The 457,165-nt window shown below is 65.0% G+C and carries 397 protein-coding genes, 2 tRNA genes, 1 other RNA gene, 9 pseudogenes and 1 riboswitch (2 of these 410 only partly in view); of the genes and pseudogenes, 210 read left to right on the top strand and 199 right to left on the bottom strand.

The annotated features are described in order from the left end of the window. The 4 genes from ABDW49_RS18435 to ABDW49_RS18420 form a co-directional block, all read right to left on the bottom strand. Positions 1-2,056, bottom strand: the 5' portion of a protein-coding gene (locus ABDW49_RS18435; RefSeq protein ID WP_343613751.1) for a TonB-dependent receptor. It extends 485 nt beyond the left edge of the window; 2,056 of the gene's 2,541 nt are visible here — the first part of the coding sequence; its start codon is at positions 2,054-2,056; its stop codon lies beyond the left edge, outside the window. A 119-nt stretch (positions 2,057-2,175) separates the two neighbouring features. After that, positions 2,176-2,853 carry a response regulator transcription factor gene (locus ABDW49_RS18430; protein ID WP_343613749.1) on the bottom strand — a complete coding sequence of 226 codons (678 nt, stop codon included), beginning with the start codon at positions 2,851-2,853 and terminating at the stop codon, positions 2,176-2,178. After that, positions 2,850-4,064 (bottom strand): HAMP domain-containing sensor histidine kinase, encoded by a 1,215-nt coding sequence (locus ABDW49_RS18425; protein WP_343613747.1) that lies wholly within the window; start codon positions 4,062-4,064, stop codon positions 2,850-2,852. Before ABDW49_RS18425 ends, ABDW49_RS18430 begins: the two co-directional genes overlap by 4 nt. Before the next feature lie 50 nt (positions 4,065-4,114). After that, positions 4,115-6,175, bottom strand: coding sequence for a TonB-dependent receptor (locus ABDW49_RS18420; RefSeq protein WP_343613745.1), 2,061 nt, complete (start codon positions 6,173-6,175; stop codon positions 4,115-4,117). A 394-nt stretch (positions 6,176-6,569) separates the two neighbouring features. Between ABDW49_RS18420 and adh the strand changes: the two genes are divergently transcribed. From adh to ABDW49_RS18400, 4 genes are all read left to right on the top strand, one after another. Beyond that, complete coding sequence (gene adh / locus ABDW49_RS18415) at positions 6,570-8,090, top strand: aldehyde dehydrogenase (protein ID WP_343613744.1); 1,521 nt, start codon at positions 6,570-6,572, stop codon at positions 8,088-8,090. 113 nt (positions 8,091-8,203) lie between these two features. Continuing rightward, complete coding sequence (locus ABDW49_RS18410; protein WP_343613743.1) at positions 8,204-8,593, top strand: DUF779 domain-containing protein; 390 nt, start codon at positions 8,204-8,206, stop codon at positions 8,591-8,593. A gap of 104 nt (positions 8,594-8,697) precedes the next feature. Then, positions 8,698-9,846: an FIST N-terminal domain-containing protein gene (locus tag ABDW49_RS18405; RefSeq protein ID WP_343613741.1), complete on the top strand. Its 1,149-nt coding sequence runs from the start codon at positions 8,698-8,700 to the stop codon at positions 9,844-9,846. Beyond that, a complete protein-coding gene (locus ABDW49_RS18400; protein WP_343613740.1) occupies positions 9,843-12,083 on the top strand; it encodes a NahK/ErcS family hybrid sensor histidine kinase/response regulator in 2,241 nt (746 codons plus the stop codon). The genes ABDW49_RS18405 and ABDW49_RS18400 overlap by 4 nt, the downstream gene beginning before the upstream one ends. A 50-nt stretch (positions 12,084-12,133) precedes the next feature. Here the strand turns inward: ABDW49_RS18400 and ABDW49_RS18395 are convergent, their stop codons facing one another. The 4 genes and pseudogenes from ABDW49_RS18395 to pedF all read right to left on the bottom strand — a co-directional run bounded on the left by ABDW49_RS18395 (position 12,134) and on the right by pedF (position 16,196). Continuing rightward, positions 12,134-12,808: a response regulator transcription factor gene (locus ABDW49_RS18395; RefSeq protein WP_245653818.1), complete on the bottom strand. Its 675-nt coding sequence runs from the start codon at positions 12,806-12,808 to the stop codon at positions 12,134-12,136. 200 nt (positions 12,809-13,008) lie between these two features. After that, positions 13,009-14,789: pseudogene (locus tag ABDW49_RS18390) on the bottom strand (methanol/ethanol family PQQ-dependent dehydrogenase). Between the two features lie 116 nt (positions 14,790-14,905). Beyond that, entirely contained in the window at positions 14,906-15,763 is an 858-nt protein-coding gene (locus tag ABDW49_RS18385) for a transporter substrate-binding domain-containing protein (protein ID WP_343613735.1), read from the bottom strand. Between the two features lie 4 nt (positions 15,764-15,767). Further along, positions 15,768-16,196: a cytochrome c-550 PedF gene (gene pedF / locus ABDW49_RS18380; protein ID WP_343613733.1), complete on the bottom strand. Its 429-nt coding sequence runs from the start codon at positions 16,194-16,196 to the stop codon at positions 15,768-15,770. 117 nt (positions 16,197-16,313) lie between these two features. Here pedF and ABDW49_RS18375 point away from each other — a divergent pair, with 117 nt between their 5' ends. The 4 genes and pseudogenes from ABDW49_RS18375 (at position 16,314) to ABDW49_RS18360 (ending at position 21,499) form a co-directional block, all read left to right on the top strand. Then, positions 16,314-17,279 carry a PQQ-dependent catabolism-associated beta-propeller protein gene (locus ABDW49_RS18375; protein WP_343613732.1) on the top strand — a complete coding sequence of 322 codons (966 nt, stop codon included), beginning with the start codon at positions 16,314-16,316 and terminating at the stop codon, positions 17,277-17,279. 232 nt (positions 17,280-17,511) lie between these two features. Next, complete coding sequence (locus ABDW49_RS18370; RefSeq protein WP_343613731.1) at positions 17,512-18,918, top strand: porin; 1,407 nt, start codon at positions 17,512-17,514, stop codon at positions 18,916-18,918. An 88-nt stretch (positions 18,919-19,006) separates the two neighbouring features. Continuing rightward, a pseudogene (acs, locus tag ABDW49_RS18365) lies at positions 19,007-20,972 on the top strand (acetate--CoA ligase). Beyond that, positions 20,969-21,499 carry a cytochrome b gene (locus tag ABDW49_RS18360; RefSeq protein WP_343613730.1) on the top strand — a complete coding sequence of 177 codons (531 nt, stop codon included), beginning with the start codon at positions 20,969-20,971 and terminating at the stop codon, positions 21,497-21,499. The pseudogene acs and the gene ABDW49_RS18360 overlap by 4 nt, the downstream one beginning before the upstream one ends. A gap of 235 nt (positions 21,500-21,734) precedes the next feature. Here ABDW49_RS18360 and ABDW49_RS18355 read toward each other — a convergent pair whose 3' ends face one another. Both ABDW49_RS18355 and ABDW49_RS18350 read right to left on the bottom strand, forming a co-directional pair. Then, positions 21,735-22,688, bottom strand: a complete 954-nt coding sequence (locus ABDW49_RS18355) for a quinoprotein relay system zinc metallohydrolase 1 (protein WP_343613729.1) — start codon at positions 22,686-22,688, stop codon at positions 21,735-21,737. Beyond that, on the bottom strand, positions 22,685-23,413 hold the full coding sequence (locus ABDW49_RS18350) for a quinoprotein dehydrogenase-associated SoxYZ-like carrier (RefSeq protein WP_343613727.1): 729 nt from the start codon (positions 23,411-23,413) through the stop codon (positions 22,685-22,687). Before ABDW49_RS18350 ends, ABDW49_RS18355 begins: the two co-directional genes overlap by 4 nt. 75 nt (positions 23,414-23,488) lie before the next feature. Here ABDW49_RS18350 and ABDW49_RS18345 point away from each other — a divergent pair, with 75 nt between their 5' ends. Then, positions 23,489-24,034, top strand: a complete 546-nt coding sequence (locus ABDW49_RS18345; protein ID WP_343613725.1) for a rhodanese-like domain-containing protein — start codon at positions 23,489-23,491, stop codon at positions 24,032-24,034. A gap of 179 nt (positions 24,035-24,213) precedes the next feature. Beyond that, on the top strand, positions 24,214-24,663 hold the full coding sequence (locus ABDW49_RS18340; protein WP_343613723.1) for a pseudoazurin: 450 nt from the start codon (positions 24,214-24,216) through the stop codon (positions 24,661-24,663). Positions 24,664-24,739: 76 nt separating this feature from the next. On the opposite strand, the gene ABDW49_RS18335 is transcribed toward ABDW49_RS18340, so the two are convergent. Continuing rightward, positions 24,740-26,149 (bottom strand): short-chain fatty acyl-CoA regulator family protein, encoded by a 1,410-nt coding sequence (locus ABDW49_RS18335; RefSeq protein WP_343613721.1) that lies wholly within the window; start codon positions 26,147-26,149, stop codon positions 24,740-24,742. A 128-nt stretch (positions 26,150-26,277) separates the two neighbouring features. Between ABDW49_RS18335 and ABDW49_RS18330 the strand changes: the two genes are divergently transcribed. From ABDW49_RS18330 to ABDW49_RS18320, 3 genes are all read left to right on the top strand, one after another. Then, positions 26,278-27,867 (top strand): isocitrate lyase, encoded by a 1,590-nt coding sequence (locus ABDW49_RS18330; RefSeq protein ID WP_343613719.1) that lies wholly within the window; start codon positions 26,278-26,280, stop codon positions 27,865-27,867. A 34-nt stretch (positions 27,868-27,901) separates the two neighbouring features. Further along, on the top strand, positions 27,902-28,087 hold the full coding sequence (locus tag ABDW49_RS18325; protein WP_343613717.1) for a hypothetical protein: 186 nt from the start codon (positions 27,902-27,904) through the stop codon (positions 28,085-28,087). 122 nt (positions 28,088-28,209) lie between these two features. Next, on the top strand, positions 28,210-30,321 hold the full coding sequence (locus ABDW49_RS18320; RefSeq protein WP_343614381.1) for a malate synthase G: 2,112 nt from the start codon (positions 28,210-28,212) through the stop codon (positions 30,319-30,321). Between the two features lie 58 nt (positions 30,322-30,379). Here ABDW49_RS18320 and ABDW49_RS18315 read toward each other — a convergent pair whose 3' ends face one another. Next, positions 30,380-31,648, bottom strand: coding sequence for an ectonucleotide pyrophosphatase/phosphodiesterase (locus ABDW49_RS18315; RefSeq protein WP_343613716.1), 1,269 nt, complete (start codon positions 31,646-31,648; stop codon positions 30,380-30,382). 80 nt (positions 31,649-31,728) lie between these two features. Between ABDW49_RS18315 and ABDW49_RS18310 the strand changes: the two genes are divergently transcribed. Continuing rightward, on the top strand, positions 31,729-32,745 hold the full coding sequence (locus tag ABDW49_RS18310; RefSeq protein WP_343613715.1) for a hypothetical protein: 1,017 nt from the start codon (positions 31,729-31,731) through the stop codon (positions 32,743-32,745). Positions 32,746-32,798: 53 nt separating this feature from the next. Next, entirely contained in the window at positions 32,799-33,605 is an 807-nt protein-coding gene (locus tag ABDW49_RS18305) for a DUF72 domain-containing protein (RefSeq protein ID WP_343613714.1), read from the top strand. Positions 33,606-33,647: 42 nt separating this feature from the next. Here the strand turns inward: ABDW49_RS18305 and ABDW49_RS18300 are convergent, their stop codons facing one another. Both ABDW49_RS18300 and ABDW49_RS18295 read right to left on the bottom strand, forming a co-directional pair. After that, positions 33,648-35,918, bottom strand: coding sequence for a TonB-dependent receptor (locus tag ABDW49_RS18300; RefSeq protein WP_343613712.1), 2,271 nt, complete (start codon positions 35,916-35,918; stop codon positions 33,648-33,650). 141 nt (positions 35,919-36,059) lie between these two features. Continuing rightward, positions 36,060-37,571, bottom strand: a complete 1,512-nt coding sequence (locus ABDW49_RS18295) for a YifB family Mg chelatase-like AAA ATPase (RefSeq protein ID WP_343613711.1) — start codon at positions 37,569-37,571, stop codon at positions 36,060-36,062. Between the two features lie 439 nt (positions 37,572-38,010). Between ABDW49_RS18295 and rpmH the strand changes: the two genes are divergently transcribed. The 8 genes from rpmH (at position 38,011) to ABDW49_RS18255 (ending at position 45,702) form a co-directional block, all read left to right on the top strand. Beyond that, positions 38,011-38,145, top strand: coding sequence for a 50S ribosomal protein L34 (gene rpmH / locus ABDW49_RS18290; protein ID WP_011444236.1), 135 nt, complete (start codon positions 38,011-38,013; stop codon positions 38,143-38,145). Between the two features lie 108 nt (positions 38,146-38,253). Then, positions 38,254-38,661, top strand: coding sequence for a ribonuclease P protein component (rnpA, locus tag ABDW49_RS18285; protein ID WP_343614378.1), 408 nt, complete (start codon positions 38,254-38,256; stop codon positions 38,659-38,661). A gap of 4 nt (positions 38,662-38,665) precedes the next feature. Further along, on the top strand, positions 38,666-38,878 hold the full coding sequence (gene yidD, locus ABDW49_RS18280) for a membrane protein insertion efficiency factor YidD (RefSeq protein ID WP_084456030.1): 213 nt from the start codon (positions 38,666-38,668) through the stop codon (positions 38,876-38,878). 46 nt (positions 38,879-38,924) lie between these two features. Next, complete coding sequence (gene yidC / locus ABDW49_RS18275; protein WP_343613702.1) at positions 38,925-40,697, top strand: membrane protein insertase YidC; 1,773 nt, start codon at positions 38,925-38,927, stop codon at positions 40,695-40,697. Next, positions 40,694-41,371, top strand: a complete 678-nt coding sequence (yihA, locus tag ABDW49_RS18270) for a ribosome biogenesis GTP-binding protein YihA/YsxC (RefSeq protein ID WP_343613700.1) — start codon at positions 40,694-40,696, stop codon at positions 41,369-41,371. The genes yidC and yihA overlap by 4 nt, the downstream gene beginning before the upstream one ends. 338 nt (positions 41,372-41,709) lie before the next feature. Beyond that, a complete protein-coding gene (locus ABDW49_RS18265) occupies positions 41,710-42,645 on the top strand; it encodes a S1/P1 nuclease (protein ID WP_343613699.1) in 936 nt (311 codons plus the stop codon). Positions 42,646-42,780: 135 nt separating this feature from the next. After that, positions 42,781-43,944, top strand: a complete 1,164-nt coding sequence (gene dapE / locus ABDW49_RS18260; protein WP_343613697.1) for a succinyl-diaminopimelate desuccinylase — start codon at positions 42,781-42,783, stop codon at positions 43,942-43,944. Between the two features lie 447 nt (positions 43,945-44,391). Beyond that, a complete protein-coding gene (locus ABDW49_RS18255) occupies positions 44,392-45,702 on the top strand; it encodes a dicarboxylate/amino acid:cation symporter (protein WP_343613695.1) in 1,311 nt (436 codons plus the stop codon). 248 nt (positions 45,703-45,950) lie between these two features. On the opposite strand, the gene nth is transcribed toward ABDW49_RS18255, so the two are convergent. Further along, complete coding sequence (nth, locus tag ABDW49_RS18250) at positions 45,951-46,595, bottom strand: endonuclease III (RefSeq protein ID WP_343613693.1); 645 nt, start codon at positions 46,593-46,595, stop codon at positions 45,951-45,953. A gap of 279 nt (positions 46,596-46,874) precedes the next feature. After that, a complete protein-coding gene (dapB, locus tag ABDW49_RS18245) occupies positions 46,875-47,612 on the bottom strand; it encodes a 4-hydroxy-tetrahydrodipicolinate reductase (protein WP_343613692.1) in 738 nt (245 codons plus the stop codon). Positions 47,613-47,699: 87 nt separating this feature from the next. On the opposite strand from dapB, the gene ABDW49_RS18240 reads away from it, so the two are divergent. After that, positions 47,700-48,401 carry an NAD-dependent deacylase gene (locus tag ABDW49_RS18240; RefSeq protein ID WP_343614376.1) on the top strand — a complete coding sequence of 234 codons (702 nt, stop codon included), beginning with the start codon at positions 47,700-47,702 and terminating at the stop codon, positions 48,399-48,401. A 188-nt stretch (positions 48,402-48,589) separates the two neighbouring features. On the opposite strand, the gene ABDW49_RS18235 is transcribed toward ABDW49_RS18240, so the two are convergent. Continuing rightward, the gene (locus ABDW49_RS18235; protein ID WP_343613691.1) at positions 48,590-49,381 is read right to left on the bottom strand and encodes a HesA/MoeB/ThiF family protein; all 792 of its coding nucleotides are present in this window, start codon (positions 49,379-49,381) and stop codon (positions 48,590-48,592) included. A 66-nt stretch (positions 49,382-49,447) separates the two neighbouring features. Here ABDW49_RS18235 and pyrC point away from each other — a divergent pair, with 66 nt between their 5' ends. The 4 genes from pyrC (at position 49,448) to ABDW49_RS18215 (ending at position 57,342) form a co-directional block, all read left to right on the top strand. Further along, on the top strand, positions 49,448-50,491 hold the full coding sequence (gene pyrC / locus ABDW49_RS18230; protein WP_343613690.1) for a dihydroorotase: 1,044 nt from the start codon (positions 49,448-49,450) through the stop codon (positions 50,489-50,491). A 178-nt stretch (positions 50,492-50,669) separates the two neighbouring features. Further along, positions 50,670-52,904, top strand: a complete 2,235-nt coding sequence (locus ABDW49_RS18225; RefSeq protein WP_343614374.1) for a BamA/TamA family outer membrane protein — start codon at positions 50,670-50,672, stop codon at positions 52,902-52,904. Continuing rightward, positions 52,904-57,133 (top strand): translocation/assembly module TamB domain-containing protein, encoded by a 4,230-nt coding sequence (locus ABDW49_RS18220; RefSeq protein ID WP_343613689.1) that lies wholly within the window; start codon positions 52,904-52,906, stop codon positions 57,131-57,133. Before ABDW49_RS18225 ends, ABDW49_RS18220 begins: the two co-directional genes overlap by 1 nt. Beyond that, complete coding sequence (locus ABDW49_RS18215) at positions 57,133-57,342, top strand: hypothetical protein (RefSeq protein ID WP_343613688.1); 210 nt, start codon at positions 57,133-57,135, stop codon at positions 57,340-57,342. The genes ABDW49_RS18220 and ABDW49_RS18215 overlap by 1 nt, the downstream gene beginning before the upstream one ends. Positions 57,343-57,345: 3 nt before the next feature. Here the strand turns inward: ABDW49_RS18215 and ABDW49_RS18210 are convergent, their stop codons facing one another. Both ABDW49_RS18210 and ABDW49_RS18205 read right to left on the bottom strand, forming a co-directional pair. Further along, positions 57,346-57,603 (bottom strand): hypothetical protein, encoded by a 258-nt coding sequence (locus tag ABDW49_RS18210; RefSeq protein WP_343613686.1) that lies wholly within the window; start codon positions 57,601-57,603, stop codon positions 57,346-57,348. Next, entirely contained in the window at positions 57,603-58,445 is an 843-nt protein-coding gene (locus tag ABDW49_RS18205) for a DNA/RNA non-specific endonuclease (RefSeq protein WP_343613684.1), read from the bottom strand. The genes ABDW49_RS18210 and ABDW49_RS18205 overlap by 1 nt, the downstream gene beginning before the upstream one ends. Before the next feature lie 180 nt (positions 58,446-58,625). Between ABDW49_RS18205 and ABDW49_RS18200 the strand changes: the two genes are divergently transcribed. Beyond that, the gene (locus tag ABDW49_RS18200) at positions 58,626-60,350 is read left to right on the top strand and encodes a c-type cytochrome (RefSeq protein ID WP_343613682.1); all 1,725 of its coding nucleotides are present in this window, start codon (positions 58,626-58,628) and stop codon (positions 60,348-60,350) included. A gap of 4 nt (positions 60,351-60,354) precedes the next feature. On the opposite strand, the gene ABDW49_RS18195 is transcribed toward ABDW49_RS18200, so the two are convergent. Both ABDW49_RS18195 and panC read right to left on the bottom strand, forming a co-directional pair. Continuing rightward, a complete protein-coding gene (locus tag ABDW49_RS18195; protein ID WP_343613681.1) occupies positions 60,355-61,653 on the bottom strand; it encodes an Hsp70 family protein in 1,299 nt (432 codons plus the stop codon). Between the two features lie 104 nt (positions 61,654-61,757). Beyond that, positions 61,758-62,612: a pantoate--beta-alanine ligase gene (gene panC, locus ABDW49_RS18190; RefSeq protein WP_343614372.1), complete on the bottom strand. Its 855-nt coding sequence runs from the start codon at positions 62,610-62,612 to the stop codon at positions 61,758-61,760. Positions 62,613-62,752: 140 nt separating this feature from the next. Between panC and ABDW49_RS18185 the strand changes: the two are divergent. The 4 genes and pseudogenes from ABDW49_RS18185 to ABDW49_RS18170 all read left to right on the top strand — a co-directional run. Next, positions 62,753-63,520, top strand: a pseudogene (locus ABDW49_RS18185) (division plane positioning ATPase MipZ); the annotation flags it as partial. A 276-nt stretch (positions 63,521-63,796) separates the two neighbouring features. Continuing rightward, on the top strand, positions 63,797-64,129 hold the full coding sequence (locus ABDW49_RS18180; RefSeq protein ID WP_343613679.1) for a molecular chaperone DnaJ: 333 nt from the start codon (positions 63,797-63,799) through the stop codon (positions 64,127-64,129). Continuing rightward, complete coding sequence (locus ABDW49_RS18175) at positions 64,126-65,607, top strand: phosphomannomutase/phosphoglucomutase (protein ID WP_343613677.1); 1,482 nt, start codon at positions 64,126-64,128, stop codon at positions 65,605-65,607. Before ABDW49_RS18180 ends, ABDW49_RS18175 begins: the two co-directional genes overlap by 4 nt. Next, positions 65,604-68,039 (top strand): ligase-associated DNA damage response DEXH box helicase, encoded by a 2,436-nt coding sequence (locus tag ABDW49_RS18170; RefSeq protein WP_343613675.1) that lies wholly within the window; start codon positions 65,604-65,606, stop codon positions 68,037-68,039. The genes ABDW49_RS18175 and ABDW49_RS18170 overlap by 4 nt, the downstream gene beginning before the upstream one ends. 97 nt (positions 68,040-68,136) lie before the next feature. Here ABDW49_RS18170 and ABDW49_RS18165 read toward each other — a convergent pair whose 3' ends face one another. The 4 genes from ABDW49_RS18165 to ABDW49_RS18150 all read right to left on the bottom strand — a co-directional run bounded on the left by ABDW49_RS18165 (position 68,137) and on the right by ABDW49_RS18150 (position 70,815). After that, positions 68,137-68,595 carry a biopolymer transporter ExbD gene (locus ABDW49_RS18165; RefSeq protein ID WP_343613673.1) on the bottom strand — a complete coding sequence of 153 codons (459 nt, stop codon included), beginning with the start codon at positions 68,593-68,595 and terminating at the stop codon, positions 68,137-68,139. A gap of 60 nt (positions 68,596-68,655) precedes the next feature. Further along, complete coding sequence (locus tag ABDW49_RS18160) at positions 68,656-69,189, bottom strand: biopolymer transporter ExbD (RefSeq protein WP_343613671.1); 534 nt, start codon at positions 69,187-69,189, stop codon at positions 68,656-68,658. 136 nt (positions 69,190-69,325) lie between these two features. Then, the gene (locus ABDW49_RS18155) at positions 69,326-70,090 is read right to left on the bottom strand and encodes a MotA/TolQ/ExbB proton channel family protein (RefSeq protein WP_343613669.1); all 765 of its coding nucleotides are present in this window, start codon (positions 70,088-70,090) and stop codon (positions 69,326-69,328) included. Between the two features lie 83 nt (positions 70,091-70,173). Further along, on the bottom strand, positions 70,174-70,815 hold the full coding sequence (locus tag ABDW49_RS18150; RefSeq protein WP_343613667.1) for an energy transducer TonB: 642 nt from the start codon (positions 70,813-70,815) through the stop codon (positions 70,174-70,176). A 400-nt stretch (positions 70,816-71,215) separates the two neighbouring features. On the opposite strand from ABDW49_RS18150, the gene ABDW49_RS18145 reads away from it, so the two are divergent. The 7 genes from ABDW49_RS18145 (at position 71,216) to ABDW49_RS18115 (ending at position 78,051) form a co-directional block, all read left to right on the top strand. Beyond that, a complete protein-coding gene (locus tag ABDW49_RS18145; RefSeq protein ID WP_343613666.1) occupies positions 71,216-72,064 on the top strand; it encodes a hypothetical protein in 849 nt (282 codons plus the stop codon). 339 nt (positions 72,065-72,403) lie between these two features. Beyond that, positions 72,404-73,762, top strand: coding sequence for a homoserine dehydrogenase (locus tag ABDW49_RS18140; protein WP_343613665.1), 1,359 nt, complete (start codon positions 72,404-72,406; stop codon positions 73,760-73,762). Between the two features lie 220 nt (positions 73,763-73,982). Further along, entirely contained in the window at positions 73,983-74,963 is a 981-nt protein-coding gene (gene glpX, locus ABDW49_RS18135) for a class II fructose-bisphosphatase (RefSeq protein ID WP_343613663.1), read from the top strand. Positions 74,964-75,162: 199 nt separating this feature from the next. Beyond that, on the top strand, positions 75,163-76,098 hold the full coding sequence (locus tag ABDW49_RS18130; RefSeq protein WP_343613661.1) for a ribose-phosphate pyrophosphokinase: 936 nt from the start codon (positions 75,163-75,165) through the stop codon (positions 76,096-76,098). An 11-nt stretch (positions 76,099-76,109) separates the two neighbouring features. After that, a complete protein-coding gene (locus tag ABDW49_RS18125; RefSeq protein ID WP_343613660.1) occupies positions 76,110-76,775 on the top strand; it encodes a cyclase family protein in 666 nt (221 codons plus the stop codon). A gap of 25 nt (positions 76,776-76,800) precedes the next feature. Beyond that, the gene (locus ABDW49_RS18120) at positions 76,801-77,601 is read left to right on the top strand and encodes an inositol monophosphatase family protein (RefSeq protein ID WP_343613659.1); all 801 of its coding nucleotides are present in this window, start codon (positions 76,801-76,803) and stop codon (positions 77,599-77,601) included. Between the two features lie 30 nt (positions 77,602-77,631). Next, positions 77,632-78,051 carry a gamma-glutamylcyclotransferase family protein gene (locus ABDW49_RS18115; protein WP_343613657.1) on the top strand — a complete coding sequence of 140 codons (420 nt, stop codon included), beginning with the start codon at positions 77,632-77,634 and terminating at the stop codon, positions 78,049-78,051. Positions 78,052-78,188: 137 nt separating this feature from the next. On the opposite strand, the gene bfr is transcribed toward ABDW49_RS18115, so the two are convergent. Together bfr and ABDW49_RS18105 are read right to left on the bottom strand one after the other, a co-directional pair. Beyond that, complete coding sequence (bfr, locus tag ABDW49_RS18110) at positions 78,189-78,671, bottom strand: bacterioferritin (protein ID WP_343613654.1); 483 nt, start codon at positions 78,669-78,671, stop codon at positions 78,189-78,191. A 149-nt stretch (positions 78,672-78,820) separates the two neighbouring features. After that, complete coding sequence (locus tag ABDW49_RS18105; protein ID WP_343613652.1) at positions 78,821-78,997, bottom strand: ferredoxin; 177 nt, start codon at positions 78,995-78,997, stop codon at positions 78,821-78,823. 402 nt (positions 78,998-79,399) lie between these two features. Between ABDW49_RS18105 and rpmI the strand changes: the two genes are divergently transcribed. From rpmI to ABDW49_RS18060, 9 genes are all read left to right on the top strand, one after another. Then, complete coding sequence (gene rpmI, locus ABDW49_RS18100) at positions 79,400-79,603, top strand: 50S ribosomal protein L35 (protein WP_068094383.1); 204 nt, start codon at positions 79,400-79,402, stop codon at positions 79,601-79,603. A 13-nt stretch (positions 79,604-79,616) separates the two neighbouring features. After that, positions 79,617-79,979: a 50S ribosomal protein L20 gene (gene rplT, locus ABDW49_RS18095; protein WP_343613650.1), complete on the top strand. Its 363-nt coding sequence runs from the start codon at positions 79,617-79,619 to the stop codon at positions 79,977-79,979. A 276-nt stretch (positions 79,980-80,255) separates the two neighbouring features. After that, positions 80,256-81,038 (top strand): helix-turn-helix domain-containing protein, encoded by a 783-nt coding sequence (locus tag ABDW49_RS18090; protein WP_343613648.1) that lies wholly within the window; start codon positions 80,256-80,258, stop codon positions 81,036-81,038. Positions 81,039-81,143: 105 nt separating this feature from the next. Further along, positions 81,144-82,250, top strand: a complete 1,107-nt coding sequence (gene pheS / locus ABDW49_RS18085) for a phenylalanine--tRNA ligase subunit alpha (RefSeq protein ID WP_343613646.1) — start codon at positions 81,144-81,146, stop codon at positions 82,248-82,250. 15 nt (positions 82,251-82,265) lie between these two features. Beyond that, a complete protein-coding gene (gene pheT, locus ABDW49_RS18080) occupies positions 82,266-84,653 on the top strand; it encodes a phenylalanine--tRNA ligase subunit beta (protein ID WP_343613645.1) in 2,388 nt (795 codons plus the stop codon). Between the two features lie 85 nt (positions 84,654-84,738). Next, positions 84,739-85,620, top strand: a complete 882-nt coding sequence (locus ABDW49_RS18075; protein ID WP_343613644.1) for an aldose 1-epimerase family protein — start codon at positions 84,739-84,741, stop codon at positions 85,618-85,620. 95 nt (positions 85,621-85,715) lie between these two features. After that, positions 85,716-87,251 carry a peptide chain release factor 3 gene (locus tag ABDW49_RS18070; protein ID WP_343613642.1) on the top strand — a complete coding sequence of 512 codons (1,536 nt, stop codon included), beginning with the start codon at positions 85,716-85,718 and terminating at the stop codon, positions 87,249-87,251. A 284-nt stretch (positions 87,252-87,535) separates the two neighbouring features. Further along, positions 87,536-87,874 (top strand): P-II family nitrogen regulator, encoded by a 339-nt coding sequence (locus ABDW49_RS18065; protein ID WP_110870478.1) that lies wholly within the window; start codon positions 87,536-87,538, stop codon positions 87,872-87,874. A gap of 41 nt (positions 87,875-87,915) precedes the next feature. After that, positions 87,916-89,316 (top strand): ammonium transporter, encoded by a 1,401-nt coding sequence (locus tag ABDW49_RS18060; RefSeq protein ID WP_343614370.1) that lies wholly within the window; start codon positions 87,916-87,918, stop codon positions 89,314-89,316. Positions 89,317-89,544: 228 nt separating this feature from the next. On the opposite strand, the gene ABDW49_RS18055 is transcribed toward ABDW49_RS18060, so the two are convergent. Next, a complete protein-coding gene (locus tag ABDW49_RS18055; protein WP_343613640.1) occupies positions 89,545-89,976 on the bottom strand; it encodes a TIGR01244 family sulfur transferase in 432 nt (143 codons plus the stop codon). A gap of 306 nt (positions 89,977-90,282) precedes the next feature. Between ABDW49_RS18055 and ABDW49_RS18050 the strand changes: the two genes are divergently transcribed. From ABDW49_RS18050 to queC, 5 genes are all read left to right on the top strand, one after another. Continuing rightward, on the top strand, positions 90,283-91,062 hold the full coding sequence (locus tag ABDW49_RS18050) for a cold-shock protein (protein ID WP_343614368.1): 780 nt from the start codon (positions 90,283-90,285) through the stop codon (positions 91,060-91,062). A gap of 238 nt (positions 91,063-91,300) precedes the next feature. Beyond that, positions 91,301-92,488, top strand: a complete 1,188-nt coding sequence (locus ABDW49_RS18045) for an aspartate aminotransferase family protein (RefSeq protein ID WP_343613639.1) — start codon at positions 91,301-91,303, stop codon at positions 92,486-92,488. Further along, positions 92,488-93,420 (top strand): ornithine carbamoyltransferase, encoded by a 933-nt coding sequence (gene argF / locus ABDW49_RS18040; protein ID WP_343613637.1) that lies wholly within the window; start codon positions 92,488-92,490, stop codon positions 93,418-93,420. Before ABDW49_RS18045 ends, argF begins: the two co-directional genes overlap by 1 nt. 26 nt (positions 93,421-93,446) lie before the next feature. Next, on the top strand, positions 93,447-94,319 hold the full coding sequence (locus ABDW49_RS18035; RefSeq protein WP_343614366.1) for an Hsp33 family molecular chaperone HslO: 873 nt from the start codon (positions 93,447-93,449) through the stop codon (positions 94,317-94,319). 127 nt (positions 94,320-94,446) lie between these two features. Then, positions 94,447-95,151 (top strand): 7-cyano-7-deazaguanine synthase QueC, encoded by a 705-nt coding sequence (queC, locus tag ABDW49_RS18030; protein ID WP_343613636.1) that lies wholly within the window; start codon positions 94,447-94,449, stop codon positions 95,149-95,151. Positions 95,152-95,346: 195 nt separating this feature from the next. Here queC and ABDW49_RS18025 read toward each other — a convergent pair whose 3' ends face one another. The 19 genes from ABDW49_RS18025 to ABDW49_RS17935 all read right to left on the bottom strand — a co-directional run bounded on the left by ABDW49_RS18025 (position 95,347) and on the right by ABDW49_RS17935 (position 110,592). Then, positions 95,347-96,474, bottom strand: coding sequence for an OmpA family protein (locus ABDW49_RS18025; RefSeq protein ID WP_343613635.1), 1,128 nt, complete (start codon positions 96,472-96,474; stop codon positions 95,347-95,349). Between the two features lie 172 nt (positions 96,475-96,646). Beyond that, positions 96,647-97,123 carry a DUF2793 domain-containing protein gene (locus tag ABDW49_RS18020; RefSeq protein ID WP_343613633.1) on the bottom strand — a complete coding sequence of 159 codons (477 nt, stop codon included), beginning with the start codon at positions 97,121-97,123 and terminating at the stop codon, positions 96,647-96,649. A 48-nt stretch (positions 97,124-97,171) separates the two neighbouring features. Beyond that, complete coding sequence (locus ABDW49_RS18015; RefSeq protein WP_343613631.1) at positions 97,172-99,349, bottom strand: phage tail protein; 2,178 nt, start codon at positions 99,347-99,349, stop codon at positions 97,172-97,174. Positions 99,350-99,365: 16 nt separating this feature from the next. After that, on the bottom strand, positions 99,366-99,785 hold the full coding sequence (locus ABDW49_RS18010) for a hypothetical protein (protein WP_343613629.1): 420 nt from the start codon (positions 99,783-99,785) through the stop codon (positions 99,366-99,368). Then, positions 99,769-100,587 carry a DUF2163 domain-containing protein gene (locus ABDW49_RS18005; RefSeq protein ID WP_343613627.1) on the bottom strand — a complete coding sequence of 273 codons (819 nt, stop codon included), beginning with the start codon at positions 100,585-100,587 and terminating at the stop codon, positions 99,769-99,771. Before ABDW49_RS18005 ends, ABDW49_RS18010 begins: the two co-directional genes overlap by 17 nt. Next, entirely contained in the window at positions 100,584-102,932 is a 2,349-nt protein-coding gene (locus ABDW49_RS18000) for a DUF2460 domain-containing protein (RefSeq protein WP_343613625.1), read from the bottom strand. The genes ABDW49_RS18005 and ABDW49_RS18000 overlap by 4 nt, the downstream gene beginning before the upstream one ends. Before the next feature lie 11 nt (positions 102,933-102,943). Then, complete coding sequence (locus ABDW49_RS17995) at positions 102,944-103,528, bottom strand: tail tape measure protein (RefSeq protein ID WP_343613624.1); 585 nt, start codon at positions 103,526-103,528, stop codon at positions 102,944-102,946. Continuing rightward, entirely contained in the window at positions 103,471-103,728 is a 258-nt protein-coding gene (locus tag ABDW49_RS17990; RefSeq protein ID WP_343613622.1) for a phage tail assembly chaperone, read from the bottom strand. The genes ABDW49_RS17995 and ABDW49_RS17990 overlap by 58 nt, the downstream gene beginning before the upstream one ends. Continuing rightward, entirely contained in the window at positions 103,725-104,042 is a 318-nt protein-coding gene (locus ABDW49_RS17985; RefSeq protein ID WP_343613621.1) for a gene transfer agent family protein, read from the bottom strand. Before ABDW49_RS17985 ends, ABDW49_RS17990 begins: the two co-directional genes overlap by 4 nt. After that, positions 104,039-104,446, bottom strand: a complete 408-nt coding sequence (locus tag ABDW49_RS17980; protein WP_343613619.1) for a phage tail protein — start codon at positions 104,444-104,446, stop codon at positions 104,039-104,041. Before ABDW49_RS17980 ends, ABDW49_RS17985 begins: the two co-directional genes overlap by 4 nt. After that, complete coding sequence (locus ABDW49_RS17975) at positions 104,443-104,841, bottom strand: DUF3168 domain-containing protein (protein ID WP_343613617.1); 399 nt, start codon at positions 104,839-104,841, stop codon at positions 104,443-104,445. The genes ABDW49_RS17980 and ABDW49_RS17975 overlap by 4 nt, the downstream gene beginning before the upstream one ends. 3 nt (positions 104,842-104,844) lie before the next feature. After that, a complete protein-coding gene (locus ABDW49_RS17970; protein ID WP_343613616.1) occupies positions 104,845-105,003 on the bottom strand; it encodes a hypothetical protein in 159 nt (52 codons plus the stop codon). Then, positions 105,000-105,578 (bottom strand): hypothetical protein, encoded by a 579-nt coding sequence (locus ABDW49_RS17965; protein ID WP_343613614.1) that lies wholly within the window; start codon positions 105,576-105,578, stop codon positions 105,000-105,002. Before ABDW49_RS17965 ends, ABDW49_RS17970 begins: the two co-directional genes overlap by 4 nt. Positions 105,579-105,686: 108 nt before the next feature. Then, positions 105,687-106,814, bottom strand: coding sequence for a phage major capsid protein (locus tag ABDW49_RS17960; protein WP_343613613.1), 1,128 nt, complete (start codon positions 106,812-106,814; stop codon positions 105,687-105,689). Positions 106,815-106,849: 35 nt separating this feature from the next. Next, positions 106,850-107,254, bottom strand: coding sequence for an HK97 family phage prohead protease (locus tag ABDW49_RS17955; protein ID WP_343613611.1), 405 nt, complete (start codon positions 107,252-107,254; stop codon positions 106,850-106,852). After that, a complete protein-coding gene (locus ABDW49_RS17950) occupies positions 107,251-107,571 on the bottom strand; it encodes a DUF6127 family protein (protein WP_343613609.1) in 321 nt (106 codons plus the stop codon). The genes ABDW49_RS17955 and ABDW49_RS17950 overlap by 4 nt, the downstream gene beginning before the upstream one ends. Next, positions 107,568-108,767: a phage portal protein gene (locus ABDW49_RS17945; protein WP_343613607.1), complete on the bottom strand. Its 1,200-nt coding sequence runs from the start codon at positions 108,765-108,767 to the stop codon at positions 107,568-107,570. The genes ABDW49_RS17950 and ABDW49_RS17945 overlap by 4 nt, the downstream gene beginning before the upstream one ends. Positions 108,768-108,791: 24 nt before the next feature. Continuing rightward, positions 108,792-110,018 carry a terminase family protein gene (locus ABDW49_RS17940; RefSeq protein ID WP_343614365.1) on the bottom strand — a complete coding sequence of 409 codons (1,227 nt, stop codon included), beginning with the start codon at positions 110,016-110,018 and terminating at the stop codon, positions 108,792-108,794. A gap of 100 nt (positions 110,019-110,118) precedes the next feature. Beyond that, entirely contained in the window at positions 110,119-110,592 is a 474-nt protein-coding gene (locus tag ABDW49_RS17935) for a hypothetical protein (protein ID WP_343613605.1), read from the bottom strand. 209 nt (positions 110,593-110,801) lie between these two features. Here ABDW49_RS17935 and ABDW49_RS17930 point away from each other — a divergent pair, with 209 nt between their 5' ends. Further along, on the top strand, positions 110,802-111,452 hold the full coding sequence (locus ABDW49_RS17930; protein WP_343613603.1) for a YqaA family protein: 651 nt from the start codon (positions 110,802-110,804) through the stop codon (positions 111,450-111,452). A 75-nt stretch (positions 111,453-111,527) separates the two neighbouring features. Here the strand turns inward: ABDW49_RS17930 and ABDW49_RS17925 are convergent, their stop codons facing one another. From ABDW49_RS17925 to ABDW49_RS17915, 3 genes are all read right to left on the bottom strand, one after another. Then, positions 111,528-112,727 carry an aminotransferase class I/II-fold pyridoxal phosphate-dependent enzyme gene (locus ABDW49_RS17925; protein ID WP_343613602.1) on the bottom strand — a complete coding sequence of 400 codons (1,200 nt, stop codon included), beginning with the start codon at positions 112,725-112,727 and terminating at the stop codon, positions 111,528-111,530. 5 nt (positions 112,728-112,732) lie between these two features. Then, on the bottom strand, positions 112,733-112,972 hold the full coding sequence (locus ABDW49_RS17920; protein WP_068092948.1) for an acyl carrier protein: 240 nt from the start codon (positions 112,970-112,972) through the stop codon (positions 112,733-112,735). Between the two features lie 97 nt (positions 112,973-113,069). Further along, the gene (locus tag ABDW49_RS17915) at positions 113,070-113,435 is read right to left on the bottom strand and encodes a response regulator (protein ID WP_343613601.1); all 366 of its coding nucleotides are present in this window, start codon (positions 113,433-113,435) and stop codon (positions 113,070-113,072) included. 58 nt (positions 113,436-113,493) lie between these two features. Between ABDW49_RS17915 and ABDW49_RS17910 the strand changes: the two genes are divergently transcribed. The 4 genes from ABDW49_RS17910 to ABDW49_RS17895 all read left to right on the top strand — a co-directional run bounded on the left by ABDW49_RS17910 (position 113,494) and on the right by ABDW49_RS17895 (position 116,165). Further along, positions 113,494-113,817 (top strand): DUF3572 domain-containing protein, encoded by a 324-nt coding sequence (locus ABDW49_RS17910; RefSeq protein ID WP_343614363.1) that lies wholly within the window; start codon positions 113,494-113,496, stop codon positions 113,815-113,817. A 3-nt stretch (positions 113,818-113,820) separates the two neighbouring features. Further along, positions 113,821-114,450: an HAD family hydrolase gene (locus tag ABDW49_RS17905; RefSeq protein ID WP_343613599.1), complete on the top strand. Its 630-nt coding sequence runs from the start codon at positions 113,821-113,823 to the stop codon at positions 114,448-114,450. Then, positions 114,443-114,907 carry a RidA family protein gene (locus ABDW49_RS17900; RefSeq protein ID WP_343613598.1) on the top strand — a complete coding sequence of 155 codons (465 nt, stop codon included), beginning with the start codon at positions 114,443-114,445 and terminating at the stop codon, positions 114,905-114,907. Before ABDW49_RS17905 ends, ABDW49_RS17900 begins: the two co-directional genes overlap by 8 nt. A gap of 91 nt (positions 114,908-114,998) precedes the next feature. Continuing rightward, complete coding sequence (locus ABDW49_RS17895; protein ID WP_343613597.1) at positions 114,999-116,165, top strand: GNAT family N-acetyltransferase; 1,167 nt, start codon at positions 114,999-115,001, stop codon at positions 116,163-116,165. A gap of 68 nt (positions 116,166-116,233) precedes the next feature. Here the strand turns inward: ABDW49_RS17895 and ABDW49_RS17890 are convergent, their stop codons facing one another. Then, on the bottom strand, positions 116,234-116,581 hold the full coding sequence (locus tag ABDW49_RS17890; RefSeq protein ID WP_343613595.1) for a hypothetical protein: 348 nt from the start codon (positions 116,579-116,581) through the stop codon (positions 116,234-116,236). Positions 116,582-116,803: 222 nt separating this feature from the next. Here ABDW49_RS17890 and dksA point away from each other — a divergent pair, with 222 nt between their 5' ends. The 6 genes from dksA (at position 116,804) to ABDW49_RS17860 (ending at position 122,425) form a co-directional block, all read left to right on the top strand. Then, the gene (dksA, locus tag ABDW49_RS17885; protein WP_343613593.1) at positions 116,804-117,262 is read left to right on the top strand and encodes an RNA polymerase-binding protein DksA; all 459 of its coding nucleotides are present in this window, start codon (positions 116,804-116,806) and stop codon (positions 117,260-117,262) included. 313 nt (positions 117,263-117,575) lie between these two features. Beyond that, positions 117,576-117,968, top strand: a complete 393-nt coding sequence (locus ABDW49_RS17880) for a PilZ domain-containing protein (protein WP_343613591.1) — start codon at positions 117,576-117,578, stop codon at positions 117,966-117,968. A gap of 155 nt (positions 117,969-118,123) precedes the next feature. After that, the gene (locus ABDW49_RS17875) at positions 118,124-119,638 is read left to right on the top strand and encodes an ABC transporter substrate-binding protein (protein WP_343613589.1); all 1,515 of its coding nucleotides are present in this window, start codon (positions 118,124-118,126) and stop codon (positions 119,636-119,638) included. 180 nt (positions 119,639-119,818) lie between these two features. After that, positions 119,819-120,514 (top strand): response regulator transcription factor, encoded by a 696-nt coding sequence (locus ABDW49_RS17870; protein ID WP_068092971.1) that lies wholly within the window; start codon positions 119,819-119,821, stop codon positions 120,512-120,514. 119 nt (positions 120,515-120,633) lie between these two features. Continuing rightward, complete coding sequence (locus ABDW49_RS17865; protein ID WP_343613587.1) at positions 120,634-121,347, top strand: tRNA (guanine(46)-N(7))-methyltransferase TrmB; 714 nt, start codon at positions 120,634-120,636, stop codon at positions 121,345-121,347. Between the two features lie 97 nt (positions 121,348-121,444). Continuing rightward, entirely contained in the window at positions 121,445-122,425 is a 981-nt protein-coding gene (locus ABDW49_RS17860; protein WP_343613585.1) for a hypothetical protein, read from the top strand. Here ABDW49_RS17860 and ABDW49_RS17855 read toward each other — a convergent pair. Together ABDW49_RS17855 and ABDW49_RS17850 are read right to left on the bottom strand one after the other, a co-directional pair. Further along, entirely contained in the window at positions 122,397-123,425 is a 1,029-nt protein-coding gene (locus tag ABDW49_RS17855; RefSeq protein WP_343613583.1) for an LD-carboxypeptidase, read from the bottom strand. The two genes, ABDW49_RS17860 and ABDW49_RS17855, sit on opposite strands and share 29 nt — an antisense overlap. 26 nt (positions 123,426-123,451) lie before the next feature. Beyond that, complete coding sequence (locus tag ABDW49_RS17850; RefSeq protein ID WP_343613581.1) at positions 123,452-123,919, bottom strand: Lrp/AsnC family transcriptional regulator; 468 nt, start codon at positions 123,917-123,919, stop codon at positions 123,452-123,454. A 102-nt stretch (positions 123,920-124,021) separates the two neighbouring features. Here ABDW49_RS17850 and putA point away from each other — a divergent pair. Next, positions 124,022-127,703: pseudogene (gene putA, locus ABDW49_RS17845) on the top strand (trifunctional transcriptional regulator/proline dehydrogenase/L-glutamate gamma-semialdehyde dehydrogenase). Positions 127,704-127,751: 48 nt separating this feature from the next. Here putA and ABDW49_RS17840 read toward each other — a convergent pair. Next, entirely contained in the window at positions 127,752-130,013 is a 2,262-nt protein-coding gene (locus ABDW49_RS17840; protein ID WP_343613579.1) for an NADP-dependent malic enzyme, read from the bottom strand. 113 nt (positions 130,014-130,126) lie between these two features. Here ABDW49_RS17840 and mutS point away from each other — a divergent pair, with 113 nt between their 5' ends. After that, the gene (gene mutS, locus ABDW49_RS17835; protein WP_343613578.1) at positions 130,127-132,730 is read left to right on the top strand and encodes a DNA mismatch repair protein MutS; all 2,604 of its coding nucleotides are present in this window, start codon (positions 130,127-130,129) and stop codon (positions 132,728-132,730) included. Between the two features lie 268 nt (positions 132,731-132,998). Here the strand turns inward: mutS and ABDW49_RS17830 are convergent, their stop codons facing one another. Next, a complete protein-coding gene (locus ABDW49_RS17830) occupies positions 132,999-133,607 on the bottom strand; it encodes an HNH endonuclease (RefSeq protein WP_343613576.1) in 609 nt (202 codons plus the stop codon). A 148-nt stretch (positions 133,608-133,755) separates the two neighbouring features. On the opposite strand from ABDW49_RS17830, the gene gluQRS reads away from it, so the two are divergent. The 4 genes from gluQRS to ABDW49_RS17810 are packed head-to-tail and all read left to right on the top strand — an operon-like array spanning position 133,756 to position 136,352. Further along, positions 133,756-134,610: a tRNA glutamyl-Q(34) synthetase GluQRS gene (gene gluQRS / locus ABDW49_RS17825; RefSeq protein ID WP_343613575.1), complete on the top strand. Its 855-nt coding sequence runs from the start codon at positions 133,756-133,758 to the stop codon at positions 134,608-134,610. Positions 134,611-134,627: 17 nt separating this feature from the next. After that, the gene (locus ABDW49_RS17820) at positions 134,628-134,864 is read left to right on the top strand and encodes a hypothetical protein (protein ID WP_343613573.1); all 237 of its coding nucleotides are present in this window, start codon (positions 134,628-134,630) and stop codon (positions 134,862-134,864) included. Positions 134,865-134,873: 9 nt separating this feature from the next. After that, the gene (locus ABDW49_RS17815) at positions 134,874-135,479 is read left to right on the top strand and encodes a cob(I)yrinic acid a,c-diamide adenosyltransferase (RefSeq protein WP_343613571.1); all 606 of its coding nucleotides are present in this window, start codon (positions 134,874-134,876) and stop codon (positions 135,477-135,479) included. Between the two features lie 3 nt (positions 135,480-135,482). Next, positions 135,483-136,352, top strand: a complete 870-nt coding sequence (locus ABDW49_RS17810; protein WP_343613569.1) for a 3-hydroxyacyl-CoA dehydrogenase NAD-binding domain-containing protein — start codon at positions 135,483-135,485, stop codon at positions 136,350-136,352. Positions 136,353-136,356: 4 nt separating this feature from the next. On the opposite strand, the gene ABDW49_RS17805 is transcribed toward ABDW49_RS17810, so the two are convergent. From ABDW49_RS17805 to lptB, 4 genes are all read right to left on the bottom strand, one after another. Next, positions 136,357-136,602 (bottom strand): hypothetical protein, encoded by a 246-nt coding sequence (locus ABDW49_RS17805; RefSeq protein ID WP_343613567.1) that lies wholly within the window; start codon positions 136,600-136,602, stop codon positions 136,357-136,359. A gap of 261 nt (positions 136,603-136,863) precedes the next feature. Continuing rightward, positions 136,864-137,541, bottom strand: coding sequence for a TonB family protein (locus ABDW49_RS17800; protein WP_343613565.1), 678 nt, complete (start codon positions 137,539-137,541; stop codon positions 136,864-136,866). Positions 137,542-137,682: 141 nt separating this feature from the next. Continuing rightward, positions 137,683-139,233: an RNA polymerase factor sigma-54 gene (gene rpoN / locus ABDW49_RS17795; RefSeq protein ID WP_343613563.1), complete on the bottom strand. Its 1,551-nt coding sequence runs from the start codon at positions 139,231-139,233 to the stop codon at positions 137,683-137,685. A gap of 46 nt (positions 139,234-139,279) precedes the next feature. Then, positions 139,280-140,056, bottom strand: coding sequence for an LPS export ABC transporter ATP-binding protein (gene lptB, locus ABDW49_RS17790; protein WP_343613561.1), 777 nt, complete (start codon positions 140,054-140,056; stop codon positions 139,280-139,282). A 283-nt stretch (positions 140,057-140,339) separates the two neighbouring features. On the opposite strand from lptB, the gene ABDW49_RS17785 reads away from it, so the two are divergent. Together ABDW49_RS17785 and ABDW49_RS17780 are read left to right on the top strand one after the other, a co-directional pair. After that, positions 140,340-141,686, top strand: a complete 1,347-nt coding sequence (locus ABDW49_RS17785) for a TldD/PmbA family protein (protein ID WP_343613559.1) — start codon at positions 140,340-140,342, stop codon at positions 141,684-141,686. 116 nt (positions 141,687-141,802) lie between these two features. Then, entirely contained in the window at positions 141,803-143,059 is a 1,257-nt protein-coding gene (locus tag ABDW49_RS17780) for a glycosyltransferase family 87 protein (RefSeq protein WP_343613558.1), read from the top strand. A gap of 3 nt (positions 143,060-143,062) precedes the next feature. Here ABDW49_RS17780 and ppa read toward each other — a convergent pair whose 3' ends face one another. The 3 genes from ppa to ABDW49_RS17765 form a co-directional block, all read right to left on the bottom strand. Then, a complete protein-coding gene (gene ppa, locus ABDW49_RS17775; protein WP_343613556.1) occupies positions 143,063-143,593 on the bottom strand; it encodes an inorganic diphosphatase in 531 nt (176 codons plus the stop codon). Positions 143,594-143,746: 153 nt separating this feature from the next. Beyond that, a complete protein-coding gene (locus tag ABDW49_RS17770; protein WP_343613555.1) occupies positions 143,747-144,370 on the bottom strand; it encodes a DUF1345 domain-containing protein in 624 nt (207 codons plus the stop codon). Between the two features lie 64 nt (positions 144,371-144,434). Then, entirely contained in the window at positions 144,435-146,402 is a 1,968-nt protein-coding gene (locus ABDW49_RS17765) for a PDZ domain-containing protein (protein WP_343613554.1), read from the bottom strand. Between the two features lie 159 nt (positions 146,403-146,561). On the opposite strand from ABDW49_RS17765, the gene hisS reads away from it, so the two are divergent. From hisS to ABDW49_RS17730, 7 genes are all read left to right on the top strand, one after another. After that, positions 146,562-147,812: a histidine--tRNA ligase gene (gene hisS, locus ABDW49_RS17760; protein ID WP_343613552.1), complete on the top strand. Its 1,251-nt coding sequence runs from the start codon at positions 146,562-146,564 to the stop codon at positions 147,810-147,812. Between the two features lies 1 nt (position 147,813). Next, entirely contained in the window at positions 147,814-148,881 is a 1,068-nt protein-coding gene (gene prfA, locus ABDW49_RS17755; RefSeq protein WP_343613550.1) for a peptide chain release factor 1, read from the top strand. Next, positions 148,874-149,722 carry a peptide chain release factor N(5)-glutamine methyltransferase gene (gene prmC, locus ABDW49_RS17750; RefSeq protein WP_343613548.1) on the top strand — a complete coding sequence of 283 codons (849 nt, stop codon included), beginning with the start codon at positions 148,874-148,876 and terminating at the stop codon, positions 149,720-149,722. Before prfA ends, prmC begins: the two co-directional genes overlap by 8 nt. Before the next feature lie 306 nt (positions 149,723-150,028). Further along, a complete protein-coding gene (locus ABDW49_RS17745) occupies positions 150,029-151,039 on the top strand; it encodes a DUF4167 domain-containing protein (protein ID WP_343613547.1) in 1,011 nt (336 codons plus the stop codon). A 179-nt stretch (positions 151,040-151,218) separates the two neighbouring features. Next, positions 151,219-152,820, top strand: a complete 1,602-nt coding sequence (gene lnt, locus ABDW49_RS17740) for an apolipoprotein N-acyltransferase (protein ID WP_343613545.1) — start codon at positions 151,219-151,221, stop codon at positions 152,818-152,820. Between the two features lie 39 nt (positions 152,821-152,859). Continuing rightward, positions 152,860-154,095 carry a methionine adenosyltransferase gene (gene metK / locus ABDW49_RS17735; protein WP_343613542.1) on the top strand — a complete coding sequence of 412 codons (1,236 nt, stop codon included), beginning with the start codon at positions 152,860-152,862 and terminating at the stop codon, positions 154,093-154,095. A gap of 172 nt (positions 154,096-154,267) precedes the next feature. After that, positions 154,268-155,053 carry a universal stress protein gene (locus ABDW49_RS17730; RefSeq protein ID WP_343613540.1) on the top strand — a complete coding sequence of 262 codons (786 nt, stop codon included), beginning with the start codon at positions 154,268-154,270 and terminating at the stop codon, positions 155,051-155,053. Positions 155,054-155,954: 901 nt separating this feature from the next. Here the strand turns inward: ABDW49_RS17730 and ABDW49_RS17725 are convergent. Then, entirely contained in the window at positions 155,955-157,055 is a 1,101-nt protein-coding gene (locus ABDW49_RS17725; RefSeq protein WP_343613538.1) for a mechanosensitive ion channel domain-containing protein, read from the bottom strand. A 46-nt stretch (positions 157,056-157,101) separates the two neighbouring features. Further along, entirely contained in the window at positions 157,102-159,984 is a 2,883-nt protein-coding gene (polA, locus tag ABDW49_RS17720; RefSeq protein ID WP_343614361.1) for a DNA polymerase I, read from the bottom strand. A 294-nt stretch (positions 159,985-160,278) separates the two neighbouring features. On the opposite strand from polA, the gene ABDW49_RS17715 reads away from it, so the two are divergent. After that, complete coding sequence (locus ABDW49_RS17715; protein ID WP_157099171.1) at positions 160,279-160,455, top strand: hypothetical protein; 177 nt, start codon at positions 160,279-160,281, stop codon at positions 160,453-160,455. A gap of 95 nt (positions 160,456-160,550) precedes the next feature. Further along, a complete protein-coding gene (locus ABDW49_RS17710) occupies positions 160,551-161,078 on the top strand; it encodes a L,D-transpeptidase family protein (protein WP_343613536.1) in 528 nt (175 codons plus the stop codon). Positions 161,079-161,107: 29 nt separating this feature from the next. Here ABDW49_RS17710 and ABDW49_RS17705 read toward each other — a convergent pair whose 3' ends face one another. The 4 genes from ABDW49_RS17705 to ABDW49_RS17690 all read right to left on the bottom strand — a co-directional run bounded on the left by ABDW49_RS17705 (position 161,108) and on the right by ABDW49_RS17690 (position 166,114). Continuing rightward, the gene (locus ABDW49_RS17705) at positions 161,108-162,169 is read right to left on the bottom strand and encodes a serine hydrolase (protein WP_343613535.1); all 1,062 of its coding nucleotides are present in this window, start codon (positions 162,167-162,169) and stop codon (positions 161,108-161,110) included. 446 nt (positions 162,170-162,615) lie between these two features. After that, positions 162,616-164,253: a chaperonin GroEL gene (gene groL / locus ABDW49_RS17700; protein WP_343613533.1), complete on the bottom strand. Its 1,638-nt coding sequence runs from the start codon at positions 164,251-164,253 to the stop codon at positions 162,616-162,618. Positions 164,254-164,305: 52 nt separating this feature from the next. After that, a complete protein-coding gene (groES, locus tag ABDW49_RS17695) occupies positions 164,306-164,593 on the bottom strand; it encodes a co-chaperone GroES (protein WP_343613531.1) in 288 nt (95 codons plus the stop codon). Between the two features lie 147 nt (positions 164,594-164,740). Further along, positions 164,741-166,114 carry an MATE family efflux transporter gene (locus tag ABDW49_RS17690; protein ID WP_343613530.1) on the bottom strand — a complete coding sequence of 458 codons (1,374 nt, stop codon included), beginning with the start codon at positions 166,112-166,114 and terminating at the stop codon, positions 164,741-164,743. Between the two features lie 292 nt (positions 166,115-166,406). Here ABDW49_RS17690 and ABDW49_RS17685 point away from each other — a divergent pair, with 292 nt between their 5' ends. The 4 genes from ABDW49_RS17685 (at position 166,407) to ABDW49_RS17670 (ending at position 169,884) form a co-directional block, all read left to right on the top strand. Further along, complete coding sequence (locus ABDW49_RS17685) at positions 166,407-167,036, top strand: DNA repair protein RecO C-terminal domain-containing protein (protein WP_343613528.1); 630 nt, start codon at positions 166,407-166,409, stop codon at positions 167,034-167,036. 16 nt (positions 167,037-167,052) lie between these two features. After that, positions 167,053-168,111, top strand: a complete 1,059-nt coding sequence (gene leuB / locus ABDW49_RS17680; protein WP_343613526.1) for a 3-isopropylmalate dehydrogenase — start codon at positions 167,053-167,055, stop codon at positions 168,109-168,111. A gap of 108 nt (positions 168,112-168,219) precedes the next feature. Continuing rightward, positions 168,220-169,416 carry a glycosyltransferase family 2 protein gene (locus tag ABDW49_RS17675; protein WP_343613524.1) on the top strand — a complete coding sequence of 399 codons (1,197 nt, stop codon included), beginning with the start codon at positions 168,220-168,222 and terminating at the stop codon, positions 169,414-169,416. Positions 169,417-169,560: 144 nt separating this feature from the next. Further along, complete coding sequence (locus tag ABDW49_RS17670; RefSeq protein WP_343613522.1) at positions 169,561-169,884, top strand: hypothetical protein; 324 nt, start codon at positions 169,561-169,563, stop codon at positions 169,882-169,884. A gap of 84 nt (positions 169,885-169,968) precedes the next feature. Here the strand turns inward: ABDW49_RS17670 and ABDW49_RS17665 are convergent, their stop codons facing one another. Next, positions 169,969-171,285, bottom strand: coding sequence for a hypothetical protein (locus tag ABDW49_RS17665; protein ID WP_343613520.1), 1,317 nt, complete (start codon positions 171,283-171,285; stop codon positions 169,969-169,971). A gap of 142 nt (positions 171,286-171,427) precedes the next feature. Here ABDW49_RS17665 and ABDW49_RS17660 point away from each other — a divergent pair, with 142 nt between their 5' ends. Then, positions 171,428-172,636, top strand: coding sequence for an aminotransferase class V-fold PLP-dependent enzyme (locus ABDW49_RS17660; RefSeq protein ID WP_343613519.1), 1,209 nt, complete (start codon positions 171,428-171,430; stop codon positions 172,634-172,636). Positions 172,637-172,897: 261 nt separating this feature from the next. Here the strand turns inward: ABDW49_RS17660 and ABDW49_RS17655 are convergent, their stop codons facing one another. Continuing rightward, a complete protein-coding gene (locus ABDW49_RS17655) occupies positions 172,898-173,335 on the bottom strand; it encodes a DUF6628 family protein (protein ID WP_343613518.1) in 438 nt (145 codons plus the stop codon). 193 nt (positions 173,336-173,528) lie between these two features. On the opposite strand from ABDW49_RS17655, the gene apaG reads away from it, so the two are divergent. Together apaG and ABDW49_RS17645 are read left to right on the top strand one after the other, a co-directional pair. Next, a complete protein-coding gene (gene apaG / locus ABDW49_RS17650; RefSeq protein ID WP_343613516.1) occupies positions 173,529-173,930 on the top strand; it encodes a Co2+/Mg2+ efflux protein ApaG in 402 nt (133 codons plus the stop codon). A 47-nt stretch (positions 173,931-173,977) separates the two neighbouring features. Beyond that, positions 173,978-174,766: a LysR family transcriptional regulator gene (locus ABDW49_RS17645; protein WP_343613514.1), complete on the top strand. Its 789-nt coding sequence runs from the start codon at positions 173,978-173,980 to the stop codon at positions 174,764-174,766. Positions 174,767-174,781: 15 nt separating this feature from the next. On the opposite strand, the gene ABDW49_RS17640 is transcribed toward ABDW49_RS17645, so the two are convergent. From ABDW49_RS17640 to ABDW49_RS17615, 6 genes are all read right to left on the bottom strand, one after another. Beyond that, positions 174,782-175,630 carry a hypothetical protein gene (locus ABDW49_RS17640; protein WP_343613512.1) on the bottom strand — a complete coding sequence of 283 codons (849 nt, stop codon included), beginning with the start codon at positions 175,628-175,630 and terminating at the stop codon, positions 174,782-174,784. A 480-nt stretch (positions 175,631-176,110) separates the two neighbouring features. After that, complete coding sequence (locus ABDW49_RS17635) at positions 176,111-177,526, bottom strand: efflux transporter outer membrane subunit (protein WP_343613510.1); 1,416 nt, start codon at positions 177,524-177,526, stop codon at positions 176,111-176,113. A 13-nt stretch (positions 177,527-177,539) separates the two neighbouring features. Further along, on the bottom strand, positions 177,540-180,773 hold the full coding sequence (locus ABDW49_RS17630) for an efflux RND transporter permease subunit (RefSeq protein ID WP_343613508.1): 3,234 nt from the start codon (positions 180,771-180,773) through the stop codon (positions 177,540-177,542). Then, positions 180,773-183,970, bottom strand: coding sequence for an efflux RND transporter permease subunit (locus tag ABDW49_RS17625; protein ID WP_343613506.1), 3,198 nt, complete (start codon positions 183,968-183,970; stop codon positions 180,773-180,775). The genes ABDW49_RS17630 and ABDW49_RS17625 overlap by 1 nt, the downstream gene beginning before the upstream one ends. A 100-nt stretch (positions 183,971-184,070) precedes the next feature. Then, a complete protein-coding gene (locus ABDW49_RS17620; RefSeq protein WP_343613504.1) occupies positions 184,071-185,444 on the bottom strand; it encodes an efflux RND transporter periplasmic adaptor subunit in 1,374 nt (457 codons plus the stop codon). Positions 185,445-185,645: 201 nt separating this feature from the next. Beyond that, positions 185,646-186,428, bottom strand: coding sequence for a 3-hydroxybutyrate dehydrogenase (locus ABDW49_RS17615; protein ID WP_343613502.1), 783 nt, complete (start codon positions 186,426-186,428; stop codon positions 185,646-185,648). A gap of 908 nt (positions 186,429-187,336) precedes the next feature. On the opposite strand from ABDW49_RS17615, the gene ABDW49_RS17610 reads away from it, so the two are divergent. Continuing rightward, complete coding sequence (locus ABDW49_RS17610) at positions 187,337-189,757, top strand: TonB-dependent receptor (protein WP_343613501.1); 2,421 nt, start codon at positions 187,337-187,339, stop codon at positions 189,755-189,757. A gap of 353 nt (positions 189,758-190,110) precedes the next feature. Here ABDW49_RS17610 and ABDW49_RS17605 read toward each other — a convergent pair whose 3' ends face one another. Both ABDW49_RS17605 and ABDW49_RS17600 read right to left on the bottom strand, forming a co-directional pair. After that, a complete protein-coding gene (locus tag ABDW49_RS17605) occupies positions 190,111-193,455 on the bottom strand; it encodes a glycosyltransferase (protein WP_343613499.1) in 3,345 nt (1,114 codons plus the stop codon). Positions 193,456-193,516: 61 nt separating this feature from the next. Beyond that, positions 193,517-193,768 (bottom strand): hypothetical protein, encoded by a 252-nt coding sequence (locus ABDW49_RS17600; protein WP_343613497.1) that lies wholly within the window; start codon positions 193,766-193,768, stop codon positions 193,517-193,519. A gap of 220 nt (positions 193,769-193,988) precedes the next feature. Between ABDW49_RS17600 and ABDW49_RS17595 the strand changes: the two genes are divergently transcribed. From ABDW49_RS17595 to ABDW49_RS17580, 4 genes and pseudogenes are all read left to right on the top strand, one after another. After that, on the top strand, positions 193,989-194,861 hold the full coding sequence (locus ABDW49_RS17595) for a sulfite exporter TauE/SafE family protein (RefSeq protein ID WP_343613495.1): 873 nt from the start codon (positions 193,989-193,991) through the stop codon (positions 194,859-194,861). Between the two features lie 426 nt (positions 194,862-195,287). Beyond that, entirely contained in the window at positions 195,288-195,875 is a 588-nt protein-coding gene (locus ABDW49_RS17590; RefSeq protein ID WP_343613493.1) for a phosphoadenosine phosphosulfate reductase family protein, read from the top strand. Between the two features lie 47 nt (positions 195,876-195,922). Next, a pseudogene (gene cysN, locus ABDW49_RS17585) lies at positions 195,923-197,884 on the top strand (sulfate adenylyltransferase subunit CysN). Then, a complete protein-coding gene (locus ABDW49_RS17580) occupies positions 197,884-198,642 on the top strand; it encodes a 3'(2'),5'-bisphosphate nucleotidase CysQ (protein WP_343613491.1) in 759 nt (252 codons plus the stop codon). The pseudogene cysN and the gene ABDW49_RS17580 overlap by 1 nt, the downstream one beginning before the upstream one ends. A gap of 253 nt (positions 198,643-198,895) precedes the next feature. On the opposite strand, the gene ABDW49_RS17575 is transcribed toward ABDW49_RS17580, so the two are convergent. The 3 genes from ABDW49_RS17575 to ABDW49_RS17565 all read right to left on the bottom strand — a co-directional run bounded on the left by ABDW49_RS17575 (position 198,896) and on the right by ABDW49_RS17565 (position 201,247). Continuing rightward, positions 198,896-199,849 carry a CoA ester lyase gene (locus ABDW49_RS17575; RefSeq protein ID WP_343613489.1) on the bottom strand — a complete coding sequence of 318 codons (954 nt, stop codon included), beginning with the start codon at positions 199,847-199,849 and terminating at the stop codon, positions 198,896-198,898. 120 nt (positions 199,850-199,969) lie between these two features. Beyond that, complete coding sequence (locus ABDW49_RS17570; RefSeq protein ID WP_343613487.1) at positions 199,970-200,428, bottom strand: chemotaxis protein CheW; 459 nt, start codon at positions 200,426-200,428, stop codon at positions 199,970-199,972. A 321-nt stretch (positions 200,429-200,749) separates the two neighbouring features. Continuing rightward, a complete protein-coding gene (locus ABDW49_RS17565) occupies positions 200,750-201,247 on the bottom strand; it encodes a flavin reductase family protein (RefSeq protein ID WP_343613486.1) in 498 nt (165 codons plus the stop codon). A 179-nt stretch (positions 201,248-201,426) separates the two neighbouring features. On the opposite strand from ABDW49_RS17565, the gene ABDW49_RS17560 reads away from it, so the two are divergent. The 4 genes from ABDW49_RS17560 to ABDW49_RS17545 all read left to right on the top strand — a co-directional run bounded on the left by ABDW49_RS17560 (position 201,427) and on the right by ABDW49_RS17545 (position 205,520). Then, the gene (locus ABDW49_RS17560) at positions 201,427-202,569 is read left to right on the top strand and encodes an acyl-CoA dehydrogenase family protein (protein ID WP_343613484.1); all 1,143 of its coding nucleotides are present in this window, start codon (positions 201,427-201,429) and stop codon (positions 202,567-202,569) included. Next, positions 202,566-203,624, top strand: coding sequence for an enoyl-CoA hydratase/isomerase family protein (locus ABDW49_RS17555; protein WP_343613482.1), 1,059 nt, complete (start codon positions 202,566-202,568; stop codon positions 203,622-203,624). Before ABDW49_RS17560 ends, ABDW49_RS17555 begins: the two co-directional genes overlap by 4 nt. Next, entirely contained in the window at positions 203,617-204,399 is a 783-nt protein-coding gene (locus ABDW49_RS17550) for an enoyl-CoA hydratase-related protein (protein ID WP_343613481.1), read from the top strand. Before ABDW49_RS17555 ends, ABDW49_RS17550 begins: the two co-directional genes overlap by 8 nt. Before the next feature lie 272 nt (positions 204,400-204,671). Next, a complete protein-coding gene (locus ABDW49_RS17545; protein ID WP_343613479.1) occupies positions 204,672-205,520 on the top strand; it encodes a TorF family putative porin in 849 nt (282 codons plus the stop codon). A gap of 326 nt (positions 205,521-205,846) precedes the next feature. Here the strand turns inward: ABDW49_RS17545 and ABDW49_RS17540 are convergent, their stop codons facing one another. Genes ABDW49_RS17540 through ABDW49_RS17530 form a run of 3 tightly spaced genes read right to left on the bottom strand, consistent with a single transcriptional unit; the run spans position 205,847 to position 208,277 of the window. After that, the gene (locus ABDW49_RS17540; RefSeq protein ID WP_343613478.1) at positions 205,847-206,920 is read right to left on the bottom strand and encodes a substrate-binding domain-containing protein; all 1,074 of its coding nucleotides are present in this window, start codon (positions 206,918-206,920) and stop codon (positions 205,847-205,849) included. 44 nt (positions 206,921-206,964) lie between these two features. Continuing rightward, positions 206,965-207,714, bottom strand: a complete 750-nt coding sequence (locus ABDW49_RS17535) for an SDR family oxidoreductase (RefSeq protein WP_343613477.1) — start codon at positions 207,712-207,714, stop codon at positions 206,965-206,967. Continuing rightward, positions 207,711-208,277, bottom strand: coding sequence for an NUDIX hydrolase (locus ABDW49_RS17530; protein WP_343613475.1), 567 nt, complete (start codon positions 208,275-208,277; stop codon positions 207,711-207,713). Before ABDW49_RS17530 ends, ABDW49_RS17535 begins: the two co-directional genes overlap by 4 nt. A 194-nt stretch (positions 208,278-208,471) precedes the next feature. Here ABDW49_RS17530 and mscL point away from each other — a divergent pair, with 194 nt between their 5' ends. The 3 genes from mscL to ABDW49_RS17515 all read left to right on the top strand — a co-directional run bounded on the left by mscL (position 208,472) and on the right by ABDW49_RS17515 (position 209,931). Continuing rightward, positions 208,472-208,903 carry a large conductance mechanosensitive channel protein MscL gene (gene mscL / locus ABDW49_RS17525; RefSeq protein WP_068094168.1) on the top strand — a complete coding sequence of 144 codons (432 nt, stop codon included), beginning with the start codon at positions 208,472-208,474 and terminating at the stop codon, positions 208,901-208,903. A gap of 45 nt (positions 208,904-208,948) precedes the next feature. Next, positions 208,949-209,349, top strand: a transfer-messenger RNA (tmRNA) gene (ssrA, locus tag ABDW49_RS17520). 75 nt (positions 209,350-209,424) lie between these two features. Next, complete coding sequence (locus ABDW49_RS17515; protein WP_343613473.1) at positions 209,425-209,931, top strand: DUF3455 domain-containing protein; 507 nt, start codon at positions 209,425-209,427, stop codon at positions 209,929-209,931. On the opposite strand, the gene ABDW49_RS17510 is transcribed toward ABDW49_RS17515, so the two are convergent. The 6 genes from ABDW49_RS17510 to lptD form a co-directional block, all read right to left on the bottom strand. Then, complete coding sequence (locus ABDW49_RS17510; RefSeq protein ID WP_343614358.1) at positions 209,913-210,188, bottom strand: hypothetical protein; 276 nt, start codon at positions 210,186-210,188, stop codon at positions 209,913-209,915. The two genes, ABDW49_RS17515 and ABDW49_RS17510, sit on opposite strands and share 19 nt — an antisense overlap. A 126-nt stretch (positions 210,189-210,314) precedes the next feature. Beyond that, complete coding sequence (locus ABDW49_RS17505) at positions 210,315-210,470, bottom strand: hypothetical protein (protein ID WP_343613472.1); 156 nt, start codon at positions 210,468-210,470, stop codon at positions 210,315-210,317. A 66-nt stretch (positions 210,471-210,536) separates the two neighbouring features. Further along, a complete protein-coding gene (gene rsmA, locus ABDW49_RS17500) occupies positions 210,537-211,373 on the bottom strand; it encodes a 16S rRNA (adenine(1518)-N(6)/adenine(1519)-N(6))-dimethyltransferase RsmA (RefSeq protein ID WP_343613471.1) in 837 nt (278 codons plus the stop codon). Further along, positions 211,370-212,404 (bottom strand): 4-hydroxythreonine-4-phosphate dehydrogenase PdxA, encoded by a 1,035-nt coding sequence (pdxA, locus tag ABDW49_RS17495; protein ID WP_343613470.1) that lies wholly within the window; start codon positions 212,402-212,404, stop codon positions 211,370-211,372. Before pdxA ends, rsmA begins: the two co-directional genes overlap by 4 nt. After that, positions 212,404-213,804 carry a peptidylprolyl isomerase gene (locus ABDW49_RS17490; RefSeq protein ID WP_343614356.1) on the bottom strand — a complete coding sequence of 467 codons (1,401 nt, stop codon included), beginning with the start codon at positions 213,802-213,804 and terminating at the stop codon, positions 212,404-212,406. Before ABDW49_RS17490 ends, pdxA begins: the two co-directional genes overlap by 1 nt. 244 nt (positions 213,805-214,048) lie before the next feature. Then, a complete protein-coding gene (gene lptD / locus ABDW49_RS17485; RefSeq protein ID WP_343613468.1) occupies positions 214,049-216,313 on the bottom strand; it encodes an LPS assembly protein LptD in 2,265 nt (754 codons plus the stop codon). A 253-nt stretch (positions 216,314-216,566) separates the two neighbouring features. Between lptD and ABDW49_RS17480 the strand changes: the two genes are divergently transcribed. The 4 genes from ABDW49_RS17480 (at position 216,567) to ABDW49_RS17465 (ending at position 221,413) form a co-directional block, all read left to right on the top strand. Further along, positions 216,567-218,027: a leucyl aminopeptidase gene (locus ABDW49_RS17480; protein ID WP_343613466.1), complete on the top strand. Its 1,461-nt coding sequence runs from the start codon at positions 216,567-216,569 to the stop codon at positions 218,025-218,027. Further along, positions 218,024-218,470 (top strand): DNA polymerase III subunit chi, encoded by a 447-nt coding sequence (locus ABDW49_RS17475; protein ID WP_343613465.1) that lies wholly within the window; start codon positions 218,024-218,026, stop codon positions 218,468-218,470. Before ABDW49_RS17480 ends, ABDW49_RS17475 begins: the two co-directional genes overlap by 4 nt. A gap of 236 nt (positions 218,471-218,706) precedes the next feature. Beyond that, positions 218,707-219,129 (top strand): nucleoside-diphosphate kinase, encoded by a 423-nt coding sequence (ndk, locus tag ABDW49_RS17470; protein ID WP_343613464.1) that lies wholly within the window; start codon positions 218,707-218,709, stop codon positions 219,127-219,129. Positions 219,130-219,385: 256 nt separating this feature from the next. After that, positions 219,386-221,413 carry a S9 family peptidase gene (locus tag ABDW49_RS17465; RefSeq protein WP_343613462.1) on the top strand — a complete coding sequence of 676 codons (2,028 nt, stop codon included), beginning with the start codon at positions 219,386-219,388 and terminating at the stop codon, positions 221,411-221,413. Between the two features lie 51 nt (positions 221,414-221,464). Here ABDW49_RS17465 and ABDW49_RS17460 read toward each other — a convergent pair whose 3' ends face one another. Continuing rightward, a complete protein-coding gene (locus ABDW49_RS17460) occupies positions 221,465-221,992 on the bottom strand; it encodes a hypothetical protein (RefSeq protein ID WP_343613460.1) in 528 nt (175 codons plus the stop codon). Between the two features lie 161 nt (positions 221,993-222,153). On the opposite strand from ABDW49_RS17460, the gene ABDW49_RS17455 reads away from it, so the two are divergent. Beyond that, entirely contained in the window at positions 222,154-223,815 is a 1,662-nt protein-coding gene (locus tag ABDW49_RS17455) for an NAD+ synthase (protein WP_343613458.1), read from the top strand. Between the two features lie 278 nt (positions 223,816-224,093). Then, positions 224,094-225,422 carry a glutamate--tRNA ligase gene (gene gltX, locus ABDW49_RS17450; RefSeq protein ID WP_343613456.1) on the top strand — a complete coding sequence of 443 codons (1,329 nt, stop codon included), beginning with the start codon at positions 224,094-224,096 and terminating at the stop codon, positions 225,420-225,422. Between the two features lie 228 nt (positions 225,423-225,650). Here the strand turns inward: gltX and ABDW49_RS17445 are convergent, their stop codons facing one another. Continuing rightward, the gene (locus tag ABDW49_RS17445) at positions 225,651-228,395 is read right to left on the bottom strand and encodes a [protein-PII] uridylyltransferase (RefSeq protein WP_343613454.1); all 2,745 of its coding nucleotides are present in this window, start codon (positions 228,393-228,395) and stop codon (positions 225,651-225,653) included. Between the two features lie 332 nt (positions 228,396-228,727). Between ABDW49_RS17445 and lgt the strand changes: the two genes are divergently transcribed. Together lgt and ABDW49_RS17435 are read left to right on the top strand one after the other, a co-directional pair. Next, a complete protein-coding gene (lgt, locus tag ABDW49_RS17440) occupies positions 228,728-229,636 on the top strand; it encodes a prolipoprotein diacylglyceryl transferase (RefSeq protein WP_343613453.1) in 909 nt (302 codons plus the stop codon). Positions 229,637-229,649: 13 nt separating this feature from the next. Then, positions 229,650-230,699 (top strand): SAM-dependent methyltransferase, encoded by a 1,050-nt coding sequence (locus tag ABDW49_RS17435; RefSeq protein WP_343613451.1) that lies wholly within the window; start codon positions 229,650-229,652, stop codon positions 230,697-230,699. 18 nt (positions 230,700-230,717) lie between these two features. On the opposite strand, the gene ABDW49_RS17430 is transcribed toward ABDW49_RS17435, so the two are convergent. The 3 genes from ABDW49_RS17430 to gyrB all read right to left on the bottom strand — a co-directional run bounded on the left by ABDW49_RS17430 (position 230,718) and on the right by gyrB (position 235,904). Then, positions 230,718-232,628 (bottom strand): bifunctional metallophosphatase/5'-nucleotidase, encoded by a 1,911-nt coding sequence (locus tag ABDW49_RS17430; RefSeq protein WP_343613449.1) that lies wholly within the window; start codon positions 232,626-232,628, stop codon positions 230,718-230,720. Positions 232,629-232,679: 51 nt separating this feature from the next. Continuing rightward, on the bottom strand, positions 232,680-232,931 hold the full coding sequence (locus ABDW49_RS17425) for a hypothetical protein (RefSeq protein ID WP_084455705.1): 252 nt from the start codon (positions 232,929-232,931) through the stop codon (positions 232,680-232,682). Positions 232,932-233,357: 426 nt separating this feature from the next. Continuing rightward, complete coding sequence (gyrB, locus tag ABDW49_RS17420) at positions 233,358-235,904, bottom strand: DNA topoisomerase (ATP-hydrolyzing) subunit B (RefSeq protein WP_343614352.1); 2,547 nt, start codon at positions 235,902-235,904, stop codon at positions 233,358-233,360. Between the two features lie 125 nt (positions 235,905-236,029). On the opposite strand from gyrB, the gene ABDW49_RS17415 reads away from it, so the two are divergent. From ABDW49_RS17415 to ABDW49_RS17405, 3 genes are all read left to right on the top strand, one after another. Beyond that, positions 236,030-237,502, top strand: coding sequence for a M20/M25/M40 family metallo-hydrolase (locus ABDW49_RS17415; protein ID WP_343613447.1), 1,473 nt, complete (start codon positions 236,030-236,032; stop codon positions 237,500-237,502). Between the two features lie 473 nt (positions 237,503-237,975). After that, positions 237,976-239,559 carry a glutamine-hydrolyzing GMP synthase gene (gene guaA / locus ABDW49_RS17410; RefSeq protein WP_343613445.1) on the top strand — a complete coding sequence of 528 codons (1,584 nt, stop codon included), beginning with the start codon at positions 237,976-237,978 and terminating at the stop codon, positions 239,557-239,559. Between the two features lie 367 nt (positions 239,560-239,926). After that, the gene (locus tag ABDW49_RS17405) at positions 239,927-240,514 is read left to right on the top strand and encodes a hypothetical protein (protein ID WP_343613444.1); all 588 of its coding nucleotides are present in this window, start codon (positions 239,927-239,929) and stop codon (positions 240,512-240,514) included. Between the two features lie 281 nt (positions 240,515-240,795). On the opposite strand, the gene ABDW49_RS17400 is transcribed toward ABDW49_RS17405, so the two are convergent. Then, a complete protein-coding gene (locus tag ABDW49_RS17400) occupies positions 240,796-242,295 on the bottom strand; it encodes a diguanylate cyclase (protein ID WP_343613442.1) in 1,500 nt (499 codons plus the stop codon). A 264-nt stretch (positions 242,296-242,559) separates the two neighbouring features. Between ABDW49_RS17400 and ABDW49_RS17395 the strand changes: the two genes are divergently transcribed. The 3 genes from ABDW49_RS17395 (at position 242,560) to ABDW49_RS17385 (ending at position 245,933) form a co-directional block, all read left to right on the top strand. Continuing rightward, positions 242,560-243,855, top strand: coding sequence for a glycoside hydrolase family 130 protein (locus tag ABDW49_RS17395; RefSeq protein WP_343613440.1), 1,296 nt, complete (start codon positions 242,560-242,562; stop codon positions 243,853-243,855). 75 nt (positions 243,856-243,930) lie between these two features. Beyond that, on the top strand, positions 243,931-244,938 hold the full coding sequence (locus ABDW49_RS17390; RefSeq protein ID WP_343613439.1) for an MBL fold metallo-hydrolase: 1,008 nt from the start codon (positions 243,931-243,933) through the stop codon (positions 244,936-244,938). Between the two features lie 179 nt (positions 244,939-245,117). Further along, on the top strand, positions 245,118-245,933 hold the full coding sequence (locus ABDW49_RS17385) for a hypothetical protein (protein WP_343613437.1): 816 nt from the start codon (positions 245,118-245,120) through the stop codon (positions 245,931-245,933). 7 nt (positions 245,934-245,940) lie between these two features. On the opposite strand, the gene ABDW49_RS17380 is transcribed toward ABDW49_RS17385, so the two are convergent. Then, the gene (locus tag ABDW49_RS17380; protein WP_343613435.1) at positions 245,941-246,396 is read right to left on the bottom strand and encodes a hypothetical protein; all 456 of its coding nucleotides are present in this window, start codon (positions 246,394-246,396) and stop codon (positions 245,941-245,943) included. A 374-nt stretch (positions 246,397-246,770) separates the two neighbouring features. Here ABDW49_RS17380 and ABDW49_RS17375 point away from each other — a divergent pair, with 374 nt between their 5' ends. Then, positions 246,771-247,775 carry a LacI family DNA-binding transcriptional regulator gene (locus tag ABDW49_RS17375; RefSeq protein ID WP_343613433.1) on the top strand — a complete coding sequence of 335 codons (1,005 nt, stop codon included), beginning with the start codon at positions 246,771-246,773 and terminating at the stop codon, positions 247,773-247,775. Between the two features lie 252 nt (positions 247,776-248,027). Here the strand turns inward: ABDW49_RS17375 and ABDW49_RS17370 are convergent, their stop codons facing one another. Together ABDW49_RS17370 and ABDW49_RS17365 are read right to left on the bottom strand one after the other, a co-directional pair. Further along, on the bottom strand, positions 248,028-248,930 hold the full coding sequence (locus ABDW49_RS17370) for an ROK family protein (RefSeq protein ID WP_343613432.1): 903 nt from the start codon (positions 248,928-248,930) through the stop codon (positions 248,028-248,030). Between the two features lie 78 nt (positions 248,931-249,008). Then, entirely contained in the window at positions 249,009-251,039 is a 2,031-nt protein-coding gene (locus ABDW49_RS17365; protein WP_343613430.1) for a GMC family oxidoreductase N-terminal domain-containing protein, read from the bottom strand. A gap of 322 nt (positions 251,040-251,361) precedes the next feature. Here ABDW49_RS17365 and ABDW49_RS17360 point away from each other — a divergent pair, with 322 nt between their 5' ends. Beyond that, the gene (locus ABDW49_RS17360; RefSeq protein WP_343613429.1) at positions 251,362-251,862 is read left to right on the top strand and encodes a hypothetical protein; all 501 of its coding nucleotides are present in this window, start codon (positions 251,362-251,364) and stop codon (positions 251,860-251,862) included. A 101-nt stretch (positions 251,863-251,963) separates the two neighbouring features. Here ABDW49_RS17360 and ABDW49_RS17355 read toward each other — a convergent pair whose 3' ends face one another. The 9 genes from ABDW49_RS17355 to ABDW49_RS17315 all read right to left on the bottom strand — a co-directional run bounded on the left by ABDW49_RS17355 (position 251,964) and on the right by ABDW49_RS17315 (position 259,554). Continuing rightward, positions 251,964-252,239: a hypothetical protein gene (locus ABDW49_RS17355; protein WP_206238292.1), complete on the bottom strand. Its 276-nt coding sequence runs from the start codon at positions 252,237-252,239 to the stop codon at positions 251,964-251,966. Next, positions 252,236-252,676: a chemotaxis protein CheW gene (locus ABDW49_RS17350; RefSeq protein ID WP_343613426.1), complete on the bottom strand. Its 441-nt coding sequence runs from the start codon at positions 252,674-252,676 to the stop codon at positions 252,236-252,238. The genes ABDW49_RS17355 and ABDW49_RS17350 overlap by 4 nt, the downstream gene beginning before the upstream one ends. Positions 252,677-252,737: 61 nt before the next feature. Next, a complete protein-coding gene (locus ABDW49_RS17345; protein ID WP_206238296.1) occupies positions 252,738-253,103 on the bottom strand; it encodes a response regulator in 366 nt (121 codons plus the stop codon). 33 nt (positions 253,104-253,136) lie between these two features. Continuing rightward, on the bottom strand, positions 253,137-253,682 hold the full coding sequence (locus tag ABDW49_RS17340; RefSeq protein ID WP_343613424.1) for a chemotaxis protein CheD: 546 nt from the start codon (positions 253,680-253,682) through the stop codon (positions 253,137-253,139). A gap of 16 nt (positions 253,683-253,698) precedes the next feature. Continuing rightward, entirely contained in the window at positions 253,699-254,709 is a 1,011-nt protein-coding gene (locus ABDW49_RS17335; protein WP_343613422.1) for a chemotaxis response regulator protein-glutamate methylesterase, read from the bottom strand. Then, a complete protein-coding gene (locus ABDW49_RS17330; protein ID WP_343613421.1) occupies positions 254,706-255,614 on the bottom strand; it encodes a protein-glutamate O-methyltransferase CheR in 909 nt (302 codons plus the stop codon). The genes ABDW49_RS17335 and ABDW49_RS17330 overlap by 4 nt, the downstream gene beginning before the upstream one ends. Further along, positions 255,611-257,806, bottom strand: coding sequence for a chemotaxis protein CheA (locus ABDW49_RS17325; protein ID WP_343613419.1), 2,196 nt, complete (start codon positions 257,804-257,806; stop codon positions 255,611-255,613). The genes ABDW49_RS17330 and ABDW49_RS17325 overlap by 4 nt, the downstream gene beginning before the upstream one ends. Next, positions 257,803-258,063 (bottom strand): STAS domain-containing protein, encoded by a 261-nt coding sequence (locus ABDW49_RS17320; RefSeq protein WP_343613417.1) that lies wholly within the window; start codon positions 258,061-258,063, stop codon positions 257,803-257,805. The genes ABDW49_RS17325 and ABDW49_RS17320 overlap by 4 nt, the downstream gene beginning before the upstream one ends. Before the next feature lie 15 nt (positions 258,064-258,078). Continuing rightward, positions 258,079-259,554, bottom strand: coding sequence for a methyl-accepting chemotaxis protein (locus ABDW49_RS17315; protein ID WP_343613416.1), 1,476 nt, complete (start codon positions 259,552-259,554; stop codon positions 258,079-258,081). 343 nt (positions 259,555-259,897) lie between these two features. Between ABDW49_RS17315 and ABDW49_RS17310 the strand changes: the two genes are divergently transcribed. Then, entirely contained in the window at positions 259,898-260,941 is a 1,044-nt protein-coding gene (locus ABDW49_RS17310) for a chemotaxis protein CheB (protein ID WP_343613415.1), read from the top strand. 578 nt (positions 260,942-261,519) lie between these two features. Here the strand turns inward: ABDW49_RS17310 and ABDW49_RS17305 are convergent. From ABDW49_RS17305 to ABDW49_RS17215, 19 genes are all read right to left on the bottom strand, one after another. Further along, the gene (locus ABDW49_RS17305) at positions 261,520-262,122 is read right to left on the bottom strand and encodes a LuxR C-terminal-related transcriptional regulator (RefSeq protein ID WP_343613413.1); all 603 of its coding nucleotides are present in this window, start codon (positions 262,120-262,122) and stop codon (positions 261,520-261,522) included. A gap of 409 nt (positions 262,123-262,531) precedes the next feature. Next, complete coding sequence (locus tag ABDW49_RS17300) at positions 262,532-262,906, bottom strand: flagellar protein FliS (RefSeq protein ID WP_343613412.1); 375 nt, start codon at positions 262,904-262,906, stop codon at positions 262,532-262,534. A 13-nt stretch (positions 262,907-262,919) separates the two neighbouring features. Further along, entirely contained in the window at positions 262,920-264,449 is a 1,530-nt protein-coding gene (gene fliD / locus ABDW49_RS17295) for a flagellar filament capping protein FliD (protein ID WP_343613411.1), read from the bottom strand. Between the two features lie 209 nt (positions 264,450-264,658). Then, positions 264,659-265,807: an EscU/YscU/HrcU family type III secretion system export apparatus switch protein gene (locus ABDW49_RS17290; protein ID WP_343613410.1), complete on the bottom strand. Its 1,149-nt coding sequence runs from the start codon at positions 265,805-265,807 to the stop codon at positions 264,659-264,661. Between the two features lie 3 nt (positions 265,808-265,810). Beyond that, the gene (fliR, locus tag ABDW49_RS17285; protein WP_343613408.1) at positions 265,811-266,605 is read right to left on the bottom strand and encodes a flagellar biosynthetic protein FliR; all 795 of its coding nucleotides are present in this window, start codon (positions 266,603-266,605) and stop codon (positions 265,811-265,813) included. 6 nt (positions 266,606-266,611) lie between these two features. Continuing rightward, positions 266,612-266,905 (bottom strand): flagellar biosynthetic protein FliQ, encoded by a 294-nt coding sequence (locus ABDW49_RS17280; RefSeq protein ID WP_343613406.1) that lies wholly within the window; start codon positions 266,903-266,905, stop codon positions 266,612-266,614. 10 nt (positions 266,906-266,915) lie between these two features. After that, the gene (gene fliP / locus ABDW49_RS17275; protein ID WP_343613404.1) at positions 266,916-267,734 is read right to left on the bottom strand and encodes a flagellar type III secretion system pore protein FliP; all 819 of its coding nucleotides are present in this window, start codon (positions 267,732-267,734) and stop codon (positions 266,916-266,918) included. A gap of 1 nt (position 267,735) precedes the next feature. Beyond that, entirely contained in the window at positions 267,736-268,110 is a 375-nt protein-coding gene (locus ABDW49_RS17270; RefSeq protein WP_343613402.1) for a flagellar biosynthetic protein FliO, read from the bottom strand. Continuing rightward, a complete protein-coding gene (gene fliN / locus ABDW49_RS17265) occupies positions 268,110-268,382 on the bottom strand; it encodes a flagellar motor switch protein FliN (protein ID WP_343613400.1) in 273 nt (90 codons plus the stop codon). The genes ABDW49_RS17270 and fliN overlap by 1 nt, the downstream gene beginning before the upstream one ends. 30 nt (positions 268,383-268,412) lie before the next feature. After that, the gene (locus tag ABDW49_RS17260) at positions 268,413-269,345 is read right to left on the bottom strand and encodes a FliM/FliN family flagellar motor switch protein (protein ID WP_343613398.1); all 933 of its coding nucleotides are present in this window, start codon (positions 269,343-269,345) and stop codon (positions 268,413-268,415) included. A 72-nt stretch (positions 269,346-269,417) separates the two neighbouring features. Beyond that, positions 269,418-270,014, bottom strand: coding sequence for a flagellar basal body-associated FliL family protein (locus ABDW49_RS17255; protein ID WP_343613396.1), 597 nt, complete (start codon positions 270,012-270,014; stop codon positions 269,418-269,420). A gap of 60 nt (positions 270,015-270,074) precedes the next feature. Continuing rightward, entirely contained in the window at positions 270,075-271,886 is a 1,812-nt protein-coding gene (locus tag ABDW49_RS17250; RefSeq protein ID WP_343613394.1) for a hypothetical protein, read from the bottom strand. 33 nt (positions 271,887-271,919) lie between these two features. Continuing rightward, positions 271,920-272,369 carry a hypothetical protein gene (locus tag ABDW49_RS17245; RefSeq protein ID WP_343613392.1) on the bottom strand — a complete coding sequence of 150 codons (450 nt, stop codon included), beginning with the start codon at positions 272,367-272,369 and terminating at the stop codon, positions 271,920-271,922. Between the two features lie 4 nt (positions 272,370-272,373). Then, the gene (locus ABDW49_RS17240) at positions 272,374-273,699 is read right to left on the bottom strand and encodes a FliI/YscN family ATPase (RefSeq protein ID WP_343613390.1); all 1,326 of its coding nucleotides are present in this window, start codon (positions 273,697-273,699) and stop codon (positions 272,374-272,376) included. A 67-nt stretch (positions 273,700-273,766) separates the two neighbouring features. Further along, entirely contained in the window at positions 273,767-274,582 is an 816-nt protein-coding gene (locus tag ABDW49_RS17235) for a FliH/SctL family protein (RefSeq protein ID WP_343613388.1), read from the bottom strand. Beyond that, complete coding sequence (locus tag ABDW49_RS17230; protein ID WP_343613386.1) at positions 274,575-275,612, bottom strand: FliG C-terminal domain-containing protein; 1,038 nt, start codon at positions 275,610-275,612, stop codon at positions 274,575-274,577. Before ABDW49_RS17230 ends, ABDW49_RS17235 begins: the two co-directional genes overlap by 8 nt. Then, on the bottom strand, positions 275,612-277,423 hold the full coding sequence (gene fliF, locus ABDW49_RS17225) for a flagellar basal-body MS-ring/collar protein FliF (RefSeq protein ID WP_343613384.1): 1,812 nt from the start codon (positions 277,421-277,423) through the stop codon (positions 275,612-275,614). Before fliF ends, ABDW49_RS17230 begins: the two co-directional genes overlap by 1 nt. Before the next feature lie 3 nt (positions 277,424-277,426). Further along, positions 277,427-277,819, bottom strand: coding sequence for a flagellar hook-basal body complex protein FliE (fliE, locus tag ABDW49_RS17220; protein WP_343613382.1), 393 nt, complete (start codon positions 277,817-277,819; stop codon positions 277,427-277,429). Continuing rightward, entirely contained in the window at positions 277,816-279,162 is a 1,347-nt protein-coding gene (locus ABDW49_RS17215; protein WP_343613380.1) for a sigma 54-interacting transcriptional regulator, read from the bottom strand. Before ABDW49_RS17215 ends, fliE begins: the two co-directional genes overlap by 4 nt. Positions 279,163-279,733: 571 nt before the next feature. Here ABDW49_RS17215 and ABDW49_RS17210 point away from each other — a divergent pair. Then, positions 279,734-280,603 carry a flagellin gene (locus ABDW49_RS17210; RefSeq protein WP_343613378.1) on the top strand — a complete coding sequence of 290 codons (870 nt, stop codon included), beginning with the start codon at positions 279,734-279,736 and terminating at the stop codon, positions 280,601-280,603. Positions 280,604-280,840: 237 nt separating this feature from the next. On the opposite strand, the gene ABDW49_RS17205 is transcribed toward ABDW49_RS17210, so the two are convergent. The 14 genes from ABDW49_RS17205 to flgB all read right to left on the bottom strand — a co-directional run bounded on the left by ABDW49_RS17205 (position 280,841) and on the right by flgB (position 293,392). Beyond that, positions 280,841-283,261, bottom strand: coding sequence for an HAD family hydrolase (locus ABDW49_RS17205; protein ID WP_343613376.1), 2,421 nt, complete (start codon positions 283,259-283,261; stop codon positions 280,841-280,843). Between the two features lie 111 nt (positions 283,262-283,372). Then, positions 283,373-284,245, bottom strand: a complete 873-nt coding sequence (locus tag ABDW49_RS17200) for a flagellar motor protein MotB (protein ID WP_343613374.1) — start codon at positions 284,243-284,245, stop codon at positions 283,373-283,375. A 74-nt stretch (positions 284,246-284,319) separates the two neighbouring features. Further along, positions 284,320-285,183 (bottom strand): flagellar motor stator protein MotA, encoded by an 864-nt coding sequence (gene motA / locus ABDW49_RS17195; protein ID WP_343613372.1) that lies wholly within the window; start codon positions 285,181-285,183, stop codon positions 284,320-284,322. 78 nt (positions 285,184-285,261) lie between these two features. Continuing rightward, the gene (locus ABDW49_RS17190) at positions 285,262-286,188 is read right to left on the bottom strand and encodes a flagellar biosynthesis protein FlgL (RefSeq protein WP_343613370.1); all 927 of its coding nucleotides are present in this window, start codon (positions 286,186-286,188) and stop codon (positions 285,262-285,264) included. Positions 286,189-286,204: 16 nt separating this feature from the next. Beyond that, positions 286,205-287,539, bottom strand: coding sequence for a flagellar hook-associated protein FlgK (flgK, locus tag ABDW49_RS17185; protein WP_343613368.1), 1,335 nt, complete (start codon positions 287,537-287,539; stop codon positions 286,205-286,207). A gap of 4 nt (positions 287,540-287,543) precedes the next feature. Continuing rightward, entirely contained in the window at positions 287,544-287,948 is a 405-nt protein-coding gene (locus tag ABDW49_RS17180) for a rod-binding protein (RefSeq protein WP_343613366.1), read from the bottom strand. Then, positions 287,945-289,024, bottom strand: coding sequence for a flagellar basal body P-ring protein FlgI (locus ABDW49_RS17175; protein ID WP_343614350.1), 1,080 nt, complete (start codon positions 289,022-289,024; stop codon positions 287,945-287,947). Before ABDW49_RS17175 ends, ABDW49_RS17180 begins: the two co-directional genes overlap by 4 nt. Positions 289,025-289,113: 89 nt before the next feature. Beyond that, positions 289,114-289,779 (bottom strand): flagellar basal body L-ring protein FlgH, encoded by a 666-nt coding sequence (locus tag ABDW49_RS17170; protein WP_343613364.1) that lies wholly within the window; start codon positions 289,777-289,779, stop codon positions 289,114-289,116. A 20-nt stretch (positions 289,780-289,799) separates the two neighbouring features. Further along, positions 289,800-290,588 (bottom strand): flagellar basal-body rod protein FlgG, encoded by a 789-nt coding sequence (gene flgG, locus ABDW49_RS17165; protein WP_343613362.1) that lies wholly within the window; start codon positions 290,586-290,588, stop codon positions 289,800-289,802. Positions 290,589-290,627: 39 nt separating this feature from the next. Next, positions 290,628-291,377, bottom strand: a complete 750-nt coding sequence (gene flgF / locus ABDW49_RS17160) for a flagellar basal body rod protein FlgF (protein ID WP_343613359.1) — start codon at positions 291,375-291,377, stop codon at positions 290,628-290,630. A gap of 6 nt (positions 291,378-291,383) precedes the next feature. Then, positions 291,384-292,196: a flagellar hook basal-body protein gene (locus ABDW49_RS17155; protein WP_343613357.1), complete on the bottom strand. Its 813-nt coding sequence runs from the start codon at positions 292,194-292,196 to the stop codon at positions 291,384-291,386. Between the two features lie 62 nt (positions 292,197-292,258). Next, positions 292,259-292,615, bottom strand: coding sequence for a flagellar hook capping FlgD N-terminal domain-containing protein (locus ABDW49_RS17150; protein ID WP_343613355.1), 357 nt, complete (start codon positions 292,613-292,615; stop codon positions 292,259-292,261). Further along, positions 292,615-293,025 carry a flagellar basal body rod protein FlgC gene (gene flgC / locus ABDW49_RS17145; RefSeq protein WP_343613353.1) on the bottom strand — a complete coding sequence of 137 codons (411 nt, stop codon included), beginning with the start codon at positions 293,023-293,025 and terminating at the stop codon, positions 292,615-292,617. Before flgC ends, ABDW49_RS17150 begins: the two co-directional genes overlap by 1 nt. Before the next feature lie 4 nt (positions 293,026-293,029). Continuing rightward, entirely contained in the window at positions 293,030-293,392 is a 363-nt protein-coding gene (gene flgB / locus ABDW49_RS17140) for a flagellar basal body rod protein FlgB (protein WP_343613352.1), read from the bottom strand. 280 nt (positions 293,393-293,672) lie between these two features. Here flgB and ABDW49_RS17135 point away from each other — a divergent pair, with 280 nt between their 5' ends. From ABDW49_RS17135 to ABDW49_RS17095, 9 genes are all read left to right on the top strand, one after another. Beyond that, positions 293,673-294,437, top strand: coding sequence for a MotA/TolQ/ExbB proton channel family protein (locus ABDW49_RS17135; RefSeq protein WP_343613350.1), 765 nt, complete (start codon positions 293,673-293,675; stop codon positions 294,435-294,437). Further along, positions 294,434-294,898 (top strand): hypothetical protein, encoded by a 465-nt coding sequence (locus ABDW49_RS17130; RefSeq protein ID WP_343613349.1) that lies wholly within the window; start codon positions 294,434-294,436, stop codon positions 294,896-294,898. The genes ABDW49_RS17135 and ABDW49_RS17130 overlap by 4 nt, the downstream gene beginning before the upstream one ends. 351 nt (positions 294,899-295,249) lie before the next feature. Then, positions 295,250-295,774 (top strand): flagella basal body P-ring formation protein FlgA, encoded by a 525-nt coding sequence (locus tag ABDW49_RS17125; RefSeq protein ID WP_343613347.1) that lies wholly within the window; start codon positions 295,250-295,252, stop codon positions 295,772-295,774. 179 nt (positions 295,775-295,953) lie between these two features. Further along, positions 295,954-296,325, top strand: coding sequence for a flagellar biosynthesis anti-sigma factor FlgM (locus ABDW49_RS17120; protein ID WP_343613345.1), 372 nt, complete (start codon positions 295,954-295,956; stop codon positions 296,323-296,325). After that, the gene (locus ABDW49_RS17115) at positions 296,322-296,723 is read left to right on the top strand and encodes a flagellar protein FlgN (RefSeq protein WP_343613343.1); all 402 of its coding nucleotides are present in this window, start codon (positions 296,322-296,324) and stop codon (positions 296,721-296,723) included. The genes ABDW49_RS17120 and ABDW49_RS17115 overlap by 4 nt, the downstream gene beginning before the upstream one ends. Before the next feature lie 325 nt (positions 296,724-297,048). After that, positions 297,049-298,020, top strand: coding sequence for a transglycosylase SLT domain-containing protein (locus ABDW49_RS17110; protein ID WP_343613341.1), 972 nt, complete (start codon positions 297,049-297,051; stop codon positions 298,018-298,020). Positions 298,021-298,030: 10 nt separating this feature from the next. Further along, positions 298,031-300,172, top strand: a complete 2,142-nt coding sequence (locus tag ABDW49_RS17105; RefSeq protein ID WP_343613339.1) for a flagellar biosynthesis protein FlhA — start codon at positions 298,031-298,033, stop codon at positions 300,170-300,172. A 116-nt stretch (positions 300,173-300,288) separates the two neighbouring features. Continuing rightward, entirely contained in the window at positions 300,289-300,942 is a 654-nt protein-coding gene (locus ABDW49_RS17100; RefSeq protein WP_343614348.1) for a sigma-70 family RNA polymerase sigma factor, read from the top strand. A gap of 68 nt (positions 300,943-301,010) precedes the next feature. Continuing rightward, positions 301,011-301,709, top strand: coding sequence for a Crp/Fnr family transcriptional regulator (locus ABDW49_RS17095; protein ID WP_343613337.1), 699 nt, complete (start codon positions 301,011-301,013; stop codon positions 301,707-301,709). A 281-nt stretch (positions 301,710-301,990) separates the two neighbouring features. Here ABDW49_RS17095 and ABDW49_RS17090 read toward each other — a convergent pair whose 3' ends face one another. Then, complete coding sequence (locus ABDW49_RS17090) at positions 301,991-302,686, bottom strand: OmpW family outer membrane protein (RefSeq protein ID WP_343613335.1); 696 nt, start codon at positions 302,684-302,686, stop codon at positions 301,991-301,993. Positions 302,687-302,927: 241 nt separating this feature from the next. Between ABDW49_RS17090 and ccoN the strand changes: the two genes are divergently transcribed. The 10 genes from ccoN (at position 302,928) to ABDW49_RS17040 (ending at position 312,696) form a co-directional block, all read left to right on the top strand. Then, a complete protein-coding gene (gene ccoN / locus ABDW49_RS17085) occupies positions 302,928-304,601 on the top strand; it encodes a cytochrome-c oxidase, cbb3-type subunit I (RefSeq protein ID WP_343613333.1) in 1,674 nt (557 codons plus the stop codon). 11 nt (positions 304,602-304,612) lie between these two features. Next, positions 304,613-305,377 (top strand): cytochrome-c oxidase, cbb3-type subunit II, encoded by a 765-nt coding sequence (ccoO, locus tag ABDW49_RS17080; RefSeq protein WP_343613331.1) that lies wholly within the window; start codon positions 304,613-304,615, stop codon positions 305,375-305,377. Then, the gene (locus ABDW49_RS17075; protein WP_343613329.1) at positions 305,374-305,547 is read left to right on the top strand and encodes a cbb3-type cytochrome c oxidase subunit 3; all 174 of its coding nucleotides are present in this window, start codon (positions 305,374-305,376) and stop codon (positions 305,545-305,547) included. The genes ccoO and ABDW49_RS17075 overlap by 4 nt, the downstream gene beginning before the upstream one ends. Next, a complete protein-coding gene (ccoP, locus tag ABDW49_RS17070; protein ID WP_343613327.1) occupies positions 305,537-306,436 on the top strand; it encodes a cytochrome-c oxidase, cbb3-type subunit III in 900 nt (299 codons plus the stop codon). Before ABDW49_RS17075 ends, ccoP begins: the two co-directional genes overlap by 11 nt. A gap of 95 nt (positions 306,437-306,531) precedes the next feature. After that, positions 306,532-307,920 (top strand): cytochrome c oxidase accessory protein CcoG, encoded by a 1,389-nt coding sequence (ccoG, locus tag ABDW49_RS17065; protein WP_343614347.1) that lies wholly within the window; start codon positions 306,532-306,534, stop codon positions 307,918-307,920. Then, positions 307,917-308,384: a FixH family protein gene (locus ABDW49_RS17060; RefSeq protein WP_343613325.1), complete on the top strand. Its 468-nt coding sequence runs from the start codon at positions 307,917-307,919 to the stop codon at positions 308,382-308,384. Before ccoG ends, ABDW49_RS17060 begins: the two co-directional genes overlap by 4 nt. Further along, positions 308,384-310,531 carry a heavy metal translocating P-type ATPase gene (locus ABDW49_RS17055; protein WP_343613323.1) on the top strand — a complete coding sequence of 716 codons (2,148 nt, stop codon included), beginning with the start codon at positions 308,384-308,386 and terminating at the stop codon, positions 310,529-310,531. Before ABDW49_RS17060 ends, ABDW49_RS17055 begins: the two co-directional genes overlap by 1 nt. Beyond that, complete coding sequence (gene ccoS, locus ABDW49_RS17050; protein WP_343613322.1) at positions 310,528-310,677, top strand: cbb3-type cytochrome oxidase assembly protein CcoS; 150 nt, start codon at positions 310,528-310,530, stop codon at positions 310,675-310,677. Before ABDW49_RS17055 ends, ccoS begins: the two co-directional genes overlap by 4 nt. 301 nt (positions 310,678-310,978) lie before the next feature. Then, positions 310,979-312,313 carry a radical SAM protein gene (locus tag ABDW49_RS17045; RefSeq protein WP_343613320.1) on the top strand — a complete coding sequence of 445 codons (1,335 nt, stop codon included), beginning with the start codon at positions 310,979-310,981 and terminating at the stop codon, positions 312,311-312,313. Positions 312,314-312,348: 35 nt separating this feature from the next. Continuing rightward, positions 312,349-312,696: a hypothetical protein gene (locus tag ABDW49_RS17040; protein WP_343613318.1), complete on the top strand. Its 348-nt coding sequence runs from the start codon at positions 312,349-312,351 to the stop codon at positions 312,694-312,696. A gap of 473 nt (positions 312,697-313,169) precedes the next feature. On the opposite strand, the gene ABDW49_RS17035 is transcribed toward ABDW49_RS17040, so the two are convergent. Beyond that, positions 313,170-315,230 (bottom strand): protein-disulfide reductase DsbD domain-containing protein, encoded by a 2,061-nt coding sequence (locus ABDW49_RS17035; protein WP_343613316.1) that lies wholly within the window; start codon positions 315,228-315,230, stop codon positions 313,170-313,172. Positions 315,231-315,420: 190 nt separating this feature from the next. Between ABDW49_RS17035 and ABDW49_RS17030 the strand changes: the two genes are divergently transcribed. Together ABDW49_RS17030 and ABDW49_RS17025 are read left to right on the top strand one after the other, a co-directional pair. Further along, a complete protein-coding gene (locus ABDW49_RS17030; RefSeq protein WP_343613315.1) occupies positions 315,421-317,145 on the top strand; it encodes an alkaline phosphatase family protein in 1,725 nt (574 codons plus the stop codon). Positions 317,146-317,199: 54 nt separating this feature from the next. After that, entirely contained in the window at positions 317,200-318,459 is a 1,260-nt protein-coding gene (locus tag ABDW49_RS17025) for a UbiH/UbiF/VisC/COQ6 family ubiquinone biosynthesis hydroxylase (RefSeq protein WP_343613313.1), read from the top strand. A gap of 223 nt (positions 318,460-318,682) precedes the next feature. Here ABDW49_RS17025 and ABDW49_RS17020 read toward each other — a convergent pair whose 3' ends face one another. From ABDW49_RS17020 to hemC, 3 genes are read right to left on the bottom strand one after another with little or no spacing between them, the layout of a single operon-like run. Then, entirely contained in the window at positions 318,683-319,645 is a 963-nt protein-coding gene (locus ABDW49_RS17020; protein ID WP_343613311.1) for a hypothetical protein, read from the bottom strand. 5 nt (positions 319,646-319,650) lie between these two features. Continuing rightward, positions 319,651-320,370, bottom strand: a complete 720-nt coding sequence (locus tag ABDW49_RS17015) for a uroporphyrinogen-III synthase (RefSeq protein ID WP_343613309.1) — start codon at positions 320,368-320,370, stop codon at positions 319,651-319,653. A 2-nt stretch (positions 320,371-320,372) separates the two neighbouring features. Next, positions 320,373-321,299, bottom strand: a complete 927-nt coding sequence (gene hemC / locus ABDW49_RS17010; protein ID WP_343613307.1) for a hydroxymethylbilane synthase — start codon at positions 321,297-321,299, stop codon at positions 320,373-320,375. A gap of 152 nt (positions 321,300-321,451) precedes the next feature. Between hemC and tsaD the strand changes: the two genes are divergently transcribed. The 5 genes from tsaD (at position 321,452) to ABDW49_RS16985 (ending at position 326,694) form a co-directional block, all read left to right on the top strand. Beyond that, positions 321,452-322,498 (top strand): tRNA (adenosine(37)-N6)-threonylcarbamoyltransferase complex transferase subunit TsaD, encoded by a 1,047-nt coding sequence (gene tsaD / locus ABDW49_RS17005; protein ID WP_343613305.1) that lies wholly within the window; start codon positions 321,452-321,454, stop codon positions 322,496-322,498. After that, the gene (locus ABDW49_RS17000) at positions 322,495-323,526 is read left to right on the top strand and encodes an NAD(P)H-dependent glycerol-3-phosphate dehydrogenase (protein ID WP_343613303.1); all 1,032 of its coding nucleotides are present in this window, start codon (positions 322,495-322,497) and stop codon (positions 323,524-323,526) included. The genes tsaD and ABDW49_RS17000 overlap by 4 nt, the downstream gene beginning before the upstream one ends. 118 nt (positions 323,527-323,644) lie before the next feature. Continuing rightward, the gene (locus tag ABDW49_RS16995; RefSeq protein WP_343614345.1) at positions 323,645-325,156 is read left to right on the top strand and encodes an oligosaccharide flippase family protein; all 1,512 of its coding nucleotides are present in this window, start codon (positions 323,645-323,647) and stop codon (positions 325,154-325,156) included. Next, a complete protein-coding gene (locus ABDW49_RS16990) occupies positions 325,156-326,037 on the top strand; it encodes an OmpA family protein (protein WP_343613301.1) in 882 nt (293 codons plus the stop codon). The genes ABDW49_RS16995 and ABDW49_RS16990 overlap by 1 nt, the downstream gene beginning before the upstream one ends. A gap of 27 nt (positions 326,038-326,064) precedes the next feature. Then, positions 326,065-326,694, top strand: a complete 630-nt coding sequence (locus ABDW49_RS16985) for a hypothetical protein (RefSeq protein WP_343613299.1) — start codon at positions 326,065-326,067, stop codon at positions 326,692-326,694. 258 nt (positions 326,695-326,952) lie between these two features. On the opposite strand, the pseudogene uvrB reads toward ABDW49_RS16985, so the two are convergent. After that, a pseudogene (uvrB, locus tag ABDW49_RS16980) lies at positions 326,953-329,153 on the bottom strand (excinuclease ABC subunit UvrB). 209 nt (positions 329,154-329,362) lie between these two features. Between uvrB and ABDW49_RS16975 the strand changes: the two are divergent. The 4 genes from ABDW49_RS16975 to ABDW49_RS16960 all read left to right on the top strand — a co-directional run bounded on the left by ABDW49_RS16975 (position 329,363) and on the right by ABDW49_RS16960 (position 333,494). Continuing rightward, positions 329,363-330,796 (top strand): circularly permuted type 2 ATP-grasp protein, encoded by a 1,434-nt coding sequence (locus ABDW49_RS16975; RefSeq protein ID WP_343613297.1) that lies wholly within the window; start codon positions 329,363-329,365, stop codon positions 330,794-330,796. Between the two features lie 16 nt (positions 330,797-330,812). After that, positions 330,813-331,757, top strand: coding sequence for an alpha-E domain-containing protein (locus ABDW49_RS16970; protein ID WP_343613295.1), 945 nt, complete (start codon positions 330,813-330,815; stop codon positions 331,755-331,757). Positions 331,758-331,772: 15 nt separating this feature from the next. Further along, positions 331,773-332,588, top strand: a complete 816-nt coding sequence (locus tag ABDW49_RS16965; protein WP_343613293.1) for a transglutaminase family protein — start codon at positions 331,773-331,775, stop codon at positions 332,586-332,588. A gap of 162 nt (positions 332,589-332,750) precedes the next feature. Further along, on the top strand, positions 332,751-333,494 hold the full coding sequence (locus ABDW49_RS16960) for a peptidase (RefSeq protein ID WP_343613291.1): 744 nt from the start codon (positions 332,751-332,753) through the stop codon (positions 333,492-333,494). Between the two features lie 276 nt (positions 333,495-333,770). Here ABDW49_RS16960 and ABDW49_RS16955 read toward each other — a convergent pair whose 3' ends face one another. Next, positions 333,771-334,475 (bottom strand): extensin family protein, encoded by a 705-nt coding sequence (locus ABDW49_RS16955; protein WP_343613290.1) that lies wholly within the window; start codon positions 334,473-334,475, stop codon positions 333,771-333,773. Between the two features lie 189 nt (positions 334,476-334,664). Between ABDW49_RS16955 and ABDW49_RS16950 the strand changes: the two genes are divergently transcribed. The 3 genes from ABDW49_RS16950 (at position 334,665) to ABDW49_RS16940 (ending at position 338,924) form a co-directional block, all read left to right on the top strand. After that, positions 334,665-335,801 carry a phosphoserine transaminase gene (locus tag ABDW49_RS16950; protein WP_343613288.1) on the top strand — a complete coding sequence of 379 codons (1,137 nt, stop codon included), beginning with the start codon at positions 334,665-334,667 and terminating at the stop codon, positions 335,799-335,801. Positions 335,802-335,879: 78 nt separating this feature from the next. Further along, positions 335,880-337,463 (top strand): phosphoglycerate dehydrogenase, encoded by a 1,584-nt coding sequence (gene serA, locus ABDW49_RS16945; RefSeq protein WP_343613287.1) that lies wholly within the window; start codon positions 335,880-335,882, stop codon positions 337,461-337,463. Between the two features lie 339 nt (positions 337,464-337,802). After that, entirely contained in the window at positions 337,803-338,924 is a 1,122-nt protein-coding gene (locus tag ABDW49_RS16940) for an ATP phosphoribosyltransferase regulatory subunit (RefSeq protein ID WP_343613284.1), read from the top strand. A 228-nt stretch (positions 338,925-339,152) separates the two neighbouring features. Here the strand turns inward: ABDW49_RS16940 and ABDW49_RS16935 are convergent, their stop codons facing one another. Continuing rightward, entirely contained in the window at positions 339,153-340,082 is a 930-nt protein-coding gene (locus ABDW49_RS16935; RefSeq protein ID WP_343613283.1) for an alpha/beta hydrolase, read from the bottom strand. Between the two features lie 238 nt (positions 340,083-340,320). On the opposite strand from ABDW49_RS16935, the pseudogene ABDW49_RS16930 reads away from it, so the two are divergent. The 4 genes and pseudogenes from ABDW49_RS16930 to ABDW49_RS16915 all read left to right on the top strand — a co-directional run bounded on the left by ABDW49_RS16930 (position 340,321) and on the right by ABDW49_RS16915 (position 346,345). Next, positions 340,321-341,608, top strand: a pseudogene (locus ABDW49_RS16930) (adenylosuccinate synthase). Between the two features lie 237 nt (positions 341,609-341,845). Next, a complete protein-coding gene (locus ABDW49_RS16925; RefSeq protein WP_343613282.1) occupies positions 341,846-342,877 on the top strand; it encodes a winged helix DNA-binding protein in 1,032 nt (343 codons plus the stop codon). A gap of 349 nt (positions 342,878-343,226) precedes the next feature. Further along, complete coding sequence (locus tag ABDW49_RS16920; protein WP_343613281.1) at positions 343,227-344,669, top strand: DUF4139 domain-containing protein; 1,443 nt, start codon at positions 343,227-343,229, stop codon at positions 344,667-344,669. 17 nt (positions 344,670-344,686) lie between these two features. Next, on the top strand, positions 344,687-346,345 hold the full coding sequence (locus ABDW49_RS16915) for a hypothetical protein (protein ID WP_343613279.1): 1,659 nt from the start codon (positions 344,687-344,689) through the stop codon (positions 346,343-346,345). Positions 346,346-346,525: 180 nt separating this feature from the next. Here the strand turns inward: ABDW49_RS16915 and ABDW49_RS16910 are convergent, their stop codons facing one another. After that, positions 346,526-347,581, bottom strand: coding sequence for an NAD(P)-dependent alcohol dehydrogenase (locus ABDW49_RS16910; protein ID WP_343613278.1), 1,056 nt, complete (start codon positions 347,579-347,581; stop codon positions 346,526-346,528). 163 nt (positions 347,582-347,744) lie between these two features. On the opposite strand from ABDW49_RS16910, the gene ABDW49_RS16905 reads away from it, so the two are divergent. From ABDW49_RS16905 to ABDW49_RS16855, 11 genes are all read left to right on the top strand, one after another. Further along, positions 347,745-348,683: a LysR family transcriptional regulator gene (locus ABDW49_RS16905; protein ID WP_343613277.1), complete on the top strand. Its 939-nt coding sequence runs from the start codon at positions 347,745-347,747 to the stop codon at positions 348,681-348,683. Between the two features lie 43 nt (positions 348,684-348,726). Beyond that, positions 348,727-348,802 (top strand) — tRNA-Val (locus tag ABDW49_RS16900). Positions 348,803-348,968: 166 nt separating this feature from the next. Next, on the top strand, positions 348,969-350,192 hold the full coding sequence (locus ABDW49_RS16895; protein ID WP_343613276.1) for an integrase arm-type DNA-binding domain-containing protein: 1,224 nt from the start codon (positions 348,969-348,971) through the stop codon (positions 350,190-350,192). 651 nt (positions 350,193-350,843) lie between these two features. Beyond that, complete coding sequence (locus ABDW49_RS16890; RefSeq protein ID WP_343613274.1) at positions 350,844-351,497, top strand: hypothetical protein; 654 nt, start codon at positions 350,844-350,846, stop codon at positions 351,495-351,497. After that, positions 351,494-352,111, top strand: coding sequence for a hypothetical protein (locus tag ABDW49_RS16885; RefSeq protein WP_343613273.1), 618 nt, complete (start codon positions 351,494-351,496; stop codon positions 352,109-352,111). The genes ABDW49_RS16890 and ABDW49_RS16885 overlap by 4 nt, the downstream gene beginning before the upstream one ends. A 2-nt stretch (positions 352,112-352,113) precedes the next feature. Continuing rightward, positions 352,114-355,473, top strand: a complete 3,360-nt coding sequence (locus tag ABDW49_RS16880) for an ATP-dependent helicase (RefSeq protein ID WP_343613271.1) — start codon at positions 352,114-352,116, stop codon at positions 355,471-355,473. A gap of 83 nt (positions 355,474-355,556) precedes the next feature. After that, the gene (locus ABDW49_RS16875; protein ID WP_343613269.1) at positions 355,557-356,045 is read left to right on the top strand and encodes a hypothetical protein; all 489 of its coding nucleotides are present in this window, start codon (positions 355,557-355,559) and stop codon (positions 356,043-356,045) included. Continuing rightward, positions 356,046-356,531: a hypothetical protein gene (locus ABDW49_RS16870; RefSeq protein WP_343613267.1), complete on the top strand. Its 486-nt coding sequence runs from the start codon at positions 356,046-356,048 to the stop codon at positions 356,529-356,531. It begins immediately after the preceding gene. After that, on the top strand, positions 356,485-357,006 hold the full coding sequence (locus ABDW49_RS16865) for a Mov34/MPN/PAD-1 family protein (protein WP_343613266.1): 522 nt from the start codon (positions 356,485-356,487) through the stop codon (positions 357,004-357,006). Before ABDW49_RS16870 ends, ABDW49_RS16865 begins: the two co-directional genes overlap by 47 nt. A gap of 1 nt (position 357,007) precedes the next feature. Beyond that, positions 357,008-358,276, top strand: a complete 1,269-nt coding sequence (locus tag ABDW49_RS16860; protein ID WP_343613265.1) for a hypothetical protein — start codon at positions 357,008-357,010, stop codon at positions 358,274-358,276. Between the two features lie 609 nt (positions 358,277-358,885). Next, on the top strand, positions 358,886-361,483 hold the full coding sequence (locus tag ABDW49_RS16855) for a hypothetical protein (RefSeq protein WP_343613263.1): 2,598 nt from the start codon (positions 358,886-358,888) through the stop codon (positions 361,481-361,483). A gap of 120 nt (positions 361,484-361,603) precedes the next feature. On the opposite strand, the gene ABDW49_RS16850 is transcribed toward ABDW49_RS16855, so the two are convergent. Further along, positions 361,604-362,458 (bottom strand): hypothetical protein, encoded by an 855-nt coding sequence (locus ABDW49_RS16850; RefSeq protein WP_343613262.1) that lies wholly within the window; start codon positions 362,456-362,458, stop codon positions 361,604-361,606. An 847-nt stretch (positions 362,459-363,305) separates the two neighbouring features. On the opposite strand from ABDW49_RS16850, the gene ltrA reads away from it, so the two are divergent. Beyond that, complete coding sequence (gene ltrA / locus ABDW49_RS16845; RefSeq protein ID WP_343613260.1) at positions 363,306-364,637, top strand: group II intron reverse transcriptase/maturase; 1,332 nt, start codon at positions 363,306-363,308, stop codon at positions 364,635-364,637. A 121-nt stretch (positions 364,638-364,758) separates the two neighbouring features. Here the strand turns inward: ltrA and ABDW49_RS16840 are convergent, their stop codons facing one another. From ABDW49_RS16840 to ABDW49_RS16810, 7 genes are all read right to left on the bottom strand, one after another. After that, positions 364,759-365,088, bottom strand: coding sequence for a hypothetical protein (locus ABDW49_RS16840; RefSeq protein ID WP_343613259.1), 330 nt, complete (start codon positions 365,086-365,088; stop codon positions 364,759-364,761). Beyond that, on the bottom strand, positions 365,060-365,434 hold the full coding sequence (locus ABDW49_RS16835) for an antitoxin Xre/MbcA/ParS toxin-binding domain-containing protein (protein ID WP_343613257.1): 375 nt from the start codon (positions 365,432-365,434) through the stop codon (positions 365,060-365,062). The genes ABDW49_RS16840 and ABDW49_RS16835 overlap by 29 nt, the downstream gene beginning before the upstream one ends. Positions 365,435-365,571: 137 nt before the next feature. Beyond that, on the bottom strand, positions 365,572-366,198 hold the full coding sequence (locus ABDW49_RS16830) for an Eco29kI family restriction endonuclease (protein WP_343613255.1): 627 nt from the start codon (positions 366,196-366,198) through the stop codon (positions 365,572-365,574). Beyond that, positions 366,198-367,385 (bottom strand): DNA cytosine methyltransferase, encoded by a 1,188-nt coding sequence (locus ABDW49_RS16825; protein WP_343613253.1) that lies wholly within the window; start codon positions 367,383-367,385, stop codon positions 366,198-366,200. The genes ABDW49_RS16830 and ABDW49_RS16825 overlap by 1 nt, the downstream gene beginning before the upstream one ends. Then, entirely contained in the window at positions 367,382-367,804 is a 423-nt protein-coding gene (gene vsr, locus ABDW49_RS16820; protein WP_343613251.1) for a DNA mismatch endonuclease Vsr, read from the bottom strand. The genes ABDW49_RS16825 and vsr overlap by 4 nt, the downstream gene beginning before the upstream one ends. A 208-nt stretch (positions 367,805-368,012) precedes the next feature. After that, positions 368,013-368,216: an AlpA family phage regulatory protein gene (locus tag ABDW49_RS16815; protein ID WP_343613249.1), complete on the bottom strand. Its 204-nt coding sequence runs from the start codon at positions 368,214-368,216 to the stop codon at positions 368,013-368,015. A 266-nt stretch (positions 368,217-368,482) separates the two neighbouring features. Then, a complete protein-coding gene (locus tag ABDW49_RS16810; protein WP_343613248.1) occupies positions 368,483-368,686 on the bottom strand; it encodes an AlpA family phage regulatory protein in 204 nt (67 codons plus the stop codon). Positions 368,687-369,344: 658 nt separating this feature from the next. Here ABDW49_RS16810 and ABDW49_RS16805 point away from each other — a divergent pair. Both ABDW49_RS16805 and ABDW49_RS16800 read left to right on the top strand, forming a co-directional pair. Further along, on the top strand, positions 369,345-370,280 hold the full coding sequence (locus tag ABDW49_RS16805) for a zincin-like metallopeptidase domain-containing protein (RefSeq protein ID WP_343613247.1): 936 nt from the start codon (positions 369,345-369,347) through the stop codon (positions 370,278-370,280). After that, positions 370,277-370,972 carry a sigma-70 region 4 domain-containing protein gene (locus ABDW49_RS16800; RefSeq protein WP_343613245.1) on the top strand — a complete coding sequence of 232 codons (696 nt, stop codon included), beginning with the start codon at positions 370,277-370,279 and terminating at the stop codon, positions 370,970-370,972. The genes ABDW49_RS16805 and ABDW49_RS16800 overlap by 4 nt, the downstream gene beginning before the upstream one ends. Positions 370,973-371,035: 63 nt before the next feature. Here ABDW49_RS16800 and ABDW49_RS16795 read toward each other — a convergent pair whose 3' ends face one another. After that, positions 371,036-371,338: a DUF6429 family protein gene (locus tag ABDW49_RS16795; protein WP_343613243.1), complete on the bottom strand. Its 303-nt coding sequence runs from the start codon at positions 371,336-371,338 to the stop codon at positions 371,036-371,038. A gap of 385 nt (positions 371,339-371,723) precedes the next feature. Between ABDW49_RS16795 and ABDW49_RS16790 the strand changes: the two genes are divergently transcribed. After that, the gene (locus ABDW49_RS16790) at positions 371,724-372,317 is read left to right on the top strand and encodes a hypothetical protein (RefSeq protein WP_343613241.1); all 594 of its coding nucleotides are present in this window, start codon (positions 371,724-371,726) and stop codon (positions 372,315-372,317) included. Positions 372,318-372,612: 295 nt separating this feature from the next. On the opposite strand, the gene ABDW49_RS16785 is transcribed toward ABDW49_RS16790, so the two are convergent. Together ABDW49_RS16785 and ABDW49_RS16780 are read right to left on the bottom strand one after the other, a co-directional pair. Then, positions 372,613-372,831, bottom strand: coding sequence for a conjugal transfer protein TraD (locus ABDW49_RS16785; RefSeq protein ID WP_343613240.1), 219 nt, complete (start codon positions 372,829-372,831; stop codon positions 372,613-372,615). A 16-nt stretch (positions 372,832-372,847) separates the two neighbouring features. Beyond that, a complete protein-coding gene (locus tag ABDW49_RS16780) occupies positions 372,848-373,192 on the bottom strand; it encodes a conjugal transfer protein TraD (RefSeq protein WP_343613238.1) in 345 nt (114 codons plus the stop codon). Positions 373,193-373,364: 172 nt separating this feature from the next. Here ABDW49_RS16780 and traA point away from each other — a divergent pair, with 172 nt between their 5' ends. From traA to ABDW49_RS16765, 3 genes and pseudogenes are all read left to right on the top strand, one after another. Beyond that, complete coding sequence (gene traA / locus ABDW49_RS16775) at positions 373,365-376,496, top strand: Ti-type conjugative transfer relaxase TraA (RefSeq protein ID WP_343613236.1); 3,132 nt, start codon at positions 373,365-373,367, stop codon at positions 376,494-376,496. A gap of 77 nt (positions 376,497-376,573) precedes the next feature. Continuing rightward, positions 376,574-377,272 (top strand): DUF6118 family protein, encoded by a 699-nt coding sequence (locus ABDW49_RS16770; RefSeq protein ID WP_343613234.1) that lies wholly within the window; start codon positions 376,574-376,576, stop codon positions 377,270-377,272. Between the two features lie 334 nt (positions 377,273-377,606). Next, positions 377,607-377,871: pseudogene (locus ABDW49_RS16765) on the top strand (IS3 family transposase); the annotation flags it as partial. A 139-nt stretch (positions 377,872-378,010) separates the two neighbouring features. Here ABDW49_RS16765 and ABDW49_RS16760 read toward each other — a convergent pair. After that, positions 378,011-378,181: a YegP family protein gene (locus ABDW49_RS16760; protein ID WP_343613232.1), complete on the bottom strand. Its 171-nt coding sequence runs from the start codon at positions 378,179-378,181 to the stop codon at positions 378,011-378,013. Between the two features lie 508 nt (positions 378,182-378,689). On the opposite strand from ABDW49_RS16760, the gene ABDW49_RS16755 reads away from it, so the two are divergent. The 9 genes from ABDW49_RS16755 (at position 378,690) to ABDW49_RS16715 (ending at position 389,351) form a co-directional block, all read left to right on the top strand. Beyond that, positions 378,690-379,367 carry a restriction endonuclease subunit S gene (locus tag ABDW49_RS16755; protein ID WP_343613231.1) on the top strand — a complete coding sequence of 226 codons (678 nt, stop codon included), beginning with the start codon at positions 378,690-378,692 and terminating at the stop codon, positions 379,365-379,367. A 7-nt stretch (positions 379,368-379,374) separates the two neighbouring features. Continuing rightward, positions 379,375-380,901, top strand: a complete 1,527-nt coding sequence (locus ABDW49_RS16750) for a class I SAM-dependent DNA methyltransferase (RefSeq protein WP_343613230.1) — start codon at positions 379,375-379,377, stop codon at positions 380,899-380,901. Then, positions 380,891-382,144, top strand: coding sequence for a restriction endonuclease subunit S (locus tag ABDW49_RS16745; RefSeq protein WP_343613228.1), 1,254 nt, complete (start codon positions 380,891-380,893; stop codon positions 382,142-382,144). The genes ABDW49_RS16750 and ABDW49_RS16745 overlap by 11 nt, the downstream gene beginning before the upstream one ends. After that, positions 382,141-385,110 (top strand): type I restriction endonuclease subunit R, encoded by a 2,970-nt coding sequence (locus ABDW49_RS16740; protein ID WP_343613227.1) that lies wholly within the window; start codon positions 382,141-382,143, stop codon positions 385,108-385,110. Before ABDW49_RS16745 ends, ABDW49_RS16740 begins: the two co-directional genes overlap by 4 nt. Continuing rightward, positions 385,107-385,847: a SprT family zinc-dependent metalloprotease gene (locus ABDW49_RS16735; RefSeq protein ID WP_343613226.1), complete on the top strand. Its 741-nt coding sequence runs from the start codon at positions 385,107-385,109 to the stop codon at positions 385,845-385,847. Before ABDW49_RS16740 ends, ABDW49_RS16735 begins: the two co-directional genes overlap by 4 nt. A 7-nt stretch (positions 385,848-385,854) precedes the next feature. Beyond that, positions 385,855-386,784 carry a DUF5655 domain-containing protein gene (locus ABDW49_RS16730; RefSeq protein ID WP_343613224.1) on the top strand — a complete coding sequence of 310 codons (930 nt, stop codon included), beginning with the start codon at positions 385,855-385,857 and terminating at the stop codon, positions 386,782-386,784. A 346-nt stretch (positions 386,785-387,130) separates the two neighbouring features. Then, positions 387,131-387,418 (top strand): hypothetical protein, encoded by a 288-nt coding sequence (locus ABDW49_RS16725; protein ID WP_343613223.1) that lies wholly within the window; start codon positions 387,131-387,133, stop codon positions 387,416-387,418. 854 nt (positions 387,419-388,272) lie between these two features. Then, positions 388,273-388,746 (top strand): hypothetical protein, encoded by a 474-nt coding sequence (locus tag ABDW49_RS16720; protein ID WP_343613222.1) that lies wholly within the window; start codon positions 388,273-388,275, stop codon positions 388,744-388,746. Further along, positions 388,743-389,351 carry a hypothetical protein gene (locus tag ABDW49_RS16715; RefSeq protein ID WP_343613220.1) on the top strand — a complete coding sequence of 203 codons (609 nt, stop codon included), beginning with the start codon at positions 388,743-388,745 and terminating at the stop codon, positions 389,349-389,351. The genes ABDW49_RS16720 and ABDW49_RS16715 overlap by 4 nt, the downstream gene beginning before the upstream one ends. A 4-nt stretch (positions 389,352-389,355) precedes the next feature. On the opposite strand, the gene ABDW49_RS16710 is transcribed toward ABDW49_RS16715, so the two are convergent. After that, positions 389,356-390,606 (bottom strand): hypothetical protein, encoded by a 1,251-nt coding sequence (locus tag ABDW49_RS16710; RefSeq protein ID WP_343613218.1) that lies wholly within the window; start codon positions 390,604-390,606, stop codon positions 389,356-389,358. A 68-nt stretch (positions 390,607-390,674) separates the two neighbouring features. Here ABDW49_RS16710 and ABDW49_RS16705 point away from each other — a divergent pair, with 68 nt between their 5' ends. After that, complete coding sequence (locus tag ABDW49_RS16705; protein WP_343613216.1) at positions 390,675-391,652, top strand: hypothetical protein; 978 nt, start codon at positions 390,675-390,677, stop codon at positions 391,650-391,652. Between the two features lie 816 nt (positions 391,653-392,468). Here the strand turns inward: ABDW49_RS16705 and ABDW49_RS16700 are convergent. From ABDW49_RS16700 to ABDW49_RS16670, 7 genes are all read right to left on the bottom strand, one after another. Next, the gene (locus ABDW49_RS16700) at positions 392,469-392,960 is read right to left on the bottom strand and encodes a hypothetical protein (protein WP_343613213.1); all 492 of its coding nucleotides are present in this window, start codon (positions 392,958-392,960) and stop codon (positions 392,469-392,471) included. Positions 392,961-393,097: 137 nt separating this feature from the next. After that, a complete protein-coding gene (locus tag ABDW49_RS16695) occupies positions 393,098-393,301 on the bottom strand; it encodes a Flp family type IVb pilin (RefSeq protein WP_343613211.1) in 204 nt (67 codons plus the stop codon). Between the two features lie 147 nt (positions 393,302-393,448). Continuing rightward, entirely contained in the window at positions 393,449-393,772 is a 324-nt protein-coding gene (locus tag ABDW49_RS16690; RefSeq protein WP_343613209.1) for a hypothetical protein, read from the bottom strand. A gap of 121 nt (positions 393,773-393,893) precedes the next feature. After that, complete coding sequence (locus ABDW49_RS16685) at positions 393,894-395,618, bottom strand: pilus assembly protein TadG-related protein (protein WP_343613207.1); 1,725 nt, start codon at positions 395,616-395,618, stop codon at positions 393,894-393,896. 32 nt (positions 395,619-395,650) lie between these two features. After that, a complete protein-coding gene (locus tag ABDW49_RS16680) occupies positions 395,651-396,232 on the bottom strand; it encodes a TadE/TadG family type IV pilus assembly protein (RefSeq protein ID WP_343613205.1) in 582 nt (193 codons plus the stop codon). Beyond that, the gene (locus ABDW49_RS16675) at positions 396,226-396,921 is read right to left on the bottom strand and encodes a TadE/TadG family type IV pilus assembly protein (RefSeq protein ID WP_343613203.1); all 696 of its coding nucleotides are present in this window, start codon (positions 396,919-396,921) and stop codon (positions 396,226-396,228) included. The genes ABDW49_RS16680 and ABDW49_RS16675 overlap by 7 nt, the downstream gene beginning before the upstream one ends. Before the next feature lie 232 nt (positions 396,922-397,153). Then, entirely contained in the window at positions 397,154-398,176 is a 1,023-nt protein-coding gene (locus tag ABDW49_RS16670; RefSeq protein ID WP_343613201.1) for a sodium:calcium antiporter, read from the bottom strand. A 16-nt stretch (positions 398,177-398,192) separates the two neighbouring features. After that, positions 398,193-398,360: riboswitch (yybP-ykoY riboswitch) on the bottom strand. 106 nt (positions 398,361-398,466) lie between these two features. Between ABDW49_RS16670 and ABDW49_RS16665 the strand changes: the two genes are divergently transcribed. Then, positions 398,467-400,182, top strand: coding sequence for a thiamine pyrophosphate-dependent enzyme (locus ABDW49_RS16665; RefSeq protein WP_343613199.1), 1,716 nt, complete (start codon positions 398,467-398,469; stop codon positions 400,180-400,182). Positions 400,183-400,193: 11 nt separating this feature from the next. Here the strand turns inward: ABDW49_RS16665 and ABDW49_RS16660 are convergent, their stop codons facing one another. The 3 genes from ABDW49_RS16660 to ABDW49_RS16650 all read right to left on the bottom strand — a co-directional run bounded on the left by ABDW49_RS16660 (position 400,194) and on the right by ABDW49_RS16650 (position 402,441). After that, positions 400,194-400,625 (bottom strand): hypothetical protein, encoded by a 432-nt coding sequence (locus tag ABDW49_RS16660; protein ID WP_343613197.1) that lies wholly within the window; start codon positions 400,623-400,625, stop codon positions 400,194-400,196. A gap of 129 nt (positions 400,626-400,754) precedes the next feature. Then, the gene (gene tldD, locus ABDW49_RS16655) at positions 400,755-402,182 is read right to left on the bottom strand and encodes a metalloprotease TldD (protein ID WP_343614343.1); all 1,428 of its coding nucleotides are present in this window, start codon (positions 402,180-402,182) and stop codon (positions 400,755-400,757) included. A gap of 61 nt (positions 402,183-402,243) precedes the next feature. After that, complete coding sequence (locus ABDW49_RS16650; RefSeq protein WP_206238456.1) at positions 402,244-402,441, bottom strand: zinc-finger domain-containing protein; 198 nt, start codon at positions 402,439-402,441, stop codon at positions 402,244-402,246. Positions 402,442-402,661: 220 nt separating this feature from the next. Here ABDW49_RS16650 and ABDW49_RS16645 point away from each other — a divergent pair, with 220 nt between their 5' ends. Then, entirely contained in the window at positions 402,662-403,927 is a 1,266-nt protein-coding gene (locus ABDW49_RS16645; RefSeq protein WP_343613196.1) for a glycosyltransferase, read from the top strand. Between the two features lie 288 nt (positions 403,928-404,215). Next, complete coding sequence (locus tag ABDW49_RS16640) at positions 404,216-405,166, top strand: ABC transporter ATP-binding protein (protein WP_343613195.1); 951 nt, start codon at positions 404,216-404,218, stop codon at positions 405,164-405,166. 19 nt (positions 405,167-405,185) lie between these two features. Here the strand turns inward: ABDW49_RS16640 and ABDW49_RS16635 are convergent, their stop codons facing one another. Next, a complete protein-coding gene (locus ABDW49_RS16635) occupies positions 405,186-405,362 on the bottom strand; it encodes a hypothetical protein (protein ID WP_343613193.1) in 177 nt (58 codons plus the stop codon). 310 nt (positions 405,363-405,672) lie between these two features. Here ABDW49_RS16635 and nadB point away from each other — a divergent pair, with 310 nt between their 5' ends. Next, a complete protein-coding gene (nadB, locus tag ABDW49_RS16630) occupies positions 405,673-407,247 on the top strand; it encodes an L-aspartate oxidase (RefSeq protein WP_343613191.1) in 1,575 nt (524 codons plus the stop codon). A gap of 304 nt (positions 407,248-407,551) precedes the next feature. Here nadB and ABDW49_RS16625 read toward each other — a convergent pair whose 3' ends face one another. Next, on the bottom strand, positions 407,552-407,785 hold the full coding sequence (locus ABDW49_RS16625) for a GlsB/YeaQ/YmgE family stress response membrane protein (RefSeq protein WP_343613190.1): 234 nt from the start codon (positions 407,783-407,785) through the stop codon (positions 407,552-407,554). A 729-nt stretch (positions 407,786-408,514) separates the two neighbouring features. On the opposite strand from ABDW49_RS16625, the gene ABDW49_RS16620 reads away from it, so the two are divergent. From ABDW49_RS16620 to ABDW49_RS16585, 8 genes are all read left to right on the top strand, one after another. After that, positions 408,515-410,470, top strand: coding sequence for a ribonucleoside-diphosphate reductase subunit alpha (locus tag ABDW49_RS16620; RefSeq protein WP_343614341.1), 1,956 nt, complete (start codon positions 408,515-408,517; stop codon positions 410,468-410,470). Between the two features lie 176 nt (positions 410,471-410,646). Continuing rightward, on the top strand, positions 410,647-411,714 hold the full coding sequence (locus ABDW49_RS16615; protein ID WP_343613188.1) for a ribonucleotide-diphosphate reductase subunit beta: 1,068 nt from the start codon (positions 410,647-410,649) through the stop codon (positions 411,712-411,714). A gap of 154 nt (positions 411,715-411,868) precedes the next feature. Continuing rightward, positions 411,869-411,944, top strand: a tRNA-Thr gene (locus tag ABDW49_RS16610). A 104-nt stretch (positions 411,945-412,048) separates the two neighbouring features. Next, positions 412,049-412,459: a DUF1801 domain-containing protein gene (locus ABDW49_RS16605; RefSeq protein ID WP_343613186.1), complete on the top strand. Its 411-nt coding sequence runs from the start codon at positions 412,049-412,051 to the stop codon at positions 412,457-412,459. Positions 412,460-412,572: 113 nt separating this feature from the next. Next, positions 412,573-412,731: a hypothetical protein gene (locus tag ABDW49_RS16600; RefSeq protein WP_343613185.1), complete on the top strand. Its 159-nt coding sequence runs from the start codon at positions 412,573-412,575 to the stop codon at positions 412,729-412,731. 458 nt (positions 412,732-413,189) lie between these two features. Next, positions 413,190-413,465, top strand: coding sequence for an HU family DNA-binding protein (locus tag ABDW49_RS16595; protein ID WP_343613183.1), 276 nt, complete (start codon positions 413,190-413,192; stop codon positions 413,463-413,465). A 163-nt stretch (positions 413,466-413,628) separates the two neighbouring features. Continuing rightward, complete coding sequence (locus ABDW49_RS16590) at positions 413,629-414,909, top strand: putative DNA modification/repair radical SAM protein (RefSeq protein ID WP_343613181.1); 1,281 nt, start codon at positions 413,629-413,631, stop codon at positions 414,907-414,909. After that, positions 414,909-416,342 carry a UdgX family uracil-DNA binding protein gene (locus ABDW49_RS16585; protein ID WP_343613180.1) on the top strand — a complete coding sequence of 478 codons (1,434 nt, stop codon included), beginning with the start codon at positions 414,909-414,911 and terminating at the stop codon, positions 416,340-416,342. The genes ABDW49_RS16590 and ABDW49_RS16585 overlap by 1 nt, the downstream gene beginning before the upstream one ends. Here the strand turns inward: ABDW49_RS16585 and ABDW49_RS16580 are convergent. The 11 genes and pseudogenes from ABDW49_RS16580 to ABDW49_RS16530 all read right to left on the bottom strand — a co-directional run bounded on the left by ABDW49_RS16580 (position 416,314) and on the right by ABDW49_RS16530 (position 428,581). Further along, a complete protein-coding gene (locus ABDW49_RS16580; RefSeq protein WP_343613179.1) occupies positions 416,314-417,204 on the bottom strand; it encodes an AraC family transcriptional regulator in 891 nt (296 codons plus the stop codon). The genes ABDW49_RS16585 and ABDW49_RS16580 overlap by 29 nt on opposite strands. Before the next feature lie 86 nt (positions 417,205-417,290). After that, positions 417,291-418,526 carry an MFS transporter gene (locus tag ABDW49_RS16575; protein WP_343613177.1) on the bottom strand — a complete coding sequence of 412 codons (1,236 nt, stop codon included), beginning with the start codon at positions 418,524-418,526 and terminating at the stop codon, positions 417,291-417,293. After that, entirely contained in the window at positions 418,523-418,960 is a 438-nt protein-coding gene (locus ABDW49_RS16570; protein WP_343613175.1) for a MarR family transcriptional regulator, read from the bottom strand. The genes ABDW49_RS16575 and ABDW49_RS16570 overlap by 4 nt, the downstream gene beginning before the upstream one ends. Positions 418,961-419,024: 64 nt before the next feature. After that, entirely contained in the window at positions 419,025-419,936 is a 912-nt protein-coding gene (locus ABDW49_RS16565; protein ID WP_343613173.1) for an ABC transporter substrate-binding protein, read from the bottom strand. Next, on the bottom strand, positions 419,937-420,716 hold the full coding sequence (locus ABDW49_RS16560) for an amino acid ABC transporter ATP-binding protein (protein WP_343614340.1): 780 nt from the start codon (positions 420,714-420,716) through the stop codon (positions 419,937-419,939). 84 nt (positions 420,717-420,800) lie between these two features. Continuing rightward, a pseudogene (locus tag ABDW49_RS16555) lies at positions 420,801-421,703 on the bottom strand (amino acid ABC transporter permease); the annotation flags it as partial. Continuing rightward, positions 421,700-422,257, bottom strand: a complete 558-nt coding sequence (locus tag ABDW49_RS16550) for a GNAT family N-acetyltransferase (RefSeq protein WP_343613171.1) — start codon at positions 422,255-422,257, stop codon at positions 421,700-421,702. The gene ABDW49_RS16550 and the pseudogene ABDW49_RS16555, both read right to left, overlap by 4 nt. A gap of 26 nt (positions 422,258-422,283) precedes the next feature. Continuing rightward, positions 422,284-423,471 carry a M20 aminoacylase family protein gene (locus ABDW49_RS16545; protein WP_343613170.1) on the bottom strand — a complete coding sequence of 396 codons (1,188 nt, stop codon included), beginning with the start codon at positions 423,469-423,471 and terminating at the stop codon, positions 422,284-422,286. Continuing rightward, the gene (locus ABDW49_RS16540) at positions 423,468-424,811 is read right to left on the bottom strand and encodes an LLM class flavin-dependent oxidoreductase (protein ID WP_343613169.1); all 1,344 of its coding nucleotides are present in this window, start codon (positions 424,809-424,811) and stop codon (positions 423,468-423,470) included. The genes ABDW49_RS16545 and ABDW49_RS16540 overlap by 4 nt, the downstream gene beginning before the upstream one ends. Further along, positions 424,808-425,872, bottom strand: a complete 1,065-nt coding sequence (locus ABDW49_RS16535; RefSeq protein ID WP_343614338.1) for an MsnO8 family LLM class oxidoreductase — start codon at positions 425,870-425,872, stop codon at positions 424,808-424,810. Before ABDW49_RS16535 ends, ABDW49_RS16540 begins: the two co-directional genes overlap by 4 nt. Before the next feature lie 198 nt (positions 425,873-426,070). Next, the gene (locus ABDW49_RS16530) at positions 426,071-428,581 is read right to left on the bottom strand and encodes a TonB-dependent receptor (RefSeq protein ID WP_343613167.1); all 2,511 of its coding nucleotides are present in this window, start codon (positions 428,579-428,581) and stop codon (positions 426,071-426,073) included. A gap of 632 nt (positions 428,582-429,213) precedes the next feature. Between ABDW49_RS16530 and ABDW49_RS16525 the strand changes: the two genes are divergently transcribed. The 3 genes from ABDW49_RS16525 to ABDW49_RS16515 all read left to right on the top strand — a co-directional run bounded on the left by ABDW49_RS16525 (position 429,214) and on the right by ABDW49_RS16515 (position 431,572). Further along, complete coding sequence (locus ABDW49_RS16525; RefSeq protein WP_343613165.1) at positions 429,214-429,735, top strand: hypothetical protein; 522 nt, start codon at positions 429,214-429,216, stop codon at positions 429,733-429,735. Then, entirely contained in the window at positions 429,722-430,120 is a 399-nt protein-coding gene (locus ABDW49_RS16520) for a Spy/CpxP family protein refolding chaperone (protein ID WP_343613163.1), read from the top strand. Before ABDW49_RS16525 ends, ABDW49_RS16520 begins: the two co-directional genes overlap by 14 nt. A 111-nt stretch (positions 430,121-430,231) precedes the next feature. Beyond that, positions 430,232-431,572 (top strand): methyl-accepting chemotaxis protein, encoded by a 1,341-nt coding sequence (locus ABDW49_RS16515; RefSeq protein ID WP_343613161.1) that lies wholly within the window; start codon positions 430,232-430,234, stop codon positions 431,570-431,572. Between the two features lie 42 nt (positions 431,573-431,614). Here the strand turns inward: ABDW49_RS16515 and ABDW49_RS16510 are convergent, their stop codons facing one another. From ABDW49_RS16510 to ABDW49_RS16490, 5 genes are all read right to left on the bottom strand, one after another. Next, positions 431,615-431,803, bottom strand: a complete 189-nt coding sequence (locus tag ABDW49_RS16510; protein ID WP_343613159.1) for a hypothetical protein — start codon at positions 431,801-431,803, stop codon at positions 431,615-431,617. A gap of 146 nt (positions 431,804-431,949) precedes the next feature. Further along, complete coding sequence (locus ABDW49_RS16505; protein ID WP_343613157.1) at positions 431,950-433,863, bottom strand: CocE/NonD family hydrolase; 1,914 nt, start codon at positions 433,861-433,863, stop codon at positions 431,950-431,952. Between the two features lie 139 nt (positions 433,864-434,002). After that, positions 434,003-434,368, bottom strand: coding sequence for a response regulator (locus ABDW49_RS16500; RefSeq protein ID WP_343613155.1), 366 nt, complete (start codon positions 434,366-434,368; stop codon positions 434,003-434,005). A gap of 31 nt (positions 434,369-434,399) precedes the next feature. Beyond that, complete coding sequence (locus ABDW49_RS16495) at positions 434,400-435,830, bottom strand: ATPase domain-containing protein (RefSeq protein WP_343613154.1); 1,431 nt, start codon at positions 435,828-435,830, stop codon at positions 434,400-434,402. A gap of 155 nt (positions 435,831-435,985) precedes the next feature. Continuing rightward, complete coding sequence (locus tag ABDW49_RS16490) at positions 435,986-436,549, bottom strand: TlpA family protein disulfide reductase (RefSeq protein ID WP_343613152.1); 564 nt, start codon at positions 436,547-436,549, stop codon at positions 435,986-435,988. 67 nt (positions 436,550-436,616) lie between these two features. On the opposite strand from ABDW49_RS16490, the gene argH reads away from it, so the two are divergent. From argH to ABDW49_RS16465, 5 genes are all read left to right on the top strand, one after another. After that, a complete protein-coding gene (gene argH / locus ABDW49_RS16485) occupies positions 436,617-437,987 on the top strand; it encodes an argininosuccinate lyase (RefSeq protein ID WP_343614336.1) in 1,371 nt (456 codons plus the stop codon). A 28-nt stretch (positions 437,988-438,015) separates the two neighbouring features. Beyond that, positions 438,016-438,282 (top strand): hypothetical protein, encoded by a 267-nt coding sequence (locus ABDW49_RS16480; protein ID WP_343613150.1) that lies wholly within the window; start codon positions 438,016-438,018, stop codon positions 438,280-438,282. Positions 438,283-438,342: 60 nt separating this feature from the next. Further along, entirely contained in the window at positions 438,343-439,602 is a 1,260-nt protein-coding gene (gene lysA, locus ABDW49_RS16475) for a diaminopimelate decarboxylase (protein WP_343613149.1), read from the top strand. A gap of 310 nt (positions 439,603-439,912) precedes the next feature. Further along, a complete protein-coding gene (proB, locus tag ABDW49_RS16470) occupies positions 439,913-441,064 on the top strand; it encodes a glutamate 5-kinase (protein ID WP_343613148.1) in 1,152 nt (383 codons plus the stop codon). Further along, positions 441,061-441,978, top strand: coding sequence for an NAD(P)-dependent oxidoreductase (locus ABDW49_RS16465; protein ID WP_343613146.1), 918 nt, complete (start codon positions 441,061-441,063; stop codon positions 441,976-441,978). Before proB ends, ABDW49_RS16465 begins: the two co-directional genes overlap by 4 nt. 253 nt (positions 441,979-442,231) lie before the next feature. Here the strand turns inward: ABDW49_RS16465 and ABDW49_RS16460 are convergent, their stop codons facing one another. From ABDW49_RS16460 to ABDW49_RS16425, 8 genes are all read right to left on the bottom strand, one after another. Further along, the gene (locus tag ABDW49_RS16460) at positions 442,232-443,017 is read right to left on the bottom strand and encodes a phosphoadenylyl-sulfate reductase (RefSeq protein WP_343613145.1); all 786 of its coding nucleotides are present in this window, start codon (positions 443,015-443,017) and stop codon (positions 442,232-442,234) included. Between the two features lie 4 nt (positions 443,018-443,021). Next, positions 443,022-443,453, bottom strand: a complete 432-nt coding sequence (locus ABDW49_RS16455) for a DUF934 domain-containing protein (protein ID WP_343613143.1) — start codon at positions 443,451-443,453, stop codon at positions 443,022-443,024. Continuing rightward, positions 443,446-445,080 carry a nitrite/sulfite reductase gene (locus tag ABDW49_RS16450; protein WP_343613142.1) on the bottom strand — a complete coding sequence of 545 codons (1,635 nt, stop codon included), beginning with the start codon at positions 445,078-445,080 and terminating at the stop codon, positions 443,446-443,448. The genes ABDW49_RS16455 and ABDW49_RS16450 overlap by 8 nt, the downstream gene beginning before the upstream one ends. Next, a complete protein-coding gene (locus ABDW49_RS16445; RefSeq protein WP_343613141.1) occupies positions 445,080-445,370 on the bottom strand; it encodes a DUF2849 domain-containing protein in 291 nt (96 codons plus the stop codon). The genes ABDW49_RS16450 and ABDW49_RS16445 overlap by 1 nt, the downstream gene beginning before the upstream one ends. Beyond that, complete coding sequence (gene cobA / locus ABDW49_RS16440; RefSeq protein WP_343613139.1) at positions 445,367-446,158, bottom strand: uroporphyrinogen-III C-methyltransferase; 792 nt, start codon at positions 446,156-446,158, stop codon at positions 445,367-445,369. Before cobA ends, ABDW49_RS16445 begins: the two co-directional genes overlap by 4 nt. A gap of 91 nt (positions 446,159-446,249) precedes the next feature. Then, positions 446,250-447,473, bottom strand: a complete 1,224-nt coding sequence (metC, locus tag ABDW49_RS16435) for a cystathionine beta-lyase (protein WP_343613138.1) — start codon at positions 447,471-447,473, stop codon at positions 446,250-446,252. A gap of 10 nt (positions 447,474-447,483) precedes the next feature. Then, positions 447,484-448,341, bottom strand: coding sequence for a 3-mercaptopyruvate sulfurtransferase (gene sseA, locus ABDW49_RS16430; protein WP_343613136.1), 858 nt, complete (start codon positions 448,339-448,341; stop codon positions 447,484-447,486). Positions 448,342-448,474: 133 nt separating this feature from the next. Beyond that, positions 448,475-450,091 carry a hypothetical protein gene (locus ABDW49_RS16425; RefSeq protein ID WP_343613135.1) on the bottom strand — a complete coding sequence of 539 codons (1,617 nt, stop codon included), beginning with the start codon at positions 450,089-450,091 and terminating at the stop codon, positions 448,475-448,477. Positions 450,092-450,271: 180 nt separating this feature from the next. Between ABDW49_RS16425 and queF the strand changes: the two genes are divergently transcribed. The 6 genes from queF to ABDW49_RS16395 form a co-directional block, all read left to right on the top strand. Beyond that, on the top strand, positions 450,272-450,778 hold the full coding sequence (gene queF / locus ABDW49_RS16420) for a preQ(1) synthase (protein ID WP_343613134.1): 507 nt from the start codon (positions 450,272-450,274) through the stop codon (positions 450,776-450,778). A gap of 203 nt (positions 450,779-450,981) precedes the next feature. After that, entirely contained in the window at positions 450,982-453,210 is a 2,229-nt protein-coding gene (locus tag ABDW49_RS16415) for an RNA degradosome polyphosphate kinase (protein WP_343613133.1), read from the top strand. 8 nt (positions 453,211-453,218) lie between these two features. Then, positions 453,219-454,799, top strand: a complete 1,581-nt coding sequence (locus ABDW49_RS16410; protein WP_343613131.1) for a Ppx/GppA family phosphatase — start codon at positions 453,219-453,221, stop codon at positions 454,797-454,799. Between the two features lie 178 nt (positions 454,800-454,977). Beyond that, positions 454,978-455,838 (top strand): UDP-2,3-diacylglucosamine diphosphatase, encoded by an 861-nt coding sequence (locus ABDW49_RS16405; protein ID WP_343614334.1) that lies wholly within the window; start codon positions 454,978-454,980, stop codon positions 455,836-455,838. Between the two features lie 37 nt (positions 455,839-455,875). Next, on the top strand, positions 455,876-456,994 hold the full coding sequence (locus ABDW49_RS16400) for a glycosyltransferase family 1 protein (RefSeq protein WP_343614332.1): 1,119 nt from the start codon (positions 455,876-455,878) through the stop codon (positions 456,992-456,994). 100 nt (positions 456,995-457,094) lie between these two features. Continuing rightward, positions 457,095-457,165, top strand: partial view of a hypothetical protein gene (locus tag ABDW49_RS16395; protein WP_343613130.1) — the 5' end (the start) only. Its footprint extends 1,813 nt past the window's final position; only the first 71 of its 1,884 coding nucleotides appear in the window; its start codon is at positions 457,095-457,097; its stop codon lies off the right edge, out of view.

Raw genomic sequence — 457,165 nt, 5'->3', positions numbered from 1 at the left:
CTTCCACACCCTGCCGCCGCGTCTTGCCGACATTGGCGAAATAGCCCAGCCCGGAACTGTCGAAGTTGAACTGGATGTCATTGTCCAGCCGCGTGCGGTAAAAGGCGGCGTTCCAGCCGATATGCCGCCCGATCGCGCCGCGTCCGCCGACCTCTATGGTGTGGGCGATGACGGGCTTCAACTCGGGGTCGCCGTTGAAACCGGTGGGAAGGGCGCAGGGGCGGGCCGGATCGGCGCAGGCCAGCTCGATGGCGGTGGGGGCGCGCATCGCCTCACTGTAATTGGCGAAAAACCCGATTTCCTTCAACGGGTTCCACACCAGGCCGACAGAAGGGTTCACGCGGCGATAGGTGTGTGCACCGGTGACGGGCGACACCTCGGGCCCGGCCACGCCGCCACTCGGCACCTTGGCGGTGGTCAGCGATGAACCGGCGCCCGGCGTGCTCGATGTGGTCCAGTAGGAAGCGCCGATATAGGCCGGATTGTAGTATTTCAGCCCATCCGTGCCGGTCCAGCTAAAGCCGCCATCCTCGTTGAGAAACTGGCTGTTGGTGCCGCCCAGCGACACATGCGTCGAGGTGAAGCTGACCGAGGCGGTGAGGCCCAGCTTCTCGGTCAGCGACAGCATATCGCGGGCAAAGATGTTGTAGCTGCTGTTGTGCGAAGCGATTGCCACGCTGCCCACCAGCGGATTGCCCTGAAAGCCCGACGTGCTGCCATATTTGAAATTCCACGGCATCGTCACCGTCTGATAGTTCACCAGATAGGCCAGAAAGGTGTTCTGGTTGTAGCGGATGCTGGAGGTTTCCCAGCTTCCCCCCAGATTGAAATCATTCTTCAGCCCGAAGAGCGGCGCGTCGACATCCACCAGCGCATTGCCGCCAAAGGTCCGCTGATTGACGTCGGACAGCACCATGGAGGTGTTGATGTTGTCCTCGAAATTGCGGATCGGCAGGCTGCCGGTGTAGGGCCGGAAATTGGCGTATTTGGCGGTGCCCTGCGCGTAAGGGTTGACCTTGTAGAGATCGAGCGCCGTGCCGTTCACCGCATCGGCCGTGCAGTTGCGCGATTCACCGGGGCCGCAGCCATCGTCATTGCTGGCGTTGCTGTTGCTGGAATGCGCTTTCGAGCGGCGGTAATAGACGTTGCCGCTGATCGTCACATTCAACGCCAGCCGCGCATCGGCCTTGACGTTCACAATGACCTGATTGTTCGAGACATTGTCGGGCCAGGTATAGGCCATCTGCGGCGTGCCCAGCATCGAGAGCGGCAGCGCCTGCGTGCCGTTGAGCGATGTGTCCGCCCACACCGCGCTCAACTCGGCATGAGCCGATGTGCCATGCCAGCGCAGCTTGCCATAGGCCTGCTTGACCAGCGTGTTGGTGTACCAGCGATAGCCGTCCTGCTCATCGTAATTGCCCGCGACGAACCAGTCGAAGGCCTTGTTGGCCAGCGTGCCGCCAGCCTCGGCCTGCACCGCCTTGCGGTTGAAGGAGCCGGCCTGCATCGTCACGCCCAATCCGCCATTGTCGGCGCCATTCTTGGTGTCCAGCACCAGCGCGCCGCCCAAAGTGTTGAGCCCGAACAGCGGGTTGGAGCCGGGGAGCACTTCCACCTGCCGGATGGCGTTCATCGGGATCAGATCCCAGTTGACGATCGAGCCGAAGGCCTCGTTCATCCGCACCCCGTCGAGATAGACCGACAGGCCGGTGGGCGAGCCAAGCAAGGATGTCGCCTGAAAACCGCGATAGGAAACGTCGCTCTGATAGGGGCTGCCGGTGCCGTTGCTCAGCGAGATCGAGCCGAGATTGGCGTTGAGCAGATCGGCCAGATTGGCATGGTTCTGCCGCGTGAGCGGATCGCCGGAAAGCACCTGCGCATTGGCGGGCACCTGCGAGAGCGTGGTGGTGTCGCTGGCCAGCGGCGCGGTCACCACGATGGAGGAGGCGCCGATCTCGGCATCCGCCGCAGCCTTGCCCGCCGCCAGAGCGGGCATGGCGGCCAGCGCGCTTCCGGCCAGGCAGCTTGCGCCCAGCCACACCATCTTGTTCATCATGATCCTGTCCCACCCTTATTCTTGTTCCAAACAGGTTCATCGTCCTGCCTGCCATTCTCTGTCGGAATGAGTCATATCGGGTCGCGAGGCGGGAATCCTGATGGTCTCGTCAGGATGACCTAAGGTATAAGGTCGCAGACCAGTTGAACGCCATGTCCCTTCACTGCGCGCACGGTGAACTCGGGCGCAAGCTGGCTCAGACGGCGGCGCAAAATGCTGATCGTCACATCCAGAGTGTTGTCTGAAATGGAAGATTCCTTGCCCCACACCGTGTCGATCAACCTCTGGCGGGGGATCAGCGCGCCGCGCTGGATTGCCAGTTGCAACAACACGGCATGGGCCTTGGGTTCCATGGTCAGCGCCGTGTCATGGCGTATGATCTGCCCCTTGGCACGGTCAACACTCAGCGATCCGAAATGGATGAGGGCAGGGGGCAGCTCTTCGGCGCGACGTGCCAGAACGGTGATTCTCGCCACCAGCTCGGCAAAGGCGAAGGGCTTGGGCAGATAATCATCGGTCCCGGCTTCGAAGCCCTCCAGCCGATCGTCCAGCGTGCCGCGCGCGGTCAGCATCAGCACCGGCATGCGATGGCCCGCCGCGCGCAGGGCCCGGCACAGATCGAGCCCATCCCCATCGGGCAGACCCAGATCGAGGATCACCACGCTGACCGCGCCGCCTGCCGCCTGATCGAGAAGGTCCGCGCCGCGCCTCAGCCAGTGGATGGGAAAGCCCCGTGCCGTCAGCCCCTGATGGATCGCGCTGCCGATGGCCACATCGTCCTCGACGAGCAGGATCATGGCACCTCCTCCCGCGCCAGCGGCAGTTGAATCACAATCCGGCAGCCGCCGCCGTCACGGTTCTCGGCATGGATGCCGCCGCCATGCTGCTCCACCACCCAGCGCGCCAGCGCCAGACCCAGCCCGGTGCCGCCACGCGTCTTGCCTGCCTCGGCCTGATAATAGGCGTCGAAGATGCGCGGCAACTCGCGCGGCAGCACGCCGGGGCCGTGGTCGGCAAGGGTGATGGCGGCGATCTGCCCATCGCTGTCCAGCGCCAGATCGAGATCACCGCCGGGGTCGGAGAATTTCAGCCCATTGTCGATCACCGCCAGCACAGCCTGAGTCAGCCAGCGCCGGTCGGCCAGCGCGATCAACGGCGCGGGCGCTTGGGCCTGCCGGATGGTGACGCCGATCGAGGCGGCATAGGGCTGGGCCTGAAGCGCGGCCGTGGCCAGCACCTCGGCCAGATCGCAGGGTTCGGGCGCCATCACGGGCCGCCCCTCGGCGGCGCTGGAGAGGGCCAGCAACTCCTCAATGCGGTGGTTCAGGAAGGTGGTCTGCGCCACGATGTCGCGCAGGGGGCTGGAGGCATCCGCGCCGCTGTCCAGCGCCACCTCGGCCATCACGCGGATGGCGGTGACGGGGGTGCGCAGCTCATGGCTGGCCTTGGCGAAGAACAGGCGGCGCGAGCTGTCGATGGCGCGCAGATCGGCAGTGCGGGCGGCGACCTCTTGAGCCAGATCGCGGTTGGCGCGCTGCAACTGGATCAGCCCGACCGCCGCCGCGCCCAGCGCCGTCAGCGCCAGCAGCACGCCGAGCAGGATGGTGTCACGGCGGATGCTTGTGAGATCCGCGCGGGCGGCGGCCACCTCATGCTGTTCGCCGCTGTCGATGGCCCTGACCATGGCGACCAGTCGCGCGCGGTCCTCGGGGCGCCCGGCCAGCAGGGCCAGCGCATCGGCGCGGGCCAGTTCATCGCTCTGGGCCTGTTGCTGGCGGGGGCTCAGGAACTGTCGCTCCTGTTGGATCAAGGCACGATAGGCTGCCAGATTGTCGCGCAGCGCCGGGGCGCTCAGCCCTTCCGCATCGCGGGCCAGATCCGCCACCAGCGCGGCCTGCTGCTGGGCGATCAGCGCATGCTCGAACTGGCGCGAGGCGGCCATCAGGCTCAGCGAAAACCCCAGCAGCAGGCCGAGGATTGATCCGCCCATCGCCAGCAGCAACAGCATCAGGCGCAGGCGTCCGGCGCTTTGGCTCCCCCTGTCTGGCGCGGTCGGGCTCACAAGTCCTTGTGCACTCCCAGCCAGACGGTGCGCGGCACGCCGACATCGATGCTGCCCGCCTGATTGCGGGTCATCACCGTCACATCGGTCAGGTTTTCCACGCGGACGATGGCGGCGAAACCATGGCTCAGCGGAGCGCGGGCGAAGAGGCCGATGGTGGTCGCCGGGCGCAGCACCGAATTGGCGGCATTGGCATCATCCTCGAACTGCGCGCCGACATAGCGCACCGTGGCCGAAAGCTGCCAGCCCTTGGCCGGGGCCCAGCCCAAAGTGGTGCTGGTGGCGATCTTGGGCGTCTGGGCCGGGCGCAGGCCATTCAAGCCGATCGCCGCGCCGCTGGCCTCCACCACGGAATCGGTCAGCGCCAGCGAGGCGTCGAGCGTGATCGCGCCCCAGCGTCCCTTGGCGTCCACCTCCACGCCGCGCGCGCGGATGGCATCGACATTCTGGCGCTGCTTCAAGTTCACACCGGTGGTGACATTGGCGATGGCATGCTCCAGCCGGTTGACGAAGCCGGTGGCCGACAGGGTGACCCCTGCGAAAGGCCCCAGATCGACGCCGCCTTCCACGCCCTTCAGCCGCTCATTGCCCAGCAGCGGATTGGCGTTGGTGGTGACGGGGAAGACCGTGAAGGTGCGATAGAGTTCGTTGATCGTCGGCTGGCGCAGCCCGCTGTAGGCCGATCCGCGCAGGGTCACGCCATTAGCCACGCGCAGCAGGGCGCCGCCCCGGCCCGACAAAGCCCAGCCGTCGCGCGGGTCATAGCTGTTGTCAGCGGTGATGGCCCCGGTCGGCCCTGCGGTGCGGACATAGCCGCGCTCGATGCTCCAGTGGTCGCCGCGAATGCCGCCAGTCAGGGTGAGGATGCCGATGCGCCAGTCGTCTTCGAGGAACAGGCCCTTGTCGTCATTGGTGCCCCCGGCCCAGCGATAGGCGCTGACCGCCCCGGTGGTGGAATTGTAGCTGACCTCGGACAGGTCGCCGCTGGTGCGGCGCCAGTCGGTGCCCAGCCGCAACTGGTGGTTGGGGCCAACCGGGGGATGCACCTCCAGCTTGCCGCCAAGGCCGGTCGAGGGGGTCGAGCGCTGGTCCAGCGTGGGTTTGAAGGTGGTGGAGGAGATCACCACATTGGAAAAGCCGCGATCCTGCAGATAGGCCAGAGCATCGACCTGCCACGGCCCTCGTGCCACCAGACGGATGCTGGCATCCTCGCCGAAGCTGCGGCTGTCGGCCCCGGCAAAGCGGAGGGTGCGCTGGTCGCGGAAGGCCAGCACGCGGCCCTGCAGCTCGATATCGGGGGCGACGGGGGCGACGCCTCGGGCGGAGACGCTCCAGCCGTCATAGGCGGCCTTGGCGCTGGCGGGCACGCGCTGATCGAGCGGCGTGGTCCAGAAGCCTTGTCCGCGATCCCAGCGACCCGAGATCACCGCGAAGCCTTGTCCCAGCTTGGGCGCCACGCTGCCCGAGAGCGAGGTCTCGCCGCGCGTGTCTGCCGAGACATCCCCCGAAAAGGCGCCGGTGGTGTCGCGCCCGGCGCTTTCCAGCGCGATGGTGCCCGCCACCGCGCCCGAGCCGAAAGCGCCCGATCCGCCCCCGCGCGTGACGCGGATGTTGGCCAGCCGCTCGGGCGCGATGGCCGAAAGCGCCACCGAGCCGAACATCGGATCGGCCATCGGCACCCCGTCGAGCAGCACCAGCGTGCGCGCCGCCGCATTGCCGCCCAGCGCGCGCAGGGTCACGCCCTGCGCCGAGGGGTTGGTCGATCGGCTGTCCGAGCGGCGGAATTGCTGAAAGCCCGCCACGCCGGAGAGCACATCCTCGATCCGGCCCGAGGCGCTGGAGAGCAGCGTCTCGCGTGAGATCAGGATGCTGTCATAGGCGCTGGCGGCCTTGCTGTCGGCCAGCGGGCGGCCGGTGACGATCAGCACCTGCGTGCCATCCGCATTGGCGGAGGGGGAGGCGGCAGGATCGGCGGCGGCATCGGCATGGGCTTCGGTGGCCATGACCCCTGTCGCGGCGAGGACGAGCATGGGGGAGAGCATGGCGGTGAGGCTCATGTCATATCTGATCGGCACCGGCTGTATTCCCCTGTCTTGGCTTATGGCAGTGTCTTGTCGTGTCGGGCGACAAAAGCGGAAGCGGAGCCGGGATACAAGTGGGCCATCGCCCGGCATGCTCCGCGGCGATCTCCTGTCCTCCCCCTTCCTGCCTTTGCGGCTCTGTCGGGGGGCAGCGTAACAGCCGGTGCGGGCGGGTTATCTTATACTTTGGGTCAAGAGGGGGTGGTCACCCATATCCGTAGCCGCGCGCTGCCATGGCGGCCTGACCCGATCATCTTGCAGCCCGCCGCAACGGTGCCCCATCCGACCGAAGGTGCAATTGTCCGGGGCGGTGGGCGGCGCGATCTTTTGCCCCAAGGGACGGCACAGACACTGACCCAGGAGGATGACGATGCTGCAGGATGCCTTGGCGAAATTCGCCGGCCAGAAACTGATCCGCGACAAGTATGAGAATTACATCAACGGCACTTGGGCCCCGCCCGCGCGCGGTGAGTATTTCGACAACATCTCACCCGTGACCGGGCAGGTGGTGTGTCAGGTGGCGCGCGGCACCGCCGAGGATATCGAGGCCGCGCTGGATGCCGCCCATGCCGCCAAGGATGGCTGGGGCAAGATGTCCTCCACCGAGCGGTCGAACATTCTGCTCAAGATGGCCGACCGGATGGAGGCCAATCTCGATCTTATCGCGCTCGCCGAAACCATCGACAATGGCAAGCCGATCCGCGAGACGACCCATGCCGACATTCCCCTCGCCATCGACCATTTCCGCTATTTCGCGGGCTGTGCGCGGGCGCAGGAGGGCTCGATCAGCGAGATCGACCATGACACGGTGGCCTATCACTTCCATGAGCCGCTGGGCGTGGTCGGCCAGATCATTCCGTGGAACTTCCCGATCCTGATGGCGGTGTGGAAGCTGGCGCCTGCTCTGGCGGCGGGCAATTGCATCGTGCTCAAGCCCGCCGAGCAGACCCCCATGTCGGTGCTGGTGCTGCTGGAGGTGATCGGCGATCTGCTGCCGCCCGGCGTGCTGAACGTGGTGAACGGTTTCGGCGTCGAGGCGGGCAAGCCGCTGGCCTCGAACAAGCGGATCAGCAAGATCGCCTTCACCGGCGAGACGACCACCGGTCGCCTGATCATGCAATATGCCTCCGAAAACCTGATCCCCGTCACGCTGGAACTGGGCGGCAAGAGCCCCAACATCTTCTTCGAAGATGTGATGGACGCCGATGACGATTACTTCGACAAATGCCTCGAAGGTTTCGCCATGTTCGCGCTGAATCAGGGCGAGGTCTGCACCTGTCCCAGCCGCGCGCTGATCCAGGAATCCATCTACGAAAAGTTCATCGAGCGCGCCATCGCCCGCGTGAAGGCGATCAAGCAGGGCAGCCCGCTCGATCCCTCGACGATGATCGGGGCGCAGGCTTCGAACGATCAGTTGGAGAAGATCCTCTCCTACATCGACATTGGCCGTGCCGAAGGCGCCGAGGTGCTGACCGGTGGGACGCGCGCCGTGCATGATGGCGAACTGGCCGAGGGCTATTACGTCACCCCCACGGTGCTGAAGGGCCACAACAAGATGCGCATCTTTCAGGAGGAGATCTTCGGCCCCGTGCTGGCCGTCACTACCTTCAAGGATGAGGCCGAAGCCCTCGCCATCGCCAATGACACGCTTTACGGCCTTGGCGCGGGCGTATGGACTCGCGACGGCAGCCGCGCCTATCGCATGGGCCGGGGCATTCAGGCCGGGCGCGTGTGGACCAACTGCTATCACGCCTATCCGGCTCACGCGGCCTTCGGCGGCTACAAGCAGTCGGGCATCGGGCGCGAGAACCACAAGATGATGCTCGACCATTACCAGCAGACCAAGAACCTGCTGGTCAGCTACAGCCCCAAGGCTTTGGGCTTCTTTTAATTCGAGTAACGGCACGCGCGGGGTGGTCTCTCCTCCCGCGCGTGAACTGTGGCGGGCGGCCCCATCCATCACTCCATCCCGCCCGCCACCTTTTCTGTGAGGAAAGGCTGGCCGTGGAGACACCACCACGCATTCTTTCGACCGAGGCCGCCGATGCGCTGATCGCCCGGCTGGAGGCGCGCCATGGGCCGTTGATGTTTCACCAGTCGGGCGGTTGCTGCGACGGTTCGGCGCCGATGTGCTTTCCCAAGGGCGAGTTCCGGGTCGGCGCTCAGGACGTGCTGCTGGGGGAGATCGCGGGCGGCGTTCAGGTGTGGATCGGCGCCGCGCAATTCGAATACTGGCGACACACGCAGGTGACGATCGATGTGGTGCCGGGGCGCGGCTCGGGCATGTCGCTGGAGGCACCCGAAGGCCTGCGCTTTATCGTGCGTTCGCGCATCTTCACCGATGAGGAGGTCGCACGGCTGGACGCTGCCGGAGAGCCGGCGCGCGGAGGCTGATTTTGGCTGTTTCGGCACAGTTTCGGGCGCTGGTTTTGGATGACAAACACCCCCTTTCCGGTCCATGAAAGAACCATAAGAAAAATATGGGAGAGACCGGGCAGATGGTGCAGAATCTGGTGAAATCGGGGGTGGTTTTTGCAACCTCGCATGCGGATGACCCGTTCGAGGCGATGGAGGAGATCGCCGCGCAATTGGGCAAGGAACCGCTGGCCGGGGCGATCCTGTTCTGCCCGCATCATTTCGACGCGGCAAAGCTGGCCTGGGCAATCAATCTGCAGACCGAAGGCGTGCGCGTGATCGGCTGCACCAGCTCGGGCGAGTTGACCGAGCGCGGCTATGACCATGACAGTCTGAGCGCCATCGGCTTTCCCGCCGGTGCCTTTCGCCTGACCTCGCACTGCTTTCTCGACATCGACCATTTCGACCCCGTCGCGGCGCGCGCGCAGGTCCGCCAGCTGGCCGCGCAGGCCGAGCGCGAAAGCCGGGCGCTGGGCGAAAGCGTCAACCATGTCGCGCTGTTTCTGGTCGATGGCCTGTCGCATTCGGAAGAATTGCTGACGATGACCATTCAGGACGCGCTGGGCGAGATCCCGCTGATCGGCGGCTCCTCGGGCGACGATCTCAGCTTCCGCCAAACCGCGATCTTCGAGAGCGGGGCCTTTCACCAGCGCGCGGCGGTGGTGGCGATCCTCTCCACCCCGCGTCCGCTGCATGTCTTCAAGGCGCAGCATTACCGCCCCGGCGAGCGCAAGATGGTGATCACCGGCGCGCTGCCCCATGACCGCATCGTCACCGAGATCAATGCCGAGCCTGCCGCTCAGGAATATCTGCGGCTCGCCGGCCATGCGGGGGAGGAGTTGGGCGTGGCCTTCTTCGCGGCCCATCCGCTGATGGTGCGCGCCGGGGGCGAATACCACGTCCGCTCGGTGCAGAGCGCCAATGCCGATGGCAGCCTGACCTTCTATTGCGCCATCGACGAGGGGCTGGTGCTGACCGTGGGCGAACCGGTCGACCGCATTGCCGGGATGGAAGCGCTGTTCTCCGACATTCGCGAGCAGATCGGCCCGGTCGACCGCATTATCGCCTTCGACTGCGTGCTCAACCGCATCGATGCCGAGCGGCGGCAGCTTTCGCGCGATGTGTCGCAGCTTTACAGCCAGAACGGGGTGATCGGCTTCAACACCTATGGCGAGCAATATCACGCGCTGCACATCAACCAGAGCTTCAGCGGGCTGGCCATCGGCCAATGAGTGAGGCGCAGCGCCTTGATGTTTCGGAAAACGAGGCTTTGCGCGAGGAGTTGCGCAAGCTGCGCCGCATCAATGCCGCGCTGATGGACCGCGTCGAACGGTCGAGCGACATGTCGGCCAATGCCTTCTCGATGTTCGAGACCGCCATCTCGCTGGAGGCCATGGTGCGCGAACGCACCAGCCAGTTGGAGGATGCGCTAGGACAACTCGCCAAGGCCAACAGCGATCTGGCCGCCGCGCATGAATCGGCCGATGCCGCGCAGATCCGCCTGCGCGACGCCATCGAATCGATCAACGAGGGCTTTGTGCTCTTCGACGCCGACGACCGGCTGGTGCTGTTCAACGAGGCCTATCTGGGCTTCTGGCCCGAACTCTCGCCACATATGCGCGAGGGGATGGAGTTCTCCGAAATCGCGCAACTGGCGGCCAAGCACGAGCGGCCCTTGGGCGCGGTGGTGGCGCCCGACCGCTGGGTGTCGGAACGGCTGGTCAGGCACGGCGTGGCCGATGGCGGCCATGTGCAGGCCTTGTCCGATGGCCGCTGGGTGCAGATCAACGAGCTGCGCACCAGCGAGGGCGGCATCGTCGGCATCTACACCGACATCACCGAGGTCAAGGCCGAGGATGCCCGCGCCCGCGCCCTCGAACTGGCCGAACGCAATCTGATCCTGCAATCGACGCTCGATACGCTCTCCGAGGGCGTCTGCATGTTCGACAGCACGGGGCGGCTCTCGGCGTGGAACGGAGCGCTGAGCCATCTGCTGGGGCTGGGCGAGGACCCGGCCCGCGCGCTGGCCTGCCATGGCGATCTGCTCGACTGGTGCCGCCAGGGGCTGGGCATGGAAGACCATGGCTGCCTCGACTGGCAGGATGCGGGCCATATCAGTCCGGTCAGCCAGCTGTGCCCGGCGGGTGAGCGGCGCTTCGAAATTCGCTCGACCCGCACCGGGCAGGGCGGGCTGGTGTTCAGCTTCACCGATGTCACCGATATGCTCACGGCGCAGGCCGCGCTGCGCGAAACCGCCGAGACGCTGGAACGCCGCGTTTCGGAACGCACCGCCGAACTGCTGAGCGTGAACGCGCGACTGGGGCAGGAGGTGGCCGAGCGCCGCACCATCGAGGCGGCGCTGACCCAAGCCAAGATCGCCGCGGAAAAGGCCAATCTGTCCAAGACCAGCTTTTTGGCGGCGGCCAGCCACGATCTGCTGCAGCCCTTGAATGCCGCCTGCCTGTTCGTCGCGGCTTTGGGCGACAAAAGGCTGGCGCTGCCCACCCGCGCGCTGGTCTCACAGACCGCCACGGCGCTGGAATCGGTGGAGGACCTGCTGGAGGCCCTGCTGGAAATCTCGCGGCTGGATGCGGGCGCGATTCAGCCCGAAATCAGCCATTTCCGCATCGACCAATTGCTGCAGACGCTGAACGTCGAGTTTACCCCTTCGGCGCGCGCCGCCGGGCTGCAACTGCGGATGGAGACCGACCCGCTGTGGGTGGAATCCGATCTGCGTTTGCTGCGCCGCATTCTGCAGAATTTCATCTCCAACGCGATCCGCTACACCGCCTCGGGCAGCGTGCGCGTCACCTGCGCGGTGGAGGGCGATGCGGTGCGCGTGGCGGTGATCGACACCGGGCGCGGCATCGACAGCAGCCAGCAGGAGATGATTTTCGAGGAGTTCCGCCGGCTCGACACGCGCAGTCAGGGCAAGGGGCTGGGGCTCGCCATCGTGCGCCGCGCCGCCGATATGCTGGGCCACAAGATCTGGCTGCACTCCGCGCCGGGCGAGGGATCGACCTTCGCCATCACCCTGCCGCTGGGCCGCCCTGTCGCGGCCAGCGAGGGCGATGGCGTGACCACCCCGCGCGACCGCTCGATGCAGGGGCGCCGCGTGCTGGTGGTGGACAATGAGCGGCAGATCCAGTCGGGCATGCGCACGCTGCTGGGCGGCTGGGGCTGCGATGTGGTGGTGGCGGGCGACTACGGCGAGGCGGTGCGGCTCTTCGCCGATGGCGAGCGGCCCGACATCATTCTGGCCGATTATCACCTCAACGATGGCGAGACCGGCGACCGGGCGATTGCGCAATTGCAGGCGTATTTCGGGGCGCCGATCCCGGCGGTGATGATCTCCGCCGACCGGGGCGAGGGGCTGAAGGTGCAACTGGCCGCCAGCGGTACGCCGCTGCTCAACAAGCCGGTGAAGCCTGCCCAATTGCGTGCTTTGCTGCGCACAATGCTACCATAAAAAAGGCGCCCCGGTCAGGGCGCCCCTCTTGCGGCCCTCACTGGCTCCTATCAATCCCCGTCGAACTGCACCCGATTGGCTAGGATCACCGCCTGCGTGCGGCTGAACACATTCAGCTTCAACAGAATAGCCGAGACATGCGCCTTCACCGTGGTCATCGAAACCGACAGATCATGCGCGATCTGCTTGTTCAGCCGCCCATGCACCAGATGGTTGAGCACGATCTTCTGCTGCGGCGTCAGGCTTTCGATGCGCTCGCGGATCTGCTCGTTCTGTTCATTGGCGGGGTCGGTTTCCGCCACGGCATCGGGCATATAGATCTCGCCCGCCACCACGCGGTGCAGCGCGTCGAGAATGGCGCTGCGCTTCATCGATTTGGGGATGAAGCCTGCCGCGCCCGCCGCCAGCGCCTCGCGCACCACGGTCCGGTCGAAGGCGCCCGAAACCATCACCACCGGCAGCATCGGGAAGCGCTGACGCAGCAATTTCAACCCATCGAGCCGTTTGACATCGGGAATATGCAGATCGAGCAGGATCAGGTCGAAATTGTCCTGCTGCTCCAGCGTGGCCAGCGCCTCTTCCATGCTGGCCGCCTCGAAGATGTCGCAGCCGTCGAAGGTGACGGCGATCACGCTGCGCAAACCGTCGCGCACCAGCGGGTGATCGTCGACGATCAGCACTCGCTCCATCTGAGGCCCGCTGCTCTCCACTCTGCCGCTGTCCATGATCCCTGTTTTACCCCCGACACCATGATCCGTCACAATCGCGGGCGTGGCAAGCATCGCCGTGGGTGTTGGTGGCGGAAAGCTGCGCGCGCCGTCCCATGCCGATCCCTGTTGCCCCCGCCCCATCACGATCATCGCTGCCTCCCCTTGCATGCAGGAAGCGGTTGATCCCTTCACGGACCAACCGCTCCGGATTTGCCCTAAGCCTTGGGCATCTTGAACACCCAGAGCGAACCGCCCTGGTTGATATCCTTGAACGACTTGGCGACCTCGCCGCCCCACAGCGGCACGGCGCCGCCCCAGCCGGACATCACGGCGACATATTGCTCACCATCCTGCTCCCACGTCACGGGCGAGCCGACCACGCCCGAACCGGTCTGGAACTTCCACAATTCCTTGCCGGTCTTGGCGTCGAAGGCCTTGAGGAAGCCTTCAGGCGTGCCGGTGAAGACCAGATTGCCCGCCGTGGTCAGCACGCCGCCCCACAGCGGAGCCTTGTTCTTGTACTCCCACACGATCTTGCCGGTCTTGGGGTCCATGGCGCGCAGCGCGCCGATATGGTCCTCGGCGATGGGCTTGATGGTGAAGCCCGCGCCCAGATAGGCCGCGCCCTTCTTGTAGCTGATCGGCTCGTTCCAGATGTCCATGCCCCAGTCGTTGGAGGGGACATAGAACAGGCCCGTGCCCTGGTTGTAGGCCATCGGCATCCAGTTCTTGCCGCCCAGAAAGCTGGGTGAGGAGAAGACCGAGGGGCCCTTGGCCGCCGCTGCCGGATCGCCGGGGCGGCCGGCGGGGATGACGATGGGCTTGCCGTCCTTGGTGTAGCCTTCGGCCCAGGTCGTCTTCATCACGAAGCGGCTGGCGCTGATGAACTTGCCGTTGGTGCGGTCGAGCACGAAGAAATAGCCGTTGCGGTCGGCCTTGGCGCCCAGCTTCATCGGCTTGCCGTTGATGGTGGCGTCGAAGGGGATGAACTCGTTCACCCCGTCGAAGTCCCAGCCGTCATGCGGTGTGGTCTGGTAGTGCCACTTGATGACGCCTGTGTCGGGATCGATCGCCAGCGTCGAGGCGGTGTAGAGGTTGTCGCCCTTGCGCAGATGGCTGTTCCACGGCGCGGGGTTGCCGGTGCCGAAGTACAGCAGGTTGGTGTCGGGATCATAGGTGCCGCCCAGCCAGGTGGCGCCGCCGCCGGTCTTCCACTGGTCGCCCTCCCAGGTTGCGTTCAGCTTGCCGGTGATGCCATTGTCCTTGCCGCGCAAGGTGCCCATGTTGCCTTCGACCACCGGGCGGTGCCAGATCAGCTCGCCGGTGTTGACGTCACGCGCTTCCACCGCGCCCACGATGCCAAATTCGCCACCCGAATTGCCGGTGATGACCATGCCATGGACGATCAGCGGCGCGGCGGTGGCGCTGTAGCCGGCCTGATAATCGGCGATCTGCTTGTTCCACACCACCTTGCCGGTGTGGCGGTTGAGCGCCACCAGACGCGCGTCCAGCGTGGCGAAGATGATCTTGTCGCCATAGATGGCGGCGCCGCGGTTGACCACGTCGCAGCAGGGCATGATGCCGTCGGGCAGGCGGGCTTCATACTTCCACTTCTGGTCGCCGGTGCGCGCGTCGAAGGCGAAGATGCGCGAATAGGAGCCCGTCACATAGATCGTGCCGTCATAGACCAGCGGCTGCGATTCCTGACCGCGCTGCTTCTCGCCACCCAGCGAGGCGGCGAAGGCGGGTACCAGAGCGCGACATTGTCGGCGTTGATCTGCGTGAGCGGGCTGAAACGCTGGGCGCGCGGGCCCATGCCATAGGTCAGCACGTCGCCGGTGGAGTTGGCGTCGTCCATCAACTGGGCGTCGGTGGGGCCGGCTGCGGCCGGGGCGGGGTTCTGGGCCAGCAGGGGCGCGGCGGCGCCTCCCATCGTCAGCGCGAGCGTGATGGCGGCCATGCCTGCCATCGAACGCCTGAAACGTCCTTTCGTCATCCTCATCCTCCCTTATTTCGGACTTGCCGCGCCGCTTGTCCCGGTGCGTCGATCAGAAGACTATGACGTGGGCCGGTGCGAACAATTGGACCTTGGGTCGCGGCGGCACGGGCGAATCAGGCGGCCAGAGCGGGAGTCCAGGTGACGCCGTAGCGGGCGAAGATCGCCTTCAGCTCCCCGGATTTGACCATGCCATCCAGCAGCCCCTCGATGGTATCGCCCAGATTGCGGCTGTTCTCCTTCACCGCCATGCCGATGTCCCAGCCGGGCGAGGCAAAGCCGGGCAAAGGCATGCTGCGCAGCGCGATGTTTGCCGGTTTGGCGGCAGCCAGCGCGCTTTCCACCTGCGCCTTGCTGGCCAGCACGCCATCGGCCTTGCCCTGGGCCAGAGCGGCGGCGGCATCGAAGCCCATCGGGAAATGCACGACATCGCGCGCCAGCACCCCGCCGCCCGTGCCCGAGAGATAGGAATCGGGGATGGAGTCGATCTCCACCGCCAGCTTGCGGCCCTTGTATTGGGTGGGGGCGGCGTTGCAGTCGATCTCGCCCTTCATGCAGGCAAACTGGAAGCTCTCGCGGTAATAGGGGGCGACGATGGCCACCTGATCGACGCGGGCCGCAAAACCACGGTCGAAGGGCACATGCAGCATCACATCGGCGGGCTGAAAGCCCAGCAGACCCCCTTTCCACACGCCATTGCGCAGATCGGCCTCCATATCGTCGCCCGGCATCAGCTCGGCCAGATCGACATGGACGCCCAGCGCCTTGGCCAGAGCCGCGCCCAGATCGGCATCGATGCCGACCACCTTGCCGTCCTGCCGCCAGGACCACGGGCGGTTGTCCTTATAGACCGCCACCCGCAGCACGCCCAGAGCCTTGACCTTGGCCAGCGGCGCGGCCTGTGCCGCGGCCGGGCCCATGCCCAGCGCGGCGAAGGCCAGCGCCTGCATCACGAAGCTGCGCCGATCCTGCACCGGATCAGTCCTGATGCTTGGTTTCGAGCCAGGCGCGGATCGCCCAGCCGGCCTTCTGCCCCAGCACCTCGCCCATCGGCGGCATATAGACCTTGCCGTCATGGCTGGAGCCATGCTGGTAACGCTGGATGAACCATTCATCACCGCTGTCGCCCAGCTCCAGATAGCGCAGATCCGGCGCGATGCCGCCGCTTTCGGCCTCAAGGCCATGGCAGCGGGCGCAGTTCTGGCCATAGGCCGATTCGCCGATCTTGGCGGCGGTGGCATTGCCGCGATAGGGATTGTGCTGCAGCCAGGCCTCGCCGATGTCGGGCAGGGCGGAGGTGTCCACGGCCTGAGGGGTGACATTGCCATGCGCCATCAGCGATGAACCCACCGATGTGACGACGATAGCGGCGGCGGCCAGCGTGGCCATGCGACCAAGAATCTTCATCCTCTAACCTCGTTGATAGCGTGTTTTGTTGCGCACAAGTCTACGTTGCTGCGCGAGCCCGCCCATAGACCTTTGGTACAATCCCAAGCCTGCGCGCGGGCGCCTAGAAAGGCGGTCATGAGACGGATGATCACCCTGATGGCGGCGGCTTCGGCCTGCGTTTCCAGCGCCTGCCTGGCCGAGACGATCTATGTGTCGAACGAGCGCGGGGACAGCGTCAGCGTGATCGACAGCGCGACGCTCAAGCCTCTCGAGACATGGAAGATCGGCGCGCGGCCGCGCGGCATTGTCCTGTCGCGGGATGGCAGGTTTCTGTTCGTCTGCGTGGGCAATGACCATGCCGTGCAGATGATCGACCGGGCGACCGGCAAGGTGGTGGCCGACCTGCCCTCGGGCGAGGACCCCGAACAGCTCTTCCCCTCGCGCGATGGCAAGCTGCTCTTTGTGGCCAATGAGGACAATGCGGCGGTGACCGCGATCGATGTCGCCACCCGCAGTGTCGCTTTTCAGGTCCCGGTCGGCAAGGAGCCCGAGGGCGTGGCCCAGAGCCCGGATGGCCAGTCGCTGGTCGTCACCTCCGAGGACGACAATGTGGTGAGCTGGATCGACCTGCCCAGCCGCAAGGTCATTGCCACCACCGAGACCGAACTGCGCCCGCGCCATGTTGAATTCACCGCGGACGGCAAGCAGCTATGGATCGCGGCGGAGACCGGCGGCGTGGTGCAGATCGCCGACAGTGCCAGCCACGCGATCCTCGAGACGCTGCATTTCGCCCCGCCCGGCGTGAAGGACTATCAGGTGCTGCCCTGCGGCATCCGCTTCACCCCCGATGGCAGGACGGCGGTGGTGGCGCTGGGGCGGGCGAACATGGTCGCGCTGGTCGATGTGAGCAGCCGCAAGGTGCGCGCCTATGTGCCGGTGGGCAAGCGCGTGTGGCATCTGGCGATCAGCGCCGATGGCACCCGCGCCTACACCGCCAATGGCGTGTCGGACGATGTGACGGTGGTGGACCTTGGTACAGCCAAGCCGGTGGGCACGATTGCCGCTGGCGCAGGGCCATGGGGGGTGGCGATCGCGCCTTGAGAGCCCGTTTGGAAATCCGGCGTGGCCGGATTTTGCGGCACCAGCCTTCTCCCCCGCCCGGCCCCCCACAGGATACGGCCGATGGGGCGCCGGGCGGGGGAGGGCTGGCACCAAACAGCCTCCGAGCCTTTTCTGACCAAAAGGACGAGAACCTAAGTTCAATACCGGGCGAAAGCCTGCCGCGTCACTCTCCCCACAGGCCGGAAAACCGGTCGGGACATGGGAGGATGATATGAAAAAGCAGGTGATCCTGAGCGGCTGCGCTATGGCCTTGGCCTTGATGGCCGGGGCAACTCCGGCCATGGCAGGCTCCAACGCCGAGCTGCTCAAGCGACTGCATGAGAAAGGCATCCTGAGCGACGACGAATATCAGTCCCTGCTGGCGGGCGACAAGGCTGATACCGCCGCCGCCGCTCCGGTGGTTGCCGCCGCGCCAACCGCTCCCGCCGCCGCGCTGGATGACAAGCGCCTGATCCATATGACCGACAGCGGCGTGGGCATGGAGGTGGGCGGGGTGACCTTCAAGGTCTCCGGCCAGATCAATGGTTTCTACACCCATGACAAGGGTCAGACCCCCGGCGCCAACACGGCGGTCGTCGGCGGCGTGGTCGCGGCGGGCGGCAACACCAGCTCGATCCGCAACGGCCTGCTGCCCGGCTATCTGAAGTTCGACATCACCACCCATCAGGCGGGCTGGGACATTGGCGCGCATTTCGGCATGTATCCCGGCATCAACAGCGCCACCTATGCCATCGGCGGCGGCGCCAACAGCGGCGGCCAGAACACCGCGCTGCAGACCGCCGGCATCGACTTCCGCCAGACCTATATGACCGTGGGCCGCGCCGGCATCGGCGAGTTCAAGCTGGGCCGCGACATCGGCCTGTTCGGTTCGGAAGGCATCCTCAACGACATGACGCTGCTGGCGGTGGGCAGCACCGGGGGCAATGTGGCGCCGGCCAACACATCTTTGGGGCGCATCGGCGTGGGCTATATCTACACCGATTTCCAGCCGCAGATCACCTATACCTCGCCCAGAATTTCCGGCTTTACCGTCAGCGCGGGCGTGTTCGAGCCGCTGCAGTCGCTGACCGGGCCGGGCGAGACCAGCGCCTCGCCGGGGTTCCAGGGCAAGATCACCTATGATGCCAAGTTCAGCGACGTGACCCTGCGTGCATGGCTCTCGGGCATCACCCAGCGGCATAACCGGCTCGATGGCGTGAATTACACCGGGCAGGGCTTCGATACGGGCGCCAAGATCGGTTACGGCCCGCTGACGGTGACCGGCTATTACTACAAGGCGGCGGGCCTTGGCACCACGGCGCTCAACCTGTTCGACACCGATGCGACCGGCCATCGCCGTGACAGCGAGGGTTTCTATCTTCAGGGCATGGGGACCTTCGGGAAATTCTCGGCGGGCGTGAGCTATGGCGAGAGCAGCCTGTCCTACGCCAACAGCAGCGATGCGCTGGCCAATCCCACGCTGCTTAAAAAGAACAGCAGTTGGGTCGGGCAGGGTCGCTACAGCCTGACGAGCTGGGTGACGCTGATCACCGAATATGTCCACACCACTGCGCAGGCGCATAATGGCAACAAGGCGCAGGGCGACACGGTGGCGGCGGGCGCGATCCTGTTCTTCTAAAGACCAATACACCCGGAGTGAGCGGCGTTCTATTCCGTGATGGAACGCCGCTTTCTCTGCGCCGAACCCATAAAACAGAGAGTATGCCATGAACGACGAGCTGTACCCGGTCCCCGACACCTGGGCGCAAGAAGCGCTGTTCGATGCCGCCGCCCGCGCCGCCGCCCATGAGCGTTCTCTGGGCGATAGCGAGGCCTATTGGCTGGAGCAGGCCAGACGGCTCGACTGGATCAAGGCGCCGACCAAGGCCAGCCGCAGCAGCTTTGCCGAGGCGGATTTCGGCATCAAGTGGTTCGCCGACGGCACCCTCAACGTGTCGCACAACTGCCTCGACCGTCACCTCGCCGAACGCGGCGACCAGGTGGCGATCATCTGGGAAGGCGACGATCCCGCCGACCACCAGGAAATCACCTACCGCCAGCTCCACGAGCAGGTCTGCAAGTTCGCCAACGCCCTGCGCGGGCAGGACGTGCACCGCGGCGACGTAGTGACCATCTACATGCCGATGATCCCCGAGGCCGTGGTCGCCATGCTGGCCTGCGCCCGCATCGGCGCGATCCACTCGGTGGTCTTCGGCGGCTTCTCGCCCGAGGCCCTGGCCGGGCGCATCATCGATTGCAAGTCCAAGGTGGTGATCACCGCCGACGAAGGCGTGCGCGGCGGCAAGCGCACTCCGCTGAAGGCCAATGTCGACGACGCCCTGACCAACCCGGAAACCTCCAGCGTGCAGAAGATCATCGCTGTGCAAGCGCCACCGGCGGGGCGATCGCTAGTGGAACCAGCACCGCGACGTCTGGTACGATGAAGCCTGCTGCCAAGGTCGAGGCCGCACTGCCCCCACCGAAGCGATGGACGCCGAGGACCCGCTGTTCATCCTCTACACCTCCGGCTCCACCGGCAAGCCGAAGGGCGTGCTGCACACCACCGGCGGCTACCTGCTGTACGCGTCGCTGACCCACGAGCGGGTCTTCGACTACCGTCCGGGCGAAGTCTACTGGTGCACCGCCGACATCGGCTGGGTCACCGGCCACACCTACATCGTCTATGGCCCGCTGGCCAACGGCGCCACCACCCTGCTGTTCGAGGGCGTGCCGAACTACCCCGACGTGACCCGCGTGGCGAAAATCATCGACAAGCACAAGGTCAACATCCTCTACACCGCGCCGACCGCGATCCGCGCGATGATGGCCGAAGGCAAGGCGGCGATGGCCGGTGCCGACGGTTCCAGCCTGCGCCTGCTCGGCTCGGTGGGCGAGCCGATCAACCCGGAAGCCTGGCAGTGGTACTACGAGACCGTCGGCCAGGAGCGCTGCCCGATCGTCGACACCTGGTGGCAGACCGAGACCGGCGGCTGCCTGATGACCCCGCTGCCCGGCGCCACCGCGCTGAAGCCGGGCTCCGCGGCCAAGCCGTTCTTCGGCGTGGTGCCGGCGCTGGTGGACAACCTGGGCAACCTGATCGAGGGCGCCGCCGAGGGCAACCTGGTGATCCTCGACTCCTGGCCGGGCCAGGCGCGGACCCTGTTCGGCGACCACGACCGCTTCGTCGACACCTACTTCAAGACCTTCAAGGGCATGTACTTCACCGGCGACGGCGCCCGCCGCGACGAGGACGGCTACTACTGGATCACCGGGCGGGTCGACGACGTGCTCAACGTCTCCGGCCACCGCATGGGCACCGCCGAGGTGGAGAGCGCGATGGTCGCCCACCCGAAGGTCGCCGAGGCGGCGGTGGTCGGCATGCCGCACGACATCAAGGGGCAGGGCATCTATGTCTACGTCACCCTCAACTCCGGGGTCGAGCCGAGCGAGGCGCTGCGCCAGGAGCTGAAGCAATGGGTTCGCCGCGAGATCGGTCCGATCGCCACGCCGGATGTGATCCAGTGGGCGCCGGGACTGCCGAAGACCCGCTCCGGCAAGATCATGCGGCGCATCCTGCGCAAGATCGCCGCGGCCGAGGTCTCGCCTCAGGCGCTGGGTGACACCAGCACGCTGGCCGACCCCTCGGTGGTGGAGGATCTGGTCCGCACCCGTCTGGCGGCGGTGACGGCATGAACGGGGCGGCGCAGTGCTACAATCGTGGAGCCCGCTTGCTGCACTGGGCGATTGCGCTGCTGATCATCGCCAACATCCTGATCGGCATCGCCCATGCCTGGGTGAACAAGGACTGGCCCGTGATCCCGCTGCACAAGAGCATCGGCCTCACCGTGCTGGCGCTGACTGTGCTGCGCATCCTGTGGCGTGCCGGGCACCGCCCGCCGCCCTTGCCCGCGCAGATGCCCGGCTGGGAAAAGGGCGCGGCGCATGGGCTGCACGCGCTGTTTTACGTGTTGATGCTGGTGCTGCCCCTGACCGGCTGGGTGATGAGTTCGGCGGGCCAGTATCCGCTGCGCTGGTTCAACCTCTTCGCCGTGCCGAAATTCGCGGTGGCGAAAGGCGATGCTCTGGTGGAGTTTTCGCGCGGCTCGCATGGGGTGATGGGGCTGGTGTTCGGCGCGCTGATCATGCTCCATGTGGCGGCGGCCTTGCGGCATCAATTCGTTTTGAAGGATGGAGTTTTGGAAAGGATGACAGGGGTTTAAGGAAGGAAGATGCGAGGGGGTTACCCCCTCGCGCTCCCATAACGTCTTCCGACGACAGCGTAGTGGCGCCCGATCTTCGCGCTCCAACTCTCCACCTGCGCCACCTAAAGCGCCGCAGGCATCGAAATTCCTGCCTGCGGCGCGGCGAGCTTACTTTAACGCCGAACCCGATGCGCAACGTAGACATTAATGGGAGCGCGAGGGTGTAACACCCTCGCATTTCTCTCTTCTTCTTCTACCCATCCCGCCGATCGATCCGAGGCAGTAGCCGCCCCTCCAACCCCGGACAGAAATGCGAAACGCTGCGCTGCAGCTCGTACCGCCCGGCGGCCATCGCCATCAAGGGAGCGGGGATCGCCAGCTCTCCGGCTTCCACCATATCCAGCCCGCCGCGCACGGCATCGCTCAGTGCCGAATCCAGCCACGTAATCCAGTCCCGCGTCTGGGCGATAGCTTCGTGGCCCGAGGGATCGAAGGACCCATGCCCCGGCACGGCGCCCTTGTGCGGCAGCGCTTCCAGCACCGACAGGCTCTCGCGCCAGCGGGCGAGATCGGCGCTGGGCGTGGCGGGCGCGCGGCGGTGGAACAGCAGGTCTCCGCCGATCAGCGTGCCGGTCTGCTCATCCAGAATCGCCAGATCGGCGGCGCTATGGCCCGCCAAGGCCATCAGGCGCAGGGTGCGCCCTCCGAAGGCCTCATGATCGGTGCGGATCGGCAGGCCGGGCAGCGTCAGATCGGTGCCGCGCATCCAGTCGTCGAGGATGCGGTACATGGCGTCGGAAAAGCCTTGGCCGTTGTGCTCGATGTCCTCGATGGTGCCGGGCAGGGCGGCGACGATCTCGCGCGGGAAGGCGCCCAGACCCATGGCGTGATCGGGGTGGAGGTGCGTGATGTAGACGCGGATCACCTTGCGCCCGGTCAGTTGCTCGGCGACGGCCTTGAGCGCCTCGCCATAGCGCAGCGAGGGGCCGCTATCGACCAGCACCGTGCCTGCCGGGGTGGCGATGATGGTGATGTTGGCGATGGCGCCGCCATTGCCGCGCTGGATGGGCTCGTCGCTTCCGGCGATCATCCAGATGCCATCGGCGATGGCGACGGGGCTGATGGGATAGGCCAGAGCTGCTCCCATGGCGGCGGCGGGGATCGTGGCGGCCAACCCGCCCAGCACGGTACGTCGCGAGACGATCATGGCGCGGGCACCATAACGGACGCAATGTAGTCGCGGCCATTGGTGTCGCGGGCGGCGATCTCCAGCTTTGCGCCTGTGGCGGCCATGGGCATCAGGGTGAAGGCGGGGTCTTCCGACATCGAGGCCCAGATCTCCATTCTACCCAGCACCTTCCCCGCGTGGGAGATGCTCAGCGTTTCGATGTTGTAGGTCGGAATGTTGGCGACAAAGCCGGTGTCCATCGGGTGGCGGATGGTAAAGCGCAGGCGGGCCGCGCCGTTCTCGCCGGGCCATGCGCCGCCGTGGATTTCGCCCAGATGCTGCGCCCAGTCGCCGCGCACCCGGCTGGCGGGCGGGGCCGAGCAGCCGCCGCCCGCCGCATCGACCCAGGCGCCGCTCACCAGCCATGCGCCGTCCGCCAGTTGCACTGCGCCGCGCACAGGGGTGCGCTGGTCCAGCTTGATGCGGATGGCGAGGTAGGGCGCGGCGGAAAGCGGGCGGTAATCGGCGGCCAGCGGAATGGGGTTGAGATCGGCGAAGATCACCATGCGTTGCACATCACCCAGTCCGCGCGCATCGAGCGCCACGGGAAAGCGGTGCTGGTCCTCGGCGATCTGCGGCATGGAGAGTTTCAGCGCAGGCTCGAAGCGGACGGGATTGCCCTCGAAGAGCATGCGCGCATGGGCCTCCCACATGGGCGAGGCCAGCGGATCGGCTGGCGGTTGGGCCGGTGCTTGTCGCGTCATGTCCTTCTCCCAAAGTCCGTGGTTACAGGGGGCGCAGGCTTGCTACCATTGCACCTTGGGTCTGGAGGGCTGGCGATGCGGCGCAGGACGATCTTGGCGGGGGCGGGGTTGCTGGTGCCGGGCGTGGCGTGGGCGGTAGAGCCTTCAGACCCGCTGTTCGGCGCCGATGGCTATCGCATCAGCCATTATCGCGGGCCGGTGCCTGCCCCGCCCGAGGGTGTGGCGCGGATCTCGCCCGCGGCGATGGCCCGGATGGCGAGGCAGGCCCTGCTGATCGATGTGCTCCCGGCCGAGGGCGGGCATCGCGATGAGAGAGGCACATGGCATCTGGCCCGGCCGCGCCCCAGCATTCCGGGCGCTCACTGGTTTCCCGAGGCAGGGCGCGGCGTGCCGGAGCCGGCCATCGCCCGCTGGTTCGCGCGGGGTGTGGCGCGGCTGACCCGGGGCGACCGGCAGCGGATGATCGTCACCTTCTGCCTTGCCGATTGCTGGATGAGCTGGAATGCCGCGCGGCGGCTGCATGCGTTGGGCTACACCAATGTCCATTGGCTGGCCGAGGGCACCGATGGCTGGCGCGAGCTGGGGCTGCCTCTGGTCGATGCCGTGCCCGAGCCCGGCTGACGATTGGCTGCAAGGCCGGTGCATCGGCCCTTCAGGGCGATCATGCGACAGGCAGGGCGGGGGCATCCGTCCGGTCTCGTTCCAAAGACCAATTGTGAGCGGGCGCCCTTGCGGCGAAACCGGGGTTACGCTCCGCGCTCGACGCCGGAGGATAACGATAAAATTTCAGGAGAAATCTGATGTCCATGCGCCTTGCGCTTGCTTCCGTTACCTTGGGTCTCTCGCTGGCGGCCCTGCCGCTGACGGCTTCGGCCAAGGAGATCGTCGTGCATATGAAGAACACCGGCGCGGAAGGGGCGATGGTCTTCGAACCCTCTTTCGTGAAGGCCGCGCCCGGTGACGTGGTGCATTTCGAGCCCACCGATGCCGCGCATAATGCCGAAACCATCCCCAGCCTGCTGCCTGCCGGGGCCACGGCCTTCAAGGGGGTGATGGGCAAGGATGTCTCGGTGACGGTGAGCAAGCCGGGGCTCTATGGCGTGAAGTGCATGCCGCATTACACCATGGGCATGGTGGCGCTGATTCAGGTCGGCAAGGTGACCCCGGCCGAACTGGCCGCCGCCAAGGCCGTGAACCTGCCCCCCATGGCCAAGAAGCGCATGACACCGCTGCTCGACAAGGTGAAGTAAGCGACCGCTTCCGGACGGGAGACAAGGCCCCGCTCTGGCGCTCCTGTTGGGAGGACGCCGGGGCGGGGCTTTCTGCTTACACCGGGCGGAAGGGATAGGCGCTGGTCGAGCGGTGGTAGGAGCTGGGCTCGATGCTGCGGGTGATCGGCGGGATCGCGCGATCCGGGCAGTTGGAACGCTCGCACAGGCGGCAGCCGGGGCCGACGCTCGTAGCTTGCGCCGCGTCGAAGCCATCCGCCGCCGCCAGACGTGGGGCATGGCGTGCCTCGCATCCCAGCGTCAGGAGCAAGGGCCCGCCCTTGCGGCCATGGTCGGGGCCATCAAGCATGCGGGTCAGGGTGAAGAAGCGGCTCTGGTCGGGCATCTCGACCCATTGCGCGGCGCGCTGACCGGCGCGCGCTTCCTGAATCGCCCAGCGCGGACAGGCTTCCCCGGCCTGTGCCAGCGCGCCGCCCTCGCTGCCGGGAAAGCGCTTCGAGACATTGCCCGCCCGGTCGAGCCGCAGCAGAAAGAAGGGTACGCCCCGCGCGCCGGTCTGGTCGAGCGTGGTCAGCCGCTGGGCGGTCTGCTCCAGCGAGGTGCCGAACAGGCCCTGCAGCGTGTCGAGGTCATAGCGGTTGGCTTCGGCGGCGGCATGGAAGCGCTCATAGGGCATCAGCAGCGCGGCGGCGGCGTAATGGCCCAGCGCGATCTTGAGGATGCCGCGCGTTTCCCCATCGGGCGGCGCGGCGCGGGCGATGATTTCGTCGAAGGCCTCGGGCGCGGTGAGCATCGCGAGTTGATAGGCGATGGCGAAGGTGCGGCTGGGGCCGCTCATCCTTTCGGCCAGCATCAGCCGGCGGCGGTGGAAATCGTAATGCCGCAGCGCATCACCCAACACGGCGACGGGCATGATCCGCACCTCGATCCCCTGCGCCTCCAGTGCGGTGCGAATCGCCATGGCGCGCTTGGCGGGATCGGGGTCATTGTCGGGGCACAAGGCCTCCATCGCGCTTTCGATGGCGGGGAAGTGGTTGCGCCGCGCGGTGAGGAAGCGGCCCAGCCAGTCGACTGGGGCGGCGATTGCCCGGCTGGCGGCAAGCTGGTCGACCAGATTGGGGCCGCGCCGCAGATCGGTCAGCGCGGCATGGAAGCGCACCAGGGCCTCGGCCACGGCGGGGTAGTTTTCCGAAAGCTCCAGCACCTCATCCTTGGCGATGCCGATATCGCGCACCAGCGGATCGCTCAGCGTTTCCAGCAGGGTAACGCGATCCTCGGCATTGGCCGCGCCCGACACGAAGTCGCGAATGTCGATGTCATAGGTTTCGGCCAGGCGCAGCAGCATCTGGGCGGTGAGGGGGCGCTGGTTGCGCTCCAGATGGTTGAGGTAGGAGGGCGAAACCCCCAGTTCCTCAGCCATGCGTGTCTGGTTGATGCCCAATTCGCGGCGCAGCACCCGCAGGCGCGGGCCGAGGTAGAGCTTGCGATCGGGTGGGGTGCTGGCCATGCTGTGAATTTGTCACAATGTGACCATCGTGACAAGTCTTGTTGTGACACGTGGCCACCAATCGGCCTGTCGCGGGTTTCCCGCAACTGCGAAAGGGGTTTCACCAGAACACAGCTCAAGAGGATTCCATGACCTACCGCCAATCGATCACCGACGCCCGCCAGAGCATCGCCGGACAGGCTGCATGGAGCGGAGTCGAGTCGGAAACCGTGGCGCGCATGCGTCTGCAGAACCGTTTCAACAACGGGCTGGATATCGCTCGCTACACCGCGAAGATCATGCGGCAGGACATGGCCGCCTATGATGCCGATCCGGCGAACTACACCCAGTCGCTGGGCTGCTGGCACGGTTTCATCGGTCAGCAGAAGCTGATCAGCATCAAGAAGCATTTCGGCACGACCAAGGGCAAGTATCTGTACCTGTCGGGCTGGATGGTCGCCGCGCTGCGTTCCGATTTCGGCCCGCTGCCCGACCAGTCGATGCATGAGAAGACCAGCGTCCCCGCGCTGATCGAGGAGCTCTACACCTTCCTGCGCCAGGCCGATGCGCGCGAGCTGGGCATGCTGTTCCGCGATCTGGACAAGGCGCGCGGTGAAGGCAACGCCGCGAGAGAAGCCGAAATCCAGGTCCAGATCGACAACCACCAGACTCACGTCGTGCCGATCATCGCCGACATCGACGCCGGTTTCGGCAATGCCGAGGCGACCTATCTGCTGGCCAAGAAGATGATCGAGGCGGGGGCCTGCGCGCTCCAGATCGAGAATCAGGTCTCGGACGAAAAGCAGTGCGGCCATCAGGACGGCAAGGTGACGGTGCCGCATGAGGACTTCATCGCGAAGATCCGTGCCTGCCGTTACGCCTTCCTCGAACTGGGGGTGGACGATGGCATCATCGTGGCGCGCACCGACTCGCTGGGCGCGGGGTTGACCAAGCAGATCGCCTACAGCCGCGAGGCGGGCGATCTGGGCGATCTCTACAACGGTTTCCTCGATTGCGAGGAGGTCACCGACCTGAAGGCCCTGCGCGGCGACGTGCTGATCGAGCGTGACGGCAAGCTGGTGCGTCCCAAGCGCCTGCCCTCGAACCTCTATCAGTTCCGTACGGGGACGGGGGCGGATCGCTGCGTGCTCGATTGCATCACCTCGCTGCAGAACGGCGCAGACCTGCTGTGGATCGAGACCGAGAAGCCGCATATCGAGCAGATCGCCTCGATGGTGGACCGCATCCGCGAGGTGATCCCCAATGCCAAGCTGGTCTACAACAATTCGCCCAGCTTCAACTGGACGCTCAACTTCCGCCAGCAGGTGTTCGATGCCTGGCAGGAGGCGGGCAAGGATGTCTCGGCCTATGACCGCGCCGCGCTGATGAGTGTCGTCTATGACAGCACCGATCTGGCGCATGAGGCTGACGACCGCATCCGCACCTTCCAGAAGGACGCGGCGAAGCGCGCGGGCATCTTCCATCACCTGATCACCCTGCCGACCTATCACACCGCCGCCCTGTCCACCGACAATCTGGCGCGCGAATATTTCGGCGAGGCCGGGATGCTGGGCTACGTCGCCGGCGTGCAGCGCAAGGAAATCCGCGAGGGCATCGCCTGTGTGCGTCACCAGAATATGTCGGGCTCCGACATTGGCGACGATCACAAGGAAGCCTTTGCGGGCGAGGCCGCGCTGAAGGCCGGCGGCGTCCACAACACGATGAACCAGTTCGCCTGACGTTCAGGCGGAAACCCAGGAAAGGAGAAGTATCATGACCGTTCAGACCATTGAGCAGACCGCAGAACGCACCGAACCCACCCCGGCGCGCCCGATCTTCTCGACCGCCGACTTCAAACTGCTGCGCACCGCCGTGCTGGCTTACATCCATCAGGTGGAGGATACGCCGGAATCGCAGGCCTACAGCCATCTGTACCACCGTCTGGGCCGGCTGCGCTAAGGCGCTGTCAAGCTGGGCATATCGCCCGGTGACCTGAAAGACGCGGCATAACAAAAGGCTGGAGCGGTCGGTCCGATGATTTAGGATCGGCCGCTCCCGTCGCAAAGATGTGAGAGATGACCATGACAGGATATTCCAACCGCGCCGGCCTGTCGGTTGCCGAGCCGCTGGCCCGCTTCATCGAGGAGCAGGTGCTCCCCGGCACGGGGATCGAGCCGCAGCCTTTCTGGTACGGCGTGGCGGGCATTTTCGGCCGCTTCGCCCCGGAAAACGAGGCGCTGCTGATCAAGCGCGACAAGCTGCAGCAGCAGATCGACGCCTGGCACGAACAGCACCACGGCCAGACCATCGATGGCGAGACCTATCAGGCTTTCCTGCGCGAGATCGGCTATCTGGTGCCCGAGCCCGCGCCCTTCTCGGTCGATCCGCGGCATGTGGATGAGGAAGTCGCGCTGCGTTCGGGCCCGCAATTGGTGGTGCCCGCGCTCAATGCCCGCTTTGCGCTCAACGCCGCCAATGCGCGCTGGGGCAGCCTTTACGATGCGCTTTACGGCACCGATGCCATCCCCGGCACGCCGACCGGAGCTTCAGGAAAGGGGGGCTTCGATGCCGAGCGCGGCGCCGAGGTTATCGCCTATGCCAAGGCCTTCCTCGACAAGGTCGTGCCGCTGGCGCATGGCTCATGGGCGCAGTGGAAGGGCGGCGTGCTGCCGCTGGCCAATCCGGGGCAATGGGTGGCGCAGGATGCCAAGCGCATTCTGCTCTCCAACCACGGGCTGCATATCGAGATCGTGATCGATTCCACCCATCCCATCGGGCGCGACGACCCGGCGCATATCGCCGATGTCATTCTGGAATCGGCGCTGACCACCATCGTCGATCTGGAGGATTCCATCGCGGCGGTCGATGCTTCGGACAAGGTTGCGGCCTATGCCAACTGGCTGGGCCTGATGAAGGGCGATCTGGAGGAAAGCTTCGAGAAGGGCGGCCAGACCGTCACCCGCAGCCTGAATGCCGACCGCACCTATGCCGCGCCCGATGGCACCGACATCGTGCTGCCGGGCCGCAGCCTGATGTTTGTGCGCAATGTCGGCCATCTGATGAAGACCCCCGCCGTGAAGCTGGCCGATGGCCGCGACGCGCCCGAGGGCATTCTGGACGGCATCGTCACCAGCCTGATCGCCATGCACGATCTGCGCGGCAATGGCCGGTTCCGCAACAGCCGCGAGGGTTCGATCTACATCGTCAAACCCAAGATGCACGGGCCCGAGGAGGTCGATTTCTCCGACCGCCTGTTCGATGCCATCGAGGACACGCTGGGTCTGGCCCGCCACACGATCAAGATCGGCGTGATGGATGAGGAGCGCCGCACCTCGGCCAATCTGGCGGCCTGCATCCATGCGGTGCGCCACCGGGTGGTCTTCATCAACACCGGCTTCCTTGACCGCACGGGCGACGAGATCCACACCTCGATGCGTGCGGGCCCGATGCTGCGCAAGGCCGAGATGAAGGCGGCGGAATGGATCGCGGCTTACGAGGACCGTAATGTCCAGATCGGCCTTGCCTGTGGCCTCTCGGGCAAGGCGCAGATCGGCAAGGGCATGTGGGCCGCGCCCGACCGCATGGCCGATATGCTGGAGCAGAAGATCGCGCACCCCAGGGCGGGGGCCAGCACGGCATGGGTGCCGTCACCCACGGCGGCGACGCTGCATGCCACGCATTATCATCTGGTCCATGTCCCCGTGCGCCAGGCCGCGCGCAAGGCCGAGCCTGTGGTGCCGCTGGGCAAGCTGCTGAAGGTGCCGCTGGCCTCGGGCCACAACTGGTCGCCCGAGGAAATCCGCGAGGAGCTGGACAACAATGCTCAGGGCATTCTGGGCTATGTGGTGCGCTGGGTCGATCAGGGCATTGGCTGCTCCAAGGTGCCCGATATCCACGATGTCGGTCTGATGGAGGACCGCGCGACGCTGCGCATCTCCTCGCAGCATCTGGCCAACTGGATGCTGCATGGCGTGGCCAGCGCGGCGGAGGTCGAGCAGGCGCTGCATCGCATGGCAGCCAAGGTCGACGGGCAGAATGCGGGCGATCCGGCCTATCATCCGATGCAGGGGCATGAAGCGACGAGCAAGGCCTTTCTGGCCGCGCGCGCTCTGGTGTTCGAGGGTGTCAAGCAACCCAACGGCTACACCGAGCCCCTGCTTCACGCCTGGCGTGCCGAAGCGAAAGTCGGTTAGCGCCAGCGTGAAGGGTTATGGGCGGGGCATGTCTGGCATGCCCCGCCCATGATCATTTTTAGCGCTTCAGCACGGCGCGGAAGGGCTGATCGTCGCCATCGGCATCCTTCGCGGGGGGCAGCTTCAGCAGATCCCGCAGCAGCGGCGCCACATCCACATTGTCGAAAGCAGGCAGCTTGCCCGCCGCGCGAAACGCCGGACCGTTGGCGATGAACAGCGCGGCCATCTCGGGCGCGGCATTGTCATAGCCGTGGTTGCCACCCTTCACCTTGTGCGGCGGTTTGTCGAAGACCAGCCAGCCCACATCGGCCAGACAGAGCCAGGGCTCGACGCGCGGGTTGGTGCCATAGCGGAAGCGCGCCGGGATCTTCGCCTTGGGCCAGCATTGCAGATGGTCGTGCGGCTTGGCCAGCGCCGCTTCCAGCGCCGCCTCATGGCCGGGCACCGGGGCGATGGCGGCAAAGGTGCCGTCCTCCACCAGCGTGAAGTCGGCGGGATCGGCGATATCCTTCAGCCAGACCACCCGCTCGGGCGCGGTGGCGGCCATGCCGTGATCGGCCACGATCACCAGATTGGCCTTCTGCCCCAGCGCCGCCAGCCCGGCGACCAGCTCGCCGATGCTGCGGTCGACCTCCTGCATGGCGGTGCGCGTTTCGGGCGCATCGGGCCCGAAATCATGCCCCGCCGAATCGACCTGATCGAAATAGAGCGTGACAAGGCGCGGGCGGATCGCGGCGGGGCGGCGCATCCAGTCCAGCACGGTGTTGATCCGCTGGGGGCCGGTGACCGCCTTGTTGTATTCCAGCCAGTCCTCGGGGCGCGTGCCGCCGGTGACCTTCTTGTCCTCCCTGGTGCCGCCCCAGGCGACATTCGATCCCGGCCAGAAGACGGTGGCGCTGCGCAGCCCGGCCAGTTCGGCATCGCGCCAGATCGGCGCGGCCTGATTCCACCAGAAGGGATCGTCGCTTTTCATGTCGAAGGTTTCGTCGGGCCGGGCCGGATCCTTCATCTTGTTGCCGACGATGCCGTTGTGATCGGGCACAAGGCCCGTCACCAGAGTCCAGTGATTGGGAAAGGTGACGGAGGGAAAGGAAGGCCGCATCGCCGCATGCACGCCGCCCGCCGCCAGACGCGAGAGCACCGGCGTCTCGCCGCGATCGAGATAGTCGGCGCGGAAGCCGTCGATCGAGATCAGGATGGTGACCGGCGCGCGTGCCTTGTCGGGCGTGGCGGCAGGGGCGCTGACCGGGCGCGACATGGCGCTGGTGGCGGCAAGGGGGAGGGCGAGGCAGGCCGCCACGGCGGCAAGAGGGGGAAGAAAACGCATGCCAGCTCCTCTAGGGCGGTTGCATGACATTTCAACGCGCTGGCGATAAGACGAAAGTGCCGCAGCCTGGGGAAGAGAGTGTGACAGACAGCGATCCCGCCCCTGATCCCGCCCCGCATGCACGGCCCTCGATGGGTGAGAGACTGCTTTTCGCGATCCCTTCGGCGCTGATCTATGGGGTGATCCTCTATCTGATGCTGTGGCAGGGCACCGATACGATGCTGCCCTTTATCGCCGGGCTGATCTTCATGCCGATGGCCATCGCGGGCACCGCCAGCGTTCTGGCCGATCCGCGCGGCGAGGGGCGGCTGTGGCGCCATATCAAGATCGGCTGGATCTGCATCGGCCTGTTCACCCTCCTCTCCTTCGCGGTGTTGCACGAGGGCGGCATCTGCGCGGTGATGGCGGCGCCCTTCTTCTGCGGTGCATCGGCGCTGGGGTCATGGCTGTCGTTCCTGTGCCTGCGCAAGCTGCGCTCACGCTCGGCGGTGTCCTGCGTGATCGCGCTGCCGCTGCTGGGGCTGCCCGGCATGCCCGATGCGCCCGCGCCCCCGCTCGAGGGACAGGTGCGGAGCGTGGTGGAGATCGCCGCGCCGCCCAGCGCCGTCTGGGCCAACACCGTGGCAATCGCCGATATCCGGCCCGAGGAGCGGATCTGGACCTTCAGCCATAATGTGGTCGGCGTGCCGCGCCCCATCGACGCCAGGCTGGCGGGGCAGGGCGTGGGCGCGGTGCGCCATCTGCGCTGGACGCGCGGCGTGACCTTCGAGGAGGTGGTGACCGGCTGGCAGCAGGACCGTGCGCTGGCCTGGACCTTCCGCTTCGGCCCCGGCGCGATCCCCCAGGCGGTGGAGGGGCATGTGAAGGTGGACAGCCCCTATCTCAAGCTGACCGGCGGGGACTATCGCCTCTCGCCCCTGCCCGGCGGGCGCACCCGGCTGGTGCTGACGACGCATTACCGCATCGCCACGCCGATCAACGCCTATTGCGACCTGTGGGGGCATATCTTCCTGGAGGATTTCCACGGCGCGGTGCTGCATGTCATCAAGGCGCGATCCGAGGCGGCGGCTTTGACCGCAGGAAATGGGGTGTCGTGATGGCATTCCGCGCGGCATAAGGGCGGCAAAGGCAGTCAGAAAGGCAGCGACCCATGGGCGAGAAGAAAAGCGGGCGGATTCGCATCGGCATCGGCGGCTGGACCTATGAACCGTGGCGCGGCACCTTCTACCCGCAGGGGCTGGCCCAGAAGCGCGAGCTTGAATTTGCCAGCCGTCAGCTCAGCTCGATCGAGGTCAACGGCACCTATTACGGATCGCAAAAGCCCGAGAGCTTCGCCAAATGGCACGATGAAACGCCCGATGATTTCGTCTTTTCGCTGAAGGCACCGCGCTTCGCCACCAACCGCAAGGTGCTGGCCGAGGCAGGCGCCAGCATCGAGCGCTTCTTCACCAGCGGGCTGATGGAGCTGAAGGACAAGCTGGGCCCGATCAACTGGCAGTTCATGGGCACGAAAAAATTCGATCCCGATGATTTCGCGGCCTTTCTGAAATTGCTGCCCGCCTCGCATGAAGGGCGGGCGCTGCGTCATGCGGTGGAATTGCGGCATGACAGTTTCTGCCACCCCGATTGCATCGCCCTGCTGCGCGAGCATGGTGTGGCCCCCATCGTGGCGGGCGATGCCGACTGGCCCCAGATCGCCGATCTGACCGCGCCTTTCGTCTATGCGCGGATTATGGGCACGGTGGAGGAGGAGCCGCTGGGCTACAGCGCGCAGGCGCTCGACCAATGGGCGCAGCGTGCCCGTGACTGGGCGGCGGGGCATGCGCCGGACGGGCTGACGCTGGCCGAGCCCCATCGAGCCGCAGCGACGCCGCGCGATGTCTATCTCTATGTCATCAGCGGGCACAAGGTCCGCAACCCGCAGGCCGCCATGGCGCTGATCGATCGGGTCAAATGAGGTGTTCCGGCCATGGGCAGATCCCATGGCCGGAACAACAATTCAGAACCCCAGCTTGATCGTGCCGAAGAAGGCGCGCGGCGCGCCCACCATCAGCGTCTGGCTGTCACCGCTGTTGGTGAAGCCGTTGGTGCCGATGGTCGAGACGTAATGCGCGTTCATCAGATTGGTGATGTTGAGCTGCAGCTCCACCGGCTTGGCGGTGTAGGCATTCTTCCAGCGATAGCCCACCGTGGCATCGACCAGCGCGCGCGCGCCGACCATGGCATCGTTGAGATAGGTGTAATAGCGCTTCGACATATAGTCGACGCTCACCTTGCCGAAGAAGACCGTGTCGTCATAGTTCAGCTCGGCGCGGGCCATGTTGCGCGGGGCATCGACCACGGTCTTGCCCCTGGTTGCCACCACCGTGCCATCGGCCTGCACCACATTGTTGCGATAGGTGCTGTCGTTGTAGGAATAGGAGACCGTGGCGCCAAAGCCATGGCCCAGATTGGCGTTGAGCAGCGCCTCGATCCCCGCCGAGCGGACGCCGCCCACATTCTGCAGGATGGTCGGGCTGCCCACGATGCCCGCGCCCGAGGTGACGCCCAGCAGGCGGTTGTGAAAGTTCACCCAATAGGCGCCCAGCGTGCCGTGGAACATGCCGTCGCCATAGCGATAGCCGACCTCATAGGTGTCCGAGCTTTGCGGCTTGAGGCTCGACTGGATGGCGGCGAAACCGGCCTGGGTGGTCGAGAAGGGGCCGGTGGTCCCCGCCGCGACAAAGGCCTGGGTCGACTGGCTGAAGCTGCCGAAAGCCTCGCCATGCGCGCCGATCTTGTAGGCGGCGCCGACGCTGGGCTGGAACCAGTCGGTGCTGGTGATGCGGCCGCCCGCCAGCGTGCCGGGCACCACGGCATTGGCGCGCTCGATCACCTGGAAGCCCTTCCAGCCGCCGTTCAGCGTCAGGTCGCCCAGCTTGAAGGTGTCCTGCACGTAATACTGCATCGTATCCGTGCCGTAATTGTACTGCCACTGCGTGAAGAAGGGGTTGCTCGGCATGTCGAGCAGGCCATAGCCGGGCACGGTGTCGCTGGCCGTGTTGTAATAGCGGCGGGCCTGGCGGAAGGTGTTGTTTTCATACCAGCCGCCCACGACCAGCGTGTTGTTGCCCGTCTGCGCCTTCACATCGCCGAACACCCCCGCGCGGCGGATGCCATATTCGGTGGTGCGGATCGAGATCGCCGAACCGTTGGCGCTGGGCACATAGGGCGTGTACCAGAGGCCCGCGCCGTCGTTCTGGTGGTAGTAACCCTTGGCCTCGGCGGTGATCTGGCTGCTCAGCTTCGACTTGATGCCGACATAGCCCAGATAGTCCTTACGCAGGCCACCGGCGTTGTAATAGGCATCGTCCACCGTCTGGAAGGGGGCGGGCAGGGCCGTGCCGTTCTGATAGGCGCGCGCCACCGCGACGGCCTGGGCGTAATTGCCCGAATTGTTGTCCCAATTGTAACCCAGGCGCTGGATCATCCCCAGCGACATGTCCTGATAGTCGTTTTCCTTGCGGTCCGAATAGCTGAAATAGCCGGTGACGTCGGTGCCGCTGTTGACGGGCACCACCAGCTTGGCATTGACCATCTGCTGCTTCTGGACGCCCACGCCCTTCCACTTGTCGCCATCGGAATAGGTGTAGGACACATAGCCGCGCGGGCCATTGGCCACGCCCATGTTGACCCGGATAAAGCCGCGACGGCTCTCGAAGCTGCCCAGCGTGCCCGAGGCATCGACCGCGAAATGGTCGACCGGATCGGCGGAGTTGTAGTCGATGGTGCCGCCCAGATTGTTGGTCGACTGGCTGTCCAGAGCGCCCGCGCCCTGCACCACCTGCACCGTGCCGATGTTCTCGGTGGCGATGGCGCGGCTGATGTGCAGGCCGTTGTCATTGCCATAGCTGGCATCGCCCAGCGGCACGCCATCCAGATTGAAGCCCAGCGCGTTCTGGTTGAAGCCACGGATCGAGATACGCTCGGCCCATTCATAGGCGCCGAAGGGGTCGGCCGACTGGAAGTTGACGCTGGGCAGGTTCTCGATCGCCTTGAACGGGCTGGAGCCGGGAGCCAGCAGCGCCAGATCATGCGCGGTGACGGTCTGCGTCTGGCGGGTGTCGCCCTTGCCGACCACGACGATGGCCCGGCCCGTGTCAGCTTCGGCGTCCGCATCGGCATCGGCGGCGGGAGCGGCGGCAGGCGTGGCATCGGGCGCCACAGCGGCCAGGGCGCAGGCGGGCGTCAGAGCAGCACAGGTGGCGAGCAGAAAGGCGGACAGACGCATGGGAAGCTCCAGTGAACTGCGATGTGCAGGCTCTGGCGGGCTTATGTTTCAAAGGTTTGGCTGCATGGCGTCAGTTTTGTGACGTGGATTTTTGTGGCTATTGCGCCACAGTATCAGTTTCGGTGACCTGTATCGTCAGGATCAGCCCAGCGGCCCCTGCCGCCGATAGGACAGCGCCTCGGCCACATGGGCGCGGCTGACGGTGGCAGCCTGCGCCAGATCGGCAATGGTGCGCGCCACCCGCAGTACCCGCGTATAACCCCGCGCCGAGAGTTTGAGCCTTTCCGCCGCCTGCATCAGCAGAGCCTGACCGTCCTTGTCAGGCGTGGCATGGGTTTCCAGCAGATCCCCCGTCAGATCGGCATTGGTGCGCAAGCCGCTCTGGCCCGAGAGGCGCCCGCGTTGCACCTCACGCGCTGCCGCGACCCGTTTGGCGACCACGATGCTGCTTTCCTGCACCGGCGCGCGGGCCAGATCAACGGCGGGCACGGCATCCACCTGCACATGCAGATCGATGCGATCGAGCAAGGGGCCGGAGACGCGGCTCTGGTAATCGGCGCCGCAGCGGGGCGCGCGGCTGCAGCCCAGCGACGCATCGTCGAGATGGCCACAGCGGCACGGGTTCATCGCCGCGATCATCTGCACCCGCGCCGGATAGGTGACATGGGCATTGGCGCGCGCCACGCTGACCTCGCCGCTTTCCAGCGGCTGGCGCAGCGAATCGAGCACATTGCGCTGAAACTCGGGCAGTTCGTCCAGAAACAGCACGCCCAGATGCGCCATGGAGACTTCGCCGGGCCGGGCGCGCAGGCCGCCGCCGGTCATCGCCGCCATGCTGGCCGAATGATGCGGGGCGCGGAAAGGGCGTGTGCGTAAAATCCGCCCGCCCTCCAGCGTGCCCGCCATCGAGGCGACCATCGAGACCTCCAGCGCCTCGGCGGCGTCGAGCGGCGGCAGGATGCCCGGCATGCAACTGGCCAGCAGGCTCTTGCCGGCGCCGGGCGGGCCGACCATCAGCAGATTATGTGATCCGGCTGCTGCAATCTCCAGCGCGCGGCGGGCTGATTCCTGACCCTTCACCTGTTTCAGGTCCGGGCCGGGCGGCGGCTGCACGCTGTCGGCCAGCGGCGCCACTGGCAGCACCGATGTGCCCTTCAGATGCCCCATCAGCCCCACCAGATCGGGCGCGGCCAGCACCGCGATGCCGCTCGCCCAGCGCGCCTCAGATCCTTGCGAGGCCGGGCAGATCAGGCTTTTTTCAGTCTCGCTGGCGTGCAGCGCGGCCAGCAGCACGCCCGGCGAGGCGACGATCCGTCCATCCAGCGCCAGTTCGCCCACGACGATATAGTCCTGCAACTGCTCGGCATCGGTGACGCCCATCGCGGCCAGCAGCGCCAGCGCGATCGGCAGGTCGTAATGGCTGCCCTCCTTGGGCAGATCGGCGGGGGACATGTTCACGGTGATCCGCTTGGGCGGCATCGCCAGACCCATCGCGGCGAGCGCGGCCTGAACGCGCTGGCGGCTTTCGTTCACGGCCTTGTCGGCGAGGCCCACAAGGTGGAAGCCGGGCAGGCCTGCCGTGATCTGGCATTGAACCTCCACCGTCCGCGCTTCCAGTCCGAGATAGGCGACCGTGGAAACCAATGCGACCAAGGGGATACGCCTTTGGATTGAAGATGAGGTGGAGTGATCTTGAAAGACGGAAAAGAAACTGTCGAGAGGAAGTTAGGGGTAAAAAGAAAATGCGAGGGGGTTACCCCCTCGCGCTCCCATGACGTCTTCCGACGCGAGGGCAGTGGCGCCGAAACGGTGTGGACTATCTCTCCGCTTGCGCTACGCAAAGCGCCGCAGGCGGCAATGCTTTCAAGGCCGTACTGGCAATTTTAAAGCCTGCGGCGCTATGAACCCGTGCCTGACGGGTAGCTTGTGCGCGACGTAGACATTAAAGGGAGCGCGAGGGCGATGGCCCTCGCATCTTATCTTTCTTAACCCCCTTCCGAATCCCTTGACTCAAACCGGCCAAATCCATAATGGCCGCGCTTCACGCGTAGCCCTGCGCTGCGCCAGACGAGATTTTGCAAGGGTTACTACGATGAAGCGCACTTTTCAGCCCAGCCGGCTTGTCCGCGCCCGCCGCCATGGTTTCCGCGCCCGTACTGCCACTGTTGGCGGTCGCAAGGTGCTCGCTGCCCGCCGTGCGCGTGGCCGCAAGAAGCTGTCGGCCTGATCTGACGCCTTTTGAGGCTCGGACGGCATGACCGCGCCTGGGGGTGAGGAGCCTCGGGGCGCGGTTTCTTGCGTTACCGTGCGGGGTTTACCGCCACGGTTGCGGGTGCTGACAAAGCGCTCGGATTTCCTGGCGGCCAACAGCGGCTTGCGCGTGGCGCGGGGCGGTGTGGTGCTGCAGGTCCGGCCCAATGGTGGCGAGGATCTGCGCTTCGGCATCACCGTCACCAAGAAGATCGGCAATGCCGTGGTGCGCAACCGGATGAAGCGCCGTCTGCGCGCTCTGGTGCGCGAGCTGCTGCCTGCTCACGGTCTGGCGGGTCACGATCATGTGCTGATCGGCCGCGAGAGCGGGGTCGAGCGCGATTTCGCCACGATGCGCGCCGAATTGCTGGTCGCTCTGGAACGGGCGCGGGCAGGGAAGGGCGATCCGCCGCGTGGGCCTCGTAAGGGTGGCCCGAAAGGCAAGCCTGTGGTCAGGACGCGGGGCAAGGGCCCGGCGCCTGTCGGCGTTTGAACCCATGCTGGCGCGGCTCTTTATCCTGATCGCGCGGGGCTGGCAGCTTGGCCCCTCACGCGTGTTGCCGCCATCGTGCCGCTATGCGCCCAGCTGCAGCGAATATGCCATCATCGCCCTGCGGCGTTATGGCGCGATTAAGGGTGGATGGCTGGCGGTTAAGCGTCTATTGCGCTGCCACCCTTGGGGTGGGCATGGCTATGATCCTGTGCCCTAGGCCCCGTTTCTCAACACGGATCGGATAGAGGCTCGAAGGCGCCATCGTGAGTAAACAGCCCCCGCAAAATCAGCGCAATTTGTTGCTGGCGATGTTGCTGGTGGGTATCCTGCTGTTCGGCTGGGATACCGCCCTTCGCTACTTCTACCCCAACGCCAACAAGCCCAAGCCCGAAGCCTCGGCCAGCCCGACGCCCACTGCCGCCAAGCCGACCCGCGAGGGCGGTCTGGGCGATGCGATGGAGCAGCAGGTCGAAGCCGTCGACCTGAAGGCCCAGCTTGCCCGTCCGCGCGTGGCGATTGCCGCGCCGGGTCTGGTCGGCTCGATCAATCTGGCGGGCGGCGTGGTCGATGACCTCTCGCTGCCGCGCCACAAGGCCACCATCGAGAAGAACAGCGAGCCGGTGCGTCTGTACTCGCCCGCCGGTACGCCTGCCCAGCATTTTGCGCAGGTCGGCTGGGTGAACGCGCCCGCCGGTATCGCGATTCCCGATGGCAACACCGTGTGGACCGCGCCCGCTGGCGCCAGGCTGACGCCGACCACGCCGGTCACGCTGAGCTGGTCGAACACCACCGGCCAGACCTTCAACCTGACCTATGCCATCGACACCGACTATATGATCACGGTGACGCAGAAGGTCAGCAACACCGGCACGGCGCCGCTCAAGATCCAGTCCTTCGCGCTGATCAACCGCACCAGCCGCACCGCCAGCCAGCGTAGCTGGAACCTGCATTCGGGGCCCTTCGATTCGCTCGACAGCAGCGTGAAGTTCCAGCCCAAGTATGAGGACGTGACCAAGGCCGGCCAGATGAATCTGGAAGGCACCGCCGACTGGCTGGGCTTCACCGACATCTACTGGATGAGCGTGCTGGCCCCCACCAACGGCCAGGGCGCCACCAGTGACTTCCGTTCGCTGGGCAATGACCTGTTCCGCGCCGACCTCGTCTATCCCGCGCAGACCGTTGCGCCGGGCACGGCGTCGAGCACCACCACGCGCCTGATCGCCGGTGCCAAGGAAAACACCGTCCTCGACAAGTATGAGGCCGAGGGCGTCACCAAGTTCAGCTATTCGATCGACTGGGGCTGGTTCTGGTTCTTCGAAAAGCCGATCTTCCTGCTGCTGCGCACGCTGTTCCACCTGACCGGCAACTTCGGCGTGGCGATCATGCTGCTGACGCTGATCGTGCGCCTCATCATGTTCCCGGTGGCCCAGCGCGGCTTTTCCTCCATGGCCTCGATGCGCGCCATCCAGCCCAAGGTGAAGGCCCTGCAGGAGCGCTATAAGGACGACCGCCAGAAGCTTCAGGAAGAAACCATGAAGCTCTACAAGGAGGAAAAGGTGAACCCGCTCGCGGGCTGCCTGCCGATGTTCCTCCAGATCCCGGTCTTCTTCGCGCTCTACAAGGTGCTGATGGTGTCGATTGACATGCGTCACCAGCCCTTCGTGCTGTGGATCAAGGATCTTTCGGTTCCCGATCCGCTGCATATCTTCAACCTCTTCGGCCTGATCCCCTGGGATCCGCCCTCGTTCCTGGGTCTGGGCCTGCTGGGTCTGATCTATGGCATCTCGATGTGGTTCCAGTTCAAGCTGCAGCCCGCCGCGCCCGATCCCGCGCAGCAGCAGATGATGTCGATCATGCCCTGGATGATGATGTTCGTGATGGCGCCCTTCGCCTCGGGCCTGCTGATCTACTGGATCACCTCGAACATCCTGACCGTGGCGCAGCAGAAGTATCTCTACTCGCGCCACCCCGGCATGAAGGCCATGGTGCAGCAGGAACGCGCCACCGTTGCCCGCGCCATCAAGGACAGCAAATGAGCGAGCAGCCGCAAGAACAGGCGCCCGGCGTCGATGAGGAACTGGTCGAACGCGCGCGGCGGCTGTTCTCGGGGCGGGTGGATTTCCTCCTTTCCGCCCCGGCGCTGAAGTTCCTGCCCGATCCGGTGGTGCCCGAGGTGGCCTTTGCCGGGCGTTCGAATGTCGGCAAGTCCAGCCTGCTGAACGCCATCACCGGGCGCAAGTCGCTGGCGCGCACCTCGGTGACACCGGGCCGCACGCAGGAGCTGAACTTCTTCGAGGTGGGCGGTGTGCTGGGCGAGCTGCCCGACTTCCGTCTGGTCGATATGCCCGGCTACGGTTTCGCCAAGGCCCCGCCCAAGGTGGTGGAGCAATGGCGCAAGCTGGTGCGCGAATTCCTGCGCGGGCGTGTGGTGCTCAAGCGCTGCTTGGTGCTGATCGACAGCCGTCACGGGGTGAAGGATGTCGATCGCGAGATGATGGAGATGCTCGACGGTTCAGCCGTGGGCTATCGTCTGGTGCTGACCAAGGCCGACAAGATCAAGGCCAGCGAGTTGGACGATGTCTACGCCAAGACCGTCGCCGAGGCGCGCAAGCATTCGGCGGCGTTTCCTCTGGTTTCGGTGACGTCTTCGGAGACGGGGTTGGGCATTGCGGAGCTGCGGGCTGCGGTTCTGGGGGATGCTGAGCTTTAAGAAGGTCTGAAGGGGAAGATGCGAGGGCCATCGCCCTCGCGCTCCCGTTAATGTCTGCGTTGCGCTTCGGGTTCGGCGATGCGCCTAGATTGCGGCGCCGCAGGCTTTAAACGATAGGAAGGCGCCGGGGGCTTTCATGCCTGCGGCGCCTTTTCGTTGCGCAGGTGGAGAGTTCCCGCACAACGACCGGGTGCCACTGCCCTATCGTCGGGAGACGGAATGGGAGCGCGAGGGTGTAACACCCTCGCATTTATCTTCTTTCTAATCCCCTCTTTTTCCCGTCACAACCCGGCGCTAGAACCGCGGCCTTCACTTCACGCAAACGAGGGCCGCCCCATATGATCTCCACCACCTTGCGCCGTAAACTGGCGATCGCGGGCACTGCTCTGGCGGGCATGTTCACGCTTACCGCCCAGCCGGCTCTGGCCTGGGGAGAGCTGGGCCATCGCACGGTGGGCAACATCGCCTATGCCAATGTGAAGCCCGAGGTCGCCGCGCAGATCGACGAGCTGCTCAAGAATGAGGCCCAGTTGGGCATGCCCGCCTGCCCGGTGAAGAACATCGCCGATGCGGCGGTCTATCCCGATTGCCTGCGGGCGGCGTCGTGGCGCTGGGCCTATACGTTTCCGTGGCATTATCAGGACATCGACATCGACAAGCCTTTCGATGTGAAGGAGGCCTGCTCCAGCGGCAATTGCGTCACGGCGCAGATCACGCGCACGCGCCGCGTGCTGGCGGATCGCAGCCTGCCTGCGGCCCAGCGGCTGGAGGCGCTGATCTTCCTGGTGCATTTCGTGGGCGATGTGCATCAGCCGCTCCATGCCGCCGAGCATGAGCATGACATGGGCGGCAATCAGGTGCTGGTGACCAACATTCAGGCGCCTTCCTATGTCGCCAATGGCGTGTTGGTGGACAACAAGGGCAAGCCCGCCAATCTGCACAGCATCTGGGACACGGTGGTGGTGGAGCGCGCGCAGAAGGAAGGGCGCCTGCCCGCCGTGCGCGCCTACAGCCCTGCCGAGAAGGCGCGGGTCGCCACGGGTGATGTGAACGACTGGGCGCAGGAGAGCTGGGCGCTGGCGCATGATCTGGTCTATCCGCAGGTCTTCGGCCATGTGGTCGCCGCCACCGAGACCACGCCCAAGGAGGTCACGCTGGACGACAAGAGCCTCGACAAGGATGCCGCCGTTGCGGGTGAGCGTATCTTCCAGGCGGGCTTGCGTCTGGCCAAGGTGCTGGATGAGGCGCTGGCCCCGGCTGCTCCGCAGGGCTGATCGCGAAGGTCCAAACCGTTGATCTCTGGCGCCGCGCCCCTTCCGGGGACGCGGCGCTTTTGATTCGCCTGTTGCCGCATCGCTTTTGCGAAAAACCGGTTCCCACTTTTTCGCGCGATGCTTTAAGGATGGATCATGACTGATACCCTCCAGACATCCACCCCCAAGGTCTCCCCCGATGTGGTCGCCCTTGCCGAGGCGCTGATCGCCTGCCCCAGTGTTACCCCCGCCGCGGGCATGGTCTTCGACTGTCTGGAAGAGGCCCTGCGCCCGCTCGGCTTCGACGTGCAGCGCTTCATCACCGGCGAGGCGCCCGACGGCCCTGTCGAGAACCTTTTCGCCATCCGCAAGGGCCCCGAGGGCAGCCGCCACTTCTCCTATGCGGGCCATGTCGATGTCGTCCCGCCCGGCGAGGGTTGGACCAGCGGCCCCTTCGCGCCCCAGCGCCGGGGCGAGCTACTTTACGGACGCGGCGCGGTCGATATGAAAGGCTCGATCGCGGCTTTCGTGGCGGCGATGCACCATGTCCCGGCCGAGGCGGGCACCGTCAGCCTGATCATCACCGGCGATGAGGAAGGCCCCGCCACCTATGGCACGCTGGCCCTGATCGACCATATGAACGCCGCCGGAGAGCGCCCCGACCTGTGCCTCGTGGGCGAGCCGACCTCGGTCCATCGCCTGGGCGATATGCTCAAGGTGGGGCGCCGGGGCAGCGTCAACGTCTGGATCGAGGTGGCGGGCGTGCAGGGCCATGTCGCCTATCCCCATCTGGCCGACAATCCGCTGACCAAGCTGGTCGCGCTGCTGGCCGAACTGAAGGGCCATGTGCTGGACGAGGGCACCGACTGGTTTCAGGCATCGAACCTCGAAATCACCGATGTCTCCTGCGGCAATCCCGCCACCAATGTGATCCCGCCCAAGGCCTCGGCCCGCGTGTCGATCCGCTTCAACGATCTGCACACCGGCCAGTCGCTGGCCGATTGGGTGACGGAAGTCGCCGCCCGCCACGGCGGCACCACGCGCCCGGTGATCTCCGGCGAAGCCTTCCTGACGCCACCGGGGGAGTTCTCGGCGCTGGTGGTCGAAGCGATCAAGGCCGAAACGGGCGTGGAGCCGGAGATTTCGACCAGTGGGGGCACATCGGATGCGCGGTTCCTGAAATCGCTCTGCCCGGTGATCGAGTTCGGTCTCTGCAACGCCACGATGCACAAGCGGGATGAAGCCGTCGCCATCGCCGACCTTGAGGCGCTGGAGCGGATTTTTGCGCGGATTACGGTTGCGGCCTTGAAGAAGGATTGAAGGATAAGATGCGAGGGCCATCGCCCTCGCGCTCCCTTTAATGTCTGCGTGGGCGCTAAGGGTTCGGCCTTGCGCCCAGCTTGCCGCGCCGCAGGGCTCCAATGATAGAGAGGGCGCTGGGTCTTCCTGCCTGCGGCGCCTTTCTGCTGCGCAGGTGGAGAGTTCCCGCACGACGACCGGGCGCCACCGCCCTATCGCCGGAAGACGTTCTGGGAGCGCGAGGGCCCGGAGCATTCCTCTTGAGGAATGCGACCAGCAAAGACTCCCCCCTCGCATTTTCTCTTTTTATATCTTCTATCCTCGCAAAGGCGGCGGGCCTCTGCCACACCTCACCCCCACGGGGCATACGTCCTTTGCCGCCATTGCCGCTTTCCACTGGCCTTGGTAGCAGGACACATTGATACATTCATAGACGCCCGAAAACGAAAAGGGCGCATGCGGGGAACCATGGCAAAACGGCTGACCTATTTCATTCTGATTGCCCTGGTGGCCGGTATTGTGGTGGGCTACGGTCTGCATCAGGCGTTCGACGCCAAGGACCCGGCTCTGGCGACGATCGCCGATCTGCTCAAGCTGCTGCCTGACGTGTTCCTGCGGCTGATCAAGATGATCATCGCGCCGCTGATCATGGCGACCATCGTTACCGGCATCGCGGGCATGGGCGATTCGACCGCGCTGGGCCGCATCGGCGGCAAGGCGCTGATCTGGTTCGTCAGCTCCAGCCTGGTGTCGCTGCTGCTTGGTATGGTGCTGGTCAATCTGTTCCAGCCCGGCGCCGGTCTGGCGCTGAGCCCGGCCACGGGCCTTGGCGATCTGGCCACCAGCCAGCTCACCTTCCGCCACTTCATCATCGAAATTTTCCCGACCAGCGCGCTCGACGCCATGGCGCAGAACAATGTGCTGCAGCTTCTGGTGTTCTCGGTCTTTGCGGGCGTGGGGCTTTCGGCGATTGGCGAGAAGGGCCGCATCATCGTCGATTTCGCCGATGCGGTGGTGACGCTGATGCTGCAGATCACCGGCTATGTGATGTCGGTCTCGCCGCTGGCGGTGTTCGGCGCGATGGCGGCGATCGTCGGCGTGAAGGGGCTGGGCATCCTTGCCACCTATGGCGTGCTGGTCACCGAGTTCTACGGTGGCTTGGTCCTGCTCTGCCTGCTGACGCTGGGCGCGGGCGCGCTGTTCCTGGGCAAGCGCGCCTTCACCCTGTTCCGCTACATCCGCGAGCCCGTCCTGATCTCCTTCTCGACGGCCTCCTCGGAAGCCAGCCTGCCCAAGATGTTCGAGCAGCTCGACCGCTTCGGCGTGCCGCGCCGCGTTTCGGGCTTCGTGCTGCCGCTGGGCTATGCCTTCAACCTCACCGGTTCGATGATGTATGCCAGCTTCGCCTCGATCTTTATCGCGCAGGCTTACGGCATCCACCTGCCGATCAGCACGCAGTTGCTGATGCTGCTGACGCTGATGGTCTCGTCCAAGGGCATCGCCGGCGTGCCGCGCGCCTCGCTGGTGGTGATCGCCGCGACGCTCAACCAGTTCCACCTGCCGGTCGAGGGCATTGCCTTGCTGCTGGCGGTGGACACCTTCCTCGACATGGGCCGCAGCGCGACGTCGGTGCTGGGGAATGCGGTGGCGACCGCCATCGTGACCAAGACCGAAGGCATGCTGCAGCCTTTGCTGGACCCTGAGGCGGAGCATGCTCCCACGCCGCACGATACGGCGGAGCATGGGCTGCATGGGTTGAATATCGATCCCAATCAGTAAGGCAGGGTGAAAGCAGGGGGTGTTACACCCCCTGCACCCCCGTTACGTCTCCCGACGATAGGGCAGGGTAGGGGGTGATGGAGCGCTTAGGCTCTCCACCTGCACAACGAAAAGGCGCCGCAGGCAGGAATGCCCTCGGCGCCTTTTTCTCGTTTAAAGCCTGCGGCGCGGCAGCCTTGGCTCTTTGGTCGAACCCGTGGCGCGACGTAGACATTAAAGGGAGCGCGAGGGTTATGACCCTCGCATCTTCACTTCTTCTTCTGCAAAACCTTATCCTTGAAGGCGCACAAATCCACCTCAGGACACCGCCAGCACTCCGGCGTCCGCGCCTTGCAGATATAGCGCCCATGCAGGATCAGCCAGTGATGCGCCCCCACGCGGAACGGGCCGGGCACATGCTTTTCCAACTGCTTCTCGACGGCTTCGGGCGTCTTGCCCTTCGCCAGCCCCGTGCGGTTCCCCACACGGAAGATATGCGTGTCGACCGCGAAGGTCTCCATGCCGAAGGCGCAGTTCAGCACGACATTGGCCGTCTTGCGCCCCACGCCGGGCAGCTCGACCAGAGCATCGCGGTCGACGGGGACCTCGCCGCCGTGCTTGTCGACCAGGATCTGGGCCATGGCCATCACATTGGCGGCCTTGGTGTTGAACAGGCCGATGGTCTTGATGTGATCCTTCAGCCCGTCGAGCCCCAGATCGAGCATGTCCTGAGGGGTCTTCACGATCTCGAACAGGGCGCGGGTGGCCTTGTTGACGCCCACATCCGTCGCCTGAGCCGACAGGGTGACGGCCACCAGAAGCTGATAGGTGTTGCCGAATTCAAGCTCGGTCTGCGGGTCGGGGTTGACCTCGGCCAGGCGGCGGAAGAATTCGAAGATGTCGGCTTTTTTCATGGTCTGGCGTGGGTTTCCAGAAGGGAAAAGAGAAATGCGAGGGTGTTACACCCTCGCGCTCCCTTTAATGTCTACGTGGTATGCTGACTATGCCGAAGTGCTCGGCACGATAGTGTCGCAGGCATAAACATCGACAGCGTGGTTCAAGGCTGACCTGCCTGCGGCGCTCTGCGTTGCGCAGGTGGAGAGCCTAGGCGCTACGATGGGAAGCCGCCGCCCGTGCGTCGGAAGACGTCATGGGAGCGCGAGGGGGTAACCCCCTCGCATCTACCTTCCTTCTTAAAGCCCCAGAACTTCCTTCATCCCATACCGCCCCGGCTTCTGCCCGATCAGCCACAGCGCGCCTTTCAAAGCCCCTCGCGCGAAAATCCCGCGATTCTCGGCCAGATGGGAGAAGGAGAGCCGTTCATTGTCGGCCAGGAAATGCACCGTGTGGTCGCCCGCCACGCTGCCCCCGCGCAGGGAAGCGAAACCGATGGTGCCCGCCTCGCGCTTGCCGGTGATGCCATCGCGCCCGCGCACGGCGTGGTCTTCCAGACGGATCTGGCGCCCGCGCGCGGCGGCGTCGCCCAGCAGCAGCGCGGTGCCGGAGGGGGCATCGACCTTCATGCGGTGGTGGGTCTCGACGATCTCGATATCCCAGTCCTCGCCCAGGCGGCGGGCGGCTTCCTCGACCAGCCAGGCCAGCATGTTGACGCCCAGCGAGGTGTTGCCGGTCTGCAGCACGGCGATCTTCTCGGAGGCCTGATCGATCAGCCAGTGGTGGCGTTCTTCAAGGCCGGTGGTGCCGATCAGGATGGGCTTGCCCGCGGCAACGGCGGCATCGAGGCTGGCCTCCAGCGCGGCGGGGGAGGAGAAATCGATCAGCACGTCGGCGGCGGCGGCCAGCGCCTCCACATCGCCATCGCGATCCACGGCGCCTGCGACGGTGTGGGCATCGGCGTGGCTGATCTGGATCGCTTCAGCGATGGCTTTGCCCATGCGGCCTTCGCTGCCGATGATGCCGATGTTTGCCATGGGATGCTCCTCTTCGAAAATGCGGAATGCGTCATGGCCCGCGTGGGCGTGGTTGGCAAGGCGGCGTGGCTGAGGCACACCGGGGCCATGAGCAGCATCCGCAACATCGTCATCCTCACCGGCGCGGGCATCAGCGCCGAGAGCGGCATCCGCACCTTCCGCGCCAGCGACGGCCTGTGGGAGGATCACCGCATCGAGGATGTCGCCACGCCGGAGGGTTTTGCCGCCAATCCCGATCTGGTGCAGCGCTTCTATGATGCGCGGCGGGCGGGGGCTCTGGCGGCGCAGCCCAATGCGGCGCATCTGGCTTTGGCGCGGTTGGAGCGGGAGTGGGACGGTGGCTTTCTGCTCGTCACCCAGAATGTCGACGATCTGCATGAGCGGGCGGGCAGCGAGGCGCTGATCCATATGCATGGCGCGCTCAACAGCGCATGGTGCGGGGCCTGCGATGCGCGGCATCCCTGGGTGGAGACCTTGATCGAGCGGCCTGCCTGCCCGTCCTGCGGCAAGGCTTCCTTGCGCCCGGATATCGTGTGGTTCGGCGAGATGCCCTATCGCATGGAGGATATCTATGAGGCTCTGCGCGATTGCGATTTGTTCGTGTCGATCGGCACCTCGGGCGCGGTCTATCCGGCGGCGGGGTTTGTGAGGGCGGCGCGCGAGGTGGGCGCGCAGTGTCTGGAGCTTAATCTGGAGCGTTCGGCGGGCTCGGCATGGTTTCATGAGACGCGGCTGGGCAGCGCGGGGGAGGTGGTGCCCCAGTGGGTGGAAGAGGTTTTAAAAGAATAATGCGAGGGTCATAACCCTCGCGCTCCCGTTCATGTCTACGTTGCGCACAGGGTTCGACTTTGCGCTCAGCTTGTCGCGCCTTTGGTTGCGCTGGTGGAGAGATGGGGCGCAAGATTTCGGTGCCGCTGCCGTCTCGCCGGAAGACGTCATGGGAGCGCGAGGGGGTAACCCCCTCGCATCTTCTTTTCCTACGCTGAACACCCCTTGCACACCGGGTCCTTCACCAGATTGATCGGTCGCAGCGAGGGCGCCAGCCCGTCCAACAGCATCAACTTGCCCCATTGCGGATCGCCCAGACCGGCGCCGTCGAACCCGGCGCCCACGCCTGCCTGCGCCAGCACCACCCGGATGGCATGCATCGCCGCAAAGGTGCCGACCATGCCCACGAAAGCCCCCAGCACGCCATCCGCCGCGCAGGTGTCGCAGTCCTGAGCATCAAAGGCATCGCCAACATAGCAGCGATAGCAGGGCTGGCCCGGCAGATGCCCGGCGAAATTGGCGATCTGCCCCTGAAAGCGCCCCACTGCCGCGCTGGTCAGCGGCACGCCCAGAGCCACGCAGGCATCCGACACCGCAAGGCGGGTAGCGAAATTGTCGCAGCCGTCCAGCACCAGCGTGGGCTGGCCGATCAGGGCGGCGGCGTTGGCCTCGGCGATGCGCTGTTCATGCACCGTTACCGACAGCGCCGGGTCAAAGCGTTTCACCCACTCAGCCGCCGCCTGCGCCTTGGATTGGCCCAGATCGGCGGTTGAGAAGATCGTCTGGCGCTGGAGGTTGCTGTCTTCCACCACATCGTCGTCGATCAGGGTGAACCGGCCGATGCCCGCCGCCGCCAGATATTGCAGCGCGGGCGATCCGATCCCGCCGCAGCCCACCAGCACCACATGGGCCTGAGCCAGCGCCAATTGTCCGGCGCCGCCCACCTCGGGCAGGATGATATGGCGGGCAAAGCGGGAGAGGCGTTCGGGAGGCAGAATCATGACAGGCGATGTAGGCAAACCCTCGCCCTATTGCGAGGGCCTATGCGCAGCGTTAAAGGCACCTTCATGACCCAGACCCTCACGATCCGCCGCCCCGACGACTGGCATCTTCACCTGCGCGATGGCGATATGCTGAAGACCGTGGCGCATTACACCGCCCGCCAGTTCGCCCGCGCCATCGTGATGCCCAACCTGACCCCGCCGGTCAGCACGGTGGAGGCGGCCAATGCCTATCGCCAGCGCATTCTGGATGCTTTGCCGCAGGGCACGGATTTCACCCCGCTGATGGTCTGCTACCTCACCGACAGCATCGATCCGGCGGAGATCGAGCGCGGCTACACCAGCGGCGCCTTTGCCGCCTGCAAGCTGTATCCGGCCCATGCCACCACCAATTCCGCGCATGGCGTCACAGACATCCGCAAGATGACCGGCGTGCTGGAAACCATGCAGCGCATCGGCATGCCCCTGCTGATCCATGGCGAGGTCACCGATCGCCACGTCGATATCTTCGACCGCGAGGCGGTGTTTATCGAGACCATCCTCACCCCGCTGGTGGCCGATTACCCCGATCTCAAGATCGTGCTGGAGCATATCACCACCAGCGAGGCGGTCGATTTCGTCAACGCCGCCGGGCCGAACATCGCGGCCACGATCACGCCGCAGCATATCATCATCAACCGCAACGCCATCTTCGACGGCGGCATTCGCCCGCATGCCTATTGCCTGCCCGTCGCCAAGCGCGAGCAGCACCGGCTGGCGGTTCGCGCGGCGGCGGTCTCGGGCTCGCCCAAGTTCTTTCTGGGCACCGACAGCGCGCCCCATGCCATCGGTCGCAAGGAAACCGCCTGCGGTTGCGCGGGCATTTTCAACGCGCCTTATGCGCTGGAAAGCTATGCGCAGGTCTTCGAGGACGAGGGCGTGCTGGACCGTCTGGAAGGCTTCGCCTCGCTGCATGGGCCCCGCTTCTACGGCCTGCCGCTCAATGAGGGCATGGTGACTCTGGAGCGTGTCGACACCCCGGTGCCTGACAGTCTGGGCGAGGGCGCTCTGGCGCTGGTGCCTTTCCATGCCGGAGAGACGCTGCGTTGGCGGCTCGCCGAAAAGGCCTGATTTTCCGTCGCATTTTACAAGAAATGACAAGGAACATTCCCCTGAGCCAAGCGTAACACCTTGCGTTGGCCTTCGATTGCGGCGATCGGAAGGCCTTTGACGCAGTTGGGGGGTAAGCGTTTTGTTTCAGGGGTTTCGAAGGGGTGGCCGAAAGACGCCCGTCGAACAATCCGCCTTGGTGACAGCCAGCCTGCTGGTGCTGGCGACCTGCCTTGCCACCCCTGTTCTGGCCCAGACGCCTCCCGCGCAGAACGCGACGCCTCCCGCGCAGAACGCGCCAGCCGCGCAAGATGCCGGGCAGGCGGGGGCGGCCCAGTCCAACCCCATTCCCACCACGCCGATCCTGCCCGACAAGGATTTCGACGCCGCCCTGCCGCCGATCAGCGACAATCCCGATGCCCCCATGGGCACGGTGCAGGATTGGGCCAAACAGCAGCAAACGCCCGCGGCCAAGGCTCCGGCCACGCCGCCAACGGCCACCACCGCTCAGGATGGCACGCTGGCGCCGCTGCCGGCGCCCGATCCCGATCTGGCGAGGCCCCTCACGCCGCTCGACAGCTTCAACACCGAACCTTACGTCACCGCCGCCGATGTGAAGGACAAGCCCGAGACCGACCTGCACTATGATTGGAAGGTCACCGGGGTCGACAAGATTGCCGACCGCAACCCGGTCTCGCCCATCGACGGCAATGCGATCCGCAGCCAGTTCTCCGCCGTCTCCGCGCTGAAGGAGGGCAAGGGCAATGCCGCCAATGCCGCGATGATCTCGGCCCGCATGCAGCAGGACCAGAAGACGCTGGCCGATGTGCTGTCCTCTCAGGGCTTTTTCGACGCCAGCGTGCATGGCAGCATCGAAACGCCACAAACCGCGAAGGATGAGCAGGGCAAGCAGGCTGCTCAGGAGCCGGGCAAGATCACCGTGGTGCTCGATGTGGCGCCGGGGCCGCGCTATGCTCTGGGCGCGATCAAGTTCGATGCGCCGCCGGTCACGCCCTCGGACCTCATCACCAAATCCTTCGTGCCCAAAAGCGGCGAGCCCATCGTCGCCGATCGCATCCTCTCGGCTGAGGCCGGGATTGGCGTCACCCTGCCGGAGAATGGCTATCCCTTCGTGAAGGTGGGCCAGCGCGACGTTCTGCTCGATGCCGCCGCCCGCACCGGCGATTATACGCTGCCCGTCACGCCGGGGCCGCGCAGCAAATTCGGCGATATCGTGATGGAGGGCAAGAAGCGCGTCTTCAAGCCCAGGCATGTCGCCACCATCGCCCGTTTCAAGAAGGGTGAACTCTACGACAGCCGCAAGGTCGACGATCTGCGCAAGGCGCTGGTGGCCACCAACCTCTATTCGGTGGTGACGGTCGAGCCGCAGCAGACCGGCACAGCCTCGGGCGAGGACACCGAATATGCCAATCTGCTGGTCAAGGAGCAGGCCGGGCCGCCGCGCTCGCTGGCCGCGCAGTTGGGCTATGCCACGGGCGAGGGGATCAAGGCCACCGGAAGCTGGACCCATGCCAACATGTTCCCGCCTGAGGGCGCGCTGATCGGCACCGCCACGCTGGGCACCAATGAGCAGGGCCTGTCCGGCACCTTCCGCCGCGCCAATGCCGGTCAGCGAGACCGCACCTTCGAGCTGGGGATCGGTGCCGATCACTCCAACGTCAACGCCTATGAGGCCTATACCGGCAAGCTCTATGGCCGCATGTCCTATGCCAGCACGCCGCTGTGGCAGAAGCGCTGGACCTATTCCTATGGCTTCGAGGTGGTGGGCACCAACGAAAAGGACTATGATTTCACGGTCTCCGATTACCGCCGCCGCACCTTCTATGTGCTGGCCCTGCCGGGGCAGGTGACCTACGACCGCTCGAACTCGCTGCTCGATCCCACCAAGGGTTACAAGCTGTCGGTGACGATCTCGCCGGAAACCTCGCTGGGCACGGGCGGGCAGGTCTATGCCCGCGACTCCTTCGAGGCGACGGGCTATTGGCCGCTCGGCAAGAATCTGGTGCTGGCCGGGCGCGCCAAGATCGCCAGCATCCAGGGCGTATCGCGCGAATCACTGGCGCCCTCGCGGCGGCTCTATTCGGGCGGCGGGGGATCGGTGCGGGGCTTCGGCTATCAGGAACTGGGGCCCAAGGACCCCAACGGCAATCCCATCGGCGGCCTCAGCCAGATCGAGACGGGCACGGAAATCCGTTACCGTTTCGGCAATTACGGTCTGGTGGCCTTTGTCGATGGCGGTCAGGTCTACACCAGCACCTTGCCCTCCTTCACCAACTTCCGGCTGGGCGCGGGCATCGGCGCGCGGCTTTACACCAATTTCGGGCCGCTGCGCTTCGACATCGCCACGCCGATCCATCGTGAGGTCGGGGAATCGCGCATTGCGGTCTATGTCTCGATCGGGCAGGCGTTCTGATGGCCGAGGAAACGCATATCGACGCCCCCGAGGCCACCCCTGTTCACCGCCCGTCCTGGGGCAAGCGCATTGCCATTGGCCTGCTGGGTCTGGTGGTCGTGTTGGCGTTGCTGGTGGGCGGCGTGCTGCTGTGGCTGGGCACCGAGAGCGGGCGCGGCTTTGTGGCCAAGCAGGTGTCGGCGCTGAAATTCGAAAACGGGATGACCATCCATGTCGGGCGGATCGACGGTTCGATCTTCAACCGCATGCAACTGGTCGATCTGACCATCGGCGATCCCAAGGGCGTGTTCCTGAGCGCGCCGAACGTGTCGGTCGATTATCGGCCCTTCGAGTATCTCCACAAGCATCTGGCCATTCACGATCTGACGATCCCGCAGGCCTTCCTCACCCGCACCCCGGCCTTCAAGCCGACGCCCCCCAGCAATGCGCCCCTGTTGCCCGATCTGAACATCGATATGGACCGCGTGATGCTGGGCCGTCTGGAGATCGACAAGGCGGTCAGCGGCCAGCGCCATATCGTGGGCTTCAAGGGCGCGGTGCATATCGCCGACCGCCGTTTGCAGCTTACCGCGGACGCCAATGCCATCGCCGCGCCGGGCGTGGCCGGGGGCGACAGCATCCATGCCGTGATCGATGCCATGCCTCAGAACAACCGGCTGGCGATGGACCTGCGCGTGCAGGCCCCGGTGCATGGCGTGGTGGATTCGCTCAGCGGCATGGGCAAGCCGGTCAGCTTGACGCTGGCGGGCAAGGGCGACTGGAACGCCTGGGACGGCCATCTGGCCCAGACCATCGGCAGTGACACGCTGGCCGATGTCTCGATCAAGGCGCGCAAGGGCACCTTCGATGTGCATGGGCCGCTGCGCCCCGCCATCCTGCTGAGCGGCCCTGCCGCAGCGCTGTTCCAGCCGCAGACGCAGTTGGATGTGACCGCCGCCTTCGACCAGCGGAAGATGGATCTGCACGCCAAAGTGGGCAACACCAATTTCGGTGCTCAGGCCGATGGCGCGATGGATATGGGCAACAACACCCTCTCCGACATGAAGCTGGGCTTCCAGCTGATGCAGCCCAAGGTGATCGCCAAGAATCTGGCCGGGGACCGGATCGCCGCCCATGCCGTGGTCAATGGCGCCTTTGTGGCGCCCAGCCTGAGCTATGGTCTGGAAGCTGGCTGGATCGGCTTTGGCGCCACGCGGATCGATGGCCTGTCGGTCTCGGGCAGCGCCAAGATGGACAAGGACCAGTGGCGCATTCCGGTCAATGGCCATGCCGCCGCGATCACGGGCGTCAGCGCCAGCGTGGCGCCGCTGCTGACCAATGTGCGTTTCAGCGGTGACTTTGCCTATGCCAAGGGCCGGTTGCTCTCGGACAACATCCATCTGCAATCGAGCAGGATCGACGCCAAGGCCGTCATCATCGCCGATATGAACAAGGCGCTCTACACCGGCACGCTCAATGGCCGCGTGAACGACTACAAGGTCGAGAGCGTGGGCATCTTCAACCTGCAGTCGGACATTGGCCTGAAGACCGGCGCCAATGGCTATTTCAAGCTGGGCGGCCATGTCGCGGCGCGCTCGACGCGGCTGCTCAACGATGGCTTGCAGAATTTCCTGGGCGGCAATGCGCTGATCCAGGCCGATGTCGGCTATGACAGCAATGGCGTGGCCACCATTGATAAGCTGAACGTCGCCGCGCCTGAATTCCGTATGGTCGGCGGCCACGGACGCTACGATGACAAGGGCCGCATCACCTTTGCCGCCAACGCCTCCTCGGACACATATGGCCCCATCGGTGTCACCGCCAGCGGCACCGTGGCCAGCCCCGTGCTCCATCTCGTGGCTGCAAAGCCGGGGGTGGGCATGGGGCTGGCCGATCTGGTCGCCGATGTGCGGGGGCAGAACGGCACCTATCTGGTCACCGCCAAGGCCAACAGCGATTACGGCGCCATCGCCGCCAATGTCGCCGTCGCCACGGGCAAGCAACTGGCCATCGACCTGCGCCCCGGCACCGCCTTCTCCGGCATCGGCTTTACCGGCCATATCGTGCAGCAGCCTGCCGGGCCCTTCGCGGGCACGGTGCAGGCCAATGGCTCGGGCGTGGCGGGGCATATCGATCTGTCGGCGCAGGGTGGCAAGCAGCGCGCCGTGGTGGCGCTGGCAGCCGCCAACACCAGCCTGCCGGGCAAGGCCGGGCTGACGGTGGAGCGCGCCCTCGTCAACGCCGATGTGCTGATGACCGACCAGCCGCAGATCAAGGGCGATGTGCAGCTCTCGGGCACGCGGATGGGCGACCTTTACATCGCCATCGCGCGGGCCAATGTGGATTATCACGCCGGGGCCGGTCAGGCGAAGATGCTGGTGGAGGGGCGCAGCAAATATCCCTTCCATCTGGCCGCCAATGCCGCTCTGGCGCCGCAACTGTGGCGGGTGGCCTTGCAGGGCAAGGTCAATGGTGTGGACATCGCCAGCCGCGCGCCGCTGCAGATCGTGCCGGACAAGGGCACCTACACGCTGCGCCCCGCCACGTTGCAGGTCAGCAATGGCACGCTCCAGCTTGAGGGCCATTATGGCAACGGCATGGCGCTGCACAGCCGGTTGAACGGTGTCGATCTGGCGCTGGTCAATGCCTTCTCGCCGGGGCTGGGCGTGGGGGGCAAGGCCTCGGGCAGTCTGGATTACACGCAGGCCTCCGCCACCGCCTTCCCGCAGGCTGATGTGCGCATGCAGATCACCGGCTTCACCCGCACCACGCTGGCGACCGTCTCGGAGTCGGTGGACATCACCATGGGCGGCCAGCTTGCGGACACTGGCGGCCATGCCCAGGCGCTGCTGCGCCGGGGTGGGACCTCGATCGGCCAGTTCCAGCTCAACCTTGCGCCGCTGCCCGCCGAAGCCGGAAGCTGGTCGACGCGCCTGATGGCGGCGCCCTTGTCGGGCGGCATCCGTTATAATGGGCCCGCCGATGTGCTGGCCTCGCTGGCGGCGCTGTCGGATCAGAGCCTGAAGGGGCCCATCGGCATCGCCGCCGATTTCCACGGCACGGTGAAGGCGCCGCAATTGACCGGCCTCGTGCGCGCCAACAATCTGACCTATGAGAACTCCTCCTATGGCACCAGGCTGACCAACATCGCGCTGAGCGGCCGCTTCGCCAACGATCGCCTGCAGGTCGAAAGCCTGACCGCGAAAGCGGCCAAGGGCACGATCAGCGCCAGCGGCTTCGTCTCCCTGAGCGCGGCGGAGGGCTATCCCATCCAGCTCGGCATCGACATGAAGGATGCCCAGCTCGCCAGCGGTCAGGATCTGGCGGCGCGGGCCAGCGGCAGCCTCCAGATCGTCAACGGGCCCAACCAGCCCGCGACGATCAGCGGCACCATCGACCTGCCCGAAACGCATTACCGCATCGTGCGCGAGGGCTCGGCCAATGTGCCGACCCTGACCGGTGTGCGCCGCAAGCCCGTCAATGGCCCGACGCGCATCACCGGTGCGCCCGAGCCGATCAGCAGCGTGCCCGCCAACTGGAAGCTGGATATCCGCGTGCGCGCCGACAACCAGATCTATGTCACCGGCATGGGGCTCGATTCCGAATGGGAGGCCGATATGCATGTCGGCGGCACCACCGGCGCGCCGCTCATCAACGGCACGATCAAGGTGGTGCGCGGCACGCTGTCCTTCGCGGGCCATTCCTTCGATCTCGACAGCGACAGCATCATCACCTTCAGCGGCGGCGACATGACCGATCCGACGCTGAAGATCACCGCCACCAGCACGATCTCGGATGTCGACATGACGATCAACGTCACCGGCACCGCGACCAATCCGACGATCGCCTTCACCTCCACCCCCAGCCTGCCTCAGGACGAGCTGATGGCCCGCGTGCTGTTCGGCGGACCGGTGGGCAGCCTCTCGGCGCTGCAGGCGGTGCAGTTGGCCTCCTCGCTCAACACGTTGCGCGGCGGCAAGGGCGGGCTCAACCCGCTGGGCACGCTGCAGTCGGCCACCGGCATCAGCCGTTTGCGCGTGCTGGGCGCCGATGCCAACACGGGCCGCGAGACCGCCGTGGCGGCGGGCAAATACATCACCAACAACATCTACATCGAGGTGATCACCGACACGCGCGGCTATACCGCCACCCAGCTGGAAGTGGCGCTGACCAAGGCGCTGTCGGTCATCAGCCAGGCCGGGGCCTTCGGCGGCACGGGCGTCACGGCCCGTTACAGGAAGCGTTACTGATGGGCGGAAGGATCGTGTTGGGCGCCATGCTGCTGCTGTTGGCAGGCTGTCAGCGTGAGAAGAGCTTCGACGAGCGCTATCAGCAGCGCTCGGATGAGGCGAAGCAGGCCGCCAGCAAGATGGAACACGATCTGACCACAAGGCTGCAGGCCGCGCAGGTGGCGGGCAATGGCACCACGGTTCAGCAGGAAGCGCGCAGCGACCAATAGGGGTCAGGCAAAGGGGTTCTTCACCGAGGGCAGCGGCTTGTCCGGCCCCGGATCGGGCGCATCGCCGCGCGCGATGGCTGAGGCCAGATCGGCCCTGGCCTGCGTGAGCAACGCGATCAGATGGTCGAGCCGTTCCTGCGAGGGCTGGTCGGCCAGCAGAGTCAGTTTTCCGTAAAGCGCCAACTGACTCTCGTCGCTCTCCAGAGTCAGGTCGCCCAGCGTGATGGCCTGCGCCTCACCAAAGGCCTTGAAGCTCTCCATCAGTCGATCTCCAATTGGTTCTGGCTGGGGGCATCCAGCCGGGGGAAGGGGGTGATGCCGGTGCGCTGCGTGAAGTCGGCCAGCGAGACGCGGTCGATCCGCCCGCCATCCTTGTTGGGCGCCACGAACACCAGCGCGCCGCGCCCCGGCACCAGCACCGCCTTCCAGAAGCTGCTGGGCACCATCACGCGGCCATCGGGGGTGGTGTTGATCGTCTCGCCCAGAAACAGCACGCCGGTCACCACCCAGATCTCGCCGTTGCTCTGCACATAATCGCGCAGATGGCTTTCCAGATCCGACCATGGGCCCCGGTTGAGCTGCGAATTTTGCGGCGCGATGTTGGCAAGGGAAAAGCTCTGCCGCTGCTCCTCATGCCCCGGCATATCGCCCGAGGGCGAGAGATGCCCCCGGTCCAGCCCGGAGCGGCGATAATCGGCCAGCTCGCCGCGCATGTCAGCGTCGAGCGAGGGCTCGGGGTAGAAGGCGCTGGCGCGCTCGGTGGCGCGGGCTTGGGCGATGCGGCCCGGCGTCAGATGCTCGGCGGACCACATGGGCGTGCGGCTGATGGGCGAACTGGCCGAGGCATAGCCCTGATAGCACACGCTGACCAACCCCTGCGCCAGCTTGCCGGGCAGATCGGGCCGCGCGCCCTGATAGAGATTATCGCCGCAAGCCGCGTCGGAGGCCGCCACCGGGCCATGGTCCGGCGCTGGCCCTTCGATGCCGGGGGCAGGCGAGGGGATGCTCTGCGGCGGCTGGGCGGGGTTCGTGGTGAACCAGACCGCCAGCGCGATCAGGATCAGCAAAAGCAGCAGGGGCAACCAGCCGGGGCGGCGAAGCATGGAACGTCCTGTGTTGCGCGCCGTTGTCGTCAACGGAGCTTTGGAAAGCCGCAGCCATAACCGTTTGAAAAGTGGCTGACCATGATGCGGGCATGGCTTGTGCCCGGCGTTGAACAGGGTCACAACAGGGGCGTTTTGGGCAGGCCGGCCTGAAGGCCTGTTTTGGGGAAAGGTTTGCCGATGTCGAAACTGCTGCGTTGCGCGCTGCTGGCCGCGCCTCTTTGTCTGGGCGCGGCTTTCGCGCTGACGGGGGCCTCGGCCCAGCCTTCGGCAAAACCATCCGGTCAGGCCTGCCCCGGCGACAATGGCGGGCTGAGCCTGCCGCCCGGTTTCTGCGCCACGATCTTTGCCGACAATCTGGGCCATACCCGCCATCTCACCGTGGCGGGCGACGGTACGGTCTATGTCAACACGTGGTCGGGCGCCTATTTCCGCAATGCGCCACCCGCGCCCGCGGGCGGTTTTCTGCTGGGCCTGAGGGACACAAAGGGCAAGGGCGTGGCCGATACGGTGGTGCGCTTCGGCACGCCTGAGGCGCAGGGGGCCAAGGGCGGCACCGGCATCGCCCTGTGGCATGGCTACCTCTTTGCCGAGGAGCATGACACGATCATCCGCTATCCCTTGAAGCAGGGCGCCATCGCACCCTCCGGCCCGGCGGTCGTGATCGTGAAGGGCATGCCGCTGACAGGCGACCACCCGATGCACCCGTTCGTGGTGGACGGCAACGGGCAGATTCTGGTCAACTCGGGCTCGGCCAGCAACACCTGCGAGAGCCCCAACCGCCAGCCGGGCGCGAAAGGCGCCAACCCTTGCGTCGAGGCCGAGACGCGCGCCGGCATCTGGGCCTATCGCGGCGACAGGGAGGGGCAGGTCTTCTCACCCGCCGAGCGCTGGGCCACGGGCATCCGCAACACCGGCGGTCTGGCCTTCGATGCCACGGGCCGCCTCTATGGCGTGCAGCATGGGCGTGATCAGCTCTCGCAGAACTGGCCGAAGCTCTACACCACCGAGCAGGGCGTCGAGCGCCCCGCCGAAATCCTCTTCTCGCCCTTCAAGGGGGCCGACTTCGGCTGGCCGACCTGCTATTTCGACGGCTTCCAGAACCGCCATGTGCTGGCCCCGGAATATGGCGGCGATGGTGGCAAGACCCAGGGGCTCTGCGCGAGCAAGACCCCGCCGCTGGTCGCCTTCCCCGCGCATTGGGCGCCCAATGATGTGACGATCTACACCGGCCATGCCTTCCCGGCGGCCTACAGCGGCGGGGCCTTTGTGGCCTTCCATGGTTCATGGAACCGGGCGCCCGCGCCTCAGGGTGGCTATCAGGTGGTGTTCCAGCCGCTGAAGGACGGCAAGCCGAGCGGGCAATGGATTCGCTTCGCCGATGGTTTCGCCGGGCCCTACAAGGAGCCGGGCCGCGCGCTGCATCGCCCGGCGGGGCTGGCGGTGGGGCCCGATGGCGCGCTCTATGTGGCTGACGATGTGCGCGGGCGGATCTGGCGGATTACGTACCATGGTGCCGCTGCGGCGGGGCTGACCGCCGCGCCCGAGGCCAGGGTGGGCAAGCCGTCAGAGGCTGCCGCCGCGCCCACCGCCCTGCCGCCGGGGATCAGTGCCCAGCAGGTGGCGCTGGGCCGGGCGATCTATCTGGGTCAGGCCAAGGGCGGCACCTGCCTTGGCTGTCATGGCTCGGACGGGAAGGGCAGTTCGGCGGGCGCCTCGCTGGTGGGGCCGGACTATCTGTGGAGCGACGGTTCGGTCGATGGCCTCGCCAAGACCATCACCGAGGGCGTGAGCAAGCCCAGGAAGACCAGCGATGCCATGCCCGCTCTGGGCGGCGCGGCGCTGACGCCCGGTGATGTGAAGGCGGTGGCGGCCTATGTCTGGACTCTGGGCCACGGGAAATGACCGCCTAGTCCTCGTCGCGCGCGGTCCAGTCATGGAGATCGGGATCCTGCCCGATCAGGGCGAGGCCGTGCGCGATGGAGGTCAGTTCCTCGCCGCTTTCGATGCGGCCCTCGCCAAAGCGCGCGGTGAACAGCGCGCGCACGGCGGGGATCAGCGATGAGCCGCCGGTGAGGAAGACATGGTCGATCTGGTCAGCGTTCAGCCCGGCCCGTTCCAGCGCCGTGTCCACCGTCTCGCCGATGCGTTGCAGGTCGGGGGCGATCCAGTTTTCGAAGTCCGCACGGCGCACCGGGGCCTCGATGGAGAGATCGGCGCTTTCGAAGCGGAACACCGCTTCCTCCTGCGCGGAGAGCGTGCGCTTCAGCCCGCCGACCGCCTCATACAGCGGATAGCCCAGCTCCTTATCGACCACCGCGATCATGCGGGCGATGGCGGCAGGGTCGGTGGCGCTGCGCTGCAGGCGGGCCAGTTCCTCAAGCTTGCGGCGGGTGCGCATCAGCGCCAGGCGCGACCAGTCCCCGAAATCGGCGAAATGGCCCTCGGGAATGTCGAGCACCTTGTCGAAGGAGCGATAGGTGCCGCCCTTGCCCAGCAGCGGCAGCACGAGCCGGTCCATGATGCGATAGTCGAAACGGTCGCCCGCGATGCCGATGCCCGCGCTGCCCAGCGGGGTGCAGCGCTTGGCGGCGCCGGGGGCCTCGACGCGCACGATCGAAAAGTCGCTGGTGCCGCCGCCGAAATCGGCCACCAGCAGGGTGGCGGCCTTGCTCAGGCGCGAGGCGAAGCTGTAGGCGGCGCCCAGCGGCTCGTAGACGTAATGCACCTCGCGCCCCAGCATGCCGAACATCGCGTCGTAACGCTTGCGGGCCAGCGCCTCATCGGGCCGGTTGCCGACATAGCGCACCGGGCGGCCGACGATCACCTTTTCGGGCAGGCTTTTGAGCGCCGAACCGCCGCGCGCCAGCAGATGGCGCAGGAAGATTTGGCCCAGTTCCTCGAAGGGCAGGCGCTTTTCGAAGAGGTTGGCATGCTCGAAACTGGGGCTGGCCACCACCGATTTGAAGCTCTGCAGAAAGCGGCTACCCTGCGGAAAATCGAGAAATTCGGCAATCGCCCAGGGGCCTGCCTCATGCGCCAGCGAACGCTCATCCTGCCAGAAGCACAGCGCCGAGCGGAACACCGATTGCGTGCCCTCGGGCGCGGCCAGCGGCACCAGCTGCGCGTGGCTCGCATCCTGTGCCAGAGCGACCACCGAATTGGTGGTGCCGAAATCGATCCCCATCGCAAGGGGAGATGCAGCCATGGGAAAAGCGTCCTGTACGCGCAAAGGGAGAGGGCGCGGGTTCCTATGGCAGGCGGGGTCGGGCGGCGCAACCACCCCTGCGACCCGCGCCTGCTTCGTTTGGCTCAGCCCTTGGTGGAAACCGGCATATTGTCGATCAGCCGCGCCTTGCCGATCCGCGCTGCAACCAGCAGCCGGGCCGGGCGCTGGCCCAGTTGCGTCAGCGGCGTCAGGCTCTCGGCCTCACGCAGTTCGGCGTAATCGACCGAGATGAAGCCGCCTTCCAGCAATTCGGCCTGAAGTGTGGCCAGCGTTTCGGCCACATCGGCCTGCTTCTCGATGGCGGCAATGGCCTTGCGCATCGCGGTCGGCAGGCTGACGGCCTGCGCCCGCTCCTCCGCCGAAAGATAGGCGTTGCGCGAGGAGAGAGCCAGGCCATCCTTCTCGCGCACCGTCGGCACGCCGATGATGTTGTCCACCGAAGGATGCACCAGATCCAGATCGCGGGCCATGCGGCGGATCACCGCGAGCTGCTGCCAGTCCTTCTCGCCGAACAGCGCGACATCGGGCTGCACCTGATTGAACAGCTTGTTGACCACCGTGGCCACGCCGTCGAAATGGCCGGGGCGGGTGCCGCCGCACAGCCCTTCCGACACGCCCGAGACCGAAATGTTGGTGGCATAACCCTCGGGATAGACCTCTTCCGGGGCGGGCGCCCACAGGATCGCCACGCCTTCATCGGCCAGCAGGGTGGCATCGGCCTCCAACTGGCGGGGATAGGCGTCCAGATCCTCACCCGCGCCGAACTGGCGAGGGTTAACGAAGATCGAGACAACCACCTGAGCGCCCAGCGCTTTCGCCTCGCGCACCAGCGTCAGATGGCCCTGATGGAGCGCCCCCATCGTGGGAACCAGCGCGATCCGGCCGTGGGTGCGCATGCCCGCCACTGCCGTGCGCAGCGCCGCTTTATGGTGAATGATCCGCACTCTATCCTGTCCTTGCCTGATGCGTCCCGTGCCTTGCCCACAGCTTTGTGGGGGAATCTTGGCCTTTTCCCTAGCGCCTTGGCGCCGCAACGGGCAATATGGCGTGGATCATCCGCCACAACAACAGGTCAGCTATGGCTTCCCCTCATCGCATCGTTTTTGCCAATGAAAAGGGTGGCACCGGCAAGTCCACCACGGCTGTGCATGTGTCGGTGGCGCTGGCCTATCTGGGGGTGCGCGTCGGCTGTATCGATCTCGATCCGCGCCAGCGCACGCTTCACCGCTATCTGGAAAACCGCGCCGAGACGATGCGCCGCAAGGGTTTCACCCTGCCCACCGCCAAGTTCGAGGTGTTCAAGGGCACCACGGTGGAAGAGCTGGACGCGCTGGCCGAGCAGGTGGCGCAGGATGTCGATTATCTGATCTTCGACACGCCGGGGCGTGACGATGAATTCGCCCGCCATATCGCCACCACGGCGGATACGCTGATCACCCCGCTGAACGACAGCTTCGTCGATTTCGACCTAATCGGTCAGGTGGACCCGGAGACCTTCAAGGTCCGCCGCCTGTCCTTCTATGCCGAGCTGATCTGGGAAACCCGCAAGAAGCGCGCTCAGGCCACGATCGCGCAGAACAAGCGCGAGATGGACTGGGTGGTGGTGCGCAACCGTACCGGCCATATCGAGGCCCGCAACATGCGCCGCATCAACGAGGCCTTGCAGGAGCTGTCGAAGCGTGTGGGCTTCCGCATCGCCTCGGGCCTGTCGGAGCGCGTGATCTATCGCGAGCTGTTCCCCGCCGGGCTGACCTTGCTGGACAAGGACTATCTGGGCGATCTGGGCACCAGCCATCTGGTCGCGCGGCAGGAGCTGCGCGGGCTGATCGCGGGTCTGGCTCTGCCTGCGCCGCCCAAGCGGCAGGCGGAGCCGGTTGCCGCGCCCGCACCGGTGCAGCATGCGGCACCGGTACAGCATGCGCCTCAGGAACAGCAATCTCCGGGTCATGCCCCCTATAATTCCGCCCCCCAACAGCCGTCCTCTGATCCGCAGGGACCGGTGACGGGTGGAGCGGCGCGCTGGTCCTACACGGCCTGACCTAGAGCATCGTGCGAAAAAGTGGGAACCGGTTTTTCGCAAAAACGATGCGGCAACTGAGGGCAAGCAGGCGGAGCCGGACGGATGATGAAGCTGATTTCACTGGCTTTTGTGCTGGTGCTTCTGTGTAAATTCGTGCTGGGCCGCTATCCTTGGGAAATCTGGCGCATCGTGCCGATCGACCGGGGCGGGCGCGACAGCACCGAGAAGCGTGAACAGCGCGCGCTGAACAAGGCCCGCAATCTGCTGGGCATCCATGCCTATGCCACCCGCAGCGAGATCATCGAGGCCCACAAGCGCCTGCTGACCAAGGTCCACCCCGACCGCGGCGGCAGTGAGGCGCTGGTGCATGAAGCCAATGCGGCGCGCGACACGCTGCTGGAAGCGCTGGTGCTGCGTGACAGGCGCTTTGGGTGAGCGAGGCCGTGAAGGCAGGGGCTGAGGCACGTTTGGGTAAGGGCCTCGATCCGTCGATCCTGCGTGACTATGACATTCGCGGTGTGGTGGATGTGACGCTGCATGAGGCTGATGCCCGCGCCGTGGGTGCCGGTTTCGCCGCCGTGATGCGCGAGAAGACGGCCCCAAGGACCCCGCGCATTGTGGTGGGCCGCGATGGCCGCCTGTCCTCCCCCCGGCTGGAGGAAGCGCTGGTCGAAGGGTTGAGGGCCGGCGGCGCCGATGTGGTGTGCATTGGCCTGTCGACCACACCGATGCTCTATTACGCCGAGGCTGCGCTGCGGCTCGGTGAACTGGCTTCAGCCCAGCCAGTGGATGGCGGCATTCAGGTAACTGGCAGCCACAATCCCAAAGATCACAATGGCTTCAAGCTGGTATGCGCGGGCCTCCCCTTCTTCGGCGCCGATCTCCAGCGGCTCAATGCAAGGATCATCGGCGGGGTTCCTCAGGCGCCGGTCATCCCGCAGGGCCTTGTGGAGCAGCGCGAGGTCCTCAAGGCTTACATCGACCGGCTGCTCGTCGATCTCGACAGTGTGGATGCCGAGGCCTTGCGATCCCTGCGCATCGGCTGGGATGCCGGCAATGGCGCCGCCGGTCCGGTGATCGAGGCGCTGACCGCCCGCCTGCCGGGTGAGCATCACCTGCTCTTCACCGATGTCGACGGCGATTTTCCGCATCATCATCCTGACCCCACTGTTGAAACCAATCTGGCCGATCTGCGCGCTCTTGTCGTGGCGAAACGGCTCGATTTTGGTGTGGCTTTCGATGGCGATGCCGATCGGATCGGGCTGATCGACGGGCAGGGGCGGGTGGTCTGGGGCGATCAGATCCTGGCTATTCTCGCCCAGGATCTGCTGGGGCGCCTGCCGGGCGCGGAAATTCTGGCTGATGTCAAATCCTCGCAAGCTTTGTTCGACCATGTCACGGCCTGCGGCGGGAGGCCCAGCATGTGGAAGACCGGGCACAGCCATATCAAATCCAGAATGAAGGAAAGCGGCGCGCCGCTGGCCGGAGAGATGACCGGCCACATCTTTTTCGCCGAGAACTGGTACGGTTTTGACGATGGCGTGCTGGCCGCGCTGCGCCTGATGGCGGCCACGGCGGGGCTGGGCCGCTCGATCGCCGATCTGGCCTCGGCCCTGCCGCAGAAAGCCGCGACGCCCGAATTGCGGATCGCCGTGGCGCCGGGCGAGCGCCCGCTCGATCTCGTGGCGGCGGTGCGTCGGGCGGTGGAGGAGGTTGCGGAGGCCGAGGGGCTGGAGATGAACCCCATCGACGGTCTGCGCGTTACCTCGGCGGATGGCTGGTGGCTGCTGCGCGCCTCGAACACGGAGGCCAAGCTGTCGGCACGGGCGGAAGGGCATGATGCGATGGCGCTGGACCGGGTGATGGCGGATCTGAAGGCGAGGCTGGCCGCTGTCGGCGTGACGCTGGGGTGAGCCTGCCCCCTCCCGGCTTGCGGCCCGCTCTGCCCGAAGCGCTGGCGGCATGGTTTGCCGGGCGCGGCTGGCAGGTGCGGCGCCATCAGCTGGAGATGCTGGCGGCGGCGGGCGGCGGTTCCCATGCCCTGCTGATGGCCGACACCGGATCGGGCAAGACGCTGGCCGGTTTCCTCCCCACGCTGGCCGATGCCGTCGAGGGGCGGATCGGCGAGGGTCTGCACACCATCTATGTGTCGCCGCTCAAGGCCCTGGCGCAGGATGTGCGGCGCGGGCTGATGAGGCCGGTCGAGGATCTGGGGCTGGACCTGCGGATCGAAACGCGCAGCGGCGACACCTCCTCCGAACGCAAGGCCCGCCAGCGCAGCAATCCGCCCCATGTGCTGTTGACCACGCCGGAATCGCTCGCGCTGCTGATCAGCTATCCTGAAAGCGCAGAGCTGTTCTCCACCTTGAAGCAGCTTGTGGTCGACGAGATCCATGCCTTCGCGCAAGGCAAGCGCGGCGACTTGCTGGCGCTGACCTTGGCACGCATCCAGTCTCTGGCGCCTCAGATGCGCCGCCTGGGCCTCTCCGCCACGCTGGCCGATCCGGAGGCCTATCGCGGCTGGCTGGCCCCCAACGGCAGGCGCGAGGATGTAACGCTGGTGCTGGGCGACCCCGGCGCTCCGGCTCAGGTCGAGGTGATGCTCCCCGAAGGTGCCCGCATCCCGTGGAGCGGCCATGCCGCCGCCTGGGCAGTGCCGCAGATCATGGCGGCGATCCGCGCGCATCGCACCACGCTGGTCTTCACCAACACGCGCTTTCTGGCGGAATATATCTTTCAGCTCCTCTGGGATGTGAATGAGGAGAACCTGCCCATCGGCATCCACCATGGCTCGCTGGGGAAGGAAGCCCGCGCCAAGGTCGAGGAGGCCATGGCGCAGGGGCGGTTGAGGGCGCTGGTCTGCACGGCCAGCCTCGATCTGGGGGTGGATTGGGGCGATGTCGATCTGGTGATCCAGATGGGGGCGCCCAAGGGGTCCTCGCGGCTGCTGCAGCGGGTGGGCCGCGCCAACCACCGGTTGGACGAACCGAGCCGCGCCCTGCTGGTGCCGGGCAACCGTTTCGAATTTCTCGAAGCCATGGCGGCCCGCGATGCCGTTGCGGCGGGCGAGCGCGATGGCGAGCCCTTTCGCGCCGGGGCGCTGGATGTGCTGGCCCAGCATGTGATGAATGTTGCCTGCGCCGGGCCTTTCGAGGCCTCGGCCTTGCATGCCGAGATTCGTCAGGCCGAACCCTATGGCTGGGTGGGTGAGACCGAGTGGGACCGCGTGCTGCATTTCATCGGCCATGGCGGTTATGCGCTGACGGCCTATGACCGCTTCCGCCGCATCGTGCCCGAGGGTAGGCCCGGCTGGTATCGTCTGTCGCACCCCGACATGGCCGGGCGGCATCGCTTGAACGCCGGGATCATCGTCGATGCCGAGATGATCGAGGTGCGCTTCCGCAACGGCAAGGCGTTGGGCCGGGTGGAGGAGGAGTTCGCCGCCCAGCTTGGCCCCGGCAGCACCTTTCGCTTCGCCGGGCTCGATCTGGAGGTGGAGGGGCTGGCCGATGGCGCGCTGGTGGTGCGGGCCTCACGCAAGGCCGGGGCGATCCCCAGCTATATGGGCGCGCGCATCCCGATCAGCAGCCATCTGGCCGGGCGGGTGCAGGAGTTGCTGCATGACCCCGCGCGCTGGCGCGAGTTCCCCGAGGATGTCCGCCAATGGCTGGAGGTGCAGCAGCGCAAGTCACGCCTGCCCGATCCCGGCAGCCTGCTGGTGGAAAGCTTTCCCCATCAGGGCCGCTTCTACAGCGTGTTCTACACCTTCGACGGCTGGCCCGCGAACCAGTCGATCGGCATGCTGCTGACACGGCGCATGGCGACGCAAGGCCTGTCGCCGCTGGGTTTTGTGGCCAATGATTATGCGCTGGCGGTCTGGGGGCTGAAGCCGGTCACCGATCCCGCCGCGCTGCTCTCGCCGGAAATCCTGACCGATGAGTTCGTCGCCTGGGTGCAGGATTCCTATCTGCTGCGCCGCGCCTTTCGCGAGGTGGCGGTGATCGCCGGACTGATCGAGCGCCAGATTCCCGGCACCCGCAAGACCGGGCGGCAGGTCAGCTTCTCGACCGACCTCATCTATGACGTTTTGCGCCGTTATGAGCCCGACCATCTGCTGCTCGATGCCGCCTGGGCCGATGCCCGCGCGCGGATGACCGATGTGGCCCGCGTGGCCGATACGCTGGTGCGCGCTCAACAGGGGCTGGTGCATGAGGTGCTGGAGCAGGTCTCGCCGCTGGCGGTGCCGGTGCTCTGCATGATCGGGCGCGAGAGCCTGCCTGCTGGCGCCGCCGATGATGCGCTGCTGCTGGAGGCCGAGGAACTGGCCGCAGTCGCGATGGGGTAGGGGCGATGGGGTAGGGGCCTGACGGGCCTTCCTCTTCACCCAAAGAAAAAGGGGCGGATTTCTCCGCCCCTCAATCCGTTTATCAAGTGCCTGAGGCTTACTGAGCCTTGGGGGCACCCGGTGCCTTGCCGAACGTCGCAAAATGCTCGTTACCGACAAAACCGAACTTGGTCACACCCGAAGCCTTGATCAGGTTCAGCGTGTGAGCCGCCAGGTCGTAACCGGCCTGGGCGTCGGGCTGGTACTGCAGCTCGGGCTCAGGGTTCATCTGAGTCGAGGTCTGCAGGTTGGCCGCCAGAACGCTTTCGTCGATCTGGGTGCCGTTCCACACGATGTGGTCATCGGCGGTCAGCACGACCTTGTTCTTCACAGGGTCAACCGGGGGCTTCACCGCGTTGGGCGGCGGAGGTCCGGGCAGATCGATGTTCACCGCATGGGTGGCCACCGGGATGGTAATGATGAACATGATGAGCAGCACGAGCATGACGTCGATCAACGGCGTCGTGTTCATTTCGCTCATCGGTTCGCCTTCGGCGCTTCCGGCTGACATAGCCATGAGCATTACTCCTTAATCAGGCGGCCCAGTCAGATCGTCGTCTGTGGGCCGACCGAATGGTTAGCCGTTCGGATCGACCGGGGTCGAGATGAAGCCGACGGTGGGATAGCCCGAGATCTGCACGTTGTAGATCGCACCAGCGACGCAGCGCCAGGGCGCATTGACGTCGGCACGGATGTGAACCTGCGGAACCTTGTCGGGCTCGGCCTTCAGAGCTTCGGGACCGCCTTCGCGCTTGATGATGGCATCGAGACGCTTGAAGGCCTGATCACGCAGCTCGGTGTCGTCGACCGGCATGATGTTGTTGAAATAGATGCGGCACTCGCCACCGCGAGAAGAACCTTCGTAGCCCGGATCACCCGCGCTGCGACCAGCGCTGTCGGTGGTGGCCACCGAGAGAAGCAGGTTCTCGACCTTGTCCTTCGATTCCGAAGAAACCATGATCGGGATGTGAAGATTCTTGATCGTCTGGATCGCGACCGGAACCGCGATCAGGAAGATGATCAGCAGCACCAGCATGACGTCCACCAACGGCGTGGTGTTGATTTCGGACATCGGCTTGTCTTCGCCGCCGCCGCCTACTGACATTGCCATGGGATTTTATCCTGTTCTTGCATGATCCCCCGGAGGGGAAGGGGGAGGAGCGGGAGGCCGCATGCTGCCTAAGCCGCCCCGCCCGCCTGAACCGTGATCGGATCAGGGAGATCCGATCACGTTACGTCATACAGCCTTAGGCCTTCGCGACGGGCTTGGCAGCGGCCGGAGCCGGAGCAGCCTTGGGGGCAACAGCAGCGGCAGCAGCCGGCTTGATGGTGCCCTTCGAGTTGATGTAGGCCAGAATGTCGTTCGAGAAGTTCGACAGCAGCTCGGCGATGCGCTTGTTGCGGCTCATCAGGAAGTTGTAGGCGAGCACGGCGGGAACGGCCACGAGCAGACCGATGGCGGTCATGATCAGAGCTTCACCGACGGGACCGGCAACCTTGTCGATCGAGGCCGAACCGGCGATGCCGATGGCGATCAGGGCGCGGTAGATGCCGACCACGGTACCGAACAGACCCACGAAAGGCGAGGTCGAACCCACGGTGGCGAGGAAGGGCAGGCCGCGAGCCAGATAGGCGTTGATGCCGCCCTCGGTGCGGGCCAGCGAGCCGTGCAGCCAGTCATGGGCTTCCAGGGCGTCGACCAGCTTCGAGTGCTGCTCTTCAGCGGTCAGACCGGCTTCGACCAGATCGCGCACGGCGCTGTTCTTCTCGAGCTTGGCAACGCCGTCCTTCAGGGTGGGGGCCTTCCAGAAAGCACCCAGACCGTTGAGCTGACGGAAAATCTTGGCCTGATCGTTCCACTTGGTGAACAGGATGAAGAACGAACCGAAGGAGAAGATCGCCAGAATGGTAACGATGGTCCACGACAGGGCGCCGCCCTGCTGCATGGCTTCCATGAAGCCGAACTTGTTCTGGGGGGCGGTTTCGCCAGCGGCCAGGATCTGAGTAAGCATGCGAAAGTCCTCTCAAGCGAGAAATTGATTAATGTAGACCGACAGGCGTGCCTGATGGTGCCCGTCGTTTTGGGAAGAAGAAATCAGTCCTTGGGGACGACCCACTTCACGCGGCTGGCATAGCTGCCGGCCATGGCGTGGCCATCGGGATCTGCTGCCGGCTTGAAACGCGCGCGGCGCGTCACATACTGGCAGGTCGCCTTGTCGAGCTGGTCATTGCCGCTCGAACTGGTGACCTCGCAACCCGAGACCTTGCCGCTCGCGTCGATGGTGACGCGGAAGCCGGTCACACCCTGAGCGCCCTCGCGCAGCGGACCCGAGGGATAGTCCTCAGGCGTCACCCACTGACTGGGATCGCCCTTGGGCTGAGCCTGCGTGGCAGGACCCTTGGGGGCCGGCGGCGGCGGCGGAGCCGGAGGCGCGGCAATGAGCACCGGCGGCGGCGGCGGAGCCGGCGGCGGCGGTGTCAGAACCGTCTGGATCGGAGGCGGCGTCACGTTCACGTTCACAGGCGGCGGCGGCGCCACGATGGGCGGCGGCGGCGTATCCTGCTTGGGAGGCGGCGGCGGCGGCTCCGGTTTTTTCTCTTCCTTGACGTCCACAGTGGTCACTTTCTTCACCACGGCCTTGATACCTTCGTAGGCAAGACCGGAGATCAGAGCATAGCCGATTGCGACGTGAATCAAGGCAACGATGACAAGCGCGGTAATACGATTACCGCTCATCTGTTGATCAGCGTAGGCCATTCAGACGCATCACTCCATCACAACCCCGGGAATATCCCGGCGCAGCCATGTGCACGCGCAGGGCTGAATGTCCCTGTGCGCATCCATGGCAAAAAACTGTTTTTCCACCCTGCCGGAAGTTTCCGGAAATGCAATATTCCGCCTTGCTGCAAGGCAACACCTTGCGACTTGGCGGACATGGCATATATGGGCCTTGTTATCGGCTGGCCCCTGATTACCGGTGCTTTAACCGGCCCGGTCGGCTCGTGCAACGCCTTAATCGGCTAGGGCGTGGCCTTAAGAGAAAATTCATATAGGATCGGCTCTTGCTGGCCGACCACCCTGTGGTCTAGTCAGGGCCGAAGGTGCTAATTTCCTGATAATACTGGAGTTGCCTTGCATGGGAATGTCGCGGTGGACTGGTCTGGCCGCTCTGGCGGGCGTTTTGGCGCTGATTCAGCCGCATGGGGCAAATGCCCTAGCCGCGCCGCCGCCTGCCGCTCCCGCGCTGCATTACGCCGACCTTGTCGATCTGGCTGATTCGGCCCCGCTGGTGATCCGCGCTGAGATTCGCAACGCCGATCTGCTGCCCGCCGCCCGCGCGCCCGATGTGCGTCCCGGCTGGGGACGGCTCTATGTCGAGGCGGTCGCTTCGGGCGCGTTGCGCGGCATGGTGCCGCAGGGCATGCTAATCCGCTATCTGGCCGATGTGCCACTGGGCCCCAAGGGCAAGGTGCCGCCTTACAAGAAGCTGTCGGTGCTGCTCTTCGCCCGAGGCAAGGCCGGGTCGGATGAGGTGCAGCTTGTCGCGCCCGACGCCCAACTGATCTGGAATCAGGATCTCGATGTGCGGGTCCGCTCGCTGCTCAGCGAACTGGGTGCCAGCGACGCCCCGCCGCGCATCAATGGCGTGACCCAGGCGCTGTTCGAGCCCGGCAATCTGGTGGGCGAGGGCGAGACGCAACTGTTCCTCTCCACCGCCAACGGTCAGCCCGCGACGATCACGGTGCTTCACAAGCCCGGCCAGCCGACGAACTGGAGCGTTTCCTTCTCCGAGGTGGTCGATGCGCGCGGTCGCCCGCCCGTGCCCGATACGTTGCCCTGGTATCGTCTGGCCTGCGGACTGCCCCGCTCGCTGCCGAATGGGGTGAATGTCTCGGACAACAATGACGACCGGGTGCAGGCTGCCGTCGATTACGAGAATATCCTTCACGATCTGGGGCCGTGTGAGCGGGCTCGGGGGCATTAAGGAGTTGAAGGGATAAGTGCGAGGGCCATCGCCCTCGCGCTCCCTTTAATGTCTGCGTTGTGCTTCGGGTTCGGCCTTGCGCAAAGTTTGCTGCGCCGCAGGCTTTCAAACGATAGAGGGCGCCGGGGTTTTTTGCCTGCGGCGCCTTTTCGTTGCGCTGTTGGAGAGTTATGCGCCACGACCGGGAGCCACTGCCCAATCGTCGGAAGACGTCATGGGAGCGCGAGGGGGTAACCCCCTCGCAACTTTGCTTCCTTCTTGCACCCTCCCAAGAAACTATAACATTGCGAACCCAGCCCCGGACGATTAGGGCCCACCCCTGAAACCAAAGGGGATACCATGTCCGACCTGACCAATGCTGCCGTTGCTTCCACTCGCCGTCCGCCGCTGCGCATTGCGCTGGCCGGGCTGGGCACGGTGGGCGCGGGCGTCATTCGTCTGGTGGAGGCCAACGCCGACCTGATTGCGCGGCGGGCGGGCAGACCGGTGCAGATTACCGCCATCAGCGCGCGCGACCGCAGCAAGGATCGCGGCGTCGATCTTTCGCGCTTCGCGTGGGAAGACGACATGACGGCCATGGCCGCCCGTGAGGATGTCGATGTGGTGGTCGAGCTGGTGGGCGGCTCGGACGGCCCGGCGCTGACTCTGGCGCGCAATGCCATCAAGCATGGCAAGGCGCTGGTCACCGCGAACAAGGCGATGATCGCGCATCATGGCATGGAGCTGGCGGGCACCGCCGAGGCCAAGGGCGTGGCGCTGCGTTTCGAGGCGGCGGTGGCGGGCGGCATCCCGGTCATCAAGGGCTTGCGTGAGGGTGCGGCGGCCAACAAGGTCGAGCGGATCTATGGCATCCTCAACGGCACCTGCAATTATATCCTCTCGACCATGGAGGACACGGGCCGCAGCTTCGCCGATGTGCTGAGCGAGGCCCAGAAAAAGGGCTATGCCGAGGCCGATCCCACCTTCGACATCGAGGGGACCGATGCGGCGCACAAGCTCTCGATCCTCTCGGCGATCGCCTTTGGGTCGCAGATCGATTTCGCCTCGGTCGACACCAGCGGGATCAGCCGCATCTCGGCGGCGGATATCGCCGAGGCCGAGGCACTGGGCTACATCATCCGCCTGATCGGCATGGCCGAGAGCGATGTGGGGCCGAACGGCAAGGCACGGTTGTTCCAGCGCGTGCAACCGCATCTGGTGCCGCGCGACAATCTGCTGGCCCATGTCGATGGCGCCACCAATGCGGTGGTGGTCGAGGGCAATTTCTCGGGCCGTCTGCTGTTCCAGGGCGCGGGCGCGGGCGATGGCCCCACCGCCAGCGCCGTGGTGGCCGACATCATCGACATCGCGCGCGGCATGGACACCGGCTTTGAGGCGGACATGAGCTTCTCGATCTCGGTCGCCGAGCTGGAGGCGATGGCGCCGGCCCCGGCGGACCATCGTTCGGGCCGCAGCTACATCCGCTTTATCGTCGCGGATCGTCCCGGCGTGCTGGCCGAGATCACCGCCGCGATGCGCGATGCAGGTGTCTCCATCGAAAGCCTGATCCAGAAAGGCCATGCGGCGGACGATGGCGTGCTGGTGGCGATGGTCACGCATGAAGGGCCGGAGGCGGCGGTGACCAAGGCGCTGGCGCTGCTCGATGGTTCGACCAGCCTGACCCAGCCGCCGCTGGTGCTGCATATCCTCAACGACTGATCGCGCGAAAGCGCCGGGAAAACGGGGCGGGTGAGGGGATGCCTTCAACCGCCCTTTTTCGTGCGTCATCCTCCCGTGCGGCATTGGCTCGACAAATGGGGTCTCGATGGCTAAGTGAGCCGCCGCATAGGTATTCATAGCAGTTCCGGGCGCGGTTTTGGTCCGATCTGTCAAGAAAATGGCCCTACAAGGGCATCAATCGCAAAGGATTCCGAAAGATATGACCTCAACTCCGGCCAGCAAGGTTCTCGACCGCGTTCTCGTGCTCGAAATGGTGCGGGTGACCGAGGCCGCGGCGATCTCCGCCGCCAAGCTGATCGGCCGGGGTGACGAGAAGGCCGCCGATGCCGCCGCCGTGGAGGCGATGCGCGCCGCGCTCAACGAGCTCTATATGGACGGCACGGTGGTGATCGGCGAGGGCGAGCGTGACGAGGCCCCGATGCTCTTCATCGGCGAGAAGGTCGGCGCGGCGCAGGGTGTGGGGCCCAAGATCGACATCGCGCTCGACCCGCTGGAGGGCACGACCATCACCGCCAAGGCCGGTCCCAACGCTCTGGCCGTGCTGGCCTGCGCGGAAGAGGGCAATCTGCTCAACGCGCCGGACGTCTATATGGACAAGCTGGCGGTCGGCCCCAACTATCCCAAGGGCATCATCAGCCTCGACAGGACGCCCACCGAAAATGTGCAGGCGGTGGCCGCAGCCAAGGGCGTGAAGCCCGACGAGATCATCGTCTGCGTGCTTGACCGTCCGCGCCATGCCGCGCTGATCGAGGAGCTGCGTGGCATCGGTTGCGGCATTCAGCTCATCCCCGATGGCGATGTGGCGGGCGTGATCGCCACCACCGATGAGGACACCGGCATCGACATCTATATGGGCAGCGGCGGCGCGCCCGAGGGCGTGCTGGCGGCGGCGGCCCTGCGCTGCGTGGGCGGTCAGTTCAATGGGCGCCTGCTGTTCCGCAATGAGGATGAGAAGGCCCGCGCCCGCAAATGGGGCATCGAGGACCTGAACAAGATCTATCAGCTTGAGGAACTGGCCAAGGGCGACTGCATCTTTGCCGCCACCGGCGTCACCGACGGTTCGCTGCTTTCGGGTGTGAAGCATCGTCGCGGCGGGACCATGACCACCGAAAGCGTGGTGATGCGCGCCAGCAGCGGCACGGTGCGCTGGGTGAAGGGCGAGCATCGCAAGCACGATTAAGGTGTGAGGGCAGGGCGCGAAGCTCCGGGCGTGTCCTGTCTGCCACCCCTTGGCGCGAAGTGGCTCAAAAGGGCGCTTTGGCTCAAGGCGGATGTTGCATTCGTATGACCTTCGGTTAAGGGGGCGCGCAAAGCATCCCCTGCGGCGGTTTCCCCGGCTGGAATCGCCACGACGTTCTGGACACAAAGGGCTCCGCGCGATGAAGATCATGACCGGCAACAGCAACCTGCCTCTGGCCCGTGCCATTGCCGCCTATCTGGAAATCCCGCTGACCAACGCCAGCGTGCGCCGTTTCGCCGACGAGGAAGTCTTCGTCGAGATCAACGAGAATGTGCGCGGCGAGGATGTCTTCGTCGTCCAGTCGACCAGCTATCCGACGAACGACAATCTGATGGAGCTGCTGATCTGCATCGATGCGCTGCGCCGCGCCTCGGCCAAGCGGATCACCGCGGTGATGCCCTATTTCGGCTATGCCCGTCAGGACCGCAAGCCCGGACCGCGCACCCCGATCTCGGCCAAGCTGGTGGCGAATCTGATCACCACGGCGGGCGCCGACCGCGTGCTGGCGGTCGATCTGCACGCCGGGCAGATCCAGGGCTTCTTCGACATCCCGACCGACAATCTCTATGCCGCCCCCACCATGGCCGCCGACATTCAGGCCCGCTATGGCGATGGTGAGCTGATGGTCGTCTCGCCCGACGTGGGCGGCGTGGTGCGCGCCCGCGCGCTGGCCAAGCGCCTCAACAACGCTCCGTTGGCGATCGTCGACAAGCGTCGCGACAAGCCCGGCCAGAGCGAGGTGATGAACATCATCGGCGATGTGAAGGGCCGCACCTGCATCATGATCGATGACATCATCGATTCGGGCGGCACGCTGTGCAACGCGGCTCAGGCGCTGATGGATGCGGGCGCGGCCAGCGTCACCGCCTACATCAGCCATGGCGTGCTGACCGGCGCCGCCGTCAGCCGCGTGACCAATTCCGCGCTCAAGGAGCTGGTGATCACCGACTCCATTCTGGCCACCGAAGCCACCCGCGATTCCGACCGCATCCGTATCCTGACCATCGCCCCGTTGATCGGCGAGGCGATGCGCCGTATCGCTGACGAAAGCTCGGTATCCAGCCTTTTTGACTAAGGAAAACAATCATGAATGGTTCGACGCAGCGTCTGGTTGAGTTGAACCATGTGATTGAAGAGGGCATGGTCACCTATAAGGGCGTGCCCGGCCCGGTGATCTGCGACTTTCTGGCGCGCGAGGCCTCGCTGGGGCTGTATGAGGGCGACACCACCTTCCAGATCGGGCGGATCGATATGGTGGCCAACACCGGCACCTATCTCGACACGCCCTTCCATCGCTGGGCCGATGGCGCCGATCTGTGCGGCGTGGGGCTGGAGCAGGTGACCAACCTGCCCGGTCTGGTGGTGCGCCATGAAGGCCCCGCCATCGGGCCGGAGGCTTTTGCCGGGCTGGATGTGAAGGGCAAGGCTGTGCTGGTCCACACCGGATGGGACAGGCACTGGCGCAGCGAGACTTACCTTGCGGGCCATCCCTTCCTCACCGCCGAGGGCGCCACCTTCCTGCGCGATTCCGGTGTGGCGCTGGTGGGGATCGATTCCCACAACATCGATGACACCGCAGGGAAGGCACGGCCCGTCCACAGCATCCTGCTGCGCGCCGGAATTCCCATCGTCGAGCATCTGACCGGGCTTGACGCTCTGCCCGATGAAGGCTTTGTCTTCAACGCGCCGCCGCCCCGCGTGAAGGGCATGGGGACTTTCCCCGTGCGTGCTCATGCGGTGATCCCCGGCTGACTTTTTGCGAGCAGGATGCCTTCTGATGCCCCCCATTCTTCGACTCGATGACGATATTGCCCTTGCCCAGCGCCTGGCCGAGGCGGCTGGCGAGGCGATCCGCCCCCATTTCCGCAGCGGCGTCGCCACCGAGCGCAAGGCCGATGCCAGCCCGGTAACGCTTGCAGACCGCGCCGCCGAGGAGGCCATGCGCCGCATTCTCAAGGCTGAACGCCCGCAGGACACGGTGATCGGCGAGGAGTTCGGTACGGATGAGGGCACCTCGGGCCGTAGCTGGGTGCTGGACCCCATCGATGGCACGGCAGGCTTTCTGGCCGGGCGCGCGATCTTCGGCACGCTGATCGCATTGGTGGTCGAGGGTTGGCCGGTGATGGGCGTGATCGACCAGCCTATCGCGGGGGAGCGCTGGATCGGCGCCTCGGGCAAGCCGACGCTGTTCAATGGCCAGCCGGTGAAGACGCGTTCCTGCCGCACCTTGGCCGATGCGACCATCGCCACCACCGGGCCGCATTATTTCAGCCAGCATGATGGCGACCATTTCATGCAGCTGGCCAGCAAGACCGATTATCGCCGCATGGTGATGGGCGGCGACTGCTACAATTACGCCATGCTGGCGAGCGGTCATCTGGATATCGTCTGTGAGGCGAACCTCAACCTGCATGACTGGGCTGCTCTGGTTCCGGTGGTGGAAGGCGCGGGTGGCCTGATGTGCGACTGGAATGGCGATCCGCTGCATGTCGGATCGAGCGGCCATGTGCTGGCGCTGGGCGATCCGGCGCGGCAGGACGATGTGGTCGAGGCGCTGATGGGCGGCCATCACCATTGATGGCCCCTTGAAGCAGGGAGTGCGGGGTTGATGATCCCGCCTGCCTTCTTTTTCTATGGCACTTTGATGGCGGGGATCGACCATCCGCTGGCGCGCGTATGGCATACGGCGCTGGCGGAAGGGGAGAAGGGCTGGGCGCAGGGGCGCCTCTGGGCGGTTCCTGACCCTGAGGGCTGGTATCCCGCATTGCTGCCGGGTGAGGGCAGGGTGACGGGGATGTTGCATCGCCCGCTGGCAATCTTCGATGTGGCGATGCTGGCGGCGATGGATCGCTATGAGGGTGAGGCTTATCGGCGCTTGCCGATCACGGTCACGCTGGCTTCGGGAGCGGTGCGGGCGCAAGCCTATGTCTGGCAGGGCGCGTTGCCTGCGGGCGCCGTGGCGCTGGAAGATGGGGATTTTGCCGCTTTCCTCGCGCGGAGCGGCGAGACCTCTTATCGCGGCGGCTAGGTCAGGCGCCCGGTTGGGGGCCACTGCCATTGCGTCGGGAGACGTTATGGGAGCGCGAGGGGGTAACCCCCTCGCATCTATCCTTTTAAACCCTACCGGTGCCCGAGGTCTGGCACCCCGACACCGGCATCAGGGCTTCAGCTTTCCTGAGCGGGTTCGCTGTTGAGCTGGATGTAGTTCTGGATGCCCATGTTGGCGATCATGTCGAGCTGGGTTTCCAGCGTGTCGACATGCTCTTCCTCGCTTTCGAGGATCTTCTGGAACAGGTCGCGGCTGATGAAGTCGCGCACGCTTTCCGAATATTCGATGGCTTCCTTCAGCAGGGGAATCGCGTCCATCTCAAGCGCCAGGTCGGCCTTGATGATTTCCTCGGTGTTCTCGCCCACGCGCAGGCGGCCCAGGTGCTGGAAGTTGGGCAGGCCGTCGAGGAACAGGATGCGGTCGGCGAGCTTGTCGGCGTGCTTCATCTCGTCGATCGATTCGTGGCGCTCGAACTGGGCCAGCTTATGGATGCCCCAGTGATCGAACAGGCGATAATGCAGCCAATACTGATTGATCGCGGTCAGCTCGTTGTAGAGCGCCTTGTTCAGATATTCGATGACCTTTTCGTCACCCTTCATGGTGTGTCTCCAACAGGAATGCGGTGCGGTGGGTTGACCGGGCTATGAACCTGTTGACCGATAAGGGCAAGCTGCGGGCACGACAAAACAGGGCGGAGCGATCCACCCTGCTGGAATCTCAGAGCGTTATGAGGGGGAAGGTCCGCCCCTCAGACCGCGACGGACGCCCTTTCATTGGCCACAATCACATCGGCATCGTGAAGGCACTGGCAGCAGCGAGGGGTATGGCCCATCGCTTCATACAGCGTTTCGGCGTCGCCGCCCTGGCAACGCGCGGCGCAGCGCAGGTCTTTTTCACGAATGGCATTGCAGATGCAGATATACATGGCATGGCCCGCAGATCAGGTGTTGGGCCCTCTCTAATGCGAAGCGTTCGCATTGGCAATGGTTTTTGCATGTCATTCGCAGAAACTGCGGTGAGCTGAGTAGGGTTTTGAGTCTGTTTGAAAATCCGGCGGAAGGGCCGGATTTTAGCGGTGCCAGCCCTCTCCCCCGGCCCGGCCACCCATAGGATACCACCGTTAGGGTAGCCGGGCCGGGGGAGAGGGCTGGCACCGCGCTGAAAATGCAGGCAACCGACTCCTTCGCTTGCCAAGTCGACGCTTTGTCCGTAAGGGCCCGCGCTTCAACCGGCTCGGATGAGTCTCTTCACGGAGATTCGTCGGCCCGCCTGGCCATCAAGGGCTGCCACGGCGAGCTGACCGAGCTGCGAACGCAAGGAGTCGAAAATGCCCAAGCTCAAGACCAAGAGCGGCGTGAAAAAGCGCTTCAAGCTCACCGCCACCGGCAAGGTGAAGCACGGCGTCGCTGGCAAGCGTCACCGCCTCATGAGCCATAACGCCAAGTACATCCGCCAGAACCGCGGCACCGAAGTGATCTCCGACGCCGATGCGAAGGTGATCAAGAAGTGGGCGCCCTACGGGCTGAACTGAGGAGTACTGAAGTATGGCACGTGTCAAGAGGGGTGTTACCACCCGCGCCAAGCATAAGAACATTCTGGAGCAGGCCAAGGGTTACCGCGGCCGCCGCAAGAATACGATCCGCGTCGCTCGTCAGGCCGTCGAAAAGGCCGGTCAGTACGCTTACCGCGATCGCAAGATCAAGAAGCGCACCTTCCGCGCCCTGTGGATCACGCGTATCAACGCGGCTGTCCGCGCTGAAGGCCTGACCTATTCGCAGTTCATCCATGGCGTGAAGCTGGCTGGCATCGAGCTGGACCGCAAGGCCATGGCCGACCTGGCGATGAACGAAGGTGGCGTGTTCACCGCCGTCATCGCTCAGGCGAAGGCTGCTCTTCCCGCCGCGTAAGTTGCAGGGCAGAGGGGGCTGCTTTGGCAGCTTCCGCTGGCAAAAAAGATCAAAGGCGTCGATCCCTCCGGATCGGCGCCTTTTCTTATTGTTGAATTTGTTGCAATTTGTTGAAAATCCTGACACGGCAGGCGTCATAAGAAAAACCAAGGAGTTTTTCGGATGTCGCGCGCCTGCCAAGTACAAGTTCGTTTCTTTCGGCCCCCCGCTGAACTGAGTCGGTATTTTACGACATTTTACCTAGCCGAGATCGACGTGCCCGAAGGTGGGCGCGCGGTGGATTACCTACATCCGGAATGGGCCAATCTGCGTTTCCATTCGGGTGAGCGACTGTCGGCGGAAAATCATGTTGGTCAGGCGATCGACAAGGTCGATTTCGCGGCCACCGGTCCCAGTGGCCGGGCGCTTCGCTTCGAGGTCGGCACGTGCCGTATCTGGGGCATCGGGCTGATGCCGCTGGGCTGGGCCAAGTTCGTCGCCGCTCCGGCCGATGCGCTGGCCGATGCGGTGGTCGATGGGCAGGAGCATGAGGCCTTCGCGGCCTTCCGCCCGCTGGCCGACACGCTCTTCGGGGCGGAGCCTGATGTGGAGGGCGAGCTGGCTCGCATCTCCGCCCATTTCCTGAGCCGCGCGGGCGAGTCTCTGGCCGATGAGGAGCGGATCATGGCGGTGCACACCGCGCTGGTCGATCCCGACGTTTCCACCGTCTCGCAACTGGCCGAGCGGGTCGGTGCCAGCGACCGCACGGTGGAGCGGGCCTGCGCGCGGGCCTTCGGCTTCTCGCCCAAGTTGCTGCTGCGGCGCCAGCGGTTTATCCGCAGTCTCTCGCAGTACATGCTCGACCCTTCGCTCAAGTGGATCGGCGCGCTTGACGGGCATTACCACGACCAGGCGCAATTCGTGCGCGAGTTCCGCGAGTTCATGGGCATGACCCCGCGCCAATATGGCAAGCTGGAGCATCCGATCCTCGACGCTATCGTCAACGAGCGCGCCCGGCTGGCGGGCGCGGCGATGCAGGCGCTCGATACGCCCGATGGCCAGCGCGGCAGCGGACGCTGAAGCGGAAAGGCCCGACCCTAATGGATTGCGCTGTCTGGCCGGGCGGCTTAAGGAGCCCGGCTGAAACAGGGGGCTTTCCGCTCCCGCACAATACCGGACAGGCTGATGATCGATTTGGATGCTCTTGGAACGCAAGCGCTGGGCAAGATTGCCGCAGCGACTGATCTCGACGCTCTCGAGGCGCTGCGGGTCGAGTTTCTGGGCAAGCAAGGCTCGATCTCGGGCCTGATGAAGACGCTGGGCGCGATGAGCCCGGAAGAACGCCAGACGCAGGGCGTGGCGATTCAGGCTTTGCGCAGCAGCGTTACCGATGCGCTGGCCGAAGGCAAGGCCAAGCTGGAGGCCGCCGCGCTGGAGCGCAAGCTGGCCGCCGAGACCATCGACCTTAGTCTGCCCGCGCCCGAGGCGCCATTGGGCAGCGTCCACCCCGTCAGCCAGGTGATGGACGAGCTGGCCGAGATCTTCGCCGATCTGGGCTTCGCCGTCGCCAGCGGGCCGGAGATCGAGGACGACTGGCACAATTTCACCGCGCTCAACATGCCCGAGAGCCATCCGGCGCGCGCGATGCATGACACCTTCTATCTGCCCGACCTGACGGCAGAGGGCCGCGAGATGGTGCTGCGCACCCATACCAGCCCAGTGCAGATCCGCGCCATGCTGGCGGCGGGCGGCAACCAGCCGCTGCGCATCATCGCGCCGGGCCGCGTCTATCGCAGCGATTCCGATGCCACCCACACGCCGATGTTCCATCAGATCGAAGGTCTGGTGATCGGCAAGGACATCCATCTGGGTCACCTGAAGTGGACTCTGGAAACGCTGCTCAAGGCCTTCTTCGAGCGCGAGGACATCTTGCTGCGTCTGCGCCCCAGCTACTTCCCCTTCACCGAGCCCTCGGTCGAGGTCGATACGGGCTATTCATGGCAGGATGGCCGCCGCGTGGTTGGCGGCAGCGGCGATGCAGAGGGCCATTCGTGGATGGAACTGCTGGGCAGCGGCATGGTCAATGCCCATGTGCTGCGCGCGGGCGGCTATGATCCGGCGGAATGGCAGGGCTTTGCCTTTGGCGTGGGCGTCGATCGCCTCGCCATGCTGAAATATGGGATGAACGATTTGCGGGCCTTCTTCGATGGCGATGCGCGCTGGCTGAGCCATTACGGCTTCTCCGCGCTGGACGTGCCGACCCTGTCGGGCGGCGTCGGTGTGAACGCATAAGAAGGGCTGGACCACATGAAATTCTCTCTCTCGTGGCTCAAGGCCCATCTCGACACCGATGCCAGCGTCCAGCAGATTTCCGATGGGTTGAACGCCGTCGGTCTGGAAGTTGAGGGTATCGAGGACCCGGCGCAGAAGCTGAAGGGCTTCCGCGTGGCGAAGATCCTCACCGCCGCGCAGCATCCCAATGCCGACAAGCTGCAGGTGCTGACTGTCGACACCGGCGAGGGCGACCCCCTGCAGGTCGTCTGCGGCGCGCCCAATGCGCGGGCCGGTCTGGTTGGCGTGCTGGGCCTGCCCGGCGCTGTCGTGCCCGCCAATGGCATGGTGCTGAAGGTGGCCGCCGTGCGCGGCACCGAATCGAACGGCATGATGTGTTCCATGCGCGAGCTGGAGCTGGGCGAGGGCCATGACGGCATCATCGAACTGCCCGAAGACGCGCCCGTGGGCACCGCTTTCGCCGAGTACCACGGCGCCGATCCGGTGTTCGACATCGCCATCACCCCCAACCGCCCGGATTGCATGGGCGTCTATGGCATTGCGCGCGATCTGGCGGCGGTTGGTCTGGGCACGCTCAAGCCCATCGCCGCGCCCGGCATCGCTGGCAGCTATCCCTGCCCGGTGGCAATCGCCACGCAGGACGCAGAAGCCTGCCCGGCCTTTTATGGTCGCGTCATCAAGGGCGTGAAGAACGGCCCCAGCCCGGACTGGCTGCAGGAGCGCCTCAAGAGCGCTGGCCAGCGCCCGATCTCGGCGCTGGTGGACATCACCAATCTGGTGATGCTGACCTATGGCCGCCCGGCGCATGCCTATGATCTGGCGAAGCTCTCCGGCCCGGTGGTGGCGCGTCGCGCTGTCGAGGGTGAGGTCTGTCTGGCGCTCAACGGCAAGGAATACACGCTCGACGCCGGGATGACGGTGATCGCCGATGATGCTGGCGTGCATGACATCGCCGGCATCATGGGCGGCGAGCATTCGGGCTGCTCGGACGACACCACCGACGTCCTGCTGGAAATCGCCTATTTCAACCCCGAGCGCATCGCCGCCACGGGCCGCAAGCTGAACCTCACCTCGGATGCGCGCAGCCGTTTCGAGCGTGGCGTCGATCCCGCCTTCCTCGACACCGGCCTCGATCTGCTGACGGGTCTGGTGCTGGAGATCTGCGGTGGTGAGGCTTCGCAGGTGGTGCGCGCGGGCGAGGCGCCTGCCACGCCCAAGGTTGTGGCCTATGATCCGAAGCTGGCCGAAACGCTGGGCGGCGTGAGCATCCCCGGCGACGAGCAGAAGCGCATTCTGGCCGCTCTGGGCTTCGTGGCTGCCGATGACTGGTCGGTCACCGTGCCCGGCTGGCGCCCCGATGTGGATGGCGCGCCCGACATCGTCGAGGAAGTCGTCCGTATCCATGGCATCGACAAGGTGGAGAGCGTGCCTCTCCCCCGTGCCGATGGCGTCGCCCGCCCCACCGCCACCCCGGCCCAGAAGCTGGAGCGCCGCGTGCGCCGCGCCGCCGCCGCGCGCGGTCTGAACGAGGCCGTCACCTGGTCCTTCCTGCCCGTGCCCGAGGCCGAGCATTTCGCTTCTGGCGATCTCTGGGTGCTGTCCAACCCGATCAGCGAGGATCTCAAGGCCATGCGCCCCTCGCTGCTGCCGGGGCTGCTGTCTGCCGCTCGCCGCAATCTGGCGCGCGGTGCTTCGGGCCTGCGCCTGTTCGAGATCGGGCGGCGTTATCTGCGCGGGGCCGATGGCCGCAGCGATGAAAAGCTGACGCTCGCCGTGGTGCTGGTGGGCGAAAAGACCCCGCGCGGCTGGGCCACCGGCAAACCCCAGCCTTTCGACGCTTTCGACGCCAAGGCCGAAGCCGTGGCGCTGCTGGCGCAGGCCGGTGCCCCGGTGGACAGCCTGCAACTGATGGGCGAGGCCGGTCCTCAATTCCATCCCGGCCAGTCGGCCACCTTGCGCCTTGGGCCCAAGAATGTGCTGGCGCGTTTCGGCGTGCTGCATCCCGCCACGCTGAAGGCCTTCGACATCGATGCGCCGGTGGCGGTGGCCGAGATCTATCTCGACGCCATCCCCGCCAAGAAGGGCGCCGCCGGTTTTGCCCGCGTCAACTACGCACCGCCCGCGCTTCAGGCGGTGAAGCGCGACTTCGCCTTCCTCGTGCCGGTGGGCCGCGCGGCGGGCGATGTGCTGCGCGCGGTGCGCGGGGCCGACAAGGCGACCATCGTGGCCGCTCGCGTCTTCGATGACTTCCGTGGTCAGGGCGTGCCCGAGGGACAGAAGAGTCTGGCCATCGAAATCACCCTCCAGCCCGGCGAGAAGAGCTTCACCGATGCCGATCTGAAGGCCATCGCCGACAAGGTGGTGGCCGCCGCCGCCAAGCAGGACGCTGTGTTGCGCGCCTAACAGCCTGTCGTGATTAAGTTTTGCGTTTACGACCTTGCCCTTTGCGGTGCCAGCCTCCAGTCTGGTGCCGCAAAGGGGACGGTTTATGGATGACCTGATTTCGATCACCTCGGGCGCTCTGACGGCCCGGATCAATCCGTTCGGCGCGGAACTGTGGTCGCTGCAAGACGCCTCCGGCGCCCAGTATATGACCGATGCCGATCCCGCCTTCTGGACGGGCCATGCCCCGCTGCTGTTCCCCATTGTGGGCGGTCTGGTGGACGACACCTATCGGCTGGGCGATCAGACCTATCATCTGCCGCGCCATGGCTTCGCCCGCCGCAATGCCTTCGATGTGCTGGTGGTGGAGGAGGATGTCGCTGTCTTCGGCCTGAGCGACAGTGCGGAGACCCGCAAGGTCTATCCCTTCGCCTTCAAGCTGGCGATGGCGTTTCGGTTGAGCGGGCAGACGCTGCATATGGCCGCCACCATCACCAATGCGGACGATCATCCGATGCCCTTCAGCTTCGGCTATCACCCGGCCTTCGCCTGGCCGCTGCCGGGCGGGGCGGCCAAGGATGCCCATCGAATCGTCTTTGCAAAGGATGAGCCCGAGGATATCCGCCGCGTCGACAAGGCGCTCGGCCAGCTGTTGCCTGAAAAACAGGCAAGCCCGGTGAAGGGCCGCGAACTGGCGCTTTCCCCTGACCTGTTCGAGCAGGATGCGGTGATCTGGGATCACCCGCACAGCCATGCGCTGTCCTATGGCGCCGAGGGTGGCGCGTGGCTGGACGTCAGCTTTCCCGATACGCAGGCGCTGGGGCTGTGGCAGGCGCCGGGCGCGCATTTCCTCTGCATCGAGCCGTGGCAGGGCCATGCCGATCCTTTGGGCTTTGCGGGCGATTTCACGCAGAAGCCCGGCGTCGTCACCATCGAGCCCGGCCAGTCGCGCACTTATCGTCTGGATGTGACGGTCCGCCCGGCATGAGCAAAGGCGGCTGTCTCTCGCCGGGATAGTCGCCCCTCGTTCTCTGGCCCATTCACCGTGGACGCGCCGCCCGGCAACCGCTAGAGGCGCGCTCCATGAGTTCCAGCCGCCGCACCTTCGCCATCATCTCCCACCCTGACGCGGGCAAGACCACGCTGACCGAAAAGCTGCTGCTTAACGGCGGCGCGATCCATCTGGCGGGGCAGGTGAAGGCGCGTGGGGCTGCGCGGCGCGCCCGCTCGGACTGGATGAAGATCGAGCAGCAGCGCGGCATTTCGGTTACCTCCAGCGTGATGACCTTCGCGCGGGATTTCGACGGGCTGGGGCATATCACCTTCAACCTGCTCGACACGCCGGGCCACGAGGATTTCTCGGAAGACACCTATCGCACGCTGACGGCGGTGGATTCGGCGATCATGGTGATCGACGCCGCCAAAGGCATCGAGCCGCAGACCCGCAAGCTGTTCGAGGTCTGTCGCATGCGCAATGTGCCGATCATCACCTTCGTCAACAAGGTGGACCGCGAGGGGCGCAGCGTCTTCGAGATCCTCGACGAGGTGGCCGATGCGCTGGCGCTGGACGTTTCGCCGCAATCGTGGCCGGTGGGCATGGGCGGCACTTTCGAGGGCATTCTGGATCTGGCCAGCGGCCGCATCAGCCGCCCCGAGGGCGATTCGCGCGAATTTCTCGGCACTGTCGATCATGAGCCGGTGCCGGAGGAATTTGCCGAGGAGATCGAACTGGGGCAGGCGGGCTATCCGGAGTTCGATCTGGAAGCCTATCGCCATGGCGATCTGACGCCGGTGTTCTTCGGCTCGGCGCTCAAGAATTTCGGCGTGGCCGAGCTGATCGAGGCGATTGCCCGCATCGCGCCGCCGCCGCGCCCCCAGCCCAGCGAGGCGGGCACCATCGACCCCACCAATGGCGAGGTGACCGGCTTCATCTTCAAGGTGCAGGCCAATATGGACCCGATGCACCGCGACCGTATCGCTTTCATGCGTCTGGTCTCGGGCACCTTCAAGCGCGGCATGAAGCTGACGCCCTCGGCTTTGGGCAAGCCGATCGCCATCCATTCGCCGATCCTCTTCTTCGCGCAGGACCGCGAGATCGCCGATTCGGCAGAGCCCGGCGATATCATCGGCATTCCCAACCACGGCACGTTGCGGGTGGGCGATACTTTGTCCGAAGCGAACAAGGTGCGCTTCACCGGCCTGCCCAATTTCGCGCCGGAAATCCTGCGTCGCGTGGCGCTGAAGGACCCCACCAAGACCAAGCAGCTTCGCAAGGCGCTGGATGACCTCTCCGAAGAGGGCGTGATTCAGGTGTTCTATCCCGAGATCGGCGCGCAGTGGATCGTGGGTGTGGTCGGCCAGCTCCAGCTCGACGTGCTGATCTCACGCCTTGAGGCTGAGTATAAGGTGGAAGCCGTGCTGGAAGGCGCGCCTTTCGACACGGCCCGCTGGGTGAAGGGCACGGACACCGCGCTGCGCGACTTCGCCGAGTTCAACAAAAGCAATCTGGCCAAGGATCGTGATGGCGGCATGGTCTTCTTGGCGCGCTCGGCCTGGGATGTGTCCTATCAGCAGGAACGCAACCCCGAACTGACCTTCAGCGCCACCAAGGAGCGCTGAGCCTTAAAACCGGGCGTAAAATCCGGGCAGGGGCCGTTTTAACCAGTCCTGCCCGGCTCCGGCCCCGCCCAACCTAAGTCATTTGCCTCAGGCATGGGCAAAGTTTTGGCCCTGCTTTGCCTAAAATTTAGGCAGATGCGCAAGATTCGAGCGCCAAACCATCCCTGCGCGACAGGAATGGAATCGATGACACTCCCGTGAATCCTGACGAATCGTAAACTGGCACACCTCGTGCTTATCCCTGTTCATCCGGCATGGCGCCGGTTGGCTATTAGGGGATAGGCATGAAGTTCATCATCGCCATCATCAAGCCGTTCAAGCTCGACGAGGTGCGTGAAGCCCTCGGCGCCCTCGGTGTGGCGGGTATGACCGTGTCCGAGGTGAAGGGGTTTGGCCGGCAGAAGGGGCAGACCGAAATCTACCGCGGGGCGGAATATTCCACGAATATGCTGCCCAAGGTGAAGATCGAGATCGCCGCCAGCGACGAACTCGCGCCGCGCGTTGTCGAGACCATCCAGCAGAGCGCCAGCACCGAAGCCATCGGTGACGGCAAGATCTTCGTGCTGGATCTGGCCTCGGCCACCCGCATCCGCACCGGCGAGACCGGGGACACCGCGCTGTGAGCGGCGCTTCACTTTGGAAGGATAACACGATGATCCGCAAGATGATGTGCGGCGTCGCGGCGGTGGGCGGTTCCCTCGGCTATGCCGGGGCCGCCTTCGCGCAAGCCGCTTTGATCAAGGCCCCCACCGTGGCCCAGCAGGCCAATATGGTGAACAAGGGTGACACCACCTGGATGCTGGTGTCCTCCGTGCTCGTGCTGATGATGAGCATTCCCGGCCTGGCCCTGTTCTACGGCGGCCTGGTGCGCAGCAAGAACATGCTCAGCGTGCTGATGCAGGTCTTCATGATCGTGTCGGTCACGGGCCTGCTGTGGGCCACCTATGGCTATTCGCTGGTGTTCACCGGCGGCTCGCCCTTTATCGGCGGCTTCTCCAAGGCGCTGATGCAGGGCGTGACCAGCGGCACCTATGCCGCCACCTTCTCGAACAACGTCTACATTCCCGAACTGGCCTATTTCGTCTTCCAGATGACGTTCGCCATGATCACCCCGGCGCTGTTCATCGGTTCTTTCGCTGAACGCATCAAGTTCACGCCGCTGATCATCTTCACCGTGCTGTGGTCGACCTTCGCCTATTACCCCATCGCGCATATGGTGTGGTACTGGGCCGGCCCAGACTTCCTGTACGCCAGCCCCAATGACGCCGGCTTCCTGTACCTGAAGGGCGCGCTGGACTTCGCCGGTGGCACCGTGGTGCATATCAACGCCGGTATCGCTGGCCTGGTCGGCTGCCTCGTGCTGGGCAAGCGCGTGGGCTTCGGCAAGGAAAACACCCCGCCGCACTCGCTGACCATGACCATGATCGGCGCCTCGCTGCTGTGGGTGGGCTGGTTCGGCTTCAACGCCGGTTCGAACCTTGAATCGAACGGTGTCGCCGCTGTGGCCTTCGTGAACACCATGCTTGCCACCTGCGCCGCTGCGGTCGCCTGGGCGGTCGTCGAGCAGATCGTGCATGGCAAGCCCTCGATGCTGGGCGCTGCCTCGGGTGCTGTGGCCGGTCTGGTCGCCATCACCCCGGCTTCGGGCTTCGGCGCGCCGATGACCTCGATCGTGCTGGGTCTCGTCGTCTCGCCGATCTGCTTCTTCTTCGTCACCACCGTGAAGAACAAGTTCAAGTATGACGATACGCTCGACGTGTTCGGCGTGCACTGCATCGGCGGCATCATCGGCGCCATCGGCACCGGCATCGTGGCCAACCCCGCGCTGGGCGGTCAGGGCTGGGTCGATTACACGGGCTTCGTGGCCAAGGCTGGCGCCTGGGACACGATGGGCCAGGTCATCACTCAGGCTGAAGCCGTCGGCATCACGCTGGTGTGGTCGGGTCTGGTGACCGCCGTGCTGCTCTTCGTGATCGACAAGACCATCGGCCTGCGTCCCACCGAGGAAGCCGAGCGCGAAGGTCTGGACATCACCGAGCACGGTGAACGCGCCTACAACAGCTAAGTTTAAAGTTCGGCGGGGCAGGGATTTCGATCCTCCTTCCCGGTCCCGCCACCCGATGTTCCTCCTGCGGACAAAAACTCAAAGGGCCGGAGCCAGCCGCTCCGGCCCTCTTTTCTTGCGCAGTGCCGCACCAGCCCGCTTCCCCCGCCGGATTTTCAAAAGACTCCGCACAGCAAAAAGCCCGGCCGTTGTGGACCGGGCTTTGCTTTGTGCCGGAAAGGGCTGTGTTCAGCTCGCCTTGGCGCTCAGCATATCGACCAGCGGGCGCACCGGGGTGATGTCGTAACCGGCGGCATTGGCGATGGGGGTCAGTTCCTCGGCGGTGGCGCCCTGGCTGGCGCGGGCCAGTGCCCAGAGCAGCGTCGAGCGCGTGCCCGAACGGCAATAGGCCAGAATCGGGCCCTGAGCGCCGGCCAGCGTCTCGGCCATGGCGTTGACCTGACCTTCGCTGAAGCCGCCATGGCCGACCGGAATCGCCACATAGGTCAGGCCCGCGTCCTTGGCGGCCTGTTCGATCACCGCGCCGGGCGTCTGGTCGTCGCTTTCGCCTTCGGGGCGGTTGTTGATGATATGCTTCACGCCCAGCTTCACCGCTTCGGCCAGATCGTCGAGATCGATCTGCGGGCTGACGAGAATCGTGTCGGTGAGCTGGCGAAACATCGGCATTGTCCTTATCTCGGGGCGGGCGTGATGGCCCGTAAACCCGCTCGGCATGCCAGCGCAGGTTCATGCTGGCAAGCGCAAGGCTGGCGACGACTCGCGGATGACCGCAGCCTGTAAACCGATTGTCACGAATCTGAACAAGGAATGCGGATTCTGTTCGCGCTGCCCGGATTTTTGGGGTATGTCGAAAAATGCAGAGGAAAGGACTGTGCTGTCGCATGGCGCCTGGCCCTGTTGCTCGGTGCGTTTCGTCCAGGCGCCGGGCACGATCGATCAGGGCGAAGCGAAGGTTCTTTCGGGTATATGAGTTTTGATAGAGGGCGTCGCGGCCGGGGCCGGGACAAGCGCGACGGATTTGGCGAGGAGGGTTTCGACCCCTTCATGGGCGGCGACCGTGGCGGCTTCGGCGGCCCGCGCGGCGGCTTTGGCGGCGGTGATCGCGGCGGCTTCGGCGGCGGTGATCGTGGTGGCTTTGGCGGCGGCGATCGCGGTGGCTTTGGCGGCCCGCGTGGCGGCGGCGGTGGTGGCGGCTTCGGCGGCCCGCGCGGCGGCGGCGGCGGTGGTTTCGGCGGCGGTGGCGGCGGTATGCCTGCCCAGGTCGTTGGCCAGGGCAAGGGCGTCGTCAAGTTCTTCAACGGCCAGAAGGGCTTCGGCTTCATTCAGCGCGAAGATGGCGGCGAAGATGTGTTCGTGCACATCAGCGCGGTTGAGCGCGCCGGTCTGGAAGGTCTGGCTGAAGGTCAGGGCCTGGAATTCACGCTCGTCGATCGCGGCGGCAAGATTTCGGCCAGCGACCTCGTCGTAGTCGGCGATGTCATCGCCGTTGCCAAGCGCGAGCCGGCTGCTCCCCAGCGTCAGCTGACGGGCGACAAGGCTTCGGGCACGGTCAAGTTCTTCAACGCGATGAAGGGCTTCGGCTTCATCACGCGTGACGATGGCCAGCCGGACGCTTTCGTGCACATCAGCGCCGTTGAGCGCTCGGGCATGCGCGAGCTGAACGAGGGCGATCGCCTGGAGTTCGACATCGAGGTGGACCGCCGAGGCAAGTACTCGGCTGTCAACCTGGTGCCGCGTCAGGGCTGACACCGTTCGCTTGAGGTCTCCGTAAAAGTCGGGCCCGGATGAAAGTCCGGGTTTGACGGAGATAAAGCGACACCATAAATACGCGCAAATGGCGGCTTCCCCAGGATTCGCATCCGGGGAAGCCGCCATTTGTCGTTTCCGTCATGATGCTGTCACCAGCATCGCATTTCCGCGAGAATCAGCACCCATCCTCCCAATGCCAAAGCTGGCAATGAAGGTCTGAGTAAAGGAACGTAGCATGTCGATTTCGCCTCTGATGCCTGTTTACCCCCGGACCGCCTTTCGGCCCGTGCGCGGTGAACACTGCCATCTGATCGGCGAGGACGGCCGCCGATATCTCGACTTTGCCAGCGGCATCGCGGTGAACCTGCTGGGCCACAGCCATGAAGGGCTGATCGGCGCGATCCAGCAGCAGGCCGCGACGCTGATGCATGTCTCCAACCTCTATGGCAGCCCGCATCAGGAAAGCCTGGCCAAGCGTCTGGTCGATCTGACCTTCGCCGACACGGTGTTCTTCACCAATTCGGGCGCCGAGGCGGTGGAATGCGCGATCAAGACTGCGCGTGCCTATCACCAGCATGTCGGCAACGACCACAAGTATGAGCTGATCACGTTCAGCGATGCCTTCCATGGCCGGACGCTGGGCACGATCAGCGCCTCCAATCAGGAGAAGATGCATAAGGGCTTCCTGCCCCTGCTGCCCGGCTTCAAATATGTCGAGTTCGGCAATCTGGAGGCGGCCAAGGCGGCCATCGGCCCCAACACTGCGGGTTTCCTGGTCGAGCCCATTCAGGGCGAGGGCGGCATCAAGGTGCCTTCGGACGACTTCCTGCCCGGCCTGCGCGCGCTCTGCGACGAGCAGGATCTGATGCTGGTGTTCGACGAGGTGCAGACCGGCGTCGCGCGCACCGGCACCTTCTACGCCTATGAGCAGCTTGGCGCCGTGCCGGACATCATGTCCACCGCCAAGGGCATCGGCGGCGGCTTCCCGCTGGGCGCGTGTCTGGCCAGCGAGAAGGCCGCGCGCGGCATGGTGGCGGGAACCCATGGCTCGACCTATGGCGGCAATCCGCTGGCCATGGCGGCGGCCGAGGCGGTGCTGGACGCCGTGGCCAATGACGAATTCCTGGCGCATGTGCGTGACATGGGCGCCAAGATGACCGCCCGTCTGGAGCAGTTCATCGGCAATTATCCCGAGATCTTCGAGGCGGTGCGCGGGCGCGGCCTGCTGATGGGTCTGAAGCTGAAGATCGAGCCGCGGCCTTTCGTGGCGCATCTGCGTGACAACCACCAGTTGCTCACGGTGTCGGCGGGCGACCAGACCATGCGCGTCTTCCCGCCGCTGGTGATCGACGAGAGCCATATCGACGAGTTTATGGAGAAGCTCTCGGCGGGCGCGGCCTCCTATCAGCCGGAGGCGGTGTGATGTCTGATCTGCGGCATTTCCTCAATCTGGCCGATGCCGGGCCCGAAGCGCTGCGCGCCATTCTGGCCGATGCGGGCACGCGCAAGCAGGCCCGCGCCAGCTGGCCTAAGGGGCGCGTCGATGCCGATGCGCCGCTGGCCGACCGCGTGCTGGCGATGATCTTCGAGAAGAACTCGACCCGTACTCGCGTCTCTTTCGATATGGCGATCCGCCAGTTGGGCGGCAGCTCGATCGTGATGGAAGCGGGCGGCATGCAGCTGGGGCGCGGCGAGACCATCGCCGACACCGCGCGCGTGTTGAGCCGCATGGTCGATGCGATCATGATCCGCACCAACGATCACGCCAAGATCGAGGAGCTGGCGCATTACGCCACCGTCCCCGTGATCAACGGGCTGACCGACCAGTCGCACCCCTGCCAGATCATGGCTGATCTGCTGACCTTGCAGGAGCAGGGTGTCGCGCTGCAGGGCATGGAATTGGCCTGGCTGGGCGATGGCAACAATGTGCTGCATTCGCTGATCGAGGCTGCCGGCCTGCTGGGCTTCAACATCCGCGCGGGCATCCCTTCGGGCTTCGAACCCGATGCGGGCTTCGTGGCGCGCGCGCGTGAGGCCGGTGTCAGCATCACCCTCACGCAGGATCCGCTGGAAGCCGCCAAGGGCGCTCAGGTGGTGGTCACCGACACCTGGGTGTCGATGGGCCAGCCCGGCGGCGAGGCGGTGATCGCTGCGATGGAGCCCTATCAGGTCAATGATGCGGTGATGGCGGCGGCTTCGCCCGAGGCATGGTTCCTGCACTGCCTGCCTGCGCATCGCGGTGAAGAGGTCACCGATGCGGTGATCGACGGGCCGCGCTCGCTGGTCTGGGATGAGGCGGAAAACCGCATTCACGCCCAGAAATCGGTGCTGCTCTGGGCGCTGGGTGCGCTGTGATCTTTGGCGATGAAACCGTGAAGGGCATGGACGAGGTTCTGCCCTTCACCATCCCCGCTCGCGATGTGCGTGGCCGGATGGTCCGCCTCGGAACGTCGCTGCATGAGATTCTGGCGGCGCATGACTATCCGCCGGTGCTGCGGCGCCTGCTGGGCGAGGCGCTGGTGCTCACCACGATGATGGGCACGCTGCTCAAGGATGAGGAGTGCCAGCTTACCTTTCAGGTGCAGGCCGAAGGCGGCGTGGTGGATCTGCTGATCTGCGATTACCGGTTGGGCGAATTGCGCGGCTATGTCCGCCATGATGCCGAGCGTCTCGCTGCGCTGGACGGGCGTGAGAGCCTGCAGGATCTGTTCGGTGAGAAGGGCTATCTGGCGATCACCTTCGATCTGGCGGCGACCGGAAAGCGCTATCAGGGCGTGGTGCCGCTGGAGAAGGCGTCGCTCGCTCAGGTGTGCGAGGCCTATTTCGCCCAGTCGGAGCAGGTGCCCACGTTGATCCGCATCGGCCTCGATGTGGAGGGTGAGCGCTGCGCGGCCGGTGGGCTGTTGATCCAGCATCTGCCCGATGGTGAGGAAGGGCGCGAGCGCCTGCATGTGCGGATGAACCACCCGCATTGGGAGCATGTTGCGGCGCTGGCCGGGTCGATGACCGCCAAGGAACTGGTCGATCCCACGCTGGGCCTCGACGATCTGATCTGGCGCCTGTTCCATGAGGAAGATGAGGTGCGGCTGCTCTCCGCCACCTCTCTGACGCGCGGCTGCCGTTGCAGCGCCGAGTATTACCGCACGGTGCTAGGCCGTTTCCCGGCCGAGGAGCTGGATGAGATGCGCGATGAGGCGGGTGACATTCTGGTCGATTGCGCCTTCTGTTCGAAGGTCTTTCCCATCGAACTGTGACCCTTTCGGCAGCACTGTTGCCGAAAATGCTCTGGCCCGTGCCGGGCGATTGTTCCATGACCATCACGGCGCCTTGCTGATGCCGGGCGCCGTGATGTGACGCCTTATGTGGTGACAAGGAACGATAATGACCAATTCCCCCCAAACGAGCGACAAGAAGGCCGTGGTGCTGCTGTCGGGCGGGCTGGACTCGATGGTGTCGGCGGGGCTGGCGCGCGAGGCCGGCTACAGTCTTTATGCGCTGACCATCGATTATAACCAGCGCCATCGCCGCGAGCTGGCGTCGGCCGCGCTGCTGGCCGAGCATCTGGGGGCGGTCAAGCATGTGGTTCTGCCGCTCGATCTGCGGCAGTTCGGCGGTTCGGCGCTGACCGATGCTATCGATGTGCCCAAGGAGGGGGTGGGTAACGATATCCCCGTCACCTATGTGCCCGCGCGCAATCTGGTCTTTCTCTCGCTGACCTTGGCCTGGGCCGAGGCAGTCGGTGCGAAGGACATCTTTATTGGCGTGAATGCGCTGGATTATTCGGGCTATCCCGATTGCCGCCCGGAGTTCATCGAGGGCTTCGAGAAGCTGGCCGATCTGGCGACCAAGGCCGGGGCGCAAGGCGCCGGTTTCCGCATTCAGGCCCCCTTGCAGCATATGAGCAAGGCGCAGATCGCTCAGGAAGCCGACCGTTTGGGTCTGGACGCTGGCATGAGCTGGTCCTGCTACGATCCGCAGCCTGATGGAAAGGCTTGCGGCTTGTGCGATTCCTGTCGCCTGCGTCTTGCCGGTTTCGAGCAGGCGGGTCTGGTCGATCCTCTGCCCTACGCCCATCGCCCAATCTGAAGCGCAACTGCCCATTCTTTTCCACGCTAGAGCGGTTGATCCGATTGTATCGGATCAACCGCTCTAAGTTTTTGTTTGGCCACGTTTTCGTAAGGCGCCGGGGGATTCCACCCGGCTTGAAAACGCTCCGGCGCTGGACACAAAAAAGGGGCCGGATTTCTCCGGCCCCTTTCTTTGTTTGCAGCCTTATCGAGCTTAGTTGCCCGAACCCGGACCGTAAGTGATTTCCACGCGACGGTTCTGCAGTTCGCGCACGCCGTCGGCGGTGGGAACGCGGGGGTTGGCTTCGCCGTAAGCGGTGCTCGAGATGGTGCCGTCAGCCACGCCATGCGAGGTGAGGTAAGCACGCACCGAGGCGTTACGACGGGCCGAAAGACCCAGGTTGTACTTGGGCGTACCCGAGCGGTCGGTGTAACCGGCCAGGGTGATCGCCGCCGTACCGCAGTTGCCATAGGCCTGGATCGCGCTGTCCAGAATGGTGGCAGCCTGAGGCGTGATGTCCGACTTATCCCAGTCGAAGAACACGATGTACGGCCCCTTGTTGCACACCGGAGCCGGCGGAGGCGGCGGCGGCGGCGGAGGGGGCGGCGGGGGAGGCGGCGGCGGCGGCGGCGGCGGGGGAGGCGGCGGCGGAGCAGCCGGCTCACCGAAGTTGTAGGTCAGGGTCGCCAGCAGCGAGTGCGAGTGGAAGCGCTCGATGAAGGGGTTGCCCTGCAGGCTGACGAACTTGTTCGCGCCCGAAGCGGCGAAGTAGCGATACTTCAGACCCAGGTCGACATGCTTGCTCAGCGGAGCGCGGATACCGGCCAGAGCCTGGTAGGCGAAGCCCGACGAGGAGTCGTTCACGCCGCCGTTGTTGAACGGAGCAGCGGTGTAGATCGCGTTCTTGACGCGCGCCACGCCGACGCCGCCGCCGATGAAGCCCTGCAGGCCGTCATCGGGACCAAAGTCCAGCAGGCCGTTGGCCATGAAGCTGAGCACGCCGGTGCCACCAGCAGCCTGGTTGTTGGCCGAGTCATACACCGTGCCAGCGGCAGTGGTGAACTTCTTGGCCTGTGCACGGCGGTAGCTGGCTTCGGTTTCCAGACGGAAGGGACCGAAGTCGTAACCGATGATGCCACCGAAATCGTAGCCGGTCTTGGTGTTGAAGTAACCGACAGTGGTGCCGCCGGCGGGCGTGCCGGGAGCGATGTTCACGACGCGATTGCTCTCGACAATGGTCGCACCGGCATCGCCTTCGACGTACCAAGACTTGTCACGCGCCAGAGCGGGCGTGGCAAGGGCGGTCGAGGCTAGCGCCAAACCCAGGGCTAGTCTGCGCATTATAAATTCCCCTTTCAAGATGTGGAGGCCACCGATTGGGGAAATGTCTATCCACTTCATTGGTTACACGCAAGCCGCGAAAAATCCTGCACTGTTGCAAAAATGCCGCTTTCCCGGCACCTTGCAGGAAGGTTGACTGGTGTAAAAATCCCGTTTCAGGGAGGGTTGGCTTTCAGTCCGAATTGGCTTGACTGGACGATGGCAATACCCCGGCAGTCTGCAACGCTGCAACCAGATTGGCAAGCGCTGCTCGCGCCTGAATATCGATTACGGTACCATCCTGGGACAGGGAAACGGCGGCGGGAACCTTCCAGGCGCCATCGTGGTGCGAAAACTGGCCTGTCGCGCGATTAAAGATACGTAAACCGTCGAAACTATCGAAAAACAGCCAGTTTCCAGCCTGCCGCGCGGCCAGTCTGCCGTCCTGACCGGCCCAGTCTCCGCTGGCGGAGGGAGCGATCAGCCAGTTGCTGCCTTCCACAGGGCTGGCAGGTGGCATGGCGGACACACCCTCGATCGTGCACTGCACACAGGCGTCCAGCCGGGCATGCGCCTCATTGACGAAAGCCTCTTTCTGAGCCTGCCCGGCATAGAGCAGCGGAAGCCCGAGACGCGGGCTGGTTGAGGAAAAATTCAGGGCATCGCTCATGGAAGATCCTTCCGCTGAAAGAAAAAATGCAAAGCTGCGGTGCAGCACTCACCCCAATGTCATCAGACTCAGCGCCTCGGAGAGCGCATAGGTCCCCTGCTGCCTGACCGAAAAAGCGGCCCCTGCATGGGCTGACGCAAGCGCAGCAAATGCCTCCGCGGCCAGGGTCAGGGAGGGGGTGGAGGTCTGCCATTGCAGCAGCGGATCATCCTGGCCGCCCAAAGCGACCAGATAGGTTTCCGTCTGTTCCTGGAGCGGCATGTCCACGCCGTCACTCCAGCTCCAGCCGCCGCGCGCGCGGCGAGTCCATGACAGGGTCAGGCTGCCGTCATCGGCGATTACCGCCTTGGGATGCACTGGCGACCATGGCCGACGGCTGTAACCCCGGCACAGGATGGGCACCTCGACCTGCACCGGATCGGCCAGACCCAGCGCGGCAATGCCCACCGCTCCTTGCAGGGCGCCGCCATCCAGTTGCACCGGCGTGCCATCGAGCAGGACGAAAGCTTCCCCCGCCGCATGGGTAACGATGGCGCTTTCGGTGCCGCCGCGCCCGCGCAGCAATCCGCTCAGCAGCCAGACGCCGCCACCCTGTGCAACGGCGTTGGCGAACTGGATGATCTCGCCGCCCAGCAAAGCCCGGTTCGCCCCCATCGCGAGCTGGTCCAGCGAGGCGGAGGTCAGCGCCATATCGCTGCCGGTCAGGTGAATGGTCACGCGCGACTGCCGATCGACCAGCAGCGGCGATGCGGCGGGCAAGGCGACCACCGCCAGCCCCGTTACGCTGCGCCGCCGTCCGGTGGCGGCCAGCCATGTCAGCGCGCCGGTGCCGAAATCGCCATACAGCGCGGCCCCCGGCCAGCCCGCGCCGCTGGATGAGGCGGCGGCCTGCACGATGACCGCATCGCTGCTGCCCTGTCCATCCCATGGCAGCTCATAGGCGACCAGGCTGGTGGGGGTGATGGCAAGGTCGCTGGCCAGATTGGCGCGCCCCGGATCGACAGGAGCGCCTGAGCTGGCGGAGGGTGCGACCCGCTCCAGATCGAGCTGGATCCCGGTGTCACGCCATTCCCAGCCGGTCACGCGCCACACGCCCGGCTGCCCGAAAGGCGCAACCAGCATGCCGGGCGCCACGGCGGGGTCCAGCTCGGCGCAGCGCCAGACCAGCGTTTCGCGGCGCCAGTCGGCATCGCGCGCGGCCTGCTGGATCAGCCTTGCGGCGTCGGCGGCTTCCATGGTGGCGGGCACCTCCAGCGTGCGCGGCTGGCCGGGCAGCGCCTGTCCGATCGAGCGCTGCATGCCGGGCTGATAGTCCAGCGCCGGATCATAATAGCGCAGCACGCGCGGCGGGTTTTCTGGCGCGGGATCGCGCTTGTACTGAAAGCCGGTCCGGGCGCCGAACTCGCCGCTCGCGCTGGTCAGCGCCGGTTCGGCAAGGGCGATGGGCGTGGCGGACTGGCGGTCGGCAGTGATGATCAGCCCGTCGCCCCCGGCATCGCAGCTCATCGGCATCACCGGCTGGAACTGCGAGAGCGTGTCGGCCAGCGACCCTTCGCAGGCATAGCCGACAATGCCGTCGAGCGGCACGGACAGCGTGACATCCTCGACGACGCCTTCCATCAAGGCGGCGAGCGACAGGGGCGTTTCCTCGCCGATCACCTCGAAGGTCAGGGCGGGGATGCGGTTGCCGAAATCGGCGAGCTGGAGATCCTCGAAGACGGCATAGGCCAGCCCACGAAAGGCAGGACAATGGGCGCTTCCTTCCGCTGCGGCGATCAGCGGGTCCACCGCCTGATCGCCATGCCCGTTATGCAGGCGCAAGGTGCCGCCAACCTTCAGCGCGCCATCCGCGCCGCGCAGCAGATCGCCATCGGCCCAGATCCGCCCGATCCGCAGCACCGGGCGGCTGGAGATCGCCACCGCAAAGCTGGAGCTGTAGGAATAGGTGGTGACGCTGGGCTGGCCCTTGCCGCCGCTGGTCTGGCCATGCTCGGCCAGATCGGTGGCCCAGATGATGGTGCCGCCCACCCGCATCGTGCCGAATTGCCGGGGCATCGCCGAGCCATAGCTGGAGGTGGTGACCGCCAGATCCTTCAGGCGCGGCCCGCTCACGCTGCCGCCGCCCAGCAGGGCCTTGTCGACCTGTTGCCCGGCCAGCGCGCCGAGCACGCCGCCGATCGGCCCGCCCAGCGCCGTGCCCAGCGCGGTGAAAAGCAAGGTTGCCATGATGTGTGTCAGCCTTTCATGTGGCGGGCAGGCGCCAGCGCTCGATGATGGGGTCTTGCGGCAAGGGCGAATGGACCACGCGGTGTAGACCGGCATGGGCATGGATCAGCCCGAGATCCTCTGCGACCACCCCCAGATGGAACTGGCAGGGACCGGGGTTGAGCAGCAGGATATCCCCTGCCAGCATCGGCCCCTGAACGCTGATCAGCCCCGCCGCCTCGGCCAGCCTCGGCAGCGAATCGAGGGTTCTCATCCGCAGGCTGTAATCGTGGGGTAGTGCCATGGGGCGCCCGGTGATGCCCAGTGCCGCGCCGATCAGGCCGAGGCAGTCCAGCCCGGTGCCGGCATCGCGCCCATGCAGGCGGAAGGGCACGCCGATCAGCCCTTGCGCGGCCCGAGCCAGTGTGATGCCGGGCGCGTCAGGAGGGCAGGCCATAGCGGATCACCATATCGTTGCCGGGCAGAAAGGGCTCGCCCCGGAAATTGACCGCATTGCCGAAACGGCTGGCGCAGGTGGCCAGCGTATGGTCGCAGCCCTCTTTCAACCGAGCCCGCATCCCCGCGCTCATCGCGCGGTCGAGCGGCTGGTCCAGCACCAGTGCGTCACCGGCCAGCGCCACGATGGTCATGGCGATCCCCGCATAGGGCCCCTCCAGCCAGCGCAACTCTCCGCCCAGCAACTGCGCCGGGGTGGCGGTGCTGTTGAAGGCGACGGCATTGTGGGTGCCGTCGAAAGCGGTGAGCACGCCCTCATGGGTGAAACGCGCCGCCGAAAGCCCGCAACCCTGACCGCAGAAATCGGCGCGGCAGCAAGGGCTGGTGCGCGGCACCGGATCGCGCGCCAGATCGCCTTTGCGCGAGGTGAGCTGCGCGGAAAAGCTGTCGCTGTCCTGCGTGACGCTGCCGATGGTCCCGGCATAGATCGCCTCATGCTCCAGGCTCTGCCAGTCGACCAGACCGACCGCGACGCGCGCGCCATCATAGCGCCCTGCCGCCAGATCATCCGCGCTGATGCTGTCATGCGCGATGGCGCCGTCGACCTCGGCGGAATCCGCGTCGAACCCGGCCGAGCGGCGGATCGCGGCGGGCATCATGCCGGGCGCGGCGCGGTGCAGCAGGCCGTCGAACCACAGATCGCCGTCATGGGTGGTGAAGCCCAGCGAGACGCCATCGCGCCGGTCGATGCGCCACCATGTTGCCACAGTTTCGAGCGGCTGGGCAAACCAGATCCGGCTCATACCGCCTCCCGGATTTCGATGACGGGGACGCTGGGGGCATCTCCGATGGAAAAACCGGCGCCATTGATATCGAGCGTGTCCTGCTCGAAGCGGACGGGCACGTCGAAGAGGAAACCCGCGCGCAAGTTTGCCCCTGCGGCGGGCGGCGTGGTGAAACTGACGATACCGCCATCGCCCACAGTCCAGCCATTGGTGACGCCCACGCCATTCACGCTGACCAGCACCGTGCCCGCGCGGGGGCGGGTGATGCGCCGGATCTGTGGGTCCGCAACGCCATCGCCGTAATGCTTGACCAGCGCGAAGCTGGCAGTGGTGCCATCGCCCACGCCGATCAACTGGTCGGTGGCGGTGGGGGTATCCACCATGCCGTTGGAGCTGAAATCGCTGGGGTCGGTCAGGCGGAAGCCGCGCGCGGCGCCTCTGCGGGCGCGGAAGAAGGCGATCAGCGTGCCCAGCTCTGTTTCCGAGCGGATGCCGGGCCCCAGATCGAAATGCAGGCGGGCATTGCTCCACAGACTGTTGCGCCGTTCGAAGCCCGAGGCGGTGGTGGCCACGCTGGTCGAGAACTCCTGCGTGATCTTGGCGTCCAGCCCCAGCGCCAGCGGATAGGGCACATCGTCGAAAGCGTTCATGTCACTGTCCTGCGCGGGAGGGAGCCGGGTGTAGCCATCGCGGCAAATCTGGGGCAGCGCCCAGACGAAGACCTCATGGGGCTGGCGGGCGAGCGCCTCATCCACGCCGCCATCGATCAGCCGCCAGAGGTCGCCCTGGCCGGGGTTGAGCACGAAGCCGGCAAGATAATCCTGCGCCTCGGGCGGATAGGTCAGCCGTTGGTCGATCGTGGCATAGGCGGCCTGCCTCAGGGCGGAGGCGCCTGCGGTCAGCCAGTCGTAATCCTCGACCTGAAGCCGGTCGAAAGCAGGCGAGGCCCAGCCGGTGGGCAGATTGGCGCGGCGCGCTTCGGGCATGGCAGGGTCGAGCACGGTGGGCAGGAAGGTGAGCAGCAGCACCTCGCAAGGCGCGCTGCCCGCCTGCGCTTTCGCGGCCATGGTGATGGCGGCGGTGGAGCAGGCCAGCAGCGCGCCCGCGGAATCGAGCAGGGCGGTCTGTTCGGCATTCAAGGGGGCGCGCAGATCGGGGATTGCCACGGGGTTGCCGCCGAAAGCCGCTTTGGCGGCATCGTCATAGAGGCAGATGCGGCCATCGCCTGTCACCCACCACCACGGCTCGCCGATCTGGAGGCGCAGGGGCACATTCGCGGCCTGCATCAGGGCGACATAGGCGCGCCCAACCGATTGCAGCCAACCCATGGCCTCGCCTTGGGCCGGTGACAGCAGGTTGGAGGGTGGGTCCCAGCCGGTCAGCCCGGCGGTGCCGTCGGCGGCGCGCTGTGCCCATGCAGGCGGGCAATGCTGCGCCAGCACTTCATAGGAGATGGAGGCGATGGGGGAGAGGCCCGCCTCTGCGCAAGCGGCAAAGAAAGCCGCATGCCAGGCCCGCGCCGGGGCGCAGAGCGGATCGCCGCCCTCTGTGATTTGAGACGTATCCACCAGACAGTCCGCCCCGACATAATGCAGGCGGAAATGATGGCTCATCCCCACATAATGCAGCACGCTGCCGCGATAGCCCAGTTGCCGCAGGCTGCGGATCAGCCGCGAGGGGGTCTGGTTGCACTGATCGTCATAGGCGGTGGCGACAGCCAGCCCATGCGGCGGCACAAAGACATTGCCGATGGGCAGCATGGCGCGGTCGCCATCGCAGCTTATGTCGCTCAGCTCGGCCCAGCCGTCCAAAGCCTGCGCGAAGGGCGTGGTGGAGCCCTGCACATAGCCCGGCGCCACCAGCGAGATAAACATGCGGTCGATATCGGCGGGGTAGAGCGGGTCGGCCACATCCGCTGTCCATCCGCCGAACATCTGGCTGAAGGGCAGGGTGATCCGGGCATCCTCATTGGTGCCGGTGGCAAAGTTCCACAGTCGCACGAACCAGCTATGCGGCTGGCCGCCGGCATCGCGACCCTCGATGGTCAGCGTGGGGCCGTTGACCGCATCGAGCGGCAGGATACCGCCCGAACGCCAACGGAAAGACAGCGTGGTGCGGGCGTAATCGCGATCCGTGGCATAGGCGAGCAGGGGGTGATCCAGACTATCCTCGCTGGCCCAGATCAGCCCGGCCAGATCGCCTTCGCGCAGAAAGGTGGCATCGATGCGCAGGGCATCGGGAGCGGGGGTGATGGCGCTGGCCATCATCGGGCGGGGAAAGTCGATGGTCCAGAAGCGCGGGTCGAAGCGCTGGATCCAGTCGCTGTCCTGCCCCTGTCGTTTGGCGGCGAGCCAGAAGGCCATATGTGTTCCCCTCAGTTCTGCACCAGCACCCGGCGCAAGGCGCTGGCGATCTGGCGCGAGGATCGGGCGAGGGCCTGGGGCGCATCGGCGCCGGTGGTGCCGCTCATATTGATGGCGACATTCATGGTGCGATTGCCGCTGTTGCCAGCATTGTTGGCGATGGAACCTGCGGCGGTGGGCACAAAGACCTCCGGCCCGCGCTCACCCACCAGATAGGCCTGCCCCGGCGAAACCGGGCCTCCGGTGGCCCGCCCCGGCAGTCCGCTGACGGCGGAAAGCAGGCTGGTGATGCCCGAGGAACCGCCGCTGCTGGTGCCCAGCACGCCCGTCGCCTGAGCGGCGATGGCGGCCAGAGCGCCGATCCCGGCCTCGCGCAGATCGGAAAAGCCGCTGGTGCCTTTCTTCAATGCATTGGACAGGCTGGTGTCGAGCGTGCTGCCCGCCTGCGTGAAGCCGCCGACCAGCGACGTATCCACGCTGGAGCGCATCGCCGCCAGATCCTGCGCGAAGCCCTGCGTGACGGCGCGCACCTCGACCATCAGGCTTTGCGTGGGGGAGTCGGTGCTGGTGGAGGCGGTGTAACGCGATGTGGCCATGAGTCTTGCTCCATCAGGCGGTCGAAGTCCGCGCGGGAAAGCGGGGCTAGGGCGGCGCGGGCCGGATCGGCATCCGGCGCCAGCACGGCGGCGAGTTCGGCGGGGGTGGCGGCCCAGAAGGTGTCCGGGCGCCACCCCAGCAGGCGCGCCGTCAGCCCGGCGAGGCGGCTGGCGGCAGGGCCAAAGGCTTTTTCGCTCACCCGGCGCCCTGCACGATCTGGCGGAGCAGCACGCGCAAGGGCAGGGTGGCCTTGGCAAGCCCCGCTTCCAGCACGGCATCACCGACCATCTCGCGGGTTAGCTCCTCGCGATGGGCGAGGCAGTGCCAGAACAGCGCGGCGATCTCGGCGAGGCGCAACTGACCCTCCGCCGCGCGTCCCACCAGCGCCAGCAAAGGCCCCAGTTCCTCCTCGGCGGCGACCAGCGCGGCGAAGCTGGGGCGCACCAGGCGAGGGCTGTTGGCGATGGTGATGCTGGCCTCGCCGCGCCACGGATTTGCGGGGGCGTCGCTCATCCGGCTACCACCGCGCCGGAGCTTTCGAGCTGTAGCGTATAGGCCCGCTCGCCATTGTAATCGCCGGAGTAATCCAGCTTCTGCACCAGAAACTGGCCGGTCAGGCTCTGCCCGTCCTCGAAGCTGAGGCGGTAGGAGTCCAGCGTGCCCGAGAGCGCATTGGCGCGGATCTGCCCCTCCGCCGCCGAGCCCATAAAGACCCCCGCCGCGCTGACCGAAATCGACCGCGCCCCGCCGCCCGAAAGCAGCTCGCGCCAGCCCCCGCTGTCCTTGCTTGTGACGGCCACGGCCTGCCCCGCCACGGACATTTGCGTCGTGCGCAGCCCGGCCACGGTCTGGTAGATGGGCGTGGCCGCGCCATCGGAAATCTTGAGGAGAAAGGCGGCGCCGGATTGAACAGTCATAGGGCTTCTCCATTGATGGTGCGGAAGCTGAATTCGATCAGCACGGTGCGGGTGGCGGCATCGGTCTGCTGGGTGCGGGCGCGCAGAAAGCGGATCGTCGCGATGCGAAAGCCGCTCTGCTGCGCGGGCAGGGCACGGATGCGGGCATCGATGGCGCCGACCAGAGCAGCGGCGGCATCGGGCGTGTCGCCCCGGCAGTGGAGTTCCAGCGCGATGCGGATCTCGTAGCCGGTCTCGGTCTTGGTGCTCCAGTCGGCGCTGGCGCTGGTGGCGATGGCCAGCGACGGCAGGCTGGTGCGGGCGGGCGCCTCCTCGGTGATGGCGTTGAGCTGGACCGACAGATCGGGATCGGCCGCCAGCCAGGCGATCAAGGCGGCGCGCAGGGGCAGGTCCATGGTCTATCCTTTCGCCGTGCCGAAGCCGGGCCAGAGGGTGGAGGCATCGCGCCAATTCACAGCGTCATCGGCCGGCTGCCGATCCTGCGCGATCTGCCCGGCCAGCGCGGCCAGTTGCGCGGTCAGTTCATCCCACGAGGGGCTGGGCGTGGCCGAGATCATGCCAGCCGCATCCGGCGATAGGGCCGCCACAGCGCTGTTACCGAGGTTGGCGGCAGGGCATCGGCTGCGGCGCTATCCCGCATACGATATTGATGCGCGGCAAGGCGGATGATGCCGTGATGCAAGGGTTGGGGCAGATGGTCCCAGTCCGCTGCCAGTCCGGCCTCGAAACTGACCACGGCGCTGGAGCAACCGGCAGGCGCCTCGATCCGCAACTGGCAGGCGCCCGAGGCGTCGATGCGGATTTCGAAATCCTCGGCGCCGATCTGCGTACCATCGGCCTGCACCCCCACCACCGAGGTGACCGAACGCATCGGCGTGCTGGCCAGCCGATGCCAGCGCGGGTGGGCAAAGGGCCATGGCTCTCCGTGGCGCAGGCCATCGAGCGACAGGCTTTCTTCCACCGTGCAGAGCAGCGGCAGCACGCCGGTAAAATCGGCGCAGACCTCCAGCGCCATGGCCAGCAGGGCGGCAAGGCTGTCATCATCCTGCGTGGTGGAGATGCCCAGCCACTGCTTCAACTCGGTCAGCGCCGAAGGCGGCAGCACCGCAGGCGTGACGATCGTCCGCATCATGGGCGGCCTCCATAATGGATCAGGAAAAGGGCGCCCGTGCCAGCCGCGCGGCGGCGGCACGGGCGCAGGGTTAGGCCGGGCGGGAGAGGAACCCGGCCTGCGGAGATTTTACGAAGCCGCGATCTTCACCAGCTTGATCGCCTCGCTGTCGAGCACCTGCCCGCCGATGCGGCGCGTGGCGTAGAAGTTGACGAAGGGCTTGTTGCTGTAGGGATCGCGCAGCAGGCGGGTGCCGAAGCGCTCGGTGATGATGTAGCCGTTCTGGAAGTTGCCGAAGGCGATGGGGGTGGCCCCGGCTGCAACGTCGGGCATATCGGCGGCCTCGACCACGGGGTAGCCCAGCAGGCGGTCGGGCTGGCCGTCGATCAGGCTGCCCTGCCAGAGGAAGGCGCCATCGGCATCCTTCAGCTTGCGCACCGAGGACAGCGTCTTGGCGTTCATCACCCAGACCGCGCCCTGGCGATGCCCGGCCTTGAGCGTCATCACCACATCGATCAGCAGGCCATCGGCGGCATTGCCCAACGTGGCGGCGTCACCGCTCGCCAGATACTGCAGCGTGCCGAAAGCGCGGGTGGCGTCCGCCGTGCTGGCGATGGGCGTGGAGAGGAAACCGCTCGGCTGGTTGGTGCCGGTGCCCTTGACGAAGGCCGCGCCCTCGGCCCGACCGAATTCCGTGGCGATTTCCTGCGCCAGCCAGCTTTCCAGATCGAAGGCCGCATCATCCAGCATCTGCTGGCTGGCCGAGGGGTTGGCATAGAGGTCGCCCGAGGGCGGCACGATCTCGGCAAAGCTGGGGGTAGCGGTGGCATTGCGCGCGGCGCTTTCGCTGACCCAGCCCGAGAGGGTGCCGCCCAGCGAGATCAGCTTGCGATAATCCGAAGTGCTGGTCTGCACCACCTGAGCGATGGCGCGGATCGGGCTGATGGCGGTCAGCCTTTCGGCGATGCGGGCGTCAAGCTGGGTGGGCACGGCATAGCCGCCATCGGCGGGCGAACCGATGGTGAGCGACTTCAATTCCGCCTCCTGACCCCGGCGCAGATAGTTTTCGGTGAAGCTGCTGCTCTGCGGGGCGGCGCCACCCAGCGGCAGGCGGTTGTCGGCGCGGTGCTGGCGGTCCAGCCGCGATTTTACCTCGGCGATGTCGGAGCGCAGAGCGGTCAGCGCCTGATCGGCGGCCTCCTGCCGGGCGAGCAGATCGAAGGAAGCATCGAGCGGCGTGGTTTCGGGATTTTCCATGCAATCAAGGCCTTTCACACGGGGAGAAATGAGGATCAGGCGATCATGTGGACCCGCGCCCCATGCTGCATGGGGTGGGTCACCAGGCTGATCTCGAAGAGGTCGATGTCGTGCAGATCGCGCCCTGCCTCGTCGCGGGTGAAGCGCCGGGCGCGGTAGCCGAAGGAGAGGCCGTTCACCCGGCCTGCCTTCAGCGCGGCGGCGGCGCCTCCTGCCGGATTGTCGATGCTGGCGAGGATGCGCAGACCGCGCTCGTCCTCGCCCGCCTGCTCGATCCAGCCGATGCGCTGGGCGGGGTTGTGCTGCCAATAGAGCGGCAAAGGCGCGTCGCGGCTGGCCAGCGTGCGGGTGAAGGCGCCGGGGCGGATGGTGTCGCGCCCGGCGTCGCGCTTGTCGAAGAGGGCGGCGTAGCCGGCGAAGCGCAAGGACGCCTCGCTCATCGCCAAGGCGCCAGCGCGCCCGAGCGCACGGCGATGCCGATCAGCAGCAGCGCCAGAAGCCCCCGCACCGTCCAGTCGATGACCGCGCGCCAGGCGCTGGCCTTGGCATCGCGCCATGCCTGCAACAGGTCGCGCAGTTCGGACAGGTCCTCGCTGGCGCCCGCATCGCTCAGCCCCATGCGGTAGAGCATCCTTTCGGCGCCGAGTTCGCTGGCTTCCTCGACAATGGCGCGCAAGGTCACCAGATCGCCGCCCGAGGCCCGATCCTGCGCCATCAGCCGGGCGAGCATATCCTCGCGGTTGAGGGGGCGGCTCATGGCTGCACCTGTTCGGGCGCGGCGCAGGGCGGTGGCGCGGCCAGATCCTCCGGAAGGCCCAGCAGCACGCGCTTTTCGGCATCCGACAGGAAAGCGGCGCCATTCACCTGAGTCCACAGTGCCTGCCGGTCCTCGGCCAGCGCGGGTACGCGGTCCACATCGACGGCCAGGCGAGCCTCGGGGAACCAGCCCTGCAAGCCTTCGCCCAGCGCCGCGAACAAACGCGCCGCCAAGGGCAACAGAGTCAGCCGCCACAGCGCCTTGTTGGCTTCCTTATAGTTGTTGTAGGTCGAATCGCCGGGCAGGCCGAGCAGCATCGGCGGCACCCCGAAGGCCAGCGCAATATCGCGCGCCGCCGCCGCTTTCAGCGCGGCAAAATCCATATCCGCCGGGCTCATCGAGAGCGACTGCCACTTCAGCCCGCCCTCCAGCAGCAGCGGACGCCCGGCATTGCCGCCGCCGGCAAAGGCGCGGGCCAGCTCATCGCGCAGCCGGTCGAACTGGTCTGTCGAAAGCCCGCCACCGTTGGAGGCATCGTAAACCAGCGCCCCGGACGGCCGCGCGGCATTCTCCAGCAGCGAGCGGTTCCACGCGGCGGCGGCATTATGCGTCGCCACGGCCTGATCGGCGGCGGAAAGGCAGCCCGTGCCGTAATGATCGTCGGCGGGGTGATAGTCGCGGATATGGATGATGTTGGGCGAGGCGTCGGCATCCTCCATGGGGATGGTGAGCAACTGCTCGCCCAGACGATAGGTGATGCCGGTGGGCCAGCCATTGGCACCGGGGACAAGCGTCACGCGTTCCGGACGCAGGGCGAAGAGTTCGACCGGCCAGCCATTGGCGTCCTTGAGCACCTGCACATAGGCATTGCCGTGGAGGAGCATCTGGCTGGCCAGCGTCTCCAGCAGCGGCTGCCCCGCGCTGGTGGCGGTAACCAGCCTGGTGAGCGCCGGATCGGTCTGGCAGAGCGGCGCCCCGCCGATGCCATCGGCCACCAGCCGCACCGCGCGATGAGCGACCGGATTGTCGAGATAGGCACAGACCACCGCGCGGCGATAGTCATAGGGCAGGCGGTTGGCGCCGATCTCGCCCCAGTTCGGGTATGAGCCATATTGGGGCGAGCCATAGGGGCGGGCGAGCGGCACGCGGGGCCCTCCGCCCTTGAAGGCGGCGGCGAGGGATTGCAGCAGTTTCATGAGAGTCGCCTTTCGAAAAGGGCGTTAGAGGTCGCGCACGCGCGGGCCTGCATTCGGGTGAAGCATCAGTTCGGTCAGCGCCCAGACAGCGGCATCGGCCCGGTCGGGCGAGCGGCCCGGCCCCTGGTAGGCGCCTCCGGTGATGAGCCCGCATAGCTCATCCTCCAGCGCGGCGAATTGCCCGCAATGGCGCACCCGGCCTGCTTCGTAGAGCGCGGCAACGGGCTCGGCGCGGGCGCTCTTGCCGCATGTGGCATGCACCAGCCGCAGGGGCAGGGCGATGCTGGCGGCGCGCAGCACGCTTTCCACCATGGCGCCGCCCTGATTGGCTTCGGCCACCACGCGGTCGGCGTTCCACAGCGCGACGGTTTCCGCGACGGCGCGCGCCCAGCGTTCCGGGCTGGGGCGGGTGACGCTGGCATCGGCCAGCACGCGGGCGATGCCGTCCTGACCCAGCGCCACCACCACGATGCCGCAGGCGTCGCCCTCCGCCGAGGCGGGCGGGTCGACGCCGACCACCATCCGCGCGGGCGGGGCGGCGGGGAAGGCTTCGCGGCAGCTCTCGATCAGGGCGCGTGTCCACAGCGCGCCCGCGTGATCGAGCAGCATCTCGCCATCCAGCTCCTGCCGCGCCAGCAGCGCCGAGCCGAGGCTGGCGCGGGTCTCGCGGATAAAGCGTTCGGGCAGGTTGGCGCGGTTGTCCTTGGTGCGGCCCCGCGTGACGATGGCATCCTCATCCTTGAGCAGGCGGGTGAGCAGCGGCACCGCGCGCGGGGTGGTGGTGGCCATGGCCTGAGGCTTCTCGCCCAGACGCAGGCCCATCAGCATATTGTCCCAGGCCAGTTCCGCGCGAGAGGCCGAATTATCCCATTTGGCGATTTCATCGCACCAGGCATGGCTGTGCTGGGGGCCGCGCAGACTGTCGGGCTCGGCGGCGGAATAGAGCGTGGCCACCGCGCCATGGGGCCAGACCAGCCGCCGCAGCGAGGGTTCGAAACGCGGGCGGCGGCGCGGGGGCGAGCAGGCAAGGATGCCGCTCTCGCCCTCGACCATCACGCTGCGTGCCTCGCCCAGAGAGGCGGCGACCAGCGCGATGCGGGCCATGGGGTCGGATTGCGCCACCATGCGCACCCACTCCGATCCCATCCGCGTCTTGCCGAAGCCGCGCCCGGCCATCACCAGCCACAGGCGCCAGTCACCCTTGGGGGGCAACTGGTTGGCGCGGGCCCAGAGCGGCCAGTCATAGGCCATGGCGCCCAGCTCCTCGGGGCTGAGGCGGGAGAGTTGTGCCAGCCTTTCCTTGGCGGGCAGGCCCAGCAGCCAGTCGAGGCGCCGGTCGGTTTGGGGGAGGTCACTCTCCATCCGGTTCCCCCTTTTTCGCGGCCAGCACGCGCTCGCGCATGCGTTCCAGCTTGGTGTTGAGGCCCTCCAGCACGGCGGCGGCATCGTCATTGTCGCGGATAGCGCGCTGGCGGGCGGCGGCCTCGCGGTGAGCGGCCAGCAGGCGCAGGGCATTGGCATTGTCGAAGCTGCGCAGGGCGGTCTTGCGGGCGGGGGTGGGTTTCAATTCGCCGCTGCGCAGGCGGTGGAGCAGCTCCATCTCCAGATTGTCGTAACCCTCGCACAGTGCCGCCTGCCATTTGCGGGCGAAGGCAGCGTTGTTGCGGCGGGTATCATAGGCCAGCGTGGTGGTGATGCCCGCCTTGCGCGCGGCCTCGGCCACATTGCAGCTTTCGGCGAGCGCGGAGAGAAAGGCCCGGCTCCAGACGCCGAGCGAACGAGGCCGCGCGGCTTTGCTGCCGGCGGACGAAGAGCTTCGCGCCATCTTGGTTTCCATGAAACAGGGGTGGGGCGATCGGGAGGCCGAAGCGACTCGGTTGATCGCGATGTTCTTGATATGTACCCATCGAGCGTGACGATGTCAATCAAAAAGAACCATATGGGTTCATCGATCGTGCTTGCCCATTCCCGAGGCGAGCCTTAAGCAGCGGCTGTGCTGGCGATCCCGCCGTGCTTTTGGATCAAGGAATCCCAATGCTGCGCCGACTTTACGCCTGGACCATGGCCAAAGCCGCCGACCGCCGCGCCGAATGGTGGCTGGCGCTCTTCGCCTTTGTGGAGGCCAGCTTCTTCCCCGTGCCGCCCCATGCCGTGCTGGGGGTGATGTGCCTGTCGCAGCCCAAGAAGGCGGTGCGTTTCGCGATCATCACCACGCTGGCCTCGGTGGCGGGCGGCTTGCTGGGCTACACCATCGGCCATTTCCTGTTCGCCAGCATCGGTGAGCAACTGCTCTCGGCGCTGCATCTGACGAACAGCTTCCCCTATGCCGCTTGCAAGCTGCGCGGCGACACCGGCTTCCTCGCGATCATCCTGAAGGGCGCGACGCCGATCCCCTTCAAGCTGATCACCATCACCGCCGGTTTTGTCGGCATGCCGATCGGCAAGTTCTTGGCTGCAAGCCTGATCTCGCGCTCGATCAGCTTTTTGATCGTGGGCATTCTGTTCCGCCTGTTCGGCGCGCCGATCAAGGCGTGGATCGACAAGTATCTCGGCCTTGCCGTCGCCGGTTTCCTGCTGCTGGTGGTGGGCGGTTTTGTCGCTGCCGCCATGCTGAGCAGCCACAAGAGCACGGCGGCGGACCCTTGCTCCAACGCCACGATGAGCAGCATCACCCAATCGGCCTGAGCTGGCAGGCCCCAACGAAAAAGGCCCGGCGTTCCAGATGGAGCGCCGGGCCTTTTGCTGTTCAAGGCTGAAGCCTTAGAGAATACCGGCCTTCTGGCCCGCACGCTGGAACATGCCGATGATGGTCTGCACCTGATCGGCGCTGTGCAGCGCGCAGAGCGAACAGCGCAGCAGCGTCATGTTGGCAGGCGTTGCCGGGGGGCGGGCCAGATTTACATAGAGCCCCTCATGCAGCAGCGCTTCCCACATGCCAGCGCCACGCTCCAGATCGGGCATGATGACGCTGATGATGGCGCTCTGCGGCTCCTGCGTGCCAAGCTGGAAGCCGGCATCGCGCAGGCCCTTGTGCAGGGTGCGGCTGTTCTCCCAGAGATGCGCGCGCTTGTCGGCGGCATGCATCAGCTTGCGCACGCTGGTCGCCGCCGTGGCGACAACGCTGGGCGGGAGCGAGGCGGTGAAGACGTAAGGGCGGCACACCAGACGCATGATCTCGAACTTGGGATGGTTCGAAACGCAGAAGCCGCCCACCGTGCCGACCGACTTGGAGAAGGTGCCGATGATGAAATCGACATCGTCGAGGCAGCCCTGCTCCTCGGCCACACCGCGCCCGTTGGGGCCGATAAAGCCCATCGAGTGGGCCTCATCCACCAGCACCATCGCGCCATACTTCTTGGCGACGGCGATCATCTCCTTGAGCGGAGCAATATCGCCCAGCATCGAATAGACGCCTTCGAGGATCACCAGCTTGCCAGCACCCTCGGGGATGCGGCGCAGGCGCTTTTCCATCGCCTCGATGTCATTGTGCTTGAAGGGCACGACCTCGGCATCGCCCATCTTGCAGCCGTCCCAGATCGAGGCGTGGCTGTCGATGTCGAGCACGATGTAGTCGCCCTTGCCGGCGATGGTGCTGATGATGCCCAGATTGGCCTGATAGCCGGTGGAGAACACCATGGCATGGTCCATGCCATAGAATTCCTTCAGCGCATCCTCGACATCGCGGTGCGGCGAATAGGTGCCGTTCAGCACGCGGCTGCCGGTGGTGCCGCTGCCATAGAGGTCGAAAGCCTGCTTGCCCGCCGCGATGACATCCGCGTCGAAGGTCATGCCCATGTAATTGTAGGTGCCGAGCAGGATCGTCTCGCGCCCGTTGCACACCGCCACGGTCGGCGAGATCACCTTTTCCATCACCAGACCGAAGGGATCGGTCACGCCGGTGGAGAGCAGGTCGGTCCGCATCTGGATCAGCGGGTCGAATTTGGAGAACAGGTCGGTCATCGGAATCAACCCTGCAGCTTGACCACGGCATCGACAAGCTGGCCGTAGGTTTCGATCTCGGCCTGCTGGTTCATGGAGATGATGATGTCGAACTCATCCTCGATGGCGGCGACGAAATCCATCACCGTCAGGCTGTCGAATTCGAGGTCGCCCGCGAAGGTGGTGGCATCGGTGACGGCGATCTCCTTCTTGTTGAAGGGGGCGATCAGCGCGGCGATCTTCTCGGCGGTGGCGGCGCGGTCCATGGATTTGGCTCCGGTATGGGAAGGGAATTTCAGCATCGCCCTAGGGGGCAAGAATGCGGCACAATTGGGGCGTTGGGGGCAGGAAGTAGGATGAATCCTACTCCACCAGCGCCCTGACGGCGGCCATAAAGGGGCCGATGGAAACGGGTTTGGCGAGATAGCCTTCGGCGCCGGCATCGCGGATACGGTCTTCATCGCCCTTGCCGGCGTAAGCGGTGACCGCCAGCACGGGGATGGTGCGCAGCACAGGATCGCGCTTGGCCGCCTCGATCAGGTCCAGCCCGGAAACATTGGGCATCTGGATGTCCATGATGATCAGGTTGGGCACGAAATCGCGGGCGCGGTCCAGCGCCTCCAGCCCGTCGGCCACCGGCTCCACCCCATAGCCTTGCGAGCGCAGCACGTCGCAGAACAGCTTGCGGTTGAGATCGTTGTCCTCGACAACCAGAATGCGCTTTGCCATGGGTTCTCTCATTGCGGGCGATGGCCGCTCGCCCCCTCCCTAGGGGCTATGAAAGGCGCTGACAATTCTTCGCGATAGCTCTCCACAGCCCGCCGATCCGCAGGCGCTGGCACTTTCCGCTCTGGGCTGGGTGCTGGGTGACGAGGATCGCGCCGAAAGGCTGATCGCGCTCACCGGCATCACGCCCGACGAATTGCGCGACAGGCTGGGGGCCGGGGAGGCCTCGCGCCGCGAAGTGCTGACCGCAATGATGGATTTTCTGATGGCTTACGAACCCGATCTGCTCGCCTGTGCCGAGGCTTTGGGGGTGCCGCCCGAGGTGCTGGCCGACGCCCATGCCAAGCTCAACGATGCGGCCAATGCCGCCGATTGGGGAGCCTGAGCCATGGCCGCCCGCCCCCTGATCATCACCGATTGCGACGAAGTGATCCTGCATATGGTCGCGCCCTTCCGCACCTGGTTGGCGCAGGAGCATGATGTGGCCTTCGTCATGAACGGCAATGACTTCTCCAAATCGATGAGCCGCAAGGGCGAGATGCTGAGCCAGGCCGAGATGTGGGATCTGCTCGGCCGCTTTTTCGACACCGAGATGCCGCGCCAGAATCCGATCGCCGGCGCTGTGGAAGCGCTGACCGCGCTGGGCGAGCATGCCGATGTGGTCTGCCTCACCAACCTTGAGCATCACCGCAACGAGGCGCGCACGCTGCAACTGGCGCAGCACAATCTGCCTTTGCGGGTCTTTACCAACCAAGGCCCCAAGGGCCCGGCGATTCGCGCCATCCTTGAGGAATACGCTCCCAGCCGCGCGGTGTTCATCGACGACATCGCCCAGCATCACGACTCGGCGTTCCAGATCACCCCGCAGATCGGCCGCCTGCATCTCTGCGGCGAGCCCGAGATGGCCCCCCATATCACCTGCGCCTTTCAGGCAGGCCACGCCCATGCCCGCATCGACGATTGGGCGGGCGCGCTGCCCTGGCTGAAAGCGCAACTCCACGGAGAAGACCATGACTGACATCATCGAAGCGAAACTGGCCGAACTGGGCCTCACCCTGCCTGCCGCCGCCGCCCCTGTCGCCGCCTATGTGCCCGTGGTGCTCGCGGGTGGTCTGGCGCATGTCTCGGGCCAGTTGCCCTTTATCGACGGCGCGCTGGTCAAGGGCCGTCTGGGCGAGGACGTCAGCGTGGAAGACGGCACCGCCGCCGCCAAGGCTTGCGGTCTGATGATTCTGGCGCAGCTGAAGGCCGCGCTGGGCTCGCTCGACAAGGTGGAGCGGATCGTCAAGCTGGGCGCCTTCATCAACTCGACCGGCGACTTCACCGCCCAGCCGCAGATCGCCAATGGCGTGAGCGAACTGATGGTCGCGGTCTTCGGTGACAATGGCAAGCATGCCCGCAGCGCCGTGGGCGTGCCGGTGCTGCCGCTGGGCGCGGCGGTGGAAGTGGACGCCATCGTGGCCATCCGCGCGTAAATGCTGGAGGCGCGCTTTGCGCGCGAACGGCTTCTCAGGCGCGCTGCCCCGATGGGTGGCGCGCCTGTTTCGCTTGTGCGATAAGAGGGGCGTGACGAAGACGCCCCCCGATCAACTGTCCGCCCGCATCGCCACCGGAATCGCGGATCTGCCCGCGGATGAGTGGGACGCACTCAGCGACGGTGCCAACCCTTTCACCTCCCACGCCTTTCTCGCTGCCATGGAGGACTCCGGCAGCGTCGATCATCTGGGGGAGGGCGGCTCGACCGGCTGGCAGGCCGCGCCGATCCTGATCGAGGATGAGGAGGGCCGCCTGACCGGCGCTCTGCCCGCCTACATCAAATCCCACAGCCAGGGCGAATATGTCTTCGACCATGCCTGGGCCGATGCCTGGCAGCGGGCCGGGGGCGATTACTATCCCAAACTGCAGATCGCGGTGCCCTTCACCCCGGCCACCGGTCCGCGCATCCTGACGCGCGATTCCAGCCTGGCGCTGCCCCTGCTGCGCGCGGCGGAAACCCTGTGCAAACAGGCCGATCTCTCCAGCGTCCATGCCACCTTTATCGAGCCCGAGCAGGTGCCGATCTTCGAGGAGGCGGGCTGGCTGATCCGTCACGATCTGCAATTCCACTGGGAGAATCGCGGCTACAAGGATTTCGCCGATTTCCTCGGCGCACTTTCCTCGATGAAGCGGAAGAATCTGCGCAAGGAACGCATCGCCGCGCAAGAGGGCGTGGAGATCCGCCAACTGACCGGCGCGCAGATCCTGCCCGAACATTGGGACGCCTTCTGGCATTTCTATCAGGACACCGGCAGCCGCAAATGGGGCCACCCCTATCTGACGCGTGAGGCCTTCACCCTGCTGGGCGAGACTATGGCGGATAAAATCCTGCTGGTGCTGGCATTTATCGACGATCAGCCGGTGGCGGGTGCGCTCAACTTCATCGGCGGCGATTGCCTCTACGGCCGCTATTGGGGGGCCGTGATCGACAAGCCCTTCCTGCATTTCGAGCTGTGCTATTATCAGGCCATCGATGCGGCCATCGCGCTGGGCCTCTCCCGCGTCGAGGCGGGCGCTCAGGGCGGGCACAAGCTAGCGCGCGGCTATGAGCCGGTGCGGACCACCTCGGCGCATTACATTCCTCACCCCGGCTTTCGCGCGGCGGTGGAAGGGTTCCTGAGGGCCGAACGCGAAGGCGTCGCGGCGGATCAGATGGTTCTGGATGAAAGAACGCCCTATCGGCGTGAAGGGACCTGACAATCCGTAACGTGGCGGGCCGATTCCTCCGCCATGCTCGGAAATGTCCGGTTCTGCGCGGTGCGTGTTTACGCTGCGCGGCGGGCGTTGTCGGCCAGCCAGGCGCGGGCGCGGCGCTGCGCTTCGGCGATATCGCGGGCGCTCATTTCATCGGCGATATCGGCGCGGCACTGCTGGGCCGCTTCATGTCCGCGCGATGCGGAAAGGTTGAACCACTTGTGCGCCTCGACCAGATCGCAGCTCACCCCATGGCTGCCGGTCGAAAAGGCGATGCCCAGATCGAAGAGCGCGTTCACATCCCCCTGTGACGCTGCCGCGATGCAGGTGGCGATCACGATGTCGCCGTCCAGCGTGTGCGCCGGGACAGGCTGGCTCGATCCGATGTCAGTGCGTTGATTGGTCCAATAGGCACTCATAGTCATTAACCCCCGTTTTTAACATGTGACTGTGCGATCTCATGGGGGAACCCTCGCTTAACATGGATAACAAATGGTTAACGATGTGCTTTCGTCGGGCAATTCTGCGGTAAGATGGGGGTAAATACCCTAAAGCCATAGCATTGCCGCTTGTGCGTAACTGCGCGGAACTTTATAGGCCCGCCATCGGGATGAGCCTCGGTGTTGGTGCGGAGGATTTGAATGGCGACTGCGGTGGGCGACGATATCGACGTTCTCGTGAAGGCAAGGCGTTCGCTGGCCGGGGATTATGTCCCCAGCGAAGACGAAGCCTATATGAGCGAACTCCAACTGGATTACTTCCGGCGTTTGTTGCAGCAGTGGAAGAAGTTGATTCTCAACGCTTCTGCCGACACGCTTTCGCAGCTTCAGGAAGGGCCGCTGCGCGAACCCGACCTGAATGACCGCGCCTCTTCCGAAACCGACTGGGGCATCGAGCTGCGCACGCGCGACCGCCAGCGCAAGCTGATCGCCAAGATCGACTCGGCCCTGCGCCGTCTTGAGGAAGGCGAATATGGTTTCTGCGAAGTGACCGGTGAGCCGATTGGTCTGGGCCGTCTGATCGCCCGCCCGATCGCCACCATGACGGTCGAGGCACAGCAGGCGCATGAGCGTCGCGAAAAGATCTCGCGCGACGACTGACGGCTAAAAGCCTCGGGCGATTCGCAGAGTTGAAAAGGCGGTTTCCGAGTCTTTCGGAAGCCGCCTTTTTCGTCATGTGTTGATTGAAAATCCGGCGTGGGCGGATTTTGGCGGGTTTTGAACCCTGGCTGACGCCGATTCCGTGTGGATTGGCTTTGTCGAAGCTGTCCCATGCTGGCACGCTCCGCGATTCACCGGGAATGGAAGGATTTGTTAAGACTTTGTTGGGGCGGTAAGGCTATATTGCAACCGCACACCAGCCGTCCCCCCAAGCGCGACTGGCCAGACTTTCCATCAGCAAGCGTGATGAGTGATGAGCGATACCGACAAGACCGCAGAGCAGCGCCATATTTCCCGTGACAGCCTGTTCGTTCTGGCGGGACTGCGCCTGGCCGGTCATGATCGCGAACATAAGGTCAAGGTGCGCAACCTGTCGCCCGGCGGCCTGATGGCCGAGGGCACGCTGCGGGTGGCGCGCGGCATGAATGTTTCGGTCGAGGTGCGCAACATCGGCTGGGTCGAGGGCACGGTGGCCTGGGTGCAGGAGAACCGCTTCGGCATCGCCTTCATGCATGAGATCGATCCGCTGGGCGCGCGCGGTGCCGTCGCCAACAACGATCTGCCCGCCGATTTTCAGGCGCGCAAGCCGACCCCCGTGCTCAGCCAGATGCTGAAGCAGGACCCGAGCCGCCTTCGCAAGGTCTGAGAGTCCGTTTGAAAAATGCGCGCAAGCGCATTTTCGGGCGTGGGCGGGGGAGTGGGCTGGTCCCGCAAAATCCGGCCACGCCGGATTTTCAAACAGACTCTGAACGCGCGCACCTGCGGCGTTGCACCCCGCGCCCGCAGGGCTTAACGCAAGGCATGGCTTTTTCCCGCCACCTTTCCCACCTCTCGGCCCTGGCCCTTCTGGCGCTGGCCGCAAGCGGGCTGAACGGCTGCACCCGCAAGAGCGAATCGGCGACCCGCATCGCGGTGATCGGCGACACCGCCGCGCCATGGCACGACCCATGGACTCCCGCCGCGCGCGCGACGACGGCCGGCCGCCTGCTGGCCGACAGTCTGGGCGAGGGGCTGGTCGCCTTCGATGCCGAGGGCAAGGTGGTGCCGGGGCTGGCCGACCGCTGGATCGTGGCCGACGATGGCCAGAGCTACATCTTCCGCCTGCGCGGCGCGGCCTGGGCCGACGGCGGGCAGATGAACACCGAATCGGTGAGGCAGGGCCTGCGCGCCGCGATCGCCGCCCAGAAGGACAAACCGCTCTCCGCCGCGCTCTCCGCGATCGAGGATATTCGCGCCATGACCGGGCGCGTGATCGAGATCCGCCTCAGCCGCCCCATGCCGCAATTCCTGCCGCTGCTGGCGCTGCCCGAACTGGCGCTGCCGCCGCGCCAGCATCTGGCCGGGCCGATGGCGCTGAAAGCGGAAGGGGCCGATGCGCTGCTCACCGCCCTGCCGCCTGAAAAGCGCGGCCTGCCTTCGGTGGAGGATTGGGGGCGCACCGCGCGTCCGCTGTATCTTTCGGTGATGCCCGCTGCTCAGGCCATTGCGGCGTTCAATGCGGGCAAGCTCGATGTCGTGCTGGGCGGAAGCTTTACCGACCTGCCGCCGGTCGGCCACGGTCCTTTGAGCGGTGGTCCACTGGGCAAGGGCGGCTTGAAGCTCGATCCGGTGGTGGGCCTCTTCGGGCTGGTGGTGGAGAATGAGGACGGCCTGCTGGCCCATGCCGCCAACCGCGAGGCGCTCTCCATGGCGATCGACCGCGCGAGCCTGACCACGCAGATCGGCGTGCCCGGCTGGCAGGGCACCACCCGCCTGATCGCGCCGGGCAGCGAGGCCGACACCGGCATGGTCATCGAGCGCTGGGCGGATATGGATCTGGAAGGGCGCCGCACGCTGGCCTCACAACGCATCGCGCAATGGGCCAGGGTCAGCGGTCAGGGCGCGCATCTGCGAATCGCTCTGCCCAGCGGGGCGGGGGGCGATGCGCTGGCCGTGCTGCTCCAGAGCAGTTTTGCCGCCATCGGGGTCAGTGTGCAGCGGGTCGATCTGCGCGCGCCGGCCGATCTGCGCCTGATCGACGAGGTCAATGGCGAGCCCAGCCCGGACTGGTTCCTGCAGCGCTTTGGCTGCGCCCTGCACCCCCATGCCTGCAGCCCGGCGGCCGATGGCCTCACTCATCAGGCGCTGGAAGCGCCGGACCCTGCCAGTGCGAAACCGCTTTTTGCGCAGGCCGAACGTGCCTTGCTGAACGAAAATGTCTTCCTGCCGCTGGGCGCTCCTGTACGATGGTCGCTCGTCTCGGGCGAGTCGCAGGGCTTTGCCTTGAACCGCTGGGGGCTTCATTCCTTGCTGCCAATGGCGATTCGCGCGCGCTGAATCCGCCTCTCAACGCAGTTTGACCTAAGAAATTTACCGTAATTAGGGCCCGAAAGCCGCTCAATTCGGCGCATTTTACCGAAAATTAACCTTTCGCGTTCATTGCTCCTATGGTTAATTCAGGCGATCCTGTGATGTGTGCAGGCCGTGCCTGACCTGTCGGGCCAAGGGGGGTAACCCATGCGTGTTTTGTTGATCGAAGACGAGCCTACCACGGCCCGCGCGATTGAATTGATGCTGACGACTGAGGGCTTCAACGTCTATTCGACGGATCTGGGCGAGGAAGGCCTCGATCTGGGCAAGCTCTATGATTACGACATCATCCTGCTGGACCTCAACCTGCCCGACATGCACGGCTATGACGTGCTGAAGAAGCTGCGGGTCGCCAAGGTGCAGACCCCGGTGCTGATCCTCTCGGGCATTTCCGAGATGGACTCGAAGGTTCGCTCCTTCGGCTTCGGCGCCGACGATTACGTCACCAAGCCCTTCCATCGCGAAGAGCTGATCGCCCGCATCCACGCCGTGGTGCGTCGTTCGAAGGGTCATTCGCAGTCGGTCATCCGCACCGGCAAGCTCTGCGTCAACCTCGACGCCAAGACGGTGGAAGTCGACAGCGCCCGCGTTCACCTGACGGGCAAGGAATATGCCATGCTGGAGCTGCTGTCGCTCCGCAAGGGCACCACGCTCACCAAGGAAATGTTCCTCAACCATCTGTACGGTGGCATGGATGAGCCCGAACTGAAGATCATCGACGTCTTCATCTGCAAGCTGCGCAAGAAGCTGGCGCATGCCTGCGGCGGCGACAATTACATCGAGACCGTCTGGGGCCGCGGCTATGTGCTGCGCGATCCCGATGAGGCTGCCGAAGCGGCCTGAGGCACCCGGCCTCTCGACAGAACAATCAGCGGCCCGCCTGCCCGGCGGGCCGTTTGCGTTTCCGGGCAGATGACGCGCGAATCTTGACCCTTGGGCCTTCTCCTGCCATCCGCGCGCCCATGACTGCGAACAAACCCGGCGATCCCACCACGCTCAACCGCCTCTATGGCCGCGCCAAGGGCAAACCCCTGCGTCAGGGCCAGCAGGGGCTGGTCGACACGCTGCTGCCGCAGATCGCCGTGCCCGAAGAGGGCCCGGTGACGGCGGAGCGCCTGTTCGGCGAGGACCGCCCGCTCCATTTCGAGATCGGCTTTGGCGGCGGCGAGCATATAGCGGGCCGCGCCGACATGCTGCCCAACCACGGCTTTATCGGCTGCGAGCCCTTCCTCAACGGCGTGGCCCAGGCGTTGACTCATCTGTCAGGCGACAATGGCGCCCATCCGCCGATCCCCAATGCGCGCGTCCATCACGGCGACGCGCTGGAGGTGCTGCGCCGCGTGCCGGACGAGGCGCTGTCCTTCCTCTATCTGCTCCATCCCGATCCCTGGCCCAAGGCGCGCCACGCCAAGCGCCGCATGATGAACGACGGCCCGGTCGAGATGTTTGCCGCCAAGCTCAAGCCGGGCGGCGAGTTCCGCTTCGGCACCGATCACCCGATCTATCTGCGCCACGCGCTGATGGTGATGCGCCGCCACACCGACAAATTCGAATGGCTGGCGACCGAGCCCGCCCATTTTCAGAACCGCCCCGCCGGCTGGCCCGAAACGCGTTATGAAGCCAAGGCCCGTGCACAAGGCCATGAGGTCTGGTACTTCCGCTTCCGGCGCAAGTAAGTAGAGTCTGTTCTTAAACGAGGCTTTGAAATAAACTGGCGCCATTACGAAGACAAATCCGATTGTCTTCCGGTGCAAGAAGAGGCAGCATTGCGTCATGATCGCACTGCTGCCTTTTGTGCTCGCTGTCGCTCCGGTATCTGTTCCTGCTGCTGACCTGACGGGAAGCTGGGATCTGGATGCCGGAGGAACCACGATCTTCCGGCTGGAGATCGCCAAGGCTCCCGATGGGATGGCCGTGACGTGGGTCAGACCTTACGACTTGCTTGCCGATGGCAGCAGCTTTTCCGATCTGACCGGGCCGGTGGTCAGGCGCAAAGCGCGCGATATCCGCAAGGTCGATGGCGATCTCGACGTCACCTTCGATGATCCGCGGCCGGGAGCGAGACCGGATGTGCTGCACCTGTACCGGGTCGATGCCAACCATATCGATGTGTCCTACAAAGTGCTCGGCCTGGGTTGGGAGCCCTTTCACTTCACGCGCAGCAAGCCGCATCCGGCAGCGCTTGGTCCATGGGACAGCAAGCGGACCTATGCGCTGGCGTTTACCTACCCCACCAATCCCGAAATGACCGCGATCTTCAAGGCCGATCAGGCTGTCCGTCAAGGGGATGCCTCCAGGATTGACTGGTCTGTGGTCGAGCCAGCCGATGAAAAACGCCGCAAGCGCACGCAGGAACTGCTCGATTCCGGCCAGTTGCACAGCGCCGAGGATTATAATGGCGCGGCTTTCGTCTTCCAGCATGGCAGCAAGCCGGAGGATTTTCTGAAGGCCCATCTGCTGGCGATGGTTGCCGTGGCCAGGGGCATGCCCTCGGCGATCTGGATCGCCGGGGCCACACTGGACCGCTATCTTCAGAGCATCCGTCAGCCGCAGGTGCTGGGCACGCAATATCTGCGGGTGGACGGTCCTTCCGCAACGCAGGAGCCTTATAACCGCACCGTGATCTCCGACGCCGTGCGCCAGGCGCTGAAAGTGCCGCCTGTGGCCGAGCAGGAGGAGCGCGTGCAGCTTTATAAGGATGAGGCTGCCAAAGCCGCGTCCGCTCCTAGCCCACCACCGGCTGCAAAACCCTGATCGTCCCGACCTCGGCGTCCATTTCCACCTGGGCACCCACCGGCAGGCTCAACTGATTGGCGATATGGCCGATGTTGGCGCCGGAAAAGGCGGGCACACCCAGTGGCGTCAGATACTGCCCCAGAATATCGGGCACGGTGAAGCCCGCGTAATTGGGCACATTGGCGTTGCAGCGCATGCATTGCCCGAAGATCACGCCGGACAGCTTGCCCAGCAGGCCGGAGAGCGCCAACTGGCTCATCATCCGGTCGATGCGGTACTCGGGCTCGCCCACATCCTCGATGAAGAGGATCGCGCCCTCGAAGTCAGGCAGCCATGGCGTGCCCACCAGCGATGTCAGCACCGAGAGATTGCCGCCCAGCAGCCGCCCCTGCGCCTTGCCGGGGCGCAGCGTGGTGATCCGCCAGCGATCCGCCGCGCGATCGGCTTCCGCCACCTCGCCCAGCACGGGCGTTTCGCCGGTGAAGGCCAGCCGCCACAGGCTGTTCCAGCTCGCGGCCTCCCAGCGGTTGCTGACATTGGGCGCATGGATCGAGGGAAAGCCCGCCTTGGCCGCGATCGCCAGATGCAGCGCCGTCACATCGCTGGAGCCGATCAGCAGCTTGGGATGCGCCCGGATCAGATCCCAGTCGAGCAGTGGCAGCAGCCGCGCGCTGCCCCAGCCGCCGCGAATCGAGAAGATGGCGCGCACGCTGTCATCGGCGAACATGGCATGGATGTCGTCGGCGCGATCCTTGTCGGTGCCCGAGAAATAGCCCCAGATGTCCGACACATGCCGCCCCAGCTTGGGCACCAGCCCCATGCCGCGCACCGTGGCCTGCGCGGTTTCAAGATGCATCGGCTCGTCATCGGAGCTGGCGGGCGCGATCAGCCCCACCGTATCGCCGGGATGCAGCCGCAGCGGCAAGCCGGATACCCCGTGCGGCAGGGCAGTTTGCGGCCAGGCCAGCGCGGCCATTGCGCCACCCATGCCGCCAAGGATCGATCGTCTGTCCATCATGGGGCGCAGCCTAGCATGCCCGGCACTCAACGCGAGGACTCGCGCACCGTTTCCATCGCCACAAAGGTCGAGGTGCTGGCCACATGCGGCAGGCTGGAAATCTTCTCGCCCAGCACCGAGCGATAGCGGCGAATATCCGCCGTGCGCACCTTCAGCAGATAGTCAAAGCTGCTTGCGATCATATGGCATTCCTCCACCTCGGGAATGCGCCGCACCGCCGCGTTGAACTCGTTCAGCGCCGCCTCGCGCGTGTCGGACAGCTTGACCTCGGCAAAGGCCACATGGTCGAGCCCGATGCGCGCCGGATCGACGATGGCGCGAAAGCCCACGATCACCCCGCTGGCCACCAGCCGCCGCACCCGCTGCTGGCAGGGCGTCTTGGAAAGCCCGACCTTCTCCGCCAGATCGGTGAAGGTGATCCGCCCGTCCTGCCGCAGGATCGTCAGGATCTTGCGGTCGAACTCATCCAGATCGACTGTTTCGGGCTGCGGCATGGTCGATACGTCCTTCTGCGGGCCCTCAAATAAGTCCTTTCGTGGCGATCTGGCCAGCATTAAAGTCGGATCGCCGCAAGCCCTTGTCATAAGGCTGATGCCATGACCCAGACTCCTTTGGCCGACCTTGGGCCCTTCGCCGCCTTCGCCCCGCCCGTTCGCCAGCCCACGCCGCTGCGCCGCGCGATCACCGAAGCCTATCGCCGCAGCGAGCCCGAGTGCCTCGCCCCGCTGCTGGAACAGGCCACGCTGACGCCGGACGTGCAGGACCAATCCGCCGCCACCGCGCGCCAACTGGTCACCACGCTGCGGGCGAAACCGAAGGGCGGCGGGGTCGAGGGGCTGATGCACGAGTTTTCGCTCTCCAGCCAGGAAGGCGTGGCGCTGATGTGCCTGGCCGAGGCGCTGCTGCGCATTCCCGACAAACCGCCACCCGCGACGCGCTGATCCGCGACAAGATCAGCAACGGCAACTGGCACGCGCACCTGGGCGGCGACGCCCGTCGCTGTTCGTCAACGCCGCGACCTGGGGCCTGCTGTTCACCGGCAAGCTGGTCGAAAGCGTCGACGATCGCGGTTTTGCCGCCGCCCTCACGCGCCTGATCGGCAAGAGCGGCGAGCCGCTGATCCGCAAAGGCGTGGACATGGCGATGCGCCTGATGGGCGAGCAGTTCGTGACCGGCGAAACCATCGCCGAAGCGCTGGACCGCCCGCGCGCGCTGGAAGAAAAAGGCTTCCGCTACTCCTACGACATGCTGGGCGAAGCGGCCCTGACCGAAGAAGACGCCAAGCGCTACCTGGCCGCTCCTACCAGCAGGCGATCCACGCCATCGGCAAGGCCTCCAACGGCCGCGGCATCTATGAAGGCCCGGGCATCTCGATCAAGCTGTCCGCGCTGCACCCGCGCTACAGCCGCGCGCAGTACGACCGCGTGATGGAAGAGCTCTACCCGCGCCTGCAGTCGCTGACCCTGCTGGCGCGCCAGTACGACATCGGCATCAACATCGACGCCGAGGAGGCCGACCGCCTGGAGATCTCGCTCGATCTGCTGGAGAAGCCTGGTGCTTCGAGCCGGAGCTGGCCGGCTGGAACGGCATCGGCTTCGTGATCCAGGCCTACCAGAAGCGCTGCCCGTTCGTGATCGACTAGATCGTCGACCTGGCGCGCCGCAGCCGCCAGCCGCCTGATGATCCGCCTGGTGAAGGGCGCCTACTGGGACAGCGAGATCAAGCGCGCCCAGGTGGACGGCCTGGAAGGCTATCCCGGTCTACACCCGCAAGGTCTACACCGACGTTTCCTACCTGGCCTGCGCCCGCAAGCTGCTGGGCGCCGAACCTGATGCGGTCTACCCGCAGTTCGCCACCCACAACGCCCACACCCTGAGCGGCGATCTACCATCTGGCCGGGCAACGACTACTACCCGGGCCAGTACGAGTTCCAGTGCCTGCACGGCATGGGCGAGCCGCTGTACGAGCAGGTGGTGGGGGCCGACGGCAAGCTGAACCGCCCGTGCCGCATCTACGCGCCGGTCGGCACGCACGAAACGCTGCTGGCCTACCTGGTGCGCCGCCTGCTGGAAAACGGCGCCAACACCTCCTTCGTCAACCGCATCGCCGATGCCACGCTGCCGCTCGACGAGCTGGTGGCCGATCCGGTGAGCGCAGGTGCTGGCGATGCCGCAGCCGGGGCAGGGGCATGACGGCATCCCGCTGCATCCGCCCGCGCTAGCTGTCCGGCGCAGAAACGCACTAACTCCAGCGGTCTCGATCTGTCCAACGAGACCACGCTGGAAAGCCTGAACGAAGCTCTGCGCGCCCGACACAGCGCAAGCCATCGCCTGGCAGGCGGGCGCCGAGGGCACGGCAAGGCCGGTGACGAACCCGGCCGAGCCGGGCGATGTGGTCGGCTACGTGCGTGAAGCCACCGAAGGCGAAGTCAGGCGCGCGCTCGCCGTTGCGCGCGCTGCGACGTCCGACTGGGCGCAGGTACCAGTCGAGCGCCGCGCCGCCATGCTGGAACGCGCCGCCGATGCGATGCAGGCGCGTTTGCCGAGCCTGCTGGGCATGCTGGTGCGCGAAGCGGGCAAGACGCTCCACAACGCCATCGCCGAAGTGCGCGAGGCGGTCGACTTCCTGCGCTACTACGCCGGCCAGGTGCCCGACGATTTCGCCAACGACAGCCACCGTCCGCTGGGCCCGGTGGTCTGCATCAGCCCGTGGAACTTCCCGCTGGCGATCTTCACCGGCCAGATGGCCGCCGCGCTGGCGGCCGGCAACACGCGTGCTGGCCAAGCCGGCCGAGCAAACCCCGCTGATCGCCGCGCAGGCGGTGCGCATCCTGCTGGAAGCCGGCATTCCGCAAGGCGTGCTGCAGCTGCTGCCGGGGGCAGGGCGAAACCGCCTCGGCGCGGCGCTGGTCGGGGCCGAGCATACGGCGGGCGTGATGTTCACCGGCTCCACCGACGTCGCGCGGCTGATCCAGAAGCAGCTGGCCCAGCGCCTGTCGCCGGATGGCACGCCGTCCGATCCCGCTGATCGCCGAAACCGGCGGCCAGAACGCGATGATCGTCGACTCCTCGGCGCTGACCGAACAGGTGGTCGCCGACGTGGTGGCCTCCGCCTTCGACAGCGCCGGCCAGCGCTGCTCGGCGCTGCGCGTGCTGTGCCTGCAGGAAGACGTGGCCGACCGCACGCTGCAGATGCTGCGCGGCGCGATGGCCGAATGCCGCATGGGCAACCCGGAGCGCCTGTCGACCGACGTCGGCCCGGTGATCGACAACGACGAAGCCAAAGCCGGCATCGAACGCCACATCGACGCGATGCAGGCCAAAGGCCACCGGGTGGAACGGCTCGATTTGCCGGAAGACACGGCGCGCATGGCACCTTCGTGCCGCCCACGCTGATCGAACTCGACAGGCATCGACGAGCTGAAGCGAGAGGTCTTCGGCCCGGTGCTGCACGTGGTGCGCTACCGCCGCGCACAGGCCTGGACGCGCTGGTCGATGCGATCAACGCCACCGGTTACGGCCTGACCTTCGGGCATGCATACGCGGATCGATGAAACCATCGCCCATGTGAGCGGGCGCGCCAAGGTCGGCAACCTCTACGTCAACCGCAACATGATTGGCGCGGTGGTGGGCGTGCAGCCGTTCGGCGGGCGAAGGCCTGTCGGGCACCGGTCCCAAGGCCGGCGGGCCGCTCTACCTGGGGCGGCTGGTGAAGCAGAATGCCGAAGCGCTGACGCAGAACCAGTCCAACCCCGCCTTGCAGGCCTTCGCAAGCTGGCTGGAAGCCCATGGCGAGCAGGCCGCGGCGGCGCATGCGCTGGCCTGCGGCATCGCCTCTCCGCTGGGCCGCGAGGAAGAGCTGCCGGGCCCGGTGGGCGAGCGCAACCTCTACAGCCTGCATCCGCGCGGGCGCATCCTGCTGCGGGCCGAGAGCGTTCAGGGCCTCTATCGCCAGATCGCGGCGGTGCTGGCCGGTGGCTGTGATGGTGTGGTGCAGGGGATCGCCATCCCCTCGGACCTGCCCGCCCCGGTGGCGGCGCGTCTCTCGGTGCACGCTGGCGGCGATCTGGCCGGTCTGCTGGTGGAAGGCGATGCCTCAGCCGTGTTGCAGGCCCAGCAGGACATGGCCGCAAGGCCCGGCGCCATCGTGCCCGTGCATGTCGCTCTGCAAGGCGGGAATGGCCCCGCCTATGACCTCGACCGGTTGGTGGAGGAGGTGTCGATCTCGATCAACACCACGGCGGCAGGTGGCAATGCCAGCCTGATGGCGCTGGCGTAAAGCAAAGGGCCATGCGGGGGCGCGAAACCCCCGCATGGCCCCATGGCCTTAACCGGCGACTTCCGAAGCAGCCAGCAGCGCCAGCGTCAGCACGTCGGGCGCGATGGCGGTCATCGGCACGATCTGCACCGGCTTTTCCATGCCCAGCAGCACCGGACCGATGGTGGCATTGCCGCCCAGTTCCTTGAGCAGCTTGGCCGCGATGTTGGCCGATTGCAGACCGGGGAAGATCAGCACATTGGCGGGCGCGGTCAGGCGGCTGAAGGGATAGCGCTTCATCACCGAAGGATTCAGAGCGGCATCGGGCGCCATCTCGCCCTCATATTCGAAGCTCTGCTTTTCCTGGTCGAGGATGCCGATGGCGCCGCGAATCGGCTCCAGCCACTTGCCGGTCGGATTGCCGAAGGTGGAATAGGAGACGAAGGCGACGCGCGGCTCATGCCCCAGACGGCGGGCGAAACCGGCGGTTTCCTTGGCGATGACGGCCAGCTCTTCCGAGGAGGGGCGCTCATGGCAGGTGGTGTCGGCCAGGAAGACGGTCTTGTCCTTGGTCACCAGCACATGGATGCCGAAGGGCAGGCGGCCCGGCGCGGCGTCCAGCACATGGCGCACATCGCGCATGGTCTGGGCATAGGGGCGGGTGATGCCGGTCACCATGGCATCGCCCACGCCCAGCTTCAGCAGCGCGGCGGCAAAGGCGTTGCGGTCATGGTTGACCATGCGCTTGACGTCACGCTCCAGATAGCCACGGCGCTGCAGACGCTCGTAAAGCAGCGTGCCCATCGCATCGACATGCGGCGAATCGGCGGCATTGTGGATTTCGAAAGCGTCGGGATGGTCCACGCCCAGCTCTTTCAGCTTGTCCTTCACGATGTCGCTGCGGCCCACCAGCACGGGGGTGCCATAGCCGAAATCGCGGAACTGGATCGCGGCGCGCAGGATCACCTCGTCCTCGGCCTCGGCGAAGATCACCCGCTTGGGATTCTGCTTCACCTGCGCATAGACTTGCGTCAGCACCGAGGTCGTGGGGTTGAGGCGCGACTTCAACTGCAGGCGATAGGCGTCGAAATCCTCGATCGGCTTCTGGGCCACGCCGGTGTCCATCGCGGCCTTGGCGACGGCGGCGGGCACCACCTCCATCAGGCGCGGGTCGAAGGGGGCGGGGATGATGTAGTCGCGGCCGAAGCTGTGGTTGGTGCCATAGGCGACGGCCACTTCCTCGGGCACCTGCATGCGCGCCAGCTCGGCGATGGCATGGGCGGCGGCGATCTTCATCTCCTCATTGATCGCGGTGGCCCGCACATCGAGCGCGCCGCGGAAGATGAAGGGGAAGCCCAGCACGTTGTTGACCTGGTTCGGATAGTCCGAACGGCCCGTGGCGACGATGGCGTCGGGGCGGGCTTCCTTGGCCTCGGGCGGGGTGATCTCGGGATCGGGGTTGGCCATGGCGAAGATGATCGGCTCGGCGGCCATGGTCATCAGATAGGACTTGGGCAGCGCGCCCTTGGCCGACAGGCCCAGGAACACGTCCGCGCCCACCAGCGCCTCTTCCAGCGTGCGATGCGGGGTTTCCACGGCATGCGCGCTCTTCCACTGGTCCAGCTTGTCGCGGCCGCGATAGATGACGCCGCTGCGGTCGCAGACGATCACATTGTCATGCGGTACGCCCAGCGACTTGATGAGCGCGGTGCAGGCCAGTGCCGAGGCGCCAGCCCCGTTCACCACCACCTTGATGTCCGACAGCTTGCGGTTGGTGAGCAGGCAGGCGTTGATGATGCCGGCGGCGGCGATGATCGCGGTGCCATGCTGGTCGTCATGGAACACCGGGATGTTCATGCGCTCACGAAGAGTCTGCTCGATCACGAAACATTCGGGCGCCTTGATGTCCTCGAGGTTGATGCCGCCGAAAGTGGGCTCCATCATGGCGATGGCTTCGATCAGAGCGTCGGGGTCTTCGCTGTTCAGCTCGATATCGATCGAATCGACATCGGCGAAGCGCTTGAAAAGAACCGACTTGCCTTCCATCACCGGCTTGGAGGCCAGCGCGCCCAGATTGCCCAGGCCCAGAATGGCGGTGCCGTTGGAAATGACCGCCACCAGGTTGCCCTTGGCGGTGTAATCGTATGCGCAAGAGGCATCAGAAGCGATGGCCTCGACAGGCACAGCCACACCCGGCGAATAAGCGAGACTCAGGTCGCGCTGCGTCGCCATCGGCTTGGAGGCGATGATCTCGATTTTGCCCGCGCGGCCTGTGCTGTGGTAGAACAGCGCCTCGCGCTCGGTGAAACGGACATTGCTTTCGTCAGACACCAATTCTTCTCCTCTGTCGCACATGCCCTAACCAAGATGGCCGCCATCCGATAGGGGAAAGCTTGGATGGCTGCCATTCCACGATTGCGATTAACGCGCTAACCGTTGCGCCGATGACCGACGCACCCACCCCCATGATGGCTCAATATCTCACCCTGAAGGCACAGGCGGGCGATTCCCTGCTGTTTTACCGGATGGGCGATTTTTTCGAACTGTTCTTTGACGATGCCAAATTGGCATCGCAGATTCTCGATATCGCGCTGACCACGCGCGGTGCGCATGAGGGCGCGCCGATCCCCATGTGCGGCGTGCCGGTGCATGCGGCGGAAGGTTATCTGGCGCGGCTGATCAAGGGCGGCTGCCGGGTCGCCATCGCCGAGCAGGTGGAAACGCCCGAGCAGGCGAAAAAGCGCGGCGGGTCCAAGGCGCTGGTGATGCGCGACATCGTGCGCTTCGTGACGGCGGGCACGCTGACCGAGGAAGCCCTGCTGGAGCCGCGCCGCGCCAATGTGCTGGCCGCCGTCTGCGAGGTGCGCGGCGTGATCGGCATTGCCGCCTGCGACATCTCGACCGGCCGCATGGAGCTGGAGGAATGTACCCCCGAACGCATGGGCGCGGCGCTGGCCCGTCTGGGCGCGAGCGAGCTGGTGGCGCCCTCCGGCTGGGCGCTGGCCCCGTTTGAAACCATCCTGCGCGAACCGCATGAGTTCTCCAGCGATGGCGGTGAGCAGCGGTTGTGTGGTGTGCATGGTGTGGCGACTCTGGATGGCTTTGGCCAGTTTACCCGCGCGATGCTGTCGGCTGCCTGCGGGCTGATCGCCTATCTCGATCATGTCGGGCGGGGCAAGCTGCCGCTGCTGCTGCCTCCTGTCGCCCGCGTGGGTGAGGCGCATCTGGCCATGGATGAGGCGACCCGCGCCAGTCTGGAAATCCTTTCCTCCGCGCAGGGTGGGCGCAAGGGCAGTCTGGTCGAGGCGGTGGACCGCTGTGTGACCGGGGCAGGCGCCCGCCTGCTGGCCGAAGACCTCTCCGCGCCGCTGACCGATGCGGGGGTTATTGAAGCCCGCCTCGATCTGGTCGGCTGGCTGGTGGAGGATGCGCTGCTGCGCGAGGATCTGCGCCGCATCCTGCGCGCCCTGCCCGACGTGGGCCGCGCGTTGGGCCGCGTGGTGGCCGGGCGTGGTTCCCCGCGCGATCTGGGGCAGTTGCGCGATGGTCTTTCAGGCGCCGCACAGCTTGCCGAGCATCTGGGCGGCCAGACCTTCCGTCCGATGCTGGCCGAGGCCTTGTTGCCACAGTTGGTGGGCCATGGCGCGCTGGTCGACCTGCTCTCCCGCGCGCTGATCGCCACCCCGCCCACCGAGCGCGGGCAGGGCGGTTATATCGCTCAGGGCTATGACGCCGATCTCGACCAGTTGCGGAGCATCTCGCGCGATGGCCGCGCCGCCATCGCCGCGCTGGAGGCCAAATATCGCGATGAAACCGGCATCGCCGCGCTGAAGATCAAGCATAATGGTGTTCTGGGCTACTTTATCGAGGTCCCCGCCGGTCGCGCCGACGCGCTGATGGCGCCGGACTCGCCCTTCACCCACCGCCAGACCATGGCGGGCGCCATGCGCTTCAACGCCCTCGCGCTGCATGAGGAAGCCAGCCGTATCGCCGAGGCGGGCGGCCATGCGCTGGTGGCCGAGGAAGCCCATTTCGAGGAGCTGATCACCGCCGCAGTCTCGGCGCGCAATGCCATCGCGAACACTGCCATGGCGCTGGCGCGTCTGGATGTGGCGGGTTCGCAAGCCACCCGCGCAGCAGAGGACGGCTGGTGCCGCCCCATCATCACCAGCGACACCATGCTGGAGATCGAGGGCGGTCGCCACCCGGTGGTGGAGGCCGCGCTGAAAACCAAGGGCGAGCGCTTCGTCGCCAATGATTGCGCGCTTTCCCCGCGCGATCGCCTCTGGCTGGTGGGCGGCCCGAACATGGGCGGTAAATCGACCTTCCTGCGCCAGAACGCGCTGATCGTGCTGCTGGCGCAATCGGGGGGCTATGTCCCCGCGCAGCGTGCTCGTATCGGCTTGGTTGATCGCCTGTTCAGCCGCGTCGGCGCCTCGGACAATCTGGCGCGCGGGCGTTCGACCTTTATGGTCGAGATGGTGGAAACCGCCGCTATCCTGCAGCAGGCCACCCCCGCCAGCTTCGTGATCCTTGACGAAGTGGGGCGCGGCACCTCCACCTACGACGGCCTTGCGCTGGCATGGGCCGTGGCGGAAGCCGTGCATGGCGCCAACCGCTGCCGTTGCCTCTTCGCCACGCATTACCATGAGCTGGCCCGCTTGGCCGAAAGCTGCGAGGCCCTGACCCTTCACCACGTTCGCGCTCGCGAGTGGAAGGGTGATCTGGTGTTGCTGCATGAAGTGACCGGCGGCCCGGCGGAAAGCTCCTATGGTTTGGCTGTGGCGCGTCTGGCAGGCGTGCCCGCGCCGGTGGTCTCGCGCGCCAAGGCGGTGCTGGCCAAGCTGGAAAAAGCCCGCCAGCAAACGGGCGGGATCGCGGCGGGGCTGGGCGATCTGCCCCTGTTCTCCATGATGGCCGAGCCGGAGCCGGAAGCGGTCGATGCGTTGCGTGACAGGCTGGAAGGGCTGGACGTGGATGCGCTGTCGCCGCGAGAGGCTTTGGATATCCTCTATGAGTTGAAGAGGTTGGGGAAAGAAGAAAAGTAAGGTGCGAGGGGGTTACCCCCTCGCGCTCCCAGAACGTCTTCCGACGATAGGGCGGGGGTGCCGCATCGTGGTGCCCAGACTATCCACCTGCACAGTATAGGGCGCCGCAGGCAGGCATCATGCCGCGATAAGCTGCTCTATCGTTTTGAAAGCCTGCGGCGCGGCAATCTGGGCGCAAGGCCGAACCCGATGCGCAACGCAGACATTAATGGGAGCGCGAGGGTGTAACACCCTCGCATCTATCCTTCTTCCAGACTTCCTGAAAAACCTAAGCCTCCAGCTCCACATCCCAATAGAGCCAGTCCCGCCATGTCTCATGCAGATAGTTGGGCGGGAAGGCGCGACCGCGTTCCTGCAATTGCCAGCTTGTGGGTCGGATGGGGGGCACCAGCAGCGGCATATGGGCCTGCTTTGGGGTGCGGCCGCCCTTGCGCAGATTGCAGGGCGAGCAGGCGGCGACGATATTTTCCCAACTGGTGCGGCCGCCAAGGCGCCGTGGGTTCACGTGATCGAAGGTGAGGTTGTTGGGGCTGCCGCAATATTGGCAGGAGAACCGGTCGCGAAGGAAGACGTTGAACCGGGTAAAGGCAGGAAATTCAGAGGGTTTTACATATTGCCTCAGCGCGATCACGGAGGGCAGTTGCATCTGGAAACTGGGGGAGTGAATTTCGCGCTGGTAATGCGCGATGATGTCCACTCTTTCGAGGAAGACCGCTTTTATCGCCGTCTGCCATGGCCAGATACTGAGGGGATAGTAGGAAAGCGGGGTGAAATCAGCGTTCAAGACAAGTGCAGGGCAATCGTGCAAATGCCGGGAGGGATCATCCCCCGCGCTGCGGAACCGGGCCGCGCGCTCTATCAGCTCCGCCTTGAGCATGGCCTCTTGTGACAGTTGGTCGTGACGGTTTGACGACAGGTCATGAAGGGAATGAACACCTCCAGCGCGCTCAGGTCAAGCCCTTGCGAGGGCTGACAATCGACAGGCGGTGGTTGCCAAGCGCGGTAATCCACAGGAAGGAGGCAAGATGATCCGCACCCGCTTTGCTCCCAGCCCGAATGGCCCGCTGCATCTGGGCCATGCCTATGCGGCGCTGGTGGCGCATGATCTGGCCCGCGCGCGCGGCGGCGAATTTCTGCTGCGGATCGAGGATATCGACGGCACGCGCAGCCGCGCCGATCTGGCCGAGCAGGCGCTGGAGGATCTGCGCTGGCTCGGGCTGGTGTGGGACGGGCCGGTGGTGAGCCAGTCGGACCGTCTCGCCACCTATCAGGCGGCCGGTGAGAGGCTCAAGGCGATGGGCCTGCTCTATCCCTGCCAATGCACCCGCGCGCAGATCGCGGCGGCGGCCACGCGGCAAGGCCCCGACGGGTTGATCTATCCGGGCACCTGCCGGGGGCGTGATGTCGACACGCAGGGCGCGGCATGGCGGCTGGATATGACGCGCGCTGTCGCTCTGGCCGGGTCGCTGGTGTGGGAGGATGACATCGCCGGGCCTCAACAGGCACGCCCCGAGCTGTTCGGCGATGTGGTGCTGCTGCGCAAAGAGGCGCCAGCCTCCTATCACCTCGCCGCCACGCTGGACGATGCGGCGGATGGCATCACGCTGGTCACGCGCGGGGCCGATCTGTTCATGGCCAGCCATGTCCACCGGCTGTTGCAGGCTTTGCTGCGCCTGCCCGTGCCGTGCTGGCACCACCACGCCCTGCTGGTCGAGCCCGATGGCCGCAAGCTGGCCAAGCGGCGCGATGCCCCCTCTCTGGCAGACAGGCGCCTTGCAGGAGAGGATGGCCCGGCGCTGGCTCGGGCCCTGCGAGAGGGCCGCCTGCCCGCTGGCCTTTCGCTCTCCACGGGCGTAGCATCCTACGAACCCCGGCCATAAGGGGAGAGGAGAAGGTCATGCCGAAATGGTTTTTGGTGCCGATCATCGTCGTGCTGATGGGCTATGTCGTGTTTTCGCTGGTGCGCGGCGTGGTGGCCTTTCTGCAGGCTTCGCGCGATTCCTTGGATCGCGGCGAGTTCGGTGAAGGCCCGACCCCGTCTCAACTGCGGCAGAATGAAATGATGTTCGCCCGCGTGAAGTATCAGGGGCTGGCCGTGCTGGTGGTTGTGATCCTGCTGGCGGCCAGTCGATAGGAGCATGGTTTGGTCAAGCTGAACAAGATTTATACCCGCACCGGGGACGATGGCACGACCGGGCTGGTCGATGGCTCGCGCGTGGCCAAGCATGACGCCCGCATGGAGGCCATCGGCGCGGTGGATGAGGCCAACAGCGCCATCGGTCTGGCCATCTGCGCGGTCGTGTTTGATCATCACGCCGCGCTGCATCGCATCCAGAACGATCTCTTCGATCTGGGCGCGGATCTGGCGACGCCTGCAAGAAATGGGGAGGGCGAGGATTTTACGCCATCCCCCATGGTGCTGCGCATGGTGGCGGCCCAGACCGGCTGGCTGGAACGCGCAATGGATGCTCTGAATGACAACCTGCCCGCGCTCACCAGCTTTATCCTGCCCGGTGGGGATGAAGGTGCCGCAAGGGTTCACGTCGCCCGCGCTGCCGCTCGCCGCGCTGAAAGGGCGATGGTGGCGCTGAGTGCTGAAACGCCGATCAATCCGCAAGCTCTGGCCTATATCAATCGTTTGTCCGATTATCTCTTCGTTCTGGCGCGCGCGATCAATGCGCAAGCGCAGGGCGATGTGCTATGGGTGCCCGGTGCCAGCCGGGGCGATGCCGGCGTCAGTCAGGATTGAGCGATGCAGACAATAGCAGTGATCGGTGCCGGGCAGATGGGGCGCGGCATCGCGCAAAGCGCTGCGCAGGCGGGGTATAAGGTTTTACTGTCCGACACCGCGCTCGATCTGGCAGAGAAGGGCAAGGGCACCGTCGCCAAATCGCTTGACCGGCTGGTCGCCAAGGAGAAGATTTCCGTGGGCGATGCCGCGGCCATCGTCGACCGCATCATCCCCATCGGCGATCTGGCCCGCCTGTCGGAAGCCGCCTTCGTGATCGAGGCCGCCACCGAGCGCGAAGAGATCAAGCTGAAGATCTTCGAAAGCGCGGGCGCCCATTTGGCCGCCGATGCCATTCTGGCCACCAACACCTCCTCGATCTCGATCACGCGCATGGCCAAGGCCTCGCCCGATGCGGCGCGCTTTATCGGGCTCCATTTCTTCAACCCCGTGCCGGTGATGCAACTGGTCGAGGTGATCCCCGGCCTGGCCACCAGCGCCGAGACCACCGCGCGCGCCAAAACCTTGGGCGAGGCGATGGGCAAGCAGGTCGTCCTCTCCCAGGACGAGCCCGGCTTTGTGGTCAACCGCATCCTGATCCCCATGATCAATGAGGCGATCTTCCTGCTCGGCGCCGGAACCGCCAGCATCCCCGACATCGACAAGGGCCTGAAACTGGGCGCCAACCACCCGATGGGCCCGCTGGAGTTGGCGGATTTCATCGGCCTCGACACCGTGCTGGCGATCATGGACGTGTTCCTCAAGGGCACCGGCGACAGCAAATACCGCCCCGCGCCCCTGCTGGTGAAATATGTCGAGGCTGGCTGGCTGGGCCGCAAAACGGGCCGCGGCTTCTACGATTACAGCGGTGAGGTGCCCGTCCCCACGCGCTGAGCGATCAATGCCCGGCGCTGCTGGAACTGTCCGGCAGCGCCCATGGCGAGGCCTGCGTGCTGGTGGGCGCGGGCGTGTCCGCCGGCAGGATCTGCCTTGCTATGGAGGCCGCCTGCGCATCCTGCTGAGCGTTGTCCTCACCCTGTTTCGGGATGAAGAAATAGGCCGTGGCCAGAATGCTCGCCGCCCACAGCAGCGCCTTCCAGCGGCTGGCAAAGACCTGAGTCAGTTTGGGGCCAGGGATGAACATCGTGTTCGGGATGTAGGCGGGAAGGGTTAAGAAAAGGAAGACGCAGGGGCCATCGCCCCTGCACCCCGTTACGTCTCCCGACGAGAGGGCAGTGGCTCCGAAGCCGAGCGCCCAACCTCTCCACCCGCGCCACCCAGGGCGCCGCAGGCAGAGAATCGTCAACGCAGCGTCGTCACTCTATTGCCGAACCCTGTGCGCAACGTAGACATTCATGGGAGCGCGAGGGGGTAACCCCCTCGCACTTACCCTTTCTTGATCCCCTTAACGCGGCACCACCCACCGCACCGCACTGGCGAACCCTCCCGCAGTCGGCTGCCCGCTTTCATCCAGCGCCGGGCTGAACTTCGCGCGGCGGGTGATCAGCTTGCAGGTGGCATTGTCCAGCCCCGGCCAGCCGCTGGAGCTGGTGACGGTGCAACTGCTGACCCGCCCGTCCGCGCCGATGGTCAGGCTGAAGCGGGTGGTGCCCTCATGCCCGCTGTTGAGATCGAGCGAGGGGTAATCCTCCGCGCTGGCCCAGGTGCCCGGCTGGCCGAGCGGCTTTGCGGCCACCGGATCGAGGCGATGCACCGGAGGAGCGGGCGGCAGGGGTACGAGATTTGTGTCGCCGATGCCATTGCCGATGGTGGTCGGCAGGGTGCTGGGCAAAGGCGTGGGCAGGGGATCGAAGGTGGGGCGTGGTAGGGGGATGAGCGAGATTTTCGTATCGGGAACCGTCAGCGGCGTTTCGGGCGCCGGTTTGGGCGTGGGGATGGTTTGGGGCAGCGGCATCTGCACCTCGATGTTGCGGGCCTGTGGATTGGCCCGCGTGATCATGGTGACGATGACCCCGCCCAGTCCATTGACCAGCGCATAGATGCCGATCGCATGGATAAGCCCGACGCTGGCCAGAACGGCCATACGCTGGCGGGGGTTGGCGTGTGACGACACATAAGTCATTGCACCGCTCCTATCTGGCCCATCTGACGGGGCCTCTCATGATAAGTCATAACGTATCACGAAATGCGGTGCGTGAAAGTGAGTTTTTCCTATAAGCGGATAGCCATTTCGGCTTAGGTACTTGGGCGGATAGGCCGAACCCTAACGCTTTCCGGCCAAAGTCTTTTGCCGGCGCCGCTGGACGGAGGAGCCCAGCCCGATCGCCTCGCGATATTTGGCCACGGTGCGGCGGGCCAGATCGAAGCCGCGCTCTTTCAGCAGATCGACCAGCGTGTCGTCGGAGAGAATCTTCTTGGGGTCTTCGGCATCGATCAACTGCTTGATCGCGGCCTTCACCGCCTCGGCGGAGACCGCGCCCTCGCCATCGGAGGAGGCCACGCCCGAGGTGAAGAAATACTTCAGCTCGAACGTGCCGCGCGCGAAATTGAGATATTTGTTCGAGGTGACGCGGCTGACGGTCGATTCATGCAGCGACACCGCCTCTGCCACGGCGCGCAGGGTGAGGGGTTTCAGATGGCTGACGCCATGGCGGAAGAAGCCGTCCTGCTGCTTCACGATTTCGCTGGCGACTTTCAGGATGGTCTTCTGTCGCTGGTCGAGCGCCTTGATCAGCCAATTGGCATCGGCCAGCTTTTCCGACAGCCAGCCCTTGCCCGCCTTGTCGTCGCAGCCGCGCCGCATCTCGACGTAATAGCTGCGGTTGACCATCAGCCGGGGCAGGGTGGCCTGGTTGATGGCCACCATCCAGCCGCCATCGGTGCGCGCGGTGATGAGGATATCGGGCACCACCGGCTCGCCGCCGGTGCTGCCATAGCGCAGGCCGGGCTTGGGATCGTAATCGCGAAGTTCGCGCAGCATGTCGGCGAGGTCTTCGTCATCGACGCCGCACATGCGTTTCAGGCGCGGAAATTCGCCGCGCGCCACAAGGTCCAGATTGTCGATCAGCCGCGCCATGGCCGGATCGTAGCGGTCCGCCTCGCGGGCCTGCAGCGCGATGCATTCCGACAGGCTGCGCGCGCCGACACCGGTGGGATCGAGCGCTTGCACGAGGGCGAGGGCTGCCTCCACCTCTTCCACAGGCACGCGCAGATCCTCGGCCAGTTCGGGCAGGGGGATGGGCAGGTAACCGGCCTCATCGAGCTGGTCGATCAGGAAACGGGCGATAAAGCCGGTGCGCGTGGCCTCTTCGCCCGCCAGCCCCAGTTCGGCGCCGATCTGGGCGTGGAGATGCTCGGCCAGCGTTGCGCCGCTGCCGCCATGATCGTCGATGGAGGGGCCTTCGCCGCCCGAGGCGATGATCGCCTCCCCGTCATAAGGGCCATCATAGGGCCCTTCCGAGAGGGATTCGGACGCGGGGGAGGGCGTGTCAAAGCCCGAATCGCCGGTGTCGCGGTCGACATCCAGCGCGCCCGCATCGATGTCGAGCGGGCGATCCTCGCTGGCGCGGCCCTCGCCGATCAACTGATCGATGGGTGAGCTTTCCAGCGTGGTGCGGCGTTCTTCTTGCGCCTCGCCCGGCGTGTCGGCGGCGGGCGCACCGATTTCCAGCAGCGGGTTGGCGTCCAGCGCATCCCCGATAAAGGTCTCGATTTCCAGATTGGAGAGCGCCAGCAGCTTGATCGCCTGCTGCAATTGCGGCGTCATCACCAGCGACTGGGATTGCCGCAGATCCAGCCGCGGCCCCATCGCCATGCCCTAGCCCCCCCGAGCCGACATCAGAGAACGGCCCCCGCTGCCATCACAGTGAAAAGTTCTCGCCCAGATAGAGGCGGCGCACGTTTTCATCGGCCACCAACGCCTCGGGGCTGCCCGCGAAGAGCACCTGGCCGCCATAGATGATGGTGGCGCGGTCGCAGATGTCCAGCGTTTCGCGCACATTGTGGTCGGTGATCAGAACGCCGATGCCGCGCCCCTTCAGATCCTTCACCAGATGGCGGATGTCGCCGATCGAGAGCGGATCGATGCCCGCGAAAGGCTCGTCGAGCAGCATGATCGAGGGGCTGGCGGCCAGCGCGCGCGCGATCTCGCAGCGGCGGCGCTCACCGCCCGACAGGGCCATGGCCGGGCTGGAGCGCAGGCGCGTCAGGCCGAATTCGTCGAGCAGGCGCTCCAGCTCGCGGGCGCGAATCTCGGGATCGGGCTCGACCAGTTCGAGGACCGAGCCGATGTTCTGCTCCACCGTCAGGCCCCGGAAGATCGAGGTTTCCTGAGGCAGATAGCCCAGCCCCAGCACCGCGCGGCGATACATCGGCAGGCGGGTGATATCCACGCCATCGAGCAGGATGCGCCCCGAATCCGGCTTCACCAGACCCATGATCGAATAGAAGCAGGTGGTCTTGCCCGCGCCGTTCGGGCCCAGCAGGCCCAGCACCTCGCCCTTGGCGACCGAGAGCGAGATGTCGGTCAACACCGCGCGCTTGTCGTAGCTTTTGGCGATGGACACGACTTCCAACCCGCTGAAGCTGGGGTTGAGCGTACCGGAGGCGGGGGCCGAGGGGGCGATGGTTTCAGTCATCAGAACGGTGATTTAGGCGCGGGCCGCGCGCGGGGCAAGTCATCGCATGCATTCTGGCAGGTTTCGTGCATGGATTGCCGCAAGCGTGATGTTTTCGCCGTGCGTTTTTGATCGGCACGGCACCGGCCCGGCCATCCAACGCCATGATCATACGGGTGGCCGGGCGGGGGAGCGGGCCGGTGCCGCAACATCCTCCCGCGATTGCTCCATCCCCGATCCCTCGCTAGGAGGCTGCGCGACACGGGGCGCATCTTTCTGCCCGATCCTCAAGGACACGACCATCATGCTGAGCACCACCGACGCGCAGGAACGCGCCTCCGCCCTGATCGCGCGGGCGCGCCGCGCCGGGGCCGATGCCTGCGATGCGGTCTATGTCAGCGATGCCTCCGAAAGCGTGACGGTGCGCCTCGGCCAGCTTGAGGATGTCGAGCGCTCGGAAAACGAGCATATCGGCCTGCGGGTGTTCATCGGCCAGCGTTCGGCGACCATCGGTTCCTCGGACCTAAGCGATGCCGCGCTTGATGAGCTGGCCGACCGCGCCGTTTCCATGGCCCGCGCCGCGCCGGAAGATCCCTATGCCGGGCTGGCCCCGCAGGACCGGCTGCTGACCGGCGCTCTGCCCGATCTCGATCTGGTCGATCCGGCGGCGCTGAGCCCGCGCGACCTGCGCGCCTTGGCGCTGGAAATGGAGGAGGCCTTGCGCGCCTATCCCGGCGTCACCAACAGCGAGGGCGCCAGCGCCAGCGCGGGCGAGGCGGTGGTTGCGCTGGCCACCAGCCATGGCTTTGCCGGGGCCTATGCCGGCACCACCCGCTCGCTGAGCGCCGGGGCGCTGGCGGGCGAGGGCTCCACCATGCAGCGCGACCATGCCTGGCGCAGCGCGCGCCACAGCGCCGATCTGCCGTCCCCCGCCGAGATCGGGCGTCAGGCGGGCGAACGCGCGGTGGAGCGACTCAACCCGGCGCGGGTGAAAAGCGGCCCGCTGCCGATCATCTTCGATCCGCGTGTCGCCGGATCGCTGATCGGGCCCTTGCTGGGGGCCATGTCGGGGTCGTCGGTGGCGCGGCGCTCCAGCTTTCTGCTCGACCGGCTGGGGCAGCGGTTGTTCGACAGCGCGATCACCATCCATGACGATCCGCACTGGCGGCGCGGCCTGCGCACCCGTCCCTTCGATGGCGAGGGCCTGCCCACCGGTCCGCGCGACCTGATCGCCGATGGCGTGCTGACCGGCTGGCTGGTCGACAGCGCCACCGGGCGCCAGTTGGGCCTGCCGCCCACGGGCCATGCCGCGCGCGGGGTGAGCGGCGCGCCGGGCGTGGGCGCCAGCAATCTGTTCATGAGCGCGGGGGCGGTGAGCCCGGCGGCACTGATGACCGACATCACCGAGGGCATCTACATCACCGACATGATCGGCCATGGCGTAAATCCGGTGACGGGCGATTACAGCCGGGGCGCCACCGGCCGCCGTATCGTCCATGGCGAGCTGGGCGAGCCGGTGGCGGGTTTCACCATCGCGGGCAATCTGATCGACATGTATGCCGCGCTGACCCCCGCCGACGATCTGGAAGACTGGCGGGTCATCAATGTGCCGACCTTGCGGGTGGACGGCATGGTGGTGGCCGGGGACTGAAAAGCGTAAAGTCTTTATGGACTTTATAGTTCGAAGCGATTCTTCATTTCTTGTTCCGAATGGTTGCGTCACTATAGAACCCCTCGCGATTGAGTGTCTGCGTGGGGTTCGGGGCTATGTCGACAAGCGTTACTTCAGCGCGGCTTGCGCGCTGGCTGCCGGCTGTGTTGATGGTGGTGAGCGCGGCGCTGCTGCTTCATCATCTGGGCGAGGTGATCGCCGTGCTGCGCGAAGGGGCGGGCAGGGCGGCGCTGACCCTGGATTTTCGCACCTATCTGTGCGGCGCGGGCGACCTGACATCCCCCTATGACATCTGTCATGACGCCGAATATGTCAGCGGCTTCGTCTATCCGCCGCCTGCGCTGATCTATTTCCATCTGCTCTCGCATCTGCCGATCGATGCCGCTTTCGCGATCCATCTGCTGGTGTGTCTGGCCGGGCTGGGCGCGGCATGCCTGCTGCTGCCGCGCATGGTGGCGGTGCCGCACCGGGCGGGGGTGGCCGCGCTGCTGGCCGCTCTGGCGATCGCACCGATCGGGACCTCGCTGGCGGCGGGGCAGGTCAACATCCTGCTGATGACCTCGGCGGTGGCGGGCCTATGGTTTTCCGCGAGGAACCGGCCGGGGCTGGCGGGAATCAGCATTGCGCTTGGCTTCTGGCTGAAGATCTATCCCGGTCTTGTGCCCGTGCTGTTCCTGACGCGGGATAAATGGCGTTCTGCCGTGGCGACCATCGCGGCCGCGCTCGCCATCGCCTTGATCGGGCTGATCTGGGCCAGCCCTTCACTTTATGCGCAATATGTTTTTCAGGTTCTGCCTCATGCGCAGGGCTACACCATGCCCGGCGTCGCCCATTCGCTGGCGGGGATGGCGGCGCATGTTCAGGCCGGGGGCGGCAAGCCGGTGCAGCACTTCGTGCCGATCGCCGATGGCGTGCAACTGGCGTCGCGCCTGCTGCTGGCGCTGGGCCTGCTGCTGGCCTCTCTGCATGGCGTGGTGACGCAGGGCAAACGCCCGCTCGACAGCCTCAACCTGCTGCTTTGCGTGACGCTGGTGGCGGCGCCCAACGCCTGGGGCTATCACTACGCCATGATCTTTCCCGCGATCTTCGCCGCTCTGGCGCGGGAGCTGGCGGCGCCCAGGCTGTGGCGGCTGCCGCTGGTGCTGGGCTGCTGGGTGGCGCTGGTGATTCCGGCCTGGAGCGATTTGCCGCATCCGCTGGCGGGTATCGCGCTGCTCAATGTGGCGTTCCATGGGCGCTATGCGCTGGTGGCGCTGGTGCTGGCCGGGGCCATTCTGGCGGAGATGGTGGCGGCCCATGGAAAAAGGCGGCCCCTTGCGGAGCCGCCTCTTCACGTCAGCCTTCAGGCGTAAGCCTTACTTGGCCTGATAGCGCGCGATGGCTTCCATCACGATGCGGCGGGCATCGGCGGCGGTGCCCCAGGTGCCGACGCGAACCCACTTTTCCTTCTCCAGATCCTTGTAATGGGTGAAGAAGTGTTCGACCTGCTGCGAGATGATGTCGGGCAGATCTTCCTTTTCCTTGACGTTGGCATAGTAAGGAAAGGTCTTGTCGTCGGGGACGCAGAGCAGCTTTTCGTCGCCGCCGGCTTCGTCTTCCAGATTCAGCACGGCGATGGGACGCGCGCGGATCACCGAGCCGGGCACGAAGGGCGAGCGGGCCACCACCAGCGCATCGAGCGGATCGCCATCGGGCGAGAGCGTGTGCGGTACGAAGCCATAGTTGGCGGGGTAGCGCATCGGCGTGTGCAGGATGCGGTCGACGAAGAGCGCGCCCGATTCCTTGTCGAATTCATACTTCACCGGTTCGCCGCCGGTGGGCACTTCGATGATGACGTTAAGGTTGTCAGGCGGATTCTTGCCAACCGAAATCTTGGAAATGTCCATGGCACCCATCGTCTTTGCAAAGCGCATAAGGCCGCAGCCGCCGCGCAGGAAACTTACGTAAGGCCAGCCCTAGACGCGGGTTTGCTGCATTGCAACGGGGCCCTTGGGTCGCGAGGGCGATATTTGCGCCCAGCCGCTTGCGGCCACATTGATCTAGCCGCTTGCGGTCACATTGATCGTAAAAGCCAGCACGATCAGATTGTAGAAAAAGGCCGCGGCGCCATGCAGCGTGGCAAAGCGGCGGATGCGCGGCTCGGTGATGGCCACATCGCTGGTGGCGAAGGCCATGCCCATCGTCAGGGAAAAATAGGCGAAATCCCAGAAGTTGGGGCAATAGTCGTCCCCTCCCTCGCGGGAGTCCGCCGGGAATTTCAGCCCGCCCTCGGTGCCCTCGCCATAGAAGAGATGCGCGTAATGCAGCGCGCAGATCAGATTGGAAAAGACCCAGGCCACCACCAGTGACGCCAGCACCAGCAGCATCGACAGCATATGGCCCGCACCCGATTCGCGCCGCGCGTCGGGCAGTTCGATCGCCACGCCGGTCACCATCACCGCCATCAGCAGGCTGGTGATCACCAGCACGCCAAGGCGGCGCGCATCATTGTCGCGGGCATGGCGGCGCATTTCGCCGGGGGTGTGATCGCGGGTCAGCGGCCAGAGCGACAGGCTGAAGACCAGCACGCCGACATCGAAACCGCCCAGCAGGGCCTGACTCCAGCGCTGGGCCAGCGGCAGAAGCGCTGCCCCGGCCAGCAGGAAGCTGGCCAGGAACAGCATGAAGCGTGGGGGCAGGAGCCAGCTCCATCCCCACGCCCTTGGGGGCTGCTTGGCCCCCATGCGCTTACTTCGCGCCCGGACGACGCGGGGCCAGCAGCAGGTCGAGGCCCGCCTCGCCCTTGCCGGTCTTCTCCAGCCAGGGGTAGCGCAGGCCGTCGTGGTAATCGATGGCGATGGTCTGCACGCGCCCGGCGCGCTCCACCACCAGCGTGATGGGCTGGTTGGTGCCCTTGGCGGCGGTGACGGCGGCCTTCATGTCGTCGGAATCATAGCTGCGGCCATTGATGCCGATGATCTTGGCGCCGGTGACCAGCCCCGCGTTGAAGGCCGGGCTGCCCCAGACGGTGCTGGTGACCTTGCCTTCCTTGTCGATGCCCACGCCCAGCGAGTAGGACAGGCTGACGCTGCCCTTGGCCATGCCGATGCGGCCCTTGTCATAGGGGTTGGGCTCTTCCTTCCAGACCAGCTTGTAGCCGCCCTTCTCGATGCCGGTCAGCGGCACGGGCTGGCCCGGCGTCTGGAAGCGGGTCTTCAGGAAGCTGGCCCAGTCATGCGGGTAGACGGTGTTGAGCGCCTTGACCACATCCTCGAACTCATAGGGCACTTCGCCCCAGTCGCCGTTGTTGATGCCGAAGAACACCTTGGCGAAATCGTCGAGGCCCTTCTTGCCGCCGGTGCCTTCGCGGATGATCTGGTCGGCTTCGACCCAGACCAGCGCGCCCTCGGTGTAATAGTCCTCGTTGCGGTCCATCGTGGCGAAGGGCTTGGGGCGGCGGTTGGCGATGATCGGATCGTGGGTGGTGTCTTCCACGCTGCGCCATTCGCGGCCCGCCTCATAGGTGAAGCCGCCGGCATAGGAGGCGAACTGGCCCAGCACGCTTTCCTTGCTCTGCACGCCCGAGCGCGCGGCCAGGATCAGGCCCCAGAACTGGTTCTGGCCTTCGTACACCCACAGCAGATTGTCCTGCATGGGCTGGCGGTAGTCAGGGGTCCACAGCTTGGCCGAGCGGCGGAACTTGCCGTCCCAGCTATGGCTGATCTCATGCGGGATGACGTTGCGGGCCCAGTCGAGATCCTTCCAGTCGGTCAGCGCCTTGGGCTGCATCGAGTTCTCGGACGAACGGTGATGCTCCAGACCGATGCCGCCCAGCTTGTCCGACAGGGCCAGCAGAATGTCGTAATGGTCGAAGTGATGCGCGCCATAAGCCAGGAAGGCTTCATCGACGAGCGCCTTGTAGGCGCCGACATTCTCGGGCTTCACATCCAGATTCTCGGGGCGGTCGGCCACGACATCGAGCGCGACTTGCTTGCCCAGATCGAATCGCTTGAAGTTGGCGCCCGCGAACACCGGCGAATCGACCAGCGTGTCGTACTCGACCTCGTTCCAGGTCACGGTGTCGCCGGTCTGGGTCTTGCCGTCCAGCGCGCTGGCCACGCCCCAGCCGGTGGGGAACTTCACCGTGGGCTTGAACTTGATCTGGCGCACGTAATGGCCGGCCGGATACAGGCTCATGCGGTCCCACTGCAGGTTCAGCATCTCGGGCGTGACGGTCACGCGGCCTTCGTTCGACTGCAGCGGCGAGGTGTTGATGAACTTGGCGACGACCGCCTGCGTGCCCTCGGGCACATCGACGTGGAAGGCGAAGACCTCGACCGGGTCACGGTGCCAGGTCAGCAGCTTGCCATTGGCAAAGAACTGCACGCCGACGAGCTGGTCCATCGTGCCGCCCGGCGAGTGATGGCCCGGAATCCACTGCGGAAGCTGCAGAATCAGATCCTTGGTTCCGGCGGCAACGGGGATGGTCTCGGTCACGCGATAGGCGGCGCGCACCGTGTCGCTGGCATCGATGTCCAGCGTGATGGTGCCGGCATAGGGCGTGTCCACCGCGTCGGGCACGCTGTGAGGCAGTGGCACTGCCGTGGGGGCGGAGCGCGCCGGGCTCTGCGCGAGGGCGGGGAGGGCAACGGCCAGCGTGCTGGCTGTCAGGGTGAGGGTCAGCGCGAGACGCGCGGCGTTGCGGAGCTTGTTCATGGTGCGTTTATCTGGCGCGAACCGGAGCGGCTCGCAACAATCTTCTGCGGGGCAAATGGCGAATTGCGCAGTTTTGATATCTTCACTGACACTGATGTAGATGGATAGGCGCAAACAGGTGCTTCACGCCGCGCGCGCGTGGCGCTATCGGGCGTGGCCATGAGCAAGAGTGAAAAGCCCGCCCGTATCGAGACTCCGCAGGCCATCCGCGGCACGCAGGACATTTTCGGCGCCGATGCCGAGGCCTTCGCCCATGTGGTGGAGACCTTCGAGCGTATCCGCCGCCTGTACCGCTTCCGCCGGGTGGAGATGCCGGTCTTTGAAAAGACGACGGTGTTTTCGCGTTCGCTCGGCGAAACGACGGACGTGGTGTCGAAGGAAATGTACTCCTTCGAGGATCGCGGCGGGGAATCGCTGACCCTGCGCCCCGAGTTCACGGCGGGCCTGTCGCGCGCCTATATCACCAATGGCTGGCAGCAGTACGCGCCGGTGAAGCTGGCCACCCACGGTCCGCTGTTCCGTTACGAGCGCCCGCAAAAGGGCCGCTATCGCCAGTTCCACCAGCTTGACGCCGAGGTGATCGGCGCGGCGGAACCGACCGCCGACGTTGAACTGCTGGTGATGGCCGATCAGTTGCTCAAGGAGCTGGGCATTGCCGATGGCGTGACCTTGCAGCTCAACACGCTGGGCGATGGCGAGAGCCGCGAGGCCTGGCGCGCCGCGCTGATCGACTATTTCCGCGCCCACAAGGATGCGCTGAGCGAGGATTCGCAGGACCGTCTGGAGCGCAACCCGCTGCGCATCCTTGATTCCAAGGACCCGCGCGACAAGCCCTTCACCGCCGATGCGCCGAAGATCGACGATTACCTCTCGGCCGAAGCGCAGGATTTCTTCGCCAAGGTCACCGGCGGTCTGGATGCGGCGGGCGTGTCGTGGGTGCGTGCCCCGGCGCTGGTGCGCGGCCTCGATTACTATCGCCACACGGCGTTCGAGTTCGTGACCGACCGGCTGGGCGCTCAGGGCACCGTGCTGGGTGGCGGGCGTTATGATGGCCTGATGGAATCGCTGGGCGGCGCGCCGACCCCGGCTGTCGGCTGGGCGGCGGGGATCGAGCGCCTTGCCATGCTGGTCGCCGATGCGGGGCAGGTCTCCGAGGATCGCACCGAGGTCACGGTGGTGGTCGAGGACGATCGCGCGCTCACCGCGGGCATGGGCCATGTCGCGGCGCTGCGCCGTGGCGGTCTGGCGGCCGAGCTGATCGCCAGCGGCAGCCCCCGCAAGCGTTTCGACAAGGCCGTGAAATCGAACACCCGCGCCATTCTCGCGCTGGGCTGGGGCGATGAGGGGCTGACCACCCGCCTGCGCAATGTCGATGGCGATGTGGCGCGTATCGAGGCGCTGATCGCCTGACATGACCATCTCCGACGCCCGTCTTGCGCAAATCGGGGCGCGTTTTGCCCAGTTGGAGGCGCGGCTCGCCTCGGGCACGCTGGAGGGTGGCGAGTTCGTCGCCGCCAGCCGCGACTATGCCGAGTTGGAGCCGGTGGCCCGCGCCGCCGCCGCCGTCTCGGCCATGCGTGTCGAGCAGGCCGATCTTTCGGCGATGCAGGACGACCCCGAAATGCGCGCGCTGGCCGAGGAAGAGCTGACCCGCCTGCGCGAGGATCTGCCCGAGGCCGAACGCGCGCTTTCCATCGCCATGCTGCCGCGCGATGTGGCCGACAGCCGCCCGGCGATGCTGGAAATCCGCGCGGGCACGGGCGGTGATGAGGCCGCTCTGTTCGCCGCCGATCTCTACCGCATGTATGAGCGCTTTGCGGGTGAGATGGGCTGGCGGGTCGAGATGATCTCGGTCAACGCCAACGAATTGGGCGGCTTCAAGGAAGTGGTCGCCAACATCGCGGGGCAGGGCGTCTTCGCCAAGCTGAAGTTCGAGAGTGGCGTGCATCGCGTGCAGCGCGTGCCGGTCACCGAATCGGGCGGGCGCATCCACACCAGCGCCGCCACCGTCGCCGTCCTGCCCGAGCCCGATGAGGTCGATGTTCAGCTCGACGACAAGGACATCAAGATCGACATCTACCGCGCCAGCGGGGCGGGCGGCCAGCACGTCAACACCACCGATTCGGCGGTGCGCCTCACCCATCTGCCCACCGGCATCGTGGTGATCTGTCAGGACGAGCGCAGCCAGCATAAGAACAAGGCCAAGGCGATGCAGGTGCTGCGCACGCGCATCTACGACCAGCGCCGCGCCGAGGCTCAGGGTGCCGAGGCCGAGGCGCGCAAGGCGATGGTCGGCAGCGGCGACCGCTCCGAGCGCATCCGTACCTATAATTTTCCGCAGGGCCGCGTGACGGACCACCGCATCAACCTGACCCTGCACCGCCTGCCCGAGGTGCTGGAAGGGCCGGGCCTCACTGAACTGGTCGATGCGCTGATCGCCGAGGATCAGGCCAAGCGTCTGGCCGCCATCGGTGAGTGACACGGTCACGCAGGCGCTGCGCGAGGCTGCAAACCGTCTGGCCGCAACCAGCGACACGGCCCGCCTCGACGCCGAAGTGCTGATGGCCCATGCGCTGGGGGTGACGCGCTCGGCGATGCTGCTCAACCATGGGCGCAGTGCGGTGCCGGAAGGCTTCGCGGCGCTGATCGAACGGCGTCTGCGCCATGAGCCCGTCGCCTATATCACCGGATCGCAGGAATTTTTCGGGCTGGAGTTTGCCGTCTCCCCCGATGTGCTGATCCCGCGCGGCGACAGCGAGGTGCTGGTGGAGGCTGCTCTGGCGGCCCGCCCTGACGCCCAACGTGTCCTCGATCTGGGGCTGGGCTCGGGCGCGCTGCTGCTGGCGGTGCTGCATAACCTCCCCGAGGCGCAAGGCATCGGCATCGAACGTTCGCCCGGTGCGCTGGCAGTGGCCCGCACCAATGCCCAAAGGCTTAACCTTGCCCCGCGCGCCGATCTGCGTCCGGGCGACTGGACGCAGCCCGACTGGACCGCAGGGCTGGGCCGCTTCGATTTGATCCTCGCCAACCCGCCCTATGTCGAGGATGAGGCTCCGCTCGATCCTTCGGTGCGCGATCACGAACCGGCCTCTGCCCTTTTCGCCGGGGCCGAGGGGCTGGACGACTACCGCATCATCCTGCCCGCCTTACCCACCCTGCTGGCGCCGGGCGGCGTGGCGCTGATCGAGATCGGCCATACGCAGGCGCAGGCCGTCTCGGCGCTGGCGCAGGCTCAGGGCCTCACCGCAAGGCTGCATCGCGATCTGGGCGATCGCCCGCGCGTGCTGGAAATTTCTTCCTCCCCACCTTCGTCGCATTAAGATTCCGCTTGGCATTTGGGCTCATGATCCCTAAATGAAGCCAAGGCACGCCGAGGGATGAAGACTTCCCCTCTGGCAGGCCGAACTCCAGCATCCATGTCGGGGCCGGGCAATCCGCTCAAAGGTCTTGGCACATGCAGGCGGGCCAGATGCGGTTCGGGCTTGAACGAACCGATCGGGCGCAGGGCCTTGACAGGCTCACGTCAAACAACAGGCCCCGGGGGAAGGGCCGAAGGACAGGACGGATGGCTGATCCGGCGGTGCATTATGGCCGCGTGGCAGTCCGGTTTAAGGAAGACCGATCCCTTGAACAACAATCGTGGTAACAACAACAACAACCGTCGGCGCAGCCGCGGTAATGGTAACGGCAATGGTCGCCCGCAGGGCAATGGCGGTGGGCAGCAGCTCAACCGTATTGACAGCCGGGCGCGGGGCAATGCGCCCCAGCTGCTGGAAAAGTACCGCAAACTGGCCCATGACGCCCATCTCAATGGCGACCGGGTCACGGCCGAGTACTATCTGCAGTTCGCCGACCACTATTTCCGCGTGATCGCCGACACTCGCCTGCGCCAGGAAGAGGCTCGCGCCCGTCGCGAGGACCGCTGGCAGGACAATGGCGAGCCGTTCCGCGATGAGGGCGAGGACCCCGCCGATTTCTCGGTGGAGAGCGACTTCCCCACCTTCGATCAGCCGGTCTACACCCGCCGCGAGCGTGAAGAGCCGCGCGGTGAGCCGCGTTCGGACCAGCAACGCCCGGACCAGCCGCGTTCGGATCAACGGGGCGAGCATCGCCGCCGCGACGAGCAGCCCCAGCGCGAGCAACGCGAATACCGTGAGCGCGAGGGCCGTGATCGTGACGTGCGCCAGCGCGACAATCGCGAGCATGAGCCCCGCGAACAGGCCGCCGCGCCCGTTTCCGAGGAATCGACCGAAGCTCAGCCCGCCACCGAGCCGGTGGTCTATGAGCCTGCCGAAAACCCCTTCCTGCGCGAAACCCGCGCCAACCGCGGCGTGCGTCCGCGCCGCGAGGGTCGCGAAGAGCGTCGCCCCCGCAAGGCCGAGCCGCGCGCCGAGGGTGAGGCATCGGCCGAAGTCGTGACGCCGCCCTCCTTCGACGCCTCATCGCTGCCGCCCTCGATCTCGTCGGGCCGCAAGAGCGAGGCTGCTGTCGAGGCACCGGCTCCGGCCCCTGTCGCCGAGGCTGCGCCCGCCCCCGCTGCAGAGGCTGAACCGGCCCCCAAGCGCCCCCGCGCCCGTCGCAAGACGGCAGCGGAAAAGGCCGCAGAGGCCGCTCAGGCTGCCGAGCAGATCAGCTGATCGCTCACCCCGCTTCGCCGGGGGCAAGCCGATCCCGCAAGGGTTGCTGACAAAACTGGAGCGGTTGGTCCGATCATACCGGATCAGCCGCTCCAGTTTTTTGTGCGGCGGGCTTTGAGCATCGCTGCCTGCGAAAAACCGGTTCCCACTTTTTCGCGTGATGCTCTAAGCCTCACCGCATGGCTGAAATTTCCCCCTTCCAACGCAAGTTGAACGCCCTGCTCCATGGGAGCTGGCGCGCTGCCCTGATTATCGCGCTGGGCGTGATGGCCGCGCTTGGCTTCCGCCCGCTGGGGCTGTGGCCCGCGATGCTGCTGGGGGTGGGAGCGCTGGTCTGGCTGGTGGCGCGGGCGCCCTCCTGGCATCGCGCCGCGCTGATCGGCTGGCTGTGGGGTGTGGGGCATTTTTCCGCCGGCAACAGTTGGATCGCGACGGCCTTCACCTATCAGGCCAAGATGCCCGGCTGGCTGGGCGGGATCGCGGTGGTGCTGCTCTCGCTTTATCTGGCGCTGTTTCCGGCTCTGGCGGCGGTGGGGGCGTGGTTTGTGCGCCGTGCGCCGCTGGCGCTGGTGCCGGGCTTTGCGGGGGCGTGGATCGTCAGCGAATGGCTGCGTTCATGGCTGTTCACCGGCTTTGCGTGGAATCCGCTGGGCGTGGCGCTGCTGGGCGATGACACCCATGTCGGGTTGGCGGCGCTGCTGCCATGGCTGGGCACCTATGCGCTTTCGGGCCTCGCGGCGGGGCTGGGGGCGGCGATGGCGGTGGGCGTGATGCTCTGGCCCGCCAGGCGCCCCCAAGCCGCCGCGCTGGTCGCCGTGCCTGCCGTGCTGGTGGGCGGCGCGCTGCTCTGGCCCGCCCCGGCGCATCTGGCTGAGGGGCATGTCGCCTATACGCTGGTGCAGCCCAACATCACGCAGGAGGTCCTCAACGATCCTGCCAATTTCGAGGCGCAGTTCCAGCAGACGGCAGGCCTTTCATGGCCGCTGCATGCCGCTGACCGGCGCATTCTGCTCTGGCCGGAATCGGGCGTGCCGGACTTTATGCGCGATGGCTATCCGGCCTGGTTCTATGACAGCACCGCCTATGGCGACCCCGCGCTGGCCCGTCTGCGGCTGGGCCGGGTGGCGGGCGCCAACAGCGTGCTGCTGACCGGCTCGGTCGATCTCGACATCAAGGGCAAGGTCGCGGAGAGCGGCCAGAATGTCATCACCGCGCTCGATGGCCATGGGCGCATTGTGGGCAGCTATGCCAAGGCGCATCTGGTGCCTTACGGCGAATATCTGCCGATGCGCGGCCTGCTGGAGCCGCTGGGGCTGGCCCGGCTGGTGCCCGGCGAGATAGACTTTCGTGCAGGGCCCGGCCCGCGCACCGTCGACCTGGCCGACCTTGGCAAGGCGGGCATGCAGATCTGTTACGAGATCATTTTCTCCGGCCAAGTGGTCGATCGCGAGCATCGCCCGGACTATATTGTGAACCCCTCCAACGATGGCTGGTTCGGCGACTGGGGGCCGCCCCAACATCTCGCTCAGGCCCGGCTGCGGGCGATTGAGGAAGGTCTGCCGGTGCTGCGCTCCACCACCAACGGGGTGAGTGCGGTGGTCGATGCCGATGGTCTCATTCGCCATGCCGCGCCGCGCGGGGTGGGGGCACGTTTCGACGGTTTCGTGCCGCCCGCGCATGCCGCGACGCTGTTCGCGAGCATGGGCAACACACTTCCGCTTGTCTGGGCTGTGCTTCTTCTTGGCGGGAGCGCTCTTGTGTTGCGGCGAAAGGGAGCGTAGGAAGGGGACATAAAGCTTCCTTTATATCGTAGGACGGTTATGCGCAGCGATTACCTCTTCACCTCCGAAAGCGTCTCCGAAGGGCATCCCGACAAGGTTGCCGACCAGATCAGCGATGCCATCGTCGACCTGTTCCTCTCGAAAGACCCCGAGGCGCGCATCGCCTGCGAAACGCTGACCACCACCCAGCTTGTGGTGCTGGCGGGCGAAATCCGCTGCAAGGGCGTCTATGAGAATGGCGCCTGGGCCGCTGGCGCTCAGGAAGAGATCGAGAAGACCGTGCGCGAGACGGTCAAGCGCATCGGCTATCAGCAGGACGGTTTCCACTGGGAGACCTTCGAATTCATCAACCGCCTGCATGGCCAGTCGGCGCATATCGCCCAGGGCGTGGACGCGGGCGCCAACAAGGATGAGGGCGCGGGCGACCAGGGCATCATGTTCGGTTTCGCCTGTGACGAGACCCCCGATCTGATGCCCGCCACGCTGTACTACAGCCACAAGATTCTCGAGGCGCTGGCCGCCGACCGCCACTCGGGCGCCGCTCCCTTCCTGGAGCCTGACGCCAAGAGCCAGGTCACGCTGCGCTTCGTCGACGGCAAGCCCGTTGCCGCCACCGCCATCGTCGTCTCCACCCAGCACGCGCCGGGCTATGACGAGGGTGCGAAGGGCGCCGAGCTGCAGGCCTATGTCAAGAAGACCGTCACCGGCCTGCTGCCCGAGGGCTTTGTGACCGACGCCACCGTCTGGCACATCAACCCCACCGGCAGCTTCGAGATCGGCGGCCCCGATGGCGATGCGGGCGTCACCGGCCGCAAGATCATCGTGGACACCTACGGCGGCGCGGCTCCGCATGGCGGCGGCGCTTTCTCGGGCAAGGACCCGACGAAGGTTGACCGCTCGGCGGCCTATGTCGCGCGTTATCTGGCCAAGAATGTCGTTGCCGCCGGCCTTGCCAAGCGCGTGACGATCCAGCTCGCCTATGCCATCGGCGTGTCGCGCCCGCTCTCGCTCTATGTCGACAGCCATGGCACCGGCACGGTGGATGATGCGGCTCTGGAAGCCGCCATCGCCAAGGTGGCCGAGGCTTCGCTGGGCGGCCTAACGCCGCGCGGCATCCGCACCGGTCTGGGCCTCAACAAGCCGATCTATCAGCCGAGCGCGGCCTATGGCCACTTCGGTCGCCAGGCCGAGGGCGATTTCTTCCCCTGGGAGCGCACCGATCTGGCCGGCGCGCTGAAGGACGCTGTCGGCGTTTCGGCGGAAGCGGTGGCCTGATCCACCTTTCCTGACGTTTGAGAAGGGCGCGCCTGCAAGGGCGCGCCCTTTTCGTATCTGGAGCCCTCTTCGAATCTGGGGGCCTTTGACCTGAATCATGGCACCGCATCGGCTTTGAGGCATTTTACCAGCAGAGGGCGACATATCCTGATCGCCCCGCCGGAGAAGCAAGATGCGCTCGATCCTTGTCCTTGCCGACCGCAGCCCCGTCAGTGAAAAACGGCTTCAGGCGGCCCTCTCGCTGGCCCGCGCCAACAGCGGCCATCTCACCGTGCTGATCGACACGCCCGTGGCGCGTTATCTGATGACCGACGCCATGGGCAGCGGCTATCTGGCCGCCGACATCGTGCGCGAGGCGGTCGACAGCGACAACGCCTTTGCCGAGACGCTGAACAAGCGGTTGCTGCATGAGGATGTGCCCTATGACATCCTGCGCGCCGAGGATGAGCCCACCGATGCCATCGCCGAGGCGGCGCGGCTGAACGATGTGGTGGTGTTGTCGCGCGGGCAGCCTTTCGTGAGCGATGTGGTGCTGCGCGGGGCGACCCCGGTGCTGGTGCTGCCGCGTGATGGGACAGGTGTGCTGTTGCCGCCCTCGGTGGTATGTGTCGCCTGGGATGGCGGCGATGAGGCGGCCTCCGCGCTGCGGCTGGCGGTGCCATTGCTGGTGCAGGCCGAGCGGGTGCATGTGCTGACCGTGGCCGAAAAGAGCGGCGGCTTCCCGATTTGCGATGCGGTGAAATATCTGGCCCGCCACGGGGTGAAGGCCGAGATCGCCGAGATCGACCGTGGCGGCACGGTGGCGATCACGCTGGATGCGGCGCTGGCGGAGCTTCAGGCTGATCTGCTGGTGATGGGGGCCTATGGCCACAGCCGTTTGCGCGAGTTTCTGCTCGGCGGGGTGACGCGCTATTTCCTTGAAGACAGTGCAGGGCCGACCTTGTTGTTGGCAAATTGATCCTATGTGGAATGCCAATTATTGGAAATTTGCCATATTGGATATATTTTCCGGTCTGCGCGGGATTGTCGTTAACTGGAAAGTGATTCTGATTTTGAATGATCCTTATAGGTTTTAAGGTGAGTGATAAAAATCCAAACGCCGATTTTTTTAGCGTTACAGGGAAAATAAATCTCACAAAATGACATTAAAAATCAATATTATGGTCTAATTTCTAAAAAATTCAACCAATCTCAATGGTTCGTGAGAAATTTGCAATTGCGTGAATCAGTGCTGAGGGTCATAGAGAACGGGCCTTTCAGGCATCCTCTCCCAAAACTTCCATGGCCCGGCTGGTTTCAGCTGGGCCTTTTTTTGTCCGCATAACAGGCGGGATATCAAAAGGCTCGATGGCGGGAGGCGCCCCCGTGTCATTCCGACCCTGTCAGAGCCGGACGCCAACGACCGGTTGTTTCCGGTGAAGCCGCCGCCCTGTGAAAGCGGTCACGCTATCATCTTGTACATAGGGCTTATTGCAATGCAGCATGATGGGTGATGGTGAGGGAAATTGTATCGCTCACCCTGGCGGTGTGCTTCATTTCACCGCATAAATGCGCAGAATTCCGATCCCGATCTCAAAATCGCATCGATGGTTCCGTTTTTCGCACTTGCACAAAACAGGGGCAAGGGGCATATAGGAATTGCCTTTCAGGCATCCTCTCCCAAAACTTTCATGGCCTGGCTGTTTCAGCCGGGCCTTTTTTCTGGTTGCGTTACCATGCGCTGCCCGGTGAGGCGCGTCCCAAACCACCCTGCAAAGCACTGATGATGCTTGTGGAAAGCCAATATGGCTCGTTGCCCTGCACCAGCGTTGGGCAGACATCCGCGATCACGCCTTCCGACGCAGCCGTGCGAACCGGAATCACGTGGTCATGCAAAGCGAGTCGGGCTGATGCAGCCGCAGCCACTCCAGCATGCCCTCACGCATGGCCAGCCGCAGATTGCCCAACGCAACGGGATCGGCGGCGCTCACCACCAGCTTGATCTCGACAAAGCCGACCTTGGCTTCGGCAATCTGCAACTGCCCGGTGCGCCGGTCCCATTCGGGATGCTGGTCCAGCATCGCCAGATAGGCCGCGCGCATCGGCTCGACGGGAAAGCCGGGGCGGATCGGCAGAACCACCGATCCGGTGATGCCGCCCACCCGCGTCCAGTTCTGGAAGCTGGTGTCGAGAAACTTTGCCGTGGGGATGATCAGCCGCCGCTCGTCGCCGGTGCGCACCACGACATAGCTGAGGCGAATGTCCTCGACCCGGCCGTTTTCGCCATCCACCACCACATAGTCGCCGATGCGCATAGGCTGGGTCAGCGCGATCTGGATGCCCGCCACCAGCGATTTGAGCGCGGGCTGGGCCGCGGCACCCATGGCGATACCGATCAGGCCCGCCGAGGCGATCAGCGTGGCGCCGACATGGCGCACGGCGGGAAAGCCCAGCAGGATCATCGCGATGGTGACGAAAATGATCACAAAGCCCGCCGAGCGCGACAGCAGCGTGATCCGCGTGGTGCGGCTGCGCGCGGTCAGCTCGTCATCATGGGCGAGGATGCGCTCGCTCAGCAGCTCGGCGCCGGTCTTGACCCCGGCATAGATCACCCAGCCGGTCAGCGCGGGCACCACAAAGCCCGCCAGCGCCAGCCAGACATGGCTGACCATGCGATCGGCGTCAGCCGCGATCGACAGGCCCACCGCCACAAAGGACCAGCGCACCGACTGGTTGAAGCCGCTGGCGACCTCGGCCTCGGTATGGTGCTGGTTGCGCCGTCCGAGCCGCCGCAGCAGCGCGAAGATCACGCCATGCAGCGCCAGCGCCACCAGAATGGCGCTACCCGCCGCCACGGTGGCATGGGTGAGGCGCCCCGACCAGTGCATCAGCTCGTTGGAGCTGGGCAGTTGATCGGGGTCGAGCGCGCTGGAGGCCAGAGCGATCGGCTTCAGGGTCTGGAGCGCGATATGGGGCGTCATGATGGCGCCCCTGCCGTGCCTCGCCTGAAGCGCGGATGAAGCATCATCAGTGCGCGGCGCCCCAGCTTGCTCCCTTGCCGATTTCCACCCCCAGCGGCACGCCGATGGTGACCGAGGGCAGGGCGGCCTGCTCCATCACGCGGCGGATCACCGCGCTGGCCGCTTCGACATCCCCTTCGGGCACTTCGAAGACCAGTTCGTCATGGACCTGCAGCAGCATCTTCACGCCCGGCAGGCCCGCCTCGGCCAGCGCCGGTTCCATCTGGGCCATGGCGCGCTTGATGATGTCGGCGCAGGTGCCCTGAATCGGGGCGTTGATCGCGGCGCGCTCGCTGCCCTGGCGCTCGGCCTGATTCTTCGAACCGATGCGCGGGAACCAGCATTTGCGGCCGAACAGCGTTTCCGAATAGCCCTTCTCGCGCACGCTGGAGAGCGTGTCGTGAATGTAGCGCTGGATGCCGGGGAAGCGCTGGAAATAGGTGTCGATCATGGCCTGCGCCTCCTCGGGCGTGACGCCCAGACGTGGCGCGAGGCCCCAGCGGCTGATGCCATAGAGGATGGCGAAGTTGATCGTCTTGGCGCGCCCGCGCGTCTCGCGGTCGACGTGGCCGAACAGCTCTTGCGCGGTGGCGGCGTGAATGTCCGCTCCGGCCGCGAAGGCCGCCTTCAGCTCGGGCACATCGGCCATATGCGCGGCCAGACGCAGTTCGATCTGGCTATAATCCGCCGAGAGAATCACATGGCCCGGATCGGCGACGAAACAGTCGCGGATCTGCCGCCCGATCTCGGTGCGGATGGGGATGTTCTGCAGGTTGGGTTCGGTGGAGGAGAGGCGCCCGGTCTGCGCGCCCACCAGCGAATAGGAGGTGTGGACGCGGCCCGTCACCGGGCTGATCGCGGCCTGCAGCGCCTCGGTGTAGGTCGAGCGCAGCTTGGAAAGCTGGCGCCATTCCAGCACCTTGCGCGCGATGGGCACGCCTTCGACCTCCAGCTTTTCCAGAACGGAGAGGTCGGTGGAATATTGCCCGGTCTTGCCCTTCTTGCCGCCCTTCAGCCCCATCTTGTCGAAGAGGATCTCGCCCAGCTGCTTGGGGCTACCGATGGTGAAGGGCTGGCCGGCCAGTTCATGCACCTCGCCCTCAAGCGCGCCGATGGCCTCGGCAAATTGCGAGGAGAGGCCTGCCAGCTTCTCGCGGTCGACGCGGATGCCGCGCCGCTCCATACCCGCGACCACCGGGATCAGCGGACGGTCGACACGTTCATAGATGCGCGTGGCGCTTTCATGCGAGAGGCGGGGCTTGAGCACGCGATGCAGGCGCCAGGTCACCTCGGCGTCTTCGGCGGCATATTGCGTGGCGCGGGCCAGCGGCACTTCGGCAAAGCTGATCGCCTTCTTGCCGGTGCCGCAGACCTCCTTGAAGGAGATGCAGGTGTGATCGAGATGGCGGCGCGCCAGCTCGTCCATGCCATGGCCGCCGCCGATGCCGTCTTCGCTGCGCCCGGCGTCCATATCGAAGCTGATGACCATCGTGTCGTCGAGCGGTGCCACGGTGATGCCGAAGCGCGCCAGCACGTTGAGGTCATACTTGGCGTTCTGGCCCACTTTCAGCACCGCATCGCTTTCCAGCAGCGGCTTGAGGCGTGCCAGGGCGGTGTCACGGTCGATCTGCTCGGGCTTTTCGGCGAACATGTCGGTGCCGCCATGGCCCAGCGGGATGTAGCAAGCCTGACCGGCACCGATCGACAGGCTGACACCAACCAGATCGGCACCAATCGCATCCAGCGCGCTGGTTTCGGTGTCGAACGCCACCACGCGGGCGGCGAAGGCTTTCGCGATCCACGCGTCCAAAGCCTCCAATGTGGTGACGCAATCATAGCCCTCCACATTGATGGCGGGCAGGACGGCAGGCGCCTGAGGCCCGGCAGAGGGCGCAGGTGCCGCCGAAGCATTCGTCGCCTTGGCGGGATGGAGCTGCGTCGAACGTTCCGGGCTGCCACGTCCGCCATCGAGGCGTTTCAGCAAGCTGGAAAAGCCATGCTCGCCCAAAAATGCGGCCAAAGGCTCGGTCGGGATCTGGCCGAGCTTGAAATCCTCGAGCGGCATCGGCAGCGCCGCATCCTCTTTCAGCGCCACCAGCACGCGCGACAGGCGTGCCATATCGGCCTGCTCGATCAGGCTGTCGCGCAATTTGCTGGCCTTCATCGTCGGTGCGGCGGCCAGTGCTGATTCGAGATCACCATGCTCGACGATCAATTTCGTCGCCGTTTTGGGACCGATACCACGAATGCCGGGCACGTTATCCACCGAATCGCCCATCAGCGCCAACACGTCACCGACCCTGTCGGGCGTTACGCCGAATTTTTCCGCGACCTCGGGGAGGAAGATCCGCAGGTTCTTCATCGTGTCGAGCATGTCGATCCGCGCGCCGCTCTCATGGTCGCCCACAAGCTGCATCAGATCCTTGTCGGAGGACACGATCGTCACGTCCCAGCCCTGTGCCACGGCGGCACGCGCATAGGAGGCGATGAGATCGTCAGCCTCCAGCCCGGCCTCCTCGATGCAGGGCAGCGAGAAGGCGCGCGTCGCCTCGCGAATCAGGGGGAACTGGGGGATCAGATCCTCGGGCGGCGGCGGGCGGTTCGCCTTGTATTCGGGGTAGATGTCGTTGCGGAACGACTTGCTGCCCTTGTCCAGAATCACCGCCAAATGCGTGGGTCCATCGGCTTTGTGCAGGTCTTCGGCCAATTTCCACAGCATGGTGGTATAGCCATAAACCGCCCCCACCGGCGTGCCCACCGGATTGGTGAGCGGGGGCAGCCGATGATAGGCGCGGAAGATGTAGGCCGACCCGTCGACCAGATAGAGATGACAGCGGCGATGCCCGTCTGCAGCGCAGTTTTCCGGGGCGTTTGCGGCGGCACTGTCCATCAGGGGCAGGGGGGCGGATGCTGTTTCTGGAAGGTTCATATCGCGCCCGTCATACCCCCTGTTGAAGGGTACGGAAAGCCGCCTTCGGGGCGGGTGAATAACCTTGTCTGTGGTTAAATTATCATGCTGCAGCGCGACGAGTTGTCATCTCTTGACGCGACTAGCGCTTGCATCGCTCGCTCAAGGTGATTATCTGGCTGGCGAAGTCTACTCCTGCGGTAGGCTTTCCGCACGGCGCTCCACCCCCAGTGGAGGGTGTCGCGCGTGGTCCACTCGCTGTTCAAGGAATACATCATGCGCAAGATCATTCTCGCCGCTGCCGTCGCTGGCGCCGCTCTGACCCTGTCGGCTTGCGGCAAGACCGAAGCTCCCGCCACCTCGGCTGAATCGGTTGACACCGTCGTCGACACCGCCGTGTCGGCTGACTCGGCTGCTTCGGTGGACGCCACCTCGGCTGCCTCGAGCAACTAATCTTTTCCGCGCCTCTGCGCGAAAGATTAGAAGAGATTGGGCGCGTGGAGAAATCCGCGCGCCTTTTCTTTGTCTAGAGCCCGGGGAAGATCAGCATGGCACGCCGGATCGGCCTGATCGCCCTGTTGCCGCTGCTGCTGGTCACGAGCCTGAGTGCATGGTGCTTCCTGCGCTCGGTTCATCCGCCCCCCGTCATGCCCTCGGTCGATCAGATCGTGGTGGACAAGCGCGCCCACCGCATGCGGCTGTTGCGCCATGGCGTGGTCGTGAAGACCTATCAGGTCGCGCTTGGCCGGGGCGGCATGGGCAACAAATCACGCCAAGGTGACAATCGCGTGCCCGAGGGCGCCTATCGCATCGCCGGGCGTAACCCTCACAGCGCTTTCCATCTCTCGCTGCATATTGGTTACCCAACGCAAGAGCAGGCCCGCGCTGCCGCCGCCGTCGGGATCGATCCTGGCGGCGATGTGATGATTCATGGATTGCGCCGGGGGCTGGGCTGGCTGGGCCCATGGCAGAGCCGCATCGATTGGACGCGCGGCTGCATCGCCGTCACCGATGGTGAGATCGAAGAGATCTGGGCCATGGTGCCAGACGGCACCCCCATCCTGATCCGGCCCTGAAGGGCTGAACCCCGCTTTTGGCGAGCGCCTTAACGGGCGATGGTCGCCCCGCTGTCCCGCATCGCGGTCAGTTGCGGCTGATAGCCTTCGTAAACCGTGCGCGCGATCGAGGCGATGCGCGAATCACGGCCCGGCTTGCTGCCCTGACCCGTCACATAGATCGCGATGGCGATGTTGCGCCCGTCAGCGGTGCGGATGATGCCCACATCGCTGGAGGTGTTGTTCAGCGTGCCCGTCTTGTGGCCGACGATGGCGTCATTGGGCAGCAGCCCGCGAATGCGATGCGTGCCCGTGGCGCAGCGGCTCATGGCCGAGAGCAGCACAGCGCGGCTGCCCGCGCTCAGCCACTGGCCCTGATAGAGCCCGGCGAGCAGGGTCGCCATGGCCTGAGGCGTGGTGCTGTCGCGCAGGTCGATGGTGGTGGCCGGGTTGACCATCCCGTCATCGCGCACCAGCGTGGCGATATCGCGGTCGATCCGCATGCCGCTCACGCCCGCCTTGCGCAGCCAGTGATCGACCGCGCGGGGCCCGCCGATGGCCGCCAGCAGCGCATCGGTGGCGTGATTGTTCGAATGGATGATCGTCATGTCGATCAACTGCGTCGCCGAATAGATCGGCCCCTCACGCTGAGGCGCGGGGCCCGAACCGGGGCGCGAGGGCATCGGCATCATGATGGGGAAACGGTCGGTCAGGCGGAACTTGCCCTGATCCACGCCGTCGAGGAAGGTCGCGACGATGGCGACCTTGACCGTGCTGGCCATCGGGAAGGGCTGGTCGCCCATCACCGAAATGCCCTTGCCGTTGGACAGATCGACCGCGGCAACGCCGATGCGGCCATGGGTGGCATTGGCCACACCGGCCAGCCGCGCCTCGAAGCCATTGCCATAAGGCACGACCGCGCCGGGCGCCGGATTGGCGGGCAGAACGCCGCCGGGCAGCACCGTGCCGGGCGGCAAACCACCAGCCGGCGCGGGCTTGATCTGGAAAACCCGGTCGAAAGCTTTTTCAAGATCGTCGGCAGCGGCAGGCGGCGCAATAAGCGCTCCGGCGAGCAGTGCCGCACTCATCAGACGAAAACGAAGACTGTGCATGATTCTGCTTATGCCACCGATGACCCTGCAATACGGTTAACCCAAGTGACGGGGTTGATATAGAGTCACGCGATAAGGCGCGCGGGCTTTGCGGTGGAGGGGGGAACCAAAAGAAGTTAAGGGAAAATGCGAGGGTGTTACACCCTCGCGCTCCCGGAACGTCTACCGACGCCGAGGCAGTGGCACCCGATCGGAGTGCCCGGTCTATCCACCTGCGCAGGTTAATGCGCCGCAGGCAGCAATGTTTCATAGCACAGCATTTTTTGCCAAGTCTCATTGCCTGCGGCGCTGCGACGTTGCGCAAGGTCGAACCGAGGTGCCCATGCTGACAACACCCGGGAGCGCGAGGGGGTAACCCCCTCGCATTTCCCCTTTTCTTCAAACAAAACAAAACCCGAGGAGATTGCTCTCCTCGGGTCTCGCTTTTCAGACAGGCTGACCTGGACTTAGAAGTCCATGCCACCCATGCCGCCGCCCGGCATTGCGGGCATGGCGGGCTTGTCATCGGGCTTCTCGACGATACCGGCTTCGGTCGTGATCAGCAGGCCGGCCACCGAGGCGGCGTTCTGCAGCGCGGTGCGCACAACCTTGGTCGGGTCGATCACGCCGGCGGCCAGCAGGTCTTCGTAGACGTCGGTCGCGGCGTTGAAGCCCAGCGTCTCGTCGGCCTGGTCCAGCAGCTTGCCGGCAACCAGCACGCCGTCGACGCCAGCGTTCTCGGCGATCTGCTTGATCGGGGCCGAGATCGCCTTGCGGACGATGTCCACGCCGCGGGTCTGGTCTTCGTTGGCGCCCTTCAGGTTCTCGAGAACCTTGGTGGCGTACAGCAGAGCCGTACCGCCGCCGGGGACGATACCCTCTTCGACAGCAGCGCGGGTGGCGTGCAGGGCATCGTCAACGCGATCCTTGCGCTCCTTGACCTCGACCTCGGTCGAACCGCCGACCTTGATGACAGCGACGCCACCAGCCAGCTTGGCCAGACGCTCCTGCAGCTTCTCGCGGTCGTAGTCCGAAGTGGTGACTTCGATCTGCGCCTTGATCTGCTCGACGCGGCCCTTGATGTCCTCGGCAGCACCGTTGCCATCGACGATGGTGGTGTTGTCCTTGTCGATCGTGACCTTCTTGGCCTGGCCCAGCATGGTCAGGGTCACGGTCTCGAGCTTGATGCCCAGGTCTTCCGAGATCATCTCGCCAGCGGTCAGCGTGGCGATGTCGCCCAGCATGGCCTTGCGGCGGTCGCCGAAGCCGGGAGCCTTGACGGCGGCGATCTTCAGGCCGCCACGCAGCTTGTTGACGACCAGCGTGGCCAGAGCCTCACCCTCGATGTCCTCGGCGATGATCAGCAGGGGGCGACCCGACTGAACCACGGCTTCCAGGATCGGCAGCAGCGACTGCAGCGAGGAGAGCTTCTTCTCGTGGATCAGGATGTAGGGGTTTTCCAGCTCGACAGTCATCTTGTCGGGGTTGGTCACGAAGTAGGGCGACAGGTAGCCGCGGTCGAACTGCATGCCCTCGACGACGTCCAGCTCGAATTCGAGACCCTTGGCCTCTTCAACGGTGATGACGCCTTCCTTGCCGACCTTCTCCATGGCTTCGGCGATCTTCTCGCCGACTTCCTGGTCGCCATTGGCCGAGATGATGCCGACCTGGGCAACCTGAGCCGAACCCGAAACGGGCTTCGAGCGGGCAGCCAGATCCTTGACCACGGCGTTGGCGGCCAGATCGATGCCGCGCTTCAGGTCCATGGGGTTGATGCCGGCGGCGACCGACTTCAGGCCTTCGCGCACGATGGCCTGAGCCAGCACGGTGGCGGTGGTGGTGCCGTCACCGGCCTTGTCGTTCGACTTCGAAGCGACTTCGCGCAGCATCTGGGCGCCCAGGTTCTCGAACTTGTCCTTCAGTTCGATTTCCTTGGCGACGCTCACGCCGTCCTTGGTGATGCGGGGGGCGCCGAAGCTCTTTTCGATGACGACATTGCGGCCCTTGGGGCCCAGGGTCACCTTCACAGCGTCGGCAAGGGTGTCAACGCCCTTGAGGATACGTTCGCGCGCGTCGCGGCCGAACTTGACGTCCTTGGCAGCCATTATGAATTCCTTTGAAAATCAGAAATAAGGGGAAATTCCGGGGAGGCTGAAATCAGCCGATCACGCCCAGAATGTCGCTTTCCTTCATGATCAGCAGGTCTTCGCCCGCGACCTTGATCTCGGTGCCCGACCACTTGCCGAACAGCACGCGGTCGCCAGCCTTGACGTCCAGCGGGGTGATCGTGCCGTTTTCGGCGCGAGCGCCCGAACCGACCGAAACCACGATACCCTCGGCGGGCTTTTCCTTGGCGCTGTCGGGGATGATGATGCCGCCGGCGGTCTTCTCTTCGGCTTCAACGCGACGGACCAGCACACGGTCGTGCAGGGGACGGAAGGACATGAGATACCTCTCTCAAGTGAATGAACTCAGTTTGGCACTCCCGCATGGAGAGTGCCAATGCGCGGGATATGGGTCCCGGCTTGGAGGCCGTCAAGGGCGGGCACTGCAATTTTTAGGCGGCCCGAAACAAAGGCAGGGCCAAATGCTTCAGCGCTCGGCGGTCAACCGCAACGTCTCGCGGCGACTCCAGCGGATCAGCAGCAGCGTGGCCACCACCGCCAGCCCGATGGCAAGGCCGATCCACACACCCATGCCGCGCAAAGGCGTGAAAAAGCCCAATACCACCGCCGCACCGAAGCCCGGCAGCCAATAGCCCAGCAGCGCGATCGTCATCGGCCAGCGCGTGTCCTGCAAACCGCGCAAGGCGCCCTGAGCCACCGCCTGCGCGGCATCGACAAGCTGAAACGCCGCCGCCACCGACAGGTACCGCACCGCCAGCGCCACCATGGCGGCATTGGCTATGTCTTTGGTATCGACATAGGCTGACAGAATGGTGACAGGCATACCCAGCATCGCGCCCGAACTGATGCAGGCAATGCCCAGCCCGACCGCGATGGCGGCCCAGCCCGCGCGGCCCATCGCCGCCACATCGCGCGCGCCATAGTGATAGCCCACGCGGATCGTTGCGGCCTGACCCAGCCCCATCGGAAGCTGGAAGGTGAAAGCCGCCACCTGCAGCGCCACGGCATGGGCGGCCAGCTCCAGCTCACCGATGCGACCCATCAGGAAGGCTGCGCCGCCGAACAGACCGGCCTCGGCCAGCACGGTCGAGAAGATCGGCAGGCCCAGCTTGAGGATCTCCAGCAGGCGCGTGGTCTCGCTGCGCCACCAATGGCCCAGAATGCGATAGCGGCGCAGGCGGCGGTCGCTCAGGATCACCAGCGCATAGGCCAGCAGCGTGGCGCAGGCGGTGATCACACTGGCGATGCCCGAGCCGCTCAGCCCCAGCGCCGGAGCGCCCCAATGGCCAAAGACCAGCGCGTAATTGCCCGCCGCATTGACCCCGATGGCCAGCCCCGTGATCGCCGTGGCAAACACCGGGCGCCCCAGCGTGGAGACAAAGGTCCGCAGCACATTGGCCGCAATCAGAGGGATCATCGCCCATTGCAGGATATGCATGAAGGCCCCGGCCTGCGTCGCCAGATGCGGGCTTTGCCCCGTCAGGCGGAAGAAGGCGGTGCTGGCCGAGCAGATGCCCATGCCGATCAAGCCGCAAGCCACCGCCAGCCACAGCGCCATCCGCACCGAGCGGCGGATCTCGCGCACAGCATGGCGCTTGCGGCCCAGCTCGGCGGCCATGATCGGGGCGACGGCGCCCGTCAGGCCGGAAAAGCTCCATGCCAGCAGGCCGAACAGGCTGACGGCCAGGGATGAGGTGGCAAGCTGGCTCTGCCCCAGACGGGCGACGAAGATCACGTCGATGGCATACACCGCCATCTGCAAAACATTGGCCGCCGCCAAGGGCAGGGCCAGTTTCAGCGTTTCGCGCAGTTCGGTCCGGAAAGGAGAGGCGGTGGTCATTGGTGGGGGCGATAGGCGGGGAAAGGGGAAAAGGGTAGGAAGAAAAGAAATAATGCGAGGGCCATCGCCCTCGCGCTCCCGTTAATGTCTACGTTGCGCATCGGGTTCGGAGTTGCGCCCAGTTTGCCGCGCCGCAGGCAGGGAATCATATGCCTGCGGCGCCTCAGGTGGTGCAGGTGGAGAGCCGGGGCGTATCATCGCGGCGCCACTGGCCTTGCGTCGGAAGACGTCATGGGAGCGCGAGGGGGTAACCCCCTCGCTTCTTATCTTTTCCTCCCCTAAGCCTGAAACCATGCAAATCCGCACTCCCGCCATTCTCTGCTCCGCCCGCCCGCATGGCGAGATCGGCGTGATCGCAAGACTGATGACGCCGAGACACGGCCTGACCGCGGCTTATGTCTCGGGCGGTCGGGGCAGGGCGCTGCGCCCGGTGCTGATCCCCGGCAACGGGCTCGATTGCGAGCTGCGAGCCCGCATCGAAGGCCAGATGCCGGGCGCGAGGATCGAACTGACCCACAGCCGCGCCCCGTTTCTGGCCGAGCCTCTACCTGCCGCCGCCATCGGCTGGGTCTGCGTGCTGACCGCCAGCGCCTTGCCCGAACGACAGCCCTATCCGGCGCTCTATGACGCGCTGGATGCTTTGCTCGATGCCATTTGCTCAGCCCCATCGGCGCGGGGGTGGGCGCCGGGGCTGATCGCCTATGAGGCGCTGGTGCTGCGCGAGATGGGCTATGGGGCGCGGTTCGGCGCCGGCATCGACGGGCAGCGGCTGCTGGCGGGCGGCGCGGCATGGAGCGCGGTGATCGACGGTTTCGACCGGATCGGCGAGGCGCTGGCGCGCTATGTGCTTGCCGATCATCGCCACGATGTTATGGGGGCGCGCGAAAGACTGCGTGAGCGGTTGAGCAAGATTGATACGTGAAAAGGATGGTCCCGCTATGAAGATTGCGGTTTTCGCCGGTGACGGCATCGGTCCCGAGGTCACTCACGAGGCGCTGCGCGTGCTTGAGGCGCTGGCGCTGCCGGGCATCGAGCTTGAGTTCGGCGATGTGGGCGGTGTGGCCTATCGCAATCAGGGCCATCCGCTGCCCGAGACCACGCTGGAGATCGCGCGCCGCGCGGACGGCATTCTCTTCGGCGCGGTGGGCGATTTTTCCTGCGATCATCTGGAGCGCGCGCTGCGTCCCGAGCAGGCCATTCTGGGCCTGCGCAAGGAACTGACTTTGTTCGCCAATCTGCGTCCGGCCACGCTGTTCGCGGGCATGGAGGGCTTTTCGGCGCTCCGCCCCGAAGTGGCGCGCGAGATCGACCTGCTGATCGTGCGCGAGCTGAATGGCGACGTCTATTTCGGCGACAAGGGCACCCGCAAGCTTGAGGATGGCCGCCGTCAGGGCTGGGACATGATGTCCTATGCCGAGGATGAAGTGCGCCGCATCGCTCACACCGCCTTCCGCGCGGCACAGGGCCGCAAGAAGAAGCTGTGCAGCGTGGACAAGGCCAATGTGCTGGAAACCAGCCAGCTGTGGCGCGACGTGGTGATCGAGGTTTCGGCCGAATACCCCGATGTCGAGCTGACCCATATGTATGTCGACAATGCCGCGATGCAGTTGGTGAAGAGCCCCGGCCAGTTCGACGTGGTGGTCACCGGCAATCTGTTCGGCGATATCCTGTCGGATCAGGCCAGCATGTGCGTGGGTTCGATCGGCTTGCTGGCCTCGGCCTCGCTGGGCGAGCGCCAGACTCAGTATGGCACGCTGGGCATGTATGAGCCGATCCACGGCAGCGCGCCCGACATCGCCGGCCAGAACAAGGCCAATCCGATGGCGACGATCCTGTCGCTGGCCATGCTGCTGCGCCACTCGCTGGGTCTGGCTGACGCAGCCGACCGGGTCGAGGCTGCGGTGGCCAAAACGCTGGCCGATGGCATTCGCGGTGGCGATCTGGGCGGCACAGCTTCGACCTCGGAGATCGGTGACGCGGTTCTGGCCCGCCTTTAAAGACTGCGGGCCTCAACCAGACGGGGACAAATTGGCCGAGAGTGGGACGTTTCGATCAGGGCAGTTGACGTCCCACCCCTCGATCAGGCACAGGCCAATCCCTATATTATGACCGAAACCGATCCTTCCTCGCCTCAGGCCACCCTTGATGGCGTCCCTCACGGTGCGGGGCGTCTGCGCCTCGCCGTCGTTCTGCCCACGCTGAACGAGCGAAAGAACCTGCGCAAGCTGGTCGCGCGCCTCGATGAGGCGCTGGGCGATATCGGCTGGGAAGCGATCTTCGTCGATGACAACAGCCCCGACGGCACCGCCGACGAGGCGCGCGCCATCAATCAGGAAGATCCGCGCATCCGCGTGATCCAGCGCATCGGGCGGCGCGGTCTGGCCAGCGCCGCGATCGAGGGCATGTGCTCCACCGCAGCGCCGGTGGTGGCGGTGATGGATGCCGACCATCAGCACGATCCCAAGCTGCTGCCCCAGATGCTGGCCGCCATCGAAAGCGGCGACTATGACGTCGCCTATGCCAGCCGCTTTGCCGAGGGCGCCAGCACCGAGGAATGGGGCCGTCCGGACCGCGTGAAAGCCTCGGGCGTTGCCAATGCCATCGCCCGCAAGGTGACCGGCGTGGATCTGAGCGACCCGATGAGCGGCTATTTCATGCTGCGCGCTGAAACGCTGCGCGCCGACGCTGACAATCTTTCGGGCGTGGGCTTCAAGATCCTGCTCGACATCCTTGCCACTGTCGACACACCCTTGCGCGTCAAGGAATTTCCTCTCAACTTCGCGGCTCGCGCAGAGGGCGAAAGCAAACTGGATCGCACCGTCGTGTTCGAATTCCTTGTCGGCCTTTATGACAAGTGGCTGGGCCACATCATCCCCACCCGCTTCGCGCTGTTCGGCACGGTTGGCGCGCTGGGCGTGCCGGTGCAGTTTGCCATGCTGTGGTTCGTCCTGCGCGTGGTGTTGGGGGAAAGGTTTGTTTACGGGCATTGGTCGGGCGGCGAGATCCGCTTTACCATCGCCAACACCATTGCCGCGCTGACGGCGATGACGTTCAACTTCGTGCTGAACAACGAGCTGACCTATGCCGACAAGCGCTTGCGCGGCGTCTTGCCGCTGCTGCGTGGCTGGGCGAAGTTCGCCCTGGCCTGCTCCTTCGGCATTCTGACCAACATCGGCAGCGCCGAGGCGCTCAAGCGCATGCATATCAACGATGTGATCGCCGTGCTGGTGGGCATCGTGCTGGCGTCGGTGTGGAACTTCGCGCTCAGCTCGAAGTTCGTCTGGGGTAAGTACGGCAACTGATCTGTTGCCTCTTTGGGCCCCGTTCAAGCTGAACGTGGCCTAACAGCGCCCATCACCCTGCGTTCAAGCACATTCCGGCATACACGCCCTGACAGGTGAATGACTCGCCTGACAGAGGAGACTCCTGACCAGGGAGGTATGCCGATGCATCGCTCACGAAGCATCATGGCGCTTGCCGTCCTTGCAAGTTTGGCCGGTGGCGCCGCCACGGCCGGAATGAAAGGCCAGGACAGGCGCCCCGTTGCCCCGGTCGAGCGTGACTCGCAGGTGGCGCAGACGCGCCCCTGGGTGCTCTACCCGGACCGTGAGGACCGCGCCCGTTTCCGCGCCTATGAGGCCCGCATGATGCGTGCCGAGCGCGCGACGCGCGATGAGGATATGCGCCCGAATACCCCCCCGGCGCGCATGGCGGAAAGCATGCCGCGCGATGTGCCATCACGCGATCAAACCCGCGATCCGGACCGCTGAGGTGGTTCGACGGGCGGGTTTGTGGGGGCCTGTGCCGGTCCTGCGTTGAGGGGAGGCTCTCGCGGGGCCGGTGCAGCGCTGCTTTCAGCGCCAGCTATCCAGCCACATCCAGTGCTGGAAGCTCATTGCATCCTTCAGCGGCTGCGCGGTCAGGATCGGCCAGAACCACAGGCAGGTGCCCACCGCCAGCACCAGCGCCCCGATCGCGGCCAGGCGCCCGTCACGCCCCGACCGCCACAGCCCGTCCAGCATCAGCGCCAGCGCCGCCACCAGAAAGGTGCCCGGCAGCAGATAGTGGTAATAGAACTGTACCGGCTTGTCGGCCACCAGCCATAGCCCCAGCGTCGCCCCATAGCCCGCCACCGCCAGCAAGGGCGCCGTCCGCCCCGCCGCATCGCGCCGGGCCATGCCCGCATAGGCGCACCACACCAGCGCGGGCAGCCCGGCCAGCATGGTGAAGGGATTGCCGATCAGCATAATGCCGCGCTGGGCGCCATCGACCTTTTCGTAAAGATACCAGATCGCCCGCTGGTCGATCACCCATTGCCACCACACCGACTGATAGGGGTGATGCTTGACGATGCCCGACTGCAGATGCGCCATCGCGATGTGCCAGTCGATCAGCCCGAAGACCGGCACCGCGCCCTTGTCCAGCAGCATCCCCGGCACCCAGGTCATGATGTAGGTCAGCAGCGGCAGCACAACCAGCCAGCCCACCAGCTCGCGCGTCGGCACGCCGGGGGTGGGGGCGACCATCGTGCCCCCGGTCCAGTTGCGCACGCTGGCCAGCAGCCGTGTGGCGATCAGCAGCCCGATGATCAGCGCGGCCAGCGGCAGCACGCTCCATTTCGCGCCCAGCGACAGGCCCAGCGCCATCCCCGCCACCCCCAGCCGCCAGCGCCGCGCGATGGGCGGCACGGCGCGGGGCAGAGCGGTGGCCGCCGCCAGCATCCACAACGAGAGCATCGCCATGCCCGCCATCACCATATCAAGCATGGCGATGCGGCTCTGGATCAGCCATGCGAAATCGCTGCCCAGCAGGATCATGCCCGCAATGGCGGCAAAGCGCTGGCCGCTGGCCCACCACATCATCCGCCCGAAAGCGAAGAGCCCCAAAACGCCCATACAGGCACTGGGCAGGCGCCAGGCAAAAGGCGTGTCGCCAAAGCGGGCGATCGACCAGGCCATCAGCGTCTTGGCGAAAAGCGGATGCTCGGGGTTGGCCAGAGTGCCTTCCAGCATGGCCCTTGCCGCGGCCACATAATGCACCTCGTCGAAATAGATCTTCGAAGGGGTGCCCAGATGCCAGAACACCAACACGGCAAACAGCCCGGCGAGGCCCACTTGCCACCACAAAGGGTCGCGCGTGATGACCGGGGCAGGGATCGGCAGTCGCGTCATATTCCCTAGGCATATGGTTGACGCCGCGTGCTGTCCATCCGGTCCATCGCCCTGACACACCGGCTGAACGTACCCTTATGATCTTTTACACTATTCCCGGCCGCCCTTGCAGAGGCAGGCGCGCGGGCTTAAAGCGCGGGCCATGAAGCACAAGACTGGACAGGACCGCTCGCAGACCTCCACCTGGCGTCAGGCCACCCGCGCCGTGCGTGGCGGCACCTGGCGCAGCGAGATGGGCGAAACCAGCGAGGCGCTCTTCGTCAACTCGGGCTATTGCTACGAGGATGCCGAGACCCCCGCCGCGCGCTTTGCCGGGCAGGAACCGGGCATGACCTATGCCCGCACCCAGAACCCCACGGTGATGATGCTGGAAGAGCGCATTGCCCTGATGGAGGGCAGCGAAACCTGCCGCGTGCAGGCCAGCGGCATGTCCGCCATGAGCAGCGTGCTGCTCTCGCGCCTGTCGGCGGGTGATCACCTCGTGATGGGCCGCGCCGCCTTTGGCCCCACCTTGTGGATCACCCAGAATCTGCTGCCCCGCTTCGGCATCGAGACCACGCTGGTCGATGGCCGCGACCTCGACGCGTGGAAGGACGCGATCCGTCCCAATACGCGGCTGTTCTTCTTCGAGACCCCCGCCAACCCGACGATGGATATCATCGATATCCGCGCCGTCAGCGATCTGGCGCATGAGCATGGTATCGAGGTGGCGGTGGACAATGCCTTTGCCTCCAGCGCGCTGCAGCGCCCGATGGATTTCGGCGCCGATGTGGTCGCCTATTCCGCGACCAAGCTGATGGACGGGCAGGGCCGCGTGCTGGCCGGTGCCGTTTGCGCCAGCCATGAGTGGATCAACAAATATCTGCTGCCCTATCAGCGCAACACCGGACCGATCCTGTCGCCCTTCAACGCCTGGGTGGTGCTGAAGGGGCTGGAAACGCTGGATCTTCGCGCTAATGCTCAGGCGCAATCGGCGCTGACCGTGGCCAAGGCGCTGGAGAAGCGCGTGCCCCGTCTGCTCCACCCCGGCCTGCCCAGCCATCCGCAGCACGATCTGGTCAAGCAGCAGATGAAGCTGGCTGGATCGGTGTTCTCCTTCGAGATCGACGGCGGACGCGAGCAGGCCATGGGTGTGCTGAACGCGCTGAAGCTGATCGATATCTCGAACAACATCGGTGACGCCAAGACTTTGATGACTCATCCCGCCTCGACCACCCACTCCAGCATCTCGCCCGAGATCCGCGCGGCGATGGGCGTGAGCGAGGGGCTGCTGCGGATCAGCGTCGGGCTGGAAGATGTGCAGGATCTGATCGAGGATCTGGATCAGGCTCTGGATTCGGTTGGGTTGTAAGAAGGAAAAGGTGAATGCGAGGGTGTTACACCCTCGCGCTCCCATGACTGTCTGCGTGGCGCATAGGGTTCGGCCAAAGAGCAAGGTCGCAGCGCCGCAGGCTTTAAACGATGGAAAAGGCGTCGTGGCTTAACTGCCTGCGGCGCCTTTTCGTTGCGCAGGTGGAGAGGCGATGCGCAACGATGCGGTGCCACTGCCCATGCGTCGGAAGACGGAATGGGAGCGCGAGGGGGTAACCCCCTCGCATCTTTCTTCCCGTTCTTAATCCAGCACCACCGGCCTTCCACACTCCGAAAGCGACACGGACAAAGCCTGCGCCGTCGTCACCAGCGCCCCCGGCACATCCTGCCCGGTCAGATGCGTCAGATGGCTCGCCGCCACATCCGGGCGCGCGGCGGCATGCGCGATGGCGGCCATCATCGATCCCTCCTGCAGTGTCATGCGCGGCAGACAGCAGGGGGCGATGCGGATATCGCCCGATGCGGCGGCGGATGTTTCCATCAGAAAGGCGCGCAACAGCACCAGAGGCTTGCGGAAGTGGATGCCGAAGGCCTGCACCATCAGCATCGCGGCCGAGGCATCGTAGAGCCCGTGGACGGCCATGCGCCGGGCGGCGATCAGCAGCATGCGGGTGGTCTGGTCGCTGGGGGCGGGGTGGGGCAGCATGTGGGTCATGCTGTTGGGTTCGTTGATGTCCATGGGTGCTTGGCTCCACTGGCGAAAGGCCTCATCAGGGATATCAAGCTAAAGCTATTAAGAATGAATCGCAATAACTCTTTTGCGTCGATCCATGCCGCCTGTGCCCCTTTTCGTCGCAAGCCACGGGACAATGGGGATAAGATTGGTGCCAAGCTGGTTGTTTGCGGCATCAGATCGGGCTAACAATGGTGCCATGAAAGAGCTTTTCCAGCATGCAGCGACCACCGATGGGGTCACCGTGCGAGTCGCGGTGAATTTCCTTCCGGAACAGTCGCGTATTGAGGCTGGGAAGTGGTTCTGGGTCTATCACATCCGCATCGAGAACGACTCGGAGTATACGCTGCAACTGCTGACCCGCCACTGGCGGATCACCGATGGGCGCGGCTCGGTCAGCTTTGTCGATGGTGAGGGCGTGGTGGGCGAAACCCCCGTGCTGTCGCCGGGGCAGAGCCATGATTACGTCTCGGGCTGTCCGTTGGCCACACCGAACGGCAGCATGGAGGGTTACTACATCTTCCGCCATCAGCATGATGAGGAAGAAATGCGCGTGGCGATCCCGCATTTCCCGCTCGCGGCGCCTGCTACTGCGGGGTAAAGCCACAGTTGCTTGACGCGCGGGGCCTGTCGGTTCAACCACAGGTCATGAAGCGTACTCACCTGCCCCTCAATGCCCTGCGCGTGTTCGATGCGGCCGCGCGCCATCTCTCCTTCACCCGCGCGGCGGACGAATTGGCGGTGACCCCGGCGGCGGTCGGCCAGCAGATTCGCGCGCTGGAGGATCTGCTGGGCGTGGTGCTGTTCCGTCGCACCGCCAAGGGGCTGGAGCTGACCGACGAGGCGCAGGCGGGTCTTGAGCCGCTGCGCGCGGGCTTCCTGCAGTTCGAGGATGCGGTGCAGGCGATGCAGGCGGGTCAGTCGGCGCATGTCTACACGATTGCCGCGCCGCGCGATTTCTTCGCCGCCTGGCTGGCGCCGCGTCTGGCCGCCTTCCGCGCCGCCAATCCCGAGGTGCGGGTGATGCTGGTCGATGGCGATTCGACCGATTTCACCGAAGCCAATCTCGATCTGGCGGTCCGTTTGGCCGAGGGGCCGGGCGATCTGGAAGGCGTGGTGCTGGGCGAGGCCAAGGTGGTGGCGGTCGGTTCGGGCGAATGGATCGCCTGGCCGGGTGACCCCAATCCCAGCGGTGAAGCTGGCGAGGAACCGCTGCTCCACGTCGGCGATGCCGGTCAGGCGATCGCGGCGGCGGCGGCGGGGATGGGGCGCGCGCGCGTGCCCCAGACTTTGGCGCAGGGCTGGCACGATCTGGGCCGTATCGCCGATCTGGGCGAGGCCGAAGTGTCGCGCCGGGCCTATTGGCTGGTGGCGCCTCTGCCGCAGTGGCGACAGAAGAAGGTCAAGGCGCTGGTCGCCCATCTGACCGGCGCCTGAGGTTTTGACGCGGGTTTAGCCCGGCACCTGATCCATCATGCGCTGATCCATCGTGTGGGCTGGTGCGGTCTGTGTCCGCATCATGTCGCCCAGTTGCATGCGCAGCCGGCGATTTTCCGCGCGCAATTGAGTCAGCTCGGTCGCCTCGCGCATGGTCGCGGGGGAGGGCGTGCGCGGCCGTGTCTTCTTGACCATAAAGCCCGAGGCCAGCAGTTGCCCGGCGCTGCGCAGCCACTGCCCCATCGCGCCCCACAGCCCCTCCGAGGGCTTCGCGGGTGCCAGATGGCGCGGCAGGGGCTTGCTGGGATCTCTGGTATCAGGGCGCGTGGTGACCGGTTTCGGCGCGGCCAGAGGTTCGGCATGCCGGGGCAGCGGCAGGGCGGGGGAGATCGTGTCACCGGCCTCGGTATGGAGATAGGGGGCGGCAGGCTCGGCTTGCGTGTCGGCGACTGCCGCTTCCGCGGGCTCAGCCGTGACGATCACCGAATAATCGATGGGTTGCGGCTGGCTGGCCCTGATGTCCTCCATATCGTCGTTGGCGACCTCCAGCAGCGGCGGGCCGTTCCATCCCATGCTGAAGCTGACAGACAGAGCCGTGCCCAAAGCCGATGTCGGGCGGATGACCGCGCTGAGGATTTTGGGAGGTTGGCCCGGTCGCGGCGGAGGGCTATCGACCCGCGCGGCAGGGGCAGGTCTGGCCTTGACCCGCGAGATCTTGGCCTGCCGCATCTCCGGCGCGAGAAACTGTCCGCGCAGTGACAAGGGCGGTACTTCGGGCGCGAGGGCTTTGCCCGCCAGCGGCGCACGGGCGCCGAATTGCGCAGGCGTGGGGGCGGCATGACCGTTGCCACTTTGGCCCAGCACGGGCGCCTTGGCGTCAGATGCGCCGCGCTTGCGTCCGGATCTTTGCTTGCGGGATGGATGGCGGTTTTTCGTACCCTGACTGCGGCTGGACATCGGGTTCATCTCCCCAAGATGGCACCTGTCTGCTGGAATCGCGTAAATGCTCTCGATGCTTCGCTGATCAAATGAGGCCCCGCGCAACAACCACGCAGCGGGCGGTCAAGCTTGCAACACTCGGGCCACCGGATGCGTTTCCGGGCCAATCCGGCGGCAACTGTCCCTTTTACCAAGGGTCTTGTGCGATCCCCGGACCGGCCCTCATGCCGGTCTGAGGATCACAGGGTCGATGCGTCTGTTATGGTAAATGGCACAGGAAACCCTGCCTTGCGAAGCGGCATCGATTCGGGATCGGAGAGAGTTGCGGAGGATTGAGACCCTCCAGCCGCTTGCGAAAGCGGGATCGCCACCATTTCGGTGAGAAATCCCGCCTTCCCAGGGCTTTTACCAGTGGCCGCCCACCGACTGGATCAGCGCGATGGCCGTGTTCTGGCGGTTCACCGTGTTCTGGATCTGGTTGACCCGCGCGCTGTAGGCGGTGGCCTGAGCGCTGGTCACCGTGGTGTAATCCACCGTCCCGGACAGATATTGGTTGCGGGTGATCGCCTCGGCCTTGCCGGCCGCTTCGGCAGCGGACTCATACTGGCCCTGCTGCTCGGCATAGGCGTTCTTGGCGGCCAGATTGTTCTCCACCCCCTGGAAGGCGGTCAGCACCGTCTGGCGATAGGTGGCGACGGTCGCGTCATAGGCGGCGCGCGCGCCCTTCACCTTGGCCGCGCGTGCGCCGAAATCGAGCAGCGTCAGCGCCGCCGAAGCCCCCGTCGACCACAGCGATGAGGCGGCGGTGAACAGGTTGGACAGTTCGGTGCCGCTGGTCTGGGCCTGACCCGTCAGCGTGATGGTCGGGAAGAAGGCGGCCTTCTGGATGCCGATGTTGGCATTGGCCGCGGCCACCGCGCGCTCGGCCGAGGCGATGGTGGGCAGGCGCTGCAGAATGTCACCGGGCAGGGCCGAGGGCACTTCGGGCACGGTCGGCGCCCAGGGCGCGCGGGCCAGCTTGAAGGAGGAGGGATTCTCGCCGATCAGCACGGCGATGGCGTTTTCATAGGTGGCGCGCTGGCGGTCCAGATCGCGGCGGTTGGCCTGCGCATTGTTCAGCGTGGTCTGCGCCGTATAGACATCGGCATTGCTGACCGTGCCCGAAGCGTATTTGTTTTTGGTAATCGTCAGCGCGCGTTCGTAGCCCTTGATCGTGTCATCGAGCAGCGCGATCTGCGCGTCGAGCCCGCGCAGGCTCATGTAATTGGTGGCCAGATCGCCTTGCGCCGACAGGGTGGCATTGGCCAGATTGGCCTCGCTGGCCTGCGCCTGAGCCTTGGACTGCTTCACCGTATTGCCGACCTGACCCCACAGATCGGGCGTCCATGTGCCGGAAACGGCGGCGCTGTAGCTGGAGGAAACACGCACGGCGGTGGTGGCCCCGCTGGTCACATTGCCGCCCGTGCCACCCGCGAAGGAGCCGCTGCGCGTGGTGCTGGCGCTGCTGCTGATGCTGGGGAACAGCGAGGCGCGGTTCTGCTGCACCAGCGCGCGGGCCTGCTCCCACGCGGCGCGGTAATAGACCACGTTCTGGTTGGTGATCGCCACCTTCTCCACCAGCCCGTCGAGCACGGGGTCGTGGAACAGCTTCCACCACTGGCCCTTGGCGACATCGTCGGCGGGGGTGGCGACCTGCCAGCCCGGCTCGGCCTTGAAGGTCTGGGCCTGCGGCGTGGTGGGCACATGATAGGTCGGCGCCATCGAGCAGCCGGTCACGCCCAGCAGGCTGATGGAGGCGAGGATGAGAGACGCATGCTTCATGGCATCAGGGCTTTCAGGCAGAACCGGGGACCGGGGTGGTATCATGCGGCGCGGAGTTTTCGCCGTGGCGCGACAGCAGCGTTTCATAGGGGCTGCGGCGGCGCCAGCGGTTGAGCGCGAGATAGACGACCGGCGTGGTGAACAGCGTCAGCAACTGGCTGGCCACCAGACCGCCGACGATGGCGATGCCCAGCGGGCGGCGCAGCTCCGCGCCGTCGCCAAAGCCGATGGCCAGCGGCACGGCGCCAAGGGCGGCGGCCATGGTCGTCATCATGATCGGGCGGAAGCGCAGCAGGCAGGCCTCGCGGATCGCGTCATAGGGGGCAAGGCCGCGCGAACGCTCGGCATCCAGCGCGAAGTCGATGATCAGGATCGCGTTCTTCTTCACGATGCCGATCAGCAGGATCACGCCGATCAGCGCGATCAGGTCGAACTGCTGCCCGGCCACGATCAGCGAGATCACCGCGCCCACCCCCGCCGAGGGCAGGGTGGAGAGCACCGTCAGCGGATGGATCGCGCTTTCATACAGAATGCCCAGCACGACATAGATCGTGAAGATCGCGGCCACGATCAGCAGCGGGGTCGAGGCGGTCGATTGCTGGAACACTTTGGCCGTGCCGCCGAAATCGCCATGCACCGTGGCGGGCAGATGCAGGCTGGCCTGCGTGTCCGAAATGGTCTGGGCGGCCTGACCCAGGCTGATGCCCGGCGGCAGGTTGAAGCTGATGGTGGCCGAAGGCTCGCCATCGGTATGGCTGACCGAGGCATTGGTGCTGGTCGAGCTGATGCTCGCCACGGCGGACAGGGGCAGCATGGTGCTGACCTTGGTGCTGATCGCCGAACCGACAGCGGCATTGGCCCCCAGCGAGGTGTTGGTGCTGATGATGTTGGTCGAGAGGCTCGCGCCGCCCGGCAGGTAGATGTATTTCAGCGCCTCGGGGTTGCCGTTGAAGTTGGGGCTGGCCTCCATCACCACGTGATACTGGTTCAGGCCCTGATAGATCGAGGCGACCTGCCGCTGGCCGAAGGCGTCGTAGAGCACATTGTCGATGGTGTTCATCGGCACGCCCAGACGCGCGGCGGCGGCACGGTCCACCGTGACATAGGCGCTGGCGCCGCCATCCTGCTGGTCGATGTCGACATCGGTCAGCGTGGTGCCCTGCTTTTTCAGCGCATTGACCAGCTTGGCCCCGGCATCGGCGAGCAGCGCCGGATTGTCGGCATGCAGCACATACTGGTAGGAGCCGGTGGTCTGCCGCCCGCCCACGCCCAGATCCTGCACCGGATTGAGGAACAGGCTGACGCCGCGCACGCGGGCCAGCTTGGGCCGCATGCGCTGGATCACCTCATCGGCGGGGGGGCGCTCGCCGCGCGGTTTCAGCGTGGCGAAGAGGAAACCACCGCCCGCGCGGCTGCCGCCGCTGAAGGCCACCACCGTATCGATGGCGGGGTCGGCGCGCACGATCTTCACGATCTGGGTCAGCTTGTCCTTCATGGCGGTGAAGCTGATCGACTGGTCGGCCCGGATGCCGCCGTTGAGCGCGCCGGTGTCCTGCTGCGGGAAGAAGCCCTTGGGCGCCACGCCGATCAGAAAGCCGTTGAGGATCACCGCGCCCAGCAGGCTGAGCAGCACCGGGCCGCGATGATGCAGCGCCCAGTCCAGCCCCTTGCCATAGCGGCCCTGCAGCCAGTCGAAGAAGCGGCGGGTGGCGCGGAAGACGGCATTGTCCTCCGGATTGCCGTCCTCGGGATGGTGGTGCACCAGCAGGCGCGAGGCCAGCATCGGCGTCACCGTCAGCGAGGCGATAAGGCTGATCCCCACCGCCGCCGTCATGGTGAGCGAAAACTCGCGGAACAGGCGGCCCACCAGTCCGGGCATGAAGATCAGCGGCACAAAGACCGCCACCAGGCTGACCGAGATCGACAGCACGGTGAAACCCACCTCGCGCGCGCCCTTGAGCGCGGCCTGGAAGGGCTTCATGCCATCCTCGACATGGCGGGCGATGTTCTCGACCACCACGATGGCATCGTCGACCACGAAGCCGGTGGCCACGGTCAGTGCCATCAGCGACAGATTGTCGAGCAGAAAGCCGGAGAGATACATCACCCCCAGCGTGCCCAGCAGCGAGACGATCACCGCGCTGGCGGGGATCAGCGTGGCGCGCCAGCTCTGCAGGAACAGGCTGACCACGATCACCACCAGCAGGGTGGAGACCAGCAGGGTGATTTCCACCTCATGCAGCGAGGCGCGGATGGTGATGGTGCGGTCCATCGCCATCGACAACTTGATGTCGGCGGGCAACTGGGCCTGCAGCGGTGCGATCTGCTCTTTCAGCGCATCGACCGTTTCCACGATGTTGGCGCCCGGCTGGCGGGTGATGATGATCGAGACCGACTTCTGCCCGTTGAACAGGCCCATGGTGCGGGTGTCTTCGGGCCCGTCCTGCACGCTGGCGACATCGGAGAGGCGGATCGGCGCGCCATTGTGCCAGCCCACGATCATCGGCGCGAAATCGACGGCCTTCACCGCGGCATGGCCTGCGTAGATCTGCCAGTTCTTGCCGCCATCCTTGATGTCGATCCCCTCGATTGCGCCGCGCGGGCGGTTGGCGCTGGAGGATTGCAGCGCGGTGCGCACATCCTCCAGGCTGACGCCCGACTGGGTGAGCAGGGTGGGGTCGATCTCGATGCGCACGGCGGGCAGGGCGCCGCCGCCCAGCTCGACATTGCCCACGCCCTGCACCTGCAGCAGCTTCTGCTGCACGATGTTCGACACCGCGTCATAGATTTCATGCGGGGCGCGGGTCTTGCTGGTCAGCGCCAGAATCATGATCGGCGCGTCGGCGGGGTTGGCCTTGCGATAGGTGGGGTTGGTTTTCAGCGTGCTGGGCAGATCGGCACGGCTGGCGTTGATCGCCGCCTGCACGTCACGCGCCGCGCCATCGATGTCACGCGCGAGGTCGAACTGCAGCACCACCTGCGCCGAGCCCAGCGAGGAGCGCGAGGTCATTTCCGTCACGCCCGCGATGGTGCCCAGATGGCGTTCGAGCGGGCTGGCCACGGTGCTGGCCATGGTGGCGGGGCTGGCGCCGGGCAGGCTGGCCTGCACCATCACGGTGGGAATATCGACCTGCGGCAGCGGCGCCACCGGCAGGTGGAAAAAGGCCGCGATGCCCGCCAGCGCCACCCCGATCGTCAGCAGCAGCGTGCCGACCGGGCGCCGGATGAAGGGGGTGGAGATCGACATCAGAGACCCGTCGAGCCGGGGTTGGCGGCGCCGAGCGTGTTGGCCTGGTGCTGCGCCCGCAGCGCGCGGCGCTCACGCCAATGCTCGAAGCCCAGGAAGATCACCGGGGTGGTGAAGAGCGTGAGCACCTGGCTCAGGATCAGACCGCCCGCGATGGCCATGCCCAGCGGCTGGCGCAGCTCATAGCCCATGCCCGTGCCGAAGATCAGCGGGATGGCGGCGAACAGCGCGGCAAAGGTTGTCATCATGATCGGGCGGAAGCGCAGATGCGCGGCCTTGCGGATCGCCTTGTCGGCGGACAGGCCTTCATCCTCCATGGCGGCGACGGCGAAGTCGATCATCATGATGGCGTTCTTCTTCACGATGCCGATCAGCAACACGATGCCGATGATGCCGATCACGCCCAGCCCATAGCCCGAGAGCAACAGCGCGATCAGCGCGCCGATGCCCGCCGAGGGCAGGGTGGAGAGGATCGTCACGGGATGGATGAAGCTTTCATACAGCACGCCCAGCACGATATAGACCACCACGATGGCGGCGGCGACCAGCACGCCCTCATTCGACAGCGCCTGTTGGAAGGCCGAGGCCGAGCCCGAGAAATCGGTGGTGACCGAAGCGGGTAGGCCGATCTTCTTTTCCACCCGCTCGATCTGCGCCACGGCATGGCCCAGCGAGACGCCCGGTGCCAGATCGAAGCCGATCGTCGCCTGCGGGAACTGGCTTTCGCGCGCCAGCACCAGCGGGGCTTCGCTCTCATGCACGCTGGCCACGGTGCCCAGCGGCACCTGCGTTCCGCTGCTGAGCGGAATGTAGAGCTGCTCCAGCCCCGAGGGGTCGGAGATCATCTGCGGCGTGCCCTGCAGGATCACGCGGTTCTGGCTCGACTGGGTGTAGATGGTCGAGATGATGCGCTGGCCGAAAGCATCGTAGAGCGCATTGTCGATGGTCAGCGCGGTCACGCCCAGACGGGCGGCGGCATCGCGGTTGATGTCCACCACCACCGAGCGGCCGCGCGCCAGCACCTGCGCGTTCACATCGCGCAGCGCCGGTTCGTTCTGCAGCGCGCCGGCCAGCTTGTTGCCCCATTCATTGACCGCATTCTGGTCCGCGCCCTTGAGCGCGAAACGATAGGGGGTGAGGCCGGTCTCGGTGTCGATGGTCAGATCCTGCACCGGCTGGAGATAGAGTTTCACGCCGGGCACCTGCGCGGCGCGCTCCTGCAGGTTTTCGATCACCTTGGCGAGGCGGGGGCGCTGCGACAGATCCTTGAGGTTGATCAGCATGCGGCCCTGGCTCAGCATCGGATTGATGCCGTCCACGCCCACCGAGGAGCTGAGGCTTTCCACCGCAGGGTCCTTCAGCAGCGCATCGGCCACCTCGTTCTGCAACCGGCTCATGCGGGCAAAGCCGGTGTCATTGGCCGCGATGATCGTGGCGGAAAGCTGCCCGGTGTCCTGCGTGGGGAACAGGTTCTTGGGGATCACCACGAAAAGCAGGGCGGTGACGGCCAGCGATCCGGCAAAGACCAGCAAGGTCTGCTTCGGGCGTTCCATCACCCAGTCGAGCGCGCTGGCATAGCGATGGGCCAGCCGGTCGAAAGCATGCATGCTCTTGTCGACGATGGCGAAGCGGCGCTCCTCATGCTCGGGCTTGAGCCAGCGCGCGGCCAGCATCGGCACCAGCGTCAGCGCCACCACGGCGGAGAGCACGATGGTGACCGCAAGACTGACCGCGAATTCGCGGAACAGGCGCCCCACCACATCGCCCATGAACAGCAGCGGGATCAGCACCGCCACCAGCGACACGGTCAGGCTGATGATGGTGAAGCCGATCTCGCTGGCGCCCTTTAGCGCGGCGTTGAAGGGCTTCATGCCATCCTCGATATGGCGGGCGATGTTCTCGATCACCACGATGGCGTCATCGACCACGAAGCCCGAGGCAATGGTCAGCGCCATCAGGGTCAGGTTGTTGATCGAATAACCCAGCGCCCACATGGCGGCAAAGGCGCCCACAAGGCTGAGCGGCACCGACAGCCCCGCGATCAGCGTGGCGCGCGCCGAGCCCAGGAACATGAAGATCACCAGCACCACCAGCACCACGGCCAGCACCAGCTCGAACTGCACATCCTCCACGCTGGCGCGGATGCCGCTGGTGCGGTCGGTCAGCAGCGTGACCTTCACGTCGGCGGGGAGCTGCTTTTCCAGACCGGGCAGGTCGGCCTTGATGCTGTCCACCGTCTGGATGACATTGGCGCCCGGCTGGCGCTGCACGTCGATGATGACGGCGGGGGTGCGGTTCATCCAGCTTGCGGTGCGCACGTTTTCGGTGCTGCTTTCCACCTTGGCGACATCGGAGAGCACCACCGGCGTGCCCGAAGTGGTCCAGGACACGATCAGCTTGGCGTATTCGTCGGCGCTGGCGAGCTGGTCGTTGGCGTCGATGGTCCAGCTCTTGGTGGGGCCGTCGAAGGTGCCCTTGGCCTGATTGGCGTTGGCGTTGCTGATCGCGGTGCGCAAAGTCTCAAGGCTGATGCCATGCGCGCCCAGCGCCGTCACATTGGCGGTGATGCGCACGGCGGGCCGCTGCCCGCCCGAAATGCTGACCAGACCCACGCCGCTTTCCTGCGCGATCTTGTTCGAGAACTGGCGCTCGACAATGCCCTCGACCTCGCCCAGCGGGCGGGTTTTTGAGGTGACGCCGATCGAGATCACCGGCGCGTCGGCGGGGTTGACCTTGGCATAGACCGGCGGGGCGGGCAGATCGCTGGGCAGCAGCGAATTGGCCGCATTGATTGCCGCCTGAACTTCCTGCTCGGCCACGTCGAGATTGAGGTTGAGGCCGAACTGCAGCGTGATCACGCTGGCCCCCGCCGAGGAGTTCGACGTCATGCGCGTCAGCCCCGGCATCTGGCCGAACTGGCGCTCCAGCGGGCTGGTGACGGTCAGCGCCATCACATCCGGGCTGGCGCCGGGATAGAGCGTGCGCACCTGAATCGTGGGATAATCGACCTGAGGCAGCGCCGAGAGCGGCAACTGCTTCCAGGCGATCAGACCGGCCAGCATCAGCGCCAGCATCAGCAGCGTGGTGGCCACCGGACGCAGGATGAAGGGGCGCGACGGACCGCCGCCCTCGATCACATCCTCTACAGGCGGGAGGTTGGGTCCATCAGGCGAGGTATGGTCAGATGCGGTCGACATGATGGCTCCGGTCAGAACGGGTCCAGAGGGCGCTGTGAGGCGTGAGGCAGCAGGGCAGGGCGATCAGGCCCGGCGCCGGGGAGGACACAGGCGGGACGCCTTACGCCCCACCCTGATTGCCGCCGCCACCCTGGCCATTGCGGTGGTGACCCTTGTGCGTGCCAGCCTGATCGCCGGCCTGCCCATTCTGGCCGGCCTGACCACCCTGGCCACCATGGTTCTTGCCGCCGCCGACGCGGACGCTCGATCCATCATCCAGCCCGTCGGCGCCTTCGCTCACCACCTGCTGGCCCTTGGTCAGGCCCTGCAGAATGGCGACATGCGTGCCATCCGAAGGCCCGGTCTTGACCACCACCAGCTTGACCTTGCTCGAAGGCCCGGCGGGCTCACCCGACTTGCCGTCGGCACTCTTGGTGTCAGCCGAGCTGTCCGGCGTCTTGCTCGAATCCTTGTCGTCGCCCGGCACCACCACGAAGACGAAATCGCCCGGCGCACCATGGCGCAGCGCGCTGACCGGCACCGTGGGCACCTGCTTCAGGGTCGTGACCAGCATCGCCACATTGACGAACTGGTTGGGGAACAGCTTGCCGCCATTGGCGCCGGGGTTGGCAAAGCGCGCCTTGGCCTTCACCGTGCCGCTGGTGGTGTCGATCTGATTGTCGAAGGTGGAGAAGGTGCCCTTCGCCAGCTCGGTCACACCATCCTGATCCAGCGCCGTGACGGGCAGGCCCGCGCCGCTGCCCGCCGCCTTGTTGATGTCGGCAAGCTGGGCCTGCGCCACGGTGAAGGTGATGTCGATGGGATCGGTGCGGGTGATGGTGGCGATGCCATTGGTGTCGGCGGCGGTGACATAGGTGCCGACGCTGACCGCCTTCAGACCGATGCGGCCCGTGAAGGGCGCCTTGACCGCGGTGTATTGCAGATTGAGCTGCGCCGTGCCGATCGCGGCCTTGTCCGCCGCGACGGCGGCCTGCGCCTGACCCACGGTGGCGCGCTGCGTATCGAGCGTCTGGCGCGCGACTGAGTCCTGCGCGGCCAGCGTCTCATAGCGCTTGAGGTCGAGCAGGGCGGCGCCCAAAGTCGCCTGATCCTTGGCCAGCGTCGCCTGCGCCGAGGCCAGCGCCAGGCGATAGGGGCGCGGATCGACCTGAGCGATCACCTGACCCTGCTTGACGATCTGCCCTTCGGTGAAGAGGATCGAGAAAATCGTGCCCGAAAGCTGGGCATGGATCACCGAGCTGTCGATCGGCGTCACCGTGCCGATGGCCTTGACCAGCACCGGCATGTCGGTCGCCTCGACCGGCGCGGTGGCGACGGCGGCTGCCGGGCGGCCATGGCGCGCATTCTTCTTGGCACCGGCCCCCGCGAAATAGCTGCCCGCCCAGGCGACAGCCCCCACACCGACAGCGACCAGCAGATAGGCCACCCAGCGGGGGCGGCGGCGCGGTGCGTAGTCGTCGTGCTCGATGGTCAAGGGTCTTCTCCTGGCGGGTCTTATGGTGCTTGATCGGCAGAACAGGGGGGAGCAAACATTCGGGCCGATTAGCAGCGTTGCGCTTTGGCGTGGCCTTGTATCAGGCTCAAGGCACAAATTGCCGTTATTTGTATCATTGCGTATTAGGCGGGTGGGGCAAATGCCCCACCCGCCCGCATGTTTTCAGCCTTTTTCCAAAGCTTACTCAGTGAACCAGCCATGGCTGACCACCAGCGACTGGCCGGTCAGCGCATTGGTCGGGAAACCGGCGAAGAACAGCGCCGTCTCGGCGACGTCTTCCACGGTGGTGAATTCGCCATCCACCGTCTCGCCCAGCATCACCTTCTTGACGACCTCGTCCTCGCTGATGCCCAGTTCCTTGGCCTGCTCGGGGATCTGCTTGTCCACCAGCGGGGTGCGCACGAAGCCGGGGCAGATCACATTGGCGCGCACGCCCTTGGTGCCGCCTTCCTTGGCGATGGTGCGGGCCAGACCCAGCAGGCCATGCTTGGCGGTGACGTAAGCCGACTTGAGCGGGCTGGCGACCTTGGAATGGACCGAGCCCATGAAGATGATCGCGCCCGACTTCTGCTTGTACATATGCGGCAGCACGGCCTGTGTGGTCAGGAAGGCGCCGTCCAGATGGATGGCCAGCATCTTCTTCCAGTCGCTGAAGGCATAGTTCTCGATGGGGTTGACGATCTGGATGCCCGCGTTCGACACCAGCACGTCCACCGTGCCCCAGGTCTCGACCACCTTGGCGACACCGGCGTTGACGGCCTCCTCATTGGTGACGTCCATGGCGATGCCGATCGCCTCGCCGGGGCCCTGAGCGGTCAGCTCGGCGGCGGCCTTGCTGGCGGCCTCGATGTTCAGGTCGGCGATGGCGACTTTCGCGCCATTGGTGACGTAAAGCTTGGCAATGGCGAGGCCGATGCCGCTGGCCGCGCCGGTAACGATGCAGATCTTGCCATGGATGCTCATCGAATGTTCTCCGCAGTTTGGGAGGTGGGGGGAGATCTTGATCCTAGGCTGGCTTTTCGGGCTTGGGAAGCGGGGTGATTTAAGAGGAATTTTAGGTTCACAAGAATTTAGGTTCGGAAGGATAGATGCGAGGACCATCGCCCTCGCGCTCCCTTTCATGTCCACCTCGCGCATCGGGTTCGGCCTTGCGCCCAGATTGCCGCGCCGCAGGCAAGAATGATGCCTGCGGCGCTTTACGTCGCGCAGGTGGAGAGCGACGCACAAGGATGCGGCGCCACCACCGTCTCGCCGGGAGACGTTCTGGGAGCGCGAGGGGGTAACCCCCTCGCATTGCCTTCCTGTAAAACCCCTCAAAAGCCCCAAACCAAATTTGATGCCGAAAGCATTCAGAACCCTTCAACCGGATCAAATACTATTAAATTACTATATAAAAATCCACCAATCCGGCATATGTGGCAAAAACATCACAAATTCAATTGGCAAGCTCGCGCCCGTCACTCTTAATAATCTTTTTATACGCCCCCACGGCCACCTCCGCAGTTCTCAATCCGAACCTTGCGAGAGGATTTAAATTTTTACTTTTAAATCAACGCAATAAAATATGGTGGCAGTTGTGTAGCCCATCCGGAACACCGGAATTTCAGGCTCCCCACCTGCTCCTGCGCCTCCTACCTCAACCATGGAACATAGCGCATACAAACTGTCGCAAACTCTTGTTCCATAACAACAATGCGTTGTTTTTATACATTTTTTATTGTCATCGAACTGACTTCAATAAGCCACAAACAAGCAATAAATCAGTCTCCGAACCGTCATCCGCTCTTCCTAACCGCCGCCTCACAGGGGGGACAGCGGTCGAATCGGCATGATCGCTTCCCATAGCCTTCTTGCCGATGGGGATTTCGATCATGCAGACATTGTTCAAGCTCACCTGCTCGGTGGCCGCGCTGGCCGCGATGCAGGGCGCCGTTCCGGCCTTCGCCGCCGATGCTCCGGCTGCCGAAACCGAAGTCGCCGAAGGCCAGGGCATCGCCGACATCGTGGTCACCGCCACCAAGCGTGAGACCAACCTCCAGAAGACCCCGATCTCGATCTCGGTGATCGGCACCGAAACCATCAAGGACCGCCACGTCCAGAGCCTCTACGATCTGGCCGACGGCGCGATCCCCTCGCTGCGCGTCGCCACCTTCGAGGCCCGCCAGACCGCTCTGACCATTGGCATCCGCGGCATCGTGCCGCTCGACGCCAACCAGCCCGCTCGTGAGCAGGGCGTGGGCGTCTATGTTGACGGCGTCTATCTGGGCCGCTCGCACGGCCTGAACGCCGGCCTGTTCGACATCGAGCGCGTTGAAGTTCTCAAGGGCCCGCAGGGCACGCTGTTCGGCCGCAACACCGAGGGCGGCGCCCTCTCGCTGGTCTCGCGCGCGCCTTCGGGCAAGTTCGAGGGCCGCATCGGTGGCGGCATCGGCAATTACGGCGCCTACACCGGCGAAGTTCACCTCGACCTGCCCGAGTATCACAACTTCTCGGTCAAGCTGGACGGCGTGGTGCAGTATCAGGGTGCCACCACCAAGAACCCGCTGCAGGGTCAGGTCGGCTGGAACTATTACGACCGTCGCGGCGGCCGCATCGCCGTGCGCTGGAAGCCCTTCGAGGGCCTGACCGACGATTTCAGCTATGACAATGGCTATGACGCCAACTCGGCCTTCTACAGCCAGTTGCTGAACTACAACCCCAACGGCTGCCGCGCCGGCACCGCCGTGGCCGCCTGCACCCTGCCCGGCACCAACTTCACCGGCGGCCTGTCGGGCACGGTCAAGGCTCTGCCCAACCAGGTCGTGATCAACGGCAAGACCCGCATGGACGTGGCCGACATCGGCGTGCCGCAGCAGCCCAGCATCGACCGCACCCATGGCTTCACCAACACGCTGAAGTATCACCTGTCCGACGCCATCGAGCTGCGCTCGATCACCGCCTGGCGCGGTGTGACTTCGACCCAGTGGGACAACTCGGGCGGTGCGCACCGCGTGCCGGTCTATGCCGCCAATGGCGCCTTCAGCCGCTATTCGCTGGCCAATCTGTGGCAGCACCAGTTCAGCCAGGAATTCCAGGCTGTCGGTTCGGTGAAGAACGTCGATTACGTCGCGGGTCTGTATTACTTCGTCGAGAACGTGGCTGACAATGCCGCCACGCCCAACTCGAACACCTGGACCACCGACGCCGCCGGCAACGTCACCGGCTACACGATCAACTCGGCGGTGTTCACCAACCCCTTCGCCTCGATCGACCGCGCCTCGACCGTCAACTCCAAGAGCTACGCCGCTTTCGGCCAGGCCACCTGGAACGCCACCGACGCGCTGCACATCACCGTGGGCGGCCGTTACACCCACGACAAGAAGTGGGGCATCCTGAACACCTTCCGCAACGCCAACCCGGCGCTGACCGCCACGGCCACCGGCTATCTCCCGCTCAACAAGAGCTGGGACCGCTTCAACCCGATGGCCACCATCGCCTATGACGTCGACCAGAACGTCCATGTCTATGCCAAGTATGCCTCGGGCTATCGCGCTGGCGGTGCCTCCTCGCGTTCGCAGCGTTATCTGGCCTTCAACCCGGAAACCGTGAACAGCTACGAAATCGGCCTGAAGTCGGACCTGCTGAACCACCACGTGCGCTTCAACATCGCGGGCTACATCATGGACCGCAAGGGCTCGCAGGTTGACTTCAACAGCATCTATTCGGACCCCGTCAGCGGCTCGAACGTCAACACGCTGGAAACCGTCAACGCGCCCGGCGTCACCAAGATCCGCGGCATTGAGGCCGACCTGACCGTCAAGCCGGTCGAGGGCCTGACGCTGAACGCCAGCTATGCCTACACCTACACCAAGATCCCGCCGGTGCTGAACCCCTTCACCAACATCGTGCAGGACGTGTACATCGTGTTCACGCCCCGCAACGCCGCCTCGGGTTCGGCTGACTACGAGATCCCCGCCGGCAACGCCAAACTGCGCTTCCACATCGACGGCAACTACTCGCAATCGACCCAGACCTTCGACCAGTTCGCCACCCGCAACGACGCTTCGTTCCTGGTCAACGGTCGCGTCGCCCTGGCCGATATCCCGCTGGGCACCGGCCAGAAGCTGACCGTCGCGGGCTGGGTGCGCAACATGTTCGACGAACAGCACGTCTTCCGTCGCGACCCGTCGAACAGCCTGCCCGCCGTGACGCCCGCCGCTGGCAACACCGGCAACATCAACAACGTGCTGGGCGACTACGGCAACTTCAACGCCCCGCGTACCTATGGCATCGAAGCGACCGTGCGCTTCTGATCGCCTGAGGTCATAGCCTGAAGAGACGGGCCGCCCTTTTCGCGAAGGGTGGCCCGTTTTTTGTTGAAGGTTTGCAAAAGGGAAGATGCGAGGGGGAAGTCTTTGTTGGTCGCATGTCTCAAGAGACATGCTCCGGGCCCTCGCGCTCCCATGACGTCTTCCGGCGAGAGGGTGGTGGCGCCGCATCCTCGTGCATCGCCTCTCCACCTGTGCGACGTAAAGCGTTGCAAGCAATGATAGCCATGCTTGGGAATGATGCCTGCGGCGCAGCGACCTTGCGCAAGGCCGAACCCGATGCGCCACGCAGACATGAATGGGAGCGCGAGGGTGTAACACCCTCGCACTTATCTCTTTCAGCCTTCTTCCTTCACCAGCTCAGGCGCACTCACACGCCCGGTGCGCTCCAGCTTGCCCCAGCCAGTGCCCACACCGCGCAGAGCCGCCGACACCGCCCGGATCACCACTGAATACATCAACTGGCGATAGACGAAGCGCTGGGACAGCAGCAGGAAGGGCCGGAAGGTCTTGTCGCGCACATCCATGCGATAGGCCGCCAGACCGCAGGCCAGATCGATCAGCGTGAAGCTGGCCCAATAGATCCCCATGCGGATCACATCGGTCTGGGTCTGGGCCCAGCCATGCTGGAGCGCGCGCAGGATCGTGCCGATGATCGAGATCACCAGCGCGAGGTCGATAAAGGGCGAGATGCAGGCGAACACGATCTGGAACAGCCAGGCCTGAGGCACGCCGATGAAGGCCAGACCGCCAGGCTTGCCCTTGCGCAAGATCTTGCGGTGCTTCCACAGGCACTGCAGCGTGCCGAAGGACCAGCGGAAGCGCTGCTTGGCCAGCGCCGCGAAGCTCTCGGGCGCTTCCGTCCATGCCACGGCCTGCTCGTCGTAGGCGATCTTCCATTTCTTGCGCTGGATGGCGATGGTCAGATCCTGATCCTCGGCCAGCGTGTCCTCGGGATAGCCGCCGACTTCCTCCAGCGCCTTGCGGCGCCAGGCGCCCACGGCGCCGGGCACGACCATGATGGCGTCAAACTGGGTGAGGGCGCGGCGCTCGATGTTCTGGGCGGTGGTGTATTCCACGGCCTGCCAGCGCGTGACGAGGTTGACGCGGTTGCCCACCTTGGCGTTGCCCGCCACCGCGCCGATGCGCGGATCGATGAACCAGCGCACCAGACGCAGCACGGTTTCCTTCTCGAACTGCGTGTCGGCATCCAGCGCGACGATGATCTCGCCGGTGGCGTCCTTGAGCGCGCGATTCAATGCCGCCGCCTTGCCGCCATTCTCCAGCGTCAGCAGCCTGACGCGCGGATTGTCGCCGAATTTTTCCGACACGATGGCGCTGGTGCGGTCCTTCGAGCCGTCATCGGCGACGATCACGTCGAGATAGGGATAGGTCGATTGCAGGATGCGCTGCACCGAGCTTTCGATCACCTTCTCCTCGTTGAAGCAGGGGATGATGACCGTGACCTTGGGGCGGAAGGTGGCCTCGGGCTCGGGCGCGGGGCGGCGGCCCGGCAGCAGCGCCAGAATCACCAGGCTGACCGAGCGGATGACGCCCAGCGCGATGGCGAAGAAGAAGGTCCAGTTCAGCACCTTGAGGATGACGTCCAACGCGGTGAAGGCGAAGACGTCGGCGCGCACGGCGGCCAGATCGTAACCGGCCAGCGGCGGCATCACCTGCTCATGCGTCAGCCCCGCCAGCGTGGAGATCGGCACGAAGGTATAGCCGCGCTGGCGCAGGCCGGTGATGATCGCGGGCAGGGCCATGATGGTCTGGGCGCGATCGCCGCCGCCATCGTGAAGCAGGATGACATTGGCGGTCTTGTCGGGCGTGGCGGCGGCGACCTGACGGAAGGTCTCGTCAAGAATGCGCTGCACGCCCGGCGTCTGCCAGTCCTCGGTGTCGATGTGGAGACCCACCACCGTATAGCCATGGTCCTGCGCGATCTTGGCGGGGACCAGTTCGTCGGCCGTGGTCGGCTCGGCGTCACCGAAATAGGGGGCGCGGAACAGGCGGATCGAGCGGCCGGTGTAGGCCTCGATCAGGCGGCGGGTGGCGTTCAGCTCCAGATTGATGCTGGTGCTGGTGGAATTGGCCATGTTGGGGTGGGTGTAGCTGTGATTGCCCAGCTCCATCCCGGCGGCCACCATGCGCTGCAGGATCTCGCGGTTGGCCACGCCATTCTCGCCAATGACAAAAAAGGTGCCAGGCACCTTATATTGTTCCAGAATGGCCAGGATTTGCGGGGTCCATTTGGGATCGGGCCCGTCGTCGAAGGTCAGCGCCAGCAGCTTGGGGTTCGCGCCGCCGGTGCGCTGCACCACATAGGGGGTGGGCAGCTTGCTGTAGCTGACATTGTTGGCCAGACCCGTTTTCGGATCATAGCTGACCTGCCGCTCGCCATTGGTCGGCGTGGCGGTGATGCGCAGGATTTCGCCCTGGCCTTCCACGTCGGCATTGCTGCTCTGGGTGATCTGGCTGAGGTTAGGCGTGCCGTTTCCCCCGCGCCACGTGCCCAGCGCCTGCCAGAAGCCGGGGTCCTCGGTGCCCAGGCGCCACAGCGCCACGCTGCCGATGCCCAGATGCGACAGGATGCGCATCTGGTTCCAGCTTGCCGCGGCGTCGAGCATCCACACATCGTGGCGGACATCGCCCTCCTGATAGGAGAAGCCGGTGTTGCCGCTGCCGCGATCGAAGCTGGGGTTGGCGCCCGAGTCATGCGCCGCCAGCCATGCTTCTTCGACCGAGAGGCTGTCGGCGGGCTTGTCCTTGGGCCAGTCATAGCCATAGGAGCCCAGCGCCACGATCACCTTGTCGGCGGGCATGCCCTGCAGCGCCTTGGTCATCTTCCGGGTGAACCAGTCGTTCGACGCGATGGGGCCGGACTTGCCCGACTGCCAATGCTCGTCATAGGCCATCAGCACGATCTTGTCGGAGACGGCGGCGAATTGCGACGGGCTCCAGCCTTCGCCCTCCATGGGCAGGGTGACCGAGACGATCTTGCCCTTCTTGTCGAGCGCGGCATTGGTTTCGCCGATCAGCTCGCGATAGGCGGGCATGTCGCGCGCATCGACCGATTCGAAGTCGAACATGATGCCCGCGTCACCGGTGCGGTCGAGGAAGGCGGTCAGCGCGTCGATCAGCGCCTTGCGCTTGGCGGGGGAGTGGAACAGCGCCTGCGTGGCCGCGCCCGAGAAATCGTCGCCCACCACATTCTGCAGCACATCGACGACCAGCGGGCGGCGCAGGCTGCCCAGCATGATGCGGCGGAAGGCCTGATCCTCATGCTCGACGACCTTGCCGGTCTTGTCGATGGCCAGCGTCGTGGGCGCCACCCAGTCGAGCTGGCCGATATGGCGCACCAGGCTGGGCGCCGAACTGTCGGACCAGGTGGTGTAGAAACCGACCGAGACCGGCTTTTGCGTCACCTTGCCCGGACGCGGCTTGGGCGCCCCGGCGAACAGGTTGGTGATGCCATGCGAGAGCTGGGCGACCTGCGCGCGGAAGCGCAAAGGCGTGCGCCGTTCAAACCCCAGCGGCAGCGGCGAGGGCGCGGGGATCGACACCACAGTCGAGGCAAAGCCCACCGCGGCCAGCACCAGCAGGAGCAGCGCGGCAAACAGGCCGCGCCGCGTCCAGCGCCGCCGGCGCCCCGAGGGATCGAAAAATACCGGCCTTGCCACCTGTGCCCACCCATCCTGAAAGCTTTGAGGCCTCCATGCGGGAGCCTCGCGAAGGGTCGCTTTAGAGCATCACGCGAAAAAGTGGGAACCGGTTTTTCGCAAAAGTGATGCGACCACCGGAAACGCGCATCACGCGAAAAAGTGGGAACCGGTTTTTCGCAAAAGTGATGCGACCGCTGGAAACGCGCATCACGCGAAAAAGTGGGAGCCGGTTTTTCGCAAAAGTGATGCGGCCGCCAAAAGCATCGGTATCGCTGGTGTGAAACGAATGTGCCCGGAAGGGCCCCACATGGCGCCAAGATATGACCCGCATACAGAAAATCTATGCAGGGGTGCCGGGTAGTCTATCTTGCCAATAGGGTTTGCGGCCCTTACCCCGCCCGCATCCGGCGCCTGTCGGCCCGCTCTGGCGGTGCCGGTTGCGGCGTGGCAGGATAGGCAGTCTGTCGCCGAATCCATGGCGTGGCCCCGCAGCATCTCGCGGCGGGCGCACCTGAACAAGCGCAGGTCTTGAAGTTGAGGAATGCGCGCGGATGAGCATCGGCACACTGCTGGGTCACCTTGATGAAATGCATGCGGTGGCCGGGCTGATGGTGGGTCTGCTGGTGGGCCTGACGGGCGTGGGCGGCGGGTCGCTGATGACCCCGCTGCTGGTGCTGATGTTCGGCGTGAACCCCCAGACGGCGGTGGGCACCGACCTGCTGTTCGCGGCGGGCACCAAGACGGTGGGCTCCACCGTGCATGGTTTCCGCGCGACGGTGAGCTGGAAGATCGTCGGCCTGCTGGCGGCGGGAAGCATCCCGGCTTCGGTGTTCTCGCTGATCGTGCTCAGCCATATGTCGCATCCGCCCGCCTCGGCGCAGAATGTGATGCTGCTGGTGGTGGCGGTGATGCTGGTCTTCACCTCGATCACCGTTCTGTTCCAGCAGAAGCTGATCGACTACGCCAGCTCTCGCGGAAACACCGGAGCGCCGGGCAGCAGCACGACGCTGTTCACCATTCTGCTCGGCGCGGTGCTGGGGGCGGCGGTGACCTTTTCCTCGGTGGGGGCGGGCGCCATCGGCGTGACGATCCTGATCCTGCTCTATCCCGGCCAGCCGGTCGCGCGCATCGTGGGCACCGATATCGCCCATGCCGTGCCGCTGACCCTGGTGTCGGGCGTGGGGCACTGGATCATCGGGGACGTCAACGGGCTGCTGCTGGTCAATCTGCTGGTGGGGTCGATCCCCGGCGTGATCGTCGGCAGTCTGGTCTCCAGCCGCGCGCCGGACAAGGTGCTGCGCCCGATTCTGGCGATCGTGCTGGCGATCTCGGCCTGGCAGCTCGTGACCAAGGTGCTGGCGCCCGAAAAGAAGGCCAAGGCCCCGGCGCAGGTCACGGCCCCTGTGCAGCCTGCCGCGCGTTAAGCCTTCGTATAAGCGGGGCTCATCTATGCTGGCCCCAAGAATCGCTTGTTTGCCTTTGAGCGGGTGAACTCCCAGATCGGGCGCCATCCGCGAGCCCCTGAGTCCTTGCGATCAACACAGTCAGAAACGAGCCCATGACGAAAACCCTGACCCATCTTGAGCGGCTGGAGGCGGAGAGCATCCACATCATCCGCGAGGTGGCCGCCGAGTCTGATCAACCCGGTGATGCTGTACTCGATCGGCAAGGATTCCAGCCGTCATGCTGCATCTGGCGCGCAAGGCCTTCTTTCCGGGCACGCTGCCGTTCCCGCTGCTGCACGTCGACACCCGGCTGGAAATTCCGCGAGATGTACGAGTTCCGCGATCGGATGGCCCGCGAGGAATCAGCGGCCTGGAGCTGCTGGTCCACGTCAAAACCCGGAAGGGGTGGCGAAGGGCATCAACCCGTTCGTCCACGGCAGCGCCAAGCACACCGACATGATGAAGACCGAGGGCCTGAAGCAGGCGCTGGACAAGTACGGTTTCGACGCTGCCTTCGGCGGCGCGCGCCGCGACGAGGAGAAGATCGCGCGCCAAGGAGCGGATCTACTCGTTCCGCGACCGCTTCGCACCGCTGGGATCCGAAGAACCAGCGCCCGGAGCTGTGGAACATCTACAACGGCCAGATCAAGGTCAAGAAGGCGCGAGTCGATCCGCGTCTTCCCGCTCTCCAACTGGACCGAGCTGGACATCTGGCAGTACATCTACCTGGAAGACATCCCGATCGTGCCGCTGTACTTCGCCGCACCGCGCCCGGTCGTGGAGCGCGACGGCATGCTGATGATGGTCGACGACGATCGCATCGATCTGCAGCCGGGCGAAGTGATCAGCCAGCGCATGGTGCGTTTCCGCACCCTGGGCTGCTACCCGCTGACCGGCGCGGTGGAATCGCAGCGCCAGCACGCTGCCGGAGATCATCCAGGAAATGCTGCTGACCACCACCAGCGAACGCCAGGGGCGGGTCATCGACCATGACCAGGCCGGTTCGATGGAAGAAAAGAAACGTCAGGGCTATTTCTGAGATGGCCACGCAAATCGAAAACCTCGCTGCCGATCCGATCTATGTCACCGACGCGCTGATCAGCGAGGACATCGACGCCTACCTGGCCCAGCACGAGCACAAGAGGAACTGCTGCGCTTCCTCACCTGCGGCAACGTCGATGACGGCAAGAGCACCCTGATCGGGCGCCTGCTGCACGACTCCAAGATGATCTACGAGGATCACCTGGAGGCCATCACCCGCGACTCGAAGAAAGTCGGCACCACGGGCGACGACGTCGACCTGGCGCTGCTGGTCGATGGCCTGCAGGCCGAGCGCGAGCAGGGCATCACCATCGACGTGGCCTACCGCTACTTCTGCACCGAAAAGCGCAAGTTTATCATCGCCGACACCCCCGGCCATGAGCAGTACACCCGCAACATGGCCACCGGCGCCTCCACCTGCGACCTGGCGATCCTGTTGATCGACGCGCGCAAGGGCGTGCTGGACCCAGACCCGCCGCCACAGTTTCCTCGCAACTCATCTGGGCATTCGCCATCTGGTGGTGGCGGTGAACAAGATGGATCTGGTCGGCTATGATCAGGCCCGCTTTGACGAGATCGTCGCCGATTACCGCGCCTTTGCGACAAGCATCGGGGTCAAGCATTTCACCGCTTTGCCTATCAGCGGCTATATGGGTGACAACATCACCAGCCTGTCAGACAACACGCCCTGGTACAAGGCCCCGGCCTATTTCGGGCGCACGCTGGTCGATCACCTCGAAACTGTCGAGGTCGACACCACGCGCGAGGCTGCCAAGCCCTTCCGCATGCCGGTGCAGTGGGTCAACCGCCCCAATCTGGACTTCCGTGGTTTCGCTGGCCTGATCGCCAGCGGCAGCGTGAAGCCGGGCGATGAAATCCGCGTCGTGCCTTCGGGCAAGACCAGCCGTGTGGCGCGCATCGTCACGCTGGATGGCGATCTGGATGAGGCCGTCGCGGGCCAGTCCGTGACGCTGACCTTCGAGGATGAGATCGACTGCTCGCGCGGTGATGTGATCGCCGCCAGCAACACGCCTCCCGAGGTGGCCGACCAGTTCGAGGCCTCTCTGGTGTGGATGGCCGATGATGCGCTGATTCCGGGCCGCGCCTATTGGCTCAAGCTGGGCACGCAGATGGTGTCCGCCACTGTCCATGCGCCGGAATACACCATCAACGTCAACACGATGGAGCATTGCGCCGCCAAGACGCTGGGGCTCAACGCCATCGGTGTGGCGCAGGTGGCCACCGACCGCCCGATCACCTTCGAGCCCTATAACGACAGCCATACGCTCGGCGGCTTTATCCTGATCGACAAGATCACCAACGCCACCGTCGGCGCGGGCATGCTGACCCACGCGCTGCGCCGCGCGCAGAACGTGCATTGGCAGGCGCTGGACATCAGCCGAGAGGCGCATGCTGGCCTCAAGAACCAGAAGCCCGCTGTGCTGTGGTTCACCGGCCTGTCGGGCTCGGGCAAGAGCACCATCGCCAATCTGGTCGAGAAGAAGCTGCATGCCCTTGGCAAGCACACCTTCCTGCTCGATGGCGACAATGTGCGCCACGGCCTCAACAAGGATCTGGGCTTCACCGAGGCCGACCGCATCGAGAACATCCGCCGTGTCGCCGAAGTGGCGCGCCTGATGACCGATGCCGGCCTGATCGTCATCACCGCCTTCATCAGCCCCTTCCGGGCCGAGCGCGAGCTGGCGCGCGGGCTGATCCCGGCTGGCGAGTTCCTCGAAGTCTTCGTCGACACCCCGCTGGAGGTGGCCGAAGCGCGCGATGTGAAGGGCCTCTACAAAAAGGCCCGCGCCGGGCAACTGGACAACTTCACCGGCATCGACAGCCCCTATGAAGCTCCGCAAAACCCCGAGTTGCATATCGACACGACGCGCCTATCTAGCGAAGAGGCTGCCGAATTGATTGTCGATCGCCTTCTCGGCGTCTGGATGCCTGTGATCTGATGGAAAACTCCTGCCTTATCGCCGATGATGCCGAACTGGCCGCGCAACTTGCCGCTGCCGCCGGTCGTATCCTGCTCGCCACGCGCGATTGCCGCCTCGTTCAGGGCAAGGCTCTGGGCAAGGCGGGCGATGCGGCGGCCAACGCCTTCCTGATGGAAGCGCTGGCCCAGCAGCGCCCCGATGACGGCATCCTCTCGGAGGAAAGCAAGGACACGCCGCTGCGCCTCAGCAAAGACCGCGTGTGGATCATCGACCCCGTCGACGGCACCCGCGAATATGGTCAGGAACGCGCCGACTGGGCGGTGCATATCGGCCTGTCGATCGGCGGCAAGCCCGTGCTGGGCGCCGTGGCCCTGCCGGGGCCGGGGCTGGTCTTCCGTTCCGACAAGCCGCAGCCGGTGCCCCCCGCGCCGTCGCCCCTGCGCATGCTGGTCAGCCGCTCGCGCCCGGCGCCCGAGGCTGTGGCGGTCGCGGAAGCTCTGGGCGCCGATCTGGTGGCGATGGGCTCGGCTGGGGCCAAGGCTATGGCCGTGGTGCGCGGCGAGGCGGACATCTACCTCCATTCCGGCGGTCAGTACGAGTGGGACAATTGCGCCCCCGCTGCCGTGGCGCTGGCGCATGGGCTGCATGTTTCGCGCATGGATGGCTCGGCGCTGGTGTACAACATGCCCAACCCGTGGCTGCCCGACCTGCTGATTTGCCGCAAGGAACATGCGGAGCGGGTTTTGCGGGAAGTTCAGGGACTGGTTAAGGTTTAGGGGAAGATGCGAGGGGGTTACCCCCTCGCGCTCCCAGAACGTCTTCCGGCGAGAGGGCGGTGGCGCCGAATCCTTGTGCCGGAACTCTCCACCTGCACAATCTGAGGCGCCGCAGGCTTTCAACCCGATAGCGCTGTGCGATCAAGACTTGCCTGCGGCGCTGCGACGTTGCTCTATGGTCGAACCCGAAGCGCCAAGGCTGACAACTCATGGGAGCGCGAGGGTGTAACACCCTCGCATTCTCACTTTCTTCTTACTCGCTGATTTTCCTGGCCAAAGCGATCAACCGCTTTGCCTCTTCCAGATGCAGCAGCTCCACCATCCGCCCATCCACGCGGATCGCGCCTTTGCCCGAAGCTTCAGGCGCGGCGAAAGCATCGAGGATGCGCTGGGCGGCCTCCAGCTCTTCCGCGCTGGGGGTGAAGACCGCATGGCAAGGCGCGATCTGGTCGGGATGGATCAGGCTCTTGCCATCGAAGCCAAGCATCAGCCCCTGCTCGCATTCGGCACGGAAACGATCCAGATCGCGGAAATCGTTGCAAACCGCATCGAGGATGCCCAGCCCATGCGCCCGCGCCGCCGCCACCGCGAAGGTCAACAGCGGCTGGAACACGGCGCGATCCCGGCCGGGGCGGGCGCGCATCTCGCGCGCGAGATCGTTGGTGCCCACCATCCACAGGCTGAGGCGCGTGGAGCCCGAGAGGGCGCCGATGGCATCCAGACGCAGCACCGAGGCGCAGCTTTCGATCATCGCCCAGAGCTGCAACTCGGCGGGGGCGTTGGAGAGCGCCTCGTTCCACGCCATCACATCGGCGGGGCTGCTGACCTTGGGGACCAGAATAGCGTCCGCGCCGCATCCGGCGACGGCGGCGAGGTCCTCGGCGCCCCATGGCGTGTCGAGCCCGTTGACGCGGATGACGACCTCGCGGTGGCCGAAACCACCGGAATAGACGGTGGCGACGGCGGCATCGCGGGCCTCGTCCTTCAGTTCGGGCGCGACGGCATCTTCCAGATCGAGCACGATGATATCGGCTGGCAGGCTGCGGGCCTTGGCCAGCGCGCGCGGGTTGGAGGCGGGCATGAACAGCGCGCTGCGCCGGGGCCGGTCGGCAAAGCGCGCGGCCAGCGGCGGGGCGGCGGCCGTATCAGCCTGCAGCGCGGTGAAGAGGGCGGCGTCGCTCTGGGGGATCTGCGGCGTCTGAGTCATGGGGGGCTGGTCTCCGGCGTCAGGTGCAGGCCGTTCTGGCCGTTCCCGACACCGGGTGCCTTGATCCACCGCAAGGGGTCAAGCCCTGTCAGCGATCCGCCCCGTCTGGCGGCGCCCGGTTCAGGCCGAATGGAGCCGGTGCATCACGCAATCCTCTGTCAGCGCGGCAATATTCAGCAGTTGCACCATGCCCTCGCGGAAGGGGGCCAGCCCTTCGATAAAGCGCAGCGCGCTGCCGGCTGCCGCGCTGTTGCCCAGTTCGGGCGGCGGTTGCAGGGCGTCCTCATCGATCAGCACCAGATCGCCGATCTGCTCGACCACCAGCGCGCAGGTGTGATCGTCGAACTGCACGATGATGATCGAGTGGCTTTCGCTGTCGGCGATGGGGTTCCAGCCCAGCCGCAGCGACAGGTCGATCACCGGCAGGATCGCGCCATGGTCGTTGGTGACGCCCACCACATCGGCGGGCAGGCCGGGGACGCGGGTGAGAGGCGACCAGTCGCGGATTTCGCGGATGGTGCCGATATCGAGGGCAAAGCTCTGCCCTTCGACTTCAAAGATGATGCATTCGCGACTCATGACCCGTTCTTTCTGACCTGTTCTGACACGCCGCCCGGATGGTCCGGGCGGATGCTGCCGGGGTTGTTGCTGTCCACACCCCGGTTGAGCCCCGAATTTCGGCTCATCGGCGTGGGCAGGCAAGGCCAGATGGGTTCAATTCCGTTGCACTGGCCACGGAACATTCAGCGATGCTCAGGAGCGCTGTCTGGACCATGTGCGGAAGGGCACATGGTCAGAGCGGCACCGGCCCTCTTCCCCGCCCGGCCACCCACAGGATACGACCGATGCGTGACCGGGCGGGGGAGAGGGCTGGTGCCGCAAATCCGGCGAAGCCGGATTTCAACTCAAGGCCGCGAAACCGCCATATTGCCCGCGATGGAACAGCATCGGATCGCCCTCGCGCTGGACCTTCATGTCCAGCACCTGGCCCAGCACGAAATGGTGGTCGCCCGCCTCATGCACCCAGGCGATGCGGCATTCGATCGACACCAGCGCATCGTCCAGAATGGGCAGATTGTTCGCGCTGACATGCCAGGCGACGCCCGCCATCTTCTCGCCCTTGCCGGCCAGTTGGCGGCACAGGGCGGTCTGGTCCGAGCCCAGAATGTTCACCGCGAAATGGCCCGCGCTGTGGATCAGCGGCCATGTGGTCGAGCGCTTGTCGGGCAGGAAACCCACCAGCGGCGGATCGAGGCTGACCGAGGTGAAGCTGCCCACCACCAGCGCCAGCGGCACGCCCGCCTCATCCAGCGCGGTGACGGCGGCAACGCCCGTGGGGTAATGGCCCAGAGTCTGGCGGAACAGGGCGGGGTCGATGGCGGCAACGGACACAGGCATGCTTTCTGAACGAACCGGGGTAAGACACGCAAGGCTGGTGCCAGAGGGAGCGTGATGCCGCAAGCGCGCGATGCTCATAGCATACCGCTGATCCCTTTACGGCCCCCGTCCGGGTGTGTTAATCGATCGGTTAAAGCGGGCTGCAAGACTCCGCTATTCCATGTCGAGAGGATTCCACGATGAGCGATCCCTTCCAGCTCAATGACGACCAGCTTGCCATTCAGGATATGGCGCGCGGCTTTACCGCCCAGGCCATCACCCCTCATGCCGCGCGCTGGGATGCCGAGCACCACTATCCGATCGAAGTGTGGAAAGAGGCGGGCGCCCTGGGGCTGGGCTCGATCTATGTCTCGCCCGAGGGCGGCGGTTCGGGGCTGGGCCGTCTGGAGGCGGCGCTGGTGATGGAGGCGATGGCCTATGGCTGCCCGGCGACCAGCGCCTTTGTCTCGATCCACAATATGGGCGCCTGGATGGTCGACAGCTTCGGGTCGGAGGATTTGAAGGCCCGCTGGCTGCCCTCGCTGGTGACGATGGAAGCGATCGCCTCCTATTGCCTGACCGAGCCGGGTTCGGGGTCGGATGCGGCGGCGCTGGTCAGCACGGCGCGGCGCGATGGGGATGATTACATCCTCAACGGCACCAAGCAGTTTATCTCCGGCGCGGGCTACAATGACCTCTATCTGGTGATGGCGCGCACCGGCGAGGCGGGGCCGCGCGGCATCTCCTGCTTTGCGGTGGAGAAGGACATGAAGGGCCTCTCCTTCGGCAAGCAGGAGGAGAAGCTGGGGTGGCATGCCAGCCCCACCGCTCCGGTGGTTCTTGAGGATGTGCGCGTGCCCGCCGCCAACCGGCTGGGCGACGAGGGGCAGGGCTTCCGCATCGCCATGGCGGGGCTGGATGGCGGGCGGCTCAACATCGGGGCCTGTTCTCTGGGCGGGGCGCAGCGCTGTCTGGATGAGGCCATCGGCTATGCGAAGGAGCGCAAGCAGTTCGGCCAGCCCATCGCCGCCTTCCAGAACACCCAGTTCCGCATCGCCGATATGGCCACCGATCTGGAGGCGGCGCGCGCGCTGCTCTATCTGGCCGCCGCCAAGGTGACCGCGGGCGCCCCCGACAAGACCCGCTTTGCCGCCATGGCCAAGCGGCTGGCCAGCGATTCGGGTTCGACCATCGTCGATGCCGCGCTGCAATTGTTTGGCGGATACGGTTATTTGCGCGACTATCCGATTGAACGGTTCTGGCGCGACTTGCGTGTGCACCGTATCCTTGAGGGCACAAACGAGGTGATGCGCATGATTATCGCACGCGATCTGCTGGCATGAGCGAAGCCGAACAGCCCCCCGTTCTGGTGGAACGCCGGGGCGCCGCCGGTGTCCTCTCCCTCAACCGACCACGCGCGCTGCATGCGCTGAACCCCGAGATGATCGCGCTGATGGCCCGCGCGCTGCTTGAGTGGCGCGACGACCCGCTGGTCAGCGTGGTCATCATCGACCATGCCGAGGGGCGCGGTTTCTGCGCGGGCGGCGATGTGACGGCGGCCCGGCGCTCGGCGCTGGAGGAGGGCGGGGCCGGAGCGCGCCGCTTCTTCTTCGACGAATATCGCCTCAACCATCTGCTCTACACCTATCCCAAGCCGGTGGTCTCCTTCATGGATGGCGTCACCATGGGCGGCGGCGTGGGCATCAGCCAGCCCGCGCGCTATCGCGTGGCCACCACCAACACCATGTTCGCCATGCCCGAGGCGGCGATCGGCCTGTTCCCCGATGTGGGCGGCGGCTGGTATCTCTCGCGCCTGTCGGGGCGGCTGGGGCCCTATCTGGCGCTGACCGGGGCGCGGATGAACGGTGCGGACTGCCTCTGGGCGGGCCTTGCCACGCATCATCTGCCGGTGGCGGCTCTGGCGCAGGCCAAGGCAAGGCTGATTGATGGCGAGGCGCCGGGCCGGGTGCTGGGGGCCTTTGCCGACCAGCCGGAGGAAGCGCCGATCACCGGGCAGCTTATTCCCATCCTGCGCCATTTCGCCAAGCCGACGCTGGAGGCCATCCTCGCCTCGCTGGCCGAGGATGACAGCGACTGGGCGGCCAAAACCTTGGCCACGCTCTCGGCGCGCTGCCCGCTTACCTGCAAGGTGGCGCTGCGCCAGATGGCGCAGGCCCTGCGTCTGGAGACCTTCGCCGCCAATATGGCGATGGAATACCGCCTTGCCGCGCGCATGGTGATGCTGCCCGATTTCGCCGAAGGGGTGCGCGCCGTGCTGATCGACAAGGACAATGCCCCGGTCTGGAACCCCGCCACCCCCCAAGGCGTGAGCGATGCGATGATCGATGCGATCTTCGCTCCTCTGCCCGCTGATGAAGAATGGAGCCCCTATGAGTGAGTCCACATTGATCGTCGAAACTCAGGGCGCGGTGACGATCATCACGCTCAACCGGCCCAAAGCGCTCAACGCGCTCAACAGCCAGGTGCTGGAGGAGCTGATCGCCGCCTTCGAAGCCTTCGAGGCCGATGAAAGCCAACGCTGCGCCGTGCTGACCGGCAGCGGCGAAAAGGCCTTTGCCGCCGGGGCCGACATCAAGGAAATGCTCGACAAGCCCGCCGCCGAGTTCTTCCTGCAGGACTTCTTCAGCCGCTGGACCAGCCATCTGGTCAAGGGCACCCGCAAGCCGTGGATCGCGGCGGTCAACGGCTTCGCGCTGGGCGGCGGCTGCGAGCTGGCGATGATGGCGGATTTCATCATCGCGGCTGACACCGCCAAATTCGGCCAGCCCGAGATCAAGCTGGGCGTCGCCCCCGGCATGGGCGGCAGCCAGCGCCTGACCCGCGCCATCGGCAAGGCCAAGGCGATGGACCTGTGCCTGACGGGCCGCATGATGGACGCCGCCGAGGCCGAAAGCAGCGGCCTTGTGGCGCGCGTCGTGCCGCTCGCCAGCCTAATGGAGGAGGCAGTGAAGGCCGCCCAGACCATCGCGGGCATGGCGCCGATGGCCGCGCTGATGAACAAGGAAATGGTCAATGCCGCTTTCGAGACCACGCTGGATCAGGGCCTGCTGCTCGAACGCCGCATGTTCCAGGTGCTGACCGCCAGCGAGGACCGGGTGGAAGGCATGACGGCTTTTGTCGAAAAGCGCCCGGCGGTCTGGAAGGGCAAGTAAGCGTCTCTTTGAAAATCCGGCGGAAGAGCCGGATTTTACAACACCGGCCCGCTCCCCCGGCCCAGCCACCCACAGCATACCACCGATGGATGGCCGGGCCGGGGGAGCGGGCCGCTAAACCCTTCCGGCAACACTTCGTTACACAGCGGAAAGGCATCGCAACACAAATCTCGTCATGACTATGCGTGACCGGTTCCAGTTGGCCCGAACGAGGCCTTCGGAGTCGGCACGCAGGCGGAACGGTCTTTGATTTTCAGGGAGCGTTTCACACCATGACGGGCAAAACCATTCTTCGCGGCCTGATCGCATTGGGCCTCTTTGCCTCCAGCACCTCGGCTGCTTTCGCCGAGGATGAAGCCCCGGCACAGGGCGGCAAGGGCGGACTCGATTTCACCATCTCGGGCAGCGCGGGCCTCGTCAGCGACTATCGCTTCCGTGGCGTCTCGCAGACCGACAAGCATATGGCCGTGCAGGCCGGCCTGACCGTGATGCACAAGAGCGGCCTTTACGCCAGCACCTGGGCCTCCAACCTTGCGGGCTGGGGCCAGTTCGGCGGCGCCAATATGGAGCTGGACCTCGTCGGCGGCTTCACCAAAACCTTCAAGAAGGTGACGGTGGACGCGGGCCTGACGTGGTACATGTACCCCGGCGGCTCCAACACCACCGATTTCGCCGAGCCCTATGTGAAGCTCTCCGCGCCGCTGGGCCCGGTCAGCGCGCTGGTCGGCGTGGCCTATGCTCCCAAGCAGAAGGCGCTCGGCAACTTCTCGAACACGCCCTACAGCAATGGCCAGAGCTGGGACAATCTCTACGTCTGGGGCGATGTGAACTATGCCATCCCCCACACCAAGCTGAAGCCGCGCGCCCATATCGGCCACTCCAACGGCAACCCCGGCCTTGGCCCCAACGGCACCAGCGTCACCCCGACGGGCGAATACTGGGACTGGAACATTGGGGCAGATTACGCAGTGGCAGGCCCGGTCAGCGTTGGTATCAGCTATATCGACACCAACATTTCCAAGGCCAAAGCCGCCTACCTGCAACCCAACTTCTCTTCTACCAAGGACGGTTCGTCGATCGCGGGGAGCACGGTCGTGCTCTCCCTGACGGCAGCCTTCTGAGGAGCCCAACTGACGGGGGTGTCCGGTTTCGCGCCGGGCGCCCCTGCTTTTTGGTTTCAAGGGAATTGAAGTCAGAAAGATGCGAGGGGGTTACCCCCTCGCGCTCCCATTCCGTCTTCCGACGCATGGGCAGTGGCTCCGTATCGTGGTGCCCAAGCTCTCCACCAGCGCGAGGCAAGGCGCCGCAGGCCGTCACTGTATCGGAGACAGGCTGTGCCGGGATTTTTAAAGCCTGCGGCGCGGCAAATATGGCGCGAGGCTGAACCCTTGGCGCCCACGCAGACAGTAAAGGGAGCGCGAGGGCGATGGCCCTCGCATTCTCTCTTTTAACCTTCCACCAGAACCTTCTTGGAACTGCCTCGACGCAGTAACCGCACCGGAACCCGCTGCTTCTCGCCAGCCTTTCCGGCAATCACGCCCAGCAGACGATCGACCAGAGCCGCGCCCGCCGCATGGAAATCCGGTTCAATGGTGGTCAGCGCAGGCGAGGCCAGCGCCCCGGCGCGAATACCATCGAAGCCCACCACGCCGACTTGATCCGGCACCGCAATGCCATGTTCGCGCAGCGTCGGCAGCACGCCCAAAGCCATCTCGTCGCAGCAGCAGAAGATCGCGTCGAAGGGCTCGCCCGCTTCGAGCAGCGCCAGCGCGGCGCGGCGGCCTTGCTCGTCGCGGCTGTAGCCTTCCTCGAAGGTGATCAGGCGCGGCGGCAGGCCTTCCTCGGCCATGCGCTCGGCATAGCCTTGCCAGCGCTCCTTGAACTGGCGCTGGGCCGAGGTTTCCGAGGCGATGCAGACGATGTTGCGATAGCCCGATTCGATCAGATGGCTGGTGGCGAGGCGCGCGCCGCCGCGATTGTCCGAGCGGATCCAGTCGAGGTCCTCGATGGGGCTGCCCCAGCACACGATGTCGGCGCCGCCCTTGGCGATCTCGTGGAAATAGTCCCAGGCGGCGGGGTTCTCGCTGGTGCCGATGACGATCATGCCGTCGGCCTTGCGCTGCTCCTGATAGAGGCCGCGCAGCTCGTCGGGCGCGCCCTGGAAGCTGACCAGCGTGTCGTGCCCGCGCGCGGAGGCGGCGGCGCAGACGCTGCCCAGCAGCGAGAAGTGGAAAGGGTTGAAGTCCTTCATGTCCTGCACGGGGCGGACGACGACGACCACGGCCAGCGTGCCGGTCTTGCCGGTGCGCAGGCGGGCGGCGTTTTCGTCGACATGGTATTTCAGCTTGGCGGCGGCGGCGGCGACGCGCGCGCGCGTCGCTTCGCTGACCACGGGGTCGCCCGCCAGCGCGCGGCTGACGGTGGACTGGCTGACGCCTGCCTCTGCCGCCACGTCAAAGCTGGTGACGCGGTAGCGGCGCGGCGCGGTTTGTCCGTGATCCTGGGTGGTATCCTCTGCCATGGGCCTGCTTTGTCAGCAGGAGGGGGGGCTTGTCCAGCGATGTTTCATCGCGCGCTTAAACCGCCGTCGAGCCGCAGTTCCGCGCCAGTCATAAAGCTGCTGGCCGGACTGGCTAGATAGAGCGCGCCTTCGGCGACCTCGCGCGCGGTGGCGATGCGGCCCATGGGGAGCTGCGCGCCCAGCTTTTGGCGCAGAATATCGCCCGGCATGGAGGGCGCAAAGCTGTCGACCATGGCGGTGTCGGCATAGGCGGGCAGCAGGGCGTTGCAGCGGATGTTCCAGCCGTTCTGGGTGCAATGCAGGGCCACGCTGCGGGTCAGCGCGCAGACGGCGGCCTTGCTGGCGCCATAGGCGGCGGTTTCGGCGCGGGCATTGTGCGCGGCGGCCGAGGCCATGTTGACGATGGTGGCGGGCTGGCTCTCGCGCAGCAGCGGCAGGGCGAGGCGGCAGCCGAGATAGGCGCCATCGGCATGGACAGCAAAGGCGCGGCGCCAGTCGGCGAGTGTGGTGTCCTCGAAGGGGCCGCCGACGGGGATGCCCGCATTGTTGACCAGTATCGACAGGCCGCCGAGCTTGTCCCGCGCGAAGGCGAGGGCGGTGCGCCAGCTTTCCTCGCGCGTGACATCGAGTGGGTGGGAGAGGGCGCCGATCTCGCCGGCCAGCGTGGCGGCGGCATCGCCATCCACATCGGTGACCAGCACGCGCGCTCCTTCGGCGGCGAAGAGCCGGGCGATCTCCGCACCCAGCCCCCGTGCGGCGCCGGTGATCAGCGCTGTTCTGCCCTCAAGCCTCATGCGGGCAGGCCGATCCCCGTGATCCACGGCGCCAGCAGCATCAACATCTTCACATCGATGGCATGGCCCTTGGCGCGCGCCTGAGCCACAAAATCGGGCAGTTCGGCCAAAGCCACGCGATGGACGGTGATGTTCTCGCCCTCCACGCCGCCGCCTGCGCTGATCTTTTCCAGACCATGGGCGCGCAGCAGGGTGAAGCTCTCCGTCACCATGCCGGGCGAGGACCAGAATTCGCCAATCACCTCCATGCGGGCGGCGCGATAGCCGGTTTCTTCCTCCAGCTCGCGGTTGGCCGCTTCGGTGGGGTCCTCATCGGGGTTGTCCAGAGCATCGCCGACCAGACCGGCGGGCAGTTCCAGGCAAGGGCGGCCCAGCGGCACGCGGAACTGCTCGACCAGCACCACCTCATCGCCGTCGATTGGCAGGATCACGGCGGCGCGGATGCCGCGCGCACGGCTGACATACTCCCACTTTCCGCGCGTCTTGGCGGTGATGAAGCGACCTTGCCACTGCGTCTCCTCTGCCATGCTCATCTCTTCGGGCAGAATGGTGTCGGCGCTCATGCGAATCTCCTGGGGGATGGATGCCGGAGGCATAGACGACTGCGGCCATACCTGACACCCTGCGTGATACCGCCTTGGTTAACAAGGATTTGCGTCGGGGCGCGGGGCTCACCCGGCAGCACGGCTTGAGGTGGCCGGGCGAGTGTGGCAGGCAAGCAGGCGGAAATCATGCTGTAAGGGGATAGGCTATGGCGATGTTTGGAGAGTTCAAGACCTTTATCGCGCGCGGCAATGTGCTGGATCTGGCGGTCGGTGTGATCATCGGCGCGGCTTTCGGCAAGATCGTCGCCTCCTTGACCGATGACGTGCTGATGCCGGTGATCGGCAAGATCACGGGCGGGATCGATTTCTCGTCCAAGTTCATCCTGCTCAGCGATATTCCCGCCAGCTACAAGGGCGGCGAGACCGACTATGCCGCGCTGAAGAAGGCGGGCGTGGCGATGCTGGGCTATGGTTCCTTCATCACCGCCATCATCAACTTCCTGATCATGGCCTTCGTGATCTTCCTGCTGGTGCGACAGGCCAACAAGCTGATGCCCAAGCCTGAGGCTGCCCCGCCCGCGCCCACCGGCCCCAGCGAGGTGGATGTGCTGCTGGAAATCCGCGATGCGCTGAAAAAGAACTGATCTTTCAGTTTTATCGACATCTGAAGGGGGCGGGCCGCTGGTCTGCCCCTTTTCTTTTGCGCAATCGCGCCTATATCGGGCCCTGCCGGGCTTGCCCGGATATGGCGATAAACTGCGGCGTGCAATAGGCGCAGCGGACCCGGGGGCGGTACCCGGCGGCTCCACCATCACCACCGGCTTTCAGGCCGGGCCCTGTTGTCGCAGGGGTGTTGACGGGGCCGAACTAGGATCGACGTGTGTTGAAAAGCGCTGTTTTCGCCCGGGCTGAGTAACCCGTTCAAGGCTCAAAACTCATAAGTGCCAACGACAACGAAGCACTTGCTCTGGTTGCGTAATTCTAGGACCTAACGGTCTGAAGTTACAACACTATAGCACGGTTGAACCCACCGGGTAACAGAAGGGAGTTCGGGGGCTGGGGGCGAGCCTATCAACAGAATCGCCCTACCTTCCTTTAAGATGCAATCATGCGACGGGCAGGCTATGCAGGCTGCCGATCGATCACGATTGCCCGAAGGAACCCCATGCCGGTCTTGTCCCTGCCTGCTCTGCTTGGCGCCTTGAGCCTGCCCTTTGCGCTTCAGGCCGCGCCGCCTGCCGCGCAGCCTTTCGATCTGGCGGAGCGTACCGTGGTGGCGACCTTCCAGGGCGAGGGCGTCCAGATCTACGACTGCAAGGCCGCGCCCGGCGGCGGCGCAAGCTGGACCTTTCGCGAGCCCATCGCCACGCTGATCGAGAATGGGAAAACCGTGGGCCGCCATTTCGCCGGGCCGCGCTGGGAGCTTGAGGACGGCAGTCTGCTGCAGGGGCGCATGGCGCGGGGCGAGCCCGGCGCGTCGTCCAATGATATCCCGCTGCTCAAGCTTGATGTGGTGAGCAATGCCGGGCCCAGGGTGGGTCAGGGCAGACTGGCCGGGGTGACCACGATCTATCGGCTGCACACGCGGGGTGGCATGCTCAAGGGCGGTTGCACCACGCCGGGTGAGCGGCTTTCAGTGCTTTATTCAGCAGATTACGTCTTCGCGCGCTGAAGCGGGGCGGGGGATGTGTCCATCGCCTGCTCTCCGGCCTTTTGGGCGGCCTCATACTTCAGGCAATCGAGAATCTTGCCCCCGGCCATAAAGACCGAGCCCATGCAGGCCAGAAACAGCAATTTGCCGCCAAAACCGGGATATTGCCCCAGATAGACCTGCCCGCGCTGCACCGCGCCCGTGGCCAGCGCATAGATGATCATGAACGCCTCGGGGCGAGTCTTGATCACGAACAGGCGGGCCAGCTTGGTGAGCATGGGGGGCAGCATCGAATCCTCGAAGAAGCCGTTTGTGTTGCTTCATCAGGACGATGGGCCGATCAGGCGCCGCCCGCAAGTCTTGCTTAAAATTACGTTAACCAATCTTTGTCCGGAATCGGGACTTTACTTGGCCTGCTTCTCCTTATGCGCTTTCAGCAGCCCATCGAGTTCCGCGATGCGCAGCCGTTCGGGGCTCGTTCTGGGCAGGCCGTTCAGGCGGCATTTGGCCCAGAGCATCTTGCGCTCGGATTCCAGGTTTTTGAGGTAGAGGTCGGCCATAAAATCTCCATTCCCACCTGTTATAGCGCAGGCGGGCGTTTTTCGCGAATTTTGGGGAAGGGCGGTTCAGGACAGGATGCGGGCGATGCCCACAAAATCCTCGATGCCCAGCGTTTCGGCGCGGCGGGCCGGATCGATGCCCAGCGTTTCCAGCGCCTCAAGCGCGCCGGGCACGCCCTTCAAACTCTGGCGCAGCATTTTGCGGCGCTGGCCGAAGGCGGCTTCGGTGACACGCTCCAGCACGCGGGGAGAGACGCCTGCGGGCGCCTCGCCGGGCACGATATGGACCATGGCGCTCATCACCTTGGGCGGCGGGGTGAAGGCGCTGCGATGGACCTTGACCGCGATCTTCGCCTTCGAGCGCCACTGCGAGAGCACCGCCAGCCGCCCATAGGCATCGCTGCCGGGCTGGGCGATGATGCGCTCGGCCACCTCAAGCTGGAACATCAGCGTCAGGCTGGTCCATTGCGGGGGCCATGTCGCGCCGCTCAACCAGCCGGTGAAGAGGTTGGTGCCGACATTGTAGGGCAGATTGGCGACGATGGCATAGGGCTCGGCGCCGAAGATGCTGGCCGGATCGACCTTGGTGGCATCGCCATGGATCACCGTCAGCCGGCCGGGGAAGGCCTGCGACAGCTCCTCCAGAACGGGCAGGGCGCGCTTGTCCATCTCGATGGCGGTGACTTTCGCACCGGCGCGCAGCAGGGCGCGGGTCAGACCGCCGGGGCCGGGGCCGACCTCCAGCACATTCGCATCCATCAAACTGCCGGGGATGGCGGCCAGACGGTCGAGCAACTGCTCATCGAAGAGGAAGTTCTGCCCCAGCGCCTTGGTGGCGAAGAGGCCATGCGCGTTGATCACCTCCCGCAGGGGGGGCAGGGGATGGGCTGGCGGATATTTCATGCGGGGATTGCAGCTTGCGCCCGGCGCGCGGCGCAGTCGCCCGCCATGCGGATGGCCGCGATGGTGGCGCCCGCATCGGCGATGTTGCGCCCGGCGATGGCAAAAGCCGTGCCGTGATCGGGCGAGGTGCGGATGATCGGCAGACCCAGCGTGACATTGACGCCCTGGTCGAAATCCAGCGCTTTCAAGGGGATCAGCGCCTGATCGTGATACATGCAGATCGCCACATCATAGGTGGCGCGGGCCCGCTCGGCGAAGAGCGCATCGGCAGGGTGCGGCCCGGTGGCGTCGATGCCGCGCGCGCGCAGGGCGGCGATGGCAGGCTCGATCAGGCGGCTTTCCTCATCGCCCATGCGGCCTTCCTCACCGGCATGCGGGTTGAGCGCGGCAATCGCGAGGCGGGGCGAGGGCAGGCCGAAATCGCGGGCCAGAGCGGCGGCGGTGATCGCGCTGCGGCGCTCGACCAGTTCGGGCGTGATCAGCCCCGGCACGCTGGCCAGCGAGGTGTGAACCGTCAGCGGCACCGTGCGCAAGGTCGGCCCGGCGAGCATCATCACCGCATCTTCGGCAGCAACACCTGAAGCCGCAGCGACAAATTCGGTCTGGCCGGGATGCACGAAGCCGACCTCGGCAAGGCGCGCCTTGTGGATCGGGGCGGTGACGATGGCGGAGGCCTCACCCTCCACCGTCAGCCGCGCGGCGAGCGACAGCGAGGCCAGCGCTAGGGCGGCGCCCTCGCGATTGGGCTCGCCGGGCGTATAGGCACCGTCAAGATCGCCCAGCACCGGCAAAGCGTGAGGAAAAACCTCCGCCGCCTGAGCGGGGGAAGCGATGCGCTCGATCGGCACCGAAAGCCCGCGCGAGGCCGCTGCCGCCGCAATCAGCTCCGCGCCGCCCATGGCGAAGAAGGGCGACAACCCAAGGCCATTGGGGCCATCCTCCACGCGCCGGGCCCATGCGGCGGCGATCAGCTCCGGGCCAACCCCCGCCGGATCGCCCAGCGTCAGAACCAGAGGCGCCGCGGACGTCATCAGTTGTATTCGATGATCGCGTCGCGACGCAGATCGCGCATGTAGATCTGGGCGCGCTTGTTGACGCGCTCGTCTTCCATCTGGCCCAGCACCTGGTCGAAGTTGGGGGCGCTGGCATCCTTGGGCTCTTCACGGCCGCAGAGCATCAGCATGCGCACGCCTTCCGCCACCGAGCCGAAGGGCTGGGTCGAATCGCCCGGCTGCATGCCCAGAATGGTCTGCTGCAGGGCGGCGGGCAGATCGCGCGCCTTGACCTGATCGTTGGCCACCACCTGCGCGCCGATCTTCTGCGCCGCGGCATCGACGCCGCCGCAGCCCTTGGCGCCCTTGATAGCGGTGGAGAATTCGGTGGCGCGCTTGTTGGCGTCGGCCTCGCTCATGCCCTTGGGGAATTCGATCGAGATCTGCTTGAGCGCCAGAATCGCGTCGCGCGGATCGCTGGTGAGCACCTTGCGCTTGTCGATCAGATACAGGATCGAGAAGCCGCCGCGCATCTCCACCGGGCCGGTGAGCTGACCGGGCTGCATGTCACGCGCGGCCGCCGCCAGTTCGGTGGGAAGCTGCGAGAGGCGCACCCAGCCCAGATCGCCGCCGACCACCTTGGTCGAGGCCTCGGAATATTGCCGCGCATAGGCCACGAAGCTGCCGCCCTGACGCAGCTGATCCATGATGCGGTTGGCATTGGCGGCGACCGAAGGCTTGCTCTCGGGCGTGGCCGACAGATAGATTTCACCGACGTGATATTCGTCGGTGCCCTTCTGCGCCTGCATCTTGGCGATCAGTTCCTTCACTTCTTCCTGGCTGACGTTGATGAAGGGCTGGACGTTCTTGCGCAGCACGCGCTGCCAGGCCAGCTCGCCCTTGATCTGACGCTTCAGCGAGGCGGAGGATGAGCCCACGCGGGTCAGATAGGCGTCGAGGGCCTTCACATCCTGATGGAAGTTTTCCTGAGCCACGCGCGCGAAGGTGTCATCCACCTCGGCATCGTCGATGGTGGCGTCGGCGGTCTTGGCTTCCTGGATCTGCAGCGTTTCGTCGATCAGGTTGCGCAGCACCTGCGCGCGCAACTGGGTGCGCTCCTCATCGGAAATCTTGCCGCCATTGGCCGCGAGCACCAGCGCCAGACGCTGGTCAACATCGGTGCCGGTGATGATGTCACCGTTCACGATGGCGGTGGCGCGGCGCAGATTGGGGGTGTTCTTGCCGAACAGCGTGACCGTATCAGGCAGGTTGAACGGGTCGTTGCCGGGGCCGCCGGCCTCGGCCGCTTCCTGACCGCCGGGCTGGCCCCCACCCGCACCCTGCGCCATCAGCGAGGTGGCGGGCAGCATCAGCGCAAGAGCGACAGAAAGGGCCACGCGGCCCCCACGGGGGAAGGAAACGCGGTTCTTGGACTTCATCATCACCGTCTGGTCGATCCTGCTTGACTGGCCCTGCGCCAAGGCGGCGCGCGGGCTCCCCCCACATGCCGGACTGCGGCTGAACCGGAGCTGAGGCCCCGGCTGCACGCCACGTGCCGACTGTGACACGCCTGCGCGATAGCCTGTTTGCACCGCCATGCCAATGGCATGAGAGTCGCTTTGGAAATCGGGCTTTCACCCGATTTGGCGGCCCCGGCCCCGGAAACCGGCGCGGCCCGCCTCCTTACCTGAAGCCGAGGTTTTTCAGGCTGAAATGCAGCTCGAAGCTGCTGCCCCTGGCGACGTCGCCGATCGTCACATAGTCGCGGCGCCAGGTCAGGTCGAATTCAAGGCAGTCCGAATTGTAGGACAGGCCCACGCGGGTGCGCAGCGGCTGGAACTTGTCCAGCGTGACGCCATTGACCACCGACTTGTCGTTGATGTCGAAAATGCCCGAGCCGAACACCGACCAGTAACGGGTGAAGGCGGCGCGGACCGAGGCGCGCGCCTCGGTGCTGTCCTGCAGATCCTCGATCCCGCTGTCGAAATGGCGGTTGAGCTTGACGTAACCCACCTCGAAATAGGTGCGGTTGCTGCCCACAGCCGCGTCGATTTCGTTGCGGCGGAAGCCCATCGTGTCCTTGTCGAGGCGATAACGGTGGGTGATCTTGAACAGGTCGCGATAGCGGATTTCGGTGCGGCCCACGATGTCGGACATGCGGCCCGACAGTCCTGTGCCGTCAGGCAGCAGGGTGGGCTTGCTGGTCATGCGATAGGACTGGCCGATGTTGGCGTTGATGCTCCAGCGCGGCACATCCAGCCGCCATTCCAGGCCATAGGTCACGCGGGTGCCGTCCTCGATCCGGTCATGGCCGGGGAAGCGGTTGAGCGAGAAGAGGTTGTCATCCTCCAGCTCGATGGCGCGCGAATCCTCGTTCGGGATCGACAGGTTGGGGGTGGAGGGCGCGGCCACCACCTGAACATGCGGGGTGATGACCTGCGTGCCGCCAAAGGCCTCGCCCACCAGCGGCCAGGTCATGTCCACCGCGCCCAGCACCACGCCGCGCGTCTGCCAGCCGGGCAGGCCCTGATAGATCGAGGTGGTGGTCAGCGCATTGTCGGTGGAATGATAAGCGTCGGCGCGGGCCAGACCCGTGAAGGTGAACTGCTGGCCCCACGGCGTGGTGCGGCGCAGGCTGTATTGCGCGCTGGTGAAGGCGCGCTGCGTGTCCTGGCCCGCGGTGCGGGTGATTGCCAGCGTGTTGGCCTCGATCTCGAACTGGCCGCCCAGCCAGGGGTCGGCGATGCGGCGGCGATAATCGAGCACCGGCAGGGCGATGGGCACGCTGCCCTGCTGCTCATCGGTGCGCAGGGTCTGGAAAGCCCAGCCCGAGAGCGAGAAATAGGAGTTCTTGTCGATATGCTCGACATTGATGGTCGAGCGCAGCAGATCGTCGTTGTTGATGTAATAGCGCTGCAGGAAGGTGCGGTCGCTGGCCAGACGGCCCGAGAAGGTCACGCTCCATTCCGGCGAGAGCTGGAACTTGCCGTTGGCATCGATATAGCCGCGCAGCTCGGTCGTCCCGCTGCCGGTGCCATTGGCGGCCAGCACCGCGCTGCGCGTGACATAGCCGGTCATCTGGAAGGCGCCCAGATCGGTCAACTGGCGATAGTTGACCTGAAGCATCGGGTTGACCTTGGAAAAGACATAGCCCTTGAGCGTCAGATCCTTGTCATCGGCCAGACGGATGTATTCGCCTTCCGAGATTTCGATGCCGTTCGATGCGGTCGTGCGCAGATCGGGAATGAGCGGCCCGGTGATGGCGCGCCCGTCCGTCGCGATGATCGCGGTGGGCAGCGGCACCAGCGGCACCCCGAAGACCACCAGACGCGCCGCCTTGAACTTCACCAGCTTGCGCTTCTGGTCATAGATCACGCGGCGGGCGTTGATGCGCCAGCTCGGCGTGGTGGCGCAGCCCTTGCCGTTGACCACATCGCAGCCGGTGTAGCTGACGCGGGTGAGCAGGACGGTGCCGTCCTGCTGCCGCTCGCCCTTGTCGGCGGCCAGGCGCCCGCCTTCGCGCAGCAGCAGCAGCATGTTGGTGGTGAAGCCCACCGACATGTCCTGATCCACCCTCATCTCGCCGGTAAACATCTCATTGCCGTCGGCATCGACGGCGCGGATGTTGCCGCTGGCGGTGATGTCGCCGGTGTCGCGGTTCCACACCACCGAATCGGCGCGCATGGTCCGCTCGCCACGCTTCAGGAAGACGTTGCCCTTGGCGGTGACCAGATTGTCATCGTCGGAATAATCGACCTCATCGGCCTCGAAATCGACATGACGATCGGCTTCGGGTTTTTCGGGCGAGGCTTCCGCATGTTCGTTCTGCGTGCCCATCTGCGGGGAGGGCGTGATGGCCGCGCCGGTGCTGATCGGCTGGCCCAAAGACCCGGTGGGCAGCGCGTAAGCCACGGCGGGATTCGCCGCAAGGCCAAGCGCCACAGCCATGGTGCTGGGCGAAAAACCCGGAAAACCGCGGCTTTGCCGGCCGGACACGGAAGAAGGGCAGGGACGCCGGAGGGGAAGCATGGCTTGCCTATCGCACCGGTGCGTCCTAACTGCAATGCGCGTTGATCGTGGCGCGCTCTGCAAAGCGGGGTGCGCTGCCCGCGATGACGGCGCCGCGCCGGGGGGAACATCCCCGGCGCCGTGCCGCCGTCCGCTTGCGGCTTGCCGCCGAACAGATTGCCATGGAGTTGTCATGCAGATCCAGTTTTCCACATCCGACCAGTCCTCCGCCACCACGCGCGCGCGTTTGATCGAGGGGGCGGGCTGGCCCGCCGATCTCGATCCGCTGCTGGCCGCCGGGGCCAGGGCGAACCGTTTTGCCGGCAAGGCGGGCGATCTGTTCGAAGGGTTTGTTGCGCGTGGCGATGTGACCCTGCGCGCCGTGCTGCTCGGCGTTAGCGACAAGGGCGCCGCCGACCGTCTGTCGGGCCTTGAGAAGGCCGGCGCGGCGCTGACCGCCGAATATCTCACCAGCGGCGAGAGCGCGGTGGCGATCGATCTGGCCGGTGCCGATCTCTCGGGCGCCGAAGTGGCTGCGCTGCTGCTGGGCGTGCGCCTGCGCGCCTGGCGCTGGGACAAGTATCGCACCACCCAGAAGGACGACAAGAAGGCCAGCCTGACCAGGGTCGAGGTCATCGGCGCTCCCGAAGGTGCCGAGGCGGCATGGGACGAGACCTTCGCCGTGGCACAGGGCGTGGAGTTCACCCGCGAGCTGGTCACCGAACCGGCCAATGTGATCTATCCCGAAAGCTTCGTGGCGCGCGCTCAGGCCCGCTATGAGGGCACCGGGCTGAAGGTCCGCGTGCTGGAGGAGACTGAACTCAAGTCGCTGGGTATGGGCGCGCTGCTGGGCGTGGCTCAGGGCTCGGTCCGCCCGCCGCGCGTGCTGGTGATCGAGTGGAACGGCGGCAAGGCTGGCGAGGCTCCCGTGGCGTTTGTCGGCAAGGGCGTCACCTTCGACACTGGCGGCATCAGCCTGAAGGCCCCCGCCGGCATGGAAGACATGAAGTGGGACATGGGCGGCGCGGGCGCCGTGGCGGGCACCATGCTGGCGCTTGCCCTGCGCAAGGCCAAGGCCAATGTCGTGGGCGTCTGCGGTCTGGTCGAGAACATGCCCGACGGCAATGCCCAGCGCCCCGGCGATGTGGTCACCTCCATGAGCGGCCAGACCATCGAGGTGATCAACACCGATGCCGAGGGCCGTCTGGTGCTGTGCGACGCGCTGACCTTCGTGCAGCGCGAGTTCAAGCCGAAGCTGGTGGTCGATCTGGCCACGCTGACCGGGGCGATCATCGCCAGCCTCGCCCATGAGTACGCCGGTATCTTCTCGAACGACGACACGCTGACCGCGCAACTGACCGCCGCCGGCGCCGCCACCGGCGACAAGCTGTGGCGCATGCCGATGGGCCCGGTCTATGACCGCATGATCGACAGCCCCATCGCCGACATGAAGAACATCGGCGGCAAGTTCGGCGGCTCGATCACGGCGGCGCAGTTCCTGCTGCGCTATATCGAGAAGGGCACCCCCTGGGCGCATCTCGACATTGCGGGCATGGTCTGGGCCGACAAGGCGGGCCACACCTGGGACAAGGGCGCGACCGGTTATGGCGTGCGCCTGCTCGACCGTTTCGTGCGCGACACCGCCGAAGGGTGAGCCTGCGCGTCGATTTCTATCTGGTGGGGCAGGGGGACGCTTTGGTCGCCCTGCCGCCGCTCGCCGCCGCCGCGATGAAGGCCGGCCAGCGCATGCTGGTGGTCGCGGGCGACGGCGGGCAGCGCCAGCGCATTTCCCAGGCGCTGTGGGGCTGGCGCCCGACCAGCTTCCTTGCCCATGGCGAGGCGGGCGGCGAGCATGATGCCAGCCAGCCCATCCTGATCGCCCCCGATCTGACCGATCCCGCCAATGGCGCGCGCATCGCCCTGCTGGCCGATGGCCAGTGGCGCGAGATGGGCGAAGGCTTCGACCGCGCCCTGCTGCTCTTCGGAGAGGCGACGCGCGGCGCGGCCCGCGCCGTCTGGACCATGCTGGGCCAGCGCGAGGGTGTGGAGCGCCACTTCCACGAATATGTCGAGGGGCGCTGGGTGGCGCGCGGTTAGTGTCTGTTTGAAAATCCGGCGAAAGAGCCGGATTTTACGGCACCAGCCCTCTCCCCCGCCCGGCCACCCACAGGATACGGCCGATGGGTGGCCGGGCGGGGGAGAGGGCTGGCGCTGCTGTATCGGTGTCGCACAGCATCACCGCACCGCTTGCGAAATGGCCGCATCCCGGCTAGGGGGCCGCGCAACAGGGCTCTCGAGCCCGCTCTACAGCCCAACCTCGCAAGGAATTTCCCATGGCGGTGACCCGCACCTTCTCGATCATCAAGCCCGACGCCACCCGCCGCAACCTGACCGGCGCCGTCACCAAGATGCTGGAAGAAGCCGGCCTGCGCGTCGTCGCGTCCAAGCGCCTGCAGCTCACCAAGGAAAAGGCCGAGGGCTTCTACGCCGTCCACGCCGAGCGTCCCTTCTTCAACGACCTGGTGTCGTTCATGATCTCGGGCCCCGTCGTCGTGCAGGTGCTGGAAGGCGAAGATGCCGTGAAGCGCAACCGCGACATCATGGGCGCCACCAACCCCGCCAACGCTGACGCCGGCACCATCCGCAAGGAACTGGCCGAATCGATCGAAGCCAACTCGGTCCACGGTTCGGACAGCGAAGAGAACGCCGCGGTCGAGATCGCCTACTTCTTCTCGCCCGAAGAAATCGTCGGCTGATCCATCGTTCGGATTGCTGATGTAACGAAGCCGCCGGGGGGAAACCTCCGGCGGTTTTGTTTTGGGAAGGGCCGCCACCTTGCCCTGTGGTCTTCGTTCAATCGTTTTCTGGCCGACATGCTTTCGCGGGACGGTGCCAGCAAAGGTAATCGCCGCCTTTCCACCGCAATGAGCAAGTTGAAATAAGGGCTTCTCTTGCCGCCTTGTTGGGCGGTCGATATGGCTCGACCCTGTCTGAACAGGGGTGTGGGGATCGATGTCGTTTAAAATCGGGGGATGTTCGTTGCTGGCGTTGGCGGTGTCGGCGCAGGTTCTTGTGGTGTCGTCCGTATCGGCGCAATCGGACAGTTCTGCCAAGGCTCCGCTGTCCGCGCAGGAAGCGGCAGCCCGCTTTGGCGCGCGCGATGCGGTGGGCGAGGTCAGCATTGCGCCCGACGGCAAGCAACTGGCTGTTGTCGTGCCCAACGGTTCGGGCGAGGACATCCATGTCCACCAGCTTGACGGCAGCGGCAAGGTCACCGCCATTCGTGGCGCCAGCGGAGGCGATAACCGCTTGCGCTATTGCCAGTGGTCGACCGATCAGCGGCTGGCCTGCATGCTGACCTATCTGGTTAAGGATGCCAATGGCCTGATGACCTACACGCGGGTGATCGGGGTCAATGCCGATGGCAGCGCCTCACGCATGATCACGCCGCAGGAAAGCATGCGCGCCAGGGGCATGAGCAACGATGGTGGCCAGATCATCGATCTGACCGCGCCGGGCGGCGGCAATGGCGTGCTGATGACCCGCCGTTTCATGCCCGAGGAGGAAACCGGCACGATCATCCATGCCACGCGGGGCGGTCTGGGTGTGATCGCGGTCGACACCGTGAGCGGCAAGTCACGCACGGTCGAGCCGCCCAAGGAAACGGCCTCGGATTTCCTGTCCGACGGGCGCGGCATGGTGCGGGTGATGAGCGTGCAGCCGCGTGAGGAATCGGGCTATGACGGCAACCGTATAAGCTGGTTCTTCCGCAAGAAGGACGGACATGCATGGCTGCCATTGAGCACGGTCACCTACAGCGCGGGGGGCAGTCATGGTTTTGAGCCGCTGGCGGTCGATCCCGATCTTGACGTGGTCTATGGCCGTGACGTGAAGGATGGCTACACCGCCCTCTATCGCCGCGCGCTGACCGAAGGGGCGCCCAACGAATTGTTGCTCAGCCATCCGGGCGTTGATGTCGACAATCTGGTGCGCGTGGGGCGCCAGCAGCGCGTGGTGGGCGTGAGCTATGCCACCGAAAAGCGGGTGGTCGATTATGCCGACCCGGAACTGGCCAAATTGAGCAAGGCCATGGCAAAGGTCTTTCCCGCAGGGTCGGCGGTGAACATCATCGATGCCACGCAGAATGAGCAGAAACTGGTGATGCTGGTGACCAGCGACGTCAATCCGGGCATGCTTTACCTGTATGACAAGGCGACGCATCAAATGGCGGAGCTGTTGCCGCTGCGTCCGCAACTGGCGGGCGTGGCGCTGTCGCAGATGAAGCCGGTCCGCTTCCCTGCCCGCGACGGCACGATGATTCCGGGCTATCTTACGCTGCCGCCCGGCAGCGACGGCAAAAACCTTCCCGCCATTGTTATGCCTCATGGCGGGCCGGAATCGCGTGACGAGTGGGGCTTCGACTGGCTGTCGCAATTCTTCGCCAACCGGGGTTATGCGGTGTTGCAGCCCGAATTTCGCGGGTCGACAGGTTACGGGGCGGCCTGGTTCCAGAAGAATGGCTTCCAGTCATGGCCCACCGCCATCGGGGATGTGAACGATGCCGGGCGCTGGCTGGTGACGCAGGGCATTGCAAAGCCTGACAAGCTGGCGATCGTCGGCTGGTCATATGGTGGCTATGCGGCGTTGCAATCGGCGGTGCTGGACCCGGATCTCTACAAGGCCATCGTGGCTGTGGCCCCGGTGACCGATCTGGAGATGCTGCGCATGGAGCGCATCAATTTCACCGATTATGAGATGGAAAACACCCGCATCGGTCAGGGGCCGCATGTCAAGGCGGGCAGCCCGGCGCAAAATGCCGGCAAGTTCAAGGCGCCGGTGCTGATGTTCCATGGCGATATCGATCACAATGTGGGCATCGCGGAATCGCGTTTCATGCGCGACAAATTGAACGGCGCCGGCAAGTCGGTGGAACTGGTCGAATTTCCTGGCCTCGATCATCAACTGGCCAGTTCGGCGGCCCGGACCAAGATGCTGGCACAGGCGGACGCTTTCCTGCGCCAGTCGCTGCATCTGCCTTGAACCTTGCGGTCAACACGAAAGGATGAGGGCGCGGGCGTTATACCCCCGCCTTCATCCTTCCTGCTTGTTGTCATCCTCTTTCCGGGGATGACGCAGCAGATGATGCAGCAGGTCCCAGGACACCGTCGCCGACGACCCCAGCAGCATCAGCAGGCCCGAGGCCAGCGTGTGGAAGCTGTCGCGATGCCCGCTGGCCATCCGCCATGTCGCCAGCACCAACAGGCTGAAACCCGCGATGGAGATGGCATGGCGGCGCAGGGTGATGAACAGCGGCATCTCGCCCGAGCCATGGCGCACGGTCTGCACCAGCCGCCAAAGCGCCCAGAGCGACTTGAAGCCGACCACCGCCAGGCAGGCCCCACCGATGGCGGCGGTGTTGTCATCCGGGAACAGCGCGATGCAGGATATCACCAGCACGGCCAGATAGTTCTGGAAGGCCTGCTCGGCCAGAGCGCGGGTCGGGGAATGGGGGCGGGAGAAATCCTCGCGGGCGGTGACGGAGACGGCCACGAACAGCAGCCCCAGCAAGGCCGCCGCCGCCGTCGCGATCACCGAATAGAAGGGCACCCATGCTTGCATGGCGCGCAGGCTAACCCATTGTCGTCGCCAGCCAAAGGGCCACTCGACGTAGCCGGGGCACCGCGCCTTGTCTCCGGGAGGCGAAATGAGGGTGTGAGAGGGATCTTCTGCCCAGCTCCGTCTTGCCCCTGTCCGCATCCCTGCCTACACAAGGCACCATCATGCCCGACACACTCAAGATCACGCTCGCCCAGTTGAATCAGTCCGTTGGCGATCTGGCCGGCAATGCCGCCGCCATGCTGGCCGCGCGTGAGCGCGCCGGTGCCAAGGGGGCCGACCTGATCGTTTTCCCCGAGCTGCAGCTGATCGGCTACCCGCCCGAAGACCTGATCCTGAAGCCCGCCCTGATCGAGCGCGCCGCCGCCGAACTGGAAAAGCTGGCCGCCGCCACCGCCACCAAGGGCCCGGCCATGCTGGTGGGCAGCGTCTTCGTGCAGGATGGCGCGCTGCACAATGGCGTGGCCCTGCTCGATCAGGGCAAGGTGCAGGCCATCCGCTTCAAGCATGAGCTGCCCAATTACGGCACCTTCGACGAGATGCGCCTGTTCCAGCCCGGCCCTCTGCCCGAGCCGATCATCTTCCGCGGCATCATGCTGGGCGTGCCGATCTGCGAGGACATCTGGCACCCCAATGTCTGCAAGCATCTGGCCGATTTCGGCGCGGAGATCTTCATCTGCGTCAACGGCAGCCCCTATGAGATCGACAAGGATTCGCTGCGTATCGACGGCGTCGCCAAGCGCCGCGCCGTGGCGGCGGGTGTGCCGCTGGCCTATCTGAACCGCGTCGGCGGGCAGGACGAGCTGGTGTTCGACGGCGCCAGCTTCGTCGTCAATGGCGACGGTAGTCTGGCCGTGCAGATGACCGACTGGGAGGAGCAGGAAGTTCTCACCAGTTGGACCAAGACCGCCAAGGGCTGGCGCTGCGACCATGGCGAGATCGCCCAGCATGTCGGTCAGGAGGAGAGCATCTACTCCGCCATGGTGCTGGCCTTGCGCGATTACGTCACGCGCAACCGCTTCCCCGGCGTGGTGTTGGGCCTGTCGGGCGGCATCGATTCGGCCCTGTGCGCCGCCATTGCGGTGGATGCGCTGGGCGCCGACAAGGTGTGGTGCGTGATGCTGCCCAGCCGCTACACCAGCACCGAAAGCCTGGTGGACGCCACGCAATGCGCCCGCCTGCTCAACGTGCGTTACGACACCATCCCCATCGTCCCCGCCGTGAAGGCCTTCGACGAGATGCTGGGCCCGGCCTTCGCGGGCAAGGCCCCCGATCTGGCGGAAGAAAACGTGCAAAGCCGTATCCGCGGCGTGACGTTGATGGCCCTGTCGAACAAGTTTGGCCCGATGGTCGTGACAACCGGCAACAAGAGCGAGATGAGCGTGGGTTACGCGACGCTCTATGGCGATATGAACGGCGGCTATAATCCGCTGAAGGACGCCTACAAGCTGACCGTCTTCGCCATCTCGAAATGGCGCAACGAGAACAAGCCGCGCATCGGTCTGGGCCCGAGCGGCCCGGTGATGCCGGAGAACATCATCAGCAAACCGCCAAGCGCCGAGCTGCGCCCGGACCAGAAGGATTCGGACTCGCTGCCGCCCTACGATGTGCTGGACCCGATCCTGATCGGGCTGGTCGAGCACGAAAAGAGCGTCGACCAACTGGTGAAGGAAGGCTTCGAGCGCGAAACAGTGTCGCGGATCGAGCGTTTGCTCCATCTGGCCGAGTACAAGCGCCGTCAGGCGCCTCCGGGCGTGAAGCTGGGGACGCGGAATTTCGGGCGGGATCGGCGTTATCCGATTACGCAGGCGTTTCGGACGGCATAAGGTTTAGAAAAGGGAAATGCGAGGGGGTTACCCCCTCGCGCTCCCAGGAATGTCTACGTTGTGCACAAACTATCGGTTTCGCACGGGTTCATGGCGCCGCAGGCAGGAACGATGGCTGGCGCTGTGGTGGCAGGTTTGCGCTGATCCAATGATTGCCTGCGGCGCTGCAAGCTGGGCGTAAGGCCGAGCCCTGTGCACAACGCCGACAATAAAGGGAGCGCGAGGGCGATGGCCCTCGCATCTTCTCTTTCCTTCTTCCCGTCCCTATAGCCCCCAACATGACCACCGTAACCCGCTTCGCCCCGTCGCCCACTGGCCTGCTGCATATCGGCAACATCCGCACGGCTTTGCACAACTGGATGCTGGCGCAAAAGTCGGGCGGGCGGTTCCTGCTGCGCATCGACGACACCGACGCCGCCCGCAGCAAGGAAGAGTATGTCGACGCCATCCGCGATACGCTGGCATGGCTGGGCCTGAACCACGATGGTGAGGAGCGCCAGTCGGCCCGCTCGGCGCTGTATGAGCGCGAGTTCCAGAAGCTGGTCGAGGGTGGCCGCGTCTACCGCGCCTATGAAAGCGCGCAGGAGCTGGAGCTGAAGCGCAAGGTGCTGCTGGGCCGGGGCCTGCCGCCTGTTTATGACCGCGCCGCGCTGCACCTCACCGAGGCCGATCACGCCGCCAAGGCCGCAGCGGGCGAGACCCCGCACTGGCGCTTCCTGCTCGACCGCGACGCGCCCATCGAATGGGTGGACGGCATTCGCGGGCCCCAGCGCTTCGATCCGGCGCAGATGTCCGATCCGGTGGTGCGTCGCGCGGATGGCTCGTGGCTCTATATGCTGCCCTCGGTGATCGACGATGTGGATATGGGCGTGACGCAGATCCTGCGTGGCGAGGATCACGTCACCAACTCCGCCGTGCAGGTGCAGATGTTCGAGGCCATGGGCGCCCCCGTGCCCGCTCTGGCCCATGAAGCGCTGCTGACGGGCGCCGAGGGCAAGCTGTCCAAGCGCCTCGGCTCGCTGGGCATCGGCGAATTGCGCGAGCAGGGCATCGAGCCCGAGGCCGTGATCGCTCTGCTGGCCCGTCTGGGCACCAGCGATCCGGTCGATCCGGCGCTGTCGCTGGCGGAGTTGATCGCCGCTTTCGACCTGTCGCGCTTTGGCCGCGCCCCCGCGCGCTTCGATGAGGCCGAACTGGCGCGCCTGAACGCCTCGATCCTCCACCGCCTGCCGTTTGAGCGTGTGTCGGCCGGCCTGCCTGCCGGGATCGATGAGGCGGGCTGGGATGCCATCCGCCCGAACCTCTCGACCATAGCCGAGGCCGCCGACTGGTGGGCCATTGTGACAGGCCCCATCACCTCGCCCGCCTTCGATGATGAAACCCGCGCTTTTCTGGCCTCTGCCGCAGAGGTGGCCGCCGGGCTGGATTGGGCCGAGGCGCCTTGGGCTGCTTTGACGGGCGCTCTGAAGGAGGCCACCGGGCGCAAGGGCAAGACTCTGTTTCTGCCGCTGCGTCAGGCCATTACGGGCATGGAGCATGGGCCGGATATGAGGGCTCTGCTGCCGTTGATCGGGAAAGATCAGGTGGTGGAGCGTTTGAAGGTTTAAAAGAGAAATGCGAGGGCCATCGCCCTCGCGCTCCCTTTACTGTCTGCGTTGCGCTTCGGGTTCGGCCAAAGCACTAAGTTTGCCGCGCCGCAGGCCATCAAACCGGCACCATAGCGCCAGCCATCGTTCCTGCCTGCGGCGCCATGAATCCGTGCCGAACCGATAGGACTGGTCACAAGGTAGACATTTCTGGGAGCGCGAGGGGGTAACCCCCTCGCATCTTCCCTTTTATGCTACTTCCGGCACATCCTCGCTTGCTGCTTCCAGCAACCGCTTCTCGACCGACTTCAACCGGCTGGCGGTATCGATCTTCCCGGCGAACAGATCGGTCACATAGAACGTATCGATGGCCCGCTCGCCATAGGTGGCGATATGGGCGGAATGCACGATCAGCCGCGCCTCGAACAAAGCGCGCGCCAGCCGGTTCAGCAGCGCGGGCCGGTCGCGGGCGGAGATTTCCACCACGGTGAAGCGGTTCGACGCATCATTGTCGAACTCCACGCGCGGGCGGACCTCGAAGGCCTCCGCGCGGGGCCGGGCGAGGGGGCGGGCAGCCAGTTGCGGCACCAGCGGCACGCGGTTGGCCAGAGCGTCGCCAATCGTGGTCTTCAACCGCGCGAATTGCCCTTCCTCGGAGAAGGGGCGGCCCAGCGGGTCCTGCACCAGGAAGTTGTCGACGGCGGTGCCGTTCTTGGCGGTGTGGATGCGGGCGTCGATGATGTTGCCGCCCGCCAGGTGGATGCCGCCGGCGATGCGGTAGAACAGGCCGGGGTGGTCGGCGGCGATCACCATCACCAGCGTGGCGCCGCGCGCGGCATCATAGGTGGTGGTGATGGAGAGCTGTTCGCCCGCCGACTGATCGAGCTGCGCGAGGTTGAGCGCGATCACGTCCTCGCCCTCGGCGATCCAGTAGGCGTCGGCCATCAGCTTGCCGACGCGCTCGACCATGGCGCCATTGTCGCCCATGCGGGCGGCGACGGCCTGTTTCTTGGCCTCGATGCGCTCGGCGCGGTGGCTCTGGACATGGCCGAGGCGCAGGCGTTCCTCCGCCGCATTGTAGAGTTCGGCCAGCAACTGGCGCTTCCAGCTGTTCCACACGCCGGGGCCGACGGCGCGGATGTCGACGATGGTCAGCAGGGCGAGCTGGCGCAGGCGTTCCAGCGATTGCACCACCGAGACGAAATCGGTGATGGTCTTCCAGTCGGCCAGATCGCGCTTGAAGGCGGTGGCGCTCATGATCAGATGCTGGCGCACCAGCCAACTGACCAGCGCGGTTTCATCCTCGCTCAGGCCGAAGCGGGGGCAGAGGCGCTTGGCGATCTCGGCGCCCAGGATGGAATGGTCGCCGCCGCGGCCCTTGGCGATGTCATGCATCAGCACGGCGCAGAAGGTGGCACGGCGCGAATGCACCTTGCCGATCAGCGTCGTGGCGAGGGGATGATCTTGTTTCAGCTCGCCCTTTTCGATGCGGGCGAGCAGGCCGATGGCGCGGATGGTGTGCTCGTCCACCGTATAGTGGTGGTACATGTCGAACTGCATCTGGGCGTTGACGCGCCCGAATTCGGGCACGAAGCGGCCGAAGACGCCCGCCTCGTTCATCCAGCGCAGCACGGTTTCGGGGTCGCGCGGGCTGGTCAGCACGCCGAGGAACAGTTCGTTGGCCCTGGGGTCCTTGCGCACCGCGGCGTCGATCATCCGGCAGTCGCGGGTGAGCAGGCGCATGGTCTCGGGGTGGATTTCCAGACCCTGCTCGTCGGCGATGGCGAAGATTTCCAGCATGCGGACAGGGTCGGCCGCAAACCAGGTGTCGTCGGGCGCGGCAATCCGGCTGGAGGCGACCTTGAAGCCCTTGATCGTCTTGGTCCGCCCGCGAAAGGTGGCCAACAGGCCCTTGCGCTGCTTCTTGGCGCTCTGCTCCTCAAGCTGGGCGAGGAAGACGCCGGTCAGGCTGCCGACCTGTTTGGCCTGCAGGAAGAAGTACTGCATGAAGCGCTCGACCGCGCTTTTGCCGGGGCGGTCGGCGAAATTCATGCGCTCGGCCACGGCGCGCTGCAGGTCGAAGGTCAGGCGGTCTTCAGCGCGGTTGGTGAGCTGGTGCAGGTGGCAGCGCACGGCCCAGAAGAAGTTCTCGGCGCGGCGGAAATCGCGGTATTCCTTGGGCGTCAGCAGGCCGACATCGACCAGTTCCGCCACAGAGCGCACCTTGTGGATGTATTTGCCGATCCAGTAGAGCGTGTGCAGGTCGCGCAGGCCGCCCTTGCCCTCTTTCACATTGGGCTCAACCACATAGCGCGAATCGCCCAGTCTTTTGTGGCGCTCGTTGCGTTCGATCAGCTTTTCGGTGACGAACTGGCGTTCGGTGCCCGCGACGACCTCGGCGAAGAAGCGGCGGCGCGCCTCATCGAACAATTCCTGATCGCCCCAGACATAGCGGCCTTCCAGCAGGGCGGTGCAGATGGTGATGTCCGATTTGGCCATGCGGACCATATCGTCGAGGCTGCGGCTGGAATGGCCGACCTTCAGCCCCAGATCCCACAGGAAATAGAGCATCGCCTCGATCACCTGCTCGCACCAGTGGGTCTGCTTGGAGGGGGTGAGGAAGGCGATGTCGACATCGGAATGCGGCGCCATCTCGCCGCGCCCATAGCCGCCCACGGCCATGATCGTCAGCCGCTCGCCGCTGGAGCGGTGCCCGGAGGGGTAGACATCGTTGATGACGTGATCGTGGATGACGCGCAGCAGTTGGTCGACCAGAAAGGCCTGAGCCGCCGCCGCATCATGACCGGCTGCCGGGCGTTCTTCCAGGCGGCGGGCGATTTCCTCACGGCCATGGGCCAGCGCGGCGCGCAGCGCTTCGACCACCTTCATCCGCTGGCCGGTGGGCGGCTTGGCGGCCACCTCGGCGGCGATGGTGGCGGTTAGCGCCCGTCGGTCGATCACGGCACGCTGGTTGGGGATGCGCAGGTCGTTCATGACGCGGCTCTTATCCTGTTGCGAGGGGCCAGCATAGCGCCATCGCGTGAAGAAGCGGTGAGTGAGGTTTGGGCAACGTGCCTGCGCACATTGCCCGAGCGGCACCAGCCCTCTCCCCCGCCCGGCCACCCATCGGTCGTATCCTGTGGGTGGCCGGGCGGGGGAGAGGGCTGGTGCCGTAACATTCGGCTTTCGCCGAATGTTCAAACGACTCCGGCGCGGAACCACCTATCATCGCGCCTTTCTCTATGCCAAAAGGCGCGGCGTGGCGGGTTGGTCCGCCAATCATACTCCAGGCGCTTGCCCCAGCAGAGGCGGATTTTCCGATTTCCATGACGCTCGATCTTGTTCTCGACGCCGCAACAGCCGCCGGCAGCGCCGTCCATCAGCCCTTGCAATGGGTCGACCTGCATCTGAAGCGCGGCATCGAACTGGGGCCGCTGACCACCCATTTCGGCTTTACGCTGCGCTATTACTCGCTGGCCTATCTGGCGGGCATCCTCTTCGGCTATTGGCATCTGACGCGCGAGATCAAGACGGCGGGCGCCCCGCTGGGCCAGCGCCATGCCGATGATCTGTTCTTCTGGTGTACCATCGGCATCATTCTGGGCGGGCGCAGCGGCTATGCGCTGTTCTATGACCATGCGATGCTGACCAGCCCCACGCTGTTCGTGCGTCTGTGGGACGGCGGCATGAGCTTCCATGGCGGGCTTGCCGGGGTGATCGTGGCGATTGCCTGGGTGTGCCGGGCCAATGGCCTGAGCTTCCTGCGGGTGGGGGATTACATCGCCCCATGCGCCCCGATCGGCCTGTTCTTCGGGCGCTGTGCCAACTTCATCAATGGCGAGCTGTGGGGCCGTGTCACCACGCCGGATGTGGCCTGGGCGATGGTCTTCCCCGATGGCGGCCCGCTGCCGCGCCACCCCAGCCAGCTTTACGAGGCGGCGCTGGAAGGTCTGGTGTTGGCTTTGATCCTGATCCCGCTGTTCTGGAAGAGCGGCGCGCGCTGGCGCCCCGGCCTGTTGAGCGGCATCTTTGTGGGCGGCTATGGCGTGGCGCGCTTCTGCGTCGAATATTTCCGCGAGCCGGACCGCCAGCTTGAGGATTTCGCCCATGCCACCGGCATGTCGATGGGGCAGTGGCTCTGTGTGCCGATGATCGTGCTGGGTCTGGTGCTGGTGGTGCGCGCGCTGCGTCGCCCGGCCGTGGGTTCGGCGGTGGGCGCGCCCGCGGTCGCCTGATGAAGCACGTCTGATGCCTGCCGACATGACGCTGGAGCAAAGCCTGACACGGCTGATCGCCTTGCAGGGGCCGGTCAGCCTGACGCTGTGGATGGGGCAGGCCAATGCCCATTATTACGGCAGCCGCGATCCGCTGGGCGCGGATGGCGATTTCACCACCGCGCCCGAAATCAGCCAGATGTTCGGCGAGATGATCGGCGTGTGGCTGGCCGATGTGTGGTCGCGCGCCGGGAGCACGGTGGATGCGGCCTATGTCGAGCTGGGGCCGGGGCGGGGCACTCTGGCCCGCGATGCCTTGCGGGTGCTGCGGCGTTTCGGCTGGGCGGGCAGCGTCCATTTCGTCGAGACCTCGCCCACCATGCGCGAGGCTCAGGCCCGCGCCGAGCCGGGCGCGCAGTGGCATGACGATCTGGGCAGCCTGCCCGAGGACAGGCCGCTGCTGATCGTCGCCAATGAGTTTCTCGATGCGCTGCCGGTGCGTCAGATCGTGAAGACGCCGCAAGGCTGGCGCGAGCGGATGGTGGGCCTGCAGGATGACCGCTTTGTGCCGATGGCGGGCACCATGCCGCTGGATCTGGCCGTGCCCGAGGCTTTCCGCGAGGCCGAGGCGCAGACCATCGTCGAGGTCTCCCCCGCCGCCAGCGCGGTGATGGGGGAGGTCTCGCGGCTGCTGGCGGCGCAGGGCGGGGCGGGGCTGGTGGTCGATTATGGCTACACCGCGCCGCAGACCGGTTCGACGCTTCAGGCTTTGAAGGGCCACGCCGCCGCTAATCCCTTCGCCACGCCGGGCGAGGCGGATCTGACCACGCTGGTCGATTTTTCCGCCGCCATCGAAGCGGCGCAGGCGGCTGGCGCTCGGGTGGCCGGGCCGGTGGGGCAGGGGGCGTTTCTTGGCGCTCTGGGCATCGCGCAAAGGGCCGGAGCACTGGCCAAGGCCTCGCCCCCGCGAGCGGGAGAGGTCGCCGGTGCGCTCGAACGGCTGGTGGCTCCCGAGCAGATGGGCACCTTGTTCAAGGTGCTGGGGCTGGCCGGGAAGGATTGGCCGCTGGGCGCCGGTTTCTAAGCCGGCGCCTGTCTTCCCTCAATAATGCATCCCCGGCGGCGGGGTGCGGCTGGTGCCCGGGGCCAGCGCCGGGCTCAGATCGGGCCGCAGATCCTTGTCGCGATTGTCCTCGGGCAGGGCGCGTGGCGGATTTTGCGCCAGCCATGCTTCCAGCGCGGCCAGATCGAGCGGGCCGGTGGTGCGGTTGGTGCCCTTGGTGAAGGTGAAGAAGGTGTCGCCGCCATTGGCGAGGAAATCGGCCACCGTCACGCGGTATCTGGCGCTCATATCCAGCGGTTTGCCCTCGAAACTCATGCTGACGATCCGGCTGCCGATGGGCTGCGAGCGGTCATAGCTGTAGGCAAAACCTTCCGAGGGAGAGAGCGCCTGCTCGGCCCCGGTGGCATCGAAGCCTTCCTCCAGCATCGCCTTGATCTGGGCGCCGCTCATGGTCAGGGTCATCAGCGTGTTGCCAAAGGGCTGGACGGCATAGATCTGGCCGAAGGTCAGGCTCTGGTCCGGCGCCGGGATCAGCGAGGCGCGCACGCCAAAGGGGTTCATGAAGGAGATCTGGGCGCCCGCATCCTTCGTGGCGGCCAGTTGCGCATCGGCGATCAGATTGGCCAGCGGCCCGCCATGGTTGCCGTCGTTCTTCACCGCCGCCTGAGCGATAAAGCCCGCCTTGCGCGACGAATATTGCGCGGCGGCATCGACGTAGCGCTGCACATAGGCGGCAATATCGGCGCGCGGGGCGAAGCGCGGGAAGGCGTCACTGCCGCTCACCAGACCCTTCGATCCCTGATAGGGCGCCGACTGCACCACCACATTATGCGCCCTGGCCGAGATCAAGCGGTGCCGCGCGGGATCGACCAGCAGGCGGATGTCGGTGACTTCCTCGCCCCACAGGCCCGCGCTGGTCAGCAGAAAGTGATGCGGCGTTCCATCGCGGTTGGGTTTCTTGCCGACATAATCGCAGACATAGGCCCAATGCGTATGGCCCGAGATCACCAGATCGATGGAGGGATCGAGCCGGTCGAGAATCTCGCCGATGTCGCCATAGAGCCCCTCGCAGCCATTGGGATCGGCCGGATCGTTGCGCACCCGCCCGCCCTGATGCAGCAGCAGCGCGACCACATCCACGCCTTGCGCCCGCAGTTTGGGCGCCAGCGCATTGGCGGTCTCGGCCTCATCGGCCCAGTGCAGGCCTTTGACGCCTGCGGGCGGGGAAATGTCGCCGGTACCGCGCAGGGTCATGCCGATAAAGCCGATGCCGACCCGCCGCTTGCCCTGGCCGAAGAATTTGGTGCCGGTGGGGGGCAGCAGCGGCGTGCCGTCCTGCGTGATGGTGTTGGCCGCCAGAAAGGGGAAGGCCGGGGTCTTGTAGGGCTCGAGCGCGCAGGGCTTGCGGGTGGTGTACTGCTCGCAGCCGCCATGGGCCATGCGCAGCAGCTCCTTGCGGCCCCGGTCGAACTCGTGATTGCCCACCGCGTTGAAGTCGAGCCCGAGCCGGTTCATCACGCCCACCGTGGGCTCGTCGAGGAACAGCGAGGAGGTGATCGGGCTGCCCGAGATCAGATCGCCCGCCGACACGGTGACATGATTGGGATATTTGCCCCGCACGCTGTCCACTGCGCTGGCGAACCACGCCGCGCCGCCCGCCGGAAGCTGGAACTGGCCTTCGGGCCCGGTCTTGCCGCTGCCATTGGGCACCAGCACCGCCTGATGCGGATTGACCAGAGCGCCGTGGAAATCGTTGAAGGCCGCAATGCCGATTTCGACCGGGGCCAGTTTGCGCTTGGGCGCGGGGCGTGCATGCGCGCCCAGAACCGCAGCCGCGCCGGCATGGGCGGCACTGGGGTGTGCGCCTGCCGCAGGGGCGGTCCGGGCGGAAGCGGGAGACACTGCCGCAAGGGCAACCGAGAGGGCGAGGTTGACAGAAAGACGAATCATCGCGCCACTCTGAAGCCTGCCCGCGTTTCCGCAATATGGCAGACGAGGGGTTTAGCCCTCCTCGGCCAGCCTTTGTGCCAGAGCGGCGATCTCGCCGGGCTCCAGAATCCATGTACGGGTCTTGCGGCCCTCGCGATGCACCGGAACGGTCAGCAGAATGCGCGCCTGCTCCCGCGCATGCGGCTTGTAGAGCGAGAAATGCAGCGCGCACTCGCGGATCACGCCGATGATCGGGGTACGCCCTTCCAGATCGATCATCGTGGCGGGCTGATCCCAGGGAATGTTCGCCACGGTGGCCTTCATATGCGGTTCTGCCGCGCCGCCGACATAGGCCTCCACCGAGGTGTAATCGGGGTGCTGGGGCTTGCTGTCTTCGCTCATCTCGGTCTCTTTCCTTGTCTCGGGACCATATAGGATGGGCGGTGTAAATTGCACCCCAAAGGGGTGGAAGGGAAGGGGAAGATGCGAGGGGGTTACCCCCTCGCGCTCCCAGGACGTCTTCCGACGATTAGGCAGTGGTGCCGCATCGTTGCGCCCAGGCTCTCCACCTGCGCAAACTAAGGCGCCGCAGGCAATTGAGTCATAGGAACGATAGGCTGCGCTGGCGAAAACTGCATGCGGCGCGGCGACGTTGCTCCATGGCCGAACCCGAAGCGCAACGCTGACACAAAACGGGAGCGCGAGGGTGTAACACCCTCGCATTCTCTTCCTTAAACCCCTTACCCGAACTCAAACGTCCAGATTCGCCACATTCAGCGCGTTTTCCTGAATGAAGTCGCGGCGCGGTTCCACCACATCGCCCATCAGGCGGGTGAAGATTTCGTCGGTGACGTCGGCGTCCTCGACCTTCACCTGCAGCAGGGCGCGGTTGTTCGGGTCCAGCGTGGTTTCCCAGAGCTGCTCGGCGTTCATCTCGCCAAGGCCCTTGTAGCGCTGGATCGACAGGCCCTTGCGGCCCACCGCCAGCACCGCCTCGAGAAGCTGGCTGGGGCGGCTGATCGTATCCTCACCCGCGACCGGGCGCGAGGCGGCGGCGGGGGTGTCCTCCCCATCGGCGTCGGTGGCTTCGGGCTCCGGCTCGGCCACGGCGGTAGAGCGCACCAGACGGGCGGGGCTGGCATAGGCCTCGGCCTGTTCGGCGGCCAGCTTGGCCAGCTTGCGGGCCTCGGCGCTGATCAGGAAGGCGGCGTCGATCTTGTGGTAGTCGGTGACGCCGCGCCACAGGCGGTTGACCTCGACATGGCCGTCCTCGGTCAGCGTGGCGGACCAGCGGGCTTCGGGGTCGCTCATGTTGAGCCAGCCCGAGGCCTTGCCCAAGGCTTCTGTGCGTTCCTCGACGGTCAGGCCGTGCTCCAGCGCGCCCGAAAGAGCCAGCGCCTCGATCACCGAGGGGTTGAGGCGGCGGGGCACGAAGGCCATCAGGTTGCGCAGGCGGATGGCGTGCTCGACCAGACTTTCCAGATCGGGGCCGCTGCGCGCGCCGCCGGCGGCTTCCAGAACGCGACCGGCAAGGCCAGCCTCGACCAGATAGCGGTCGAGCGCGGCATTGTCCTTGAGGTAGACCTCGCTGCGGCCCTTGGCGACCTTGTAAAGCGGCGGCTGGGCGATGAAGAGGTGCCCGGCGCGGATGATGTCGGGCATCTGGCGGTGGAAGAAGGTCAGCAGCAGGGTGCGGATATGCGCGCCGTCGACGTCAGCGTCGGTCATGATGACGATCTTGTGGTAGCGCAGCTTTTCGAGGTTGAACTCGTCGCGGATGCCGGTGCCCATCGCCTGGATCAGCGTGCCGACTTCCTTGGAGCTGATGATCCGGTCGAAACGCGCGCGCTCGACGTTCAGGATCTTGCCCTTCAGCGGCAGGATCGCCTGATAATGGCGATCGCGGCCCTGCTTGGCCGAGCCACCTGCCGAGTCACCCTCGACCAGGAAGAGTTCGCATTTGCTGGGATCGCGCTCCTGGCAATCGGCCAGCTTGCCGGGGAGGGAGGCGATGTCCATCACGCCCTTGCGGCGCGTGAGTTCACGGGCGCGCTTGGCGGCTTCGCGGGCGGCGGCGGCATCGATCACCTTCTGGATCACGGTCTTGGCGTGGGCGGGGTTTTCCTCCAGCCATTCGCTCATCTTGTCGGCCATCAGGCTTTCCAAGGGCTGGCGGACTTCCGAGGAGACCAGCTTGTCCTTGGTTTGCGAGGAGAACTTGGGATCGGGCAGCTTGACCGAGACGATGGCGGTCAGGCCCTCACGCATATCCTCGCCCGAGAGCGAGACCTTTTCCTTCTTCAGCAGGCCCGAACGCTCGGCGTAACCGTTCAGGGTACGCGTCAGCGCGGCGCGGAAGGCAGCCAGATGCGTGCCGCCATCGCGCTGGGGGATGTTGTTGGTGAAGCAGAGGACGTTTTCGTAATAGCTGTCGTTCCACTCCAGCGCGACATCGATGCCGATGCCGTCGCGCTCGGAATGGATGGCGATGGGGTCGGGGATCAGCGCCTGCTTGTTGCGGTCGAGGAAGCGCACGAAGGCGCCGATGCCGCCCTCGTAATAGAGGTCATGCTCCTTGACCTCCTCGCCGCGCAGGTCGCGCAGCAGGATGCGCACGCCGCTGTTCAGGAACGCCAGCTCGCGATAGCGATGCTCCAGCTTGTCGAAATCATAGGTCAGCACGTTCTTGAAGGTTTCGTCGCTGGCCAGGAAGGTGACGCGGGTGCCTTTCTTGGGCTGGCCCTTGCGGGCGCCGCGCTCGGCAATCGGGGCGTCGCCGGTGACCTTCAGAGGGCTGACGGCATCGCCATTGGCGAATTTCATCCAGTGTTCCTGGCCGTCGCGCCAGATGGTCAGCTCCAGCCATTCCGACAGGGCGTTCACCACCGAGACGCCCACGCCATGCAGACCGCCCGAGACCTTATAGGCATTGTCGTCGCTGGTGTTCTCGAATTTGCCGCCCGCGTGGAGCTGGGTCATGATGACCTCTGCCGCCGAAACGCCTTCCTCGGCATGGATGCCGGTGGGGATGCCGCGGCCATTGTCCTCGACCGACACCGAGCCATCGGCGTTCAGCTCGATCAGCACCAGATCGCAGTGGCCGGCCAGCGCTTCGTCGATGGCATTGTCGGAGACTTCGAACACCATGTGATGCAGGCCCGAACCGTCATCGGTATCACCGATGTACATGCCGGGGCGCTTTCTCACCGCGTCCAGTCCCTTGAGGACCTTGATGGAATCCGCGCCGTAAGCGTTGGCATTCGGGACGGGCGGGGTGTTCTCGGTATCGCTGCTCATCATCGCCTGATAGGCGTTGTGACGGGCGGGGGAAAGGCGTTTTGCCACTATCGCGCGCGCGGGTGATCGGCCATCCACAACAAATTGGCGCAAAATGGCGAAGCGCCGGTCACAGGGGGACTGATATGAAGCGGTTGCGGCAGGTTTTGACAGGCGCGGTGGCTTTGGGGGCGGTGCTGTCAGGGACGGCGCAGGCGGCGCCTGCGGGCAATGGTTTGTCCGCTCAGGCGGTGGAGATCGGCAAGGGCACGCGTCCGGATCAGGTCGCGTTCCGCGCGCTCTACAAGGAGCTGGTCGAAACCGACAGCTCGATCACCACCGGAAGCTGCACCCTGCTGGCCGACAAGGTGGAAGCCCATCTGCGCGCCGCCGGTTTCGGGGACGCCCAGATCACCCGCTTCGCCGTCCCCGATCATCCCAAGGAAGGCGGGCTGGTCGCGGTGCTGCCGGGCAGTTCCAAAACCTTGAAGCCGATCCTGCTGCTGGGCCATCTCGATGTGGTGGTCGCCAAGCGCGAGGACTGGATCCGCGATCCCTACACGCTGATCGAGGAAGGTGGCTATTTCTATGGCCGGGGCACCTCGGACATGAAGGCGATGGATGCCACCTGGATCGATCTGCTCTCGCGCTGGAAGAAGGCCGGTTACACGCCCAAGCGCACGGTAAAGCTGGCGCTGACCTGCGGCGAGGAAACGAGCTGGGCCTTCAATGGCGCCAACTGGCTGGCCAACAACAAGCGCGATCTGATCGACGCCGAATTTGCCCTTAACGAAGGCGGCGGCGGGCGCACCGATGGCCATGGCAATGTCATCCAGCAATCGCTGCATGTCGGCGAGAAATTCGCCATCAACTACCAGATCGCCGCGACCAATCCGGGTGGGCATTCCTCGATTCCTATCCGCGACAATGCGATTTACGAGATCGCCGATGCGGTGCTCAAGGTGCGGGATTACGAATTTCCGCTGATGCTGAGCGACACCACCAAGGCCTATTTCGGCAAGCTGGGCGCCAGCCGGACCGACGCCATGGGTGCGGCGATGCGCACCATCGCCAGCGCGCCGATCGGCAGTGCCGAGTCTCAGGCGGCGGAGAAAGTGCTCAACACCGACCGCTCGTTCCATTCGATGCTGCGCACCACCTGCGTCGCCACGCTGGTCGAGGGCGGCCATGCCAACAATGCGCTGCCGCAGAAGGCCACCGCCAACATCAACTGCCGCGTCTTTCCGGGTGTCAGCGTCGAATCGGTGCAGGAGAAGCTGAAGGAGGTGATGGGCGATCCGCGCCTGACCATCACCATGGAGAAGATGCGCGGGCCCGTCGCCAAGGCGCCGCCGCTTACTCCGCAGATCCTGGGGCCGGTGGAGCGGCTGAGCGCGCTCTACTTCCCCGGCGTGCCGCTGGTGCCCACCATGTCGACCGGCGCGACCGACGGCATCTTTCTGGAAGCGGTGGGGATTCCCTCCTACGGCCCGCCGGGCGGATTTGGCGACCCCGATGGCAATGGGGTGCATGGGCTCAATGAGCGGCGCTCTGTCGCCTCGGTCTATATCGGGCGCGATTTCCTGAGCGATCTGGTCAAGGATTACGCGAATCGCTGAAGCATCGTGCGAAAAAGTGGGAACCGTTTTTCGCGAAAACGATGCGACAACAAAAACCGGCGAGTGAGGTCTACATAAGCGAAGAGCCGCCCTGCCTTGCGGCGGGCGGCTCTTGGGTCAGGCGGCTGAGTGGCCGCCGCATCGCGGCTGGTTAGGCGAGCGTGGCGGCGAACATCAGACCGCTGGTGCCGAGCGCGAGGGCAAGGGCGACCAGGTTACGTGCGATCATGGCGTTTCTCCTTTGATAACAGGAGGTCGCTCTTGAATTGTGCAAGTGCGAAGTCTCCGTTGGACGTGCCTATACACCGTTTCGTCGGCGGATCACGTGCGAACGCAACAATATTTCTTGCGTTTTTTGCAACTCAATGGGGTAAATGGCGCAATTTGGGTGCGGTGCAGCAAAAATCGCCCCGCCGCGCCCGACACGCCCCCGCGATCTGGACATATTGTCCCCTCGCGACTAACGGGTGGCCATGAGCGAGCACCCCATCTCCACCGCCTCCGCCCCGGACCACTCCGACTCGATTCTCATCGTCGATTTCGGCAGCCAGGTGACCCAGCTTATCGCCCGCCGCGTGCGCGAAGCCGGTGTCTATTCCGAGATCGCCCCCTTCACCGCCGCACAGGCCGCTTTTGAGCGGATGGCCCCCAAGGGCATCATCCTGTCGGGCAGCCCGGCCTCGGTGCTGGAAGGTGGCCCGGCCATTCCGGACGCCATTCTGGAGAGCGGCCTGCCGATTCTGGGCATCTGCTATGGCCAGCAGTCGCTGATGCATCAGATGGGCGGCGAAGTGGTGCTGGGCGACGCCGGCGAGTTCGGCCGCGCCTTTATCGAGATCAACGACAGTTGCGCGCTGTTCAACGGCCTCTGGAATGTCGGCGAGAGCCATCAGGTCTGGATGAGCCATGGCGACAAGGTGACCAAGCTGGCCCCCGGCTTCCGCCCGGTGGCCGCTTCGCCCGGCGCACCCTTCGCCGTCATCGCCAATGACGAGAAGCGCATCTACGCCATGCAGTTCCACCCCGAGGTGGTGCATACGCCCGACGGCGCCAAGCTGCTGAAGAACTTCGTGCGCCATGTCTGCGGCCTCTCGGGCGACTGGACCATGGCCGAATTCCGCAAGACCAAGATCGCCGAGATCCGCGAGCAGGTCGGCTCCTCGCGCGTGATCTGCGGGCTTTCGGGTGGCGTCGATTCGGCGGTGGCCGCGCTGCTGATCCACGAAGCGGTGGGCGATCAGCTCACCTGCGTCTTCGTCGATGGCGGCATCCTGCGTCAGGGCGAGGCCGAGCAGGTCGTCAGCCTGTTCCGCGGCCACTTCAACATTCCGCTGGTCCATGTCGATGCCGCGACGCTGTTCATGAGCGGTCTGGCCGGCGTCACCGACCCCGAGGCCAAGCGCAAGTTCATCGGCAAGACCTTCATCGACGTCTTCGAGGCCGAGGCCAAGAAGATCGGCGGCGCCGACTTTCTCGCTCAGGGCACGCTGTACCCCGATGTGATCGAGAGCGTCAGCTTCACCGGCGGACCGAGCGTGACGATCAAGAGCCACCACAATGTCGGCGGCCTGCCCGAGCGCATGAACATGAAGCTGGTCGAGCCGCTGCGCGAACTCTTCAAGGATGAAGTGCGCGTGCTGGGCCGCGAGCTGGGCCTGCCCGAGATCTTCGTGGGCCGCCATCCGTTCCCCGGACCGGGTCTGGCGATCCGCATCCCCGGCGAGGTGACCCGCGAGCGCTGCGACATCCTGCGCAAGGCCGATGCGGTGTACCTTGAGGAAATCCGCAACGCTGGCCTCTATGACGCGATCTGGCAGGCCTTCGCCGTGCTGCTGCCCGTCAAGACGGTCGGCGTGATGGGCGATGGCCGCACCTATGACAATGTCTGCGCCCTGCGCGCCGTGACCAGCACCGATGGCATGACGGCGGACATCTATCCCTTCGACGCCGCTTTCCTCAGCCGCGTGGCGACCCGCATCATCAATGAGGTGAAGGGCATCAACCGCGTGGTCTACGACTACACCAGCAAGCCGCCCGGCACGATCGAGTGGGAATAATCCCCCTTCCGGCACAAGAAGGCCCGGCGCGCTGATCTGAACGATCGAGCCCGCCGGGCCTTCTGCTTTTCGGGCCTTCTTGCCGCATCACGGCGATGCCGGCGGCCTGCCGGCATGCGTGCGCCATCTGCGGTGGAGCGCCGCTTATCAAAGTGTTTCCACGGGAGCCAACAGCGCTTCCATCCGTTGGGCATGTGGGATTGTCGAGAGCCTGATTTTTATTCTCTATAAATTTAGTAGGAATAAAAGATTTTCTATCGCGCCTGTCTGCGGACCGGGGCGTATGAAAGCGGTCTGGCACCCGTGCCGGACAAGGCGGTTTTCGATGATCCGAAGGTAGGCCGACCGGGCCGACGGAGACGCTGCGATGGATTTTGTCACGATCGATTTCGAAGCCAGTTGCCTGCCGCGCCATGGAGCCTCCTTTCCCATCGAACTTGGCGTTTCGGGTGCACAGGGCACGCGATCGTGGCTGATCCGCCCCCACGAGGCCTGGCGCGACTGGGACTGGACGCAGGAAGCCTTCGACCTCCACGGCATCACCCGCGCGCAGCTTGATGCGGAAGGTCTCGCCCCCGCCGATGTGCTGGCGCAGGCAGTGGAGGCCATCGGCACGGCGCGCGTGATCGCCGACAGCCGCATCGACGCGCAATGGTGGGCCACGCTCAGCGCGGCGGCGCCCGGCGTGATCGCGGCCCCGACAGTGCTGGTCGAGCATGTGGATGGGATCTTCGATGACATCGGCGCCACGCATCAGCAGATCATGGAGGCCCAGCACCATGCCGACCTGCTGTGCCCGCAGCGCCATCGTGCGGGTGCCGATGCGCTTTGGTTGCGCCTGTTGCTCGATCGTCTGATGGAGGTGCGGGTGGCTGAGCAGGCGCCGCTCTGGGTGGAGGCCGATGGGGTGGTCGTCGCGCCTGCTGTGGTGAGGGGTGGTGGTCTGTTCGTTTGAAGGGGCGATTTCAGGAAGAGAAAAGGTGAATGCGAGGGTGTTACACCCTCGCGCTCCCATGACGTCTTCCGACGAGAGGGCAGTGGGGGCCGAAAAGGGGCGCACAGGCTCTCCACCTGCGCGACCCACAGCGCCGCAGGCAGTTGATCATGGATGAGCTACGCTGGCAAATTTCTGCCTGCGGCGCGGCAAGCTGGGCGCAAGGCCGAAGCTGAGGCGCAAGGTAGACATTAATGGGAGCGCGAGGGGGTAACCCCCTCGCATTGTCCCTTTTTCCAAACTCAAGCCGAAAGCCGGATCGCCTTGGGCATGATCAGCCGGCCCAGCCCGTCGATCTTGGCGGTGCCGCGCTGCACCCGCTTGGCTTCGTACAAAGCGGCATCGGCGCGGTGCAGCAGGTCGCTGCGGCTCTCGTCGCCCGCGTCCAGCCAGCAGGCGCCGATCGTGGCCGAGACATGGACGCTCTCCACCGCATTGCTGACCGTATGGCGCAGATCCTGAAGCAGCCGCTGCATCAGCGTGGGCAGGTCGGCCAGCAGCTTGCTGTCGCTGACCATCAGCACGAATTCGTCGCCGCCCAGCCGCGCGGCAAAGCTGTCTTGCAGATAAGGCGCCTGCAGGCGAGAGGCCATCAGCCGCAGCAGATCGTCGCCTGCCGGATGGCCGAAGCGGTCGTTCACCGTCTTGAAATTGTCGAGGTCGATCAGCAGCAGTGCCATGGGATCGTCACGCCCTGTCGTCTGCGCCAGCCTTTCATCGAGGTGGTGGTTGAAATGGCCCCGGCTGGCCAGACCCGTCAGCGCATCGGTGTTGGCGGTGCGGCGCAGGGCCTGCTCCATCTGATAGCGCTCGGTGATGTCCTGGAAGACGCCGGTCAGGGCGACGGGCTTGCCATCGTCCAGCTCCAGCTCGGCCATGCTTCGCACGCGACGCAACTGGCCATGAGCGTTGATGAAATCGCTTTCGAAATCGAAGGGCGCGCCGGTGTTGATGGTGCGGCGCATGGCCGTCTCGATGATCGCGCGCGAGGCCATCGGGAAAAATTCCATCGCCTCGGCCAGCGGGGTGCCGTCGCCGACGGGAACGCCATGGATGGCATAGGTCTGTTCCGACCATTCGGCGCGATTGTCGTCCAGCGTCAGCCGCCATGAGCCGACATTGGCCATGCGCTCGGCCTGGCGCAGCTTGCGGTTGGTCTGGTCCAGCTTGCGCAAGGCCTCACCGCGTTCCTCCGCCAGCCGCAGCGCGTCGGCGGTGGCGGAGCGTGTGTCCATCAGCGCCTCGACCAACTGGCCCAGCTCGCCCAGCAGTTCGAGGTCCTTGGGGCCGAAATGGCGCGGCTGGTCGTCGATGACGCAGAGCGTGCCCATCGGCATCGGCGCGCCGTCCTCCTGCCCGGTGCGCAGGGGCACGCCCGCGTAAAAGCGCACGCCCGGCGCCCCGGTGACCAGCGGATTGCCGGCAAAACGCTCATCCGCCGTGGCATCGGGCACGACCAGCGCATCGTTGGCCGCCACGGCATGGGCGCAAAAGGCCACTTCGCGCGGGGTTTGCGCCGCCTCCAGGCCGACCTTGGCCTTGAACCACTGGCGGTCCTTGTCGACCAGCGAGACCAGCGCGATCTTGCAGCCCAGCAGGTGGCTGGCCATTTTGACGATCGTGTCGAACTCCCGCTCGGGCGGGGTGTCGAGCAGGCCCAGCCGTTCCAGAATCGCCAGGCGTTCCGCCTCGGCGGGGGGCAGGGCAGCCGGAATGTAACCATGGGTTTTGCGGTCGACCATGGTCGATTGCATAGCCGCCATCGCCTTAACAGTGTGCTGTCACGCGGCTACGCTGATCCGCATTTTAACGCAAAAGGCCTGCCCTTTGGGGCAATGGCCCATGGCCGCCCTGTTTCCATAAGATTTTCTCGCCGCAGGGGCTCTGCGCCATGGAACCCTGCCCCCCTCTGAAGCGTCTTGCACAGGTGGGGCGAAAGCAAGGAGTGCTCAGGCCATGAGCTGCAGCGGCGCGAATCGACACCCATCAACCCATGGCACACGCCCATGAATGGTCCGTTGCCGCTGATCAGCCTGCAGCAACTGGAGCTGCATCCCGATCCCACCCGCACGGTGATCCGCCCCTTCTGGCCCGCCGGATCGGATGAGGCGGGCAAGGTGAGGCTCCAGCGCACGGTCGAGCGGATCATGGCGTTTGATGATGATGAGCTGGTGCGCCAGCTCGACCGCACCTGGCGCTCGCTGGAGCAGCGACACAACGGTACCCGCGCCGCGCTGCTGCGCCGGGCCGAGGAACTGGACGAGATGGTCGGCGGCATTGCCGACCTGCCTGAATCGCGGCGCTTGCTGCTGGGGGCCTATTTCAGCGCGGAATATGCCTTTGAGGCAGCCGCTTTGTTCAACCCCAGCATCGTGCGCCACCCGGACCACCCCGAGGATGAGGATGGCGAGACGCGCTTCATCCTCTCATTGCGCGGCATCGGGGAGGGGCATCTCTCCTCGGTCACCTTCCGCACCGGCACCTGGCATGCCGACGGCTCGGTAACGGTCGATGCGCCGGGGCCGACCGGCGTGCCCCCCGTGCTGGGCGAGGTGCTCGGCTGGAAGGATGCCCAGACCATTCAGATCGACTGCACGCACGCCTGCGATCCGTCCGAAGCGGTGCTGTTTCCGGTGCTGGCCAGCCAGAGCCGGGGGATCGAGGATCTGCGGCTCACCCGCTTCGAGCGCAGCGACCGGCCGGGCACCACCTTCATCGGCACCTATACGGCGGTGAGCGCGGATGGGGCTTGTCAGGAATTGCTGCAGACCGACGATTTCCGCTCCTTCAAGATGCATCCGGTCGGCGGCGATCTGGCCCATTCCAAGGGCATGGCCCTGTTTCCGCGCAAGATGGGTAACCGCTATCTGGCGATCGGGCGCCAGGACAATGAGAATTTGTGGCTGGCCTCCTCCGAGGATCTGTTCGCCTGGGATGGCGGCACGAAGCTGGCGACGCCCGCCTATCCCTGGGAAAGCATTCAGCTTGGAAACTGCGGCTCTCCGCTGGAGATCGAGGAAGGCTGGCTGCTGCTCACCCATGGCGTGGGGGTGATGCGCAACTATTGCATGGGCGCGATGCTGCTGGACCGCGACGATCCCTCCAAACTGATCGGGCGGCTGGCCGAGCCGCTGATCGAGCCGGGCGACAGTGAGCGCGACGGCTATGTGCCCAATGTGGTTTACAGTTGCGGGGCGTTGGTGCGGGGGCGCAGCCTGCTGCTGCCCTATGCGGTGGCCGATGATTACACGCGCTTTGCCACCGTTTCGCTCGACCGGCTGGTGGCGGAGCTGAAGCGATAATCAGGCGCTCCCCTTGGCAGAACCCAAGGGCATTCCCATAGAGACAGTCCCCCCTTTTGCCTTTCAGGTATCCCTTTGACCCGCAACCGCTATTACTCCGGCCCCGTCACCGACCACTTCGATGGCGAGTGTTTCACCAGCCCGATCCCCACGCCCGACAAGAGCTTGCGCGAGGTGCTGCGCTGGAGCTGGACCGCCCAGCGCGAACGCTGGCCCGACAGCGTGGCGATCACCCCGGCGGTGCCCAATCCGCGCGAGCAGGAGACCCGCATCACCGTGGTCGGCCATGCCACGCTGCTGATCCAGAGCGGCGGAGTAAACATGCTGACCGATCCGCTGTTCTCGGAGCGGGCCAGCCCTTTCAGCTTTGCCGGGCCGCGCCGCGTCAGCCCGCCGGGGGTGCGTTTCGAGGATCTGCCCAAGATCGACATCGTGCTGCTCAGCCATAACCATTACGACCATCTCGATGTGGCGACGCTGAAAAAGCTGGTGGCGCGCGACGATCCGCGCATCATCACCCCGCTGGGCAATGACACGATTGTGCGCAAGGCTTGTCCCCGCGCCCGCACCGAGGCGGGCGACTGGTGGAGCGAGCATTGGTTGGGCAAGGATATGGCCACCGCCATCGTGCCCGCCCAGCATTGGTCGGCGCGGGGTTTGCGTGACCGGCGCCATGCGCTGTGGTGCGGCTTTATGCTGCGGCTGCGTGACGGGCTGGTCTATTTCGCGGGTGACACGGCTTATGGCGACGGCGGCATCTTCCGCGATTTGCGCGCGCGCTTTGGCGAGCCCGATCTGGCGCTGCTGCCGATCGGCGCCTATCGCCCGCGCTGGTTTATGGGGCCGCAGCACACCGATCCCGATGAGACGGTGCAGATCATGCAGGATCTGGGCGCGCGCCGGGCTCTGGGTATCCATTGGGGTGTCTTCCCGCTGAGCGACGAGGGCCGAGACACGCCGCGCGAGGATCTGGCCCGTGCCCTGAATGCACGCGCCATCCCGCAAGAGCGCTTCCCGGCAGCGGAGCCAGGCTCGGCGTGGGATTTGTTGCTTGCGGGTGACGGTGGAACTCGTTCCGCATGAGTTGCGGCACGTTTCGACGTATGTTGCGGGAAACATTCCTGATTTGAACGCTTATTCATCAGGTGTTCAGGGCGCACAGAGCGATATTTCATATAAAGATTTTATATGGATGATGCCATGTCCCCCTGCCATCACCGCATCCTCTGCCCGGTCCTTCTCCGCTCTGCGGGGGCAGCGGCATGATCTACATCAGCTTCGGCATGCTGAAATCGGCCAGCACGCTGACCTATCAGATCATCGAGGAAATCCTGCGCCAGGCAGGGCGCGCGCCGCTTATGCTGGGGGCGCCATTGCGCCCGGCACTGTCCGTCACCAATTATTTCGACCATATCGACGCTGCGCTCATCACGCGGATCGGGCAGGTGGCCGAGGGGCGCGATGTGGTGCTCAAGACGCATCAACTGCCCGGCGCCGATGTGCTGGCGATGATCGCGCGGGGCGATCTGCTGGCCAGCGCCACCTTGCGCGACCCGCGCGAGATCGCCTTGTCGATGATGGACCATGGCGATCGCTCGCGCCGCTGGCACATCCCTGAATTTTCGGAATGCGCGCAGGTGGAGGATTGCCTGCCCTCGATCGACCATCAGGTCGCGACGCTTCAGGCCCTGTGCGATGTGCCCGGCGTGGAGCCCATCGCCTATGCCGCAATCTGCTTCGATATGGAGGCGGCCATTGCCCGGCTGGCGCGCCAGATCGGCGTGACGGTGGACCCAGAGGCGGTGGCGGAGGTCTTTGCCGACAAAAGGATGATCGGCCAGTTCAACAAGGGCTTGCCCGATCGTTTCGACGAAATGGCGCCGGAAGAATCTTCGGCTTTCCTGGCGCGCTATGCCGATTTTTACACGCGTTTTCTGCCCGCGCCCCGGCCCTCGACGGGCGTTTCGCCGCAGTGCTCAAGCCCGGCGCGCGGGCAGTTGCATCAGGTCGCGATCGACCTGCGCCGCCTGTGGCATACCCGCCGACCGGCAGCAGCCCTGAGGCTGCACGCCGGATAGGCATTCTTCAGTGAAGCGTCGCGCCGGTGGCCGGTTGGGTCAGCATCGGCGAGATCGCGGGCTGGGCGGGCTGTGACAGGCTCATCGCCAGGGCGCAGACCATCGCGCGCGGCAGGGTCGAGCCCGCCGCCGTGGTTTCCCCTCCGCGATCGGCCAGCACCACCGAGACCAGATATTCACCCGCCGCACCGCGCGAGATGAAAAAGCCGCTGTCCGGACTGATCAGCCGCAGCGCCAGCGTGTCGGCGGCGCCTGCTGCCAGCAGATGCTCGATCACGGTCTGATCCAGCCGTTCGACCCCCTCGACCATGTCAGGGTGAGGGGCATGGCGGATCATGCTGGTCAGCCGGCGCAAGGCTTCGGCATCGCTGAAACTCTCATTGTCCAGCAACCAATCGACAAGCTTTTCCAGATCCTGGCTCCAGCGACCCCAGTTCTGTGTGTTTTCAAGGTTTTGGCGCACCCGACTTTCTCCGTTTTGCCGGATTATGACAGGCTGGTCTTTGCGCCTCGTTCCCATGCCCATGGGTAATTTTGACCATAAGATGGGTGGGTCTTGATGGGGTGATTGTTAACCATTGAGTTGCGCTGAATTGCGGGAATTATGCTCCAATTCGTGATAAAAAGGTTGCGAAGAATGGCCCCGCGTTGCGGCCAGCTAAGGAAACCTCCTGTGATCCTTTCCGAAGCGAAAGGACGAGCCAAAGCAAAGAGGTGGCCATCAGCGCGGAAGCCTTTTGGAAAAACGCCCTCCTGCCCGATAAGAAATATCTTGCAATTGTTTCGCCCCCGCAGAAAAACACCGCCCACAAATGGGGTGGGGCAGCGACAAACGCTATGAACCGGATCAAAAACATCAAGGAGCTGGCCGAACTGGCCGGCGTATCGACAGGAACGGTTTCACGCGCGCTGGCCGGTTCGGCGCTGATCAGCCAGAAAACCCGCGACCGTATTCAGGGTCTGGCCGACGAGCATGGCTTTCGCCCCAATGTTCTGGCGCGCAATCTGCGCATCCAGCGCACCGGGGCGATCGGTGTGCTGATTCCGCTGGGGCATGAAACCGGGCAGCATATCTCCGACCCGTTCTTCATCACCATGCTGGGGCTCCTCGCCGATGCCCTGACCGAGCGCGGCTATGACCTGCTGCTGAGCCGTGTGATCCCCACCGACGACCGCTGGCTGGACCGCATCACCGGATCGGGCCGCGTCGATGGCGTGATCGTGATCGGCCAGTCCGACCAGTCCGCCGCGCTCGATGCCGTGGCGCAGCATTACCGCCCGCTGGTGGTGTGGGGCGGCCATACGCCCGGCCAGTTGCACTGCTCTGTCGGCTCGGACAACCGCAAGGGCGGCGATCTGGCCGCCAGCCACCTGATCGAGCGCGGCTGTCAGCGCATCGCCTTCTTCGGTGACCCCGCCGCGCCGGAGATCGCCTATCGCCTGCAAGGCGCGCGCGACGCCATGGAGCGCGCCGGTCTGGGCGACCAGCTCACCGTGCTGCCCGCCCATCTGGTGGCCGAGGCGGCGCACCCTGATATCGCGCGCTTCCTGGGGGAGGAGGGGCAGCGGCCGCAAGGCATCGTCGCAGCTTCCGATGTTATCGCCATGAGCGCCCTGCGCGTCCTTGCCGAGCAGGGGCTCTCCGTGCCCGGCGACGTGCGGGTGGTGGGCTATGACGGCCTGCCTTTGGGCGAGCAGACCTCTCCGCGCCTGACCACTGTGGCGCAGGATCTAACCTCGGGCGCGGAGCAGATGGTGGATATGCTGCTGCGTCGCATCGCCGGTGAGGAAACCAAAAGCGTGGTGATGGAGCCGAAGCTGGTGGTGCGGCTTTCGAGTTAAGAATTGAAGGAAGATGCGAGGGGGTTACCCCCTCGCGCTCCCATGACGTCTTCCGACGATAGGGCAGGGGCGCCGCGTCGTTGCGCGGAAACTCTCCACCTGCACCACCTCTGGCGCCGCAGGCCTTCAATCCGCTAGCGCTGTGCAAGGAATATTGCCTGCGGCGCCGCGACCTTAGCCTATGGTCGAACCCGAAGCGCAATGCAGACATTAATGGGAGCGCGAGGGTGTAACACCCTCGCATTGCCCTACTTACCCTTCTTCCAGAACCAGCGCCAAAGCCCCCAAAAGCCCAGCATTATCCCCCAACCCCGGCGGCACGATGATCGCGCGTGGATCGCCCACGAAATAGCCCGCGCCCCACTCGGCAGCGCTGTCCCTCACCATCTCGATCAGGCCGGGAGCGTGCATTACTCCTCCGCCCAGCACGATGCGAGCGGGTTCCAGCATCGCCTGGAAGGTGCAGATCGCCTGCCCGATGTACCATGCGATGATGCCGTGGGCGGGGTGGACCGCGGGCAGGTCGGAGAGCGAGGCGTTCCAGCGCGCCTTGATCGCGGGCCCGGCGACCAGCCCTTCGAGACAATCGCCGTGAAAGGGGCAGAAGCCGGGGTAATTGTGGTCCTGCGGGTGGCGGGCGACTCGGATATGGCCCATTTCGGGGTGGGATAGGCCGTGGAGGAGGTGGCCGCCCGCATGCTTGCCATTGACGAAGCCGCCGCCGATCCCGGTCCCGATGGTGAGGTAGAGCAGCGATTTGTCGTCCACTCCGGCGCCCCAGCGATATTCGGAGAGCGCCGCGCCATTGACGTCGGTGTCGATGGCGACGGGGCAGGCGAAGGCCTGGGCGAAGGGGGTGACAAGATCGGCGCCGGTCCAGTGCGGTTTGGGCGTGCGCGGAATATGCCCCCATGTGGGCGAGGCGGGGTCGAGGTCGAGCGGGCCGAAGCTGGCGATGCCGATGGCGGCGGGGTTCAGGCCCTGCTCGCGGAACCAGGCGACCGCCGTGCCCAGGGTTTCCTCGGGCGTGGTGGTGGGGATCTGGTGGCGGGCGCGGATGGTGCGGGCGGCATCGGCAATGCCCAGCACGAATTTGGTGCCGCCTGCCTCGATCAGCCCATATTCGCTCCCGGTTTCTGCGCTTTTGCCAGCCATGCGACCTCTCTTTCCATGTTGGTGTAGCGCCGGGCGGGGGTGGGCTCAATCCCGCCCGGCGTTGACCCTGGTCTTCTATCAGCAGGTTGCGAAAGGATCGCTAAAGCCGGTGGCATATTGCGCGATGGCCATGGTCGAGAATTGCGCATTCACCCGGATGCAGGAGGGGAAGACGCTGGCATCGGTGACCAGCACATTGTCGGTGCCATGCACGCGCAGTTCGGTGTCCACCACGCCCTCATCGGGATCGCAATGGATGGGATTGCCGCCATGGGGATGCGAGGAGGACAGGGTGACATCGCCCGGCGCGCGGATCGCTTCCTCGAAGAAGGCGTCGATGTCGTCGCCCGGATAGAGCGTCTGGCCCTTGAGCGTGGCGGGCCACACCTCCAGCGCGCCTGCCGCGAAATGCACCTTGGTCAGCGTGGCGGCGGCGCGGCGCAGCAGGGCGCGGTCCCATTCCTCCAGCTGGAAGTCCAGCTTGCCGCCCGAGATATGCCCGCGCCGGTCGCCGGGGAACAGCACGCCTGCTGAGCAGATCCGGCTGTAGGCGCGCATCCGCTTGTCCATATCGCCGAACCAGCCCGGCATCAGCGAGGCCATCGACATCGGCGGCTGGAAATGGCTTTCGAGCAGGAAGTCGCCGCAATCGACCATGGTGGCCATCTGGTCTTCGTCCCAGGCGGGGCTCATGCCCTCGGGCATCAGGCAGGGGATGGGCGAGGCGATGTTGAGCGAAATGCCCTTGCCGGTGTTGTCGACATCCGAACGATCGAGCAGCAGCGATGAGGCGATGGTGCCGCAGGCCACCACCACGCCCTTTTTCGCATTGATGGTCTGCTTCACGCCATCCTCGTCGATGATTTCGACACCGGTGGCGCGGCGGCGGCCATGGTCGGTCTTTTGCCACAGGATACGCTCGACGCGGGTGCGGTCGAGGATGCGCATGCCGTGGTTGGTGCAGGCATCGGGCAGATAGCTTTGCCCCATGCCGTTGCGCCGCCCATAGCCGCAGCCGGTGTTGCAATAGCCGCAATAGGCGCAGGCCTTGTCGGTGCCCGCCGGGCCGAAGTTCTTGGAAAACCAGCCCGCTTTCGAGCGCTGGGCCCAGGCCTCGTCGGTTTGCGTGACGAATTTGCCCCAGCCGCGCAGCAGATGCGGGCCGTTGCTGCGCGAGGATTGCGGCTCGATGGGGCGGATCTGCAGATAGTCCTGCACCGCATCGAAGCTGGCGCGCATCCGGTTGCGGTCGAGCCTTGCGCCCATCGTGTCCCACAGGTCGAGCGGGTTGGGCGCATCGGGATGGGTCAGCGGATCGTCGAAAAGATGAATGCAGATGCCGTTGTTGATCGTGGGCGACCCGCCGACATTGCGGCCCTGAAAGACGATGAACTCATCGTTCTTCGACGATTGCAGCGCACCATGCTTGAAGAGATGCGAGGCCATCATCCGCTCTTCATGGGTGATGGTGTAGGAGGGGTAGAACGGCCCCGCCTCCACCATCAACACCTTGTAGCCGCGCCGCGCCAGATTGCGCGCCGAGACCGATCCGCCCGAGCCCGAACCGATGACGATGATGTCGATGTCATCACCCACCATCTCGCGGTTGATGACATGGCGCGGGTTGATGTCGCGCCCGTCGATGCGGGTGAGGGGGCGCTCATCGGGTTTACGCTCACGGAACAGCGGCAGGGTAAAGCCGATCTGCTTGAGAACAGGGTTGTCCCGATTCGCCAATTGCCCCTCGATCAGGGGATCGCCGTCTTCGCCGTCCTGCCAGTAACCATAATAGCTGAAGTAAAGCAGGGCACGCAGCCGGGCCATGTCCTTGAACAGATAGAAGCCGGTGTCGCGCATGCGATGCTGAATGCGTTCCTTGCGGTCTTCGATCGACAGCAGGCTGAAGAGCGGACCCATGGCAATGTCGGCCAAAGTGACGGCGGTGCTGATCTCTTCGGCTTTGGTGCCGCCGATCATGCTGAAAATGCTTTGCAAATTATCCACCACCTGATCGGTGGTGATGGCCATCTCGGGAAAATCGTCAAACAGCGCCTCGGCCAGAGCGCGCAGGAAATGGGTCTGGAGATGGTTGAAGTAGAGTTGTGGCATGAACGCTCCCCAAGGAAGGTCGAGTCGCTGCAAAGCACAGGCCCGGCCTTTTCATGAACAGACCATAAGGGGCGACCGATAGGAGGCAAGCAATTGAAATTGTTTAACGGTAACGGGTAAAAATTCAGGTGTTTCTACGGATGTTGCAACTGCGAGATTTGAGCCAGAACTGTGCCGATTTCGCACGGGAGCGGAATCGGCTTTACCGGGATTCGCTAATTTTCCCGCTTAGGGACATTTTATCGTCGGGTCGCTGTTTCCACAGTGTTGATTGTCTGTTGGCGACAGGCAAACGCTGTGCGGGACGACAAGGGAAATGCTCATGACCGCTTCGCTGCTGACCAGAATGCCGATTTCCGTCCGCGAATGGCGGATGCGGCTGACCGACCTGTGCCACCGCAGTGCCATGGCCGAGGCGCAGGACGAAGGCACGATGCTGCGCATGGGCTATCACCTGCTCAGCCGCCTGCCCGACAAGGACAGCCTGCTGGCCGACCACCTCCCGCCTGAGGCGCGTTTCGACACCTGGCTGGCCGCCGGCACGCATGACAGCGCGGCGCTGGCGCTGATCCCCGAAACCGGCAGCTTCCTGCTCAGCCGCAATGGCGATGGCACCTGCCTTGCCTCGGTCATGCTGCCAGGGCTGGATGAGGAAATGACCAGCGAGGGTACGACCCCGGCGCTGGCGCTGGTGTCCGCCCTGGCCGCGGCGCTGGCCACGGTGGATGTGCATGGGCAGGCCGGCGATGCGGAGGCCACCCACACGGTCGATGTGGCGCGCGAGGAACTGTGGCGCACCCCCTCGGGCATTGCCCTGCACTGAGCCTTCGCGGCCAGATCCCACACGATCGGACTCAACAAAGCGGCGGATGATCCATCCGCCGCTTTGTCGTTGATGGCCGCGTCGTTGACGGACCGCTGCTGTCAGTTTGGCCCGCTGGGGGGTGAGAAACGCGCCTTCAGCGCCTCCACGCCGATGGTGTTGACCGCCGAAAGCGGACAGTCCGCCTGCAGCAATGTCGCCAGCCAGCGCTGCTTCTGCGCGATCAGATCGATCGACTGCAGCGTGCGCAGATGGCTGGTCATCACCGCGGGGTCGATGCAGAGCACCGTGCCCAGATCCTCGATCTCGGCGGCCAGTTCATGAAGCACATCGGCCACGGTGGTCAGATGCGCCGCTATATGGCGTTCATCGGTCATGCCGCTTCACCTGCCTGATGGTCTTCGGCCAGCGCCGCCAGATTGAGCACCATCACCATCCGCTCATCGATCGCCGCCAGCCCTTCCAGGAAGTTGACGATGGGGTCGGTGGTGGTGGCGGGCGGCTGCTGAAGCGTGTCGCCATCGATGGTCACGATGTCGCTGACGGCATCGACGATCAGCCCGCAGGATTTGCCCGCCAGTTGGGTGACGATGATGGCGTGGCGCGGGGTCGGCACGGTGGCCTCCCAGCCCAGACGCGCCGCCAGATCGACGACCGGCAGCACCGTGCCGCGCAGATTGACCACACCCGCCACATAGGGCGGCACATGGGGCAGGCGGGTGGTCGGAGTCCATGCGCGGATCTCGCGGATTGCCATGATGTCGAGGCCGAAGACCTGCCCGGCCACTTCGAAGGTGATGAGTTCGCGCTGCATGGAATCAATCCTGCCTACCAAAGGTTTCCGAATCGGTGAGCGACGCGGCGAGCGTCTTGAATCAGTGCGCCACGCGGCGCACGGCGGCCACCAGCTTTTCCGGATCGAAAGGCTTGATGATCCAGCCGGTGGCCCCGGCCTGACGGGCGCGGGCCTTCTTTTCCTCGCTGCTTTCGGTGGTCAGCACCAGAATGGGCCGGTCGCGGTGGCGGCTGCCCTGACGCAGGCGCTCGATCAGGCCGAAGCCGTCGAGGCGGGGCATGTTGATGTCGGTGATGACAACATCGACCTCGTTCATCGCCAGCCATTCGAGGGCGACTTCGCCATCCTCGGCCTGCGCCACGTCGAAGCCCTGCCCGGTCAGGGCATGGTTCAACAGGGCGCGCATGCTGGCGCTGTCGTCAACGGTGAGAATTCGGGTGGTCATGAGTTACTCGCTTTCCTCAGAAAAGTTCGGGCATCAAAACAGTTCGACATTGCCGTCCGCACGCTGCGGACGCGGTGTTGGAGTGGTGGGAGACACAAGGGTGTTCTCGACGATGCGGCAGCGCACCTGACCGCGCGCCGGGCGGAAATCGACGCGGCGGGCGTGAATGCCGCCCAGATCCTCGCGCGCGATCACGATGCCTTCATGGTTCAGGAACTGCCGCGCGAATTCGCCATTGCGCAGCCCGATCCGCTCCAGCCCGGCGTTGAGATTGGCGCCGCCATAGAGATGCGCGCGCAGCCGTGCTTTCGCCGCGCCATGGGCCAGCATATCGTTGATCAGCAATTCCATCAGATAGACGCCGTAATGCTCGTCGAAATCGGCGAGACAGGCGGCGGGCGGCTCGGCCAGCAGGAAATGGTTCATGCCGCCCACCTGCGCGACGGGATCGAACAGGCAGGTCGCCACGCAGCTCCCCAGCAGGGTGGAGAACTCGGCCAGCGGCTCGGTCGAGACCTGCGACTGGCCCTGCAGAATGCTGATCCGCGTGACGGTGGAGACAGGGGGGCCGAAATGCATCGACATCCTTGCCCCCTCACGTCAGCGCATGCTGGGCGATGCGCGCCAGCGGAGCCACGACCTGCGCCGCACCCAGCGCGATGGCCGCGCGCGGCATGCCGAAGACGGTGGAGGTCGCCTCATCCTGCGCGATGGTGAGGGCCCCTGCGCGCGCCATCGCCAGCAGGCCCTTGGCCCCGTCCGCTCCCATGCCGGTCAGCAGAATGCCCACCGCGCGCGATCCGGCCTGCTGCGCCACCGCATGGAACAGCGCATCGACCGAGGGGCGATGGCCTGAGACCAGCTCGCCGGGGCGCAGCTTGATGTAGGGCGCGCTGGTGCCCGCCACCATCATGTGGCGATCGTTGCCCGGCGCCAGATAGACATGGCCGCGCCGCAGCGGCATGTCGGGTTCGGCCAGCAGCACATGGGCGGGGCAGGCGGCATCGAGCGTGCGGGCGATGGCGGCGGCAAAGCGGCTGTCGACATGCTGCACGATCAGGGTGGGCGGGCAATCCTCGGGGAAACCGCGCAGCAGCACCTGCAGCGCTTCCACCCCGCCGGTCGAGGAGCCGATGGCGATCAACTGCGTGTCCTGGCTGTGCGCGGCACGGCGCACCGGCTGGGACATCACCGGCGCATCATGGCGCCGCACCCGCACCTTGGCGGCATTGCGCACCATCTCGGCCAGCCTGCCGCCGTCTTCCAGCGCCGATCCGGCATGGTCGCTCTTGCAGTAGCAATCCACCGCGCCCAGCGCCAAAGCGCGCGCCGTGGCATCCGATCCCTCGCGCGTCAGCCCCGAGACGATGATGACGGGCATGGGCCGCAGGGTCATGATCTTGTCGAGGAAATCGAGACCGTTCATGCCGGGCATCTCGATGTCCAGCGTCACCACATCGGGCTCCAGCTCCTTGATCGCGGCGCGCCCTTCGGCGGCGTTGCAGGAGACGCCCACCACATGAATGTCGCGCAGGCCCGACAGGCGGGCGCCCAGCACGGCGCGCATGGTGGGGGAATCATCGATGATCAGCACGCGGATGGTCATGCTTCCCTCCGGCGATAGATCGTGGGGCCGACATGTTCGAGCAACGCCTCGCCCGGACCACTGACGCGCTCGCTATGGCCGATGTAGAGATAGCCGCCGGGCACAAGCTGCTGCGCCAGCCGCGTCACCAGCGTCTGCTTGGTGGGCTGGTCGAAATAGATCATCACATTGCGGCAGAGGATCACCTGAAAGCTGCGCCGCATCGGCCAGTCCTCATGCAGGTTGAGCCGCTTGAACTGCACGATCTCGCGCAGTTCGGGGCCGATCTGCATATGGGCGGCATCGGCCTGCGACCATGCGGCGCGCAAGGGCACGGGCAGATGCACCACATCGCGCAGATCGTACCGCCCCTCGCGGGCCCTGATCAGCGGCGGGTCGGCGATGTCGCTGCCCAGAATGCGCAGGTCCAGCCTGGCCAGACGGCGCCCCTCGCTGCGGTCGGGCCCCAGCATGGCCATGGCCAGCGAAAAGACCTCCTCGCCGCTCGAACAGCCTGCCGACCACATGCGCACCGCCTCGCCGGCATCGAGTGCCTCGACGAGCTGCGGGCGCACCTCCTGGGTGAAATGGTCGAAGTGATGGGCCTCGCGGTAGAAGAACGTATGGTTGGTGGTCAGCGCGCAGACCGCCTTGCGGCGCTCCTCGGCATTCTTGCCGATCATCACGATATAGGCCGCAAAGGTGCCCAGATTGCTGGCCCGCACCAGCGGGGCGAGGCGCGAATAGACCAGGATCGCCTTGCCCGGCGGCAGCATGATCCCCGCCTCGGCCCGCATCATCTGCGCCATGGCGAGGAAATCCTTCTCGCCATAGACCGATGGGCTGACACCGGGCAGCGCCTCGAAGAGAGGCTGCTGCGCCATGGTGCCTGCCGCGTGGGGCTGGGAGAGGATCTCGCCATTCATGCGATGTCGAGGCCGTTGATGGCCGGGCTGTTCATGGCCGGGTTGCTCATGGTCAGCCCAAGCGTGTCGAGAACCGCGCGCGGCCCGGCGGCGCGGGCCACCAGCGAGTCGACATTGAGGATCAACGCCACGCGCCCGTCGCCCAGAATGGTGGCGCCCGCCACACCCTCCACGCTGCGGTAATGGGTGTCGAGGCTCTTGATGACGAATTGCCGCTGGTCCGAAATGTTGTCGACCAGCAGCGCGGCCTGACCCGCGCTTTCGGTGTCGACCACGATCAGCACGCCCTTTTCGGGCCGATCCTCGGCATCGAGCGCGCCCACCGCGCGGCCCACCGAAACCACCGGGATAAAGCGCCCGCGCACATTGAGCATCATGCTCTCACCCATGCCCTGCACATCGGCGGGGGCGGGGCGCAGGCTTTCCACCACATGGGCCAGCGGCACCACCAGCATCTGGTCGCCCACCTTGACGATCATGCCATCGGCGATCGCCAGCGTCAGCGGCAGGGTGAGGGTGAAGGTGGTGCCCTTGCCGGGGGTGGAATCGATGGTGATGCGCCCGCCCAGCTCCTTCACATTCTGGCGCACCACATCCATCCCCACGCCCCGGCCCGAGACATTGGTGATGCTGGTCGCCGTGGAGAAGCCCGGCGCGAAGATCAGGCTCTCGATCTCTTCCCTGGAGAGCGCCGTATCGGGGGTAACGATGCCCTTTTCGATGGCCTTGGCCAGCACGCGGGCATGATCGATCCCCGCGCCATCGTCGGAAATGCGGATCAGGATATGGCCCGAGCGATGCTCGGCCGAGAGGGTCAGCGTGCCATCGGCGCTCTTGCCCTTGGCGAGGCGCTCGTCGGGCTTTTCGATGCCATGGTCGACGGCATTGCGGATGAGATGGGTCAGCGGCTCGCCCAGCCGCTCGATCACCGTCTTGTCGAGTTCGGTCGCCTCGCCCGAGGTCTGCAGCGTGACATGCTTGCCGGTGCTGGCCGCCAGTTCGCGCAGGATGCGCGGCACGCGGCTGAACACGCTGCCGATCGGCTGGGCGCGGATCGACATGGCATTGTCCTGAATGTCGCGGGTCAGCCCTTCGAGCATGTTGAGCTCTTCGCTGGCGGCGACGCCCTCATTGTGCAGGCGCTGGGCCAGCATGGCCTGGGCGATCACCAGCTCGCCCACCGTGTCGATCAGCCGGTCCAGCTTGAGCAGGTCGATGCGGATCGACTGGCCTGCTGGGGGCGGCGCGGGATTGGGCGCGGCGGGTTTGGCGGCGGCGAGCGCCTCCGGCGTCTCGGCAACCTCGATCGATGCCGGGGCAGGCGGCGCGACCGGGGTGGGGCGATAGGGCATGTCGGCCCATTTGCTGTCGCCCTCGCCGATGGTAATGGGGCAATCATCGCCCGCGAAATCGAAGATCTCGCGCACGGTGCCTTCCGAGACCGATTTGGGCACCACGAAGGTCCAGCCAAGATAGGCCTGATCGGGGTCGAGGTCGTCGAGCCCCGGCACGGCGCTGGTGTCGCATTGCAGGCAGACGGCGCCCAGCTCGCTCAACTCGCGCAGCAGCAGCAGCGGCTCGCCGCCGTTGCGCATGGCGCCGGCCAGCGGGCGCAGCCAGATCTGCCAGCCCTGCTCGCGCGGTTCCTGCGGTGTCGGCGCCCCTGCCTGAGGCGCGGACAGTTCGGCCAGCAGCGCATCGAGGGCGCTGTCGTCACGGGCGCTGTCCGCGGGCGGCGGCGTGCTTGCCTTGGCGGGCGATTTTTTGGCAGCTCTGGACTTGGGCGCGGTGGGGGCATCGAAGCGCCCCGCCGCATCATAGCGCGCCGCCGCTTCCAGCTCCATCAGCAGCGCCGAATCCTGCGGGGGCGTGGCGCTGTCGCGCGCGGCGGCGACATGGTCGGACAGCTTGTCGAGCGCGCGCAGCAGCAGATCCACCAGCGGCGGGTTGAGCGGCGCATTGCCCTCGCGCACCTCGGAGAGCAGCGTTTCAAACGCATGGGCAAAGGTCTGCAGCGCGGCAAAGCCGAAAGCGCCCGCGCCGCCCTTGATCGAATGGATCGCGCGGAACACGCCATTGACCGTATCGGCATCCTGCGTGCCCGCGCGGCAGGCGGCCAGCCCCGCTTCGGCGGCGCCTTGCGCTTCCTCGCATTCGACGAAGAAGAGGGCCTGGATGTCCTCCGGGGTCATGCCTCGCTCCGATCGAACAGCGCCACTTCAAGGCCCGCCTGCCGCGCGGTGTGGCGCAGCTCGGGCGAGGGGGTGATCTGCGCGCCTTCGCCGGTGCGGCGGGCGCTGAGCAGGACCTGCAGCATGGCCTGCCCCACCTGCTGCGTGGCGCTGGCATCGATCTGCAGCGGGCCGGAGCCCAGTGCCGCCTGCAATTCGGGCAAAAGCGCCTGAGCGGCGGCGCGGTCGCAACGGGCTGGCAGATGGATGATGGGCATGCGCGTGATCCTCGATCAGAATTCCGACCAGTCGTCGGCACTGGTGGCGACATCGGCGGTGGCCTGCGTGCCGGCTTCGGGCAGCGGCTTGAGCGCCAGATTGCCCCGCACCAGCGGCGGTACCACGGCACGGCGCGGCGATGAGGCCGGGGCCTGCGGGACCACGCGGCGCAGCGGCTGGATCGCCGCCTGCGTGCCGGGCGCGGTGTGGAAGCGCGCGACGATGGTGGTCAGCTCATGCGCCTCATCCGCCAGACTGCGCGCGGCGGCGGTGGATTGTTCGGCCATGGCGGCATTCTGCTGGGTGGCGCGGTCCATATCGGCCACGGCGCTGTTGACCTGATGCAGATTGCCCGCCTGCGCATCCACCGCGCTGGACAGCGTGACCATGAGGTCGAAAGCATTATGGCCGCGCGTCCGCAGATCCTCGAGCATGCCGCTGGTCTGCCGCACCAGCCCCACTCCGGTCGAAACCTGATGGGTGGAGGCGGTGATCAGCGCCTTGATGCCCTTGGCGGCCTCCGCGCTGCGCTGGGCCAGGGCGCGGACTTCGGTGGCGACCACGGCGAAACCGCGCCCGGCGTCCCCGGCGCGTGCGGCCTCGACCCCGGCGTTCAGGGCCAGCAGGTTGGTCTGGAAGGCGATGCTGTCGATCGTGGCGATGATGTGATTGATCTCGCGCGTGGAATCTTCGATCTGGCCCATGGCCACCAGCGCCTCGGTGATCAGCATGCCGACATCGATCGATTTTGCGCGGGCGTCGGCCATCGCCTGCTTGGTTTCCAGGATGGATTGCGCGGAGTGCTGCACACCCTGCGTCGTCTGATTCATCGCGGCGGCGGTTTCGGCCAGTGTGCTGGCCTGCTGCTCGTTGCGATGCGCGAAGTCGTCGGTGGCGGAGCGGATCTCGGCCGCGCCGTTCAGCACCGAATTGGCGCTGGAGCGCACCGCCAGCACAAGCTGGGCCAGTGCATCGATGGCGCCGTTGAAATCCCTGCGCAGATCCTCGTAACGCTCCGGCAGGTCGCGGTTGATCTGGCAATCGAGCCGGTTGCTCGCCAGTTGGCGCAGGCTGTCGCGCAGGATGGCGGCGGCCTGCTCTTCCTGATCGGCGCGCAGCCGGGCCTGAGCCCCTTGGTCGCGCAGCGTGTCGCAGGCGCGGGCGAGGCGGCCGATGCAATCTTCTCTTTCGGTGTATTCGACCAGCGTGGCGTGATCGCCCAGCGCCAGCGTTTCGAACCGGTCGATCATCTCCGGGAAAGGCGCGGCAATCGCCCGCCCCCCCGCCACCATGACCAGCGCGGTCAGGAGCAATGCGCTCCCGCTGAGCGCGACAGCCGCGAGGGGCGGGATCAGCTCCTGCCAGGCCAGCACGCTGCCCGCCACGCCGACTGCCGCAAAGGCCACGACGGCCCAGGCCAGACTGTGCAGCTTGACCGCGATGGGGGCCTGTTTCTCGAACCAGTCGAACATCGAAAACTCCACGGCCATGGGGCGCCGATTGCAGAATCGGCGCGGCGGCCTCCCATGACTCGTGGTTAATCCTAAGGCCTGAGCCGCAACGTCCTGTTTGTAGGCATATCCGTAGGTTCCCGGAACGGGACAGCATAGTTTGAAGGTTGTTGAGGGCTCTGCGGCAACTTGCTGTCAACCATGGGAGTGGCTGGCTTTGCTTGGCATCTCTCTACGATGAACCCCGTAATCGATGACAGCTATTTACTGTGATCTTGCGGTTTAGGACGAGGGCAGCGGGGGCGATGCTTGTCATGGCGCGTTATGACTGGAGTGGATCGCTTCAGTCCTGGCGCGAGCCTTAAAGGAGTATGCCGCGTTGATGAAGGATGCCAGAGTTCTGGTCGTCGATGATTCCCCGGCGATGCGGGCGCTGTTCTGCGACGTGCTGGAGCGGACGCCGCAGATCACCGTGGTGGGCTCGGCGGCCAATGCGGATGAGGCACGCAGCCAGATCGAGCTGCTGCGCCCCAATGTGATGACGCTGGATGTGGAAATGCCGGGGATGAACGGCATCGATTTTCTGGCCGAGATCATGGCGACCGACCCCATGCCGGTGGTGATGCTGTCCTCGCGCACGCAGGCCGGGACGCAGGTCGCTTTGCGCGCCTATGAGCTGGGCGCGGTCGAGTGCTTTCACAAGCCGCTGAAGGCCACGCTGGAGGAATTTGCCGAGACCATCAGCCATCTGGGCAAGGTGGTGCTGACGGCTGCGAACTCGAATGTGAAGCATCGCCGCCGCCACGCCGCGCCGCGCGCTGCCCCGGCGCCACGCGGCGAGGCGCCGCCGGTCTGGACCCGGCAGTTGATCGCGCTGGGGGTTTCGATGGGGGGCATCGATGCCCTGCCGCGCCTGCTGGAGCATTTCCCCGAGGATGGGCCGCCCACGGTCATTGTCATGCCGGGTGAGGCGGAGATGATCGAGGCTTTCGTGGCGCGGCTGGACGCCGAGTTGCACTGTCAGGTGATGCTGGCCACCGATGGCATGCGGCTGGAGCCGGGGACGATCCATATCGCCGCCGATCCCGATCATCATGTGGTGTTCGAGCCTGCGCCCTTTCCCCATCTGCGCATGGTGCTGCGCGATCCGCTGGATGGGGCTCGCCCTTCCGCGACGCTGCTGTTCGGCACCATTGCCCGAGCGGGTGTGCCGGCGGTGGGGGCGGTGCTGACGGGCATGGGCAGCGATGGCGCGCGTGGCTTGCGGTTGATGCGCGATGTTGGCTGCCGCACCTTTGCCGAGGAGCCGGACAGCGCCACGGTGCGCCAGGCGCCCAGGGCGGCGATCGAGGCCGGGGCGGTGGAAACGGTGTTGCCGATCGACGCGCTGGGCGCAGCGATCATGGCGAGTTGTCATGAGGCGTAAGGCGGGCTGGGCCGGAGGGGGCGGTGGTGGGCCAGGCGGTTCGATGCTTGGCGTGATCCGTCCGGCCGGTTGCCTGAAACGCGCCGAAGGGGATTCATCGATCCGGATTGGAGGCATCTGCCGCTGCGGATGTTTGCTCGACCCTGTGGAAGAAGGGCTGCGAGCTATGCCACCAGCTTTGAAAGCACCCGGCGCGAGTGTCAGGCCCCACAGTGGCTGTGGTTCTTTGACATGATTGCCATGCCGGGTATGGTACCTGCCACCGGGCGCGTGAGGGAGCAGGGGGAGCATCCCATCTTCGCCGGATATCAGGGCCGGATATCAGGCATAAATCATTCCGCATACTGCCCTAGGCGCCTTTCCGGAGAGGGGGGCTCCGGGGAAGCGGGGAAAGGGCATGCCTCTCATGCTATGCAAACCACGCCGCTTCGGCCCGGAGAGGGCAGGAGCGGCGTGGAGAGGTCTAAGGCACCCATGAATGCACCGGGGGTGGCGCAGGTGGCTGAATTGGAAAGCTGACCGGCTGACGACAGGGAGCCGCGGGGCGGGGCAAGCCCCTCCCGGTCTCCCGCCGGGGTTTATTCGACCAGCGCGGCCTCGATGGCGATGCGGATCGCTTCGGAGGTGTGGTTGGCGCCCATCTTGGTCAGCATGTTGGCGCGATGGATTTCCACCGTGCGCGGCGAGATCGACAGCTTTTCACCGATCATGCGGTTCGACAGGCCACCGGCCACGCCGGCCAGCACTTCGCGCTCACGCTTGGTCAGGCGGTCGACGCGGCTGCGGGCCAGCGCCTCACGCAGCTTGGCGCTGCCGAAGGTTTCGGCCTTGGCCTCCGCCTCGCTGACGACATGGCCGATTTCCTCGCGGCTGAAAGGCCAGGCGATGTAGTCGATCGCGCCATCCAGCACGGCGCGCACGACCATGCGGGTTTCGGGGGCCTGGGCAAAGCCGATCACCGGCAGCCACTGGCCCGAGCGGCCCATCTGCGCGAGCAAGGCGGCGATAGAACGGCCATCGTCATGCACCAGCAGCAGGCCCGCCTTGGGCCAGCGGGCGATCAATTCAGAGGCGTCCTCGAAAGGCTCCACGTGAATATCGCTGCCCGACAGCAAGTGCGAGATCGCCGCACGACGCCGGACATCACCATCGACTAGAAAGAGACTGGTTCCGTTTGTCATGATTGCTCCCCCTGAGTTCATGGTTAACGCCTAGCAAGTTCTGCCTAGGTTTTGGACGGAAAACTCCTCCGTTTCGGAATACATTTCAGTCCGAATCTGAAGCATTGACAGCAGGGTAGGGGATAATCCGGAATTCCGCCAGTTTGCAGATCAATTAACTCCGGATCAGAGTTTTGATCGCGTAAAATTCTCACCATTATGGCGGGATCTGTCGGCGCAGGGGGATGCGTCGGAACCCCTCCAAGACACCATTTTCCCTGAATATGGGCTGAATCAGTCGTTCATCCGGCGCGAACTAAGCGGCGGATTCGGATGAGAGATTCGCGTTCTAAGCTGTGGAAAAAGACAGGGCGGGAAGAGGGGCTGGTGCCGCACAATCCGGTCACGCCGGATTTTCAGGCAGACGCCCTCAGTGTCCGCCCATCAGATGGGCCGAGATGTCGGCGATGTCCTGCCGCACATTGCGCAGGGTGCGGGCATCGAACTCCAGCACGCTGTCGAGCACGGCATGGCGCGCGGCGGTGTAGAACTGGGCCAGCGCGCCCGCCATCGTGTCATCGCCGCTGACGCCCACCTGCAGGGCCGTCAGCGCCGACAGGGCGCGGGTCAGCGCCTGGCTCTTCACGCCATTGTCGCCCTTGCCATGGGCGTGGATCGCGCTGCCCAGCGAGGAGATCACGCGCTCATAGCACATGCGGACCAGCTCGCGCTGGTCGGCACTCGACACGCGCGCCTCGAAATCGACGCGGCGGTAGGCCTGAGCGGGATCACGAAGGGCGAGCATGACGCGGAATGCCTTAGTTGTTGCTGTTGTTGGAGTTGGTCCACACAGCAATCTGCTGCTTCAGGTAAGACAGCGTGGAGTTGTAACCTGCCACCGCGGCATCCGTGGCGGCATATTGCGTGGTCAGGCGATCCTGAAGCTGGCTCTGCAGCGTGGCCAGATTGGCCTGCTGATCGGTGATCGACTTCTGCAGCGTGGTATAGCGCGTCACCGAACCGGCCAGCGAGCCCGGATCGGTCGAGGTGGTCAGGCTGCTGACCATCTTGTTGACCGTGGCATAGACGCCGTTCACACCCTTGGTGAACATGCCGGACACCGCATCGGGGTAATTGGCGAGCGCCGTGGCCAGCTTGCTGGTGTCGAGCGTGTAGGTGCCGTCCTTCTGGGTCGAGAGACCCAGATCGGCCAGCGTGCGCGGCGCGCCCGCGGCGGCATTGGGCATCAGCACCGTGCCGGCCAGCGCCGAGAACTGGCGCGCCATCTGCTTGGCGCCGCTGTCATTGGCCAGGCCGCCGCCATTGTTCGACATGTCGGTGTTCATTTCACCGACCAGCTGGTTGAGTACCGTGGTGAGGTTCTGCATCGCGGTCGTGATGCCGCTCGACGGATCGCCGAAGCTCACGGTGGTGGGATTGCCGACATTGGTGCCCGTCAGCTTGAGCGACAGGCCGGGGGCGGCATTGGTGATGGTGTTGCTGGTGCTGGTGCGGGCGATGCCGTCCAGCTTGTAGGCCGCGTTGGCGGCCTGTGTCGTCACCGAATAGCCGCCGGTGGCCGAAGGGTCATAGGCAAAGCTCGACAGGCTGGTGGTGCCGGTCGTGCCGTTGCCGCTGGCGCTGATGGTGAAAGCGTTGGCCGCGCCCTGCGTGCCCTTCATCACCAACTGCTGCGAGCCGTCGGTGTTGGTCGAGACATAGGCGGTGACGCCGATGCCGGCGCTGTTGATGATGCTGGCCGTCGCGGTCAGCGAGGAGCCGTCCGGAATGGTCACGGTGGCGGCGGCATGGGTGGTGTCGGCCGAGAAGGTGCCGTTGGTCACCGTGCCGAAGTTGAAGGTCAGCGTGCCGCCCTGAACGGTGGTGCCGCTCGCCATGCTGGCGGCGGCCATGGTCTGCGGGGCGGCGAGCTGGGTCACTTCCAGCGAGTAGCTGCTCGACGCGCCCGAGCTGCCGATCGGCAGGGTGGCGCTGGCCACGGAGCTGTTGGCCACGGTGGGCGAGGGCAGCAGATTGCCGCCGTCGATCAGGCTGGAGAGCGAGCTTTGGAACGAGAGCAGATCGCTTTTGAGCTGGGTCGCCTCGGAAATCTGGAGCTGCACCTGCGTGAGCTGGGTGTTGAGCGCATCGTTCTGGCTCGCATATTGCGCCTTCGCGATGTTCGCTGCCAGACCCGTCAGACTGGCGCCGGTGTTCACACCGAGCGACGACAGGATCTGCTGGCCGATCGTCGAAGTGCTCGACGAAGACGAAGTGCTCGTCGTCGACGTGGTCGCGGTGGATGCCGTGGACGCAGTCGAGGAGCTCGTGGCTGATGTCGTGGTCATGGCTGTAAGAACGGTTCCTTGCGGCGGGGCTTAAGGATGAAAGGGGATTAACTTTTGGTGGGAAGGGGCAGAAGGAAGGGAAGATGCGAGGGGAGCGTCCTGTTGGTCGCCTGCCTCAAGAGGCATGCTCCGGGCCCTCGCGCTCCCACGACGTCTTCCGGCGCGCGGGCAGTGGCACCCGATCCTTGCGCCCTGTCTCTCCACCAACATCATTCTTCCGGTTCGCCGGGCTGCGGGCGGCCATTGGTGTCGAAGCGCAGCTCCACCGGCACGTCCACCATCGGGGTGTCGCGCCGCTCGCCGCGTTTGAGCGACAGCACAAAGCCCAGCACGCCCGCCACCGCGACATACAGCTCCTCGCGGATCATCTGATTGTCGCGCGTCGTGTAATAGAGCGAGCGGGCCAGACCCGGAAATTCCAGACAGGGGATCTCGCGCTCGGCGGCCAGTTCGCGGATCGCCAGCGCCTTTTCCCCGCGCCCCTTTACCACCACCACCGGGGCCGGGGCGATGTCGGGGTCATAGACCAGCGCCACCGAGAAATGCGTCGGGTTGGTCACCACGAATTGCGCCTTGCGCATCGCCGCGCCGATCGCGCCCATGGCGATCTGGCGCTGGCGGCGGCGGCGGTGAGCGCGCGCCTCGGGGCTGCCTTCCTGTTCCTTGTTCTCGTCCTTGACCTCCTGCAGGCTCATGCGCAGGCGGCGCTGGCGGCGCAGCCACTGCACCGGCCAGTCGAACATGGCGATCACCACGAAACCGGCGGCCAGTTGCATCATCAGCGAGGTCAGCGCCTCCCAGGCGAAGGCGAGCTGCCCGGCCAGACCCACGGCGGTGAGCTGCTGCAGCCCCTCGATCCGCGACTTGCCCCAGAACCAGGCGATCGCGCCGAGCAGGGTCAGTTTCAGCAGGCCCTTGCCCACCTCGATCCAGCCTTGCGGCCCGAAGACCTTGGTCATGCCCTTCATCGGATCGAGCCGCGATCCCTTGGGCATCAGATTGCTGGCGACGAAACGGCCATGGCGCCCGGCAAAGCCCAATTGCACGATCAGCGTGGCTGCGATCACCATCAGCGACAGGATCATCACCGGCACCACCACCATCGCGCCGAGCCGTATCATCAGCAGGCCGGGGCGGAAGTCCTCGATATCGGCGCGGTTCCACACCAGCCCCATGCGCATGGCCTCGCTCATCCCCGAGAGCAGCCATGGTCCGAAGGCCTTCATGAAGGCCGCCGCCACCAGCGCCGTGGCCGCCACCGCCAACTCGCGTGAGCGCAGGACGTCGCCACCCTTGGCGGCGTCTTTCAGGCGCTTTTCGGTTGGTTCGAGCGTTTTCTCGCCGGCGGTCTCGGCCATGCGCTAGCCTCCCATCACCTGGCTGATCTGTTCGATCGCCTGAGCCGAAAGGTCGGTCATGCGGTCGCTGATCATCGGCGCGGTGGCCAGCAGCGCGGCCAGACCGCCGATGATCCCGGCGGGCAGGCCCAGCGAAAACAGGTTGAGCGCGGGCGCCGAACGGCTCAGCAGCCCCGCCAGCACCTGGATCAGCAGCAGGGTGAGCGTGACCGGCAGCGCCATCATCACCGCGGTGGCGAACATCGTCGAGGCAAAGCCGAGCACCACGCCCAGACGCGGGGCCGACAGCACCGCCGAGCCCAGCACCTGCCCCGGCGGAAAGGCCTCATAGCTTTTGACCACCAGCGCGATCCATTGCAGATGCGCGCCCAGCCCCAGAAAGATCAGCGTGAGGATCACGGCAAAATATTGCCCCAGGATCGGCGAGCGGGCGCCCGAATTGGGGTCGATGGTGGCGGCCAGGCTCAGCGCCATGCTGCCGCCGATCAGCTCTGCGGCGATGGCCGGGGCGGCGAAGGTGAATTGCAGCACGAAGCCCAGCATGGTTCCGATGGCGACCTCGCCAATGATCGCCAGATAGCCCGACATCGACATCAGATCGGCGGGCGCGGCCACCTTGGTGCTGGTGGCGACCAGCAAGGCGATGGCGCCCGCCATGGTCACGCGCACCTGCGCTGGCACATTGCCGGTGCCGAAGAAGGGCGCGGCCACCAGCGCGGCGCCGATGCGGGTCATCAGGAAGGCCCAGCGCCAGAATTCGACCTCAAGGTCGCCAAAGCCGAAGTTGAGACCGAACATGCGCCTCTATCCGCCCACATTGCCCTGCGCGGCGCCCAGATGGGCGATGGCGGTGAAGATATCCTTGGTGAAGTCGCCGATCAGCCCCATCATGCTGGCACCCAGCACCATCAGCATCAGCACGGTGATGGCGATCTTGGGCAGGAAGGTCAGCGTCTGCTCGTTGATCGAGGTCGCGGCCTGAAAGATGCCGACGATCAGGCCGACCGCCAGGCACCCCAGCAGCACCGGGGCGGCGCACAGCGTCACCACCCAGAGCATCCGGTCGGCCAGCGCCAGCATCTGCGATGTGTCATCCATCAGCGCGTCCTCAGCCGAAGCTCGATGCCAGCGAGCCCATCAGCAGCGCCCAGCCATCGACCAGCACAAAGAGCAGCAGCTTGAAGGGCAGCGAGATGATCGTCGGGCTCATCATCATCATGCCCAGCGACATCAGCACCGAGGAGACGACAAGATCGATCACCAGAAAGGGCAGATAGAGCATGAAGCCGATCTGGAAGGCGGTCTTCAGCTCGCTGGTGACGAAGGCCGGCAGCAGGATCGAGAAGGGCACATCCTTGGGATCGGCGAATTTGGGCGCCTTGGCCATATCGGCGAACATGCCCAGATCGGTCTTGCGGGTCTGGCGGATCATGAAGTCATGAAACTGCGCGCCGCCCACGGTGATCGCCTGCTGGGCGTTGATCTGCCCGGCCGAATAGGGGGCGATCGCCTGCGTGTTCAGCTTGTCCAGCGTGGGCGCCATCACGAAAAGCGAGAGAAACAGCGCCAGACCGATCAGCACCTGATTGGGCGGGCTCTGCTGCAGGCCTAGCGCCTGACGCAGGATCGAGAGCACGACGAGGATGCGGGTGAAGCTGGTCATCATCAGGATCAGGCTGGGCAGGATCGTCAGCAGGCCCATGATGATAAGAAGTTGCAGCGAGAGGGTTAAACCTCCGCCCGGCCCGCCGTTCATAGACTGGAAGGCGCGGTCCATCGCACCGGGGATGGCGCTGGGCATGGAAGGGCCGGCAGCGGCACCAGAGGCACCAGAGGCAGCAGCGGGAGCTGCCGTCTGGGCGAATGCGGTGCCCGACATGAGAGAGCCTGCAGCCACCGTCAGCAGGGCGAAAAACTTGCGCATCATCTTACCTTTGCGTGCGGCGCAGGGTGCGGGCGAAGCTGGGGCCGTCATGGTCACCAGAGAAATCGCCATCAAAGTCGCTGTCGAAACCATCATCGGGTTCATGATCGATGATCGTCGCGGAACGCGCGGGCGCCTCGGCCAGACGGGTCAGCCCGTGGCGCGAGGTGGAGACCAGAATCTCCTTCCCGTGAAATTCCAGCACCGCCAGCTTCATCGTGGGTGAGAGCATCAGCGTCTCGACCACCTTGACCGAACGGCGGCGCCCATCGCCCCCCTGCATGCGGTTCTGCATCACCTGAGACAGCTTGAGGCTGCCCCAGACCATGCCGCCGATCAGCGGCAGCAGGATCAGCAGCTTGAGGACGTACCAGCCCATTACGCGGCGCTGTCCAGAGCGGCGTCACCGCTGGCCATTTCCACGATGCGCAGGCCGAAACGGTTGCCCTGGGCCACGATCTCGCCCTTCGCGATGACCTTGCCATTAACCATAACGTCCAACAGTTCGTCGGTCAGGCGGTCGAGAAGCACCACGCTTTCCTCGCCCAGCGAGAGCACGTCGCGCAGTTTCATATCGGCCCGGCCCAGTTCGACCGAGAGGCGCACATCCACATCCTTCAGGAAATCGAAGCCGCGGGGATTGAGATTCATGGTCAGTTGCTCCCAGAAAATTCAGTAAGATCAGATGGTATCGTCGAAGGCCTTGGTGATCTGGACGGCGACGCGCTCGTCCACCGCACCGATCGTGCCCTGTGCAAAGGTGGCATTGCCCACGCGCAGCGGCACGGCGCGCGCGACGGAGACCGGCAGCACATCGCCGGGCGCCAGATTGGCAATGGTGGAGAAGGAAATGCGCATGTCCACCACAATGGCGCGCACCTCGATGGGCAGGTCGCTGAAAGGCGCGTCCGAGGGGCTGCCCACGGGATGGACACGGCCGATGGAGAGCACTTCGGACCCTTCGGCGAAACCGAAGAGACGGGCCAGCGTGCCGATCGGCATGGCGACCGTGATCAGCCAGGGCAGCGTGCCGCCGTCATCGACTTCCAGCGTGACGATGGCCAGCGTCTGGTCCTCGGGGAAGGGGGCCAGCATCGCCAGATTGCCGTCGCGGCGCTGCGGCACGATGCTGGGCACCGGCATGCCGGGCGCGCGGCCCGCCGTGGCGGTCAGCGCGGCCGAGAGGTGATCGGCGATCAGCGTCTCCATGCGACCGATCATCAGCTCGGCGGCCATGGGGAAGGTTTCGGGCAGGGGGGCCGGGGCCTCACCCTTGCCGCCGAAAGCGCGGTCGACGATGCGCAGCACCGGCTCGGCCTCGACCGAGACAAACAGGGGCGCATTGCCGCCCACCGCGAAGATGCTGTTGGCCGCCAGCGTGGCGATCGACCCGTGCAGCGTGGAGAGGTCACCTTCCTTGGCGGAGGTGGCCTTCACCAGCGGGGCCTCGCCGCCCAGCAGCGGGGCGAGCGCGGCGGCCATGCGGCGGGCCATGCGGTCACCCAGACGGTTGAGCAGGGGCAGCAGTTCGGCCGCTCCGGGGCCTTGGCGCAGCAGCTCGGGGGCGTGCTGGGCCAGGGTGCGTTCGGCGATAAAGGCGCGTTCGGGTTTCATCGGGTCAGACCGTCGCTCTCGTGAAAGGAGGGGGCGTGAAAGTTGAAAAGGTGCGGCGGAGAAGAGGGCTTATCACTGAACAAGGAAGGTTTTGAAATAGACGTCATCGACGCCGCCGAAACCTTCTTCCTTGGTGAGCACCTGATTGATCGCGGCAGTCAGGCGCTTGGTCAGCTTTTCCTTGCCCTCGATGGTTTCAATATCGTCGGCAGGGGTGTCGGCCAGCACGCTGAGCATCGCGGAGCGGACCGCCAGCTCATGCTTCTTCAGCCACATGATGACGCGGCCGTCGCGGTGGGTCGAACAGGCCAAGCTGACCTGGATCAACTGGGCCGAGCCCTTGAGGTTCGAGGTGAAATCCTCGCTGAAATTGTAATAGCTGGTCTTGTAGGGGCTGCCGCCTTCGCCTTCGACTTCGGCACCGCCCTCGCCTTCCTTGCCTTCGGCCTTGGGGGCATAGGGATCGACCTCGCCCTTGCGCACCAGCTTGGGGCCCAGCTCTTCCTTGGCCTTGGCACCGCCGCCGCCGATGATGCCCATCTTGACCATGGCAAAGGCAGCGCCTCCGCCCACCGCCAGCATCAGCACGGCGACGATGGCGATCACCATCACCATGCTCTTGCCCTTCTTGGCGGGTTTTTCTTCGGTTGCTGCTTCAGCCTTGCTCATGATCGGTCTCTGTCAAAAGATGGGCGGGCGCGAAACCCGGATAATCCCGGATGGGCGCGATCAGGCCAGAATACCGCCGCGCGATTGCACGGTCGTGTCATCCTTGGCCCGCTTTGTGGTGGAAGCCTGAGGCGCGGGGCGGCCCTGACCGGCAGGATTGCCCTGCTGGCCGTTCTGGCCCTGCTGCTGCCCGGACGAGCCCGAGGCATTGGCGTCGGCGCCGCGGCTGCTGTTCTGGGCCCAGCCTTGAAGCTGGGACTGCTGCTGATTGTGCTGCTGGCCGCTGCTCTGCTGACCCGTCGCATTGCCCTGGGCACTGCTGCCCGCCGCCGAAACGGTGGAGGCCTGCGCCATGGCGGCGCGCGCGGCGGGGGCGAAGGCCGGGTCGTTGCTGGCCATCGAGACGCTCATGCCGTCATCGTTCTGGTCGAAGCGCAGCGAGACCTTGCCGAAATCGGCATGGGTGATCGCGGCCTGCACGCTTTGCGTGCCCAGACCCGAGCGGGCGGCGGCGCGGGCCTCGACCAGCCGGTCGACCAGAGCGGCCATGTCCGGCCCGTTCTGGGGCGCCGAAGGGGTGGCGGGACCGGTGGCCGTGGTGGACGGCGCGACAGCGGTTCCCGCCGACGCCAGCAGCTGGACCTGATTGGGAGCGTTGTCCGGCAGGCTGGCGCCATCCGCCGGTGCGCTCACCGGCAGACGGGCGGAGGAGGATGCAATCTGGGCGCCGTTCTGGGCGGTATCCTGCCCGGCACTGCCGTCGCTGTCGGCGGTGGCACCATTGCGGTTGGGGGTGGGATTGCGCGCGGCGGCGGGCTTGCCCTGCGCCGGGACGCGGGCGGCCATGCGGGTCGTGGTAGCGGTGGTGGTGTCCTGCATGTCGGCCTCGTCCGTGGTTGCGGTAGCGGGCTGGGCGACCGTGGGCTGAGCCACGGCGGCCTGGACGGCGGCGCTCTGCGCAGTGGCCTGCGCGGCGTCGGCCGGAGTGACAGCAGGCTGGAGCGTCGCGGCGGCGGTGGTCGCAGGGGGCGCAGGCGTGGTGGCGGGCGCCGTGTTCAGGGCCAGCGCGGCATTGATGGCGATGGTGGGGGCGGGCTGGGTCGCGGCGGCCGTCGCATCGGTGGCGGCGGGCGTGGCGGCGGCAACCGTCAGGCTGGCCGGATCGACCGTGGCGTTGATGCCGCCGACATTGAGCGTGATCGGCGCGTTGCCCTGCGCATCGGTGAGGGCGGGCTGAGTGGCGGCGGCCAGCGCGGCGGGCGTGGTCTGCGCCGAGGTTGCGGTGCCCGAGGACAGTTGAGCGGAAAGACGGGCCGACAGGCGCGCGGCCTCACGGCTGGCCTGCGCGCCGATCTGAGGCGCGGTCACATCCGCCGCGACGGGCTGCTGCGTGGTAGCCAGTTGAGGCAGGGCGGGCGCGGCCAGAGAGGCGGCCTGCGTGCCGGAGGCGGCATCGGTGGCTGCGGCCGTCTGGGCCTGATCGCTGCTGGTGGCCTTGTCGGCGGGGGCGACGACATTGGCCACGGCATTGACGGCCAGCGAGACCGGCAACGGCAAAGCGGCGGCAGCCAGACCGGCAAGCGGCAAACTCTTGCCGGTTGCCGTCTGGTCGCTATCCTGATCGTCGTCGGAGGTCTTGGTGTCGGCTGCACCGGCCTTGGCCAGCTTGCCTGCCTTGGGCGCGGCCTGCTTTTGGGCCGCATGTTGAGTGTCATGGGCCTGACGGTCCATCACAGCCCCGAAATCCGTGCCTTTGCCGCCCTTGCTGCCCGACGTGGCCGCCGAAACGCCGCCCTGAGCGGCAACGGAAACGCTGCCCGAAGCCAGGCCCGAACCGGCAAGAACTGAAGATGAGGCAGCGGTATTGGGCATGAACTAAACTCCGTGCGGCAATTGCCTCAGGAGTTATGCATGGTCCGTGCCAGAATCGTCCCCACTTGGGACACGCCCTGAAGAATTGCCGGAAAAGCTGGCATTGCGCAGCTTGTTGGCGATAAAACGCGCCTGTTCCTGCGCTCTTTCCTCCACCGCGGCGCGGCGGCGCTCGGCGGCGACCAGTTCGGCCTGCCGCCGGTCGGCCAGAGCATGGGCGCGTTGCCGGTCGGCATTGGTGGTGGCGGCAATGCCTTGCAGCCCCATGACAAATCGCGCCATCCGCGCCAGATCGGCGCCATCGGCCATATCGCGCCGCGCGGCATATTCCTGCGTAAGCGAGCGGGTGCGCTCGGCCAGCGTGTTGAGCTGGGTCAGCGTGGTTTCCGCGCGCGCGGCTTCCGTCACGGCGTTCTGCTTGGCGATGGCGCGCAGCTTTTCCAGCCTTTGCAGCCTTGCCAGTTTGGCGCGTTCGGCCTTCATGGCATCACAGGCCCATCAATTGCTGCAACTGGGCGATGCTTTCGCCCAAAGGCACCAGATTGCGCCCCTCCTGCGTGAGGAAGGCGACCAGATGCGGATGCATGGCGATGGCCCGGTCGAGCTGCTGGTCGGCCCCGGCGCGATAGGCGCCCATCAGCACCAGATCGCGGTTGGCCTCGTAAGCGGCGACCAGTGCGCGGAAAGCGCGGGCGGCGGCTTCATGCTCGCGGCTGGTGATGTCGGTCATCACGCGCGAGAGCGAGGCGGCAATGTCGATGGCGGGATATTGCCCGCGCTGCGCCAGATCGCGGCTGAGCACGATATGACCATCGAGGATCGAACGCGCCGTATCGACGACCGGATCGTCCTGACTGTCGCCATCGGCCAGCACGGTGTAGATGCCGGTGATCGAGCCGCCGCTCTGCGCGGAATTGCCCGCGCGTTCCACCAGCTTGGTGATGGTGGCCAGCGCCGAAGGGGGATAGCCGCGCGCCGCGCCGGGCTCGCCCAGCAAAAGCCCGATCTCGCGCCCGGCATGGGCGACGCGGGTGAGCGAATCCATGATCAGCAGCACCCGCTTGCCCTTGGCGCGGAAATGCTCGGCCATGGAGGTGGCGAGCATCGCGCCGCGAATGCGCAGATTGGGGGCATGATCGGCAGGCACGGCGATGACGGCGGTGCAGGCGCGTTTGGGCCCGATCATATGGCGCTCGACGAAATCGGAGACTTCGCGGGCGCGCTCGCCGATCAGGCCGACGATGATGACCTCGGCATTGGCGCCATGGGCGATCATGTCGAGCAGCACCGATTTGCCGACGCCCGAACCGGCCATGATGCCGATACGCTGGCCGACGCCAAAGGTGGTGATGGCGTTGAGCGCGCGCACGCCCGTATCGAAGGGCAGCCGCACCGGGGAGCGATCAAGCGCGCCGGCGCGGATACCGCCGGCGGGATGGTAATCGCGGGCATGGATCGGTCCGAGGCCGTCGATGGGGCGGCCTTCGCCATCCACCGCGCGGCCAAGGAAAGCCTCGCCCACCGGCAGCATGCCGGGGCGCCCTTCGGGGCGGACGCGGGCGCCGGGGCGCAGCATCACGGTGTCGCCCAGCAGCATGGCCAGCGTGCGTCCGTTGCGGAAACCGATCACCTCGGCCAGCAGCGACTTTCCGTTGCTGTGGGACACGCGGCACAGCGAGCCGACCGGCACCGACAGGCCCGACATTTCCAGCAGACCGCCATCGCAGGCCAGCACCGTGCCATAGCGGCGCGGCGTGAGATCGATGGGGGTGGCTGCGACATCGGCCAGCAGCGCGTCGAAGAGTTTCAGCATAACAGTCGTTCCCGACTAGACATTTCAGGCAGCGCTTTCATCCGGCATGAACCGGCGAAAAAACGCTTTATTCCGGCTCGGGCAGCGTCAGATCCAGCGCTTCGGCGATGGCGCGGCGCCATTGCTCGGGACCGTCTTCCACGCCGCCGCCTTCCATGCCGCGGCTGCTGGTTTCCACGCGCAGCGCTCCGGGTTCCAACGTCGGATCGGGCACGAAGGTCCATCCTTCGGGCAGATGATCCTGCACCAGCTCCATATCCTCGGGGTTGAGGCGGATCACGCGATCATCATCGGCGCGCGAGAACATCGCCACCGCGCGCTTCACCCGCAGGGCCAGCGCTTCCTTGTCCAGTGCCAGCGGGGCGAGCGTCGCCTCGCACAGCGCCATCACCGTATCCATCAGGCGGCCCCGCAGTTGCTCGGCGCATTGCGCATCGATGCGGTCGAAGGCGAAGGCGAAGCGGGCGCGCAGGGCCTCGCGCTGCAGGAAATCATGTTCGGCCTCGGCATGACCCTCGGCGTAACCTTGGGCATGGGCCTCCTCGCGGGCTTGGGCGACCGGGTCGACCGGCGGCGCCTCGGGCACCACAGGCATGGTCGGCAGGGCCGGATCGATCACGCGCGTCGGGCGCAGATCGGAATAGGCCAGACCCGAGCCCGTCGGCGCCGCCATCTCGACCGGCGTGGCGATATAGCGCTGGTCGAGCGAGAAGCCGCCGCCGGGGCGGGCGAACAGGCTGGCCAGATCGGCGCGGCGTTCAGGCTGGGGGGCGGCAGGCTCGGCAGCGGCGGCTTTTTTCGCCGCCGCCGGTTTGGGAGAAGCAGGTTTCGCGGCGGCTTTGGTGCCAGTGGGAACCTTGGATTCAGTGGGGGCCTTAGACATATTCGTCGTCACCCGCGCCGAAGGAGATGGTGCCTTCCGCGGCCAGACGGCGCGCGGCATTGACGATGATCTTCTGCGCCTCGATGCATTCGGCCATCTTGAGGCGACCGCGACCGGCGATCTCGTCCTTCACGCCATCGGCGGCGCGGCTGGACATGGCGGCGAAGAACACATCGCGCTGATCTTCCGGAATGCCCTTCAGGGCGTTGATCAGCGTATCGTTCTCCACATCGCGCAGCAGCGTGCCCATATCCTTGGGGCCCAGCACGAAGAGATGCTCGAACTTGAACATCTCGTTCTCGATCGCCTTGGCCAGGTTTTTGTCCATCTTGGTGATTTCGGGCATGATGCGCTTTTCGACGACCTTGCCCGAATTGTTCATGATTTCAGCCGCATTGCGCGCGCCGCCCAGATGCAGCGCGGCGGCACCGTGATGCTCGCCGATGCGGCGGGTCAGCAGCTCTTCCAGCATGATGATCGCCTCGGGCGCGACAGGCCCCATGGTGGCGACGCGGTGCACGACCTGCGTCTGCACATCATTGGGCAGCGAATGGAGCACCTGCGCGGCGACCTCGGGCTCAAGCTGCACCAGCAGCACGGCGATGGGCTGCGGCATCTCGCCCTTGATCAGCGGAATGATCGCGGGCGGGTTGAGCCAGCGCGCGATCTCCAGGCTGGAGGCGGGCGGCGCATCGGGAACGATGCGCTGCATCAGGTTTTCGGCCTTCACATCGCCCACGGCGCGCGCCATCATTTCGTGCACGCGCTTCTGGCGGCCGTAGCCGTCGATGCCCAGCACTTCGGTCTTGGCGACAAAGCCCTCGACCGCGCGCATGATCGCCTGGGGACCGATGTCGCCCAGAGCCATCATCTTTTCGCCGAGCAGTTTCAGCTCCGTGGGGGTCAGTTGGCCCAGCAGGCGGCTGGCCTGATCGTCGCCCAGCAGCATCACCAGAATGGCTGCGGCCTCGGCGTCGGAGAGATGTTCGAGCCCCTCCGCCAGCATGGCCTCATCGTCGATCGCGCTCATCAGGCGTCTTCCTTCTCGGCGGGCGGTTGCAGCATCTGGCGCAGTGCGATCACGGCGCTGTCAGGCTTTTCGGTGACGATCTGCTGAGCCAGACCGACATGGCGGTTCAACTGGTCGGCAGCGTGGTTGTTAACCATGGCGGGGCCACCCTGATCCTGCCCCATGGCAGCGGCGGCGGCGCTCGAAATGTTGACGATCGGCGGCGCGCCGGCGGCCAGCGGCAGGGCGGGCATCGGTGCATTGGCCAGCGCTTCCTCGACAGCCGAGGTCTTGGCGCCCTTCTTGCCGGCGGCGGGCTTGTCGCCCTTGAGCGCCTTGATCAGCGGGCGGACCGCCAGCAGCAGCACCATCAGCAGGCCGATCAGCGCCCCGCCGTAATGCAGGGCCTGAGCGAACCAGGGCGTCTCGTAGAACGGCGTCTTGGCGACCGGCGTCGTGTCGAAGGCGCGGGCCACCACGGCGATCTGGTCGCCGCGCGTGGTGTCGGCGCCGACAGCGGCGGAGACCAGCTGCTTGATCTGGTCGATGTCGCTCTGCTTGAACTTGGCCATCGCCGAGGCGGAGAGCGCCACCGCGACCGACAGACGCTTGATCTTGCCCGGCCCCGTGTTGGAGACGGCAACCTCGCGGCCCAGTTCGTAATTCTTGCTGGCCGAGCTTTCGCTGGCGGTGGGCGCAGGCGTGGCGGCGGCCGAAGGCGTTGCGCCGGGCGCGGTGGCACCAGCGGCGCCGGCGGCAGGCGGCGTCGTGCCGGGAGCGGGTGGCGGCGGAGCGCCGGGCGCCCCGGCCACCGGCTGGGTGGAGGGCGGCGGCGTGTTCGAAAGCGTGCCGGGCACGCCGACAGCCGCGGCGGAGGCGGGCTGCTGGCTCTGCTGGCTGGTCTCGCTGCGCACCACGCCCTGCTTGTCATAGCTTTCGCGGGCCGAGGTGACCTGATCCATGTCGAGATCGACCTGGATCTCGCTGGTGAAATTGCCGTCGCCCAGCATCGGGGTCAGCAGCGTGGCGACTTGCCCACGCAGCTTCTCTTCCATGCGCGACTGCATATCCATGCGGTCGGAGTCGACGCTGCCCTTCTGCGAAAGCAGATGGCCGCGCTGATCGACGACCTTCACGGCGTCGGGCGTCAGGCCCGGCACCGAGCCGGCCACCAGATTGACGATGGCCGAAACCTGATTTTCCGAAAGCTGGCGGCCATCGGCCAGGCGCAGCATGACGCTGGCCGAAGGGGCGATCTGATCGCGCACGAAGACCGATTTCTCGCCCTCGGCCAGATGGACGCGCACCGCCTGAACCCCGTCGATCTCCTTGATCGAGAGCATCAGCTCGTGTTCGCGGGCCGCGCGCAGACGCTCGCCTTCCAGAGCGCGCGAGGCGCCCATCGGCAGCTTGTCGAGGCTGTCATTGGCGGTGTCGGGCAGGGCCAGCGCGCCATTCTGGGCGACCAGCATGCGTGCCTTGTAGACATCGCCTTCATCCACCGTCAGCGCGCCGGTGCTGCTGTCGATGCGGTAATGGATGTTGCCCTTGTCCAGCGCGCCGACCACGCTGGCGCGCTCGGCATCGTCAAGCTGGGCATAGAGCACGCGCTGAGGGGCGGGGGCCAGCGTGGACCAGGCCACGGCGGCACCGCCCAGCACGGCCATGCCGGCGAACCAGGGCAGAGCCTTTTTCACCGGTCCCTGCGCGAGGAAACCGCGCGCGCGTTCCATCGGCGTGCCACCCGCCGGATCGGTCAGCGTACCGATCAGCGACTGCGGCTGCGCTGGAACCAGCGCCATACCGGGATTGGCAGGAATGGCCTCGGCCATGGTTTAGACCCCCAGCTTCATGATGTCCTGATAGGCGGACAATAGCTTGTTGCGGACTTGCAGCGTGGCTTCGAAACCAACCTGCGCTTCCTGACGTGCCAGCATCACCTTGGCGACGTCCTGTGTCTTGCCCTGCTCGTAATCCGAGGACAGGGTTTCGGCGCGCATCTGGGTGGCGTTGACGCCGCCCAGCGCATTGTTCAGCGCATTGGCAAAGCCGCTGGTTGCACCATTGGCGTTGGTTGCCGTGGCAGCCTGAGCGCCCGATGCCGCCTGCGGTGCATGCACCTGCTGAAGCACCGTGGAGCGCGAGATGATCTGCTGGCGCAGGGCCATGATCTCGGCAATGCCGCCGCCATTATAGCTGACGCCGCCGACGGAAGGGATGCTGCTCACCGGCGGCCTCCAGCGAAGGCGGTGGCGGGAATGCCGGCGTCACGGAAGGAGGCGAGGCGATAGCGCAACGTCCTTTCCGAAATCCCCAGCGCGCGGGCGGCGGCGACGCGGCTGCCGTTGCAGGCGGCCAGCGTTTCCATGATCGCCTTGGCTTCCGAAGCCTGCACGATGCCGGCGAGACGGCGACCCGAACGGACATCCTCGATCGGCGTGACCGAGGCGCTGGTGGGCGCGGGGGCGGCGGGCAGGGCTTCCGGCAGGGCGGTGGGCATGGCCACCAGACGGGCCGGGCTGTCGAAATGGATGTGCTCCGGGCGGATCTCGATGCGGCCACCGTTGCGACCGGTGTCGGCCAGCAGCAGGGCGCGGCGCACCACATTCTCCAGCTCGCGGACATTGCCGGGCCAGCCATGCATGCGCAGCATCGCCAGGGCGCCGTCGCTGATCCAGGGCATCGCCGTCGCGCCCTTGGGCGTGTGGCGCAGGGCCAGGGCGAAAGCCAGCGGCGCGATGTCGTCCAGACGCTCGCGCAGGGCGCGCAGGGTCAGGGGGAAGACGTTCAGGCGGTAGAAGAGGTCGGCGCGGAAGCGGCCCTCGGCCACTTCGGTCGGCAGGTCGCGGTTGGCCGCGGCGATGATGCGCACGTCGATCTTGATGGCCTGGGTCGAACCGATGGGAACGACCTCGCCTTCCTGAAGGGTGCGCAGCAGCTTGGCCTGCAGCGTCAGCGGCATTTCGGCGATCTCGTCGAGCAGCAGCGTGCCACCGTCAGCGGCGCGGAAGAAGCCCTCGCTGGCCTGGGTGGCGCCGGTGAAGGCGCCCTTGGTGTGGCCGAACAGCAGCGCCTCGAGCATGGCTTCGGGCATGGCGGCGCAGTTGACGGCCACGAAGGGCCCCTTGGCGCGCGGGCTGCGGTCATGGATGAAGCGGCTGAGCACTTCCTTGCCGGTGCCGGTCGGGCCGCCGATCAGCACCGGGATGTCGCTGGCGGCGAGACGCTCGGCCAGGGCGAGGATCGAGATGCTTTCGGGATCGGCCGCGATCGGCGCACCGGGGCGGGTGGCGCAGGCGATCAGGGCGGCGAGGCTGGAGTCACTGACAGGGTCGGTGTAGCTCAGCGCGAAATGACGCTCGCCGCGCGGCGCGGGCAGGGCGGCGATGGCCGGCTGCGCGCTGCGGTCGAGCAGGATGCGATGGTGCCCGGCAGGGGCGGAGGCTGCTTCGCCCGCATCGGCAAGCCAGACCGGCTGCGACCGGCCCACTGCCGCGATGATGGCTGCGGCGCGCTGGACCAGCGGCGCGTGTGCCTTTGCGGTTGCAGTGGTGAACTCGATTGCGTCCATGGTTCGGTGTGCCCCCTGATTAACCATCTCAGTGAGGACCTTTTGGCTCGCAAACGCACAAGGAGCCGGAAAATTAAGCATTCGTAAAACTACGCATTTTGCTCCGGGGCCCGAAAATTTTTTCGACAAAAGTTATATCTATCTGAAAAATAATGGAAATTATTTTGACTTAAACCCTTAAAAAGCCGAATTTCCTGCCGTCCATGTGTGAGCGCGAGGTCGGCGAGAGGGGGTTTGAAGGGCCAAAAGGGTAATGATCGTTAACGGCGAGGAAAGCACCTGAGCGAATCGAGTCCCGATCGCGCGTGCTCTGCGTGCGGCAAGAATCATCCGGGAAGGCTGCGCGACCTGTCCGGCAAGAGGCCAGACCCTGCCGGCCAGACCCCGCCACTCCCCCTTTCAAGACCCCGAACGGACCCCGATGCCTCCCGGCGGAAGGCTCACTTCGGACCGGTTGCGATGAGTTGACTTAAAAATTTTTCGGCCCGTCCGCTCTAGTGGCTGGCAGCCGGGTCGAAACGGGTCGACGGGCTGAACTGAAAACCACCTCGGCTTTCGAACGGAGTAGACCATGACCGTCATCAACACCAACGTGAATGCCCTTCAGGCCACTGCCGCGTCGAATGCCGCGGCCACCATGACCAGCCAGGCGATGACCCGCCTGTCGACGGGCAAGCGCATCAACTCGGCCTCGGACGACGCCGCCGGCCTCGCCATCGCCACCTCGATGACCAGCCAGATCAACGGCATGAACCAGGGCATCAAGAACGCCAACGACGGCATCTCGCTGGCCCAGACCGCTGAAGGTTCGCTGACCGAAGTCACCAACATGCTGCAGCGCGTCCGCGAACTGGCCGTGCAGTCGGCTTCGGGCACCTATTCGAGCTCTGACCGCGATCAGATGCAGGCTGAAGTGACCTCGCTGACCGGCCAGATCAAGAACGTGCTGACCTCGACCACCTTCAACGGCGTGGAGCTGTTCTCGACGACCTCGGGCAGCAACCTGACCTTCTCGATCCAGGCCGGTGCGAACCACAACGCCGCCGACGTCGTCTCGATCTCCTCGGTCGGCATCGATGGCACGCAGCTCGTCAGCACGCTGGCCAGCGGCGCGGGCTTCCAGGTGAGCGACACCGTCAGCGGTGACGGCACCGGCATTGCCAACGCCAACACCACCATCGACAACGTCGACACGGTGCTCAAGCAGGTTGCCACGGTGAACGCGAACTTCGGCGCCGGCCAGAGCCAGCTCCAGTCGGCCGTGAACAACATGACCAACAATGTGACCAACCTGTCGGCAGCGCGCTCGCGCATCGAGGACACCGACTACTCGGCGGAATCGACCGCGATGGCCAAGGCCCAGATCCTCTCGCAGGCTTCGACCGCGATGATCGCCCAGGCCAACCAGAGCCAGCAGAACGTGCTGACCCTGCTCAAGTAAGCGTTATGGCCGGGCCGGGGGGGCGTTCCCGCCCTTCGACCCGGCCATGCCTTGTGCAGCCATTGTGCACGATGGCTGTACCCATAACCCAAGACCCGGTTCCCCCAAGGGGAGCCGGGTCTTGGCGGTTGTGGAGCAGATGCAACAGACCTTCGCGCAGAAGGCGTGTCAGCAGGGCGCAGAAAGGCCTGAGCGGACGAGGTGCCCACTCAGGCTGTTCTTTTCGTGTTCGAAGCTTCAGTCGTCCGTCAGCGGGCGGAAAGCCACCAGCAGGATCAGCGGCTCGCGCCGCGCGACCTGCGTCGGTGGGTTGACCATCAGAAAGCCTGCCGGATTGTGGCAGCGCAGCAGGCGCGGGGTGATGCGCTCGATCCCTTCGAGCAGCGGCTCGGGCGTGATGTGCCGGTCGATGGAGGGCAGGTTCTCGCTCAGGAAATCGGCCTGAGGCATGATTCTGACGCTGTCGAGTTCCACCCATTCGAATTGGGCGCCCAGCCGCAGCGCAATGCCATAGCGCGCCTCGCCCATGGGGACGGCGGCGACATAGAAGCCGTCATGCGTGGCGCTGGCGGCGATGGTCTGTTCGACCACATTGCCGGTCTGGCCATCGGCGAAGATCACCGGCAGTTCCACCGTCTTGTCGGTGAAATCCGCGAAGTTGAAGGGCAGGCCAAAGCGCCGCATCGCCAGCACCGTCAAACGGGGCGCCAGGCCCTGGCCTTTCAGCTCGGCGGGCAGATACATGCGCTCGGAACTGTTGAGGTAGAACAGGCCCTGCTGGCGCAGGCCGGTGCGCGCCGTGGCGGGATCGAACAGGGCGCGATGATCGCTGCCGCCCAGATTGACGTCATGCTCGAAGCTCTGGATCACCGCCAGCTCATGGTCGAGCGGCATGAACATCAGCCGCGCCATCACCGCGGTAGCCGCCTGACGCCACAGATCGACCGGATCGCCGCCACAATCGCCGCGCAGCGCGATATCGTTCTGGGCATGGGCGAAGGCGATGGCGCCTTCCTGCACGGCATGGCGGATCGCGGCCTGTTCGGGCGCGATCTCATTGGCGCGGCGGATGGGGTCTCCGGCCTCGGTATAGTCGATCACCGAGCCCATGCCGGTGGTGCAGAGCTGTTCCAGCACCGAGACATTGGCGGTCAGCGCGTTGAGCGCGAAATCGTCGTAATGGCTGACATCGAGGAAGCCGCGCTTGTCGAGGCCGGGCATATTCGCCTCGCGCAGCAGCAGGTAGCGGCCCGCGACATGGACATCGAGCGCCTCGGCCAGCACCGTGTCGATGCGGTTCTGCACCGTGCCATTGTAGCCCAGATCGACCAGCATCAGCGTGTCGCCCGGCGCGGGATCGGCCACGGCGCGCACATGGGCGATCAGCCTTTTGGCAAAGGCGCGTGAGGCCGCGACGGTGGCACGCTTGCGCGGCGTCTTGCGCATCTCCTGCATCAGGGCATAGCAGGCCTCTTCCTGCGTCGGCGTGTTGCAGATCCGCGCGATATCCTCGGGCGGCAGCAGCAGTTGCCGGCCCAACGCCTCGGCCAGCGTACCGGCCTGCTCATCGGAGAAGCGCGACACCTCGCGCTCATCGGTGAAGCTGGAGGCGGTGGCGGTGAAGCGGCTGATCTCGATGGGATGGGCGGTAAAGCCGCTGGCCGCATCGCCGCGCGCGGCATGCATCCGCATCGGCAGCCAGCCGTCGCGCATCAGGAACAGCCAGTGGACGCGCCCGCCATGCTTGGCGGCCAGCGCCTCGGCCTCGCGGCGCAACCAGATGTCATAGCCGGTGAGGATCGGGCCCATCACGGCCATGCCGAGGCGCCCCGCCGCCGTCTCCTGCAAGGGCAGGGCGGCGGCCAGCGTGGCGCGATGCGGCTGGGCGGCGGTGACGGCCTTGCTGATCGGGTGCACCATCGCGCCGATCCCGGCCTCCAGCCGCAATTGCTGGACCAGTTCGGGGAGGAATTGCTGCAGATGCAGGGTGCAGACGCCATGTGCGCCCACGCCAATCACGTCGGCGCCGTGATTGTCGCCGATATGCAGGATCTCATGCGGTTTGGCCGACAGCTTGCGCAGCACCTCGCGGTACATGCCCAGCGCCTTGGGCTGGCCATAGGCGCTGGAAACGAAGATGCGGTCGATCAGCCCGGCGACATCGGCCCCGGCGCCGCGCTCGATCAGCGTGCGCAGCTGGGCGGCATCGAGATAGGTGTCGGAGACGATGATCACCTGCATCCCGCGCGCCCTGGCGCGGCGCATCAGTTCCACCGTGGGGGCGAAGGCGAAGCAGGCTTTCGCTTCGGCGTCCAGCTCGTTGGCGATCGCGGTGTCGCGCTGCGCCTGCGTGGCGCGGGGCATCAACTGGCTGTAGATTTCGCCGATCGAGACCTCGTTGCGGCCATGGGCAAAGCCCGAAACCTTGCGCGCCACCGCCTCGCCATGGCGGCGCTGCATCGGGGTGATGCCGGGCAGCATGGTGAACACGTCGGTGGGCGCATGGGTGTCGCGCCAGAGCAGCGTGTCGAAACAGTCGAGGCTGAGAACCTTCGCCTGCGGAAACCAGTCGAGCGCGTCAGGCAGCTCATGCGGCAGCAGATGCTCACGCGGGGCGGCGGTTTCGGCGAAGGCGGCAGGTGAGGTCGGCGCGTTCATGCTGGCTCTCGGCAAGGTGAGGAGACCACGCCGGAATGGCGGATTCCTGTCTTGCCGAGAGGTAAGCAAACAAGGTGAAGCGGTGCTTGCGCCTTTGCTCCGTAGGATTGCTTAATGGTGTTCGGGCTTGGCCTCATGCGGGGCCGGGGCCCCCTTGCCGTCGGCGGATTTTTCGGGGCCCTGGTCCGCCGGCGTCGACACGCTGTTGGCCAGCAGCAGCGACATGCGGCGGTTGCGCGCGTCCTGCGGATTGTCGGCGATCAGCGGTTCGCGATCGGCCACGCCCTCGATGCGGCGGAAGCGGTCCTCGCCCAGCCCGTCGCGCATCATCTGCTGGCGGGTGGCCTCGGCGCGGCCCGCCGAGAGCGACCAGTTGTTGGTCAGGCCGTTGGTCCGCCATTGCAGCGCGTCGGTATGGCCGCGGATGGTCAGATCGCCTTCCTCGGTCTTGAGCACATGCGAGATCGCCGCCAGCAGTTCCACCGCATCCGGGGTCAGCACGGTGGTGCCGAGCTGGAACATCGAGAAATCGGCGTCATCCATCAGATCGATGCGGATGCCATCGGGCGTCACCGTCACCTTCAGCACGCGCGACAGCTTCTTCAGCTTTTCGCTGGCGCTCATCTGCTGCTGCAGGCGGGCCTGCACCTGGCTGGCCTTCTTGATCTGGTTGGCGCCTTCCTTCATGCCGCCGGTGGCGTCACGCGGGATGGTCATCGGGCGGTTGCCGGTCTGGCCGGCGCGATGCGGCATCTTGTCGGCATCGACCATCGAGGAGCCGCCCAGCAGCCCGTTCGAGCCAGCGCCGCCCTGCCGGATCTTCAGCATGGTGGGGGTGAAATAGTCGGCGATGCCCTTGCGCTGCTTTTCGGTGGTCGCGCCCAGCAGCCACATCAGCAGGAAGAAGGCCATCATCGCGGTCACGAAGTCGGCATAGGCCACCTTCCAGGCGCCGCCGTGGTGACCGGCGGCAACGATGGTCACCTTCTTGACGATAATCGGGGCAGGGATGTCCTGCTTGTTGCCCTTTTTGGGGGGGAGCCATGGATCAGCTCCCCTTAGCGGCCACGCAGCGCGTCGAGCAGTTCCGACAGGCCGGGGCGGAAATCGTGAGACAGGCCCGAACGCGCGCTCTCGACCACCAGCGGCTGGGGCCAGCCGTGCAGCGAGGCGATGATGACCTGCTTGACCGCATGGAAGATCTGCTCGTCGGCTTCGTTCACCTGCTTGAGGCGGCCCGCCATCGGCGCGACCATACCGTAAGCCAGCAGCACGCCCATGAAGGTACCCACCAGAGCCGAACCGATCATCGCGCCCAGAATGCTGGGCGGCTTGTCGATCGAGCCCATGGTCTTCACCACGCCGAGCACGGCGGCCACAATACCCAGAGCGGGCAGGGCGTCGGCCAGATTCTGGATGGCGTGCTGGGGGTGATCCATGGCGAGCAGATGCTGCTTGATGGCATTGTCCATCACATCTTCCACGGCATGCACCTCCAGCGTGCCCGAGGAGACGACGATCAGCGTCAGCGTGTCGCAGATCAGGTCGGTGAGTTCATGGTTGGCCAGCAGGCGGGGATATTCGGCGAAGATCGGCGAATCCTTGGGGGCCTGCACATGGCTTTCCATCGCGACCGGACCTTCGGTGCGCAGCAGCTTCATCAGCTTGGTGGTCAGCGCGATGACGTCGATGTGGTCCTGCTTGTTATGCTTGGGCCCCTTGAAGACGCGGCCGAAACCGCCGCCCAGCGCCTTGATGCCATGCATGTCGTTGCCGGTGATCACGGCGCCGATGGCGGCGCCGCAGATGATCAGCAGCTCGTGCGGGATCGCCTCCATGACAGGGCCCAGCGCGCCGCCGGTGATGGCGAAACCGCCAAACACCATGACGAAAAGCACGACGATGCCGATGATCGAAAACATGAAAGCAGCCCCCTGGAAGAAACGTCGGATTTACGCCTGGTTACCGCCCCCCGCATGGGCCGGCAACCAGGGCCTGTATCAATTGAGATAGGTAAACAGACTCATACTGGACAGCTTCGCAAAGCTGGCCTGGCTGGCACTGAGCGCCAGCATCTGTTGCGAAAGCTGGGCGGTGGCTGTGGTGTAATCGGTGCCGCCGACCGCGGCCTCGGTGGAGGTCCGCGCCGTCTGGGCGGTGGTCTGCACGGTGGTGGCCGTGGTGATCCAGGCCGTGCGCGCGCCCACCACCGTCTGCGTGGAGGAGACCTGGTTGAGCGCGGCATCGAGCTGGTCGAGGGCGCCGCCGCTGGCATTCATGCTGGCCGAGGTGGCGGTGCCCGCCTGCAACTGATCGGCCAGCGTCTTGACCGAGGTCAGCAGATTGCCGCTGACGCCGCCGCTGGTGGTGAAGTTCATCACCTCCGGGCCGGTCACCGAAGGGATCACCGACAGGCTGCCGCCCAGCGAGATCGCATTGGCGCTGGCGCCGCCGGTGTAGGTGGCGTTGCCGCTGGCATCCTGCGTATAGGCCGGGCTGCCGCCCGAGGTGCCCGAAAACACATAGTTGCCGTAGCTGTCCTTGGTGTTCGAAAGGTCGACGAGCTGCTGGTAATAGGCGTTGATCTGGACGCCATAATTCGCCTTGTCGCTGGCATTGGCGGTGTCCGATGCCGCCGCGGTCGCCGCCGTCTGGATCTTGGTGATGATGTCGGTGAACTGGCTCAGCGTGCTGTCGGTCAGCGTCAGGCTGGCCTTGGCCGAGGCGGCATTGGCCGTGTCGGCGGTCGACAGCGTGTCGGCGGCCTGCATCGTGCGCATCTGGGCGGCCGCGATGGGGTCGTCATAGGAATGGGTCAGGCGGTTGCCCGTCGAGAGCTGCTGGCTGAGCGTCTGGGTTGCCTGCGTGATCTTGTCCATATTGGCGATGGACTGATTGTAGAAGGCGCTGGTGCTGATGGCGGTCATGGGATGGTCCTCACGCTCAAATTTGCAGAAGCTGGTTGAACAGGGTCTGTGCTACCTGAATAACCTTGCCCGAAGCCTGATAGGCCTGTTGGTAACGCACCAGATTGGCCGCCTCCACATCCAGGCTGACGCCCGACTGGGCCGACATGGCGTTCTGGGCGTTGGTGTAGATCGAATCCAGCGCATCGCGCGTGGTGGTGTTGCCCGCCACCGCGGTGGAGGTCTGCAGGATCAGATTGTTGGCCTGCCCGGCAACGTCCACCGACTTGAGCGAGGAGATCAGCGAATTGAGGTTGCTGCCATCGGTGCTGTTGGCGGCCGAACCCGAAGGCGCCGTGGCGATCTGGCTGCCCGAGGTGAGCGCCAGCGTGATCCCCGCCGCGCCCGAACCCGAGAACATCGCCTGACCCGCCGAGCCGTCCTGCGCCGCGCCATTGGTCTGCGCGCTGTTGACGGTGGAGCTCAGGCTGTTGGCGATGGTGTCCAGCGTGGAGCCGGTGGAGATCGCGGCGGTCATCGCCTGCTGATTGCCCGCCAGCGAGCCGCCCGACAGCGTCAGCGCGGAGCTGCCGACCGTATAGCTGATGGCGCCGGTCGCATCCTGGCTCATCGCCAGCGTGTTGGCGGTGTTGCCGGAGACCAGCACCGGGCCGCTCGTGCCGCCCATCTGCACCTGCACCGTGCCGTTGCTGGCGATGGTGGTGGTGATATCGCCATACTGGCTGAGCTGCGACAGGATGTTGTCGCGCTGATCGAGCAGGTCGGCCTGGCTCGTGGGGTCGGGCGTGCTGCCGATGGTCTGGTTCAGCTTGGCCAGCGTGGTGGCCAGCGTGTTGACCTGGGTCACCCCGGCGGAGGCGGACTGGGTCAGACCCGACTTGGTTGCCGAAAGGGCGCTGCTGGCCTGGTTGAAGCTCTGGGCCAGCGTGCGGCCGGCTTCCAGCACATTGGCGCGCAGCGCGCTGTCATTGGGGCTGGCCGAAAGCTTGGACAGAGCGGTCTGATAGGCGGTGATCGAGTCATACAGGCCCGAATTGTCCACCGCATCGTTCACACTGGTGAGGCCGGTGACCAGCGTATCCGCGCGCGCGGCATCCGATCCGGTGCGGCGCACCTCGCTTTGCAGATAGCTGTCGACATCGCGGTCCACACCCACCACGCGCACACCGTTGAGGGTGACCGTGTTGAAGGTCGCCCCCGTCATGTTGGTGCCCGACACTTCGGCAAGGTTCACCGAACGCCGCACATAGCCGGCGGTGTTGGCGTTCGCGATGTTCTGCGACGTGACGTTCAGCGCGGCCTGGGCGGCGCGGGTGCCGCTGGCGGCAATGCTCAGCATGTCGGATGCCATGGCGTCAGTCCTTCTTTCCGATGGCGGTCGGGCTGCTGATGGGGAAGCCCGTCGTGGTGGTGGCGGCGCCCGTGGTACCGGTGCCGATGTGAAGCTGGCTGGCCAGCTTCTTCTCGATCATCTTGGCAAAGCCCATGCCGCCGCTCTTGGTGGTGGCCGCAGCGATGCTCTGTTCCTGCATCTCGCGGAAGGTGTCGGTGCCCTGGCCGCTGAACAGCTCGTCGCCAAGGTTCGATTTGCGCGATTCAGCCAGCATCTGCCGCACGAAGATCGCTTCGAACTGCTGGGACACCTCATGCAGCTTCTTGGCATCGGTGATGCCGCCGTTGGCGCTGGGCGTGGTGCCGCCCAGTGCCGAAGAGGCTGCCGAGGAGGCCGCGCTGGCGGCAGAGGCAGAGAAATCGCTCATATCACCACCATCTCCGCCTTGAGCGAGCCGGCCTGCTTGAGGGCTTCAAGAATGGCCACCAGATCGGACGGGGTCACACCCAGCAGGTTGAGCGCGTCGACGATGCGCGAGAGCGAGGCGCCCTTGGGCAGCAGCGCGATATGGGCGGTTTCCTCGCTGGCGCTGATCTGGCTGTTGGGGGTCACCACGGTCCTGCCGTTGGAGAAGGGGCCGGGCTGCGAGACATTGCGTTTCTCGTCGATGCGCACCACCAGCTTGCCGTGGCTGACCGCGGCGGGCGAGAGGCGCACCGCGCTGTTGATGACGACCGTGCCGGTGCGGCTGTTGACGATGACTTTCGCGGGAGCTTCAGCGGGGACGACATCGAGCATCTCGATCGCGGCCATGATGCCCGAGCGCGTGTCGGCGCCCGGCGGCAGGTGCAGCGAGACGCTGACGGCATCGTCGGCGCTGGCCATGCCCGGCCAGCGGCGATTGATGGCGTCGCGCACGCGCTGGGCGGTCAGGAAGTCGGCGGTGAACAGGTTCCAGCGCAGGATGTCGGAGGTTTCAAAGCCGGTCTCGACCGCGCGTTCCACCGTGGCACCCTCGGCCACGCGGCCCACGGTGGGCACGTTGACCGAAAGCTGCGAGCCGTCCTTGGCCGTCACGCCCAGGCCGCCGACCGCCAGATTGCCCTGCGCCATCGCATAGATCTTGCCGTCGGCACCATAGAGCGGCGCGAGCACCAGCGACCCGCCGCGCAGGCTCGTGGCCTTGCCGATCGCCGAGACGGTGATGTCGATGCGCTGGCCCGGCTTGGTGAAGGCGGGCAGGTCGGCGGTGATCATCACCGCGGCGGTGTTCTTGAGGTTGGGCGAGATGTTGAGCGGCAGGTTCAGACCCATGCGGCCCGACACGCCTTTCATCGCATAGGTGACATATTCCAGATTGTCATCGCCCGAGCCGCTTAAGCCCACCACGACGCCATAGCCGGTCAACTGGTTGGATCGCACGCCCTGGAAGGTGCCCAGATCGCGGATACGCTCGGCATGGGCGAGCGAGGGAACGGCCAGCACGGCAAGCGCCAGCAGCATGGCCTGCACGGCGCGGAACGCGCGGGCGGCCAGGGGGCGCTTTGTGTCAGGGCTGGGCGAGGAAACGGCAGGCATGGGACAAGTCTCCATCAGAACGGGCTGATGATGTTGAAGAAATGCGAAAGCCAACCCTCGCGCGCGCTGCGCGTGATGGCGCCGTTGCCCGCATATTCGATATGGGCGTCGGCCACCCGGCCCGAGGGCACGGTGTTGTCCATGCTGATGTCGTTCAGGCGGACAATTCCGGAGAATTGGATCCACTCCTGACCCTGGCTCAGCAACATGCGCTTTTCTCCACGCACCAAGGCGGTGCCGTTCGATCTCACCTCGGCGATCGTCACGGCGATCGTTCCGGTGAAGGTACTTGTCAGGGCGGTGTTGCCCTGACCATTGAACGACGAACCGCTCGAAGCATTAAGGGCATTGGGATTTAAGGCGAAAGGTCCCTGCGTGGGCGGGGTGATGCTGGCGCTGCCCGAACGCTGGGTCTTGGTGTTGGCGGTCTTGGACGAGCTGGTGGTTTCCACCAGCAGGATCGTCACCGTATCGCCCACCACGCGCGCCTGCGCCCCCGTGACCAGCGAGCTGTAGCCCATCGAGGCGTTGAAGATCGATCCGTCGGCCACGCGCGGCGCGGGCGGCGGCGGGGTGGTGGCGGAAAAGCCGGCGGGCGGCTTGCCGGCCATGGCGGCGGCGGGCAGCAGGGCCAGCGCACCGCTCATGGCGATACCGAGGATGGAAGAGGCACGCATCATGGGTCTCACAGTCTCTGGTCTTAGAGGGTCTGGTTGGCGTTTTTGAGCATGTCGTCGACCGAGGAGATCATCTTGGAGTTGATCTCATAGGCGCGCTGGCATTCGATCATGTCGACCAGCTCGGTCACGATGTTGACGTTGGAGGTTTCCAGAGCGCCCTGCTTGATCGTGCCTACACCCTGCACGCCGGGCGTGCCGATCTGCGCGGTGCCGCTGGCGGTGGTTTCCTGAAGCATGTTGCCGCCGATCGACTGCAGGCCCTGGGCGTTGGGGAAGGTGGCCATGGTGATCTGGCCGACCTGCACGGCGTTGCCGCCGCTGGGCGGGATCGCCGAGACCGTGCCGTCCGAGCCGATCGCCACCGAGGTGGAGCCCAGCGGGATGGTGATGGCGGGCTGCACCGGATAGCCGTCCGAGGTCTGGATCTCACCCTGCGACGACAGCGAGAAATTGCCCGCGCGGGTATAGGCGAACTGGCCGGTGGGCAGCAGCACCTGGAAATAGCCGTTGCCCTGGATGGCCAGGTCATAGGCATTGCCGGTGGTGTCGATCGTGCCCTGTTCCTCCTGGCGCGAGGTGCCCTGGATCTGCACGCCGGTGCCCAGGTTCAGGCCGGTGGCATAATTGTTCTGCGAGGTGTTCTGCTGGCCCGCCACGCGCATGTCCTGATAGGACAGGGTCGCGAAATTGGCGCGATCGCGCTTGAAGGCGGTGGTGTTGACGTTGGCAAGGTTGTTCGAGATCACGCGCATGCGCGTGTCCTGAGCATCGAGCCCGGTGCGGGCGACCTGAAGAGCGGAAGCGGACATGACAGAACCTTTCTATAAACCTGTATGGACCGGCTGGGCTTAGGAACCGGCTGACTGGCGCAGCAGGGTGGTGCCCGACTGGTCGACATCCTTGGCGGTGGAGATCAGCTTGGCGCGGATATCGAACAGGCGCTGGGCCTGAACCATGTCCACCATCACCTGGCTGGCACTGACGTTGGAGCCTTCAAGCGAACCGACGATCACCTGCGCATTGTCGTTGGCGGGCAGAATGCCGCCACCGACCACGCGAAACTGACCATCGAGCCCCTTGGCGATCTGGCTGCCGTCGGTGCTGGCGATCTTGATCTTGTCCACCACGCTGGGCTGCAGATTGGGGTTGGTGGCATCCACGGCCAGCACCGTGCCGTCCGGGCCGATCTTAATCTTGCTTTCCAGCGGCACGGTGATCGGGCCGCCATTGCCGATCACCGGCAGGCCATCGCCATTGGTCAGCAGGCCGGTCGGCGAGACCGAGAGGTCACCCCGGCGGGTGTAGACCTCGGTCCCGTCATTGGCCTGCACGCTCAACATGTCGGTGCCCTGAAGGGCGATGTCGAGATCGTTGCCGGTGGCGCTGACCGTGCCGGGCGCCATGTTGGCGGCGCGGACCTCGCCGTCGCTCATCGCGCGGGCTTCCAGCGCCGGGCCCTTCAGGGTCACCGGCGTGGAGGCGATCATGTCGGCGCGAAAACCGACGGTCTGCGCGTTGGACATGTTCGACGCGATGACCCGCTGGCGGTTCATCGAGTCGGTCATGCCCGACATGGCGGTGTAGATCAGCCGGTCCATGGTTTATCAGCTACGCAGGTTGATCACGGAGTCGGAGATCTGCGTGTTCGCGTCGATCGCCTTGGCATTCGCCTGGAAATAGCGCTGGGCGGTGATCAGCCCGACCATTTCGGTGGCGGTGTCGACGTTCGACTGCTCCAGCGTGCCCGACAGGATGCTGCCGTTGCCGCCCGAGGACGGCACGCCATAGGTGGCGGGACCCGACAGGCCGGTCACTTCCCACTGCTGGCTGCCCATTTCCTTGAGGCCGGTGGGCGACACGAAGCTGGCCAGAGCGACCTTGCCGACGGTGGTGGTGCTGCCATCGGCATAGGCGGCGATGATCGAGCCGTCGTCCTTCACCTGCACGCCGGTGTACTTCGCGCCGGCGGCATTGGTGGTGGGCAGCACGCCATTGCTGGTCGTGGTGGCATAGGTGCCCGAGGCGGCGTCATAGGCCATGATCTGGACATTGTTGCCGCTCGAGTCGGTGATGTTGCCCGAACCGTCGGTGGTGAAGTTACCGTTGCGGGTATACAGAACCTGGCCCGTGCTGGGCGCGACCACGGTGAAGAAGCCGTTGCCGTTGACCATCAGGTCCAGCGCCGAGCCGGTTTCCTTGGCGCTGCCGGTGGTGAAGTCCTGATCGATCGACTGCACCAGCGAACCCAGACCGACCTGGGTCTTGGCGTTGGTGTAGCTGCTGGCGCCGACGATGTCGGAGAAGTTGATGTTGCTCTTCTTGAAGCCGGTGGTTTCGGCGTTCGCGAGGTTGTTCGAGATGACATTCAGTTCCTGAGAGGCGTTCTTCAGGCCGGTCAGTGACGTGTAATAGGACATGGGTTTCTGCCTTCTGAAAAAAGTGGGCTGAAAATCAGGTGTCTAAAATCAGGCGCCTGAAATCAGGCGGTGGCGCCGGTGGACGCCGTGTCGGACGTGGACGTGTCGGTGGGGGTCGTGGTGCCCGTGGCCGTGCCGGTGGCAGCGGCCTGCTGGGCGGCCAGGATCTTGTCGAGCTTGTCCGAGATGCCGCTCAGCGTGTCGCTCATGCCCGTCGTGGCCGACAGGGTGGAGAACTGCGCCATCTGCGCGATCATCTGCGTGTTGTCCTGCGGCGCCGTCGGATCCTGGTTCTGCAGTTCCGTGGTCAGCAGGCTGATGAAATCGTTCATCCCCAACTGGGTGTTCGACTTGGTCGAGGTGCTGGTGGACGTACCGGTGGTGGAGCCGGTCGAACCGGTCGAGGAAACGGCTGTCATTATTTCATCCTCACAGTGTCGAGCATCAATTGCTTGGCGGTGGACAGGGCCTCGACCAGATTTGTGTACTGGCGCGAGGAATCGAGCATTTCGACCATCTCGGCATTTTCATCGACCGGGGCGGTAAAGATGTCGCCGTTGGCATCCGCCAGCGGGTGGTTGGGGTTGTGTTCTTTCAGCGGCGTCGCGGCGGTGCGCACCACGCCGGCCACATTGACCGTCGAGAGGCCGCTGGCCGCATCGAGCTGCTGGGCAAAGACGGCACGCACCGGGCGATAGGTCGAGGCCTCGCTGGTGGAGACCGCGCCGGCATTGGCCAGGTTGGAGGAGGCCGCGTTCATGCGGACCAACTGCGCCGACATGCCGCGCTGGGCGACGTCGAAGATGTTGAGCGAACCGGTGGTGGGCATCGGCTTACTCCCCCTTGATGGCGCGGGTGATGGTGTTCACCCGGCCGCTGATGAAGGAGAGCGAGGTCGAATAGCCCATCGCATTCTGCGAGAAGGCCACCTGCTCGGTCGAAAGGTCCACGGTGTTGCCGTCAAGGCTGGGCATCACCGGCACGCGGTACTGCGTGGCCTTGGCGGTGGCGGCATCGATGTTGGTGCCGCCCATCTCGGATTTGAGCGCGGCGGTGAAATCGATGTCCTTCGCCTTGTAGTTCGGCGTCGCGGCATTGGCGATGTTGGAGGTCAGCATGCCCATACGCTGCGAACGCAGTTCGAGCGCCATGCCATGAATGCCAAAAAGGCTGGTGTTGTTGGCGGCGTCACTCATCGGCGGTCTCGTCAAGCTCCTGAAGGCCACGCAGGGCCGGTCCCCCAATGAAAAGCAAAGGCCGTGCCAAATGCGCGAAAGGCGGCGTGGTATCGGAAATTTTATCGCCGCTTGCCGGTGCCGGGCCGCCGGTGCCGGGCAGGGCGGCAAGGCTTTGCCGGAAGGCGGCAATCTTCGGCCAGATGCTGAAACTGCCCTGAAAAGCCCCGTTCTCGTGGTTGCCGGGGCCGGTTTGGGCCTCTAGGCTTTCATCGGTTGCAATCAGGACTGCGCGCGGATCATGAACTTTTCCTCGATGATCGATCCCTCCACTCTGGCCATCGTGCTGGGCGGGACGGTGCTGGCCACCTTCCTGCGGGCAGGATGGGCCGATTGGCGCGCCATGCTGTCCCAACTGGGCCGGGCGCTGGCCGGAGCCTTCGGCATGGCCAAGCCCTTCGACGCCGAGGCGCTGCGCGGCCGCATCGCCCGCGAGCTGCAGGGCATGCAGCGCGACGGCCTGCTGCGCGCCGAGCCGCACCTGGTCGGCGACGCCGAATTCGACACGGCGATCCGCGACATGGTCACTCATCGTTCCACCGCCGGTCTGAAGGGCCTGTTGGAGCAGTTGCGTGAAAAGCGTCTCGCGCCCGCCCGCGCGGCGGTGAACACGCTGGGGCTTTCGGCCGAGCTGGCGCCGGTCTTCGGGCTGGGCGGCACGCTGATCTCGCTTTCGCGCCTGCCCGCCAATGGCGTGGACCGCACCGCCTACATGTCGGCGATCGGCATGGCGGTGCATGCCACGCTCTATGGCCTTGTTCTGGCGCATCTGCTGCTCGCCCCGCTGGCCCGGCTGGTCGAGCGCCGCATGACTCATGAGGACAATGCCCGTAAAGCCCTGGCGCAATGGCTGGAGGCCGAAGTCGCCGAAGCCGCGCCCGGCGCCCTGACGCCTGCCCCCCAAGGCCGCGAAGCCCATCCGCGCGGTGAACGTGCCCCACGCGGTGAAGCCGCGCTGCGTGACGGTCCGTCGCCCCGCCTCTTCCAGCCGGGCGGTCAGGCATGAGCATTCGCGGCGGCATCGGCTGGCAAACCATGCTGGCCGACCTTTCCCTGATCCTCTTCATGGTCACCGCCGCCGCCATGGCCGAGCCCACCGCGCCGGCCAGCAAGGCCCAGGCCGCTCATCCGGCGCCCCCTCCGCCGCCGCCCCCACTGCCACCCAAGCCCGCGCCTGATCTCGTCGATCCTACCCGCGCCCAGCCTCTGGCCATCTGGCGCGAGGCGCCCGGCGGCCCCGGCATTGCCGCATGGCTCGCCTCGCAGCAGCCTGACAGCCGCCAGCGTCTGACGATCACGCTGCGCTATCCGCCTGACGGTCAGTCGCACGCGATCGTCAACATCGCGCGGCTGACTCAGGAGGCCGGGGCCATGGGGCAGAATGCGCGGGTCATCATGGAACCAGAAGCGGCCGGAACGCCTTCCGAGGTTCTGGCTTCTCTGGCCTATGATCTGGGCGGGCAATAAGGTTTTCAGTGATTTAAAGAAGAAGATGCGAGGGGGTTACCCCCTCGCGCTCCCGGAACGTCTTCCGACGGCAGGGCAGGGGCACCCGGTCGTGGCGCCAGAACTCTCCACCTGCGTTACCTATGGGCGCCGCAGGCAGTCATGATTGGCTGGGCGGAGTGATCATGGGTTTTATGCCTGCGGCGCGGCGACCTTACGCCAAGGCCGAACCCGAAGCGCCACGTAGACATTCATGGGAGCGCGAGGGTGTAACACCCTCGCATTTCCTTTTCTTATCTCTTCCCTTATTTGGCACGAAGCTTGCTTAAAACGGACCATAATCCTGCCCACTTTCATGTCAGGTCCATAGCGATGCGACTGTCCGTTTCCCTTTCCGCTTTGCTGCCGATGGTTTTCATCGCCAGCGCCGCGCAGGCTCAAGGAGCCTACACCGATCCTGCCGCCATCGACCGCGAAGTGGCCGCCTTTACGGGTGTGCCGGCTGGCGGCATGGGCGGCGCCATGTTGCCGACCGACCGCCGTTTGCGGCTGGCGCTTTGCCGCTCGCCGCTGGCCATGTCGTGGCGCACGGCGCGGCGTGACTCGCTGATCGTCGAGTGCCCCGATCCGGGCAGTTGGCATCTTTTCGTGCCGGTGCGTTCCGCTCAGGCGACCCCTGCCGCTGCCGCGGCCCCGGTCGTCATGCGCGGCGAGTCGGTGACGATTGCCGTGGCCGGTGAGGGCTTTGCCGTCACCCAGCCCGGTGAGGCGATGGAGGCCGGTGCCGTGGGTGACTGGATTCGCGTGCGTTCGGTGCGCTCGGGCCAGCCGCAGGGCGATGCTATGCGGGCCCGCATCACCCGCCCCGGCGAGGTGGAAGTTCCGCTGGGCGATTGACGCTGGAGGCCCGAAAAAGGCGTCCGGCAGGGTTCGGCAGCTTCTTGCCGCCTGAATTTGCCGTTTGCCTTCCGGGCCTTGGTGGAAAACGTCGAAAATCTGCCGCCCGAATTTGTTGTTTGCCTTAAAAGCTGCGGTACGGCACCGTTCTTGACACTGGAAACGCAAGGAGCGGAACCATGTCGAGCATCGCATCCGGCCCCGGCCTCGGTTCGGGCTTTAATGTTGATTTGAGCGTGCAGCAGGTCGGTGCGACCGATTCCAGGCTGTCGCTGAATACCGACGCCAACGCGGCGGCCTCGGCCGCTTCCGCGAGCGTCAATCTTGCTGCCGCCACGCAGGTGTCGAGCAGCCCCGCCGCCACGACCAGCGCCCCTAGCGCTTCGGCCGTGGTTACCTCTACCGCGTCGAGCGCCGGTTCGGCGCCCGTCGATACCGATCGCGTCGCCACGATCAAGAAGGCGATCGAGACCGGGAACTACCCCCTCGTCCCGACCAAGATCGGCGATGCCATGATCGCCGCGGGCATGTTGCTGAGGATCAACACATGAAGCATCAGTTTGCCGGTTCCAGCGCTCTTCTTGATAACGCCCCTGTCTCGCGTGGCGACACTCTGCGTCGCATGATCGAGCTGCTGCGGCATGAGCGGGAAGCGCTGACCGGCATGGACATGGATTCGATCATGGGCTGCGCTCATGACAAATATGTCCTGTGTGAAGAGCTGGAAGCTGCGGGCGATGGCCATATCGACGAGGAAACGCGGGGGCTGATCGATGCCGCGCGCCGCCTCAACGAAGTGAACCGCCAGCTGCGCAACCTGATTGCCGCCAATGTGTCGGCTCGGTTGAACGCGCTGTCGGGTGGTGCTCCGCTGTACAAGGCCCAGACGGGGCAGGCCTTGCGACCCCAGGGCGTGCCTGCCTATGCCTATACCGGCGCGCGGGCCTGACAGATTTTGCCGGGTTTTGCCGGGCGGCAAACCTGAAGTTGCCGGGCTGAAACACCCGGCCAGATGATTGAGCGGCCAGACAGGCGGGGCATGGGCAACCATCCCCGCTTTTTGTTTGAAAATCCGGCGAAAGAGCCGGATTTCGCGGCACCAGCCCTCTCCCCGGCCCGGCCACCCACAGGATACTACCGACGGGTGGCCGGGCGGGGGAGAGGGCTGGTGCCGTTCCACAATGCGCTTTTGCGCACTGTTCAGATAGCAACGCCAAAACTGGCACGCAGCTTGCTTAAAATGTTTTCGGAACCCTTTGTTTCGGGAGCAGGGCTTGAGCCAGCCAGATCTGACAGGCAACCCATGGGCTGCCTCCATCGCCACGGACCCGTCCTCGCAGCGTGATGCCTCGCGCGCGGCCATTGCCCGCGCCGCCGGAGCCAGCGGTGTGGACTTCAACTATCTTCTCGCCCAGGCGAAGCTGGAATCGGGTCTCGATCCGCGTGCCCAGGCGGCGACCTCCAGTGCGCGGGGACTGTTCCAGTTCACCAATGCGACCTGGACGAACACGCTTCAGAAGCATGGTGCCATGCTGGGCCTGTCGGGAGCCGCACTCTCCGACCCCATGGCGCGCGCGCAGATGATGGCGATGCGCGACGATCCCAATGTCTCGGCGATGATGGCCGCTGGTCTGGCGGGCGACAATCAGGTGGCGCTGACCAATGCGCTGGGCCGCACGCCCGATGCCAGCGAATTGTATCTGGCGCATTTTCTGGGTGCGGATGGCGCTAAGAAATTCCTCGCCGCCATGGCGGTCGATCCCACGCAGAGCGCGGCGGCGATCAACCCCAAGGCGGCGGCCAGCAATCAGGCGATCTTTTTCGCTCCCGGTGGCGCGTCGCGCAGCCTGGGGCAGGTGATGGATCTGCTGCGCGGCAAGATGGCCAATGCCATGCGCGGCGAGGACGGCAATTTCGATCCGCTCTCGACCGCGGCTTATGGCGTTTATGGTGGAGGCGTTGGCTGGGCTCAAGCCACTGTTTCCGCGCCGCCTTCCGACTATGCGCCCGATCCGGCAACGATGGGCGGCCCGATCGCCCGGCAGTTTGCTGCCGCTCGCGACGGCGATTTTGCCGCTTCCTCCGGCACCGGCTCCGGTTCGGGCGCCGGCGAAAATGGGGGCGGCAACACGCGGCTGTCGATGGCCGATACGCTTCAGAACGTCTTTGGTGGCTCCGGTGATGGCAGCGCGGCGCCCGCCGCCGTGCGTGCCGCCTATGGCCGCCTGAAATCCATGGGCCTGTGAGGATCCAGTTATGAACCGCCTCTTCACTGCCTTCAGCCCGCAAAGCTTCGCGCTGCCCGCCGGTATTCTCACCATCATCGTGCTGATGGTGGTGCCGATCCCGGCCTTCATGCTCGACGTGTTCTTCGTCTTCAACATCGCCCTTTCGGTGGCGGTGCTGATGGCCTCGATGAACGCGGCCAAGCCGCTGGACTTCTCCTCCTTCCCCTCGGTGCTGCTGTTCGCCACCTTGCTCCGCCTTGCGCTCAACGTCGCCTCCACCCGCGTGGTGCTGGTGCATGGGCATGAGGGCGGCGCGGCGGCGGGCCATGTGATCGAGGCCTTTGGCGAATTTCTGATCGGCGGCAATTTCGCGGTCGGCCTGTTCGTCTTCATGATCCTGATGATCATCAACCTGGTCGTGATCACCAAGGGCGCGGGCCGCGTGTCGGAAGTCTCGGCGCGTTTCACTCTGGACGCTCTGCCCGGCAAGCAGATGGCGATCGACGCCGATCTGGCCGCCGGCCTGATGACCGCCGAGGATGCCAAGGCCCGCCGTCGCGAGATCTCCACCGAGGCCGATTTCTACGGTTCGATGGATGGTGCCTCCAAATTCGTGAAGGGCGACGCGGTTGCCGCGCTGCTGATTCTGGGCGTGAACGTCATTGCCGGTTTCTGCCTTGGCATGATCTCGCACGGGTTGACCGCTTCGGAAGCCGCCAGCCGTTACATCTCCCTGTCGGTGGGTGACGCCCTTGTGGCGCAGGTGCCCTCGCTGCTGCTGTCGATTGCCGCCGCCGTCATCGTGACCCGCGTCAACGACACGCGCAACCTGTCCGGCCAGATCGGCGGCCAGTTCGCCAGCCCCGATATCTGGCTGCCTGTGGCGCTGATTCTGGGGGCCATCGGCTTCATCCCGGCCATGCCGCAGCGCGTGTTCCTGCCCGCCGCCGCCATCGCCTTCTTCATCTGGCGCAAGCTCTACAAGCGCGAGCAGCTCGCCAAGGCCATCGCCGCCATGCCCGCCGTGGTGCCGCCCGCCGATCCCGGCAAGATCACGCTGGGCGAGGTCTCCGACCACACGCTCGTCACGGTCGAGCTGGGTTACGGTCTGGTGCAGCTCGTCGATGAGAAGCGCGGCGCGCCGCTCGTCAGCCGCATCACCGGCGTGCGCAAGCAGCTTTCGCAGACCTTCGGCTTCATCGTCCCCCAGTTCCGCGTGCGCGACAGCCTCGACATGGGCCCCAGCGACTATCGCATCATTCTGGGCGGCGTGGTGCTGGGCGGTTCGCAGGTGATGGTCGACAAGGTGCTGGCCATCGATGCGGGCGAGGCCAATCCGCAGGCCCATATCCGCGGCATCGAGACGCGCGATCCCTCCTTCGGTTGCCCCGGCTACTGGATCGACCCGCCGCTGCGCGACATGGCCATCGCCGAGGGTTACCTGACGGTGGACGCCAGCACGGTGATCGCCACCCATCTCAACCAGATGATGGCCGAGCGTGCCCATGCCCTGCTGGGCGCCGACGAGGTCAAGACCCTGCTGGAAGCGACGAAGGTGCGCGCCGCCGCTCTGGTGGAAACCGTCTATCCCACCCCGCTCAGCCTTGCGGCAATGACCCGCCTGCTGCGCAACCTGCTGGAAGACGGCATTTCCATCGCCCATCCGCTGCCGATCCTGCAGTCCATCGCCCAGGCGGTGCAGATCACGCAGGAGCACGACCGCATCATCGATATGGTCCGCGCGGACCTTGGCGGCCTGATCGTCAGCAGCATCTGCCCGCCCAACGAGCGCCTGCCGGTGGTGACGCTGGATTCCTCGCTGGAGGCCATGATCTCGCAGGGTCTGATCGACCCGGTCACCGGCCAGCCGCTGATCGAGCCCGATCTGGCCCGCACCATCGGCGAGCGCGTCGCATCGCTGGTTGCCCAGCGCGGTCCTTCGGCCTCGGCCGTGGCGATGATCGTCCAGCCGCGCCTGCGCCGGGCTCTGGCCCATCTGCTGCGGCTGCGCGCCCCCGGCTGCGTGGTGATGTCGATCGCCGAACTGCCCGAAACACAGCCGGTCGAGGTGATCTGCGTGGTGGGTGAACAGCCCCAGCAGCCGCCGCAACTGACGCACCAGCCGAATGCCGCTTATCCATCCAGCCCTGTCGAGAGTATGGCTGCATGATCCACGACCACAAACCTTTCCTCTCCGCCGCCAATCCCATCCAGTTGAAAGGGCCCGGCGGGCGGCGCATCGCCGCGGCCTATGGCGACGATCCGGGCGACCGGGTGAGGCGCTTCATGCCGATGGTCCGTCGTCTTGCCTGGCACCTGCAGGGCGGGCGCGACGGGATCGAGGTGGAAGACCTGATGCAGGCGGGCCTCGTTGCCCTCACCGAATGCGCGCAAAAGCACAACGGTCCGGGCGAGGACGGCTTTGCCGCTTACGCCAAGATGCGGGTGAGGGGGGCGATGGTCGATCTGATCCGCCGCCATGTGCCCTTGTCGCGCGGGGCGGTGGAGCGTCGGCGGCTGATGCGCGAGAAACACACGCTGCTCACCAACAAGCTGGGGCGCGAGCCCAAAGACAGCGAACTTGCAGAAGAAATGGGGATGAGTTTGGCTGATCTTGAAGGGCTGCGCATGTCCTCGGAACCGCTGCGTTTCGAGGCGCTGGACGAGACCTATTCCGACAGTTCCATGGCCTTTGCCGACGATCAGCCCGACAGCCTTGCCCTGCTGGCCGATGAGGAACTGCGGCAAAGCGTGGCCGGTGCCATCGGCGATTTGCCGGAGCGGTTGCAGATGGTGATCCAGCTCTATTTCGTCGAGGAACTCAACCTTGCCGAAATCGCCGAGGTGCTGGGCGTGTCGATTCCGCGCGTGCATCAGTTGAAGGCACAGGCCATCGACAAGCTGCGCAGTGCCCTGGGCGGCCTGGCTGACGTGGTTTAAGGGGCCGACCTAAGTACCAAGGGCGGAGCCATTGTCGCGACAGGCCGGAACTGCTATGTCGCAAGGCCATGTCTTCATGTGATACTTGCGTCGTGCGGAACAGAGCCATCTGTTCGGCTTTGGACGAGTCCGAGATCAACGCGCTCAACAGCATCGGGCGGCGGCGCAATCTTGCCGCCGGCGAAAGCCTGATCTGGGAGGGCGAGGATTCGGTCCTCGTCGCCAATGTGATCGAGGGGGTGCTCAAGCTCTCCACCGGCACCGAGGATGGGCGCGAGCAGATCGTGGGCGTGGTCTATCCCAGCGACTTCATCGGGCGACCCTTTGGCGGCACCACCAACCATGGCGTGACGGCGCTGACCGATGCGCGGGTCTGCGTGTTTTCGCGCGTCGATTTCGACGGCTTTGCCCGCAAGCACCCCGAGCTTGAGCACAAGCTGCTGCAGCGCACTTTGGGCGAGCTGGATCGCACGCGGCGCTGGATGCTGCTGCTGGGCCGCAAATCGGCGAGCGAGAAGGTGGCGAGCTTCCTGATCGAGCTGTCGGACCGTCTGGCGCCTCTGACCTGCGAGGGTGAGGGCGACGGCATTGCCGCGCGCTTCCATCTGCCCTTCTCGCGCCAGCAGATCGCCGATGTGCTAGGGCTGACCATCGAGACCGTCAGCCGCCAGTTCACCCGGTTGAAGACCGAGGGGCTGATCGATCTGCCCAGTCGGCGTGAGGTGGTGATCGCTAACCGCCATGCACTGATTGCTGAAGCAGGGTGAGGCTGGAAGTTTAGAAGGAAGAAGATGCGAGGGGATTATCCCCTCGCGCTCCCATGACGTCTTCCGACGAAACGGCAGTGGCGCCCGATCCTTGTGCCTTGGCTTTCCACCTGCATCACTTAAGGCGCCGCAGGCCTTCAATCTGCTAGCGCAGCCCAAGGAATATTGCCTGCGGCGCCGCGACGTTGCTCTGTGGCCGAACCCGATGCGCCACGTAAACAAATAATGGGAGCGCGAGGGTGTAACACCCTCGCATCTTTCCTTTTCCCCTTTCTACACCTTCAAAACCGATAGCTGACCCCACCGCTCACCACCCATGGGTCCAGCCGATTGCGGGTGCTCAGCACTTCGGTTCCGCCGGCGTAGAAATGGGCATTGGTGCTCACGAAATACTTCTTGGCGTCGAAGCTCAGGCCATAGCCATGGCCCAGCGCGATATCGACGCCGCTCTGCAAGGCCACGCCGAACTCGCTCGACATTTTGGTGCGCGTCACGCCCAGACCTTGCACAAAGGCGCTGGGTTGATCGGACAGCACGATAAACAGCGCGGGGCCGACACCGGCGTAGGGCTTGATGCCATGGCCCAGCGGCAGGTGATATTTGGCGGTGAAGGTGGCGGGGATGATCTTCACGTCGTCGATCGCGCCCTGGCCCGCCGCCGCACCCGCGCCGATGGTGACATGGTGGCCGGTGACGCAGCAGATCGTTTCCACCGAGACGTTCTTGGTGAAGAAATACTCCAGCGCGATGGTGGGCACGGCATTGTCATTGGCCCTGGTGCCCGTGACGGCGCCGCTTGAGACCAGCCCGGCCGCATCGCTGTTGACCTTGGTGACATGGCCGCTGGCCAGCACGGCGGTGCCCAGCACCTTGACCTGAAAGTGCCCCTGATCGGCATCATCGGCCTGAGCGCTTCCGGCCATGGCAGCCAGCGCGACGGCGGCCAGAAGGGCGGCGGGTTTGGTCAGTTGGCGCATTGTCTTGTCCTCACCGCCGCGCTGTTCCGCCCTGTGCGGAACTGTGTTTGGTGATGGTGCGCGGCGTCGAAGCGCGATCTGCACCCATGCCGCGCCCCCATCATTGACGAGGCGCAACCGCGCATTTGACCTGACGCAAAATTGCCGCCTGTGCCTCTTTCCCGGTTTGACGCGGATCAATGTCGTTTCACTACGCCGCGCCCATAGGCCAGCCTTGGTTCCGTCGTGAGAGGGAAGGCTCATGGGCATACTCGTTTCGCGCGCCGGTCTTTGGCTGGTGCTTTTTCTCCTCTGTTTCATCGCGATGGTCGCGGCGCAGGACAGCGCTTTTGCCATCCATATGGGCATCTGCTCCATCGCGGCGCTGATCGCCATGTGGCACGGTCTGAGTCGCCCCGACTATGCGCGCCTCGCCCGCGGCCAGAGCGCCCTGCCGCCCGCCGACACCAGCCTCTACGACGATGACGTGATCCGCTGGGCCACCATCGCCACGGTGTTCTGGGGCATGGCGGGCTTTCTGGTGGGCCTGATCATCGCGCTGCAACTGGCGTTTCCCGATCTCAACCTTGAGCCCTGGTTCAACTTCGGGCGGATGCGCCCGCTGCACACCTCGGCGGTGATCTTCGCTTTTGGAGGCAATGCGCTGATCGGCACCAGCTTCTATGTCGTGCAGCGCACCTGCCGGGCGAGGCTGGCCTTCCCCGGCCTCGCCCGTTTCGTGTTCTGGGGTTATCAGCTCTTTATCGTGCTGGCGGCCACCGGCTATCTGCTGGGCGTGACTCAGGGCAAGGAATATGCCGAGCCCGAATGGTATGTCGATCTGTGGCTCACGGTGGTGTGGGTTGCCTATCTGCTGGTCTTCGCCTTCACCATCGTGCGCCGCACAGAGCCGCATATCTATGTGGCCAACTGGTTCTACCTCTCTTTCATCATCACCGTGGCGATGCTGCATCTGATCAACAATCTGGCCATTCCGGTCAGCTTTCTGGGCACGCGCTCGATCAGCTATTTCGCGGGCGTGCAGGGGGCGATGGTGCAGTGGTGGTATGGCCACAATGCCGTGGGCTTCTTCCTGACAGCGGGCTTCCTTGGCATGATGTATTACTTCGTGCCCAAGCAGGCGCAGCGGCCGGTCTATTCCTATCGCCTCTCGATCATCCACTTCTGGGCGCTGATCTTCCTCTACATCTGGGCGGGGCCGCATCATCTGCATTACACGGCGCTGCCTGACTGGGCGCAGACGCTCGGCATGGTCTTCTCGGTCATGCTGTGGATGCCGAGCTGGGGCGGCATGATCAACGGGCTGATGACGCTCAACGGCGCCTGGGACCGCCTGCGCACCGACCCCATCCTGCGCATGTTCGTCATGTCGCTGGCCTTCTACGGCATGAGCACCTTTGAAGGCCCGATGATGTCGGTGAAGACCGTCAATTCGCTGAGCCACTACACCAACTGGACCATCGGCCATGTGCATTCCGGCGCGCTGGGCTGGAACGGCATGGTGACCTTCGGGGCGCTCTACTACATGGTGCCGCGCCTGTGGAACCGACCTGCGATGTATTCGCTGCGCATGGTCAACTGGCACTTCTGGACGGCCACTCTGGGCATCGTCTTCTACGCCGCCAGCATGTGGGTGGCGGGCATCACGCAGGGGCTGATGTGGCGTGAGTACGGCGCCGACGGCTATCTGGTGAACAGCTTTGCCGATGCCGTGGCCGCCATCCACCCGATGTATGTGCTGCGCGCCTTCGGGGGCCTGCTGTATCTGACCGGCGCCTGCTTCATGACCTACAACATCTGGCGCACCATCGCCGTGGGCGACCAGCGCGACGAAAAGCCGCTGCACAACATCGACCAGAACCGCGACAAGGACCGGCCCCTGACCGGCCAGCCCGTCGCCGTGCCTGCCGAATAAGGGGGCGAACCATGTCCGTTGAAACCAAACAACCCTTCGCCTGGCACGGCACGCTGGAGCGCAATGTCACCATTCTGGCCGTCTGCGCCTTTATCGCGGTGATCATCGGCGGTCTGGTGGAGATCGTGCCGCTCTTCTACATCGACAACACCATCGAGAAAGTGAAGGGCGTGCGCCCCTACACCCCGCTCGAACAGGCGGGGCGCGACATCTACATCCGCGAGGGCTGCTACCTCTGCCACAGCCAGATGATCCGCCCCTTCCGCGACGAGACCGAGCGCTATGGTCATTACAGCCTCGCCGCGGAATCGATGTACGATCACCCCTTCCAGTGGGGCAGCGAGCGCACCGGCCCCGATCTGGCCCGCGTGGGCGGCAAATATTCCGATGCCTGGCATGTGCAGCATCTGACCGCGCCGCGCTCTGTGGTGCCGGAATCGATCATGCCCAATTACGCTTTCCTCTCGAACACCGAGCTGAAGGCGGGCGAGGGCGGCTCGATGGAAGGCGAGTTGAAGGCGCTGAAGCTGGCAGGCGTGCCCTACACCGATGAGGATATCGCCAAGGCCGACGATGATCTGAAGGCGCAGGCCACCGGCAATGGCACCGATCTGGCCAAGCGCTACGCCAAGGCGCAGACCCGCGATTTCGACGGCAAGCCCGACACGATCACCGAGATGGATGCGCTGGTCGCCTACCTCCAGGTGCTGGGCACGATGGTCGATGTCGAGAGCGCGGCGGCGCAGGAGCATCTCGCGCAGGAGAAGGGGCGATGAGCGGCGCCGCGCTTTACGCGCTGCTGCGCAACTTCGCCGATGGCTGGGGGCTGGCGCTGATGATGGGCGTGTTCCTCCTGCTCTGCGCGTGGCCCTTCCTGCCCGGCGGACGGAAGAACAGTGAGGCCGCCGCCACCATGATCTTCAAGGACGAAGACGATGACCGATAAGCGCATCGACGAAGCCACCAACACCGAAACCATGGGCCATGAGTGGGACGGGATCGAGGAACTCAACACCCCCCTGCCGCGCTGGTGGCTCTACACCTTCTACGCCTGCATCGCCTTTGCGGTGGGCTATGCGGTGGTCTACCCCTCGGTGCCGCTGCTGCATGAGGGCACCCATGGCACCTTCGGCTGGACCAGCCGGGGCGAATACGCCGCCGAGCAAAAGGCCGAAGCCGCCCAGCGCGCGCCCATGCTGGCGGCTCTGGCGAAAACCCCCATCGAGGATCTGCCCAAGAACCCCGAGCTGATGCGCCAAGCCGTCGCGGGTGGCCGCGCGGCCTTCAAGGTGAACTGCGTGCAATGCCATGGCGCGGGGGCGGCGGGCTCGGTGGGCTATCCCAACCTCAACGATGACGATTGGCTGTGGGGCGGCACGCTCACCGACATCCAGCAGACGCTCACCCACGGCATCCGCTACTCAGGAGACGACCAGACCCGCACCAGCCTGATGCCCAGCTTCGGCCATGACAAGATCCTGACGCCTGCGCAGGTGCAGGATGCGGCCAGCTATGTGCGCAGCCTTTCGGGTTTGGAACCCAAGGGGGCCGCAGCGCAGCGCGGCGCGGAAATCTTCTCGGTGAACTGCGTCGCCTGCCATGGGCCGGAGGGCAAGGGAGGGCGCCAGTTCGGCGCACCCAACCTCACCGACCGCATCTGGCTCTATGGCGGCAGCCGCGAGCAGGTCGTGGGCTCGATCACCAACGCCCATGCCGGGGTGATGCCCGCATGGGGGCTGCGGCTCGACCCCGTCACGATCAAGATGCTGGCAGCCTATGTCCACTCGCTGGGCGGCGGTGAGGCTTTTGCCGCGCCTGCCCCAGCAGCGAAGTAAGCGCCATGGTCAGCCTGAACCCCCAAGGCCAGCCGAAGCGGCGCCCGCTGCCCTCCGCCCTGAAGGTTAAACCGCAAGGTGGCCTTTACGAGAAGATGCAACCCGTCTTCCCCCGCGCCATTCATGGTCGCTTCCGGCGCCTGAAGTGGGGGATCATGGCGGCCTGTCTGGTGGTCTATTACCTCACCCCATGGCTGCGCTGGAACCGGGGCCCCTATGCCCCCGATCAGGCCGTGCTGATCGATCTGGCGCACCGCCGCTTCTATATGTTCGCCATCGAGATCTGGCCCCAGGAGTTCTACTTCGTTGCCGGACTGCTCATCATGGCAGGCATCGGCCTGTTCCTTGTGACCAGCGCCGTGGGCCGCGCATGGTGCGGCTATGCCTGCCCGCAGACGGTCTGGACCGACCTCTTCCAGCAGATCGACCGCTGGTTCGATGGCGACCGCAACGCCCAGATGCGCCTTGCCAAGGCCCCATGGACAGCCGGCAAACTCGCCCGCCGCCTTGCCAAATGGAGCCTCTACCTGCTGGTAAGCGTGGCGACGGGCGGCGCATGGATCTTCTATTTCGCCGATGCGCCCACGCTGTTCCATCAGGTCTTCACCGGCACCGCGCCCGCCATCGCCTATTCCACCATCGCCGTGCTGGCTGGCACCACCTTCTGGCTGGGCGGCTTTATGCGCGAGCAGGTCTGCGTCTATATGTGCCCCTGGCCGCGCATCCAGTCCGCGATGCTCGATGAGAAATCGCTGATCGTCACCTACAAGGACTGGCGCGGCGAACCGCGCGGCAAGGCCAAAGACCTCCCCGCAGGCGATTGCGTCGATTGCGGGCTCTGCGCCGCTGTCTGCCCCACCGGCATCGACATTCGCGACGGCGCGCAGATCGGCTGTATCACCTGCGCCCTGTGCATCGACGCCTGCGATACCGTGATGGCCAAGACAGGCCGCCCGCGTGGCCTCATCGACTATGCCACGCTGGAAGACAGCGAAAAGGAACGCGCCGGCGCCCCACCCACCCGCCATGCGAAACTGATCTGGCACGCCCGCACGCTGATCTATCTCGGCCTGTGGAGCGCCATCGGCTGCGCGCTGCTGTTCGCTCTGGGCACGCGCAACCATCTGGCCATCTCTGTGGCGAAAGACCGCAACCCGCCCTTTATGCTGATGAGCGACGGCGCCATCCGCAACGCCTATCTGGTGAAATGGCGCAATATGGAAGACCGCCCGCGCCCCATGCGCCTGACGCTCGACGGCATCCCCGGCGCGGCGATGTGGAGCGAGGAGATGGGCAAGGCGCAGGCCGCGCGCCAACTCACCCGCACCATCCCCGCCGATCAGACGCAACCCTTGCGAATCTATGTCATCGCCCCCGCAGGCACGGCGCAGCAGCCTCTGGGCTTCACCCTCACCGCCGCCGACGCACAGGGCGGTACCGTCCGTTACGACACTCGCTTCGACGCCCCTGAAGGAGGCCAATGATGAGCACGCTCACGAAACAGCCCTTCCGCTTCACCGGCTGGCATATGAGTGCCATTCTGGTTGCCTTCTTCGCCGTGGTGATCGCGGTGAACATCGGCATGGCGCGTCTGGCGGGCAGCACCTTCAGCGGTGTGGTGGTCGAAAACTCCTATGACGCCAGCCAACAATTCGACCGCTGGCTGGATGAGGCGGCGAAGGAACAGGCGCTCGGCTGGCATGCGCAGGTGGCGCGGCAGGCCGATGGCCATGTGGTCGTCACGCTGCAGGGCAAGGGTCTCGATCAGGCCGTACTGACCGGCGAGGGCTGGCACCCGCTGGGCCAGTTGGCCGACCGCAATCTCACCTTCCACCGCATTACCGGCGACGATTTCCTGTCGGACCAAGCCTTGCCCGACGGCCGGTGGCGCCTGCGGCTGAAGGTGCAGGCAGGCGGCCACCTCTGGCGCGCGAATGAGCGCCTGTGATGGCCACACAACTCCAACAAACCCCGCGTCCCCAGACCACCGTTCTGGTGGTGCCCGGCATGCATTGCGCCAGTTGCATGGGCAAGGTGGAGCGCGGCCTGAACGCTCTGGCGGGGGTTGAGAGCGCCCGCGTCAACCTGTCGGCCCGGCAGGTCAGCGTGCGCCACGATCCGGCCCTGCAAGAGCCCGATCTGGTCGCCGCGCTGGAGCGGATCGGTTTCGCCAGCCAGCCGCGTGGGGCTGATCTGGCGCCCCCGGCCAGCGCGGTGAAGCCCCTGCTGGCCCCTTTGGCGGTGGCGGGTTTTGCCTGCATGAATGTGATGCTGCTCTCGGTCTCGATCTGGTCGGGGGCGGGCGGCGCCACGCGCGATCTGTTCCACTGGCTTTCGGCGGGGATCGGCATTCCGGCGATCCTCTATGCGGGGCGGGTGTTCTTCGCCTCGGCATGGCGCGCGCTGAAACATGGCCGCACCAATATGGATGTGCCGATCTCCATCGGAGTGATTCTGGCCACCGGCCTCAGCTTCTACGAAACGCTGACGCATGGCGCCGAGGCATGGTTCGATGGCACGCTGATGCTGATGCTCTTCCTGCTGGCAGGCCGCGTGCTGGATGCCATGATGCGCGACCGTGCCCGCGCCGGAGTGGACGCCCTGCTGCGTCAGGCCGCGACCGGCGCCATGGTGGTGAGCAAGGACGGTACGCTGCAATGGCTGCGTGCACGAGACCTGCTGCCCGGCATGGTGATCCGCATCGGCGCGGGCGAACGCCTTGCCGCCGATGGTAGGCTTCTGACGGGCGAAACACGCCTCGACCGCAGCCTGCTGACGGGCGAAAGCGCGCCAGTTGCGGTCCGCGCGGGTGATGCGCTGCATGCGGGCATGCTCAACCTCGATACGCCGGTGGATGTGCAGGTCACCGCCGCCGGGGCCGACACCACTCTGGCCGAGATCGCCCGCCTGATGGAGGCAGCAGGCCAGCACCGCAGCGCCTATGTGCGCATCGCCGACCGCGCGAGCCGCCTTTATGCCCCCGCCGTCCACACGCTGGCGGCGGCCAGCTTCGTCGGCTGGATGCTGGCCGGGGCGGGGGTGTATCACGCTTTGGTGATCGCCATTTCGGTGCTGATCATCACCTGCCCCTGCGCCTTGGGGCTGGCGGTGCCGGTGGCGCAGGTGGTGGCCGCCTCGGCGCTGATGCGCGGCGGGGTGATGGTGAAGGACGGCGGCGCGCTGGAGCGTATCGCCTGCATCGACACCGCCCTGCTCGACAAGACCGGCACGCTGACTCTGGGGCGGCCCATGCCCGATGGCGCGGTGCTGGATAGCCTGCCCGAAGATGCCGCGCAGGTGGCGCTGGCGCTGGCCAGCCATTCGCGCCATCCGCTCAGCCGCGCGTTGGTCGAGGCGCTGACGGTGCGCGGCGTGAAGGCGGCGGAACTGACCAATGTGGTCGAAGTTCCCGGCGAGGGCATGCGCGCCTTGTGGCAAGGCCAGCGCGTGGCCCTGCGCCGCCCGGATGGCGCGGCAGCATCGCGTGGCATGGTCTGCGCGCTGGATATCGAAACCCGCCCCGCCTGGCTGATCCTCTTCGCCGACCGGCTGCGGCCCGATTACGCAAGGGCCATCGGCTGGCTGCGCGATCTGGGCATCGATGCACAGATCCTCTCGGGAGACCGAGGGCAATCGGTGGTCGAGACCGCCTGCGCCACCGGCCTCTTCGCCCGCGCCGGCATGACGCCCGAGGGCAAGCAGCAGGCCATCGCCATGCTGCGCAACATGGGCCACCGCGTGCTGATGGTGGGCGACGGGCTCAACGATGGCCCGGCTCTGGCGGCGGCGGATGCCTCGATCGCGCCGGGCAGTGCCAGCGATGTGGGGCGGCAGGCGGCGGACTTCGTCTTTATGGGCGAGTCTTTGCTGGCTCTGCCGCGCGCGATTGCCGGAGCCCGCGCCACCATGCGCGTGGTGCGGCAGAATTTCGCACTTGCCATCGGCTACAATGTCTTGGCGGTGCCTTTGGCCATCTTTGGCTATGTCACGCCGTTGGTGGCGGCCATCGCCATGTCGACCTCTTCGCTGATCGTCATCGGCAATTCGCTGCGGCTGGCGCTGCCCGCCCGCTGGAACCGGGAGGAGGCGGCATGACCGGTCTGGCCTTTCTGATCCCCGTCGCCTTGTTGATGGGGCTGGCCGGGCTCTGGGCCTTTTTCTGGGCTTTGCGCTCGGGCCAGTTCGAGGATCTGGACGGTGCGGCCGCCCGCATCCTGATCGAGGAGGAGGGCGAGTCATGACGCGTGCCAGATGGGTCGCCCTCTTCGGCATGATCGCCTTGTTTCCGGCTGCGGTGGGCGCTGCTCCGCATGCGGCGGACGGGCGGACTGTTACGGTGCCGCTCTGCTCTGGCGATGGTATTGTGCGCAGCATGACCATGCCCCTTGGCCACGGCGATGTGCCCGGTGCGGAGCAGCCCGGATGCTGCGCGAAAGGTTGCCATAACGGTGGTGCGCGCAAGCGTGGCAAAGGCGGAAAAGAACCGCGTCGATCTTGATCGGGCGCAAGGATGGCGCGCCGCGAGTCTGGCAGAAGGGATGCATGACGATGCTTGTCTGGCCCTATCACCCCGATCTGCTGGCGCGACCTGTGCCGCGCTACACCAGCTTTCCCACGGCGGCGGAATTCGCGCCTCTGGGGGCCAAAGACAATGGCGCTGCATTGGGGGAGGCGCTCGATGAAACCTCGGGTGAGATTTCGCTCTATCTTCACATCCCCTATTGCGAGCAGATCTGCTGGTATTGCGGCTGCAACACGGGCGCGGCGAACCGGCAGGGGCGGCTGACATCCTACCTCGATGCGCTGGCGCGAGAGATCGCGCTGATCGGCGCAAGGCTCGATGGCCGGGTGAAGGTCAAGCGCGTGGCCTTCGGTGGAGGCAGCCCCAACGCCATCAGCCCCACCCAATTTGTGCGGCTGGTCGATGCGATCACGCTGCACTTTTCGCTGGCCGATCCGGTGTGGTCGATCGAACTCGATCCGCGCACCATGACCCGCGACTGGGCGCAGGCGATGAGCGCGGTGGGCGTCAGCCGCGCCAGCCTCGGCGTGCAGACCTTCGCCCCGCGCCTGCAGGCCGCCATCGGCCGCGTGCAGAGCGACAGGGTGATCGAGAGGGTCACCGATATGCTGCGCGAGGCGGGCGTCACCTCGCTGAATTACGATCTGATGTATGGGCTGCCGGGCCAGACATGGAGCGATCTGGAAGCCTCTCTGGCCCGCACGGCGGAGCTTGGCGCGGATCGTGTGGCGCTCTTCGGCTATGCCCATGTGCCGCATCTGCTGCCGCGCCAGCGTCGCATCGATGCCAGCGCCTTACCGGGTCAGGACGAGCGTTTCACCATGGCCGCGCGCGGCTATGCCTATCTTGTAGAAGCAGGCTATCGCCCCGTTGGTTTCGACCACTTCGCGCGGCCCGGTGATCCGATGGCGCAAGCCACACTGAACGGTCGGCTGCATCGCAACTTCCAGGGCTTTACCGATGATACCGCGCCGGTGCTGATCGGGCTGGGCGCCTCGGCGATCTCCAGTTTTCCGAACGTCCTGATCCAGAACGAGAAGAACGCCGGGCGTTACCGCATGCTGCTCTCGCAGGACCGGCTGACCGGTGGCCATGGTATCCTGCGCTCCGACGCCGACCGCGCTCTGGGCGTCCTCATCGAGCAGATCCTTTGCCATGGCCGTGCCGGCATCGGCGGCGATCTGGCCATGGCGCATGCCGCCGCCCTCGCGCCTTTTATGGAGCGTGGCCTTGTCGATGTGGAGGCGGGCCTGCTCACCATGCTGCCCGGTGGCCTGCCTTATGCGCGCAGCATCGCGGCGATCTTCGATCCCTATCGGCAGGACAACACGAGGCGGTTCAGTTCGGCGGTGTAGGTTGACCGCCGCGTCGCCTTGGCTAGAACGCCCCCATGGCCAAAGCTGATCGTCTCGACCGCCTCGACAAGCAACGCATCGACTGGGAGGCGGACTATCGTGCTGCCCTGATCGAGGCTCTGAAAGTTACCGCAGCAGGCCAATGGGGCCTCTTCGACCACCGTGCCGACAAGGTTGCGCGCAAGGCAGTCGCCCCGACCATTGAGGCGCTGGAGGATCTGGCCCACAGCATCGACGAAGCGCGCGAGACGCTGTTTCTGGAGCCCTTCGAGCTGCATCGCGAATTTCTGGCAGCGCGCGGGCCTGTGGCATCCAACGCGGTGGGCGAGCCGAAGCAGGCGCGGGCTTGGCTGGATCGGTTGGCGGCGGAAGACAGTAAGTAAGGAAGATGCGAGGGGGTTACCCCCTCGCGCTCCCATGACGTCTTCCGACGATGGGGCAGTGGCACCGAACTGGCGCGCTCTGGCTCTCCAACTGCGTCACCTAAGGCGCCGCAGGCATCAAATTCCTGCCTGCGGCGCGGCAAACTGGGCGCAAGGCCGAACCCGTAGCGCCCACGCTGACATTAAAGGGAGCGCGAGGGCGATTGCCCTCGCATCTTCTCTTTCCCTTCTTCGAAAATCGCCCAAAAAAAGGCGGCCACCCGAAAGCAGCCGCCCTGAAAGTTGGGGAGAAATCCTTCACGAGGAAGGAACGATGGGGACGCTTGAGGCCGAGGCCCCTCTGTCCGGAACCCCCGATCCGAGGCCCCCATCGTGGCAGGCGGACTTGCCGGGTGACGCCTCCGCCATGCGTGAGATGGTCCTAGGCCGACGCCGGAGCGCCGACCTTGATCGCGATCAAGACGCCGGATTTTTTACCGCGACGCCAGCTCCGGCAGGGTCTTGGGCGTCAGCACCTGAGGCAGGCTCTGGGGTGCGGATGCCGCCCCGCGACCGTACCAGACATAGAGCGGCACGCCCGCCGCGCCGCGCGTGGTCAGATAGCGGGTGATGGCCGGATCGCGGCGGGTCCAGTCGCCTTTCAGCACGACGACGCCGGCCTTGGCGAAGGCGTCGCGGGTGGATTCGCGCTCGATGGCGACGCGCTCGTTGACCTTGCAGGAAAGGCACCAGTCGGCGGTGAAATAGGCGAAGACAGGGTGGCCCTGCGCCAGCGCCTGATCCAGCGCCTGCTGGCTGAAGGGCTGGGTGGGCAGCAGGCCCTCGGCCTCGGCGCTGGGGGCGTGGACGGTGCGCGGCAGGACGACCGCGGCGCACAGGCCGAGCAACGCGATCAGGCCGATGGCGCGGCGCCCGCCGCCCAGCGTGACGCGCTGGGTGCGGCCCAGATGCGCCAGGATCGCGATCAGCACGATGGCGAAGACCAGGCTGGCGCCCGCGAAGCTGTAGCCACCCAGGCGGCTGGCCAGCCAGAACAGGCCCAGCGCGGTCAGGCCCATCGGCACGGCCATGGCCTTCTTGAACCAGTTCATCCATGGGCCGGGCTTGGGCAGGGCGCGGCGCAGCGCGGGGATATAGGCGATGGCGAGGAAGGGCAGCGCAATGCCGAAGCCCAGCGCCACGAACAGCAGCATTGCCGGGGCAAAGGGCAGCAGCACCGCCGCGCCCATCGCGCCCGCCATAAAGGGCCCGGTGCAGGGGGTGGCCACGAAAGCGGCCAGCAGCCCGGTGACGAAGGCGCCGCGCGCGGTGTTGCGCTTGCCGGGCAGCGCGCCGCCCTGCGAGGCGAAGCTGGGGGTCAGGAACTCGAACAGGCCCAGCAGATTGGCGGTGATTGCCACGGCCAGCAGCAGCAGCGCGGCGACTACGCCGGGCTCCTGCAACTGGAAGGCCCAGCCCACCTGCTGACCGCCCGCGCGCAGGGCCAGCAGCAGCGCGCCCAGCGCGGCGCAGGTGACGATGACGCCAGCCGAATAGGCGAGGCCCTCGACGCGCGCCTCGGCCTCGCTCTCGCCCGCACGGGCGAGGCTCAGCGCCTTGAGGCTGAGGATCGGGAAGACGCAGGGCATGATGTTGAGGAGCAACCCGCCCGCGATCGCCGCCAGCACCAGCAAGGGTAGCGGCGAGGGCTTGGGCGGGGCATCGGTGGCGGCGGTCTCGATGGGCGTGCCGTCGGTGGGCACGGCGCCGGGGACGGCGGCGATGGTCACACCGTCGCCATTGCGGTTGAGGCGCAGCACGGCATTAAACGAAGCCGGATCGGCGGCAGCACCCGGCGCGCGCTTCAGCGTGACGACCAGCGTGTCACCCGAACGCGCGAAGCCCTGAGGCGCGGCATAATCGATAGCGCGTTCGTCAGCCGAGAAGACATGCGGACGCTCCAGCGTGGCGCTGGCGGGGAAGGGGATGCCCAGGCGCAGCGTGTCGCCCTGCACCGCGATATGCGCCTGAGCGCCCAGCGGGGCGGGCAGCTTGGCGCGCCATGCATCGAAGCGCGCATCATGCTGTGCGGGGAAGGCCGAAACCTTCAGCATGGTCGACAGATTGGCGCTTTCGGGCACGCAGATCTGTTCGGTGCAGGCCAGCCATTCGGCCTTGACCGAGACGGGCAGCGTGGTGCCGGGCTTGGCGTCGGCGGGCACGGTGAAGGGGATCAGCAGCGCATAGTCGGACTGATAGACATGGTTCATCAGGCCACTGACCACCAGCGTTTCGGGCACCGGATATTGCGGCGTGCCCGCGCTGGCCCCGGCCGGCAGATGCCATGTCAGTTGCAGCCCCAGCCCGGCATCGCCCGGATTGAGCCAATAGCCATGCCAGCCTTGCGTGGGGTGCATCTCCAGCGCCAGAGTCGTTGGCTTGCCGGGCTGGACGGTGCTGCCCTCTGCCACCAGGGCGGCGGCGATATGGGTGGGCCCGCCCTGCACCGGTTGCGCGGGGGCGAGCGATGCCCAGCCGAACGCCAGCAGCGCCATCAATTCTGCCATCAGCAGTTTTATCAGAGTTTTCAACGAAACCGGCAGGATGGGGTGGCGTCGGGGCAGGCGGACTGGCATGGGGAACTCCGGACAGGCAAGGCGCTTTCGCACGGGCGAAACATCACCCTGTCATGCATATGATGGCACGCATGTGCCGTCGTCGCCAGAATTTTGCAAGGAAAGCTCTGTGTATCCTATCGCCTCACTAGGTTTTTCTTCGGCGCACCGTGCCCTTGGCCTGCGCAAAGGGGCTGCCGCGCTGGCTTTTCTGGCCGCACTGGCGGGGTGCTCGCAGGATCATCCGCATTCCACGCCGGTCGCCCAAAGCGCCTCCGCGCCCGAACCCACCGCGCCGCCGAAACTGGTGGTGGCGATCTCCATCGACCAGTTTTCCGCCGACCTTTTCGCGCAATACCGCCAGCATTTCACCGGCGGCCTCGCGCGGCTGACGCAAGGCGCGGTCTTCCCCAGCGCCTTCCAGAGCCACGCCGCCACCGAAACCTGCCCCGGCCATTCCACGCTGCTGACGGGCGCTCACCCGAGCCGCACCGGCATCATCGCCAACAACTGGTTCGATCTGGACGCCAAGCGCGCCGACAAGCGCGTCTATTGCGCCGAGGATGAGAAAGACCCGCAATCCTCGGTGGAGGACCCGGTGGTCTCGGCGGTGCATCTGCGCGTGCCCACCTTGGGTGAGCGGATGAAAGCCGCCAATCTGGCCACGCGCAATGTCGCGGTTTCGGCCAAGGACCGCGCCGTGGTGATGATGGGCGGCCACACCATCGACGAGGGCTATTGGTGGAAGGGCGGCGCCTTCACCACCTTCCGGGGCCGCGAACTGGCCCCCGCTGCCGTGGCCGAAAACGCCACCGCCGCCGCGCTGATCGCCAGCGGCGCGCCCGAACTGCCGATCCCCGCATGGTGCCAGCCGCGCGACCGCGCCATCGAGGCGGGTGAGGCCGTGGTGGGCACCACGCGCTTCACCGTCGAGAAGGGCATGCCCGATACCTTCCGCGCCTCGCCGCGCATGGATGGGGCGACGCTCGATCTGGCGGCGCGGCTCACCAGCGATATGGCGCTGGGCAAGCGCGATGCCACCGATCTGCTCTCGGTCAGCCTCTCGGCCACCGATTACATTGGCCACGCCTATGGCAGCGAGGGCGTGGAAATGTGCGTGCAGATGGCGCAGCTCGATTCGCAGTTGGGAGCGTTTTTCAACCGGCTCGATGCGATGGGGCTGGATTATGCGGTGATGCTCTCGGCCGACCATGGCGGGCTCGACACGCCCGAGCGCCTTGTCGAGCAAGGCCTGCCGCGCGCGGGCCATGTCGATGTGGCGCTGGCGCCCAACAGGCTTTCGGCGGTGATCGCGGCAAAGCTAGGCCTCAAATCCGAAACCCCGATCATCCGCGCCGACGGGCCCTTTGGCGATTATTACATCAGTCACGATCTCACGCCCGGCCAGCGCGAGAAGGTGGAGACGCTGCTCGTGGCGCTGCTGAAGGCCCATCCGCAGGTGGCCAATGTCTTCACCAAGGACGAGATCGCCCGCACGCCCTTGCCCGCCGCCAACCCTCAGGACTGGACGATGCGGGAGCGCGCCCGCGCCTCCTTCGATCCCGAGCGGACCGGCGATGTCTATGTGATGCTCAACCGCGCGGTGGTGCCGATCATCGCGGCGCGCCCCGGCTACACCGCCACCCATGGCAGCCCCTATGATTACGACCGCCGCGTGCCTCTGCTGTTCTGGCGCAAGGGCCTGCCCGGCATGGAGCAGCCCCAGCCGGTGGAGACGGTGGACATCGCCCCCACGCTGGCCGCGCTGATCGGGCTGAAGGTGCCGCAGGGGGCTTTCGATGGCCGCTGTCTGGATATCGATGGCGGGCCGGGTAACTCCTGCGTGCCAAAGTAGCAAAGCCCCAAACACAGGTTGGCTGTAAGCGCTTCATCTCCTAAGGGAGTGGCCATGAGCACTGCGAACACTGAGAGCCCGACCGGTCAGTATCAGGATTTGGGGGATCACCGCGATCTGGTCATCCTGGGCGGCGGGCTGGTGGGTATGACGCTGGCGCTGGCCGCCGCGCGCAATGGCATCACCAGCCATGTGATCGAACGCGCCGACCCCGCCGACCTCACCGCCGAGGGTGCCGATGGCCGCGCCTCGGCGATTTCCTCGGCGAGCTGGAACCTGTTCCGCCATATCGGCCTGGAAGAGGCACTCAAGGATCTGGGCTGCCCCATCGAATCCATCGCCGTCACCGATGCCATGCGCCCCGGCCGCATCGACTTCCGCCCCAAGCCCGATGAAGGCACGCTGGGCCGCATGTTCGCCAACCGCGACATCCGCCTCGCTCTGTTCGAGGCCGCCCGCCACGAAATCAACATCGCCTGGCACACGAAAGTGGAAGCGGTGAAGCGCGAGCGTGGCGACCATGGCGTGGCCGTGACGTTGAACGATGGCCGCGTGGTCAAGGGCAGCCTGCTGATCGGCGCCGAAGGCCGCCGCTCGCCCAGCCGTGACGAGGATGGCATCGGGCTGGTCTCATGGGACTACAGCCACCGCGCCATCGTCACCGGCCTGACACACGAAAAGCCGCATGAAGGCGTGGCGTGGGAAATCTTCTACTCCGCCGGGCCCTTTGCCCTGCTGCCCCTGCGCGACCTGCCCGATGGTCGCCACCGCAGCGCTCTGGTTTGGACCGTCCCCGAAAAGGACGCCAAGGGCGTGATCGGCATGAGCGACGCCGCCTTTGTCGCCGAAGTCTCCAAGCGGATGGATGGCCTCTACGGCAAGGTGGAACTGAGCGCCCCGCGCATGTCCTATCCGTTGTCCTATCAGAACGCCACGCGCATCACCGGCCACCGCCTCGCGCTGGTGGGTGACGCGGCCCATGGCATGCACCCCATCGCCGGGCAGGGGCTGAACCTGGGCCTGCGCGACGTGGGCGCGCTGGTGGAAGTGCTGGCCGATGGCATGCGCCTCGGTCTGGAGCCGGGCGATGCGCAATTGCTCAAGCGCTACGAGAACTGGCGCGCGCTGGACAATTTCACCACCATGAGCGTGATGGACGGCATCGTGCGCCTCTTCGGCGTGCCGGGCCGCACGGCCAGCGCGGTGCGTCGTCTGGGGATGGGGGCGGTGCAGCGTATGCCGACCCTGAAGCGCTTCTTTATGAATGAGGCGCGCGGGATGAGTGGGAAGTTGCCTTCGATCTTGCAGGCTTGAAGAAGGAATAAGCAGGGGGCGTTACGCCCCCTGCACCCCCGTTACGTCTCCCGACACGGAGGAGGCGGGAGGGGATAGCCAAGCGCAAACGTCCCACCGCCGGAGGCAGTTGGTTCCCTGCGGGGCGGATAGGTTGGGCGCAAGGATCGGGCACCACTAACGCTTCGTCGGAAGACGTCATGGGAGCGCGAGGGGGTAACCCCCTCGCTTTGTCCTTCTTACCTTAAAGGTCCCCACTCGCCTCAGGCGCCGGTACCGGGCTGGGCGTTCCCGAGGCCGAAGCGCCCGGCGTTTCCAAGGGGCTGGGCTGAGCGATCTCGCGCCCGGCGCCATCATGCAGCGTCTTGGGCTCCAGCAAAGCGGTGGTCTCGATGGCGTCCAGCGCGCGCTGCACCGTGTCGTAGCGCTGCGTCTGGGTGATCCATTCCTGTGCCAGCGCGGCGCCGGGCATCAGGCGCACGTCGGCGATGGCGTCTTCCACCTTGCCTTCCTGCAGGGCCACGCGGGCGTGGTCCAGCCGCAGGCGCGGGTCGGGCGCGGCCGAGGTGCTTTCGTGGCGCAGCACGAACAGGTCGGAGAGTTCGCGCTTGATCCGGTTCCAGCCGCCTTCGGTGGGCGGTGCCTTGGCCAGCATCGGGCCCAAAGCCTCAAGCCGGGCGGTCAGCCGGTCGAGCGTGACAGGGTCGTGAGCGAAGTTGATGACGGTGGCGACCGCATCGGGCTGGGCAGCGCCAAAGCGCAGCTTGAGCTGATCCTCAAGGTAGCCCAGCGGAGCGCCGCGCTGCACCAGGCGCCGCGTGGCGAAGGCCACCAGCAGCGCCTCGGCGCGGGCGGCATTGCCCGAGGCGGCGGCGGCTTCAAGGTCGAGCTTGTCGAGCTTCTGCTCCAGCTCGGCGACGCGCGTTTCCATGGCGCCCTGCGTCTGGGCAAGGGCGGCGGAGGAGGGCTGGGGCGGGGTGGGCAGGGTCACCGGCTGCGGGGTGAAGCTCCACGGGGCGATGCCGAAGGGCACCAGCCAGCCCTGATGGGCGACCTCGCCCATGGCCACGGCTCCGGCGCCGAAACCGGCCAGCATGGTCAGGATCAGCAACGACCAGCGGCGGGGGCGGCGCGTGTTGGCCGTTGGCCTGCCAAACTCCCCTCCAGTCGCCGATCCTGTCGGCTGATTTGGAAATTCTTCTATCAAAAGACTTAATCCCCCACACGCAGCGCGGGAGTGTGGCACAGTTGCGCGGCCAGCGCCAGCAGGCTGCGATCATCGGGCCGGGGCGCCGTGTGGAGCGCGCCCCAGCCATCCCCCGCCGCCGCCGTGACCCTTGGCCCGATGGTGGCGAGGTGCAGCCGTGCGCGGGGCAGGCCCAGTCGGTCGATCTCTTCGGCAAGGTGGAGCGCGGCCTGCGCCGAATGCAGCGCGGCCACCACGCCGGGCAGGGCATGGGTGAGCATCAGCCGCGCGACGGCGCGGGGCAGCGGGCGCGGCACGGCGGCATAGACGGTGCGCTCGATCATGGTGGCGTGAGGGGGCACGGTCAGCACCACGCGCTCATAGCCGGCCAGGCGGAGCAGGTGGCTGTGGTTGGGCGCAACCTGATCCAGCACCGTCTGCAAGCCGCCGCTGCCCACCGCCTCGACATGCAAGCCTGCCTGTCGTGTGGCCTGCGCGGTGGTTTCGCCCACCGTATAGGCGGGTTTGCCCGCATAGGCGGCCAGATGAGGCCCGGCATGGCGCAGTGCATTGGCGCTGCCGATCAGCAGGGCGTCGATCTCGGTCGGGTCGGGGGGCTGCCATGCCATGGGTTCGATCGCGAAGAGAGGGGCCGCCACCGGCTCCACGCCCAGCAGTTCGGCGGCGGCACAACTGGCCGCATTGCCGGGCTGAGGGCGCAGGATCAGCAGCGGCGCGATCAACAAATTCAGGCTCCGTTGAAATGCTCGGCGATTTCGGCAGGCGCGCGGGCCAGCAGGTCGCGGGCCAGCGCGGCGATGCCATCATGGTCGCCGGGGGTGAACTGCACCTCGCCCGCGATTCGCTCGGCGCCATCGGGGCTGAACAAAGCGGCGGTCATATGGATCCGCGCGCCCTCGGGGCGGGTCAGCACGGCCAGAGCGCTGTGGCAATTGCCGCCCAGCGCGGCCAGCAGCGCGCGCTCGGCCAGCACGGCGTGGCGGCTGGGGGCATGGTCGATGGCGGCCAGCAGGGCGATGGTCGCGGCATCGTCGCTGCGGCATTCCACGGCAATGGCGCCCTGTCCCGATGCGGGCAGGAAGGTCTGTTCATCCAGCGGCGTGCCGACATCCTTGTGCCCCAGCCGGTTGAGCCCGGCCATGGCCAGCAGCGTGGCATCGGCTTCTCCGGCCTCCAGCTTGGCCAGACGGGTTGCGACATTGCCGCGAAAGGGCACGATGCGCAGATCGGGCCGAAGATGGAGCATCTGCGCCGCCCGGCGCGGCGCGCAGGTGCCAAGCCGCGCGCCCTGCGGCAGGGCTTCCACCGATGCCGCGCCGACCAGGCAGTCGCGCACATCCTCGCGCGGCAGGATCGCGGCCATGGCCAGTTCGGCGGGGCGGATCGTCTCGACATCCTTCAGGCTGTGCACGGCAAAATCGATCTCGCGCTCATGCAGCCAGCCGTCGAGTTCCTTGGTCCACAGCGCCTTGCCGCCGACATCGGCCAGCGGGCCCTTGATCTTGTCCGCGCTGGCTGTGACGGGGACGATGGCGATCGCCGCCTCATCCCAGCCATGCGCGGCGCAGAGCCTTGCGCGCACCTCATGCGCCTGCGCCAAGGCCAGCGGCGAAGCGCGAGTGCCCAGCCGCAAAGGGCGATCGGAGTGTGGCATAAAGGTTGCGGTTTTCGGGGCTTGATGCGTATCGACCATGGTGACTTGTGCTAATGGGCAATCTCGCTAAGGGGAAGCGGCTGAGCAGCTTCTTCTTCGCAAAACCGGCCCCTTTTGTGAAATTTCCGGGCCATCTTCGGAAAAACGACGTCTTGACGATCATTCTCGGCATAGAATCTTCCTGCGATGAAACCGCCGCCGCTCTGGTCAGCGACGGGCGGGTGATCCTTGCCCAGCATATCGCCAGTCAGGATGAGCAGCACCGCCCCTATGGCGGCGTCGTGCCCGAGATCGCCGCGCGCGCCCATGCCGAGCGGATCGCCCCGATGGTGGAGGCCACGCTGGCCGATGCGGGGATGAGCCTTGCCGATGTCGATGCCATTGCCGCCACCGCCGGGCCGGGTCTGATCGGCGGGGTGATGGTCGGTCTGGTGACGGCCAAGGCGCTGGCGATGGCCAGCGGCAAGCCCTTGCTGGCGGTCAACCATCTGGAGGGGCATGCGCTTTCGCCGCGTCTGGCCGATGGTGAATTGTGCTTTCCTTACATGCTGTTGCTGGTCAGCGGCGGCCATTGCCAGATCCTCTGGGTCGAGGGCGTGGGGCAGTATCGCCGCCTTGCCACCACCATCGACGATGCGCTGGGCGAGGCCTTCGACAAGACCGCCAAGATCCTGGGGCTGGGCTATCCCGGCGGGCCTGCCGTCGAGCGTCTGGCGGCGACGGGCAACCCGAAGGCAGTGCCTTTGCCGCGCCCGCTGCTGGGCAGCTCCGAGCCGCATTTTTCCTTCGCGGGGCTGAAAAGCGCGGTGCTGCGCGCAAGCCAAGCGGGCACCCATGACGATGCCGATATCGCCGCCGCCTTCCAGCAGGCCGCCATCGACTGCCTGATCGACCGCCTGAAACAGGCGATGGACGGGCTGGGCGAAGACCTGACCCGCGCTGATGCTCTGGTGGTGGCGGGCGGTGTGGCGGCCAATAAAGCGATTCGCGGCGCGCTTGAAACTCTGGCTGCCGGACGATCCTTGCGCTTCGTCGCGCCGCCGCTTGCGCTCTGCACCGACAATGCCGCCATGATCGCCTGGGCGGGGCTGGAACGATTCGCGAGCGGGCAGAGTGACGGGCTGGATGTGGCTGCAAGGCCGCGCTGGCCGCTCGACCCGGATGCCAGCCCGGTGCGCGGCGCGGGGGTGAAGGCATGAGCGGGGTTCTGACCGGAGACGCCGCAATCGGCGTGATCGGCGCGGGTGCCTGGGGCACGGCGCTGGCCACCATGCTGGCCGCCGATGGTACGCCTGTCGCCCTGTGGGCGCGCAGCCCGGCGCTGGCCGATGAGATCGCCTCGACGCGCATCAATGGCACCTATCTGCCCGGCGTCACGCTGGCCCCGACCATCGCCGTCACCAGCGATCTGGCGCGGCTTGCGTCGATGCCGGTGCTGCTGGTGGTGTGCCCGGCGCAGCATGTCGGCACGGTGCTCTCCGGCCTGCCCGCCAGCGAGCGCCCTCGCGATCTGGTGCTCTGCGCCAAGGGGATCGAGGCGGGCAGCGGGCGGCTGATGGCCGATGTGACCCGCGCTGCCGCGCCGGGCGACCGTCTGGCGGTGCTGTCGGGGCCCACGTTCGCGCGCGAGGTGGCCACCGGCCTGCCCACCGCGATCACCCTGGCCTGCGAGGATGGCGAGCCGCAGTGGAAGCGCCTGTCCGCCGCCATCGCGCGTCCGGCCTTCCGCCCCTATTATTCCGACGATATCGTCGGGGCCGAGATCGGCGGGGCGATCAAGAATGTGCTGGCGATTGCCTGCGGCGTGGTCGAGGGGCTGGGGCTGGGCGAGAACGCCCGCGCGGCGCTCATCGCGCGGGGCTATGCCGAAATGGCGCGCTTTGGCGTGATGAAGGGCGCGCGGCAGGATACGCTTTCCGGGCTTTCGGGCATGGGCGATCTGGTGCTGACCTGCGCCAGCCGCGCCAGCCGCAATTATGCGCTGGGCTTCGCGCTGGGGCAGGGCATGACCATGGCGCAGGCGCTGGCCGGCAAGGCCACCGTGGCCGAGGGTTCGCACACCGCCCCGGTGCTGCGCGATCTGGCGCGTTCCTCGGGCGTGTCGATGCCGATCGTCGAGGCGGTGTGCCGCCTGCTGGCCGGAGAGGCCCCCGCCCATACGGTGGTGACCGATTTGCTGGCCCGCCCGCTCAAGGCCGAACAGGCCGGACGGGAGCGTGGTGACTGATCCGATGCCTCACAGTGCTTCCCCCCACACTGTTCCCTCCGCCCCTGTCGATGACCTTACGCTTTCGGGCGGAGGTGTGGAGCCGTCGCCAGACAATGCTGCCAATGGCCAGCAGGACATGGCGGCGCTCGCCAAGGGCGGGAGGACCAATTTCCTCGGCTTCCTGATGCGGCTGGCGGGCAACATCCCGTTCCTCTTCATCGCCGGGCGGCTTTATGGCGCGGCGTCTCTGGGCCGTTATGCCTATGCCGTGCTGATCGTTCAGCTTGCGGCGCAGCTTTGCACCTTGGGCCAGAAGCGCGGCATCGCCCAGCAACTGGCCGAGGAAAAGCATCATCCCGCCAACATCGTCGCGAACAGCCTGCTGCTCTCGCTGATGCTGTCGACGGTGGCGGCGCTGTTCCTGTGGTTCGTGCCCGCGCCGATGTTCCCCAGCGGCAATTACAGCGATCTCGACCGCCTGCTGGTGCTGACGATCTTCCCAACAGCCTTTGGCGATATCGTCCTCTCTGCTCTGGCCTATCGTTACGATATCGCCACGACGGTGCGGGCGCGCTCGATTGTCGAGCCATGGTCGCTCTCGATCACCGCCGGGCTGCTTTATCTCGCCGGGACCTGGACATGGTTTGACGGGCTGAAGGAAAGCGGACTGTCGCTGGCCTATATCGTCTCGATCATTGCTTCGGCTCTGGCGATGATCGGGCCGCTGATCCGTTCCTATGGCTGGCCCCAGCAGTGGCGGCCGCATCCTCTGCATATCGGCCGGCTGGCGCTGGACAATGCGCCGCTGGCGGTGGCCGATGCCGTGGAATGGGGCACGCGCAAGCTCGACATCGCCATTCTGGGCATCTTTGCCACGCCGACCTCGGTGGGCGTCTATTATGTGGCGCAGCAGTTCGCCAGCCTGCCCCAGAAGCTGAAGACCAGCTTCGAGCCGATCCTTGGCCCCGTCATCACGCGCAATCTGAAGGAACAGAATTACGCGGGGATCGCCCGGCAGGTCTGTCAGGTGGGCTTCTGGATTACTGCGGCGCAGGCGGGTATCGCTCTGGCGCTGGGCATTCCGGGGCGCGGCGTGCTGGGTCTGACCGGTCCGCAATTCGTCGGAGGCCTTGGCGCCTTGTGCTTCCTGCTGGGCGCTGAAGTGGGCGCGGCGACGGCGGTGGTCTCCGAGGCGGCGCTGATCTATATTGCCCCGGTGCGCAATCTCTTCGTCTCGGTGGCGACCATCGGCCTGCAGGCGGTGCTGACCGTGGCTGGCATGTATGTCGACCGCGCTTTCGGCCTCGACGAGATGGACCAGGCCAGCAGTGCGGCTGGCGCCCTGATGGTCACGCTGTCGATTGCCTCCATCGTCAAGTCGCAGATGCTCGCCCGCCATTTGAACATGGCGATCAGCACATGGCGCTGGCCGCTGGTGGGGGCGGGCGTGGTGGCCTCGCTGGTGGGCTGGGCCGTTGTGACATGGCTGCCCGAGGCATGGCAGATCGGCTTTGGCGTGCCCGCCATTCTGGCCAGCTATTGCGCGGTGATCTGGCATTTCGGCTTCGGCCCTGACGACCGCATGCTGTTCCGCCGCCAGCCTGAACAGGCTGCCACCCCGAAGGCTTCCGGCGGGCAGGCAGGCTGATGGCGCGCCCAGGCCCTCTGGCCCGCTGGGCGCTGGGGCTGGGCGGACTGGTTCTGGCGCTGGGCATCGGTCTGGCCGACGAGATGGCGCAGGGCGGAGCCATGGTCGGCTGGCTGCAAGGCGAGGCTGCTCAGGCGATCGCCGCCGCGCATGGTGGCGATGTCCACGCCCTGTTTCAGGACCGCAATGGCTGGCTCACCCGCCACGCGGTGCTGAGCGGCGGCGATAATCTGCCCGATGGCCAGCGCGCGCAACTGGCTCAGGCTGTGGCCGCTGTGCCCGGCATGGGCGGGGTCCATTGGCTCGCGGGGCATCATGGCCATGTCGCCGCGCCCGTCGATGCCGAAGGGCGCGACTGCGCGGGCGACGTCACCGCAATCCTCAAAAGCCGCAGCCTGCGTTTTGCGGACTCCAGCGCCGCCATCGACCCGGCCAGCCGCCGCGCGCTGGATGAGGTGGCCGCCGCGCTGCGCCCCTGCGCTGGCAGTGTGATCGCCATCACCGGCCATACCAACGCCAGCGGCGACGAGGCCTTCAACCTCAACCTCTCGCATGAGCGCGCCCTTGCCGTCCGCTATGCGCTGGGGCAGCGCGGCATCGACATTGCCGATCTGCGCGCGCGGGGCATGGGCTCCGAGCACCCCGTGCCCGGCCTGACGCCCCAGGATGTCGCCAACCGTCGCATCGAATTTTCGGTGATCGCCCCGGTCAGCCTTGAGCCGACTTTGGTCGACCGCCCCGGCGCCGAGCCGCCGCGCGGGGGCGATGCGCTTTCTCCGATGCCGCTGTGGCTGGAAATTGCCGCGCTGGCCGCCTTGACCTATACTCTGGGGCTGGGCATCGGTTGGATGCTGTGGGGGCGGCGCATCCGCCCCGCCTGACACAGATTTCTTGTAAGGACTCCCGCGATGCAGACGATACTCCAAACCAACGCTCTGGCCTTCGGCATTGTGCTGCTGGTCGGACTGATCGTGGCGTGGCTGATCTGGGGACGCAAGAAACCGGTCCGCGAACGCCACCGCAGCGCCGATGTGCTGGACGAAGGCGCCGGCCCCGCCAAGCGCAACCAGGCCTTTATCGATGCCCCCAGCGCGGCGTCGCGCGTGGACCTGCGCGAGGCGTCTGGAGTCTCGGCTGCCTTGGGCGGCACCGGCGCGAACCTTGGCGGGCTGGGCGATGTGGCGGCTTTTGCCGCCGCCGCTGAGGTCGCCTCGGCGCATGAGGAAGTGGCCGAGGTGGTGACCACGCCGGTGGTGCAGGCGGCTGAGGTTGCGCCTCTGGCTGCAGCCCCTGCCGCTTCGGGCGACGATCTGACGCGGCTGAAGGGCGTGGGGCCGAAGCTGTCGGCGCGGTTGAAGGAACTGGGCGTGGTCAGCTTCGCGCAGATCGCGGGCTGGTCGGAGGCCGATCTGGCGGCTGTGGATGCTCAGCTTGGCACCTTCGCCGGGCGGCCCAAGCGGGATAACTGGGTCGAGCAGGCCGGGTTTCTGGCTACCGGAGACGTGGCCGGGTATGAGGCCAAGTTCGGGAAGTTGTAAGGTTTAGGAAGGAAGGGAAGATGCGAGGGCCATCGCCCTCGCGCTCCCTTTAATGTCTGCGTTGCGCTTCGAGTTCGGCCATAGAGCTAACGTCGCTGCGCCGCAGGCTTTGAACGATAGAAAGGCGCCGGGGTTTTTTGCCTGCGGCGCCTTTTTATTGCGCTGGTGGAGAGGTTGGGCGCAGCGATCGGGTGCCACTGCCCGTGCGTCGGGAGACGTTATGGGAGCGCGAGGGGGTACCCCCCCCCCGCATCTTCCTTACTTCCCCCACTTCTTCTGAATCTTTCCATACCGGGTCTTTCTCGTTCCCGGCTTCCCTTCATTCGACCGCCCGATGATCGGCGCCTTATGCTGCGAATCCGGCAGGCCCAGTTCGGTTGCCTCCAGCTTGCGGATTTCGTCGCGCAACCGGCCTGCCTCCTCGAACTCAAGGTCTGCGGCGGCGGCGCGCATGCGCTTTTCGAGGTCTTCGATATAGCCGCGCAGATTGTGGCCGACGAGGTTGTTCACCCCATCGTCCTCGATATCCACCAGCACGCCATCGCGTGAGGCGGTGTCGGCGACGATATCGTGGATGTTGCGCTTGATGGTGGCGGGGGTGATCCCGTGTTCGAGGTTGTAGGCCTGCTGCTTGGCGCGGCGGCGCTCGGTTTCGCCGATCGCGCGTTGCCATCGAGCCGGTGATGCGGTCGGCATAGAGGATCGCCTTGCCGTTGACGTTGCGCGCGGCGCGGCCGATGGTCTGGATCAGCGAGCGCTCGGAGCGCAGGAAGCCTTCCTTGTCGGCGTCGAGAATCGCCACCAGCGACACCTCGGGCATGTCGAGGCCCTCGCGCAGCAGGTTGATGCCCACCAGCACGTCGAAGTCGCCCAGGCGCAGGTCGCGGATGATCTCGACGCGCTCGACGGTATCGATGTCCGAGTGCAGGTAGCGCACCCGCACGCCGTGCTTCGTGCAGGTATTCGGTGAGGTCCTCGGCCATGCGCTTGGTCAGCGTGGTGACCAGCACGCGCCGTAGCCCGCCGCGCGCCGTTTTGCGGCATCTCGGCGAGCAGGTCGTCCACCTGGGTCGTCGACCGGGCGGATTTCCACGTGCGGGTCGATCAGGCCGGTGGGGCGCACCACCTGCTCGGCGAACACACCGCCGGCCTGTTCCATCTCCCAGCTGCCCGGCGTCGCGGAGACGGAAATGGTCTGCGGCGCCATCGCCTCCCACTCCTCGAAGCGCAAGCGGGCGGTTGTCCAGCGCCGACGGCAGGCGGAAGCCGTATTCCACCAGGGTTTCCTTGCGCGCGCGGTCGCCCTTGAACATGGCGCCGATCTGCGGAATGGTCACGTGGGATTCGTCGACGACCAGCAGGGCGTTCGCCGGCAGGTAGTCGAACAGCGTCGGCGGCGGCTCGCCGCGGCAGGCGCGCCCGAGAGGAAGCGGCAGTAGTTCTCGATGCCCGTGCAGTAGCCCAGGTCGCGGCGATCATCTCCAGATCGAAATGGGTGCGCTGCTCCAGGCGCTGGGCTTCCAGCAGCTTGCCCTCGGCATTCAGCTCTTTGAGGCGTTCCTCCAGCTCGAAACGGATGGCGTGCATCGCCTGCTGCATGGTGGGGCCGGGGGTGACGTGGTGCGAATTGGCGTAGACGCGGATCTTCTCCAGCTTGGCGCCCGCCTTGCCGGTGAGGGGATCGAATTCGACGATCGATTCGACCTCATCGCCGAAGAAGCTGATGCGCCAGGCGATGTCCTCATAGTGGCTGGGGAAGATCTCCAGATTGTCGCCGCGCACGCGGAAGGTGCCGCGCGCGAAGGCCACATCGTTGCGGGTGTACTGCATGGCGACCAGCTTGCGGATGATCTCGCCCTGGTCCTGATCCTTGCCGGTTTCCAGATCGAAGATCATCGCGGAATAGGTCTCGACCGAGCCGATGCCATAGAGGCAAGAGACCGAGGCGACGATGATCACGTCGTCGCGCTCCAGCAGGGCCCGGGTGGCCGAGAGGCGCATCTGCTCGATGTGCTCGTTGATCGCTGGATTCCTTCTCGATGTAGGTGTCCGAGCGGGCGACATAGGCCTCGGGCTGGTAGTAGTCGTAGTAGGAGACGAAGTACTCCACCGCATTGTCCGGGAAGAAGCTCTTCAACTCGCCGTACAGCTGCGCGGCCAGCGTCTTGTTGGGCGCCAGAATCAGCGCCGGGCGCTGCAGTCGCCTCGATCACCTTGGCCATGGTGAAGGTCTTGCCCGAGCCGGTCACGCCCAGCAGCACCTGCGTGTCGTCCCCCGCACTGATGCCCTGCACCAGCTCGGCGATGGCGGTGGGCTGGTCGCCCGCCGGGCTGTAGTCGCTGACGATGCGCAGCGCCTTGCCTGGCTCGACCTTGTCGGGGCGGGCGGGGCGGTGGGGGACAAAATTGCCCGAGGTGTCGGGCTCTTCCAGCCCGCGGCGGATGATCAGTTCGGCCATGGGGAGGTTATGGGCGTTCGCCTATCGTTCCGCAAGGGCGGCGCGGATTTCCGAAGGCGAAATGCATGAGCCGCACGAAAGTTGCGCGGGAGACTGCCCCGAAAAAATAAGTTTCGCAAGTGCAGCAATGACGCTTGGCAAGGCTTTCCCTTTCATGCAGCTTCACTTGGCAAGGCGGCATGCGGAGCCGCTTGCTTATTGGGGTGCCGATGACAACAACCACCTTCTCGCATTATGACGAGATGATCGATGGCCAGGGGCAGGTCCGCCCCGCCTATGCCGGCTATCGCGAGTGGTACGATGCGCAGGACCCGCGCTGGATGGTGAAGCAGGGCAAGCAGGCGGAGAGCTTCTTCCGCCGCACCGGCATCACCTTCAACGTCTATGGCGAGGATGCCGGGCAGGAACGCCTGATCCCCTTCGACATGATCCCGCGTATCGTCACCGCCGATGAGTGGAAGAAGCTGTCGGTCGGCATCGAGCAGCGGGTGCGCGCGATCAACGCCTTCCTGCACGACCTCTATCACAAGCGCGAGATCGTGAAGGCCGGCAAGGTGCCCGAGCGTGTTTTGCGCGGCAATGAGGCTTTCCTGCCCCAGATGGTGGGCTTCACGCCTCCGGGCGAGGTCTACACCCATATCGTCGGCATCGATCTGGTCCGCACCGGGCCCGATGAGTTCATGGTGCTGGAGGATAATGCGCGCACGCCCAGCGGCGTCTCCTATATGCTGGAGAACCGTGAGACGATGATGGCGATGTTCCCGGAACTGTTCACCAAGGTGCAGGTGCAGCCGGTTTCGGATTATCCGCGCGCGCTGGCCCGCAGCCTTGCCGCCTGCGCCCCGCCCGCCGCCAGTGGCCATCGCCCCACGGTGGCGGTGCTGACGCCGGGCATCTACAACTCCGCCTATTTCGAGCATGCCTTTCTGGCCGACCAAATGGGCGCCGAGCTGGTCGAGGGCGGGGATCTGCGGGTGGTCGATGGCCGGGTCTGCATGCGCACCACGCGGGGCTGGACGGCTATCGACGTGCTGTACCGGCGCGTGGACGATAATTTCCTCGATCCGCTGACCTTCAACCCTTCCAGCGTGCTGGGCGTGCCCGGCATCATGGATGTCTATCGCGCGGGCGGGATCACCATCGCCAACGCGCCGGGCACCGGCATTGCGGACGACAAGGCGATCTACTCCTTCATGCCCGAGATCGTGGAGTTCTACACCGGTGAGAAGCCGATTCTGAAGAACGTGCCGACATGGCGCTGCGCCGAGGCGGATTCACTGGCCTATGTGCTGGATCACCTGCCCGAACTGGTGGTGAAGGAGGTTCACGGCAGCGGCGGCTATGGCATGCTGATCGGCCCGACCTCTTCCAAGGCCGAGATCGCAGCCTTCGAGAAGAAGCTGCGCGCGCGTCCGGAAAATTACATCGCCCAGCCCACCCTGTCGCTCTCCACCGTGCCGATCTTCACCAAGGCGGGGCTGGCGCCGCGCCATGTCGATCTGCGGCCCTTCGTGCTGGTCTCGCCCAATGGGATCAACATCACGCCGGGGGGCCTCACGCGGGTGGCGCTGAAGAAGGGATCACTGGTGGTCAATTCCAGTCAGGGCGGGGGTACGAAAGACAGTTGGGTGCTGGCGGAATGATGGGGGGTAACGTCTGATGCTGGGTCGTTCCGCCTGGGGCCTGTTCTGGATGTTCCGCTATCTGGAGCGGGCCGAAAACACCGCGCGCATGCTCGACGCCGGTTTTCGTATGGCGCTGACGCGTGGGCTTTCCGCCGCCAGCGACGAATGGCGCAGTGTGCTCATCACACTGGGGCTGGAGGAGGCCTTCGCCGCCACCGGTCTGGATCACACCGGCCATATCATCACCAATTTCGTGCTGCGCTCGCCCGAGAATGCCGACAGCGTGCTGGCGATGATGGAAAATGCGCGCACCAATGCCCGCATGGTCCGCACCGCCATCACGCGTGAGGTCTGGGAAGCCACCAATGAAAGCTGGATGATCCTGAAGGATCTCCTCGCCCGCCCGGTGAGCGAGGCCGATCTGGGCGAAGTGCTCGACACCATCCGCCGCCAGACCATGCTGGTGCGCGGCGCGATGGAAGGCACCATGCTGCGCAACGACATCTACAATTTTGCCTATATGGGCACCCATATCGAACGCGCCGACAACACCGCGCGCATCCTCGATGTGAAATATCATGTGCTGTTGCCCTCGCTGGCCTGGGTCGGTTCGCGGCTGGACAATGCGCAATGGGAGATGGTGCTGCGCTCGGTCTCGGGCGAGCGGGCGTTTCGCTGGATGAATGCGGGCGCGCTCGACCCCAAGGGCATCGCCGAATTCCTGATCCTCGACGGGCGTTTCCCGCGTTCTCTGGCCTTTTGCTATGACAAGCTGGCCAGCAACATGGCGAGTCTCGCCTATGGCTATGGCGAGGCGGCGCCCTCGCACGAGTTGCTGCGTCAGGCGAATGCCCGATTGCAGCAGACTGGCATCGCGCAGATCTTCGAATTTGGCCTGCACGAATTCATCACGCAATTCATCAACACCAACCGCCAGATCGCCGACGCCATCGCCGCCGATTACCGCTTCACCGAGTAAGGCAGGAGCCGCCTCATGCGCATCGCCATCAGCCACACCACGCGCTATCGCTTCGATGCTCCGGCGCGTTACGGGGTGCAGCGCCTGCGGCTGCGCCCGCGCCAATGCGCGGTGCAGGATGTGCTGGAATGGCAGATGGCCGTGGATGGCGCGGTGATCGAGGCCGCCTATGACGATCACAACGGCAATGCCACCACGCTGATTTCCTTCGGTAATGATGTGGAAGAGGTGGCGGTCACCACCAGCGCTCTGGTCGAGGTGCGCGATACGGCGGGGATGGTCGGCCCGCATGCGGGTTTCATGCCGCTGTGGCTCTTCACCAACCAGACCGCCCTGACCAAGCCGGGGCCGAAGCTGAAGGCGCTGGCCCGCGACTTTCCGCTGGAAGATGTCAATGTGCTCGACACGCTGCACGCCCTGTCGCGCGCGGTGGGTGAGGTGGTGACCTATGAAAAGGGCGTGACTGACGTCACCACCACCGCCGAACAGGCGCTGGAGCTGGGCAAGGGCGTCTGCCAGGACCATGCACATGTCTTCATCGGCGCGGCGCGGCTGCTGGGCGTGCCCGCGCGCTATGTCTCGGGCTATCTGCTGATGGACGCCAGCACCGCTCAGGACGCCGGCCACGCCTGGGCAGAGGCGCATATTCCGGGCCTCGGCTGGGTGGGCTTCGATCCTTCCAACGAGATCTGCCCGGACAGTCGCTATGTCCGCGTTGCCCTTGGCGCCGATTATGCCGAGGCCGCGCCCGTCACCAGCCTGGTGCCCGGTGGCGGCAGCGCGGGGCTGTCGGTGGCGCTCGATGTGGCCCAGCAATTGATGGCACAATAATGTGCCGCCTAAGTCGCTGACACCTCTGTAAATTGCCCGATCCGGCTACGGCAAGCGGTGTTAAATGCGCGCCTCTATGCTTGACGCGGCTGGATCGAATGCCCAGCAAACCGGCGAAACGAATCGACGCCGGGTCGTGACTGGCGGCAACAGGAACGTACAATGACCTATTGTGTTGGCATGATGCTGGATGCCGGGCTCGTGCTGATGAGCGACACCCGCACCAATTCGGGCGTCGACAACATTTCCACCTTCCGCAAGATGCACAGCTGGTCCGTGCCCGGCGAGCGCATGGTCGCGCTGATGACCAGCGGCAACCTCGCCACCACGCAGGCCGTCGTCGCCCGCCTCGAAGAGCGCAACAAGGCTCGCGCCGACCGCAAGAACGACCTGCTGCAACTGCCCACCATGTTCGCCATGGCCGAGCATGTCGGCAAGCTGCTGCGCGAAACCATCGCCGATCGCGACGAGGACAATGGCCCGGAAGCCTCGGGCCAGTTCGGCGCCACGCTGATCCTGGCCGGGCAGATCAAGGGCATGGGGATGCACCTCTACCTGATCTACCCCGAGGGCAATTTCATCGAGGCCAGCTTCGACACGCCCTTCTTCCAGATCGGTGAGACCAAATACGGCCGCCCCATCATCCTGCGCGGATACGACCGCACCATGAACTTCGAGGATGCGGTGAAGCTGATGATGGTCAGCTTCGATTCGACCCTGAAGGCAAACCTGTCGGTCGGCATGCCGCTGGACCTGCTGGTGGTGGCGAAGGACAAGTTCGAACCGCTGCATGAGGTGCGGATTACGGAGTCCGATCCATGGTATCGCAGCTTGAGCGCCGGATGGGGCGAGGCGCTGCGGGCGGCGCTGGACGGGCTGCCGGATTATCCTTTTCACGCAAGGTAAGATTTGAAGGAAGAAAGATGCGAGGGGGTTACCCCCTCGCGCTCCCATGACGTCTTCCGACGAAAGGGCACGGGCGCCGAAATGGTGCGCCAAGGCTCTCCACCTGCGCGACATAAGGCACCGCAGGCAATCGAATCATGGATCGACAACGCAGAGCGGGGAGCATCAGCCTGCGGCGCAGCGACGTTGCCCTATGGCCGAACCCAATGCGCCACGCAGACACTAATGGGAGCGCGAGGGTGTAACACCCTCGCATTTCCCTTTTTCTTCAAACCCCTACCGGCAAAAATGCGAATCGACCGCTTCCACATGAAAGTGATTGCGGTGAGCCGCATTGTAATCCGGCCCCAGCACCATCCCGAATCTCCGACAGGCACTGGTGTGGATCACGCGCAGGAACTCGCGCTCCTGAGGCGTCCCGGCGTTCCACTGGCCCAGCACTGACACGCGCCGTCCATCGGCCAGCACGAAGCCGGAGACGTCGATGGCGCTGGCGGTGGCATGGCCCGAGCGATGATCGCTGCCCGCCACGTTGCGGCAACTGTAGCTGCCCATGGTTTCGATTCGCACCAGTTGGCTACCCAGGATCTGGCGCGCGGCGCGGTCCACGCCATAGCGGGCCCAGCCGGCGAAGGCGTCGGCAAGGCGGCAGGTGACGGGGCCGAGGTTGGTGATGCCCAGCGCGGAATAGTCGCCGCGCACGGAGAGCAATTTCACCGTCTGGATGTTCGAGCAGCCTGCGCCGAAATACTGGTCGGGCAGGGGGGTGAAGGTGGCTTCCTTGTTGCCGAGGTCCGCCAGACAGCTGTTGTATGCGGGCGCGGGCGACCAGTTGTTGGTGGTGCGCCGGGGTGTCGGCGGTGCTTGCGGCGCGGACGAGCAGGCGGCCAGCGCCAGCGCGGATAAGGCGCTGACAGCGCAGCGAATGGGGGGGAGTTTGCCGCTTGGGCGGCGCCGGGGGGAGGCTGGCCACGGGTGCATATGGTTAACATGCGGCAGGAATGGTTAACATATTATTGCAGAGTGCGCGTAACAATGTTGCTCTGGAACCCTTGCGATTTTTCGTTTCGCTTCGTCGAAGGCGGGTTGACTTCGCTTCGGTTGCCCTTAGAAGCGGCGCCGGGCCACGCGGTCCCAACGCCGCGCGTGCTCTCTGTGAGGAGAGTCTACATGACTGTTACTATTCCGGCTACCAAACCCGCTCGTCCTTTTTTCTCGTCGGGCCCTTGCGCTAAGCCGCCAACGTTTTCTCCCGAAAAGCTCGCCACCGCATCGCTCGGTCGCTCGCATCGCGCCAAGATCGGCAAGACGCGTCTGCAGTACAGCATCGACCTGATGCGCGAGCTGCTCGGTCTGCCTGACACCCATCGCATCGGTATCGTGCCCGGTTCGGACACCGGCGCCTTCGAAATGGCCATGTGGACCATGCTGGGCGCCCGCGAAGTCACCGCTCTGGCCTGGGAAAGCTTCGGCGAAGGCTGGGTGACGGATGCCGTCAAGCAGCTCAAGCTGGACGCCACGGTCGTCCGCGCCGATTACGGCCAGATCCCCGATCTGGACAAGGTCGACTGGACGAACGACGTGCTCTTCACCTGGAACGGCACCACCAGCGGCGTGCGCGTGCCCGACGCCGAGTGGATCCCCGCCGACCGCGAGGGCCTGAGCTTCGCCGACGCCACCAGCGCCGTTTTCGCTTATGACATCGACTGGACCAAGATCGACGTTGCCACCTTCTCCTGGCAGAAGGTGCTGGGTGGTGAGGGCGGCCATGGCGTGCTGATCCTGGGCCCCCGCGCTGTCGAGCGTCTGGAAAACTTCACCCCCGACCGTCCGCTGCCCAAGGTGTTCCGCCTTGTCTCGAAGGGCAAGCTGGCCGAGGGCATCTTCAAGGGCGAGACCATCAACACGCCCTCGATGCTGGCCGTGGAAGATGCGATCTTCGCGCTGGAATGGGCCAAGTCGGAAGGCGGCCTGAAGGGTCTTCAGGCGCGCTGCACCGCCAACGCCAACGCGCTGGACAAGATCGTTGCCGAACGTGACTGGCTGGGCCATCTCGCTGTCGACAAGGGCACCCGCTCGAAGACCTCGGTCTGCCTCACCGTTGAGGGCGCCGACGCCGACTTCATCAAGAAGTTTGCCGCCATCCTCGAAAAGGAAGACGCCGCTTACGACATCGCGGGCTATCGCGATGCCCCGGCGGGCCTGCGCATCTGGTGCGGCGCCACCGTCAATGTCGAGGACATCGAGGCGCTGGGCCCCTGGCTCGATTATGCCTATGCCTCGGTCAAGGCGACCGTCGCAGCCTGACGCATATCTGGCGGCGCGAGAACCCGCGCCGCCACATCCCCTGAACACAGCGATATTCCGCATGAGGAAGGACTTCCCATGACCAAGCCCCGCGTTCTTATTTCCGACAAGATGGACCCCAACGCCGCCCGCATTTTCGAAGAGCTGGGCTGCGACGTCGATGTCATCACCGGCGAAACCCCCGAACAGCTGATCGCCCGCATCGGCGACTATGATGGTCTGGCCATCCGCAGCTCGACCAAGGTGACCAAGGAAATCCTCGACGCCGCCACCAACCTGAAGGTGATCGGTCGCGCCGGTATCGGCGTTGATAACGTTGATATTCCTTACGCCAGCGCCAAGGGCGTTGTCGTGATGAACACGCCTTTCGGCAACTCGATCACCACCGCCGAACACGCCATCGCGATGATCTTCGCCCTGGCCCGCCAGATCCCCGAAGCCAATGAGCAGACCCAGCAGGGCCTGTGGCCGAAGAACGGCTTCATGGGCGTGGAAGTCACCGGCAAGACGCTGGGCCTGATCGGTGCCGGTAACATCGGTTCCATCGTTGCCAGCCGCGCGCTGGGCCTGAAGATGAAGGTCGTGGCCTTCGATCCCTTCCTGACGCCCGAGCGCGCCGTGGAAATCGGCGTCGAAAAGGCTGACCTCGACACGCTGCTGGCCCGCGCCGACTTCATCACGCTGCACACGCCGCTGACCGCCGACACCAAGAACATCCTCTCGGCGGAAAATCTGGCCAAGACCAAGAAGGGTGTCCGCATCGTCAACTGCGCCCGCGGTGGCCTGATTGACGAAGCCGCGCTGAAGGCAGGCCTTGATTCGGGCCATATCGCCGGCGCCGCCCTCGACGTGTTCCAGACCGAGCCCGCCAAGGACTCGCCGCTGTTCGGCACCAAGAACTTCATCTGCACCCCGCATCTGGGCGCTTCGACCACCGAAGCCCAGGTCAACGTGGCCCTGCAGGTTGCCGAGCAGCTTGGCGAATATCTGACCACCGGCGGTGTCACCAACGCTCTGAACATGCCGTCGCTCTCGGCCGAGGAAGCCCCGCGCCTCAAGCCCTACATGGCTCTGGCCGAGCACCTCGGTTCGCTGGTCGGCCAGCTGACCACCAGCGCCGTCGCCCGCATCTCGATCCACACCGAAGGCGCCGCCGCCGAGCTGAACGCCAAGCCCATCGTGGCCGCCGTTCTGGCCGGTTTCCTGCGCGTGCAGTCGGCCACGGTGAACATGGTCAACGCTCCGTTCCTCGCCAAGGAGCGCGGCCTTGAAGTGCGCGAAGTGAAGACCGAAAAGACCGGCGACTACCACACGCTGATCCGCGTCTCGGTGAAGACCGAGGCCGGCGAGCGCTCGGTGGCCGGTACGCTGTTCAGCAACGCCGAGCCGCGTCTGGTCGAACTCTTCGGCATCAAGGTCGAAGCCGAACTGACCGGCAACATGATGTACATCGTCAACGAGGACGCCCCCGGCTTCATCGGCCGCATCGGTACGCTCCTTGGCGAGAACGGCATCAACATTGGCACCTTCAACCTGGGCCGCCGCGAGGCCGGTGGCGAGGCGGTGCTGCTGCTCTCGGTCGACAGCCCGGTGGCGGAAGGCGTGCTGGACGCCGCCGGCAAGCTGCCCGGCGTGAAGCGCGTGAAAGGGCTGGCGTTCTGATCTGAACGTTAGTTTGTGAGTTAAGGGAAGGTGGGGTCGGAAGGCTCCGCCTTTTCTTTTAAGAACAAGAGGACATGCGAGGGCCATCGCCCTCGCGCTCCCTTTCATGTCTGCGTTGCGCATCGGGTTCGGCCATCGAGCAAGGTCGCCGCGCCGCAGGCAGGACTTGTTGCCTGCGGCGCCATAGGCCGCGCAGGTGGAGAGGTTGGCCGCTTCGTTTCGGCACCACTGTCCCATCGCCGGAAGACGTTATGGGAGCGCGAGGGTGTAACACCCTCGCACCTTCTTTTCTTTCTTCCCTTCCCCCAACCTTAAACCAACGCTAAAGCCCGCCCCATCATGAACGACACGACCCGAGATCTGCTGCCCGAGGGGCTTGAGGACCGTCTGCCGCAGGCGACGGCTGCTGCAACGCGCATCACCCGCGCCATCATGGATGTGATGGACGCGCATGGATACGACCGCGTCCAGCCCCCCAGCATCGAGTTCGAGCAGTCGCTGGCCAGCCGCATGGCGGGCATTCAGTCGCGCCGCATGTTCCGCTTTGTCGATCCGGCGTCCTTGCGCATGATGGCGATGCGCAGCGACGTGACGCCTCAGGTGGGCCGCATCGCCGCGACGCGCATGGCCGCGCAGGCCCGCCCGCTGCGCCTGTGCTACAATGGCCAGGTTCTGACCATCAAGGGCGACGGCCTCGACCCGGTGCGTGAACGCCTGCAACTCGGTGCCGAGCTGATCGGCAGCGACAGCGTCGCCGCCGCCGCCGAGGTGGTTGCCGTGGCGGTCGAGGCGCTGGCGGCGGCTGGCGCTCAGGGCATTTCGGTCGATTTCACCATGCCCGATCTGATCGACGATCTGGCTGCTGGCCCGCTGCCTCTGTCGCCGGAAGCCCGCGATGCCGTGCGCGCCGCGCTGGATTCCAAGGATGCGGGCGCTCTGGCTGCTGCTGGCGGTCAGGCCTATCTGCCGCTGCTCTATGCCACGGGGCCGCTCGATAGCGCCATCGAACGCCTCTCCGCACTGGATGTCGGCGGCATGCTGGATGACCGCATCGCCGCTCTGCGCCTTATCGCCGCCCGTGTGGGCGATGCCGCCCGCCTGACGCTTGACCCCACCGAGCGTCACGGCTTCGAGTACCAGAGCTGGTTCGGCTTTACGATCTTCGCCGATGGCCTGCGCGGCTATGTCGGTCGCGGTGGCACCTATCGCATCCTCGGCCCAGCCGGCGCCGCGCCGGAGCCCGCGACGGGCTTCTCGCTCTATCCTGATCCGCTGATCGCTGCTCTGGCCGCGCAGGAAGCGCCGCGCCCGCTGCTGTTCCTGCCCTTGGGACATGATGCTGCCGTGGCGGCTGCGCTGCGCGCTGAGTGGCGCACCGTGGCAGCCTTGAGCGAGAGCGATGATGCTGTGGCTCTGGGTTGCACTCACCAGTTGGTGGCTGGGGCTGTTCAGGAAGTCTGAAAAAGAAGGTGCGAGGGGGTTACCCCCTCGCGCTCCCAGAACGTCTCCCGACGATAGGGTAGGGGCGCCGAAGCCTTGCGCCTAACCTCTCTACCTGCGCCACCAAAGGCGCCGCAGGCTTTGATTTCCTGCCTGCGGCGCGGCAAGCTAAGTGCCTTGGCTGAACCCGAAGTGCAACGTAGACATTAAAGGGAGCGCGAGGGTGTAACACCCTCGCATCTATCCTTCCTACTTCCCAAAAACCTTCTTCAACCATTCATCCACTACAGGCGTCACCTCATAGGATGGATCGCCCAGCCGCTGATTGATCGCCAGATGGCCCATCAACCCGGTGCCAGGGAAGCCCTGGATTTCCACCGAAGCCCCGCCAGCCCGTAACGCTTCCGCCAACTCCTGCGCCTGGGCAACACCATCGGGCCGCTGCACATGCAGCAGCAGGAAGCGCGGCGCATTGGGCGCCTCGGCATGGAAGGTGGCCGATAGAGCCCTTTGCCGCGCGGGATCGGTGCCGAAAGCCTGGTCATAGCGCGCGCCCATATAGGCGCCGGAGGTCTCCATCTGCTTGGGGATATCATAAGCCGCGCCGTCGATCGGGATAACCCCGGCCAGATCGGCAAAGGACAGGCCCTGCGCCTTCAAATAGCTTTCGTCTGTGCCCACCAGCGCCACCAGTTGCGCCCCGGCGCTATGGCCCATCAGCACGATGCGGTGACGGTCCACGCCAAGGCGGTCGGCGTCGTGCAGGATGGCACTCAGGGCATGGGCGACATCAGCGGCCTGATCCTCCACGCGCGCCTTGGGCACAAGGCGATAGTCGATGGAGGCGAAGGCATACCCTTCCGCTGTGTAATGCGGGGCTTTCCATGGCCCGGTCGCCGTATCCTTGCTGCCGCGACTCCAGGCGCCGCCATGGACGAAAAGGACCAGCGGCGTGGGGCCAGCGGGATGAAGCGGTGGATAGAAATCGTAAGACTGGCCATGACCATAGGTCAGCGTCTGATGTGGCGGGGCGGGCGGCGCCAAGGTTCCCATCGCCTGACGGTTGCGCATCAACCCGCGCGCCAGCATGCCGGGGCCGAGCATCTGCGCTTGCGCAGCCAGTGGCAGAATCAGCCCCACGGCCAGAGCGGCAGCCATCGGCACGGCGGTTTTGCGCATCCTTGATGGCATGATGTCGGCTTCCCCTGGCGAACCCAATGTTGAGCGCAATCTATGCGCAAGGCCGGTCTTGCACCAGCACCTGTCTGCTTGGGGTTGACGGTTCCGGCCCGGCCCTCTAACGGCCACCGCGCATATCCGGGCCGCCGCTTTGACGCGCCCGTCTGATCCACCCGCTGCGCCGAGTCCTGTCGAAGGGCGCTTCCGGGTCCACCTGGCAGGGTGAGGGATTCTATCCATGGCAAATGTGACCGTGATCGGCGCCCAGTGGGGCGATGAGGGCAAGGGCAAAATCGTCGACTGGCTGGCCGCGCGCGCGGACGCCGTCGTGCGTTTTCAGGGCGGCCATAACGCCGGCCATACGCTGGTGGTGGGCGAGAAGGTCTACAAGCTGAGCCTGCTGCCTTCGGGCATCGTGACGGGCACGCTTTCGATCATCGGCAATGGCGTGGTGCTCGATCCGTGGCACCTGAAGGCCGAGATCGAGAAGCTGGAAGGCCAGGGCGTTGTCATCAACACCGAAAACTTCGCCATCGCCGAGAACTGCCCGCTGATCCTTTCCGTCCACCGCGAGCTGGACGTGATGCGTGAGGCCGCTGCCGGTTCGGGCAAGATCGGCACCACCGGTCGCGGCATTGGCCCGGCCTATGAGGACAAGGTCGGCCGCCGCGCGATCCGCGTCTGCGATCTGGCGCATCTCGATGCTCTGGAGGCCCAGCTGGACCGTCTGTGTGCGCATCATGACGCGCTGCGCGCCGGTTTCGGCCAGCCCCCGGTCGACCGCGAGGCGCTGCTGAACGAGCTGCGCGAGATCGCGCCTTCGGTGCTGCAGTACGCGCAGCCGGTGTGGAAGCGTCTGAATTCGGTGAAGAAAGCCGGCGCCCGCATCCTGTTCGAGGGCGCGCAGGGCGTGCTGCTCGATGTCGATCACGGTACCTATCCCTTTGTGACCTCGTCCAACACCGTGTCGGGCACGGCGGCTTCGGGTTCGGGCCTGGGTCCCAGCGCGACCGGCTTTGTGCTGGGCATCGTGAAGGCCTACACCACCCGCGTGGGTTCGGGTCCGTTCCCCACCGAGCTGGAGGACGAAACCGGCCAGCGCCTGGGCGAGCGTGGCCATGAATTCGGCACCGTCACGGGCCGCAAGCGTCGCTGCGGCTGGTTCGATGCCGTGCTGGTGCGCCAGTCTTGCGCCATTTCGGGTGACCGGCATTGCGCTGACCAAGGTGGACGTGCTCGACGGGTTGGAGAAGGTGAAGATCTGCACCGGCTACCGTTTGAACGGCAAGGTGCTGGATTATTTCCCCGCGCACGCCGCCGATCAGGCCAATGTCGAGCCGATCTATGAGGAAATGGATGGCTGGCAGGGCACCACGGCCGGTGCGCGTAGCTGGGCCGATCTGCCCGCTCAGGCGATCAAGTACATCCAGCGCGTGCAGGAACTGATCGAGACGCCGGTGGCGCTGGTCTCCACCAGCCCCGAGCGTGAGGATACGATTCTGGTCCGCGATCCCTTCGCCGACTGACTCGCGTTTCGAGGATAAAAGGACGCCGCCGTCAGCCCCGTGCTGGCGGCGGCGTTGCTGTATGGGCGCGGGAAAGCTTTGTGTTTTCAGAAGCTTCAAGCCTGTTCTTCTTGTCATTAAGATTTGATCTTAATTTGTTCTCAATTTATCTTGACGAAATCCCCTTATGTTCTAGTTTTATTCCCAGCGTGTCGCTGAAGCCGGCCATGGCTCAGCCATCGAGGGAGTAAAACGCCCATGTCGAGCCAGACGCCGAACCAGACCATGCAGGCCCGATTTGCGGGCTTTACCGATGATTTTCCGGATTTTTCCTATGGCGCCCCTGCCAATGATGCGGCGGGGCTGCGGCTGAGCGTTTCGGTCTTTGCCGATCGTGGCCATCTGCGCGATGAGATGGGGGAGGATGCCGCCAGCGCGGGCTTTCGTCTGGCCGATACGGGCCGATTGCATCATGTGCTGGAAAGCGCCGCCAAGCCGCTGGGCGATGTGGTGCTGATCGATTGCCCGGTGGTCGATGGGGCGAGTATGGCGGCGCTGGCGCGGCTGGATATGCGGGCCGCGCATGTCGGGGCGCAACTGATCGTGTCGACCAGTGTTGAGGCGCTGGATGATGTCTTCGCCGCTCTGGACCAGAGCGATCCGCAGATTCTGGTCGGTCCCAGCCGGGCCGAGCGGATCATTGCGCTGGGCCATGTGCTGGCTCGCCTGCCGCAGCGGCGGGTGCGCGAATTGTCTGAGGAGGATCGCCTCGTGCTGCTGCGCCTGACTCAGCAGGTGACCCAGATCGCCGAGCGCATCGACAGGCTGAGCGAGGGGGCGTCCTCGCCTCCGCCGGTCACCGCGGTTGTTGCACCGGCCTTCCGCTTCGAGGCTGCAGCGGATGAGGGCAGCGAGCGGCTGGTGCGGACTGGCCGCCCGGCGCTGCCTGATCCGCGTCTGGTGCGCAAGATCATCCGCCAGCGCCAGTTGCGGGCGCGCCACTTCGATGGCGAACTGTTTGCCGATCCGGCCTGGGACATGCTGCTGGATCTGACGGCGGCGCGGGCCGAGCATGCGCGCGTTTCGGTGACCAGCCTGTGCATCGCCTCGGGCGTGCCGCCGACGACGGCGCTGCGCTGGATCGGACAACTGACGGATGCGGGGCTGTTCAAACGGGTGGAGGATGAAACCGATCGCCGCCGGGCCTTCATCACCCTGACCGACAAGGCTGCCGATGCCATGGCGCGCTATTTCGCGGAGGTCGATGTGGTCGCTGCGCGCATGGGATAAATGGCACTGTCGGGGAGATGTTGCACAATGATCATGAACCACCACCATTGCGTCGGAAGACGTTATGGGAGCGCGAGGGGGTAACCCCCTCGCATCTCTTATTTTTACTATATGACTTTTCTACACTCAACTTGTCTCGCTTTCAGCACGTGTTCACCGATAGGACGCGATGAAGCGGCAAGGATGGCTCTTTCGATAGGACCTCTCATGTGGGAGGGACGGAGAGCTTCCAACCACCACGCCCGATATCGCGGGCAGGGTGGAACGTGTGATCAGGAGAGTGACGATGCGGTGGATGGCAGTTGTCGGTGCGGGTATATCGATCTTTGCGCTGCAGAGCGTAGAGGCGATGGCTAAAGATGCGCCGACACAGGGCTCGGTGGTGCAGCCCGGCAACGCGCAAGGCGATCTGTCGCTGACCATCTACAACAATGATCTGGCGCTGGTTCAGGATATCCGCTCGCTCACTTTGCCCAATGGCCATGTTTCGCTCGATCTGCCCGATGTTTCGGCGCGCATCCGCCCGGAAACGGTGACGATTGCGGCGGCCAACACCAGCGTGATCGAGCAGAATTTCGATTACGATCTGCTCTCGCCACAGCGTTTGCTGGACAAGTCGGTGGGGCAGGACGTCAGTCTGGTGCGTACCAATCCGGCGACGGGCGCGGAAACCTCCGAGCAGGCCCGCGTGCTGGCCAACAATGGCGGCACGCTGGTGCAGATCGGCAATCGGATCGAGGTGCTGGGGCAAGGCAACACGCGGCTGGTGTTCCCCGGCCTGCCTGAAGGGTTGAAGGCCCATCCCACGCTGTCGGTCACGCTGGATTCTGCTGCGTCGGGGACCCGGCCGTTGACGCTCAGCTATCTGTCGCAGGGCTTTGGCTGGAAGGCTGATTATGTCGCGCTGTTCGATGAGGCCTCGGGCAAGATCGATGTGCAGGGCTGGGTCACGCTGACCAACAGCACGGGAACGGCTTTCCCGCATGCGCGCGTATTGCTGGTGGCGGGCAATGTCGGCGGCGGCGAGAGTGAGGTGCCGGTGCGTCCGTTCCGTCCGCGTGGCGGGCTGGTCAAGGCGGGGACGCAAAGCGCTGATCGCGAGCAATTGGGCGATTACTATGTCTATCCCATCGACGGCCGTACCTCGGTGGCGGGCATTCAGCAGAAGCAGATCGGCTTTCTGGATGTGAAGGGCGCTCAGGCGGCGCGGGCCTATGTCTTCAACAACGGCTGGATGGGCAGCCAGGATGAGGCGCAGAGCGCGACCACGCAATTGCGCTTCACCAGCGCGCGCGGCAGCGGGTTGGGCGATGCGCTGCCCGCCGGCACGGTGCGCGTCTATATGCGTGACACGCGCGGCCAGCCGCAATTCATCGGTGAGGACAACATTGGCCATACGCCGATGGGCAGCAGCGTGGCTCTGGGCATCGGCTCGGCTTTCGACGTGAAGGTGCAGCCGGTGGTTGAGGGGCGCGACCATATCTCCAGCGATGAGTGGGAGCGGGTGGCCAGCTATCGCATCACGCAGGGCAGCAACGCCCGTGTGGTCAGCGTCGACCGGACGGCGACCTTCTGGCGCACGCGGATGAGCTATCGCCTGACCAACGCCAAAGCCGTGCCGGTGACGGTCGAGGTGACTCAGGACGGGTTGGACAATGGCTGGCATGACACGCGCGTTTCGGCCGAAAGCATCAAGGGCGAGCAGATCAATGCCGATCGTCGTCAATGGCTGGTCACTGTGCCCGCGCATGGCGAGGTCAAGCTGACGGCGCAATTCGATACACGCTATTGATCCGGAAGCCGCGGCTGATGAAAAGCATGACCTTGATGCGGCCCATGCTGGCGATGGTAGGCCCGGTGGCATGGCGGCGGGGCGGGCGGGGGCTGCGTCTCGCTTCCCTTGCCCTGATGCTGGGATGCGGCGCGACGCTGGTTGACGCGCGACCGCAAGATGCGGCAACGGCGGAGCAGATCCCGGCTGGCCTGCCAGCGGAGCCCACTGTTACCTCCGCCGCGCCCGCGGCTCTGGCGGTGACGATCTATCGCGCGCCGCATGGCGGGGGCGATGGAGCCTTGTCGCGGGGGGCATGGCTGGGCGGTTATGCGCTGGTCAGCGAGGAGCGCGAGGTCGATCTGCCCGCTGGCCGGGCGGTGCTGCGGTTCGAAGGCGTGGCCGCCGGGATGTTGGCCGAAAGCGCGATCATCACCGGCCTGCCCGCAGGGGTGAGCGAGAAGAACCTCGATGCCGACCTGCTTTCGCCGCGCAACCTTTATGCGCGGGCCTTCGGGCGCCCCGTGACCTTGCGGCGGACCCGGCCCGGCGGTCAGGTGAGCGAGGAAGAAGCGATCATCCGGTCCGGTCCCGATGGCGCGGCGATCCTGCAGACGGCCAAGGGTTTCGAGGTCGCCAATTGCGGCGGGTTGAAGGACGATCTGGCCTATCATGGTTTGCCGGAAGGGATGAATGCGCGGCCGACGCTGTCGGTGGAAACGCAGTCCGATCACGCGCGGCATGTGCGTATCCGCCTGTCCTATCTGGCCTGGGGCTTTGACTGGCGCGCGCATTATGTGCTGGCGCTGCGCCCCGGTGGGCAGGAGGCTGATATGACCTCCTGGCTGACGCTGGCCAGCAGCGACGATACATCTTTCCCCAAGGCCGATGCCGGGGTGGTTGCTGGGCGGCCGAATATGACGGATGCGCGCCAGTATAATTTCGGGGCGCAGCAACTGGTGATGAGCTGCCAATTGTCTCCGCTGCCGCCGCCTCCCGCCCCGCCGCCACCGCCGCCGCCCGCCCCGATGATGGCGCGGGCTGAGGTGGTCGTTACGGGCTCGATGCGGATGATGAAGGATGCCTATGTCGCTCAGGCCGAGGCTTTGGGCGATCTGAAGTTCTATCGCATTCCCGTGGCGACCACGATTGCCGCCCATGGGCAGAAGCAGGTGGCGTTGTTGGCGGATCGCCCGGTGCGGCTCGCTTTGATCCATACCGGCATGATCCAGCCGGGCGAAAAGGGCGCCGCCCAGCGCATGGTCCGCTTGCGCAACAAGCGTGAGGACGGGCTGGGGCTGGCGCTGCCGGGCGGGCAGGTGAGCGTGGTGGAAGGTCTGCGCGGGGCAAGGATCCCGGCGGGCGAAGGCCATATGACCGACAAGGCCGATGGTGAAACCGCCGATATCACGCTGGGGGATGCGCCCAATGTGCAGATGGATGCGGTGGTGACTCATTCAGCCACGCGACAGGGCATCAAGCGGCAGACAGTGCGGTTGAGTGTGACCAATGCGAACCGCTGGCCGATCCGTTTCGAGGGTAAGTTGGCGCTGGAAGATGGCGGCGCGGTGACCTCGAGTTCGGTCAAGCTGGGGCGCAAGGATGGTTTGCCGCTGTGGCAGGCCGCTGTGCCCGCGCATGGCCGGGCGGTTCTGACCTATGTGCTGACCACGAAGGAAGAGGTGATCCGGCGGTGATGGGTTGATTCAGGCCATGGCATTGGAAAGCAAGGCCTTCCCTCGTCGCTGAGGGTGCTTTCCAGGCACATGGTCATCCGCCCCCCTGCATCACAAAAGAGCAGGGAGCAGGCCCGCGCGAATCCCGACCGGGATGATATCCCGGTCGGCAATCCGGCGCGAAGCTGCTCCCTTTGCCCTTTACACCAGCGTGGCGTTATCGATCACGAAACGATAGCGCACATCGCCCTTCAGCATGCGGTTATAGGCATCGTCGATCTGATGCCCCGCGATCATCTCGATGTCCGAGGTGATGTTATGCTCGGCGCAGAAATCGAGCATTTCCTGCGTCTCGGCGATGCCGCCGATCAGCGAACCGGCTAGCGAACGGCGGCCGAAGATCAGCGGGAACACCATCGGGCTGGGGTGCGGATGCTCGGGCGCGCCCACCAGGGTCAGCGTGCCATCACGCTTGAGCAGCGCGATGAACGGATCCAGATTGTGCGAGGCGGCCACCGTGTTGAGGATGAAGTCGAAGCTGCCCGCGTGAGCCGCCATCTCTTCCTCGTTGCGCGACACGATCACCTCATGCGCGCCCAGCGCCAGAGCGGCCTCGCGCTTGGCTTCGCTGGTGGTGAAGGCCACGGTGTGAGCGCCCAGCGCCCGCGCCAGCTTCACGCCCATATGGCCCAGGCCACCGATGCCGACGATGCCGACTTTCTTGCCGGGGCCGGCGTTCCAGTGGCGCAGCGGCGACCAGGTGGTGATCCCGGCGCAGAGCAGCGGCGCGGCGGCGGCGAGCTGCTCGGGCTTGTGGCTCACGCGCAGCACGAACTTCTCGTTGACCACGATGGCTTCGGAATAGCCGCCCATCGTGTAGCCCGGCGCGTCGGGGGTGGGGGCGTTGTAGGTGCCGGTGAAGCTGCCCTCGCCGGTGCAATATTGCTCCAGACCATCATCGCAGCTCGGGCAGTGCTGGCAACTGTCGACCATGCAGCCCACGCCCACGGTGTCACCCACCTTGAATTTGGTGACATGTTCGCCCACGGCGGTGACATGGCCGACGATCTCATGGCCGGGCACGCAGGGGTACAGTGCGCCGCCCCATTCGTCGCGCGCCATATGCAGGTCGGAATGGCAGACGCCGCAATAGGCGATCTTGATGGCGACATCATGCGCGCCGGTGTCGCGGCGGGTGATGGCGAGGGGTTCAAAGGGTTTGTCAGCGGCGGGCGCGCCGATAGCCTTGACGGTCATGGGGGGATCTTCCTGTCAAAGGGAGAGAAGAGGAACCCCTGTGTAGGCCATCGCCATTATCGCGATAATATGCGATTTGCGGGATGAACCTATGAGTCAGGCGCATCAATGCGCGATTGATAATCGCGGGCATGAATGCGCTGCCGACAAAGAGTATGCATGAATGCAGCAGGCAGACCATCACGAATTGCGCGCCTTTCTGGCTGTTGCGCGTGAACGCAGCTTTACCCGCGCCGCAGCGCAAATGGGCCTGTCGCAATCGGCGCTGAGCCGGTCGATCGCCAATCTGGAGGCGCGGCTGGGGGTGAGGCTGCTCAACCGCACCACGCGCAGCGTTGCCCCCACCGTCGCGGGGGAGCGCTTGGCGGCTGGCCTCGTGCCGCATTTCGAGGGGATCGAGGCGCAACTGGCCGCGCTGGGCGACATCCGCGAGCGTCCCGCCGGGCTGGTGCGGATCACCGCCGATGAAAGCGCGGCGCAATGCGTGCTGTGGCCGGCTCTGTCGCGCTTTCTGCCCGATTATCCCGATGTCGAGGTCGAGGTGGTGGTGGACAATGCTCTGACCGATATTGTCGCGGCGGGGCTGGATGCCGGTGTGCGCTCGGGCGATATCATCGACCGCGACATGATCGCCGTGCCGATCGGCGCGGACCAGCGCATGGCGGCGGTGGCCTCGCCCGCCTATCTGGCGGGGCGGGCGCCCCCGCTCCATCCGCGCGACCTGACCGAGCATCAGTGCATCAACATCCGTCTGGCCACGCTGGGCGGGCTCTATGCCTGGGAGTTCGACAAGGATGGGCGCGAGATGCGGGTGAGGGTGGGCGGGCAGCTCACCTTTAACACTTCGACGCTGGTGGTGCAGGCGGCGCTGGATGGTTTTGGCATCGCCTTTCTGCCCGAATGTCAGTTGATCGAGCATATTGCGGCAGGACGCTTGGTCCGCCTGCTGGAGGCATGGTGCGAACCCTATCCCGGTTTCCACCTCTATTATCCGAGCAGCCGTCAGGTTTCGCCGGCGCTGCGTGTGGTGATCGACGGCTTGCGGCAGGCGCGGCGTTCGGCGGAGCAGGTCGCGGAGCTTCGCGATACGGTTGGGGATTGACGGGGCGCCCGACACCCGGCAAGAGCGCCACTTCCCATGGATGGGGCGATTAGCTCAGTTGGTAGAGCGCTTCCTTTACACGGAAGATGTCGGCGGTTCGAGCCCGTCATCGCCCACCACATTCCCCTTCTCATCACATCTCACTGACTGTTGTAAGCGTCAGAAAACAGGGGTATTTTTTGTGCCTCTGGCTCATGGCGTCTGCCTTCATCTCACTGCTGCTCAGCCTTTTTGAGGCAATGGGGGCATCGCTGAAGCCTTGTTTTTTAAAAAAGGCCCCCAGCTATGCCCCTAACCGATTTTGCCATCAAAAATGCCCGTGCCCGTTCAAAGCCTTACAAGCTTGGTGATTATGGCGGACTCTTTATTCAGGTGCAGCCTACGGGCAGCAAGCTCTGGCGACTGAAGTATCGCATTGAGGGGAAGCCGAAGGTCATAGCCCTTGGCGCCTATCCTGCCGTCCCGTTGCTCATGGCCCGTCAGCGCCGTGATGAAGCACGAGCCCAGCTTGCTCAAGGGCAAGACCCCGCACGCGAAAGGATGCTGGCCAAGTACCGAGAGATCGCAAGCTCTCAGGACACCTTTGCCAAGGTTGCGCAGGAGTTCATCGACAAGCGCCGACTTGAAGGCATGTCGGAAGGGACGGCGAAAAAATGCGAATATTACATATCGCGGTTGGGAAGCGCGGTCGGGCGGCTTCCCATCACAAAGGTTGCGACGATCGATGTCCTGGTCGCCCTTCGAAAGATCGAGGCCAAGCGGAATTATGAGACGGCGAGGCGTGTCCTGCAACTGGCTGGCAGAGTGTTTCGCTATGCGGTGGCAACGGCGCGCATCGCGGTCGATCCCACCCGTGACATGCGCGGGGCGCTCATCACGCCGCGCCCTAAGCATTATGGGGCGATCGTCGAGCCGAAACGTGCGGGAGATCTGCTGCGCGCAATCGACGGTTATGTGGGGCAGGAGATCACAAGGCTGGCCTTACGCCTGTCCCCGCATGTTTTCGTTCGTCCCGGCGAGTTGCGAAGGGCAGAATGGAAAGAGATCGATTTCGATCAGGCAATCTGGACGATACCGATCGAAAAAATGAAAATGCGCCGCCCGCACTATGTGCCTCTTTCGCGCCAATCGCTCGAAATTCTGCGGGAGCTACATAAAATAACGGGACCATTCGGTCATGTTTTTCCATCAATCAGGACGTCTTTGCGTCCGATGAGCGAGAACACCATAAATGCAGGCCTGCGGCGGCTTGGTTTTTCTGGAGATGAAATGACCGCCCATGGATTTCGGGCCCTGGCCAGCACGCTGTTGAACGAATCGCGCAAGTGGAGCGCAGACGCCATCGAGCATGCCCTTGCCCATGGGGATACCAACCGTGTGCGGGCAGCCTATCACCGAGGAACGCATTGGGACGAGCGTGTGGAGATGGCGCAATGGTGGTCGGACCATCTTGATGTACTGCGTGACGGCGGCACAGTGCTTCCGTTTGGCAAGAAAACCGGCACCTGATTTCGCTCGGAGGGCCGAGGCGGGCTGCCAACTGTCACGATGTGATCGATAGGGATGAGACCTATCAATCACATCGTGCCGTTTTCTGATTGATCGGGCCGGCTGGCTGGACGACGTGGCTGGCAGCCGTCGAGCCGGCAGGTTGCGACCAAAGTCGGTCGTTCAGCCGGGACACGCTGAGTGTCCGTTCAAGCCGAAACTTGCCGCTCGCTTTCGGCCGATGATCTCGGCCACAGACGCTCACACACCGGACATTCAAAGCCCATGGTCGGGCCGTCGAAACCCACCGTACATTCATGATGGCTGAAAGGCGGGGCTGGAGGATGTCGAAGCCCTTCGAAGCGCCCATCAAGTAATTTGCCGACATTGAAGCGCGGGCTCACGGCTTCGGAAAAGCGAACTAGCTGGGTGAGCAAGCTGGAGTCGGCAATCGGCCTACCCGCCTGCCGGGGCTCGCCGTCCCGGCATCGAAATTTTTTCCGCCCTAGCCTCTCGACAGACGCAAGGATATCCTGTGCTTATAGATTATTGTGATCTGGCTCGAGGACGACGACCTAACGGCGAAAAAAATTCTGATGGGCGCTTCCGGTTTTTTCAATCTGGCTTCGCTCCACCTCCGAACCGCGTCGCGAGGGCTGTTGGGGAAGGACTATGGACAAACTGGAAGAGGGACCTGATCCCGACGATATTGCCGCCTGGCGACAGGTCATCAAGAACCAGTCGCTTGGAAAGATTCAGGGCCGCCAATTAGTTGCTGCGGCCCAGCAGATTGGTGCGTTTGGCGATCCACGCGTCATCAATCCCCTCATGAATGAAATTGCCGAACGCATGATGCGCATCCTGCGCAAGCACATCGGCAAGAACCATCGCAACGAGGGGTGGGACATGATCGAAGAGGTCCATCACCAACTGATCGAGGCGGTCCTTAAGCCGACCTCAGCAGACGGCATTGGGATGCGGACAGCGTTTGTTGCCCGAATCAAACTCCGCGCCGCCGACGCTATCCGCCGTGAGCAACTTCATTCGGAGCGGTACGTCTATTCTGAGGAGGAAGAGCAGCGCCCGGACGGACATAAGGCCCTGGCGACGGATGACGAGGAGCGCGCTCACGTCGAGAGCGTGCTGAAGCGGATCTCCGATCCGCGGAAGGTTCTCGCCTTCCGTCTTCATATGGATGGCGTGCCGCGCAACTCCACCAAGGTCGAGTCTATCGCTTCGGCGCTTGGCGTGAGCGCGAAGACCGCTGAGACCTGGGTCAAGGAGACAGAGGAAGAGATCAGAACCATTCTTGGAGCTAAGTCATGACGGACCAAACCAAAGCCACGAGGCGGGACGAGGTCTTGTTCGCATTCCATCGGGAATGCGCCACCCCGACGCTAAATCAGATCATCAACTGGACACAGCGTTACCCTGAGTTCGCTGACGACATCCGCGCGCATGCCGGGATCATGCGTGATTGGGCTGCTGACGAAGAAGCAGAGGAGGAAGTGGTCGACGAACTGATGATGAATCGTGCCCGCAGCCGTGCACTCAACGCCATCTACAATGCTCAGGCAGCCGAACAGGACAAAACTCAAGCTGCGCCGGAGACGACGTTCGACCAACTGCTGTCCAGTGCGGGATTGGATACACGGCAGCTCGGCCGCGCCATTGATGTCGGCCGCGATGTCCTGTCGGACCTTTTTCGTGGGCGGATGTCACCTCCTATCGGGCCGCGATTGGTAAAGGCGTTGCTTGACCAGCTCAAGGCGACCCGTGCGCAGTTCGACCATGCGCTTGCCTATGCGCAGTCCCATCCTTCCATGGGCCACGCGAAGGCGTCGCAGCAGCCCACGATCATACAGTGCAGTTATGAGGAGAGCATCCGGCGAAGCAGCATGTCACCGGAGCGCAAGTCCTACTGGCTTGAGGAGGGCTAAACATGGACGCCTGGCGCGACATTCGGCTGAAGGCACGCGCTTGCCATTCAAAAGCATTGAGTGTTGCCCAGGGTGACCGTCGCGGTCGCGCTCTCGTCGATGCCGTCCTGAAAGATGCCGATCTGGAGTTGCGTTATTGCCAGCCCGGTGAAGTGTTCGGGATTGGCGTGCACGGGTCTTTCGAACGTGCGGACGGGCTCGTGTACGTCGTCAGTGGCCAGGACCCGAAGGACGAGGTGGTCGTGATCGCTCACGAGATCGGTCACTCGGAGCTCCATCACGATCCGAGCAACGAGGTACGAAACGTCCAGGCGCAGCTTGGCGGGGATCCCATCGACAGCGGCGCGGGTGTGGTGGAGGGCTATTCGCCGCGCGAACGCAAGGAGTTGCAGGCGGATATATTCGCCGGCGAATTCCTGTGCCCCGCCGACTGGCTGCGCACCGAAATTGTGGATATGGCGCGTCGCCCTTCGGAAGTCGCCGAGGAGTTGGGCCTTCCCTACGGTCTGGTCCTCAACCAGGCCATTCGCGCCCTGTTGCTGCCACCCCTTCGCGAACCGGACGAGCGCGGCCCGGCTGTTCTGATCGAGCTTGATGAAAGCCAGAAGCAGGCGGCGACCTGGGATGGTGGTCCTCTCCTCGTCGATGCGGGACCGGGGACGGGCAAAACCCGCACGCTCGTGCACCGGATCGGGCATGTGCTCGGCCAGGGCGCCCTTTCAGGTTCGATCCTGGCACTCACCTTCTCGAAAAAGGCTGCTGAGGAAATGCGTGAGCGGCTTTCCGACTCCCATCGGGACGCGGCGATCGAGATGTGGGTCGGGACATTCCACGGCTTCGGCTTGGAGATGGTCACGAAATGGCCTGGCCGTCTCGGACGCACGGCTGATGTCAAAATTCTCGATCAGACTGCCCAGCTCGCGCTTCTGGAAGCGAACCTCTCCCGTCTTCCGCTGCGCCACTATCAGAACCTGTTCGAGCCCGCCTACGAGCTAGTCTACGTCCTGCAAGCAATCTCGCGCTGCAAGGATGAGCTGATCTCGCCGGAGGACTATCTGGCCGAGGCGAGGGCCGCGCTTGCCAATGCGACGCCTGACGAAGTCGAGGCTGCCGAGAAAGCGGTCGAAGTCGGCGAAATCTACAAAATCTATCAGGATGCACTGCGTGAGGCGGACGCCGTTGATTTCGGCGATCTCGTCATGCTGCCCGCGCAGTTGATGGCGGAACACGAAGATATCCGCGTGGAGTTCCAGCAGCGCTTCCAGCACATCCTGGTCGACGAATATCAGGATGTGAACTTCGCGAGCGCGCGGCTACTGCAATTGCTGGCCGGCGGTTGCCAGGACGTGTGGGTGGTCGGCGATCAGCGTCAGTCAATCTACCGATTCCGTGGAGCGTCGCCGGCCAACGTCGAGCGCTTCCAGACGGACTTCAGCGGTTCGAAGGTATCGCTTACCAGCAACTACCGCTCAGGCGGGCCGGTGGTGCGCGCGTTCTCAGAGTTCTCGCGCCACATGGCGGCCGACCCCGGCGCAGCGGCGAACTGGGGTGCGTTCCGCGGTGAACTCGGCGAGGTGTCGCTCACCGTGGCAGGCACGGTTGCGGAAGAGGCTGCTGCCATCCGCAATCAGATCGAAGCCCTTCGTGCAAGCGGCATTGCCTACCGAGATCAGGCGATCCTCGCGCGCAGCCATCTCACGCTTTCGCGCATCACCGATGTGCTGGAGCAACTCGGCGTTCCTCTCCTTTATCTAGGGGACCTGTTCGAAAGGGATGATGTCCGAGATCTACTTTCCCTCGTCGCCATCGACGCGGAGTTCGGCGGCATTGGGTTGGTCCGTGTCGCACAACTGCCAGAGTACGCGGCGTCCAAGGACGACGCTCTTGTGGTCATTCGCTGGTCTCAGGATCAAGGCCATACTGTCTATGAAGCCCTTGCTCGACTGGATGAGATTGAGGGCCTGAGCGAGACCGGCCGTGCGGGTCTGCGCAAGCTGGCGGAGCATCTAGACGGCATGGGTGCGACCACCTCGCCGTGGGCGTTGCTCACGACCTGGCTGTTCGAACGCAGTAACTATCTTCGGCCCTTGCTGGAGGCTCCGGACGCCCAGGCGCAGCAGAAGCTGATCGCGATCTATCAGTTCCTCAAGGTGTGCAGCGAGCAACATGATGTCGAAGGACACGCCGATCTGCGCGACCCAGGCCGCAAGGCCTTGCTCGAACGCATCCGCCGCATTGAAGCGCTAAGCCAGGACAGCCGGTATCGGGCTGTTGTCTCCGAAGCTGCGGATTTCGACGCGGTGCGGGTGATGACGATCCATGGGAGCAAGGGGTTGGAGTTCTGCGGGGTGCATCTGCCGGCGCTTGCGACCCGCTACATGCCGACCAATCGTCAATGGGTGCGCTGTCCCCCGCCGGTGACACTCGGCAAGCTCACTATGCAGAAAGAGGATCACGACGCAGAAGAGGAATGCCTGTTCTTCGTAGGCCTCTCGCGTGCGCGAGATCATCTTTGCCTGACCCGGGCCGAGCGCTACACCCAAGTCAATGCCAGCGCGTCGAAGTTTCTCGACACTGTCTCTCGTCATCTTCAGGTGAGGCGTTTCAGTGGTCCGGTGCCTGCGCTCAAAGCGGCGCAGGTCTGGTCGCCTCTTGCCCCGCACGACGGTTATGACGAGCGGGAACTAGATGTCTATCTCAGGTGCCCGGCGCGCTATCGCTATGAGGTACTGGATGGTTTGCGCGGGGGACGGGATTCGTCCGCCTATCTGCGGTTCCATCGCTGCGTCCACCGCACGATGGGCTGGCTCGAACAGCAAGCTGAAAAAGGCCAGCCGGCGAGCCCCGACCAGGCATTACAGGAACTCGCTCGCCAATGGGCGGAGCACGGCCCTGGTGGTCACGGATTCGAGGGTTACTACCGCGCCGCGGCAGAGACTATGGTGGTGTCCATCGCCCGCCTGATCGCCTCCGAAATAGGGACCTATGACCGGGAGCCGTGGTCGGTGCAGGTCGGCGGCAGGACGATCACCTACACGCCGGACCGGGTCGTCATCGCGCCGGATGGTCGGGTGCGCGTTCAGCGAATCCGCACGGGCCGCAAGACGAAGTCCGAGCCGGACAACCGCGTCTATGCGCTGATCCGAAAGGGCGCCGCCCAGCGTTATCCAGGTCGCTCCATCTCGGTAGGAGCCTATTATCCAGCGACGGACGAATTCGTTCCGATGGCGGCCAAGAACGACGATAAACTGCTGCGGGAATATGCCGAGGCGATCACCGCCATCGAGCGCGGTGAGTTTCCGGCGACCCCCGAAGCGCGGCAATGTCCGAACTGCCAGTGCTATTTCATCTGCGGCGTGTGAGCCCGCCAGCACTGCTTCCGGTTTTTCCTCACTGACTTCGCTCCTTTCACAGGACGCCATCCAGGCGCCGGAAAGGATCGACCATGACCACCATTGTTTTCATCCAGGTTCATGAGCGGGAAGGCCTCATCGAGGCCGAACTGCCGCAGGACCCGACCCACGAGCATCTGCACGGCGCCATCGCCGCGCTCGGGATCGAACTCGCCGACGACACCTTCATCTTCATTGATGAGGAAGAAGAGCCGCTGGTGCACAAGCACCACGAGCCCCTGCCGCCCATCAAGCGCGGCTGCCGCATCCACGTCAGCAAATGCCGCAAGATTAACGTGACGGTGCACTACCTCGAGAAGACTGAGGAGCGCATCTTCGCCCCAGGCGCGCGGGTCAAGAAGGTCAAGGCCTGGGCGGTGGAGAAGTTCAAGCTCAACCACCACGACGCCGCCGAGCACGTGCTCCAGCTTTGCAACTCGACGGACCGACCGGCGACCGACACGCCGCTTCACGAGCTGACCAAGGCCCCGGCCTGCTCGATGTGCTTCGACCTCGTCCCCGAAAAGCGCGTCGAGGGCTAGATGAACATTGCGGTCTCACCGGACCGGCTGCTTCTCGAACAAGATCTCGCTGCGCCGGAATTCCGGTGCGGCGAGATTGAGGGCCGCTGGAGACATGTGTCCACCACCTGGCCGCATGTGATCATCGCCGTAACTGCGGATGCGCGGCTTGGCGCGCCCGGCGAGTACGGGTTCCGCTTCGAGTGTTCCGGCTATCGCCAGAACCCCGCAACGGCTCAGCCCTGGGACGTCCTGGCCAACCGGCCACTGCCATTCAGCCAGTGGCCGACGGGCAAAGCGATCCTTCCGTCCATCTTTCGGCCCGATTGGAAGGGCGGCCAGTGCCTTTACCTGCCCTGCGACCGCTTCTCCATCGAAGGCCATGACAATTGGCGCAACGAACATCCCAGCCGGCTCTGGCAGCCGCGCCGCGGGATCATCTGTTACCTGGAGCAACTCTATGACCTTTTCCATCAAGGCGACTATTCGGGCGTTCGTAGCGCCTAATCACCGCGTGAGCTGCCCCCGGCGGTTGTGGGACGCGGTAACGCACGAACTCGACCGGCGGGGAGAGCGCGTCCATGAAGCAGGAGCCTTCCTTCTGGGTCACGCCAACGATGAGCGTCGGGAAGTGACCGATGTCGTCTTCTACGATGACCTCGACCCGCAGGCGTACTCGACCGGCGTCTGCGTCCTGCACGCCCCCGCTTTCGCGAAGCTCTGGTCGCTCTGCCGGGAGCGCAAGCTCACCGTGGTGGCTGACGTCCACACCCATGGTGGGCGCGCGATCCAGAGCGAAGCGGACCGAACCAACCCAATGGTGGCCCGTGCCGGCCATGTCGGACTGATCCTGCCCGATTTCGCGGTCGCGCCGATCCGTTGGGATCAGGTGGGTATCTACGAATACCGGGGCGACCACCAATGGCACGACCGCTCGCCACGGGTGCGCCGTGGCTTCTTCTACATCGGCCTATGGAGCTGACATGACCGAGCCCCTTCACATCTCCCTGCACCGTACCGCGAAGTATTTCATGGACAGCGGGCGCGTGCAGACGACCGAGGAGGCCATGGATCTCCTGAAGTCCTTCGGTCTCACCATCGCTGTCGGCCCCGAAATCCAGACGAGCCAGGCCGCGCAGGTTGCCCTGCTTACCCTGGTGAACCTGGCGCGTCGTACGTTCCTAGCGGGCGTCGAGATCGTCGGGCTGGCCGATGCGCCGGTCCTTACGGGGCTCGCGCTGGAGACCAGCCTGGCCCATGCGGTGTCGAACCTTGGCGGGCGTATTGCATCGCATGCCCGATCCGACTGGCCAGTGGCGGTCATTGGTTCAGTCGAGATGCAGACGCCTCAGGCGCGCGCGTGGCGCGTGACCTGGCAGGGCTGGCGCGCTGGCGTCGTCCCGGTCCGAGATGGTTGGGCGATGAATGATGACGCGGTCATGCCGCTGGCACCAGCCCTGGCGTCGGCAGTCTGCGCAGCCGAGGTGTTCGCATTGCATGCCGGTGATCACCCGCTGGCCGGGAAACGCGCTTCAGGTCTCTCGCTCTGGCGTCCGGGATCCGATTGGACCGAGGCCGACGAAACGGAGCCAGCTCTGGCGTTCCTGCCCTCGCGATTGTGGCTCATTGGTCTGGGCAATCTCGGTCAGGCCTATTCCTGGCTCCTGGCTTGCCTGCCTTACCCGCCCAGCGGGCTGGAACTGGTGTTGCAGGATTTCGACCGCCTAGCCCTTTCCAATGACAGCACCTCCATTCTCACCAACCTTGATGTTCTGGGCCGGATGAAGACGCGACGCGCGGCGGAGTGGTTGGAGGCGCGGGGGTTCACGACGTATCTCGAAGAGCGACGGTTCGGCGCTTGGACGCAGCGTCAGGCCGATGAACCCGCTGTGGCGCTGTGCGGGGTGGACAACGCAACCGCCCGTGCCGTTCTGGAAGATGCGGGGTTCGGCCTGGTTGTCGAGTCCGGGTTGGGTGCTGGCCCGCAGAGCTTCCGCAATTTCGCCATGCACACCTTTCCTGGGCCTCGCCGAGCAAGCGAACTTTGGCCGACGACGCTGTCCGTGGAAACACCGGACATATCGCACATGCCTGCCTACGCCAACCTCAAGGACAAGGGCGTTGATGCATGCGGCCTCGCGCAGCTGGCGTCACGAACCGTCGGAGTTCCGTTCGTCGGCCTAGTGGCCCGCGGCGCTAGTAGTCTCAGAACTTTTGCGCCGCCTGAATGGGGGGGGCGTCGTACGAGGTGATCGCAGGCTCGGTCACATGTTTCGCGGACGTAGAGGCATGCGCCGGAGAACCGGGGATATACGAATTTGGCTTCTGTACTGTTGACATCGAAACCGGCGATTCCGCCGGTGAAGGGCCTGGTGCCAACACCGTTGAGGCCTGACAAGCGGAGCGCAATTTTTCCATCCGCTGCTGACAATTCAGGCGGTCGACCTTTAATCGGGCTATCGAAGCTTTTGGACAAACGGCAGCATGTCGCCCTAGCTTTCCACGACCTGGCGTTCCGGTCTGTCCAAAAAAGGAGGACGCTCGAATGTAGGCATTCGCAGCCCGACGAATGGCCGGTTTTGGCGTAGCCGGTCGTTCTCAATCGCGGTGCCGTCCGGCAGGAATGTCCCACGACTCCGCCTTAGCTTTTGGCGGCCATCGACCAGATATCGCCGTTACTCGTTACGGAGCTGACGTCCGGATCTGACAGGAGCTGCCGATTGAGCGTCATGAGGCCGCCGGTCTGCAACCGCCCCGAACGTGGAAGCTCGTCAGAGCTGAACTGGCACCTGAAAGCAGTCGCTAACTCCCAACCAATCTGCCCGCTTGCATTCCGAGCAGACATGCGTTTGACACATGGGATGAACGCTCCAGAACCCGACCTGCCCCCGACCGAACGATCGCCGGTCGAGCCGTGGTGGGAATCGAGCGCCGCACAATTGCCCGCGGTTCTCGCTCGTCTTCACGATGACAGTCATGACGAGGTCGACCTCTTTTGGCCGTTGTTCGACTACTATAATCACTTGATCTCAAAAGGGGCCGATTTCGGCGTTCAGACCGCAATCCTTGGCGAAGCTGTTGCACGGTTTTTTCGTGTTCGCGCCTATCCTTTTTTCGAGGCAATGTTTCTCGAACTGGTTGCCCGATCGGCGCTTTCGGCTGGCGACTTGACCAAGGGACTGGCCGCCTTCGAGGAAATGGCCAGAATCCACCGGGAAGACCAGCGTGGCGAGCTTGTCGAACTCGCGGGCGACGTCTGGGGCTATGCGAAGACCGGTCTGTTCGGATCCGATCTCCAGCCGTTGATATTTGCGAGCGTCGCCCGCGTCTTCCGCAATATCGGCGATCTGGAACGCCTCGCCGGGGCCTATCTGCAGGCCTCCGCTCTCTACGCCCAACATGGTGCCCATGACTCCGCGGCGAGCGCGCTTGCCGAGGCGCGCGAGATCGCTGTCGCCTCGGACCTGCCGCACATCCTCACGCAGAGCCATGAGCAGGAAGCGGTACTGGCCTTCGAGCGGGGTGACGCCGGTGCCTCGGTCGCGTCGGCAAAGACCGCCCTGGCACTGCACAACGCGCAGGGTAGCGACCCAACTTTACGCCTCCGTCACAACCTCGCGACGGCACAGATGGAGCTCGGGCATCTGGAAGAGGCGGCGGACATCTACTTGTCGTTGATCGACATCGCCGAGGACGCTGACTTCAAAGGCGTTCTTCACGTCAATCTCGCCTCCTGCCTGCGCCGCCAAAGAGCGCTGCCGCAGGCGTCCGCCAGCATCGGTCGCGCGCGTGACCAGTTCGACAAGGATACGACTTACGATATCCTCCTCGAACTGGAAATCGTATCAGCATCGATCGCGATCGACAGCGGAGACCAGTTTGAAACGGGGGCACGGCTGCGCGACGCGGCGGCCATGCTGGACAGGGGATTGCAGAGCGTGCTGCGGCTTCACCACCGCCAGGGCCTCCGCGAACATTATATCCGCCAACTCGAAGGACGGCTCTCTCAGGTCGCGTCGCAAGGGCTGGCGTCGGACATCACGCCGGTCATCGCCGTCATCTATGGCAGCGTCATCGCAGACTGGCTGGCGCTGCTCGACTGGGTCGGCAGCCTCAGGTCCAGCGACAGGCTCTCAGAGCCTGATCTCCAGGAGCTGCGGGAGCGGATCGCGGCCGTTCGGACATTCGGCGCCCCCTTTTCGCTCAGTAGCGACGAGCAAAGCGACAATCCGTGGGACAGCAACCTGACTGGAAAACCCTGGGACGAACTGGGCGAAACCATTTCCCGGCTTGTCGGCCAGGGTGTGGCGTCACCATTCGAAGGTGTTTCGATGCAGGCGACACGATTGCTGCTGGAGGCTCGCCTCGCCGAAGGCTGGTGCGTCATCCTTCCGACCTTTGCCAACGAGCCTGTCTCGCTCTGGGTGCTGCGCGCAGGAGCCTATAAGCGGCACGGATTGCCAGCGCGTTCCTTGTCGGTTTGGCAGGTCGCCCGCAAGCACTTTACTAATGGCACGGCGCCGAAATCGATTTTCACCGAAACGCTTAATGGGTTCACCGATGAGGTCGGCGCTCTTCTCGCAAAGGATTTCGACGCGCTGCCCTCAACATGTCCCGGCATCCTCAGCCTCCAGGACTATGCCAACACAATCCCCATCACGTCGGCCGTGCTGAGACATGACGGGCTTCGCGCCCGAATGGCAGCTGGCGAGTTCGAGGTCAGGATCGTGCCGGCCCTCTACCCGGAACACGGAACGATGCCCATTTCCCATCCTAGGATGGTCGCCTTGGTCGACAGCAGCGACAATCTGGCACTTGCCCGTGTCGAAGCGGAGGCCGCGGCGACGATCCTAGAGGCTGAAGCCTTCGTCGCAGTCGAAGTTGACGATGCCGCTAGGCTCACCGAGCAGATGATCTGTGCGGATATGCTAGTCGTCTCAACACACGGCACGCCGATCTCCCGCTACTCCGATCCCTTCCTCGGCTCATTGGGTGGGGTGGGTCGACACGCTATCACCGTCCAGGCACTGCAAACGGACTTCGGCGCTCTCCCGTATCGCCTTGCGATGCTAAACGCCTGCTATGCTGGCGCAACGTCCTTCGGCGCTGACCGCGCTCGGCGGACGCATGATGCGGCCGGTTACCCCGCCCTGCTTCTTCTCAACCGGCGCGCGGTCGTGAGCGCAGCGTCGTGGCCAATCGGCGATATGATCAGCTTCCTCTATCTGATGCTCACCGCGCAGGGCCTAAAAGACGGTTTGCCGGCACCTCGGGCGCTCTGTCGCGCCACAGCGCGCCTCTATGATCTTAAGACGATCAACGCACGCGCGTTGCTGAGCACAGCGTCCCCGCCGGGCGGCCGCGACGGGACGATCGCCCTTCTGGACCGCGCCCCGCCAACCGGGGCCTTCGCCGATCTTTACAAGGTTGGAGGAATAGAAGTCTACACGCTCTTCTGACGCAAGCGCGGCGCCGGGTAAGTTGCCATTACCGCAGGTCACCGAGAATGACTGCTCTTTCTCAGCCGAGGGCGTCCCAGTCCTCCTCTGTCGCCGTCCGATGCCGAGCAGCCTTAAAATTCAGACTTCGAGGCCCTGACGCACAAGCTCTGCCAATGCCGCTTCGGAATTACGCGTGATCCGGTCGTCATCGTTGTCGAAGCAGGTGCGAAGGAAACGCTCAAATTCGGGCCGCAAGCCGGGAGTTATGCCCGCGCTTGTTGGCTGTAGCCCTCGATGGATCGCCAAGGAGCGGGCCGGCGCGTCGTCCTGCATATAGGCTTGACCCTGCTCGCTGATCAGGCGTTTTAGGAAGTCATTGCGGTAAAGTAGCTGCTGGATCGCAATGCTTCGATCTAAATTTTTCATCCCACTCATGGCGTCCACGAACGACAATATGCCGCATACGCAATGGCCAACGCGAGTGAGCGGGGTCGAATAGGAGCTTGAGGTGGTGGGGTATACGGATTCTGCCAGCTTGGCGAGTGCGTTGCCGATTTCGATATAGACCTCGTCGTTGCTCACCGTTCCCCGAAGGCGCTGGAAAAGCGGGCCTAGCTTGGTGCCGCACGTGGTCAGCGTCATCATTACCTTCGCGCCGTAGAAATCCGCCCAATCCTCTAGGCTCCGATCGTCAACGGAAGGGAGTTGTTCCGCGGCATTATGGAGATGGACATAATGCGCGACCTCGTGACCGAGGATCAGGAGCACGAAGGCTAGATCCTTCAAGCTCTCCACCGGCTGAGATTTGAAGTCGTTGCTCATAACGATGCCGCCGCTTGGGCCAATTCCGACGCAGCGCGCTAAGGTCGTCCCACTGAAGCCGAGGCGCAGCTGGAACCCAGCCGCCGGATTGTAGAAGGAGACGAAGTCCTCCACGGCCTGTTCCGCCACCTCCGCGGCCGTGACCGGTTTCGCCTGCGAATCTGTTGTCATATTGCTCTACTGCCTTGGTGTTTGCAGGTCGGTTCGGAGCCAAGGGCTCACCGCATCGAATCGACGAGGATAATTACCGCCGCAGCGTAACTAATCCAGCCTCGTCCACGCTGAAAATGTAACGATCGGACCGTGAGGGCAATTCCGCGTCCCTTTCTCTCCAAACTGCGGATGTGAGGAATCCATGAGCAGCCGATCGCTAACGCCGTCCGCTTTAGCGCATCGAGGGCCATTCGCTGCCAGTCTGTTATCAGCCAAGCGCTGGTCAGGCAAAGTTGGCCGCCATGCGAGGCTGGAACCTCCGCTCTTGGCTGAAAGCCGCCGTTTAAAAGGCGACTTGGGAACGACGGCTTAGTCTGTGCGCCGTGCCAAGGCGGCGTTTTCCAGTGGGTGAAAGCCCCACCCGGCTATGCTCCAGCCGGAAGCAACCGGGGCAGGCATGGAGGTGACGAAATGTCTGAAGCCCCTGGATGACAGTCACATAGGTGACTGTGCGAGTGTGCAGGCCGCAACGTGAGTGAACGCTGAGCAAACCTCGAAAACGTCGATGTGTGGGCCGACCCGGCCGGACTTCCGGGGAAGGCTGATATGGATGGGGGAGTTTGAGCGACGCTGAACCCATCCGCCACACCGGGGTAGTGGCGGCAGCATGTACACAAGGAAAGCGCACGCAACACGGGAAACCCCATCACGTGCTCGGGGACGAGCAACCGGACGCCCGCGAGGGATGGGACGGGCGGGGTGGGGTGGCGGAGAGGCCCGTAGTACCGGGGAAGCCGGGTAATGCCGGTGGAGGGAAGGAGCCTCAGTTCAAGGCGAACGCACCAAGTAGTGAGGGACCGCGAGATTGGGAAACCTATCAACTCCGAAAAGCGTCCAGAAACTGCAGACGGCGTTGCACGCGAAAGCGAAGGCGGAAGCCGACTATCGCTTTTACGCGCTGTACGACAAGATCAGCCGCGACGACATTCTGGCGCATGCCTATGCCCAGTGCCGCTCCAACAAGGGCGCACCGGGGATAGACGGTCAGGACTTCGCGGATATTGAGGCATACGGCGTCGAGCGGTGGCTGGCGGAACTGGCGCGTGCCATCAGAGAGGAGACGTATCGACCGGAACCGATCAGGCGGGTCCATATACCGAAAGCCAATGGCAAACTCAGGCCGCTGGGCATTTCCACCGTGCGGGATCGGGTCTGCATGACAGCAGCAATGCTGGTGTTGGAGCCGATCTTTGAGGCCGACCTTCCGCCGGAGATCTATGCCTACCGAGCTGGGCGTAATGCTCAGCAGGCCGTGATCGAGGTGGAGGATCAGCTGTTCCATGGTCGTCCCGATGTCGTGGACGCCGACCTTGCCGACTACTTCGGCAGCATTCCCCATCCCGAGCTGATGAAGTCCTTAGCCCGCCGGATCGTCGATCCACGCGTGCTGCATCTGATCAGACTGTGGCTGGACTGCGCTGTCGAGGAAACCGACGACAAAGGCAGGAAGACACGAACGACGGTGGCCAAGGATCAGCGACGCGGCATCCCGCAGGGGTCACCCATCTCACCATTGCTGGCAAATCTGTACATGCGCCGGTTCGTGTTGGGGTGGCGGAAGCTCGGTCTTGGGCAACGTCTTGGCGCTCGGCTCGTCACCTATGCCGACGACCTCGTCATCCTGTGCCAGAAGGGCAGCGCGGAAGCTGCGCTCGACCATATGCGCAGGTTGATGGGCAAACTGAAGTTGACGGTGAACGAGGAAAAGACACGCATCTGCAAGGTACCGGACGAGACGTTCGACTTTCTGGGATACACATTCGGTCGGATGTACTCTCCGACGACGGGAAGAGCCCGCATGGGCTACCGACCGTCGAAGAAGAGCATCAAGCACGCGGTTGAGAAAATCCACGCGCTGACCGAGATGACGTCTACGTGGCAGGATTCCGCAGTACTGATAGCCAAGATCAACCGGGTGCTACGCGGTTGGGCCAACTATTTCTCGGTCGGCACAACGAGCAAGGCATACCGGGCCGTCGACAGCTATACGTTGGTGCGGGTGCGTCGGTGGCTGCGTATCAAACATCGAGGCAAGCGACGCAGGGCTCGGACCTATCCAGACGAGTACCTCTACGAGACCATCGGCCTCGTACGCCTGACCAAGCTTGGACGTGGCTCGTCGTGGGCGAAGGCGTGATGTCTTGTCCGAGAGCCGGGTGCGGGAAATCTGCACGCCCGGTTCGCCGAGCGGGGGGTGAAAACGGAACGTCTGGCAAGCCCCACAGGCGCGCCGCACGTCACCGCGTCACCTCCCGACTCTACCAGCATAGGACATTGTGCGATTGCAGCGACCAATAAGCGATTTCGGCCACGGCGGCATCGAAGATGCCGGCGCGCTCATTGGCGCGGCGGAAGCGGCTCGCTCTCTTGTGGCCATAGCGAAAGGGCGTGGCGAGCACGAAGTGCAGATGTCGAGCGCATTCCGGCACCATCTGTTTCACCTCTTCGGCCAATTCTGCCAGCAAGGCTTGGATCGCGCCATCGCGGGCCGGCCGGTTCGTCGAAATCCGGTGCTGTCCCTCGACCAGCCGCCAGATCGTGCCCTGGTAGGCCCGATGCTCAGACGCGAGCGCGGTGGAAGTCCACATAATCAGATACTTCGATCAGACCACGCATCGTGTCGAGTTTGTCGATCGGCTTGGCCGCCAGATCGAGATTGACGGTGTCGAGCCAACGACGCGCGGCGGCATCGTCGCTGGCGAGCAGGGCATCGAGGCTGCGAAACAGGCGCAGCAGGAATTGTCCGGCTTCGAAGGATTTGGAGGCTGGATCCAGTTTGCTTGTCCCGCGCTTCAGGCGGGAAATCCTCAGCCCGGAGAGGCCGAGGATCGCCCCAAGCTTGCTGTTACTAAGCGCCCAGAACTCGGCGATGCGGACGACGGCTTTGCTCAGCGCCGTCGCGCGATCAGTTTGCGGAGTGACAAGCGTGGTCATGGCAGCATCCTTTCACATGAAGGATATATGCTATTCCCGTTCCAATGAATTGGGTCATTTGAACGGATGCGAGCTTGGCTGGTAGATCACCGATTGCCTGCATGCCGCCTCTTTCCGATCACGCTCGGCCACCTCGATCAGTCCTCTTGAAGTGGATGCGCTGCAAGATGATTGGCCAGCTTTTCGACGACCTCCTCGGTGGTTTCGCTTCGAGCGGCACACCGTGTCGCCCATTCACGGCCGGGATGGAGATGATCCCATAGAGGGCGGAGGCCATTGTAACGGCCCTTGCCCGGATCGTGGTTGCCGAAGCCGTCGAGAGTCTGGTTCCAGAGTGGGCGGAACTTGGCGATCAGCAGGCTTTCGCCGAGCGGAATCCAAATGTCATCGACCGTAAGGTAGCGGGCCTGGAAATCGGCGATCGCCAGTGACCCCGAGCCATTCTCGACATCACGGATGCTGTCTCGATGGTCGGCGAGGCGATTATACAGGGCCTTGCCGCGGGCACTGGCCATCAGGCTGGCGCCTTTCCGTCCGCCCTGGGGGATCGCCTTGCCGATGTAGATCGGCCAACGGGCTTCCTCGGCGTTGGCCCGAGCGATCGGCTGGTAGGCCGGGAATAGCCCCTTGTAGTAGATCACGTAGATCCCAGCGCCCTCGAAGGGTGGGATCTCGCCCAGTGGATACACGGGTTGGGCGAGCAGGGCATCGGCCACGGACTTGCCGAGGTTGACCTTGTCGAGTGGGTTATAGACCTCGGTCATCAGGCGTTTCCGCTCCGGGCTCGAATGGCATCAAGTTCCTGACGGACCGAGCGCGCGATCACCTCGGCCAGTGTCACGGGCACCGCGTTGCCAAGTTGGCGCATGGTCTCTGACCAGGCGCCGTGGAACACGAAATCATCAGGGAAAGTCTGGAGCCGGGCGCTTTCGCGGATCGTGAAATAGCGCACCGATCCATCCGGGCGACGCAGCATGTTCTCGCCACCGGGGACACCGTGAACACCTGCCTTGAGGGTCTTGGCCGGTTCGTCGAGCGGGCTACCGGTGTGGCCGGGGTAGGAGCGGGCGCCGGGCTGAAAGCGGTGGTCGGCGAAGCGTTCGGTGGCCTTGGGATTGGTGATCGGTTCGGGCAGACCTATCAGCGCGTCGCGCGTCGTGCGCCAAGGCAGATCCATCGGCTGCTCGCGCAGACGGCTGGCCGCCAGGCTGGCCTTGGGATCGATGGGGCGGTTCTTCCGCGCCACGCCATGGCGGTCCCAATAGGCGGTGTCGCGATACTGGTCCCACAGCATGGCTTCACGCGAGTGCGTGGCCAGGGGGAAGGACCAGTTGGCCGCGAGATCGGTCCGGAAGCCGATGAAGAAAACGCGCTCGCGTTTTTGCGGCACGCCATAATCGGCGGCGTTCAGCACCTCGGGCGGCAGGACCTGATAGCACAGGCCCGAGCGGCTGCCCGACGTGTGATGCCGCTCCAAGCGCGCGCGGTGGTCGATCCAGCTTTCGTCCTCGCGAGAGGTAATCTCGGGATAGGAGAGCTGGAGGAAGATGTAGGAAAAATAAGTCTGAAAGGTCGAGCGCGTCAGCCCCTTCACATTCTCGAAGATGAAGGCCTGCGGGCGGGTCTCGCGCACGACGCGCACGGCCTCGGGCCACATGTCGCGTGGGTCGAGCTGGCCGCGATGGCGACCGCCCAGCGAAAAGGGCTGGCAGGGCGGGCCGCCCGCGACCAGATCGATCTTGCCCTCGAAGGTCTTGAAGGAGAAGCCGCGCACATCGCCTTCGCGCGGTTCGGGCCAGTGGCCGATGATCTCGGCGCCACGCGCGCGGTTTTCCCGCAGCGTGTCGCAGCACCAGCGGTTCCATTCGACCACGTCCTGGGCCTTGAAGCCAGCGCGCCCCACACCCAGGCCAAGGCCTCCGGCGCCGGCAAACAGTTCAATGGCCTTCATGAATCGTCCTCGATGAATCGGCGGAGCGTGTTGCTCAATTGTTCCCTCCTGCCTAATTCACATTCCCATACAATCAAGACCCTCCACCCCATTGTCTTGAGCTTCTCCACATTCGCGAGGTCCCGGGCTCGATTGCCGTCCAGCTTGGGCAGCCAGAAATCGAGCCGGCTTTTGGGCAGGCGTGCCAGCCGGCATTCGGGGTCGGGATGGCGGTGCCAGAAGCAGCCATGCACGAAGATGGCCTTGCGGCGCTTGCGCATCACGATGTCGGGCCGGCCGGGCAGATCCTTGGCTTGCAGCCGATAGCGGTAGCCCATCGCGTGAAGCATGCGGCGGACAAGCATTTCGGGTTTGGTGTCCCGGCCGCGGATGCGGGCCATGCGCTCGCTGCGCGCATTAGTGGAGAGCGTATCGGCCATGGGCTCGATATAGGATGCTGCCCCGGTCTCATGAAGGCGTGTCCTCCACGTGCAAGCGCCTGGGTGGGATGGCCGCGCGGTCGTCATGTTCAGCTTGGTGTCCTTGAAGGGTATCTGATCGGGGCAACCGCCATCCCGCGGCGTGGCGCACGATGTCTCGGGCAACCGGGGTTTGGGGCTGGCAGGCCCCTGTTGAGGCCTTGCTCGATCAGGCCTCGCTGGCTGACCAGCGCGCGGGATTTTCCAGCCAGGCCCGAATGGCGGATTCGCGCCATGCGGCACCCCGCTCGGAGATGCGGACCTGCCGAGGAAATGTGCCCTTTTTGATTTTGTTGTAGAGGGTCGCGCGGCGCAGGCTGGTCAGTTCCAGAACCTCCTTGAGGCGCATCAGGCGATCGGGCGGTGGTGTCACGGCGGCAGTTCCTTCGTGAGCTGTCATGCCGCTATTGTCGCTCACCCAGCCGAATGCCCAAATAGCCTGTTCGCCGTCAGGAGGGTACTTTTCGCTGCCACTGGCCGCGCGACGCGCGGGGAATGAAGGCGAGAGGAATTTTGGTAGCCGGGTGATTCGGCCCAGGAACGGTGGGGAGTTGCTTCGGTCTTGCGTTCATTCATGATCGGCGTCCGTCCTCTTGCGGAGTAGAAGGGCGGATGCCGATCCTTGATGGTATCTTGGTGTCACATGCTGTCCGCGCTCCACAGCATGGGATTTTTGCACCAGTGATTGACGGCGGATTCGCGCCAGCCGCAGCAGCGATCCGAAAGACGGACCTGAGCGGGAAAGCTGCCGTCCTCGATTTTCCTGTAGAGGGTGGCACGGCTTAGACCGGTGCGCTTGAGCACCTCGGCGATGCGAAGGAAGCAGTCGGGTTTGGTGGTCATCGGATGGTCTCCTTTCCAGCAAATTCCTGTGATCGGGTATGCTGTCCAGGCAGCATTCGTGAGACCAATTGATCTTGCAAGTGGCTGAGACAAAGCCGGAATTCCGGAGTCGTCCATAGAGGTCTACAGAGGTCCATAGCGGTCTACAGCGTAGGTTTGCTTTTTGACGAATGAGTCTCAGGGCGTCTCCGGCCCCCCTGTTCGGGGCGCCGGACCGCGCTCTGGTTCCGCTGCGCTCCACTCGAGTCGCCTGCGGCGTCTCGCCAGCATAGCTGCTTACGATCGCTGACGCGGAAGGGGAAAGGGCCGCGCCCTTGGCGCGGGGCCGGGCCTTGCCCGTCCTGGCGGACAGCGCGCGATGCGCGCTGGCGTGGGCCTCCGGCCCCAGTCTGGCGGGTGGGCGGAGCTGCCCTGTAGGCCCGTCGCGTCGCGGCGCAACCCCGGCGGAGCCGGGGTCCTCCACTTCGTTGCGGCCTTTCAGGTGCGCCCCGCCTTCATCGACGGGCCTGTTGGTCCGCTCCTGCCGCCCACCCGCCAGACCGGCGCCGGTTTGCGGCGGTTTAGGCAGGAGTGAAGGATCATGGCTTTCAATCATACCTCGCGCGGACAGTCGGAACGTTCGGACCATTCGCGGGCGGAGGCTTCCCGGCCTCGGCCCATGGAGGACCTCTATTCGCAGGTGACGGCGCGCATTGTCGCGGAGCTGGAAGAGGGGCGGCTCCCTTGGGTGCAGCCTTGGGATAATTCCTTTGTACTGGCGGGCTTCCCGAGAAACGCCGGCAGCGGGAGGCCCTATTCCGGGATCAACATTCTGATCCTCTGGCAGGCCCTGTTCGATGGCGAATATACCGCGCAGCGTTGGCTGACGTTCAAGCAGGCCGAGGCTTTGGGTGGCCATGTCCGCAAGGGCGAGCGCGGCGTGACGGTCTGCTATGCGGATCGCTTTACGCCCAAGGACGCGCGGGGCGGCGATGGTGGCGCGGGCACGGAAGCGGATGCGTCATCCGGGAGCGGTGATGAGGTCCGCAAGGTTGCTTTCCTTAAGCGCTTCACGGTCTTCAATGTCGCGCAGTGCGATGGGCTGCCGGATCATCTCTATGAAGCGGAGGACCGCGAGCAACGGTTCGATCTGGTGACCATCCCGGAGGCCGAGGCGCTGATCGCGGCGAGCGGGGCGAACATTGCCATCGGGTCGCCGAATGCATGCTATCGGCCGCGCGCTGATCGGATCGAGGTGCCGTTACAGGCCGCTTTCATCGAGCCTATCAATTACTACCGCACCGTGCTGCATGAACTGGGCCATTGGACGGGCCATCCCTCCCGGCTGGACCGCGATCAGACCGGGGGATTTGGTACTGCCTCTTATGGGCGTGAGGAGCTGGTCGCGGAGCTGTGCAGCGCCTTTACCTGCGCTGCCTTGGGCATCGTCCCGACCGTGCGGCATGCCGACTACATCGCGTGTTGGCTTGAGGTGCTGAAGAATGACAACCGGGCGATCTTCCGGGCGGCCAGTCAGGCGAGCAAGGCGGCTGACTATTTGCTGGCGTTTCGTCCCAGCGCCGATGCTGCGGTTGGTGCGGGAGAGGTCGCATGAGCGGGGCGGGCACGGGCGAAGAGCCCGGTTCGTTCCACTCTGGCGATGGAGATCCCCAAGATCACGTCACACCTGTTGCGAGCGAAGGCGCTGACGGGGCACCGGATGCTGCCGCGCCCAGCATCGAGGCTATGGATGCGATCTTCGCGGCGATGCCGAAATTGGCCCGCGACATCTTCATCGCCCGGCAGTTCCATGACCTTTCCGTGGCGGAGATTTGTAAGCAGACCGGCCTGTCCCGCAAGCAGGTAAGGCGGCAGTTCGCCAAGGCTTTCGAGCATTTGCATCACTCTCATTCCGGCATGGAACTGTGGCGCGAGCATATCGCGGCCATGCCCACTGACTATCTGGAACAGGTCAGGAGCAGTCTGAGCATGAGTGTGCGGTCAAAGCGCGCTTATGAACGGGCGAGGGCCAGCTTCAGATTCAACAAGCGGCGGCACGCCGGGCCGCCGCCTGATCCCGAGACCGTCGCCCGCGTGCAAAGCGCGCTGGCCCGTTTGTCCGGCCTGGAGCGGGATGTGTTCCTCGCCGTGAGTGTGGACGATATGTCCTATGCCCAGATCGGCGAGAAGATCGGGAGGTCCGAGCAGATGGTGATGAAGCTGTTCGGAAGGGCGCTCTACAATCTGGACTGCAACCTTCGTGATCCGCGTCGGCACTGGTGGCGCCGCTGGATCACCTATCCGTGACGGCGCCGAAGCCGACCTCGACGCCCATATTTCCCGAGAATGCAAAAGCCCCTTGAGGTTGCCTCAGGGGGCTTTTTTCTGCCCGCCCTCGCTCGTCGGTTCGGCTTGCGGCGCCCTTCGCGCGAAGAGGCGATGGAAGGCCTCTTCGCTGTGCCGTTGCCCCTCCACGGTCATCATGACGGGCTTAGCCTTGCCGACGGGATCGAAGATCAGTTCCTTGTCGTGAAGTCTGCGCAAAGCTTCCCAGTCGAAGGATTTCCACGCGCGCCAGACCGGGACTGGGCCTTTCTCACGATGCAGCGTCAGATAAAGCAGCGCAAGCACCGCTTCATCGATCAGGTCTGTGTCGATCTCGGGTCTGTTCATGGATGACTCCATGCATTTTGTGGATGGCCAATCGGCTTGGATTTTTAGCACGCCGAGGGGCAGCCTTGATCTGCAATTTATCCCAATTTCCTCGCGTACTTGGCGAAGAACAGGTGGGGTGCTATGCTGCTCGGGCGTTGCGCAAAGGGCAGCGCCGGGACTGGTAATCCCGAACGGTTGAATGCGCCTTCGAAAACCCATGGTTTTCGGGGTGCCGTCGCGTATGTCCAGGTGCCTCGGCACTAAAGGCGGCGGCGGGTGTGCAACCGTTCACCTTACCAGCCCCGGCTCCTCCCGCGCTCAGCGCGCGGGAGTTTCGGGACCTTCGTACCGCATCAGTCCCCCACTTCCGCCAACCCGCTGTGATGCGGAACGGAAGGTGTGTATGGATAAGATGACTTCCACGCCCGAACCCAGGATCTCGAGCCGCAAGACAGGGCTCAAGGGCATCAATCGGCTTCATCTGGGGATCGCCACAAAAAATGCCTCGCTTGCCGAACTCTTCGACAGCCTGAACGATCCGCCCGTGGCCTTGGTCCCGACGCCCGAGAGCAACGAGGAGGGTGAAGGCCGTTACGAAAACGCCGAGGCGTTCTTCCCGCGCCGCGACCTCCCTCTCGAAACCGACATGAGCGATGTCTATTACAAGGCCGGGATCACGGCCCAGCTCGGGCTTTCGGCCCACCTCCTCAAGGTGGGCTTTCCCGACCGCTGGTGTGCCCAGCGCATCGGACACCGGGTGGCCAATTCTTTGGCCTATGCCAATGCCACGGGGCTGAACCATCGTTGTCCGGACATGGCACGCCTTGCGGCCGTCCTGACCCCTTACTGGCGATGGAACGGGCAGAGCATCCATCACTATGGCGCGCCAAAAGATCCCGGTTTTACCGTCGAGGATGTGCGTGGTCTGCTGCGCGACTTGCTGGCCCAGGTGCGTCTGGTAACGGGATATGAGCTGATCAACGATGACCTTGCCTGAAGGACGACCGGCACGCTCGAAAAGCTCTGCCCTTGCGGTTTGAGTGGGCGTGCCGGTCTGACTTCGCGGACTGTCCATTCCAATGGGTTGGCGAGTCAGCTTCGGACGGAAAATTCGCTATGCGGCGTGGCGGTTGGAGATGCGGGCCGGGGCGAGGAAGCTGCCGTCCCGAATCCTCCGGCACGGGGTAGCACGGCCCAGACTTGTGCGCCCGAATGCTTCGTCGATGGAGCGAGGCAGACGGGCCGGTTGACCATGAGCGAGGCGACCCTTCTTTACCGCGAGATCGGCGCCGCTACAGCTCGCCGTCCCGATCCGCCGCGAAGGCTCGTTGCCCGCGCCGCCGCCAAAGCGTCAGCGCCTGCTCACCTTCCTCGCTTTGCAATCTGGCGGCGGCTTCCACCATCACGCCCAGCAGCACAGCGCGATCATCGTTAGCCAGCTCAACCAGCCCGGCCTTGATGACCAGCCCGCCCAGCTCAATCAGATGGCGCGTGCGTTCCCGGCGGTTCACTTGCCATTCTCGCGTGTCATGCCGCGCCGCCCGAGCCTTGGCTCGATTGAGCGCTTGCCGTGAGCGGCGGTGCGCCGCCGTCACCGCGATCAGCGCCAGATGCTGAGGCCTTCGTCCCGCGCTGAAAGAAGGCCGCGCCCGCCTTGCGCCAGCCCTCCCGTGTCTGGCGGTCGGTGGCATTGGGCGCGGCGCCGGTGGATGTGGCAGCCAGCAGCACACCCGCCAGCTCCTCGATCGGCAGCGCGTCAGCCCCGGTCGTGATGACCAGCTCGCCGAGCTGCTGTTGCTTGCGGGTCTTGAGCTGGTTGGCGCGGGCTTCCAGAGCCTTGAGGTCGGCGTCAAAATCGCGAGGTTTACGCATCGAGTCGGTCCTTCCTTGAGGGGAACGAACAGACCAGCTATCCCTCATCCGCATCGATGCCAAGTTGCTGAAATCCCCTGAGACCGTGTGATCCCGAAAATCCGCAAAGGGTTGAAGGGCGCGCTTATACGTCGTGCCGACGTGCGCTTTGAGGTGTAGATGGATGGCCGTCATGGCGATCTACCACTTCTCGGCCAAGGTCATCTCGCGCGCCAGCGGTTCCTCCGCCGTGGCCGCCGCCGCCTACCGCTGCGCGGGCCGCCTGCACGATGAGCGCCTAGGCCGAACCCATGACTTCAGCAACAAGCGCGACGTGGTCCATAGCGAGGTGCTGCTCCCCGAAGGCGCCAATCCGGAATGGCAAGACCGCGAGAAGCTCTGGAATGCCGTCGAGGCCGCCGAGCTGCGCAAGGACGCCCAGCTCTCCCGCGAGGTGGAGTTCGCCATTCCCCGCGAGATGAATCAGGAGCAGGGCATCGCGCTGGTCCGTGACTTTGTTCAAGCCGAGTTCGTGGACCGGGGCATGGTCGCCGATCTCAATGTCCATTGGGATCGCGGCGAGGATGGCTTCGCCAAACCCCATGCTCATGTGATGCTGACCATGCGCGAGGTGAAGCAAGACGAGAACGGCGACATAGGGTTTGGCGCCAAGGTGCGCGACTGGAACAAGACCGAGCTGCTGACCCACTGGCGCGAGGCCTGGGCCGATCATGTGAACCAGCGCCTGGCCGAACTCGACATCGATGCCAGCGTCGATCACCGCAGCTATGAAGCGCAGGGCATCGACCTGGAGCCCCAGCACAAGATCGGCGCCGCCGGGCAGCGCATGCAGGGGCAAGGTTTGGACAGCGACCGGGCCGAGGATCATCTGCGCATTGCGAGGGAGAATGGCGAGAAGCTGATTGCGAATCCCGAGCTGGCACTTGATGCCATCACCCATCAACAGGCTACCTTCACGCACCGCGATCTCGCCCGCTTCGTTCACCGTCACAGCGAGGGGCTGGAACAGTTCAATGCAGTGATGGCGGCGGTGAAGGGTTCGCCCGAGCTGGTCGAACTGGGGCACGATGCATCGGGGCAGGAGCGCTTTACCAGCAAAGAGATGATCGAGACCGAGGAGCGGCTGCGCCGGGCGGTCGAGCTGATGGCCCAGCGTGAGCATCATCGTGTCAGCGATCTGGCGAGGGACGGGGCACTCGCCCGCGCCGCGAGCGAGTGCAATCTCGTCCTGTCGGGTGAGCAAGCCGATGCGTTGACCCATGTTACCGGCGCCCGCGATCTCGGCTTGGTGATTGGCACGGCGGGGGCGGGTAAGAGCGCGATGCTGGGTGTTGCGCGCGAGGCCTGGGAAGAGGCTGGCTACACGGTACGAGGCGCGGCGCTCTCGGGTATCGCGGCGGAAAATTTGGAAAGCGGATCGGGCATTGCGTCCCGCACGCTCGCCAGCATGGAGCATGGCTGGAAGCAGGGCTATGATCTGCTGACCTCGCGCGATGTGCTGGTGATCGATGAAGCCGGGATGGTCGGCACCCGCCAGCTAGAGAGGGTTATCGCTCATGCCGCCGAGGCTGGTGCCAAGCTGGTGATGGTCGGCGATCCCCAGCAGTTGCAAGCCATCGAGGCGGGCGCGGCATTCCGCGCGATCCACGAGCAGCATGGCGGCGTCGAGATCACCGAGGTTCGGCGCCAGCGCGAGGACTGGCAGCGCCAGGCCACGCGCGATCTGGCCACCGGCAACGTGGATGCTGCGATCGAGGTTTATGCAGGCAGGAATCATGTCCATGCCGCCGAGACCCGCGAGGCGGCGCGGGTCGATCTGATCGACCGCTGGGATGCCCAGCGGCAGGCCAGCCCAGAGGCGAGCCGGATCATCCTCACTCACACCAATGTCGAGGTCCACGAACTCAATGAGGCCGCGCGCGGCAGGCTGCGCAATGCTGGAGAGCTGGGCGAGGATGTGGCCCTCAAGGTTGAACGTGGGGAGCGAGCCTTCGCCACCGGGGACCGCATCATGTTCCTCAAGAATGAGCGCAGCCTTGAGGTCAAGAACGGGACGCTGGGGACCATCGAGGCCATCAGCCAAACGGGCATCACCGCGCGGCTCGATGATGGGCGATCGGTTGCCTTCGATCTGAAGGATTATGCCCATGTCGATCATGGCTATGCCGCCACCATCCACAAGGCGCAGGGCATGACGGTGGACCGCACCCATGTGCTGGCCATGCCCGGCCTTGATGCCCATGGTTCCTATGTCGCGCTGTCACGCCATCGCGATGGGGTGGAGCTGCATTACGGGCGGGATGACTTTGCCAATCGGCGCGAGCTGTCCGACCGGCTGGGGCGGGATCGGTCCAAGGATATGGCCACGGATTATGCGCGGATCGATCCGGCACAAGCCGCGCCCGAGGCGGCGCGGACTTTTGCCGAACGGCGGGGCATCACGGTCAGTGAGCGCATTGTCGAGATGGTGCGCAACCTTGTGCCGGAGAAACTGCGCGGCGCCTTTGATGAGCTGGTGCCGCCCAGGGAAGCTCGGGATGCCGGAGAGGTCAAAGACGGGAAAGACAGGCGGGGACCGGCACCGTCGCCATCCGAGCCGACCAAACAGCCTGAGCGCGAGAAGCAGCGGGGGCGGTTCGACGGGTTGCGGCTGCGCGATCCCGCTGTCGAACAGACCGTATCTGCGCCGCCTCCGACAAAGCCGCGCGGGCGGTTCGATGGGCTGAAGTTGGGGAAGGTCGCGATGCCTGAGCCCAAAGTCCAGGTGGATCGCCTCGAGAAGGCCGTCGAGCGCTACGCCAAGTCGCTGGCCGACATTGTCCGCATGCGTGAGCGCGGTATCGCGCCTTTGGAGATGCAGAAGGCCGAGAGGGAGAAAGCAAGCGGGGCGCTGGACGCGGTTCAGTCGCACGCGACGCGCGATCTCAACGCTGCCTTCAGCAAGGAACCGGCGCTGATCAGCGAGGCGGCAAATGGGCGGACGACCGAGGTCATCCGCCAGCTTCAGCTGGAGGCGGAATTGCGGGTCAATCCCGAGCTGCGCGCCGAGCAGTTTACCCAGGACTGGAACAGCCGGGCGCGGCAGTTCCAGAGCCTGCGGGAGAACGGGCGTTACGATGCCTCGGACCGTGTCCGGGCGGGCATGCGTGATCTCGCCAATCAGCTTCACCGCGATCCCCAGCTCGAGTCGTTGCTGCGTGAGCAGCGGAGGCTGATCGGTATGGGCTCTCGTGAGAGCGGATCGTTGTCTCACGATCTCCAGAACTGGATCGACCGCTCGCGGGGGATCAGCATCGGGATGTAGCCTTCCGGCGCGAGCGATCCGGGGCTCTTGCCCGGGTCCTGATCGCGCATTCTCTAGCACATTGGAGGCCCGTTTCCATGACCGAACCGTCTTCCCCGCAGTCCGAACTCGATCAACCCGAGCTGGCCTTTGAAGCCATGGCGCAGCGCCTTGCCGGGCTGACGGCAGCCATGGACGGCTTTGCCGCCCGCCAGCAGGAACTGCATGGGCGGGACTATGCGCCCGATCTCGAAAAGATTCAGGAAAGTTTCGAGTGGGTGCGCGGCGCCATCAACGCCTTGGCCAAGAAGCCCGCGCTCACGCTGACGCCAGATGATGTTGCCGGGCAGATCGAAAGGGCAGGGAAAAGCGGGCGGCAGGCCGATCATCATGCCTGGGATAAGGCGCAAAGCAGACTCGCGGAGGCGGCGCGTTCGATTGAGACGGTGGTGGCGTCGGCCTTGCAAGCCAGGGTTCAGCGATATTGGATGGCGGGGGCTGCCGCCGCAGCGTTAGTGGTCGGTATGATCCTGGCTTATGATTGTTCAGGCGCGATTGATCGCATGGTGCCGGAGGACTGGCATTGGCCTGAGGCCAGCGCGGCCAAAATGCTGGGGCTCAGCGAATGGGATGCCGGTGCGCGTCTCATGCAGGTGGCTGATCCGAAGGAGTGGAGCCTGATGGTGCGGGCAAGCGACACGTTCCGTAACAATGCCAGGGCCCTTGCGGAATGCGATGCCTACGCGGCGAAGATCAAGAAACCGGTTATGTGTCAGGTCGAGATTGGTTCGCGATAGCCTTGCGAAGGCACGCTGGAAGCTCAGTTGAACTGGGCTGCGGATGGAAGCTGGGCCGGGCACTCCTTCGATGCGTAGTCGAGAGATTTCTTGCGAATGACGTTAATCGAGGACGATCCGGAACGGCTCCCTCGTGAGGCGAAGATCGTGAAAGCGGACGCTTTTGACCCACATCGTCTAACGGCTTAATTCGTGACGGCATCAATCGAGATCAGTCTCAATCCTCTCATCATATTTCCATTTTTCACATCGAAAACCGGATCTACGGCGAGACGCAGGTCTAAGGCTATGATCACGGGCATGAGAGCAGCCAAGATATCATCAGTAAGGATGGAAACCGGATGCCCTGCTGTATTATTCGAATCAGGGCAGCCAAAATACCAGTGAACAGTCCCAGCGTCTGATCCAGAATAACGGCGTGACCATGAAGCAATCGGGCAATTGTTGGGATAACCCGGCGATGGAGAGCTTCTCCTATTACTCAAGGCCGAACGGGGCAGCAAAAAAGCCGATCGGTCGCGCTATCCGGCTAGAGCCGACGTGTTCGTTTATATCGAGCGTTTCTACGATTCCACCCTCAGGTCTTGACCTTGGGCTAATTCAGCCCTGTCGACTTCGAATGTGAGGATGGGGTAGCCAAAAGAACTTGTTCCCGGCGTCCATTAGACCGGCTTCAGCCATATAGGAGCGAACCCCGCAGCGTCCACTACGGGGCCCGCTTATCTGAAGGTAGGCGTGTTAGGTTCGATCATGGACCGCCGCAAGCGGAGCGATCCGCCTCACCGCGTCAACGCCCGCCTGGGCAGACTGCTTGGATGTGTAGACCTCAGAGTGGCTCAGTGTTTCGCCATTGGCACCCTTGAGGCGCCAGAAGTACCCGCCCGCGTTCGCACGAAGAATCTCAAACATGTAGCTGGCCCTCCTTGGGCCGAAAATAAGACCCGTCCGAAGCGCCGGGTCATTGATTTCTGAAGTTGGGCCAGCTAGGGAGATGGTGTTCAAGCATGCCTAGCGGGCTTCGGCCCAGGTATTCGGAAATCGGCTGGTTTACGAGACCAGTCGGTTTTCCGTCCATTTTGCCTTCGGGGTGAGATATGGCCCCCTCGGCGGAAGTTCGTCTGCGTTTACCGGCAGAACTTCAGGAAACCGCTTCCCATTCTTCACTTCAGCGATCCGACCCTGATTGAGGCCAAAGAACGCCGCAATGTCATGATGGCGGTCGCCCCGCTTGATCATTCCGCGAATAAGCGCTGCATCGCGCTCCGTGATTGTGAGGCCGCTGGGCTTCGCCCGTGATGCCATTGCATTTCTCCTATTCTTCCAACGTCAGATTCTGGCCTGACGTCTCCTATATGAGCCTGACTCGCCTGAAGGTCAAGTTAAAATCTAATTATTAGTTGCCGTAGCGAGCTACGGAATGCGTTCAGTTGACATTGTAGCTTGCTACGGCTACTGGCGAAGCATGATAAAACAAGCGAAAGCAACTGCCTTTGGCTGCTGCACCGCACGCCTTCTAGATGTTGCGAGGGTGTTTGCGGGCGTTGGGGTGTCGCGCGAGGAAGTGGTGGCTCGTCCCGGCGAGCGGCTACCGGTTATTGGCGTGCGTGACCTCCAAGACGGTGCTGTGGCCACACGGGAAGCGCTAGATACAGTAGGTTTTTCGTCTCCCTCCAAAGCTGCGACCTATGCAGTGCAGGTCGACGACGTGCTTGTCACAGGACGCGGGACGCTGCTGAAATTCGGCCTTGTGGGGGATGAGACCGTAGGGGCAATAGCCAGCGCAAACCTCATTGTTGTGCGGCCCGGCCCCGATGTGGCGGGCGGTGCCCTGTTTGCAATCCTGTCTAGCGATGTGTTTCGCCCAAAGATTGAGGTCCTACGGAGAGGGGCGACGACGCTGCTGTCCTTGTCGCCGAAAGACCTTGCTAAGCTCGAAATCAATCTGCCGTCGCTGAATGAACAGGAGAGAATCGCCGCCCTCGTTAAGGACGGGCAAATCGCCTACCGCACTGCCCTGGAGGCTGCCGAAATCCGCCGCTCACTCGCGCGGCGTCTGATTGATGCTCGCCTGTTTGGCAACAGTCAGAACAATTGAGGAAAACATGGCTAAACTTACACGCACTGAACTGGAAAGCCATCTTTGGAAATCCGCTGACATCCTGCGCGGCTCCATCGATAGTTCCGATTACAAAATCTACATCTTTGGCTTCCTTTTTCTAAAGCGACTGTCTGATCGTTTCGAAGAAGAGGTAAAGGAGGCCATGCGTCAGGGTCTGGCGAAAGATGTCGCCTACAGTGACCCAGACGAACATGAATTCTTTCTAGTTGAACGCGCGCGCTGGTCAGCGATCAAAAAGCTGACGACGGGCATTGGCGATCACCTCAACAAGGCATGCGCAGCGATTGAGGATGCCAATCCCTCGATTGAAGGCGTTCTGGCCAATATCGACTTTAATTCTGAATCACGCCTTGGCGACGCCAAGAACCGCGAAGGCGTTTTGTCGCGTCTGATTGACCACTTCTCACGCATCGACCTGTCGAACGCCTCGCTTTCCGAGCCGGACATGCTTGGTCGCGCCTATGAATACCTAATCGATAAGTTTGCGGATGATGCTGGCAAGAAGGGCGGCGAGTTCTACACCCCACATCAAGTCGTGCGTCTGATTGTCGAGTTGCTGGACCCCAAGCCCGGCATGCGCATCAGCGACCCCACCTGCGGCTCAGGCGGCATGCTGGTTCAGGTCGCGGAGCATGTGGCGAAGCTTGAAGGCAAGCGGCTAGGTGAAGCACTCAACATCACGCTGCACGGACAGGAAAAAAACCTTGGCACATGGGCCATCGCCAAGATGAATTTGCTGCTGCACGGACTACGCGATGCGCGGATCGAAAAGGGCGATACGATTCGCAATCCGCGCTTGCTCGATCAGGACGGCAATCTCTTCCTTTATGACCGCGTGATCGCCAATCCGCCCTTTTCGCTGGATAGCTGGGGCGCCGAGGATGTGTCAGGGGACACCGAGAAGAAGGGGCATAACCGTTTCATCTTCGGCATTCCTCCTAAGAACATGGGCGATCTGGCCTTCGTCCAGCACATGGTGGCAACGCTCAACGCCCAGGGCGTTTGCGGCGTGGTGATGCCGCATGGGGTGCTGTTTCGCGGTTCGGGCGACGGCCGCATTCGTGAAGCGATGCTGAAGGCCGACCTGTTCGAGGCGATTATCGGCCTGCCCGAAAACCTGTTCGCAGGCACCGGCATCCCCGCAACTGTTTTGATCCTCAACAAGGCAAAAGCGCCCGAGCGCGAAGGTAAGGTGCTGTTCATCCACAGTGCGAAGAAGTTTGAGGAGCGGCCCAAAAAAAACATCTTGGGTGAACGCGATATCGGTGACATTCGTGACGCCTTCCGCGCATGGAAAGATGAGGACCGCTTCTGCCGCATCGTCGACATGAAGGAAATTGAGGAGAATGATTTCAACCTCAACATCTCCCGCTACATCGACACGCTGGAGCCGGAAAAGCCGATAGATGTGCAGGCGGAGCTTGCCAAGCTCTGGGACGCTGAGAAGGCACGGGATGAGGCCGCTGCCCGCATGAACGCCCTCCTTAAGGAGATGGGTTATGTCGGGTAACGTGCCCAAGGGGTGGCGAGAGGTCCGCATTGGCCAGATCGCCCGCGAAATTTCGAACAGGAATCGGACGAGTGCTGATATTCCGGTTTTGAGTATGACGAAGCATCGTGGCTTCGTTCGCTCCAATGAGTACTTCTCAAAATCGGTTTATAGCGAGAATACCGATCGGTATAAGATCGTGAAGCGTGGACAATTTGCCTACGCCACGATCCACCTCGATGAAGGCTCTATCGACTACCTGAAAAATGAAGACGCGGGTCTGATAAGCCCGATGTACACGGTTTTCGAAACTGATTGTGAAGAAATCGACCCAGAAATCGCTCTCCGAAAATTTAAGAGATTTGCGCTAAGTGGCCGCTTCGACCCCTATAGCAATGGGGGGGTTAATCGCAGAAAATCTATTCTATTCAGAGACCTGTCCGCCTTCAAGTTTGCTCTGCCTCCATTAGCTGAGCAGTATGCAATTGCCGAGATCTTTTCGACGGTGGAGGAGGCAATTGCTACATCGGAAGCGGTCTGCGTTCAACTTCACGAAATGACTGAGGCGCTTGCCGAGGCACTCTTCTTGGGTATCGATCCATGTACAGGACATAAAAAAGTAGATGGCTGGCGCACTTCGACATTGGCTTCCGAGATGGCCTCGATTCAAGTTGGCATCGTCGTCAAGCCCGCTTCCTATTATGTCGAAGTTGGCGGTGTTCCTGCCCTTCGGTCGCTCAATGTACGTCCGAACCGCTTGTATCTTGGCGAGCTGGTCAAAATCTCTGAACACGGCCACAGACTTAACAGAAAGTCGGCCTTGCGCGTGGGAGACGTGGTTACTGTCAGGACAGGCGAACCGGGCAAGACGGCGGTCGTGCCGCATAACATTGGCGAAATCAATTGTATTGATGTAATTTTCTCCCGTCCTGGCTCTGAGGTGCGCGGAGAATATGTGAGTTTTTTCATGAACTCACGCATCGCAAAACGGCAAATTGCTGTTCTCCAGGGCGGTCTCGCGCAGCAACATCTGAATGTTGGTGAGATGAAGCGTATCCAAATTCGTGTTCCTCCGCTTGCCCGGCAAGATCAGATCGTCGGGCTGTTGAAAGGAGCTTGGTCGCGCATCGAGGCGGAGGAGGCCACGTTGAAGAAGCTTATTTCGCTTCGTGCTTCCCTCTCCCAAGAACTGTTGTCAGGGCGCATTCGTCTCCCGGAGAGTATCATTGCGCGGCACCGTAACAAGGCCGGACGAGCCGCATGAACGAAACCAGTGAACAGCTTGAGCGCGAATGGGTAGAGGAGCCGGCTGCGGATCTGCTGCGGGTGCTATTCGACTATAAGTCCTTATCACCCGAGGACGTGCGGCGGCTGCGCGACGGGCTTGCAACCGAGCCGGTTCTGACGGTTCGCCTCGCGGAATGCCTGAAGCGCCTTAATCCGTGGCTTGGTGATGACGGTGTTCGCCGCGCTCTAGCCGCCGTCACGCGCGTGACCGCCGTCGATGTGATGGAGGCGAACGAGAGTGCCTATACGGCTCTCACCTACGGCGTGACGGCCCCACATACTGAAGGTGGCAGACGCCAGGACCGCAATGTGCGGTTCTTCGATTTCGACGATCCATCCGCCAACACATTTGAGTTCGCGCGGCAAGTCGCCATCAAGGGCGCGCGTCAGGACATTATTCCCGATATCGTCGTTTACGTGAACGGTCTCCCGCTCGCTGCCATCGAATGCAAGTCGCCGTCACTGGCCGACCCGATGGGTGAGGCGATCCGCCAATTCCGCCGCTATGAAAGCCGGGATGAGTTCGCCGGGCTTGGCGCTCCTCGCCTGTTCGAGACGGCTCAGATTGCCATTGCACTGGCGCGCGATGTGGCGAAGTGCGGCACAACGCTCACGCCTGCTCGCCAATGGGCTGAGTGGAAAGACCCATATCCGCTCACGCTCGATGCGCTCGCGGCACAATTGGGTCGAACACCAACCGGACAAGACATATTGCTCGCCGGGCTTCTCGCCCCGGCCAATCTGCTCGATCTCATCCGCAACTTCGTCATGTTCGAGACTATCGACGGACGGCGCATCAAGAAGCTGGCGCGCTATCAGCAGTTTGTTGCCGTCGGCAAAGCGATTGAGCGCATCCGGAGCGCGCCCAATCTACAACGTCGTGGCGGCGTTATCCACCATACCCAAGGCTCCGGTAAATCGCTGACGATGGTGTTTCTTGCGACCAAGCTGCGTCGCCTTCCCGAAGCTGAAAATCCGACAATTGTCATCGTCACGGATAGAACCGACCTTGATGATCAGATCACCGGGCAATTCCAACGCTCAGGATTTGCTAACCCCATCCAGGCGGAAAGCGGAGGCGCGCTGCGTAACACCCTATCGGGCGGGGCTGGCACCACCGTTCTTACTACCGTCCACAAGTTTCACAGCGCTGTGCCAAAACGCTCGTCTGTGATTTCCAATGCGCGAAATGTTTTCGTCATGGTCGATGAAGCGCACCGGACGCAATATGGCGCGCTGGCGGCTCGGATGCGGGCAGGACTGCCCAATGCCTGCATGATCGCATTCACCGGCACGCCCATCGACAAAAAGGACCGCAGCACCCGTGAGGTCTTTGGCGACTATCTGCACCGCTACCTGATCGACCAGGCTGTGAAGGATGGAGCGACCGTCCCGATCTATTACGAGATGCGCGACGCGCAACTACGGATCGACGGGCGCGATCTCGAACGGGATATTCGGACCACGTTTTCTGAACTGTCGAACACCGAGATTGAGAAACTGAAGCGCGGTATGCGACTTCAGGAGAAGCTGGCCGGAGCTCAAGTGCGCATTGAGGCCATCGCCAAAGATGTCCTTGCGCACTATCGAAGCACCATTGAGCCAAACGGTTTCAAAGCGCAGATCGTGACGGTCAGCCGCGACGTCGCCGTGACCTATGTCGAAGCCTTGCGGCAGCTTGGCGCGCCCGAATGCGCGCTCATCATGTCCGCTTCGAACAATGACAGCGCCCGGCTGCAAGCCCATCACCTGTCCAAGCGCGACCGCGACACCATGATTGGCCGGTTCAAGAGGCGTGACGATCCGCTGAAAATCTTGATCGTGTGCGATATGCTGCTCACCGGTTTTGACGCGCCGGTAGAGCAGGTTCTGTATCTCGATGCCCCTTTGCGAGAGCACACGCTTTTGCAGGCGATTGCTCGCGTGAACCGCACCGCCGATGGCAAGACCTACGGGTTGGTCGTGGATTATTGGGGGGACAATCGGCGCATTTCTGACGCATTGGATATGTTCTCCGACGAGGATGGCGTAGCCAGCGCGCTCCGTCCGCTATCTGAAAAGATCCAACTTTTGGAAAGTCGGCACCGGGCCGCCATTCGGCTCTTCGAAGGCCTTAACAATCAGGACGATTTGGCGTGCGTTGAACTGCTGCGCCCTGACGACATCCGCGCCAAATTCGAGCTCGACTTCCTGCGTTTTGCCGAAGCCATGGACATGGTTTTGCCTGATCCCAAGGCATTGGAAGAACCCTATCCGTCCGACCTGAAGTGGCTATCGCGCATTCGCGTTCTCGCCCGCCGCGCCTATCACGAGGAGCCATTTGACCCGAAAGACTACGGCGCGAAGGTGGGCGAGATTATCACCAGCCACCTCTCGGTGACGGGTGTCGAACAGTTGCTGGTGAAGTTCGATATTCTCGACCCCGCGTTCCGTCCGCATCTGGAAAGCCTCAGGTCGAGCGCTGCCCAGGCTGCCGAGATCGAGCACGCTATTCGGCAGGAGATCCACGTCCACCGCGACGAGAACCCCACGGCTTACGCCTCGCTTTGGGAGCAGTTGGAGCGGATCGTCAACGACAGGCGGGAAGCTCGCGTGTCCGCTGCCAGTGCCTTGGCCAAGCTTGAAGCAATGGTCGGGCAAGCCACAGATATTCGCTCGGGCGCGGCGGGCAGAAGCGACGGCCTTACCGGAACGGCTGCCGCCATCCTGCCCTTCATTGACGCTGACCTACCAGACCCCGAGCGCTCTCGGAGAGCTGCCGGTATCACCAAGGCACTTGAGGAGTATGCTGAAGTTGTCGACTGGCATCAAAAGGAGGACGTCCAGCGACAGATGCGCCGATCCATCAAGGAGCAATTGCGCAGCTTGGGATTGGATGCGCGCAAGGTTGAAGCCACGACGGCAAAGATCATGGATGTCGCCCGCGCGAGGTATGCGGGATGACGGACGCGGCTCAGCATTCCATCGTTTTTGGCGGCGAAACGTTTACGTTCCTAATCGAGCGGACGGCGCGCCGGAAAACCGTGGCGATATCTGTTGGCTTCGACGGAGTGCGCGTCCTCGCGCCGTCGGACTTAGGCGATGACCGCGTCCTCGGCATCGTTCGCAAGAAAGGCGCTTGGCTGCTTCGCAAACAGGCGGCGTACCGCGAACTTGGGGCGCGGCCGGCGGCCAAGGAATTTGTGAGTGGCGAGACCTTTCACTACCTCGGCCGCCAATATCGCTTGAAGCTCATTCCCGACGAAACCGCCGTCACGACCCGGATTATTGCGAGAGGTTCCAGCCTTGTCGCGCCGGTGCTGCCGAAAGGCCATGAAGCCATTCAGCGCGCCGCTGTCCGCAGCGGGCTCAGGCACTGGTACCGAGCGCATGCGATCCAGCATTTTCCTGCCCGCGCGCGAATGATCGCAGAGACGCTTGGCATTCCAACACCGACCGTTAATGTCGTTGACCAATCCAAACGCTGGGGAAGCTGCGATTCACGGGGGCGCATCCGCCTCAACTGGCGCTTGGTGATGGCTCCGATGCCGCTGGTCGACTACGTTATTGCACACGAGGCTTGTCACGTTCTTGAGCACAATCATTCACGTCGATTTTGGCGGTCGTTGGAAACGATCATGCCGGACTACGAGGATCGCCTGAGAAGACTTGACAGAATGGGGCACCAGTTCATTTGGTGATTTTTGTATGAGCGATATAAAACTCTTTCGCACGGACAGTGCTTCGGTCACAGAGCTTCGCGGCAGCGCGGTCGCGCTAGAGAAGTCATTGCAGACCCTTATTGAACGCAACATGGAAGCATTCCTCGGTGTGCGGTTTCTTGCATCGGAGTTTCCGACTACGAACGGCGGACGCATGGATTCGCTGGGCATAGACGAGAATGGTTCGCCAGTGATCGTCGAGTACAAACGGGCCAGCAATGAGAATGTCATCAACCAAGGCTTATTCTACCTCGACTGGCTGATGGATCACCGCCGTGATTTCGAATGGCTTGTTCTGGAGCGCTTCGGCGCCGAAGAGGCGAAGGCCGTTGATTGGACGACGCCCCGGCTGATCTGCATCGCGGGTGATTTCACAAAATACGATGCGCATGCGGTCAACCAGATGAACCGAAATATCGCGCTGGTTCGCTATCGCCGCTTTGGTGACGAACTGTTGCTGTTCGAACTACTGACTTCGGCATCGGAGCGGCCCGTGCGCGGCATCCCAGCGGGCGTTGACGCACAAGGCGAGACTACGGCAATGCGACCTCGCTCTCGCCAGAAAACTGTTACACAGTACCTTGCCGACGCCGACCAAGGCCTTGTCGATCTTTACGAGGCGACGAAGGCGTACCTGCTGGCGTTAGGCGACGATGTCGATTTGAAAATCCTGGACAACTATGTTGCTTTCCGGCGCCTGAAGAACTTCGCGTGCGTTGAGGTCAAGCCGCAGATCAGGCACCTTAAAATTTTCGTCAAGGTCGATCCAAGTACAATAGAACTCGAATCAGGTTTTACACGTGATGTCCGCAACATTGGACATTTCGGAACTGGTGACCTCGAAATCATCATCACCGACGTTGCTGCGCTGGATAAAGCCAAGCCACTGATGGATCGCAGCTATGACGGGGCCTGAATGGCCGAGCGGTCCGTCAGCAAAACGCCTTCAAGTTGATCGTTGAACGGCGGCCTCGCTGATCGCAAAAACCGCCGGACACCCAAGGTTTGATGGCTGCTACCGGGGCTAAGATGGCCGCTTTCCAGAAGGTCAGGTCTGTAGATTGAAGTGATCATCTGTTTTTTGGCCAAAGGCGCTAGTGGGTTCTCAAATTTGCTAGGCCGTAGAATCATGAGCGTGCGGTGTCTTCTGGGTGATGTGTTTCGGCCAGCAAGCCACCTGCTAAAAATGCTTCGTGCGCTGGCGGAACTTGGAAGCGATCTTAGATAGTGACCGGCAGAGCCGGGCAGATGAGGAAATGTATATGGACAAGGAGAAATTTGATGATCTCGAAGCGAGAAGGGCCAAAACTCTGAGTTTAAAAGGGAAGGCTTTTTCCGACAGAGAGCTGATGGGATGGTCTGAGCGCGAACTTTCCGACGCATTAAGATATGGTGAGCCAACCGGGTCAACTATCGACGCCATAAAGCGCGTCTTGGCTTTAAAGGCCGAAGAAGGTAAGCCGGCCGGAAAGCTTTTGCCGCTGCAAAAGGCTGGATTTGGCCTGGCATTGATTACGGCGCTTGCAGCGGTGGCGAAGCTGTTCGTATAACTGGTGATTGGGAACCTGTCCGCCGCTCGTTTCTCCGTTCGGCGCATCTCAAGGCACCGCTTAGGGGATGGACGGTAGAGGGCAGCCGTGTCACCGCGCCCGCTCATTTCCCGGCTTCCGATAGGGGCGAGCTTTCCATGAGATGAGGAACACAGCGAGAAGTTAACCAACTCCTCTGCTTCCAGAGACGCCGAGAGCCTTTGATCAAATCAATGGCCTGACTGACCATATGTTGCTGCTCATTTCATGAAGTTCTACAAGATTCCATGAACTGGACTGAGGTGAAAAATTCCCGATTTATGCGTCAAACCCGATTTCCTGAAAGGGAGTGGGGCTAAATGTCGGGGCTATTGGAATATAAAATTGACAAATATTGTTTAGATATCAGATGATTGCTTGCTAATTTCGATTCCCGCTACCGCACTTCAGTGGAGTGGAGATATCATTTTTTGAATATTGCTCGCTTCATTCTTTCGTCTGTCTTTCCGCTTGGTCGGCTTCTAATGAAGCTTGGAGGAAAAATCAGCGGCAAGTCAACCGGTAGCTATTGGTGATGCCAATCAGACCTCTCACCGGCAGGCGGGTCTGCTGGAAGCGGTGACAGCCGACCAGATGTTGCCGTTCCTCCGCAATGACGGGAACGACCGGATCTGACAGGAGCCGCCGATTGAGCGACATAAAGCGGCCGGTGAGCAGCCGACCATTTCCGACTATTCAGCGTCGATTTTTCCGTTCTCAAGTGCGGACCGGCGGCTTGCCCAAGCTGAATATGCGAGACGGGCGGTTCAATGCCGAATATAGTCCGGCTCATGTCTCCATCATCGCTCTTAGGTGCCGCAGGCGAGCACTACGTAATGTCGCAACTCTTGCGGCGTGGGCTGATCGCCGCGCTGGCACCAGTAGGGGTGCCGACGGCCGATATCGTTGTCACAGATGATATTGGTGATCGGGCATGTGCGGTCCAAGTAAAGACGCGCCGCCAACTCGGCAGCGACGGCGGTTGGCACATGAAAGCGAAGCACGAGGATATTCGCGGCGCCAGCCTCTTCTATGTCTTTTTGTCATTCCCGAACGATGTCGGTGCGCTCCCGGACGCATTCGTCGTGCCGAGCGCCGTGGTCGCCGACGTGCTCCACATCTCGCACCAGACCTGGCTGGCGCGTCCGGGGCGGAAGGGCCAGCCGCACAAGGATGGCGAGATGCGCCGCTTTCTCCCCGACTACAGCCACCTCGATCTGGCCGATACCTATGGTCCGGCTTGGCTTGAACCCTATCGCGACGCGTGGGACCAACTGCGCGCGGACGCTTCCGGAGGTCTCAGCGCATGAAGCGGCGCACGTTCGAGGAGATCATCCACGAGGAGTTCCGCTGGCCGGCGGCGGGAGACATGCCTTTCGTCGAGGCCGCCGATCACCTGGAGAACGCCAACATTGCTGTGAGCGCCCATACGCGGCTTGTCCTCATGACGGATGGCTATAAGAAGGGCGCCGACCTCATGGTTGCCCACACCCTGGAGCAGGAGGTCGACCGCGACTTCCTCGTCTGTCCGATCATCTTCAATTACCGGCAGTTCCTGGAGCTGTCCCTCAAGTATATGCTGGCGACCTACGGCCGCCATGTCGATGTGAAACCCAACTGGAACTCGCATCGGCTCGAGGTGCTGTGGGCCGACTTCGCGACGATGCTCGATCGGTTCGGCACCGAGGATCCCGACGAGGCGGATCCCATTGTGGAAGAGGTCATCGGGCAGTTCGCCAAGATCGATCCGGGCTCCTATTCCTACCGCTATCCGGTCGACCAGAAAGGCCAGCCGCTCCCGCTTGCGTTGACCGATCTCCACCTGCCAACCCTCAAGGACGTCATGCAGGCGGTGGCAAACTATTTCACTGGATGCGACGGCTATATCGACAATCTGGTCGGCGGCGGCCCCTGACCGATCACGCGCTTGGGACCTCGGTTCCAGCCGGCCCCGCTGATTTCTCAAGGATGATCTCGCTCGCGAACGATCCCCCAATCCGCAGCTCGCCTCGGGCTCCTTCGGCGATCAGCTTGATACCGCCAATGCCTTCTTTCTGCCGGCCGAGCGAGGGCAGCGCGCCCTCGACCAGGCCGATCTCCATTACCATGCCGAGCAGGTCCGGCGGCACGCCCTGGCGGATGATCGCGCGGCGATAGGTCTCGCCGTCGATGGTCAGCGGCACCGGAAGCACCATCGTCACCTCGCGCCCGACCAGCTTGGTATCGCCGATCATGAAGCTGACGGCGCCGGCGGCGCCGAGCTCGGCCCGCGCCGCCGCGTTTCGCTGATCGATCACACGGCGGCGGCTCGCCCTCAGGAAAGCGGGGCTCGCCTCGATCGACTTCGCCCGCGCTGATGGTCCGCTCGGAGCAGCGACCGCTGCTGCGGTCGCAGGGAAACCGGCGCCGCGCAGCGACTTCGCAAGCCCGGAACGCATGACCGGATCACCGATCACTGAGTCGTCGGCTTCCGACAGATCGAATTCCGGGTTGAACTCCGGATCGACGATTTTCAAGTCGCTCGGCCCCAGCTTGCCCGAAACCCCGATCGACAGGCCGCAAGCGAGCCTCTGTCCCTGCAGGTGCGCGGGAAGCAGCACCATACGCTTCTGGACCACGCCCCCGGTCGGCTCGCCCTTGCTCGTCGTGCTCGACAACTGCCGATCGCGCGCGTCGGGGCCGCTCTGGCCACCCTTGCATTCCACGACATGCAGCGCGCCGGCATGATCCATGAACACGAAATCGGGGGCCTTGCGCGGCCCCCGCTTGCGCGGCACCGGTAGCGGGCCGTGCATCAGCGCGCTCATCCGGTCCATGAAATACCGACCATCGCTCCATGAGACGAGACCCAGCGTGCCGACTAGGTAGCCGATCGGAATGCCCATGCCGAAATCGTCGCTCAGGATCGTCTTCTGGTGAGAGTCAAGATTGGCGAAGTCCGCCGTGATGCGGAGATCGCTGTCGCTCGAGACGGCATAAACGTAACGCACCCACGCCCAGAACTCGCTGAGCGAAACTCCGCGCGCGATCTGTGGGGTCGTCAATTGCCCGATCAGCAGCAGGGTCGGCAGGATCGCGACGTTGTGGCTGGACATCCCAGCGATGAACGAGGTCGGGAACGACGGCGCGCCCGTGGCGGGCCAGGTCGTGTCGTCGGTGTAGATATCCAATGTTCTGATCACGTTTCCCTACCTCCGCTCATGATATCCTCTCTCACACGGACGACGGGAGCAAGGCGATGACGACACCGATCGAGGAATATAAACGCGAGGCATGCCGTGGCAATCGCGGCAGGATCGTCGACGCCGCCGCGGAATGGGCCGGCGTTGTCGATTGGTGGGCCTCCGGCCGGCCGCTTTTCGTGCAGGCGTTCCGTAAGGAGGTCGGCAAGCACCCGTCGAAGGCCGGCATCGACAACCTCTTGGATGCTGCCATTCCACGTACTCTTGGCGATCTCCAGCGCAAGGAAGCGGACGACGCCTTTTACGCTGCGCACGCCGCCTTGTTCCTCCAAGAGATGGACAGCATCGTCTCCCGCGTTCCGCGGGATTGCCCGGATCCCGAGGCCGCCTTCGCCTTCGCAAACGTCCTGCGCTTCGTCGATCACGTTCTATTCGACAGCGTGGTAATGCTCGAGCATTGGGCCGCGCGCAGCCGCCAAGTCCCAGGTGTCTTCGGGGTTGGGAAGAACGAGGTCGAGCATATGCACACCTTCTTCTTCGGCGCACAGCAGACGATCTACGGGCACGGAAGCTTCGGACTCAGCTTCGCCGAAAACCATTCCGATCTCGTGATCGGCACGATCCGCCAGGCCTTGGAGATACGGCTTCGCCGCGCCTTCGGCATCGCCGGTCGGTTCTCTGACGCCAACAATACGTTCGAACCGGTGCCGCTGTCGGCCCTGTTCGAGGCCATTCGGCCCTTCGAGAAGCAAATCGCATCGGCGGTGCCGTTCGCCACCCTTCGACGAATCAACGGCTGGGCGAACATGTACATGCACGGGGCTATCAAGCTGCCGGTCTGGGCCCCGCCACGCGTCCTTGCCCGGCTCAAGCCGCTGCTCCTCGGCGAGGGCCGCAAACGAGGTGACGGTCTTCGCATGCCCAAGTCGGCTTTCGATGGCGTGCGCCAGAAACTGATGGACCAATATGACGTGACGCCATCGCCGATCGGGCTCGTCCCGGTCGATCATTGCGAGGTTCTGATCACCGCATAAGTAAACTTCGGCATTCACCGCCTTTAATCGGCCAAACTGGCTATGACCGCTTCGGACGAACACTGCCATTGCTGCTCGCAGATGGGGGTGGCTGCTTCGTCCCACTTTTTGCCAATTCGCGATGCCCTTCCATCACCTTAACCTATGGCAAATTTCGACGGGCGTCATTGGCGCGGTGAGCGGCAGCTATTGTTAGCGACAGCTCACCTGCAGGCACTGCCGCCATCAGAGCTGTTTCGTTTGGGCAGCTAAAGGCGAAGCACTGCGGCTCTGCCCTGCATGGAACATTTATGGAACACTATCCATCTCAGCTATTGGAGTCAAAACGATGGACATTGTGACCGCCACATATCTGACTGCTGTCGCTGCACTCATTGCGAGCCTTGCCAAGCTTGTTTGGGCTTTCCGGCGACGCAGCTGAACCTATGCGTTGTCCATGTCAGCAGCTCTGGCGATTGGGGTGCAGCGTGCCGCGCCGGAATCGGCAGCCGCCGTACCCTAGGATCCATCGATAGCCGCCCAATCCTTCATGGGGTAGTACCGCGAGGGACCAAGCATCCTTGTCTTATGGCAAGCGAATCACCTTCAAGATGTTGCGAATCGCATCCGAGTTATTTTGCGATCTCTCAGACGTAAATGAGACGTTGTGATCCGCAATGTGATCCCGCAAAAAGCCATTCACATCGCAGTGTGATGATTTGGGGCCTCGGTGAAGACACCGATTTTTGTGGAAGTTCTGTTTAGCATATATATTTCAGAGTTTTAGCTAGAAACATTCGAGCCCGTCATCGCCATCCGTCTCTGACCCCGCGTCCTTCAGGCCGTGTCGAGATAGCGGTGAAGCGCCATCGCACTGGCGATTCCGGCAGGTCGCTGCCAGCCTGAACCCAGGCTCACGATCGTATCCCCCAGTTTCTGATCCGCCGACGTCGTGAAGCTGATATGCGCCGCGCCGCTGTTGCCAAGGCGATAGGATATCGTGGCGACGCAAAAGCGCCTTCCGCGCGCCGTGCCGCTTTGTGTCGCGGATTCAATCAGCAGCAGGGGGTGGTTGCGCAGCCAGTCGATCTGCTGGAACAGGCTGGCGTCACCCGGCCCCCTTGGCCGGGCGGCAAATTGCGGCGAGACGCGCGCCTGAGTCAGCGCACGGTCGTAAAGCTGATCCAGCAGCGCGATCCTGGTTTCGGGGGCATCGCATTGCGGCGCGTCTTCCTCCATCGCGTTCAACAACCCCGACGCCTTGATGGTCGCCGGAATCATCACCATCGCGACAAGCGCGATGCCCTGGATCAGCTCCTTCCTTGTCACCGTTCCGCCCTTTCGCATGGTCTGGACGGAGGATCATACGCCGCAGGCGATCAAGCATCGCTTGCGGCGCGATCAGGGCCTAATCCCTAGAATGATGGAAGAAAATATTGGCAGGCTGGAGCGAGGGGCTCAGCCCGTCATGCTGCGGCATTGCCCGCGGACATGGCCGAGGATGTCGAGTTGAAGGTGCTCTTGAGCTGATTGCCCAGACCCTTCATCGCGGTGATGGCGGCCACCGCGATCAGCGCCGCGATCAGGCCATATTCGATGGCGGTTGCTCCGGTGCGGTCGCGCACCAGTCGCTTGAGCAAGGCCTTGAGCGTTGCGGGAGAGATGATCATCGCATTTCCAAATGATTGTTAATATTGGCGTCCGAAGGGGCATTGTGGCACGGCGCATGTTACCAAGGTGCTACCGGCCTCAACGGTTCGCCTCAAATCCCTCCCGTCTGATGGGGTGTTTTGGCGATATTCTGCTCTTGCTTCGCCTTATCGGTGCGATGCGGGGGAGGGCTGTGGGTTGCTGCTCGGCGCGGGGGGCGTGTGGGCGGTCATCGCCAGTTGCAGGCCGCCTTCCACAGCGGCGATAAAGGCCAGCACGGCGGTAGCCACGGCCAGCGTGAACATCCGCCGGTCATAGCGCCTGCGCGCCTGCTTCTGCGCCACTTCCAGATACGCCAGCCAGCGTCCGGCATAGGTCAGCCGGGGGCCGGTGAGGCCCCCGGTCCGCATCTGCCAGCCGATATATTCCGGCCCTGCCTTTTTGAACTCCTCGATGAAGTGGCGCGGAATGTCGCTCAGTTCGTCGGTCATCAAGGGGCTCCTGCCTTCGCGCTTGTGGTTTTGCCTGCCATAGTGCGGCCGGGCCGATCAGGCCAATGGCGTATGGCGCCACTCGGCCTGAATCCGGTCCCTGTCGGCGCGAATCCGCAGCTTACTGCACCAGACGCGCAGTCTGCACCGCCATGGCGAACAGCGTGTTGAGCGCGGCCGACACGTCGCCATCGGTCGAGACGGTCTGCATCAGATAGGTGCCGTCGGTGTTCTGCGTGGCGCATTGTTGCAGGGCGCCCTGAATGGTGGGCACGACATTGTTGGCCATCGTCGTGAAGTCGGGACGCGGTGTGTAGTTGATCGTCCCCGGCAGATACTGCGTGTAGAGAATCGCGATGCGGGTGTATTGCTTGATCGCTGTGCACTTGTTGATGTCGGATTGGGTCATGGCCGAAACAGTGCTGTTGGCGCCCGACATGCCATCGGTGATGATGATCAGCACGCTTTGCGGCGAGGCTGTCGTGCCCGCGCCTTTGGTGCCGGGCAATTGGGACTGGATGCCGCTCAGTAGATCCCCGAAATTGGTGTCGAAATTGTTGGTGGTGACGGTCAGGCCGTTCTGGGCGAGCCAGGAACCGCTCTTGGGAAGATTGGGCACGGTGATCGGCGGTGCGCCCTGATTCAGCAGAGACTTCACCGGCGTCATCTGGCCGAAGGTGCTGTTGGGAATGGCGACCGGGCTCTCCCGGTTGAAGGTGAAGAACTGCATCTGGTACACCGGAGCGTTGGGCATGCCGGCATATTTGTTCTGAATGCTATAGGCGGTGGAAATCACGCTTTGCGCGGCCAGACTTTCGGCATCGGTGCGCAGGGGGAAGGTCGAGGCACCTGGATTGACCAGATTGTAGTTCTGCACCAGCCAATAGGTGTCGGGATAGTTGACCGACAGCGTCACGGTTTTCCCCGAGGTCTTGTCCTTATAGGACAGCGCCACCGGATTGGTGGCCAGCAGGCCGCCATTGTTGCCGGTGCAATAGGTCATCACCGTCTGGCCGTTGGACAGCGCCTGGGTGGACTTCAGTGTGACATTGGTGCCCATGGCCTTGTTGTTGCTGTCAGAGATGGCGTTGCTGGTGCCATTGCTGTTGCAGGACACGCGATAGAAGGTGCTGTTGGTGCTGTCGCTGGCATCCAGATAGATCGCATTGCTCTGCGAATCGATTACATAGACGCCATTGCCCCACTGCTGCATATTGTTTGAATGGCAGGCAAAGTCACAGCCGACCGGCGTGCCGTAACTGTTGGCGCCGCTCCACCAGGCGGTCTTTTTCAAGGCGTCGATACCGGTCTGGGTGGTGGGCAGCAGCATTGATGGCGAGGTGTCCATCGCGATGAAGAAATTGATGCTGGGCGGGGTCGAGGCACTGGCCACCGCCGAGCCGCCGATCACCAGATTGGGCATTTTCAGAATGCCGCTGAAAATGTTGTTCGAGGTGGCGGTGTAGGTGAAAGTGGTCTTGCGCAGCGTGGCCAGGCTGCTCTTGGAATTGTCGTCCACAATGGCCTGGCGCCCTGTGATGGTCAGCCCGCTCAGGCCCTGGACCTGCTGGTCGAACATCGCCTCGGCGGCGGCTTTCACCTGTGCGGTGTCGGTGACGCTCAGCAAGGTGGGGTCGACGGTGGCCAGTGCCGCCGCATCCGCCGCCGCGTCCAGCTTGGTCTGCAGCCGCTGCGCGCGGGCGTAATCGAGGCCAAAGCCCACCGCGCCCAGCAGCAGCGGCAGGACCAGAGCCAGGAGCAAAAGCACATTGCCGCGCTGATCGGCGCGCAAACGGCGGCAGAGCCGGGCGCAGGCTGGCATCAGGAGGGCGGTCAGGGGGGGCATGAAGGGCGGGGCCTTTTCGTCGAAGGAGGCGGTCAGTTGAGGCGGGGGCTCATATAGAGCTGGTCACCCATGTTTGTGGTCAGCTTCAGGCCAAAGCCGATCGCTGGCGTATAGGCATAGGCGACCTGGCCATAGAACAGATAGGCGCCCGCGGTGCCCGCCACGCCGCTGGCGCAGGCATTGGCGGTGGAGGGCACCATATAGCTGTTGATGATGCCGGCCGGCACCGACACCACCGTTCCGGCGACCAGCGAGGGCGAGGCCGCCGTGCTGCCTGTCTGGGCCTGGCTCCACACCACATAGGCGTGGGTGGTGTCGCAAATGCGCAACTGGGCGATCTGCAGACTGGCCTTGGTGATGTCGAAGGGCGACATCACCAGATCGGCGCTGCTCATATAGGTGGAAACGGTGCTGGTGGCCGGCGCGCTGGAGGGCGAGATGCCCCGGCTGGCCAGATCGGTCAGCGCGCGCGTGGTGGCCGTGACCTTGCGATAGCAGGAGATCATGTCGGAAATGACAAAGCAGCCCATGAACAGGGTCAGCATCAGCGGCAGGGCCAGGGCGAACTCCACCATGGCCACGCCGCCGCGGTCCCGGATCAGGCGCTTCAGCATGTCTGGGCGACCCCCGTGCTGGGATCGGTGGGGCAGAGATATTGCTCGACCGTGAAGGTGTAGGTCGCCACCAGCAGGCGGTTGTTGCCATAATTCTGATTGACGAAATTGACCCCCAGCGGCCCGGAGACCGTCGGCCACAGATAGGCCAACTGCATGATGACCAGCTTGCCCTGCGTGCTGCCGATGCCGTTGGTACCGGTGCTTGTGCCGTCACAACTGACCGTGCCGTAACCGGCGCTGGTGCCGGTGAGCTTTCCGGTGGTCTTGTCGTAAGTGTAGACAGGCACGGTGATGGTCGGCGAGGTGCAGCCGGTGGGCACCACCTGCACATTCACCGTCAGCCGGTCGCAGGTCAGGAAGGGCGGCAGCACGCCGGAGTAGGTGACGGCGTTGCCGTTCGAATCCTTGCCGCTGATGCCGCTGCAGACGGCGCTCTTGAAGTCGGTCGCGCTCATCCCGGCGGCGGAGTTGGTGCCGGTGGTCATGCTCTGCGCGGCGCCGGTCATCACCAGGCGGGCGGCATTTTCCACGGCGGTTTCCAGGCCTTCCTGCGCCATGTAGATCAAGGCGATATGCAGGATGCCCAGCACCAGCGCGACGAAGGGCGGGGCCACGAAGGCGAATTCCATCGCCACGCCACCGTCGCGATTCGCCCACAACCGCCGGAACAGGGCCGGGTATGGCATGGCGGAAGCGGCAGAAAGGACGGATCGAGCGAGCGTCATGCCGCTACGCTTAAATACGATCTGCAAATATACGGTTAAGCTCATGCAAAGAGTCTCAACCATACGGCCGCTGCCGGGGGCCTTCGCATCGCGGGCGGCGTTACACGCTCAAATGTGAAGAAGATCTGAAGATTTCTGCATCCATCCTTCTGAAAAGTCCGGCGGATTCGTGGATGAACCCGCCGGATACCGCTTATCCCGCCAGATGCAGCACCGCGATCACTCCCGCGAAGATCGGATAGAGCAGCCCCATCCCCGCCAGCAGCCAGCGGCTGATCGCGCCGCGCGCAAAGGCCACGGCCATGATGAGGATCGCGGTCATCGTCGCGGCGGCGGCCACCAACAAAGGCGCGCTCAAATGCCAGGGGGTGAAGAACAGGCCCAGCGCGGTGGGGATGGTGGCCTGGATCATCATCGCGCCCGAAATATTGGCGAGGGCCAGACGGTACTTGCCCTGCCTCACCCAGATGACGGCGTTCATCGTCTCGGGCAGTTCGGTGGCGATGGGGCTGAGCAGCAGCGCCAGCAATTGCGGACGCAGGCCCAGCGCCGGGCCCAGATGCTCAAGCTGGGCCACGAAGGTGCGCGAGGCGAAGAAGATCACCACCAGCGCGGTCAGCGTCTGGATCAGCGCCATAGCGGTGGCGGGCTCGGCGCGACCGGGCTGGAATTTCAGGGGTTCCAGCTCTTCCTCTTCATCCTCGTTTTCGCCCTGCATTTCCTGCCGGACGTAGAAGGCATAGGCAGCCAGAAAGGCCAGGCCCAACCAGGGCTTCCAGGCAAAGACCAGCACGCCCAGCAGGATCTTGGCGGCAAAGATCGCCATGAACCAGACCTGGTCCTTGCTCAGCCGCTTGAACTCTTCGCGCACGGCGGCGGTGACGGGCAGGTGGCGCCCGCACAGGATCAGCGAAAAGCCCACCGTGGCATAGGCAATGGTCGAGAGCGCCAGGGGCCCACCCAGCGCCGCGCCCACGCCCAACTCCTTGGAAGCGGCTCCGGCGCCAAAGGCCACGGCAACCAGCGTCACCACGCTTTCGGGCAAGGCCGTGCCGAAGGCCGCGAGGATGGTCCCGGTGGCCTTTTGCCCCACCGCCATCTTCTGGCCGACCCACTCCACGCCGTTCACGAAGAACTCGCAGGCCAGATAGATCACCACCGCTGATCCCAGCAGCAAGGCGATGTTCGGCCAGATGGCCAACAGGGTGGGTGACATGAACGCAAAACTCCGGGGCCGGATGACAGAACGCATGAATGCAGCCCATGCCCGGCCCGGACACGCGCTCATTCATGGTCTCGTCAAGCCGGTCTGGCCGTGCGCGCCATGGCAGAAAGCCAAGTGTGTTGACGCGAACCCCGCATGTCAGAAGCGCGGGCGACTACTCCCCAGGAAGCGGGGCGCGTCTGCCTTGCGGTGGGTGGTTTGTCAAGCTTGTGTTAATCGGTTGACGCAGGAGCGCGATGCCGGAAAAGCCGCTGCTCATTTGGAACAGGCGCAGGGACAGGATGGACAGGCAGGCGGTGGGCACGAGCATGGCGGATGCGATCCTCGATGCGCTGGAGGCGCGGGGTGGGCGCTGTCTGGTCGGCATTCCCGATCCAGCCTTTCTGGCGCTGTTCCAGCGTGCCGAGCAGCGCGGTTTTACCCTGATTTCGCCGCATCACGAGGCGGCAGGCGGCTTTATGGCCGAGGCCGCCGCGCGGCTGACCGGCAAGCCTGTGGCGGTGACGCTCTCGCCGGGGCCGGGGGTGGCCAATGCGCTGCCCGCCATGGCTTGTGCCAGTGCGGAGAAAGCGCCGGTGCTGTTTCTGGGCGGCGCGCGGGGCCCCTTGCGCGAACCCCATCTGCGCGGGCGTTTCCAATATGGCGACCAGATGGCGATGGTGGCGGGCGTGGTCAAACATGCCGCGCGGATCGAAAGCCCGCAGGGCGCCCGTCAGATCATTGCCGAAGCGCTGGATGAGGCCATGGCGGGCACGCCGGGCCCGGCCTACCTCGATTGTGCTTTCCCCGCGATGATGGGTGAGGTGGAGGAGGCTGCCATGCCTTTCCCATCCCCTGCCGCGCCTGAGGCTCACGCCGTGGCGCAGGCGGTGGCTCTGCTGAAGCAGGCGCGCAGTCCCATGCTGCTGGTGGGCCATGGGCTGAGCCATGCTGCGCGCGCGGCAGCGGCTGATCTGGGCCGGCGTCTGGCCTGCCCGGTGGTGCTGACGCCCGGCGCAGCGGCCCTGCCGGGGCTGGGTGCGCAGTGCTTCCCCTATGCCTTCTCCCCGGTGACGGGCGAGATCATCGCCGGGGCCGATCTGGTGCTGGCCATGGGCACGGCGCTGGGCGAGGCGGTGCATCTCGGTCGCCGCCGCCACTGGCGCGCGGGAGATGACACAAGGCGCTGGATCCGCGTCGATCCGGATGTGGAGGGCATGGCGGTCAACCGCCCCATCGATGTCGCCCTGGCCGGAGATGCAGTGCTGGCGATCCATGCTCTGGCGCATGCCTTGCCGTCACGCGTGCCCGACGCCGATCTGCCCGCCCGCCAGCAGGCTGAAGCGGCGCGTCTGGCGGCATGGGATGGGGCCGCACGGGCGCATCCCGCCACCCCCGTCCACCCCGCGCGGCTGGTCAGCGAGGCGATGGCGGTGCTGCCGCCCGAGGCGCTGCTGGTGCGGGATGGCGGGGCCGGGGTGCTGTTCCAGTTGTCGCGTGGTGGCGGGCATGAGGGTGGCGTGCTTTGGAGCCGCGCCTTCGGCCATCTGGGTACCGGCCTGCCTTATGCCATCGGCGCGTTGATGGCGGAGCGGGCGGCAGGGCTGGCGCCGCGTCCGGCGTGGGTGCTGAGCGGGGATTCGGCCATGCTGTTCCATATCGCCGAGCTGGAGGTGGCGGTGCGGCTGCGCCTGCCCATCATCTGTGTGGTGGCGGTCGACCATCAATGGGGGCTGGAGGCGGCGGCCTATCGCCAGCAATCGGGCGACAATGGGCCGCGCCCCGGTGCCTCATGGGGCAGCGCCACACGTTTTGATCAGATCGCTCAGGGCTTCGGGGCAAAGGGTCTGTACGTGGACCGGGCGGATGATCTGGCCGCAGCCCTTGCGACGGCCAGTGCCGGGCAAGGGCCTGTGGTGATCCATGTGGCACTGGATGCTGTGGCCAATGGCCGCGATCTGCCCGGCTGGGCCGAACTGGCGAGCTGGTATTCCGACGGGATGGCCCCGGCGCGCTGAGGCGCGCGGGGTCAGTCCTGCTTGGGTGCCTTGATCTTGGGCGGCAGCGTGTAAGGCACGAAGTCGTTCAGCCCCACCGTGCCGCGGAAGAAGCCGCCGCTGCGGTCATGCAATTGCACGATGTCGAGGCGGCAAAGCTGGCTGCCCCAGGTCTTGGTGACAAGGATCGAATCATCGTCGAGCTGATCTGGCCATGCCGGGCGGTTGACGTAATAGGTGCCCGCGCCCGCCGAATAGACAATGGCGGTCTTGTCGATGATGGTGGTGTTGGTGGCGTCCATCAGGTTGATGCAGCTCACCGGCTTGCCGGGCACGCGGTTACCCAGCAACTTGGTCAGTTGCTGTTCGCCGGTCAATTGCTCACGGGCGGAAACGGGCTGGGCCAGCAGCAGGGCACCTGTCGAGCAGGCCATCAGCGCGCGGGCGAAAGTGAAGCGGTTCATGAGATCTGACCTTTCAAAACGGCGGGGGCATCCGCAGAAGGCCGGGGCGGGGCGCCGTCTCGGTCGTGTTTCTTGTCCGCCTTTGTCTTTACACCGTCAATGCTGAATGAGGGCTGAAAAGACGCGTCTTTACGCCGTTCCGCCCACTGTCAGCGCATCGACCAGCACGGTGGGCTGGCCCACGCCCGCCGCCACCGACTGGCCGCCCTTGCCGCACAGGCCCACGCCCTCGTCCAGTGCCATATCGTTGCCCAGACCCAGCACGCGGGTCAGCACCGAAGGACCATCGCCGATCAGCGTGGCGCCCTTGATCGGTGCGCCCAGCTTGCCGTTCTCGACCTTATAGGCCTCGGTGCAGGAGAAGACGAATTTGCCGCTGGTGATATCGACCTGACCGCCGCCAAAGCTCTTGGCGAAGATGCCGTTCTTCACGCGCGACAGCAGTTCTTCCGGATCATCATTGCCCGCGCGCATGAAGGTGTTGGTCATGCGGGGCATGGGGGCATGGGCGAAGCTTTCGCGGCGGCCGTTGCCGGTGGGGGCCATGCCCATCAGGCGGGCGCTGAGGCGGTCATGGATGTAGCCTTTGAGGATGCCGTCCTCGATCAGCACATTCTCCTGAGTCGGCGTGCCCTCGTCGTCGATCGAGAGCGAACCGCGCCGGGCATGGAGCGAACCGTCGTCCACCACGGTGACGCCGGGCGCCGCGACACGTTCGCCGATGCGGCCAGAGAAGGCGCTGGTGCCCTTGCGGTTGAAATCGCCCTCCAGCCCGTGGCCGATGGCTTCATGCAGCAGGATGCCGGGCCAGCCGGGGGCCAGCAGCACCTGCATCTCACCGGCGGGGGCGGCGACCGCCTCCAGATTGACCAGCGCCTGGCGTAGCGCATCCTCGATGCCGCGATTCCACACGGCCTCATCGAAGAGGTCGTCGTAGAGATAGCGCCCGCCCATGCCGAAGCTGCCGCTTTCGCGCCGCCCGTTCTGCTCGGCCACGATGGAGATGTTGAGGCGCACCAGCGGGCGGATGTCGGTGATCGGCTCGGCGTCGGGGCGCACGATCTCCACCACGCTCCAGCTTGCCGACAGCGAGACCGAGACCTGCGCCACGCGCGGATCGCGGGCGCGGGCGGCGGCATCGATGGTCTCCAGCAGCGCCACCTTGCGGGCAAAATCGATCCCGTCGAGCGGCGAGGCATCGGTGTAGAGGTGGCGATTGGTGCGCAGCGGAGGCGCGGCCAGCGGGCCCTTCGCCGGATCGAGCAGGCTCAGCGTTTCCCCGGCGCGGGCGATGGCGGGGGCGGAAATCTCATTGGCATGGGCAAAGCCGGTCATCTCGCCCGAGACGCCGCGCAGGCCGAAACCGGCGTTGCGGCTGTAATCGGCGGTCTTGAGCCGTCCGTCGTCGAAGGTGAAGCTTTCGGAGGCGACGAATTGCAGGAATAACTCGCCATCGTCGCAGGCGCTCAGCGTGCTGCGGGCCAGTTTGCGTGCCTCATCGGGGGAAAGCTGGCCGGAACGGTACAGGAGCGAGCGAGGATCGGCGGAAAGAGTCATCACGCCGATATAGGCAGAGCAGGCCTGCCGCGCCAGTGGGCAGGCCCGTGGTATCGGTGGATCAGTGAGCGTTTTCGGCAAGCACGAAGCGCTTGTCGCAATAGGGGCACTCGACAAAGCCCTTCTCGTCGATTTCGAGATAGACCTTGGGATGGCCCAGCGCGGAGGGCGTGTAGCCCCCGGTGCTGCGGATGGCGGTGGCCCCGTCGCAGCTGACGCGGTGGGAGTGAGTGGTGACGGTTTCGGGCTGCGTGCTCATGGTTTTGCCCGATAGCAGCAGGCGCAGGCCATTTCCACCGTCATTTGGTCGAAGTGGCGTGGTGATGGAAGGAGGCGCTGAATGAACAGTCGGGGCGCCCTTCTTTCGGGGCGGAAGGAGGTGGGGTTCATCTCATGTTAAGCCGCTTCCGCCTCTTGTCCCGCCCGGAGTTGGGGGAAAGATCATCATGTTGTAACGATTGCCCGCTGCAAGGGATCACATGCCTGTTTCACAGAAATCGATGCTGTTGTGCGATCTGACCCAGAGCTACGCTCCCTCCGGTGGGGGCGGGGTCGGTACCTATATGCGCGAAAAGCAGCGCCATATTCTGGAACGCACCAACCACCGCCTGCTGCAGATCGTGCCGGGCGAGGTTGATCGCGTCGTTGAGCGCGGCCGCCATATCTGGGTCGAGGTCGGCGCCAAGCAGGTGCGCGGCAGCCCCAATTACCGCTTCATCATGCGCACCGGCGCGGTGCGCGCCGTGCTGGAGCACTATCGCCCCGATGTGATCGAATCGCTCTGCCCCTGGGTGCTGCCCTGGACGGCGATCCATTACGCCCGCGCTCACCCCGAAACCGCGCTGGTGGCGGGCTATCACACCGATTTTCCCAATGTGCATGTGCACCGCGTCGCCTCCGACATGTTCGGGCCGACGCTGGGGCAGGCGCTCAAGCAGGTCAGCGTGGCCTATGCCAATGTCACCTACCGCCTGTTCGACCGCCTTTATGCGCTGAACGAGCCGGTGAAGGCTCAACTTGGCGAGTGGGGCATCCATCACGTCAATGTGCTGTCGCTGGGTGTCGATACGCAGCGTTTCGATCCCGCTCGGCGCGATCCCGGCCTGCGGGCTCAACTGGGGTTGGGGGCGCCGCATTTCCCCGATCACGGCCCGCTGCTGGTCTATGCCGGGCGCATCGACAATGAAAAGCGCGCCGACCGCCTGATCGAGATGTTCCGCCACCTGCCGCCCGAAATGGGCGCCGCCATGGTGATGTTCGGCGACGGCAAGCTGCGCGACCGCCTGGTGCGCGAAACCGCCGGCCTGCCCATCGCGCTGCCCGGCTTTGTGGATGATCGCGACATGCTGGCGCGGGGGCTGGCTTCCGCCGATATCTACGTCTCGGCCATGGCGGATGAGACCTTCGGCATTTCCGTGATCGAGGCGCAGGCCAGCGGTCTGCCCGTGGTCGGCGTGGCCTCTGGCGCGATGCCGGCGCGTGTGCCCGCCGGGCTGGGCCTGCTGGCGCCGGTGGACGATATGGAAATCATGGCGCGCCATGTGCAGGCGGTCTGGGCCGGTGGCGCTCGCGCCATGGGGCTGGCCGCGCGTGAGCATGTTGCCAGCCGCTTCAGTTGGGAGCGGACGTTCAACCAGTTGATCGGTGACGTTTATCCCGCAGCCCTGGCCCGCGCGGCGGAGCGGCGTGGGGTGCGGCGGGGGTGGCTGGCTCCGGCTCCGGCTTTTGCGCGGGTTATGGGGTAGGACGATAAAGGGAAGATGCGAGGGGGTTACCCCCTCGCGCTCCCATTCCGTCTTCCGGCGAGAGGGCAGTAGAGCCGAATTGGTGCGCCTTGGCTCTCCACCTGCGCGACACAAAGCGCCGCAGGCAGTCAAAATCATGGTATGAAGGCCTGCGGCGCGGCGACCTTGCTCCATGGCCGAACCCGTAGCGCCCACGCAGACATTAAAGGGAGCGCGAGGGCGATGGCCCTCGCATTTCTCTCTTCAAACCTTCTTCCCCTTGCCTTCAGCTCTGACTAAAGAGCGCGCATGACCAGCACCACCCCCGCCATTTCGATCCGCGATCTCGTCAAGCGCTATGCCCCGGCCGGGCCCGGCGAGGGCAAGCTGGCGCTGAAGGGCGTCAGTTTCGATGTCCCTCAGGGTCAGATCTTCGGGCTGTTGGGGCCGAATGGCGCGGGCAAGTCCACGCTGATCAACACGCTGGCCGGTCTGGTGATGAAGAGCAGCGGCAGTGTCGACATCTGGGGTTTCGACATCGATACCCAGCGCCGCAACGCCTCGCGCGCGATCGGCATCGTGCCTCAGGAAATCGTCTTCGATCCTTTCTTCACCCCGCGCGAGGTGCTGGAGAATCAGGCCGGTCTCTATGGCATCCCCAAGGCCGAGCGGATCAGCGACGCCCTGCTGGAGGCCGTGCATCTGGCCGACAAGGCGCATGCCTATGCCCGCACGCTGTCGGGCGGGATGAAGCGCCGTCTGCTGGTGGCCAAGGCGATGGTGCACACGCCGCCCGTATTGGTGCTCGACGAGCCCACGGCAGGCGTCGACGTGGAATTGCGCCGTCAGCTCTGGGAACTGGTGAAGCAACTCAACGATGAGGGCGTGACGGTGGTGCTGACCACCCATTACCTTGAAGAGGCCGAGGCGCTGTGCGACCGCATCGCGATCATCAACCATGGCGAACTGATCGCCAACAAGCCCACCCGCGAGCTGGTCGATATGGCGCGCGAGAAGGTGGTGGTAGTGACGGTGGACCGCGATCTGGGGCCGCAGGGGCTGCCGCTGCCTCAGGGCTCGGCCTTCACCAAAAGCGCCGTGCTGGGCGAGCGCGTCGTCGAGATCACCTATGACAAGGATCGCACCAATGCCGGCGAGGTGCTGGCGATGGTGCAGGGCCAGGGGCTGGGCATCGTCGATGTCTCGACCCGCGAGGCCGATCTGGAAGATGTCTTCGTCAGCCTGACCAGCAACATCTGAGCCTTGTTGTGAGGGCGGATCAGTTGCTGGCCACCGGCTGACCTTCGTCCTCGATCTTCTGCCAGCCGCGATGGCGGCGCTTGATGATGGAGCTTTTGCAGAAACGGCAGGTGCTCACGAAATGCGCGCCATCCCATTTCATATGGCTGCGCCGGGGCGTGTGGCGGCCGAAATAGCAAAACAGGCTGAGGGTCATGAGCTTGACTCCGCAAAGGGGGGCGTCGGTCCGCGAGCGCTTCGATGCGGCAGGGCCTGCTGCATGTCTGGCGGGGGGCAACGGCCCGATCCAGTAATTTCACGTAACTTAACGCCGGATGATCCTGCGTGGAAGATGGCATATAAAAAATAAATAAAAAATGGCGGCCTGCCGTGGTTTTTGCTCTTGTTGCCGCGCGCAGGCTCTGCTTTCCAACGGCGTTCGAACAGGTCGTAAGACGTCGAACGGGATTGATGCCGGGCGCCATTGCCTGCATGGCACGCTCGCAAGCGTCAGGGAGAGGCAGGCAATGATGGCCGATGTGATCGTGGTGGGCTCTGGAGCAGCCGGTTTGACGGCGGCGCTGGCGCTGGCGCAGCGGCTCAAGGTGCTGGTGCTGGCCAAGGGCTCACTGACCGGCGGGTCGACCGCCTGGGCGCAGGGCGGGATCGCCGCCGTGCTCGATGCGGGCGACACTTTCGAGGACCATATCCGCGATACGATGGTGGCGGGGGCCGGTCTCAACCGGCAGGAGACTGTCGAATTCGTGATCGAGCGTGCGCCCCACGCCATCGACCGGCTGATCGAGCTGGGCGTGCCCTTCAATATGGAGGACGACCATCTCCACCTCACGCGTGAGGGTGGCCATTCGCATCGCCGCATCGTCCATGTCGACGATGCCACGGGCTGGGCGGTGCAGTCGGCGCTGCTGAAAGCCGCGCAGGATCATCCCAACATCACCCTGCTGCCGGGCCGGTCCTGCATCGATCTGATCACCGGGCGGCATGAGATGCGCTATTCGGGCTCGGGCCGGGTCTGGGGCGTCTATGCGCTCGATGAGGCCACCGGCCATGTCGAGACCCACACCGCCTGTGCCACCATTCTGGCGACCGGAGGCGCGGGGCGCGTCTATCAATACTCCACCGCGCCGCGCGGGGCGACCGGGGACGGCATCGCCATGGCCTGGCGCGCGGGCGCGCGCGTCGGCAATATGGAGATGATGCAATTCCACCCGACCTGCCTCTACAACCTTGAGGTCAAGAACTTCCTCATCACCGAGGCGGTGCGCGGCGAGGGCGGGCGGCTGATCAACCCGCGCAGCGGCAAGCGCTTTATGCCCGATTACGACGAGCGGCTCGAACTGGCGCCGCGCGACATCGTCGCCCGCGCCATCGACGCCGAGATCAAGCGCGATGGTCTGGATTACGTCCACCTCGACATCAGCCATATGCCCGAGGAGTTCGTCCGCCACCACTTCCCCAACATTTACGACAAGCTGATGGGGCTGGGCATCGATATGACCAAGGAGCCGATCCCGGTCGTGCCCGCGCAGCATTACACCTGCGGCGGGATCATGATCGATCTGGCCGGGCGCACCGATCTGCCGGGGCTCTATGCGGCGGGTGAGTGCACCGAGAGCGGGCTGCATGGCGCGAACCGTTTGGCGTCGAACTCGCTGCTGGAATGCTTCGTCTTTGGCGAGGCGGCGGCAGCCGATATTCTCGATCACTGGGATGCCTTCGATGCGCCTCCGCCGGTGCTGGCCTGGGATGAAAGCCGGGTTTCGGACTCCGATGAGGAGGTCATCATCAAGCAGAACTGGACCGAGATCCGGCGCTTCATGTGGAACTATGTCGGCATCCAACGCTCCACCAAGCGGTTGGAGCGCGCGGCGCACCGGATCAAGATGCTGTTCGACGAGGTGGAGGACTATTATGGCCACTTCCGCGTCAGCACCGACCTGATCGAATTGCGCAACCTGCTGCAGAGCGCCGATCTGATCGTGCGGTCTGCCTTGAAGCGGCATGAGAGCCGGGGGTTGCATTGCACGCGCGATTATCCGGAAACGTTGGATGAGGCGGTGGATACGGTTCTGGTTCCCTAAAGGGGATTGGAAGGGAGAAGATGCGAGGGGGGAGTCTTTGATGGTAGCATTCCTCAAGAGGAATGCTCCGGGCCCTCGCGCTCCCATGACGTCTTCCGGCGAAAGGGCAGTGGTGCCCTATCCTTGTGACAGAACTCTCCATTTGCGCGGCCTATGGCGCCGCAGGCAGTTAAACGTTGATAGGCTGCGCCAAGGATTATTGCCTGCGGCGCGGCAAACTGGACGCCAGGCCGAACCCGTGGCGCAACGCAGACATTAAAGGGAGCGCGAGGGCGATGGCCCTCGCATCTTCACTTTTTCCTTCTTAGCCCAACAACCGCCCGATCAAAATCAACGCCATCGCCCCCAGCACGGAGGCCAGGCAGCCCACCTGCTGGCTCGAACCTTGCCGACGCGCGACCAACTCGGCCAACAGCGAACCACCGACGCCCAGCAGGATGGTGGCGACCACGCCGAGATGCACCGATCCGGGGTAGAGCCAGCGGGCAAGGAGGCCGATCAAAAAACCGGAAAACAGGGCGCCCAGGATGCGGACCATGCGTAAAGCTCCCGTCGGTTGGAGGGCGAGGTGCCAGTTGCTTGATTCTATGGGGGATGATTCTACGGGCAATGCCGGAATGACACCAGAGCTTGTGGTGATGCGGTTCGCGGGCCACCAAACCTGCCCGGCTGAGTCGCGGAAAGCAGGCGAATGGGGTTCGTCTCGACTCGATCAGGACTGTGGAGAGAAAAATTTTTAGCGGGCAATTTTGACTCTTGCGCGACAGCGCGTTGCCCGTTTTCCGGCGCGTCGCCGCCTGCAAAAAACCTGTGCGGAAAGGGTGGTATGGGGCTTGCGCGTTTTTCCCCTCTTGCGCCCTGAATCGGACAGGGCCACTATCCCTAGTGTCTGGACGTGCTTCGGCGCCTCAACACCTAGTATTTGGCCGTAAGGCGCCGATATATCGATTCTGGCCGCATCTCTCGGGTTTCCGGGCAGGGTGTGCCTGTGTCGAGCGGTCCGTTGCGGACAGGGGGTGGGGCGTATTCGCATTCGGGCAGGTTTCCGGTTCGTGAGAGCCGGGAAAGGTTTGTGGTGGGTATCGGGCGACTTGGCGCCGCGGCCTGCCGATGCGAGTCTCTAAGGGGCAAAGAAGACGTGACGTTCAGCGCAAAGGATCAACAGGCTGCCGATGAACGGCTGGCCGACACGACCGACGGCTTCGAGGCGACATCGCCCGCCGCGGTCCGCAGCAAGAAGGAGGCGGGCAAACGCCCGGCATTGCCCATGAACGACAAGGTTGATCTGGCTTCGGCCGAGCTGGTGGAAGACACGCTGGGTGATACCTCGCTGCTGGCGGGCATGCTGGCTGGTGTGGCTGCCAAGGCGGCGGCTCCCAAGGCTCCCGCGTTTGACAAAAACGATTCCAAGGTGGTGCATCCGCGCCGCTTCACCATCGTCACCGATGCCAAGCGCGACGCGCTGCTGACCGATTTCGGGAAGGAAACGCTCGACGACCGCTATCTGCTGCCCGGCGAGACCTATCAGGATCTCTTCGCCCGCGTGGCCGATGCCTATGCCGACGATCAGGATCATGCCCAGCGCCTGTACGATTACATCAGCCGCCTGTGGTTCATGCCCGCGACGCCGGTGCTCTCGAACGGGGGCACGGGGCGTGGCCTGCCGATCTCCTGCTACCTCAACACCGTCGAGGACAGCCTTGAGGGCATCGTCAACACCTGGAACGAGAACGTTTGGCTCGCCTCGCGCGGTGGCGGCATCGGCACCTATTGGGGCAAGGTGCGCGGCATCGGCGAGAGCGTCGGCCTGAACGGCAAGACCAGCGGCATCATCCCCTTCGTGCGCGTGATGGATTCGCTGACCTTGGCGATTTCGCAGGGGTCGCTGCGTCGCGGTTCGGCGGCCTGCTATCTGGATGTCAGCCATCCGGAGATCGAGGAGTTCCTCGAAATCCGCAAGACCTCGGGCGACTTCAACCGTAAGGCGCTCAACCTGCACCATGGCGTGCTGCTGACCGACGACTTCATGCGCGCCGTGCGCGATGGCGAGGATTTCAACCTCAAGTCGCCCAAGGATGGCAGCGTGCGCGGCACCGTCAACGCCCGCGCCCTGTTCCAGAAGCTGGTCGAGGTCCGTCTGGCCACCGGTGAGCCTTATCTGGTGTTCTCCGACACGGTGAACCGCATGATGCCCAAGCATCACCGCGATCTGGGTCTGAAGGTCTACACCTCCAACCTGTGCAGCGAGATCACCCTGCCCACCGGTCGCGACCATCTGGGCAATGACCGTACCGCCGTGTGCTGCCTCTCCTCGCTCAACCTGGAAACCTGGGACGAGTGGAACGGCGACAAGGTGTTCATCGAGGACGTGATGCGCTTCCTCGACAACGTGCTGCAGGACTACATCGACCGCGCGCCCGACGAGATGGCCCGCGCCAAGTACTCCGCCGCGCGTGAGCGTTCGGTCGGCATGGGCGTGATGGGCTATCACTCCTTCCTGCAGAAGAAGGGCATCGCCTTCGAGAGCGCCATGGCCAAGGCCTGGAACCTCAAGATGTTCAAACATGTCTCGGCCAAGGCGGACGAGGCGAGCATCATGCTGGCGCAAGAGCGCGGGGCATGCCCTGACGCCGCCGATATGGGCGTGATGCAGCGCTTCAGCTGCAAGATGGCCATCGCGCCGACTGCCTCGATCAGCATCATCTGCGGCGGCACCTCGGCCTGCATCGAGCCGATCCCGGCGAACATCTACACCCACAAGACGCTCTCGGGCAGCTTCGTGGTGAAGAATCCCTATCTGCAGAAGCTGCTGGCCGCCAAGAGCAAGGATTCCACCAATGTGTGGAACTCGATCCTGGAGCATGGCGGCTCGGTGCAGCAGCTCGACTTCCTGACGGCGGACGAGAAAGCGGTCTACAAGACCAGCTTCGAGATCGATCAGCGCTGGCTGCTGGAATTCGCCGCTGACCGCACGCCCTACATCGACCAGGCTCAGTCGCTGAACCTCTACATCCCCTCGGATGTCGACAAGTGGGATCTGATGATGCTGCATTATCAGGCGTGGGAGAAGGGCATCAAGTCGCTCTACTATCTGCGTTCCAAGTCGATCCAGCGCGCCGGTTTCGCGGGCGGGGTGGAGGCGGACAACACCTCCGCCGCGCCGCGCATCGAGCTGGAAGCTCGGGGCGAAACGGATTATGAGGAATGCTTGGCCTGTCAGTAAGGCAGGTAAAAGAATGCGAGGGGGTTACCCCCTCGCGCTCCCATGACGTCTCCCGACGCTGAGGTTATGCAAGACGGCGCCGTTGGCGCCACATCTCGCCGGAAGACGTTATGGGGTGCAGGGGGGTAACCCCCCTGCGATTATCCTTTAAAATTCTAAATTCTAGGACGAACGCCATGTCCCTTCTCGAAGCCCGCAAGACCTACAAGCCCTTCGAATATCCCTGGGCCTTCGACATGTGGAAGCGCCAACAGCAGGTCCACTGGCTGCCCGAGGAAGTGCCGCTGGGCGAGGACTGCCGCGACTGGGCGCAGAAGATCTCCGAGCATGAGCGCAATCTGCTCACGCAGATCTTCCGCTTCTTCACCCAGGCGGATGTGGAAGTGCAGGACTGCTATCACGAGAAGTATGCCCGCGTCTTCAAGCCCACCGAGGTGAAGATGATGCTGACCTCGTTCAGCAATATGGAGACGATCCATATCGCGGCCTATTCGCATCTGCTCGACACGATCGGCATGCCCGAGAGCGAATATGGCGCCTTCCTCGAATATGCCGAGCTGAAGGACAAGCATGACTACATGCACACTTTCGGCGTGGAGAATGACGAAGATATCGCCCGCACGCTGGCGATGTTTGGCGGCTTCACCGAGGGTGTGCAGCTCTTCGCCAGCTTCGCCATGTTGATGAACTTCCCGCGCTTCAACAAGATGAAGGGCATGGGGCAGATCGTGAGCTGGTCGGTGCGCGATGAATCGCTGCATTGCGAGGGCATCATCAAGCTGTTCCACACCTTCGTGAAGGAGCGCGGCTGCCTGACCAAGGCGGTGAAGGAAGACATCATCGACTGCTGCCAGAAGACGGTGCGTCTGGAGGACAACTTCATCGATCTGGCTTTCGAACTGGGCCCCGTGCCCGGCATGACCGCCAAGGACATCAAGCGCTACATCCGCTTTATCGCTGACTGGCGCCTGAGCCAGCTGGGCCTGCCCGCGATCTACATGATCGAGGATCACCCGCTGCCCTGGCTGCAGCCGCTGCTGAACGGCGTGGAGCACGCCAACTTCTTCGAGCAGCGCGCGACGGAATACTCCAAAGGCGCCACCAAGGGCGACTGGAACACCGTGTGGAGCAGCTTCGACTCCCGCCGCAAGGCGCGCGGCAGCGAAGCTGTGGCCGACGGCGAGGACTTCCTGGAGGACACCACCGAGGACATGTTCGCCAAGGCCGGCATCGCGGCGGAATAAGTCTTTCGGAACGCAAACGGGAAAGGGGCGGGGCCACATGGCTTTCCGCCCCTTTCTTGTGGTGCGGCATGATTGGGTGGGGGTGAGGAAAAAATCCCCATCCCCTCTTGCGCTTATCGGAAGGCGCGGTTAAAGGCGCCTTCCAGTCCAGAGTGCCGCTTTAGCTCAGTTGGTAGAGCACATCATTCGTAATGATGGGGCCAGGTGTTCGAGTCACCTAAGCGGCACCAGGGCTTCTCCGCGTTTCACGATAAAACGCCGCAATGGCCTCACGTTGAAACCTCCCCCATCCCATGGCAGACATCGCGCGGTTGAACGCGATCAGGATAAAGCCATGAGTGATGATGCATCCCCCTCTGCCCGCATCGATGCCAAACTGGCCAGCCTCGGCGACTGGCGGGGCGAGACATTGTTGCGCATGCGGGCCCTGATCCATCAGGCCGATCCCGGTGTCGAGGAAACCGTGAAATGGGCAAAGCCTTCCAATCCGGCGGGCGTGCCGATTTGGGAGCATGCCGGCATCCTCTGCACGGGCGAGGTCTATAAGGCCTATGTGAAGCTCACCTTTGCCCAGGGCGCCGCGCTGGCTGATCCGACCGGGCTGTTCAACGCCAGTCTGGATGGCGGCACGCGCCGGGCGATCGATCTGCGTGAAGGGGATGAGGTCGATGCGCAGGCCTTCGTGGCGCTGGTCGAGGAGGCAGTGGCCTTCAATCTGGCAAAGAAAGCACCTGGCAAGGGCTGACCGCCGAAAGGCTCAATTCGCCCAGTCGAGGCATGAATGTGACCGGTGGTCTTGAACCAGGCCCTCTCCAGGCATAAATTCGAAGAACAGGGGCGATCAGAGGAGTTACTCCCATGAGCATCCAGGAATGGGCCATTCGCAACAGCCAGCGCGCTTGGCAGCGCGAAACCGGCACGATGTCCATGCTGAAGGGCGAGGCCGAGCGTCAGCGGACAGAACACCTGCCTTCACGCGTGCTGATGGGGCGGGATATGGAGCAAGTCAGCGAATAAGGTGACCTGACTGGCCGGGCGCGCCGTCCAAAGTCCCGACGTGCCCGGCTGCTCATGATGGCTGATACGTTCAATCATGATGCGAGGCCTGCGCAGTTTTCCTGAAAAAAAACTGTGCGCCGGGATTATATTGCTCTGGATTTGTCCTGCGCCGTAGCTTGGCTATGCGGAAGGACAAGCCCCTTTCTTCCTCCGAAAACCGAAAACGATGCAGCTTTCGCAAGAAGGAACGCGTTGATTCTATCTTGCCGCCGCGTGGGTCGGGCGGCGGGTGAGGGCCCTTTTGTCTCCGATTCTCTCGCCTGACAGGCTTTCCGACCGGCGTAATGTGCAATTTCTGGGGTCATGATGGCGTGATCACCAGCAAAATCAGGGATTCTGTGCGATTGGGGGGATGACGAGCCCGATTCTGGGCGCTAATCCCGTTGCGGAATTTCAACCGTCCAAGGAGACGATGCATGAACAACAGTGATCTCGCCGACAAGCTGGCTGCCGACCATGGCACCACCAAGGCTGATGCCCGCAAGCTGGTCGATGCGGTTTTCGCCGCCATCGCCGACGCGGCCGCTGCCGGTGAGGAAATCAGCCTGAACGGCTTCGGCAAGTTCAAGGTCAAGGAAACCGCCGAGCGCGAAGGCCGCAACCCCGCCACGGGCGCTGCCATGACCATCGCGGCTGCCAAGAAGCTGACCTTCACGCCTGCCAAGGCGGTCAAGGACAAGCTGAACGGCTGACCCATGCGACGCCCCGCCTGTTACAGGGCGGGGCGTCCATGCCCGGAAATATCCGGGTACGAGAATTGGAACATAGAGTGAACATTTTGATGGACAGGCCGACCGCCCCAAGGCATTTTGGGGGCTGAAGGCGCCTCGAGTCCGGGCGTTTCGGACAGGTGCCATGTCGTCGCTGATCGCTTCCTCGAAATCTCTGTCTCTGGCCGACAAGCTGGCCATCCTGGCTGACGCGGCCAAATATGATGCTTCCTGCGCCTCATCGGGCGGCAAGAAGCGGACCTCTCGTGACGATAAAGGCGGGAAGGGGCTGGGCTCCAACCCTGGTGGCATGGGTATCTGCCATGCCTATGCGCCGGATGGGCGCTGCATCAGTCTGCTGAAAATCCTGCTGACCAACAGTTGCGTCTTCGACTGCCACTACTGCATCAACCGCGCCTCCTCCAATGTGCGCCGCGCCCGCTTCACGGCGGCGGAGGTGGTGACGCTGACGCTGGATTTCTATCGCCGCAACTATATCGAGGGGCTGTTCCTCTCCTCGGGCATCATCCATTCGCCCGATTACACGATGGAGCAGATCCTCGAAGTGGCGCGCTCCCTGCGCGAGGACCATGATTTCCGCGGCTATATCCATTTGAAAACCATCCCCGATGCCGACCCCGCTCTGGTGGAGGCTGCGGGCCGCCATGCCGACCGCGTCTCGATCAATGTCGAGCTGCCGACCGTCAGCGGGCTGCGCCGCCTGGCGCCGGACAAGTCACAGCAGCGCATCGAGGGCGCGATGGGCACGATGCGCCGCGCGATCACCGATGGCCATGATGCGCGCAGCCGCTATCGCTCGGCGCCCTCTTTCGCGCCTGCCGGGCAATCGACGCAGATGATCGTCGGCGCCGATGCCGCCACCGATCGCGATATCGTGGCGCGGGCCGCGACGCTTTATGATCGCTTCGATTTGCGCCGGGTCTATTATTCGGCCTTCAGCCCGATCCCCGACGCCAGCACGGTGCTGCCGCTGCGCCGCCCGCCTTTGATGCGCGAGCATCGGCTGTATCAATCCGACTGGCTGCTGCGCTATTATGGCTTTTCGCCGCAGGAGGTGGGCGCCGCCGCCGATCCCGCGACGGGGATGCTGCCGCTCGACATCGATCCCAAGCTGGCCTGGGCGCTGCGCTTTCGTGACAGCTTTCCGGTCGATCTCAACCGCGCTCCGCGTGAACTGCTGCTGCGCATTCCGGGGCTGGGGGTAAGGGCGGTCGATGCCATTCTGGCGGCGCGGCGGTTGCGGCGTCTCACGCTGGAGGATGTGGCGCGGATGACCGTCTCCATCCGCAAGCTTCGTCCCTTTATCGTCACCGCCGACTGGCGTCCGCTGGCGCTGGCGGATCGCGCCGATCTGCGCACGCTGTTGGCGCCCAAACCGGCCCAGCTTGAGCTGTTCGCGGCCTGATGCACCGCATCTGCCTCGATGCGCCCGACGATGTCGAAGGCTGGCGAGACCATGCCCGCCGACTGGCCCAGGCGGGCATCCCGGCGGAGGCGGTGGTGTGGCAAGTGGGCGATGCACCGGGCGATTTGTTTGGCGGGGAAGGGGCGGTTCTGCCACCTGCCGATCCCGCCGCCCAGCTGACCGTGCCCAAAAGCTTCGTTACGCTGGCCGGGCAGGCTTTGCTGCACAGCGATCCGCAGCGTTTCGCGCTGCTCTATGCCCTGCTGCTGCGGGTGCTGCAAACGCCCGCCGTGCTCGATGACCGCGCCGATCCGCTGCTGCGCCGGGTGGAGGGCATGGCCAGCGCGGTGCGGCGCGACCTTCACAAGATGCACGCCTTTCTGCGCTTCCGGGAACTGCGCGAAGGAGACGAGCCCCGCTTCGTCGCCTGGTACGAGCCTGAGCACCATATCCTGCGCACCAATGCCGGTTTCTTCGTCGATCGCTTCACCAACATGCGCTGGTCGATCCTGACGCCGCAAGGCACGCTGCACTGGAACGGCGAGGTGCTGAGCGAAGGCCCGCCTGCCCGGCGCGGCGATGCTCCATCTGACGACCCGGTCGAGGCCGTGTGGAAGACCTATTACAGTTCGATCTTCAATCCCGCGCGGCTGATGACGCGGGCGATGCTGAAGGAAATGCCGCGCAAATATTGGAAGAACATGCCCGAGACCGCACTGGTGCCGGGGCTGATCGCCGATGCAAGGCGGCGCGAGCTGGCGATGATCGAGCAGGCCCCTGCCGCGCCGCGTGTCAGCCGCCATGCGACGCCTCAGGACCGCGCGGCGGCACTGGCGCTGCTGCGCGAGGAGGCGGCCGGCTGCAGGCGCTGCGGCCTGTGCGGCCCGGCCACCCAGACTGTCTTCGGCGAGGGGCCGGAGGATGCCGCGATCATGGTGGTCGGTGAACAGCCCGGCGATCAGGAGGATCTGGCGGGGCGGCCCTTCATCGGCCCGGCGGGGGCGCTGTTTGATCGGGCTCTGGCGGCGGCGGGGGTGCCGCGCGACAGGCTTTACGTCACTAATGCGGTCAAGCATTTCAAATTCGAGCAGCGCGGCAAGCACCGCCTGCACGCCCGCCCGAATGTGGGAGAGATCGACGCCTGCCGCTGGTGGATCGATCAGGAGCGCGCGATCCTGCGCCCGCGTCTGGTGATCGCCATGGGCAAGACCGCGTTGCGCTCGCTGACCGGGCGGGACATTCCCATTGGGCACGAGGGCGGGCAGGATCTGATGCTGGCCGATGGCACGCCCTGTCATATCACGCTGCATCCCAGCCATCTGCTCCGCCTGCCATCGCGGGATCAGGCGGAGCAGGGCTTTGCGCGCTATGTCGAGGATCTGCGCGCGGCGGGGCGTCTGCTTGCTACTTCAGCGGCAGAAACAGATCGGTGATCGCCTCGACCTCGGGCACATCAGGGAAGAACTTCACACGCTGGGCATAGAGCGGCACGTCGCGCAACTCCTCGCCGCTGGCAGGCAGCCATGTGCCATAGAGGAATTCCGCCGCCGGGCGCAGATCGTCGCTGTTGCCCAGCACGCGCAGCACGGCGCAGCGTCCGCCGGGGATCACGCTCGCCTCGGCTCCGGCCTCTGCGTCCTGCTGAGTCAGAGCACGGCGGATCGCGGTGGCCAGATCGATGCGATAATTTTCCGGGCTGCTGACCTCGGGATCGGTGTGGAAGATGGTGTAGGTGGCATGCGTCGCCGCGCGCAGGCCCGTCGCCTTGCGCCAGGCGATAAAGCGGCGGATCGTCTCGCCCAGCAGCGGGGGATCGCCGCGATGGGTCATCAGGGCGACGGGTTCATCCTGCATGTCGCGCAGGGTTACGTCGTCGATGGAAAAGCGCTGGGTCATCAGTCTGCTCCTTGCCTGAGCCAGCGGCGCCAGTGCTGTGGCCCATGCCGACCAGTCAGGGTTCTCGCGAAACGCCTGCGGAGCCTGCCCGATGCGTTGGCGAAAGGCGCGGGCAAAGCTGTCGGGCGCCTCGTAACCGGCATCGAGGCCGATGTCGGTGACCGTCTCGCCGCGATAGGCCAGTTGCCAAGAGGCGCGCTTCATCCGCACCTGTTGCACATAGCGGTGCAGCGATATCCCGAAGAGTGCGCTGAACTGCCGGTGGAAATGGTGCTTCGAAAAGGCCGCGACCTGGCTGAGCGCCTCAAGCCCCAGATCGCCGTCGAGATGACGGTCGATATGATCGAGCACGCGCTGCATGCGGCGATGGTAGTGCCCGGTTTCGTCTGAAGGCGGCATGGTGACGGTTCCTGCGCGATGGTTCCTGCTGGTGGCCCGCTGTTGATGCCGCGATCGTCCAGAGCGTGCTCGACCGATCTTGCGCTTTACGCCCGCACCCCCGGCATGATCCAGCGCAGCGCCCGCCAGCCCACCAGCAGCGAGGCCACCCCCGCCGCCGCCGCCACGCCCAGCGCCCAGCGCGGGCCCGCATGGTCGGCGACAAAGCCCACCACCGGCGCGCCCAGCGGCGTGCCGCCCAGCGCGATGCCGACGCGCAGCGCCATCACTCGTCCGCGCATCGCCGGTTCGGTGGAGAGCTGCATCAGGCTGTTGGTGGCATTGGTGAAGGTCAGCGAGGCGATGCCCGTCACCAGCAGTGCCGCGCCAAAGGCCCAATAGGTCGGCGCCAGCGCGGCCAGCGTACAGCCCAGCGCGAAAAGCGCGCTGCTGGCGATGAGCATGACAAAGCGCGGACGTTCCTGCTGCGCGTTGAACAGCGCGCCCGCCACCGTGCCCACCGCCATCATCGAGGAGAGCAGGCCATAGGCGCGCGCATCGGCATGAAACTCGCCCACCGCCATGGTCGAGATGAAGATCGGGAAGTTCAGCCCGAAAGTGCCGATCAGGAACAGCATCGAGAGGATCGCGATCAGATCGGGCCGGGCACGGACATAGCGTAGCCCTTCAACAAAGCCGCCCTGGCCCCTCCGGGAGCGCGGGGGCGCAAGCAGCTCGTCCTTGTCCATCGCCAGCATGGCCAGCAGCACCGCGAAGAAGGAGATGCCGTTGATGATAAAGGACCAGCCGGTGCCCGCCGCCGCGATGATCAGCCCCGCCACCGCCGGGCCGATCATGCGCGCGCTGTTGAAGCTGGTGGCGTTGAGCGCCACCGCATTGGGCAGGTCCGCATCGCCCACCAGTTGGCCCACGAAGGTCTGGCGGGTCGGCGCATCGAAGGCCGAGGCGCAGCCGAAGATGAAGGCGAAGACATAGACCTGCCACAGGCTGACCATGCCGGTCAGCGTCAGCACGCCAAGGCCCAGGGCCAGCGCGCCCATGATGGCCTGCGTGATCATCAACAGCTTGCGCTGGTCGAACCGGTCCGCGGCCACGCCTGTCCATGGCAGCAGCAGCATCTGCGGGCCGAACTGCAGTGCCATGACGATGCCCACCGCAGCAGCGCTGTGATGCGTCAGCATGGTCAGCACCAGCCAGTCCTGCGCGGTGCGCTGCACCCATGTGCCGATGTTCGAGACAAAGGCGCCCATCGTCCACAGCCGGTAATTGCCGTTGCGCAAGGAGCGGAACAGCCCGCTGGAGGGGGGCGCCAGAGCGCTCATGATTCCACGATCCGGCGCAGCAGGGCATTCGCCTGAGCCAGAACCTGCTGCTCTTCCGGGGAGAGGCGGGTGGCGATGATGCCCTCCAGCCAGTCCTGCCGTGCCTCGCGCCGAGCGTTGAGCTGTTCGCGATAGAGGTCGGTGAGGGAGAGCAAGGTCTGGCGCCCGTCGCTGGGGTCAGGCCTGCCCTGAATGACCCCGGCGCTGTCGAGCGCCGCGATGATCGGGCCCATCGATTGCGGGCGCATCCCCTCCGCGCGGGCGAGGGCCGAGGCGGTGCTGGGCCCACCCTCGAGTCGGTTGACGACGGCGATTTGCGCGGGCGTCAGCTCACCAGCGGGCGCCTGTTCGCGGAAACGGCGCTTCAGGGCGCGAAAGTTGGCGCGCAGATCATGGGCCAGAGCGGAGGCAAAGGGGGGCGTATCGGAACTCATGCCAGCGCCCTAGCATATCTTCAGGTAAACTGTAAAGTTTGCCTGAAGATATCATCCGGTCCCTTCAGCCCTTCGGCAAGCCCGGCGGATTGGTTTCCGAACGTTTGATGCCTTCGGAGGTCAGGTTCCAGCGGGTCAGCAACTCGCCATAATGGCCATTGTCGATCTGGGCGTTGAGCGCCGTGGTTACCGCCTGAGCCAGCCCCGAGCCCTTGCGTGTCGTCACCGCGATATAGGCGGTGAGCGGCCAGCCCCCGGCAAATTCGCCCACCTTGCGGGTGCGCCCGTCGCGCGCCTCATAGGTCGAGATGGCGTTGGGCCCGAAAGACACATCGGCCTGACCCGAGAGTACCGCCAGCCGCGCAATGCCGCTGTCATCGAAATAGAGCGGTGTGGCGGGTTTGCGCCCGGCTTTGACATTCTGCTCGTTCCAGCGGTCGAGGATCTGCGACTGGTTGGTGCTGGCGCCCACCGCCACCTTCAGCCCGGCGATGTCCTCGGGCTTGGCGATGGTTTTGATTGGTCCGTCGCTGCGGGTGTAGATGCCCAGCCGGTCATCGCGATAGGTCGAGAAATCATACTTGGCCTTGCGCTCCTCGGTCACCGTCACATTGGACATGACGGCATCGTATTTCCCCGAGGTGAGCCCCAGCGGCCAGTCGGCCCAGGCGATGGGCACAACCTTCAATTTCAGCCCCAGCGAGTCAGCGATCAATTGCGCGATGCTGGGCTCCAGCCCGACGACCTCATGCTCATTGTCATGGGCGTAATCGGCCAGCGGCAGGGTCTGCACGACCATCGCCACCGCCAGCGTGCCGGGCTGGGCCAGATGCAGATCCCTGGGCAACAGTTTTGCCGCCGCATCGACCTTGGCCGTCCGGATGCGCGGTAGGGTTTCGGGGCCCGTCTCCTGTTTGGGCGGTGAGCAGGCGGCGATGGACAGCGACAGCAGCAGGGCGGCAAAGCGACGTTTCATTCAAAGCACCTTGGACAGGAATTCGGCCGTGCGTGGCTGGCGGGGATGGGTGAAGATCTGCTCGGGCGGTCCGGCCTCGACGATGCGGCCCTGATCCATGAAGACCACCGTGTCGGCGACCTCGCGAGCAAAGCCCATCTCATGGGTGACGATCAGCAAAGTGGTGCCCGAACGCGCCAGTTCCTTGATCACATCGAGCACCTCGCCCACCAGTTCGGGGTCGAGGGCGGAGGTCGGTTCATCGAACAGCAGCACCTTGGGGCGCAGGGCCAGAGCGCGGGCAATCGCCACGCGCTGCTGCTGACCGCCCGAGAGCTGACGCGGATAGGCCTCCGCCTTGTCCGACAGGCCCACGCGGGCGAGCAGATCGCGGGCCTGCGCTTCGGCTTCGGCGCGCGAGACGCCACGCACCCAGACCGGGGCAGCGGCGATGTTGTCCAGCACGGTCAGATGCTTGAACAGGTTGAAGCTCTGGAACACCATGCCGACACCCGTGCGGCGGCGCAGCACCTCGGGCTCCTTCAGTTCATGGAGCAGATCGCCCTGGGCGCGATAGCCGATCAGATCGCCATCGATGGTGATGAGCCCGCCATCGACGCGTTCGAGATGGTTGATCAGCCGCAGCAGCGTCGATTTGCCCGAACCCGACTGGCCGATGATCGCCGTCACACTGCCCGAGGGCAGGCTGAGCGAGACATCATGCAGCACCTGCACCTCGCCAAAGCTTTTCGAGACATGCTCGATGGAGACGGCCCCGCCGCGCGCGAAGGGCCATGACAGGGGGGCGGCATTGCCTTTCGCATGCTGCGCCTTGCTGCGCGAACGGCTCTTGCCTTCGCCAATGGCGCCGCGTGCGAAACGCCGCTCGACGCGTTGCTGAACCGCCGACAGGGCGGTCAGGATGATGAGATACCAGACGGTGGCCACCATCAGCAGCGGCACCACATCCAGATTGCGGCGATAGATGACCTGCACGGTGTAGAACAGTTCGGGCAGGGCCAGAATGTAGACCACCGAGGTGTTCTTCGCGAGGTTGATGATCTCGTTGAAGGCGGCGGGCAGAATGCTGCGCATCGCTTGCGGCAGGATGATGTTGAAGACCTGACGGCGGCGCGGCAGGCCCAGTGCGGCGGCGGCCTCGCGCTGACCGTGATCGACCGACAGAATGCCGCCCCGGATGATCTCGGAGGAAAAGGCCGCCTGATTGAGGCTGAGCCCGATCACGGCCGCGGCAAAGGGCCCGATCAGCGTGGTGGTGGACCATGAGGCGAAAGTGATGTCCGTCAGCGGCACGCCAAGGCTGATCGTCTCATAGAGATAGCCCAGATTGTTGAGCAGCAGCAGCAGCACGATCAGCGGCACCGAGCGGAACAGCCAGATATAGCTCCATGACACGCCCGCCAACAGCTTCGATCCGGAAACGCGCGCCAGTGCCAGCACCGTGCCCAACAGCGATCCCAGCACGGTGCCCACCGCCGTCAGCAGCAGGGTGCGGCCAAGCCCGACCAGCACCGGCTCGGTGAAGAACCATTGCGCGAAGACCGGCCAGCCCCAGCGCGGATTGCCGAAGACCGACACTGCCACGCCGAGAATGATGAGCGCCCCCAGCACGGTGGCAGCGGTGCGCCCCGGATAGCGGGCCGGGACGATGCGGTATCGCTGCCAGTCCTGCGTTGAGGGTTGTGCCTGCGCGGGCCTGGCAACGGGCGGCGGCACTGCCGCGAGATGGAGTTCGGGCGGGGCGGTGTCGGCCAGCAGGGTGTTCATGCCGATTGTGCCTCCCTTCGGGGGCCGATGGCTTTTTCGAAGGGCAGGGTGAATTGCGCCTCGCGGTCGCCCAGCGGATCGTAGAGCGCGGTGTAGCCAAGGCCCTTGTAGAGCGCCTCGGCCTCGGGCTGGCGGAAGCCGGTGGTGAGATAGACGCGGGCATAGCCCAGCGCGGCGGCGCGCTGCTCCAGCGCCTCGACCACGCGCTTGGCCAGACCCTGGCGGCGGTGATCGGCGTGAGTCCAGATGCGCTTGAATTCGGTGGTCTGCGGATCGTCATGCGCCATGAAGGCGCCGCCCGCCACCGGCACGCCGCCCCGCAGCAGCAGGATGAAACCGCCCTGCGGTGCCTCGAAGGCCTCGGGCGGATAGCGGTGATAGACCTCATGGAGGGCCGCGCCCGGATCGCGCCCGATCACATCGTGATAGCGCGTGGTGTATTCCCCGACCAAAGCCTCCAGCAGCGGTTTGGCCAGAGGGTCGCGCGGGCTTGAGGTGATGATCCGATCCTGATCCGGTTGATTGTCCTGAATGATCGCGCTGCGTGCATTCATGGCCGGTCTCCTTGAGATTTGGACGTTCAGACGAGCCAGCTCTCGGCGAGGCGTGCCCAGAGCGCGGCTGCCGGAGCGATGACATCATCGTTGAAGCGGTAGCGCGGGCTGTGCAGCGGCTCGCCCTCGCCGGTGCCGACGAAGAGGAAGGCGCCGGGGCGCTCCTGAAGCATGAAGGAAAAGTCCTCGCTGGCGGTGCGGGGGACGAAATCGGGGATGATGCCCTCTTCGCCCAGCAGGTCGCGGGCCACCTCGCGGGCGAAGTCGGTTTCCGCCTTGTGGTTGATCACGCTGGGGAAGCCGCGCCGCAGTTCGACCTGTGCCGTAGCGCCAAAGCTTTCCGCGATGCTGTGGGCCAGATCCTGAATGCGCTGCTGCAGCCTTTCACGCACTTCGGGCCGGAAGGAGCGCGAGGTGAGTTTTAGCTCGACGCTGTCGGGAATGACATTGGCCGCATCGCCGCCATGGATCGAGCCCACCGTCACCACGGCGGAATCGAGCGGCGCCACATTGCGCGCCACGATGCTCTGCAGCGCGGTGACCAGATGGGCCGCGACCAGCACCGGATCGACGGTCTCCTGAGGCGCCGCGCCGTGCCCGCCCTTGCCCTTGATGCTGATGCCGAACCAGTCGACCGAGGCCATGGCGGGCCCATCGACAAAGCCGAAGCGTCCAGCGGGCAGGCCCGGCCAATTGTGCAGGCCATAGACGGCATCGACGGGGAAACGCTCGAAAAGGCCATCGTCGATCATGGCCTTGGCGCCCTGGCCGATTTCCTCGGCGGGCTGGAAGATCAGATGCAGCGTGCCGGAGAAGTCTCCGTTTTCAGCCAGATAGCGCGCGGTGGCCAGCAGGATGGCGGTGTGGCCGTCATGGCCGCAGGCATGCATGACGCCCGGAGCGCTGCTGGCGAAGTCCAGTTGCGACGCCTCGGCGATGGGCAGGGCGTCCATATCCGCGCGGATGCCCAGCGCGCGCTGGCCATTGCCTCGCCGCAAGGTGCCGACCACGCCGTTGCCGCCGATGCCGGTGGTGACCTCATAGCCCCATTCGCGCAGCCGGTCCGCCACCAGTGCCGCGGTGCGATGCTCCTGCCGCGAGAGTTCCGGGTGGTGATGCAGGTCGTGCCGGATGGCGATGGCGTCAGCGATAAAGGTCTCGATGGCGGCCAAGGCCGGCGCGGTGTTGCGGGGGCGGTCCAGCAGATCGCTCATGCCGATTGCCTTTCGGGGGCGGAGGCGGCGGGCGTCTTGTGGCGGCTCTCCTTGAAGGGCAGGCCGAGGTGATCGCGCAGGGTGGCGCCATGCAGCACGCGGTCATAGCGGCCGCGCTTTTCAAGCTCGGGGATCACGAAATCGATAAAATCGTCCAGACCCTGCGCCGCCACGGGGAAGCCGAGGATAAAGCCGTCTGCCGCGCCGCCATCGATCCAGCGGATCAGTTCCTCGGCCACTTTGGCGCCGCTGCCGAGGAAATGGGGCTTGGGGGTGGCGGATTTCAGCGCCACTTCGCGCAGCGTAAGCCGGTTTTCGGCGGCGTCCTGCTTGATCCGGTCGGTGGTGGAGCGGAAGCTGTTGGCGCCGATGTCTCCCAGATCGGGGAAAGGGCCGTCGAGCGGATAGGCGCGGAAATCGTGATGGTCGAAGAAGCGGCCCAGATAATCCAGCGCGTCATCGATGGTCAGCAGATTGGCGATGGCGTCATATTTGCGCTCGGCTTCTTCATCGGTGGCGCCGGTGACGATGGCGATGCCGGGGAAGATCTTCACATGATCCGCCGGGCGGCCCTGCACCACGGCACTGGCCCGTACCTGAGCGCGGAATGCATGGGCTTCGTCGAAGGTCGCCGGGCCGGTGAAGACCGCATCGGCGAATTTGCCCGCAAGGCCGATCCCGGCCTCGGACGATCCGGCCTGAAAGATCACCGGCTGGCCCTGAGGCGAGCGCCCGATGTTGAGCGGACCTTCGACCTGAAAGAACGGCCCCTTGTGGTTGATGGGGCGGAAGCGGTTTTTGTCGACGAACTCGCCAGTCTCGCGGTTGCGGGGGAAGGCGTCCTCATCCCAACTGTCCCACAGGCCCTGCGTGACGGTGAGATATTCGTCGGCGATCTGATAGCGCTGGGCGTGTTCGGGATGGGCTCGCCCGTAATTGCGGCCCGAGCCCTCCAGCGGGGAGGTGACCACATTCCATCCCGCGCGCCCGCCACTGATCAGATCGAGCGAGGCGAACTGCCGCGCCACGGTGAAGGGATCGCTGTAGGAGGTGGAGAGGGTGCCCGCCAGACCGATCTTCGTGGTCACGCTGGCCAGCGCGGAAAGCACGGTGATCGGCTCGAAGCGGTTGAGGAAATGCGGGATCGACTTGTCGTTGATGTAGAGCCCGTCGGCCACGAAAGCGAAGGTGATGCCGTTGGCCTCGGCCTTGAGGGTCTGCTGGGTGAGGAAGGGCAGGTTGACGCTGGCGTCGGCCGGATTGCTGGGGTGTTTCCAGGCATGCATATGCCCGCCGGGGCCATGGAGCATGATGCCGAAGGGGATGGGATTGTTGCTCATGGGCGCACCTTTCTTTCTGGCAGCGGGGGTAGGATCAGGCGGGTTGCAGGATTTCGCGTGAGGCAGCGGGGGAGAGGATCGCGCGGGCCAGTTCCTCCAGCGAGGCGCGGCGCGCGGCATGGTCGGCCACGGGGGCGTCGATCACGAATTCCTCGATGCCGAGCGTGTTGCTCAGTTCGTCCAGCGCGGCGCGCAATTGCTCGCCAGTGCCGGAGAGGATATTGGGTTCGATCTCCTGCGTGGTGTAGTCGCTCACACCGGCCTGCCGGGCGAATTCCGCTGCGACCTCCAGATTGGGGACGTTGACCGTCTGTCCGGTGGGGAGATGCAGGCGCAACAGGCGATAGGGGCCGATCAGGCGGCGGGCTTCCTCCTCGCTGGGGGCGGCAAAAGCGACCAGCGCGAGCAGGGGGCTGCGCCCGGTGGCGTCGCGATAAAGATCGAAGGCGGCGGCCATGCGGCGGGGATCGCCATCGAAGTGACCGGCATAGCAGAAGCCCCAGTCCAGCTCGGCGGCCAGTGCGGCGCTGTCGGTGCTGGCGCCCAGCAGGATGCGGCGGGCGGGCTCGGTCGGCTGGGGGGGAGGCGATCGCCCCGGCATAGGGGTGATCGGCAGGCAGGCGCCCGGTGAGGAAGCCATCGAGATCGCGCAGCTTTTCGGCGAAATCCTGAGGGGCGGCGCTGCTCTGGCCGGGGCGTAGGGCGCGGGTGGCATGCGGCAGGCCGCCTGGCGCCTTGCCCACCCCCAGATCGACCCGTCCCGGTGACAGGCTAGCGAGCAGGTTGAAGCTCTCCGCCACCTTAAAGGGCGCATAATGCTGCAGCATTACGCCGCCTGTGCCGACACGGATGCGGCTGGTGCGGGCCAACACATGGGCCGCCAGCAGTTCCGGGGCGCTGCTGGCAAGGCCGGCGATGCCATGATGCTCGGCAAACCAGTAGCGGTGAAAACCAAGTTGTTCGGCCAGCACAGCCAGAGCGACGGTCTGTTCCAGCGCGGCGGGGGCGGTCAGCCCCTCGGGGATCAGGGCCTTGTCCAGGATGCTCAGGCGATAGGTCATGGCCGGTGGGTCTCCTGCAATGGCGCCGAGTCCAGTCGGGTGCGGCGTTGATGTTTAGCGTAAATCCTATCTATTAAATAGGAAATAAGTTTAGCCTTACGCCAACCAAGATATTCTTTCGCCGACCGGGCCTGCCTCTGGCGCGCCCGATCGGCGAAAGTCGGCCAAGCCCCCCGGCTTTGGCCGAATGCCGTCACGTCAGAAGTTGACCGACACCTTGCCGTAGTAATAGCCGCCGTTGATGCCATAGGGCGCGGTGGTGATCGGCGTGCGCCAGATGCTGCCGCCGGTCTGGTTCGGGTCGGACCAGGGCGCCTTGATGTTGAACAGATTGTTCGCGCCCGCCGAAACACGCAGTCCCTTGCGGACTTGATACCCCACGTCGAGATCGATGATAAACGCCGGGGGCACCCGCTGCAGATAGAGCCCCGTGCCCGGCGTGACATAGGTGCGGGTGGCCGAATAATAAGTGCCGCGCAGATTGGTCTCGACCTTGCCCAGCGTCCAGTCGGCCCCGGTGATGACTTTGAGCGTGGGGGTGCTGCTTTCCAGCGTGGATTGCGCGGTGGCGCTGAAGGTGCTGCTGACCGGGATCAGAGCGCTGGCGCTGTAGATCTTCGTGGCCTTGGTCTGGTTGTAGGTGCCTGCCAAAGTCCAGTTCACCCGGCCCAGATCGCCGAAGTCGCTGGCATAGCTGGCCACCACATCGACACCGCGCGTCCGCGTGTCGGCGGCATTGGTGTAGATCGAGACGCCGGTGATGGTGACGGTGGGGTCCAGCGAATTGCCGTTGAGCGCGATGGCTTGCGTCACCAGCGGATAGTTCACCGACCCGCCCGAGCCATAGAGCGTGCTGGTGGCCAGAATGCGGTTGCGCACGGTGATCTGATAGGCGTCGAGCGTCAGCGTCAGGCGTGGGACCGGGCGCAGCACCAGACCCGCGCTGTAATTGGTGGATTTTTCCGGCTTCAGATTCTGGAAGCCGAGAAATTTGGCCGCCGCCGAATTGGCCGGTAGCTGCACCGTGGCCGTGGTCGGCGACAGGTTGGTGGCGGAGTAATATTCCTCCAGCAGGGTGGGCGCGCGGAAGCCGGTGTTGACTGTGCCGCGCAGGCCGAAGGCCGGGCTGAAGTCATAGCGGCTGGTCACCTTGAAGGTGGTGGTGTTGCCGAAGTCGGAATAGCGTTCCCAGCGCACCGCCGGTTCGATCAGCCATTTCTCGGTCGGATGGGCGGTGATGTCGGCATAGAGCGCGACATTGTGGCGGTTGTGATCGCCCGCATCGGTGGGGGTGAAGCCGGGATAGGCCTGCGCGCCGCCCAACTGATAGGAGGCCGGATCCCCTGCCGTAATGGCATAGATATTCTTGCGATACTCCGCGCCGAAGGCCAGCGTGAGCGGCTTGGCCAGACCCAGATCGATGTCGCGGTTGAAGTCGGCATTCAGCGACCATTCCACCGCGCGCCACGACCCGTCATAGAAGTTCGACGGCGTGTAATGGGTGTTGACGAAAAGCTGCGAATTGGCCGCATTCAGCGTGTAGACGTCGTCGTAATCCTGACCCCAACTGCCGCTGAGGTCGAAGTTGAAGCCCGCGATCTGGCCCTTGGCGCCGCCTGTGAAGGCGAAGTCGTTTTCCTTGATGCCGATCAGCGGGATAAAGCCGTTGGGGGCGAACAGGATGGCGTCGCTGGCGCCGAGCGTGCCGGCCACGCCCAGGACAGAGGAGGCGATCACACGGTCGGGCAGGCGCACATTCTGCTGTGAATTGGCCACTTTGCGCGAATAGCTGCCGAAGCTGTAAAGCTGCACATCGCCCAGATCGTAACCGGCATTGTATTGCAGATTGGTCAGATGGGTGCGCGCGTCCCCGGTGATCGGATTGACATTGGGGAAACCGGGCAGCGCGCTGTAGAGCGCCTTTTGCGCCGGGCTGAGCGTGGAGAGCAGATTGCCATTGGAATTCACCACCCGCTTGTCCAGCCCGCTGGTCACGCTGTAATCGTGATAGCGGTGGAAGGCGGTGATGTTGAGGAAGCCACGGTCCCCCAGCTTCGTGCCCAGATTGAGCCCGACGCCCCCGGTCAGCCCCCCAGTGTCGTAATAGGAGCCGACACTGCCATCCAGCGTGCCGCCATGGTCCTTGTTTTTCAGGATGATGTTGATCACGCCCGCGATGGCGTCGGAGCCATATTGCGCGGCGGCACCTTGTTCCAGCACCTCGATATGGTCGATCGATTCCGGGCTGATGAGGTCGAGGTCGGCGGCCGCGCTGCCGCCGAAGGCACCACCGCTGACGCCGAAATTGGCGGTGCCGTGGCGCCGCTTGCCGTTCACCAGAACCAGCGTGTGATTGGGGCTGAGACCGCGCAGCCTTGCGCTCAAGGTCAGGTTGGAGGTGTTACCGCCGAAGTTCTGGGCGCTGAAGGAGGGGATCAGCTGCGCCAGTTCCTGCGTGACGCTGGGCTGGCCGACCTTGCCCAGCGCGTTGCCGTCCAGCACCTTGATCGGCGTGGGGCTTTCGGCCTGGGTGATGCCGCGCGCACGGGTGCCGGTGACGATGATGGCCGAGCCGGTGTCGTCTCCGGCTGTGGTCGCGGGATCGGTAAGGCTTGGTGCCGTGCTGGCCAGTGCGCTCTGTGCCGCCAGGGCCAGCGTGGTTGCCGCCAGTGATGTGAATGGTCGTGCGACCTTGTGTCTTGCGGTCATCAATGCCTCCGTTCGTCCAAAGTTGGGCGAAAAGTCGGCGGAAATGACGGATGTGGAACCGATTATAATTTATTATGACCGAATATCATAAAATGATGTCGGATATTGCTGGGCGGAAAAAGGTTTCGTGATGGCGATTGGTTGGATCGCTTTCTTTGGGCTGCGATGCACAAGACGTAATGTTTCCGATGTTTCATGGGAGATACAGGCCTTCACATGGCACCTGTCCCTGGCATTGCGATGTGCTCGCTCGCCGTAAGGGGGATATTTGCACTGCTCATGTGAAGGGGCATGCCTTTCCGGCGTTGTAGAAATTGTTTATATCCTAGTTTAAAAATAGGAATTAAGGTCCGGGTCTTTTCACGGTGCCACCTGCTTCAGGCAACGGGCCGGAATGGCGCGATTTTGTCGCCTTTGCGCCTGGTCGAGTCAGCCAGGGTTAACACTGGGTTTGCGATATTGCGCTCCGGCTTTCGCCGCCGTCAGCCTGCTACTCCGACAGGTTGATCCGGCCACAGCCGCCCAGTGTTGCATAGATCCCAAGCGTCACCGACGATCCCCGGTATGGCTTCCCAGGACGGACCCCAAAACGGACCTTCGCCGTCAGCGCCCTGACTTGAAAGGAAGCATCCATGAAAATTCTGTCGGGCCATGTTGCAAGCATGATCGCGGGGCTGGCGCTGATCTGCGCGCCGGTCGCTGCTCAGGCCCAGCGCGGGGGAGGCGGCCATGGCGGTGGTGGCGCCCATATGGGAGGTGGCGGCGGTTTCCGGGGCGGTGGCGGTTTTCGTGGCGGCGGTGGAGGCTTCCGTGGGGGCGGTGTCTATCACGGTGGCGGCGTCTATCGTGGCGGCGTGGTCTATCGCGGTGGATGGGGCGTGCGCGGCTATCCCGGCTGGGGCTGGGGGTATGGCTTTTATGGCGATCCCTGGCTGTGGGGATGGCCGGGCTATGGCTATTATGGTGACTATCCTGGCACTTACTACGATGCCGATCCTGTGCCTGATGAGGCCCCGCCGGTGCAGCCGCAGGGCTCGGTCAATGGTTATGTGCCGGGCAACAATGGTGCCGCGCCGCCGTCTTCGGCCTGTGGCAACTGGCAATGGGGTGCCGATCAGCAGTATCACTGGGTTGCCGCCAATGGCTGCCAGTAAGCGGGGCGCTATGCTGGTGTTGGGGGCGGCGATGACCTTTGCCGCCCCGGCCTGGAGCCAGAGCGTCGGCGTGACTTCGGTGCAGAAGCTGCATGACTATCTGCGTCTCACTCCTCAGCAGGAGGTAGGCTGGCAGGCCTATCGCGCACAGGCAGAGATGCCCAACCACGCGCAGGAGCGGCGGCGCAGCGCCGCCGGGCTGTTTCCCACGCTCTCCGCGCCGCAGCGCATGGAGCTGATGGAGGCCGAGATGAAGCAGGAGATGGCCGACCTCCACCAGCAGGCGCAGGCGTTGCGCAGCTTCTATGCCACGCTCACGCCCGAGCAGCAGAAGGTGTTCGACATCCAGACCCTGCCGCCCGCGCAGGCTGCCAAGGCGCCATGACCGGGGCGCCTGACGGCCGGCTTTCGTGATTGTCCCTAGGTCCGGGATGCGCTCGCCTTTACCAGACGGACCCTAGAATGGGCGCCTGTCTGCAACCGGGTGATCGCGAGCATGTTCTGGCGCAAGGAGAAGCCGTCCCTCGAAATGAGCCTGGCCAAGGGGCTGTTCGAGCTGTCGCCCGATGGACTGCTGCTGATCCAGAATGGCGTCTTTGCCACCTGCAACGAGGCCTGCGCCAGCATCTATGGCTATAGCCGCGAGGAGATGATCGGACGTACCCCGGAGGACTTTTCCGCGCCGGTGCAGAGCGACGGGCGCCCTTCGGCCGATCATGTCCCCGAACGCCAGCGCGAGGCGCGCGAAAAAGGCATGTCGCGCTTCGAATGGCTGAATCTTGATCCGCATGGCAATATTGTGCGGATTCTGGTGACGCTGATCCCCACGCAGCTCGATGGGGTGAATTCCATTCTGGTGATGATCCAGAATCTGGCTGAAACCGCGGCGGTGATCGACGAGCTGCGCCATGGGCTGGGCGAATTGTCGCGCGGGAATCTGACCTGCCATCTCGATCGCCCGTTTCGCGCCGATTACGAGGGACTGCGCGAAAGCTTCAACAGCACCGCCGCTGCTTTCGCCGCCTCGATGAGCAAGGTGCAACTGACCGCCGAACTGGTAGCGCGCAGTGCCGAGGATATCCAGCAGGCTGCTCAGGATGCCTCAAGCCGGGCCTCGGTGCAGTCGATCAAGGCCGAAGCCACCGTCGAGGCGCTGGGCGAGATCGGGGCTGCCATCGCGCAATCGGCCAGTTCCGCGACACAGGCCAATGCGCTGGTGAGCGAAACCCGGCGTCAGGCCGAGGATTCCAGCGCGGTGATGACCAGCACCGTCGAGGCCATGGCTGCCATCGAGCATTCCTCGCGCGAGATTGCCGCCATCGTCAGCGTGATCGACGGCATTGCCTTCCAGACCAATCTGCTGGCGCTCAATGCGGGGGTCGAGGCGGCCCGCGCCGGAGAAGCCGGGCGCGGCTTTGCCGTGGTTGCGACCGAGGTGCGTGCGCTGGCCCAGCGCAGCGCCGATGCGGCACGCGACATCAAGGGGCGCATCGCTGGATCCGCCGCGCAGGTGGCGCAGGGCGTGACTTTGGTCACCCAGACCGGCGAGGCGCTGCTGAGCATTGCCGAGGGTGTCGCCCAGATCAGCGAGGTGATGAGCCGTATCGCCTGCGACACCAACGATCAGGCCAAGCGCCTGCGCGAGGCCAATGGCACGGTCAGCGAGATGAACCAGATCACGCAGGGCAATGCGGCCGCCTCGCAGGAAACCAGCGCCGCCGCGCAAGGGCTGGCGGCGCAATCCGATGCGCTGATGCAGGAGCTGGCGCGGTTTCGCGCGGGGGATATCACCTCGGGCGGCCCGACGCGCTTTGGCCGGATCAGGCGGGTGGCCTGACAGCACTCAGGGCAGGTTTAATGTTCCCCTGCCGGGCTGTGATCAGTGCGGACCCCAGTGGTTGTCGTCATGATAGCCGCCATGATCATGGTCGTCGCGATGGTCGCGGTCATGGCCATAGCCGCCGCGGTCCCAGCGGGGGTGACGGTGGTCATCGTCACAAGCCGCCAGTGTGCCGATGGCCAGCATCATGATGCCCAGAGCCATGGGGCGTGTCAGTTTGCGCAGCATGTCTGCCTCCTTGCAGAAAACGGAAGGGCTCGCGCGCTGCTGCCAGCGTGCGAGCCCCATCCTCTTAAGCAAACTGTTGAGCGGCGATGATGTTTCATCCACCGCAAACACCCCGGCGTCCCTTCCGCACGGGGGCTGAGTTTGTCCTACTGCTTGACCACCGGCAACAGCACTGCGCTCTGGCCATCGGGGCCGTGTTCCAGCGTGATGGTGGCCTTCTGGAAATCCTCGGGCTTGGCGAAGAAGATGTTGGGCACATAGGTCTGCGGGTTGCGGTCATAGAGCGGGAAGAGCGAGGACTGGATCTGCACCATGATCCGGTGGCCCGGCTTGACCGTATAGTTCACCGTGGGCAGGCGGAACTTGTACTCCTGCACCTGACCCGCCGGAACCGCGGCAGGCTTGTCGAAGCCGTCGCGATAACGGCCACGGAAGATGTCGAGGCTGATCGGCAGTTGATAGCCGCCCAGCTCGGGCTGCTCGGCATAGGTGGGCGGATAGACGTCGATGATCTTCACCACGAAATCGACATCGCTGCCGGTGGTGCGGGCGAAGAGATCGACGAAGGGCGCACCCTCCAGCCGCACGTCATGGTCGAGCACCGGGGTCTGGTAGCTGAGCACATCGGGGCGCGTCGAAACGAAGCGCTGATCCTGCACCAGCCAGGCGGCCCAGCTGGGGTGATCGGCGAAGCGTGCGGGCAGGGGCTCGAAGGGCACCGGCTTGGCGGGGTCGGAAACGTAGCTGTCCGCGCCGCTGGCCTGCTGCGTGCCAAGGCCGTTGCCGGTCTGCAGGTAGAAGGGCGTGAGGCCGCTCTGGGGCACGCCGGGCCATTGCGCGAAGCTGTCCCAATGCTTTTCAGCCGGATTGTAGATCATCGCCGAGGGCTGGGGCGTGGCGGGCGCGCGGTCCTTCAGATAGGTGTCGAAGAAGGGGATCAGCGTGTCGCGGCGGAAATCGGCAGCGGTGTCGCCCGGCCATTTCAGCGCGCCAAGGCTCTCCGCGCTGCGGTTGACCTGACTGTGATACCATGGACCCATCACCAGATGGTTGTTGTCATGGCCCGCGGCCTTCAGCGCCTCATAGCTGTGGACCGCGCCATACATATCCTCCTGATCCCACAGACCCTGCAACCACAGGGTGGGCACGGTGGAGGGCTTGGCGACCACCTGCTTGTCCAGCGCCTGATCCTGCCAGAAGCTGTCATAGGCCGGATGGCTGGAGAGGCGGTTCCACCAGGGCAGCTGCTTGAAGCCGTTGGTGGTGGCCCAGGCGCCCGCCGTGCCGGCATCGAGGAAGGCCTGATAATCGTCATAGCTGCTGCGCGGCACGGCTTCGCCCTTGCCGGTCTTGCTGCTTTGCTCAGTGAAATAGTCGAGGTTGATCTGGCGGAAGGCGCCGTAATGGAACCAGTCGTCACCCATCCAGCCATCGATCATCGGGCTTTCGGGCGCGGCGGCCTTGACGGCGGGGTGCGGCCCCAGCAGCGCCATCGTCACCGTCCAGCCATCATAGGAAGAGCCGATCAGGCCGACCTTGCCATTGGATTCAGGCAGATTTTTTACCAGCCAGTCGACGGTGTCGTAGGAATCGGTGGTGTCGTCGGTCTTGCTGTCATTCATCGGCCCGCGCGGGGGGCGCGTCATGATGTAGGGCCCTTGCGAGCCATATTTGCCGCGAATGTCCTGATAGACGAAGATGTAGCCATCATCGACCCATTCGCGGTTGGCGGACCACACCGCGTCGCGCAGATGGGGGATGTTGGGCTTGAGGAAGCTGTTGGCGTCGTAGGGCGTGCGCTCCATCAGCATGGGCAGGCCTTTGGCGCCCTTGGGGATGGCGATGATGGTGTGCAGCTTCACCCCGTCGCGCATGGGGATCATCACCTCGCGGAGGTTGTAATCGTAGCCGGTGCGGGGGGCTTCCCATTTGGCGGGGATGTCGCTGGCCTGCTGGGAGGTTTCCGCTTTGGCGGGCTTGGCCTGAGCAGCGAAAGGGGTGAGGCCCAGCGCCAGCACGGAGCAGGCAGCCAGCGCAAGACGCGCGGAGAGTTTCGGCATGAATGAAACGCCTTTGAAAGGGGGGAGCAAAAGGGCGATGAACCACTATGGAACGCGTCGTGAGACGTGACAATCCGTGTTCATGCCCGGCGCGATTTTTGCCCCGATTTTACGATTGCAGGCTGGATCGCCTGCTCGCTTAGCCTTGCCCGTTCAGCATGCGCTCCACCTCGGCCAGCAGGCCGTCGCGCTGATAAGGCTTGTCGAACACCGCCTGGAACAGCTCGGGCTTTTCGCGGGCGATGCCGCCTTGCGCGCCGCTCACCAGAATGATCGGGATGTCGGCCAGAGCGGCATCGGCATGCATCGCCTCGGCCAGCTCCAGTCCGGTCATGATCGGCATCATGAAATCGGTGATGAGCAGCGCGGGCCTGGCCTGCCGCATCAGGGCAAGCGCGGCCTGCCCATTGGGCGCGGTCTGCACCTCATGCCCTTCGTCCTCGAGCATGTCGGCCAGCATGACCGCGAGGAAATATTCGTCATCGGCGACAAGGATCAGCGCCATGTCAGGGGCACCTCCGTCCGGTCACGGCGCTTCAGCCGTCGATCGGATCAACGGAGGAGGCGGCCAGCTCATGATGCAGCGAGGCCCCGATCGCCAGCCCCCCTTCGGCAAAGTCGATGAGGTGAGCGGCGGAATCGAAGTTCCCGTCCCTGACTTTCTGGACTGAGATCGACCTGACAAGGCGATGGTCCTCCTCGACCTGGCGCAGAAGGATCATGTTATCCAGAATGGCTGACAGATCCCGTGCCGGCGCGGTGACATCGGTTCCCACGATTTCGCGGATTTCCCAGGTCGCCAATGTTGTAACGCCGAGCGCGCGCAAGCGATCCACCAGGCTGGCGAAAAATTCGATCAGGCGAGGGCGGTGATGCGCGGCGCGCTCGAAACCGCCGAAGCCGTCGATAAACAGGCGCTTGACCCCCAGCTTCTGCACCTGACCCAGCAACTGATCGCCCAGCTTGTCGAGGATGTTGTCCGACAGAGAGGTCCAGTGCAGCGTCAGTTCGGGGCTACCGCTGGAGGGCAGGGCGATGCCCAGCGAACGTGCCTTGGCATAGAGGCGATGCGGCGTCTCGAAGAAGCCGAAATGCAATCCCGGTTCCTCGACGCTGGACTGCGAGAGGAAGTGCAGGCCCAGCGTGGTCTTGCCGCCACCGGTTGGCCCGGCGATCAGCGTGACCGAGCCGCGCGGAATACCGCCGCCCAGCAGCGTGTCCAGCTCGCCAAGGCCCGAGCCGACCCGGCCCGTGGCGGGTTCCAGCGAAGCGATGGCGGGATCGGCCAGCGCCTCCAGCCGGGGATAGACGGTGATGCCACTATCGCTGATCTCGAATTCGTGAAGCCCGCCGATCGCCTTGCTGCCGCGCGACTTGCGGATCTGGATCTGCCGCAAGGAGCGCACGCCCGCCAGCGTATCGGTCAGTTCGACCACGCCGTCGACCATCGTATGCTCGGGGCTGATCTCCTTCACGCTGGAGCTGGTGAGGAACAGCACGCTGCAGCCCACGAACGCCGCCTGACCCTGAATTTCGGCCACAAAGGTCTTCACGTCGAAATCGGTCTCGGCGCGGTCGCGGGCGTTGAGCAGCCCGTCGAAGACCAGCAGGGTGGCGCCCTGCCGCTTGGTTTCGCGGCGCAGCAGCTTGACCACCGCGTCCAGCCCTTCGTCGCGCAGGGTCTGGAAGACGCTGACATAGGTGATGTCATTGCCCAGCTTGGACCGGTCGAAGAAGTCGAGCACGTCGAGGGCCTGGAACAGCCGCTCATGGCTTTCGGCCAGCAGCGTGACATAGAGCACCTTGCCGCCGTCGCGAAGATGGCTGAAGGCGATCTGGTTCGACAGGATCGTCTTGCCCGCGCCCGGCTGGCCCTGGATGATGTAGGAGGCGCCCGCGATAAAGCCGCCCGCCAGAATCTGATCCAGCCCACTGATCCCGGTCGTCAGGCGAGACATGTCGTGCATCGGTGGTCTTTCTCAAAAGGCGCCCGTCCTGAACATGCAGACCGGCAATCATCCGCTGCCCGTCCTACAGCAGCGGCGGGGGACGTAAAGAGCATTTGCATGGTGTCACCCGCTCACCGGTTGGCCGGAAGGGCGGGCGGGGTTTCGCGCGGAGGTCAGCCGGCCGTTTCTGCGAGCAGCTTGGCGGTTTCGGCGCTCGACCAGTCATGGCCGCCGACAAGGCGCCACACCTCGCGCCCCTGCGCATCGTAATAGACGGTGGTGGGCAGGGTGGTGGCGGCGTATTTGGTCGAGGCCTCGCCCTTGGGGTCGATCAGCGTCGAGAGATGGGTCAGGTTCTTGCGCTCCCAGAAGGCCTTGACCTTGGTGGCGGCGGAGCCATCCTCGCCGCTGTCCTGAGAGATTTCAACCACGCGCAGCGAAGCCGCCTTGTCACCGGCCAGCTTGTCCAGCGTGGGCAGTTCAGCGACGCAGGGCGCGCACCATGTCGCCCAGAGATTGACCAGCAGCGGCTTGCCCTTGAGCGAAGCCAGCGCCACAGGCTTGCCGTCCAGCCCGCTGACCGTGAGATCCGGGATGGGGGTGCCGCGATGGGTGCGGTCGAAACCGCTTGCCGGGGCGGCTTCTGCCGAATTGGGCGATGAATTGGCCGGGGAGACCGACTCCGCCTGTTGCGTCGCAGCGCCGCTTTGCCTATCGCAGCCGCCAAGTAACGGCATGACCAGCATAGATCCGAGGACGACGCGCGTGAGTGAAGGGCAAGACAGCAAGGCAGGCTCCAACCAGATGTGGGGCGGGCGCTTCGCCGAAGGGCCCGCGGCAATCATGCGTGAGATTAACGCCTCGATCCCTTTCGACAAGGCCCTGTGGAAGCAGGATATTGCCGCCAGCAAGGCGCATGTCGCGATGCTGGGCGCTCAGGGCATTGTTTCGGCTGAAGATGCCGCCACGATTGCGCAGGGTCTGGACAAGGTCGCCGAGGAATATGCGGTGAACGGCGTCCCGGAAAACTGGGACCTTGAAGACATTCATATGACCACTGAAAGCCGCCTGGCCGAGCTGGTCGGCCCGGTGGCCGGGCGCCTGCACACCGCGCGCAGCCGCAACGATCAGGTGGCGACCGATTTCCGTCTCTGGGTGCGTGATGCCTGTGACAGCGCTCTGGTCGGCCTCAATGCCCTGCAAAAGGCGCTGGTGACGCGGGCTGGCGAACATGCCCACAGCATCATGCCCGGCTTCACCCATCTGCAGACCGCGCAGCCCGTCACGCTGGGCCACCATCTGATGGCCTATTACGAGATGGCCAGCCGCGACGTTTCGCGCTTTGCCGATGCGCGTGCGCGCATGAACCGCTCGCCGCTGGGCAGCGCGGCACTGGCGGGCACGGGCTTCCCCATCGACCGTTTCGCCACGGCTTCGGCGCTGGGTTTCGACAGCCCCACCGACAACAGCCTCGATTCGGTCTCGGACCGCGATTTCGCGTTGGATTATCTGATGGCGGCGGCTCAGGCCGCGCTGCATCTCTCGCGCCTGGCCGAGGAGTTCATCATCTGGGCCTCGCAGCCCTTCGGCTTTGTCACCCTGCCTGATTCGCTGTCCACCGGCAGCAGCATCATGCCGCAGAAGAAGAACCCCGACGCCGCCGAGCTGGTGCGCGGCCACAGCGGGCGCATCATCGGCAGCCTCACCAGCCTGATGATCACCATGAAGGGCCTGCCGCTCGCCTATTCCAAGGATATGCAGGACGACAAGCCGCCGGTCTTCGAGGCCGCCAGCCTGCTCACCCTGTGCCTCGCCGCCATGACCGGCATGGTGGAAAGCACCAAGTTCCGCACCGACCGCATGCGCAAGGCGGCGGAACTGGGCTATGCCACCGCCACCGATCTGGCCGACTGGCTGGTCCGTCAGGCCAACATCCCTTTCCGTGAGGCCCATCACATCACCGGCGCCGCCGTGAAGCTGGCCGAAACCAAGGGCGTTGCGCTCGACCAGCTCAGCCTTGCGGAACTGCAGGCCATCGATCCGCGCATCGATGAAGGCGTCTTCCCGGCGCTCTCGGTCGAGGCTTCGGTGGCCTCGCGCGCCAGCCATGGCGGAACCGCCCCGGTTGAGGTAGAGAAGCGCGTCGTCCAGGCCCGCACGGCTCTTGGCCTCTAAAGTCTGCGCAAAAGCGAAAGGAAAGCCCATGCGTCTGACCGTCCTTCGCCCGATCCTGCTGGTGGCAAGCCTTGCCGCCCTGTCGGGCTGCGGTCAGATGGCAGAGCTTAAACCCCGGCAGGGGCACCATCTGCCGGTCGCCCCTTACGGCCGCCCCTATCAGTCCAATGCGAACGAGCTGCTGAAGAACACCTCGCAGAACCGGCCCGATCGCAATGTCGAACTGCATACGCGCAGCGAGCCGCGTTCCGACGATCCCTTCGATCTGCCGCCCAAGGAAGATGTGCACCCCTGAGCGGGCCTGACTGTCCGGGCGGCGGACCCTTTTAAACAAATTTCAGGAAGATCCTGACCGATGGACCATTTCTCTTATCAGACCGGCATTCTCCATGCCGAGGATGTCGCCCTTTCCGATGTCGCGGAAGCCGTGGGCACGCCCTGCTACGTCTATTCCAGCGCCACGCTGCGCCGCCACGCCCGTGTCTTTGCCGAGGCGCTCTCGATCCTGCCCTCGGTCCACATCGCTTTCGCGGTGAAGGCCAACCCCAACCTCGCCGTGCTGCGCCTGCTGGCCAGCGAGGGCTATGGCGCCGATGTGGTCTCCGCCGGCGAGATGGACCGCGCGCTGAAGGCCGGCATCGCCCCCGAGCATGTCGTCTTCTCCGGCGTGGGCAAGACCGCCGATGAACTGACCCGCGCGCTGAAGGCGGGCATCGGCCAATTCAACCTCGAATCCGAGGAAGAGGGCGTCGAGCTGGCCGAAATCGCCGCCGCTCTGGGCCTGACCGCCAGCGCTGCGCTACGCGTGAACCCGGATGTGGATGCAGGCACTCACGCCAAGATCTCCACCGGCATGGCCGAGAACAAGTTCGGCGTGGCCTATGATCGCGCCGCCGGGATCTATGGCCGTCTGTCGGCGCTGCCGGGCCTGAAGATGCGCGGTCTTGCCGTGCATATCGGCAGCCAGCTCTCGCGCCTCGAACCGCTGGAGGACGCCTTCACCAAGATGGGTGAACTGATGCGCGCCATCCGCGCCCAGGGCGACACCATCACCCATATGGATCTGGGCGGCGGCGTCGGCGTGCCCTACAAGCCCGGCGACAGCTTCCCCAGCCCGCAGCAATACGCCGCCATGATCGCGGGCGTCACCGCCGACTGGGGCGTCACCCTGATGTTCGAGCCGGGCCGCATCATCGCGGGCAACTCGGGCGTTCTGATCACCCGCGTCGTCCGCGTGAAGGAGGGCATCACCGCCCCCTTCGTGGTGGTGGACGCCGCCATGAACGACCTCGCCCGCCCGGCGCTGTACGGCGCATGGCACGATTTCCTGGCCGTGAAGCCCGATGGCGGCACCTTCACCGCGAACATCGTGGGGCCTATCTGCGAATCCTCGGACACCTTCGCCATGGGCCGCCAGATCGACACGGTGAAGGCCGGTGACCTCGCCGTGTTCCGCACCGCTGGAGCTTACGGCGCCACCATGGCCAACACCTACAACAGCCGCGCGCTGGTGCCCGAGGTGATGGTCGAGGGCGACAAGTGGGCCGTCGTGGCCAAGCGTATCGATCCTGCCACGATTCTGGCGGCGGAAGATGTGCCGGAGTGGTTGAAGTAAGATAGAAAAGCGAGGGGGTTACCCCCTCGCGCTCCCATAACGTCTTCCGGCGATAGTGCAGGGATGACCTGCCGTGTGCGCCCCACCTATCCACCTGCGCGACATAAAGCGCCGCAGGCAGTGCTAATCATGGAATGAAGGCCTGCGGCGCGGCAAGCTGAGCGCAAGGCCGAACCCGTGGCGCAACGCGGACAGTAAAGGGAGCGCGAGGGTGATGACCCTCGCATTTCCCCTTAACTTTCTCTCCCTTCACCTTTTTCGCTGCCCACAAGCCCCTTTCCCCCACACTCTCTTTCCCCTAAGCGGCCCCATGCCCAAGAATGCCCGCCTTTCCAGCCTGGCCGATCTGGCCGATGCCAAGCTTTGCCCCCGCCTTGTGATCAAGGTCGGTTCGGCGCTGTTGGTGGACAAGGAAGGCCCACGCCGCGCCTGGCTGACCGATCTGGTCGCCGAGATCGCGCAGGCCAAGAAGCGCGGTCAGGATGTGATCGTGGTGTCTTCGGGCGCGATTGCGCTGGGCGCGCGCAAACTCAAACTGGACAAGGGCGGACGCGGCAGCCTTGCCGATGCTCAGGCCGCGGCGGCTGTGGGCCAGATCGCGCTCTCGGGCCTGTGGGCCGAGCTGCTGGGCGCGCATGGGCTGACGGCAGCGCAACTGCTGCTGACGCTTGAGGATCTTGAAGACCGCCGCCGCTATCTCAACGCCACGGCGACGCTGACGCGGCTGCTCGATGCGGGCGCGGTGCCGGTCATCAACGAGAACGATTCGGTCGCCACGCAGGAAATCCGCTTTGGCGACAACGACCGCCTTGCCGCCCGCGTGGCTCAGGCGGCGCGTGCCGATGCGGTGCTGCTGCTCTCGGACGTTGATGGCCTGTACGATCGCCATCCGTCCGAACGGGGCGCGCAACTTCTGCCGGTGGTGACGGGCGTGACGGACGAGATCCGCGCCATGGCCAGCCCGGTGTCGGGCAGCGGCATGGGCTCAGGGGGCATGATCTCCAAGCTGCAGGCCGCCGAGATCGCCGAGCTGGCGGGCATTGCCCTCGCCATCGGCAATGGCACCAAGGACAAGCCCATCGCCCGCGTGATCGAGCAGGGCATCGCCACCTTGTTCCTGCCCCGCGCCTCCCGCGCCCGCAGCGCCGCGCGCAAGGCATGGCTGGGCGGGCGTTTGCGCCTGAAAGGCACGCTGGTGGTCGATGCGGGCGCCGTGCGCGCTCTGGGCGAGGGCGCCAGCCTGCTCGCCGCCGGGATCACCGCTGTGGAGGGCCAGTTCCAGCGCGGCGATGCCGTGGCGATCAAGGCGCAGGATGGCATGGTCATCGCCCATGGCCTCTGCGAATATGACGCTGGCGAATGCGCCTCCCTGCTGGGCCGCCAGTCCGCCGAGCATGCCGCGATTCTCGGCTATGCCCCGCGCCCGGCCATCGTTCATCGCGACCAGTTGGTGATGGTATGACCGCGCCCCTGCTGGCGCTGACCGGTGGCACGGGTTTTGTCGGGCAAGCGGTGCTGGATGAAGCCGCGCGCTGCGGCATGCAGGTGCGCGCGCTGGCCCGCCGCCCCATGCCCGATATGCCGGGTGTCGACTGGGTGCAGGGCGACCTCGATGACCGCCGCGCCCTTGCCGCCCTGATGCGCGATGCCGAGGCGGTGCTGCATGTGGCGGGGGTGGTCAACACGCCCGATCCCGAAGTGTTTACCCGCGCCAATGTCACCGGCACGCTCACCATGCTGGAGGCCGCGCTGGCCGCTGGTGTGCCGCGCTTTATCTTCGTCTCCTCGCTCTCCGCGCGTGAGCCCGATCTGTCGGCCTATGGCGCCTCCAAGGCCCGCGCCGAGCATATCGTCAAGGCCAGCGGCCTAGACTGGACCATCGTGCGCCCGCCCGCCATTTATGGCCCGCGCGACAAGGAGATGTTCGAACTTTTCCGCGCGGCGAAATATGGCGTGGTGCCGGTGCCTGCCGGAGGGCGCGCCTCCATCGTTCATGTCGAGGATCTTGCCCGCCTGCTGCTGGCCCTGCTGCCGGGCGGTGAAGAGGTCACCAGCCAGACTTTCGAGCCCGACGATGGCATCCCCGAAGGCTGGGCCCATGATGATCTCGCCCGCGCCATCGGCGGCGCCATGGGGCGCCGAGCGAAGGTGCTGCAACTCTCGGAGCGTTTGATGCGCTGGGGCGCCAGCCTTGATGGCACCTTCCGCGGTGCGAAGGCCAAGCTGACTCAGGATCGCGTGGGTTATATGACACATCCCGATTGGGTGGTCTCGGCCGAGGCCCGCGTGCCTTCGAGTATCTGGGAGCCAGCTATCGATACGCGCAGCGGACTGGCCTCAACTGCCGAGTGGTATCGGCGGGAAGAGTGGCTGTAGGTTTTTCAGAGAAGTAGAAGATGCGAGGGGGTTACCCCCTCGCGCTCCCATGACGTCTTCCGGCGATAGGGCAGGGGTGTCTGAAGCCTTGCACTTAAACTCTCCACCTGCGCCACAGGAAGCGCCGCAGGCAGTCAGTGTCTTTGAATAAAAGCCTGCGGCGCGGCAATCTGGGCGCCAGGCCGAACCCGTGGCGCAACGCAGACAGTAAAGGGAGCGCGAGGGCGATGGCCCTCGCATCTTTCCTTAAACCTTAAAACGCCGGCTCATACCCCGGAGGCAGATCGTCGCTCTTACCCGCGACATGGATGCCGCACTCGGTCTTGTCCCACCCGCGCCAACGCCCGGAACGGGGATCTTCACCGGGAGCCACCTTGCTGGTGCAGGGCGCGCAACCGATCGAGGGATAGCCCTGCGCCACCAGAGGATGCGCGGGCAGATCATGCTCGGCGAAATAGGCGGCGATGCGGGCGGCGTCCCAATCGATCAGGGGATTGACCTTTAGGCGGCCCGCGGCGTCGGACTTGTCCAGCTCGAAGCGGGGCAGACCGGCGCGGGTGGCGGCCTGAAAGCCCTTGCGGCCGGTGACAGTGCTGTCGAACGAAGCCAGCGCCTTGGCCAGCGGGATAACCTTGCGGATCTCGCAGCAGCCGTCCGGGTCGTAAGACCAGCGCAGGCCTTCCTTGTCCTTCTTCGCCAGCACCTCCTCATCGGGGTACAGGTTGACAAGGCCCGTCAGGCCGAGGCGCTCGGCCAGTTCGTCGCGATAGGCCAGCGTTTCGGGGAAATGCTTGCCGGTTTCGAGGAACAGCACGGGCACCGCAGGATCGATGCGCGAGGCCAGATGCAGCAGCACCGCACTGTCCGCGCCGAAGCTGGAGACCAAGGTGGTGTTGCCCGCCACCTTGTCCACCAGCACCGCGCGCAACACGTCTTCCGTGCTCGCCTCGGCAAAGCGCAGGTTGAGCGCCACCGCATCCGCCTCGGTGAAGGCGGCGGCGGTGTCGATCCGGTCGATGATGCGCTGCTGGCTGGCCATGGGATCAGAGTCCGTGACGCAGCGCCCAGATGGGCTTGCGGCCATCGACCACCGTAGCCTGATAGACCTCTGGCCAGGTGTTGAAGGCGGTCTCGGCTTCCACCGGGTCCAGCACGGTGGCGGGCGCGATGGCATCGAAGCCGACGCGGCGCAGGTGCGTCAGCATGTCCACGCCGATATCGCCCACGGCGCGCAGTTCACCGGTGTAGCCCGCCTCGCGCAGGATGCGGGCCGAGGAGAAGCCGCGCCCGTCGGTGAAGGCGGGGAAGCTCACCTCGACCAGCGAGAGGCGGTCGAGATGGTCCAGCAGCAAGCGCGCGTCCTCGCCGGGCTCGATGCGGACGGCGGTGCTGTTGGTGTCCTCGCCAAAAGCGGAGAGGGCGACGACGGGGGCGGAGGCCGCCTCATCGCGGAACAGGAACTGGGGATCAGCCATAGATCACCTCCTTGAAGGGCGCCATGCCGAGGCGGCGATAGGTGTCGAGGAAGCGCTCGCCATCCTGACGCTCGGCCAGATAGAAGTCGGTGACCTTGTCGATGGCATCGACAATGCCGTCTTCGCTGAAACCGGGGCCGGTGATCTGGCCCAGCGAGGTGTCGGCCGCCTCGCTGCCACCCAGCAGCAGCTGGTAGTTTTCGGTGCCCTTGCGGTCCACGCCCAGGATGCCGATGTGGCCCGCGTGGTGATGACCGCAGGCGTTGATGCAGCCGCTGATCTTCAGCTTCAGCTCACCCAGCGTCTCTTCCTTGCCGTTGGCGGTGAAGCGCTCGCTGATCTTCTGCGCCACGGGGATCGAGCGCGCATTGGCCAGCGAGCAATAGTCGAGGCCGGGGCAGGCGATGATATCGGTGATGCTGTCCAGATTGGCGGTGGCCAGATCGGCGGCGACCAGCTTCTCCCACAGGGTGAAGAGATCGGCCTTGCGGACATGGGGCAGCACGATGTTCTGGGCGTGAGTGACGCGCAGTTCATCGAAGCTGTAGGCCTTGCCCAGCGCGGCCATCTCGCGGATCTGGCCCGCCGTGGCATCGCCGGGGATGCCGCCGACGGGCTTCAGGCTGATGGTGGCGATGATGTAGCCGGGCACCTTGTGAGGCGCGGTGTTGGCCTTCACCCAGCGGGCGAACTTGGGGTTTGACAGGTCGAGATCGTCCGACAGGCCGGCCTCGAAGGCGGGATCGGCGAAATGGGCCTTGATCCGCTCCAGCTCGGCCAGCGGCGGCTCGATGTCCTGCGTGAGGAGATGCGCGAACTCCTCCTCCACCTGGCGGGTGTACTCTTCCAGACCCAGCTCATGGACCAGGATCTTGATGCGCGCCTTGTACTTGTTGTCGCGGCGGCCATAGCGGTTGTAGACGCGCAGCGCGGCTTCCGCATAGGTGATGAGCTGGTCGAGCGGCACGAAGGCCTTGGCCAGCGGCGCGATGAAGGGCGTGCGGCCCATGCCGCCGCCGATGTAGAAGGCGCAGCCGATCTCGCCCGCATCGTTGCGCACCATCTGGATGCCGATGTCATGCAGCTTCATGGCGGCGCGGTCGGTGTCGCTGGCGATGACGCAGATCTTGAACTTGCGCGGCAGGGCCAGGAATTCCGGATGGAACGAGGACCACTGGCGCAGCAGCTCGGCATAGGGACGCGGATCAATGATCTCGTCCGGCGTGGCGCCCGCATACTGGTCCGACGAGATGTTGCGGATGCAGTTGCCGCTGGTCTGGATGGCATGCATCTCGACCTTGGCCAGATCGGCCAGAATGTCGGGCGTGTCTTCCAGCTTGATCCAGTTGTACTGGATGTTCTGGCGGGTGGTGAAATGGCCATAGCCGCGGTCATAGGTGTCCGCGATGTCGCCCAGCGCATGCATCTGCGCGCTGCTCAGCGTGCCATAGGGCACGGCGACGCGCAGCATATAGGCGTGAAGCTGGAGATAGAGCCCGTTCTGCAGGCGCAGCGGGCGGAACTTCTCCTCGCTCAGCGTGCCTTCGATGCGGCGGCGGGTCTGGTCGCGGAATTCGGCGACGCGGGCATCGACCATGGCCTGGTCGTATTTGTCATAGGCGTACATTACAGCACCCGATCAGGCGTGGCGGAGGGATCAAGCGACAGGTCGAGGCGCACCGTGGGCCCAAGGGCGCGGATACGCTCCTTGATATGGGCGGGGCGAATGCCTGCGTCGGTCTGCTCGGCGTCGATGGTGTAGGCGCCGTTGACGCGGCGGGTGGCCTCTTCCTCGGCGATGATGGCGGCGGCATCGGCCTCCACGGCCACGGCTTCGTTGACATGCAGGGACCAGCCCTTGCCGTCCCACCAGGTGACGGCGCCGCTTTTCAGGTCATTGCCTGTGATAATCTTCACGCTTCGGCCTCCACTGCCCCAGTCGTTACTGCGTTTGCGATGTGTTGATCTTCCAGCGCGGTGATCGCGCCGATGATGATGAGCGCCGGGCTGACCACATGGTGATCGGCGACCAGCCTGCCAAGCCCCGCCAGCGGACCGCGCAGCACCCGCATTTCGGGGCGCGCGGCGTTTTCCACCACGGCGACGGGGGTGTCGGGCGCCAGGCCGTCGGCCATCAGCTTGTCGGCGATGGGGTCGGCGTTGGCCAGCCCCATATAGATCACCAGCGTGCGGCCATGCCCGGCAAGGCCCGCCCAGTTCTGCTCGGAGAGCCCCTTGCACTGGCCCGCCACAAAGCTGACCACGCTGGCCGCATCGCGATGCGTCAGCGGCAGTTGCGCGGCGGCGGCGGCACCGATGGCGGCGGAAATGCCGGGCACAACCTCGACAGCGACACCGGCGGCGCGGGCGGCTTCGGCTTCCTCGCCGCCGCGCCCGAAGACGAAGGGATCGCCGCCCTTCAGGCGCACCACGTCGCGGCCGGCCAGCGCCTCGCTGACCAGCAGGGCGTTGATCTCTTCCTGAGGCATCGAATGGCGGCTGCGGCGCTTGGCGACCGAGATCAGTTTGGCGCTGGCCGGGGCCATCGCCAGAATGCGCGGATCGACCAGCCCGTCATGGACGATGATCTTCGCGCCCATCACAAGCCGCGCGGCGCGCAGCGTGAGCAGGTCGGGATCGCCGGGACCGGCACCGACCAGCCAGACCTTGCCATAGGCGCCATGCGAGGAGGAAGAGGGGTTCATGGCGCCCCCTTGGTCCTCTCCGCATCCAGATGAAAGGCAGATTGGCTATGTGTGGAGGTAGGGAATCTTGTGTCGAGGCTTTGTGGGCAGGTCACCCTTCAGCCCACACCGCGAAAGCCCGCGTCATATCCTCGATCAGATCCTGGGGGTCTTCCAGTCCGATGGCCAGACGTACCGCGTAACGGTCGCCGGAATCGAGACCGGGCAGCGGCCATGCCTCGGGCTTGCGGATGCGTGCGGGATCGACGGGCGTGGCCAGACTTTCAAAGCCGCCCCAGCTATAACCGATGCCGAAGAGGTCCAGCGCATCGATAAAGCGGTCGCGCGATCCGCTGGTGCCGCCCTTGAAGACGAAGCTGAACAGCCCGCAGCCGCCGGTGAAGTCGCGCTTCCACAGATCATGGCCGGGCGATCCGGGCAGCATCGGGCAGAGCACGCGGGCCACTTCGGGGCGGGTTTCCAGCCAGGCAGCCAATGCCAGCGCGGTGGCAGTCGACTGCTTCAGCCGCACGCCCATGGTGCGCAGGCCGCGCAGCGCCAGCGCCGCATCGTCGGGCGAGACGACATTGCCCAGCATCTGCGCGCGGCGGCGCAGGCGGTCGTACCATTCCGCGCCCGCCGAGGCGCTACCCATCATCAGGTCGCTGTGCCCGCCGACATGCTTGGTCAGCGCCATCAGCGTGATATCCACGCCCATCGGCAGGCTGGCGAGACCCAGCGGACTGGCCCAGGTGTTGTCGAGGATCGAGGTGATGCCATGTTCGCGGCACAAGGCGATGATGGCGGGCAGGTCATGCACCTCCATCGTCAGGCTGCCGGGCGATTCCAGCAGCACGGCTTTCACGCGGGGGCAAAGCTGGGCGGTGAAATCCTCGACGCCATCGGGCGCGAACCAGCGGGTTTCCACGCCGAACTCGGCCAGCAGGCCCTTGGCCAGCGAGCGGCTCGGCTCATAGGCATTGTCGGTCATCAGCAGCACGTCGCCGGGCTTGAGCACCGTGAGCAACACGCCCGCGATCGCCGCGACGCCGCTGGGATAGAGCACCGTGCCCGCCGCGCCGGGTTCGAGCTGGGTCAGAGCCTCGGCCAGCGCCCATTGGGTGGGGGCGCCGCGACGGCCGTAATAGAAGCGGCCATCGGCATTCTGGCCGGTTTCGGCGCGCAGCGCGCTCATGTTCGGATAGAGATGCGTCGAGGCGCGCCACACCGGCGGGCTGACCACGGCGGCGGGATGAGCGCCGGTGCCGGTCCATTCGTCGCGGCGCCCGCTGGTCACCAGCTTGGTGGCGGGGCGCTGCTCGTCATCGAAACTCATGCGTGTGCTTTCAGTGCGAAATCGCGGGGGAGGCGCCGGTTTCCTTGGGCGTCTGCGGATCGGCGCCCCATTCGGCCCAACTGCCGTCATAGAGCGCGACATCACTCTTGCCGACCAGATGCAGCGCGAAGATCAGCACGCAGGCCGTGACGCCGCTGCCACAGGAAGTGACGATGGGGCGGGACAGATCAACGCCAGCATCCTCGAAGGCGGCGCGGATGCCCGCCTTGTCCTTGAAGGTGCCGTCGGCGTTATAAAGCTGGGTGTAGGGCAGGTTGAGCGCGCCAGGAATATGGCCAGGCTGCATCCCCGCGCGCGGTTCGGGCGCCGTGCCGGCATAGCGGGCCGCGCCGCGCGCATCGACCACCTGCTCGGCCCGCGACTGGATGTTGGCCAGCATCTGGGCCTTGGACCGCAGCGATTTCGCATTGTGCCATGCGGTAAAATGGCGTTTGCGCAGATCGATCGGCTCGGCGGTGAGGGGGCGTCCCTCGGCCTTCCATTTGGCGAGGCCTCCGTCGAGGATCGCCACATTCTGCGCTCCGAACAGCTTCAGAACGAACCATGCCCGTGCCGCGCTGTGGATCGCCGAATCATCGTAGAGCACGATGCGGCTGCCGTCGCCAAGACCCAGCAGGGCCATGCGGCTGGCGAATTTCTCGGGCGAGGGCAGGGTGTTCTCGACCGGCGCGTCATCGTCGATCAGGCCCGCCAGATCCATGAAGATCGCGCCGCAGATATGCCCCGCCTCGAACTCGGCGCGGGCGTCGCGCTTCGCATCGGGCAGGTGGCTGCTCGCATCGATGATGCGCAGATCGGAGGTGATGCTCTCCCCCGCCAGCCATTCGGTGCTTACCAGACTTTCCATGACCCTGCGCGCGCCTCCGTTCGCTGCGACTGCGAAGGGATTACGAGCCTGAGCCGCGAACCGCAATGGCGCTGATGCGCTTTTTGTCGGTTCTGTTGCAGGATCCGCCCAATCCCTTGTTGTGTTGCCCTTTTCAGGCCTCTTCCAGCGGAGGCAGGACGCGGGTGGCCAGGGTTCCGGCCACGACGGGGCCGCCATCCAGCCGGAACGGGGCAAAGGCGGCCTGCTGATGGGCTGCATCGCCCACCATCAGGCAGAGCGACGTGGCGGCGGGGAGAGGATTGCCCTCCTCCACGATCCGCTCGGCCTCGACACTGAGGGTGACGAGCGGCACGAAAAGCTCGGCGGCGCCCACGCGCATCGGGGCGATGGCGGCAAGCGGCAGGTGAAGCTGGCCGCGCACCTCGATGCTCTCGCCGGGGCTGAGCATCATCAGCCGGTGCAATTCCACCTTGCCGGGGGCGGCATCCGGAGCGGCGGGCGCTTCCTCGTCAGGAATCTCTGGGCGGGGCATGGCGGGGCCGTCCGGGGTGGCGTGATCCTCGTCCGGGATATCCTCCGTTGGCGGCTGCTCGGCCTGTTCCGCCTCTGCCACATCGCTCGAGGTGCCGGAGGCAGGCTCGATGGCTTCCTCCGCCTCGTCCTTCAGCGCGAACTGCGGGTTGGGCTGGAAGGCCACGGCGGAGCGCGGCGGGGCAGGCGGCTCGGGCGCGACGGGGCTGGGCGCGACCTCGGGTTCGGGCTGCTGCTCTTCCTCCTCGGAGGCGGCTTCCATCCTGCCGTTGATCGCCAGCGGGCCGAGCGGCTGCTGGCTGATGTTGGTCACCGTCAGGCGATAGCGCAGGGTCGCCTCGGACAGGGTGGTGGCAAAGCGTGTCGGTTCGAAATCGAGCGACAGTTCCTCAACCGGCGCGGCATGGAAGGGGGCAGGCTCGAACACCGGAGCAGGCGGGGCAGGAGGCGCGGCCACAACCACCGGTTCCGTGATGACCGGCGCGGCATCGACCACAGGTTCGGCAGGCGGTGGCGGGGCCGGGGCGATGGCGCTGTCCTCGGTTTCGGGCGCCTCGGCTGCGGCTGCCTTGCTCTTGCGACGCCACAGCAGCCAGCCGGCCAGACCACCCAGCAGCGCGGTGACCCCCAGGGGCCATTGCGGGAGCGATTCCTCGACGGGGGCAGGCGCGACCACAGGCTTGGGCGCGGGCAGGCGCGGCGTCGGGCTGGGGACGGGCTTCGGCGCGGCGACGGGCGTTGCCGAAGGCTGGGGCGAGGGTGCCATTGTCGGCGTGGCCGAGGGCGACGGCGCGGGAGACGGCGAGGCGACCGGCACGGGACTGGGCGAGGCGACCGGCTTGGGCGCGGGTTTGGCCGGAGGCACGGGCGTCGGGCGCACGACCGGCGGCGTTGCCTTGGCCACCGGAGCCACCGGGGCGGGGCGAGCCGCATGTGTCGGCCTGGCCGTGGGCTCCGGCGCGGGCTTCTCGTGTCGCGGGGCTTCATGCCGGGGCGCTTCCGGCTGCTTTTCCGGGGCCTTGGGCTTGGCGTGAACCTGCGGGGAGGGTGTCGGCGTCGGGGTGAAGATCGGCGCGGGCTCGATTCGCGGGGCCGGTTGGCTCGTGCTGCTCTGGGCGCCGGTCTGCGCGGTCGGCTGGGCGTGATAGCTGCCCGACCAGTCGCCGATCGATTGTCCCCATGCGCCAGGAGCAACCGCCACGGCACTGGCCATGGCGCCCATGATCGCCCCCCGCATCGCCCCTCTTCGTAACATCATGCCTCCGCTTGCCCCGTTATGAACACTATAAGACGCCAGTTTCTTCGCCCCAACCCGTGGATACTGCGTAATTATCCGGTTGTCTGCCCTTCTCTCGACCGGTCGCCCCGAGGGCTTTCACGCTTGCGGCTGCGCGCAGTTGGCGGCATGAGCAGATGCATGAGCGATCCCCTTGACGCAAACACCCCCGCCGCCCCTCACGATACGCCGCATTACGCGCAGGGCGCCCTTCACCTCGGCCAGAGCAGCCGCCTGCCGGATTCGCCGGAGGAAGCGCAGCTTGACTATGTGCCCAATCCGCGTGTCGGCTCGCTGTATCTGGTGCGCTTTGCCGCGCCCGAGTTCACCTCGCTGTGCCCGGTGACCGGCCAGCCCGATTTCGCGCATCTGGTCATCGATTATGCGCCCGGCGAGACGATCGTCGAATCGAAGTCGCTGAAGCTGTTTCTCGGCTCCTTCCGCAACCATGCCGGTTTCCATGAGGATGTGACCGTCGGCATCGGCCAGCGCCTGTTCGACGAGATGAAGCCGCGCTGGCTGCGCATCGGCGGCTATTGGTATCCGCGCGGCGGCATTCCCATCGATGTCTTCTGGCAGTCGGATGCGGCGCCCGCCGGGCTCTGGGTGCCCGATCAGGGCGTGGCCTCCTATCGCGGTCGCGGCTGAGTAGGGCTGGCGCGCCGGGTGGTGTGATGGCACTTTGTCGCGTCTTGGCAGGCTGACCATGCGGGAGCAGTTTTACGGTCGGCCTGTCACGCAAATGCAATGCAACTGTCACATGGCTGCACGCCCCATGCTGACCGTTGGCCAGACGCTTCTGGCCAGAAGATTCAGACTGCACCGGCAGGATGCCAAGCCAGGGATCTGACATGAACACCCAAACGCTCTCGCCCATCGCCCATCTCGCGCAGCCCCAGGCCCAGCATCAGAGCGAGGAGGCCGAAGAGGTCGCCAAGGTGCGCCATCGCTTCTTCAACCGCGAGCTGAGCTGGCTGGCCTTCAATGCCCGCGTGCTGGAAGAGGCGCGCAACCGCAACTATCCGCTGCTGGAGCGGCTGCGCTTCCTGTCAATCTCGGGCAACAATCTCGATGAATTCCTGATGGTGCGCGTGGCGGGTCTGGCCGCGCAGGTGCGCCGCAAGATCGAGGAAATCTCGATCGACGGCCATACGCCTGCCCAGCAGCTCGATGCCATCCGCGACGAGGTGGTGCGGCTGGAATCGGGCCAGCAGGCGATCTGGACCGAATTGCGCGCCGAACTGGCCGCCCAGCATATCCATATCCTCGATCAGGCGGTGAGCGACGATGCGGGCGTGGCCACGCTGGCGCCCAAGCTGGATGCCGTGCAGGTGCGCTGGCTCAAGGACTATTTCCTGGAGCGTGTGCTGCCGGTCATCACCCCTCAGGCTATCGATCCGGCGCATCCCTTTCCCTTCGTCAGCAATGGCGGCATGGGGCTGATGGTCAGCCTGACCCGCGCCGCCGATCTGGCGCAGGTGATGGAGATGGTGCTGATCCCCGCCGCCCTGCCGCGTTTCGTGCGGGTTTCGGGGATCGAGGCCAGCTACATCAGCATCGAGGATGTGATCTGGCGCCACATCGACCTGCTGTTCCCCGGTTTCGAGGCGCAGGGGCACGGCGTGTTCCGCGTGCTGCGCGACAGCGACATCGAGATCGAGGAAGACGCCGAGGATCTCGTCCGCTATTTTCGCACCGCCATCAAGCGGCGCCGTCGCGGCAGCGTGATCATGCTGCAGTTGCAGGGCGATTTCGACCCCAAGGCCGAGCAGCTGCTGCGCGATCAGTTGCGGCTCGACCATGCCATCGTCATCAAGTCGGCGGGCCCGATCGGCATGACCGGCCTCTCGGAAATCTGCAACGAGAAGCGGTCCGAACTGAAGTTCGAGCCCTATACCCCGCGCTATCCCGAGCGTATCCTTGAGCATGATGGCGATATCTTCTCGGCGATCCGCGAGAAGGATCTGGTCATCCACCACCCCTATGAAAGCTTCGAGGTGGTGATCGATTTCCTGCGTCAGGCCGCGATCGACCCCGATGTGGTGGCGATCAAGCAGACGCTCTATCGCGCGGGCAAGCAGAGCGCGATCATCAATGCCCTGTGCTCCGCCGCCGAGGCGGGCAAGAGCGTCACCGCCGTTGTGGAACTCAAGGCCCGCTTCGACGAGGAGCAGAACCTGCACTGGGCCAGCCAGCTTGAAAACGCCGGCGTTCAGGTGATCTATGGCTTCGTGGACTGGAAGACCCACGCCAAGATCAGCATGGTCGTGCGGCGCGAGGGCGACGGCTATCGCACCTATTGCCACTTCGGCACCGGCAACTACCACCCGATCACCGCCAAGATCTACACCGACCTGTCCTATTTCACCGCCGAGGCCGCCATCGGCCGCGACGCCAATCAGGTCTTCAACTTCATCACCGGCTATGTCGAGCCGCGCCGCACCTCGCTGATCGGCGTCGCCCCGGTGATGCTGCGCCAGCGCCTCTATGGCTGCATCGAGCGCGAGATCGCCAATGCCAAGGCCGGCAAACCGGCGCAGATCTGGGGCAAGCTCAACTCGCTGACCGATCACGATCTGATCGACCGGCTGTATGAGGCGAGTTGCGCCGGGGTGGAGGTCAGCCTGGTGGTGCGCGGCATCTGCTGCCTGCGTCCGGGGATCAAGGGCCTGTCGGAGAACATCCGGGTCAAGTCGATCATCGGGCGCTTTCTGGAGCATAGTCGCATCTGGGCCTTTGCCGCTGGCCAGCCGCTGCCCAACCAGCGTGCCCGCGTCTTCATCTCCAGTGCCGACGGCATGACCCGCAACCTCGACCGCCGCGTCGAGGTGCTGATCCCGATCCGCAACCGCACGGTGCACGATCAGGTGCTCGATCAGGTGATGCTGGCCAATCTGCTCGACAATGAGCAGAGCTGGACGCTGGATTCGGAAGGGCATTACAAGCGCACCGTGCCGGGCGACCGGCCCTTCAACGCGCATCGCTATTTCATGACCAATCCCTCGCTTTCGGGGCGCGGAGCGTCGCTGGGGTCGGGGCGCAAGGTGCCCAAGCTGGCCTTGCGACGCGGCGGCGCCTAAGGAACCTTATGCATCACGAGATCACAGCGCCCCGCCCGGTGGCGCAGGACCCTGCGCGCGGCATCATCGACATCGGTTCGAACACTGTTCGTCTGGTGATTTTCGGCGGGCCCCCGCGGGCTCCGGCGGTGCTTCACAACGAGAAGATTCAGGCAAGGCTGGGCAAGGGCGTCGCCGAAACCGGGCGCCTTTCCGAAAAGGGCATGAAGCTGGCGCTGACCAGCCTGGCCCGCTACGCGGCCATTCTGCGCCTCCACCGGGTCGAGGATGTGCAATGCGTCGCCACCGCCGCCGTGCGCGACGCGCCCAATGGCGGAGAGTTCCTCGACCGGGTGCGTGATCTGGGCCTTTCGCCCCGGCTGCTCTCGGGCGAGGAAGAGGCGGTGGGCAGCGCGCATGGCGTGCTTTCGGCCTTTCCCGGCGCGCATGGCATCGTGGGCGATCTGGGCGGTGGCAGCCTTGAACTGATCGACATCGCCGACGATCGCTGCACCCATGGCACAAGCCTGCCCCTGGGCACGCTGCGTCTGCCCGCGCTGCGCGAAGAGGGCGGGGTCAAGTTCACCCGCAAGATCGCCAAGATGCTGCGCTCGGCCCAGTGGTCGACCGCGCATGACCAGCCGCTCTATCTGGTGGGTGGATCGTGGCGCGCACTGGCCCGCTTCGCCATGGAGCAGATGGACTGGCCCATCGACGATCCCCATGGCTTCGAGCTGACGCCCGAGGATGCGCTGCGTCTGGCCCGCACCGTCAACGCCCCCAAGCTGGCCGCGCGGTTGACCGGCGCGAAGCCGGTGCCGGGCAAGGGGACCACGACCAAGGCTTTGCCCCGCATCACCGTGCCGGGCGTTTCGACCGCCCGTCTGGCCAGCCTGCCCGATGCGGCGGCGCTGCTGGCGGTGCTGGTGCGTGAGCTGAAGCCCCAACGCCTGATCTTCTCGAGCTGGGGCCTGCGCGAGGGCCTGCTGGCCAATGGCTTCGATGCGGCGACCCGCGCTGCCGACCCCATGCTGGCGGGTGTTGCCGCTTTTGTCGCCACCTATGGCCCGGAACTGCCTGCTCTGGCGCAGGAAATGGTGCGCTGGACGGCGCGCGCCGTGCCAGACACCGTGCAGGAGGACGCGCCGCGCATCGAGCGCCTGCGGCTGGGGGCCACCATGCTGGCGCTGGCCTCGCTCGACACCGAGCCCAATCTGCGCACCGAGCAGGCCGTCAACTGGGCGCTGCGCAAGCGCTGGGTCGGGCTGACGGCACGGGGCCGCGCGATGATCGCGCTGGCGGTGCTGGCCAACAGCGGACGCACCGCCGTGCCGCCGCAACTGCCGCGTCTGGCGCCGATTTCCGCGCTGCGCGATGCGGTGGCCTGGGGCCTGGCGACACGTCTGGCCCGGCGCATCGGCGGCGGCGCGGTGGCGGCGCTGGCGGGCACCTCGCTGCGGATCGACGGCAATGCGCTGGTGTTGGCGGTGCGGCCCGATCTGGCGCCGCTCTGTTCGGAAATGGTGGACAAGGATCTGCGCGTGCTGGCCGAATGCCTCGGTCTGGTCCCGCGTCTCGATATCCTGCCCGAAGGCGTCGAACTGCCCTGAAACAGCGGCGGCAAGCGCGTGCTGTCACCGAACTGACGCAACGCGGTCATGCCCGTGCAACCTCCCTGTCTTAAGGCTGGGAGGACACGGACAAGCATGAGGACGTCCCATGTTGCGCGACGATTTTGGCGAACATCCTGCTGCCGGCCCGGCTCGGGATTTCGTTGCCGCATCCGGAATGGGCGGAAACGCCGGTCGCCGTCTGCCCGAATGGCTGGACCTGCCCGAGCCCAAGGGGTTCCGCCCCAAGACCAAATATCGCACCGTCTGGATCAGCGACGTCCATCTGGGCACGCGCGGCTGCAACGCCGGGCTGCTGGTCGAGTTCCTGCGCTCGGTGGAGTGTGAGACGCTCTATCTGGTGGGCGACATCATCGATGGCTGGCGGCTGAGAAAGGGCTGGTACTGGCCCGATGCCCACAATGAAGTGCTGCGCCGCATCCTCAAGATGGCGCATCGCGGCACGCGCGTCGTCTTCATCTGCGGCAATCATGACGAGATGCTGCGCCCCTATTGCGGCATGACCTTCGGCGGTGTCGAACTGCTGAACGAGGCGATCCATGTCACCGCCGACCGTCGCCGCCTGCTGGTGACGCATGGCGACAGCTTCGATGCGGTGGTGCTCTACCACAAGTGGCTCGCCTTCCTGGGCGACCAGGCTTACGAGCTGATGATGAAGGTCAATGTCGCCTTCAACGCCATCCGTCGCCGGTTGAAACTGCCCTATTGGTCGCTCTCGGCTTACCTGAAAAAGCGCGTCAAGAACGCCGTCTCCTACATCTGCTCCTTCGAGGAAGCGGTGGCGCATGAGGCGGTGGCGCGCGGGCTGGACGGCATCGTCTGCGGCCATATCCATTCGGCCGAGATCCGCGATATCCACGGCGTCACCTATTACAACGATGGTGACTGGGTCGAAAGCTGCACTGCGCTGGTCGAGGACTTCACCGGCGCGATGAGCATCGTCGATTACGGCGCGGAAGTGCGCGCCCGCGAACTGGCCGGTCTGAGCGCCGAAACGGCAGAAGCCCAACCGGCCTGAGCATCCCTCGCATCAGGAGTTTTGACCTATGCGCCCGATCAAGATCGCCATCGCCACCGATGCCTGGTTCCCGCAGGTCAATGGCGTGGTCCGCACGCTGGCCGCCACCGTCGCCGAACTGCACCGGCGCGGACATGAGGTGGAGCTGATCACCCCCGAACGCTTCCTGACCGTGGCGCTGCCCGGCTACAGCCAGATCCGCGTCGCGATTTCGCCGCGCTTCTCGGCGCGGCGCATGCTCGACGGTTTCGCACCCGATCTGGTGCATATCGCCACCGAAGGCCCCATCGGCTGGAGCGCGCGCGGCTGGTGTCAGGCGCGCAATGTGCCCTTCACCACCGCCTTCCACACCCGCTTCCCCGAATATCTCTCGGTGCGCACCGGCATCAGCGCCGAGCGTTTCTGGCCGATCATGCAGCGCTTCCACGCCCCCAGCAAAGGCGTGATGGTCGCCACCCCCAGCCTGGCGCGCGAGCTGGCCGGGCGCGGCATCGGCCCCACCCGCCCGTGGAGCCGCGGCATCGATCCCGAGCTGTTCTCACCCGTGGGCGACACGCTGCCCGAACTGGCCGATCTGCCGCGGCCGATCCTGCTCAATGTTGGCCGGGTGGCGCCCGAGAAGAACCTTGAGGCCTTCCTCAACCTCGACACGCCCGGCACCAAGGTCGTGGCGGGCGACGGTCCCGCGCTGGGCGAGATGCAGCGGCTCTATCCCGATGTGGTGTTCCTCGGCGCTCTGGCGGGGGAACGGCTGGCACAGGCTTATCGCGCCGCTGATGTCTTCGTCTTCCCCAGCCGCACCGACACCTTCGGGCTGGTCATCATCGAGGCGTTGGCCTGCGGTCTGCCAGTGGCCTCCTATCCGGTGTCTGGCCCGCTCGACATTCTGGGCGAGCAGGGGCGCGGGGTGGAGCATGATTTCCCCGCCACTGTCGCCGCGCTGGACGAGGATCTGGGCGTGGCCGTGGGTCGCGCGCTGCGGCTCGACCGGCAGGCGGCAGGGGTGTTTGGCAGCCGTTTCACCTGGCCGCGCGCCACCGACCAGTTCCTCGCCGCCATCGAACAGGCCGCAAGCGATCATCGTGAGCAGAACCGGACCAGGCCTCGCACGCAGGCTGCTTCCGATCATGCCGGAGCCATCCCCGAAACGATCTGAGGTTTTGCCGGAACCGCGCTGATACGCCCCCCTTGCCGAAAGGGGCGGCGATCCGCTAAGCCGATCCCGCCGAGGCGGGGCGGCGAGTGGAGTGAAGCGCATGCGTGTCGGTTCTGCGGCGCTTTTGGCGATGGCCTGGATCGCCCTGTTGTTTCTGGTCGCGGCGCTCAC

Origin of the sequence: Novosphingobium sp. (genome assembly GCF_039595395.1) — a bacterium.
In the GTDB taxonomy this organism is placed as follows: domain Bacteria; phylum Pseudomonadota; class Alphaproteobacteria; order Sphingomonadales; family Sphingomonadaceae; genus Novosphingobium.
Note: the sequence above shows the minus strand (reverse complement) of the source record. Positions and strands in the feature narration are given on the sequence as shown.

Coding starts and splice junctions, on each gene's coding strand:
- ABDW49_RS18430 (WP_343613749.1), bottom strand. CDS start 2,853: ATGATCCTGCTCGTCGAGGACGATGTGGCCATCGGCAGCGCGATCCAT.
- ABDW49_RS18425 (WP_343613747.1), bottom strand. CDS start 4,064: ATGCTGTTGCTGCTGGCGATGGGCGGATCAATCCTCGGCCTGCTGCTG.
- ABDW49_RS18420 (WP_343613745.1), bottom strand. CDS start 6,175: ATGAGCCTCACCGCCATGCTCTCCCCCATGCTCGTCCTCGCCGCGACA.
- adh (WP_343613744.1), top strand. CDS start 6,570: ATGCTGCAGGATGCCTTGGCGAAATTCGCCGGCCAGAAACTGATCCGC.
- ABDW49_RS18405 (WP_343613741.1), top strand. CDS start 8,698: ATGGTGCAGAATCTGGTGAAATCGGGGGTGGTTTTTGCAACCTCGCAT.
- ABDW49_RS18400 (WP_343613740.1), top strand. CDS start 9,843: ATGAGTGAGGCGCAGCGCCTTGATGTTTCGGAAAACGAGGCTTTGCGC.
- ABDW49_RS18395 (WP_245653818.1), bottom strand. CDS start 12,808: ATGGACAGCGGCAGAGTGGAGAGCAGCGGGCCTCAGATGGAGCGAGTG.
- pedF (WP_343613733.1), bottom strand. CDS start 16,196: ATGAAGATTCTTGGTCGCATGGCCACGCTGGCCGCCGCCGCTATCGTC.
- ABDW49_RS18375 (WP_343613732.1), top strand. CDS start 16,314: ATGAGACGGATGATCACCCTGATGGCGGCGGCTTCGGCCTGCGTTTCC.
- ABDW49_RS18370 (WP_343613731.1), top strand. CDS start 17,512: ATGAAAAAGCAGGTGATCCTGAGCGGCTGCGCTATGGCCTTGGCCTTG.
- ABDW49_RS18360 (WP_343613730.1), top strand. CDS start 20,969: ATGAACGGGGCGGCGCAGTGCTACAATCGTGGAGCCCGCTTGCTGCAC.
- ABDW49_RS18355 (WP_343613729.1), bottom strand. CDS start 22,688: ATGATCGTCTCGCGACGTACCGTGCTGGGCGGGTTGGCCGCCACGATC.
- ABDW49_RS18350 (WP_343613727.1), bottom strand. CDS start 23,413: ATGACGCGACAAGCACCGGCCCAACCGCCAGCCGATCCGCTGGCCTCG.
- ABDW49_RS18345 (WP_343613725.1), top strand. CDS start 23,489: ATGCGGCGCAGGACGATCTTGGCGGGGGCGGGGTTGCTGGTGCCGGGC.
- ABDW49_RS18340 (WP_343613723.1), top strand. CDS start 24,214: ATGTCCATGCGCCTTGCGCTTGCTTCCGTTACCTTGGGTCTCTCGCTG.
- ABDW49_RS18335 (WP_343613721.1), bottom strand. CDS start 26,149: ATGGCCAGCACCCCACCCGATCGCAAGCTCTACCTCGGCCCGCGCCTG.
- ABDW49_RS18330 (WP_343613719.1), top strand. CDS start 26,278: ATGACCTACCGCCAATCGATCACCGACGCCCGCCAGAGCATCGCCGGA.
- ABDW49_RS18325 (WP_343613717.1), top strand. CDS start 27,902: ATGACCGTTCAGACCATTGAGCAGACCGCAGAACGCACCGAACCCACC.
- ABDW49_RS18320 (WP_343614381.1), top strand. CDS start 28,210: ATGACAGGATATTCCAACCGCGCCGGCCTGTCGGTTGCCGAGCCGCTG.
- ABDW49_RS18315 (WP_343613716.1), bottom strand. CDS start 31,648: ATGCGTTTTCTTCCCCCTCTTGCCGCCGTGGCGGCCTGCCTCGCCCTC.
- ABDW49_RS18305 (WP_343613714.1), top strand. CDS start 32,799: ATGGGCGAGAAGAAAAGCGGGCGGATTCGCATCGGCATCGGCGGCTGG.
- ABDW49_RS18300 (WP_343613712.1), bottom strand. CDS start 35,918: ATGCGTCTGTCCGCCTTTCTGCTCGCCACCTGTGCTGCTCTGACGCCC.
- rpmH (WP_011444236.1), top strand. CDS start 38,011: ATGAAGCGCACTTTTCAGCCCAGCCGGCTTGTCCGCGCCCGCCGCCAT.
- yidD (WP_084456030.1), top strand. CDS start 38,666: ATGCTGGCGCGGCTCTTTATCCTGATCGCGCGGGGCTGGCAGCTTGGC.
- yihA (WP_343613700.1), top strand. CDS start 40,694: ATGAGCGAGCAGCCGCAAGAACAGGCGCCCGGCGTCGATGAGGAACTG.
- ABDW49_RS18265 (WP_343613699.1), top strand. CDS start 41,710: ATGATCTCCACCACCTTGCGCCGTAAACTGGCGATCGCGGGCACTGCT.
- dapE (WP_343613697.1), top strand. CDS start 42,781: ATGACTGATACCCTCCAGACATCCACCCCCAAGGTCTCCCCCGATGTG.
- ABDW49_RS18255 (WP_343613695.1), top strand. CDS start 44,392: ATGGCAAAACGGCTGACCTATTTCATTCTGATTGCCCTGGTGGCCGGT.
- nth (WP_343613693.1), bottom strand. CDS start 46,595: ATGAAAAAAGCCGACATCTTCGAATTCTTCCGCCGCCTGGCCGAGGTC.
- dapB (WP_343613692.1), bottom strand. CDS start 47,612: ATGGCAAACATCGGCATCATCGGCAGCGAAGGCCGCATGGGCAAAGCC.
- ABDW49_RS18240 (WP_343614376.1), top strand. CDS start 47,700: ATGAGCAGCATCCGCAACATCGTCATCCTCACCGGCGCGGGCATCAGC.
- ABDW49_RS18235 (WP_343613691.1), bottom strand. CDS start 49,381: ATGATTCTGCCTCCCGAACGCCTCTCCCGCTTTGCCCGCCATATCATC.
- pyrC (WP_343613690.1), top strand. CDS start 49,448: ATGACCCAGACCCTCACGATCCGCCGCCCCGACGACTGGCATCTTCAC.
- ABDW49_RS18220 (WP_343613689.1), top strand. CDS start 52,904: ATGGCCGAGGAAACGCATATCGACGCCCCCGAGGCCACCCCTGTTCAC.
- ABDW49_RS18215 (WP_343613688.1), top strand. CDS start 57,133: ATGGGCGGAAGGATCGTGTTGGGCGCCATGCTGCTGCTGTTGGCAGGC.
- ABDW49_RS18210 (WP_343613686.1), bottom strand. CDS start 57,603: ATGGAGAGCTTCAAGGCCTTTGGTGAGGCGCAGGCCATCACGCTGGGC.
- ABDW49_RS18205 (WP_343613684.1), bottom strand. CDS start 58,445: ATGCTTCGCCGCCCCGGCTGGTTGCCCCTGCTGCTTTTGCTGATCCTG.
- ABDW49_RS18200 (WP_343613682.1), top strand. CDS start 58,626: ATGTCGAAACTGCTGCGTTGCGCGCTGCTGGCCGCGCCTCTTTGTCTG.
- ABDW49_RS18195 (WP_343613681.1), bottom strand. CDS start 61,653: ATGGCTGCATCTCCCCTTGCGATGGGGATCGATTTCGGCACCACCAAT.
- ABDW49_RS18180 (WP_343613679.1), top strand. CDS start 63,797: ATGATGAAGCTGATTTCACTGGCTTTTGTGCTGGTGCTTCTGTGTAAA.
- ABDW49_RS18165 (WP_343613673.1), bottom strand. CDS start 68,595: ATGGCTATGTCAGCCGGAAGCGCCGAAGGCGAACCGATGAGCGAAATG.
- ABDW49_RS18160 (WP_343613671.1), bottom strand. CDS start 69,189: ATGGCAATGTCAGTAGGCGGCGGCGGCGAAGACAAGCCGATGTCCGAA.
- ABDW49_RS18155 (WP_343613669.1), bottom strand. CDS start 70,090: ATGCTTACTCAGATCCTGGCCGCTGGCGAAACCGCCCCCCAGAACAAG.
- ABDW49_RS18150 (WP_343613667.1), bottom strand. CDS start 70,815: ATGAGCGGTAATCGTATTACCGCGCTTGTCATCGTTGCCTTGATTCAC.
- ABDW49_RS18145 (WP_343613666.1), top strand. CDS start 71,216: ATGGGAATGTCGCGGTGGACTGGTCTGGCCGCTCTGGCGGGCGTTTTG.
- ABDW49_RS18140 (WP_343613665.1), top strand. CDS start 72,404: ATGTCCGACCTGACCAATGCTGCCGTTGCTTCCACTCGCCGTCCGCCG.
- glpX (WP_343613663.1), top strand. CDS start 73,983: ATGACCTCAACTCCGGCCAGCAAGGTTCTCGACCGCGTTCTCGTGCTC.
- ABDW49_RS18130 (WP_343613661.1), top strand. CDS start 75,163: ATGAAGATCATGACCGGCAACAGCAACCTGCCTCTGGCCCGTGCCATT.
- ABDW49_RS18125 (WP_343613660.1), top strand. CDS start 76,110: ATGAATGGTTCGACGCAGCGTCTGGTTGAGTTGAACCATGTGATTGAA.
- ABDW49_RS18120 (WP_343613659.1), top strand. CDS start 76,801: ATGCCCCCCATTCTTCGACTCGATGACGATATTGCCCTTGCCCAGCGC.
- ABDW49_RS18115 (WP_343613657.1), top strand. CDS start 77,632: ATGATCCCGCCTGCCTTCTTTTTCTATGGCACTTTGATGGCGGGGATC.
- bfr (WP_343613654.1), bottom strand. CDS start 78,671: ATGAAGGGTGACGAAAAGGTCATCGAATATCTGAACAAGGCGCTCTAC.
- ABDW49_RS18105 (WP_343613652.1), bottom strand. CDS start 78,997: ATGTATATCTGCATCTGCAATGCCATTCGTGAAAAAGACCTGCGCTGC.
- rpmI (WP_068094383.1), top strand. CDS start 79,400: ATGCCCAAGCTCAAGACCAAGAGCGGCGTGAAAAAGCGCTTCAAGCTC.
- rplT (WP_343613650.1), top strand. CDS start 79,617: ATGGCACGTGTCAAGAGGGGTGTTACCACCCGCGCCAAGCATAAGAAC.
- pheS (WP_343613646.1), top strand. CDS start 81,144: ATGATCGATTTGGATGCTCTTGGAACGCAAGCGCTGGGCAAGATTGCC.
- pheT (WP_343613645.1), top strand. CDS start 82,266: ATGAAATTCTCTCTCTCGTGGCTCAAGGCCCATCTCGACACCGATGCC.
- ABDW49_RS18075 (WP_343613644.1), top strand. CDS start 84,739: ATGGATGACCTGATTTCGATCACCTCGGGCGCTCTGACGGCCCGGATC.
- ABDW49_RS18070 (WP_343613642.1), top strand. CDS start 85,716: ATGAGTTCCAGCCGCCGCACCTTCGCCATCATCTCCCACCCTGACGCG.
- ABDW49_RS18065 (WP_110870478.1), top strand. CDS start 87,536: ATGAAGTTCATCATCGCCATCATCAAGCCGTTCAAGCTCGACGAGGTG.
- ABDW49_RS18060 (WP_343614370.1), top strand. CDS start 87,916: ATGATGTGCGGCGTCGCGGCGGTGGGCGGTTCCCTCGGCTATGCCGGG.
- ABDW49_RS18055 (WP_343613640.1), bottom strand. CDS start 89,976: ATGTTTCGCCAGCTCACCGACACGATTCTCGTCAGCCCGCAGATCGAT.
- ABDW49_RS18050 (WP_343614368.1), top strand. CDS start 90,283: ATGAGTTTTGATAGAGGGCGTCGCGGCCGGGGCCGGGACAAGCGCGAC.
- ABDW49_RS18045 (WP_343613639.1), top strand. CDS start 91,301: ATGTCGATTTCGCCTCTGATGCCTGTTTACCCCCGGACCGCCTTTCGG.
- argF (WP_343613637.1), top strand. CDS start 92,488: ATGTCTGATCTGCGGCATTTCCTCAATCTGGCCGATGCCGGGCCCGAA.
- ABDW49_RS18035 (WP_343614366.1), top strand. CDS start 93,447: ATGGACGAGGTTCTGCCCTTCACCATCCCCGCTCGCGATGTGCGTGGC.
- queC (WP_343613636.1), top strand. CDS start 94,447: ATGACCAATTCCCCCCAAACGAGCGACAAGAAGGCCGTGGTGCTGCTG.
- ABDW49_RS18025 (WP_343613635.1), bottom strand. CDS start 96,474: ATGCGCAGACTAGCCCTGGGTTTGGCGCTAGCCTCGACCGCCCTTGCC.
- ABDW49_RS18020 (WP_343613633.1), bottom strand. CDS start 97,123: ATGAGCGATGCCCTGAATTTTTCCTCAACCAGCCCGCGTCTCGGGCTT.
- ABDW49_RS18015 (WP_343613631.1), bottom strand. CDS start 99,349: ATGGCAACCTTGCTTTTCACCGCGCTGGGCACGGCGCTGGGCGGGCCG.
- ABDW49_RS18010 (WP_343613629.1), bottom strand. CDS start 99,785: ATGGCCTGCCCTCCTGACGCGCCCGGCATCACACTGGCTCGGGCCGCG.
- ABDW49_RS18005 (WP_343613627.1), bottom strand. CDS start 100,587: ATGAGCCGGATCTGGTTTGCCCAGCCGCTCGAAACTGTGGCAACATGG.
- ABDW49_RS18000 (WP_343613625.1), bottom strand. CDS start 102,932: ATGGCCTTCTGGCTCGCCGCCAAACGACAGGGGCAGGACAGCGACTGG.
- ABDW49_RS17995 (WP_343613624.1), bottom strand. CDS start 103,528: ATGGCCACATCGCGTTACACCGCCTCCACCAGCACCGACTCCCCCACG.
- ABDW49_RS17985 (WP_343613621.1), bottom strand. CDS start 104,042: ATGAGCGACGCCCCCGCAAATCCGTGGCGCGGCGAGGCCAGCATCACC.
- ABDW49_RS17980 (WP_343613619.1), bottom strand. CDS start 104,446: ATGACTGTTCAATCCGGCGCCGCCTTTCTCCTCAAGATTTCCGATGGC.
- ABDW49_RS17975 (WP_343613617.1), bottom strand. CDS start 104,841: ATGGACCTGCCCCTGCGCGCCGCCTTGATCGCCTGGCTGGCGGCCGAT.
- ABDW49_RS17970 (WP_343613616.1), bottom strand. CDS start 105,003: ATGATCTCGGCCACGCCCAGCCCCTCGTGGGATGAACTGACCGCGCAA.
- ABDW49_RS17965 (WP_343613614.1), bottom strand. CDS start 105,578: ATGATGCGGACGATCGTCACGCCTGCGGTGCTGCCGCCTTCGGCGCTG.
- ABDW49_RS17960 (WP_343613613.1), bottom strand. CDS start 106,814: ATGGAAAATCCCGAAACCACGCCGCTCGATGCTTCCTTCGATCTGCTC.
- ABDW49_RS17955 (WP_343613611.1), bottom strand. CDS start 107,254: ATGAGCGAGGCGTCCTTGCGCTTCGCCGGCTACGCCGCCCTCTTCGAC.
- ABDW49_RS17950 (WP_343613609.1), bottom strand. CDS start 107,571: ATGAGCCGCCCCCTCAACCGCGAGGATATGCTCGCCCGGCTGATGGCG.
- ABDW49_RS17945 (WP_343613607.1), bottom strand. CDS start 108,767: ATGAAACTGCTGCAATCCCTCGCCGCCGCCTTCAAGGGCGGAGGGCCC.
- ABDW49_RS17940 (WP_343614365.1), bottom strand. CDS start 110,018: ATGGCCTATGACTGGCCGCTCTGGGCCCGCGCCAACCAGTTGCCCCCC.
- ABDW49_RS17935 (WP_343613605.1), bottom strand. CDS start 110,592: ATGGCGCGAAGCTCTTCGTCCGCCGGCAGCAAAGCCGCGCGGCCTCGT.
- ABDW49_RS17930 (WP_343613603.1), top strand. CDS start 110,802: ATGCTGCGCCGACTTTACGCCTGGACCATGGCCAAAGCCGCCGACCGC.
- ABDW49_RS17925 (WP_343613602.1), bottom strand. CDS start 112,727: ATGACCGACCTGTTCTCCAAATTCGACCCGCTGATCCAGATGCGGACC.
- ABDW49_RS17920 (WP_068092948.1), bottom strand. CDS start 112,972: ATGGACCGCGCCGCCACCGCCGAGAAGATCGCCGCGCTGATCGCCCCC.
- ABDW49_RS17915 (WP_343613601.1), bottom strand. CDS start 113,435: ATGGCAAAGCGCATTCTGGTTGTCGAGGACAACGATCTCAACCGCAAG.
- ABDW49_RS17905 (WP_343613599.1), top strand. CDS start 113,821: ATGGCCGCCCGCCCCCTGATCATCACCGATTGCGACGAAGTGATCCTG.
- ABDW49_RS17900 (WP_343613598.1), top strand. CDS start 114,443: ATGACTGACATCATCGAAGCGAAACTGGCCGAACTGGGCCTCACCCTG.
- ABDW49_RS17890 (WP_343613595.1), bottom strand. CDS start 116,581: ATGAGTGCCTATTGGACCAATCAACGCACTGACATCGGATCGAGCCAG.
- dksA (WP_343613593.1), top strand. CDS start 116,804: ATGGCGACTGCGGTGGGCGACGATATCGACGTTCTCGTGAAGGCAAGG.
- ABDW49_RS17880 (WP_343613591.1), top strand. CDS start 117,576: ATGAGCGATACCGACAAGACCGCAGAGCAGCGCCATATTTCCCGTGAC.
- ABDW49_RS17875 (WP_343613589.1), top strand. CDS start 118,124: ATGGCTTTTTCCCGCCACCTTTCCCACCTCTCGGCCCTGGCCCTTCTG.
- ABDW49_RS17870 (WP_068092971.1), top strand. CDS start 119,819: ATGCGTGTTTTGTTGATCGAAGACGAGCCTACCACGGCCCGCGCGATT.
- ABDW49_RS17865 (WP_343613587.1), top strand. CDS start 120,634: ATGACTGCGAACAAACCCGGCGATCCCACCACGCTCAACCGCCTCTAT.
- ABDW49_RS17860 (WP_343613585.1), top strand. CDS start 121,445: ATGATCGCACTGCTGCCTTTTGTGCTCGCTGTCGCTCCGGTATCTGTT.
- ABDW49_RS17855 (WP_343613583.1), bottom strand. CDS start 123,425: ATGATGGACAGACGATCGATCCTTGGCGGCATGGGTGGCGCAATGGCC.
- ABDW49_RS17850 (WP_343613581.1), bottom strand. CDS start 123,919: ATGCCGCAGCCCGAAACAGTCGATCTGGATGAGTTCGACCGCAAGATC.
- mutS (WP_343613578.1), top strand. CDS start 130,127: ATGACCGACGCACCCACCCCCATGATGGCTCAATATCTCACCCTGAAG.
- ABDW49_RS17830 (WP_343613576.1), bottom strand. CDS start 133,607: ATGCTCAAGGCGGAGCTGATAGAGCGCGCGGCCCGGTTCCGCAGCGCG.
- gluQRS (WP_343613575.1), top strand. CDS start 133,756: ATGATCCGCACCCGCTTTGCTCCCAGCCCGAATGGCCCGCTGCATCTG.
- ABDW49_RS17820 (WP_343613573.1), top strand. CDS start 134,628: ATGCCGAAATGGTTTTTGGTGCCGATCATCGTCGTGCTGATGGGCTAT.
- ABDW49_RS17810 (WP_343613569.1), top strand. CDS start 135,483: ATGCAGACAATAGCAGTGATCGGTGCCGGGCAGATGGGGCGCGGCATC.
- ABDW49_RS17805 (WP_343613567.1), bottom strand. CDS start 136,602: ATGTTCATCCCTGGCCCCAAACTGACTCAGGTCTTTGCCAGCCGCTGG.
- ABDW49_RS17800 (WP_343613565.1), bottom strand. CDS start 137,541: ATGACTTATGTGTCGTCACACGCCAACCCCCGCCAGCGTATGGCCGTT.
- rpoN (WP_343613563.1), bottom strand. CDS start 139,233: ATGGCGATGGGGCCGCGGCTGGATCTGCGGCAATCCCAGTCGCTGGTG.
- lptB (WP_343613561.1), bottom strand. CDS start 140,056: ATGACTGAAACCATCGCCCCCTCGGCCCCCGCCTCCGGTACGCTCAAC.
- ABDW49_RS17785 (WP_343613559.1), top strand. CDS start 140,340: ATGCTGAGCACCACCGACGCGCAGGAACGCGCCTCCGCCCTGATCGCG.
- ABDW49_RS17780 (WP_343613558.1), top strand. CDS start 141,803: ATGTCGACAAGCGTTACTTCAGCGCGGCTTGCGCGCTGGCTGCCGGCT.
- ppa (WP_343613556.1), bottom strand. CDS start 143,593: ATGGACATTTCCAAGATTTCGGTTGGCAAGAATCCGCCTGACAACCTT.
- ABDW49_RS17770 (WP_343613555.1), bottom strand. CDS start 144,370: ATGCTGTTCCTGGCCAGCTTCCTGCTGGCCGGGGCAGCGCTTCTGCCG.
- ABDW49_RS17765 (WP_343613554.1), bottom strand. CDS start 146,402: ATGAACAAGCTCCGCAACGCCGCGCGTCTCGCGCTGACCCTCACCCTG.
- hisS (WP_343613552.1), top strand. CDS start 146,562: ATGAGCAAGAGTGAAAAGCCCGCCCGTATCGAGACTCCGCAGGCCATC.
- prfA (WP_343613550.1), top strand. CDS start 147,814: ATGACCATCTCCGACGCCCGTCTTGCGCAAATCGGGGCGCGTTTTGCC.
- lnt (WP_343613545.1), top strand. CDS start 151,219: ATGGCTGAAATTTCCCCCTTCCAACGCAAGTTGAACGCCCTGCTCCAT.
- metK (WP_343613542.1), top strand. CDS start 152,860: ATGCGCAGCGATTACCTCTTCACCTCCGAAAGCGTCTCCGAAGGGCAT.
- ABDW49_RS17730 (WP_343613540.1), top strand. CDS start 154,268: ATGCGCTCGATCCTTGTCCTTGCCGACCGCAGCCCCGTCAGTGAAAAA.
- ABDW49_RS17725 (WP_343613538.1), bottom strand. CDS start 157,055: ATGACGCCCCATATCGCGCTCCAGACCCTGAAGCCGATCGCTCTGGCC.
- polA (WP_343614361.1), bottom strand. CDS start 159,984: ATGGACAGTGCCGCCGCAAACGCCCCGGAAAACTGCGCTGCAGACGGG.
- ABDW49_RS17715 (WP_157099171.1), top strand. CDS start 160,279: ATGCGCAAGATCATTCTCGCCGCTGCCGTCGCTGGCGCCGCTCTGACC.
- ABDW49_RS17710 (WP_343613536.1), top strand. CDS start 160,551: ATGGCACGCCGGATCGGCCTGATCGCCCTGTTGCCGCTGCTGCTGGTC.
- ABDW49_RS17705 (WP_343613535.1), bottom strand. CDS start 162,169: ATGCACAGTCTTCGTTTTCGTCTGATGAGTGCGGCACTGCTCGCCGGA.
- groL (WP_343613533.1), bottom strand. CDS start 164,253: ATGGCTGCCAAGGACGTCAAGTTCGGCCGCGACGCGCGCGAACGTATC.
- groES (WP_343613531.1), bottom strand. CDS start 164,593: ATGTCCTTCCGTCCCCTGCACGACCGTGTGCTGGTCCGTCGCGTTGAA.
- ABDW49_RS17690 (WP_343613530.1), bottom strand. CDS start 166,114: ATGACCACCGCCTCTCCTTTCCGGACCGAACTGCGCGAAACGCTGAAA.
- ABDW49_RS17685 (WP_343613528.1), top strand. CDS start 166,407: ATGCAAATCCGCACTCCCGCCATTCTCTGCTCCGCCCGCCCGCATGGC.
- leuB (WP_343613526.1), top strand. CDS start 167,053: ATGAAGATTGCGGTTTTCGCCGGTGACGGCATCGGTCCCGAGGTCACT.
- ABDW49_RS17675 (WP_343613524.1), top strand. CDS start 168,220: ATGACCGAAACCGATCCTTCCTCGCCTCAGGCCACCCTTGATGGCGTC.
- ABDW49_RS17670 (WP_343613522.1), top strand. CDS start 169,561: ATGCATCGCTCACGAAGCATCATGGCGCTTGCCGTCCTTGCAAGTTTG.
- ABDW49_RS17665 (WP_343613520.1), bottom strand. CDS start 171,285: ATGACGCGACTGCCGATCCCTGCCCCGGTCATCACGCGCGACCCTTTG.
- ABDW49_RS17660 (WP_343613519.1), top strand. CDS start 171,428: ATGAAGCACAAGACTGGACAGGACCGCTCGCAGACCTCCACCTGGCGT.
- ABDW49_RS17655 (WP_343613518.1), bottom strand. CDS start 173,335: ATGGACATCAACGAACCCAACAGCATGACCCACATGCTGCCCCACCCC.
- apaG (WP_343613516.1), top strand. CDS start 173,529: ATGAAAGAGCTTTTCCAGCATGCAGCGACCACCGATGGGGTCACCGTG.
- ABDW49_RS17645 (WP_343613514.1), top strand. CDS start 173,978: ATGAAGCGTACTCACCTGCCCCTCAATGCCCTGCGCGTGTTCGATGCG.
- ABDW49_RS17635 (WP_343613510.1), bottom strand. CDS start 177,526: ATGAAGCATGCGTCTCTCATCCTCGCCTCCATCAGCCTGCTGGGCGTG.
- ABDW49_RS17630 (WP_343613508.1), bottom strand. CDS start 180,773: ATGTCGATCTCCACCCCCTTCATCCGGCGCCCGGTCGGCACGCTGCTG.
- ABDW49_RS17625 (WP_343613506.1), bottom strand. CDS start 183,970: ATGTCGACCGCATCTGACCATACCTCGCCTGATGGACCCAACCTCCCG.
- ABDW49_RS17615 (WP_343613502.1), bottom strand. CDS start 186,428: ATGAGCATCCATGGCAAGATCTGCATCGTTACCGGCGCGGCCAGCGGC.
- ABDW49_RS17610 (WP_343613501.1), top strand. CDS start 187,337: ATGCAGACATTGTTCAAGCTCACCTGCTCGGTGGCCGCGCTGGCCGCG.
- ABDW49_RS17600 (WP_343613497.1), bottom strand. CDS start 193,768: ATGCGGGTCATATCTTGGCGCCATGTGGGGCCCTTCCGGGCACATTCG.
- ABDW49_RS17595 (WP_343613495.1), top strand. CDS start 193,989: ATGAGCATCGGCACACTGCTGGGTCACCTTGATGAAATGCATGCGGTG.
- ABDW49_RS17580 (WP_343613491.1), top strand. CDS start 197,884: ATGGAAAACTCCTGCCTTATCGCCGATGATGCCGAACTGGCCGCGCAA.
- ABDW49_RS17575 (WP_343613489.1), bottom strand. CDS start 199,849: ATGACTCAGACGCCGCAGATCCCCCAGAGCGACGCCGCCCTCTTCACC.
- ABDW49_RS17570 (WP_343613487.1), bottom strand. CDS start 200,428: ATGAGTCGCGAATGCATCATCTTTGAAGTCGAAGGGCAGAGCTTTGCC.
- ABDW49_RS17565 (WP_343613486.1), bottom strand. CDS start 201,247: ATGCCTGTGTCCGTTGCCGCCATCGACCCCGCCCTGTTCCGCCAGACT.
- ABDW49_RS17560 (WP_343613484.1), top strand. CDS start 201,427: ATGAGCGATCCCTTCCAGCTCAATGACGACCAGCTTGCCATTCAGGAT.
- ABDW49_RS17555 (WP_343613482.1), top strand. CDS start 202,566: ATGAGCGAAGCCGAACAGCCCCCCGTTCTGGTGGAACGCCGGGGCGCC.
- ABDW49_RS17550 (WP_343613481.1), top strand. CDS start 203,617: ATGAGTGAGTCCACATTGATCGTCGAAACTCAGGGCGCGGTGACGATC.
- ABDW49_RS17545 (WP_343613479.1), top strand. CDS start 204,672: ATGACGGGCAAAACCATTCTTCGCGGCCTGATCGCATTGGGCCTCTTT.
- ABDW49_RS17540 (WP_343613478.1), bottom strand. CDS start 206,920: ATGGCAGAGGATACCACCCAGGATCACGGACAAACCGCGCCGCGCCGC.
- ABDW49_RS17535 (WP_343613477.1), bottom strand. CDS start 207,714: ATGAGGCTTGAGGGCAGAACAGCGCTGATCACCGGCGCCGCACGGGGG.
- ABDW49_RS17530 (WP_343613475.1), bottom strand. CDS start 208,277: ATGAGCGCCGACACCATTCTGCCCGAAGAGATGAGCATGGCAGAGGAG.
- mscL (WP_068094168.1), top strand. CDS start 208,472: ATGTTTGGAGAGTTCAAGACCTTTATCGCGCGCGGCAATGTGCTGGAT.
- ABDW49_RS17515 (WP_343613473.1), top strand. CDS start 209,425: ATGCCGGTCTTGTCCCTGCCTGCTCTGCTTGGCGCCTTGAGCCTGCCC.
- ABDW49_RS17510 (WP_343614358.1), bottom strand. CDS start 210,188: ATGCTCACCAAGCTGGCCCGCCTGTTCGTGATCAAGACTCGCCCCGAG.
- ABDW49_RS17505 (WP_343613472.1), bottom strand. CDS start 210,470: ATGGCCGACCTCTACCTCAAAAACCTGGAATCCGAGCGCAAGATGCTC.
- rsmA (WP_343613471.1), bottom strand. CDS start 211,373: ATGAAATATCCGCCAGCCCATCCCCTGCCCCCCCTGCGGGAGGTGATC.
- pdxA (WP_343613470.1), bottom strand. CDS start 212,404: ATGACGTCCGCGGCGCCTCTGGTTCTGACGCTGGGCGATCCGGCGGGG.
- ABDW49_RS17490 (WP_343614356.1), bottom strand. CDS start 213,804: ATGAAGTCCAAGAACCGCGTTTCCTTCCCCCGTGGGGGCCGCGTGGCC.
- lptD (WP_343613468.1), bottom strand. CDS start 216,313: ATGGCTGTGGCGCTTGGCCTTGCGGCGAATCCCGCCGTGGCTTACGCG.
- ABDW49_RS17480 (WP_343613466.1), top strand. CDS start 216,567: ATGCAGATCCAGTTTTCCACATCCGACCAGTCCTCCGCCACCACGCGC.
- ndk (WP_343613464.1), top strand. CDS start 218,707: ATGGCGGTGACCCGCACCTTCTCGATCATCAAGCCCGACGCCACCCGC.
- ABDW49_RS17465 (WP_343613462.1), top strand. CDS start 219,386: ATGTCGTTTAAAATCGGGGGATGTTCGTTGCTGGCGTTGGCGGTGTCG.
- ABDW49_RS17460 (WP_343613460.1), bottom strand. CDS start 221,992: ATGCAAGCATGGGTGCCCTTCTATTCGGTGATCGCGACGGCGGCGGCG.
- ABDW49_RS17455 (WP_343613458.1), top strand. CDS start 222,154: ATGCCCGACACACTCAAGATCACGCTCGCCCAGTTGAATCAGTCCGTT.
- gltX (WP_343613456.1), top strand. CDS start 224,094: ATGACCACCGTAACCCGCTTCGCCCCGTCGCCCACTGGCCTGCTGCAT.
- ABDW49_RS17445 (WP_343613454.1), bottom strand. CDS start 228,395: ATGAACGACCTGCGCATCCCCAACCAGCGTGCCGTGATCGACCGACGG.
- lgt (WP_343613453.1), top strand. CDS start 228,728: ATGACGCTCGATCTTGTTCTCGACGCCGCAACAGCCGCCGGCAGCGCC.
- ABDW49_RS17435 (WP_343613451.1), top strand. CDS start 229,650: ATGCCTGCCGACATGACGCTGGAGCAAAGCCTGACACGGCTGATCGCC.
- ABDW49_RS17430 (WP_343613449.1), bottom strand. CDS start 232,628: ATGATTCGTCTTTCTGTCAACCTCGCCCTCTCGGTTGCCCTTGCGGCA.
- ABDW49_RS17425 (WP_084455705.1), bottom strand. CDS start 232,931: ATGAAGGCCACCGTGGCGAACATTCCCTGGGATCAGCCCGCCACGATG.
- gyrB (WP_343614352.1), bottom strand. CDS start 235,904: ATGAGCAGCGATACCGAGAACACCCCGCCCGTCCCGAATGCCAACGCT.
- ABDW49_RS17415 (WP_343613447.1), top strand. CDS start 236,030: ATGAAGCGGTTGCGGCAGGTTTTGACAGGCGCGGTGGCTTTGGGGGCG.
- guaA (WP_343613445.1), top strand. CDS start 237,976: ATGAGCGAGCACCCCATCTCCACCGCCTCCGCCCCGGACCACTCCGAC.
- ABDW49_RS17405 (WP_343613444.1), top strand. CDS start 239,927: ATGGATTTTGTCACGATCGATTTCGAAGCCAGTTGCCTGCCGCGCCAT.
- ABDW49_RS17400 (WP_343613442.1), bottom strand. CDS start 242,295: ATGGTCGACCGCAAAACCCATGGTTACATTCCGGCTGCCCTGCCCCCC.
- ABDW49_RS17395 (WP_343613440.1), top strand. CDS start 242,560: ATGAATGGTCCGTTGCCGCTGATCAGCCTGCAGCAACTGGAGCTGCAT.
- ABDW49_RS17385 (WP_343613437.1), top strand. CDS start 245,118: ATGATCTACATCAGCTTCGGCATGCTGAAATCGGCCAGCACGCTGACC.
- ABDW49_RS17375 (WP_343613433.1), top strand. CDS start 246,771: ATGAACCGGATCAAAAACATCAAGGAGCTGGCCGAACTGGCCGGCGTA.
- ABDW49_RS17370 (WP_343613432.1), bottom strand. CDS start 248,930: ATGGCTGGCAAAAGCGCAGAAACCGGGAGCGAATATGGGCTGATCGAG.
- ABDW49_RS17365 (WP_343613430.1), bottom strand. CDS start 251,039: ATGCCACAACTCTACTTCAACCATCTCCAGACCCATTTCCTGCGCGCT.
- ABDW49_RS17360 (WP_343613429.1), top strand. CDS start 251,362: ATGACCGCTTCGCTGCTGACCAGAATGCCGATTTCCGTCCGCGAATGG.
- ABDW49_RS17355 (WP_206238292.1), bottom strand. CDS start 252,239: ATGACCGATGAACGCCATATAGCGGCGCATCTGACCACCGTGGCCGAT.
- ABDW49_RS17350 (WP_343613426.1), bottom strand. CDS start 252,676: ATGCAGCGCGAACTCATCACCTTCGAAGTGGCCGGGCAGGTCTTCGGC.
- ABDW49_RS17345 (WP_206238296.1), bottom strand. CDS start 253,103: ATGACCACCCGAATTCTCACCGTTGACGACAGCGCCAGCATGCGCGCC.
- ABDW49_RS17340 (WP_343613424.1), bottom strand. CDS start 253,682: ATGCATTTCGGCCCCCCTGTCTCCACCGTCACGCGGATCAGCATTCTG.
- ABDW49_RS17335 (WP_343613422.1), bottom strand. CDS start 254,709: ATGACCATCCGCGTGCTGATCATCGATGATTCCCCCACCATGCGCGCC.
- ABDW49_RS17330 (WP_343613421.1), bottom strand. CDS start 255,614: ATGAATGGCGAGATCCTCTCCCAGCCCCACGCGGCAGGCACCATGGCG.
- ABDW49_RS17325 (WP_343613419.1), bottom strand. CDS start 257,806: ATGACCCCGGAGGACATCCAGGCCCTCTTCTTCGTCGAATGCGAGGAA.
- ABDW49_RS17320 (WP_343613417.1), bottom strand. CDS start 258,063: ATGCCCATCATCCATCTGCCAGCCCGTTGCGACCGCGCCGCCGCTCAG.
- ABDW49_RS17315 (WP_343613416.1), bottom strand. CDS start 259,554: ATGGCCGTGGAGTTTTCGATGTTCGACTGGTTCGAGAAACAGGCCCCC.
- ABDW49_RS17310 (WP_343613415.1), top strand. CDS start 259,898: ATGAAGGATGCCAGAGTTCTGGTCGTCGATGATTCCCCGGCGATGCGG.
- ABDW49_RS17305 (WP_343613413.1), bottom strand. CDS start 262,122: ATGACAAACGGAACCAGTCTCTTTCTAGTCGATGGTGATGTCCGGCGT.
- ABDW49_RS17300 (WP_343613412.1), bottom strand. CDS start 262,906: ATGCTCGCCCTTCGTGATCCCGCTCAGGCCTACCGCCGCGTCGATTTC.
- fliD (WP_343613411.1), bottom strand. CDS start 264,449: ATGACCACGACATCAGCCACGAGCTCCTCGACTGCGTCCACGGCATCC.
- ABDW49_RS17290 (WP_343613410.1), bottom strand. CDS start 265,807: ATGGCCGAGACCGCCGGCGAGAAAACGCTCGAACCAACCGAAAAGCGC.
- fliR (WP_343613408.1), bottom strand. CDS start 266,605: ATGTTCGGTCTCAACTTCGGCTTTGGCGACCTTGAGGTCGAATTCTGG.
- ABDW49_RS17280 (WP_343613406.1), bottom strand. CDS start 266,905: ATGGATGACACATCGCAGATGCTGGCGCTGGCCGACCGGATGCTCTGG.
- fliP (WP_343613404.1), bottom strand. CDS start 267,734: ATGATGCGCAAGTTTTTCGCCCTGCTGACGGTGGCTGCAGGCTCTCTC.
- ABDW49_RS17270 (WP_343613402.1), bottom strand. CDS start 268,110: ATGGGCTGGTACGTCCTCAAGCTGCTGATCCTGCTGCCGCTGATCGGC.
- fliN (WP_343613400.1), bottom strand. CDS start 268,382: ATGAATCTCAATCCCCGCGGCTTCGATTTCCTGAAGGATGTGGATGTG.
- ABDW49_RS17260 (WP_343613398.1), bottom strand. CDS start 269,345: ATGAAACCCGAACGCGCCTTTATCGCCGAACGCACCCTGGCCCAGCAC.
- ABDW49_RS17255 (WP_343613396.1), bottom strand. CDS start 270,014: ATGAGCAAGGCTGAAGCAGCAACCGAAGAAAAACCCGCCAAGAAGGGC.
- ABDW49_RS17250 (WP_343613394.1), bottom strand. CDS start 271,886: ATGCCCAATACCGCTGCCTCATCTTCAGTTCTTGCCGGTTCGGGCCTG.
- ABDW49_RS17245 (WP_343613392.1), bottom strand. CDS start 272,369: ATGAAGGCCGAACGCGCCAAACTGGCAAGGCTGCAAAGGCTGGAAAAG.
- ABDW49_RS17240 (WP_343613390.1), bottom strand. CDS start 273,699: ATGCTGAAACTCTTCGACGCGCTGCTGGCCGATGTCGCAGCCACCCCC.
- ABDW49_RS17235 (WP_343613388.1), bottom strand. CDS start 274,582: ATGTCTAAGGCCCCCACTGAATCCAAGGTTCCCACTGGCACCAAAGCC.
- ABDW49_RS17230 (WP_343613386.1), bottom strand. CDS start 275,612: ATGAGCGCGATCGACGATGAGGCCATGCTGGCGGAGGGGCTCGAACAT.
- fliF (WP_343613384.1), bottom strand. CDS start 277,423: ATGGCCGAGGCCATTCCTGCCAATCCCGGTATGGCGCTGGTTCCAGCG.
- ABDW49_RS17215 (WP_343613380.1), bottom strand. CDS start 279,162: ATGGACGCAATCGAGTTCACCACTGCAACCGCAAAGGCACACGCGCCG.
- ABDW49_RS17210 (WP_343613378.1), top strand. CDS start 279,734: ATGACCGTCATCAACACCAACGTGAATGCCCTTCAGGCCACTGCCGCG.
- ABDW49_RS17205 (WP_343613376.1), bottom strand. CDS start 283,261: ATGAACGCGCCGACCTCACCTGCCGCCTTCGCCGAAACCGCCGCCCCG.
- motA (WP_343613372.1), bottom strand. CDS start 285,183: ATGTTTTCGATCATCGGCATCGTCGTGCTTTTCGTCATGGTGTTTGGC.
- ABDW49_RS17190 (WP_343613370.1), bottom strand. CDS start 286,188: ATGACCGCCATCAGCACCAGCGCCTTCTACAATCAGTCCATCGCCAAT.
- flgK (WP_343613368.1), bottom strand. CDS start 287,539: ATGGCATCCGACATGCTGAGCATTGCCGCCAGCGGCACCCGCGCCGCC.
- ABDW49_RS17180 (WP_343613366.1), bottom strand. CDS start 287,948: ATGAGCGATTTCTCTGCCTCTGCCGCCAGCGCGGCCTCCTCGGCAGCC.
- ABDW49_RS17175 (WP_343614350.1), bottom strand. CDS start 289,024: ATGCTGCTGGCGCTTGCCGTGCTGGCCGTTCCCTCGCTCGCCCATGCC.
- ABDW49_RS17170 (WP_343613364.1), bottom strand. CDS start 289,779: ATGATGCGTGCCTCTTCCATCCTCGGTATCGCCATGAGCGGTGCGCTG.
- flgG (WP_343613362.1), bottom strand. CDS start 290,588: ATGTCCGCTTCCGCTCTTCAGGTCGCCCGCACCGGGCTCGATGCTCAG.
- flgF (WP_343613359.1), bottom strand. CDS start 291,377: ATGGACCGGCTGATCTACACCGCCATGTCGGGCATGACCGACTCGATG.
- ABDW49_RS17155 (WP_343613357.1), bottom strand. CDS start 292,196: ATGTCCTATTACACGTCACTGACCGGCCTGAAGAACGCCTCTCAGGAA.
- ABDW49_RS17150 (WP_343613355.1), bottom strand. CDS start 292,615: ATGACAGCCGTTTCCTCGACCGGTTCGACCGGCTCCACCACCGGTACG.
- flgC (WP_343613353.1), bottom strand. CDS start 293,025: ATGCCCACCACCGGTTCGCTCAACATCTTCGACGTCGCCCAGCGCGGC.
- flgB (WP_343613352.1), bottom strand. CDS start 293,392: ATGAGTGACGCCGCCAACAACACCAGCCTTTTTGGCATTCATGGCATG.
- ABDW49_RS17135 (WP_343613350.1), top strand. CDS start 293,673: ATGAACTTTTCCTCGATGATCGATCCCTCCACTCTGGCCATCGTGCTG.
- ABDW49_RS17130 (WP_343613349.1), top strand. CDS start 294,434: ATGAGCATTCGCGGCGGCATCGGCTGGCAAACCATGCTGGCCGACCTT.
- ABDW49_RS17125 (WP_343613347.1), top strand. CDS start 295,250: ATGCGACTGTCCGTTTCCCTTTCCGCTTTGCTGCCGATGGTTTTCATC.
- ABDW49_RS17120 (WP_343613345.1), top strand. CDS start 295,954: ATGTCGAGCATCGCATCCGGCCCCGGCCTCGGTTCGGGCTTTAATGTT.
- ABDW49_RS17115 (WP_343613343.1), top strand. CDS start 296,322: ATGAAGCATCAGTTTGCCGGTTCCAGCGCTCTTCTTGATAACGCCCCT.
- ABDW49_RS17105 (WP_343613339.1), top strand. CDS start 298,031: ATGAACCGCCTCTTCACTGCCTTCAGCCCGCAAAGCTTCGCGCTGCCC.
- ABDW49_RS17100 (WP_343614348.1), top strand. CDS start 300,289: ATGCCGATGGTCCGTCGTCTTGCCTGGCACCTGCAGGGCGGGCGCGAC.
- ABDW49_RS17095 (WP_343613337.1), top strand. CDS start 301,011: ATGTCTTCATGTGATACTTGCGTCGTGCGGAACAGAGCCATCTGTTCG.
- ABDW49_RS17090 (WP_343613335.1), bottom strand. CDS start 302,686: ATGCGCCAACTGACCAAACCCGCCGCCCTTCTGGCCGCCGTCGCGCTG.
- ccoN (WP_343613333.1), top strand. CDS start 302,928: ATGGGCATACTCGTTTCGCGCGCCGGTCTTTGGCTGGTGCTTTTTCTC.
- ccoO (WP_343613331.1), top strand. CDS start 304,613: ATGTCCGTTGAAACCAAACAACCCTTCGCCTGGCACGGCACGCTGGAG.
- ABDW49_RS17075 (WP_343613329.1), top strand. CDS start 305,374: ATGAGCGGCGCCGCGCTTTACGCGCTGCTGCGCAACTTCGCCGATGGC.
- ccoP (WP_343613327.1), top strand. CDS start 305,537: ATGACCGATAAGCGCATCGACGAAGCCACCAACACCGAAACCATGGGC.
- ccoG (WP_343614347.1), top strand. CDS start 306,532: ATGCAACCCGTCTTCCCCCGCGCCATTCATGGTCGCTTCCGGCGCCTG.
- ABDW49_RS17060 (WP_343613325.1), top strand. CDS start 307,917: ATGATGAGCACGCTCACGAAACAGCCCTTCCGCTTCACCGGCTGGCAT.
- ABDW49_RS17055 (WP_343613323.1), top strand. CDS start 308,384: ATGGCCACACAACTCCAACAAACCCCGCGTCCCCAGACCACCGTTCTG.
- ccoS (WP_343613322.1), top strand. CDS start 310,528: ATGACCGGTCTGGCCTTTCTGATCCCCGTCGCCTTGTTGATGGGGCTG.
- ABDW49_RS17045 (WP_343613320.1), top strand. CDS start 310,979: ATGACGATGCTTGTCTGGCCCTATCACCCCGATCTGCTGGCGCGACCT.
- ABDW49_RS17040 (WP_343613318.1), top strand. CDS start 312,349: ATGGCCAAAGCTGATCGTCTCGACCGCCTCGACAAGCAACGCATCGAC.
- ABDW49_RS17035 (WP_343613316.1), bottom strand. CDS start 315,230: ATGGCGCTGCTGGCGTTCGGCTGGGCATCGCTCGCCCCCGCGCAACCG.
- ABDW49_RS17025 (WP_343613313.1), top strand. CDS start 317,200: ATGAGCACTGCGAACACTGAGAGCCCGACCGGTCAGTATCAGGATTTG.
- hemC (WP_343613307.1), bottom strand. CDS start 321,299: ATGCCACACTCCGATCGCCCTTTGCGGCTGGGCACTCGCGCTTCGCCG.
- ABDW49_RS17000 (WP_343613303.1), top strand. CDS start 322,495: ATGAGCGGGGTTCTGACCGGAGACGCCGCAATCGGCGTGATCGGCGCG.
- ABDW49_RS16995 (WP_343614345.1), top strand. CDS start 323,645: ATGGCGGCGCTCGCCAAGGGCGGGAGGACCAATTTCCTCGGCTTCCTG.
- ABDW49_RS16990 (WP_343613301.1), top strand. CDS start 325,156: ATGGCGCGCCCAGGCCCTCTGGCCCGCTGGGCGCTGGGGCTGGGCGGA.
- ABDW49_RS16985 (WP_343613299.1), top strand. CDS start 326,065: ATGCAGACGATACTCCAAACCAACGCTCTGGCCTTCGGCATTGTGCTG.
- ABDW49_RS16975 (WP_343613297.1), top strand. CDS start 329,363: ATGACAACAACCACCTTCTCGCATTATGACGAGATGATCGATGGCCAG.
- ABDW49_RS16970 (WP_343613295.1), top strand. CDS start 330,813: ATGCTGGGTCGTTCCGCCTGGGGCCTGTTCTGGATGTTCCGCTATCTG.
- ABDW49_RS16965 (WP_343613293.1), top strand. CDS start 331,773: ATGCGCATCGCCATCAGCCACACCACGCGCTATCGCTTCGATGCTCCG.
- ABDW49_RS16960 (WP_343613291.1), top strand. CDS start 332,751: ATGACCTATTGTGTTGGCATGATGCTGGATGCCGGGCTCGTGCTGATG.
- ABDW49_RS16955 (WP_343613290.1), bottom strand. CDS start 334,475: ATGCACCCGTGGCCAGCCTCCCCCCGGCGCCGCCCAAGCGGCAAACTC.
- ABDW49_RS16950 (WP_343613288.1), top strand. CDS start 334,665: ATGACTGTTACTATTCCGGCTACCAAACCCGCTCGTCCTTTTTTCTCG.
- serA (WP_343613287.1), top strand. CDS start 335,880: ATGACCAAGCCCCGCGTTCTTATTTCCGACAAGATGGACCCCAACGCC.
- ABDW49_RS16940 (WP_343613284.1), top strand. CDS start 337,803: ATGAACGACACGACCCGAGATCTGCTGCCCGAGGGGCTTGAGGACCGT.
- ABDW49_RS16935 (WP_343613283.1), bottom strand. CDS start 340,082: ATGCGCAAAACCGCCGTGCCGATGGCTGCCGCTCTGGCCGTGGGGCTG.
- ABDW49_RS16925 (WP_343613282.1), top strand. CDS start 341,846: ATGTCGAGCCAGACGCCGAACCAGACCATGCAGGCCCGATTTGCGGGC.
- ABDW49_RS16920 (WP_343613281.1), top strand. CDS start 343,227: ATGGCTAAAGATGCGCCGACACAGGGCTCGGTGGTGCAGCCCGGCAAC.
- ABDW49_RS16915 (WP_343613279.1), top strand. CDS start 344,687: ATGAAAAGCATGACCTTGATGCGGCCCATGCTGGCGATGGTAGGCCCG.
- ABDW49_RS16910 (WP_343613278.1), bottom strand. CDS start 347,581: ATGACCGTCAAGGCTATCGGCGCGCCCGCCGCTGACAAACCCTTTGAA.
- ABDW49_RS16905 (WP_343613277.1), top strand. CDS start 347,745: ATGCAGCAGGCAGACCATCACGAATTGCGCGCCTTTCTGGCTGTTGCG.
- ABDW49_RS16895 (WP_343613276.1), top strand. CDS start 348,969: ATGCCCCTAACCGATTTTGCCATCAAAAATGCCCGTGCCCGTTCAAAG.
- ABDW49_RS16890 (WP_343613274.1), top strand. CDS start 350,844: ATGGACAAACTGGAAGAGGGACCTGATCCCGACGATATTGCCGCCTGG.
- ABDW49_RS16885 (WP_343613273.1), top strand. CDS start 351,494: ATGACGGACCAAACCAAAGCCACGAGGCGGGACGAGGTCTTGTTCGCA.
- ABDW49_RS16880 (WP_343613271.1), top strand. CDS start 352,114: ATGGACGCCTGGCGCGACATTCGGCTGAAGGCACGCGCTTGCCATTCA.
- ABDW49_RS16875 (WP_343613269.1), top strand. CDS start 355,557: ATGACCACCATTGTTTTCATCCAGGTTCATGAGCGGGAAGGCCTCATC.
- ABDW49_RS16870 (WP_343613267.1), top strand. CDS start 356,046: ATGAACATTGCGGTCTCACCGGACCGGCTGCTTCTCGAACAAGATCTC.
- ABDW49_RS16865 (WP_343613266.1), top strand. CDS start 356,485: ATGACCTTTTCCATCAAGGCGACTATTCGGGCGTTCGTAGCGCCTAAT.
- ABDW49_RS16860 (WP_343613265.1), top strand. CDS start 357,008: ATGACCGAGCCCCTTCACATCTCCCTGCACCGTACCGCGAAGTATTTC.
- ABDW49_RS16855 (WP_343613263.1), top strand. CDS start 358,886: ATGAACGCTCCAGAACCCGACCTGCCCCCGACCGAACGATCGCCGGTC.
- ABDW49_RS16850 (WP_343613262.1), bottom strand. CDS start 362,458: ATGACAACAGATTCGCAGGCGAAACCGGTCACGGCCGCGGAGGTGGCG.
- ABDW49_RS16840 (WP_343613259.1), bottom strand. CDS start 365,088: ATGTGGACTTCCACCGCGCTCGCGTCTGAGCATCGGGCCTACCAGGGC.
- ABDW49_RS16835 (WP_343613257.1), bottom strand. CDS start 365,434: ATGACCACGCTTGTCACTCCGCAAACTGATCGCGCGACGGCGCTGAGC.
- ABDW49_RS16830 (WP_343613255.1), bottom strand. CDS start 366,198: ATGACCGAGGTCTATAACCCACTCGACAAGGTCAACCTCGGCAAGTCC.
- ABDW49_RS16825 (WP_343613253.1), bottom strand. CDS start 367,385: ATGAAGGCCATTGAACTGTTTGCCGGCGCCGGAGGCCTTGGCCTGGGT.
- vsr (WP_343613251.1), bottom strand. CDS start 367,804: ATGGCCGATACGCTCTCCACTAATGCGCGCAGCGAGCGCATGGCCCGC.
- ABDW49_RS16810 (WP_343613248.1), bottom strand. CDS start 368,686: ATGACCACCAAACCCGACTGCTTCCTTCGCATCGCCGAGGTGCTCAAG.
- ABDW49_RS16805 (WP_343613247.1), top strand. CDS start 369,345: ATGGAGGACCTCTATTCGCAGGTGACGGCGCGCATTGTCGCGGAGCTG.
- ABDW49_RS16800 (WP_343613245.1), top strand. CDS start 370,277: ATGAGCGGGGCGGGCACGGGCGAAGAGCCCGGTTCGTTCCACTCTGGC.
- ABDW49_RS16795 (WP_343613243.1), bottom strand. CDS start 371,338: ATGAACAGACCCGAGATCGACACAGACCTGATCGATGAAGCGGTGCTT.
- ABDW49_RS16790 (WP_343613241.1), top strand. CDS start 371,724: ATGGATAAGATGACTTCCACGCCCGAACCCAGGATCTCGAGCCGCAAG.
- ABDW49_RS16780 (WP_343613238.1), bottom strand. CDS start 373,192: ATGCGTAAACCTCGCGATTTTGACGCCGACCTCAAGGCTCTGGAAGCC.
- traA (WP_343613236.1), top strand. CDS start 373,365: ATGGCGATCTACCACTTCTCGGCCAAGGTCATCTCGCGCGCCAGCGGT.
- ABDW49_RS16770 (WP_343613234.1), top strand. CDS start 376,574: ATGACCGAACCGTCTTCCCCGCAGTCCGAACTCGATCAACCCGAGCTG.
- ABDW49_RS16760 (WP_343613232.1), bottom strand. CDS start 378,181: ATGTTTGAGATTCTTCGTGCGAACGCGGGCGGGTACTTCTGGCGCCTC.
- ABDW49_RS16755 (WP_343613231.1), top strand. CDS start 378,690: ATGCGTTCAGTTGACATTGTAGCTTGCTACGGCTACTGGCGAAGCATG.
- ABDW49_RS16750 (WP_343613230.1), top strand. CDS start 379,375: ATGGCTAAACTTACACGCACTGAACTGGAAAGCCATCTTTGGAAATCC.
- ABDW49_RS16745 (WP_343613228.1), top strand. CDS start 380,891: ATGTCGGGTAACGTGCCCAAGGGGTGGCGAGAGGTCCGCATTGGCCAG.
- ABDW49_RS16740 (WP_343613227.1), top strand. CDS start 382,141: ATGAACGAAACCAGTGAACAGCTTGAGCGCGAATGGGTAGAGGAGCCG.
- ABDW49_RS16735 (WP_343613226.1), top strand. CDS start 385,107: ATGACGGACGCGGCTCAGCATTCCATCGTTTTTGGCGGCGAAACGTTT.
- ABDW49_RS16730 (WP_343613224.1), top strand. CDS start 385,855: ATGAGCGATATAAAACTCTTTCGCACGGACAGTGCTTCGGTCACAGAG.
- ABDW49_RS16725 (WP_343613223.1), top strand. CDS start 387,131: ATGGACAAGGAGAAATTTGATGATCTCGAAGCGAGAAGGGCCAAAACT.
- ABDW49_RS16720 (WP_343613222.1), top strand. CDS start 388,273: ATGTCGCAACTCTTGCGGCGTGGGCTGATCGCCGCGCTGGCACCAGTA.
- ABDW49_RS16715 (WP_343613220.1), top strand. CDS start 388,743: ATGAAGCGGCGCACGTTCGAGGAGATCATCCACGAGGAGTTCCGCTGG.
- ABDW49_RS16705 (WP_343613216.1), top strand. CDS start 390,675: ATGACGACACCGATCGAGGAATATAAACGCGAGGCATGCCGTGGCAAT.
- ABDW49_RS16695 (WP_343613211.1), bottom strand. CDS start 393,301: ATGATCATCTCTCCCGCAACGCTCAAGGCCTTGCTCAAGCGACTGGTG.
- ABDW49_RS16690 (WP_343613209.1), bottom strand. CDS start 393,772: ATGACCGACGAACTGAGCGACATTCCGCGCCACTTCATCGAGGAGTTC.
- ABDW49_RS16685 (WP_343613207.1), bottom strand. CDS start 395,618: ATGCCCCCCCTGACCGCCCTCCTGATGCCAGCCTGCGCCCGGCTCTGC.
- ABDW49_RS16680 (WP_343613205.1), bottom strand. CDS start 396,232: ATGCTGAAGCGCCTGATCCGGGACCGCGGCGGCGTGGCCATGGTGGAG.
- ABDW49_RS16675 (WP_343613203.1), bottom strand. CDS start 396,921: ATGCCATACCCGGCCCTGTTCCGGCGGTTGTGGGCGAATCGCGACGGT.
- ABDW49_RS16670 (WP_343613201.1), bottom strand. CDS start 398,176: ATGTCACCCACCCTGTTGGCCATCTGGCCGAACATCGCCTTGCTGCTG.
- ABDW49_RS16665 (WP_343613199.1), top strand. CDS start 398,467: ATGGACAGGCAGGCGGTGGGCACGAGCATGGCGGATGCGATCCTCGAT.
- ABDW49_RS16660 (WP_343613197.1), bottom strand. CDS start 400,625: ATGAACCGCTTCACTTTCGCCCGCGCGCTGATGGCCTGCTCGACAGGT.
- tldD (WP_343614343.1), bottom strand. CDS start 402,182: ATGACTCTTTCCGCCGATCCTCGCTCGCTCCTGTACCGTTCCGGCCAG.
- ABDW49_RS16650 (WP_206238456.1), bottom strand. CDS start 402,441: ATGAGCACGCAGCCCGAAACCGTCACCACTCACTCCCACCGCGTCAGC.
- ABDW49_RS16645 (WP_343613196.1), top strand. CDS start 402,662: ATGCCTGTTTCACAGAAATCGATGCTGTTGTGCGATCTGACCCAGAGC.
- ABDW49_RS16640 (WP_343613195.1), top strand. CDS start 404,216: ATGACCAGCACCACCCCCGCCATTTCGATCCGCGATCTCGTCAAGCGC.
- ABDW49_RS16635 (WP_343613193.1), bottom strand. CDS start 405,362: ATGACCCTCAGCCTGTTTTGCTATTTCGGCCGCCACACGCCCCGGCGC.
- nadB (WP_343613191.1), top strand. CDS start 405,673: ATGATGGCCGATGTGATCGTGGTGGGCTCTGGAGCAGCCGGTTTGACG.
- ABDW49_RS16625 (WP_343613190.1), bottom strand. CDS start 407,785: ATGGTCCGCATCCTGGGCGCCCTGTTTTCCGGTTTTTTGATCGGCCTC.
- ABDW49_RS16620 (WP_343614341.1), top strand. CDS start 408,515: ATGAACGACAAGGTTGATCTGGCTTCGGCCGAGCTGGTGGAAGACACG.
- ABDW49_RS16615 (WP_343613188.1), top strand. CDS start 410,647: ATGTCCCTTCTCGAAGCCCGCAAGACCTACAAGCCCTTCGAATATCCC.
- ABDW49_RS16605 (WP_343613186.1), top strand. CDS start 412,049: ATGAGTGATGATGCATCCCCCTCTGCCCGCATCGATGCCAAACTGGCC.
- ABDW49_RS16600 (WP_343613185.1), top strand. CDS start 412,573: ATGAGCATCCAGGAATGGGCCATTCGCAACAGCCAGCGCGCTTGGCAG.
- ABDW49_RS16595 (WP_343613183.1), top strand. CDS start 413,190: ATGAACAACAGTGATCTCGCCGACAAGCTGGCTGCCGACCATGGCACC.
- ABDW49_RS16590 (WP_343613181.1), top strand. CDS start 413,629: ATGTCGTCGCTGATCGCTTCCTCGAAATCTCTGTCTCTGGCCGACAAG.
- ABDW49_RS16585 (WP_343613180.1), top strand. CDS start 414,909: ATGCACCGCATCTGCCTCGATGCGCCCGACGATGTCGAAGGCTGGCGA.
- ABDW49_RS16580 (WP_343613179.1), bottom strand. CDS start 417,204: ATGCCGCCTTCAGACGAAACCGGGCACTACCATCGCCGCATGCAGCGC.
- ABDW49_RS16575 (WP_343613177.1), bottom strand. CDS start 418,526: ATGAGCGCTCTGGCGCCCCCCTCCAGCGGGCTGTTCCGCTCCTTGCGC.
- ABDW49_RS16570 (WP_343613175.1), bottom strand. CDS start 418,960: ATGAGTTCCGATACGCCCCCCTTTGCCTCCGCTCTGGCCCATGATCTG.
- ABDW49_RS16565 (WP_343613173.1), bottom strand. CDS start 419,936: ATGAAACGTCGCTTTGCCGCCCTGCTGCTGTCGCTGTCCATCGCCGCC.
- ABDW49_RS16550 (WP_343613171.1), bottom strand. CDS start 422,257: ATGAATGCACGCAGCGCGATCATTCAGGACAATCAACCGGATCAGGAT.
- ABDW49_RS16545 (WP_343613170.1), bottom strand. CDS start 423,471: ATGAGCGATCTGCTGGACCGCCCCCGCAACACCGCGCCGGCCTTGGCC.
- ABDW49_RS16540 (WP_343613169.1), bottom strand. CDS start 424,811: ATGAGCAACAATCCCATCCCCTTCGGCATCATGCTCCATGGCCCCGGC.
- ABDW49_RS16535 (WP_343614338.1), bottom strand. CDS start 425,872: ATGACCTATCGCCTGAGCATCCTGGACAAGGCCCTGATCCCCGAGGGG.
- ABDW49_RS16530 (WP_343613167.1), bottom strand. CDS start 428,581: ATGACCGCAAGACACAAGGTCGCACGACCATTCACATCACTGGCGGCA.
- ABDW49_RS16525 (WP_343613165.1), top strand. CDS start 429,214: ATGAAAATTCTGTCGGGCCATGTTGCAAGCATGATCGCGGGGCTGGCG.
- ABDW49_RS16520 (WP_343613163.1), top strand. CDS start 429,722: ATGGCTGCCAGTAAGCGGGGCGCTATGCTGGTGTTGGGGGCGGCGATG.
- ABDW49_RS16515 (WP_343613161.1), top strand. CDS start 430,232: ATGTTCTGGCGCAAGGAGAAGCCGTCCCTCGAAATGAGCCTGGCCAAG.
- ABDW49_RS16510 (WP_343613159.1), bottom strand. CDS start 431,803: ATGCTGCGCAAACTGACACGCCCCATGGCTCTGGGCATCATGATGCTG.
- ABDW49_RS16505 (WP_343613157.1), bottom strand. CDS start 433,863: ATGCCGAAACTCTCCGCGCGTCTTGCGCTGGCTGCCTGCTCCGTGCTG.
- ABDW49_RS16500 (WP_343613155.1), bottom strand. CDS start 434,368: ATGGCGCTGATCCTTGTCGCCGATGACGAATATTTCCTCGCGGTCATG.
- ABDW49_RS16495 (WP_343613154.1), bottom strand. CDS start 435,830: ATGCACGACATGTCTCGCCTGACGACCGGGATCAGTGGGCTGGATCAG.
- ABDW49_RS16490 (WP_343613152.1), bottom strand. CDS start 436,549: ATGCCGTTACTTGGCGGCTGCGATAGGCAAAGCGGCGCTGCGACGCAA.
- argH (WP_343614336.1), top strand. CDS start 436,617: ATGTGGGGCGGGCGCTTCGCCGAAGGGCCCGCGGCAATCATGCGTGAG.
- ABDW49_RS16480 (WP_343613150.1), top strand. CDS start 438,016: ATGCGTCTGACCGTCCTTCGCCCGATCCTGCTGGTGGCAAGCCTTGCC.
- lysA (WP_343613149.1), top strand. CDS start 438,343: ATGGACCATTTCTCTTATCAGACCGGCATTCTCCATGCCGAGGATGTC.
- proB (WP_343613148.1), top strand. CDS start 439,913: ATGCCCAAGAATGCCCGCCTTTCCAGCCTGGCCGATCTGGCCGATGCC.
- ABDW49_RS16465 (WP_343613146.1), top strand. CDS start 441,061: ATGACCGCGCCCCTGCTGGCGCTGACCGGTGGCACGGGTTTTGTCGGG.
- ABDW49_RS16460 (WP_343613145.1), bottom strand. CDS start 443,017: ATGGCCAGCCAGCAGCGCATCATCGACCGGATCGACACCGCCGCCGCC.
- ABDW49_RS16455 (WP_343613143.1), bottom strand. CDS start 443,453: ATGGCTGATCCCCAGTTCCTGTTCCGCGATGAGGCGGCCTCCGCCCCC.
- ABDW49_RS16450 (WP_343613142.1), bottom strand. CDS start 445,080: ATGTACGCCTATGACAAATACGACCAGGCCATGGTCGATGCCCGCGTC.
- cobA (WP_343613139.1), bottom strand. CDS start 446,158: ATGAACCCCTCTTCCTCCTCGCATGGCGCCTATGGCAAGGTCTGGCTG.
- metC (WP_343613138.1), bottom strand. CDS start 447,473: ATGAGTTTCGATGACGAGCAGCGCCCCGCCACCAAGCTGGTGACCAGC.
- sseA (WP_343613136.1), bottom strand. CDS start 448,341: ATGGAAAGTCTGGTAAGCACCGAATGGCTGGCGGGGGAGAGCATCACC.
- ABDW49_RS16425 (WP_343613135.1), bottom strand. CDS start 450,091: ATGCGGGGGGCGATCATGGGCGCCATGGCCAGTGCCGTGGCGGTTGCT.
- queF (WP_343613134.1), top strand. CDS start 450,272: ATGAGCGATCCCCTTGACGCAAACACCCCCGCCGCCCCTCACGATACG.
- ABDW49_RS16415 (WP_343613133.1), top strand. CDS start 450,982: ATGAACACCCAAACGCTCTCGCCCATCGCCCATCTCGCGCAGCCCCAG.
- ABDW49_RS16410 (WP_343613131.1), top strand. CDS start 453,219: ATGCATCACGAGATCACAGCGCCCCGCCCGGTGGCGCAGGACCCTGCG.
- ABDW49_RS16405 (WP_343614334.1), top strand. CDS start 454,978: ATGGGCGGAAACGCCGGTCGCCGTCTGCCCGAATGGCTGGACCTGCCC.